This window comes from Streptomyces sp. NPDC058371, from assembly GCF_042723265.1.
Lineage (GTDB): Bacteria > Actinomycetota > Actinomycetes > Streptomycetales > Streptomycetaceae > Streptomyces.
In genome coordinates this window covers 120683-465409 of record NZ_JBHXJC010000002.1, presented here as the reverse complement: position 1 = coordinate 465409, position 344727 = coordinate 120683, and the positions used below count along the sequence as shown (strand labels likewise).

Here is a 344727-nt window from a genome sequence, read left to right as displayed (position 1 = left end):
GCTCGCGGGATCCGGTCGTACCCGCCTGGTCTCGCCCCCACCGGGCAACCGTGTCGCCGCGGCTTCCGTGCTCGCGGGATCCGGTCGTACCCGCCTGGTCTCGCCCCCACCGGGCAACCGTGTCGCCGCGGCTTCCGTGCTCGCGGGATCCGGTCGTACCCGCCCGGTCTCGCCCCGCCGGGCAACCGCGTCACCGCGTCACCGCGACTCTCCGGGCTCGCAGGATCCGCCGGGCCCGCGGGATGCGACGCCCCGCAGGGTCTGCCGTTCCCGCAGGATCCGCCGCCCCGCAGGATCCGCCGGATCCGTCGAATCGGCCCCGCGGTACTCCCGGGGGAGTACACGTGATCACCACGCCCGGCTGACGCCGTCCATGGCCTGCGGCGTCTAGCGTGACGGTCATGGAAGAGCAGCGCACCCGCAGGTCCCCGCTCTGGGGAGGCCCCGAGTGGTGGCGGCACGGGCCGCCGGGGTGGTGGAACCGCCAGGGCGACCAGGCGCGCGGCGCCCGCCTGCCGTGGCCCTCCACGTTCGTGCTCACCGCGTTCGTGCTCATCGGTTCCCAGTTCGCGGCCCAGGCGCAGGAGGGGGACCGGGCGCTGCTGGACCCCTTCGCCCGGGTGCTGCTGCTCGTGGGCTCGGGCGTGCTGCTGTGGCGGCAGCGGTATCCGGTGTTCGTCGTGTTCGTCACGGCCGCGGCGGCGATGCTCTATCTGGGCGCCGGATACGCGTACGGCCCGGTGTTCTTCACCGTGGCCGTGGGCTGCTTCAGTGCCGTCGTCGCCGGGCATCGCAGGGCCGCCTGGATCGCGGTGGGGATGCTGTGGACCGGGCACGTGCTCATCGCGCACTGGCTCTACCGCTGGCTGCCGCCGTCGGGCGACGGTCCCTCCGCCTGGGGGCAGGAGGTGGTGGTCGCCACCTGGGTGGTGGCGATCGTGGCGGTGTCGGAGCTGGTCCGGGTACGCCGCGAGCAGTGGGCCCGGGAGCGTGCCGAGCGCGCGCAGGGGGCCCGTCGGCGTGCCGACGAGGAACGGCTGCGGATCGCCAGGGAACTGCACGACGTGCTCGCGCACAGCATCTCGGTGATCAACGTCCAGGCGGGTGTCGGTCTCGCCCTCCTCGACTCCGATCCGGAGCAGGCGCGCACGGCGCTCACCACCATCAAGGCGGCCAGCAAGGAGGCGCTGGGAGAGGTGCGTCAGGTCCTCGACACCCTGCGCGCACCGGGCGAAGCCCCGCGGGCCCCGGCGCCGGGCCTGGACCGGCTTCCCGAACTGGTCGACCAGGCGGCGAGCGCCGGGCTGACGGTCGAGGTTCTGGGCGCGGCGCCGGACCTCGTGCCCGGTACCGACCTCGCCGCGTTCCGTATCGTCCAGGAGGCACTGACCAACGTCGTACGGCACTCCGGGTCGCGGCACGCGCGCGTGCTGGTCGATCAGGCGGCGGGCGCACTGCGGCTGCGGATCGACGACGACGGCCCCGCGACCGGTGAGGACGCCGGCGGCAGCGGCAACGGGCTCGCCGGAATGCGGGAACGGGCCGCCGCCCTGGGTGGCACGATCGAGGCGGGCCCACGCGCCGACGGCGGTTTCCGCGTGCTGGCGGTACTGCCACTGAAGCTCAAGGAGGACCGGTGATCCGCGTACTGCTGGCCGACGACCAGTCGCTGGTGAGGGCAGGCTTCAAGGCGCTGCTCGACGCACAGCCGGACATCGAGGTGGCCGGGGAGGCCGCCGACGGTGAGGAGGCGCTGGGCAAGGTGCGTGTACTGCGGCCCGACGTCGTCCTGATGGACATCCGCATGCCACGTCTCGACGGTCTCGCCGCCACCCGGCGCATCACCGGGGAACCGGACCTGAAGGACGTCAAGGTGGTCATGCTCACCACCTTCGAGCTGGACGAGTACGTCTTCGAGGCGATCCGCTGCGGAGCCTCCGGCTTCCTGGTCAAGGACACCGAGCCGGAGGAACTGCTGCGCGCGGTACGGGCGGTGGTCGAAGGGGACGCGTTGCTCTCGCCGGGCGTCACGCGCCGGCTGATCGCGGAGTTCGCGGCCCGCTCCAAGGAGCCCGCGGTCGCCGATTCGCTCGCCGAACTCACCGACCGGGAAAGGGAGGTGATGGCGTTGGTCGGCATCGGCCTGTCCAACGACGAGATCGCGCGCCGCCTGGTCGTCAGCCCGTTGACGGCGAAGACCCATGTCAGCCGCACCATGGTCAAGCTCGGCGCCCGCGACCGAGCCCAACTGGTGGTGCTGGCCTATGAGTCGGGGTTGGTGCGGCCGGGGTGGCTGGGCTGAGTCCCGTCCGTGCGGCCGAAGCGGACCAGGACGCTGACCACCCGTACGGCGAAGAGCGCGGTGGCCAGCAGAACGCCTGATGCGAGCAGCGCCTTTTCGACGTAGACCGGGAGCTCGAAGAGCAGGGCGGGGCCGCCGACGGCGCCGAGCACGACGGCCGCCGCGAACGCCGCGCTGAACAGCGCGTATCCGATCTCGACCGTCATCGCGTCCCGCTGTGCCTGTGTACGTTTCCCCATCCAGGGAGTCAAACAGGCGTACGCCCGGCAGGCAAGGAACTGCCCGCCGGGCGCACTGGGTTGGAGCGGGGCGTCAGTCGACGACCGCCACCTTCGCCTCCTCCGTCTCCTGCTGCACGGAGCGGACGACGAGGATGCTCTCCTGCACGGGCCGCGTACGTCGCGTCCGCAGCCCGGTGAGCGTGATCAGCAGGCCCACCAGAGCGATGCCCGTCACCACGACGAGGCCGGAACGGTAGCTGTCGAGGACGTCCTGCGGGGAGGAGCTCTCGGAGGAGTTCGCGGTCACGACCGCCGTCACGACGGCCAGGAAGATGGCGCCGCCGACCTGGACCGAGGTGTTGAGCAGTCCGGAGACCATGCCCTGCTCGTGGTCCTCCACGCCGTTCGTGGCCTGGATGTTGAGCGAGGGGAAGACCAGGGCGCAGGCCGCGCCGATGAGCAGCATCGTCGGCAGGATGACCGCCGCGTAGACCGGGTCGAGGTCGACACGGAGGAAGAGCGCGTACCCGACGACCATCAGCGCGAAGCCCGCCGCGATGAGCCGCGGGGTCCCGTAGCGGTCGACGATCGCCCCCACCTTGGTGGAGGACAGGGCGACCAGTGCGCCGGCGGGCAGGAAGGCGAGCGCGGTGTGCAGCGCCGACCAGCCGAGCAGTGACTGCATGTACAGCGTCACCATGAACTGGAATCCGACGTACGAGCCGAAGAAGGCCATGGCACCGAGCTGGGCCCGGATCTGGCTGCCGGAGCGCAGCACGCCGAGCCGGATCAGCGGGCTCGGGCTGCGCCGCTCGATGGCCACGAACACGGCGAGCAGTACGGCGACGGCGACGAACGAGAGCAGCGTGCGGGCCGAACCCCAGCCCACTTCGGGCGCCTGGACGACCGTGAAGACGAGCAGCAGCATCGAGGCGGTGCCGATGATGGCGCCCGGGATGTCGTACCCGCGGTGGTCCTTCTCGCGCTCGCTGCGCGGGATGAGCTTCAGGCCTGCCAGCAGCGCGATGACCGCGATCGGCGCGGGCAGCAGCATGGTCAGCCGCCAGCTGGCCTCGGTGAGCAGGCCGGACAGCACGAGGCCCATGGAGAAGCCGGTGGCCGCGCAGGTGGTGTAGATCGAGAGGGCGCGGTTGCGCAGCGGGCCCTCGGCGAAGGTCGTGGTGATGATCGACAGACCGGCCGGCGCGGTGAACGCGGCGCTCAGACCCTTGATGAAGCGGCTGGCGATCAGCAGGGGGCCGGAGTCGACGAGGCCGCCGAGCAGCGAGGCGAGCGCGAAGACGCCCAGGGCCACCAGGAAGACCTGGCGGCGGCCCAGCAGGTCGGCGGTGCGTCCGCCGAGGAGGAGCAGTCCGCCGTATCCCAGGATGTAGCCGCTGACGATCCATTGGAGCGTCGAGGTGGAGAGGTCGAGTTCGGAGCCGATGGACGGCAGGGCGACGCCGACCATCGACACGTCCAGCGCGTCCAGGAACATCGCGGCGCAGAGCACGAGCAGGGTGCCCCACAGCCGGGGGGTCCAGCGCCCCTGTGCCGAGGGGTGGGTGAGCGGAGAGGTCATGGCGATGAGAGTACATGCACACGCATCCAATGCAAATGCATTTAATTCTGATGCAACAAAGTCGATTCTTTGCTACCGTGCGCCCATGGCGGCGGAGAAGGCCGAGCAGGTGCTCGTGGACCAATGGCGCGACATCCTCGCGGTGCATGCGCGCACCCTGTGCGAGCTCGACCGTGAGTTGCACCGACACGGCCTCGGCGCCAGCGACTTCGAGGTGCTGGACGTACTGACCGAGGGCACCGCGTCGGACGGCGGCGCCTCGTACCGCGTGCAGGAGATCGCCGAGCGCGTGCATCTGAGCCAGAGCGCGCTGTCCCGGCTGATCGGCCGTCTGGAGAAGGACGGTCTCGTGCTGCGCGGGATGTGCGAGGAGGACCGGCGGGGCGTCCGTGTGTGCCTCACGCCGAAGGGGCGCGCGCTGCACGGTGAGGTGCTGCCGGTGCAGCGCGCGGTGCTGACGCGGATGCTGGCGGCCGACCCGGCCTGATCCCGGTTGGCGACGGCAGGCCCGGCCTGACCCCGGTTTGGCGGCGGCCGACCCGGCGCGACCCCGGGTTTGGCGGCCGGCCCGGTGACGCCGGGTCAGCCGGAGCCGGCCGTCGGCGATTCCGTCAGTTCCAGGTGACGGCCGACTTCTCCCGCCACAGGACCGCGAGCTCGGCGTCGCCCGTCACGTTCGGGAACGGCCGGCGGTTCCACAGCGCCAGATACAGCTGCGCGGCCGGGCCGGTCAGCTCGCAGTCGGCCTCCCCGCTCTCACCCCGCTCGCTCACGAGCGGCTCGGACGACAGCCGTACGGTCCATACGGCGCCCGGGGCCACGCCCGCCGCCCGGCTCTCGTGCCCCGCCCCCGCAGCAGCACTCACCGTGGCGCCGTCGCCGCCCCCGAATGTGTCCGTGTCCGGATCGGTGGCCCGCACGCGCAGCACGCGGGGGACCTGCGAACGGACCGTGCTCTTCGCGCGGACATGGAAGCCGCGCAACAACTCGTCGATCCCGTCCAGCGCGAAGTCCGTGGCGATCGCGGTCGGTGTCCCGCCGAGCGCCGACTCGGCGTCCACCCGGTGCACGGTCGTCTCGTGCGCCTGCCGCCGTGCCCAGAAGGCCAGCGGGGACGGCGCCGGCAGGAAGCTCCAGCACTGCACGTCGGACGGGGCCGTCGAGAGCGTGTCGACCAGTCGGCGGTGCCCCTCCCGGAACCAGGCCAGGAGCTCGTCGCCGTCCAGCTCCGGAAGGCCCTCGTCCGGGTGATACGAGGTGTACCCCTCGGCCACGAACGCGGTCGCCCAACGGTGCACCATGCCCGCGTGCCGCACCAGGTCCCGTACCTGCCAGCCGGGACAGGTCGGCACCTTGGCGTCGCTCCCCGCCTCCTCGGCGGCTGCGGCCAGCAACGGACCCTCTCTGCCCAGTGTTTCCAGGAACCGCGCAATCTCCATGCGATGAGTGTGCCGGATGGAGTGGGGCGGAGGGAGTGGGGCGGAGAGGAAGAGGCGTTACGACGTCCGGGTGGACGGGTGGACGGGTGGACGGGTGGACGGGTGGACGGGTGGACGGGTGGACCGGTGGACGTGCGGGCCGGGGATGCGGGTCGGGCCCCACACGTCCGCTGCCTCACGCACACAACGTGCCGCAGCACCGGTCGGGCAGATCCTCGCGCGCGAGCAGCAGGTCGGCGAGGACGACGTCGTACGGCGGATCCGCCCGTCGGATGCGCCCCTGGCCCTCGTCGGGCTCGCTCTGCGTCTCCCAGTGCGCCTGCCGGCCGAACTTCTCGAACCGCGTGTTGAGCCGGGTCGTCGGCCGACGCTGGTCGCGCTGCTCGTCGTCGACCATCAGTCCCCTGATGACCTGCATGACCAGCCCCCCTCCGACGGCCGCAACGTCAGGAGTGTCTCGAACGTCCAGTCACCGTCGTCGAGGACAGGCCTCGTCAACGAGGCGCCGAACGGCGGGAGTTCGGCGTTGAGCGCCCGCAGCCCCTCGCTGGGTACGCGGCGCGGGAGGGTGCCCGTGCTGCGCAGCGAGACCTGCTGCTGCCGGACGCCGGCGTGACGTGCAGATGTCACTGGGCGCCAGGGGCGAGATGGCGGCTCGCGACCAACTGCGGGGAGGCGTACGGCTGTTGGTGGTCCAAGGGTCCGGGCTCCCGCTCTCCACACGGGAGGCCCTCGCCCGTAGGCGCACGCGCCCACCACGGACGGCGGGGTACGTCGTCAGCTCACCGCCGCGCGGCGGGTCGCGAAGCCGATCATGGCTGCCACCGCCGCCAGCACCGCCACACTCGTCAGTGCCGTCGGCAGCGAGTACCAGTCCGCCATGAACCCGATCGCCGGCGGGCCGAGCAGCATGCCTCCGTAGCCCAGGGTGGAGGCGGCTGCGACCCCGGTCGGGCCGGCGAGTGCCCCGGCCCGTTCGACGGCGACGGGGAAGATGTTGGCGAGACCGAGGCCTGTGACGGCGAAGCCGAGCAGGGCCGCCCAGACGGAGGGCGCCAGCGCGCCGAGCAGCATGCCGAGCGCCGCCGTCGTGCCGCCCGCCACCAGGGTCCGGGTCCGGCCCAGCCGTTCGAGCAGCGTCGTACCGCTCAGCCGCCCGATGGTCATGGCGAGCGCGAAGCACGAGTAACCCGCGGCCGCGACCCCCGGGTGCGCTTCGAGGTCCTGCTCCAGGTGCAGCGCTCCCCAGTCGGCGAGCGCTCCTTCGCCGTACGCGGTGCAGAGCGCGATCAGGCCGAAGACCACGACCAGTCCGCGCGTACGGCTGTCGAGGCGGCCCGGGGCGCGCTCCTGGTGGCCCGGGCGGTCGGGCGGCGCCGGGGGCTCCTGGCGCAGCAGCGTGCGCCCCGCGACGGCGGTCACGAGGAGAGCGATCACGGTGAGGCCGAGCAGATGGCGGGTCGGGGACACCTGGCCGGCGACCAGTCCGCCGAGCCCGGCGCCGAGCATGCCGCCCAGGCTGAACGCCGCGTGGAAGCTGGGCATCACCGGGCGCCGCAGGGCGGCCACGAGGTCGACGGCGGCGCTGTTCATGGCGACATTGATGCAGCCGTACGCGGCCCCGAAGACCAACAGAACCGCGCCCAGTGCCGGCGCCGAGTGCGTGAGCGGCGGCAGTGCGACGCTCAGGGCCAGCAGGACGCCGCAGACCACGGTCACGGGATGGCTGCCGAAGCGTCGGCACAGCCGGCCGGTGAGCATCATCGTGATCACCGCACCGGCGGAGACCCCGAGCAACGCGAGCCCGAGCGCGCTGGCCGAGGCGCCGGTCTGCTCCTTGATCGCCGGAATCCGCACGACCCATCCCGCGAAGACGAATCCGTCGAGGGCGAAGAAGACGGTGAGGGCGAGTCGGAGCCGGGCCAGGTCGTTGCCCGGCACGACGCTGTGCACGGGGAGTTTGTTTATTAGCGGCACAAAGTCAGGGTAAAGGTGTGCCGGGTTGCATACAAGGGAGGGGGCGCGGATGCCGCGGGCGGGGTGCCGGGTGCGGTGCGGTGCGGTGCGTTGGAGGGGCGCGGCGGCGGTATGGAGAGGTGGCCGGATGGGTCGCCTCGGCGATGTGGCGGGTTCCTCCTGGGCCGGCTGGCCGCCCGGCCGGCGCTTTGTGCGCCCCTGACCCGACCCGGTCCCGGACGAGTCCCGGTCCTGGGTCCTGGCTCTGGTCCCGGCTCGGCTCAGACCGCGACGACCTCCACCCCCGCCTCCTCGAAGCGGCGCACGGTGTCCTCGTCGACCGCCGCGTCCGTGACAAGGGTGCCGATCGACTCGGCGGAGCAGATGCGGGCGAACGCGCGCTGGCCCAGCTTGCTGGAGTCGGCGGCCACGATGACGCGCTCCGCGCGTTCGCAGAGCAGGCGGTTGATCGCGGCCTCCGCCTCGTCGTGCGCCGCCGCCCCGTGGGTGGCGTCGAAGGCGACGACGCCGAGCACGGCCACGTCGATGGTGATCTGCCCCAGCACGCCGTCCGCGAGGGGGCCGATCAGCTCGTACGACTGCGGACGGGCCACCCCGCCGGTCACCACGATCTTGAACTGGGGCCGTACGGCGAGCTCGTTGGCGATGTTGAGCGCGTTGGTCACCACGGTCAGCGCAGGTGAACCCGACGCGAGGTCGGGGCGTACGGCCAGGGCGCGGGCCACCTCTGTGGTGGTCGTGCCGCCGGTCAGGCCCACCGCCTCGCCTGGCGCGATGAGCTCCGCCACCGCCTTGGCGATGCGCTGCTTCTCGGAGGCGTGGCGGGCGGTCTTGTAGCGCAGCGGCAGCTCGTACGACACGCCGTGGACGACCGCTCCGCCCCGGGTGCGGACGAGCATCTGCTGCTCGGCGAGCTGGTCGAAGTCGCGCCGGATCGTCGCGGCCGACACCGCCAGTTCCGTCGCGGCCTCCTCGACATCCAACCGGCCCCGCTCCACGAGCAGTTCCAGCAGGGCCTTCCAGCGGGCGTCGCGCGACATCCGCACACTCCGTTCCTCGATCTTCCGCGACCCTAGCGCACCTGCCCTCTTCTGCAGTTTGCTTGATTGTGCTCGAAAGCTCGCGATATCTTGCAAGAACAAGCATTGGCGGGAAGGGTACGCATGACATATGTCGAGAACGAGCTGAGCAGCCAGCCCGAGTGCTGGGCCCGGGCCGCGGAGCAGGCCACGGCGCACGGTGCCGCGCTGCCCGCACCGGGGGAGCGGGTCGCGATCGTGGGGTGCGGCACGTCGCTCTTCATGGCGCAGTCCGCCGCCGCGCTGCGCGAACAGTCCGGACAGGGCGAGACGGACGCCTTCGCCGCCTCCGAGTTCCCGCACGGACGCACGTACGACCGCGTGGTCGCCCTCACCCGCTCGGGCACCACCACCGAGGTGCTCGAACTGCTCACCCGGCTGCGGGGGCGTACCCGTACGACCGCTGTCACCGCGGATCCGCACACGCCCGTCATGGAATCGGCCGACGACGTCGTCGTGCTCGGCTTCGCGGACGAGCGGTCCGTCGTGCAGACCCGGTTCGCGACGACCGCGCTCACCCTGCTCCGCGCCCACCTCGGACTGCACACCGACGCCGTCGTCGCCGACGCGCGCACGGCGCTGGAGACCCCGTTGCCCGAAGGGCTCGTCGACTGCACGCAGTTCACCTTCCTCGGCCGCGGCTGGACCGTCGGACTGGCCAACGAGGCCGGGCTCAAGATGCGTGAGGCCTCGCTGGCCTGGACCGAGGCCTATCCGGCGATGGAGTACCGGCACGGGCCCATCAGCATCTCCACCCGCACCACCGCCACCTGGATGCTCGGCGAGGCGCCCGAAGGGCTGGCCGAACAGGTGCGGGCCACCGGCGCGTTGTGGGTGGCCGGCACTCTCGACCCGCTAGCCGAACTCGTCCGCGCCCAGCGCCTCGCGGTCGCGGTGGCAGAGGTCCGCGGACTGAACCCGGACCAGCCGCGCCATCTGACCCGCTCGGTGATCCTCAGCGGCACACCGGCTCACTGAATCGGCTCGACCACCCGCTGAGAAGGAGGAGTTGTGCCAATCGCAGCAACCGGTGAGCTCGTCGCCGCGGCCGTCGAGGCGCGGTCCGCCGTCGCCGCGTTCAACATCATCACCCTGGAGCACGTCGAGGCGGTCATCGCCGGCGCGGAGTCGGTGGAGTCGCCCGTCGTTCTCCAAGTCAGCGAGAACGCGGTGAAGTTCCGCTACGGACGGCTGTTGCCGCTGGCCCGCGCCGCGGCCGCCGCCGCCGAGCGCGCCGCGGTGCCCGTCGCGCTCCATCTGGACCACGTGCAGAGCGACGATCTGCTGCGGCAGGCGGCCGGGGCCGGGTTCAGCTCCGTGATGTACGACGCGGCCCGGCTCCCGTACGAGGAGAATCTCGCCGCCACCCGCTCGGCCGCCGACTGGGCGCATGCCCAAGGCCTGTGGATCGAGGCCGAGTTGGGGCAGGTCGGCGGGAAGGGCGGCGAACCGGCGCTCGACGCGCACGCGCCCGGCGCCCGTACCGATCCCGCCGAGGCCCGTGCCTTCGTCGCCGACTCGGGCGTGGACGCTCTGGCCGTCGCGATCGGCAGCTCGCACGCGATGACCACCCGCACCGCGGCTCTCGACCACGAGTTGCTCAAGCGGTTGACCACGGCCCTGGACGTGCCGCTCGTCCTGCACGGCTCCTCCGGAGTGCCGGACGACGAACTGAAGGCGGCCGTCGCGGGCGGCATCGCCAAGGTCAACGTCGGTACCGCGCTGAACATCGCGATGACAGGCGCCATCCGCGAGTTCCTCGCCGGCCACCCCGAAGCGGTGGACTCGCGCAAGTACCTCAGCGTGGGACGGGAGGCGATGGCGCGGACGGTCGCACGTCTCATCGGCGTCCTGCGGGGCTGAGCCGGGGTGGCTTGTCCGTGGCCGGAGTGTTCTGCGGGGCGGAGTCGGGGCGGGTTGTCTGCGGCCGGGGTGTTCTGCGGGGCTGAGCCGGGACCGCTTCCTCGCGGCCGGACCGCGGCGGGACGGCGGCCGGACCGGCGGGACGGCGAGCCAAGTAGGGCCGGTGCCGCCGTGGGCCGACAAGGCCTGCCGCGGGGAACTCGGGGCCCCCGCGCTCCCCGCGGGGGACTACTTCCTGACGGCCCTGAGGATCACGAACTTCGCGTCGCTGGCGACCAGTTCACTGTTGCCGAAGAGGCGGCGCAGCTTGAGGTGGTAGCCGAGGTGCCGGTTGCCGATCACCCACAGCTCCCCGCCGGGGCGCAGCGCGCGCCGCGCTCCCTCGAACATCCGCCAGGCGGTGGCGTCGGTCGTCGCCTGGTGCGAATGGAAGGGCGGATTGTTGAGTACGACGTCGACGCTCGACTCCGGCACGCCGCTCAGGCCGTCGCCGACGAGGAACCGCGCCGTGCCCTTCGCGTTCGCCCGGTAGGTCTCCTCCGCCGAGGCCACCGCCTGGTAGGACTCGTCCACGAACAGCACCTCGGCCTCCGGGGCGGTCAGCGCGGCCGCCGTACCGACGACGCCGTTGCCGCAGCCCAGGTCCACGATCCGCTCGGCGTCCCGGCTGTCCGGCAGATGCCGGAGCAGGAACCGGGTGCCGATGTCGAGACGGTCGGCGCAGAAGACGCCCGCATGATTCACGACGGTCCGGCCCGACAACGGGCCGATGTCGTCCGGGAGTTCATAGCGGTGCGGCCACGGGTTGGTGCCCCGCGAGTGGCGCGGATCCGGGCTGCAGAAGATCAGCCGGGCCTTCTGCTCGGCGAGCGATGTGCGGGTCGGGCCGAGGATCCGCTCGAACAGTTTCAGCGTCGAGGTGTGGATCTCCTTGACCATTCCGGTGCCCACGACGAGCGTCCCCTCGTGCACCGCGGGGGCGAGCCGGTGCAGCTGGTCCTCCAGCAGCGCGAGGCTCTTGGGGACGCGCACCAGCAGCACGTCGATCCGGTCGGGAGGCGGGTCCTGGGTGGTGAGGAGACGCAGGGTGCTCGCGTCCACGCCGTTGCGCCGCAGGTTCGCCCGGGTCGCCTCGCGCGCCAGGAAGGAGTCGGTGATCCCCACCGGCCGGTGCGCCGAGAGCGCCGTGACCAGGGAGCCCCACCGGTCGCCGACCACCACGACCGTGCCGTTCAGTGGGGTGTCGCCCGCCGCGAGATGCCGCAGCAGATAGGCGTCGGACGCGTCCCAGGCGCGCAGTCGGTCGCGGGTGTCCTCGGGAAAACGGGCCAGCGTGTACTCGCCCCAGGGTGTGGCCATACGGTCGTCCATCGTGGGTCAAGGCTAGCCGAACCGCAGCTCAGGGCCTTTCCCGGTGGCCTGCGTGCGGACCAGCCGCAGCGCCCGGGGCCGCTGCCGGCCGATGCGTGATGATGGAGGCCATGGACAGCGAGCTGTTTCCGCGCGGGCGGACGGAGGTCGCGCCGGGCGCGGTGCACGTGCCGGACTGGCTCGACGCCGGGGCCCAGCGGCAGCTCCTGGAGGCGTGTCGTGCCTGGTCCCGGCCACCCGCCGGCCTGCGCACGGTCCGCACACCCGGCGGCGGCACCATGACCTCCCGCCAGGTCTGCCTGGGCTGGCACTGGTATCCGTACGGGTACGCACGCACCGTGGTCGACGGCGACGGGTCGCCGGTGAAGCCCTTCCCCGGCCGGCTGGCCGACCTCGGCCGCGGCGCGGTGGCCGACGCGCTCGGCCCGGAAGCCGCCGCGGCTGCCGCGTACGACATCGCACTGATCAACTTCTACGACGCCGACGCCCGGATGGGCATGCACCGGGACAGCGACGAGAAGTCGGCCGCCCCGGTGGTGTCGCTGAGCCTCGGCGACACCTGCGTCTTCCGGTTCGGGAACACCGAGTCGCGGACCCGCCCGTACACCGACGTCGAGCTGCGCAGCGGGGACCTGTTCGTGTTCGGCGGGCCGTCCCGCTCGGCCTACCACGGGGTGCCGCGGGTGCACGCGGGCACGGCGCCCCCCGAGTTGGGGCTCACCGGCAGGCTGAACATCACCCTGCGAGTGAGCGGCTTTCCGGACAGGTCCTAGGCGGCCCGGACGGACCGCCCGGCCACCGGATCATGGGAGACTCGCCCTCATGAACGGCAAGGCGGGCCCCCGGGCGGCGGGGGAAGGGAACACCCGGACGAGGCTGGACCGGGGGCGTGGTGCGCTCGGACCCGCCTTGGAGCTCGTGCACACGGGACGTGCGCCGACCCGTGCCGTGCTCACTGCCGAGCTGGGGGTCACCCGGGCGACCGCCGGCGCGGTGGCCGCGGAGCTGGAGGCCCTCGGGCTGATCCGGGTGGACGCGCGGCCCGGCGCGGCCGCGGGGTCCCAGGGGCGCCCCTCGCACCGGCTGGAGGTCGCCGAGGACGGACCCGTGGTGCTGGCCGCACAGGTGCACGCCGACGGGTTCCGCGCGGCGCTGGTCGGACTCGGCGGCCGTATCGTCGCGACCGCGCCCGGCTGTGAGACGGTAGACGCCGACCCGGCGAAGGTGCTCGGCTCGGTGGTCGAGGCCGGGGCCGAGCTGCTGGCGGCGACCGGACGGCGTTGCGTGGGCGCCGGACTCGCCGTGCCCTCGGCGGTCGCCGAACCGGAGGGCCTGGCCCTCAACCCGCTCCACCTCGCCTGGCCCGCGGGCGCGCCCGTCCGGGAGATCTTCGCGGAACGCGTGCGGGCGGCCGGGATCCACCGACCGGCCTTCGCGGCCAACGACGTCAACCTCGCCGCGCTCGCCGAACACCGTCACGGAGCCGGCCGAGGCGCCCGAGATCTGCTCTGCGTGGCCACCGGACACCGGGGAGTGGGCGGTGCGCTGGTGCTCGACGGGCGCCTGCACACGGGCAGTTCGGGCCTCGCGCTCGAAGTCGGCCACCTCACCGTCAACCCCGAGGGCCGCCCCTGCCACTGCGGCAGCCGGGGCTGCCTGGACGTCGAGGCGGACCCGCTGGCCTTCCTCGACGCGGCAGGCCTCGCCCCGGGGCCCGAGGTGTCGCTGCTCCAGCAGGCCAACGACCTGATCCGCGGCCAGTACGCGGACCCGGGCGTCCGCACGGCCACCGAGGCCCTCATCGACCGGCTCGGCCTCGGCCTCGCCGGCCTGGTCAACATCCTCAACCCCGACCGCATCATCCTCGGGGGCCTGCACCGCACCCTGCTCGACGCCGACCCGGACCGCCTCCGCGCCGTCGTCGCCGACCGCAGCCTGTGGGGACAGAGCGGCGGCGTCCCGATCCTCGCCTGCACGCTGGACCACAACAGCCTGGTCGGAGCAGCCGAGTTGGCATGGCAGCCGGTCCTCGACGACCCGCTGACGGCACTCGCCGAGGCCTAGGGCCTGTCCGCAGAGTCCCGTCGTCCGCCCGGAGGGCAGGCCCTGCGGCGTCGTGGGGCCCCTCCCGCTCGAGCGAAGCCGAGCGTGGGGGCGCGTGCTCTGGGGTCCCCCCGGCCGGAGGCTGGGGGAGTGCCGGGCGCAGACCCATGTACGTCTCGTACGTGGGTCTGCGCCGGTGCGGCGAGTGGGGGCACCTCCCACGCCCTTGAGGCAGTGGGGAGTGCCAGGCGTCGCCGCAGCAGACGGGACTTCGCGAACCCGCCCCGCCCCGCCTCAGAGCCCGCTGCCTAGCTCCACTCCACCGCGAACGCGCGCCCCGGATTCTCGGTGAGGATCCGGTCCACCAGGGTCTTCCCCAGGGCGAGTTCGAGCCGGGGCCTGACCCGGCGCAGCAGATACGGCATCCCCGGGCCGCCGTTGACCGAGCGGGCCGCCGCGGTCGTCGTATCACCTCCCAGGAGCAGCCGATGGCCGAAACCGGCGTCGGCGAGGGCCCGCACGCCGTCCGGCATCCGCCAGTCCGTGGCGTGGTTCGCGCGCGAGGGGCCGTCGAAGGCGAGGTAGGCGCCCGACTCGGCGGCCTGGCGCTGCACCACCGCGTCCGGTGAGCGGTTGAGGTGGCCGAGGATCACGCGGTGCGGCGGGACCCCCGACTCGCCGCACAGCAGGTCGAGTACGTCGAGCGCGCCCGTGCCCAGCTCCAGGTGGACGGCGATGGGGGCACCTGTGGCGTGGTGGGCCTCGGCCGCCGCGGTCATCGTCCAGCGGGCATGCGCGTCGAGGGCGTGGAATCCGCCGGCGACCTTGATCAGGCCCGCCCTGACGCCCGACGTGCCGACACCCCGCGTCAGTTCGGAGACGAACACCTCGGCCAGCCTGCCGCGCAGCTCGGTGAGCAACTCCGGCGGGTAGTGCGCCGCTTGATGGAGCCCGGTCGCGGCGATGATGTGCACCCCGGTGTCACGGGAGAGCAGCCGCAGATCCGCGACCCGCCGGCCCAGCCCGTACGGCGTCCACTGCACCACGCCGGTACCGCCCTGCTCCCGGAACGCGGCCAGCTCGGCCCGCGCCGCCACCGCATCGCACAGTTCCTCCCCGGGCAGCCGGGGACTGCTGAAGAAGACGTGGTCGTGCGCGTCGCACACCCCCAGCCGGTCGGGAGGTATGTCCCCCAGGACCGTGCGGACCGTGCTCACCACTGCCGCCCCCGCGGCAGCCGGTCGCGCCCTGGCTGCGACATGTGCAGCACCTGGAACACGTCGCCCGGCGCCTTCGTCGCGTCATGGTTCCAGAGCGAGAAGTGCACCAGTTCCCAGTTGCGCGCATCGATCGCGGCGGCCGCGCAGACCGCGCCGTCCAGCGCGGCGAGCAACTCGGTCTCCTGCACCGCTTTCTCCGTCACTTCGGAGCCGTACCGCGCCCTTGAAGTGCTCATCCGCTCCCCGCCCCGTATCCGTACCCGTACCGCGTCCGTGACGTGCTGGTCCGGTCCCCGCCCGGTGTCCGCACGCTTCCTCGTGGTGTGCATGTGCATGGCGTGAACTCCCTCAGCGGAGCGGGGCGAGCAGCGCGAGCAGCCCGCGGACTCCGGTGTCGAAGGCGGCGGGTGAGCCGGACGCGCGGGCCAGGACATAGCCGCCCTGGACGGTCGCGACGATGGTCGCGGCGATCTCCTCCGCGTCCAGCGAAGGCGCGAACTGCCCTTGTTCCTGGCCCTCTTCGACTATTCCGGCCAGACGCTCGCGCAGCCGGTCGAGCATCTCGTCGACGGGGGCGCGCAGCTCGTCGCTCGCGATCACGTCCGGATCCATCGTCAGGCGCCCGACCGGACAGCCGCGCAGCACATCGCGCTCGCGCAGCAGATAGGCCGCGATGCGCTCGTACGGCGTCCCGGGGGAGTTCAGTACGCCCTCGGCGGTAGCCCACAGCTCCCCGGCGGTCCGGCGGATCGCGGCCAGCGCCAGATCGGGCTTGCCCGTGAAGTGGTGGTACATGCTGCCCTGCCCGGCGCCCGCGTGCCGCTGGATCGCCTTGGGGCTGGTGCCCACATAGCCGCGCTCCCACAGCAGCTCGCGGGTGGACTCGATCAGCCGGTCCGCGGTGCTCGTGCTCATGACCCGACTGTACATACCAGTAGGTACAGTCGTCTAGGCAGGCCGTGCGGCGCGCCGGGGAGCAGCCGGGGGCACCCCGCGTACTCCCGGGGAGGTACCCGCACTGCCGCTGGCCGTACGACGACCCGGACCCCCTCCCGGAGCGAGGCTCGACCCATCACGAAGGAATCGCACCGAGGAGATGACCTGAGATGCAGACCCTGGCGAACTGGGACGGCGGACCCGGCCCGTGGATCCTGTTCTTCCCGCTGATCTGGGCGGCCGTCGTGATCGGCGTCGTGACCGTCCTGCGCCGCACCGCCTGGCGTGGCCGCCGCGGACCGTGGCGCGCCATGGACGGCGACAGCCGCCCCACGGGCGACGCGCCGCTCGCCGTCCTCGGCCGACGCTTCGCCTCCGGCGAGATCGACGAGGACGAGTACTGGCGCCGGCTCTCCGTCCTGGACGAGCAGTTCGGGCGCGCCGGCAAGGGAGGAGCGGCATGAGCATTGCAATCGGCGGCACCACCGTGACCGCCACCCGCCATGCCGCCCGTGTCGCCGACGCCGTCAAGGTGTACGGCTCCGGCGACACGGCCGTGCGGGCCCTGGACGGGGTGAGCGTCGGGTTTCCCACCGGACGCTTCACCGCGATCATGGGGCCCTCGGGCTCCGGCAAATCCACCCTGATGCACTGCGCCGCGGGTCTGGACACCCTCAGCTCCGGAGCCGCGTACATCGGCGGCACCGAACTGAGCACGCTCGACGACCGGCGCCTCACCCTGCTGCGCCGCGACCGCATCGGCTTCGTGTTCCAGGCCTTCAACCTGGTCCCGACGCTGACCGTCGCCGAGAACATCACGCTGCCGAGGGATCTCGCCGGCGGCCGGGCCGACGCCTCGTCCCGTGAGTGGATCGAAGCGCTCATCGACGTCGTCGGCCTGCGCGACCGCCTGCACCACCGTCCGGCGGAACTCTCCGGTGGGCAGCAGCAACGCGTCGCCGTGGCAAGGGCGTTCGCCGGCCGGCCGGACGTGGTCTTCGCCGACGAGCCGACCGGCAACCTCGACTCGCGTTCCGGCGAGGAGGTGCTGAACCTGCTCGGCCGGGCGGTGCGCCAGATGGACCGCACGGTCGTCATGGTCACCCACGACCCGGTCGCGGCCGCGCACGCCGACGAGGTGGTCTTCCTCGCCGACGGCCGTTTGGTCGACCGTATGGAGGCCCCGACGGCGGACAAGGTCCTGGACCGTATGAAGGCCTTCGACGGCGCCGAGGGCGCCCGCGCGGACCGAGGGCGCGACCTCGACCGCATGGCCGGCGCCCGCGGCCCCGACGGCAAGGGAGCACCGTCATGAATGCCTCCGTCCGCATCAGCGTGTCGTCCCTGCGCGCCCATAAACGACGCTTCGCCGGTACGTTCCTCGCGGTCTTCCTCGGCGTCGCCTTCCTGGCCGGCACACTCGTCATGGGCGACACCCTGCGCGCCGGCTTCGACACGATGTTCGGCAACGCGACCAGCGGCACCGACGCCGTCGTCCGCAGCGCCGACACCATCACCACGCCCGGGGAGAGCCAAGGCGTACGGCAACCGGTGGCCACGGACCTGGCGACGGCCATCGAGAGGACGCCCGGCGTAGCGGCCGCCGTGCCCGACATCCAGGGCGCGGGGCAGCTCGTCGGCGCGAACGGCAAGCCCATCGGCGGCCAGGGCCCGCCCACCCTCGCGGGCAACTGGATCGACGACCCGAAGCTCAACGCGTACCGCCTCGCCGACGGCCGCGCTCCGTCGAAGAGCGGTGAGGTCGTCGTCAACCGGGGCGCCGCCGAGAAGGGCGGTCTGAGCATCGGGGACACCACGACCCTGCGCACGCCCGACCCCGTCAAGGTGACGATCGTGGGACTGGCCACCTTCGGCGGCGAGGACGGCATGGCCCAGGTGACGTTCACCGGGATGACGCGGGCCGACGCCGAGAAGTACCTGACCGCCAAGCCGGGCGAGGCCGCGACCATCCAGGTGCGGGCCGGCCCCGGCATCGGCCAGCACGAGCTCGTGGACCGGCTGACACCCGTACTGCCCAAGGGGGTTGAGGCGATCACCGGTCAGGAGTCGGCACAGGAGAACACCGACATGGTCTCCAGCCAGTTCCTGACGCTCTTCACCACCTTCCTCCTCGTGTTCTCCGGCATCGCGCTGCTCGTCGCGACCTTCTCGATCCACAACACCTTCGCGATCGTCGTCGCCCAGCGCACCCGCGAGAACGCCCTGCTGCGCGCCCTCGGTGCCTCGCGCCGGCAGATCACCGTTTCGACGCTGGCCGAGGCGAGCGTCGTCGCCGTCGCGGCCTCGGCAGCCGGGCTGGCGGGCGGGATCGGCGTGGCCGCCGGACTGCAGGCGCTCTTCCCGGCCATCGGATTCCCTTTCCCCGAGGGCAACTTGGTGATCAGCGCACTGTCCATGGCGCTGCCGCTCGCGGTGGGCATCCTCGTCTGTCTCGGCTCCGCGCTGCTGCCCGCCGTACGCGCCGGACGCATCGCACCGCTGGCCGCCCTGCGGGAGACCGCAGTCGACCAGTCCGGAGCCTCCCGCGCCCGTGCCGTCGTCGGCGCCGGCCTCGCGGCCACGGCCGTCGGGCTGACGCTCGTCGGCGTCCTGGCCTCGCCGTCCCTGTGGCTCGCCGGATTCGGTGCGGTGCTGGCCCTGGCCGCCTTCGTGGTCCTCGGGCCCGTCGCGTCGAGTATGGCCGTACGGGTGATCGGCGTCCCGCTGGACAGGCTGCGCGGGGTCACCGGCGGCCTCGCCCGGCGCAACGCCCTGCGCAGCCCCAAGCGGACCGCCGCCACCGCGAGCGCACTGATGATCGGGGTCGCCGTCGTCTCGCTGTTCACGGTTTTCGGTGCCTCCCTGAAGGCCACCATGGACCAGACGGTCTCCCGGTCCTTCGCGGGCGATGTCGCCGTCAGCACCCCGTCGTTCGGCGCGGGTGGCAGCGGCCTCAGCCCTGCGCTGGCCCCCGCGATCGCCCGGCAGTCCACCGTCGAGAACGCCGTCGGCCTGGGGCGCGGAGTCGCCGAAGTCGACGGCAAGGGACGCGCGCTGACCGTCACGGAGCCGGTCGCCCTGGGCAAGGTCTTCGACCTCGGTCAGGTGCGCGGATCCCTGGGGTCCCTCGGCGCCGACGGCATCGCCATCACCCGGAAGGAGGCCGACAAGCAGGGCTTGACGACCGGGGACACCGCCCGGCTCGCCTTCACCGACGGCAAGAAGGAGACCTTCACCGTCCGTGCGGTCTACGGTCAGTCGGAACTCGTCGGTGACTACGTCATCACCCGCGCCGCCTGGGCCCCGCACCGCACCCAGGACTCCGACACGCTCGTCGCGGTCTCCTTCAGGGACGGCGTGAGCACATCCGAGGGCAAGGCCGCGGTGCGGAAGGTCGCGGCAGCCTACGGCAGTCCCGAGGTACAGACCCGCGACGAGTACGCGCAGTCCTCGGCCGGAGGCATCGACATGATGCTGACCCTGGTCTACGCGCTGCTCGCGCTCGCGGTGCTGATCGCGCTCCTCGGCATCGCCAACACCCTGACCCTCGCCCTGCACGAGCGCACCCGTGAACTCGGCCTGCTCCGGGCCGTCGGGCAGACCAGGGCGCAACTGCGCGCCATGGTCCGCTGGGAGTCGGTCCTGGTCGCCGCCTTCGGCACGACGGGCGGGCTAATGCTCGGCGGCTTCCTCGGCTGGGTCCTGGTGAAGGCGTCGGACGGCGTCTCCGACAGTGCCTTCGCCTTCGCCGTACCGCCCGTACAGCTCATGGTGGTGCTGCTGGTGGGCCTCGCGGCCGGCGCACTCGCCGGCCTGCGTCCGGCGCGGCGGGCGGCACGCCTGGACGTGCTGCGCGCCATCGCGACCGAGTGACCCGTCCGTACGCGGCGGAGGTCACCGCCCGGTCAGCCGGCAACGGCGGACCGGGCGGGAGCGTGTTCGGGCCTGCGCCCATCGGCCCCGAACCTGCGGGCGGGTGCCTCGCGGGAGGTGCCGTAGGGCGGACGGTTCGGCGGGGCGAGTGCCGTGGAGGACGCCGGAAGGGTGAACCACACGACCTTGCCCGACTCTCCGTTCGGCCGCACGCCCCAGCTCTCGCTCATCGCGGCGACCATGGCCAGGCCGCGTCCGCAGGTGGCGAAGGGCTCGGCCTTCTCCACCATGGGCAGACGTGGGTCGTTGTCGTGCACCGAGACCGTGAGCCGGTCGAGCAGGAGCTCGATCTCCACGGTGCACGTCTTGTCGGGCTCGGCGTGCCGGTGAACGTTGGTCAGGAGTTCGGTCACACCGAGCGCTGCCCGGTCTATCAAGGGGTCCAAATGCCAGTAGCGCAACTGCGCAGATACGATTCTGCGGACCTGGCCGATCCGCGACGGCAGGGCTTGGAGCTCCACCGTGCAATGCCTGCTTGGCTGGCTGATCACGGCTGCGACTCCCCGAATTGAGGTCCGGAAGAAGACGGAGATCGGATCCAGCGGGTGGCTGCGTGAAACGACCGCCTGCTGTAGTGGCCGGCGGGCTGGTTCGCAGCGTTATCGCCGGTAAACCCAGAGTGATGTGAGAACAGCGTGACTCAGGGGATGCGGTCCTGCAACTCGCGGCACCTTCAGCCGGTGCGCCCCGCCGCCTTGCGTACTGCCTCGATGAACCGGCGCGCCGAGGGCGGCCCCGGTTTTCCGGGTGCGGGGTCGTGGTCTCCGAGGGTGAGCAGATAGCGGGTGCCGTTGACGTCGGCCAACGCCCGGTCGTCATGGGCGAACCAGGGCTTCGACGCACGCACCGCCTGGACCGGCGCGCTGTCGATCTCACTGCCGTAACTGGTGAGCAACTCCAGCCTGCCATCGCTGATCCGGACCTGTCCGGCCCGGGTGAGCGAGCGCAGCCGTTTTCCGATCTGCACGCCCGTGGCCGTGAACTCCGGTTCCGCCATGGTGCCCCGCCCCCTTGTGCGTTGCGGCTGTCGCTCCGTCATGGTCCCGCACGGCCGTGGTCCGGTGAAGCATCCCCACTTCGGACCCCTGCCCGTGCGGTGCAGTCTGCCCGCACCCGGCGTCGAGCACCAGTGCGCATGACGTAGCTCCCGGGGTCGGCGGGAGCACTCGCCGGGATGCGCCCCCCGTAGTCGCCCGAGCTCTCCCCCAGGGGTGCCTTTGGGCTGCTCAAAGGAGTGTTTATGCAGGTGAGAAGCGTGCGGAAGGTGCCTATGATCGAGGTGTCCGACCCGGTGAACCGGCGTCGGAGCGATGTGTGAGGAGCCCCGCCGTGAGCACGCCCCAACAGACCCGAACCGGCCAGACACTCGACGTCGACCACACGGACGTGGAATACCGCAGCTGGCTCAAAGAAGCGGTACGCAAGGTCCAGGCCGACGCCAACCGCTCGGCCGACACGCATCTCCTGCGTTTCCCGCTGCCCGAGCGGTGGGGCATCGACCTGTACCTGAAGGACGAGTCGACGCACCCGACCGGCAGCCTCAAGCACCGGCTGGCCCGTTCCCTGTTCCTCTACGGTCTCTGCAACGGCTGGATCCGGCCCGGTCGCCCCGTCATCGAGGCGTCCAGCGGCTCGACCGCCGTCTCCGAGGCCTACTTCGCGAAGCTCATCGGCGTGCCGTTCATCGCCGTCATGCCCCGTACGACGAGCGCCGAGAAGTGCCGGCTGATCGAGTTCCACGGCGGCCGATGTCATTTCGTGGACGACTCCCGCAGGATGTACGAGGAGTCCGCCGCCCTCGCGGTGGAGACCGGCGGCCACTACATGGACCAGTTCACCTACGCCGAGCGGGCCACGGACTGGCGCGGAAACAACAACATCGCCGAATCCATTTTCCGCCAGCTGGAGTTGGAGCGCTTCCCCGAGCCGGCGTGGGTGGTCGCCACGGCCGGCACCGGCGGCACCTCGGCGACCATCGCGCGGTACGTGCACTACATGCAGCACGACACCCGCATCTGCGTCGCCGACCCGGAGAACTCGTGCTTCTTCGAGGGCTGGACCACCGGCGATCCGGCCGTCACGACCGACTGCGGCTCGCGCATCGAGGGCATCGGCCGCCCGCGCATGGAGCCCAGCTTCGTGCCCGGCGCCATCGACCGGATGATGAAGGTCCCGGACGCCGCCAGCGTGGCCGCCGTACGGGCTCTGGAGCGGGGGATCGGCCGCAAGGCGGGCGGTTCGACCGGTACCGGCCTGTGGAGCGCGCTGAAGATCGTGGCCGAGATGGTGGCGGAGGGACGGACGGGGAGCGTGGTGACGCTGCTGTGCGACCCCGGGGACCGCTATCTCGACAAGTACTACTCGGACGCGTGGCTGGCCGAGCAGGGCCTGGACATCGCGCCCTACACGGCGGCGATCGAGTCACTGCTGCGGACGGGGATCTGGCCGGAGTGACGCGGCCGGTCACCCGGCCGTGAGCCGGGCCGGAGCAGCCCCCTCAGGCGTGCGTCGACGCCAGGCGCCGGTCCAGGGCCGTGACCGCGCCCCGGAAGGCCCGGCCGAGGCCCGCCCGCCCCAGGGTCAGGGCGAGCCGGAAGGGCGCGCCCCCGTCGGCGGCGAAGGTCCACTGCACGCGTGTGCCCGTGCCGTCGGGCGTCAGCCGCCACTCCTCAAGGAGCGCGTGCGCGCCGGGAGCGTTCGTCACGTCGACCCGGTACGCGTACACCTGGGGCGCGTCGGCCGCGAGGACGGTCTCCTGGAACCGCGTGCCGCCCTTGAGCCGGATCTCGCGCCCCGTGCCGTCCTCGGTGGGTTGGGCGAATCTGACCGCCGAGAACCACTCGGTCCAGCCGGGCACGTCCTCTGCCAGGGCGCGGAAGACCGCCTCGGGAGGTGCGGCCACCTCGTGCGCGAACACCAGGCGCAGCGGAGCGGTCTCGGCGAAATCGAGTCCCACTGGGCGCAGACGGCGTGCCATGGACGAAACCCCCTTGCGGGACGGATCCCGGGCGGAAACGAGCGGTGACCGGTGCCGCACCGCGCCATCGGGCGGCGCGGGCAGCGTCACCATAGCTGGCGGTCCGTCAGATGTCTGTAGCGTCCGCGGGCTCGCCGGCCACCACCAGGCGCGTCAGATGCTCCGCGATCTCCGTGCGCGCCTCGGTGGGCAGCCCGGCGTCGGTGACCAGGGTGTCGACCTGATCCAGTGCGGCGAACGAACTCAGGCCGACCGTGCCCCACTTGGTGTGGTCGGCGACCACGACGACACGCCGTGCGGACTGCACAAGACGCCGGTTGGTCTCGGCCTCCGCCAGGTTCGGCGTCGACAGACCCGCCTCGACCGATATCCCGTGCACGCCGAGGAACAGCACGTCGAAGTGGAGCGCCGCGATCGCCTGGTCGGCCACCGGACCCACCAGCGAGTCGGACGGCGTGCGCACCCCGCCCGTCAGGACCACGGTGGCCGCGCCCTGGCGCTGGCCCGCGACGCGCTGCGCGGAGTGGAAGACGTCGGCGACCCGCACCGAGTTCGTGACCACGGTCAGGTCCGGCACGTCGAGCAGCTGATGGGCGAGCGCGTACGTAGTCGTACCGCCGGAGAGCGCGATCGCCGTGCCCGGTGCGACCAGCTCGGCCGCGGCCCGCGCGATGTCCTCCTTGGCGGACAGCTCGAGCCCCGACTTGGCCTCGAAGCCCGGCTCGTGCGTACTCGCCTCGACCACCGGGACTGCGCCGCCGTGCACCTTCTCGACCACGCCCTGCCGGGAGAGGGCGTCGAGGTCGCGGCGGACCGTCATGTCGGAGACGCCGAGCCTTCGGGTCAGTTCGTTGACCCGGACCCCGCCGCGGCGCCGCACCTCATCGAGGATCAGGGCGCGCCGCTGCTCCGCGAGGAGGTTCTGATTCTCGCTCACGTCCGCTCCGGTTCCTTTCGCCTCAGCACGTCCGACACACCGTCCGAACGCCCTCCCACGAGGACATTCTCCCCGTCCGAGGTCCGCAGGACGTCCCATCCTTGCACGGCTGTGCGACAGCTGCGCCACTGCCCGCACACAGGCCGCATCGGTTGATGTCACACGTATGGGGGAGATTCCGTGGCCACAGGTGTGAGCCGCCTCGCGAGCGGAGATCCTGAGCCTGCACATGACACACGCCAGCGCGTAGCACGGGGGATGTGCAGAACAGTGGAGCGTGCACGGGAACACACGTCGACAGGGCAGCGCGGCGACTCCCTCCAGACCTCGACGGGGGAGCACGCCGGCTCCTTACCGCGGCCCGCGGTGGCCGAGACCGCCCTCGAACTGCTGGTCCACGGCGTCGGCGGCACCACACCCCAGGAGATGCTCGACGACCCGCGCACGGTGCGGATCACCGGCGACGAGACAGCGGCCGTCTACCGCCGCACCGACGACGCCGACGCCGAAGCCCGCCCCGCCGGCCATCAGGCTCAGCCGGTCCGCGAGGCCTACGTCTGGTGCAACCTCACCTCCGGCAACAGCGCCCGAGCCCTGTGGCTGTTGCTGCTGCCGTTCATGGTGGTCAACCTGGCCCACTGGATGCGCCCCACGGCACGCGACCGGAAGCGGACGGTACGGCTGTACGGGCTGCTGGTGCGCCTCACCGGCCTCACGCTGACCGTGCTCCTGGTGGCCGCCGCCTGCGAGGTGGCCCTCGACCTGACCGCCTGGCAGTGCGCGGGCACGCGCGGGTGCGCCGAGGACCACACCTGGCTCGGTTTCCTGTCGCCGGCCGTCTCCGACGACGGGTGGTGGAGCCTGCCCGGCCGCCGACTGGCCCTCGCGGGTCTGGTACCGGCCGCCGTCACCGGCCTGCTCTGGTATCTGTCCCACCGCACCTGGAGCGCGTACGAGTCCCAGCAGCCCATGTCCCGCCGGGCCGAACCCGACGAGGAGACCGGGCGCACCGGTCTCGGGCGGCCCGGGTTCTGGTACGGGCGCCGGCTCGTCGCCCGGCTGCGCGCCGCGCACACCGCAGCGGGGTTCCTGACCGTCGCGGCGGCGGTCGGCACCTCGGCAGCCCGCTACGACCGAGGGTCCGGCGGGTCCGACCTCCTGGACCTCCTGGGTCGGCTGCTGGAGGTGGCTCTGGTGGTCGGCGCCCTCATCGTGGTCTGGGTGGTATGCCGGAGGGGCCGCAGCGAGAACCGCGTCGACCGGCAGCTGGACGAGAACCTCATCCGCTGGCTGCCGGTCGGCTCGATCGCCTTCCTCGTCCTCACCATGCTGTACGCGGGGTGGTCACGGGCCGGCTGGCGGTCGACGGGGCGGCTGCCGGGCGACACGACGTTCGGCGCCATCGCCCTCGGCCAGGGCCTGCTCGTCATCGCCCTCGCCGTGGTCGCCCACGCCCTGTACCGCACGCACCCCGACACCCGCACCGCGATGCGCGGACTGGCCGGGCCCGCCGTCGCGATGCTCGCCTGCGCGCTGGGCGGCGTGATGTCAGGAGGCGTGGCCCAGCGCGTCGCCGACTGGCTGGACGGCACCAGGGACGCGCTGGTGAGTCCGCCGGTGCTGCTGACCTGGCAGGCGTCCGTGATCCCACCCGTGCTGCTCGTCGTCCTCGCCCTGGTCGGCCGGCTGGCCTGGCGCACCCGGCAGCTGCGGCGCGCGGAGATGGCATCGGTCGAACTCGACTACCGGGGCGAGCCCAAGGACACGGCACGCACGCGTCGCATCGCGAGCACGCGCGCGCGTGCCTCCCTCACCGACCGAGCGCCGCGGATCGTGGGCATCACCTCCGCGGCGACGCTGTTCCTCGGCGCGATGGCCCTGGTGGGCGCCGCGACCACCGACAAGGCGCCGGGGGAGGCCGCGAAGGGCTCGTACGCCTTCGTCGAGGGCACCGCCCAGACCGCGCAGACGCTCGGGTCCTGGCTGATCGGACTCGGCTTCATACTGTTCGTCACCTGGGGCCGTCGCGCCTACAAGGACGCCGCCGCGCGGCGCACCATCGGCATCCTCTGGGACGTCGGCACGTTCTGGCCCCGCGCCGCCCACCCCTTCGCGCCCCCGTGCTACGCCGAGCGTGCCGTGCCCGACCTCACCTGGCGCATGGCGACCTGGACCCGAGCCACCGGCGGCCGGCTCGTCATCTCCGGGCACTCCCAGGGCAGTGTGCTCGCGGCCGCGGCGGCCTGGCAGCTGAAGCCCGCGGTCCGCAAGCGCGTTGCCCTGCTCACCTACGGCTCGCCGCTGGAGCGCCTGTACGGGCGGTGGTTCCCGGCCCACTTCGGCCCGGCCGCCCTCACCTCCCTGCATCGAGAGGTCGACTGCTGGCGCAATCTGTACCGCCGCACGGACCCCATCGGCGGCCCGATGCGACTGCCCGGGGACTGCGGCCCGCAGGTCGACCGTGAGCCTCTGAAGGACCCGCTCGCCTACGGCCGCACCGAGCAGCACCCGCTGCCCGCCCCGATCCTCGGGCACGGCGACTACCAGGCGGATCCGGCGTTCGCGCAGGAGCGGGAGCGGCTGCTCGCGCGGCTCAGAGCGGAGGTGCCGGCGCCGCGGGCACGGGCGACCGAAGAGCCCACGCACGCGGGGGAGGCCGATCACCCTCAGGACGGCTCGGGCAGGTCCTCCGAGTAGAGCAGGGTCAGATCGTCCGTACTCGGCTCGTCGAGCTGGGCGACCCGCCCGGCGTGCCGCTCCACCATCGCCTCGAAGGTCTGCCGTGCCGTGCGGCCGTTGCCGAACGCCGGTCCCTTCGGGATCTCCGTGAAGTACTTCAGCAGTGCCTCCGACGCGCCCGGCGCCAGCCGGTACTCGTGCTCCTCGGCCTGCTGCTCCACGATCCGCAGCAGTTCTCCGGGGTCGTAGTCGCTGAAGGTGATGGTCCGTGAGAAACGGGACGCCACACCGGGGTTGACCGAAAGGAACCGCTCCATCTCGGCCGTGTAGCCCGCGACGATCACCACCACGGCCTCGCGGTGGTCCTCCATCAGCTTCACCAGCGTGTCGATCGCCTCGCGCCCGAAGTCGCGTCCCGAGTCCTCCGGCGACAGCGCGTACGCCTCGTCGATGAACAGCACACCGCCACGCGCCCGGTCGAAGGCTTTTTGGGTGCGGATCGCGGTGGAGCCGATGTGTTCGCCCACCAGGTCCACGCGGGAGACCTCGACGAGGTGGCCCTTCTCCAGCACGCCCAACGACGCCAGGATCTCGCCGTACAGCCGGGCGACGGTCGTCTTACCGGTGCCGGGGGAGCCCGTGAAGACCAGATGGCGCCGTGCGGAGGCCGCCTTGAGGCCCGCCTCCTGCCGTCGGCGGCCCACTTCGATCATGTCGGTGAGCGCACGGACCTCGCGCTTGACGCTCTCCAGGCCCACCAGCGTGTCGAGTTCACCGAGGACGGCCTTCGACGGGCGCGTGGGCTGCTCCGGCCCCTCGGCCGGTACGGCGAGCGGCTCCTGCTCGGTGGTGCGCTGGCCCGGGATGGCGCCGAGGAGACCGGGCCGGCCCGCTGTCTCCACGGCCGTCTCGTGCGCAGGGGAGCGCAGGCCCGCACTCTCGTCGCTCGTGCAGTCCTCGACCACCGGGCCTCCGCCGGACGTGCCCGGGCCGCCCTCAGCGAACTCGTACCCACCCCGCGCGCACCGCTCCGTGCGGCACTTCTTCAGCGTCGTACGGCAGCCGTCGATCACATGGAACCCGTACCCGCCGCTGCCCGTGACCCGGCAGTTGTGGAAGCTGCCCCGGCCACCGGCGGACACGTAGAAGCCCGCCTCCGCGGGTGAATCCACCGTGCAGCGCTCGAGGGTGGGGTCCGCGCCCTTGGTGACGATCACGCCGGTCTGGACGCCGTCCACCGTGCAGCCGGACAGGGTGCCGCCACTGCCGTGGTCGCGGAACCAGACGCCCGTCGCCGCGTCCCGGACCCGGCAGTCGTCGAGCTGCGCGGTGGCGCCGTCGCTGACCGACACGGCCGTGTTGCGCACCTGCGACAGGTCGCTGTCGACGACGTCCGCCCGGGAGCCGCGGTCGAGGACGAAGAGGGCGTCCGGCACGTCGTGCACCCGGCACGCGTCGAGCACCACGGTCGCGCCGTCGCTGACCCACACCGCGGGGTAGTCGCCCGTACTGTCGAAGATCTCGCACTGATTGGCGTCCACGCGCGTGCCCGGGTCCCACACGGACAGGCCGTTGCGGCCGAACTGGCGCACCGTGGTGCGCGTCAGCGTGAGCACCGAGCGCGAGCGGAGATCGACCGCGTTCTCGGGGATGTCGTGGATGCGGCAGTCGGCGAGAGTGAGGACGGCGTCCGTGTCGAGCGTGACGCCGTCCGCGGTCGTCCGGTGCACATCGCAGTCGGTGAGGTGCGCCGTGGCCCGCCCGGTGACCTGCACACCGGAACCCTTGACCTCGTACACCTCGCAACCGACCGCCTCCAGGGACGAGTTCTCCCCGGTCGCCGACAGGCCCGCGCCCGAGGCATGGTGCACCCGGCAGCGCTCGAGACGCGGATGAGCACCCCCGCGCACGACGACACCTGACTGGCCGGCCGCGACGACCTCGCACTCCTCGAACACCCCGCCGCCGCCGTCGAGTACGGCGATGCCGATGCCGGCGGGATTGTCGACCGTGCACCGCCGGACCGTCGGGCGGGCGCCGCCGCGCACCTCGATCCCGGCCGCGGACCGGGTGACGATCCGCAGGTCCAGCAGTTCCGGTGTGCCCTCCTCGACAAGAACCGCGGGGGCGGCCGCGTCCTGGCCCTCCACGTACAGGTCCTGGACCACCGCCGAGGCGCAGACGGTGAGCGGTACCCCGTCGATCGGCGCGATGCGCACCGAGCCGGGCGAGCCCTCCGGGCCGCGCAGCGTCACCGCCTGCTGGACGACGAGGTTCTCCCGGTAGGTGCCGGGGGCGACAGTGAGGACGTCGCCTTCGCCCGCGGCCTCCAGAGCGGCGGCGAGCGATGCGTACTCACCTGTACGGCGCCGCCACCGCGACGTGCCGGTGTGCGTCACCTGGACCGTGCCCTGTGCCATGGCGCTGCTGTGCCCCCACCTAGTCGTACGCGGGTCCTGAGTGGTCGACTGCATCATGTCGCAGATCCGATCCCCCGGACGGGGATTTGATCTTGCCGAAGACCGATCTTGTCGAAGACCGAGGACGACCTCTCACGAAGGTGCCGAACAGTTCGGCCGGTCCACCGTAGCGTGCGCGGGCGCGGTGGGTTGACCGGAGCGGAAAGGCTGTCAGCTGCCGGTGCCGGTCCTGCCCCAGTCCGGGCCGGCCTTCTCCCATGCCTGGTCCCAACGGGCGTACCGGCGGCGGACCATGCGCCAGACGACGAGCCGCCTGCCGGCCTCGACGAGTCCCACGGTCGCGGCGGCCGCGCCGAATCCGGCCAGCACGGCGTGCGTTGTCGCGGTGGCGGCGTCCAGCGGGCGGTTGAGCATGCGGCCGTGCACGTCGGTCCACAGGGCGAAGTGATCGCCGGGACGCGGGGTCTTGAGACCTGCCAGGACCGAGCCGCGCTGCGCCGTGCCGTCCGGGGCGGTCCAGTCGGCCAGGACGCGATTGTGCGCGTCACGCGCCGAAGAGGTCTCGGGGTCGGGGTCGAGTGGGGAGCGGCCCAGTCTCCTCACCACTGTGGCGGTCACCTCGTGGCCGGCGCGGAGCTGTTCGCGCACGGACTCCTGAAGGGCGCTGTGGGCGGCGGTGCCCACGACGGTGCCTATCAGAGGTCCGGTGACAAGGATCAGCAGGATGGCGGCGAGCGCCATCCAGGCCTCGACCAGATCGGTCGTCCGGCGCAGTGGATTGTGTCGCCAGCGCCAGAGTCCGCCGATTGCTCGCACCGTCCGCACCCCCTTCCGCCTCCGTGATAACCCGGCCGACGGCCGTCCACGCGTGAGCCGGGGGAAGAGAGAGCGAAATCACCCGACGATCTCTCGTCCCGTCTCGGAAACTGCTCACGCCGTGCGAACGGCCGTGCTCGCTACCCGGGTTCCCCATACACACGCCTCAGAAGCGGATCTTTGCCATGGCGACCAGAATTTGGCGGAACTATTCCAGGATCTTGACCGGATCACCGACCTTGACCGTGCCGACGGACTCCGGGACCAGGTTCTGCCCGAAGGCGAGCCCGTCGCCGAAGCGGCGGTGGCGGCCGAGGGTGCGCAGCGGTTCCTTGCCGCGCTCGGCGGTGCTCTGGTCCGTGGTGGTCACGACGCAGCGCCCGCACATCTTGGCGACGCGGAAGGTGACCTCGCCGATCGTGATGCGCGTCCAGTCGTCCTCGTCCCAGGCGGCTGTGCCCTCGACGACCACGTTCGGGCGGAAGCGGTTCATGGGCAGCGGGCCCTCGTCGGCATGATCACCTTGTGCGATCAGGGAATTGAGGGCGTCGAGCGATGCGGGCGTGGTGAGCAGCAGGGGGTACTGATCGGCGAGGCTGACGGTCTCGCCCGGGAGCGAGTGCGGTGCGTCGTCGATGTGGCGGCGGGTGGCCGGATCGTCGAGATGGACGAGGCCCAGCTTCGTACCGAGGAACGAGCTGAACCACGCACCCGCGGACGCGTCGGCGGCCACCGTCTCGATCTTCTGGCCCGACCACGTCACGGTTGTCGTGCGGCCCGGCTCGGGCACCTCGACGGTCAACGGGTCGGCACCGGGTCCGGACAGCCGAATGCCGCCGCCGGGCAACAGCTCGGCGGCGGCCAATGCGAGGCGCGCATGCTGGCGTTGGGTGACGACCTTGCCCGCCTCGTCGATCACTGCCCAGCGCCGGTCGCCGACCAGCCCCCAAGGCTCCACCACGGCCGCTCGGGGCGCCAGGCCCCGCAGCGACTTCACCGGGTGGACATGAATGGCGTGCAGCACTGGGTTCGACATGAGGCCATGGTGCCAGCAGGCACCGACAGCCTCAGCTCCGCAGGATCAGGGCCGGTCAGTAGCCGCGGTACTGCTGGCCGTTGTTGTACGGGTCCTGATAGGGCGCCGGGGCGGGGCGGGGAGCCGCGGGGCGCATCGCCTCGTAGCCGGTGCCGCCTGCCATCGGGCGGGGCTGCTGGGCCTGGGGGCCCGGGTAGCCGCGGGGGCCCGCCGGCTGCTGCGGGATGTAGGCGGCGGGAGCCTGCTGGAGCGGAGCGGGCTGCTGTGCCTGCGGATAGCCGTAGACGGGAGCGTGCTGGGACGGTCCGGCCGGCAGCGCGGGGAGAGCCGACGGCAGCGCGGGCAGATGACTGCCCGTGTCGTACGCGGAGGGGACCCGGATCGGGGCGATCTGAGGGGTGCCCCGTTCGGCGACGAGGGAGTCGTAGATCGGGGTGTCCGGGAAGGACGGCGCGGAGTAGTAACCGCCGCCATAGGTGGAGCGGGGGGAGGTCATGGCACATAAGTTAAGCCCACGATGTGCTGGTTGGGGAGACCGATAAGAGGGTTGTTTTCCGTGTCGGCAGTGACGTGGGATCCCCAATGCGAGCGAACTCGGCAAAAAAGGGCACCAGATGGCGTTCGGATCGTGTAAAGGCCGAGTTCCTGGCGGGTTGCCGTCGGTTGGTCACCGATCTTCCGCTCCGGATCATGGGCGTTCGCGGCCTGGAGGAATAGGTTTGGCGAAAATGGATCCGGGGTGCCTGCGGATCCCTGGTGCTGCCCGAGGCATGGCTCGGTGCGAAGACGGTTATGGGGGCGTACATGTCAATGCCTAAGGGGTCGAACGTTCCTGTCCCGACGGCCGCCCTGCGCGTCGAAGTCGGCTGGCGTTCCGGGCCGGGCGTTCCCGACGCCGACGCGTCGGCGCTGTTGCTGGTCTCCGGCAAGGTGCGCTCGGACGGCGACTTCGTCTTCTACAACCAGCCGGCCCACTCCTCCGGCGCGGTGCGCCACGAGGGCAAGTCGGACAGCGGCGGCCAGGTGACCGACACCCTGATCGCCGACCTCGCGCGCGTGGAGACCGCGATCGAGACCATCGTGCTGGCCGCCTCCGCGGACGGCGGTACGTTCGGCCAGGTCCCGGGGCTGTACATTCGCGTGCTCGACGCGCAGGGCACCGAGATCGCCCGCTTCGACAGCGCCGCGACCGTCGAGACGGCCTTCGTCCTCGGGGAGTTCTACCGGCGCCAGGGCGCCTGGAAGTTCCGCGCCGTCGGGCAGGGCTACAGCAGCGGGCTCGCAGGACTGGCCACGGACTACGGGATCACGGTGGACGAGCCGCAGCAGAAGGCGTCGCCCGCCGGACCCCCGCCCGCGCCCGGCACCCGGGTCGCCGGTCCGCCCCCGGTGTCGCCGCCCGTGACCGTGCCACCGCCCGTGATGGCTCCGCCGCCCGCCCCGCCCGCGGCGCCACCGGCCCCTGTCCGTCTCACCAAGGTCACGCTCACCAAGGAGTCCCCGTCGGTCTCCCTGAGCAAGCAGGGCGGCACGGGCGGTGCCATGCGGGTCAACCTCAACTGGGAGGTGCGCAAGCAGTTCTCCGGGTGGGGCAGCAAGCGCGGCCGGGCCGTCGCCATGCACGCGGACCTCGACCTCGACCTGTGCGCCCTGTACGAGCTGTCCGACGGCCGCAAGGGAGTGGTCCAGGCGCTCGGCAACGCCTTCGGGTCGCTGCACCAGCCGCCGTACATCCATCTCGACGGCGACGACCGCACCGGCGGGACGGCGAGCGGCGAGAACCTCTCCGTCAATCTCGACCACAAGCAGAGTTTCCGGCGCATCCTCATCTTCGTGACCATCTACGAAGGCGCGCGCTCCTTCGCCGATCTGCACGCCACGGTCACCCTCCAGCCGTTGAACGGCGCACCGATCGACTTCTCGCTCGACGAGTGCACGGTGCCCTCGACGGTCTGCGCCCTCGCGCTGATCACGAACAACGGGGGCGACCTCGTCGTCCAGCGCGAGGCCCGCTATCTGATCCCCGAGCGCGGTGTCAGCCCGCAGCGCACCGTCGACTACGCCTACGGCTGGGGCATGAACTGGACCCCCGGCAGGAAGTGAGCGGTCAGCGCTCGTCGAGGACCGCGGTGTCCGGGCGCGCGTAGGTGCGGCCCTTCCAGGCCGCACCTCGCCCCCGGTAGTGCTGCACCGCGGAGTCGACCGTCATGAGGAGATACAGGAGCGCGGTGACCGGCAGCAGGGGAGCGATCCACAGCGGCTGGCGGTAGTAGCGCAGCATCGGCAGATACGTCGCGGTCATCACCAGCCAGGCCAGTCCACCGGCCGTCGCGACGGCCGTATCGCCCGCGGCAAGACCTCCCAGGAGGGCGACGGGCGGCACCAGATACACCAGAGCCAGGCCCAGGACGGTGCCGAGGAGCAGCAGCGGATTGTGCCGCAACTGGGCGTACGCACTGCGGGAGACCATGCCCCACAGGTCGTGCAGCCGCGGATACGGACGCACGCTGTCCACGCGCTCGGCGAGCCCCAGCCAGATGTGGCCCCCAGTGCCCTTCACCGCCCTCGCGAGCGCCACGTCGTCGATGACGGCGTACCGGATCGCGTCGGGGATCCGCGCCCGCTCGGCGGCGTCCGTGCGCAGCAGCACGCAGCCGCCCGCCGCCGCGGCTGTCCGCGACCCCCGCACACCGATCCGGCGGAAGGGGTAGAGCTGGGCGAAGAAGTAGACGAAGGCGGGTACGACCAGCCGCTCCCACACGCTCTCCACCCGCAACCGCGCCATCTGGGAGACCAGATCGAAGCCGCCGGTGCGTGCCGCCGCCACCAACTCCCGCAGGCTGTCGGGTGCGTGCGCGATGTCGGCGTCCGTCAGCAGCAGATATTCGGGCTCACGCGTGCGTGCCAGACCGATTCCGTGCCGTACGGCCCACAGCTTGCCCGTCCATCCCGCGGGCGGCTCACCGGGGGAGTCGACCGTGAGCGGCAGACCCCCGTGCCGGCGCGCCAGCTCGCGGGCCAGCTCACCCGTGCCGTCAGTGCTGCCGTCGTCGACCAGGAAGACCTCGGCCCGCCCCGGATAGTCCTGGGCCAGCAGCGACGGCAGGCTGTCGGACAGTACGGACGCCTCGTCCCGGGCCGGTACGACGACGCACACGGACGGCCATTCGGCCGGCTCCCGGCGCGACGGCAACCGCACGTCCGTACGCCAGAAGAAGCCCTGGCCGAGCAGCAGCCACAGCCAGGCGGCCAGCGATCCGACAGCGATCCACACAACGGCGCTCACCCGCCGCAGTCTGCCCCACCCCTGCGGTCCCCAGGGGCGGATCGTCTATGGTGACCGGGTGAAGATCGCGCTCATGGACTCCGGAATCGGCCTGCTCGCAGCGACCGCCGCCGTACGCCGACTGCGGCCCGACGCCGATCTCGTCCTCTCCTCGGACCCCGCGAGCGTGCCCTGGGGGCCGCGCACGTCCGAGGACGTGACAGCGCGCTCCCTCGCTATCGCCGAGGCGGCCGCGCAGTACGGACCCGACGCGCTGATCGTCGCCTGCAACACCGCCTCCGTGCACGCCCTGCCCGCGCTGCGCGCCCGCCTGGAGCCAGGAGTGCCGGTGATCGGGACGGTCCCGGCGATCAAGCCCGCCGCGGCCGGGGGCGGACCCTTCGCGATCTGGGCCACGCCCGCCACCACCGGCAGTCCCTACCAGCGGGGCCTCATCCGTGAGTTCGCCGACGGAGCGACCGTCACCGAAGTGCCCTGCCCCGGCCTCGCGGACGCGGTGGAGCACGCCGACCAGGCGGCCATCGACGCCGCGATCGCCGCAGCCGCCGCGCGCACGCCCGACGATGTAAGGGCCGTCGTCCTGGGCTGCACCCATTACGAGCTGGTCGCCGAGCGCATCCGCGCGGCCGTGCAGCAGCCGGGCCGTCCGCCGCTCGTCCTGCACGGCTCGGCAGGTGCGGTGGCCGCCCAGGCGCTGCGCCGTATCGGTGAACTCCCGGCTCCGGAGGCACCGGCCGGCGGCTCCCTCACGGTGCTGCTCGGGGGGCTGGAGTCCGCGTTGCCCGCCCCCGCGCTGGCCTACGAAGAAGGCGTGTTCCTGCAGGCGGTCAGCCCCGCCAGGTGACCCTGTGTGACCGCTCGCGTCTCCTGGTGCGCCTGCCGTCCACCCGGAGCAGTGACACTGTGCGACCCGGTACCCGCACTCCGAAACCTGAGTAGTCTCATAGACATGAGGGACCACCCCCACGGCGAGAACGCATCCCAACCCGAAGTCTGGACGGGCCGCGCCACCAACCGCGTCCAGTGGCTGCCCGCCCTCGGTGGGGCCGCCTGCCTGGCGCTCGGTATCGAGCTGGCCGTCGACTCCGCATGGACCTCCGACAACGCCCCGCTCATCATGTCGGTCGTCGGATGCATCGCCGCCGGCCTGCTGATCCTCTTCGGCACGCTCGCGTTCCTGCATGTCGCCGTGAAGGTCGACAAGGACTCCCTCGAAGTGCGCTGCGGTCACATCGGCCTGCCCCGCCGCCGTATCCCCCTGTCACACGTCGTCGGCGCCGACTTCGACCCCCAGGTCACCCCGCGCCACTGGGGCGGCTGGGGTTACCGCTGGCGGCCCGAGCTGGGCACCGCCGTCATCGTCCGGCGCGGCGAGGGCCTGGTGCTGCGCCTCGGGGACGGTCACACGTTCACGATCACGGTCGACAACGCGGAGGCGGCGGTACGCATCATCCGCGACCGCCTGCGCCCGGGCGCGCCCGCCGCGCGCTGACCGCTGCAGCTGCGCTTTCCGGCCCACCTGGCCGAACCCGCAGCTCGCTGCACCCGCGCCTTTCGGCCCACCTGGCCCCCCCGCGCGTCACGGCTCCCTGGGGAGTCGCCTTGTTCGTGGCTCCTCGCGTCACGACTGTCTGCGGACTGCCTCGTCGGTGGTCACCTCGTGGTTGATGTGGATCAGGGGCCGCGCCGTGGCGATCCCCGCCAGCAGGCCCGCCCCCGCCGTCACCGTGGTGAAGCTCAGGGCGTTGCCGACCGAGGTGATGGCGGCCAGTGCGGTCAGGGCGGCGCCCGCCGTCAGCGCGACCGAGGTCGGACGTGGCGTTCGCCAGAGCGCGTACAGGATCCAGCAGAACGCCCCCGCCAGCAGGGCGAGGCCGATCACGCCCTGCTCGGCTGCCTGCTGGAACGCGGCGGAGTGCGGTTTGTCATCGGACGGCAGTGACATCGCGGCCGTCCGGCTCAGCTCACCGAAGCGTCCCGGCCCGGCGCCGAGTGCCGGGTCCTGCCGGACCATGCCGAGCGCGTCGCGCCACAGCAGGATCCGGTGCTCGGTCAGCTGACCCTCCAACGAGACGGTCAGCCCGTCCGGGAGTACGTCCTCGGCGATCGCCCATGTCGCGCCCGTCACCAGCGCCGCCGTGAGCGCGAGCCCCGCGAGCCCCAGGGCGCGTCGCCGCATCCGGCCGGCGGCGAGCGAGCACAGAAGCACTCCGGCGCACGACACGAGTCCGGTTGTCGAGCCCAGCACCGCCGCGACGACGGTCGTGCCGACGGCCAGCAGCCACAGGGTGAGCCGCAGTCCCGAGGGTCGTGCCGCCCAGGCCGCGCAGCAGGCGGCACCTGTGGAAAGGGTGAGCAGCGCGGCCGTCGCTCCGGTGTGCCCGAGCGGTGAGAGGAGCTGCGGTCCCATGGTGGCGTGCGGAGCGGCGAGCGCGAGGCCGAGTCCGGCCACCGCGCCCACGCCGGGGGCCGCGACCGGCAGCAGCGCTCCACAGATGCGCCCCGACGCGTAGCCGGCGGCGACGGCGAGCACGGCCAGCAGCACTCCCTCGGGACGGCCGCCGTGCGCGGCCGCGCTGATCAGGGCCCACGCGGCACATGTCCCGAGCACGAACATGCCCGTGGCGTCCGCAACGCTGCGTCTGTCACCCGCAGCCGCCGCATCGGCCGCGGACGCCGTTCCCGTGGAACCCACCCCGACCGCCCCCGACCTGTGATGAGCCCATGAGCCCCCGATCGTCACTGCCGCATCCGGCCGTACGTCAGAAGCTCGGCACACCGTAACGGGTGATGCGCCGATTTGTGGATGAGTTGCGCAGAAACGATGCAGCAAAGGGGTGGGCGGCGCCCCGCGGGAGCAGACGAACCGTGCTGTCGAGGGTCCGACCACGCGCCGTAGACTCGCCGCGTGACCGCGACCGCAACCTCCGTAGACGAGCCGGAACAGCTCGAACCCCAGGCCCCGCCCGTCTCCCGCGGTGCCAGATGGGTGCGGCGTCTTGTCCCGGCCGCCGTGGCGGCGCTCTCCGGAGTGCTGCTCTACGCCAGTTTTCCGCCGCGCACCCTCTGGTGGCTGGCGCTGCCCGCGTTCGCTGTCTTCGGCTGGACCCTGCGCGGCCGGACCTGGAAGACGGCCCTCGGGCACGGCTATCTCTTCGGCCTCGGTTTTCTGCTGCCCCTGCTGGTGTGGACCGGCGTGGAGGTCGGCTCCGGGCCCTGGCTGGCACTCGTCGTCGTGGAGGCGGTGTACATCGCCCTCGTGGGAGTGGGCGTGGCTGCGGTGTCCCGGCTCCCCGCGTGGCCGCTGTGGGCGGCCGCGGTCTGGACGGCGGGCGAGGCGGCACGCGCGCGTGTGCCGTTCGGTGGCTTCCCCTGGGGCAAGGTCGCCTTCGGCCAGGCGGACGGCGTCTTCCTTCCGCTGGCCGCGGTGGGCGGCACCCCGGTGCTCGGCTTCGCGGTCGTGCTGTGCGGCTTCGGGCTGTACGAGGTCGTGCGTCTCGTGCTCGACAGGCGGGGCGGCGGAGTCGTACGCCGCACGGCCGCCGCGGCCGCGCTGCTGAGTGTGGCGGTCCCCGTGGTGGGGGCGCTCGCCGCGCGCTCCCTGGTCAGTGACAAGGCCGAGGACGGTACGGCGACCGTGGCGGTGATCCAGGGCAATGTGCCGCGCGCCGGGCTCGAGTTCAACGCCCAGCGGCGTGCCGTGCTCGACCACCACGTGCGGGAGACCGAGCGTCTGGCAGCCGAGGTCAAGGCCGGCAAGGTCCCACAGCCCGACTTCGTGCTGTGGCCGGAGAACTCCTCCGACATCGACCCCTTCGCCAACGCCGACGCGCGTGCCGTGATCGACGAGGCGGCCAAGGCCATCGGCGCTCCGATCTCCGTGGGCGGCGTCGTGGAGCGCGACGGCAAGCTCTACAACGAGCAGATCCTGTGGGACCCGGCCAAGGGCCCCGTCGACACCTACGACAAGCGCCAGGTCCAGCCGTTCGGCGAGTACCTTCCGCTGCGCTCGCTGCTCGGGGCGATCAACAAGAACTGGACGTCCATGGTGCGCCAGGACTTCAGCCGTGGCACCAAGGCGGGCGTGTTCACCCTGGACGGCACCAAAGTGGGTCTGGCCACCTGCTACGAGGCCGCCTTCGACTGGGCCGTGCGCGACACCGTCACCGACGGCGCGCAGATGATCTCGGTGCCGAGCAACAACGCGACCTTCGACCGCAGCGAGATGACGTACCAGCAGTTGGCCATGTCCCGGGTCCGTGCCGTGGAGCACAGCCGTACTGTCACGGTGCCCGTGACCAGCGGTGTCAGCGCCGTGATCATGCCGGACGGGAAGATCACGCAGCGCACCGGGATGTTCGTCGCGGACTCGCTGGTCCAGAAGGTGCCGCTGCGTTCCTCCGAGACGCCTGCCACGCGCCTCGGGATCCTGCCGGAGCTGGTCCTGGTGCTGGTCGCGGCGGGTGGGCTCGGCTGGGCGGTCGCCTCGGCGGTCCGCGGGCGCCGGGGCAGCGGAGTCTAGGACGGCGTTCCCGGGCCGCACCGGCGCAACGAGGCCGGTGCACAAGGGCGTAACGCGTCCGGGCCGTTAGGGTCGGTGCATGGCCACTCCTGACTTCATCCGCACGATCCGGGCCTCCGCGGGCCACCAGCTCCTCTGGCTTCCCGGCGTGAGCGCCGTCGTGTTCGACGACACCGGCAGAGTGCTGCTGGGACAACGTTCGGACAATCGTCGGTGGTCGCTGATCTCGGGCATTCCGGATCCGGGCGAGCAGCCCGCGGTCTGCGCCGTGCGCGAGGTGTACGAGGAGACGGCCGTGCACTGCGAAGTCGAGCGGGTCCTCGTGGTCGATGCCGGGAAGCAGGTGGCCTACGACAACGGTGACATCTGCCAGTTCATGGACATCACGTTCCGCTGCCGGGCCGTCGGCGGTGAGGCGCGCGTCAATGACGACGAGTCGCTCCAGGTCGGCTGGTTCGAGCCGGACGCGCTGCCCAAGCTCAGCGACCACAGCCTGTTCCGGATCAAGCAGGCGTTGGCCGATGAACCCACATGGTTCCAGCCCACGTCCTGATGGAGAAGTGTGTGGTGTGACCACATGGGTCGGCGTCTGTGCGCTGCCTAGGGTCACACCATGACCGTGTCCAGCCCTCTTCCGGGCCTCCACGCGACCTGGCCCGACCTCGGCGGCCGTACGGCTCTCGTCACCGGCGCGGCGGGCGGCATCGGCCGCAGCTGTGCGCTGCGGCTCGCCGCCGCCGGAGCCAAGGTGCGAGCGGTGGACCGGGACGCCGCGGGCCTGGGCACCCTCAACGAAGAGGCGGAGGGACTGGCCGGCACGGTCGAGCCGCACGTCCTCGACCTGACCGACCTGGACGCCGCGGAGCTCGCCGCAGCGGGCACCGACGTCCTCGTCAACAACGCGGGCCTGCAACTGGTCCGCCCCCTGGAGGAGTTCCCGCCCGAGGTCTTTCACACCGTGCTGACCGTGATGCTCGAGGCACCGTTCCGGCTCATCCGCGGAGCCCTGCCGCACATGTACGGACAGGGGTGGGGCCGCATCGTCAACGTGTCCTCCGTCCATGGGCTGCGGGCCTCGGCGTTCAAGTCGGCGTATGTGGCCGCGAAACACGGCCTCGAAGGGCTGTCGAAAACCGCTGCGCTGGAGGGCGCGCCCCACGGAGTCACCTCGAACTGTGTGAATCCCGCCTATGTGCGCACCCCCCTGGTCGAGAAGCAGCTCGCCGACCAGGCCCGGGCGCACGGAATCCCCGAGGAACGCGTCCTGGCCGAGATCATGCTCCGGGACAGCGCGGTCAAGCGGCTCATCGAACCGGCGGAGGTCGCCGAGGCGGTGGCCTATCTGTGCAGCCCGCAGGCGTCCTTCATCACCGGTACCTCGCTGGCGCTGGACGGCGGTTGGACCGCTCACTGATGGACCGGATCGCAAGTTGTCCACAGGGTCGGCGGTGCCGCCCGGTCCCGAGTTGTCCACAGGGCTGGCGGCGCCGGCCCGCCGACAGGTAATCCTGTGAGCATGTCCCGCGATCAAGCGCAGTCCGCCGAGCGCTTCACCGACGGCGCCGAGGCGCCGTTCCTGGAGCTGCTGGCCAGAGGCGCGTCCGCCGACGCGTATGAGCAGCCAGTCCTGCTCGCCCGGGCCGAAGGGCGGCCGGCCGAGCGGGTTGCGGCGCTCGAAGAAGCGAAGGTGCTGGCGCTGCGCGTGCGCTCGGAGATGGAGGGGCGAAGGCGCCGCGAGGCGGAGCTGTCCGCGCTCTTCGAGACCGCGCACGACCTGGCGGGGCTGCGTGACCTCGACGCCGTACTGCAGGCGATCGTGCAGCGCGCCCGGTCCCTGCTGGGCACGGACGTGGCCTACCTCAGCCTGAACGACCCGGCCAGGGGAGACACCCATATGCGGGTCACCGAGGGTTCGGTGGCCGCGCGCTTCCAGCAGCTGCGGCTCGGTATGGGAGAGGGGCTGGGCGGACTCGTCGCGCAGACCGCCCGCCCCTATGTCACCGACGACTACTTCAAGGACGGCCGTTTCCAGCACACCCACGCCATCGACTCGGGTGTACGGGACGAGGGCCTGGTCGCGATTCTCGGCGTGCCGCTCATGATCGGGCCCCAGGTCATCGGGGTGCTGTTCGCCGCCGACCCCCGCGCGCGCGTCTTCGAGCGGGAGCAGATCGCCCTCCTCGGTTCGTTCGCCGCTCTCGCCGCGGCCGCCATCGACACCGCGAACCTGCTCACCGAGACGCGCTCCGCGCTCGACCGCCTGGGCCGGGCCAACGAGATCATCCAGGACCGCAGCGCGGTCATCGAGCGCGCCTCGGACGTCCACGACCGGCTCGCCGAACTCGTGCTGCGCGGCGGCGGCGTCCACGACGTGGCCGCGGCGGTGTCCGAAGTCCTCGCCGGCACCGTGGAGTTCGCCGAGGCGGCCGCCGCCCCCGGCGCGGCCCTGAAGGCGTCCCGGTCCGAGGGCCACGCGGTGCGCCACGGCGGCGACTGGGTCGCCGCCGTGGCGGCCGGTGGCGAGCTGCTCGGCGCACTGGTGCTGCGCGGTCACCCCGGCCTCGACCCGGTCGACCAGCGCACCCTGGAGCGCGCCGCGATGGTCACCTCCCTGCTGCTGCTCGCCAGACGCTCGGCCGCGGAGGCCGAACAGCGGGTGCGCGGCGAGCTGTTGGACGACCTGCTCGACGCCCGGGACCGCGACCCGCGCCTGCTGCGCGAGCGCGCCGGCCTGCTGGGCGCAGACCTCGACGCCACGCACGTGGTGCTCGCCGCCCGTCTCGACGGGGAGGCGGCCGACGCCGACCAGGAGGCCGCCGCCCGCAGACGCCTGTGGTCCGCGGCGTCCCATCTGGCCGGCACCCGGCAGGGACTGGCCGCAGCCCGCGACGGCGGTACGGTCCTGCTGCTGCCCCTCGCCGCCGGAGACACCGCGACGCACCTGGCCCGTTGGACCGCAGGGCATCTGGGCACGGCCGTCCACGAGGCGGTCACCGTCGGCGCCTCCGCTCCTGTCGAGGACCTCGCGTCCCGTCCCGACGCCGTGGCATCGGCATACGTCGAGGCGCAGCGCTGCCTCGACGCCCTGCGCCTGCTCGGCCGGGCCGGCGACGGCGCCGCCGCCGAGGACTTCGGCTTCCTGGGGCTGCTCCTGGCCGGCGACCGGGACATCGCTGCCTTCGTCGAGCGCACCATCGGGGAGGTGGTGGCGTACGACGAGCGGCGCGGCACCGATCTCCTGCGCACGGTCGACGCGTACTTCGCCTCCGGTATGAGCCCGGCGCGCACGAAGGACGAGCTGCATGTGCACGTGAACACGGTCGCGCAGCGGCTGGAGCGGGTGGGACGGCTGCTGGGGGAGGGCTGGCAGAGTCCCGGCCGGGCGCTGGAGATCCAACTCGCCCTGCGTCTGCACCGGTTGTCGTCCGCCACGCCGTAGTTGACCCCTGTGCGACCGTGCGACGGCGCGCACGAGGGTCGGTTCACGGCGTACCGGACCGGGACGGGATTGGACGGGGCGTGCGTACCGCAACAGGCGGTACGCACGCCCGGGTTCGGGCTGCGGACGTCCCGGTTCGGGCGGTGCGGACGTCCGGGATCAGGCGGTACGCACGACCGCGATCAGGCAGTGCGCGCGTTCGCGGTCGGCGCGTCCGCGGGCTCGGAGCTGGAGCGGGAGCCGGGGCCTGAGCCGGAGGGGTCGGGGGACGCCTCCACGTCGGCCAGGTCCCGGTGGCGGGTCTCCCTCGCGACCCCTACCGCGATCAGTGTCACCACGGCCGCCCCGATCACGTACAGGGCGATCGGCGTCGAGCTGTCGTAGTCGGCCAGCAGGGCGGTGGCGATGAGCGGGGCGGGCGCGCCGGCCGCCACGGAGGCGAACTGGGCGCCGATGGAGGCGCCCGAGTAGCGCATCCGCGTCGCGAACATCTCGGAGAAGAAGGCGGCCTGGGGCGCGTACATCGCCCCGTGCAGCACCAGGCCGACGGTCACCGCGAGGATGATGTTCCCGAAGCCGCCGGTGTCGATGAGCCGGAAGAAGGGGAACATCCACAGGCCCACCCCGGCCGCTCCCAAGAGATAGACGGGTCGGCGGCCGACCCGGTCCGAGAGCGCGCCCCAGGCCGGGATGACGGCGAAGTGCACGGCGGACGCGATGAGTACGGCGTTGAGTGCCGTCTGCTTGGAGACGCCGGCCGACGTGGTGGCGTACACGAGGATGAACGCGGTGATCACGTAGTAGCTGATGTTCTCCGCCATGCGGGCGCCCATCGCGACGAGCACGTCCCGCCAGTGGTGGCGCAGCACGGAGACCAGTGGCATCTCCTCGGTCTCGGTCTCGGCCTCGGCCGCCGCCGAGGTGGTCGTCGCCCGCATCGTCTTCCGGGCCTCGGCCTGGGCCAACGCCCGCTTGAAGACAGGGGATTCATCGACAGAAAGACGTATCCACAAACCGACGATCACGAGCAGGCCGGAGAGCAGGAACGGGACGCGCCAGCCCCAGGAGATGAAGGCGGCGTCCGACAGGGTGGCGGTCAGCAGGGAGAGCACCCCGGTGGCCAGCAGCTGTCCGGCCGGCGCCCCGGTCTGCGGCCACGACGCCCAGAACCCGCGCCGCTTGGCGTCCCCGTGTTCGGACACCAGCAGGACGGCGCCGCCCCATTCCCCGCCGAGGGCGAAGCCCTGCACCAGGCGCAGTGCGGTCAGCAGGACGGGTGCCGCAGCGCCGACGGTCGCGTGCGTGGGCAGCAGGCCGATCGCGAACGTCGCTCCGCCCATCAACAGCAGGCTCAGGACCAGCAGTTTCTTGCGGCCGAGCCGGTCGCCGTAGTGCCCGAAGACGAGGGCGCCCAGCGGGCGGGCCGCGAATCCCACCGCGTAGGTCAGAAAGGACAGCAGCGTGCCGACGAGCGGGTCGGAACCCGGAAAGAACAGCTTGTTGAAGACGAGCGCGGCGGCCGAGCCGTAGAGGAAGAAGTCGTACCACTCGATCGTGGTACCGATGAGGCTCGCCGCGACAATGCGCTTGAGACCGGCGGGCGTTGGGGGAGCGGAGGCTGCGGAGGCCATGTGGACCACTTCCAGGGGTCGGTGGGGACGTGTCCGGGTCGGCACACGGGACGTGTCCGTGCGGGCACACGGAACGTGTACGTGTCGGCACACGGTAGGAACACCCTGGTCAGGCGCACATGTGGTGAAACAACATACTTCGGGAGCGGAGTGTGCGTGCAGGCCCCATGTAGCTTACGATCGCCCGCGTGCTTCCTCGCCGAATGTTGCGGATGATCGTGGTTCTGGCAGTGGCCCTCACGGCCGCCCTCCCCGGGGCGATCGAAGGCGGTGCGAGTACGGCGCGGGCCGACGACGCTCTACCACCGCCCGGCAGACAGTTGCTGTTCTACAACCACGCATACGGAGTTCTCGACCGGGAGACCGCCGATGCCATCGAACACTCCGACTATCTGCGGGAGTTCGCCAACTTCCAGGTACGCACCACGACCGGTTCCGGCGGCAAGGCCTGGACCGGTCGGTATCTGATGGGTCGCGAGACCTACCTCGAACTGTTCGGGGTGGGCGATCTGCCCGGCCAGGATGCCGCCTTGGGCTCCACCGGGATGGGACTCTCGGTGGAGCGCGCCGGTGACCTGGAAACGGTGATCGAGCGGTTGCGTGACCAGGGGGTCGCCGACCCGGTCGACTTCCAGCAGACACGTGACTTCGGCGACGGTGTCCCGGTGCCGTGGTTCGACGCCGTGCTCACCACTGAGAAGTACGACGCCTTCGGAGCCTGGGGGATGGAGTACCGACCGGAGTACTTCGCCGACCCGCGCGGCAAGACCGATCCCGCCAGTTACCCCGGTGACGTCGGCCGGGAGCGCTACCTCTCCGACGACTACGGCAGTCATCTGATGCGTGACGTGAGCTCCATCCGACTCGCGGTCACCGCGCGCGACCTCGCCGGCACCGTCCCTCTGCTGCGGTCCGGCGGGTTCGTCGTCCTGCCCCTGGCGGGCGGGGGCGTCGTGGCGCAGCGGGGCGGCACCATGATCCGTTTCGACGCCGTCGCAGGCGACCAGGTCGGCCTGCGGCAGATCGAGTTGTCCCTCAACCGGTCCGTGGACCACCACGAGGAGCGGATCGGCCGCTCGACCCTCGTAGTCGGCCCGGGTGCCCACGCCGTGTGGACGTTCGCGGGCGCGCAGTAGCGGACTGCGCCGGGGCGGACGTGTTCCGCCCCGGCCTCACCACGAACCGTCCGGCAGGCGAATCGTGAATCGCGGAAACTTGCACCAGCTCGCCAGGCCGGTGCCGAGCCCTGTCGGTCGGCCGGTCTCAGGAGAGCGCCGTCACCGAGAAGCGCGCGCCGTCGGGATCGGCGATGATCGCCTCGGAGGATCCCAGCCCGCCCTGCATGGCCGCACCGCCGTGGGCGCGGGCGGCCCGGGCGCAGGCCTCCACATCAGTGACCGCGAAATGGATCTGCCAGTGGGGCCGGAGCGTGGGGTCGGGGGCCGCCTCCAACGCGCCGGAGTGGATCCGGGCCACGACATCGCCCCCACTGCGCAGCACGACCTCGTTCTCTTCGTAGTGGACCTCGCAGCAGCCGGCGCGTTCCGAAGCCCAGTCCAGGACCTCGCCGTAGAAGATTGCCGCGTCGAAGGCGTTGCGCGTGTGCAGTCGTACGAACGCGGGAGCCGCCCGGCGCCACTCCTCCCAGCCGGTGACGAGTTTCCCCTCCCAGATGCCGAAGACCGCGCCGTCCCGGTCGGCGAGCAGGGCGGCCCGTCCGGGCGGCAAGGAGATCGGGCCCACAGCCGTCGTACCACCGCGTTCCTGGACGCGGGCCACTGCCTCGTCCGCACTGGCCACCGCGAAATACGGGGTCCACGCGGAGGCGATCTGCCACATGGAGGCGACCGCGGCCACTCCCGCGACCGGTATGCCGTCCACGTGCGCGACCTTGAACTGGTCACCCAGTCTGACCGGCCGCCACTGCCAGCCCAGGACGGCCCGGTAGAAGTCCTGGGTGACCCGTAGGTCCCTCGTGGTGAGACTGACCCAGCAGGGCGCGCCGAAGACCGACTGACTGGAAAGAACGTCGCTCGGGAGGGTTCTGTTGCTGTTCATCGTTGGTCGCACTGCCGTTCTGGTCTCACCGGGTGCCACGAGCGGAACCCGGTCCGGAATCGCCCCCGCCCGCGGTGCTCGCCCAGGAGCCGGGTGATCCTTTCGGACACGTTCTGCGTCTTGCCGTGTGGCGGCCGAGTACCCCATGGACCCGGGCGAAACGGACGTACGCCGCGATGTCGCGCCGACAGTGATCGCTTCGCGCGGCACACCCGTTCGGTTTCGGGGCGGGGGAGCAGGGGACTCGGGCCGAGTACCCGAATGCCTCAGAAGACGACAGCGAGCCCGGGCCCGAAGCGGACCGGATCCAGAAAGAAGATGAAACGCCGTGACCGCGGACGTCAGAAAAGAGATCACCCTGCGTCGCCCGGAGACGGGCTGGTCGAAGGCCCGCCGCCGACGCGCGAGCGCCGTCCGCACCTGCGTCCCCGCGACGGCCGACGGAGACCCCCGGCAGGCTCTGACGGAGCCGGAGTGGAACATCGTCCGGGGCGACGACTGACCGCACAGACACGACGACCGTCCGGCGAGGGGTGACGCCTGCCCGGATGGCCGGCTCCCGGGGCCCGGGAGCCCGCGAGGGAAGTCCAAGAGGGTTCCAAGAGGGTGCTGACGGGAGAGCGTGGGACAACGGTGGGACGGACGTCGAGGACGGGGACGCGCGCCGTTCTGCGCGCGCTGACGTGGGAAGTCGGGGCGGTCTGGGGCTCGGCCCGCCGGGCCGTCACCGTGTCGGGACCCGAGCGCACCACCGCGGTGCAGTCCCTCAAGGCGGCAGGGGCGGCCCTGCTCGCATGGGCGGTGGCCGGCTGGTGGTGGCACGCGCCGATGGCGTTGATGGCACCCTGGACGGCGCTCTTTCTGGTGCAGAGCACCGTCTATCGCTCTCTGCTGTCCGCGCTGCAGCAGTTCGTGGTGGTCGTCGTGGGCACACTGCTCGCCGCCGGGGCGGGCGTGCTGACCCACAACGAGATGGCCGCGATGGCGCTGGCGCTTCCGCTCACCGTGCTGCTCGGCAACTACGCCCGCTTCGGCACCCATGGTCTGTACGCGCCGACCGCCGCGCTGTTCGTCCTCGCCTACGGCTCCTACACCGGTGCCGACATCGCCCACCGGCTCCTGGAGACCCTGCTCGGGGCCGTCATCGGCATCGGCGTCAACGCCTTGGTCCTCCCGCCCGTCCATGACCGTCGGGTGAGCCAGCTGCGTGCTCAACTCCCGGAAGGTTCGGGCGAGTTGCTGCACGACGTCGCCGACGGGCTGGCGGAGGGGCATCGGGAGGAGCAGGCACGCGGCTGGCACGAGAGGGCCCAGCGGCTCACGGACGTGGTGACCGACCTGCGTGAGGCCCGTCGCTGGTCGGACGAGAGCTACCGGGTGAATCCCGGCCACCGACTGCGCCGCTCCGCGCCCGCACCACCCGCCGTCGCGTGGGACTTCGCCTGGGACCAGGTCACCGAGCACATCGCGACGACCCTGCGGACCCTGGCGGAGGCGCCCCGGCGCCTCGAACTGCCCTCCGACGCACGAGACGCCCTGGCCGCGCTGCTCCGGGCGGCGGGCGACGCGTGCCTTCCTGACGCGTGCCTTCCTGACGCGTGCCGATCTGACGCGTGCCTCCCTGACGCGTGCCGGCCCGCCGAACGCAGCCGTGGGGCGGCGGACGGGGTGCGCGAGGGATCGGCCGGGCGTGTGACCTCGGGGGACCTGACCTCCGGGGACGTGGCCGCGAAGGACGTGGTCACCAGGCGCATGACTTCTGGAGACGGCCGGCGCGAAGGGGCGACGGACCGCCGACACGCGTTGGCCCCCGCTTCCACGGCGCACCGCCGACACGCTTTGGCCCGCGCCTCCGCTGCGCACCGCCGACTGACCGCCGTCTGTGCGGAGCACCGCGCGCTCATGCCCCTGGTCGGAGGCCTCCTGGCCGACACCAGAAGGCTCCTGGCGGCCCTCCTGCGCATCGCGGATCCCGAAGCCGCCTTCACGCCGCCGGCAGCCTCCGCCCGACCGCATGCCGGGCAGCCCGCCGAGCGCTGATCCCGCCGTCCGTCGAGCCCCCCGGCCCGACCCCCATCGGCACCCCGCCCCACCCCGCGCTGAGCCTTCCGGGTGCCGGGGCGCTTCGGTGGACCCGGCCGGGGAACTCGGGGCCCATGAACATGGACACGGGTGAGCAGAGGTCGTACTGGATCGAGACGGCACCGCCGGGAGACCCTCAGCCGTCGCTGGACGCCGACATCACGGTCGACGTGGCCGTGATCGGTGCCGGCATGGCGGGCCTGAGCACCGCCTGGGAACTGGCCCGTGCCGGCCGTAGCGTGGCGGTGCTGGAAGCCGACCGGCTCGCCGCCGGTGTCACCGGGCACACCACCGCCAAGCTCAGCGCCCTGCACACCCTGATCTACGCACGGCTGCGGCGTACCCGCGGAAGCGAGGCCGCCAAGCTGTACGCGCGCTCCCAGACGGAGGCGATCCGGCATGCCGCCGCCGTCGTGGACGAACTGGGAATCGACTGCGACTGGGAGAACACGGCGGCCTACACCTTCGCCGAGGAGCCCGAGGGCGTCGCGGAGCTGAAGGCGGAGGCGGAGGCCGCCCGCGAGGCCGGGCTGCCCGCCGAGTACGTGACCGCGACGGGGCTGCCGTTCCCCGTCGCGGGCGCGGTCCGTGTCACGGAGCAGGTGCAGTTCCACCCGCGCAAATACCTGCTGGCGCTCGCCGACGACCTGCGCGTACGGGGCGCCCAGATCCACGAGAACACCCGGGTCGTCGGTCTCAAGGAAGGTGAGCCCTGCCGTCTGGAGACCGAGTCGGGGGCCACGGTGACCGCCAAGGACGTCGTCGTCGCCACGCACTACCCGATCTTCGACCGGGCGCTTCTCTTCACCCGGCTCTCCCCGCGCCGCGAACTCGTCCTGGCCGCACCGATTCCGGCCGCTCAGGACCCGCACGGCATGTTCATCACGACGGAGCAGCGCACCCGTTCGCTGCGCACCGCGCCGCTCACGGACGGGCAGCGGTTGCTGATCGTCACCGGCGAACACTTCGCGCCGGGCACCGCCGACGTGGAGGAGCGCTTCGGACGGCTCGCCGGCTGGGCCACCGATCACTTCGGCGAGCTCACCTTCACGCACCGCTGGGCCACGCAGGACAACGACTCCACCGACTCCGTGCCGCTCGTCGGACCGCTGCATCCGGGGAGCCGTCACGCCTACGTCGCGACGGGCTTCGGCGGCTGGGGGCTCAGCGGCGGCATCATGGCGGGCCGGCTCCTGGCGACCCTGATCGCCGGGGAGAAGTCGCCGTGGAGCGAGCTGTACGACCCGCGGCGGGTGCTCAGTGCGGTGCGTGAGGCGCCGGCCTTCCTCAAGCACCAGGCCCATGTCGCCCGGCACTTCGTCGGCGACCGGCTGCCGTCGGGGCCGGCCGGTTCCGTGGACGACATCGCTCCCGGAGACGGCGCGGTGGTCCGGGTCGGCGGCCACCGCTGTGCCGTCCACCGTGACGACGGCGGAGAGCTGCACGCCGTCTCCGCGCGCTGTACGCACCTGGGCTGTCTGGTCGCCTTCAACCGGGCGGAGCGGACCTGGGAGTGCCCCTGCCACGGTTCCCGCTTCGATCCGGACGGCCACATCGTCCAGGGCCCCGCGACCCGGCCGCTCGAACGGCGGGACCTGGACGAGGCGTAGCCGCGGTCCCGAACCCCGCGGGCCGGGCACCGTTGCTCAGCCGGCCCCGTACTCGTGCGCCCGGCCGCCCCTCCACTCCACCCACACCGGGTCGTCGAGAACGTCCTCGCCGAACGCCAGACCGGCCCGCCGAATGAAGGCCACGACGTCCTGGTCGGAGTGCGCGAGGCCGGCTATCTCGCTGCGTACGACCACAGGACGGCCGCCGGTGGGGAGCGGCCGGTGCACGACGATCGGCACCGCAGGCATGGGTCCAGCCTGCCGCCATTCGGATCAACCTGTCGAGTCGTGCCGTTTTCGTAGTGAGCGACTCATTCAGTGCCGGAAGGTTTTGAGGCCGGAAAGACACGCCCGGGCGGCGATTGTGTGCGGACTTCACGGTGTGCGCAATTCGGCGCACACAGGTCGTGGAGGGGAGCGGTTCGCGGGGGTCGGCCGGCAGCTCGTGGAGGCCTGCTCAGGCGCGATGCGGCAGGGCGTGGGCCCAGGAACGCGGCACGGAGCGGGCCGACGACGGGGAGACCGGAGATCGGTTCCGCGGTGAAACGGGAGGGATTACTTGTTTTCTGCGGGGTACCCGGCAGCCATGAAATCGACAGGATACGAATTGGCTGCGTCGGGCGCGGCGGTCGGCGTGATTATCGCCTTTGTCGGCGGCCTCGTTATCGTCGGTGCGCTGATTTGGGCCGTCAGGTTCGGCATCAAGGTGCGGCGCCGGGAGCCAGGACCGCCCGCGCCGGCTGAGCAGCCCACGCCGCCGCCGTCGGGCGCGGTCTACGAGACCCGGGAGACGCGGGAGCCGGACGAGGTCCCCCAGGCCGGCCGGGAGGGCGAGCGGCTGAGGCCGCACGATCTGCACGCCTCCGGCAGCAAGACCGCCGAGGACCAGCCGCGCCCGCGATGGGACTCCGGATCCAGCGGTTCCTTCGGCAGTGGCGGCTCCGGCAGCACCTGAGCCGCCCTGCGAACCCGGCCGCATGGGCCGGGCGAGGGTGGGGACCCGAACCGTACGGGGTTCGGCAGGGCAGCCCCGTTGAGCTCTCCGCCGCCGCGAGGCGCGGAGAGCTCAGGCTTGTGCGGAGGAGCCCGGCGGAGGGGCTTGTGCGGAGGAGCCCGGCGGAGGGGCTTGTGCGGAGGAGCCCGGCGGAGGGGCTTGTGCGGAGGAGCCCGGCGGAGGGGCTTGTGCGTAGGAGCCCGGCGGAGGGGGCTGCGGAGGTGTCCTGTGCCGGGCGACCGCCGCGGCCAGCTGCCGCTGCACCGGTTCGGCCAGTGGTTCGCCGCGGACGGTGTCCACCAGGTCCTGGGCCACATGGTGCAGCTTCGTGTTGGTGCGCTGGGACAGCGTGACCAGGACGTGCCAGGCGTCCTCGGGGCTCAGACCGAACGAGGCCATCAGCACACCGCGGGCCAGGTCGATGGCCGGCCGCGTCCGCATCGCCCGGCGCAGTTGAACGAGTTCGATCCGCAGGTCGCGCTCGGCGTCGTCGGGCAACGGGTCCTCCCACGCCGAGGTGTCCGTCGGGCCGGGATCCGGATCGGGGCTCTCCGCACCGACGTCGTCCGCGCAGGCGAAGAGTGACCGCGTCCCGGTGATGGTGAGCAGCCGGTCGACAGCCGCGCCGGCCGACCGTACGGCGATGGACCTGCCCTCCTCCAGTGCGCGTCGGCGCATGCGCAACAAAACGTTGAGTCCGGAACAGTCGCAGAACTCGACGTCGCTCAGATCCAGGTCCACGCCACTGACGGAGCGGGCCAGGGCGTCGCGCAGGGCGCGCAGCAGCACCTGGTCGCTGTCGAGGTCGATGTCGCCCGACACCACGACGAGCACCCGGTCCCCGACCGGGTACGACTCGACCTGCAACGACAGCGGCCGACGCCCCGTGGACGGGATCGTCGACGCCGCGCAGGGCTCGTCCCCGTTCCTGACCTGCGAGAAAACGACACGTTCGGACATGACAGCCGCTCCTTGGACATCCAGCCTGTCCCGGCCCCACCAGGCTCAGCCACCCGTCCGTCCTACGTCAAGAGATACATGAAATTTGTTTCACCCTTTTGTATGCGTGAATGCCACGCCATATGCTGAGTCCATGGGCGGAGTACCTGAGACACACACCGGATGGACGTTCCTCACCAACCACGCGCGCGTGCTGGCCGCGATCGCCGAGGATCGCGAGACCCGTATCCGCGACATCGCCGCACGGTGCCGGCTCACCGAGCGCGCGGTGCAGAAGATCATTTCCGATCTGGAGCAGGACGGGTATCTCACCCATACCCGGCAAGGGCGCTCCAACCAGTACCGCATCGAAGCGGACACCATCCTGCGGCACCCCGCCGAGGCCGGGCTGACCGTGGGCGACCTCCTCTCCCTGCTGGCCCAGCACGACGACCGGCAACCGCAGTTGCAGCCGACGACACCGCACCCGCGCGGTGCGGAACGCGACGAGTGAGAGCAGCGCCGGGCGACACGTGGTGCGTCCGACGGGCCGGTGGGCAGGGGTCGTGAGCCGTGGCCGGGGGCGGGGCATGAATGGCCCGGCTGCGTTCGGGTACGCGACGAGGGTTGCGTCCGGGGCGGATCCCGTCCCGGACGACCCACCCGCACTACCTGGGAATCAGCCATGGACACACCCTCGAACGACCACACCGCGTCCCTGAACGGAAACGGCAAGCCGGTCCCCGCGACGCCGGCTCAGGAGGCGCTCGACACGCTCGCGCAGAACACCGAGGACGTGGTGGCGCTGGACACGCTGGCTGACAGCGATGTGCTCGTCCCCGTGCCCGACGACGCCGCGGAGGAGGACACCGCCGACCCCACGGCCGTCGCGCTGCCCGTCCTGGACCAGCCGGGCGGCGAGCAGGTCGTCCCGGTCTTCACCTCGGAACTGGAGATGGCCGGGCTGCTGCCCTTCGTCTCGCGCTACCGGCTGGTGCCGCTCGGGGCGCTGGCCTCCCAGTGGCCCACCGGCGAGCTGTCGCTCACCATCGACGCCAGCTCACCGCACGGTCTGACGCTCACCTCCGAAGGCGTACGCACCCTGCTGGCTCGGCCGCAGGCGTAACCGCCGCGTGCCGGTCGGGCCCGGCCGCGACGGCGGAGGGGGGCGGCCGGGCCCTGGAGAGGCACAGACCCGCTCAGCCCGTCCGTGGCCGGAAAGCGCAGGGGATGAACGGCGCCGACTCCGCTCATCCCCCTGCGACGGCCCGTGACCGCCGTGATCAACAAAATAGGACGCGTTCGCGCCCTCGTCGCACTGATGAACGCGGCCCCTGTCCGGAAAACGTGGCCGCGGTTCCGGTTCGGGGGCCGCGCCATGTGGGCTGCGGCCGCTAGAGGCTCTTGCCCGGGTTGAGGATGCCCAGCGGATCGAAGGCCTCCTTGAGCCGGCGCTGCAACGCGTGGGCCGCGGGCCCCAGTTCGTCCGCCACCCACTGCCGCTTCAGCACCCCGACACCGTGTTCTCCCGTGAGGGTGCCGCCGAGCCGCAGGGCCAGCGCGAAGATCTCGCCCGCCGCCTCCCAGGCCGCGTCCGGGAGTCCGGGCAGCGCCGGGTCGACGACGATGATCGGGTGCAGGTTCCCGTCGGCCGCGTGCGCGATGGTGAAGACCGGCACGTCATGCCGCAGGGAAATGGCGCGAATGCTCCGGACCGCCTCCGCGAGCCGGGAACGCGGCACCGCGATGTCCTCGATGAGCGGCCGGCCCAGCCGCTCCAGCGCCGGCAGCGCGAGCCGCCGGGCGGCGAGCAGGGCCTCCGCCTCCACCGGGTCCGCGGTGGTCTCGACGGTCGTGGCGAGCGGTGCCAGCAGTCGGGCGACCGTCTCCGCCTCCGTGACCGCCCCTGCGCCGTCGCACTGCACCAGCAGCAGGGCCGCGCCGCGCTCCCGCAGCACCGGGTCGATGGCCTGCAGCACCGGACCGTCCACCAGCTCCGCGAGCGCCGGCTCGACCCCGGCCCGCCCGATCGCGTACGACGCCTCCGCGGCCGCCTCGAACGAGGTGAAGTACGCCGCCAGCGTGGCCGTCGCCACCGGAATCGGCCGCAGCCGCAGGGTTGCCGAGGTGATGACGGCGAGGGTGCCCTCGGAGCCGGTGAGCAGGGCGGTGAGGTCGTATCCGGTGACCCCCTTGACCGTACGGCGGCCGGTGCGCACGACCGTGCCGTCCGCGAGCACCGCCTCAAGACCCAGCACGCTGTCCCGGGTGACGCCGTACTTCGCGCAGCGCAGGCCGCCCGCGTTGGTCGCGATGTTCCCGCCGATCGTGGAGATCGCGGCGCTCGCCGGATCGGGGGCGTAGCGCAGACCGTGCGTGCCGGCCGCCCGGTCCAACTCGGCGGTGATCACGCCGGGTTCGACGACGGCCAGCTGATCGTCCGCGGACAGTTCGAGGATGCGGTTCATCCCGGACAGATCGAGGACGAGCGCACCCTCGCCCGCCGTCGCCCCGCCCGACAGGCCCGTGCCCGCGCCGCGCGGGACGACCGGAACCCGCAGGGCGTGCGCATGGCGGAGGGTGACGGTCACGTCCTCGGTCCGCCGGGCATGGACCACGGCGAGCGGACTGCCCTCGGGGCGGGTCCCGGAGCGGTCGGTGGCGTACCCGGCGAGCGCGGCCGGGTCCGTGGTCAGCCGGTCGGGCGCGAGATCACGGGCGAGCAGGCCCAGCAGCTGGGCGGACGCGGTGGTGGCTGGTGCGGTCACGGGTTCAGCGCCTTCGTTCCGATCGCGAGCAGGGAGATGTCCTCCTGGGGCGCGTGCACCGGCGCGCACTGGATGTCGCGGAAGTGCCGCTCCAGAGGATTGCCACGGGCCAGGCCCGGATTGCCGAGCAGCCGTACGGCCAGCTCCACGGCCCGTACGCTGTGCCGGTCGGCCAGAACCCGGGCGCCGAGGGCCTGTTCGGGCGTGTACGACGAGTCGCCCGCGTCGACCCGGGCGGCGCCGTCGAACACCAGCTGCTCGGCGGCGGCGAGCAGCACCTCGATCTCCCCCGCGGTCCGCCGGAAGCGTTCCGTACGGGCCACCGGATGGCCGAGGTTGGCGGGCACGCGCGTGTGCGCGAAGGTGTGGAAGAAGACCTGCGCCGCCCGCGCCACGCCCAAGTAGAGGGCGGCGAGCGGGAGATGGAGGGCGGCGCCCGCCCGGTTGTCCTGCTCGGCGGCCGGTCCGTGCGGACCGAGACCGACGACGTGCTCGTACGGTATCTCCACGTCGTGGAAAGTCACGTCGTGGCTGCCGCTGGCACGCAGCCCCAGCTGGTCCCAGCGGTCGGTGATCCGGATGCCGGGGGAGCCGCCCGGGACCAGGAACGTGCCGACGCGGGGCTCCGGCTCGTCGGTGGTGGCCCACACCAGGAACCAGTCGAGCCCGTCGGCCCCGGTGACGAACCGCTTCCGGCCGCTCAGCGACCAGCCATCGGCGGTGCGCCGGGCGAGCGTGGCGGGCAGCCCGCCCCGCGCGGGGGAGCCCAGATCGGGTTCCACGCGCGCGTGGTTGATGAGAACGGGCCGCTCCGCCGACTCCTTGAGCACGCGCGCGTACACCTCGTCGGGCCAGTGCGGCCGGCCGGCCTGCCGGGCGTGTGTGTTGAGCGTCATCGCCGTGATCAGTGCGACGGAGGGGTCGCCCTGCCCGAGGGTGTGCAGGATGCGGGCGGTGCCCGCGACGCCGGCGCCCCGGCCGCCGTATCGCTCGCCGATGGTGGCGGTGAGCAGCCCCGCCTCGTGGACGGCTTGCAGGGAGTCGGCGGGAAAGGCGGCCGATCGGTCGTACTCGGGGGCCAGTTCGGCGAGGCGTGCGATGACGCCGGAGGCCACGGCACCTTCCTCAAGCCGGAGTCCGGCGGTCACAGGTCCTTCCCCAGGTCGGCGTTCAGCTTGCGGCTCCAGAAGGACTTGACGTCCAGGTGCGTCGTGAGCGCGCCGAGTCGGGTGAAGGCGTCGGCGACCTCCTGCTGCGAGGCGATGGCGGCGTCGTCGACCGTCCTGGCCTTCGTCGGGCGCTGCGCCTGACCGTCGCGCAGATCCTTCTCCGCCTGGGCCAGGGGCTGGTGGGTGGCCTCCGAGATCACCTTGGCGAACGCGCTCTCGCGGCCGTCACGGACGTACGCGTACGCCTTGCTGATCCGGGCGATCAGATCGGCCGCGGCCGCCGTCCGGCCGGGGCTGTCCAGGACGCTGTCGCGCGCCGACCAGAGGAAATTGCCGGACAGGATGTCCTTGCCCGAGCCGACCGTGACGGCGCCCTGCTGGTGGGCGGTGATGATCGACGTGCCGTACGAGGCGAAGGCGTCGATGCCGCCGCCGTTCAGGGCGGCGAGTCCGTCGTTGGGCAGCAGCGGCTTGGCATCAATGTCGGACCACTTGAGGCCGGCCTGCTTCAGCAGCTCGTACAGGAAGTAGTGGGCGGTGGTGTTCTGGACGTAGCCGACCTTCTTGCCCTTCAGGCCGGCGATGCCGGTCACCTTGGAGCCCTTGGGGACGACGACCTCCTGATTGAGCGTCGAACCCTGGTAGACGGCGACGACCTTGAAGTTGGGCTTTCCGTCGGCCGCCGCGAAGACCGGCGGGATCTCGCTGGAGGACGCGAGATCGAGAGCGCCCGCCCGGATGGCCTGGAGCTGCTGGTCACCGCCTTGGAACTGGCTCCACTTGACCTGGTAGGGAGTGTCGTCGAGGTGGGCGAACTTCAGGACCGCCTCCTCCTGTTTCCAGCCGGTGGCGCCGACCTTCAGGGTCACGGAGGACAGATCGGACGAGGATTCGGCCTTCGCCTCGGTCCCGCAGGCCGCGGCGAACGGCAGCAGCAGGGCCAGGGCGGCGGCGGTCGAGCGCAGAGTGTGACGCAACACGGAATCTCCATGAGAGCTGAGGGTGGTCAGGCGGCCTGGCTGGTCGTTGCGCGGTGGGCGAGCTCCTGACGGACCAGCGGCAGGACGTGTCGGGCGTAGTCGATGGCGTCGTTGAGGGGGTCGTAGCCGCGGATCGACAGCAGGTCGCAGCCGATGTCGACGTAGTCGAGGAGCGCCGCCGCGACCGTCTCCGGGGTGCCGACCAGGGCGGTCGAGGCACCCGCGGCGTTGGTGGCGACCGCCGGGGCCGTCCACAGGCAGCGGTCGTGGACCTCGCCGCGCTCGGCGATGTCGAGGAGCCGCTGTGAACCGACGTTTGCCGGGCGCCCGGTCGTCCGGTAGTGGCGCAGCTGCTCGGTGCTCGCCGCCTGGTCCTTCAGCACGCCGAGGGTGCGGTGCGCCTTCTCCCAGGCCAGTTCCTCGGTGGGCGCGATGATCGGGCGGAACGACACCCAGATGCGGGGGTGCGGGCGCCCGGCCGCGTCAGCGACCGCGTTGACCGCGGCGATCTGCTCGGCCGTCTCCTTCAGCGGCTCACCCCACAGCCCGAAGATGTCGCCCTGCTGCCCGCCCACCCGGTACGCGTCCTGCGAGGAACCGCCCACCGAGATCGGGACCAGCCCGTTCACCGGCCGTACGTCGGAGTGGTATCCCTCGAACCGGTAGTGCCTGCCCTCGTGCGAGACCGGCCCGTCCGCCGCCCACACCTTCCGCAGGATCTGGATGTACTCGTCCGAACGCTCGTACCGCTCGGCCTTGTTGAGGTAGTCGCCCTCCCGCCGCTGCTCCTCGTCGCTGCCCCCGGAGATGATGTGCACGGCGAGACGGCCGTTGCTGATGAGGTCGAGGGTCGCGAAGGCGCGGGCCGCGTGGGTGGGGAAGATGACGCCCGGCCGGTGGGCCAGGATCGGGCGGATGCGCTCGGTGTGCGTGGCGACGAACTGGGCGAGCTGAAGGGCGTCCGGGGACGCCGAGTGGTAGGCGACCAGCGTGTGGTCGAAGCCGCCGTCGTCCAGGGCGCGGGCATAGCGGCGTACGTAGTCGGGGTCGAAGCCGGTGCGGGCACTGGCCGCCGGGCCGGAGGATCCGGCGGCGGTGTGCACGGCGCTGATGAACTCGACGGGCATGGCGATCTCCTGGCTTTCTCAGGTCACTTGAGGACGGACGTGTCGGCGGACTTCGAAACGTCGACATTCGGTTCGAGCACGCCGATGCCGTGCATCAGATCGGCCACGCCCTGCACCTTCGTGTTCACCTCGGACGTGATCGGCAGGAGCCGGCTGTAGGCGGCCGAGGCGAGGGTCTTGGCGACGGCGGGGTCGGCGCCGTTGCGCCTCTCGATGGCGGCGGCGTACGCGTCCTGATGCGTATCGGTCCACTTCAGGGCCGTGCCGAGCCGTTCGAGGAAGTCGCCGAGCGCGGTCTTCTTCGCCGGGCTCGAGAGCGCCTTCTCGGAGGCGCCGATGAAGCCGTATCCGCTGATGCGTCCGTCCGCGCCGTCGACCAGGAGCCGTCCGCCCTGCTGCAGGCCCACGGCCTGATACACCCCGAAGGTCGCCCAGACCTCGACCTTTCCGGAGGAGAAGGCCGCCTGCGCGTCCGTGGGCAGAAGGTACTGCACCTGCACGTCGGAGTACTTGAGCCCGTTCTGCTGAAGGACGTTGGCGAGCAGGTACTCGGCGATGCTGCCCTTGGCGGAGGACACCACGACCTTCTTGCCCTTGAGGTCCTTGACGCTCTGCACCGAGGAGTCCTTGCGGACGATGATCGCGGTGTGGTGTCCGTCGTTCTTGAGGGCGGCCACGTTCTTGAACTTCACCCCGCCGCTGAGGGCCTGGAGGGCGGGCAGGTCGGCGGAGTAGGCGGTGTCGGCGGCGCCCGCCTGCACGGCCTGGTACAGCGGGGCCGCACCCTCGAACTCGGCCCATTTCACCTTGTACTTGGCACCCTTGAGCGCGTCGGAGGCGGCGACGATGGTCTGCAGCGTCTTGGCCTGGTCGCCGATGGTGAGTGTCACTCCGCCCTGACCGCCCGCCGTGTCGGCGGCGGAGTCGGCGCCGCAGCCGGTCAGCGCCAGCAGGGCGGACAGGCTCAGCGCGGCCGCTGCGAGTCTGCGTATCACGAAGGGTTCCCTTCCAGGGTGGGGGTGACGCCGAGCCAGTTCAGGAGGCGGGCGCGCAGGCTGACGAACTCGGGTGCGGTCAGATCACGGGGGCGGGGCAGGCCGACGGTGAGGTCGTGGGCGATGCGGCCCTCGTCCATCACCAGCACACGGTCGGCGAGCAGCAGCGCCTCCTCCACGTCATGCGTGACCAGGAGGATCGCGCAGCCGTGCCGCTGCCACAGCTCGGCGACCAACTGCTGCACCCGGCCCCGGGTCAGCGCGTCGAGGGCGCCGAACGGTTCGTCGAGCAGCAGCAGTTCAGGCTCCCGGACGAGAGCACGGGCCAGCGAAACCCGCTGCGCCTGTCCGCCGGAGAGCGTCTTCGGCCAGACCATGGCCCGCTCCGCTATGCCGACCTCGTCCAGGGCCCGCCGGGCGAGCGCCCGATCGGGGCGGCCCGGCAGTCCGAGGACGACATTGCGCCACACCTTGAGCCAGGGCAGCAGCCGGGGCGACTGGAACGCGGCGCTGCGCCGCGCCGGCACGGTGACCTCGCCGCCGATCTCGTCGTCGAGCCCCGCGAGGATCCGCAGCAGCGTCGACTTGCCGCAGCCGCTGTGGCCGAGGAGGGCCACGAACTCGCCCTCGCGGATGTCGAGATCGAGGTCGTGCAGCACAGTGTGGCCGTCGAAGGCGCGGGAGAGCCCACGGATCTCGACACTGTTGGCCAGGGTGGTGGAACTCATGCTCAGGCCTCGCCTTCGAAGGAGGCCCGCCAGGTCAGCAGGCGACGCGAGAGGATCCGTACGGCGAAGTCGCAGGCCAGACCGAGCAGGGCGTACACGGCGAGGCAGAGCACGATGACGTCCGTGCGGAAGTACTGCTGGGCGTTGCTCATCAGATAGCCGAGCCCCGCATCCGCGTTGATCTGCTCGGCGAAGACGAGGGCGAGCCAAGCGGTGGACAGTGCGTACCGCAGGCCCACCAGGGCCCCGGGCAGCGCGCTCGGCAGGATCACGTAGCGGATCAGACCCAGCCGGCCGAGCCCCATCATCCGTGCCGCTTCGATGAGTTGGGCGTCCGTGGAGCGGATGCCGCCGTAGATGTTGAAGTACAGCGGATAGGTCACGCCGACGGCGACCAGCGCGACCTTCGGCGTCTCCTCGATGCCGAACCAGACGATGAACAGCGGGATCAGACCCACCCACGGGATCGCCCGGAACATCCCCATCGAGGAGTCGATGATGTCCTCGCCGAGCCGGAACAGCCCGGCCAGCAGGGACAGGGCCAGCGCGACCGTCGCCCCGATGAGGAACCCGGTGGCGGCCCGGCGCCCCGACGCGGCGATGGCGCCGGGGAGTTCACCGTTGCGCGTGAGGTCGACGGCCTGGCGTACGACGTCCATGGGGGAGGCGAGCACGGACTCGGGGAGCACCCCGGTGGCCGACGTCACGAACCACAGGAGGACGAGCCCGACGGGGCCGGCCGTGCGGCGGACGGAGCGGGGGAGCGTGAAACGGCGGGTGGCACGGGTGGTGCCCCGGATGGTGACGCGGGGCGCCGGAGCGGTCTTCGTGAGGGTGACGTCGGCCCGGGATGTCGTGCCGCCGTCGTCCGGCGGCGCCGTGGCTGTCGCGCTGATCGGTTCTGTCGTCATGATGGGGGTTCCTCTCGCGTCGCCTCAGGACGGCAGCGGGCCGGTCGCGGCGGGGCGTGCGGGGTCGGCGGACCATGCGGACCAGGAGCCGGGGAAGAGGACGGCCTCGTACCCGGCGACGGCCAGTGCGGCGATCTGGTGGGCGGCGGTGACGCCGGAGCCGCAGTAGACGCCGATCCGGCCGGCCTCACTCGCGCCCTTGCCTTCGAACCTCTTGCCCAGCACCTCGGGCGGGAGGAAGGTCCCGTCCGCCGCGAGGTTCTCCCCGGTCGGCGCGGAGACCGCGCCCGGGATGTGGCCCGCGCGCGGGTCGACCGGTTCGACCTCGCCGCGGTACCGCTCGGCGGCCCTGGCGTCCAACAGCAGTCCGCTCGCGGCCAGTTCGGCGGCTCCGTCCGCGTCCGTCACCGGCAGTCCGCCCGGACGCAGGACGACGTCACCGGCCGGCGGATCGGCGGGCACGCCGGACTCCAGCGGCAGCCCGGCCGCCCGCCAGGCGTCCAACGCGCCGTCCAGAAGCGTCACTTCGGACAGTCCGGCGTGACGCAGCAGCCACCAGGCGCGGGCGGCGGCCGTGTTCCCCGAGTCGTCGTACACGACGACCGGCCGCTCCGGCCGCACGCCCCATCGCCGGGCCGCGTCCTGCAGATCGGCGAGGTCGGGCAGCGGATGGCGGCCGCCCTCGCGGTCGGCCGGCGCGGCCAGCTCGGTGTCCAGGTCGACGTACACCGCGCCCGGGATGTGCCCGGCCGCGTAGTGGTCGCGGCCGTGCGGGTCGCCCAGCGCCCAGCGCACGTCGAGCACCACCGGCGGTGCCGCGGACCGCACCAGGCTGCCGAGCTCAGCAGCCGTCGTCGTCACGCGGGCGCTCATGCGAGACCCTCGGCGATCACCGGCAGCTCGGCGGAGAGACGCAGCCGTTCCAGGAAGAGGACCACCGTGGCCGCGGCCGTACGGTGCAGTGCGTCGTTCAGTACGTCGTGGCGACCGCCGTTGAAGGTCACCGTTCGCACCTCGGGGAACCCTTCGTACGCGCTGAGCGCCTGGTCGAGGGAGCTGATGACGTCGTCCGCGCCGTGCAGGGCGAGGACCGGGACGTGGACGAGATCGAGGCGGAGCTCCGGTGGATCAGCGGGCTCGGCCAGCGCTCCACGCCGGAAGTGCGGGTCGTCCGTGAGCCGGCCCTGGTGAGTGGGGCAGGCGGTTCGCGCGGCCCGCTCCTCCTCCCAACTCCCGGACGTCCAGGGGGTGGTGGGCAGTCCGGCGAGGATCAGTGCGTCGATGCCCGCCGGCTGCTCGGCGGCGAGACGGGCGGCGTACAGCGCTCCCGTGTCCGAGCCGACGACCACCTTGGGGCCGGGCAGCGACTCGTCCGCGAGGAGCTTGGCCGCCCGGTCGAGGACGGCGGGGTCGGCGGTCGGGTCGCCGAGGGCCCGCACGCGGTAGGCGTCGAAGGCGAGCCGGCGGCCGAACCGCTCGTACACGCCTGCGTGTTCCCCCCGCCCCGCCAGCACGATCAGCGTGCCGCGCGCGGCGAGCCCGTCGGGTTCGTTCCAGGTGGAGAGGGCGGGCGGGGCGGACGGAGAGGATGCGGAGGACGGAGATGCGGGCATGAGGGGGCGACTCCCGTGCGAGGGGGCGGGCGTGCGGGGGTATGGGCCGGCGGGCTCGGAACCGTTCTCACGTGTCGGATCGACGGCGGAAGCGCGGTCCGGGTGGGAGAGAAGAGGTGTGCCGCGTCACATGTGGGGCGCGCGGGGACCCGCGTCATGTGCGCCGGTGATCAGCGGGGCGGCCGCTCGGCGCCGCCGGGACAACACGGGCCTCGGGCGGAGGGGCGGACCGGATCAGCAGGTCAACGACAACGCGCGCTGCTCGCCACGCCGAAGTCGATGACTCGGCGCTGCGTCAGAAAGGCAGCGAATGCGGTCGTGTGCAGCATGCGCTCATCATGACCGGCCACGGCGCACGGCGTCCAACGACGATTCCGCATCGAAATCGATCAGAGATCGCGATCGATACCAGTTCAGGGTCTTGCTACGGTCGCCGTATGCCCCAACCTGTCCTCGACATCGTGGCCCTGCGCAGCCTGACCGCGATAGCCGACTGCGGCGGCTTCCATCGCGCGGCCCGCGCCCTCACCCTGAGCCAGTCCGCGGTGAGCCAGCACGTCCGCAGACTGGAGAAGACCCTCGGGCGCGCGATCGTGGAGCGTGATGGCCGGAGCACCCGGTTCACCCCCGACGGACGCCTGCTCGTGGAACAGGCCCGCCGGATCCTCGCGGTGCACGACGAGGCGGTACGGGCCCTGCTGGACGTGGACGGCGACATCGTCACCGTCGGCTCCACCGAGCACGCCGCCGACCAGTTCCTGCCCCGGCTCACCGCGGCCGTGCAGGAGGTGCGTCCCGGCTGCCGGGTGCGCTTCCGCATCGACCGCTCGGCGCGGCTCGTCGAGGCGGTGGAACGCGGCAGTGTCGACGTCGCGGTCTACGTCACGGAGGCGGCCGCGACCGAGGGCACGCCGGTCGGCGGGCTGCCGCTGACCTGGCACGCCACACCCGGCTGGGTGCCGCCCGCCGCCCCCGCTCCGGTGCCGCTGGTGGCCATCGAGGACCCGTGCGCGATCCGGCGGCGGGCCATCGCGACGCTCGCCGCCAACGGGGTGGCGGCCACGGTCGTGGGTGACGCCGGGTACTTGGCGGGCGTCCTCGACATCGCCCGCACCGGACAGGGGGTGGCCCTGCTCGCCGCGGTCGGCGCGGCCCCCGACGGGCTCACCCCGTACGGCGGGCTGCCGGCCGTCACCCCGATCCCCATGAGCGCACTGGCCCGCCCCGGCGCGGATCCGGCCACCGTGGAGGCCGCCTTCGACGCGGTACGCGATCTGCTGCGCTGAGCGAGGCATCGGCCTCGCGGGGCCGGCGGTGGTCCGGCTTGCGGGGACGCGTCGGCCGTGGGTCCGGCTCACGCGTTCGCACCGGCCCGTGGTCCGGCTTGCCGGGGCGCGCCGACCGACCCGGAGCGGATCCGGCGACCGTGGAGGCCGCCCGTCGGCCGTGGGTCCGGCTCGCGCCGACCGGCTCGCGGTGGCCGCGCGGGACAGGCGGGCGGGCCGAATGTGCGCTCGTACGGCCGCCGTCCGAGCCGGCCCGGACACCCCTGACGAGTGGCGGCGAGGCCCCGTCGGCGGGAGTCGGCCGGCGGTGACAATGACCCCCATGAAATGGATCTCCGGCGTGGCCGGCGGACTGCTCCTGGCGCTGATCCTCGGCAGCATCCTGCGCACCCTGGTGGTGCCCCGCGGCCTGTACTCCAGGCTGGTCAACAGCTGGTGGCGGGTGCTCCGCCGGCTGCTGCGGCTGTTCGCCCGGCGCGGCGGTTACGACGCCCAGGACCGCGCGCAGACCTGGCTGGCCCCGCTGATGCTGAGCGGCATGCTGGCCACCTGGCTGGGCGGTGCCCTGCTCGGGTTCGGCCTGCTGCTGCACGCCATTTCGGCGCTGACGTGGACCAACTCCCTGCGCGAGGCCGGTTCGAGCCTGTTCACCCTCGGCTTCGCCAGCGGCGACCGACTGCACCTGTCCGTCGTGGACTTCATGGCGGCGGTCACGGGCCCGGTGGTGATCGCCCTGCAGATCGCGTATCTGCCCACGCTGTACGCGGCCTACAACCGCCGCGAGCTGGAGGTGACCCTGCTCCAGTCGCGCGCCGGTGAACCCGCCTGGGGGCCGGAGATCCTGGCCAGGCAGTGGCTGGTCGACACCGAGACCGCGCTGCCCGCGCTGTACCGCGCCTGGGAGCGGCTCGCCTCGGACCTCGGCGAGAGCCACTCCGCGTACCCGATCCTGCTGACGTTCCGTTCACCGCGCCCGTACCGCAGCTGGATCGTCGGACTGCTCGCCGTCATGGATGCCGCCGCCATGCAGCTGGCCCTCGCCCCGCGGAGCGCTCCGCCCGACGCGCGTCTGGTGTTGCGCGCCGGCTTCACCGCCCTGCGCGACATCGCCAGGGCGCTGCGCCTCGACTTCGACCCGGATCCGGACCCGGACACACCGATCCGGCTGACCTACACCGAGTTCGACGCCGCGGTGGCGATGGTCGTGGCCTCGGGCTTCCCCGCGGAACGGGCGACCCGCCAGGCGTGGCCGCACTTCCACGGCTGGCGGGTCAACTACGAGGCCATCGGGTACGAGTTGTGCCGCCGCGGGGACGCCGTGCCGGCGCTGTGGACCGGTCCGCGCGACTTTCCGACGGCCCCGGTCCCGCCCCGGCGGCCGGCCGACCGCAGACCCGGCGAAGATCGTCCGGAACTGCCCCCCGCCACCACGTAGTCGAGCTCGCCCCGCGGGGAACATCACCTCCGGTGCGTCCGACGCGGAAGGTGGGGTTGTCGTGAGAGTCGTCCTGCTCGGTACGGCCGCGGGCGGCGGGTTCCCTCAGTGGAACTGCGTCTGCGCGCTGTGCGCCGCGGCCCGCGACGGAAAACTGCCCACGCGCACGCAGGAGTGCGTCGCCGTCAGCGGGAACTCCCGCGACTGGTGGCTGCTCAACGCCTCACCCGACATCCGCACGCAACTCGTCTCCACCGGTGCGCTCGCGCCAGGACCGGGCCCCAGGGAGACCCCGGTCCGGGGTGTGCTGCTGACCGATGCCGAGGCCGACCACGTCATGGGCCTGACGATCCTGCGCGGCGGCCCGGACCTGCGGATCCACGCGGCGCCGCCCGTCCTGGAGACGCTGGCCCCGCTGCGCGCCATGCTCGACCGCTATGCCCGCTGGGACTGGGCCGACAGCCTGACCGAGGGCGGCTTCGTGCTCTCCGGGGGTCTGACGGTCAGCGCCCGTCCCATCGGGGCGAAGGTCCCGAAGTACGTCTCCGCTGCCGCCCCTCCCGCCGCTGACGACCGCTGGGTGACGGCGTACCGCGTCGAGGATCTCGCCACCGGCGGAGTGCTCGTCTACGCACCCTGTGTGGCGGCCTGGACGCCCACGCTGGACGGGCTTCTCGCCACGGCGGACTGTGCGCTGCTCGACGGCACGTTCTACACGCCGGACGAGATGGGCACGGCGGTCAGGTCGTCGCACGGGCAGTCCGCCATGGGCCATCTGCCCGTCTCGGGACGGCACGGCAGCCTCGCCGCTCTCGCCCGCCACCCCGGCCCACGGCGGATCTACACCCATCTGAACAACACCAACCCGCTGCTGGACCCGGACTCGTCGGCCCGCGCTCAGGTGACCGGGGCGGGGGTGGAAGTCCTTCCGGACGGCGCGGAGTTCACGGTGTAGGGCCAGTCCGGCCGGAACCGGCCGACACCGACCGGCCCGCGTGACGCCGCGGGTGTACGCGTCGCGGCACACCGAAACCCGGTCCGCAGCACACCGAGGATCTCGTCGCCGCGGCGCACCGCGCGTCCGCGCGGCGTCCGTCGTTCAGCTCTTCAGCATGCGGGCCAGGACATCCCGCTGCAGCGGGAGTGCCTCGGCGTGCAGGTCGCGGCCCTTGGCGGTGAGGGCGACCCACACCCCGCGCCGGTCCTCCTGGCAGAGCGTGCGCTCGACCAGGCCCTCCTTCTCCAGCCGTCCGATGAGGCGCGACAGGGCGCTCTGGCTCAGGTGGACCCGGTCGGCGATGTTCTGCACCCGGCACTGCTCGACCGCGGCCGCGGCGTTGCCCGCGGCGAGGATGTCCAGTACCTCGAAGTCGCTGGCGCCGAGGCCGTGCGGATGCAGGGCACGGTCGATCTCGCACATGGTGCGCGCGTGCACCGACAGGATGCCCCGCCACTGCTCTTCGAGCCGGGTTCCACTGGTCTTGGCTGCCATATATGCACGGTAACAGAGATCCGGCCAGTCATTGAGTGTGCAACTAGTGCGGGTGCATACATCCCGCCGGCCCCCGGAGCCGGCACCTCCGCACACGTCCGCGAAGCTGCGCCGAGCCCCGGTCCGCGCACCTACTCCGAAGGCGCGTCCTGGAGGATCCCGATGAGGTTGCCGTCGGCGTCCTTGACCGAGGCGATCAGCCTGCCGCCGCCGACGTCCTGGACCTCCTGCAGCGGCTCCGCCCCGGCGGCGAGGAGCCCAGCGAGAGTGCTCTTGATGTCGGAGACGTGCCAGTAGGGAACCGGGCCCGTCATCCCCTTGGAATGGCCGTTGGGGTCGAGGCCGACGTCCTGTCCGGCGTCCTTGAAACCGACGTAGTAGGTCTCATCCGCATAGGGCTCGATGCCCAGCAAGGCGGTGAACAGGGCCTTTGCCCGGGCGATGTCCTTGACGGGGTAGATGATGGTCTTCAGGCCCGCGGTCATGGCGACTCCTCGGTGATGCGGGTGGATGCGAGTGAGTGCGTCTCGCGCCGGCGGGATCTCGCCGGCCCTTTCACGCTAGGGCGTGGGGGTGCCAAATGGCTTCTCCGATCCTGACCGGTCGCGGTCGCGGTCGCGGTTGCGGTTGCGGTTGCGGTCGCGGTCCGGTCGTGGGTCGGTCGCCGTCCGGGAGGCCGGGTCGCGTGACACGGGAGCGTCGTATGCAGGCCGCGCACCCGCACGCGCACCCGCACGCGCACGCGCACCCGCTCCGTGGACTCGCTCCGCACCGGTTCCGTCGACAGGATCACCGCGGCAGGTTCTTCGCCCCCGATCTGGGCGAGGAGGACCCGCACCATCTCGGACCCGGCGGCCGGCTCCGCAGGGCGCCGAGCACACCCAGCGCCATCAGGCAACGAGATCAAGGCGGATGCTCTGGTCCGGGGGCGCCACGGACAACTGGCCGCAGCTCGCGGGGCTGCTCAACTCCGGTTCCAGCGCGGTGAAGGCGGTCTCGCCGCCGACCGCCGAGGCGCCGCTCCGGTGAAGGGCGGCGACCTTGCGGGCACCCGGTGGTGGCTCGACAACGCGGTGGTGAACGGTGTGACCTTCGACGCCATCGGTCTGTAGTACTACGGTTACTGGCACGGCTCGTTCGCCGACTTCCAGACCACTCTGGACGACGCGGCGCACCGGTACGGCAAACCGGTCTTCGTGGCCGAGACGGCCTACCCGTTCCGTCTGGACACCGAGGGCTCCCTGACCAACATCATCGACACAACCGGTGAGCTGGTCGCCGGGTACGCGGCCTCGTCGGCCGGGCAGTCAGCCCGGCTCCGGGACGTGATGAACATCGTCGAAGCCGTACCGAACGGCCGCGGGCTCGGTGTCCTCTCCTGGGAGGCCACCTGGACTGCGGTCGCCGGCAACGGCCGGGACCCGGCGGACGCCGTTTCTGGCAACGGCCGGGAGAACAGGCGCTGTTCGGCTATGACGACAGGGCCCTTCCGGCCATGTCGTGGTTCAGCCACCGCTGAACCCGTGTGACGGCCCGGCTGCCGAGCGGCCGGGCTCTTGGGCAGTCGCGTTCGGTGCGGAAACCGAGGGGGACGAGATGCTGAAGTTGCCGGTCGGCGGTACACGCCTGGACATCCTGGAGCGACTGAAGGACCCCGTCGCTCACTTCCCGCCGCAGAGCTGTGCCGACCTCGCCACGGAGGGCGTCAGCCCGGCCACCGTCGCGGTCGCGCTCGGGCTGAGTGTGCCGGTGGCGAGCGCACACCTCGAACTGCTCGCGAGAATGGGCCTGCTGCGCGCCGAGCGCGCCGCAGGGTGCACGTTCTACCGTCGCGACGAGTACCGCATCGCCGAGGTCAAGCAGCTCTTCGAGAAGGGCTGGTGACGCCACCCGCGGCCGGGACACGGACGCACTGGCCGTGAGCACGCACTGCCCGTGAGTGCGCTGGTCGTGAGCACGCACCGCCCGTGAGCTGCACCGTCCGTGAGCTGCACCGCCCGTGCGGACCGGCCGGCCGCCTCCTCCCGCCGTGACCGCCCCGAGCAGCGGACCGGTGCCCCCGTGGCACTCCGCTGCCGTTTCCGCACGGCCACCAGCGCGTGCGAGGCAGGCCGCCGGCCGGTCCTCGGCACCGTAAGGGCGCGCGGTATCGCCGGCTGCGAGCCGTCCGGCCGCCCGCGGCCGCGCGCCGACCGAGTGCGCGGCGAAGACCCCCGGCGTTACGCTGTGAACCGGTCGCGATCTTGCCGGAGATGCACGCACATGACAGTCCCGCACCCCGAGAGGGTGGACGAGCCCACGGACCCGGGCGCCCCGGCACGGGCACCGGCCCGGCGGCCGCATCCGTGGCACGGACAGGGTCCGGCCGTCACCGCGGTCGCGCTCGGCGGCGCGCTCGGCGCCACGGCCCGCTACGGGGCATCGCTCCTGTGGCCCTCGCATAGGGCAGGTTTCCCCTGGACCACCTTCGGGGTCAACGTCGTCGGCTGTGCGGTGATCGGCGTGTTCATGGTCGTGATCACGGACGTGTGGGCGGCCCACCGGCTGGTGCGCCCCTTCTTCGGCACCGGGGTGCTCGGCGGCTTCACCACTTTCTCCACGTACGCCGTCGACATCCAGCGACTCGTCGACGCGGGCCGTCCGAGGACGGCGCTCACCTACCTCGCCGCGACCCTGTGCGCGGCACTCGCGGCGGTGTGGCTCGCGGCGACGGCGACACGGCGGACCCTGCTGCGGAGGCGGCGATGACAAGACTGACCGGCGACGCCCTGCGGGTGACGATCCTCATCGGCGAGGACGACACCTGGCACCACAAGCCGCTCTACACGGAGATCGTGCACCGTGCCCTCGCCGCCGGCCTCGCCGGAGCGAGCGTCTTCCGCGGGATCGAGGGCTACGGCGCCTCCTCGCTGATCCACACCTCCCGGCTGCTCTCGATGAGCGAGGACCTGCCGGTCGCCGTCGTGATCGTGGACACCGAGGACCGCGTACGCGCATTCCTGCCGCAGCTCGACGAGCTCGTCACCGAAGGCCTGGTGATCCTCGACGAGTGCGAGGTCGTCCGGTACACGGGACGAAGTGACGAGTCCGGCGAAACGGGCGGGAAAGGTAAGAGCTCGTTGTGAACTGGCTGCTCGTCGTCGCCGGTGCCGCGGTCGGCGCCCCGCTGCGCTATCTCACGGACCGCGCGGTGCAGGTCAGGCACGACACGGTCTTCCCCTGGGGCACCTTTGTGGTGAACGTCGTGGGCTGTCTGATCCTCGGCCTGCTGACCGGCGCGGCCACCGCGGGCGCCCCCGCCTCGCACCTCCAGCTGCTGCTGGGCACCGGCCTGTGCGGGGCGCTGACCACGTACTCGACCTTCTCCTACGAGACCCTGCGGCTGGCCGAGGGAGGCGCCCGGTTCTACGCTGCCGCCAACGTCGTCGCGAGCGTGGCGGCAGGACTGGGCGCCGCGTTCGCCGGAGTGTGGGTCGCCGAGGCCTGGTGGGCCTAGTCAGTGGCAGGGAGCCTCGCGTTTGGCCATGGACGGCCATCTCCGTGTAGTAAGACTGTGCCCGCCGCACTCCTCCCTGAGAAGAACTGGATCCCATGAGCGTCATCAACGTCGGTCAGGCCGTCGTCCTCGGAGCCGTCGAGGGCGTGACCGAGTTCCTCCCCGTCTCCTCGACCGGCCACCTCAAGATCACCGAGGGGCTGATGGGGATCCCCGTCGACGACAACGCGGTCGTCGGGTTCTCGGCGGTCATCCAGGTCGGCGCGATCGCCGCCGTGCTCGTGTACTTCTTCAAGGACATCGTGCGGATCGTCTCGGCCTGGGGGCGCGGACTGCGCGACCGCGAGCAGCGCCGGAACCACGACTACAAGTTCGCCTGGTGGGTCATCTACGCGACCATCCCGATCGTGGTCGTGGGTCTCGCCGCCAAGCCGCTCATCGAAGGTCCGCTCGCCTCGCTGTGGGTGGTCGCGGCCTCGCTGATCATCGGCAGCGGTGTGATGTGGGCGGCCGACCAGATGGGCCGGCACAAGCGCGGCGAGGACGACGTGTCCTTCAAGGACGCGATGCTGGTCGGCAGCTCGCAGATCCTCGCCCTGCTCTTCCCCGGCTTCTCGCGTTCCGGCGCCACGATGTCGACCGCGCTCATCCTCGACCTGGACCGGGTCGCGGCCACCCGGCTCTCCTTCTTCCTCGGGATCCCCGCCCTGACCGGCGCCGGCCTGTACGAGCTCAAGGACGCACTGGGCACGGGCGTCGGTGCCGCTCCGCTCGCGGCCGGCACGGTCGTCTCCTTCGTCGTCGCGTACGGCTCCATCGCCTGGCTGCTGAAGTTCGTCGCCAAGCACTCCTTCAACGCCTTCGTGATCTACCGGATCGTCATCGGAGTGGCGCTGTTCGGCCTGCTCGGCGCGGGCGTCCTGTGAGCTGAACCGGGCCTGCGGGTCCGCGCTGGGAGGAGCCGGTGTCCGTCGGGGCACCGGCTCCCGCATGTCCGCGGTTTGACAGTTCCGTAGCGTTCCCCGGATCATCGCCAACGTGAACCTGTCAGACAGCCAGACAAGTGGCGTGGTGCCGCGGCGCGTCAGCGCCATGGAAGCGGTGCTCACCCATCTTCGCGCGGCCATCGAGCGCGGCGAGTACGCCGTCGGCGACAAGCTGCCCTCCGAGGCCGAGCTCTGCCGCCGCCTGGAGGTGAGCCGCCCGGTGCTGCGCGAGGCCCTGCGGGCTCTGCAGGTGATGGGCCTGACGGTGTCCCGTACCGGCAAGGGCACGTTCGTCGTGGCCGACGCCGTCGACGAACCCACCTTCGGCGACTACGCGGCCGGCGATCTCCTCGAGGTGCGCCGCCATGTCGAGATCCCGGTCGCCGGATACGCGGCAGCGCGCCGGACGCCGGAGAACCTCGACCACCTCGTCCACCTCCTGGACCGGATGGAGCGGGAGACCGACACCACCGCCTGGGTCGCGATGGACACCGTCTTCCACATCGCTGTTGCCGAGGCCTCCCAGAACCCGGTCTTCCGCCGGGTCATCGAGGAGATCCGGGACGCCCTGGCCCGTCAGTCGGCCTTCCTGAACGAACTCGGCGGCCGCCGCGAGCAGTCCAACCGGGAGCACCGCGCGATCGTCGAGGCGCTGGTCGACGGTTCCGAGCACGACGCGGTGGCGGCCATGTCCCATCACCTCGACCGCGTCGAGACCACCCTCACCACCATCCTGCGCTCCGAGCGCACGGACCCACCCGCGAAAGGCGGATCCCAGGCATGAGCGAGCAGTTCCTGCACGAGGGCGCGCCCCTAGCCCCCACGGCCCCCGCCCCCGGCTGGCACGCACTGCGCGGCCCGGGCACCGCGATACCCGACGGAGTGGACGCGTGAACCAGTCGACGACGTACGGCAGTCCGGTGGCCTTCGCCGACTCGGTCGCGGCGGCCCCCGTGGTCCGCGAACCCCTGCACGCGCCGGTGGCCCATCTCGTGCGTGGCGGTGTGACCGAGGGCATCCACTACGGGTCCGTGGTGGTGCTGGCCGCCGACGGGAGCGTGGAGTTGCAGCTCGGCGACATCGAGGCGGCCTTCTTCCCGCGCTCCGCGCTCAAGCCCGTACAGGCCGTGGCCATGCTCCGGGCCGGGCTGCCCCTGGACGGCGAACTGCTGTCGCTCGCCGCGGCCAGCCACTCCGGCGAGGAAAGGCACCTGGCCGGCACCCGGCGGATCCTGGAGCTCGCCGGCCTCACGGAGGACGACCTGCGCAACGTCGCCGACCTGCCCTTCGACCCGGTCGTACGGGAGCGTTGGGTGCGCGAGGCACGTCTGCCCTCCCGGCTCGCCCAGAACTGCTCGGGCAAGCACGCGGCCATGCTGATGACCGCCCGCCTCAACGACTGGTCCCTCGACGACTACCTCGACCCGGCGCACCCCCTCCAGCAGGCCATCGCGGAGATCGTCGAGGATCTCACCGGGCAGGCGGTCGCCAAGGTGACCGTCGACGGTTGCGGCGCGCCCCTCTTCGCCGTCTCGCTGCACGGCCTCGCGCGCGCCGTGGTCCGTATCGTCACCGCCCCGCCGGGCACTCCCGAGGCGCGGGTGGCCGACGCGATGCGCCGGCACGCCGAGATGGCGTCCGGCTCGGGCCGCGACGCCGCCGCGCTGATGCGGGCCGTCCCCGGGCTGCTCACCAAGGACGGCTTCGAAGGGGTGCAGGTCGCGGCGCTGCCGGACGGCCGGGCCGTCGCCGTGAAGATCGCCGACGGGGCCGACCGCGCCCGCGTCCCGGTGACCGCGGCCGCCCTGGCGCGAGTCGGCGTCGACCCGGCGGCGCTCGCCGAGTTCGCCGGCGCCCCGCTGCTCGGGGGCGGTGCGGTGGTCGGGAGCATCCGGCCGGTCCGCGCCCTGGACCCGCTCATGCACACCGCGGACTGCTGAGCTCCAGGCACACGGCCTGGGCCTGCAAGGCGTCCTGGGAAAGTGGCTGTTGCCCGCCCAGGTCGTCGCCCGTGGGCGCGGGGGAGCCATGTCCCCGTCCGGCAGTCCCGGTGCGGAGGGGCACACGGGCCGTCCGGGCGGCACAATGGTGATCATGTCCGCGTCTCTGTCGTCCCCCACCTTCCAGCCCGTCCTGGAGCGCATCGCCGGCGAGATCGAGCGCACCCCCGGGAGCGGGCGGCCCGCCGACTACATCCCGGCGCTGGCCGCCTGCGACCCGCGCCGCTTCGGCATGGCCGTCGCGGAGCTCGACGGCACGGTGTACGGGGTGGGGGACTGGCGGCAGCCGTTCTCCACGCAGTCCATCACCAAGGTCTTCACCCTCGCCCTCGACCTGGCCCGCGAGGGCGACGAACTGTGGGAACACGTCGGCCGCGAGCCCTCGGGCAACCCCTTCAACTCCCTGGTGCAGCTGGAGTACGAGAACGGCATCCCGCGCAACCCGTTCATCAACGCGGGCGCGCTCGTCGTCACCGACCGGCTGCAGACGCAGACCGGCGACGCGGCGGGCAGCCTGCTGGAGTTCCTGCGGACCGAGAGCGGCAACGGGGACCTCACCTTCGACAAGGACGTAGCCGCCTCGGAGGCCATGCACGGCGACCGCAACGCCGCCCTCGGCCATTTCATGGCGTCGTACGGCAACATCGACAACCCGGTGCCGGTGCTCCTGGACCAGTACTTCCGGCAGTGCTCGATCGAGGCGTCCTGCGCCGATCTCGCGCTCGCCACCGGCTTCCTGGCCCGGCACGGCCTGCGGGCCGACGGTTCCCGGCTGCTCAGCCAAAGCCAGGCCAAGCAGGTCAACGCGGTCATGCTGACCTGCGGGACGTACGACGCCGCGGGCGAGTTCGCGTACCGCGTCGGGCTGCCCGGCAAGAGCGGTGTCGGCGGCGGCATCATCGCCGTCGTGCCCGGCCGCTGCACGCTGTGCGTGTGGAGCCCCGGCCTCGACGAGCGCGGCAACTCGGTGGCGGGCGTGGCGGCGCTGGACCGGTTCACCACGCTGACGGGTGTGTCGGTGTTCTGAATCTGAACGCCCGCCCAACGGGCCCTCGGCTCCCGGGCGTCGCAGCCAGGCGGACGCTGCCGGCCCGAGCCTCGATCACTGGCGGTCATACGCGTGTCCCCGCACGGAGGTCGCCGCGTCGCCTTGCGGCCACTCGACGTTGACACGCTTCCCGGGTGCCGGCCATGGTCTTCCCCGTCGATCTCCACCGTTGCCGGATGCTCGGTCTGGCCGGTACCGCCTCCCTCGCGGCCGGCGGTGCGACGGCCGGCGCGCTGCCGGTCCGGGACCTGGTCGCGCCCGACTCCGGACGGGCCGCGCTCGGTCTGGTCGGCGTGTACTTCGGCGTCGTCCTGCTGATCGCCGCGTGGGCGCTGCTGGGCACCGTCCTGCGCCGGTCCGAGCCGCCGACTCCACGCGCCCTGCTGACCGTCCTCGCCGTCTGGGCCGCGCCACTGCTGCTCGCACCGCCGCTCTTCAGCCGGGACGTCTACAGCTACCTCGCCCAAGGCGCCATGGTCGACGCCCACATGGACGTGTACGCGCACGGGCCCGCGCAGCTCGGCGGACCGCTCGCCGACGAGGTGGCACCGGTCTGGCGGCACACCGCCACTCCGTACGGCCCGGTCTTCCTCGCCGTGGCGTCCGCGCTGTCGGGCCTGACCCGCGGCGGGATACCGGCCGGGCTGCTCGGTCTGCGCCTGGTGGCACTGCTCGGGGTGGCCCTGATGGCGGCGGCACTGCCCCGGCTGGCCCGGCACAGCGGCGCCGACCCGGCAGCGGCTCTGTGGCTCGGCGCCCTCAACCCCCTGGTGCTGCTGCATCTGGTGGCCGGGGCGCACAACGACGCCCTCATGCTCGGCCTGCTCGGCGTCGGCCTTGTCGCCGCGTGCGGCCGGTGGCCCGTCCTGGGCGCCGTCCTCGTCACGCTCGCCGTCCTGGTCAAGGCACCCGCCGTACTCGGGCTGCCGGCGATCGTCGCGCTGCGCGGACACCACGGCACCGCGAAAACGGCTCTGACGACCGCGGCGGTCGCGCTCGCGACCACCGTCGCGGCCACGGCGCTGACCGGCACGGGATACGGCTGGATCGGCGCCCTGAAGACACCGGTGTCCCCGCACAACTGGTCGCCCACCAGCGTGCTCGGCCGGGTCACCGGCACACTGCTGCGGAACCTGGGCAGTGGCCTCGCGCCCCTCGCTCCGACGGTGTGGCACGCGGCCGGGCTGGTGGCCACCGCGCTCGTGGTCCTGTTCATCTGGCTGCGGCTGAGGCCGGGACCGGTCTACGCACTCGGACTGAGCCTGGCGGCCGTGGCGGTGCTCGGCCCGGCGATCCGGCCCTGGTACGCCCTGTGGGGGCTGTTCCTCATCGCCGCGGCAGCGCCCGCCGGCCCGGTGCGCCACCGGGTCGCGGCCGTCAGCTCGGTGCTCGCGCTCGGCGTCCTGCCGGGTGGCGGCCCACCCGATGCCGAACAGGTCGTCCTCGCCGTCTCCGGAGGCGTGCTCGCGATGGTCGTACTGTGGCAGGCCCATCAGGCCGCGCAGGCGCCCGCACTCGGGCGGACCGCATGAGCCTGTCCCGGACCGACCGCGGACGGCTGACCCTCGTCCTCGGACTCGCCCTCGCCGTGGGGGTGTTCACCGCCACTGTGCCGCTGCTGCGTGACTGGTTCGACCTGCGGGTCTACTACGGGACCGTCGACGCATGGGTCCACCACGGCGGACGGATCTACGACTACCGGGTGCCGGGGACGACGTACGGCTTCACCTATCCGCCGTTCGCGGCCGTCAGCATGCTGCCGATGGCGCTGGTCGGGCCGCGGACCGCGATCGCCGTGGGACTGCTGTTCAATCTCGCGGCGGCAGCGGTCGTGCTGCGGCTCCTGGCCGGTGCGGAACTCCGCCGCTACGGCTGGTTCGCCTGGGCCCTGGCGGGCTGTCTGCTGATCCTGCTCGAACCGGTCCGCGACACCCTCAGCTTCGGTCAGGTGAATCTGCTGCTGCTCGCCCTGGTCCTCGGCGACGGCCGGCTGCTCGCCGGCGGCCGAGACCGCTGGGCGGGCGTCGGGATCGGTCTCGCGGCGGCCGTCAAACTGACGCCCGCGCTGTTCATCGGCCTCCTGCTGCTGGCCGGCCGCCGACGCGCGGCCGGGGTCGCGACCGCGGTAGCCCTGGCGGCCACCGCCGTGGCGGCCTGGGTGGCACCGGACGCCTCGCGTTTCTACTGGACGGACGCGCTGTGGGACACCACGCGGGTGGGCCGGCTCGCCTACGTCTCCAACCAGTCGGTGCAGGGCGTGCTGGCCCGCCTCGCGGCCCCGGGGGAGCCGAGCCGGACGGCCTGGGAGCTGGCCGTGGGCCTGGTGCTGTGCGTGTGGGCATGGCGCGTACGCCGGTCCGTCGCCGCCGGGGACTGGCCGGCCGCGTTCGCGCTGACCGGACTCGCCGCGTGCCTGGTCAGTCCGATCACCTGGGTGCACCACCTCGTCTGGCTGCTGCCGTCCCTCGCCCTACTGGTGCGCCGGCGACTGTTGCGGACCGCGGGCGTGCTGTACGCGGTCCTGTGCAGCAGCGTCGTGTGGCTGTGGTTCGACGACGCGTCCGGCATCGGCGGATTCCTCGGCAGCAACACATACGTGTGGATCACCCTCGGCCTGCTGCTCGGGCTGCCGGTGGGTCAGGACCGTGTGATGCGGCCGTTCTTGAGCCGCAGGGCGAGCGCCACCGCACCGGCGCCGACGCCGGCCGCTCCCGCGATCACGCCCGTCTCCGGCCAGCCGGCGCCGCCCCGTTCACCGGAGACGGCGGACAGCGAGGCGGGCCCGGTGTGCGCCGCCGTCCCCGCGGACGAGTGCGATTTCGGGGAGACGGTCCGTGCGGGAAGGAGCGAGCCCACCGGGGACACTCGGCCGGCGGCCGCGAAGCCCCAGTCGAGCAGCTCGCGCGCCTCCTCGTACACGGCGAAGCCGCCGCCCGCCTGAGGGTTCATCACGGTGACGACGAGGGTGCGTGCGCCGTGGCGGGCGGCGGCCACGAGAGTGTTGCCCGCGCTGCTGGTGTAGCCGTTCTTCACCCCGATCAGGCCCGGGTACGGTTCGACGCCGTCCGCGCCGGTCAGCAGCCGGTTGGTGTTCTGGATCTCGTACGCCCAGCCGTCGCCGGGGAAGCTCGCCTCGGCGGTGGCGCAGTACCGGGCGAAGTCCGGGTTGCGCAGCCCCGCCCGTCCGAAGACGGCCAGGTCGTACGCCGAGGAGACCTGGCCCGGGGTGTCGTAGCCGTCGGGGGAGACGACGTGGGTGTCCAGCGCGCCGAGGGAGCGGGCCTTGGTCTGCATGAGGGCGGCGGTGGCCCGCCAGCCGCCGTTCATCGCGGCCAGGACGTGCACGGCGTCGTTGCCGGAGTTCAGGAACACACCGCGCCACAGGTCGTCGACGCGATAGGTGTGGCCCTCGGTGACGCCGACGCGGCTGCTGCCGTCCCCGATGCCCTCCAGCTCCTCTTCCGTGACGGTGTGCTGGACGCCGCGGGGCAGTGCGGGCAGCACGGTGAGCGCGAAGAGGGTCTTGAGGGTGCTCGCGGGCGGTAGGGGCCGGTGGGCGTCACGGGCGGCGAGCACCTCACCGGTGCCGGCGTCCGCCACCACCCAGGACAGCGCGGAGACGTCGGGGACCACCGGCGCACCGGCCCGCGGCCGCACCTGTGTTCCCGGGCCGTACAGCGTGAGCGGCCGCGAGGCCGTGGGGCCCGGCGCACCCGGGCCTGTTCCGGTGTCGGCGAGGGCCGGGTTCGGCGCGAGGGCCAGGGCGCCGACCGCGCAGGCGACGGAGCACGAGATGGCGGCGCGGGATGAGAATCCGATGGTCATACCGCCAACGTAGGAACGCCTGCGCCGTACAGCGGGCTGCCCGGGCCGCGCCGCGGAATGCAGCACCCGGATGCCGCACGCGGGACGTCAGCCGACGGGCAGTGTCGGCTGGACCTGGCGCAGGAAGACCGCGTTGTTCGGAGTGGCCCGCAGCCGCTCCAGAAGGGTTTCGAGGTTTGCCTGGCCGTCCCGCGTCTGCAGCGCGCGCCGCAGACCGCGTACGGCCGTCAACTCGGCGGCGGGCAGCAGGAGTTCCTCGCGACGGGTGCCGGACGGGACGATGTCCACGGCCGGAAAGACGCGCCTGGAGGCAAACGTCCGGTCCAGTCGCAGTTCCATGTTGCCGGTGCCCTTGAGCTCCTCGAAGAAGAAGTCGTCGGCGCGGGAGCCGGTGTCCACCAGAGCGGTGGCGAGGATGGTGAGGGAGCCGCCCTCCTCGGCCAGGCGCGCGGCGCCGAAGAGGCGCTTGGGGCCTTGCAGCGCGGCCGCGTCGACGCCGCCGCTGAGGGTGCGGCCACCGGCGGCGGCCGCGTTGTTGTGCGCCCGGCACAACCGGGTGAGGGAGTCCATCAGGATGACGACGTCCTGGCCCATCTCGACGAGCCGCTTGGCGCGCTCCACGACGAGCTCGGCGAGCGCGATGTGCTGCTTGGGTGTCTTGTCGAAGGTCGAGGCGAAGACCTCGCCGCGCACGGAGCGCCGCATGTCGGTCACCTCTTCGGGCCGTTCGTCGAGCAGCAGCACCATCAGATGCGCCTCGGGGTGATTGCCCGCGACGGCCGCGGCGAGCTGCTGGAGCAGTACCGTCTTGCCGGTCTTGGGCGGGGCCACGATCAGACCGCGCTGGCCCTTGCCGACGGGTGCGACCAGGTCGACGAGGCGTCCGGCCAGACCGCTCGCCGGGTGTTCGAGCCGGAGCGGCTCGCGCGGGTGCAGCGGGGTGAGATCGCGGAAGTGGCGGCGCTGACGCAGCTCTTCGGGAGCCCGGCCGTTGATCCCCTCCACTTCGGTGAGCGGAGCGCGGGGTCCGCCGCGGACGCCTTCGACGAGGTCGCCCTTGCGCAGGCCGTGCCGGCGGATCAGCGTGGCGGAGACCTGGACGTCGGACGGTGTGGGCAGGCAGCCCGCGTCGCGCAGGTACCCCTGCCCGTTGTGCGCGATGTCGAGGACACCGGAGGCGTGGGCCGGCAACTGCCGCTGTACAGGGGGGTGTTCGAGTGTGGTGGTCATGGGAGGTCCTTTCCAGGACGTTTTCATGAGGTCGTGAGGTCATGAGAGGGAGGGGGATGGCCGGTGAGGCGGCGTGCTCACGCCTCCACGCGGCGAGGAGACATCACCTCGCGTAGGGCGGACGGAAGGAACCGTCCGTGGCCGTGCTCATGAGGTGGTGCGGAGAAGCTGGTGCGCCGGTCCGGAAGGGAGGGGCGATGCAGCGAAAGGAAGGTGATTCAGCACCGGCGCCCAAGAGGGGGCGTACACAAGTGCTGACCGCACTGTAGCACAGGGTGTCGCGGCTGCGACGCCGCGTTCCGTGCCCGAGTGGGAGAACCGGGGCGTTCGGCGTGTCACGAGCCTGACCCGGTGTATCGGAGAACGCAGCCGGGCCGTGCCGTATTCCCTCTAGGCCATGCCGTAGCGGGGCGGTCCGCCGGGGCGCGGGCGGCGGGACAGTCCGCAAGAGAAAGTGGAAGGGTGTCGATTCGGCGCCGGCCCGTTCGTCGGTGGGGTGTCAGGACCTCATGAGCACCTGGAGGAACCATGAAGTACATGCTGCTGGTCTGCGGCGACGACACGGCCGACGACTCCGGCATGGCACCCGTCGAGCCCTGGGTCGAGGAGCACGGCGCACAGCGCGGTGTGCGCCTGCACGGCCACCGGCTCCAGCTTCCCGCCGAGGCGGTGACCGTACGGGTCCGCGACGGTGAAGTGCTGCGCACGGACGGGCCGTTCGCGGAGACCAAGGAGTACGTCGCCGGGTACGACATCCTCGACTGCGACAGCCTGGAGGAGGCCGTGAAGGTCGCCGCCCAGCACCCCGTGGCCGCCATCGGCGCCATGGAGGTGCGCGCGTTCTTCGAGGACGAGGACGCCGACGGGGAGATCCGCCGGATCGACGCCGAACTCACGGCCGCCCACCGGGAACGGGACGTCGACCGGCTGATCGCCTGCTACGCGGACGACGCCGAGGTGTTCCACCCCATGAGCGGCCTGTCGCAGAGCGGCACCGGAGCCCTGCGCACCGCCCACGAGTGGTGGCTGTCGACCCTTGCCGGACCTGTGGACCGAGAGGTGCTCGAATTCCGGGTCCGGGTCGACGAGAGCGTCGCGTTCAGCCACGCTCTCGTCCGGCTGCGCGCCACGCTCACCGACGGGGCGCCGCTGGACACCGTGGTGCGGTCGACCACCGGTTACCGTGCTGCCGGCGACCGGTGGAAGATCGTCCACCAGCACACGTCCGTTCCGTTCGACGCCGGAGTCGAGGAGGACCCGTCATGAAGTACGCGCTGTTCATCTGCACGCCGGTCGGCGGCGAGGAGCTCAGCCCCGAGGAGATCGCCGAGGACCCCCGCTTCACCTCGTACATCGAGGAGGTCCGCGGCGGCGGCGTCGTGACGGGCGGTGCGCGGCTGCGGCCGTCCACCGACGCCACCACCGTCCGCGTACAGGGCGATGAAGTGCTGCTGAGCGACGGGCCGTTCGTGGAGTCCAAGGAGTACGTCGCGGGGATCGATTTCATCGAGGTCGCGGACCTCGACGAGGCCATCTCGCTCGCCTCGCGGCACCCCGCCGCGCTGGGCGGCGGTTCGGTGGAGGTGCGGCCGGTCTGGGAGTGAACGACGTCGAGGAGGCGGTCGCGGCCGCCTTCCGCGAGGAATGGGGTCAAGTCGTCGCCACCCTGATCCGGGTGACCGGCGACTGGGACCTCGCCGAGGAGTGCGCGCAGGACGCCTTCGCCCAGGCACTGGACCGGTGGCGGCGTGACGGCGTGCCGCGCCGCCCCGGCGCCTGGCTGACCACGACCGCTCGCCACCGCGCCCTGGACGTACTGCGCCGGGAGGCGGTGGGGGCGCAGAAGCTGCGGGAGGTTGCCGTGCTGACGCGGCACGAGGGGCCCCACGACCCGGAGGACGACTCCGGTGTGCACGACGACCGGCTGCGGCTGATCTTCACCTGCTGTCATCCCGCGCTGCCCATCGAAGCCCGGGTGGCGCTGACGCTCCGTACGCTCGCGGGTCTGACCACCCCTGAGATCGCCCGCGCCTTCCTCGTCCCCGAGGCGACGATGGCGCAGCGCCTCGTGCGGGCCAAACGGAAGATCCGCAACGCGGGCATCCCGTACCGCGTACCGCCCGCGCATCTGCTGCCCGAGCGCACCACGGGCGTGCTCGGCGTGGTGTACCTCCTCTTCAACGAGGGGTACGCCGCCACGTCCGGCGCCGATCTGCTGCGCACGAACCTGTGCGCCGAGGCCGTCCGCCTCGCCCGCGTGCTCGCCCGGCTCATGCCCGACGAGCCCGAGGTGCTGGGCCTGCTCGCCCTTCTGCTCCTGCACGACGCCCGGCGCGGCACGCGCGTCGATACGGCGGGCGAGCTGGTGACGCTGGAGGACCAGGACCGCACCGCCTGGGACCGCGCCGCGGTCGACGAGGGCGCCGGCCTGCTCGAAACCGCGCTGCGGCGCGGTCGCCCCGGCCCGTACCAGATCCAGGCGGCCATCGTGGCCTGTCACACCACCGCCGCCACGGCGCAGGACACGGACTGGGCCGACATCGCGGCCCTGTACGGCGAGTTGGCGCGCTTCGTGCCGTCCGCCGTGGTGCGGCTGAACCGTGCGGTGGCCGTGGGCATGGCGGAGGGCTACGAGAAGGGCCTGGCCCTCGTCGCCGAGCTGGAGGCGACGGGCGAGCTGGACGGATACCACCTGCTGTCCGCCACCCGCGCGGACCTGCTGCGCCGGCTGGGGCGCATGGGGGAGGCGGCCACGGCGTACGGCAGGGCGCTGGAGCTGGTGGAGAACGAGGCGGAACGCCGGTTCCTGGAGAAACGGCTCGCGGAGTGTCGATCCGCGTAGGTGCGGTTCGTCGGTGGGGTGAATGCACCCACGGGTGAATGCACCCACGGGTGAGAGCACCCACGGGTGAGAGCACCCACGGGTGACGCCGCCCACGGGTGACGCCGCCCACGGGGTGAGAGCGTCCGCCCCGCGACACCGGAGGCCCCCATGACCGTCACCGTTCGCAGTACGTCACGCATCAGGAAGGCGCTCGCGCTGCTGCCGACCCACCGCAGGCAGCCGTCCGCCGCCGCATGCGAGGACGCGAAGCGCGGGCAGGCCGCGGCGCGGACCGACCCGCCCGTCGTCCCGGAGGCCTGGCTGGCCGGTCTGCGCCTGGGGGGTTGAGCGCCATGTCCGTCACCTCCTCCGGGCCGATCGTCGCCGGGCCCGACCCGCGCCGCTGGCGGGCCCTCGCGCTGCTCTGCGTGGCCGGATTCATGGTCATCCTGGACTCGCAGATCGTGGTGCTCGCCCTCCCGTCCATCGCCGACGGACTCGACTTCTCCGCGGGCGGCGCCCAGTGGGTGATGAGCGCCTATCTGCTCAGCTTCGGCGGGCTGCTGCTGCTCGGCGGCCGGGTCGCCGACCTGCTGGGCCGCCGTCGCGTCTTCATGACCGGCACGCTGCTCTTCGGGCTGTCCTCGCTGCTGTGCGGATTCGCCTGGACCGCGGGCGTGCTGGTGGCGGCGCGCGCGGTGCAGGGCGTTTCGGCCGCCGTCATGGCCCCGACGGCACTGTCGATCCTCCTCAACACGTTCGAGGAGGGCGCCGAGCGCAACAAGGCGCTGGCCCTCTGGTCGGGCAGCGGCGGATTCGGAGCCACGGCCGCGCTGCTGATCGGCGGCCCGCTCACCGGCGTCCTCGGCTGGCAGTGGGTCTTCTTCCTCAACGTGCCGGTCGCGCTGCTCCTGCTCGCCCTGAGCCCGCTGCTGCTCCGCGAGAGCCGCACCGACGCACGAAGCCGCTCGTACGACCCCGTCGGCGCGCTCGTGGTCACCGCCGCGCTCGTCGCCTGTGTGTACGCGGTCGTGGAGGCGCCCCGCGCAGGCTGGCTGTCGGCCCGGACGACCGGACTGCTCGCCGTCTCCGTGGTGCTGACCCTGCTCTTCGTGCGGATCGAGGCGCGGTCCCGGTCGCCCCTGGTGCCATTGCGCCTGCTGCGCACTCGCTCGGTGAGCGGCGGCAACCTCGTGGTGTTCCTGCTGGGCGGCAGTGCCTTCGGGATGTCGTACACGCTCTCCCAGTACGGGCAGGGCGTGCTCGGCTACTCGCCGCTCCGTTTCGGGCTCTACAACGTCGTGATGCCCGCGACGGCCGTCATCGGCTCGTACGCGGGCCAGGCACTGGTCACCCGCGCCGGTACCCGCCCGGTTGCAGTCGGCGGGCTGACGCTGGTCGGCGCGGGCAGCCTGCTGCTGGCCGGGGCGGGGGTGGGCGGTGGGTTTGTCCGCGACCTGCTCCCCGGGCTGCTTCTCTTCGGGTCCGGTCTCGGTGCCTGTGCGGTCGCCGGATCCATCGCCGCGCTGACCGGTGTGGGGGAGCGGGAGTCGGGGGTCGCGTCGGGCATCAACACCGCGGCCTTCCAGATCGGGGGCGCGTTCGGGGTCGCCGTCGTCTCCTCGGTCGCCCTGTCGTACACGCGGGGCGCCGACCGGCTCGTGGCGCTCACGGCCGGCTACCAGGCCGCGTTCATGGCGTGTGTCGTCCTCGCGGCGGCGGGGGCGGCCTGCGCGCTGTTCCTGCTGCGCAGGCCGCAACGGCCCTCGTCACGTGAGGCCGTGGAGACCCCGGACACCGCCGTCACCGCGAGCCGGGCGCGCCCGTGATCACCGGGCGCCGAGGTCGAAGACCCCGTACGCGAACCCCTGCGCCGTGATCGTCCCCCTCTCGATGCGGACGCCGGAGGTCTCCAGGGCCCGGGCGTCGCGCGGATCGTCGTACGTGTAACTCACCTGGTTCTGCTGCGGGTTGACGACGACCAGATAGCGCCCGCCTCGGACGTACACCAACGGGTATCCGGCATGGAGCACCTCCACCGAGCCGGCGGAGCCGAGTTCGGGCGAGCTGGTGCGGAGCGCGATCAGCCGGCGTACGAGATGGAGGAGCGAGGTGTCGTCGGCGTGTTGGGCGGCCACGGTCGGGCGGTCAGGGGACGGGTCGACCGGCAGGTAGAGGCGGTCGGCGGGGGCGGTGGAGAAACCGGCGTTCGGTGCGTCGTCCCACTGCATCGGGGTGCGCGAGCCCGCGCGGTTGTAGCGCGGGCCGAGGACACTGCCCTCCTTGTCGGGCAGGCCCGGGAGGTACCGCATGCCGATCTCGTCGCCGTAGTAGATCGCCGGGAGGGTCGGCCAGGTCAGCTGGAAGGCGAAGGCCACGGGGAGCTGATCGGCGGTACGGGGGCCACAGTTGAGGCGGGAGAAGTCGTGGTTGGCGGTGGGCAGGGAGATGAACCCGGTGTCGCCGAGCGCCTCGGAGGCACGCTGCCAGGCCTCAAGGAAGGGGCGGGGCGAGCCCTTGCCGCTCGCGTCGAAGAAGCAGTCGAGGGGATCCCAGGCGTCGTTGACCGTGCCCTCGCCGTTGCTCCACAGCGAGCGCAGCGGCAGACCGTCCGTGGTCCCGCCGAACTGGAGGAAGAAGTCCGTGTGGAAGCCCGCGGGGACGGACACCTCGGGGTCGCCCCACTCGGAGAGCAGTACGGCGCCCGGGTGCGCGCCGTCCAGCCAGTGGCGCAACTCCGTCCAGATGCCCGCCGTCTCGGTCCGGTCGGGGTCGTCCTTGACGAGCGACGCCGCCATGTCGACGCGGAAACCGGCCAGGCCGAGACTCAGCCAGTGGTCCATGACCGAGCGCAGGGCCGCGCGGTTGGCACGCGGACCCGGGGCGTCGACCGGCCGGCGCCACGGCTCGGCCGGATTCGCCCGCGCGTAACCGAAGTTGAGCGCGGGCTGGGAGTCGAAGAAGTTCGGCAGATACGCGCCCGGGCGGCTGCCGGGCGAGGCGACGAAGCCCTCGGGACGGCCCTCGGGCGCCCAGATGTAGCGGTCGTCGTCCGGGTCGTTCGCGGCGGCGGTGAACCAGGGGTGCTCGTCGGAGGTGTGACCGGCGACGAGGTCCAGCAGGACGCGGATGCCGTGACGGGCCGCCTTCTCGACGAGTCCGGCGAGATCGTCCTGGGAGCCGTAGCGGGGCGCGACGTCCAGATAGTCCGCGACGTCGTATCCGGCGTCGCGGAACGGGGAGACGAAGCAGGGGTTGAGCCAGACGGTGTTGATGCCCAGCCACGCGAGGTGGTCGAGGCGCTCGGCGATCCCGTTGAAGTCGCCGATGCCGTCGCCGTTCGAGTCGGCGAAGGACTGCGGATAGATCTGGTAGAAGACGGCGTCGGCCAGCCAGCCCGGGGCGGGACGGAACGAAGTCATGCATGCGACCTTAGGTCACCCGGTGTGTGCGGGCTCGGCCTCGGGGCCGGGAAGGCGGCGCACTCGGCGGTCGAGGGGTGGGTCTCCGGGCGGCCGTCCCGCTCGCCCGGACCGGGAGCCGGCCACGCCGAGCGGCCCCCGGCGGCGGTGCGCCCTGTGCCCGTAAGCTGCCCGTGATGTTCACTCCGCACGGACCCACCCTCCGCGAACTGGCCGTTCAGGCGCTGTCGTCCGTCGAGCACGGCTACGACCTGCTGGCGCCGAAGTTCGACCACACCCCGTTCCGCACACCGGACGCGATCCTCGACGCGGTGGCGCGGGCGCTGGGCCCGGTCGGACCCTTCGGCCACGGGCTCGACCTGTGCTGCGGCACGGGCGCGGGCATGGAGGTGCTGCGGGAGCTGTGCACGGAGAGCGTCACCGGGGTCGACATCAGCGCGGGAATGCTGACGGTGGGGCGGGGGCGCGTCGGGTCGTCGTCCGCCGGGCCGCGGCTCAGCGAGGCCCGCCGCCCGCGGGTCGCCTGGGTGCGTGGCGACGCGCGTGCCCTTCCGTTCGGGCCCGTCTTCGACCTGGTGGTGAGCTTCGGCGCGTTCGGGCACTTCCTGCCGCGGGAACTGCCGGGCCTCTTCGGGCAGGTGCACTCCGTGCTGCGGCCCGGCGGACAGTTCGCGTTCCCGGTCGTGGCCCCGGCGCCGCCGAGCTCCCCCTGGTACTGGGCCCTGCTGGCCTTCGACGCGGCGATGCGGGTGCGCAATGCCGTCAGGCGGCCGCCGTTCGTCATGTACTACCGGGCCTTTCGCCTCGGTGACGTGCGGCGGGAGCTGCGAGCGGCCGGGTTCACCGTGGAACTGCGCGAGCTGCCCGAATTCGGGCGCAGGCGCGACGGCAGTCCGCGCTGCCGGATGGTCGTCGCCACCCGGGGGAGCGGCGCAACACCGGCCTGAACGGGGCATACGCAGGCGCTCGTTCGCCCTGGCGCCGCGCAGCCTTCACCCCGGCCCCGTACGACTCATCGTCCCGTTCGCCGACCTGCCCTCACCTTCTATGGGTTTGTTTTTCCAACTCGCTCGGTTAGGGTGAGTCCACTTTTCAAACCATACAGATCAGGGCCTCTTCCCAAGGCCGGCGGAGCGAGGACGGCGATGAGAGCTTCACCCGGCGGCATGCCCGCCACCAGCAGCACCGTGACCCGGATCGACCCGCTGTGGTGGTCGTGGGAGGGTGCACACGGAGGGCACACCGCCGCGGTGGCCCTCACTGCCGTACGTGACCTGATCGGCGGGGGAGGCCACCCGGTCCGCGCACTGACCACCCACTTCCTTGCCCCAGTGGACGCCCGGCCGTTGCACCTCGCCGTGACCGCGGCCAAGGCCGGCCGCCGCGCCTCCACCGTCGCGTTCAGCGGCCACCAGGACGGGAGTCCGGCTCTCGTCGGCTCGGCGGTCTTCGGCCCGGCCCGTCCCGGACCGGTGTACGAGGGGCTCCCGGCCCCCGTCGTACCGGGCCCGGAGGAGTGCCAACTGCTCGACATGCCGGTCGGATTGGCGCCCTTCGGCAAGCAGGTGGAGATACGTCCGGCGACGGAGGACCTGCCGCTCGCCGGCGGAGCGAGGGCCGAACTCGTCGCCTGGGTGCGGTGCCTGGACGACCGCGTCCTGGACGCCGCCACGGTCGTGACCCTCTCCGACATCCTCCCGCCCGCCCTCTACGCATGCCTGCGTACACCGCTCCCGGTGCCGACCGCCGAGCTGACCGTCCACTTCACCGACGCGCTCGCGGACGGCGTACAGGACGGCTGGGCCCTGGTGCGGATGCGTACCGAGCAGGCCGGGAGCGGCTGGGCGGTGGACGACAGTGCCGTGTGGTCGGCCGACGGCCGGCTGCTCGCCGTCGCCCGCCAGGCCCGCGTCGTCCTGGATCTCCAGCCCCCGGACGACACGGACACCGCCCCCGCGCCTGCGGTCGGCTCATGACGCACGCCCCGGGCGCCGGAGACGTGACCGCACGCACGGCTCATACCGCCGCCGGCAGCGTGAACTCGTAGACCAGGGCGTCCTGTTGGGCGTCCACCACCAGGTCCGTGATCTCCAGCGGCCGGTCGTACTGGTCGCGCACCTGCCGGGTCACCCGTACCGAGCGGGGGAGCTGGGTGATGGAGTCCCGGTGGTGCAGGGTCAGTCCGGCCTTGCGCATCCAGTCGTACGCGCGCCCCAGCTGGGCCGAGGCCTCGCCGTCGGCCCGGTCGCGGTAGCGGGCCAGCTCCTCGACCTCGGCCACGGCGACGGCGGAGAAGGACGTCACGGCCGTGCGCAGCCCCGTGCCGTCCGCCGTGGCCGACTCGTAGCGGTGGACCAGCGTCGGCCGCAGGGGCGAGAGCCCGAGCGCCTCGGCGTGCTCCGGCGGGGGAGTCTCCCAGGTCACGCTCGTCCGGTGCATGGCACAGGGCTCGGTGGTGTGCGCCCCGACGGGGAAGTCGAGCGAGGGGATGTGCTCGGCCGCGGTCCCGGGCAGCGTCGCGTGGCTGCCGCGCTTGTCCGTGGCGACCAGACCGCTGCGGCGCAGCATCTGCAGAGCCTGGCGGACGGTCTCGCGGCTCACGTCGAAGCGCGCGGCCAGCTGTCGTTCGCCCGGCAGGCGCGCGCCGGGCGGAATGGTCCCTTCCTTGAGTTCGCCCAGCAGCTGCGTGGCGATGTGCCAGTAGCGGGGCTCGTGTTCGGGTGCGGGGGTGGTGCGGGCCATGTCCGCGCCTCCTGTTGGTGACAAGGCGTAGCCGTGCGGGCTCATTGCGCGACCACATCTAGCATTGGTCTAAACCACTAGGGAAGAGCGGTCGAAGAGTTCGGCCGATTTCAGTCCGCGCCCGTTCTGTGCCGCGAGCCTGTTCAGAGCGCGCTGTACAGCGCGTCGACGAGCGCCGTCTTCCTTGGGTCGTCGGCGATGTGCGGGCCCATGCGGTTCATGACGTACCCCAGGGAGACACCCGCCTCCGGGTCGGCGAGACCGCAGGAACCGCCGAAACCGTCATGTCCGAAAGCCGTCGGGTTGGGCCCGTACGAACCGTTGGGTCCGCTGAGCCACAATCCGAGCCCGATCTCCGTCTCGTGCTCGAATCCGGCGCCCAGCACCAGGTCACGGCAGCGGCCCTGTCCCTCGCGCACCCGCTCGGCGGCCTCGGGCGAGAGCACCTGCCGAGAGCCGTGCCTGCCGTGCCGGGCGAAGATCCCGTACAGGGCGGCGATCGCGCGTGCCGTGCCGTGGCCGTTGGCGGCCGGGATCTCCGCGGCCCGCCACCACGCGGTGTTGGCCTCGGCGGCGCCGACGAGCGGATTGGTCAGCGCGGCCAGGGCCGCGGGCGTCAACCGGGCGAACACCGCGGCCTGTTCACTGGTCGTCGACGCCGGCGCACGCACCAGCTCGGCCGCCCGGACCGCCTCCTTCTCCGGCAGCCCGATCGTGAAGTCGATCCCGAGCGGCACGGTCACCTCCCGCTCCAGGAACGCACCCGGCAACAGCCCCGAGACGCGGCGCACCACCTCGCCGACGAGGAAGCCGTACGTCAGCGCGTGATAGCCGGACCGGGTCCCCGGCTCCCACCACGGCTCCTGCGCCGCGAGCCGCCCGACGGTCAGCTCCCAGTCGCAGAGCTCCGCCAGGGTGTGCGGCTCGCGCAGCCCGGACAGACCCGCCCGGTGCGACAGCAGATGCCGTACCAGCACCGACTCCTTGCCCGCCGCGGCGAACTCGGGCCAGTACGCGGCGACCGGGGCATCGAAGTCGAGCAGCCCCCGGTCCGCGAGGATGTGCGCGCACAGCGCCGTCGGCCCCTTCGACGTCGACCACACGTTCACCAGCGTCTCGCGCTCCCATGGCCGGGTGCGGGCCGCGTCCGCCCAGCCGCCCCACAGATCCACCACCGGCTCGCCGTGGTGTACGACCGTGACCGCCGCGCCGAGCTCCTGGCGGTCGCGGAAGTTCTCCTCGAAGGCCGTGCGTACCGCCGCGAAGCGGGCGTCGCAGTGGCCTTGAGTGTGAGGCGCGTGCGCGGACATGGGACCTCCGTCGTCCTTCGGGACACCGGAGCGCGGGCGGCGCGCCGGCCGCCCCGAACGTACCGACTGGTCGGACTGGAGGGAACCCGGGGAACGTATCCGTCCCGGAGGAAGCCGCGGGAGTGCGTCCGCGCTCCGTCCCTTCATCCCCCGATCTTCCGCATGTCACCCAACGCCCCTACGCTGCACGTCGGTTGACCACCGAGGGCGCAGGAGGCAGGGGACATGCACAGACACCTGACGGCGTTGGCGCGTACCGGACTGGCGGTGGCGACAGCGGGCGTGCTCGCCGTCGCCACGGGCTCCCAGGCGACCGCCGCGGACCCGAGCTACTCGGCCGGCACCTCGGTCGGCGTCCACAACGCCTACGAGAAGGCCAAGTACCCGTACTTCGCCGACGCCTTGGACTCCGGCGCGGGCATGCTCGAACTCGACGTGTGGACCAATGTGTTCGGCGCCTCCTGGCGGGTCTCGCACAGCAACCCCCTCGGCAACGACAACAACTGCGCGAACGCGGCGAACGCGGCCGAGCTGCGCACCAAGTCACGCAACCGCGACCTCGGCGGCTGCCTCGCCGACCTCAAGGCCTGGCACGACGCCCACCCGGGCCACCGGCCGATCCAGCTGAAGATCGAGATGAAGGACGGATTCGCGGCCAACCTCGGCCGCGGCCCCGCCCAGTTGGACGCCCTGCTCACCTCGAAGCTCGGCGACGCCCTGCTGCGCCCCGCCGACGTCGTCGGCTCCCACCCCGACCTGGACTCGGCCGTACGCGCCGACGGCTGGCCCGCGCGCACCTCGCTGGCCGGCAAGTTCGTCATCGAGCTGATCCCCGGCACCGTCGAGGAGGGCAACCCCGCGGACTCGCTGTGGACGGACCGCGAGTACGCCACGCATCTGCGGGACCTGGCCGCCGCCGGACGTCTGCGGGAGGCCTCGGCCTTCCCTGCCGTGCACGGCGCCGCGGCGGGCGATCCGCGCACCCGCTACCCGGACACGACGATCCGCCCCTGGTTCGTGGTCTTCGACGGCGACGCCGCCACCTACACCAACGGCACGATCGACACCGCCTGGTACGACGACCGGCACTACCTGGTCGTCATGACCGACGCCCAGAACGTGGCCCCGGCGATCGACGGCACCAACCCCACCCCGGCCCAGGCCCTGGACCGGGTGAATCTGCTCGCCGGGCAGCACGCCAGCGTCGTCTCCGCCGACTGGTACCCCCTGCCCGCCGTCCTGGCCACGGTCGTACCGCGAGGGTCGGCGGGCTGACGGCCGCCCCGGCGGGTTGTTGACGGGCTCTCAGAGGTACGAGGGCAGCCAGCGCAGCTTGGCCGCCTCCTGGTACGGGCCGCCGCCCTCATGGTCGTTGAAGTCGTACACCTCGATCGTCTTGTCCTCGTGCGCCCACGCGTTGAAGGCGGCGAAGACGGTCGAGGGCGGGCAGGTCTGGTCCTCCAGAGCCGCCGAGAACAGCGCGGGCGCCCGGCCGCGCGCGGCGAAGTGCACTCCGTCGAAGTACGACAGCGTGCGCATCACCCGCTCGGTGCGCCCGCGGTGCGTCTTCAGGTAGTGGCCGATCTCCCGGTACGGGTCGCGGTCCGTGAGCGTCGTCGCGCGCGGGAAGTCGCACAGGAACGGCACGTCCGGCGCGACCGCCGAGAGGTCGGGGACCAGACCGCCCACGGCGATGGTCAGGCCGCCGCCCTGGCTCGCGCCGACGGCGGCCGTGCGCCGCGCGTCGGTCAGCGGATGGGCGCGGGCGGCCTCCACGGCGCGTACCGCGTCCGTGTACACCCGCCGGTAGTAGTAGCTCTCCGGGTCCTCGATGCCACGGGTCATGAAGCCGGGGTACGCGGGCGCGCTGCCCACCGGGTCCGGGGTGTCGCCGCCGCCCCAGGCGCTCGCCTGGCCACGGGTGTCCATCACGAAGTGCGCGTAGCCCGCCGCCGCCCACAGCAGATGCGTGTGCGGCAGACCGCGTCCGCCGCCGTAGCCGACGAACTCGACGACCGTGGGGATCGGCGCGTCCGTCCCGGCCGGCAGGGTCAGCCACCCCTTGACGGGGTGCCCGCCGAAACCGGCGAACGTCACGTCGAACACCTCGACGACCTTCAGCTGCGTCTCGACCGGTTCGAAGCGGGCTCCCAGCTCGTGTTCGCGCGCCTCCTGGAGCGTCTTGGCCCAGAAGGTGTCGAAGCCCTCGGGTTCGGCGGAGGCACTGCGGTAGCCGCGGAGCTCATCGAGAGGGAGGTCGAACAGGGCCATCAAGGACCACCTTTGACATCGAGGTGCGGATGATCACACCGTACGGTCGTTGTCGAAGGCCCGCCAGGGCCCCGGGACGGCGGCACCGGGACGGGACCGGAACCCGGCGGGCCCCGGCCGGAGCCGCGATCCGGCGGCGCATTGTCCGTCCTCCCCGCTACGTTTTCTCCATGAGTGAATTCGTACTGGTGGCGGGTGCGTGGCTGGGGTCGTGGGCGTGGGACGAGGTGGTGCCCGAACTGCGGGCGGCGGGACACGGCACGCACGCCCTGACGCTGTCCGGAGTGGCCGAGCGGCAGGGTGTGCCGGCCGGGCAGCAGACCCACGTCCAGGACATCGTGAGCGAAGTCGCACGGCTCGGTCTGCGCGATGTCGTCCTCGTCGGACACAGCTATGCGGGCATCCCGGTCGGCCAGGCGGCCGAGCGGATCGGCGACCGGCTGGCGCGGGTGGTCTTCGTCGACTCCGAAGTCCCCGTCGACGGCGGGTCGTTCGCCGCGGGCTGGTGGCAGGGCGAGGAGAGGTTCGAGGAGTCGCTCGCCGAGAACGACGGATTCTGGGCGCCGCTGACCGCCGAGGAGTACGACGGCCAGGGGCTCAGCAGCGAGCAGATCGCGCGTATCGCGGCCGGTGCGACGCCGCATCCCGGCGCCTCGCTGACCGAGCCGGCCGTGCTGGAGCGTTCGCTCGGCGAGCTCCGGGTGACCTACGTCAAATGCCTGCTGGACGGCCCCGAGCCGAACGAGGACGTGGCCGACCTGCTGAAGAGCGAGCGCTGGCGCCTGGTCGAGATGGACACCGGCCACTGGCCGATGTTCTCCCAGCCGCACGAGCTGGCACGGATTCTGCTCGACCAGGGGCGGTGAGCCGGGAGCGTTTCCACGAGACCGGGCCCTCCTGGCTTCTAGCATGACGCCGTGGACCTACTGGTGAAGAACGCCCGACTGCTCGTCGTGGACGGGAAACGCGAGATCCCCGGTGGCTGGGTGGCCGTGGACGCGGGCAGGATCGCCGCCGTCGGTGAACCGGGCAGTGAGCCCGAGGCCCGCCGGACCGTCTCCGCCGCGGGCCGCCTGGTCACCCCGGGCCTGATCAACACCCACCACCACATCTACCAGAACCTCACCCGCTCCTACGCGCCCGCCGTCAACGGCTCCCTCTTCGACTGGCTCACCACGCTGTACCCGCTGTGGGCCGCGCTCGACGAGGAGGCGGCCTACGTGTCCGCGTACGTCGGCATGGCCGAGCTCCTGATGGGCGGTTGCACCACCTCCTCCGACCATCTGTACGTCCACCCCCGGCCCGGGCTCGTGGACGCCGAGATCCGCGCCGCCCGGGACATCGGCTTCCGTTTCCACGCCACACGCGGCTCCATGACCCGTTCCGTGGAGGACGGGGGACTGCCACCGAGGAGCGTCACCCAGACCGACGAGGAAGTGCTGGCCGACAGCGAGCGGCTGATCCGGGCCCATCACGATCCCGAGCCGGGCGCCCTGGTCAGGGTCGCCCTCGCCCCGTGTTCGCCGTTCTCGGTAACCAAGGAGCTGATGACGGCGACCGCGGAACTCGCCGAGCGTCACGACGTACGTCTGCACACCCATCTCGCCGAGGACCGGGACGAGGACACCTACTGCCTGGAGACCTACGGCTGCCGGCCCGTCGAGTACTTCGAGGACACCGGCTGGATGAGCGACCGCACCTGGGTCGCCCACTGCATCTATCCGAACGACGCCGAACTGCGGCGGCTGGCCGAGGCGGGCGTGGGGGTGGCCCACTGCCCGAGCTCGAACATGCTCATCGGCGGTGGCACGGCCCGCGTCCGGGAGATGCGCGAACTCGGGCTGCCCGTCGGCATCGGCTGCGACGGCTCGGCCTCGACCGACCATGCCTCGCTGTGGATGGAGACCCGTGGGGCCCTGCTGCTGGGCCGCTATCGGGGCGGGCCCGGCGCGATGACCGCCCGTGACGCCCTCGACATCGCCACCCGGGGCTCGGCCCGCTGTCTGGGCCGCGCCGACGAACTCGGCCATCTGCGACCGGGCGCCTGTGCCGACCTTGTCGTCTGGGACCTGCACGAAGTGGCACTGGCCGGTGCACTGAGCGACCCGGTCGAGGCGTGGCTGCGCTGCGGGCCCGCCCGCGCCTGGACCACCGTCGTCGGCGGACGGGTCCTGGTGGAGAGCGGCGAGCCGGTCCTGTCCGCCCTCTCGGACGCACTGCGGGAGCACGCCCGTATCGCGCGTCGCGTGCAGAATCCGGCGTAGGGTTGCCCGGCCCAACTCGGAGCCACCACCGCGGCGTTGATCGCCTGGCTGCCGGACCACGCCGCCGATCGCTTGGATTCCGGGTCGGCCGTGCGAATTTCCCGGGGGCCGACGGCCTCGCCTGCCTGCGGCGAACCGGCCCGATTCCGGCACGGCGCGACTGATCCGCGCTCTCCGTGGAACCCGCGTAACACAACGGAGTTGGACAGCCGGACGGCGGGCCACGCGCGCGGGAGCACGCCGACTGCCCGACGCGCGGAGCGCGCCATCGCGTCCCCGGAGGCGGCGGTCCGGGCCCGCTGGATGCCGAACTCCCCGAATGCAGGAGCCGTGAGCGTTCCCGAAAGGCAGGACCCATGAGCACGCGCACCATCACCGCAGGCGTCGACGGCTCGCGGGCCGGTCTGGACGCGGCCGACTGGGCCGCCCGCGAGGCCGAGCGCCGCCGCTTACCGCTGCGGCTGCTGCACGCGGGCACCGAACCGGCCGCGCCCGCCCCGCTCCCCGACGTCGACCTCCCGGCCCGTGCCCCGCTCGACCGGGCCGCCATCCAACTGTCGTACGCACACCCGCGCCTGGACATCATCGCCCGTCGCACCGAGGCGCCCGCGATCCCGGCGCTGCTCGCGGCGGCCGCGGAGGCGGAGATGACGGTCCTCGGCTCCCGTGGGCTCACCGGGTTCGCGGGCTTCCTCGTCGGCTCCGTCGCGCTCGCCGTCACCGCGGCGGCCGAGCGCCCGGTCGTGCTCGTCCGCGCGGGTGAACTCCCCGAGGACGAGCGGATGCCGGCGGTGGACGGCACCCCGCCGGGCCGGACCCCGTATCTGCCCGTGGTCCTCGGGCTCGACCTGGACCGTCCTGCCGACGAACTCCTCGCGTATGCCTTCGAAACGGCCGCCACCCGCTCGGCGCCGCTGCATGTCGTGCACACCTGGACGGTGCCGCCGCCGCGCGGCTACGCGCCCGGAGTTCCCGTTCCCGGCGACGTGGCCGAGAAGGAGGACGGCTCGTTGCGGGTGCTGACGAACACTTTGCAGCCGTGGCGCCACAAGTTCCCGGAGCTCATGGTCACCGAGCACGTGGTCTACGGGCACCCCGGACACCATCTCCTGAAGGCGTCCACCGGGGCCGGGCTGCTGGTCGTCGGCCGCCGCGCGAAAGCGACGGGTCTGGGCCGGGCCGCCCACGCGCTGATCCACCACGCCACATGTCCGGTGGCCGTGGTGCCGCACTCCTGAGGACCCGACCCGGACATGGATGGGCGGCGACACCGCGCAGGATCCGCGCGGCTCAGGTATCCGCGGGGCTCGGCCGAAGCGCTCGACAGGTATCGGGGCTCAGCCGAAGCGCTTGACAGGTATCCGCTGGGCTCAGCCGAAGCGCTTGACAGGTATCCGCTGGGCTCAGCCGAAGCGTTCGATGCGGATGCGGTCCACCGGCTGGCCGGCCTCGACCAGCAGCCGCGAGGCATGCTCGGCGAACCCGTTGGAACCGCACACATAGGCTTCCCACCCACCCGAAGGTGGTTCGGCCAGGAGCGGCGCCACATGGGCCGCCGACATACGGCCCACCGGCACACCCCGCGGCGCGCTGCGCGTGAAGACGGGCGTGGTCTCCTCGCCGTACTCCCGTGCGTAGATGAGCTCTTCGGGGCGCCGCGCGGAGACGAGCAGCCGCAGGGGGACCGTCAGCCCACGGGCGCGATGGTGCCGCACCATCGACATCAGCGGGACCACACCGGAGCCGGCGCCGACCAGCAGGGCGGGCCGGTCGCCGGGCCAGGCGAAGAAGCCGCTGAGCGGCCCGCGCACCTCGACCTGGTCGCCCGGTTCGGCCACCGTGTGGAACCAGCCGGAGACCTCGCCGTCGTCGACGTGGTCGAGGGTGAGCTCGATGTGTCCGGTGTCGTCGGGCGGCGAGGCGAGCGAGTAGTGGCGCTGGGCCGCGTAGCCGTCGCCGGCGGTCAGCCGCAGCATCAGATGCTGTCCCGGCAGGTGACCCGCCCAGCCGGGCACCGCGAAACGGAACGTCGACGCGTGCGGTGTCTCGTGGCGGATCTCGGTGAGCGTGGCCGTCTGCCAGTGCGCCGCGGCCTGGGCGCTGACGGAGATCCGCCCGGGCACGGCGAACCGGGTCGGGGGTACGAAGGTCCTGGTCATCGCAGTCCGGAGGTCTCGGTCATGGGGCGGGACGCCCCGGCGGTCGGGGATGCGGCGGTCTCAGTCACCGGAGTACCGCTGCTCTTCCCAGGGATTGCCCCGCGCGTGGTAGCCGTTCTGCTCCCAGAAGCCGGGCTCGTCGTGGTCGAGGAGCCGGATCCCCGCGATCCACTTGGCGCTCTTCCAGAAGTACAGGTGCGGCACGACCAGCCGTGCCGGGCCGCCGTGTTCGGCCGGAAGCGGCTTCCCGTCGTACTCCCAGACGATCCAGGCGCGTCCGCCGGTGAGGTCGGCCAGCGGGAGGTTCGTCGTGTACCCGGTGTGCGAGTAGGCGACGGCGTGTGTGGCCTTCGCGTCCGGACGCACGGCCGCCAGGAAGGCGTCCAGGGACACACCGCCGAAGCGCACACCGAACTTCGACCAGCTCGTCACGCAGTGGATGGCGCCCTCGTACGCCGACGGCGGCAGGGCGTGGGCCTCGTCCCAGTCCCAGGTGCGCGGCCCGGCGACCAGACCGTCGATCCGGAAGGTCCAGTCGGCCGGCGCCAGGTCGGGCGTGACCTCGGCGGACAGGACGGGCCAGTCGTCGCCCGAGTCGTACTGGCCGGGCGGCAGCCCGGCGTTGCGGACGCGGGCGCGCCCGCTGAAGCCTCGGGTGACGTTCATGGGGGTGGTGCCTCCAGGCCGTCCCTCGACGGTCCGCCGGGATCGGTCGTGATCAGTGCGTGTACCTGCGTGTACCTGCGTGTACCTGCGTGTACCTGCGGGGACGTGCGTGCCCGCCGTGCGCGCGCACGGGGCCGTGTCGTCCCTGGGTCGACCCCCGCGCGCTCCGTGCGTACGCATTCAACCGTACGCAGAAATCCGAGCGTACCCGGCGCCCTGGGGGCCGATGACCTCGATATTGCGGCCGTATGAACAGTCGGCCGCCCCGGGAATAGCGACGCCGTGATCTTCCTTTTCGCCAGAGCAGACCCCGGGCCCCGGTGGCCGGTGACAGCGAGGAGAGAGTGAGGCAGCCATGCCCAAGGCGTACGTCTTCACCCAGCACGGTGGCCCGGAGACGGAGGCCCTCGTCGAGCGGGACCGTCCGGGTCCCGGCCCCGGCCAGGTCCTGGTCGCGGTGCGCGCGGCGGGCGTGAATCCCGTCGACTGGAAGCAGCGCACCGGCTACCGCCGCCCCGGCGGGCCCGCGTCCGAACTGCCGTCGGTCTTCGGCAACGAGGTCTCCGGTGTCGTCGAGGAGCTCGGCGCCGACGTGACCGGCTTCGCGGCCGGGGACGAGGTCTTCGGCAACCCGGTGGCCGGCGGATACGCCGAGTACGCCCTGCTGCCCGTGACGGTGACCGCGCACAAGCCGGCCGAACTGTCCTTCACGGACGCCGCCACGCTCCCCGTAGCGGCGGCGACCGCCTACGACGGCGTACGCCAGCTGGATCTGCCGTCGGGAGCGACGCTGCTCATCACGGGCGCCGGCGGCGGTGTCGGCGTCGCGGCCACGCAGATCGCCCACGCCTCGGGGCTGCGCGTCGTCGGGGTCGCGAGCGACGGCAAGAAGGACTTCGTCGAATCACTCGGCGCCGTGCACGTCCCGTCGGGGCCGGACCTGGCCGAGCGGGTACGGGCGGCCGCGCCGGACGGTGTCGACGCCGTCTTCGACCTCGTCGGCGGTGAGGTGCTCGAGGCCGCCGCGACGCTGCTGACCGACCGGTCGAAGCTGATCACCGGAGCCGACCGGGAGACGGTCGCGCGGCTGGGTGGACTGCCCGTCGAGCGAGCCCGCACGGCCGCGGTGCTCGACGAGGTGGCGCGGCTCGTGGTCGACGGCCGGCTGCGGCCGTTCGTCACCGGGACCTACCCCCTTGAGCGCGCCGGCGAGGCACTGCGCGAGGTCGAGGACGGCCATGCACGCGGCAAGATCGTGATCGAGGTCGGAGCCGGGGCCGCCGAATGAGCACGGAGACGAGGCCCGACGTGAGCGGGACGCACACCGATCCACTCGCGGCGGGCGCGGGATCACGCACCACGAGCGCGGAACGGCCCGCGACGAACGCGGCGCGACAGGCCACGGGCCCTGAACAGCACGTCAGCAGTCCTGCACGGCACGACATGGGTTCCGAAGGGCACGTCAGCAGTCCCGGACAGCACGTCAGCAGTCCTGCGCGCCACGACAGCAGTCCCGAAGGGCATGCCGGCAGCGCGGAACGTCACGTGCTCGACAACCCCGCCCTCGCCTCGCTCACCGGCCCGCATGCCCTCTTCGCCGAGCGCCGGGGCCGCGTGCTGCGCTACCCCGTCGACGTGTCGCCCTGGCTGGCCCTTCCGGACGAGCCCGACGCCGACGACTGGGACGACCTCGCCGTGTTGGTGGGTCCCGGCGGGGAGGCGCCGCTGGCCGGCTTCCGCGGGCAGCCTCCGCAAGGGTGGGAGGTGACGTTCAGCCTGGAGGGCGTACAGCTCGTCGACGACGGGATCGCCGCGGTGCCGGACGCGGAGGCCGTGCGGCTGGGCCCCGCCGACGTACCGGAGATGCTGGACCTGGTCGAGCGGACCAGACCTGGTCCCTTCCTGCCGCGCACCGTGGAGCTCGGCACGTATCTGGGGATTCGGCGGGACGGCGCTCTCGTCGCGATGGCGGGGGAGCGGCTGCACCCGCCCGGCTGGACCGAGATCAGCGCGGTCTGCACCGACCCGGACTTCCGGGGTGAGGGACTGGCCACTCGGCTGATCCTGGCGGTCGCCCACGGCATCCGGGAACGCGGCGAGATCCCCTTCCTGCACACCGGCGCCGGGAACACCGAGGCCATCCGGCTCTACGAGGCCCTGGGGTTCCGGCTGCGGCGCACCACCCGTTTCATGGCGGCGCGGGTGCCGGAACTTCTGAGCTGACGCACGTCGGCGGCGGCCCGCGCCGCCGCCTCTGATCAACCGCAGGACACCGCCTCTGATCAACCGCAGGACACCGCCTCTGATCAACCGCAGGACACCGCCCCTGATCAACCGCCGGACGCCCCCTGGTCAACCGCCGGATGACGTCCCCGATCAGCTGTCGGACGCCGCCGCGTTGTAGCGCAACAGATAGCCGGCGAACCGGGCCAGGTCCTCCTCGGGCCAGCCCGCGAGCCGCTCGCGGAACGCGTACCGGCGGCTCTCGGTCACCTGGGCGAGGATCCGCGTGCCCGCCTCGGTCAGATGCAGCACCTGCACCCGGTGGTCCTCGGGGTCCAGCCGCCGTTCGATGAGCCCGGCGCGCTCCAGGGCCGCCACCTGCCGGCTCACCGTGGACTTGTCCAGCGCGTAGTGCGCGGCGAGGTCGGTGGACCGGCAGCCGCCGCGCTCCTCCAGATGCCCCAGCAGCGTGTACGAGACGAGCGAGAGCTCGGGATGCATCCGCCCCGCCGTGGCCCGGGCGCGCCGGGCGAACGTCGTCATCTCCCGCTGGATGGTCTCGACGGCCGTGTCGCCCGTCATGGCCGGCACGGTGTCCCGGCCGGCGCCGTCGGCAGCCACGTGCGTGGTGGTGGCACTCCGCCCACTTGGACCCTGATCAGTGACAACGGTCTCACCGGACCTCTCGGCTGCGGTCACGGAACACCTCCTCGGCTCTCCTGGTTGTATAGTACAACTTGATAGCGAGTTGTATATGCCAACCAATGGAGGAATCGTGGTCACCGGCCTGCGCTCCCCGGCCCTGCGCCATGTGCTCACGCACCTGATCACCCCGCTGCTGATGTGCGTCGGCATGGGGCTCGCCTACATGGGCGCTTTCGTCACGCCCGAGCCGCACCATCTCCCCGTGGCCGTCGTGGGCTCCGGAGCCGAGACGAAGGTCTTCGCCCAGACGGTCAAGGACAAGGCCGGGGACCAGCTCGACGTCCGGACCGTCACGAGCCGCCCGGAGGCCGTCGACCTCCTCAAGTCCCGTGACATCACGGGCGCTTACGTGCAGGACTCCAAGGCGCCGGAGCTCCTCGTCGCCACCGCCGCGTCCGACATGGGCGCCACCGCCGTCGAGAAGGTGTTCACGCCCGTCGCGGCCCAGCAGGGCGAACCGCTGAAGGTCACCGACGTGACCCCGACGGTGTCCGACGACCCGACGGGTCAGGGCCTGTTCTTCCTGCTCATCGCGCTGAGCATCGGCTCCTATGCGTCCGTCGCCGTACTCGGCGCCGCGGGTGGCGCCCTGTCCATGCGGATACGGGCCCTGCTGGCCGTCGGTGTCTCCGGCGTCGTGAGCGTCATCGGCGCACTGCTCGCCGGGCCCGTCTTCCATCTCGCGCACCACGACCTCGCGGGTGTGTGGGGGATGAGCTGGCTCTACTCCGCCGGCATTCTCTTCATCGGCATCGGACTCCACACCTTCCTCAAGCGATGGACCACTCTCGCCATGATGGTGCTCTTCGTGATGCTCAACTTCACGAGCTCCGGAGGCCTCTTCCGGCCCGAGCTCCAGGGCGGCTTCTTCGGCACCCTGCACGCCTTCTGGAACGGCGCGGGATTCGTCGAGGGTGTCCGCAGCCTCCTCTACTTCGGCCGTGACGGACTCTCCGGCAACGTGACCAGGCTCGTCGTCTGGCTCGTCGTCGGCCTGCTGGTGACCGCCGTCGCCGGTGCCGTCGAGCGGATGCGGGCCCGGGCTGCCGAGGCCGTCGTGCGGCGGGAGCCGGCCGCCGAAGTGCGCGCCGTCGAGGCCGAGGACGCCGAAGAGGAGCTGGAGGAGACGGTCGCCGTCTGACCCGTTCCTGTAATGTGGCCGTCCCGGCTGTGGACGGCCCCAGTCGAGGACTTGCCGAGGAGGTGGGACCCATTACCGCTGTGTCAGGCCGGGTGCTCTCACCTCAAGGCAGCGCGGACCGCCGGTAGGCGTCCGCGAGAGCGCCCTTCGGTTTCTCGAAAGGCTCTCGGCTTCCATGCCACCTCTTTCTCCCGCTTCCGTTGTCGCCGCACTCCGCTCCGCAGGCTGTGTCTTCGCCGAGGACGAGGCGGAGTTGATCCTCTCCACCGCCCGCACCCCGGACGAGGTGGCCGCCATGGTCGACCGTCGCGTCGCGGGCCTGCCCCTGGAACACGTCGTCGGCTGGGCCGAGTTCCACGGTCTGCGTGTCACCGTCGATCCGGGTGTCTTCGTACCCCGCCGCCGCACCGAGTTCCTCGTCGAGCAGGCCGTCGCCCACGCGCGCGACGCGACCGTCGTCGTGGACCTGTGCTGCGGCTCCGGGGCGGTGGGCGCGGCACTGGCCACCTCCCTCGGCGGACCCGAACTGCACGCCGCAGACATCGACCCCGCCGCGGTGCGCTGCGCCCGCCGCAACGTCGCCCCGTTCGGCGGGCACGTGCACGAGGGCGACCTGTTCGCGGCGCTCCCCGGCACCCTGCTCGGCCGGCTTGACGTCCTGGCCGCCAACGTTCCGTACGTCCCCACCGGTGAGGTCGGCCTGCTGCCCGCGGAGGCCCGCGACCACGAACCGCTGGTCGCCCTCGACGGCGGCGCGGACGGTCTCGACGTCCTGCGCCGCGTCGCCGCCGAAGCGCCCCGGTGGCTCGCCCCCGGCGGCTGTCTGCTCGTCGAGACGAGCGAACTCCAGGCGCCGTCCGCCGTGGAGGCCTTCGCCCGCGCCGGCCTGCTCGCCCGCCTGGCCGTCTGCGAGGAGAGGTACGCCCATGTCGTGATCGGCGTCAGACCCCTCGGCTGACCGCCTCCCGGCCGACGGTGTGAGCTCGGTCCCTCCGGTTGTGCAACTAGTTGCACAACATCGGCGCGGTCGTCTACAACAGACGTACGACACCGCCCACGGAGGGGCCGATGAGCCGTTACCCGCACCTGTTGAACCCGCTCGACCTGGGGTTCACCACCCTGCCCAACCGTGTCCTCATGGGCTCCATGCACGTGGGCCTGGAGGAGGCCGAGCGCGGCTTCGAGCGCATGGCGGAGTTCTACGCCACCCGCGCGCGCGGCGGCGTCGGCCTCATCGTCACCGGCGGCATCGCGCCCAATGAGGTCGGACGGCCCTACGAGGGCGGCGCCAAACTGACCACCGACGCGGAGGCCGAGCAGCACGCGGAGGTCACCGCCGCGGTGCACCGCGAGGGCGGGAGGATCGCGATGCAGATCCTCCACTTCGGCCGGTACGCCTACCACCAGGATCTGGTCGCCCCCAGCGCCCTCCAGGCCCCGATCAGCCCCTTCCCGCCGCACGCGCTCACCGACGCCGAGGTCGAGCGGACCATCGACGACTACGCGCGCGCCGCCCGCCTCGCGCGGCAGGCCGGTTACGACGGCGTGGAGATCATGGGCTCCGAGGGCTATCTGATCAACGAGTTCATCGCCGCGCGCACGAACCAGCGCGAGGACCGCTGGGGCGGCTCGTACGAGAGCCGGATGCGCTTTCCCGCGGAGATCGTCCGGCGCGTGCGTGAGGCGGTCGGCGAGGACTTCATCATCATCTACCGGCTCTCCATGCTGGACCTGGTGCCCGGCGGTTCCTCGTTGGACGAGGTCATCACGCTGGCCAAGGCCGTGGAAGCCGCCGGCGCGACCATCATCAACACCGGCATCGGCTGGCACGAGGCACGCATCCCCACGATCGCGACCTCGGTGCCGCGTGGTGCGTACGCCTGGGTGACCAAGAAGGTCATGGGCGCCGTATCCGTCCCGCTGGTGACGACAAACCGCATCAACACCCCGGAGATCGCCGAGCAGTTGCTCGCCGAAGGCCACGCCGACATGGTGTCGCTGGCCCGCCCGATGCTCGCCGACCCCGACTTCGTCGCCAAGGCCGAGGCCGGGCGGCCCGAGGCCATCAACACCTGCATCGGCTGCAACCAGGCCTGCCTCGACCACACCTTCAGCGGCAAGATCACCTCCTGTCTGGTCAACCCGCGCGCCTGCCACGAGACGGAGCTGGTCCTCGCGCCGACCCGGTTGCGCAAGCGCGTCGCCGTGGTGGGCGCCGGCCCCGCCGGACTGGCCTGCGCGGTCTCCGCGGCCGAGCGCGGCCACGACGTCACGCTCTACGACGCCGCGCCCGAGATCGGCGGCCAGCTCAACGTGGCCCGCAAGGTCCCCGGCAAGCAGGAGTTCGACGAGACGATCCGCTACTTCCGTACGCAGCTCGAACTGCACGGCGTGAACGTGCGGTTGAACACCCGCGTCACCGCGGACGGACTGGACGACCACGACGAGGTCGTCGTCGCCACCGGCGTCAGCCCGCGCACCCCCGAGATCCCCGGCGTCGACCACCCCAGCGTCGTCGGCTACCTCGACGTCCTGCGGGACGGCGCCCCCGTCGGCGACCGCGTCGCGATCCTCGGCGCCGGCGGCATCGGCTTCGACGTCGCCGAGTACCTCACCGACGCAGGCGACAAGGCGAGCGAGGACCCGGCGACGTACTTCCGGAACTGGGGCGTCGACATGGACTACCGGGCCCCCGGCGGCCTCGCCGCGCCCGAGCGGCCCGTCACACCGCGCACCGTCCACCTCCTGCAGCGCAAGCCGTCCAAAGTGGGTGGAGGGCTCGGCAAGACCACGGGCTGGATCCACCGCACCGAGCTCAAGCACCGGGGCGTCACCATGGTTCCGGGTGTCCGGTACGACCGGATCGACGACGCGGGGCTGCACGTCACGGTCGAGGGGCGGAGCCAGGTCCTGGAGGTCGACACGATCGTGCTCTGCACCGGCCAGGAGCCGCGCCGCGACCTGTACGAGGAGCTGAGCGCCGCGGGCCGCAGCGTGCACCTCATCGGCGGCGCCGACGTGGCCGCCGAACTGGACGCCAAACGCGCCATCAAGCAGGGCACCGAGCTGGCGGCGGCGCTGTAGCGGGGCCGTCTTCCCCCGGGACCGGGGTCCCGGGGGCGTCCCTAGGATGACTCCATGTCACTGCCGCACGCGATCCTCACCGCCCTGCTGGAGAAGCCGTCGTCGGGCCTCGAGCTGACCCGGCGGTTCGACAGGTCGATCGGCTACTTCTGGTCGGCGACGCATCAGCAGATCTATCGCGAGCTGGGAAAACTGGAGGGGGAGGGTTACATCCGCGCCCTGCCCAGCGAGCAGCCGGCCAGGGGTCAGAAGAAGCGCTACGAGGTCTTGGCCGCGGGCCGCGCGGAGCTCGCCCGCTGGACGGCCGCCTCACAGGACCCGAAGCCGCTGCGTGACACGCTGCTCTTGCGGCTGCGCGCCGCGGCCGTGGTCGGCACGGACGGCATCGAGGCGGACCTGCGCCGCCATCTCGACCTGCACCAGCGGCAGTTGGCGGACTACGAGCGGATCCAGGAGCGCGACTTCCCGCCCGGCAAGGACGCCCCGCAGGACCGCCTCCAGCACCTCGTCCTGCGGGCCGGCATCGACCTGGAGACGTTCTGGACGCAGTGGTTGACCCACGCGCTGGAGGAGTTCGCGCACCTGGGGGGCGAGCCGAACGCGCCACAGCAGGAGGCCGCCCGGCCGGCCGAAGCCGGTGGGCGGCCGCCCGCGTGAGAGGTGCCGATCCCGCTGATCAGAGCCGGTGCGGCTTCGAGCGGCGGCGCAGGAACCAGGCCGCCGCCACGGCGCCGGTGGCCACCAGCGCCCCGCCGCCGACCACGGTGGCCATGCCGTAGTCCTTCGTGGCACCACCCAGGCCGCCCATGACCCCGCGCGAGGGCGAGGCCGTCGCGGAGATGGTGGGCGCGGAGACGACGATGGACTGGGTGCCCGCCGTCGTCCCGTTCTGGCACACCACGATGACCGTGTACGTTCCCGAGCTCACACCCGACCAGCTGGCCGACTGCGTGTTGCTCGTCCCGGTCAACGGCGCCTGGCGGCCCTGGGCGAAGTTCGCCTGGCTGCTGGTGAGCAGCGAGGCGTTGCCGAAGTTGCCGCTGCTGCCCGGACAGGCGCTGGTGGTGACCGTGACCGACGATCCGCTGGTGCTCACGGAGATCCCGGAACCCCACGCGGCCGCCGACCCGGCGGCCAGGGTGAGCGGAAGCGCAGCGGCGGCGGCCACCGTCAGGCCGGAGCGGAGGAGTATCTGAGTAGTACGCATAGGACTGCCCTCCGGCGGCACGGTTGGCGGTACATCCCATGAGCCGCCGAGGATTGGGAAACGGCCGTGCTGCCCAAGCGAGAGCCAACGCGTCCCGGGCCCGGACCGCATGCGGACGGGGACCGGGCAGGTGAAAGATTCCTTCGACCGGCCGACGCCCGTTGGCCTGTCACGGTTCCGGCTGGCGCATCGCAGTGCGTTGGACTGCTCCTGGGCGGCGCCCCGTGCACCGCTGCCGCGTCATGGTGCGGCCGGTGTCTCACCAGGTGCGGCCGGCCTGGAGCAGCCGCTCCCGCACGAGCGAGACATGCGGATGGTCCGGCGCGCCGGGGCGCTGGGCGAGGTACGAGGTGTTGATCGGCGGGTCCTCGGGAGACAGCAAGGGGACCAGCGCACCCGAGGCCAGCTCGGCCAGACACAGATAGCGGGGGAGCACGGTGATCCCCGCACCGGCGGCCACCGCGGCCAGCACACCCCGTAGATCGGGCACCGTGATCGCGGCCTGCCCCGTCAGCCGTACGCCGAACACATGCCGCCAGTAGCGGCGCGCGATCGGCAGATCCTCCGCGTACGACACCAGCGGCGCCCCGCGCAGCGCGGCGGCGCCCTCGGCCGCGACCCGGTCGGGGCCGATCCGCCGAGCCCACTCGGGGGCGGCGACCAGCACGAACTCCTCGTCGCCGAGCGGCACGGACGTCAGTGTGCGACCGCGCGGCCGGGTCGTCGCGATCACCAGATCGAAGCGGCCGCCCCGCAGCCCGTCCAGCAGTTCGTCGGTCAGCCCGGTGGTCACCCGCAGCCGTACGCCCTGGCCCGTCAGCGGTGCCAGGGCCGGCAGCGCCCGGGTGCACAGCAGCTCGGCGGGGCCCGCCACGCGCACCGGTTCGGGGGGCCGGTCCGCGCCGGGTCCGCCGCGGTCGGCGATGACCGCCAGCGTGTCGAGCGGCTCCGCCACCTGCGCGGCCAGCTCGTCGGCCACCGCCGTGGGCGCCACCCCGCGCGGCTGCCGCTCGAACAGCTCACGGCCCAGCTGTTTCTCGAGCTGGCGCATCTGTGTCGTCACGGTCGGCTGGGAGAGCCCGAGCAGCCGGGCGGCCGCCGTGAACGATCCGGCGCGATGGACCGCGAGAAAGGTGCGCAGGAGGGGGAGATCCAGCGGCGCGGCATTGGGTTCCCTATGGGTCACGCGACCCACCCTAATGCTCGCTTATCACTTGCTCCCTGTCGTCACCGTCCGCTCCGCAGAGAAGCCGCCCCAGGTACCGTCCGGCAGCTTCGCCCGGATCCGGACGCGGTGTCCGACCCCGGCTTCCTTTCCGATGTAGAAGCTGTAGGTGGCCCTGCCGTCCGGCGGGCCGTCGCCCCACACCAGTGAGGTCGCCGGTTCCCCGTCCAGATTGATCTGGTACTCCGTGATCACCCCGTCCGTCTCCGGCGGGACCCAGGAGAGGTCGAGGTAGTAGGCGCCGTCCGCCCGATGGGTGGTCGCACGGAAGGCGGTGGGCGCGGTGCCCCGGCCGTCGTCCGAACCCGGGGCGGTGGTGAGCCGGACGGCCCGGCTCGCCGACGAGACGTTGTCGGCCGCGTCACGCGCCTTGACGGTGAAGGAGTAGCGCGTGCCCGGCCGGAGTCCCGTCACCACGGTCGCCGTCTGCCCGCCGCCCACGCTGTGGATCTTCGAAGTGCCCTGGTAGATGTCGTACGAGGCGACGCTCCGGTCGTCCGTCGACTTGGCCCAGGACAGCTGGACCGCCCGGCTGCCGACCGTCTTCCCGCTCGGCGTGCCGGGGCGGCTGGGGGCGTGGTCGTCGGCGGCGACGGCCGCCGGTGTCGTGGCGCTCACCCGCTCGCTCGGCGGGCCGACGTCGCCGTCAGCGTCCTTGGCCCGGACGGTGAAGACGTAGGTGGTGGACGGTTCTAGCCGGGTGACGTCCACCATGTGTTCCGCGCCGGGCACGTCCGTCACCTTCGTGGTCCCGCGATACACCTCGTATGCGGTGACCTTCGGGTCTCCGGACGCCAGGTTCCACATGACGTGGACGCTGGTCGCGCTGCCCGCCGCCGCGGTGACTCCCGCGGGCGCCGAGGGCGGCCGGCCGCCCTGCTCATCGCCCTGTCCGCCCCAGCCGCAGGACGCCACCAGAAGCAGCGAGCCGCAGATCACCGGAAAAGGTATGCGTCGCACGGCCCTGCCTTCCCTCGACGGGATTGGTCTGTACCTGTATGCCATGACTGACGCGATCACATCAAGAGGGAGCGGAAAGCCGGAGCTGTTCGACCACTCGGTCGGAGGCTACGTATGCTGATACCTGACGCGGCGTGAACTCGCTTTCCTTCCACGGGAGTTCATGCCCGACGGCGCGGACCGCTGTCGTCGCTGATGCCGCGCCGGCGAGGTCGGCCGAGCGGGCCGGGCCGACTTGGCCCGGCCCCTCGGCCGCCCGGAAGCGACCTGGGCGCCCGGCCACCCGCGGAGCATGCGGCGGACCCGTGCCGTGCACCGTCCGGACCCCCACCAGTGGCCGCACTCACGGACCCGCACCAGATTGTGGTGAGTGACCGTCAATGTCCCCCAGGAGAGGGTCCTTTATCGTGCGTGTCCAGTCGCTGACACTGGCCGCGGCCAGTGCCGCCCTGCTCGCCCCCACCACGCTCCCCACCGCCACCGCTGCCCCTCGACCGCACGCCCCCGCGGCGCGCGAGGGGAGCGTCCTCGCCAGTGAACTGCTGGCCGAAGTGCGTGACTGCGCCCCCGTCTCGAAGGGGCGCTATCGCCCCGACGGCGGGGTCCCCGCCACGATTCCCGTCTGCGGCAAGCAGGGCGCCGTCTTCTGGAAGGCGGACATGGACATCGACTGCGACGGGCGGCCCGGCACCCGCTGCAACGCGCGCACCGATCCGCTCTTCTCGTCGTCGACGGCCTTTCAGCAGTCCGACGGGCGACACCTGGACGCCGAGACCCTCCCGTACATCGTCGTGCCGTCCGCGGGGCCGATCTGGAACCACCGGGACCACGGAGTCCGGGGCGGTTCCGTCGCCGCCGTGATCTACCAGGACCGGGTCCAGTACGCGGTCGTCGGCGACACCGGTCCGCGCGAGATCATCGGGGAGGCGTCCTACGCGACCGCCGAGGGCCTCGGTATCCGCTCCGACCCCCGCGGCGGCGGCACGGACTCGGGAGTCACGTACATCGTGTTCAAGAACTCCAGCGTGTCCCCGATCGAGAACCACCGTGCCGCGGTGACCCAAGGGGAGGCGCTGGCGCGGAAGTTCATCAGCGAGAACTGAGGGCGGGCGCGCTCGGGCCGACGGAGGACCCGCGGGCCGCCCGCCAACGGCGACGGTACGGGCGGCCCTCCCGCCCGCCGCCGGCCGGAGCATGGCGCAGGCCCCGCCCAGGAAGGGCGGGGGCTCGCGGCCCGCTCCGGATCACTCCTTGCGGTACGAGTACGCCTCCGCGGCCGCCGCCTCGACCGCCGCGAGGTCCGCGCCCGCCGAGGCCGTCACCACTGCGGCGACGGCGCCCTCGACGAAGGGGGCGTCGAGCAGACGCGTGTTCCCGGGGAGCTCGTCGCCCTCCGCGAGCAGCGCCTTCACCGTGAGGACGGCGCTGCCCAGGTCGGTGAGGACGGCGACCCCGCAGCCCCGGTCCACCGAAGCGGCCGCGGCGGCGATCAGCTCCGCGCTCGTCCCGAGACCGCCGTCCACCGTGCCGCCGGCGGGCGCCACCGGGGCGGTCGTGCCGCCGCCCGCCAGACCCACCGCCAGCTCGGCGACGGAAGCGGCGACGGCCGCGCTGTGCGACACGAGGACGACGCCGACCAGCTTGTCCGTTGAGTCACTCACCTGCTGCCTCCACGAGCGCGGCGACCAGCAGCGAGGCCGACGTGGCTCCGGGATCCTGGTGCCCGATGCTGCGTTCGCCGAGATAGCTCGCCCTGCCCTTGCGGGCCTGCAGCGGCGTCGTGGCCTCGGCGCCCGCCTCGGCGGCGGTCTTCGCCCGGGCGAAGGAGAACGCGAGCGCGTCGACCGCGGGCACCAGGGCGTCGATCATGGTCTTGTCGCCGGGCGCGGCTCCGCCCAGCGCCATCACCGCGTCGACGCCCGTGCGCAGGGCGTCCGTGAACTGCTCCTCGCTGACCTCGGCCGCGTCCCCGAGCGCCTTGCCCGTACGCCGCAGCAAGGTGCCGTACAGCGGTCCGGAAGCGCCGCCCACGGTCGAGATCAGCTGCCGCCCGGCGGTCATGAGTACGGCCCCGGGCGTGTCCGGTGACTCCTTGTCCAGCGTGGCCACCACGGCGGTGAAGCCGCGCTGCAGATTGCTGCCGTGATCAGCGTCGCCGATGGGTGAGTCCAGCGCTGTGAGTCGCTCGGCCTCGCGGTCCACGGACGCGGCGGTCGCCGCCATCCAACGGCGGAAGAAGTCGGTGTCGAGCACAGGATCTCCTTGGTGGTGCGTACGTTGACCGGACGACGGCGGGACTCACATGCCCCAGCGCAGGCCCGGCGTCTTCACCGGTGCGTCCCACAGCCGCAGCAGGTCCTCGTCCACCTGGCACAGCGTCACCGAGGCGCCGGCCATGTCCAGCGAGGTGACGTAGTTCCCGACCAGGGTGCGGGCGACGGGCACACCGCGCTCGGTCAGCACCCGCTGCACCTCCGCGTTGAAGCCGTACAGCTCCAGGAGCGGAGTCGCCCCCATCCCGTTGACGAGCACCAGCACGGGATTGCGCGGATTGAGGTCCTCCAGGATCGTGTGCACCGAGTAGTCGGCGATCTCCCGTGAGGTCATCATCGCGCGCCGCTCCCGGCCCGGCTCGCCGTGGATGCCGACGCCCAGCTCCAGCTCACCGGGCGGCAGGTCGAAGGTGGGGCTGCCCTTGGCCGGGGTGGTGCACGCACTGAGCGCGACCCCGAAGCTGCGCGAGTTCTCGTTGACCTGCTTGGCCAGCGCCTGCACCCGCTCCAGCGGCGCGCCCTCCTCGGCGGCGGCCCCGGCGATCTTCTCCACGAACAGGGTCGCCCCGGTGCCGCGCCGGCCGGCCGTGTACAGACTGTCGGTGACCGCGACGTCGTCGTTGACCAGGACCTTCGCGACCTGGACGCCCTCGTCCTCGGCGAGCTCGGCCGCCATGTCGAAGTTGAGCACGTCACCCGTGTAGTTCTTGACGATGAACAGCACGCCCGCGCCGCTGTCCACGGCGGCCGCCGCGCGTGCCATCTGATCCGGCACCGGGGAGGTGAAGACCTCGCCGGGACAGGCCGCCGACAGCATTCCGGGGCCCACGAAACCGCCGTGCAGCGGCTCGTGCCCGGAGCCTCCACCGGAGATGAGCCCGACCTTTCCGGCTACCGGCGCGTCCCGCCGTACGATCAGCCGGTTCTCCACATCGATCGTCAGCTCCGGATGCGCGGCCGCCATGCCTCGCAGCGCGTCCGCGACCACCGTCTCCGCGACGTTGATGAGCATCTTCATGATGGGTACCTCCTGATGAGATCATCCTCTCGCAGTATCGGCGCTCAGGCGGCGGCGGTCACGTGCAGGAACGGTTTCCGGTTGGACGGGACGCGGATCCGGGGGCGGCGCGGACCTTGCGGAGTGGACCTTTCCCCGGCCGGAAGCCCGCGACCGGGGAGACGGACGACGGCTCGCGTGACAGCGCGAAGCCCCGGCTGCGGCCCGGACCCGTCCGCCGGTACGGCGTCGGAGTGCCGGCCCGCCCCGGGGCGGAGTCCTGTCGCGGGTGAGTTTCCGCTCAGCCGAGCTTCTTCAGCAGCTCGGCGGCGAGCGGGGCGGAGGAGGCCGGGTTCTGGCCCGTGACCAGGTTCCGGTCGACGACCACGTGCGGGGCCCACGGCTCGCTCTCCCGGAAGTCCGCGCCCGCCTCGACGAGCCGGTCCTGGAGCAGCCACTTTGCCTTGCCGGCGAACCCGGCCTGCGTCTCCTCCGCATTGGTGAAGCCGGTCAGCCGATAGCCCGCGAAGGCGTTGCTGCCGTCCTCCTTCCGGGCGGCGAGCAGCGCGGCCGGGGCGTGGCAGACCACGCCCAGGGGCTTGCCCGACTCCAGGGCGACGGTGAGGAGGCGGCCGGAGTCGGCGTCCACCGCGAGGTCCTCCATCGGGCCGTGGCCACCGGGGTAGAAGACGGCCGCGAAGTCGTCAAGCCGCACGTCCTCCAACCGGATCGGCCGCTGGAACTCGGCGCTCGACGCCAGTACGCGCTCGATCCTGTCGGCGCCCTCCTGTCCGCCGTTGACCTCGGGCGCCAGGCTCCCCCGGTCCACCGTCGGTACGACGCCACCGGGCGTGGCGACGACGACCTCGTGGCCGGCCGCCGTGAACGCCTCGTACGGCGCGACCGCCTCTTCCGCCCAGAATCCGGTCGGGTGCTTGGTACCGTCCGCCAGCGTCCAGTGGTCGGCGCCGGTCATCACAAAGAGAATCTTCGACATGCTCCGAAGGTAGGCGCCCGCACCCATAGGTGACCAATAGGCAGCCCGTTCTCGGCCATAGGCCACCCAATGGATCGACGGGAATACGGTGGGCTGATGCGGACGGAGCGCGACTCGCGGCCCGCACGGCAACTAGCCCCGTACCGCAGCCCGTTGCTCGAGTACCCGTAGGGCACGCTCGGCCCACCGGATGTTCTCCCGCTCGAACGAACGGCCGCGCATCAGCGTGAGATACGGCCCGACCCGCTCCGCCCCGGCCAAGAAGTCCTCCTCGGTGCGGCCGCCGAGGATCCGGGTGCGCATCCGGTCGTAGCGGGCCAGTTTGGCGCGCGCCCACTCCAGCCGCTCGGCGATCGCGGCACGTACGGCGTCGGTGTCCCCGTCGTCGACGGCCTGGACCTTGACCAGGAGTTCGTCGCGGATGGCGGTGGGTCGGGGCGGCTCGGCGGTGAACGCGTGCAGCGCCCGGCGGCCCGCCGCGGTCAGCGAGAACATGCGCTTGTCGGGCCGCCGCTCCTGCCGTACCAGCCGGGCCTCGAGCAGTCCGTCGGACGCCATGCGGTCCAGCTCCCGGTACAGCTGCTGCGGGGTCGCCATCCAGAAGTTGGCCACCGAGGCGTCGAAGCCCTTGGCCAGGTCGTACCCCGACGCCTCGCCCTCGAGAAGCGCGGCCAGGACCGCGTTGCGCAATGCCATGTGCCCAAGACTAGATGTTCGGTCATCTCGGCAAGTAATCTCTTCCACACCTAATCAAAAAATTGAGTATGAGAGGCGGGCGTGCGATGAACCCCTTCCGCAAGGCGGTGGAGGCCCAGGACCACGCCGCGATCGAGGCGCTGCTGGCCGAGAACGTGGTGTTCACCAGCCCGGTCGTGTTCAAGCCGTACGAGGGCAGGGCGATCACCATGGCCATCCTGCGCGGGGTCACCCGCGTCTTCACCGACTTCCACTACGTCCGCGAGATCGCCGACGCCGAAGGCCGCGACCACGCACTCGTCTTCAAGGCGAAGGTGGGCGACCGGGAGATCGAGGGCTGCGACTTCCTGCACTTCGACGGGGACGGCAGGATCGACGACCTCACGGTCATGGTCCGCCCGCTGTCGGCGGCCCAGGCTCTCCAGGAGGCGATGGCCGCGCAGTTCGAGCGCATCGCCCAGGAAGTGGGCGAGGGCCAGGGCGTGTAGCGCCCCCAGCCGGCCGGACGCGCGCCCACTCGTCGTACGGAGCGTGCGCGCCGAACGGAGCGTGTGCGCTCTCAGCCGGGCATACGGCGCCGGTGTCCCGCGGTCGAGTGCTCCACGGTGGCCGCGAGCTTCGTGACGTCCGGGGCGGAGCCGTTGTCCTGCTCTGCCCGGGCCATGCTCTCCGCCTGGGTGAGGTGCTCCCGCAGCGCGGACCGCAGCAGACCGTCGAACTTCGCCCCGGACGTGCTCTTGAGGGTCTGGAGTTCCCCGGCGTTGACCATGCCCGGCATGTCATGGCCCTCGTGCGGATTGCTGTCCGGGACGCCTGCGTCGTCGAGGAGCCGGCGAAGTGCTGTCAGGTGGGTGCGGTTGTCGCGTGCGACACCGGCCGCCCAGCGCTTGAGTGCGGGGTCGTCACCGCGTTGCGGGGCGAGTTGAAGGACGGTACCGGCCTGGTCGTCCATGGCGATGAGCAGTTGGATCCAGGCGACGTCCGTGCTGTTGAAGGTGCCTGTGCTCCGGCCGGCCGAGCCGGAGACGGCCGCCGGGGAGCCGGCGGCGGAGGTTGCCGGGGCGGGTGGGCCGGCCGACTGCTGCGCGCCGGCACACCCGGACACGGTCGACAGGACGCACAGCAGCGCTGCGACGAGAGGTGCTCCGCCCGCGCGGCCCACCCGTGCCGCGGCTGTCGCCATGCCAGTCTCCTGTCTCGGGGGCCGTGCGGTGGAGCGGTGCCCCTCCCGTGAGGTTGGGGCACCGCACCGGTCAGGACGGATTGCCGTCGGCTCCGCACTTGACGATGGCGTTGATGCAGTTCGTCGTCCTGCGTGCCATCTCTGCGGCGGGCCAGGCGTTGAAGAAGTCGCCGTGCATGGTGTAACCGGCGCCGGAGGCCAGCCGCAGCCCCTGGGTGCTGCCGGTGACGGGGTAGCGCAGTACCTGGCGCAACTTCGGCACGGGTACGGGGTGACTGGCCGGGCAGGCGCCGTTCACCGGGTAGGCCATGTGGCTCTTGTGGTCGGCGGAGTCGAGGTCCTTGCCGTTCCAGCACTGCGGGAAGTCGAGGTAGGACTCCAGCATCGAGTTGGCCGGGCAGGTCACGAAGTCCTTGGAGGGGTTGACCTCGCCGTGCCACAGACAAGACCACCGGGCGACGGACGTGGGGTCGCCGGTACCGGTCGCTTTCGCGTTGCCGGCCACGATCCGCAGGCCCTGGGGGAGGGGCTGGGTGCGCTGGATGACGGCGTCGTTCACGCCTTCACCCAGGTAGTAGAAGGTGGTTCCGGTGGGCTCGACCGCCTGGTCGTTGCGGTAGAGGGTCGGCACCCAGTACGACGAGGTGTCCACGGCCGGGCTGCAGGTGCTCGACGAGCCCAGCAGGTCCGTCACCTTGGTATTGGCGTTGGTCACCCGGCTGCCGAAGAAGCTGTGCATGTGGGACGCGCCGGGCAGCCCCGGGTAGACGATCGGGTCGTCCGGCAGACGGTGGCTGTACGGACATTCGGCCAGGAACTCCGCGACCCGGACGACGTCCGCCTTGTCCGCGGTCGAGCGATCCGCGCTGGCAGGCGACGAAGCCGCGTACAGCGCCGTGAGCACCAGGGCGAACGCCGCCAGTACGGCGACCCAGCCAGGACCTGTGCGCGCCCGGCCGGTGGCCGGGCGGGGGGAATCTGGTAACACGGCACTCCTCCTCTGTGAGCGGTGGGGGGTGAGCGGGTCCGGAAGCGGTACCGGAACCGGTTCCGGAGCCCTGCGTCGTGAGTGAAGTCACATGTCATGGAGCTGTCAATAGTTCTCGTCGGCATTACTACGTCCGCGGGTGGTCGTGACTTCAAGACTTCAATAAGTCTGCCGGGATGGGGCGTTCACTCGGGGAGCGGGCGCGGTCGATGCTTCAGGAGGTTGAAGCACGGGGTCGCGGCGGCCGGGTGGGTGCCGGGTGTGCCCGGGGTGTCGAGGTCGGGCGGGTGACGTCGTGAGGTGGTGAGGCCATGTGTGTTCCACTGGGCTTGAAGCGAGGATCAAGTCCCTGACCTGGGGCCGAGGCCGCGCACGGAAGAGAGCGAGGAGACGGTTCGATGACGACGACCGCCAGGGCGAGCGTGCAGCACGAGGACGAGCAGGTCCGCGTCACCCGCTGGGACTTCGAGCCCGGCACCCGCACCGGCCCGCATCTGCACGAGCACGACTACGTGGTCGTTCCCGTGACCGACGGTCGCATCAGCGCGGTCGCGCCGGACGGCTCGGCGACCGACTCGGACCTGCGGGCGGGGGAGTCCTACGCCCGCTCGGCCGGCGCCGAGCACGACGTCGTCAATGCCGGCGACGGCCCGCTGGCCTTCGTCGAGATCGAACTCAAACACACCTCGCGCGCCTCCTGATCGCCGCGCCGCGCCCGGCGAGCCTCCCGTCGGGGTCTGCTGTCAGCTAAGCCCGGCGGCCGATCGGTGTGCGCGGTGCTTGGCTGTCGGGATGGAGATCCTGGTTCTGGGCGGTACAGCGTGGGTGGGGCGGGAGTTGTCGCGGCGGGCTCTCGCACGCGGCCATCGGTTGACGTGTCTCGCGCGCGGTGAAAGCGGCGACGTCGCGGACGGAGCGAAGCTGGTGGCCGCCGACCGCCGCGATCCCTCGGCGTACGAGCCGTTGCTCGACCGTGTGTGGGATGCGGTCGTCGAGGTGTCGTGGCAGCCGGGCTTCGTCCGTACGGCACTCGACGCGCTGGCCGGCCGAGCCCACCACTGGACCTACCTGTCCTCCGTCAGCGCCTACGCCGCGCACGCCGCACCGGGAGCGGACGAGTCCGCGGCCGTGCTTCCCGCGACCGACCGCGGTGAGGTCGACCGCGAGCTGTACGGCGAGGCGAAGGCCGCCTGCGAACAGGCATCGACAGCGGCCCTCGGCGACCGCCTCCTCATCGCACGGGCCGGTCTCATCGGTGGACCGGGCGATCACAGTGGCCGCTCCGGCTACTGGGTGGCCCGCGCCGCACGCGATCCGCACGGGCCGATGCTGGTTCCCGAGGCGCCCACCATGCCGACACAGGTGATCGACGTGGGCGACCTCACCGACTGGCTCCTCGACGCCGCCGAGGCGGGGACCACCGGCACTTACGACGCTGTCGGCCCCGTCGTTCCCTTCGAGGAGTGGATCGCGCTGTCCCGTGCCGCGGGCGGGCACACCGGACCGGTGGTCACCGCCGACTCGGCCTGGCTGCTCGCCCACGACGTGGTGCAGTACATGGGGCCGGAATCGCTGCCGATGTGGCTGGTCGAGCCGGGCTGGGAGGGCTGGTCGGCCCGCGCCGGCTCCGCGGCCCGTGCGGCCGGGCTCCGACACCGGCCACGGCCGGACCTGCTGGCCGACACTCTGCTCTGGGAACGCGAGCAGGGCCTGGACCGTGTGCGACGCGCCGGCCTCAGCGCCGCCCGCGAGCGAGAGCTGCTCGACGCCCTCGACTGACGGAACCGGCCGGCCAACTCCCGGCGCGACCCCGTTCGTCGACGTGCGCGGCGCTAACCGACGCCCGGTGCGAACGAGTCGATCACATACAGGGCTTCGTCGTCGATCGCGTCCTTCTCCCGGTCCAGTGAGATCCGCACCGGGTGACCGTCGGCCGCGTACTCCGCGTCCGCCTTGTGCGCGTGGTCGCGCCGCGCCTGCTCCAGCTCCCCCAACAGCTCCCCGATGGTGGGCACTTCACCGGGAGCGCGTCGCACCACCCGCCGAGCGCTGTCGTCGAGACCGACTGCCTTGCGCACCTTCCCGTCCCGCACCGTCACCTCGAAGGTCCCGAGCAGCATCCGCTCGCCCGCGCTCGACGTCAGCGTGTAGGTGTACGAGGCCGGCTCCTTCCAGGCCGCCTCGCTCCCCGTCGCGGCGGTTCCCGCTGCGGAAACCCCGGACGACGACTCGCCCGCACAGGCGGCGGTCCCGTACAACAGCGCGCCGATCAGCACGGCAACGGGCACGAATCGGGCGCGGGAGGGTACTGGCGTCGTGGCGTTCATGGCGCTCCTTCAGCAACGGCTACCGCTATGACGCCGGACGACCCGAGGACGTTCGGGCGGTGCCGACTCGTGTGTCGTCGAGACGCCCGGGGGCGTCCCGGCCGGCACCGAAGCATCGCGGAGGGCCACGCCCCCGCCCATAGACCAGCGGAGTCAACTTGTGCCCCCGCCCCGGCCGGATGCGGTGTGCCGCCCCCGTGCGGCTTGGGTGCTGACGCAGGTTGGAGGTTCGGCGGCAGGACGGCCCGGGGCCTGCAGGGAGGAGTGGCGGAAATGCCTGATCTGTTGATCGACGGCGAGTGGGTCGGGAGTGCGGCGGGCGAGACGCGGGAGGTGGTCAACCCCTACGACGCGTCCGTGGTCCGCACGGTCGACGAGGGCGGTGCGGCCGACGTCGACCGTGCCGTGCAGGCCGCCAAGCGGGCCTTTCGTTCCGCGGACTGGGCGGCCGCGCCGACCCAGCGGCGAGCGGATGTGCTGTTCCGGGTGGCGGAGTACCTCCTGCGGGACGTCGAGGACATCGCGCGGGAAGAGACGCTGAACACCGGCAAGACCCTTGCCGAGGCACGCATCGACGTCCAGGACGTGTCGAACGCCTTCCGCTACTTCGCCGAGATCGCGGGCAAGGACGCGGGGCGCGTCGTGGACGCCGGACCGGACGTCCTCAGCCGTGTCGTCCACGAGCCCGTCGGGGTCTGCGCGCTGATCGCCCCCTGGAACTACCCACTGCTCCAGGCCTCTTGGAAGGTCGCGCCGGCGCTCGCGGCGGGCAACACGTTCGTGCTCAAGCCGAGCGAGATCACCCCGCTCACGACCATCTCCATGATGCGGCTCATCGAGGAGGCGGGCGCACCTCCCGGTGTGGCCAACCTCGTCCTCGGTTCCGGCGCCGTCGTCGGCTCGGCGATGACAGCGCACCCGGACGTCGACCTGGTGTCCTTCACCGGTGGCCTCGGCACCGGCCGCAGGATCATGGAGTCGGCGGCCCGCGAGGTGAAGAACATCGCCCTCGAACTGGGCGGCAAGAACCCGAACGTCGTCTTCGACGACGCCGACTTCGAGGCGGCGATCGACCACACCCTCGAAGCGTCCTTCCTGCACTCCGGGCAGGTCTGCTCGGCCGGCTCGCGGCTGCTGGTGCAGGAGACCTGGCACGACCGCTTCGTTCAGGAACTCGCCGACCGTGCCTCCCGCATCCGGCTCGGCAGCGGCCTCGATCCGCTCACCGAGAGCGGTCCACTCAGCTCCGCCGGACACCGGGCCAAGGTGGAGAAGTACATCGACATCGGCCGGTCCGAGGGCGCGCGGGTGGTCACCGGAGGCAGGCGTCCCGACGACCCCGACCTCGCGCGGGGCTTCTTCCTGCTGCCGACGATCTTCGACGGGTGCGACCGGTCGATGCGCATCGTCCAGGAGGAGGTCTTCGGACCGGTGGTCACCGTCGAGACGTTCCGGACGGAGGACGAAGCCGTCGAACTCGCCAACGACACCCGCTACGGGCTCGCGGCCGGTGTGTGGACCGGCGAGGCGAGCCGGGCGCAGCGCGTCGCAGGGCGACTGCGGCACGGCACGGTGTGGATCAACGACTTCCACCCGTATCTGCCCCAGGCGGAGTGGGGCGGCTTCGGACAGTCCGGCGTGGGGCGCGAGTTGGGCCCCACGGGACTGCGCGAGTACCAGGAGTCCAAGCACATCTACCAGAACCTCTCGCCCGGCCCGTCCGGCTGGTTCAAGGGATGAGAGGCGGAACACAGCATGGCTGGAGAGCGGTCCATGACAGATGAACCGGAGTACGACTACGTCATCGTCGGCGGAGGCACCGCCGGCTGTGTGCTGGCGGCCCGACTGACGGAGGACCGCGACTGCCGCGTCTGCGTCATCGAGGGCGGTCCCAGCGATGTGGGCGACGACCGCATCCTGCGCCTGCGCAATTGGATCAATCTGCTCGGCTCGGAGTTCGACTACGGCTACACGACCGTCGAGCAGCCGCGCGGCAACTCGCACATCCTGCACTCACGGGCCAGGGTGCTGGGCGGCTGCTCCTCGCACAACACCCTCATCAGCTTCCTTCCGCTGCCCGAGGACCTCGACGACTGGGTCGACCGGGGGTGCACGGACTGGGGTCCCGATGTGCTGCTTCCCTATCGCCACCGACTGCAGAACCACGTCGTCCCGGTCGCCGAGAAGGACCGCAATCCGATCGCCCGCGACTTCGTGACCGCCGCGGTGGCGTCCCTCGGCGTCCCGGTGATCGAGGACTTCAACGCCCGGCCGTTCGCCGAGGGCACCGGGTTCTTCTCCCTGGCGTACGAACCGGAGACCAACAGGCGCTCCTCCGCCTCCGTCGCCTATCTCCACCCGGTGCTGGACCGCCCCAACCTGACGGTGCGGCTGGAGACTTGGGCGTACCGGCTGCTGCCGGACGAAGCCGGCCGTCTCACCCGCGTCGAGACCCGGGACAGCGAGGGCACGACCACGACCGTACGAGCCGAGCGCGAGATGCTGCTGTGCGCGGGAGCGATCGACACCCCGCGCCTGCTCATGCTGTCCGGTGTGGGGCCCGCGGATCAGCTGCGGGAGCTCGGGATCGAGGTGCGGGCCGATGTGCCGGGCGTCGGCGAGAACCTCCTCGACCACCCGGAGTCGGTCATCGTCTGGGAGACGCACGGGCCGCTGCCCCCGAACTCGGCCATGGACTCGGACGCGGGACTGTTCCTGCGCCGCGATCCGAGCGGCCCGCGCCCCGACCTGATGTTCCACTTCTACCAAGTTCCCTTCACTGTCAACACCGAACGGCTCGGCTACCCCGCCCTCGAGCACGGCGTCTGCATGACGCCGAACGTGCCCAGGGCCCGCTCGGTGGGCCGGATGTGGCTGGCCAGCGCCGATCCGACGGAGAAACCCTGTCTGGACTTCCGGTACTTCACCGACCCCGAGGGGCACGACGAGAAGACGATCGTCGACGGCCTCAGGATCGCCCGTGAGGTGGCGGCCACCGCACCGCTGCGGGACTGGCTGAAGCGGGAGGTCGCACCGGGGCCGGACGTCCGCTCGGACGCCGAGCTGTCCGAGTACGGACGCAAGGTCGCGCACACCGTGTACCACCCGGCCGGCACCTGCCGCATGGGGGCGGCCGACGATCCGCTGGCTGTCCTCGACCCGCAGCTGCGGGTCCGCGGCGTCAGCGGGGTACGCGTCGTCGACGCCTCGATCTTCCCGACGATGCCCACCATCAACCCGATGCTGACCGTGCTGCTGGCGGCGGAACGTGCGGTCGATCTCATCAAGGGCACGCAGCAGTCCGGAGAGGCGTCGTGATGACCGGAACCAGTGACGCGACAGCGGGAGCGGGCTCGCCGGACGAGGCACCCGCCTCCGAGTTCCGCAAGGACATGGGGCCGTGGGCGAACTTCGCGCTCGGCTTCACCTATCTGTCGCCCGTGGTCAGTACCTACACCCTGTTCGGCACCGCGCTCGCCACCGGCGGACCGCCGATGATCTGGGCGTTCCTGATGGCCGGCGCAGGGCAGTTCCTCGTCGCCCTCGTCTTCGGCGAGGTCGTGGCGCAGTACCCCATCGCCGGTGGCGTCTATCCCTGGGCCCGCCGCCTGTGGGGCAACCGGTGGGCGTGGATGACCGGGTGGGTCTACATGTGGGCGCTCCTGGTCACGATCACCTCGGTGGCGTACGGGGCAGGACCGTACATCGCGATCCTGTTCGGCTTCGACCCGACCGTGCACACCACCGTGCTGTGCACCGTGGTGCTCATCCTGGTGGCCGCTCTGATCAACTACGCGGGGACCAAGGCCCTTTCGTTGGCCGCCGTCATCGGTTTCACCGGGGAACTGGTCGGCGCGCTGGTCGTCGGCATCTACCTGCTGGTCACCCACCGCGAGCACGGTCTCGGCGTCATCTTCGACTCCTACGGCACCGAGGGGAACGGCAGTTACACGCCGGTGTTCCTCGCGGCGGCCATCATCGGCTTCTACCAGTACTACGGATTCGAGGCCTGCGGTGACACCGCGGAGGAGGTCGAACACCCCGGCCGGGTCATTCCCAAGGCCATGCGCCGCACGATCTACGTCGGCGGTGCCGCGGCCACCTTCACCTGCCTCACGCTCCTGCTGTCCGTGACGGACTTCAACGCGGTCATCTCCGGCAAGGACGCCGACCCCGTGGTCAATGTCCTGTACGACGCGATGGGCCACGTGGGCGCCCGGATCGTGATGGGGGTCGTCCTCATCTCGTTCCTGTCCTGCACGGTCAGCCTCCAGGCGGCGGCCGGCCGGCTCATCTACTCGTACGCACGCGACCGCATGATCTTCGGGCACCAGGTGCTGCAGAAGTTCTCTTCCGCCCGGGCGGTGCCCACCTACGCACTCCTCGTCGCGGCCGTCGTCCCCGCGCTGATCGCCTTCGGATCGCTGGTGTCCGAGGACGCCCTCACGAAGATCGTCTCGTTCGCGATCTTCGGGATCTACGCCTCGTTCCAGATGGTCGTCCTCGCCGCACTGCGGGCGCGGCTCAAGGGCTGGAAGCCCGCGGGTGAGTTCACGCTGGGCCGTGCCGGAGTCGTCGTGAACGCCGCGGCGCTGGCCTACGGGATCTTCGCCATCATCAACATCTGCTGGGCCAGGAACCCGGAGGAGCCCTGGTACGACAACTACGTCGTGCTGCTCTGCGGAGGCGTCGTCCTGGTCAGCGGGCTCCTGTACATGTTCACCACCCACCACTACGGCCGTGGTGACGCCGCATCAGGGGACGCGGTCCCGGCGGACGGCGCTGCGTCATGAGGCCCTGACCGGTAGGCAGTTCGAGGCCGGCTCGGCCGTCGGCCCCTCGGCCGACTCGGTTCGGTTCGGGAGGCCACGTGTGCGGCGGGTTCGGACGGGGTCTGCCCAGGCGTGGAGTTCGAGCGCCCAGGGGTGGTGCTCCGTCGCTTCCCCCATGTACTGACGCGCCCGATTCGGCGGGTCACTGCACCGCAGCCGTACAGAGCTGCGCCCGGCAGGAGCGGCCGCACGCCGATGACGGGACGGACCATCGAATGCGGTGGGGGAAGTGCGAGGTGGGACTCTCCGTGCGGAGCCTGGAGGGCGGCTACTTGGCTGCCGAGGGCTCGGGCTGCGGTTCAGCCGCTGCGGTCTCGGCGCCGTTCGCGGCGGAGTAGAAGACCGATGAGCCCTGCTTGGTGCGGTGAGCGTGGCTCTTGGCGACCAGGCCCTCCAGAGTGGTGCGCACGACGGTGGTTTTGATGCCGCGGTCGGGGTGGGACTGTCCGAGCGCGGTGGAGACCTCGGCGGCGGAACGCGGTTCACCCTGCTGCTCGAGGTGGCCGCGGATCAACTCGACCAGGGTCGGCTTGGTGGCCGACTTGGCGGCCTTCGCGGCGGGCTTCTTGGCCGCCGTCTTCTTGACGGTCGCGGTGACCGACTTCTTCGACTTGCTCTTCCCGGAGTCACCGGTGGCCTGACGAGGCACGGTCGGTGCGGCCTTGGTGACCGGCTTCGCAGTGAGGTCCGCGCCACCGGTGTCTCCGGCGGTCAGGGCCTGCTGCATGCTCACCAGCACGGTGTGGTCGTGCTGCAGGGCAGTGAGTTGTTCCTGCAGGGCCTCGATGTCCGCGCCGATACGTTCCTGCTCTTTGGTGTTGCGCTCCAGGTCACCCGCCACCTGGGCGATGTACTGCGACCTCAGTTCCGTGGTGTGGGAGTGATTCTCAGGCATCTCACGAGCCTTTCTTCAATGCGCGGCACAGCGCCGGGGGGGATACGCCGAGTCCGCTGAGGGATGGGGGAGTCTATCCCCGTTTGTGTCGGCCGGATCACCCAAAGGCACAACCTCGTTGACCAGTGAGTCCCTGGTGAGTCGGGTCCAACCGCGTCCGCCCGGAATCTGGGCGACGTCCGATCCGGCAACGCGGGCTCTCCGCAGTTCACCGCGAGAAGGCGTTCCTGAGTTCGCCATGCATGGATGTGCCGGTTCGCGTCCGGGAAAACAGCGGCAGCCCATCCTTCGGACAGGCTGCCGCCATTGACCCGGGCCTACCGATGTCCCGTTACCGGGACAGGCTTCCAGGGGGTCGCGTTCCCGCCGGTCGTGGGCTCACGGCGCCATCTCGTACGTCCCGGCCAGCGCCTCCACGCGCTCCCACACCCGGGCCGAGCGAGCCTCGTCGACGACGGGGCGGCGGACCGCGCCGAGCGCCCAGTGCTGTTGTTCCGTGGTGGCGGAGTCCTTGCCGTGCAGCTCGACGGCGTGCGAGGAGAAGTCGCGTACCAGGACGGCGAAGAGCTCGTCGAGCACGTCCTCCTCGCAGTCGGTCAGGCCCGCCTGCTCCAGGATGAGCTGACCGTGCACGACGAGCGCGAAGAGTTGACCGACGGCCAGCAGGAGGTCGAGATCGCGGCTCTGCTCCTCGTCGGGGGCGGCGGTGGTCACGAACGCGCAGAGGGCGTCGGCCTGTTCGCGGAAACGGCCGACGTTGGGCAGGTGGGCGTACGCGTCGAAGGCGGTGCGCCAGTCGTGGAAGCGGATGGCGCCGAGGCCGCGGGCCGGACCCTGCCGGAAGAGGAACGCGTCGTCGGCCGCTTCGAGGCGGGTCGGCACGGGCGCGTACTCGGCGGGGTTCAGCAGGTGGTTGCGCATGAACTTGAGGATCAGCGCGAGATTGACATGGACCGTGCCCTCCAGCTTGGGCAGGGAGCGGATCTCGGTGGCCGCCTGGGCGAAGTAGGTGTCCTTCTCGAAGCCCTTGGCCGCGATGACGTCCCACATCAGGTCGACGACCTTCTCGCCCTCGGTGGTGACCTTCATCTTGGTCATCGGGTTGAACAGCAGATACCTGCGGTCGTCGGGGCCGGCGGAGCGGAAGTAGTCGGCGGCCCGGTCACTGAACAGCTTCATGCCGACCAGGCGGACGTAGGCGTCGGTCAGTTCACGGCGCACATGCGGGAAAGCGGTGACGGGACGGCCGTAGAGGATGCGGTTCTGGGCATGGGTGACCGCCTCGTACATGGCGTGCTCGCAGATGCCGATCGACGCGGTGCACAGGTTGAACTTGCCCACGTTGACGGTGTTGAGCGCGGCGTCGAACGCGGCGCGACCGGTGTGCAGTACGGCGTCGGCAGCGACGGGGTAGCCGGCGAGACGGAACTCGCTGACGTACTTCGAGGAGTCGACGACGTTCTGGACGAGGTGGTACGCCGGGTGCCTGCTGTCCGCGGCGAAGAAGACGTACCCGTCGGGACCCTCCACGTCGGTGCGACGGCCGAAGACGGACACCAGTCCGGCCGCGTTGCCGTTGCCGATGTAGTACTTGGAACCGGTGGCGACGAAGCCTCCGTCGCCGTCGGGCACCAGCAGCATGTCGGTGGAGTAGATGTCGGCGCCGTGGGTCTTCTCCGACAGGCCGAAGGCGAACACCTCGCCCTCGGTGAGCAGTTCGGCGGCACGGTCGCGGGCGACGGCGTTGTCACTCTGCCAGACGGGGCCGAGCCCGAGGATGGTGACCTGCCACGCGTACCAGTAGTCGAGCCCGTAGAAGCCGAGGATCTCGTTCAGAGCGGCGATCCTGGCCGTGTCCCAGCGCTTGTCGGCCTGCCCGGCGGCGGCGGAGGCGGGGGTCAGGAAGGTCGCGAACAGCCCTTCCTTGGCCGAGAACGCGAGGAAGTCCGCCAGCCAGGCGCGGGAGCGGTAGTCCTCGATGAGCCTGCGCTTGCCGCGCTGCTCGAACCAGTCGACGGTGGCGCGCAGCAGCCTCCGGGTCTCCGGGTCGAAATGCGCGGGGTCGTAGGTGTGCGGGTTGAACAGCAGCGGGTCGGTCATGAGGGTGGTGCACCTTTCGTGGTGGACGGCCGGGGGTGGGCCGGGCGCGTACCGGGCGGCGGTGCGGAGCCCGGGCGGCCGGCGATGTGCGGGGACGCGGGGGAGGAGCGGTGCGCGCGGGTGGTGAGGCTCAGCGCGGGGGGCCGAGCCGGTGCAGAGTGGCGAGTACGTCGTCGAGCCAGGCGAGTGTCATGCGCTCGTACGCGATGCCACCGCGCAGGACGACGTGCTGCAGTTCCCGGCCGGCGTCGTCCTCGTCCGGGGCCTCGGGCCCGGTGAAGTCCCGCCGCTCGCCGGTGAGATAGCGCTGAAGGCGTTCGGCGTGTGCCCGTCGGTGCCCTTCCACTTCGGAGATGAGCGCGGTCGGATCACTGAAGGCCGCGCCGCGGATCTTGACGGCGAGGTCGTGCCGGACGCTTTCGAGTTCGACCGGCTCGTCGAGCCATGCGGAGAGGGCGGTCCGGCCCGGGGGTGCGACCGAGTACTCCCGCTTGTCCGGTCGCCCGTCCTGCGCCACCTCGCGTGCGTCGATCCAGCCGTCTGCCTCCATGCGTCTGAGCACGCGGTAGATCTGCTGGTGGCTCGCGGCCCAGAAATAGCCGATCGACCGCTCGAACCGGCGGGCCAGTTCGTAGCCCGAGCCCGGCTTCTCCAACAGGGAGACAAGGATCGCGTGTTCGAGCGCCATACCGCGATCCTGCTATGCAACTCGTTGCATAGACAAGTCGTGCTGCCACGGTGAGACCCGTCTCACGTGACGGGTGGCCTGGTCACCGGCGGCTGGGCGAAGGCGCGGGCTACTTGACCCCGGCCGCGTCCAGCAGCGCGGCTGCCGTCGTCGTGCCGATGCCGGCGAGCGCCTGGGCCTGTACGACGGCTCGGGCGCTCGTGCCGTCGAAGACGATCGTCAGCTGCACGGCCAGGGTCCCCGGGTCCTCGGCCTCGGCGGCGACGAGCTCGGCCTGGAAGAAGTCGGTCAGGTGCTGCTTGAGCCGGCGCGCGACCACGCTGCCCGGATGCTCGGGGTCCTTGAGCTCCACCGCCGCACTCACGAACGGGCAGCCGAGGAAGTTGCCCTCGGCGGCCATCAGGTCCTGCCGCTCGAAGACGCCGAGGATCCGCTCACGTGGTGGCCTGCGGTCGTCGGGGCCCGGCAGCAGGGCGGCCTCGTACACCGGGCCGCTGCCCGCCAGGCTCTCCGCGATCACCTCGTCCTTGGACCGGAACAGCTGGTACATCGACTTCTTCGAGACGCCGGCGGCCTTGCACAGCGCGTCCACGCCGATGCCCATGCCGTCGCGGTAGAAGAGTTCGCCCGCCGCGCTCAGCAGTCGCTCGCGGGGGGTCGCCGAGGTCGTCATGTCCTTGAGGGTACCGGCTGGCCTTGCCCTTGGAAACCGATCGGTTTACTGTCATGGAAACCGATCGGTTTCCACTTCTGTCTGGAGCCCAGCATGACCACTCTCGAAGGCGCAGTCGTCCTCGTCACCGGCGGCAACCGAGGCATCGGCAAGGCCCTGGTGGACGATCTCCTCACCCGTGGCGTCAAGAAGGTCTACGCCACCGCGCGCAACCCCCGGCCGGCCACCGACCCGCGGGTCGTGCCGCTGGCCCTGGAGGTCACCGAGCCGGCCTCGATCGAGGCGCTGGTGGTGGCCGCACCCGACGTCACGGTGCTGATCAACAACGCCGGCGGCAGCTCGCCGGACACCTACCTGGACACACCGGTCGACGACATCCGGAATGTCTTCGAGACCAACTTCTTCGGCCCGCTGAACGTGACCCGGGCGTTCGTTCCGGTCATCGAGCGCAATGGCGGCGGCCACATCCTGAACGCGCTCTCGGCGCTGTCCTGGGTGGCCTGGCACGGCGCGTACTCGGCGTCCAAGGCCGCGTTCTGGCTGCAGACCAACGCCATCCGGATCGAGCTGCTGGAGCGCGGCATCGGCGTGACGGGTCTGCACATGGGGTACGTCGACACCGACATGACCGCGGCGGTCACCCAGCCCAAGTCGAAGCCGGCCGACATCGCCAAGGAGGCGCTGGACGGCATCGAGGGCGATGCGTTCGAGGTGCTCGCCGACGAGACCTCCCGTCAGGTCAAGGCCGCGGTGTCCGGCGACCTCGCCGACGTCTACCCGCAGCTCCAGGCCTGACCGGCCGCGCGCCCGTATCCGTCGGGCAGGGGCGCGACTCTCCTCGGCACATCCGGCCGGCCCCGGACGACTGGGCCGGCCGGTCGAGGAGCGTTCGGGGCCGGCCGGTCAGCTGGGGAACATGCCCGCGGTCGCGTTGACCCAGGTGCCCGTGATGCTGACCCCGGCGTCGGAGGCGAGGAAGGTCGCCAGCGCGGCGATGTCGGCGATGCGGGGCGAACGCTTCGTCATCCGCAGACTGTCCAGCCCGCCGCGGATGGCCGCCACGGCGGCCTCGTCCATGGCCGGAGCGCCCGCGGAAGCCAGCTTCTCGGGCGTGAGGGTGTCGGTGACGCCCGCGGTCCAGATCCCGCAGACGCGGACACCGGCCGGCCCGGCCTCCTGGGCCAGCTGGCGGATCAGCGCGTCGATCGCGCCGTCGGCCGCCGCGGTGCCGCCCATCATCGGACTGCCGTTGGCCGACCCGCTGTTGAGGGAGAGGACCACGCCCGATCCCTGAGCGGTCATCCGGCGTGCCGCAGCCCGCGCGGTGATGAACTGGCAGGCGATGCCCCGCACGACCGGCCGCGTGTAGTCCTCCACCGACATCTCGGTGAGGGGGACGCCCTGGAAGTCCCCGCGCGGCACGAGGTTGAGCGAGATGTCGATCCGCTCCGCCCGCTCGACGACCGAGGTCGCGTGCGCCTCGACGGCCGCTTCGTCCTCGGCGTCGAGTACGTCGTACTCGGCTCCGGTCTCGGCCGCGACCTTCTGCAGTGCGGCCTCCGTACGGCCGACGAGGAACACCCGCGCCCCCGCCTGTGCGTACGCCTTCGCGACACCCGCGCCCAGGGAACCCGCTCCGCCGTAGATGACCGCGACCTTGTCCTTCAGCATGACTCTTCGTCCCCTCGGCAGGGGCGCCGTGTGCGCCCGTCATCCCGTACGACGTGCCCCGTGGGAAAACTCATCGCTTCCCGTGCCCTCAGAGCGTCATCGGCAGCCCGAACGCGGCGAACAGATGCGGCTCGAACGTCGTGATCTCGGCGACCAGTCCCTCCTCGACCCGCAGGACGTCGATCAGCTGGGCCCGGAAGACGCTGGTCCCGGGCCGCCGCAGATAGCCGGCCGCCGCCAACTGGCCGTTGGCGTGCACGGGCAGGAACCGCCAGTGCCCGACGAACATCGGCGACGCCGGGTCGAGGTTCGGCCGGACGAACGCGAAGAGCGCGTCGCGGGAGGTGAACCAGAAGGGGTTCGGCGGCATGGTGAGCACGGCGTCCGCCCGTACCAGTTCGACCATCGCGTCGATGTCGGCCCGGGCGACCGTGTCCATGTACCGGCTCAGCAGTGCCAGGTCCTCGGCGCTGGGCTCACCCGTCGCCGACCAGTCCTCGCGCCGCCCCGGCAGCGCGTGCCGCAGCGCCGACCTGCCGCGCTGGACGGCACTGTTCGCCGAGGCCAGGCTGGAACCCAGCAGGTCGGCGGTCTCCTGAGCCGACCACCCGGCGACGTCACGCAGCATCACCGCGGCCCGCTGGCGGGGAGGCAGGTATTGGATGGCGGTGAGAAAGACCAGCTCGAGCGTCTCGCTCGCCACGGCCTGCTCGTCGGGCTCGTGCCGAGGCGCCGGACTCTCGGGCAACTGGTCGTCCGGGAAGGGCTGCAGCCACGGCAGACGCGGTGGTGGGGGGCCGTCCCCGGAGTCCATGCCGGGCACCGGTTCGTACGGCGCCGGACGCCGGTTGTGCTTGCGCAGGAAGTCGAGGCACACATGGGTGGCGATCTTGTACAGCCAGGCGCGCGGGTTCTCTACGTCCGCCAGGGTGTGCCGGGCGCGCCAGGCCCGTAGGAACGTCTCCTGCGTGAGGTCCTCGGCCTCGTCGTACGAGCCGAGCAGCCGGTAGCAGTGCACCCGCAGTTCCCTGCGGTGGCCTTCGATGAGCGCGGTGAGGGCTTCCTCGCCGTAATTTGTCACGTCGGGATTCGTCACGCCGGCGCGGGTGACGAATTCCGGGTCGGCGGTGACGATATCCGCGTCTGCGGTGACGCGCTCCGAGACAGCGGTGACGGTTTTCGCGTCAGCGGTGGCGCTCGCCTTGTGCGGAGCCGCGCCTCCCGTGTCCGCGGTGGCGACTTCCGCATCCGGAGCCGCGATTTCCGCGTCAGCGGGGGCGGCTGACGCAGCTGCCGGCGATCGAGCGGCGTCCTGACGCGCCTGCCGGGCGAGGCGCCGCAGCTGCGTGAAGCGCGGCGACAGGGCCTCCACATCGGCATGGAACGCGAGCGCGGGATCCGGACGCAGTCGCCTCAGCCGGTCGCCCAGATCGGCAACCAGCTCTCCGACGGACGGGTCGACAGGCTGGCGCCGCTCCCGGTACGCGCGCTGACGGCATGCCTGCGAGCAGTACGACGCCGCCCGCCCGGGCCCGCCACCGCCCTCGATCGGTCTCCCGCAGACTTGGCACTTCCCTGTCATGCCGCACACGCTAGAGCCTTCACCCGGCGGCGTCCCCGAATCGCCCCGCACGCGCGGGGCTTTGGGCTCAGCTGTGGGCCGCCCGGCACCGGGGCGATCTGCGACCGGTGGTGGCCTCGTTCCGCGGGACGGTGCTCACGGACCGGGACGGCGCCGCCTGAGCGGAGCCGCCCCGGCGGGCGTCACGCCGCGAAGCGGTGGCTGCCGGAACCGACCCGGTACACCACGCAGCCGTCCTCCTCACGCAGATATGTGGCCCGGGTGTGCGTGACCGCATCGCGGCCGTCCGCAGGGATCCACACCTCTGCGCTCGTGTTGGCGGGCACGGCGCACGTCAGGTCGAAACCGTCGGCGCGCTGTTGCCACCGCGTGGAAATCGGGCCGCGGACCGAACGGAACGTGGCGCGCGCGGAGGTGACGTCCCCGCCCGGCCGGGGCCGGATGACGATCTCGCGGTAGCCGGGGCGCCCCGCCGAGATGCCGGCGATGTTTGTGTACATCCACTCGCCCACCGAGCCGTACGCGTAGTGGTTGAACGAGTTCATGTCCGGGGTCTGGAAGCTGCCGTCGGGTCTGATGGAGTCCCAGCGCTCCCACATCGTGGTGGAGCCCTTGTCGATCTGGTAGCCCCAGCTGGGGAACGAGCGCTGCTGGAGCAGCCGGTAGGCGACGTCGGTGTGCCCAGTTTCGGTGAGGACGGGCAGCAGCCGGGGCGTACCGAGGAAGCCCGTCGACAGATGCCACTCCTTGGCCTCGATCAGCGCGACGAGACGGTCGGCCGCGGCCTTCCGCAGCGCGTCCGGCAGCAGGTTCATCGACAGGGCGAGGACATAGGCCGTCTGCGTATCGCCCTTCACCCTGCCGTCCGCCGTGACGTAGGCGTTCCGGAACGCCGCGCGTATCCGGGCGAAGAGGTCGAGGTAGGGGGCGGAGTCCTTGCCCAGTTCCCCTGCGGTCCTGGCCGCCAGATCGGCACTGTGCGCGAAGTAGGCGGTGGCGATCACGTCCTTCGGTGTCTCGTCGGAGACGTTCAGCCAGTCGCCGTATCCCTCGGCCGGCCGCAGCAGGCCTGCGCTGTGCTTCTCCAGGTACGTCAGCCAGGCCTGGACGGACGGCCAGGCATCCTCCAGCACCTGCCGGTCCCCGTACGCCTGGTACAGCGACCAGGGAACCGTGACGCCGGCGTCGCCCCAGCCGGCGACTCCGTTGCCGACGGTTCCCACCATGGGTGCCACATCGGTGAACGCGCCCTCCGCGGTCTGGCCGTCGCGCAGGTCCACGAGCCACTTGGCCAGGAAGCGTGCCGACTCCATCGTGTACGCGGCCGTGGGCGCGAAGACGTTGATGTCACCCGTCCACCCCAGCCGCTCGTCGCGTGCCGGTGTGTCCGTCGGCACGGAGAGGAAGTTGCCGCGCTGCCCCCAAGTGATGTTGCTGTGCAGCTTGTTGAGCATCGGGACATCGGTCTCGAACTCGAAGGTGAAGGGGGCGGCCGTGTGCATCACGCGACCGGTCACGGCCTTCGCCGGGGGAGTCCCGGGGAATCCGGTCACCTCGACGTACCGGAAACCGTGGAAGGTGAAGCGCGGCTCGTACGTCTCCTCGCCGCGGCCCTTGAGGGTGTACGTGTCGGTCGCCGCGGCGCTGCGCAGGTTCGCGGTGTAGAGGGTGCCGTCCGGGTTGAGGACCTCGGCGTGCCGCAGCCGTACGGTGGTGCCCGCCTCGCCCGAGACACGCAACCGCACCGAGCCGACCATGTTCTGGCCCAGGTCCAGGACGAAGACGCCCGGCTCGGGTTCGGTCACCTTCTTGACCGCGAGTTCCCCGGCCACCCGGACCGGCCCGTCCACCTGCGCGACGATCAGGTCGGGAGCCGCGTCGGCCGCAGCGCGGACGTCGAGCCAGGACCCGTCGTCGAAGCCGGGGGAGGTCCAGCCGGGGGTCTCCTTGCGCGCGTCGTACGTCTCACCGCCCAGCAGGTCGGCGGCGACGATCGGCCCCGAAGCGGCCCGCCAGTCGGTGCCCGACGTGATGCGCTCGCTCGTCCCGTCGGCGTACTCGACCTCCAACTGCGCCAGCAGCGCGGGGCGTTCGCCGTACTGATGAGGGCCGAACATGCCGACGTTGCCCGCGTACCAGCCCGGCGCCACATGGGCGCCGACGGCGTTTGCGCCGGGCCGCACGAGCGTGGTGACGTCGTACGTCTGGTACTGGACGCGCTCGCGGTAGTCGGTCCAGCCGGGAGCGAGCTGATCGCGGCCCACCCGGCGGCCGTTGAGGTGGGCCTCGTACAGCCCGAGAGCCGTGGCGTACAGGCGGGCGCGTGACACCTTCTTGGTGGGCAGCCGGAACTCGTGCCGCAGTTGGTTGGCGGCGTACGACGTCGGGACGACCTTTCCCCACGGCCCGGCTCCCCACGCGGCCGCCTCCTTCGCCGCCGGCCAGTCGCTGTCGTCGAAGCCGCCCCCGCGCCAGCCGTCCGCGGGTTCTCTGTTCGCCGCCTTCCAGGAGGAGTCGGTGACGATCCGCCGCTCGCCGGATGCCGTGTGCACGGTGAGGACGGCGACCAGGCCGGCCGGTCCCTCGGTTGCGTTGGCCGCCGAGACCGCCAGGACGTTCCCGCCGGAGCGCAGTTGGGCGCGAACGTCGACGACGGCCGGACGGCGCCAGCCCTCGTGGTCCGTCGCCAGGTCCGTGCGGGCCACCTCGACGCCGTTCACGGACACGGCGTAGACGTTGTCGGCGCTGATGGCCAGGGTCGCCGCCGTGACCGCGGCCGGGAGGTCGACCGTGCGCCGGAACCAACGGGTGCCCGCCGGGGCGCTGTTGGCCGGATCGCCCTCCGGGAACCAGATCCACGAACTGCCTTCGAGGGGCGGCGCGTCCGTGAGGGCGGGGGGAGCGGAGATCCATTCCGCGGACCACTGGGCGGCCTCCATGAGACCGGTCTCCCACCACGAGGGCTCGCTCCAGCCGGAGACGCCGCCGTCGCCGTCCCACACCCGCACGGTCCAGAAGTAGCGGGTCCGCGGCTTGAGTCGAGGTCCCGCGTACGGGACGAGGGCCGACTCCGCGGACGTGACCTTCCCGCTGTCCCAGACGTCCGGGCGCGACAGTGCCGACGCACTGGAGGCCACGCGGATCTGATAGGCGCTCTGGCGCGAGCCCGGCTCGTCCGCGGCCATCGGCCAGCTCAGCCGCGGGTGTTGGACGTCGAGGCCCAGTGGGTGCTGGACGTACTCGACGGTCGGGGCGGTGACGCGCAGGGCGCCGCGTGCCGCGGCCGCCTGGTCGGCTGCGGACGTGGACGCCGGTGCGGCGACGGCCGGCCCGGCTCCGGCGGTCACCCCGGCCACCGTGGCTGCCGCGCCCGCCAGGATGTTCCTCCTACTGATCACTACGGCCCCTCACGGAGAAGTGATGAATCGATTCACAGCGTGGACGTACGTGAACGTAGGGGCGTGCGGGACGAGGGTCAATGAGCGTGCGGGACTTTCTTGACCGGCCGCGGAGTGTGGTTACTGCTTCGTCGGGAGGGTGGGTGCCCTCCGGCGTAGGTGATTGAACGGTTTCAATCGTGAGTCAGCGGGGCCGGTCGGTCCCGACGACGCCGGCCTCGTAGGCGATGATCACGGCCTGGACGCGGTCACGGGCGCCGATCTTGGCGAGGACCTTGCTGACGTGGGTCTTGATGGTGGACGCGGACAGGACCAGCCGGTCGGCGATCTCGCTGTTGGTCAGTCCCTGCGCGATGGCCAGCAGGACCTCCCGCTCGCGCCCGGTGAGCCCGGCCAGGCGGGTCTCGGACGGCGGGATGTCGGGATCCGGTTCCGGAGTCCGCTGGACGAAGGTGTCGAGCAGCCGGCGGGTCAGTGCCGGGGCCGCGACGGCGTCTCCGGCGGCGACCGCTCTGATGCCGGCGAGCAGTTCGTCCGGCAGCGCGTCCTTGAGGAGGAAGCCGCTGGCCCCGGCACGCAGGGCGCCGTAGGCGTACTCGTCCAGATCGAAGGTGGTGAGGACGAGTACGCGGGAGCGGCTCCCGGACGCGACGATCCGGCGGGTGGCCTCGATGCCGTCGACACCGGGCATGCGGATGTCCATGAGGACCACGTCGGGCCGCAGTTCCGCCGTCCGCCGGACGGCCTCGGCGCCGTGTCCGGCCTCCCCGACGACGCTGGTGTCGGGGTGGGCGTCGAGCAGCATGCGAAAGCCGAGGCGTTGCAGCGGCTGGTCGTCGACGATGAGCACGGTGGTCATGGCCGGTTCTCTCCAACGGCGGGCGGAAACAGGGGCAGGACGGCGTGTACGACCCAGCCACCGACGTCTGTCGGCCCGGCCTCGGCACTGCCCCCGGCGAGGGCGGCACGTTCGACGATACCGACGAGGCCCTGCCCCGGGTGACCAGCGGGTCCTGGCACCGGCGAGCCGTCGGGCGGGCCGCTGTCACGGACGCTCACGTCGGCCTCCCGGTCGGTGACCCGCAGGGTGACCTGGATGGAGGTGGCGGCTCCCGCGTGCTTCAGGCTGTTGGTGAGGGCTTCCTGGACGATGCGGTAGACCGCGAGCTGCACGCCCGGCGCCATGGAGTCGTGCGGTCCGGCGGTGCGGTAGGAGATCCGCGGTCCGGCGGCCTGGGTGCGCTCCAGCAGGCCCGCCAGGTCGGCGACACCCGGCTGCGGACTCAGGTCGGCGGTGCCTTCCTGCCCGTCGGGCCGTTCGCGCAAGGCACCGAGCGTGCGCCGCAGTTCGGTGAGCGCCTGGCGGCCGGTGCCCGCGATGATCCGCAGGATCTCGGCGCCGCGCGCGGCATCCGGGGCGGCCGCGGCACCGTCGGCCAGGCCGATGATGACGGCCAGGTTGTGGCCGACGATGTCGTGCATCTCCCGGGAGACCCGGGAGCGTTCGGTGAAGACGGCGAGCTGCTCGCGCTGTTCGCGTTCGACCTCCAGGCGGGCCGCCCGGTCGGCCAGCACGACGAGCTGGGCCTCGCGTACCCGGACGACCAGCGCGACCGCGATGGCCGCCGTCTCGGCGCAGTACAGGAAGAACAGGACCGTCAGGGACTGCTGGTGGAACGGCTGGATCAGGAAGGAGGCCACGCCGAGCGTCACCGCCGTGCACAGCGCCGCCCAGGGGAGTCTCTTGATCCAGTCGTAGCGGGCCATCGAGTAGAGGGCGATGATCAGGCCGGTGACCGTGCTGCGCAGATTCAGGCCCAGGGACCACTGGAACAGGCAGCACGCCACCACCACCGCCAGCACGACGGACGGAGCGCGGCGCCGCCAGACCAGGGGGAGTGCCTGTCCGGCCAGCGAGGCGAGGATCAGCGGTGTGACGTCCGGATGGGGGCGGGGGCCGTGCCCTTCGTCCGGCACGAACAGATTGAGGACGCCCATCGCCAGTACGAACAGGGCCAGGAGCGCGTCCAGGATGACCGGATGCGCGCGGCTGATCCGGCGCAGCCCGTGGGCCAGGCCGACGGCCCGGCGCACCAAAGGGCTGCTCCACAGTGCGTCGAGCTCGAGCTCGCCCGGCGGGAGGTCGCCGCCTCGCAGCGTGCCGTCATTGCCGGTCCGTACGGTTTCGGCCTTGCCTCTTTCGGCGGTCCGTACGGTGCCGTCTGTGCCCCCTTTGCCGCTCCGCACGGTGCCGCCTTCTCCCTCGGGTCCGCTCCGCCCGGGTCGCCGGTCTCCGCGATCACGGTGGGGCGATCGCGGAGACCTGGGTCCGTCCATGCTCCGAGCCTGTCACGCGTCGGAGCGCTTGAGCCGCCAGACCGCACCGGCCACGGCGACGGCGACCCACCCGACGAGGACCGCGAGACCCGCTCCCGGGCTGAGGGTGTTGCTCGCCTGGTGGAGGGCGAACATCGACCCACCGGCGTTGCTGGGCAGATAGGGGCTGATGTCGTCCTTCAGCGAGGTGGACAGCAGCTCGGTGAAGAGCGGCAGCAGCATGAAGACGGCGACCAGGGCGCCGATGCCCCCGGCGACGGAACGCACGAGCGCTCCGAGCGCCACCCCCAGAACACCCACGAGGGCGAGATACACCCCCGCGCCGAGGAGGCTGCGCAGCACGCCCGAGGAGGAGACGCTGAGCGCGACGTCCGTGCCGTGCAGCACGCCCTGCGTCGCGAAGAAGGAGATGAACACCCCCACGACGGTGAGCAGGAAGGCGACCGCGCCGAAAGAGGCGATCTTCGACCACAGCACCGGCAGCCGCGTGGGAACGGCCGCGAGAGTGGAGCGGATCATGCCCGTCGAGTACTCCCCGGCCATCACCAGAACGCCGAGCACACCGAGGGCGAGCTGAGCGAAGTTGATCCCGCCCAGGGCGATGGCGATGCCGTCATGGGCGTCCGACCCCGGCCCCCGGCCGTCGCCGCTGGACGAGTAGGTCCCGGCGAAGATCAGTCCGAACCCGACCAGGATCACCAGGCTCAGGCCGAGCGTGATCCAGGTGGAGCGCAGTGACCAGAGCTTGGCCCATTCGGCGCGCAGCACGCGCGGGCCGGTGACCTTGTAGTCGGGGCGGGTCCGCGCGGCGGTGGGCTCGGCGGTGAGTGCGGTGGTCATACGGTGCTCCCGACGGGGGTGCTCGCGGTGGTCATACGGTGCTCCCGACAGGGGTGCTCGCGGCGGTCCCGTGGTACTCGACGGACTCACCGGTCATCGCCATGAAGGCGTCTTCCAGCGAGACGGCCTGCGGGGTGAGCTCGTAGACGGGAATGGAGTGCTCGAAGGCCGTCGTGCCGATCTGCCGTGCGTCCAGGCCGGTGACATGGAGCTCCTCGGAGCCCGCGGCGCCGGTGATCTCCACGTCCGGGCCGAGCAGCAGCTCGCGCAGCCGGGCGGGGTCGCCGGTGAGGACCTTCACGCTGTGCCCGCCGGCGTCCTGGATGAACTGCTCGACGGTGGTGTCGGCGAGGAGCCTGCCCCGGCCGACCACGACGAGGTTCGTCGCCGTCATCGCCATCTCGCTCATCAGGTGGGAGGAGACGAAGACGGTGCGTCCCTCCGCGGCGAGGCCGGTGAGCAGCCGGCGGATCCACAACACGCCTTCCGGGTCGAGCCCGTTGACCGGCTCGTCCAGCATCACGGTCCGCGGATCACCGAGCAGTGCCGCGGCGATGCCCAGGCGCTGGCCCATCCCCAGGGAGAACGCGCCCGCGGGCTTGCGGGCGACCTGGGTGAGGCCGGTCATCTCGATGACCTCCTCCACCCGGCGGCGTGGGATGCCGTGGGTGAGGGCGAGGGAGTTCAGGTGGTTGAAGGCGGAGCGGCCGGGGTGGATCGACTTGGCCTCCAGCAGCGTCCCCACCTCCTGCAGCGGGGCCCGGTGTTCGGCGTATCGGCGTCCGTTGACCGTCACCGAGCCGCTGGTGGGCGCGTCGAGGCCGACGATCATCCGCATGGTGGTCGACTTGCCGGCGCCGTTGGGGCCGAGGAAACCCGTGACGACACCCGGCTTGACCGTGAAGTCGAGGCCGTCGACGGCGGTTTTCTCGCCGTACCTCTTGACCAGCCGGTTGATTTCGATCATTTTCCGTCCCTGCGTGTCGGTGGCGAGGCCGGTCCGTGCGCGAGTCCGCCGGGGGCCGTGTCCCAACGGTAGGAAGCGGGACGGGCGAAACGCCGGTACCGCGGGCTGAACCTCGGCCGCGGGCGGTACCGGGGTACCGCGCTTCCGTGAGCCTCAGGGATGATCCGGTCCCGAGACGCTCGGGTGTGCAAATCATCCCCAGCACCTGCGGCCCATGGACGAATCCACCACTTCTTGGCCGCTCGGACGACGGTTAGCGTCGCTGTCCTGGGCGGACGACCAGGCCTCGCCAGGTCGTCCGTGCCACGATTCCCGAGCCGCGAGGAGCACAGAACGCCGTGAGCGAGATCCGTACGCTGCGCAATCACATCGACGGCGCGTTCGTCGACGCGAAGGACGGTCGCACACTGCCGGTCGTCGACCCCACGACCGGTGAGGTGTACGCGAGTTCACCGCTCTCGGGGGCGGCGGACGTGGACGCCGCGATGGCGGCCGCGGCATCGGCCTTCTCCGAGTGGCGCGACTCCACTCCCAGCACCCGGCAGAAGCTGCTTCTGAAGATCGCGGACGCCGTCGAGGCGCGGGCCGAGGAACTCGTCGAGGCGGAGTGCCGGGACACCGGCAAGCCCCGCGCCGTGACCAGGACCGAAGAGATCGTTCCGATGGTCGACCAGCTGCGCTTCTTCGCGGGCGCGGCACGGCTCCTGGAGGGCAAGTCCGCCGGCGAGTACATGGAGGGGCTGACCTCCATCATCCGGCGGGAGCCGATCGGGGTGTGCGCGCAGGTCGCACCCTGGAACTACCCGATGATGACGGCGGTGTGGAAGTTCGCACCGGCGATCGCCGCCGGCAACACCGTGGTCCTCAAGCCCTCGGACACCACCCCCGCCTCCACCGTGCTGCTCGCCGGGATCGTCGGTGACGTACTCGAGGAGCTGAGCCTGCCCGCCGGTGTGCTCAACGTGGTGTGCGGAGACCGGAACACCGGGCAGCTCATGGTCGAGCACCCGGTCCCGGCCATGGCCGCCATCACCGGTTCCGTACGGGCCGGCATCCAGGTCGCCGAGAGCGCTGCCAAGGACGTCAAGCGCGTCCACCTGGAGCTCGGCGGCAAGGCACCCGTCCTGGTCTTCGACGACGCGGATCTCGCGCAGGCCGTCGAGGGCATCACCACGGCGGGCTTCTTCAACGCCGGCCAGGACTGCACGGCCGCCACCCGGGTGCTGGTCCACGAGTCGGTGCACGACGAGTTCGTCGCCGTACTGGCCAAGGCGGCCGCGGGCGTCAGGACCGGTGGTGTCGACGAGGAGGGCGTGTTCTTCGGCCCGCTCAACAACGTCAACCAGCTCGCGCAGGTCAGCGGCTTCGTCGACCGCCTTCCGTCGCACGCCAAGGTCGAGACGGGCGGTCACCGCGTCGGTGAAGAGGGCTACTTCTACGCTCCGACCGTCGTCTCGGGTCTCAGGCAGGACGACGAGATCATCCAGAACGAGGTCTTCGGACCGGTCGTCACCGTCCAGTCCTTCACGGACGAGGAGCAGGCCGTGGCCTGGGCCAACGGCGTCGACTACGCACTCGCCTCCTCGGTCTGGACGAAGGACCACGCCCGCGCCATGCGGCTGTCGAAGCGTCTCGACTTCGGCTGCGTGTGGATCAACACCCACATGATCCTCGTGGCCGAGATGCCGCACGGCGGCTACAAGAAGTCGGGCTACGGCAAGGACCTCTCGGCGTACGGCTTCGAGGACTACACCCGCATCAAGCACGTCATGACCTCGCTCTGACGCGTGGTGACCGGGAGTGGGACAGGGCGGCCCTGCTCTGACGCGCCGGGCGCATGCGCATGGTGATGGGCTGAGGAAGCTGCCGGTGGGCGGGCGCCGCGGCCCAAAAGCCGAGGAAGCTGCCGGTGGGCGGGCGCCGCGGCCCATAAGTCGGGCTTATGAGGTCATAGATCGGACCCGGCTACTAACTTAGGCTTGCCTTAGTTTAAGCTTCCGGGCGTGTCACCCTGCCGTCGCTCGAAGGGAACCTGATCATGCCTCGCCCTCTGCGGGTAGCCATTGTCGGAGCCGGCCCTGCCGGGATCTACGCTGCCGACGCGCTGCTGAAGTCCGCAGTGGCGGCCGAGCCCGGTGTGTCCATCGACCTCTTCGAGCGGATGCCGGCCCCGTTCGGTCTGATCCGCTACGGCGTCGCCCCCGACCACCCCCGCATCAAGGGCATCATCACGGCCCTGCACCAGGTGCTCGACAAGCCGCAGATCCGTCTCTTCGGCAATGTCGACTACCCGGGGGACATCAGCCTGGACGACCTCCGTACGTTCTACGACGCGGTGGTCTTCTCCACGGGGGCGACGGCGGACCGCGACCTCTACATACCCGGGATCGACCTCGCCGGCTCGTACGGTGCGGCCGACTTCGTCTCCTGGTACGACGGGCACCCGGACGTGCCGCGGACGTGGCCGCTCGAGGCGGAGAAGGTCGCCGTCCTCGGCGTGGGCAATGTCGCGCTCGACGTGGCCCGCATCCTGGCCAAGACCGCCGAAGAACTGCTGCCGACCGAGATCCCGCCGAACGTCCACGAGGGACTCAAGGCGAACAAGGCCCTGGAGGTCCACGTCTTCGGCCGCCGCGGCCCGGCGCAGGCGAAGTTCAGCCCGATGGAGCTGCGGGAGCTGGACCACTCCCCGAACATCGAGGTCATCGTCGACCCCGAGGACATCGACTACGACGACGGCTCGATCGCGACCCGGCGCGGCAACAAGCAGGCCGACATGGTCGCCAAGACCCTGGAGAACTGGGCGATCCGCGACGTCGGCGACCGCCCGCACAAGCTGTTCCTGCACTTCTTCGAGTCGCCGGCCGAGATCCTCGGGGAGGACGGCGAAGTCGTCGGCCTGCGCACCGAGCGCACCGCTCTCGACGGAACCGGCAACGTCAAGGGCACCGGCGAGTTCAAGGACTGGGACGTCACCGCGGTCTACCGCGCCGTGGGTTACCTGTCCGACAAGCTCCCCAAGCTCCCCTGGGACGTCGAGTCGGGCACGGTCCCGGACCAGGCGGGCCGGGTGATCGAGGAGACCGGCGAGCACCTGCAGTCGACGTATGTCACCGGCTGGATTCGGCGTGGTCCCGTGGGCCTCATCGGCCACACCAAGGGCGACGCCAACGAGACCGTCGCCAGTCTGCTCGACGACCACGCGAACGGACGTCTGCACACCCCCGCCGCGCCCGCTCCGGAGGCCGTCGACGCGTTCCTCGGCGAGCGGAACGTCCGCTTCACCACCTGGGAGGGCTGGTACCGGCTGGACGCCGCGGAGAAGGCCCTGGGCGAGACGCAGGGCCGGGAACGGGTGAAGCTCGTCGAGCGTGAGGACATGCTCGGGGCGAGCGGCGCGTAGGCCCGACCTTTCCGAAGCGGATCAGGGGCGGCTGCCTGTTCGCCGGCCGGTCGCCCCGGTCGCTGCGGTGGGCAGAGTGGCTTCCGGTGCGTCCGTTTGTCGCGGGCGCGTCCGCCCGCAGCTTCCAGCCCCCGTTGGATGGCGGACGCCCTGTGCGGGACCCTCCCACCCCCGACGGTGGCAGGGCCCCGCCGGCAGTCAGCTGATGCGGTGGACCCGCTGAGTGGTGAGCTCGTACCGGGCGCCCACGACGGCCAGTTGGCCCGTCTCGATCCTGGCGGCGAGATCGGGCTCGGCGGCGAGCCGGGACCTGACCAGACGGATGTTGGCGGTGATGGTCGCGTCGATGCGTGCGTCGCCGTCGACCGAGTGGTCTATCGCCGGGCTGATCTGGTCGGCCAGATACTGGATGTGGGACGGGAGCTTCTGGCCGCTGCCGTCCGCCTGTACGGCGGCCGAGACGGCGCCGCACGACTGGTGTCCGAGGACCATGACGAGGGGGATGCCGAGCTCCAGGACGCCATAGGCGATGCTGCCGATGACCGCTTCGTCCAGGACCTCGCCCGCCGAGCGCACAGTGAGCAGATCGCCGAGGCCCTGGTCGAAGACCAGTTCCGGTGACACCCGGGAGTCGACGCATCCGAGGATGACGGCGAAGGGGTGCTGCCCGGCGATCAGTTCCTCCCGGATGGTGGAGGTCTCGTCGGGGTGCTGCTCGCGCAGGGTGCGCCAGCGTCGATTGCCCGCCGCCAGTGCGCTCAGGGCGGCTTCGGGAGTGGAGGGCCGTGTGGTGGAGGCGACGGCGGGGGAGCCGGCGGCGACGGCGGGGGAACCGAGCGCCAGCCCGGAACCGGCGGCCGCGGCCCCGGTCAGTGCGGCGCGCAGGACCGTGCGTCGCGGGTGCTGTGCGGTGGTCGCGCGCACGGCTCTGTTCCGGCCGTCGGCTATGGGGGGTTGGGAGTTGGCTGTCACGTAGGAAACGTAGGTGTGGGGGGCGTGCGGAGGGGGCGCGTTGCAAGATGCATAGCGCCTCTTTGCGCAGTCTTGGATCATGCCTCGGGGACTGTTGGTTGCCCCTCCGGGTGACGTCATGCCGCGTACGTGCCACCAGGGACGGTGAGGTCGCCGATGACATGTCGCGGGTGCCGTACGCGCGCGTGTATCGGCAGGCCGCCCGGCGAGCGAGGAGGACATGAGTAGTGGCCGAGTACTGGTTCGCGCGCCCCGAAGCCCGGAGCTGGACCTGCGCACCTGCGCCGGCCCAGGTGCGGGCCTTTCACGCCGCACTGCCCGGGTACGCCCCCACTCCGTTGACGGAACTCCCGGCCGTGGCAGCCGAGTTGGCTGTCGGTCGGGTCTTCGTGAAGGACGAGTCGGCGCGGCTGGGGCTGCCCGCGTTCAAGGTGCTGGGCGCGGCCTGGGCCGTGCACCGGACGCTCGCGGAGCGGGAAGCCTCGGCGGGACCGGTGACCCTGGTGACCGCGACCGACGGCAACCACGGCCGCGCGGTGGCCCGTACGGCCCGCGTGTTCGGGCAGCGCGCCCATGTCTTCGTGCCGCAGGGGGTGCACCCGGCGGCCGCGCGCGCCATCGCCGCCGAAGGAGCCGAACTGACCCTGGTCGCAGGCCACTACGACGACGCCGTGCGCCTGGCGGCCGAGGCGGCCGCCGCCCCGGACGCGGTCCTTGTCCAGGACACCGCCTGGCCCGGCTACGAACGCGTTCCCGGCTGGATCGTCGAGGGCTACTCCACCCTCTGCGCCGAGATCGACAGCCAACTCGCCACCGCCGTGGGCGCCGGGCCCGATCTCGTCACCGTGCCCGTGGGAGTGGGCTCGCTGGCCCAGGCCGTCGTCACCCACTACCGCAGCCGCCCCGCGGAACGACGCGCGCCCGCGCTGCTCGCGGTGGAACCCGACACCGCCGCGTGCGTGACGGAGAGCCTCCTGCGCGGTGAACGGGTGAGCGTCACCACCGGCGGGACCGCCATGGCGGGCCTGAACTGCGGTACACCGTCCAGCATCGCGTGGCCCCGGCTGCGGGACGGCCTGGACGCCGCGGTCTCCGTCACGGACGCGGACGCCTTCCGCGCCGCCGGCGACCTGGCCGCCCTCGGTCTCTCCTCCGGCCCCTGCGGCGCCGCTTCGCTGGCCGGAACCAGGGCCGCGCTCACCGGCGACGATGCCACGGAACGTCGTACGGCCCTGGGCATCGGCCCCGCTTCTACGGTCGTCCTGCTCAACACGGAGGGCGCCGCCGCCAACCCCGCGTCCCTGTAGGGCTGATCGCCGAACGGGGACGGACGGCGGCAGCCGGTCAGATCACCTGGTGGTCCGGGCGGAGCACCCGCCCGCGGAACGCCGGGTGGGCGTCGAGGCGTCGCACGTAGTCCCGCAGATGCGGCAGATGCGCGTACGGGGAGACAGCACCGGGGGTTTCGAGGTGGACCAGGGCGACCCAGAGGTCGATGTCCGCCGCGGTGAGTTCCTCGCCCAACGCGTAGGCGGTTGCGGCGAGTCGACGGTCCAGCAGCTCCAGTGCCGCCGTCCGCCGGTGCGGCCGCGCGGTCGGGGTGACGTCCGTGTCCAGGAGCTCACGGAGGGCGTCGATGTCCTCCGCCAGGGCCGACGGACGCAGTACGGGGACACCGCATCCGTTGCGGCCGGCGGCAAGGCCCGCGAGGTCGCGCAGAATGTCGGGGGTGTCATTGCTGACGACGCGTCCGGTCCAGCGGTCGCACAGCGCGGGAGCGGTCAACGGGCCGTCGTAGTGGTGCCAGGTGGCTTCGTAGGCGCCGCGCAGCGAGGCGAACGCGTCCGAGGTGTCGGCGGAAAGGCCGAGAAGTGTGGTGGCGACCGAGTCCTCCAGACCCAGTACGCCGAGGGTCAGCGAGACACGCAGCGAGAGCGGACAGTCCGCGGACAGATACAGCTGATAGCGGTGCGGCGCGGGGTAGAAGCCGCCGGCGACGTCGACGCCGATCCGGTTGTGGATGTGCTCGGCGCGACCGGCCGACGAGGTGCCCCGGGGCCGGGGGAGCGCGCCGATCTGGGCCGGCAGCTGGCGGGTCGGGGCGTACGCGGCCGGAGGGCACGGGGCTGGAGCGCTCGGCGCCGGAGCGCAGGCGGCGGTGCCTGTGCCGGACGTGCGGGTGCCGGAGGTGAGGGCGCTGCCGGCGGTGCCGGCACAGGATGCGCCCGTGCTGGAGGTGTGCGACATGGTCTCGGGCATGACTCTCCATGGGATGCGAAAGTCCCGGCCGCCTTGTGGGCGCCGCGACGGAACGGAGTGACTGCGCTTTCGTACCGGTCCGGATCGGTCGGACTAGTACGCGCTGGAGACACGCAACAGATCGATGTGCAGGCGTCTCGTCAAGCTGTTCCTGGGCAATTCCCACCGGCTTCGCACTCGGGGCTCGCGAGACGCGAGACCACGCTTGTCCCGCCGCACCGGCGGAACCCGGTCGTCACCCGGGGCACCCCGTCGCGGTGGAAGGGTTGCCTGCCAGCGGGCCGGGGCCGATGACCACCAGCAGGAAACCCTGCCGAGGGGCGCTGACAATCGTGACCGTCCCCGTCAGTGTCGTGGCGCTCCGTGAGGGCGTCAAGAAGGCGTCCACGAAGTCTCACGACGTGGTCCTCCGCGGAGTCCCGCGACGTGGGCCGCTGTGAAATCCCGCCACTTGGTCCTCGTCGCGTCTCACCACGTGGTCCTCCGCGCCTCACCACGTGGTCGCTCGACCGGCGGCCGACAGCCGTCCGGCGCCGCCGGAACAAAGAGCGCGGCCCCGCGGTTGCGAGAGTCAAAGGCACCGGACCGGAGCGGAGGTGGGAGCGATGAGCGGCATGCCGCCCGTGTCCCACAGGCCTGTCGCCGCCGTCCGCCCCGGTCGCCGAATCCGGCTCTACTCCCGCGCGCACATCGATCTGCTGCGCGTGGCCGGCGCGCTCTGTCGCCCCTGACCTGTTCTCCCGCCGCCGGCCCCACCGGATGAGGGCCGGCGATCTCCCATGGTCGACCAGGAAGGCACTCTGCCGTGTCCCCGATTTCTCCGCTGCACCTCGCCGTCGCGCTCGACGGCGCCGGCTGGCACCCGGCCGCATGGCGCGAGCCCGCGGCCCGTCCCCATGACCTCCTCACCGCCGGCTACTGGGCCGACCTCGTTGCCGAGGCCGAGCGCGGACTGCTCGACTTCGTCACGATCGAGGACTCCCTCGGCCTCCAGTCGTCCCGTTTCACCGAGCCCGACGGGCGCACCGACCAGGTGCGCGGCCGGCTCGACGCGGTGCTCGTCGCCGCCAGGATCGCCCCGCTGACCCGGCACATCGGACTCGTGCCGACCGTGGTCGCCACCCACACCGAGCCGTTCCACATCTCCAAGGCCATCGCCACCCTGGACTACGTCAGCGGCGGCCGGGCCGGTCTGCGCGTGCAGGTGTCGGCCCGCCGGAATGAGGCCGCGCACTTCGGCCGCCGTACGATCCCCGGCTTTGGCATCGAGGACCTGGACACCCCGGCGGTACGGGAGTTGACCGCGGATCTCTTCGAGGAGGCCGGGGACTACGTCGAGGCGGTGCGCCGGCTGTGGGACAGCTGGGAGGACGACGCGGAGATCCGGGACACCGCGACAGGCCGCTTCATCGACCGCGACAAGCTGCACTACATCGACTTCGAGGGCCGCCGCTTCAGCGTCAAGGGGCCCTCGATCACGCCCCGTCCGCCGCAGGGCCAGCCGATCGTCAGCGCGCTGGCCCACGAGACGGCGTCCGGTGCCCTGTTCGAGCTGGTGGCCCGGTCCGCCGACATCGGCTACGTCACCCCGCACGACCCCGACGAGGCCCGAGCCGTCGTCGCCGCGATCAGTGCCGCTCGGACGGCGGCAGGGCGGGCGGAGGAGCCGCTGCATCTCTTCGGCGACCTGGTGGTGTTCCTCGACGAGGACCCCGCGGCGGCCGCGGCCCGCCGGGACCGGCTGGACGGTCTGGCGGGCTACCCGTACACCAGCGACGCACGGGTCTTCACCGGATCGCCCGCCCAACTCGCGGATCTGATCGAGGAGTTGGCGCAGGCGGGACTCTCCGGCTTCCGGCTGCGGCCCGCCGTCATCGGCGACGACCTGCCGGCGATCACGCGGGGCCTGGTGCCCGAACTCCAGCGCCGAGGAGCGTTCCGGCGTGCGTACGAGAGCGACACCCTGCGCGGGCTGCTCGGTCTCGCCCGCCCCGCGAACCGCTACGCCACCGTCTGAGCCGGAGGGATCCCCGTCATGAGCAACCCGTCGACCACCTCGACCGACAAGCCGCTGAAGCAGATCCATCTGGCGGCCCACTTCCCCGGCGTCAACAACACCACCGTGTGGAGCGATCCGCAGGCCGGCAGCCACATCGACTTCAGCTCGTTCGCGCACTTGGCCCGGACCGCCGAACGCGCCAAGTTCGACTTCCTCTTCCTCGCGGAGGGGCTGCGGCTGCGCGAACAGGGCGGACAGATATACGACTTGGACGTCGTGGGCCGGCCGGACACCTTCACCGTCCTCGCGGCGCTCGCCGCCGTCACCGACCGGCTCGGACTGACCGGCACCATCAACTCCACCTTCAACGAGCCCTACGAGGTGGCGCGCCAGTTCGCGAGCCTCGACCATCTGTCGGACGGCCGCGCCGCCTGGAACGTGGTCACCTCGTGGGACGCCTTCACCGGCGAGAACTTCCGCCGCGGCGGCTTCCTCCCGCAGGAGGAGCGGTACTCCAGGGCCAAGGAGTTCCTGGCCACCGCCCACGAGCTGTTCGACTCCTGGGCCGGCGACGAGATCGTCGCCGACCGGGAGACCGGCACGTTCCTGCGTGACGCACGCGCCGGAGCCTTCGTGCACCAGGGCCAACACTTCGACATCCACGGGCAGTTCAACGTCCCGCGCGGTCCGCAGGGCCGGCCGGTGATCTTCCAGGCCGGAGACTCCGAAGAGGGGCGCGAGTTCGCCGCCTCCGACGCGGACGCGATCTTCAGCCGGCACAGCAAGCTGGACGCGGGGCGGGAGTTCTACGCCGACGTCAAGGGCCGACTGGCCCGCTACGGCCGCAGGCACGACCAGCTGCTGATCCTGCCCGCCGCGTCGTTCGTCCTCGGCGACACGGACACCGAGGCCGAGGAAATCGCCCGCGAGGTACGCCGGCAGCAGGTCAGTGGCGCCACCGCGATCAAGCACCTGGAGTTCGTCTGGAACCGCGACCTTTCGGCGTACGACCCCGACGGCCCGCTGCCCGACATCGACCCCGATCTCAGCGAGCACACCATCGCCCGCGGCCGGGCGCAGGTGCGGATGTACCGCGACCCGCTGGCCACCGCCCGGGAGTGGCGGGAGCTCGCGGCCGCGAACAAGTGGTCCATCCGCGATCTGGTCATCGAGACCGGCAACCGCCAGACCTTCGTCGGCTCCCCGGCCACCGTCGCCGAGAGCATCAACGCCCTCGTCCAGGCGGACGCTGCCGACGGCTTCATCCTGGTGCCGCACATCACGCCCGGCGGCCTCGACCCCTTCGCCGACACGGTCGTACCCCTCCTCCAGGAGCGGGGAGTCTTCCGGCACGACTACACGGGTACGACTCTGCGCGACCACCTCGGCCTGGCCGAGCCGGCCGCCCTGGACAGGGAGGCGGTGACCCGGCGGGTGGCGTCCTGAGGGACCCACGTCCGGTGGAGGTGCTTGGACTCCCGGAAGGAAACGGCTGATCCCGGGGGCTCGGCGAAGGCCCGGCCGACACCGTGCGGCGAAGAGGTTGGTGCGCGGGGCCGACGGGACCGGGTAACGTCTTTGTCATGTTCTTCCAGTCGCCGATCTACGGAGTGAGAGCGTGATGGGCCCCCGCTGACGTCGCCGCCCGACCCCCCATCGATGAATCCGTAGATCACTTCACATCATTACCGGGAGAACCCGTGACCGTGAGCAAGAACATCAACAACCCCGTGGGCATGGGCGGCGGCAAGCGCAAGAAGCTGTCCCGCGCCGAACGGCAGAACAACGGTCCGTACCGCAACCTCGACCGCCAGGGTGCAGCCGAGCAGAAGGCGGAGCTGGTGCGCAAGATGCGCGAGAAGGCAGGCGCAGCCGGGGGTGCCGGGCAGGCGGGCGACGACGCCGCACAGAGCTGACGCACCGCCGCCGCAGGGCGGCACCGCAGGGGGCAGGGTCCTGACCGCGACGCGCGGTCAGGACCCTGCCGCCGTCTCGGGGCTCCGCTGCCGTACCGGGTGCGGCCGGTCCCGCTCAGCTCTCAACCGACCACCCGGGGTAGCCACAGATTCGGCAGCCCCGTCACCGCCACCACCCCGAGCTGCACCAGCAGCGTCACCACCAGCGCGTTCCCCGTGCCCGGCCCGCGCGGCACCGCAGCGAAGGGGCGTCACGAGCTTCGCGCAGAACCGCGGGCTCAACCCGGTGACGGGACAACCATCACGGCAGCAACTCCCTTACGAGCGCTGCAACCTGCTCCACCTCGATGAGGAAGCCGTCGTGCCCGTAAGGGGATTCGACCAGCCGGAGGTGGTCCGCCGTGGAGATCCCGGCGGCCAACTCCGCCTGCTGCGACGGCGGATAGAGACGGTCGGAGCCGACCGCGGCGACGAGGGTCCTGGCGGTCACCCGGCGCAGCGCGGCGCGGACGCCTCCACGGTCGCGGCCGACGTCATGACTGTTCATCGCCTGCGTCAGCGTGAGATAGCTGCCCGCGTCGAAGCGGCGCACCAGTTTGTCGGCGTGGTGGTCGAGGTACGACTCGACCTGGTACCGGCCGCCGCTCCAGGGGTCTTCGGTGCCCTGCGGCGCGCGTCCGAAGCGCGTCCGCAGCTCCGGCTCGCTGCGGTACGTGATGTGGGCGAGGCGACGGGCCAGACCCAGCCCCGCGTGCGGGCCGCGGCCCGGTCCCGCGTCGTGGTAGTCACCGCCGGACCAGTGCGGGTCACCTTGCAGGGCATGCAGCTGGACGGCGGCCCAGGCGATCTGCTCGGCGCTCGCCGCCGCCGTGGTGGCCAGCAGCAGAAGAGCACCCGTGCGCTCCGGATGGGTCACCGCCCACTCCACGGCACGCATCCCGCCCATGGACCCGCCGATCACCAGCGCCCAGCGGTCGATGCCGAGCGCGTCGGCCCAGTCGGCCTCCGCCGCGACCTGATCACGCTGTGTCAGAAAGGGAAAACTGCTGCCCCAGGGCCGCCCGTCCGGCCGCGGTGACGACGGTCCGGTGCTGCCCTGACAGCCGCCCAGCACGTTCGGGGCGACTACGAAGAAGCGGTTCGTGTCCAGTGCCCGGCCCGGTCCGACGAGCCCGTCCCACCAGCCCGGGGTCGGGTGCCCCGGCCCGGCGGGCCCGGCGACATGGCTGTCGCCGGTGAGCGCGTGCAGCACCAGCACGGCATTGGAGCGGTCCGGTGCGAGCCGCCCCCAGGTCTCGAACGCGAGCCGCACGCCCGGCAGTTCGCCGCCCGACTCCAGGGCCAGCGGCTTCTCCCGGACGTGCCACTGGCGCCGCCCGGGCGGGTCCCCCTCCCGCCAGGCCCCGGAGGCCGGCGGAAGGGGGACCTCCGAGCTCGTCGGCACGGTGTTCAGGACGCTCCCTTGGCCGCGCGGAAGCCGGCCTCCAGGTCCGCCTTGAGGTCGGCGAGGTTCTCGATGCCGACCGACAGCCGGACCAGACCGGGCGAGGTGCCGGTCGCCGCCAGCTGCTCCTCGTCGAGCTGACTGTGCGTGGTCGACGCCGGGTGGATGATGAGACTGCGGACGTCACCGATGTTGGCGAGATGGCTGAAGAGCTCGACGGCGTCCACGAACCGCTTGCCCGCCTCGACGCCGTCCCGCAGCTCGAAGGCCAGCACCGCGCCGGCACCTCGCGGCAGATACCGCTGTCCGGCCTCGTACCACCGGTTGGACTCGAGGCCCGGGTAGTGCACGACGGCGACCTCGTCGCGCTGCTCCAGCCACTCCGCGAGGGCCTGGGCGTTGGCCGAGTGCCGCTCGATCCGCAGACTGAGCGTCTCCACGCCCTGCAGCAGCAGGAAGGCGGAGTGCGGGGAGAGGGCGGGCCCGATGTCGCGCAGCAACTGCACCCGCAGCTTGATCGCGAAGGCGCCCGGGCCGAGCGCCGGCCAGTACTGCAGGCCGTGGTAGCTGGGGTCCGGCTCGCTGAAGTCGGGGAAGCGCTCGGCGTGGGCGCCGAAGTCGAAGGTGCCGCCGTCCACGACGACACCCGCGATGGTCGTGCCGTGGCCGCCGAGGAACTTCGTCGCCGAGTGGACGACGATGTCGGCGCCGTGCTCGATGGGGCGCAGCAGGTACGGGGTCGGCACGGTGTTGTCCACGATCAGCGGGACGCCGGCCTCATGGGCGACGTCCGCCACCGCCCGCACGTCGAGGATGTTGCCGCGCGGATTGCCCAGCGTCTCCGCGAACAGGGCCTTGGTGTTGGGCCGGATCGCCGCCCGCCAGGCGTCGGAGTCGTCCGGGTCGTCGACGAAGGACACCTCGATCCCGAACTTGGGCAGGGTGTGGCGGAAGAGGTTGTACGTTCCGCCGTACAGGGACGTGCTGGAGACGATGTGGTCGCCCGCGCTCGCCAGGGTCAGGATGGCGAGGGTCTCCGCGGCCTGCCCGGAGGCGAGGGCCACGGCGGCGACACCGCCCTCCAGCGCGGCGATGCGCTGCTCGAGGACGTCCTGCGTGGGGTTGTGGATCCGGGTGTAGATGTTGCCGGGCTCAGCCAGCGAGAACAGGTCCGACGCGTGCTGGGTGTCGCGGAACACGAACGAGGTGGTCTGGTAGATCGGCACCGCCCGCGCCCCGGTCGTCGGGTCCGGCGTGGCACCGGCGTGGATCTGCTTGGTCTCGAACGACCAGGCCGAGGTGTCGGGACCGGTGGGTTCGTCCTCGGGGGTGTGCCCCGCGGTGACGGAGTCGATCGGCTGGCTCATGGTTCTCCCTTGTACGGCGTACGGAGGCGCGCGTGAGGTGGAGGAGTGCGGGGGTGGGCGAAGGCGCCGCGGGGCTGCCGACAGGGCAGCTGCGGCCGACGCGGAGGCGTCGGGGGTCAGCTCGCGGAGGTACACCGTGTGGTGGTGACCCGCGCGTAGTCGACGTGCCGGCGCGTCACGAGCACCGTCATCCGACGGAGAAACCAGGGGTGGTCACCCCGCACCACCAGGGACGCGGCGGCGTGAAAGCGCGCGAGACGGCTCCGCCGCGGCGGCCCCGGGGACCTCACGAGACACCGGCGGGAGAGTCGGAGTCCGGCGTGAGCGCTTTGCTGAAGCAGACGCTGAACGGGTTCCGGTCGTGCGGGGGATACGTGCCCACCCGCTGCCAGCCCTCGCGCCCGTAGAGCGCCCGGGCCTCCGGCTGGAGCGCACCCGTCTGCAGCCACAACCGCTCGATGCCGAGCCCGCGTGCCGTCGACTCCACCGCCCGCAGCGCCGCTCTGGCGAGACCACGGCCGCGGTGCTCGGCGTGCACGAAGACCCGCTTCACCTCGTGTCGGTCCGGGAGTCTGCGCAGGGATGCGGTGGCCACCGGAATGTCCTCGGCGTAGCAGACCCAGGTGACGACGATCTCGTCCGCCGTCGGCTGGGGTGCGCGGACGCGACGGTGCTCGACGGGGGCGTAGCGCGGGGCGAGTTCGGCGGACATCAGCGCGCGCAGCCCGGCCGGAGCCGGGGCGTCCCAGTTCTCGGACACCCAGTGGAGTGTGGCGGGCGGCAGGGTCATGACGCATCCTTGCGGCGGGGCGGGGGCGGCCTACGGGCGCCCGGGTGCATGCCGCCATGGTCACCCGCAGGCAGGCGCGTGTCGCTGCGCACGGCCACCTGTTCGCAGAACGGAAACACGCCGTTCGCAGACGCGCGTCGCGCGCAACCGGACCTTCGCACACGCCCTTCAGCGGCCCCTCGGCCGCCGGCCCGGGCCGGCTCAGGCGGCCTCGTGGAAGACCAGGCCCAGGGTGCGGCGTCGACCGGAGCGCACGGTGCTCACGCCGTGGCGCATCGGGGCCACCGACCAGCCGCGCCGGGAAGCGACGGGCCGGTCGCGCGTCGTGAAGACCAGCGCGTGCCCCTGCGGAAGAGTCGTGGACGACCCCCGCGACTGGGCACGTGGGCGCTGTTCCGTCATGAGGAACTCGCCGCCGGTGAAGTCCACTCCGGGTGCGTCGAGGCCGATCACGACCTGGAGCGGGAACAACATCTCGCCGAACACATCGCGGTGCAGGGCGTTCCAGTCCCCGGGGCCGTAACGCAGCAGGATCTGCGCTGACTTGGTCTGTCCGGCGGTGTGACACATCGCCACCCACTCCGCCAGGTTCCCGGGCCAGGGCGCGGGCTGCCCGAGCCTGGCCGCCCAGTCACGGGCGATGGGCAGCAGCCGCGGATAGAACGCCTCGCGCAACTCCCGTACCAGCTCGGGGAGTTCGTGGGTGAAGTAGCGGTACTGACCGGAGCCGAAGCGATGGCGGCCCATGTCGACGGTCGTGCGGAAGCGGTCGTCCTCGTCGTACAGGGCGGCCAGTGCGTGGCACTGGTCCGCGGTGAGGACCCGGCCGGTGAGCGCATGGCCGTGCTCGTCGAGCTCCGCGGTGACCGCGGCCCAGTCCACGGCGGCCACGCGTCCCTCGGCCGTCTGCGCCGTGCGCGGGGAGTGGGCCGTGCCCGCCCGTGCCGTACGCGTGGAGTGGTTCACGACGTGAGGGCCTCTGTGGACTTCAGCTCCAGTTCGAGGAGCCGGCGCTTGGCGTCCAGGCCGCCCGCGTAGCCGGTGAGCGCGCCGTCGGCGCCGATCACCCGGTGGCAGGGGCGCACGATCAGCAGCGGGTTGGCGCCGATGGCCGTGCCGACGGCACGGACCGCGGCCCTCGGGGCGCCGATCCGGGCGGCGATGTCCCCGTAGCTGAGGGTCGTCCCGTACGGGATGCTGTCCAGGGCTTCCCACACCCGCTGGCGGAAGTCGCTGCCGCCGCCCGCGTACTCGATGTCGAAACGGATGAGCGTGCCGTCGAAGTACCCGCGCAGCTGGGCGGCGATCTCGGTGAACGCGTCCGCGTCCTCGATCCAGCCGTGCCGCACGACGGCGGTGTGCCGCTGTCCCGGCATCGACAGCGAGACGAGCGCCGTGCCGCCCTTCGCGGTCACCGACTCCTCGCCCACGAGCAGCAGTTCACCCAGCGGGCTGTCGATCGTCGTATGGAGCGTCATGAGTCCTGTCCCTTCGGGAGCGCGCAGTTCAGGAGGCCCGGGCCGGTGTCTCCCTACGTCCACTGTGGGGCATGCCCGCCGCAGGAACCGGCGGGATTCGGACGCCGTACTGCGGCCTTACTGCGCTCGGGCGAGGGAGGGCCGCGGGGCTCGTCGGAGTCCTGTCCGCCACCGGCACGCGAGTGTCTCTCGTCATCGCCTGAACCGCCCGATCAGGGGCGCAGGGTTTGACACGCTCGACCGCGGCAACCCGCTCCGCGTGACCACAACAGCATCCCAGGAGGAGCTCTTCCGGTTCCTTGAGGATCGTTTCACCTGTGCCCAGGCGTGTACCGACTGTGCACGAGCGTGCGCCTTGCGCGCGAGCCTCGCCGACCCGGACGGCCCCGAAGACCAGGAACGCGTACGACGCCAGGGCATCCTGTGCGCGGAGGTGTGCGACGCGACGTGCCGCATGCTGTCCGAGCAGACGAGCCAGAACGAGGCCACGATCCGCATCCAGTTGGAGTGGTGCCGGACGGTGTGCCTGGAGTGCGCCGAGATCTTCGAGGAGTACGCGGGCGCGGAGGACAGCGCCAAGGCCTGCCGCGAGTGCGCTCAGGCCTGCGCGGACTTCATGGCCACACTGCGCTGAGGTCGGTCGGCCCGCGCAGGTGGGTCCGTGCGGGCACGTGCGAAGGCGGCCCGCGTACGGTGACGGGCCCTCCGCCGTACTCAGCCGGATCGCCTTCGGCGCGGGGCGGGGTTCGGCAGGTCCGCGTGCGGCGTCGGGTTCGGCAGGCCCTCGTGCAGCGGGGGGCTCAACCGCAGGCCGTATGCGGGGCATTGGGCCGCGTCCTGCACTCAGTCGGCGTCCGAACCCTCCAACGGCCGTCCCGTCCGTACGTTCCAGCGGCCCGAGCGTCCGCTGAGCTCCGTGGCTGTCAGTGGCGGCACGTCGACCCGCCAGAACGCCGACTCGGGGGCGCCGAGGGCCCGTACCACCGTGGCCCGGACGACCTCCGGCTCCACCACGGCGACGCTCCGGCCCGTGAGCGGCGCGGCCGTGTCCAGCCAGCGCGCGATCCGGTCGCAGAAATCCCGGACCGATTCCCCGTCGTGCGGTGCGGACTCCGGGTCCGTCAGCCAGCGGGCCACCGAGTCCGGCTCCTTCGCGCTCACCTCGTCCAGGGTCGCGCCGCGCCAGCGGCCCACGTCGAGGCCGGTCAGTTCGGGCACCTCCACCGCGGCGGCGAGGCCGAGCGCATCGGCGGTGTCACGGCAGCGCACGCCGGGGGAGACCCACCGCCGCTCCGCGCCCGGAACGGCGCCCGCCGCCGCCCGCGCACGCCTGAGCCCGGCGGCGTCGACCGGGCAGCCGTCGTCGAAGCGGGCCTGGCGCAGGGCCTCGCTGGACGCCGCTGAGATCAAGATCACTCGACTTGTCATCGGCCAGTTCTCGCGTTCACGACGCGTCCCTCTCCTGCTCGAAAGCCGTACGCGACAAGGGAGTTGGCGGCGCGTCCGGGTGACGGGGGCGCAAAGCGTGCGCTCCGTGCGCCCTTGGCCGGGCTCCCGCTTCGCGGTACGGTCTCGACGATATTGACGACGGTTCGGCGGAAGTCCGGTGGAAGTCCGGCACGGTCGCGCCACTGTAAGCCCACAAGAGCCGCCCCTTGCCAAGGGCGGCGAAGGTCGAGCAAGTCAGACCCGCGGCCGTCGTCCTGTGCACCACCAAGACGGGACGCGAGTTCCCCAGGAGGTCCTGCCACATGGCGCAGTCCGTCGCTCAGCCGACTGTCACCCCCACCGCCGTACCCGCCAAGCTGCCGATCGGCGCGATCGTCCCCTGGGCGGTCTTCTTCGGCATCCTGATGCTGGTCCTGCTCTACTTCGTCGGCGCCGAGCAGGGCGCCACCTCGGTCGTGTCCGGCGAGAACGTGCACGAGTGGGTCCACGACGCCCGCCACCTGCTCGGCTTCCCCTGCCACTGACGGCGCGAGGAAGCGTACGAGTCCATGAACTCCGCAATGGTCAGAAATCTTCTGGTGCGCGGCATGCTGGCGGGTCTCGCCGCCGGTCTGCTCGCCCTGGTCGTCGCCTACTTCCTGGGTGAGCCGCGCGTCGACACGGCGATCGCCTACGAGGAGGCGCACACGCACGAGCACGGCATGGAGGCGGTCACCCGCACCATGCAGTCCACCGGCGGTCTTGCCACCGGCGTGCTCGTCTACGGGGTCGCGTTCGGCGGCATCGCGGCCCTCGCGTACTGCTTCGCGCTCGGCCGGATCGGGCGGTTCGGGCCGCGTGCGAGCGCGCTGCTCCTGTCGACGGCGGGCCTGCTCGCGGTCTACGTCGTGCCGTTCCTCAAGTACCCGGCCAACCCGCCGTCCGTCGGTGACCCCGACACCATCGGCAAGCGCACGACGCTGTACTTCCTGATGATGGTGCTCAGCGTGCTGCTCGCCGTCGCCACGGTGATCCTCGGCAGACGCCTGGCGCCCCGCCTCGGGAACTGGAACGCCACGCTGGTGGCGGGCGCGTTCTTCGTCCTCGCCACCGGTCTCGCGTACGCCTTCCTGCCGGCGGTCAACGAGGTGCCGAAGGACTTCTCGGCCACCCTGCTGTGGCAGTTCCGGCTCGCGGCGCTGGCCATCCAGCTGACCCTGTGGACCGCCTTCGGGCTCGTCTTCGGTGTGCTGGCCCAGCGGCTGCTGACTCCGGCGCCGGCCACCTCGGAACCCCAGCAGCAGGAGAATGCCGCCGTGCCGGCGGCTTCCGTGGCGCCCTGAGCGGCGAGCGGGATCGGGGCCGGGCTCCAGAGGAACCGGCGCCGGCCCGCTTTCGGCGCCTCAGGTCAGCCGCTCGAATCCGTCCAGCATCGCGGTCAGCCCGGTCTCGAACTGTTCGGCGGGGTCGTCGCCGGCCTCGGCACCGGGGCGCAGCACCGCCAGGCTCAGCGCGTGCCCGACGGTGAACTCGCGCAGGCAGCGAACGACGTGACCCGCGTGAGCGGGCCCGAAGCCGGCCGCCCGGAGCTGCTCGGTCAGCCGTGCGCTCGCGTCGACCGCCGCGCGCGAGCGGACCGGATGGGTCGCGAACACCGCGACGGCGTGCGGATGGCCGACCAGCGTGTCCCGCAACTGCCGGCAGTACCGCTCGGCCACCGCACGCCAGGTGCTCTCCCAGGGCAGCGAGTCGACGTCGAGCTCGTCGAAGAGCAGCTCGGCGACACCGTCGAACAGCGCCTCCTGGTCCTTGAAGTAGCGGTACGCGGCCATCGGGTCGACGCCGAGCCCCGCGCCGAGCTTGCGCATGGAGAAGGCGCGCAGGCCGTTGGCGTCGATCAGCGCCAGCGCCGCCGCCGCTATGTACGAGCGGCTCAGCGCAGGTCTGTGGGGAGGGGATGCCTGTCCGCCCCCGGCGTCGTGCTTGTCGGTCTTCATGAGGCGTGTCGTCCATGATCGTCGTCGCGCCGCTCGTGCACTCCCGGGAAACCGCTGATGGGAGGAGTGTCCCCGGGGAACTTCTCGCATGCTACGTCCCGGGCGCCGATCAGGACATGCGCGGGGACGGCCCCCGGAGGTACCTCCGGCGGTCCGGGCGCGTCATCGGCATTCCCAATTTCTGGAACGAGTTCTACTGTGTGCGCCGTCAAGTCCGGGTGGGACCGACCGGTCCACTGGGGGCCAGGAGGCGCCGTGCATCTCGAATACACGCCCGAGCAGCACCAGCTGCGCACCGAACTGCGCGGCTACTTCGCCGAGTTGGTGCCGGACAACGCCTACGCCCGCTACTCCGACCCGGCGGCGCAGAAGCGCTTCTACCGCGACACCATCCGCAGGCTCGGCGCGGACGGCTGGCTGGGCGTCGGCTGGCCCAAGGAGTACGGCGGCCGCGGACTGAGCCCCATGGAACAGTTCATCTTCTTCGACGAGGCGGCCCAGGCCGTCGTACCGCTGCCGCTGATGGCCCTGAACACGGTCGGTCCGACGATCATGCGGTTCGGCACGGACGAGCAGAAGGCGTACTTCCTGCCGAAGATCCTCTCCGGTGAGATCGACTTCGCCATCGGCTACAGCGAGCCCGACGCGGGGACCGATCTCGCCGCGCTGAAGACCAAGGCCGTACGGGAGGGCGACGCGTACGTCGTCAACGGGCAGAAGATCTGGACGACGAACGGCGACACCGCGGACTGGGTCTGGCTCGCGGTCCGCACCGACCCCGACGCCCCGCCCCACAAGGGCATCACCATGCTCCTGGTCCCGACCGCCGACCCTGGCTACTCGTGCACGCTCATCAACACCCTCGCCTCGCACGACACCACGGCGAGCTACTACGAGAACATCCGCGTCCCCGTCTCGCGCCGGGTCGGCGAGGAGAACAAGGGCTGGCGGCTGATCACCAACCAGCTCAACCACGAGCGCGTCACCCTCGCCGCGCACGGCACCATGGCGATCCGCGCCCTGCACGACGTGCAGCGCTGGTCGATGGAGACCAAGCTCGCCGACGGCCGCCGCGTCGTCGACCTCCCCTGGGTACGCCGGCGCCTGGCGCAGACCCACACCAGGCTCGACGCGATGAAGCTCCTGAACTGGCAGATGGTGAACGCCGTCCAGGAGGGCACCCTCACCCCGCAGGACGCCTCGGCCGTCAAGGTGTACGGCTCCGAGGCGCGCCGGGACGCGTACGCCTGGCTGATGGAGATCGTCGCCGCGGCCGGTGCCCTGAAGGAGGGCTCGGCCGGTGCCGTCCTCCACGGAGAGCTGGAACGCGGCTACCGCTCGGCGGTGATCTTCACCTTCGGCGGTGGCAACAACGAGATCCAGCGCGAGATCATCTCGTGGATCGGCCTGGGGATGCCGCGCGTGCGCCGGTAGGCGGATGGGACGAGGCGGTGCTGCGGATCCGCGGCGTGCATGGCTGGTTCGTCCGCGCCGGCGGTGATCGCGTCGATGTCGATCTCCAATGGGTCCTGTTGGTCGCAGGCCTGAGGCAGCGCGGCGGTGTAGCGGTCCAGCAACTCCTTTGCCAGGGCGCAGAGTTACGGCGCGATGTGCGTGGGAGTCGTGAAGAGTTCTCGCATGGTTCTGGGGATTCGGTCACGGGAGCGGAAAGATCGGGGGGCTCACTCGGCGCTTGCGAACAGGTCGGGCGCCGCTTCATGCGATGGGAGACCGATCAACGATGTTCACTCCGGTGCGGAGCAGAGTACGGACGGCCGCGGTCGCGCTCTCGGCTGTTGCGGCCCTCGCCTTCGGCGCGACCGCCACGACCGGCGCGGCAGCGGCCCCCGCTGCCGCGAAACAGGGACCGACCTCGGTGGCGTACGTCGAGGTGAACAACAACAGCATGCTGAACGTCGGCAAGTACACCCTCGCCAACGGCGGCGGCAACGTCTTCGACGTCGCCGTGATCTTCGCGGCGAACATCAACTACGACACGGGCACGAAGGCGGGGACCCTGTACTTCAACGAGAACGTGCAACGCGTCCTCGACAACGCCGCCAGCCAGATACGGCCGTTGCAGCAGAAGGGCATCAAGGTCGTCCTCTCGGTGCTCGGCAACCACCAGGGCGCGGGCTTCGCCAACTTCCCGTCCCAGCAGGCGGCTTCGACGTTCGCGAAACAACTGTCGGACACCGTGGCCAAGTACGGCCTCGACGGCGTCGACTTCGACGACGAGTACGCCGAGTACGGAAACAACGGCACCGGTCAGCCCAACGCCAGTTCGTTCGTGTACCTGGTGTCGGCACTGCGTGCCAACATGCCGGACAAGATCATCAGCCTCTACAACATCGGCCCGTCCGCGTCGCGCCTGTCCTACGGCGGCGTCGACGTCTCGTCCAAGTTCGACTACGCCTGGAACCCGTACTACGGCAGCTGGCAGGTCCCCGGCATCGCACTGCCCAAGTCGAAGCTGTCGCCGGCGGCCGTCGAGATCGGCGGGACCTCGCAGAGCACGGTCGCCACCCTCGCCCGCCGCACGGTCAGCGAGGGGTACGGCGTCTATCTGACGTACAACCTCGACGGCGCCGATCGCAGCGCCGACGTCTCCGCGTTCACCAGGGAGCTGTACGGCAGTGACGCCCGCTACACGCCGTAGGCCGACCATGCTCCCCGACGTCCGGTGCCCCCTCGGGGCGTGCCGTATCCCGTAGGGCCGCGCCCCGGTCAGGCCGCGCTTTCGACAACGATGTCGGAGGCGTGGTCGCGCCACAGGTACCGTGACCTGCGCTGTACCGAAGTGCCAACCATGTCTCTGGTTCTGTGCTTCCGGCAGCTGAAGCTGGTTGGCATCAGCGCAGGTCACGAACGCGCCGCCCGATGCCAACTGGCAATCCTCGTCACAGCGGATTCGACGGGGATGTGCAGCGGGGCGTCGTCGCCCTCGCGGGGCCCGTTGGTCGGCGGCGCGGCCGTACGAAGCCGGCGGTCCTGTCGCGATGTGCGGCGCGGACCGCCCCGCTGCCCCGTGGCTACACTTCGGGGGTGACAAAGGTGGCCTCCTCAGGGACGCGCGCGGACGAAGTTTTCAAGGCTGTGCGAGCCGATCTCCTGACGGCGCGGTTCCGCCCAGGGCAGTGGATGAAGGTGTCCGACCTGCAGAAGCGGTTCGGGGTCAGCATCTCGGTCGTGCGCGAGGCGTTGAACAGGCTTACCGCGGAAGGGCTTCTGCAGAGCTCGGCCCAGCGCGGCTTCCGTGTCCCGGACCTCTCCCTCGCCGATCTGCACGATCTGACGGACGCCAGAATCAAGATCGAGCCCCTGGTGCTCAGGGAGTCCGTGGAGTCCGGCTCCGCCGAGTGGGAGGCCGAAGTGGTGGCGGCGCACCACCTGCTGACCAGGACGCCCGTTCCAGCCCCGGACGGCACTCTGAATCCGGATTGGATTCGGGTGCATGCCGCGTTCCACGAGGCCCTGCTCGCCGGATGCCCGAACGCCCATCTCCGCTCCGTGGCGACTTCGCTCCGGGACAAGGCGGAGATGTACCGAATGGGCGCCCCGCTGCCCGTCGGAAGCGGGGATGTCGCGGCCGAGCACCGGCCGCTGATGGATCTGGCGTTGGCGCGTCGAAAGGACGAGGCCGCCGCACTTCTCGTGCGCCACATCGAGCACGCCCGACAGGCTGTGGTGGGCCGACTCGCGACTCACGGCAGGGACTGACCGTCGCGGGCGGCGGGCCCCGCCTCGGGTCGGCTGCTCCCGTCCCAGGTGACCGGCCGTAGCGTGCGACCCTCCGTCGCTCGGCAGGCTGCCTGTGGTGTCTCGAACGGCTCGATGAGTCCTTCCCGGAGAGGGGCCACGTCGGAGGCGCACCGACTCAGGCCCAGGTGATGACTTGCCCGTGGTCCAGGCGGGGAAGCCGTTGGAACCAGGGACGCTCGCTGGGATGCCCGATGTTGACCACCAAGGTCGACCGCAGCCGTCCGTCGGGGAAGAACTCCGCATCGAGACCGGCGTCGTCGAACCCCTTCATCGGTCCGGCGGCGAGACCGAGGGCACGGACGGCGAGAACGAAGTAGCCCGCCTGAAGTGCCGTGTTGTAGCCGGCGACCGACTCCCGCTTCTCGGCGTCGGCCTCGAACACCTCCCGGGCCCCGGGACGGAAGGGCAGCAGGTCGGGAAGGTGGTCGTGGAACCGCGTATCGGCGGCCAGCACCGCGAGGACAGGTGCCGAGGCGCTCTTGGGGCGATTGCCCTCGGCCAGGTGCTTCATCACCCGGGCACGGCCCTCCGGAGTGCGTAGGTACAGCACGCGCAGCGGCTGGCTGTTGGTCTCCGTGGGTGCCCACCGGGCCAACTCCCAGATACTGAGCAGTTCCTCATCGCTCACGGGGGTCTCGGCGAAGCTGTTCGGCGTACGCGCCCGGGTGAAGAGAGCCGCCAGCCCGGCCTCGTCGAGCCGCGGAAGGGGCTCCAGCAGGACCTCTGCCGATGGTGCGGACATGCAGTGCTCGCTTTCTCGAATTCTCGGGTTCTCCACGGAACACCTCGGCGGAGCCGCTGAGTTGACGCTGCCGTGGGCCGTGGGCCCTGGGCCGTGGGCCGTGTGGCGGGACGGGGGTACGGGGTCACGCGGCGTCGGAATCCCGGCGCTGCTGACCCCGGCCGGCCGAGGGCTCGGCCGGCCCGGGTCGGATCCAGCTGCTGGAACCACGAGTCAGCGTGCGGACACGGCCCCTTTCAGCCGCGTACAGGTCAGCCCAGGGGGCCCATGAAGGTCTGATCGGCGTAACTGTCCGACACGGCCGTCACGGCATCGGGCCACGGGGTGGTGACAGTCCGGCGTGCGCTCTGCGGCCTGGGCCTGCCCTCCCAACCGAGCTGCTCCATGTAGGAGTACAGGCAGACCAGGTGACCGTCGGGGTCTCGCAGATGAGCCGCGTAGTCGATGCCCAGGTACAGCTCGGCCGGGATGTCCTCGACGAGCGTGTAGCCCTCCTGCACCAGGTACTGCACGGCGGCGCGCAGTTGGCTGTAGCTGCCCATCTCCATGCCGATGCTCAGACACGAGGTGTGCTCGCTCAGCCCGAGCTGACCGCGCAGCGCCTTGTCCACGAGGACGAAGGTGTGGTGCTCGCTCGCGCTGCGCAGGTGCACGATGCGCTTGCCGAGGTGCTGGGCCTCTTCCGTGATCTCGAAGCCGAGCAGGTCCGTGTAGAAGGCGAGCATCTCCTCCATCCGCTCGGTGAACATCGAGACCGGACCGAGCCGGGTGATCTTGAAGGGTCGGGGCAGCAGAACGCCGCCGACGTCGTACGTCTCCTTCAGGTGCCCCTCGGACGGGATCCACCCGGAGTGGGTGTCGATGCCGCGGTCCCGCGCCTCCTGGAGCTCGGCGGCCTCCGACATCTGGGGCAGGGACGGCACCGTGTCGAAGCCCCGGTAGTGCATGTCGGCCGGCCGGGAGGTGCGCGACCAGCCGATCTGTTCCATGCCGTAGTAGAGCTCGACCGTGTTCCCGTCCGGGTCGAGGAAGTAGACGTGCCAGTTCCCGCCGGGCATGTCCCGTCCGACGCGTCCGATCTCCACGCCGTGGGCCCGCAGATACGCCTCGGCGTCCACGACTTCCTGAAGGCTGCCCACCTGCCAGGTGATCTGACTGAGCGTGTTGTCCTTCGCGTGCAGGTCGTTGCCGAAGAAGGTGCCGAAGGTCCGGTGCGCCAGCAACAGGGCGTGGTGGTCGGAGGAGTTGCTGGTGAAGATCAGCCGGGGGTCGGTGATGACCTTCTGCAGGGCAGGGAGTGCCTGCGGGGGCGCATCCTTGAACATGTCCACTTCGTCGGTGACGCGGAACCCGAGCTTGTCGACGTAGAAGGTGATGGCCTCGTCGAGTCGCTCCAGGTTGAAACCGAAGTGACCGAAACGCCTGATCTTGAAGGGGCGGGGCAGCAGGACTCCGCCGACGTCGAACTGCTCGTTGTGTGCTGTGGTCGCCATGACCGGTCTCCTTGCTTACTGCTTGCTACTTGTCCTCGTCGGAGTAGTCGGGGCCCGCTGTCACGGTGTTGGTCAGCTCCCCGATACCCGTCGCCCAACTGGCCAGGGTGTCGCCGGGCTTGAGGAAGACACTCGGGTTCCGCAGCGCGCCGACGCCCCCGGGCGTGCCGGTGAAGATGACGTCGCCCGGCAGCAGCGGGCACACGGCCGAGAGGCGTGCGATCAGTTCGGCGACGGAGTGGACCATGGTGGAGGTACGGCTCTTCTGCATCACACGGCCGTTGAGGGTGCAGCCGATCTCCACGTCGTCGGGGTCGTCGAAGGCGTCCGGGGTGACGAGGACCGGCCCCATCGGCCCGAACCCCGGGAAGGACTTGCCCATGGAGAACTGCGGTGCGGGCCCCGCCATCTGCACGGCCCGTTCGGAGATGTCCTGGCCCACCGTGAGTCCGGCCACGTGGCGCCATGCGTCCCGCTCGGCCACTCGTTCGGCGCGCTGACCCATCACGACGACGAGTTCGACCTCGCAGTCGACGTGCCGGCTGGGCAGTGGGATGGCGTCACGGGGACCCGAGAGACAGCTCGGGAACTTGGTGAAGATCAGTGGCGCCTCGGGGAGGGCGACCTTGGCCTCCTCCACGTGTTCCCGGTAGTTGGCGCCGACGGCGAAGACCTGCCGTGGCAGTGGGATGGGGAACTGCAGCCGGTCCAGAGGCAGTTGCTCTCCCTGCGGCTCCGTGGACGCCCACTCGACGAGGTCGTCCCACACGTCGAACAGCCGCTCCGGAGCAGCCGGGAACCGGCCGTTGGCGGCCCGTTCGATGTCGACGGCCGACTCGCCGTCGACCAGGACCAGCCGGTTGTCTATGACTCCGATACGCACGGTGGCGCTCTCCTTGTCTGTGGATCGTCTACTGGCCGAGGCGCAGGCCCGGCAGCGCCTCGTCGAGGGGCACACGGAGCGCCCGAAGGGTGTCGGCCAGCATGATGTAGTGGCCCACCAGCATCGGCAGCTCGATCAGCTGCTCCGTGCTCAGCAGCACGCTCACCTCACGCCAGGTGGCATCGGTGATCGTGTGCTCGGCGTGGAGTTCGTCCGCAGCGGCGACGAGCAGCTGCTCGCGAAGCGTCCACGTCGGTGAGGGTTCTCCGGTCAGGGCGGCGAAGTCGTCGTCGGTCAGCCCCGCCCTGGCGCCGATCACGCGGTGGTTCTCCAGCTCGTACGCGCTCCCGCAGCGCCAGGACGCCCTGATGATCAGGAACTCCCGCTCACGGGGCGGGAAGGCGGAGTGCCGTAGCAGCTGCACGCACAGCGGCAGCCAGGCGCGGAAGAGAGCCGGGTGCTGCACCAACGTGCTGAACAGATGGGGGACTTGGCCGTCCTGGACCACCGCGAGCAGTCGGCGCTGCTCCTCTGTGCGGTGCGCGGGGTCGAGCGGCGGGAGGCGGGACTCCTCGGTCGTAGGGGAGTGGGGCTTGGCCAGTTGCGGATCTGGCATGGCACTGACTCCTGAATCATCGATGATATTAAGAATAATCGTTGATTATTCGGCTTGGGAAGCATGCTGCAACTGGCCGGCGCGATCGGCGTGATGGTTCGTTTCGCGTCGGCCAGGACATGCCGGACGGCCCTAGAGCTGGAAGGACTTGATCTCCTGGAACTCCTCCAGCCCGTACCGGCCGTTCTCGCGGCCGTTGCCGGACTGCTTGTAGCCGCCGAAGGGCGCGTTGGGGTTGAAGCCTCCGCCGTTGATCTGCACCTGGCCGGCACGGACACGACGTCCGACGGCCAGCGCTGTCTCCTGCTCGGGGGCCCAGACACCGGCGGCCAGGCCGAACGAGGTGTCATTGGCCAGCAGGACGGCCTCGTCAAAGGTGCGGTAGATCTGGACGACCAGGACCGGCCCGAAGATCTCCTCGCGCGTGATGCGCGCCTGCGCCGGTACGCGGGTGAAGACGGTGGGCTGCACGTAGAAGCCGCGCTCCGGTCCGGCCGGCCGCTGCGGCCCGCCGACCAGCAGGCGGTGCCCCGCGTCGATGGCCGAGCGCATGTACCCCGTCACCCGGTCGCGTTGCGCCTTGGAGGCGAGCGGCCCGTACTGGGTCGACTCCTCCCGCGGGTCACCGAGCCGCATGGCTGCGACCTCGGCCGCGAGCAGCTCCTCGGCCTCGTCGATCTCGTCGGCGTGCACCAGCAGCCGGGTGAGTGCGAAGCAGGTCTGCCCCGAGTTGACGAAAGCTGCCTGCAGCACCTGGGAGAGGGTGGTGGACAGATCGGTGCCCGGCAGTACGATCGCCGGGCTCTTGCCGCCGAGTTCCAGGGACACCTTCTTGATCGTGGGGGCCGCGGCCTGGCTGACCTTGATGCCCGCGGCGGTGGATCCGGTGAAGGAGACCAGGTCCACCTGGGGGTGTGCGGCGATTGCCTGTCCGACGACCGGTCCGTCGCCGCTCACCAGGTTGAACACACCCGGGGGCAACCCGGCCGCTTCGATGATCTCGGTCAGCGCCCAGATGGTCAGCGGCGCGACCTCGCTGGGTTTGAGCACCACGGTGTTGCCCGCAGCCAACGCCGGCGCGACCTTGGCCGTGCTCTGGTGCATCGGGTAGTTCCACGGCGCGATCGCACCGACCACCCCGTACGGCTCGCGCACGACACGGGAGTTGCCGATCCCCTCGAACGCGTCGGCGCTGTCCGCGACCGCCTGCGCCGCAAAGGCGAAGTTGTTGAGGGGCAGTCCGGCGTGCGCCAGGCGAGAGAGGCCGATGGGCGTGCCCACGTCGTCGGTGGCCAGGACGGCCAGTTCTTCGGCGCGCTGCTGGAGTCCCGCGGCGACGCGGCCCAGTGCCGCGGCGCGCTCCTTGGCCGGGGTGCGGGCCCATCCGTCCGCTGCGCTGCGGGCCGCGGCCACGGCCCGGTCCACGTCGCGGCTGCTGCCCATCGGCACGTGGGCGATGACCTCCTCGGTGGCCGGATTGACCACCTCGGCGGACGTGGTCGCGTCCGGTGCCACCCAGCGTCCGTCGATGAAGATCCTGCTGTAGTCGGGCATGGTCAGCCTTCCAGGGCGGTCTTGATGTTGGCGAGGTAGGCGTCGTGGGAGGCCGGGTCTCGCAGCGAGTCTCCGTAGAGCCGGGCGGTGGCTTCGTCGGGGAGGGCCGAGGCCATGTCGCGGCGGAAGTCGCAGCCGCCCCCGGCCGCGGTGAAGGTGTACGTGATCCGGCAGTGCAGCCCCGGCACGCGCAGCCGGTCGGTGGCGATCACCCAGCGCCGGCCCGTCTCGGCCACGACGACCACCCATTCGACGGCGAAGGGATCCGTTCCGTCGGGATCGTGGATCAGCTCGGTCCAACGCGTTCCCTCGCCCGCCGGCTGCCGGCAGACCCCGGCCCCGGCCGCCGTCACGGCCGCGGTCACCGGATGTGTGCCCACCCAGTTGTCCGGGGTCGAGACGAACTCGTAGACCCGTTCGGGCTCGCACCGGACATGGATGGTGCTCCTGGTGGCCGCCCGCATCCGTGTCACTCCTGTCCCCATCGCGCCGCTCACTTCCGATCCGTGGGCGCCGGCCCCGATGGCTGCCCGTCGTGCTGGTAGGCGGTCGGGTCATCGGGCTGGGCCATCGCCTCCCGGGCCGATGCCAGGGCTTGTTCCTGCCGGCGCTGCCAAGCGGCGGGGTCCCGGCGCAGTCGCCGTCGTCGCCGGCCGATACGGCGGATGACGGGGCCGAGTGCGGCATCGGCGGCGCCGGCCCGGGGCAGGTCCAGCTCGTCCGCGGCCTGCTCGCCGTGGAAACGGCGGGTGAGCGCGAACAGCACCGGCAGTCCCACCCGCGTCGGGATGCGGGCCAGCCGGTGCAGGTCACCGGCGATCGCCTCCAGCGTGGCAAAGGCGAGTTGGGACGATTCCGGTACGGCCGGTCCGGTGACGGCCTGCAGCAGCTCGTCGACTCGTTCGGCGGCCTGGTGGGACGCGATGCCCTCGACCAGGCCGGCGTCGATGCCCATCAAGTGGGCGATGTACCACCAGTACCGGTACAGCGAGGCCGTCTCGGCGGCGGTCCGCGTCCAGCCCATCGTCTCCTCGGCGCGGTAGGAGGTGAGGGTGAAGTCCATCCAGGTGCGGGCCAGATCGGCCTGGTTGACCGGTGTGCCGTACACCTCGGGGTCGTAGCCCCGGGTGAGCGCCAGACGCCGCATGTGCGCGTGCAGCATGCGCACCTGCACGGTGGCCACGTAGCCGGGCGCGCCGGGCCGCAGCGACCCGGGCAACATCGCGGTGACCACCCACTTGCCGGTCTCCCGCAGGCGTCGCGGGACGCCCTCGAGCAGCCGGCCCGAGAGGGCCAGGACCTGGGCTATCGAGGGTGATTCGTAGACGCGGACGAGAGCGCCGGCGCTCAGTGAGATCGCGTGTGCGGGCGCCGGTGCGCTGAAGAACGGCAGCGATCCGCTGTCCAGCAACGCGTCATCGACATAGCCGGGCACGCTCTCGCACTGCGCGAGCAGGGCCGCGACCGCGGGCGGGGGATCGGTCAACGAGGCCAGCCCCGAGGCAAGGCCATCGTGGAGCGCTGCGCGCACCGTCCGGCCGTGTGTGTGGATCTCTTCGACGACGGCGTCGGCCAGCGGGTCGCCCGTGGTGAGCGCCCAGCCCATCAGGTCGGCGCGCCCCTGTCCGAACTGGGCGACGATCACGTCGCGGCCGGCGCGCCCGGTGGGCCACGGTCGGCCATCGTGCCAGGTCACGGGCTCGGATCTGGCTTCCTGGGTCCTCATATGAGGATGCCCTCCTGATCGCGGCGAATATCTGACAGCTGTCAGGTTAGCCATAATCTGACAGGCGTCAAGTATTTCGGGCCAGGGAAGGAACTGCGTCTAGACTCTGATCCGCACCACGACGCCAGGGCCTCGCGAACGTCTGAAGGAGTACGGCATGACGGTTCGGCAGAGTCGAGGCCCGGGCCGCCCCTCCGCCTCAGGACCCACACCGCCCTCCGAGGACCAGATCCTGCGGCAGGGGCTGGAGGCCTTCGTCGAGCTCGGCTACGACGGCGCCTCGATGCGGGAACTTGCGCGCAGACTCGGCGTCAGCCACAACTTCATCAACGACCGCTACGGCTCGAAGCAGGTGTTCTGGCGGGCAGTGGTGGATCAGGCGCTCGAGGAAGCGACCGGGTTCCTCACGGCGGCCCTGGAATCGGGCGACGACGAGGAGCGGCTGACCGCCATCGTCCGCCGCTTCTATCAGCAGGCCGTCCGCAAACCTCGTCTCAACCAGCTCATGCTCGAGGAGTCGCACTGCCGCAGTGAGCGCCTGGACTACGTTTTCGATCGATACGTGGCCCCCCTCATCGCCGCCATCGAGCCCAGCGTGCGGCGCCTGGTCGCGGCAGGCCGGCTCCCCGACACTCCGATGTACCTCCTGTACTCGGCCGTGATCGGCCCCGCCGCCGCCCTGACCCGCCGTCCCATGGTGGAGCGGCTCGGCTGGCCGTCAGACCCGGACGAGGCGGAACTGACCGCAATCGCCGACGACTTGGCGCGCCTGGCACTCAACGGGCTGCTCGGCCCCCCGCCGTCGGGCAGCGCACCCCAGCTCTGAACTCCTGAACCACGGATCAGGTGCCCCCGCTCTCACGGGATCAGTACGGGTTTGACGCTCGTGCCGTCGGCGGCGTCGGCTTCGGCCTGGTTGATCTGGTGCAGCGGGTAGGTGGTGATGAGCCGGTCGAAGGGGAAGCGGCCCTGCTGCCACAGATCGATGAGGCGGGGGACGAGGAGTTGGGGCACCGCGTCGCCTTCGAGGATGCCCATGAGGTTGCGTCCGCCGGCCAGTGCCATCGGGTCCAGTACGAGGTCGCCCTGCTGGACACCGACGAGTCCGCAAGTGCCGGTGGGGCGGAGGCAGTTGACGGCGGTGGCGATGACGGCGGGAACGCCCGTGGTGTCGAAGGCGTACTGGACGCCCTCGCCGGTGAGGGCGAGGATCTGGGCGGCGATGTCGGGGTCGGCACCGTTGAGTGCGTGGGTGGCGCCGAGTTCACGGGCGAGATCGAGGCGGCTTTGGTGCAGGTCGACGGCGACGACGGTGGTGGCTCCGGCGACGCCCGCGGCCATGACGGCGGCGAGCCCGACGCCGCCGGTACCGAAGACGGCGATGCTCGAACCGGCTCTGACGCCCAGCGAGTTGAGCACTGAGCCGGCGCCGGTCAGGATGCCGCAGCCGAGGGGGCCGAGGAGTTCCAGCGGGAGGCCCGGATCCACCCGTACGGCGTTGCGGACCGTTGCGATGGCATGGGTGGCGAAACTGGACTGGGCGAACCAGCGGGCGGCGACCGGCTTCCCGTCCGGGCCGGTGGCGGGCGTGGAGCCGTCGGTGGCCAGGCCGCTGAGGTTGCGGGGGAAGAACTCGGCGCAGTAGGCGGGGTGCGCGGTCCGGCAGTTCGTGCACGCGCCGCAGGAGTCGAAGGACAGCACCACGGGATCGCCGGCGGCGAGACCGGTGACCCCGGGTCCGACGGCCTCGATGGTCCCGGACCCCTCATGGCCCAGGATCACCGGCTTCCCGATCAGCTCGGTGTGGCCGAGCAGGTCGGTGTGGCACAGACCGGCTCCGGCGATCCTGACGAGGACCTCGCCGGGTCCGGGGTCGTCGAGCCGGACCTCTTCGATGGTGTACCGCGCGCCCGCGGTGCGGAGCACGGCTGCGTTGGCCTGCATGCAATCAGCCCTTCAGGGTGTAGCGGATGGGCAGGCGCTTGAGGCCGCCGACAAAGGTGGTGGCCACCGACTCCGGCCGGCCCGCGAGTTCGACGGACTCCAGCCGGGGCAGCAGCTCGGCGAACAGGGAGCGGATCTCGATGCGGGCGAGTGCGGCGCCGAGACAGTAGTGGACGCCGAAACCGAAGGCGAGGTGCTTGTTCGGGTCGCGGCCGACGTCGAAGCGGAAGGGCTCGTCGAAGACATCCTCGTCGCGGTTGGCGGAGGGATAGGAGAGAAGCATCGACTCGCCCTGCCGGATGGTCACTCCGCCGATCTTGGTATCGGCAGTAGCGGTGCGCATGAACTCCTTGACGGGCGTGACCCAGCGGATCATCTCGTCGACAGCCGTCGGCAGCAGGGCCGGATCGTTCCGCAACCTGGCCAGTTCGTCGGGGTGTTGGATGAGAGCGTGCAGACCGCCGGAGATGGTGGAGCTGGTGGTGTCGTGCCCGGCGGTGGCGACGATGACGTAGTACGAGAGGGTGTCGAAGTCCGACAGGTGCTCGCCGTCGATCCGGGCGTTGGCGATCGCCGAGGCCAGGTCATCGGTGGGGGTGGCCCGGCGCGCGGTGGTGAGGTCCTGGAAGTAGGCGAAGAAGTCGAGCAGCGTCGCCATGGCGTCGTCCGCGTCGGCGCCGCGCCGCATTTCGGTGTCGTCGCCCCCGAACAGTTCCTGAGTGAGCTGGAGCAGCCGCGGGAAGTCCGACTCGGGCAGTCCGAGCAGCGAGAGGATCACATACAGCGGGTAGTGGACGGAGACCTGCTGGACGAAGTCGCACTCGCCGGCCAGGCCGGCCATCCGCTCCACATAGTTCCGGGCCAGCTCGTTCACCCGTTCCTGCATCGCGCGCATCGCCTTGGGCCGGAACCAGTCGGCGCCGATCGCCCGGACCACCCGGTGCTGCGGGTCGTCCATGTGGATGAGGGTGCGTAAGGCGATTCCCTCGGCTTCGCGTTGCTTGTGCAGTGCGTCCAACTCGGCGGTCTGCAGCAGCGACCGGGGAGCGTTGACGAACAGCGTGTGGTTCCGCTCGATCTCCATGATGTCGGCGTGCCGGGTGATGGCCCAGAACGGACCGTACCCGGCTGCCTCGACCCGGTGCACCGGGGACTCACGGCGCAGCAGCGCGAGCGCCTCGTGGAGTCGGGCCTCGTCCGCGTAGGCGGACGGGTCGGCGAGGGCCAGGCCCGCTTCGGTCGTCGTCATCGTCATCGGGGGGTCTCCTGCTCGTTCTTGGCGTACTCGTCGCGGAGCATCCGCTTGAGGAGCTTTCCAGTGGGATGGCGTGGCAGGTCGGCACGGAAGTCGACCGACCGGGGGCATTTGTAGTGGGCCAGATGTTCGCGGCAGGAGGCGATGAGCTCGGCGGCGAGCGCCGGCCCCGCGTCGTCCATCGACACCGGCTGTACGACCGCTTTGACCTGCTCACCCATTTCGGGGTCGGGCACGCCGATGACCGCGACGTCGAGGACCTTGGGGTGCAGGGCGAGGAGGTTCTCGGCCTCCTGCGGATAGATGTTCACGCCGCCGCTGATGATCATGTGCGAGAGCCGGTCGGTGAGGTACAGGAAACCCTCCTCGTCCAGGTAACCGACGTCGCCGAGGGTGACCCAGCCGCGTCCCTTCGGGTCGAGGGCGGCGGCGGTCTTCGCCGGGTCCCCGTGGTACTCGAACGGCGGTCCGTCGGAGAAGTACAAGGTCCCGACCTCGCCGGGCGGCAGCTCCTCGCCCGTCTCGTCGCAGACATGGGGCCGGCCGACCAGCGAGCGGCCCACGGTGCCCTTGTGGGTCAGCCAGTCGGGGGAGTCGACGTAGGTGAAGCAGGCCGCTTCCGTGCCGGAGTAGTACTCGTGCAGCACCGGCCCCCACCACTCGATCATCCGCTCCTTGACCGGCACCGGACAGGGTGCGGCCGCGTGCACGGCGTACCGCAGGGACGTCAGGTCGTAGCGGGCTCGGACCTCGGAGGGCAGTCTCAGCAGCCGGATGAACATCGTCGGCACCCACTGGCTGTGCGTGATCCGGTACCTCTCGATCGCGGCCAGCGCCTGCTCGGCGTCGAACGCTTCCATGACCACCACCGGCATGCCGAACCGCTGCATCGTCAGGCAGTACCGCAGTGGCGCGGCGTGGTAGAGCGGCGCCGGGGACAGATAGACCGAGTCGTCCTCCGGCGGGAACAGCACTGACACCAGCTTGTTGAGCGAGTCGGGGGTACCCATCGGGGCCGACGGCAGCGGCGGCTTGACGCCTTTGGGCCGGCCGGTGGTGCCCGAGGAGTACAGCATGTCCACGCCCTCCGCCTCCTGCGGCAAGGGCGTGACGGGGGAGGCGGCGGTCACGGCCTCGTACGAGTCGAACCCCTCGGCCACCGCGTCGAGCATGAGCCGCAGACGGACCCGCGGAGTGCGGACCGACAGCCGCACCGCGATGTCCGCCACTGCCGCGGAGGCGATGAAGGCCTGCGCCCCGCAGTCGTCGACGATGTAGGCGCTCTCGTCGGCCTGCAGCTTCGGGCTGATCGCGGTGTAGTACAGACCCGAGCGCTGCGCCGCCCACGCGATGGCCAGGAACTCCCGCCGGTTCTCCAGCATGAACGCGAGGTGGTCCCCGGGGCGCAGGCCGGCTTCGTACAGGACGTGCGCGAGCCGGTTCGACGCCGCGTCCAGTTCGGCGAAGGTGAGCGTCCGACCCGAACCGGTCATGATCACCGCAGGCCTGTCCGGGTACTGGGCTGCGATCTGCCCAAGATGCATGAGGAACTCCTCGCGCTAGGGGAGATAGATCGACTTGAACTGCTGGAAGGCGGCCAGGCCTTCGGGGCCGAGTTCACGGCCCAGGCCGCTGGCCTTGACACCCCCGAACGGCGAACCCGGGTCCAGCGTGTAGCCGTTGACACCGATGCTGCCCGTCCGGATCCGGCGGGCGACGGCCAGGCCGCGGTCGGGATCGGCGGTCCATACGCTCCCGCCGAGGCCGTAGTCCGAGTCGTTGGCGATCGCCACCGCCTGGTCGACATCGTCGTACGCGATCACCGAAAGGACGGGCCCGAAGATCTCCTCGCGGGCGATGGTCGCGGAGTTGTCCACGTCGGCGAAGATCGTCGGCTGGACGAACCAGCCGCGGTCCCGGTCAGCGGGCCGGCCACCGCCGGTGGTGAGCCTGGCTCCTTCGGCGAGGCCCTTGGCGATGTACCCCTCGACCCGGTCGCGTTGCCGGCGCGACACCAACGGGCCGATCTGGGTGGCCTCGTCCAGCGGGTCACCGACCCGGAGGGAGGACGCCAATCCCGTCAACACGTCGACGACCGCGTTGTATTGACTGCGCGGCGCGAGGATCCGGGTGCCGAGATAGCAGGTCTGGCCGTTGTTGAGCAGCGTCGCGGAGAAGAACGCGGGAAGCTGTCCGGCGAGGTCGGCGTCGTCCAGGACGATGGCCGCGGACTTGCCGCCGAGCTCCAGGGTCACCGGCCGCAGCAGCCGCCCGCACTCCGCGGCGACCTTCCGCCCGGCGTCGGTCGACCCGGTGAACGCGACCTTGTCCACTCCGGGATGCCGGACCAGACAGGCCCCGGCCTCCCGGCCGGCCGGCACGATGTTGACCACGCCTGGCGGCAGTTCGGCCTCCTCCACCGCCTCGGCGAGCAGGAACGCGTCCAGGACCGTCTCCGGCGCGGGCTTGAGGATCACGGTGCATCCGGCGGCCAGGGCCGGTGCGAGTTTGAAGAACGTCAGTGACTGCGGGAAGTTCCACGGCACGATCGCGGCCACCACACCGACCGGCTCCCGTCGGACGACCGTGCTGCCACCGACCAGGGATGCCCGGGTCTCCTCGGCCTCCGTACTCCGGGCCAGTCCGGCGAACAGGGGCACGAGCATCTGCCCCGCCAGCGCCTCGGTCATCCGGCCGATGCTGATGGGCATCCCGTTCTGGCCGCTGACCAGCTGGGCGAACTGCTCACCGCGCTTCGCCAGCGCCGCCGCGAACCGCTCCAGCGCCTCCCCGCGCCGGGCATGGCTCCAACTCGCCCACCCGGCCGGGTCGTCGAACGCCTCGCGCGCCGCGGCCACCGCGAGGTCGATGTCGCCATCCGCGGCCTCCGGGACGCTGCCGAGGGACTCCTCGGTGCAGGCCGAGGTCGCCTCGATCCGCCCGGCGCCGACGGGCTTACGCCACCGGCCGCCGATGAACAGCGACTCATACGTGTGCTGCAAGGTGCACTCCTCACTGATCGCCCGCCCCGGGAAACGGGGACGGGTGCGACCGGGGATCTTTCAGACGTTGAACGTCCGATAAGTAGGCACGCTAGAGACAAGACCCGATCAAGGCAAGACTCCGGGCACGACGCGGTCGGACCGACCGGCGAGCCTCGAACAGCCCACGGACGGTCGGCCCCGGCGCATCTGCCGTCCTGCGCTGACGCATCCTCCGTGCGGCGCCGACGAGTTGCCGACGGGAATGAGCCGCACGCCGGGCGCGCTGGGGACGGACGGGACGGCAACCTCAACTACCGGCAGAAGGGCATCCGTTGGGCCCGTGCGCAAAGCCGGACCTGCACGCGTCGTCACCCGGCGTCAGAGGACGGTGCTTTCGGCGGCGGCGTCGTGGGGATGCGGGCTGACCGGTCCGCAGTGGACGGCGGCCAGGACGAAGTCAACGATGTGTTCGGTGTAGGCATCGCTGGTGCTGACGAGGTCCACCAGTCTGTCGGCAGGCGTCGACAGGACGTGGTTGGTGAGGATGCCCGCCACCGCGTCGAGGATCAGGGCAGGTGAAGTCGCTCGTGGGAGTTCGCCGCGGTCGATCGCTCGCAGCACGATGGATCGGCCGACCGCGGCGCGCCAGCGGTTCACCCGCTCCATTTCGCGGCCGAACAGGTCGGGGTAGACCTTGGCCTCGACCTGGGCGCGCAGGACCACCAGGCCGTCGTGGCCCAGCAGGTCTTCGAGGATGAGGCGCGCCATGGCCACCAGGTCCGAACGCAGCGATCCGGTGTCCACCACGGCCGGTTTGCTCTCGCCGCGGTGGGCAAGGGCGTCCACGATCAGCTTCTCTTTGCTGCCCCATCGGCTGTAGAGGGCCGCCTTGCCCACCCGCGCCCGGCGGGCCAGGACATCGAGGCTGAACCGGGCCCAGCCGACCTCGGCGTACAGGTCCAGCGTCGCGGCGAAGACCCTGGCCTGGAGATCGGGGTCGGGTGGACGCCCGCGCCCGGATCCCGCCGAGGTGGTTGACATGATGGCCATTTTGCCAGCGATCCGGTCGGCCTCGGATCCGGGAGCGTCGAAGTGCACCGATCACGGCGGTGCGCACCTCGATCGCGGGTCACCGCACGAGCGCGGTGCCGGTGTGCCGAGCCCCTGGTTCAGGCGGCAGCGGTGGCCTCTTGGCGGCGTCCGCGGCCGCTGGGACGGGCCAACCGGAGGGCTCCGACCGCCGCCAGGAGCAGTCCAGCCGCCGCGGCAGTGACGGGGACGGTGGTTCCCAGCAGGCGCAGGCGGGTGTTGTCGCGTCGGGCATCGGCCACGTTGGCGGCCTGGTCGGCCGGGCCCATCGTCAGACCGTCCGGGACGGCGAGGAGGACGAGGGCGTCGGTGGTGGCGCCGGGGCGGCGCAACGTCTGACGGGGTGAGCTCTTGACGGACAGGAGGCGCCCGGTGCGCTGGTCGACGACGTACTCGATGTCGGTGTTGCCGTAGTAGACATCTGCCTTGACCTGCGGAGTACGGGGCATACCGACCAGGGCGCCCGGAACGAACCGGGAGTCGATCTTGGTGGGCGGGATGCGGCCGGTGAACTTCAGTCCCGGGTAGCCGTTGACCTCGGCCGATCCGGCGTAGTGCAGGGAGTAGGCGCCCTGGAGGGAGGCGTCCCACCATCGATAACTGCGTGGCTGGACGTGGAAGGGGAACTTCAGATATCCCTCTCCCTCGTACTGCCCGCCCATGAGCTGCCCGTTCTTGCTGGTGGTGGACTCGCCGCAGCAGTGGACGGGCTCTGCCGTGTGGCGGTCGCTGACCCAGCGCTCGACCGTCCAGGAGAAGGAGCGGCGTGGGTCACCGAGCTTGAGGGTGCGCGGAGTGTCGATGGTGGTGGACATGTCCCACACGGCTGTGTCGTCGCTGCCGGCAGCGACGTTTCCGCGGATGTGCCGGGTGACCGTGATCTTCTGGTGGTGCTGTACGGCCCCCCGTTCCAGGTCGAAGTAGTCACCGGTGCCGGACACCATGGAGGTCTCGTCGATGTCGAGGGGGGTGACCTCGGCGAGCGGGGTCACGTACCAGGCGAGCAACGGCGCGAGGACGAGCAGGAACACACCTGCGCCCAGACATGAAAGCGCTACGGGGGAAAGGCGGCGCACAAGTACTCCTCGGTGGCTGAAGGGAGTCGGTGCAGATCACACTTCGCGCCGGGCTGCGGCGGTCGCGGGGCGGCAGGGCGTACGGGCCGTGCTCTGCTGCGAGTTCGTGGCTGGGCCACGAGGCGCATCCGTGTCGGCGACGCGTGAAGTGTGCGGCTGCGGCCCGCGGAGGCTGGACAGGCGGAGACCGCGGCTCGTAACTTAACGAATGTTCGACCACGTGACTAGGTGGCGGACGCCACGAGGTCGGCAGCCGACCGTCACGCCATCGGCGTCAACCCCTCCAGAACCGGGAGCCAGCATGTCCGACGCAGTACTCGTCGAGTTCCACGAAGACGGCACGACCGTCATCACCATCAACCGGCCCGAGGCCCGCAACGCCATCAACCGTGCGGTGGCCGAGGGTGTCGCCGCGGCGCTCGACGAGATGGACCGCCGGGACGATCAGGTCGTCGGCGTGATCACGGGTGCGGGCGGCAGCTTCTGCTCGGGGATGGACCTCAAGGCGTTCCTCGCGGGTGAGAATCCGTCGATCGAGGGCCGCGGTCTCGCCGGGATGACCGAAGCCCCGCCGCTCAAGCCGATGATCGCGGCAGTGGAGGGCTACGCACTCGCCGGCGGTTGCGAGCTCATGCTCGCCTGCGACATGGCCGTCGCGGCTCAGGACGCCAGGTTCGGCATCCCCGAGGTAAGGCGCGGGCTCGTCGCCGCGGCCGGGGGACTGCTGCGGCTGCCGCAGCGCATCCCCTACGCGATCGCCATGGAGATCGCGCTGACCGGTGACTTCCTCGATGCGCAGACCGCCCGCACCTACGGCCTCGTCAATCGGATCACCGAGAAGGGCGGCGCGCTGGAAGGAGCCCTGGAGCTCGCCCGGACGATCTCCGTGAACGGGCCACTCGCCGTGCGGGTGACCAAGCAGGTCATCGCCGAGGCGTCGAAGTGGCCCGCCGACCAGGCCTGGGAGCGGATGCAGGCGATCACGGGCCCCGTCTTCGCCTCCGAGGACGCCAAGGAAGGGCCCCGCGCCTTCGCGGAGAAGCGAGCGCCGCGCTGGACCGGCCGATGAGCGCGGCTCCTCGCCGACGGTTCGCGGTCCGGCCCGGAGCCTGTCCCGATCAGAGGAAGATGTCCTTGCGCATCGGCTCCGCGCTCCCCGGGGCCGCCCGGTATCCGTCGAAGTCGCGCACGCCTGCCTCGCGCAGGATGTCCTCGTCGACGAAGGTCTGCCCGGTGGTGTGCCCGGCGGGCCGGGTGAGGATTTCGTACGCCGCGTCCGCCATGATCTGCGGCGTGCGGCTGGTCCTGACGGTCTCCTCCTCGTCGCCGAGGCCGAGCGTGGCGGCGGTGACGATCGTGGTCGCCGGCCAGAGGCAGTTCGCGGAGAAGGCGCTGCCCCGGTGCTCTTCGGCCATCCCCAGCGTCAGCATGGTCATTCCGTACTTGCTCACCGTGTAGGGAGCGTGTTCGCGCAGCCAGCGCCGGTCGGGGTTGAGCGGTGGTGACAGCGTCAGCACGTGCGCATGCGGGGACTCGCGCAGGTGGGGCAGGGCCAGCGAGCTGAGCAGGAAGGTCCCGCGGACGTTGATGTCCATCATCAAGTCGTAGCGCTTGAGGGGCAGTGCCCCCGGATTGTGCAACGAGATCGCCGACGCGTTGTTGACGACCACGTCGATGCCGCCGAATCGCTCCACGGTGGACCGCACGGCGCGCTCCACGTCTGCCGCGTCGCGTACGTCGCCGACGATCCCCAGCGCCTTGCCTCCTGCCGCCTCCATCTCGTCGACAGCGGTGTGCACGGTGCCGGGCAGCCTGGGATCGGGCGTGCCGGTCTTGGCGAGCAGAGCGATGTTCGCGCCGTCGCGGGCGGCCCGCAGTGCGATGGCCAGTCCGATGCCGCGACTGCCGCCCGACATCAACACCGTGCGCCCGGCCAGGGGGGAGTGTGCTCCGGTCATGGAGAGGAGGTCCTTTCGGGGTGCGGGCCGGCACGGGCCCGCGTGAAGCAGGTCACCCGTTCTGAACGTGGACAGGTCCTGCGCTGCGAACTACCTTAACGATCGTTCGACAAAGACGCTGCGACGCAGGCCACAGCAGGCGGAGCAGATCCAGCAAGAACGAGAAGAGGCTGCCGTGCGCCGTACGGTGTTCAACGAGGATCACGAGGCGTTCCGCGCGACGCTGCGGGACTTCATCGAGAAGGAGGTCGTGCCCGTCCACCACGAGTGGGAGCAAGTGGGGCACCCTCCGCGTGACTTCTACCGCAAGCTCGGCACACTGGGCGTGCTCGGGATCGAGGTGCCGGAGGAGTTCGGCGGCGCGGGCGAGACCAGTTTCAAGTACCAGGCCGTGGTGACGGAGGAAGTGACCCGCGCCGGCGTCTCCTTCGGGGGCTACGCGGTGCACTCGAACCTGATCCTTCCGTACCTGATGGCGTACGCCACCCAGGAGCAGAAGGAGCGCTGGCTGCCCGGATTCGTGCGCGGCGACATCATGACGGCCATCGCGATGACCGAGCCGAGCACCGGCTCGGACCTCGCGAACATCAGCAGTCGCGCACAGCTCACCGAGGACGGCAGGCACTACGTTGTCAACGGCGCCAAGACCTTCATCACCGGTGGTGTCCTCGCCGACCTGGTCCTGGTCGTCGTGCGCACCGCACCGTTCGACCCGCAGGACCGCCGGGCGGGGCTGTCCATCCTGTGTGTGGAGACCGCCTCGGAGGGCTTCGCGGTCGGTCGCAAGCTGGACAAGATCGGCCTGAAGACGACGGATACCGCCGAACTGTCGTTCAGCGATGTCAAGGTGCCTGCCGAGAACCTGCTCGGCGAGGAGGGCAAGGCGTTCTCCTACCTCTCCCGCAACCTCGCGCAGGAACGCCTGGCCATCGCGCTGGGCAGTGCCGCCGCAGCCGAGGCCGCGTTGCGGCACGCCACCGAGTACGTCAAGGACCGCACGGTCTTCGGCCGGCCGGTCGCCTCCTTCCAGAACACCAAGTTCGTGCTCGCGGAGTGCGCCACCGAGGCCGAGGCGGCCCGTCTCTTCGCCGACCGCGCGCTGGACCTCCACGACGCCGGTGAGCTCACCATCGCGGACGCCGCGAAGGCGAAGCTGTTCTGCACCGAGGTCGCGGACCGCGTGATCGACAAGTGCCTTCAGCTGCACGGCGGTTACGGCTACATCACCGAGTACCCGATAGCCCGCCTGTACGCGGACGCCCGCGTCGCCCGCATCTACGGCGGGACCAGCGAGGTCATGAAGATCGTCATCGCCAGGTCGCTCGGCCTCTGAGACTCCGGCAACTCCCAGACCCCAGAAGAGGGATTTCCATGCGGATCAACAACAGCTCCTCCGCCCTGATCACCGGAGGCGCCTCGGGTCTCGGCCGGGCGACCGCCGAGCGCCTGGCGGCAAGCGGGGCGCACGTCGTCATCTTCGATCTGCCGTCCTCCGACGGCGAGGCCGTCGCCAAGGAGACCGGCGCCACCTTCGTCCCGGGCGACGTCACCAGCGAGAGCGAGGTCACGGCCGCGGTCCGTGCCGCCGTCGCACTCGGCCCGCTGCGCATCACCGTCAACTGCGCCGGCATCGGCGACGCCCAGCGCACCGCGGGCAAGGACGGCCCTTACCCCCTCGACAGGTTCCGCAGGATCGTCGAGGTCAATCTGATCGGCACGTTCAACGTGATCCGCCTGGCCGCCCAGGAGATGACCGGCAACGAGCCTCTCGACGGCGACCGCGGTGTCATCATCAACACCGCCTCGGTGGCGGCCTTCGACGGCCAGATCGGACAGTGCTCGTACTCCGCCTCGAAGGCCGGCATCGTCGGCATGACCCTCCCCGTCGCCCGCGACCTCGCGAAGGCGAACATCCGCGTGATGACCATCGCGCCGGGCCTGTTCGAGACCCCGCTCCTCGGCCAACTGCCGCAGGCGGCCCGCGATTCGCTGGGCGCGCAGGTCCCGCACCCCAGCCGGCTGGGCCGGCCGGTCGAGTACGCACAGCTCGCCGAGGCGATCATCACCAACCCCATGCTGAACGGCGAGACCATCCGCCTGGACGGCTCCATCCGGATGGCCCCGAAGTAGGCCGCGCCGGTCTTCCTCCGCCATGTCACCTCGTACCAGCAGGAGTTCTGATGCGTGACGCAGTCATCGTCGACGCCGTACGTACACCGGTCGGCAAGGGCAAGCCTGGCGGCGCCCTTTCCGGTATCCACCCCGTGGACCTGTCCGCCCATGTCCTCAAGGCCCTCGCCGAGCGCAACGACCTCGCCCCGGCCACCGTCGACGACGTCATCTGGGGCTGCGTGTCCCAGGTCGGCGAGCAGGCGGCGGGCGTCGGCCGGTACGCGGTCCTCGCCGCGGGCTGGCCGGAGAGCGTGCCGGGCCTGACCATCGACCGCCAGTGCGGCTCCTCGCAGCAGGCCGTGCACCAGGCAGCCGCCGGCATCATCGCAGGGCAGTACGACATCGCTGTCGCGGGCGGCGTCGAGATGATGTCGCGCATACCGATGGGAGCCAGTGGCGCGGGCGGCCAGTTCGGCACGCCCTACGGCCCGCTGGTCGCCGAACGCTACGACAACTACCGGTTCAACCAGGGAATCGGCGCCGAGATGATCGCCGAAGAGTTCGGGCTCACCCGCGAGGAACTGGACCAGCACGCCCTCGACTCGCACGCCCGCGCAGCCCGTGCGATCGACGAGGGCCGCTTCAAGGCGCAGATCGCGCCGGTGACCGTCACCGACACGGGTGGTGGCGAGCGCGTCCTCGACACCGACGAGGGCGTCCGCCGCGGCGGCACCCTGGAGGCGTTGGGAAGTCTCAGGACCCCGTTCCGGGAGAACGGGGTCATCTCCGCCGGCAACTCCTCCCAGATCTCCGACGGTGCCTCCGCGTTGCTCATCACGACCAGCGAGATCGCGGTTCGCAACGGCTGGACGCCAATAGCCCGCTTCCACACGGGCGTTGTCACCGGCGTCGACCCGATCACGATGCTCAAGGGCCCGATCCCGGCAACGCGGAAGGCCTTCGAGCGGTCAGGGCTGACCATCGGCGACATCGGCGCGTACGAGATCAACGAGGCGTTCGCCTCGGTGTCGCTCGGCTGGCAGCGGCAGACCGGCGCCGACTACGAACGGATGAACCCCAACGGTGGGGCGATGGCTCTGGGACACCCGCTCGGGGCGTCCGGCGCCCGGCTGATGACGACCCTGGTGCATCACATGAAGGACCACGGCATCCGCTACGGCCTGCAGTCGATGTGCGAGGGCGGCGGCATGGCCAACGCGACGATCCTCGAACTGCTCTGATCCACCGGGGCACGGCGGGGCGGACCGGACAAGGTCCGCCCTTTCCGCGGCTATTCGGCGGCGGCCGCCTGCGCGGTGTGCTCCAGGAGCCTGCGGTTCGGAGTGAACGCGCAGGTCGCCTGGGCGCACAGCCGGCCCGCTGCGTCGGTGATCTCCGCGCGGACGAGAGTGCGTGTGGCCCCGCTCTGCTGTACGCGACCGACGGCCGAGTAGGGCTCACCCAGCCACAAGGGCCGCAGGTAGTCCACGTTCAGACTCATCGTCAGATACGGAGTGCAGGGGTTGCTGATGCTGATGGCCGTGACGCCGCACACCTCGTCGAACGTGGTGGCGATGTAGCCGCCGTGCACGACCCCGGCAGGGTTGCGTACGGCGTCGGTGGGCGTCCAGATCAGCTTGACCCGCCCTTTCTCGACCGCGGAGAACTCAAGGCCGAGATGGGCGTAGAGGGCGTGAGGAGCTTCGGCGACCGCGCGGACCCGATCGAGCCCGGTGCCTGTTCCCCAGGTGTTCTCGCTGATGATGGCCTGCTCCTCACACGGTCGCACCGCATGCCGGCCCCGGTCCGGGCGACGGCCTGCGCATTCGTTCGGTAAATATAGCTTATCGATCGTTCGAGTAGGAGGCTGAGAGTTCAGAGCCGGTGGGGGAGCGGAAGTCGTGACCCCAAGACGCATCGGATGAGTTGTCGGCGGTGATTTCGTGCCTTGCGTATGTGTTGGAGTGCAGGTCGCTGCCGAGGCGGGCCGTTCCTCGGCCGTTTGCTCCGCAAGCTGTTCCCGCAGATCCACCCCGGCCTACCCCGCTCATTCAGAACGTTCGTTCAACCCATTGACAGGGGGACCCGTGCCGACAATTCTCGATTCCGTCGTCATGGATGACCGCATGACCACCCGGTCATGTCGGCGGGTCAGGGACGGCCCTCGGACATGCGCCCTGCAGAGGTGTCGCCGACAGAAACCCCAGTGTGCTGTCCGTGCCGTCCGTCATCCGGTGTCAGCTGCCGCGTGCATCCAGCAGCGCACCTGCCCAGAAGCTCCCCACCCCAAGACCTTTGCCGAAGCCGGATGTTGGAGGAACCTCATGGGTCCGTTGCTGCCCGACTCTGTTCGCCGTCACGCGGTGCTGCGACCGGATGCACCGGCCATCACCGAGGCCGGGCAGACGCTGTCCTACGCGGCACTGGACGCCCGGAGCAACAAGATCGCTCAGGCTCTGCTCGCCGAGGGCCTGGAGGCCGGGGCCCGGGTGGGATTCCTGGTGCGCCCGGGCCGGATGTCGGCGGAGCTGTTGCTGGCCTGCGCCAAGTCCGGACTGGTCGCGACCCCGTTGAACTGGCGGCTGGCGGAACCCGAGCTCCGCGCCGTCGCGCTCGACGCCGAGCTCCGGATGGTCATCGCGCAGGAGGAGTTCCAGGCCGGAGCGCGTGCCGCGATGCCGAAACTGCCGTTGGTCACCGCCGGAGAACCCGCACCCGGCGCGTACGCGTACGAGTCCTGGCTGGAGGCGGCACCGGACGGCGACCCGGGGCGTGGCGGCGAGGCCGACGCGGACACGGTCTTCCTTCAGCTCTACACCTCGGGAACCACCGGTCTGCCCAAGGGTGTTCAGATGACTCTCGCGAACGTGCACGCAGGCGAGACCGAGACCGCGGAGGCGGGCTGGAGCGAGGGCAGCGTTTCACTGAACGTGCTGCCCGTCTTCCACATCGCGGGCACCGGGTGGCTCGCCAGCGCGCTGAGCGCCGGCGCCCATACGGTGACGCTGCCCGACCTGGTGCCCCGACGCGTCGTCGACGTGCTGGAGAGCGAGCGCGTCACGCACGTCCTCTTCGTTCCCGCGGTGCTGCAGCTGCTCACGCAGCTGCCCGACATCCGTGAACGGGACTTCTCCGCACTGCAGTTGATCGTGTACGGAGCCTCACCGATCACCCCCAGCCTGCTGCGGCGCTCCATGGAGGTCTTCGGCTGCGACTTCTGTCAAAGGTACGGGCAGACGGAGACGACCGGATCCGTCACCCGGCTGCTGCCCGCCGACCACGACCCCGACGGCCCGCGCGCGCATCTGCTGCGCTCGGCCGGCAACGCGTGCCCCGGCGCCGAGGTCGTCATCGCCGACCTGATCACGGGGAAGCCCGTCCCGAACGGCACTGTGGGAGAGATCCTGACCCGCTCCCACCACGTCACCCCCGGCTACTGGAAGCGGCCCGAGGAGAACGCGAGGCTGTTCACCCGGGAAGGCCGGCTGCGCACCGGGGACGCCGGGTATCTCGACGAGGAGGGCTACCTGTTCATCACCGACCGGATCAAGGACATGGTGATCACCGGGGGTGAGAACGTGTACCCCATCGAGGTGGAGTCGGCGCTCGCCGAGCACCCGGCCGTCAGTGAGGTCGCCGTCTTCGGCACGCCCGACGAGCAGTGGGGCGAAGCGGTCACCGCCGCGGTCGTCCTGAACGCCGACGCCCGTCACACCAGCGAGGGCGAGCTGATCGACTTCACCCGGGCCAGGATCGCCTCGTACAAGCGACCCCGCATCATCCACTTCGTCGACGACCTGCCGCGCAATCCCAGCGGAAAGGTCCTCAAGCACGTGTTGAAGCAGGGCCTGACAGGCGGGGACTCCGGCACGAGCTGACGACCGCCGACACGACGGGGCGGGCGGCGGCCGGCACGGTCGCGCCGCCCTGCACCGAGTGGAGCCCGGCCCGCGGGCATGCGCCCCCGCGCCACCGGGGGTTTGCGGCCGCGGCGCGCCGGCGCGCGCCACGGCCCGTGCCGCCGGGGTTTGCGTCCGCGGGGCGACCGGCGCGCACCGGATCCCTCAGTCGCGTGCCTGCTCGACGGCGCACCAGGGCAGGTAGTCCGGCAGGTCCTCCGGCACCCGCCCGGGGAAGTGGGGCTCTCTGCGCTCGAAGAACGACTTCACGCCTTCCACGGCGTCCGCCCCGCGCGCCGTGTCGAAGACCAGCCGTGAGTCGAGCCGGTGCGTCTGCTCGGGAGAATCCGCCCACGCCATGCGGTACACCATCTGCCGGATGATCGCGACGGACACCGGGGCGGTGTGTGCGACCAACTCGGCGGCGAGGTCGTACGCGGCCTCCAGCACCTTGTCGGGTTCGTGCAGGCTGTTGACGAGTCCCGCCCGCAACGCCTCGTCCGCGGCGACGAGGCGCCCCGACACCAGCCAGTCCAAGGCCGTGCCCGTGCCCACCAGCCTCGGCAGGAACCAGACCGACGCTCCCTCCGGCACGATGCCACGACGGCTGAAGGGGAAGCCGAACCGGCAGTCGACGGAGGCAAGCCGGTAGTCGGCGGGCAGCAGCATGGTCGAGCCGACCCCGACGGCCGCGCCGCGCACAGCCGCGATCACCGGCTTGTTCATCGCGTACATCTCCCGGGTGACCAGACCTGCCGGCTCCTGGTACGTTCCCGCCGCGACCTCGGCGAGCGTCCGGGCGTCGGCGCTCGACGCGAAGCCCCGCTCCTGTCCCTCCGCGCCCCCGGCGCCCGCGAGGTCGGCGCCGACGCAGAAGTCCCGTCCCGCACCCGTCAGCACGATCACGCGTACGGCCGAGTCGGCCTCGGCGGCACGCAGCGCCGAAGAGATCTCCTCGGCCATCCGCAGTGTGTAACCGTTGCGGGCCGTGGGCCGGTTGAGAGTGACAGTGGCGACGCGGTCGGTGACGGCGTACGTGATCTGCTCGTAGCGGCCGGGTGTGCTCGGCTCGCCGGGCTGCTCACTCATGGGGGACCCTTCGTGCGGTGTGGAGCCCAGGGGTCACGCGGGGGCTCCGGTTCGTTGGCGCGCCAGGAATTGAACGAACGTTAGCTAAGGGAGGCTGGGCCCACAAGGTCTTTGCGGTACAGGTCACTGTCGTCGCGTGCGGCAGGCGTGGGCCAAGGCCGGTGCGGGCGCGCGGAGGTGTCGGTACGTGGTTGATCGTTCGGTGTATTGCCGCTGGTGGTGCCGCTGTAGCATCGGGGGACATGGCGGCGCTGTTCGAATGATCGCTCAGTTCGCTGGAGCCGGGACCATGCCGGAGATTGGAGAACCCGTGCCCGCTCGACCCGCAGGCCAGAAAGCCATCATCGAGGCAGCTCGCAAGGAGTTCTCCGAGCAGGGGTACGGGGCGACGTCGATCCGTGACATCGCCCAGCGGGCAGGGGTGAGCCTCTCGGCCCTGTACTACTACTACAAGGGCAAGCAGGAGCTGCTCGTCGCGATTCTCGACGAGGGGCTCGATGCCTACTTCGACGCCTGTGACGCGGCTTTGGTGGACGTCGGGGACGACCCGGCGGAACGGCTGGAGGCTCTCGTCTCCGCGACCGTACGGTTCCGCACGAACCACCCCGTCCAGAGCACCATCGTCCTGAGCGAGGGACGAAGCCTGGAACCCGAGCACATCGAGCGTTACCGCAAGAACGAGGAACGCGCTTCGCAGCAGTACCGCGAGGTCATCGAGGGCGGGGTCGCCGAAGGCATCTTCCTCACTCCGTACCCTGACGATGCCCGTCGTGCGGTGATCGCCATGTGCAACGCCATCGCCCAGTGGTACCGGGCGGACGGCCCGGTGGACGTGGACGAACTCGTCGAGCGGTACGTGTCGTTGGCGCTGGTCATCGTGGAGTACCGCCCTCGCGCGGCGAGGCGGCCGGCGCGGGGCTCCGGCGGGGCATGACGCGAGGACGCCGAGTCGGCCCGGGCGGAGAGAATCGGCGAACGCGAAATCCGGTAGTGGCCGGCCGGGACCGAACGACGGGTGCCGCTGCCGGCCGGTGGGACCGCCTCCCCGGTGTCGCTCATGCCGGTGTGCGGTCGGACCCGCCGGGCGAGGTGACGATGCCTGCGATGAGGACATCGGCGACGGTTTCGGCGTGAGCTTGTAGCTGGGCCGAGGGCGGGGCCGTAGGGGCACCGAGGAGCGCGGCTTCGACGGGGTGCGCGAACTGGGCCCCGCCACCGTTGGTGATCAGGTAGTGCAGCGTGGTGTAGGGCACGGAGCGGATGCGCCCGGCTGCCACGAGGCGGTCGAGGAGGCGTTCGACGCCCGGCCGCAGCGGGTTGATGAAGCGGTCGACGACGAAGCGGATGCGCGGACTGTCGATGGCTCCTTCGTGGTTCATGATGCGCAGCACCTGGGGGTGGGCGGCCGCGAACAGCACCTGACGGACGAGGCCCTGGCGCAGTGCCTCCAGATCATCCCCGGCGGGTGTCTCGGTGACCTGTCGCCAGACCTGTTCCGCCTGGGTGCAGGCGTGCTCCATGGCGGCGAACCACAGGTCCTGCTTGGAGCCGAAGCGGGCCGTGAGCAGGGCGTGGCTGATACCCAGGCGGCGGCTGAGGGCACGGACGGACATTCCGTCGTAACCCGCTTCCGCGAAGGCGTCCAAGGCGGCCTGCAGCAGGGGTTCGTCGTCGAGCTCCTCGCCTGCGCGGGGGCGTCCCCGGCCGCGCGGCGCCGCTTGCTGGCTCATGCCGGTCCCTTCTCCGTGCGCAGGTAACAAATTTTACAGCTGCCTATTTCGTGGCCTCTGCTCTCCGGTCTGCGCCGATGCGGCGGCCGAGGTGTGCGGCAGGATGCCTTGAGTGGTGGAACCCTTTGCCTGAACCGGGCAAAGGGTGCATTCTGGATTCGACGCAATTAGACACCCGGTCATTAACGGTGTCGCGAGGAAAGAGCGTGATCCATGGCCCGCACGAGCACCGGCACCGTCCCCTCCCGTCTGGCGCACACCCCTGACGACTACGACCGGCTCGGCCTGGAGCCTCGTACGGTCAAGCCGTGGGAAGACGGTCTGCGTACCGACGGCGGGCCGGGCACCTACGAATGGTGGTACTTCGACGCCCACCTGGACGACGGCGCCAAGCTGGTCGTCGTCTTCCACACCAAGGACTTCGCCGACCTCGGCAGGCCGCTGAGCCCGCTCATCCGCATCGATCTGACGCTCCCCGACGGCACTCAGATCAGCAAGATGGCCGAACAGGACGCCACGACGTTCTCCGCCGCCACCGACATCTGCGACGTCCGCATCGGCGACAACCTCTTCGCCGGCGACCTGCACACCTACACCATTCGTACCCGGGTCGAAGGCGTCGACATTGACCTCACCCTGACCGGCGAGGTCCCCGCGTGGCGACCCGAGACCGGGTTCTGGTACTTCGGCGAGCAGGGTGAGTACTTCGCCTGGCTGCCGTCAGTACCCCAGGGAAAGGTCGAGGTGACCTACAGCGTCAACGGGCAGAGCAGCACGACGACCGGTGTCGGGTACCACGACCACAACTGGGGCAACGCCCCGATGTTCAAGCTCATGCACCACTGGTACTGGGCCCGTGGCGCAGCCGGCCCCTACTCGGTGATCGCCTCCTACATCACCGCCGAGAAGGCCTACGGGTACGCCGAGCTGCCGGTGTTCATGCTGGCCCGCGACGGCCGGCTCGTCGCCGACGACAACAGCAAGGTGACCTTCGAGGCACTCGGCCCGTACACCGACAAGGAGACCGGCAAGCCGGTCGGCAACGTCACCCGCTACACCTGCACCGACGGCGAGGAGCGGTACGTCGTCACGTTCACCCGCCACAGGGACCTGATGGCCACACACCTCGCCGACGAGATGAAGGGGCCCAAGAAGGCCCTCGCCAAGCTCGCCGGATTCGACGGTGCGTACCTTCGCTTCGGCGGCGAACTGCGCATCGAGCACTACCAGGGCGCCACGTTGGTGGACAGCCACACCGACGACGCCCTGTGGGAGCTCATGTACTTCGGAAAGACCCGCTGATGCGACTGAGGGGCGTCGCCGACGTGCCGGGGAGCACCCCGATCAGCGGGAGCGATGTCCAGGGCCACAGGAGTTGATGACCAGGACGCGCAACGGGGCGGGTGCCGGTCACCTGCCCCCGTAGCGACCCGGGCGGCGTTCCACGAAGGCGTTCATGGCCTCGGTCAGGTCTTCGCTGGGCAGGAAAGCGGCGTTCCAGGCGGCGACATGACGCAGGCCCCTGGCGATGCGGTCCTCGCGGTCCTCGTTGAGGATCTGTTTGGTGCCCTGAACGGCCAGGGGAGGATTGGCCGCGATCTCGGCGGCCACCCCGTGCGCAGCGGAGAGCAGGGCATCCCGGTCGGGGTGGACTCGGCTGACGAGCCCGATCCTTTCGGCCTCGTGCGCATCGAAATCCCGTCCCGTCAGGGAGAGTTCACGCAGGTGACCCTCGCCGACCAGGCCGGAGAGGCGGTGCAGGCTGCCGACATCGGCGACGATCGCCAGCCGTACCTCGCGGATGCTGAACCTGGCATCGGCACTGGCGAGGCGTACGTCCGCCGCGCTGATCAGGTCCACGCCGCCGCCCACGCACCAGCCCGCAACCGCGGCCACCACCGGCTTGCGGCAGAAAGCGACCGAGGTGACCGCCGCCTGGAGCCGCTGGATCTCGCGCATGAACTGCGTCCGTGGACCCGCCTGGGCTCCGGGGCTCAGGGCGTCGGCCCACAGCGGCATCATCTCGCGCAGGTCGAGACCGGAGCTGAAGTCCGCGCCGCTGCCTCGCAGCACGACGGCCCGGACCTGGGGAGCGGAGTCCAACGCCGCAAAGATCCGGGGGAGTTCGTGCCAGAAGTCGATCCCCATCGCGTTGCGTGGGCCCGGTCCGAGCAGGATCACTTCGGCGATGTGATCGTGCACGGAGAGGTCGAACGCCTTGAGTTGGCCGGCCAGTTGCTCCAAAGTGGCCGTTTCGGTGTCCACGGGTGGCTGCCGTCCCTTCTCGGATCAGAGTGACCGGGCGATGAGTTCCTTCATCACCTCATTCGCCCCGGCCAGGATGCGAAGGACCCGGTTGTCCGCGTACATCACGGCGATGGGGTACTCCAGGCAGTACCCGTATCCGCCGAAGAGCTGCTGGCAACGGTCCACGACCTCGCCGGTGCGGTCGGTGATCCAGTATTTGGCCATGGACGCGGTGGTGGCGTCCAGTTCGCCACGCAGGTGACGTTCGATGCAGTCGTCCAGGAAGACGCCGTTGACACGGGAGATGGTGGCGCACTCGGCGAGCTCGAAGCGGGTGTTCTGCAGACCGAACAGGGGGCGTCCGAAGGCCTGGCGTTCCTTGGTGTAGTCGACGGTGACCGCCACGGCCCGCTCGGTGAGCGCCTGCGCGATGACCGCGGTGATCAGGCGCTCCTGGGGCAGCTGTTCCATCAACTGGTAGAAGCCGAGGCCCTCTTGGCCGCCCAGTACCTGGTCCGCGGGGATGCGCAGCTCGTCGAAGAACAGCTCGGTGGTGTCCTGGCCCTTCTGGCCGACCTTCTTCAGGATCCGGCCGCGGGTGAAGCCCGGGGTGTCGTCACCGACCTCGGCGACCAGCAGGGAGACGCCGGCGGCGCCCTGTGAGGGGTCCGTCTTGGCGGCGATGATCAACAGGTCGCACAGGTGGCCGTTGGAGATGAAGGTCTTGGCGCCGGAGACGACGTACTCGTCGCCCACCCGTTCCGCCCGGGTGGCGATCGCCTGCAGGTCGGAGCCGGTGCCCGGCTCGGTCATGGCGATCGACCCCACCCACTCGCCACTGCACATCTTCGGCAGCCAGCGCTGCTTCTGCTCCTCGGTGGCGTAGGCGAGCAGATAGTGCGCGACGATGCCCTCGCTGACGGCGAAACCCATGCTTCCGGCGCCGCTGCGAATCTGCTCCTGGATCAGCATGGCCAGATGCGCGAAGGAGCCGCCGCCACCGCCGTACACCTCGGGGACGGACATGCCGAGCAGGCCCAGCGTTCCCGCGCGGGCGTACAGGGACTTGTCCGGATGTCCCTGGGCCGCGTGCTTCTCCTCGTTGGGCGCGACCTCCTTCTCGAAGTAGGTGCGCGCCAGGTCCCGCGCCGCTTCGAGTTCATCGTCGCTCCAGCGGGGGCGTGCGGCGGTCATGCTTCCTCCGGTGATTCGGTACGCGTGCCGGTGGCGCTGCGCCAGGGCAGGAAGTCCGGTTGATCCGTGGTGACTTGACCCTTGAACGCGGGCGGGCGGCGCTCCAGGAAGGACAGCACACCCTCCACCGCGTCGGCGCTGTGCGCGCAGCTCGCGATGAGCTGTGAGTCCAGGGCGAAGGCGGGCTCGGGGGAGTCCAGGGCGCTCATCCGGTAGAGGGTCTGGCGGATGACGGCGGCCGACACCGGGGCCGTCTTGGCGATGAGCTCGCGGGCGAGGTCGTACGCCTTGTCGAGGACTTCGTCGGACGGGTGTACGGCGGTCACGAGCCCGGCTTCGAGGGCCTCGGCGGCCGGGATCAGCCGGCCGCTGAGCATCCAGTCCAGTGCCCGGCCCATGCCGACGAGCCGGGGCAGGAACCAGGTGGATCCGCCCTCGGGATAGATGCCGCGGCGGGAGAAGACGAAGCCGAACCTGCTGTCGGCCGCGGCGATCCGGTAGTCGGCCGGCAGGATCATCGTGGAGCCGACGCCGACCGCGGCACCGCGGATCGCGGCGATGACCGGCTTGTCGCTGCGGTAGAGCAGCCGGGTGACCCGGGTCGCGGGCTCGGTCCAGGTCGACGTGGCCGAGGGGTCGTCGGTCTCCGTGACGCCGAGGCTTCCGCCGCTCAGGTCGGCTCCGACGCAGAAGTCGTCACCCGCGCCGGTGAGGACGATGACGCGTACGTCGTCGTCGGCGCCCGCGGCCCGGAGCGCGTGGGCCGCCTCGTCGGCCATGGTGATCGTGTAGCCGTTGCGGGCCTCGGGCCGGTCGAGCGTCACCGTTGCGATGCGCTCACTCACTCCGTAGCCGATCTGGGTGTACTCCATGGCGCTCCTCCGCATGCTGATAGCTCACAGCATGGACAAGCTATTGGCGGAGTGTCAATAGTGCTCGGCGGCGGGTGCCGAGGAGGGTGCGCCAGGGGGCCGGATTCAGGGTGCCTTGGCGCTGGTGCTCAAGGCTGCTCGCGGGAGGTGTGCAGCGCCGGGAAGGTGACCTGGAGCAGGTGCAGGAGCGTGTCGGTGAGCAGGACGTGCAGGTCGCTGCGCGTCAGCGTCCCGCGGGCCAGCCACTCCCTGGAAGCCGCCCGCACCATGCTGCCGAAGGACCGGACCACCGCCCTGAGCTCCTCGCGCCCCTCGACCGCGTCGGTGAGACGGGCGGCCTCGAGCACCCAGTCCGTGGCGATTTCATCGCCCTCGAAGAGGATCTCGTCGATCTCGGAGTCCCGGCCGACGGCGTCGCTGCCGATGGCGGTCAGCCACATCGGGGCATTGCGCTCCACCACGTCGAGCCAGCGGTCGATGATGATGGTGATGCGCCGCTCCACCGTGGAGTTGGGCAGATTGTCGGCGACCGGGGCCGGCGCCGTCACCATCTGGCGGATGACGGCCAGGTACAGGCCCCGCTTGCTTTCGAAGTAGTGGTTGACCAGCCCGCGCGCGACCTCGGCCTCCCGCGCGATGTCCGTGGTGGACACGGCGTCGTAGGAGTGCTCGCCGAACAGCCGGCGGGCCACCGCCATGATCTGCGCCCTGCGCACGTCCGGCTCGAGCCTCTGCCTCAGTCGCGGCTCAGCGCTCATGTCAGTCCTCACTGCCTCGGGTGCCGACGGGGCGGGCTCCGGTGCGGCGCGCCATTTTAGGCAGCGTACGCTCGGATCCTTGTTGGCGGAGCGTCAATAACTCGGCTCCACCCCCTTGACAGGCGACAATTAAATCGTCCAGGTTGAGCGGAGGACAGGTCGCTGAGGCCTGGCGCAAGGGCGGGCCGGAGGCCGTGAACGGGCCTGCCCGTTGAGAGAGGACCCTCTACCTTGACTACTGAAGCCTTCGTTTACGACGCGATCCGTACGCCCCGGGGCCGGGGCAGGAAGACCGGCTCCCTGCACGGGATCAAACCCATATCGCTGGTCGTGGGTCTCATCGACGAGATACGGCGGCGCAACCCCGCCCTGGACCCGGAGTTGATCGAGGACATCGTCCTGGGTGTCGTCAGCCCCGTGGGCGACCAGGGCTGCGACATCGCCAAGACGGCCGCGTTGGCGGCGGGGCTGCCCGACACCACGGCGGGTCTGCAGGTCAACCGGTTCTGCGCCTCCGGCCTGGAGGCCGTGAACCTCGCCGCGCAGAAGGTGCGTTCGGGCTCCGAGGACCTGGTGCTCGCCGGCGGCGTCGAGTCCATGTCCCGGGTGCCCCTCGGTTCCGACGGCGGCGCCTGGCCGCTGGACCCGGCGACCTCGTACGACACCTACTTCGTCCCCCAGGGCGTCAGCGCCGACCTGATCGCCACCATCGAGGGCTTCTCCCGGGAGGACGTCGACCGCTACGCGCTGCGCTCGCAGGAGCGGGCCGCGGCGGCGCAGGCGGAGGGGCGTTTCAAGAACTCGGTCGTGCCGGTGCGGGACGTGAACGGCCTGACGGTCCTCGACCGGGACGAATTCCTGCGTCCCGACACCACGTTGGAGGGGCTCGCCGCGCTGAATCCGTCGTTCGAGGCGATGGGCGAGGCCGGCGGCTTCAACGCGGTGGCGCTGCAGAAGTACCACTGGGTGGAGAAGATCGACCACGTGCACCACGCCGGCAACTCCTCCGGCATCGTCGACGGCGCGGCGCTGGTCCTCATCGGCAGTGAACAGGCGGGCAGCGCGGCAGGACTCACGCCCCGCGCGCGCATCGTGTCGACGGCCCTGTCCGGCTCCGACCCGACGATCATGCTGACCGGCCCCGTGCCCGCCACCCGCAAGGCGCTGGCCAAGGCCGGTCTGACCATCGACGACATCGACCTGATCGAGGTCAACGAGGCCTTCGCCGCGGTGGTGCTGCGCTTCGCCAAGGACCTGGGCGTCTCCCTGGACAAGATCAACGTCAATGGCGGAGCCATCGCTCTCGGCCACCCGCTGGGCGCGACGGGCGCGATGCTCGTCGGCACCGTGGTCGACGAACTGGAACGGCGCGGGCAGCGCTACGGACTGCTCACCTTGTGCGTCGGCGGCGGCATGGGCATCGCCACCGTCGTCGAGCGCCTCTGAGTGCTTCCGGCCCCTCGATACGACTGGCACAGCGCCGCCCGTCGCGGCGAGACCCGCGACCGACGAGACGAGAGACATCAGCAATGACCAACCAGAACCACTTCCGCTGGGAACAGGACGCGGACGGCGTCGTCGTCCTCACGATGGACGCCCCCGGGCAATCGGCCAACACGATGAACCGGGCATTCCTCGTCGACCTGGTCAGGGTCGTGGACCGCCTCGAGAGCGAGAAGGACTCCCTCACCGGTGTGGTGATCACCTCGGCGAAGAAGACCTTCTTCGCCGGCGGCGACCTGACCGAGCTCATCAAGGCAGGTCCCGAGGACGCGGCGGACTCGCTGGCCTTCTCCACCCACATCAAGTCCCTGCTCCGCAGGCTGGAGACCCTCGGCAGGCCCGTCGTCGCCGCCATCAACGGGGCCGCGCTCGGCGGCGGCCTGGAGATCGCCCTCTCCTGCCACCACCGCATCGCCCTGGACGCCAAGGGCTCGCAGATCGGCCTGCCCGAGGTCAGCCTCGGCCTGCTGCCCGGAGCGGGCGGTGTCGTACGCACCGTACGGCTGCTCGGCATCACCGACGCGCTGCTCAACGTGCTGCTCCAAGGGCAGCGGCACAAGGTGCGGACAGCCCTGGACCTCGGGCTGCTGCACGAAGTCGTCGACACCCGCGAGGAGTTGATCGCTCGCGCGAAGGCCTGGATCGCCGAACACCCCGATGCCGTCCAGCCCTGGGACACCAAGGGCTACCGGATCCCCGGCGGTACTCCGGCGACCCCGAAGTTCGCCGCCGGCCTCCCGGCCTTCCCCGCCAACCTGCGCAAGCAGCTGAAGGGTGCCGACTATCCGGCACCGCGCAGCATCATGGCGGCGGCGGTCGAAGGCGCCCAGGTCGACCTGGAGACCGCGTTCCTCATCGAGGGCCGCTACTTCGTCCAGCTGGTCACCGGTCAGATCTCGAAGAACATGACCCAGGCCTTCTTCTTCGACCTCCAGCACATCGACAACGGCGGCAGCCGGCCCGCGGGCCACGACACCTGGCGGGCGACGAAGGTCGGCGTGCTCGGCGCCGGGATGATGGGCGCGGGCATCGCCTACGTCTGCGCCCGAGGCGGCATGGAGGTGGTCCTCAAGGACGTCTCCCTGGAGGCGGCGGAGAAGGGCAAGGCCTACTCGGCCGCCCTGTTCGACAAGGCCGTCGGCCGCGGGAGGACGGCTCGCGAGCAGGCCGACGAGGTGCTCGACCGGATCAGGCCGAGCGCACAGCCCGAGGATCTGCGCGGCTGCGATCTGGTCGTCGAAGCGGTCTTCGAGAGCCCCGAGTTGAAGAAGAAGGTCTTCCAGGAGATCGAGGACGTCATCGAGCCCGGAGCCCTGCTCGGCTCCAACACCTCGACCCTGCCCATCACCCAGCTCGCCGAAGGGGTGAAGGACCAGGAGAACTTCATCGGCCTGCACTTCTTCTCCCCGGTCGACAAGATGCCCCTGCTGGAGATCGTCGTCGGCGAGAAGACCTCCGACGCCGCGCTGGCCCGGGCCCTCGACGTCGCCCGGCAGATCAACAAGACGCCGATCGTCGTCAACGACAGCCGCGGCTTCTTCACCAGCCGGGTGATCGGCAAGTTCCTGGACGAGGCCGTGGCCATGGTCGGCGAGGGCATCCACCCCGCCTCCATCGAGCAGGCCGCGCTCCAGGCGGGCTATCCGGCCCCCGCCCTGCAGCTGATGGACGAACTGACCCTGACCCTGCCGCGCAAGATCCGCCAGGAGACCGCCGACGCCGTCGTGGCCGAAGGCGGCACGTGGACCACGCACGGCAGTGAGGCGGTCGTCGACCGGATGATCGACGACTTCGACCGCAGGGGCCGCTCCAGCGGAGCCGGGTTCTACGCCTACGAGGACGGCAGGCGGACCGGCCTGTGGCCCGGCCTGACCGAGCACTTCACCAAGCCGGGCCACGAGATCCCCTTCGAGGACATGAAGGAGCGGATGCTCTTCGCCGAGGCCATCGACACGGTCCGCTGCTTCGACGAGGGCGTACTGCGCTCCGTCCCCGAGGCGAACATCGGGTCGATCTTCGGGATCGGATTCCCGGGCTGGACCGGCGGTGTCATCCAGTACATCAACCAGTACGAGGGCGGCCTCGCCGGCTTCGTGGACCGGGCGCGCCAACTCGCGGACCGTTACGGCGACCGTTTCGCCCCGCCGGCCTCGCTGGTCGAGAGGGCCGGGACGGGAGACGCGTACGCCTGAGTCCTGGTCGCCGGGCGGAGCGGCCGCCCCCCCCGCGACACCGGGCGGCAGGTCGCCGTACCCGGCTCTCGGCCGTCAGTCGCCGCGTGCCTCCCGGGCGCGTTCCAGGCCGTCGAGCAGGAGGCCGAGCCCGAACCGGAACTCCTCGCGCAGCGGGACACCGGTCAGGTCCGCGGCGGCGGCCGCCGTGGCCGGGTACGCGGCCGGGTCGAGGGACCGGTAGTAGTCGAGCAGCTGGGTCTGGTCCTCGGGGCGGGCCGCTCCCGGGCCGTGTTGCTGGATGGCGAATCCGACCACGTAGTGGCCGATCGCGGTGAAGGCCCGGGCCGCCAGATCGACCGGGAAGCCGAAGCCGAGGAGGAGTCCGATGACCCGCTCCCGGTTCACCAGTCCGTTCGGACCGACCGGAACCTGAGACACCAGCAGAGGAAGGGCGTTGGGATGCCTGCACAACGTGTCGTAGAACGTCTCGGCCCCCACCGCGGCGGCCTCTCGCCACGACAGGTCCCGCATGTCCTGCGGGGCCGGCTGCACCTCGCCGATGATCCGGTCCACCACATGGGCCAGGAGCTCGTCCTTGCCGGCGAAGTGCCGGTAGAGCGTCGCCGTACCGGAACCCAGGGCGTCGGCCAGCATCCGCAGGGTCAGGGCCTGGACACCCACCTCGTCGATGAGCTTCAGCGCCATGTCGATGATCTTGCCCACGTCCACCGGCGGCCGTCCGCGCCGGGGCGTGGGAGCCGGCGGACGACTCGCCCACCAGGCAGGACTCCCCGGGGCAGCAGTCGTTTCCGCAGCCATGAATCTCCACCTCCCCGGACGCCAGAATTACGGAGTCCATGTAGCCATAAAAAGCTTTTCGGTGCTAGCGTATCCGTTATGACCTCCAGCACCACACCCACGACCCCGAGTCACATGCAGGCTGCACGGATCAGCCGGTTCGGCGCGGCCCGGGACGTCTTCGAGGTGGCACACGACGCGCCGGTTCCCACCCCTGGCAAGGGGGAAGTCCTGGTCAGGCAGCATGCGACCTCGGTCAATCCGATCGACTGCCGCAGGCGGGGCGGCTACGGCCAGAAGCTCATGAAGCTCCGCGGCCTCAGCGGGTTCCCCCTCACGCTCGGCAATGACGTCGCCGGGGACGTCGTGGCCACCGGCCCGGAGGTCACCACGCTGAAGGTCGGAGATGCCGTTTTCGGCGCTCAGCGTCCCTCACCCCAGGGGACGACCGCCGAATACTGCGTCGTCAACGCCGACGACCTCGTGGCCAAGCCCGCGGGGCTCTCCTACCGCGAGGCGGCCGCGCTCCCCTATGCCTTCCTCTCGGCGTGGGCCGCGTTGAAGGCCGCGGGGCTGCGGGCCGACGAGGCTGCCGGCAAACGCGTCTTCCTGCAGGGCGGCTCCGGCGGTACGGGCGTGGTCACCGTGCAGATCTGCAAGGCACTCGGCGCGTACGTCGCCACCACGGCCGGGCCCGCGGGCATCGACCTGTGCAAGGGCCTCGGTGCCGACGAGGTGATCAACTACCGGACGCAGGACTTCGCGGACGAGCTGCGCGACTTCGACTTCGCCATCTGCCTGGCCGACCAGGCCGAGGAGCGGAAGATGCTCTCCATCCTGCGCCGCGGCCCGGGAGCCGGCTACGCCACGATCGTGCACCCCTTGATGCCGCTCGTCGACGAGAAGGGCCTGCTCGTCGGTGGCGTCCAGGCCGCCGCGACGCTCATCGGCCGACGGCTCCGTCAGGCACTGCGGCGCAGACGCTACGGCTGGACCCTCTTCGGCCCCGACCGGGCCGCACTGGAGCTGCTCGCCCGGCTGGCCGCCGAGGGCAAGGTGCGGGCCGTCATCGACCAGACCTATCCGCTGGCCGACATCGCCGCGGCTCATGAGTACGTCGAGCGCGGCCGTTCTAAGGGGAAGGTCGTTGTCGACATCACCTGAGCACATATTGATCGCGGGAGCGGGCGTCGGCGGCCTGACCGCCGCCGTCGCACTGCAACGACGCGGAATCCCCTGCACGCTCATCGAGGCCGCGCCCCGGCCGGTGGCCCTCAACACGAGCATCCTCCTGCAGAACAACACCATGCAGGTGCTCAGCGAGCTGAACCTCGGTCGCCTGATCTCCGAACGGGGCCGGCGCATCGCCCACACCTCGATCATGTCGGTCGACGGCAAGGTCCTCACCGAGGTGAAGGCCGAGGACGTCGACGGCACCGTCGGAGCTTCCGCGCTGGGCATCCACCGAGCCGATGTGCACGAGGTCCTGCTCTCGCGGCTCGATGACGGATGCCTGGTGACGGGTGATCCCGTGATCGGGTTCGAGACGGACGCCGGGGGAGTGGCGGTGTACCTGCGCTCGGGCCGGCGGCTGGAGGGGCGGGGGCTGGTGGGTGCGGACGGCATCGACTCGCTGATACGGGCGCGGCTGCACGGCGACCGGCCGGCCGTCCACTCCGGGACGAACTGTCTGCGCGGGGTCACCAAGGCGGAGACGGAGCCGGCCGACGAGGTACGCGAATGGTGGGGCTACCGCCTGCAGTTCGGGATCATTCCGTTGCCGGAGGGACGCAGCTCCTGGTTCGCCCTGATCCCCACGCCGCCTCGTACCCTGCAGGACCCGGGCGACCGTCTCACCTTCTATCAGCGGCTCTACCGCAAATTCCCTGCCCCGGTAAGGGAGTTGCTGGCCGCCACGGAGCCCCGGGACACCGTCGAGGTCGAGCTGCGGCACCGGCCGTGGCGCGGTGGCTCCGGCGCCGTGACCCTTCTGGGAGACGCCGCCCACCCCATGCTGCCCAACCTCGGGCAGGGAGCCGGCCAGGCCATCGAGGATGCCGCGGCTCTGGCACGTCGCCTGGACGGGGCGGCATCCGTTGCCGCCGCGTTCCGGGAGTTCGAGAAGGAACGACGCGCACGGGTCCAGTGGATCCAGCGTCAGGCGGTCCGGATGAACCAGATCGCCTCCGTGCCCTCAGGGCCGCTCAGCACCGCACGGGACGCGGTGCTGCGCCACCTCCCTGACCGAGTCGAGCGCACCTCGGTGATGCGCATGTTCGACGGAGCCCACACATGACCATTTCTGAACCTCATACCGATGCCTACGCCGACGAGGAATCCCGTTTCACCTGGGTCAACGGGGTGCGGGTGCACTTCAAGCGAGAAGGCAGCGGCGCACCGCTTCTGCTGCTGCACGGCAGCGGATCCTCGCTGCACGCCTTCGACCCCGTGGCCGAGGACCTCAAGACCGACTGCGAGGTCATCAGGCTCGATCTGCCGGGCTTCGGCCTGACCGGCCCCCGCCCCGATCGTGACTACCGCATCGAGGCCTACGTGTCCTTCGTGGACGAGTTCCTCGCCGGACTGGGGCTCGACAAGGTGAACGTGGCAGGCAACTCGCTGGGCGGCAACATCGCGTGGAACCTCGCGGTCGAGCACCCGCAGCGGGTTCAGCGGCTGATCCTGATGAACGCCACCGGATACCCCGAGAAGTCCCTGCCCCAGGCGCTGCGGATGGCCCGGAATCCCGTGCTCCGCCCGCTGCTTCGCCGTTGGGCGCCCAGCGGTGCGGCCGAACAGAATCTGCGGGGCTCGGTCGGTCCCCGTATGCAGGTCGACCAGGCCCTGGTCGACCGGGTCACCGCCATGATGAACCGGCCGGGCAACCGGTCCGCCTTCATCGACTTCGCCAACACCGACCAGCCCGACCGCTCCGCCCGGATCGCCGGGATCACCGCCCCCACGCTCGTCCTGCGCGGCGATCTGATCGACGGGCAGCACTTCCGGCGGGACATCCCCGGCAGCTACGAAGTGGTCCTCGCCGGCATCGGCCACCTCATGCCCGAGGAGGCTCCGGCCGAGGTCGCCGAAGCCATCCGCGCGCATCTGGGGCTTCCCGCCGCAGCCCCCCAGGAATGAGCCCCGACGACTCTCAGAAATGAGTCTCCGCCATGCCCACGTACTACCGCGCCCGGGGCGAGAACCTTCCCTTGAACCCCGACACCCGCAGCCGGCTCCGGGGCAGCTTCATCGAGCTGTCCGCCGGCACCACGCACTACGAACTCACCGGGCCCGAGGACGGCGAACTGGTCTTCCTGCTGGGGGGACTTACCGTCCCGCTGTTCTACTGGGACGGCGTCGTGGAGCATCTGCACCGGCGTGGGCTGCGCACCCTGACCTACAGTGCGTACGGACGCGGCTACTCGGACCGCGTCGCAGGACCGTACGACCGCGAACTGTTCGTGCGCCAGGCACACGACCTGGTCGAAGCCCTCGACGTACCGCGGACCTGGCACACCGTCGGCTCCTCCATGGGGGCGCTGAACGCACTGGGGCTGCTGCAGCGCAGTCACGAACAGACGAAGTCCCTGACCCTGTTGGGCCCGGCGGGATTCACCGAGGGGGACGCACCGCCCGTACGGCTGGCCACGACACCCCGCATCGGGCCGTTTCTCGGCAAGCACCTGGGCCAACTCCTGCTGCGCGCGCACCTGTCCCACAACGTCCGCACACCCGAGCAGGTCCGGGCCCTCACCGACATGGTCTGTGACACCTACCGCTGCGAGGGCTCGATGTACGCCCTCCTCGGCACGTTGCGCGACTACGACTTCCACCGGCAGCAGGACGCCTACCGGCAGGCGGGGCAGCTCGGCGTACCCACCCTGCTGCTGTGGGGCGAGCAGGACCAGGTCACCCCGACCAGCAAACTGCCGCAAGTAAAGGACCTGTTGAACCCACAGCTGTGCCAGGTGTTCGCCGACTGCGGGCACATGGTGCCCTTCGAATACCCGGAGAAGACAGCCGCCGAGATGGCCGACTTCTTCGCGGGACTCGGCCGCCCCTGACCCCATGACGCGACGGAGCAACAGCATGGAGAACGTAACGCTGTGCACGCTCATGCAGCAGACCATCTCCCGGCACGGGGACGAGGTCGCGCTGCGGGACTCCGACAACAGCACGACGCTCACCTGGCGTGAGTACGGGGAACGCGTCGAAAGCGTGGCGCGTGGTCTGGCCGCCCGTGGTGTGGAGCGCGGCCACACGGTCGGCTTGATGCTGACCAACCGGCCCGAGTTCCATGTCGTCGACGCCGCGGTCATGCATCTGGGCGCCATCCCGTACTCGATCTACAACACCAGCAGCGCGGAGCAGATCTCGTACCTCTTCGCCAATGCCGGAAGCAACCTCGTCGTGTGCGAGGAGCAGTTTCTGACGACTCTGCGCACGGCCGCCAAGGGTTCGGCCGTCGGTACGATCGTCTGCGTCGACGCGGACAGCGACGAGGACACGGTCCTGTCGCTGGCCGACCTGGAGGGCTCGGGCAGCGAGGACTTCGACTTCCGGGCCGCCTGGAACCGTGTGGCGCCCGACGATGTGCTCACCCTGATCTACACATCGGGAACGACCGGTCCGCCCAAGGGTGTTGAACTCACCCACGCCAATCTCACCTATGTGCTGGAGCAGGTGCCCCGGGTCCTCGGCGACACATCCGGCGGCCGTGTCGTCTCCTATCTGCCGGACGCGCACATCGTCAACCGGTTCACGGCCCACTACTCACCCATGGCGTTCCACTCCAGCACGATCACTCTTCGTCAGCCCAAGCGCCTGCTCGAGGTTCTCGTGCAGGTGCGTCCGACCGACTTCGTGGGCGTACCGATGCTCTGGTACCGCATCATGGGGTCGATCCAAGCCGGTCTGGAGCAGCAGTCGGGGCTCAAGGGCGCACTGGCCCGCTGGGCGGTGCGGACCGGTACGGCCAGGGCGCGGGCCCGTGCCCAGGGAGGGGGGCGCCCGCCGCTGGCCCGGTTCCTCGAACGGGTCGCGGACCGGCTCGTGCTGGCCAGGATCCGCCGGCAGCTCGGCCTGGATCAGGCCCGCGCCACCGTCACCGGTGCCGCTCCGCTGGACCAGGACGCGATGCTCTTCCTGCTCGCCCTCGGTCTGCCGATGACCGAAGCGTGGGGCATGTCCGAGACGACGGGTGTCACGACACTCAACGTCGCGGACAGACCGCGCCTGGGCACCGTCGGAACCCCTGTGCCGGGCACCGAAATCCGGGTGGCCGACGACGGCGAACTCCTGGTGCGCAGCGCCGCGGTCATGAAGGGGTACCGCGGCGATCCCGTCAGGACCGGCGACACGATCGACGGCGACGGCTGGATCCACACCGGGGACGTGGGCCACATCGACGCCGACGGCTATGTGACCATCGTCGACCGCAAGAAGGAGCTGATCATCAACGCCTCGGGCAAGAACATGTCGCCCGCCAACATCGAGAACGCGCTGCAGACCGCCTGCCCCCTCATCGCCACCGCCGTCGCGATCGGTGACCGCCGTCCCCATGTCGGCGCGCTGTTCACACTCGACATGGAAGCCGCCGAGGCCTTCGCCGCTCAGCACGGCCTCACCGACACCTCTCTTGCCGCCCTGGTGGTGTCCCCGGCCGTGAAAGCCGCCGTGCAGGCGGGAGTCGACGCCGCCAACGCCCGTCTCTCCCGTGTCGAGCACGTCCGCTCGTGGACCATCCTGCCCCATATCTGGGAACCGGGCAGTGACGTACTGACCCCCACCCTGAAGCTCAAGCGCCGCTCGATCACCACCAGATACGCGGACGAGATCGACGGGCTCTACGCGGCGGCGGAGTAGCCGGCGTTGGGCAGCGGGGCCGGCGGTGACTACGGGGGTGGGAGCAGCCAGGGGGGTGTCCGTCGCTCACTCCTTGTACGGTGGCCCAGTCCCGAAGTCGGGGGCTTTCACCCTGGCGTCCCCTGACGCCTGGTGGACGAACGGGTCCGCCCGTCAGTGTCCCGCCGCAGCCTCAGCTCCACCCCGTCGAGCAGGCATTCCAGCCAGAATTCGAACTCCTCCGCGGCCGTCCGGGATGTGAGCGCATCGGCCAGCTCCACCAGTTGCGGGAACTGCTCGGCAGGCAGGGAACGATAGAAATCGCTCAGCGAGAGTTCCCTCGACGCGCCCAGGCCTCCCGTGCGGAAGTCGTTCGTCGATTCCTGCATGACCGAGGCGAACACCTGGTGGGCCAGCGCGGTGTAGACGTCGGCCGCCAGGGTCGGTTCGAAGCCGCGCTCGCGCAGCATGCCGAGGGCCAGCTCCCTGCTGCGCAGCGAATTGGGGCCGACCGGGACGGCTGTGGCGAACAGGGCGGCGACGTTCGGGTGGGCGCTCAGCACGGTGCGCATGGACCGTGCCAGCTCCTCGACGACCTCACGCCAACCGAGGCCCTGTACCGACCGGTTGAGCTGCGCCTCACCGAGGACCGCGTCAGCGACCAGCACCAGCACTTCGTCCTTGCCGGCGACGTGCCGGTAGAGCGTCGTGGTGCCCGTCTGCAGCTCGGCGGCCAGATTCCGCATGCTCAGTGCGGCCAGGCCGTCGCGGTCGATCAAATCGAGCGCGCCGGCGACGATCCCGGCCAGCGTGAGGGGAGGTCGCCTGACCGGCTCCTCCCTGCCCTGTCGGGCGGCCCACCACGCCGGCGAACCCGGCGCCGGCAGGCCCTGCTCGTCGTCGGCCGTCCCATCCGCATGCGTTCCTGTCACCGGAACAATGTACCCAGCCCGGGGACGCCGGAGGGAGCGGCCTCATTGCCCCCGGGTTTCAACTGCCGTCATTCGACCGTTGGTTCCGAGGTCTTGACCCTGTCGTGGGCACGCTAATACTGTCGTGGCAACGCTGTTCCCGCTATGGGAGCTGCGTATCCGAGATCGGAGAGTGACCGTCATGGGGTTACGTGCTCGTCTCGCCCGACCATGTCTTTTGATCCCCGCCGTCGCCGCGCTGCTCCTGCTGGGCACCGGAGGGCCGGTCGGTGCCGCTGCGGCTCATACGGAAGGCACCGCGGCAGCAGCCGACGCCTGCGCCGGCGCACCCGCCCCCAGCGCCTCGGCGGCCTCGTCCGCGGCGGGGCAGGCCCTGAGAGACGGAGTGCGGATTCCTCAGGACGAGGCTCCGCACCAGGACCCGGACGAATGGTGGTACTTCGTCGGACATCTCTCGGGCGTGGACGCGGCGGGCCACCCGCACTGCTACGGATTCGAGCAGGTGACCTTCCAACTTCTCGACCAAGCACCCGAGCCCCTGTACGTCGGGCACTTCGCCGTCACGGACCTCACCAGGGGCACCTTCCAGTACGACGCCGCACTGGACTCGTATCCGGTTCCTGAGACGCCCAACGAGTACGCGCTGCACACCGGCGACTGGACGATGAGCGGCGGATCGGGCAGGGCGAAGCTGCGTGCGGCACTTCCGGAGTACCAGCTGGATCTTCAGCTCCAGTCCACGAAGCCGGCCGCGTTGCACGGCGACCACGGCACCATCCCGTACGGGCCTCTGGGCACGTCGAAGTACTACTCGTGGACGTCCCTGGGCGCCAGCGGGACGGTCATCGACCACGGGGTTCCGGTGAAGGTCACCGGGGTGTCGTGGGCGGACCACCAGTGGGGTGCGTTCGACTTCTCCACCGGTGCGGGGTGGGACTGGTTCAGCGTCCAGCTCACCAACGGGAAGCAGTACATGCTGTACTTCGTCCGCGACCGGAACGGGGCGATCGTCGAGACGCTCGGAACCCTTGTCGACCGGTTCGGCCGGACCACCCAGCTGAGTCCCTCGCTGTTGAGCGAGACGGCCACGGGCTCATGGACCAGCCCGAAGACAGGCGTCACCTACGGCTCGGGGTGGAAGGTCAACGTGCCCGGCGGCCAGTTGACCGTCACACCGAACCTGGTCGACCAGGAGCTCGATCTCTCCAGCGTGGGCCGCGTCTACTGGGAAGGCTCGGTGAGTGTCCGCGGTACCGTCAGCGGCTCGGCCGTGAGCGGCGTCGGATACACCGAGATCAACCCGCCGGTCCCGTCCTGACCGAGAAGTACCGGAGCCGTCCTGGCCGGGGGAGCGGAATGCCGCTCTCCCGGTCGCTGCGTGGGGCGGGCGCCCCGTCGGCAGTGCGGACCCACACGCTTCTCAGCAGCAGAGCGCGCCCCGTCGGCAGCCGGACGGAACACGCTTCTCAGCAGCAGAGCGCGTCCGGCGGCAGGTCCGCCCCGGCGGTCAGTGGAAGGTCTGTCGAGGTGAGCATGTCCCGGTACTGCTCCGCCAGTTGGGACGGGTGCTGCCGGCTGAAGGCGACGAGTTCGCGGAAGACACCGGACCCGATCCTCCGCGCATGCTTCGACCAGGCATCGGGTACCGCGTTCTTCGGAGCCACGGCCATGCCGATGCCCTCGATGGCGAATTGCAGAGCCGCGGAAACCTGCCCGGTGCGAGCCACCGCGCGAGGCACGAAGCCCAGGCGGCCGGCGATCCAGTCGACGACCTCGCTCATGCCCTGCTCGGGCTCGTAGAGCACCCAGTCGGCCGACGCGAGTTCCGAGGGGTCCGCGGCCGTGCCCACTTCGTACGCGTTCGGTCCGACCACCACCATCTCCTCGTGCCCGAGCGAGACGGCCGGCCCTTCCCAGGCCGACGGCCGCGGCCCGACGGCGATGTCACCCTGCCCACCGCGTACGGCCTCTTCGAGATCACGGCGGTGCGAGAAGTCGTGCAGGCGCAGGACCGTCGTCGGGAACAGGGAGTGCCACCGTGCCGCCGACGGGGGCAGCACGCCCGAGGCCACCGACCGCACCGTGAGCACATGGACGTCGCCCTCGCGGCCTTCGACCACCTGGCGCACCGAGTCCTTGGCATCCTGAGCGGCCTGCACCACGCGCTGTGCCCGGGGCAGGAAGGCCCTGCCCGCGGGAGTCAGCGTCACGCCATGGCGCCCTCGTTCGAGCAGCTCGGCGCCCAGCTCCTTCTCCAGAATGCGGATCTGCTGCGACAGCGACGGCTGGGTGAGATAGAGCCTGGTGGCGGCTGCGCTGAACGACCCGCTCTCCCAGATGGCGAGGAAGTATTCCAGCTGGCGTAGCTGCATCCGATCAAGCTACCGGACCAGGCCGCGGCCACTGACTGCCATCTACGCCGTCAAGGAAATGCCGGCATCGCCGCGCGTCAGACGGGACAGCAGGTAGTCCACCTCGGCTCGCGCCGCAGCAGACAGGACGCCCGCCGGGCTGCGTTGGCGGTCGGACGCGAGCAGGCCGCGCCGTTTCATGACGTACTTGCGCACCGCCAGGCCGATGCCCGCCTGCTGCTCGTAGCGCAGCAGCGGCAGGTGCGCGTCGAAGAGGTCGTGTGCGGCAGCACGGTCTCCTGCCGCCGTGCGCCGGACCACTTCCACGAGCATTTCCGGGAAGCAGTAGCCGGTCATGGCACCGTCCGCGCCGCGCTCGGTCTCGAAGTCCAGGAACAGTCCGCCGTTGCCGCACAGGATCGAGAGGCGCGGCATGTCGCCCGCCGTTTCGAGGCGTCGGAGCGTACTGATCTTCTCCAGGCCGGGCCAGTCCTCGTGCTTGAGCATCACGCACCCCGGTGTGTCCCGGGCGATACGTGCGATGACCGACGGGCTCATGACGACGGAGAAGGACAGCGGATAGTCCTGGATGACAAGAGGAACTTCCGTGCCGATCTCCTCGGCGGCCCCCTGGTAGTACGCCACGATTTGATCATCGGTTCGGAGCGTGTGGGGCGGGGCGATCATGACGCCGGCCGCACCGGCCGCCATGACGTCCGAGGCGAGGGCGCCCATGGCCGCGAATCCGGGTGCCGACACCCCGACAACGACCGGAAGTCCGGTTCTTTTGAGCACGTAATCCACTATCCGCACTGCTTCGCCATGGGTCAGTTTGGGCGCCTCGCCCATTTGACCGAGCAGCGTCAGTCCGGTGACACCGGTCGACTCATAGAAGTCCACCAGTCTGCCCAGCGAAGTGAAGTCGACACTGCCGTCACTGTCGAAAGGGGTCGGCGCGATGGCGAAAACGCCTTTTGTCTCGCGGGTCAGCAACACCATGGTCTGCGCTCCCTGATAGCGGCGTACGGAGGATCAAAGGCCGGCGATGAGGCCACCATCGACCCGCACCACCGATCCGGTGATGTACGCGGCCGGGGCACTCGCCAGAAAGGCGACCATGGAGGCGTACTCACGCGGATCGCCGTAGCGGCCCGCCGGAATCGTCGCGACGCTCTCCGCCGAGACCTGCTCGACGGTCTTTCCCTCACGCTCGGCTTTGGCCCGGTCGAGAAACTCGGTCCGCTGCGTCCCGATTCTGCCCGGCGCGACGACATTGCACGTCACGCCGTCCGCCGCGACCTCACGGGCCAGCGTCTTGGACCAGCCGAGGAGACTGGCGCGCAGGGCGTTCGACAGGCCCAGGTTGGGGATGGGGGCGATGACTCCGGAGCTGGTGCTGGTGATGACGCGCCCCCAGCCCCGCCTGCGCATACCGGGTACGACACTGTCGGTGATGGCGATGACGGAGAGGGTCATGGACTGGAAGTGGCTGAGCCAGGTACGGAGATCCTGGCCGAGAACGGGTGAAGGGGGAGGCCCGCCCGTATTGTTGACGAGTATGTCCACGGGGCCGAGGGATTCCTCGATCACCCTCAAGTTGCTCTCGATTGCGCCGAATTCACTGATGTCCCATTCCAGTGGCACGGCCTGCCCGCCCGCCTTGACGATGGCTTCGGCGCGCTCCTTGGCCGCTTCGGGATTGATGTCCGCGACCGCCACCCTGGCGCCTTCTTCGGCGAGGACCTGAGCAATCGCCCCGCCGATGCCGCCCCCACCGCCCAGCACCAGTGCGGTCCTGCCGGCAATCCCTAGATCCACAGCCCTGCTCCTCAAACAGTGAACCGGTCCCCGGCCGTTCGGCCGGTAACTCTCCGGTGACAGTGGCACATTGCCCATCCGGTGACCAATAAGGATGTTCCGCACCACCGATAGGGACCGCCTATACGACTCGTGACGACTCGCCATGGCTCGCATAGGCCGCCCCTATGCGAGCCGACAGTGAATCCACTTGGACGCGCGTGCCCTTGATGCCAAGACTCGGGGTGATGCCCGCCGGGCACGAAGGGAGCCACGGTATGTCCTTGCCGGAAACCATGCTGGCCGCGGTTCTGGGCGAGCCGGGGGTCATCACCACCAGGAGGCTGCTTGTGCCCCGGGTCGGGCCGGAGGACGTACTCGTCCACGTCCGCAGGGCATCGCTGTGCGGAACCGACCTCAAGATCCGCAGCCACCGGTTCTTCGGCGACGGCGGGCCCGCCTCCCGGCAGTTCGTGCCCGGCCACGAGTACGCGGGTGTGGTGGCGGCCGTCGGGAGTGCCGTCGACGAGTTCCGGGTCGGCGACCGAGTGGTCACGGAGGCCCACCGGGGCTGCATGCGATGTGCCAACTGCCTGGCCGGGGCGTACACGGACTGCCTCAACTACGGCGACCGGCGCAAGGGCCATCGGGTGCAGGGGATGACGGTCGACGGAGGCTTCGCCGAGTATGCGCTCAACCATGTGGCCACGCTGTACCGGCTGCCGGACTCCGTCGGCTTCGACGCCGCGGTCGTACTCACCACGGTCGGCACCGTCATGCACGCTCTCGATGTGCTCGGGTCGCTGATCGTCGGCGCGAGCGTCGCAGTGATCGGGCCGGGTCCCATCGGGCTGCTTGCGGTGCAGGTCGCCCGCGAACTCGGAGCCGAGCTGGTAGCCCTGACCGGGACCCGGGAGGGCCGGCTGGAGATCGGCAGGAAGTTCGGCGCCGACCTGACGGCCAACTCCCGTGAGGAGGACGCTGTCGCGGCTGTCCGTCGGGCAACAGGCGGGCAGGGCGCCGACATCGTCCTCGAATGCTCCGGGGCCCCGAGCGCTGTGGACGACGCGCTGCGCATGGCCAAGCGCTCCGGAAAGGTCGTGCTCGTCGGGTTCTTCGACCGGCCGGTCGAAGCCGACCTCAACCACGCGGTGATGAACGGCATTTCGATCGGGACCGTCCGCGGCGAAGGGGCCGGCTCGGTGGCCAGAGCGGTTTCACTGGCGGGCCGCGGACGGCTGCGCACCGCCGAACTGGTGACTCACCATTTCGGTCTTGAGGACGTCGGTGAGGCCTTCGACACGTACGCGGAGCGCAGAGGCAATGCCATCAAGGTGATGCTGGACGTGTCCGAGGACGCGGAGCAGTCCGGTGCCGGCTGAGAGCCGATCGCGACTGGTGCCCGGCGCCGCGGCCCCGGAGCGCCAAGTGGTGGCCGCCGCCATGGCCGCCGCGGCGACGGCGTGGCTGGACTCGCTGACGCCACAGCAGACAGCCGCCGCACAGTTCGGCTCCCCACTGCTGCCCGCAGCGGAGGCCGAGCGCCTGAAATGGTTCTACACACCGACCGATCACGGCGGGCTGGCCATCCGGGAGCAGACGCCCCAGCAGCAAAGCCTCGCCATGCAGGTGGTGGCATCCGGCCTGTCCGAGGCCGGCTTCGCCACGGTCGCGACGGTGATGGGCCTCGAGAACATCCTCGACCAGGTCGAAGGCTGGCGGGTGCACTGGGGCCGGGAGCGCGGCCGCGATCCGGGGCTGTACTGGCTCAGGCTCTTCGGCCGGCCCGGGGATCCGGTCTGGGCTTGGCGGTTCGGAGGGCACCACATCTCCCTGAACAACCTGGTCGTCGCCGGCAGAGTCGTCTCGACGACGCCCTGCTTCGTAGGCGCCGACCCGGCGGAGACCGTTCTCCTGGGCGGATCACTGCGCCCCCTGCACGGACTGGAGCAGGTCGCCCGGCAACTCGTCTCATCGCTCGGCCCGGGGCAGCAGCAGCGAGCGCTGCTTCATGAAAGGGCCGTGTCCGACATCGTGTCGGGCAACAGGCCGACCGTCTCCCACGGCGACGCCATGATGCACATGCAGGACCTGTGGCGCGGACGGTTCGCCGACCCGGCGCTGGAAGAACTAGTCGACGACATCGACCGGCGCGCGGAGGACGGAAGCGCGTACACCCCAGGGGATCATGCCGCGGTGTCGATCTCCGTCCCGCCGAAGGGCCTCGGCGGCCGGGACATGGATGTCGGCCAGCGCGCGCTGCTGCGACAGCTCCTCGCTCTGTACACCGGTCGGGCTCCGCAGGGCCTCGCCGACGCGTACGACGTGCACTACGCGGCCGAATCGGTGCTCGACGAGGTGCACTTCGGCTGGGCGGGCGGGACGGACGCCGGCAGGCCGCACTACTACCGGGTGCAGGGCCCCCAGGTGCTGATCGAGTACGACAACACCCAGCGGAACGCCAATCATGCGCACTCCGTATGGCGGGACCCGACCGCGGACTTCGGGCTCGACGTGCTGGCCGAGCATCGGTCACGGACGGCCCACTAGAGACTCGGGCAGGACGCCCCTGAGAAGGGGCGTCCGCTCAAGTCGCCATCAAGCGCCTGCTGTTCATGGCCCGCCCGGTCCGTCACATCCGCTCGGGTGCCCCAACTCCCAGCAGCCGCAAGCCGTTGCGCAGGACCACCCGGCTGGCGTCCGTCAGCCACAACCGGGCCCGGGTCAGGTCGTCGGGACCCTCACCGTCGCGGGGCAGGACACGGCAGCTGTCGTAGAACCGGTGGTAGGTGCCCGCCAGTTGCTCCAGGTAGTGCGCCACCCGGTGCGGCTCGCGCAGTGCGGCGGCGGTGGCGACGACCTCCGGGAACTCGCCCAGCGTGCTGAGGAGATCGGCCTCCCGCTCGTGCTCCAGCAGCGACGGCTCGAAGTCCTCCGGGCCGCCCCGGCTCGCCCCCGTCGCCTCGGCCTTCCGCTGGACCGCGCAGAGCCGGGCGTGCGCGTACTGGACATAGAAGACGGGATTCTCGTTCGACTGCTTGGTCAGCAGGTCGATGTCGAGGTCGATCATCGAGTCCACGCTCGCCCGTGCCAGCGCGTACCGCGCCGCGTCGACGCCGACCGCCTCGACGAGGTCGTCCAGCGTGACCACCGTGCCCGCCCGCTTGCTCATGCGCACGGGCCTGCCGTCCTTGACCAGGTTCACCAACTGGCCGATCAGGATCTCCAGGGTGGTGTCCGGGTCGTCGCCGAAGCAGGCGGCCATGGCCTTCATCCGTCCGACATAGCCCGCGTGGTCGGCCCCCAGCATGATGACGACCCGCTCGAATCCGCGAGACCTCTTGTTGAGGTAGTACGCGCAGTCCGCGGTGAAGTACGTCCAGGTGCCGTCGCTCTTCACCAGGACCCGGTCCTTGTCGTCACCGAAGTCCGTGGTGCGCAGCCACACCGCGCCCTCGGCCTCGAAGACGTGACCGCCCTCCCGCAGCCGGGCGACGGCCGTGTCCAGATCGCCGTTGTCGTGGAGATCCTTCTCGTTGAAGAAGACGTCGAAGTGGGTCCCGAACTCGGCGAGCGCCCCCTTGATCTCGTCGAACATGAGGGCGGTCCCCGCCGTCCGGAGGAGGCCCAGTGCGTCGGATTCCGGCAGCTCCAGTACCTCCGGGTGCCGCTTCAGGACCGCCGCGGTGATGTCCTGGATGTACGCCCCGCTGTAGCCGTCCTCGGGCACCGGGGTGTCCGTCGCCGCAGCCAGCAGGGACCGGGCGAAGCGGTCGATCTGTACGCCGGCGTCGTTGAAGTAGTACTCACGCGTCACCTGTGCGCCCGCGGCGTCGAGGAGCCGGGCCAGCGCGTCTCCCACGACCGCCCACCGGGCACCGCCGATGTGCACCGGCCCGGTCGGATTGGCGGAGACGAACTCCAGGTTGAGCCGGAGGCCGTCGAACTGCCGCGTACGGCCGTACGCGGTGTCGGCGACGACGATGTCCCGCGCCAGCCTGCCCTTCGCGGCGCTGTCGAGGGTGATGTTGAGAAAGCCCGGGCCCGCCACCTCCACCTTCCGGATCCCCGCGGCGGCACGCACCATCGGCACCAGCAGCTCCGCGACCTCGCGGGCCGGCAGGCCCGCGGACCTGGCCAGGACCAGCGCGACATTGGTCGCGTAGTCGCCGTGGCTGCGCACGCGGGGCCTCTCGACACGAATGCCGGCGGGTACCTCCGCGACGATGCGTCCGGAGGCGACCGCGTCACGAACGCTGTCGGAGATGAGGGCGGTGAGATCTGCTGGGTTCACGCGGCGAGGCTATAAGTCCGCTGCCCGGCGCGAGAAACCCTTTTCGCACGGCGGGAACGCGTCCCGTGCACGCCTTGAAGGCGGGCGTACGACGTGGTCACACTGGCGAGGTGGACACGCAACGCACCTGGCCGGCCGATCCGGGGTTCTTCACGCCCGTATCGGTGACCTGGCAGATGCACGGTGACCCCATGATGTGGATCGCCGGGGTCCGCGCGCTGTATCTGCAGGCACTGCATCCGCGAGCGGTGCGTGGAGTCATGCAGAACTCCGACTTCCGGCGCGACGCCTGGGGACGTCTGATGCGCACCGCGAACTTCGTGGGGACGACGACGTACGGCACCACGGAGGCGGCCGAGCGGGCGGGCGCCCGGGTGCGGAAGATCCACACGAGGCTGTCGGCGACGGACCCGGACACGGGGGAGCGGTACGGCGTCGACGAGCCCGAGCTGCTGCTGTGGGTGCACTGCGCCGAGATCGACTCGTATCTGCACGTCCTGCGCCGCTCGGGCTTCCGGCTCACTGACGCGCAGGCCGACCACTACATCGGCGAGCAACGCGCGGGCGCCCGTCTGGTGGGCCTCGACCCTTCCGACGTACCGGCGGACCGGGCCGAACTGGCCGCGTACTTCGAGAAGGTCCGCCCCGAGCTGGCCGCGGGGTCCGAGGCACGGGACGTGGACGACTTCCTGCTCCGCCCGCCGACGCACCCCCTGCTCGTCCCGGCGCGCGCGGTGCTGTGGCGGCGCGTGGCGCAGCTGGCGTACGCCGCACTGCCGCCGTACGCCCACGGGTTGTACGGCAGGCCCGCCCCACCGCCTGCCACCGTGACCCGGCGCCTGCGTGCCACGGGCACCGTGCTGCGCTGCGTTCCCGCACGTCTGCGCTGGCTACTGCCGCCGAAGCACATTCTCCGTGCCATGTCACGTCTCGGCCCGGGCTCCCGCCCGGCACCGTACAAAGTCGGCAGATAGCTCGCCATACTGGACGGGCCGGGGAGGGCGCGGGGCCGAGCATGACGGGGGCGATCGCACGAGATGGCGGACACCAGGCTGATCCAGGGCCGGTACCGGCTGCTCGATCTGATCGGGCGGGGCGGGATGGGCGAGGTGTGGCGTGCGCGCGACGAATCGCTGGGCCGCCGCGTCGCGGTGAAGTGCCTCAAGCCCCTCGGCCCGCACCACGATCAGTCCTTCACGCGGATCCTGCGGGAGCGGTTTCGCCGCGAGGCCCGGGTGGCCGCCGCTCTCCAGCACCGGGGAGTGACGGTTGTCCACGACTTCGGCGAGTCCGACGGCGTGCTGTATCTCGTCATGGAACTGCTGGAAGGGTGCAATCTCAGCCAGCTCCTGGAGGAGAACAGACACCAGCCGCTGCCGGTCGCCGACGTCCTCGACATCGCCGACCAGGTGGCCGCGGCCCTCGCCTACACCCATCAACAAGGCATCGTGCACCGGGACTTGAAGCCCGCCAACATCATGCGGCTCACCGACGGCACGGTGAAGATCTGCGACTTCGGCATCGCCCGGCTCGGCCACGACATCGGTTTCAGCGCACGTCTGACCGGCACCGGCATCGCGATGGGCACCCCGCACTACATGTCTCCCGAGCAGATCAGCGGCGACCCTGTCGACCAGCGCAGCGACCTCTACTCGTTCGGGTGCGTGCTCTACGAGATCGCCACCGGGGCACCGCCGTTCGACCTCGACGACGCGTGGGCGGTCCTCGTCGGCCACCGCGACACGCCTCCCGAACCGCCGCGCAACCACCGCTCGGAACTGCCCGAGTACATCGAGCGGATCATCCTGGACCTGCTCGCCAAGGAGCCCGGCCAACGCCCGGACGACGCACGGGAGGTGGGCCGCCGGATCAGCGCCGGACGCGCCGCGCCCGGCCATGCCCCTACCGTGGTGTCGGCGTCCGTGCAGCGCCCGCCGGCATCCGGGGTCGGGGCCCGCCCGGGGCCGGTGTCCTCGCGCGAGTCCCGGCTGCCGTCCTGGACGGACGGGATGACCACGGGCCACAAGGCGACCGGTGCGGGGCTGCGCGACACCCCGCCGGACGCCGCGGCCGGGCTCACCGGCGACTGGATCGCCCGTCCGGAAACGGGCCGCGTCCAGGAGCCGCCCACTGAACGGCCCATTGCGTCACCGGAGTTGGTCACCACCCTGACCGGACGGCACAACGCGGGACTGAGCCTCGGACGGCTCGGCCGCTGGACGGAGGCGGGCGAGGTGCACCGCGCGGTGGCCGCCGAGCGCGAGCACGCCCTCGGGCCCGACCACCCCGACACCCTCGCCAGCCGGTACGAGGTCGGCTTCACGCTGAGCCGCACCGGGCGACCCGCCGACGCGCTGCGCGAGTACGCGCACGTCGCCGAGGCCAGAGGGCGGGTGCTCGGCGCCGACCACCCCGACACCCTGGCCGCCCGCCAGGAAATGGCCTTCGTACTCGGCCAGTTGGGCCGCCACTTCGACGCGCACCAGGTGTATTCGTCCGTACTCGCGGCCCGGGAGCAGGTGATGGGCCCGGACCATCCGGACACGCTGCGCTGCCGGCACAACCTGGCCTTCAACCTGAGCCGGCTCGGGCGCCTGGAGGACTCGTACCGCATGGCGTGCGAGGTGGCCGCGGCGCGCGCCCGGGTGCTCGGTCCGGCCCACCCCGACACCCTGGTCACACGGTACGAAGTGGCGTACGCACTGGGCCAGTTGGGGCGCTGGCCGGAGGCGCTGGACCTGTACCGGGAGGTGGCGCAGGCGCGCGCCCAGGCGCTGGGCCCCGACCACCCCGACACGCTCGCCGCCCGTTACGAGGTCGGCATCAGCCTGGGCCGCCTCGGCCGCAGCGCGCAGGCACTGGAGCTCTACCGCGATCTGATCGACGACCGCACCCGCGTGCACGGCCCGTCCCACCCCGAGACGCTGCGCGCCCGGCACGGCCTCGGCGTGAACCTGGGCCGTATGAGCCACTGGGAGGAGGCGCTCGCCGAGTCCCGTGACGTGTGCGCGATCCGCGAACGGGTCCTCGGTCCCGATCACCCGGACACGCTGGTGAGCCGTCGCGAGGTCGCCGTGGGTCTCGGCTGGCTGGGCCGCTGGGCCGACGCCCTCACCGAGTACCGGCGCGTCGCCGCGGCCCGCGAGCACGTCCTCGGCGCCGACCACCCCGACGCCCTCGCCAGCCGCAACGACGAGGCCCACTGCCTGGAACAGCTTGGCCGCGGCCAGGAGGCGGTGGAGCTGTACCGCAGGGTTGCGGCGTTGCGGCAGCAGCGGGTGGCCGGCGGACGCTGATCGCCGGGTGTCCGGCGGTCACGGGTCGCTTCCGGTGCGCAGCCTCGGGTCCGGTCCGCTCGTGGTGCGCCGGCCTTCGGGCCGGTTGCTTGCGGTGCGCCGGCCTTCGGGACGGTTGCTTGCGGCGCGCATGTTTCCGGCCCGGCTGCTCGTGGCGCGAGGGCCTGGGCGTCCGGTCGTCCGGTCGTCCGCGGCGCGAGGCCCCGGGGTCCGGGGCGTCCGGGGCGTCCGCGGCTTCCTGCGGATCCGCGTTGCGGCAGCAGCAGGTGGCCGGCGGACGCTGATCGCTCGCGGTGCGAAACCCCCGGCATCCGGTCCCGCCCGCCGCGAGGCCCCCGGCGCGTCCGCCAGACCCGGCGCACCCGGGCCGGAAAGCCTCGTACGGCCGCCCGCCGCCTGCCGCGCACCTCTGGCCGACGTAGATCATCGCGTGCTACCAAGAACCATGCCTGCACACGAGGGATACGACGCCGTGATCGTCGGTGGCGGCCACAACGGACTGGTCGCCGCCGCCTACCTGGCCCGGGCCGGGCGCTCCGTGCTGGTTCTGGAACGCCTCGGGACCACGGGGGGCGCAGCCGTGTCCACCCGGCCGTTCGCGGGGGTCGACGCCCGGCTGTCGCGCTACTCGTACCTGGTCAGCCTGCTGCCCCGGAAGATCGTGCGGGACCTCGGGCTCGACTTCCGGGTCCGCGGGCGCACCGTCTCCTCGTACACACCGGTGGAGCGCGACGGCAGGTCCACCGGACTGCTGGTGGGCGGCGGCGAGCGGCGCACCCGCGAGGCGTTCGCCCGGCTGACCGGCTCCGACCGCGAGTACGAGTCCTGGCAGCGCTTCTACGCCATGACCGGCCGCGTCGCCCAGCGGGTCTTCCCGACGCTCACCGAACCGCTGCCCACCCGTGCGGAGCTGCGCCGCCGGGTGGACGACGAGGAGGCCTGGCGCCGGCTCTTCGAGGAGCCCGTCGGCGCCGCCATCGAGGAGTACTTCGCCGACGACCTCGTCCGCGGCATCGTTCTCACCGATGCCCTGATCGGCACTTTCGCGGACGCCCACGATCCCTCGCTGCGGCAGAACCGCTGCTTCCTCTACCACGTCATCGGCGGCGGCACCGGCGCCTGGGACGTCCCCGTCGGCGGCATGGGGGCGCTCACGGACGCGATCGCCACCGCGGCCCGCAACGCCGGCGCCGTGCTCGCCACCGGTCAGGAGGTGGTGCGCATCGAGACGGACGGCCGGGCCGCCGAGGTGACCTACCGTGGCGCGGAGGGCGAGGGCGTCGTCGCGGCCCGGCACGTCCTCGTGAACGCCTCGCCGCAGGAGCTCGCCAGGCTGGTCGGCGACGAGGCCCCGGCCCCCGCAGAGGGCGCCCAGCTCAAGGTGAACATGCTGCTCAAGCGGCTGCCGAGGCTGCGCGACACTTCCGTGGACCCGCGCGAGGCGTTCTCCGGGACCTTCCACATCGCCGAGGGATACGAGCAGTTGGCCCAGGCCCACGCGCAGGCCGCGGCCGGCTCCCTGCCCGCCGCGCCGCCCTCCGAGATCTACTGTCACTCGCTCACCGACCCGACCATCCTCGGCCCGGACCTGGTCGACGAGGGCTACCAGACCCTGACGCTGTTCGGTGTCCACACGCCCGCCCGGCTCTTCGCCCGCGACAACGACGCCGTACGCGACGAGCTGCTGAAGTCCACCCTGGCGCAGCTGGACGCGCATCTCGCCGAGCCGCTCGGGGACTGTCTGGCGACCGACGCCGAGGGCCGTCCGTGCATCGAGGCGAAGACCCCGCTCGACCTGGAACGCGATCTGCGGCTGCCCGGCGGCAACATCTTCCACCGCGACCTCGCGTTTCCCTACGCCCAGGACGACACGGGACGCTGGGGCGTGGAGACCCGGCACGCCAACGTCCTGCTGTGCGGGGCCGGTGCGGTCCGGGGCGGCGGCGTCAGCGGGGTGCCGGGGCACAACGCGGCGATGGCCGTCCTCGAAGAGCTGGAGGAGCACGGCGCGTAGTGACGGGCGATCAGCTCAGGAAGAGGGCCGCCCCGTCGCGCCGGCTCCTGCGTTCCCGCCATCCCAGCACCGCGAGGGCCGCGCCGAGCCAGCACGCCCCGATCAACGTCTCCCACCCGGCGAGGGCGGCGGTGCCCGCCCCCGCGTCGCCCGCCAGCACCTCACGGACGGCCAACAGCCCGTGGGTGAGCGGCAGTACGTCACCGAGCCGGCCGAGCACCGGGCCGACGGCGCTCGCCGGCACCTCAGGACCGCAGACGATCAGCATCACCGTGAACGCGGCGTTGGACACCACGTTGCGCAGGTCGGCCGCGGTCAGCACCAGGGAGCCCAGAAACAGCCCGAGGCAGTAGCTCGTCACCGCGACCAGCACCAGCAGCAGGGCCAGCAGCACCACCGACGTCACGGTCAGGTGGAGATCCGCGACGGGCGCGAGGATGAGGATGGCGCCCAGACCGCATGCCACGCCGTCCGGAAGCCAGAAGAGGCTCCGCCCCAGCAGGACCAGGGTGGGGCTGCTGGGCGAGGCGACCAGCAGGGCCAGGGTGCCGTTCTGCAGTTCCCAGGTGGTCGAGGCGGTCGCGAACATGCCGTGCAGCGCCACCAGGGCCACCGCGTTGCCGATCAGCAGATAGCGCGCCTGCCCGGGACCCAGCAGGTCGCCGATGGTGGTGAAGAACAGCACCTGGGCGAGCATCCGCACGAACCAGCCGAGCAGCCAGGTCTTCCACGTGAACATGGTCCCGTAGTCGGCGGCGCCGGCCCGTGCCGCCCAGCGCAGTACCTGTGTCCGGCCGCTCAACGCAGACCCACCGTCCCGGTCTCGCGCACCAGCCGTACGATCCGGCCGAGCAGCAGCCATCCCCCCACCCCGGTCAGCAGCCCGAGACCGAGGACGGCACCGATCCGCCAGACCACATCGGTGACCGGTGCCGGACCCAGGGCGTCGCGCAGCAGGTCGGAGCTCCAGGACAGATAGATGAGCCGGCCGATGGGATGGGTCCACTCCGGGAGCCTGTCGAGCGGTGTGAACACCCCGCCGAGCAACAGGGCCGGGTAGCTGAGCGAGTTCTGGAAGGTGCGTGCCGTCCGCGTCGCCACGAACAGGGCCGCCATCAGACACGCGGCGCCCGCGGTGGCGACCGCCGTGACCAGCAGGCCGACGAGGAAGACGAGCGGATGGTGCACCTCGGGCACGATGCCGAAGCCGAGGACCGACACCGCGGCGACCTCCACGACCGTCAGCAGACTGATCGCGGTGGTCACCCAGACCCGGCTGAGGACCACCCTGGCGAAGTCGACCGGGGCGGCGATCTGCAACTCCAGGGTGCCGAGCCAGCGGTCGTTGTCGACGACCTCGCCGGAGATCAGCATGGCCATGCTCCACACGCCCATCAGCACCGGCGCGAGCAGCCCGTAGGCGATCAGGTCCGGCCGGTCGTTGTGCCGGATCAACAACAGGAAGACCGTGGCGAGCAGCGGTGTGCGGACCAGGTCGATGAGGTAGTCGCGATGCGTCAGGACCAGGCTGCCCTGGAAGCGGCCGGCCGCCACCAGAAGGCTCACCGGTTCACCACGCTGCGCTTCTCGTTGCGGTGCACGAGCCGCAGGTAGACCTCTTCCAGGCTGGGCAGCTCCGTCCGGACCTCGGTGACGCCCTGTCCGACCACGAAGGCCAGGACCCGGCCGACGGCTTCCTGGCTCGCCACCGAGACGACCGCCGTGCCGTCGTCGGCCGGGTCCACGTCGATGACCCCGGGCACTGCGCGCACCAGGTCGAGCAGCGCCGCGTCGGCGCGGATCCGGACGCGTTCCTGCTGCGACACGAGGCGGGCCAGGGTCCGGGGCGCCTCGGCCGCGACGACCCGGCCGTGGTTGATCATCGTGACGCGGTCGCAGAGCACCTCCGCCTCGGCCAGGTCGTGGGTGGCGATGAGGACGGTACGGCCCTCACCCGCGAGGCGCTGGATCAGCTCACGCAACTGGCGTGCGGCCAGCGGGTCCAGGCCGTTGGTCGGCTCGTCGAGCAGCAGGACGCGGGGGTCGCCGATCATTCCCCGGGCCAGGTGCAGACGTTGGCGCATGCCGACCGAGAACGTCTCCACCCGGTCCTCGGCCCGCTCGGCCAGGCCCAGTTCGTCGAGCAGCGCGTCGGCCCGCGCCAGTCCGTTCTTGCCGGGCATGCCGTAGAGGGCGGCCCAGTAACGGAGGTTCTGCCGGGCCGAGAGGCGCGGATAGAGACCGCGTTCGCCGCCGAAGACGATGCCGAGCAGCGGGCGGATCCGGCGGTGGTCGGCGACCAGGTCGTGCCCGAGCACGCGGGCGCTGCCCGAGGTCGGCAGCAGCACGGTGGAGAGGATCTTCATCAGGGTGCTCTTGCCCGCTCCGTTCGGACCGAGCAGCCCGTGCACCTCACCCTGCTCCACCTGGATCGAGACGTCGTCGAGAGCGGTGACCGCCGGACCGCGCCGGGTGCGGTACTCCCGCCGCAACTGGTGGGTTTCGACGGCCGGTTGCCGATCGCCCGGCGGGTTGCCGCTGTCGTGCATCACGCTCCTGTTCCCACCGTGGAAGGGGCAGCACCGCGCGCCTCGTCGAGCCACTCCTGCCGCGCGGCACCGGACACCAGGAGGAAGGAACCGAGCGGGGTCCGTGCGACCAGATGGTGTCCCGCGTCGTCGAGTCGCAGCCGCTCCGCCGGCTGGTCGTCCAGCGGTACGCCGAACAGCGGCACGCCCGCGCCGAGCAGCCGTCGGGCGCCGGCCCACCGGTGCACCAGGTCCGAGGCGACTTCGGACCATCGGCCGCCGTGGCCCTCGATCCCGTACTGCGCCACGAAGGCCGGCGCGCGCAACGGATGGCACCAGCGCAGCGCCGCGCGTACCGGCCGCGCCAGCCTCTCCCGTACGACCGCGGCCCGGGTGTGCGGCAGTTGCACCGGGGGAGGCCCGCCCAGCCGGCGGATCCCGCGCATCGCCTCCCGCCACTCCGGCCACAGACCGGTTCTCGCGAGGTCGTCACGCACCTGTTGTACGCCCGCCTCGTCCAGGTGCTCCAGCAGCAGCGACAGGTCGAGCAGATCACGTGAGCGGAAGGGGCGTTCCCAGCGCTCCGCCGTCAGGGCGACGGTGCTCGCCGCCAGGGGGGAGCGCGGCGGACGGGCGAGCTGCCAGGCCGGTCCTCGGACGTCCGTCACGATCTCGGCGGTGAACAGGCCGATCGCGTACGGCTCCTGGGAGGGCTCCGACGGGGGCAGGCGGAACTCCGCGCCCACATGGTGGGGCACGGTGTCGCCGGGCCGGGCGGGGCCGAGAGTGAAGGCCTCCAACTCCCAGCCGTGCGCGGTCAGATCGCGGGCGCAGGCCCACAGATCGGCGTGGCTCGGGCAGATGACGTCGAGGTCGCCGGCCGAGCGGAGCACGTCCGGCGGATACAGGGCGGCGATCGTCATGCCCTTGAGCAGAAAGACGTCGGGCGCGCGATCCCGGAGCTGTTCCCAGGTCTGCCGGTAGCGGTCGATGCGCTCTCGGCACTGTGTCAGTTCGGTGCTCTCGTCGGTGGTGAGGTCCTCACCCGCCGCGGCCCAGAGGCTCAGCAGCGTCGCGGCGAGCTTGTGCCCGGCACCGCGGGCCGTGCGCAGGACGGCATTTCGCGAAGACGCGGGCGGAGCCCCCAGCAGGGCGAGTACCGTCCCGGTCGATACCTCAGTCAACGCCGACTCCGCCGCTGGACGAGTTCGTGATCGAAGAAGGATGTGCTGTGCAAAGAGAAGGCGATCAGGACCCCCGGAAAAGCGGAATAGGCGGATCCTGATCGCATCCGCACCTGCTGCTACTTGCCGGGCTTCGGGCGGACCGTAACCTTCTTGAAGCTGATGCTCATGGGACCCTCCTTGATGTGTCCGGTCATGGAAGTTAGCCTCACCCTATTGCTTCGAATGGTTCATGACAATGGCTCAAGTGGCTTTGCATACAGCCGAGTTGGCGTAAATAGATGCAGAGATACCGGGCCCTGGCGAACGACCGGAGACTCGGAGGACCATGGCTGTCCACCAGTGGTTGCGGGCCCCTTTCACCCACGATCCCGTACGGCGCCGCATTTACCCGAATGACGTCTATTTCCGGGAGACGGCGGCATTGCTGGACCGGCGGGACGTGCCGGAGACGACGCGGTCACTGCGGCGGGGCACCTTCGTCATGTTCAAGCCGGACGCGGTCGTCGGACGGCGTATCGAACCGGCGTTGGCCTTTCTGGCCGAGCACGGCTTCGCACCCCTCGGGGCCCTGGCCGTCCCGGTCGACGCGCGCGTCTGCCGTGAGTTGTGGCGCTATCAGATCAACGCGGCACCGCTCGCCGTCATCCGCGCCGTGGACATGATCCTCGAGTCCGGACCACCCTGTCTGTTCGTCCCGCTCCGGGACACCCAGGGGCCCGAGCGGACGGGCATGACCGCGGCCGAACGGCTCGCGGAGCTGAAGGGTTCGTCCAAGAACCGTGCGGCGAACGGAAGTTCGCTGCGAGAGGCGCTCGGCTGCGAGCTGATGTGCCTGAACTTCCTGCACGCGCCCGACGATCCGGCCGATCTGATCAGGGAGGTGGGCGTGCTACTGCCCGGACGACAGCGGGACGAGGCCTTCACACTGCTGGCGGGCGATCCCTCGCCCCGCTGCGACGCCGAAGTGGCCGCCGCGGCCCGCCGGCTCTACGCCGCTCATCCGGCCCACTCGCTGGAGCCGCCCGCACATCCTGTGGGGCATCTGGCGGCCTGGAGCGGTCCGCGGCGGCCGACCGACGCCGCCGGGCTCTCGGACCGCCTCGACCAGCTGACGGAGGGGGACAGCGGGCTGCCGCTGTGGGACCGTATCGTGATCGCCGCGCAGCTGGTCGAGGGCCTGCCGTCGGAGGGACGGGCGCTGATCGGGCCGCCCCCGGGCACCCGCCCCACGCATCCCCTGGCCGTCGGCGCGGCGCGGACCGGTGACACCCAGAACCCGACGGCCGCCGCCGTCCCCTCGGACCGGTGAACGCCCCGCACCGCCCGGTCGGAAAGGCCCAGATGGACGACGTCACGCTCTACGGCCCGGCGAGCTGGGAAGGACCCCCGGGCCGGTACGGACCGGTCGCGCGGGTCGCCGTGCTCTCCGACATCCACGCCAACATCCCCGCCTTCGAAGCGGTCCTCGCCGAACCGGACGTCGCCGCGGCCGATCTCGTCGTCCTCTGCGGCGATCTGACCTGGGGTCCCCAGCCGCAGGAGACGTACGAGTTGATCGCCGCACTGGGCGACCGGGTCCGGTGCGTACGCGGGAACGCCGATCGCTACGCCGCCGGTATCGGCATCTCAGGAGAGGGGGCCGGCACACCCCGCCAGGCGTGGATCGCCGCGCAGCACTCGCCCGAGGCGATGGCGTTCCTCGGGCGCGTTCCCTTCGGCGTCGTCGTCGAGATCGACGGGCTCGGTCCGGTGCACTTCTGTCATGGATCGCCGCGCAGCGACCACGAACTGGTCACACCGGGTACGCCGCCTGAGCGTTTCGCGGAGCTGTCGGCGACGCTGGACGCCCGGGTGCTGGTCACCGGACACTCGCACCTCCAGTTCGACCGGGTCGTGGCCGGCCTGCGCAGCGTCAACCCCGGAAGCGTCGGACTGCCGTACCACACGGGCGAGCCGGGCACCGCGTACTGGGCCCTGCTGGGTCCCGATGTCCGGCTCAGGACGACGCGTTACGACGTGGCGGACGCTGCCGCCCGTGCGCACCGGGCCGCCGACCCCGAAGCCGAGCGCTATGCCGCGACGCTGATGGATCCGCCCACGCCCGAGCGGATCGTCGAGGACGCGGAAGACAGGATCTTTGTCAATTGAGCGGCCGGGTGACCGCATGAGTGGGCCGCGTGCGTGACCGCCCGAGTAAGCCACCGCCTGTCGCAGGAATCATTCATTCCGTCAACTCCCCGAAACAAGCGAGAAGTTGAAGCTGAATTCACGGCGGCTCAGTGTTGACACACAAGTTCGGCCTGTGTTGACCTGTTCACGCAAAGTTGAAAGTTGTTTGGCTCGATTCTCTGGCACCTTTACCAGCAGGAGGAATCCATGCAAACAGCTCCACTCGCCACCGCGAAAACCGCGACCAGGTCGACCCCCGCGCCGGTGATGCTCCTGCCGCGTCTCGTCGAGCGGATGATCACCGAGCGCCAGGCGGCGCACATCGCCAAGTTCCGTACCACCTGCACCGATTGCGTGCCGAACTTCTGAGCGCAGCGTCACGTGTCGGCGGACGGGCGACAGCGTCCGCCGACCTGCGCGTGGTGCCCGAAGTCGTCGAGCGCTGTCTGCGCACCGCAACCCGGGGGCTGTGTGTCCTGGCGGTCGACGGCCTGTCGTACGGCGTGGCGGAATCCGGCTTCGCCCACGCACAGACGCGACCGCTGCGCTCCACCTTCCCGAGCACGTCGACCACCGCCTGGCTGACCGCCGTCACCGGAGTGGATCCCAGCAGCCACGGCGCCGTCGGCATGGTCTACCGCGCGCCCGGCGCCGACTGCGTCACCCACCTCGTCACGGGTGACACCTACGGCTTCGGCTCGTATCCCCCGCCCAAGAACGCCCTGTTGCACGGCGAGCCGACCCTGTTCGAGCGTGCCGTCGAGACCGGCACGCCCGCCTTCGTGATCGGCCCCGAGCTGGAGCGGCTGACCGGCGAGTGGGTGGCGGCCCTGCTGCGCGGCGCCCGGATCGTGCCGTCACCGGTCACCCGCCTCACCACCGACCCGGTGGCGGTGGCCGAGCGGACGGTCCGTGAGGTCGAGGCGGTTCTCGACGAACCCCGGGACACCGGCTGCCTGGTGTGGGCGTACGTGAACCTGGACGACCACATCCATCAGGCCGGCTACGACGCACGTCTGCACGAGTCCCTGCGGATCCTGGACACGGCGGCGAGCCGCTGGGCCGATTCCGGATGGGACGTCCTCGCCCATGCCGACCACGGTCAGGTCCCGGCGGCTCCCCGCGCCGGCCTGCTGGACGCCTGGGCACGCCTGGACGACCCCGCCCACTGCCGGATGCCCGGTGGCGGCGCCGGGCGCGTGCGGTGGCTGTATCCGCTGCCGGGGCGCGAGGCAGGGGTGGCCGACGCGTTGCGCGACGCGCTCGGCGACCACGCGCTCGTGCTCACCCCGGACGACCTGGCGGCCCGCGGTCTGCTGGCCGCGACCCCGGTGGTCCGCGACCGCATCGGCGCGGTGGTGGCCCTGGCCACCTCCGCGGGCTTCCCCGTGCCGGACCCCGGCGTCGCCTGGGAGCACGGCTCCCTCTCCGACGACGAGATGCTCGTACCGCTCGCCGCCTGGAACCCTCCGCTCGCGACAGTCCTGCCCTGATCATCGTCCCGACATGAAGGAGAGAGCGTGAGCACGGTTGTGTTCCGCAACAAGACCGGTGGTTCGGAGACCCTGCACTCGACGGCGGGCCAGAGCCTGCTCGACGTGCTGCGGGCCAACGGCATCCCGGTCAATGCCGTGCTCACCTACCGCAACGGGGAGGTGGTCCCCGAGGCGACGGTCGTCCTCGAGGCCGAGGACGTCATCGAGGTGCGCCAGGTCCGCCACTACGACCTGGACGTGCTGCGCCGCCCCAAGGAGCACGTCTACGCGGCACCCGACCCCATCTACACCAAGTCCATCGTGTTCGACCACGGCGGAACCCTGGAGCGGCGCACGGAGCAGCTCACTCCGGAGACCTTCGTGCAGTACGTCGAGGAGACCTTCGTACAGAGCATCGCCGCCGGCTCGACCATGCGCCCCGGGGACCGGGTCGTCATCGGTCTGTCGGGCGGCCGGGACAGCGTCGCCTATCTCAAGCTCCTGGAACGGACCCGTGGCCGGTGGCCCGAGGCCGACATGACCGCCGTGACCATCACCGGGCTGCCCGACTGGGACGAGCCGTCGACCTTCCAGATCGCGCTCGACGCCTGCGCGGGACTGGGCGTGGACCATGTGATCGTCACCGCCGACGACGTCGCCGAACTCTTCAAGCTGCGCGAGCCGTTCGTCGACGTCATGAACAAGGTCGTCGCCGGTGAGCACCGCAACATGAACATGGTGATCGGCCACCAGGTGCTGCGCCGCATGCTGGAACAGGAGGCCGAGCGACGGGGAGCCTCCGTCGTGGCGTTCGGGTTCAACGCCGACGACCTGGTGGCCAGCATGGTCACCTGGTTCACGACCGGATACCGGATGGGCGGCATCCCGGTCCGTGAACTGGGCGACCTGCGGTACGTCTTTCCGCTGTACCGCATCACCAAGAAGGAACTGACCCTCTACCTCGAACTCGTCGCCCCGGAACTCAACCGGCAAGGAGCGCCCGGCCGGTTCACCACCGGCTCCGACGAGCGATCCCTGGCCTACGCGATGGCCGACCACCTCTACGACCTGTGGCCGGGCATCGACTACTACGTGTTCAACGCCTTCGAGAACGTGCAGCGCTCGCTCCTGCCGGTGGTCGACGACCTCTGCCGGGTCTGCGGCGGCCGGTATCTCCTCCAGGAGGGCGTGCCCAACCCGGCAGGCCTGTGCGACGTGTGCGGATTCCTCCACCGGCAGGAGGCGCTGCGGGCGGACGCCGTATGACCCGTCCCTGGTACCAGGACTTCTTCGGCGAGGAGTTCTGGGCCGTGGCCGCCCACGAGTACACCGCGGAGCGCACGGCGTCGGAGGCCGACTACCTGTCCGTGGTCCTCGACGGCTCGGCGCCGGGCCGTCGCGTGCTCGACCTGGGCTGCGGCACGGGCCGACACGCGATCGCCCTGGCCGAGCGCGGGTTCCACGTCACCGGCGTGGACGTCGGCGAGTGGGCACTCAAGCAGGCCGCGGAAGAGGCCGCCGCCTCGGGAACTCACGTGGAGTGGCTGCGCCTCGATCTGCTGCGTGAACTCCCTTGGCCGGTCGGCGAGTTCGACGCGATCATCTGCGTCCAGTCCTTCGGCTGGGGGAGCGACGCACAGCAGCTCCGGCTGTTGCGGGAGGCCCGCCGGACCCTCGTGCCCGGCGGGCTGCTGGTGCTGGACCACTCCAACGTGCTGACAATCGCGGGACACTACGTTCCGGAGGCGACCTTCGAGACCGACGGGCTGCGCGCCGACTTCCGCCGTAACTACCGGGTGACCGCCGGCCGCAGCACCGGGGAGATCGAGGTGCGGCGGCCCGGGGCGGAGCCGGTCGTCATCCACGACGACGTACGGATGTACCAGCCCGCCGAGGTACGGGAGTTGCTCGCCCGCGCCGGGTTCACCGTCGAGCGGGTCGACGCGGACTTCACGCTCGACCGCCGGGCCGCGCTCACCTCGCGCTATGTGCAGTTCGTCGCCCGCAACCCGCGGCGCCGGCCCACCGCGATCACCACATGGGAGCGGTCCGCCGCCGACGAGCCGGCGACCGCGCTCGACCTGCGCTGGTCACCCGACGAGATCGATTTCGTACGGTCCTCGGTGGACCGCTCGTTCGAGGCAACCGCCTCCGCGTCCGACGCCGCCGACGTGGCCCGGACGTACCACGTGACCGACCCCTACGCCGCCGAGCAGGCAGCCCCCGTGCTGTCCGCGCACTTCGGCCTGGAACTCTCCCCGGACATGGTGACGGCAGGCACCGGAGCCACCGGTCTGCTGCACGCCTGCGCGGCGCTGGCCCTGCCGGGGCCCGTGCTGCATCTGGAGGGCGGTCACCCGGATCTGCCCCGATGGGCCCAGCGGCTGGGAGCCGAGACCTTCGTGACCCGGATCGAGGACCTCGGCGCCGACCTCGACCGGCACGCCCCGTCCGTCCTCGTGCTCGACCGCCCGACGATCACCGGGGATCTGTACGGAAGGGCCCAGCTGGACGAGATCGCCCGGGCCGCCCGTGAACGCGGCACGACCGTGGTGCTGGACGAGGCTTACGCCACCTACGCCGGACCCGCCGCGAGCTGTGTGCCCGCGGTCGCCGAGCACCCCAACCTCGTCGTGGTGCGCAGCCTCTCGAAGGGCTACTGCTGCGGCGGGCTGCGCGTCGGGTTCGCGGTCGCGCAGCCCGGGCCTACCGCGCGTCTGCGGGAGGTCGCCCCGCCGCTCGCCGCGAACAGCGCGGGCCTCGCGGTCGCGCTCCGGCTCATCGCGCAGGGGGACGTCTTCGCCGGGCTGCGGGCCAGGATCGCCGAGGTGAAGCCGGACGTGTCGGCGACGCTGCGGCGGGCGGGCCTGGAGGTGACGGAGGGAGCGACCTGTCTGCCGTGGGTGACCGTACCCGGGGAAGCGGGGGCCAGGGCCGTCATCGACGAACACGGCTTGCGCGTCAAGGAGATCGAGGGTCGGGCCGTTGACCCGCACGCCGAGGGATCCGGGCAGCGGCGGGGGGCGCGACTATTCAAGATCGCCGTTCCGTTGTCGGCGGAGCGGTTGACGGCCTTCCGCGCGGCCTTCGCCCAAGGCGCTTAGAGGAGTCGACGCGCAGCGATGGGGCCTCACGTGACCGAGAAGACATCCCCCGGCCTGGCGGACCTGACCGGCCTGGTCGGCGGGATCCACCAGGACATCGACGCCCGCGAGGCGATGCGTCAGGTTGCCCGGCTGGTCGAATTCGACCGGTACCAGGGATCGTCGGGGATCGCCGCCGCGGCCGACTTCGTGGCGGACGAGGCCGAACGGGCGGGCCTGGCCGACGTGGAGGTGCTGAGCTTCCCCGCCGACGGCCGGACCGCCTGGTGGACGTTCACCGCGCCCGCCGCCTGGACGCCGCGCGGGGCCCACCTGTCCGTCGTCGGCGGGCCGCCGCTGGTCACGTATCCCGCGCAGCCCTACGCCCTGGCGGCGAACTCGGCGGCCACGGACGGCAGAGCGCCGCTCGCCGTGGCGCAGGACCCGAAGTGGCCGCCGGGTGCGGTCGTCCTCGTCCCCTCCGCGGCCGATCTCGACGGGGAGTTGTTCGCCCGGATGCGGGCCGAAGGGGCGAGTGGCTTCTGCGTCACGACTCACCCGGACCGCCACGACCAGGTGGGTCGCCTCGAACTGCCCGCCACCAGCGGCCTGTTCGGGTTCAGTGTGCTCCCGGACCAGCTCGACGAACTGCGGAACGCCGAGCGGCGCGGCGAGCGGGTGCGCGTCGTCGTCGACATCGACACGACTCCCGGCCGGATGCCCGTGGTGGTCGCGCGCACGCCGTCCGGTTCGCGCTCCGCGCCGGACGCGTGCCTCATCGGTGCGCACCTGTGCCACCCGGCCCCGAGCGCCAACGACAACGCCTCGGGGGTCGCGGCGGCGCTGGCGGCCGGCCGTGCGCTGGCGCGCCGCTCCCTGCGCCGGCCCGTCCGCTTCGTCTGGGCACCCGAGTTCGTGGGTCCGGCGGCCTACCTCCACCAGACGATCGAGGCGGGGCTTCCGCTGCCGGCCATGGCCGTCAACCTCGACATGGTCGGCGAGGACCAGCGGCGCTGCGGCGGCCCCCTCGTCGTCGAGCACAGCCCCGAGTACCTTCCGCACTTCGCCAACGCCGTCGTGGAGGCCTGCGTTCGGGCCCTGCCGCCCGCCGCACGCTCCTACAGCGGCGTGGTCGACTGCGACGTCTGGGCCTGGCGCACGACGCCGTTCGTCGGAGCCTCCGACCATGCGATCCTCGCCGACCGGTCGATCGGCTGTCCCGCCGTACAACTGGGGCACTGGCCCGACCGGTTCAACCACTCCAGCGCCGATACGCTCGACAAGGTCGACCCCGCGGAACTGCGCAGGTCCGCCGCGATAGCCGCGTCCGCGGCCGCCGTCGTGGCGACGGCCGGCGGACGGGACGCCGACCGGATCGCCGAACTCCTCACCCGCTGGACGGCCCGCCGGATGACCGCCTGTCTGCCGCCGACCGACGACCCGCCGGCCCGGGCCCGGCTGACCCGACGCCGGCACTACGGCCTCGACGCCCTAAGCACGCTTAGGGCGTTCGACGCGAGTGAGCGGGTCCTGGACCGCCAGGCGACGCTGCTCGACGGACTGCATCGCACCTTGTCGGCCGCCTGGGACGACGACACTGCAACAGCCGTCCCCGACCGCCCGCGTGGTCCGAGCCTGCGCCGGGCCTGGCCCGGGCCCTTCAACCTGCGCGCGCTGATGGGGGCCGCCGACGAGAAGGACCACCAGTGGTTCCTGCGCCAACTGACCGTGGACCGGGGCCGCTTCTACGCGTCCGCGATGGCCCTGGCCCAGAGCATCGACGGGACGGCCGACGCGCGCGACGTCGTCCGCGTCGCCGCACTCGACTCCGGGATCCCGCTGGAGCCGGAGTTCGGAGAGCGTTTCCTGGCCGCGATGACCGGAGCGGGCTGGGTCCACGAAGTCACGGCGGGCACCGCGCCCGAAAGGGGAACGAGTTGAGCGCGCTGCACGTCGACGTCACCGACTCCTTCGACGACATCGACACCACCCAGTGGGAGCGGGTGGCCCGTTCGGACGCCGCCCCCGTCCACTACACGCCCACCTATCTCCGGGCTTACCAGGCAAGCCCGTTGAGCCCGTACGCGGCCACCCGCTATCTGACCGTCGTCGAAGCCGGCCGGACCGTCGCCGTACTGCCGTGCTACCTCCAAAAGCAGGGCGATCCGTACGGCTTCCTGCGCGACGTGGGCATCCCGGAGGCCGAGGGCCCCGCGCTCCTCGGACACAACTGGTACTGCTACGACACCCGCATCCCCGTACTCGCGGCGGACGCGGACCATCGCGACCGGGTGCTCGGCGCCATGCTGGACGCCCTGGTGGAGCTGCGGGACGCCGACGGTGTCCGGGCCGCGGGGCTGGTCAGCGTCGCCGAGGGCGATCCGGTACTCGGCGTGGCCCGGCGCAAGGGCTGGCGGGTCGCCCCGATCGTGACCCGCTTCCAGCTTCCGCTCCAGGGCTTCACGACGTACGACTCCTATCTCGCGGGCCTGGGCAGCAGGACACGGCGGACGATCCGCCAGTACCTGCGGCGCGCGGCCGACGCGGGCGTCACCGCGTCCGTCGAGGCGCCCGAGCCGGACTTCCTCCGGGTCGTCTGCGATCTCACGCGGCGGACCGCCGCCAAGCACAACAGCGCGGGCATGTACCCCGAGGACGCCTTCATCGACTTCGTCATGGGGCTGGGCGAGCGGGCCCGGGTCGTCCGCATCGACCAGGGCGACAGCACGCCGGCGGCCGGGGTCGTCCTCCTGGACGAGCAGCGCCTGCACATGTGGGTGGGCGGCGCCAGCCACGCCACGATCGACAGCTTCAGCCCCAACTACCTGCTGTGGGCCGCGGAGATCCGCACCGCCATCGAGCTCGGAAAGCAGTGGGTGGAGGGCGGCCGGAGCAACCGCCCCATGAAGGAGCGCCACGGCATGACAGCACTGCCGCTGTACGCCTGTGTCGCCGGGTCCTGACGCGGACGCGCAGTTGGTCGGCCAGGACCACCGCGCCGGCGTCACGCCCGGGCGGGGCGGCCGGTCCGCGGCGCCCGCGCAGACCGGCCTTCGCGTGCCTCAGGCGCAGAGGACGCGAGTCTCAGGGGTGTACACGGGACCGCCGCTGGTGTTCCCGCTGTCGCTGAACTCGGCGTAGAAGTACGAGTAGAAGCCGATGTTGCCGTTGCAGCCGGAGTCGGCGGCGACCTGCAGCGTGAGCGTCACGGTCCGGCTCTGGCCGGGCGGGATGGTGGCGCCGTAGTTGCCGCCGAGGTTGGCGGGACCGGTACCGGAACAGGGGGTGCTGCCGGCCGCGGTGGCGAGGCTGCAGCCGGTGAAGCTGTACTTCAGGTCGGGCCGCTGAGTCGTCAGCCAGGTCGGCTCGATCGTCTGGTACACGAACCAGACGTCGTAGGTCCTGTTGTTGGTGAGTGTCATCGACAGGTTCACCGTGCCACCGGGGGCGGTCGTGGCGCTGTTCGTGGCGAACGTCAGGTCGGCCGGCGCCGGGTCCGCCGCGCTCGCGGTGGGAGCGAGGCCGAACAGGGCGAGGACGAAGGCGATGACGGTGGCGAGACCGAGACGTCTCAACTGTGTGGATGGCATGGCCGGGAGGCTAGGCAGAGGCGCGCGCACCGTCTGCACCGCCGGAACCAAAGGCAACAGAACTCGGCTGGAAGTGTGCGACTCGTGGTGAGCCTGTGAAGGGCTGTTGAAGGACGAGGTCACCGGTGTTCCCGCACGGTGATCGCGGGCGGGCCCCGCCGGGGGCCGGACGCGTGGCACTGCTCGGTCCGCGACAGGGCCGGACGGTATTGGCGGATTCAAGGTGCGACCCGGAGGACGGATGGGGCACCGCCGGATTGTGGAGCGTAGGTGTTCTCGGCCAGTCCGCGAATTCCGGCCGACCGTACGTCGGCGCCGGTCCGACGAGGCGACATGCGACGAACGGGACGCAGCGCTCCGCCCGTGACTGAGCGCCGTGGCCGGCCGGCCACGGCGCTCGTGTGTCGGAGGGTGTCCGATCCGGACTACTACAGCGGCAGGGTTGAGGTGACCGGCGCGAGCAGGCCGAAAACGGGGTTGAGGGCGCCGGTGGCCTGGCTCAGCGGGTTGAGCTGACCGAGTTGGCCGAGCTGTCCGGCGGGGGCAGGGGCGGGGCTGTCCGCGGTCGCGGGGAGAGCGGTCAGGGCGAGGCCGCCGACGGCGAGAGCCGCGGAGGCGAGCAGAATGCGGGTGTTCGTCATGCCAGGTCAACGACCGCGGAGGCAAGGGGACACCCTCAAATGAGGTGTCATCGGCCGTCCGTTCGCGCTCGGTGGCCGGGCGCCCGCGGAGGCATGGGGACACCCGGATGACTTGCCTTCGGTCGTCGGTCGCGCACTTGGTGGGCCGGACGCGTACGGGCGGGCCCCGGCGGCGTCAGTCGCCCGACGGCGACCAGCCCACCGCCTTGATGCGCGCGGCGTCCGCCGAGTGGGTCTCGTCGAAGACGACACGGCCACCGGCCTCGACCCGCAGGGCGTCGACGTACGCGCCGCGGCCGACGTACAGCCGGTCGGTCGCGTACCGCCAGCGCACGGTCAGTTGCCGGGCCCCCGGCAGCTCCGCGTCGAGGCGGTGCCAGACGCGGTCCGACCAGCCGGTGACCGAACCGGCCGGATGCTCCAGCGGGGCACTTCCCTGCCTTACGGTCGTGAAGGGGACCGGCTGCCACGTCGTGCCGCCGTCCGGTGAGGCCTCCAGGAAGAGGACGTCCGACTGGGGTTCGGTGTCCCACCACAGGGCGCAGCGCAGCCGCGGGCGGCCGCGCGTGGTGTCGAGCGCGGGAAGGGTCAGCGTCGCTGTTGTCCCGGTGGCCATCCCGGAGAACCAGGAGGTGCGTCCGCGCACGGGGCGTACCGGCACGGCGCGGGCGAGATGGTTCGCGGCGGCGACCCGGGGCGCGGATCCGGAACGCCAACTGCGCACGGGATGAACGGAGTTGCCCAGCAGTACGAGGAAGGAGTCGGTCGTCGGGTCGAGCACGATGGCGGTACCGGTGAAGCCCGTGTGTCCGGCGGTGCGGGGCGTCGCCATCGCGCCCATGTACCAGTGCTGGTAGAGCTCGAAGCCGAGGCCGTGCTCGTCGCCGGGGAAGGCCGTGTTGAAGTCCGTGAACATCAGGTCCACCGACTCCGGCTTCAGGATGCGCGCGGTGCCGTACGCGCCGCCGTTGAGCAGCGTACGGCCGAGGATCGCCAGGTCCCAGGCGGTGGAGAAGACGCCCGCGTGCCCCGCGACCCCGCCGAGGGAGTACGCGTTCTCGTCGTGCACCTCGCCCCACACCAGCCCGCGGGCGAGCCCCGACCAGGGCGGCCGGGCGTCCTCGGTGGCGGCGATCCCGGGTTTCCAGGACGCGGGCGGGTTGTAGCGGGTGCGATGCATGCCGAGCGGTGCGGTGATCTCGTCGTGGAGGAGGGTGTCGAGCGTCCGGCCGGTGATCTTCTCCAGGACCAGCTGGAGCGAGATCAGATTGAGGTCGGAGTAGCGGTACTTGGTGCCCGGGGGGTTGAGCGGTGCCTCGTTCCAGACGAGTTGGAGCTTTCCCTCGCGCGTGGGCGCGTTGTAGAGGGGGATCCAGGCGCGGAAACCCGAGGTGTGGGTGAGGAGCTGACGGATCGTGACGGCCTGTTTGCCGGCGCCCGCGAAGTCGGGGAGGTACGAGGCGACGGTCGCCTCCAGCTCCAGCGTGCCGCGCTCGATCTGCTGCACCGCGAGCAGCGAGGTGAAGAGTTTCGACACGGAGGCGAGATCGAAGACGGTGTCGTCGGCCATCGGGATCTGCTGGTCCGCCGGGAACTCGACACCGGCATCCGTCTTCTCGTCGTACGCCGAGTAGCGCACCGCCTTGCCGATCGGTTGATGCAGGGCCACCGTGCCGCCCCGTCCGGCCAGCAGCACGGCACCCGCGTACCAGGGGTGAGCGGGGGAGGGGCCGAGGAACGTCTCGGCGTCGGTGACCAGTTGGCGCAGATGGCCGGCCAGCAGCCCCGCGCGCTCGGCCGAGCCGTGCCGCAGGACCGGATGCCCGCCACTCGTCCCGGCGGCCGCCGCGGGGCCCGCGGGGAAGGGCGCGACGGCCAGGGCGCCGCCCAAGGCCAGGGCTCGCGTGCCGAGTTGACGACGGGTCAGCCCGCCGGTCGTCACTCTGCCCGCTGCGTCTTCGGTCATCGAGGAGCCTCCCACCGCGCCGCCTGAAAGTATCTTTCCGGTTTCGCCCTGCGCGGTGAAACTTTCCTGTCAGCGGCTGGGTGTGTCAACCCTGCCCGAGGTGCGGGCGGGTCGTGTCGAGTGATCCGGGCCGAGGGATTGCCCAGCGACCCCGCCCTAGGGTTTTCGGTCCCGCCTGTCCCGTCGGTCGTATCGGCCCGGGGCGGGTGGCGGGGTGTCGAGAAATCTGACGGAGCATCAGGAAAGGCCTTCCCTCGTCCCGAGGACTGCGGCATCCTGCGCCCATGCAGACGGAGCTGAGCAAGAGACTGGGAGTCGAGCACGCCGTCTTCGGCTTCACACCGTTCCCCGCCGTCGCCGCCGCCATCAGCAGGGCGGGCGGGTTCGGTGTGCTCGGTGCGGTTCGCTACACGGCCCCGGACGACCTCAAGCGCGACCTCGACTGGATCGAGGCACACATCGACGGCAAGCCCTACGGCCTCGATGTCGTCATGCCCGCCAAGAAGGTCGAGGGCGTCACGGAGGCGGACGTCGAGGCGATGATCCCCGAAGGGCACCGGCGGTACGTCACGGACACCCTCGCCAAGTACGGCGTGCCCGAACTCGCCGAGGGAGAGGCGTCCGGCTGGCGCATCACCGGGTGGATGGAGCAGGTCGCCCGCGACCAGCTCGACGTCGCCTTCGACTACCCGATCAAGCTCCTCGCCAACGCCCTCGGCTCACCGCCCGCCGATGTGGTGGAGCGCGCCCATGCGAAGGGCGTACCGGTCGCCGCGCTCGCGGGCAGCGCACGGCACGCGCGCAAGCACGCGGAGGCGGGCATCGACGTCGTCGTGGCACAGGGCTACGAAGCCGGCGGGCACACCGGAGAGATCGCCTCGATGGTGCTGACGCCCGAAGTCGTCGACGCCGTCGCCCCGTTGCCCGTCCTCGCCGCCGGAGGCATCGGCAGCGGACAGCAGGTGGCCGCCGCGCTCGCCCTCGGCGCCCAGGGTGCCTGGCTCGGCTCCCTGTGGCTGACGACCACGGAGGCCGACATGCACTCGCCCGCCGTGACGCGGAAGCTGCTAGCCGCCGGATCCGGCGACACCGTCCGCTCCCGCGCCCTGACCGGCAAACCGGCGCGACAGCTGCGCACCGAGTGGACCGACGCGTGGGACGACCCGAGCGGGCCCGGCACCCTCCCCATGCCCCTGCAGGGCCTGCTGGTCGCCGACGCCCTGTCCCGCATCCAGAAGCACGAGGTGGAGCCGCTCCTCGGCACTCCCGTCGGCCAGATCGTCGGCCGGATGAACAGCGAACGCAGTGTCCAGGCGGTCTTCGACGACCTGACCCGCGGCTTCGAGCGGGCCGTCGACCGCATCAACCGCATCGCCGGAAGGAGCGCTCAGTCGTGAGTACGGCCGCGAGCACGCCCCCTAACGGTTTCTGGGCCCAGGCGGCCGGGGACCCGCAGCGTACGGTCCTCATCGCCCCCGACGGCGAGGAATGGTCCGCCGGACGGCTGCACGCCTCGGTCAACCAGCTGGTCCACGGTCTGCGCGCCGCCGGACTCGAACGCGGCGACTCCTTCGCCGTCGTCCTGCCCAACGGCGTCGAGTTCATCACCGCGTTCCTGGCCGCCTCGCAGGCCGGCTTCTATCTGGTGCCCGTCAACCACCACCTCGTCGGCCCGGAGATCGCCTGGATCGTCGCCGACTCGGGCGCCAAGGTGCTCATCGCGCACGAACGGTTCGCCGAGGCGGCGAGCCGGGCCGCCGACGAGGCCGGACTCCCGGCCGGCCACCGGTACGCGATCGGAGACATCGGCGGCTTCCGCCCCTACGCCCAACTCCTCGACGGGCAGCCGGAGTCGGTCCCCGACGACCGCACGCTCGGCTGGGTCATGAACTACACCTCGGGCACCACCGGGCGCCCGCGCGGCATCCGCCGGCCACTGCCCGGCAAGCTGCCCGAGGAGACGTACCTCGGCGGCTTCCTCGCCATCTTCGGAATCAGGGCCTTCGACGACAACGTGCACCTCGTCTGCTCGCCGCTCTACCACACGGCGGTGCTCCAGTTCGCGGGCGCGGCCCTGCACATCGGCCATCCGCTGGTGCTGATGGAGAAGTGGACGCCCGAGGAGATGCTGCGCGTCATCGACGCCCACCGCTGCACCCACACCCATATGGTCCCCACCCAGTTCCACCGGCTGCTGGCGCTGCCGGACGAGGTGAAGGAGCGCTACGACGTCTCGTCGATGCGGCACGCCATCCACGGTGCCGCCCCGTGTCCCGACCATGTGAAGCGGGCCATGATCGAGTGGTGGGGCCACAGTGTGGAGGAGTACTACGCGGCCAGCGAGGGCGGTGGCGCCTTCGCCACCGCGGAGGACTGGCTCAAGAAGCCCGGCACCGTCGGGAAGGCCTGGCCCATCAGCGAACTCGCGATCTTCGACGACGACGGCATCAGGCTGCCGGCCGGTCAACTGGGCACCGTCTACATGAAGATGAGTACGGGCGGATTCTCGTACCACAAGGACGAGGGCAAGACGAAGAAGAACCGTATCGGAGACTTCTTCACCGTCGGCGACCTGGGGTATCTCGACGAGGACGGCTATCTCTTCCTCCGCGACCGCAAGATCGACATGATCATCTCGGGCGGGGTCAACATCTACCCCGCCGAGATCGAGTCCGCGCTGCTCACCCACCCGGCCGTCGCGGACGCGGCCGCCTTCGGGATCCCGCACGACGAATGGGGCGAGCAGGTCAAGGCCGTGGTCGAGCCGGCGCCCGGACACGAACCGGGTGAGGCCCTCGCCGCCGACATCCTCGACCACTGCGCACAGCAGCTCGCCGGGTACAAGCGGCCCAAGAGCGTCGACTTCGTCGAGGTGCTGCCCCGCGATCCCAACGGGAAGCTCTACAAGCGGCGGCTGCGCGATCCCTACTGGGAGGGGCGGACCCGAGTCGTGTGACCCGGTTCGCCGACGTCCGGCGGTGACGGAGGGGGCCCGCCCCGAGTGGAGCGGAGCCCCCGCCATCGCTAGCGGCGTTCGCCCACTCGTTCCACCCGCAGCCCGGGCGAGGAGAGGATGTCCTTCTCGCAGAAGCGGGAGGTCACCCACTTCCCACCCGAGAACAGCCGCGTCTGGTCGCTGTAGTGCGGCGAGTCCGGATTCGAGGACTGGGAGTACGTCAGCAGCGTACGGGCGACGGGACAGCGGCTCCCGTCCCAGCCCACCGCCTGGATGTAGCTCGACCCGGTCGTCACCTCGGTGTAGCCGCCGCCCGCCGGATTCCACACCGGCTCGACCTTGTTCCACACCCCGAGCGACTCCGTGCCGCCCGGCACCGGGATGGTCCGGCCGCCGCGGACGACGAACTGGTGCGCGCCCAGCTTGGAGTCCAGGGCGATGCCGGCCGTGCGCAACTCCGCGACCGCGTCGGCCAGAACCGTGGTGAATCCTGGTGCGTCCGTGTTGAGCGTGCGCGGCGTGCGGACCGGATCCGCCGCCGAGAACGGCACCTTCCAGAGCTGGGCACCGGGCACCGCGGCCGTCAGCTTCCGCCAGAAGCGGTCGAAGAGCAGCGCACCCCGGCTGTCGGTGTTCATCGAGTGGTCCCACGACTTCAGCACACCGCAGGCCACGCTCACCTCAACCGCCTTGCCGTCACTGCCCGTTGCCGTACCGCCCGGCAGCGCGGCACACGCCCGGGCCGCGTCGTCCGCGATGAGATCCCCGGCCGGCACCCGGTTCGCGAACTGCTGTTTCTGCAGATCCCGTACGGTCAGTCCCCCCTTGTCGGCCATGGCCGACACATCCTCCACCGCACCGCGAGTGCGCATCGACCGCTGGGTGCCGATCGTGCCGAAGACCCGCTCGTACCCGGTCAACGGCCGTTCGGCGTTGGCCAGCCAAGAGCTGTCGTTGGAGTTCTCCGCATACGGCGCGTCCTTGAGTACGGGCATCTTCGCCGGTCCGAAGATGCCCGGCTGCACGGCGTCCGGATCGCTGCCGAGTGCGCACTCACCGCGCGAGCCGTCGAGCACGGCCACACCGGACGACGGATAGGTGATCCTGCCGAGCGCCGTCGAGCAGCGCTGGGCCAGCTCGTCGGTGATGCGCGGCAGCACCTGCGACTGCGTGAACAGCGAGTGGCCGCCCGCATCGGCGGCGACCGTGTTCACCCAGGGCAGCCCCTGAGTGCGGCGGAGGGAGTCGACGACGTCCGCCGTACTGCGGGCCTTGCTGAAACCGAGCGCGGTGTCCGAAGCGCGGAGGTTGGCGGCGTTCGGGTCGTTGAGCGCGTACGCCGTGGTGGCCGTCCAGGGGAGCGGGAGCTGGGCGCCGAGCGTGGTGACCACCGGGCCGTACCGGGTCCACCACTGGCTGCGGGTCACCGGCGTGCCGTCCTTGACCTCCACGGTGACGGACCGCTTGGTCATCCGCTCGGGCCGGCCGTCCACCAGATACGTCGTCGGGTCCCCCGGATCCAGCGTCAGCTGGTGGAGGTTGAGCGTGACGCCCGTGGCGACGGTGTGACTCCAGGCCACCCGGTCGTTGTGGCCGATGGAGATCGTCGCCGAGCCGAGCAGCGAGCCGCCCGCCACGTTCAGTTCGCCGGGGATGGTCTGCTGCGACTGCCAGAAGCGGCGGCCGCCCTGCCACGGGTAGTGCGGATTACCGAGCAGCAGGCCGCGGCCGTCGGCCGTCGTGGCGCCGCTGAACGCGACCGCGTTGGAACCCATGTCGGCGCTGTCGAAGAGCTCTCGGGCGGCACGTGCCATGGCCTGCGCATCCACCGGGCGCTCGGGTGCCTTGGCAGCGGAGGGGGCAGACGCCGGCGGCTGGGCTGCCGTGATGCCGTCGACCCCGCGGCCCTGACCGCCCAGTACGGCGAGCGCGAAGCCGTGCGCGGCGACGTCGAGGGTCGTCACAGGACGCACCCACGCGGCGCCCTTGCAGGACGGATCGGTGATCCGGCGCTGCCGCAGCCAGGCGTTGTACCCCGCGGCCCAGCCGCGCATCAGGTCCTTGACCTGACGTCCCGGCCCCTTCGGGGCGGGCTCGGCGAGCAGCTTCTCCACCGTGCCCGCCTCGCGCACTCCCCGGAAGTACAGGTCACTGGAGAGGTTCCTGGTGGCGGACGACAGCGAGCCGTCGGGTGCCGCGTCGGGCCCGAAGTAGCGGGAGCGCTCGCCGCGCGTGGTCACGAAGCCGTCGGCAAGGGTGCACACCTGGTCGGCGGCCTGCGCCCAGCCGGTGCCGAAGCCCAGATCGGCGTAGTCCTTCGCGACGATGTGCGGAATGCCGTACTCGGTATAGCGGATCACGGCGGACAGACCGCCGTGCGACGGATGTTCCTGGTGGTCCCGGCCATCGGCGGCGGCCGCGGGCAGCGCGGTCGACGCGGCGAGCAGGGCCACGGCCGTGACGGCGAGCCGTCTCGGGCGGATGCGCATCAAGCCTCCCAACGTCCTTGAGGGAAGGGGCGGTTGAGCGTAACAACAGGTAAGGCTGTGGGGCATGGGTCGGTTCGACACTCATCGGGTCGGCCCTCTCGGGGGTCGGTCCACTTCCCGCCGGCCGCGCCGGGCGCTTGACCCACTCGCGGGGCCCCACGAGGATCAAACCGGGGCAGGCGGACTAAGGAGCAGGTCATGACGGCGGGACAGAGCGTCACGGTCGACGGAGTGCTGCGGCGCAGCGCCCGGCGGACTCCGGAGCGCGTCGCGGTGCACTACCGCGACCGGTCCTGGACCTACGCGGAACTCGACGAGGCCGTGTCCCGCGCCGCGGGAGTCCTGCGCGACCACGGGCTCGGGCACGGCGACCGCGTCGGTGCCTACGGCCACAACTCGGACGCGTATCTGATCGCCTTCCTGGCCTGCGCGCGCGGGGGACTGGTGCACGTACCGGTCAACCAGAACCTGACGGGTGACGATCTGGCGTACATCGTCGGCCAGTCCGGCTGCGGACTCGTCCTGGCGGACCCCGGCCTCACCGGGAACCTGCCGGACGGAACATCCGTACTGGCCTTGCGCGACACCGACGACTCGCTGCTGGCGCGGCTCGCCACGACGCCGCCGTACGACGGCCCGGAGCCCCGCAGCGAGGATCTCGCGCAGCTGCTGTACACCTCGGGCACCACCGCGCTGCCCAAGGGCGCGATGATGACCCACCGCTCCTTGGTACACGAGTATCTGAGCGCGATCACGGCCCTCGACCTGCAGGCCGGGGACCGGCCGGTGCACTCGCTGCCGCTCTACCACTCGGCGCAGATGCACGTCTTCCTCCTGCCGTATCTGGCGATCGGCGCGGTGAACACGATCCTCGACGGGCCCGACGCCGACCAGATCTTCGACCTGATCGAGGAGGGCAGGGCGGACAGCCTGTTCGCTCCGCCCACCGTGTGGATCGGGCTGTCGAACCGCCCCGACTTCGCCACCCGCGACCTGAGCGGACTGCGCAAGGCCTACTACGGGGCGTCGATCATGCCCGTGCCCGTACTGGAGCGACTGCGCGAACGCCTGCCGAAGCTCGCCTTCTTCAACTGTTTCGGCCAGAGCGAGATCGGGCCGCTGGCCATGGTGCTCGCGCCCGACGAGCACAAGGGGAGGATGGACTCCTGCGGGCGGCCGGTGCTCTTCGTCGAGGCACGGGTCGTGGACGAGTCCGGCAAGGACGTACCCGACGGGGAGAAGGGCGAAGTCGTCTACCGCTCACCGCAGTTGTGCGAGGGCTACTGGGACAAGCCCGAGGAGACGGCCGACGCCTTCCGCGACGGCTGGTTCCACTCCGGGGACCTCGTCGTACGGGACGCCCAGGGCTACTTCACCGTGGTCGACCGAGTGAAGGACGTCATCAACTCCGGTGGTGTCCTGGTCGCTTCACGCCAGGTCGAGGACGCGCTGTACACCCATGAGCAGGTCGCCGAAGTGGCCGTCATCGGCCTTCCCGACGAGCGCTGGATCGAGGCCGTCACGGCGGTCGTCGTCCCCCGTGGCGAGGTCACCGAGGCCGAACTCCTCACCCACGCACGCGAGACGCTCGCCCACTTCAAGGCGCCCAAGCGGGTGCTCTTCGTGGACGAGCTGCCGCGCAACGCCAGCGGGAAGATCCTCAAGCGGGAGTTGCGCGACCGCTTCGGCGAGGCGTGAGCCCCGGAGGCGCAGGACCGCCGCTGGGCCTTCGGCGGGCCGGCCCCGACTCGGACGGGACAGGTCCTGATCGGTCCTGAATCAGACCTGCCGCAGGTCCACGATTCGTTTGATCTTGCCCACCGACCGTTCCAGGGACTCCGGTTCGACGATCTCGACGGAGACCGAGACGCCGATACCGTCCTTCACGGCCGCCACGATGGCCCGCGCGGCCGCCTCGCGGATCTCGGGGGTCGCGCCGCGCCGGGCCTCGGCCCGTACGGCGAGCGCGTCGAGGCGGCCCTCCCGGGTGAGGCGCAACTGGAAGTGCGGGGCCACGCCCGGTGTGCGCAGCACGATCTCCTCGATCTGCGTCGGGAAGAGATTGACCCCCTGCAGGATCACCATGTCGTCGCTGCGGCCGGTGATCTTCTCCATGCGCCGGAACACCCGGGCGGTGCCCGGCAGCAGCCGGGTCAGGTCCCGGGTCCGGTACCTGATGACGGGCATGGCCTCCTTCCGGGGCGGCGGAACGCGGGCAGAGGGCGGGCGGAGCGAGTCAGCCGTTGTCGGGTCCGTACGCCGTCATGAAGCGGTCGCGGAACTTGTCCATGCCCCACCTGGGAGCGTCCTTGGCGGGCTTCAGGCCGTCCGTCCAGCCCCAGTCGGAGATCTTGTCCAGCACCTTCGGGTCATGCGCGACGACGGTGACCGGCACGTCCTTGCTCACGCCGCTGCCGGTGACGGTCGGGTTGGGCTGGTGGTCGCCGAGGAAGACCAGCACGGTGTTCTTGTCGCCGTACCGCTCCATGTACTGGATCAGGCTGGTCAGCGAGTACTGGATCGCTCGCCGGTACTCGGTGCGCACGCTCTCCGGGCTCTTCCAGACCTCCTTGGGGTCCTTGCCCTCCTTCTTGATCTGGTCGAAGACCGAGCCGTCGCCCAGGTCGTCCCAGTCGACCGTGCGGGCGATGGGCGCCCACGGGTTGTGACTGGAGGCCAGGATGATCTCCGCCATCATCGGCTTGTGGTCCTTCTTGCCGTGCTCCAGGCGCTCGAAGGCCTCCAGGCTGAACTGGTCCGGTACGGGCGTCCAGCTGAAGTACGGGCCCTGGTAGCCGAGGTGCTCGGAGTCGTAGATGTGGTCGAGGCCGAAGAACTTGCCCTCCGGCCACGCCCGGCGGACGCCGGGCACGATGCCGACCGTGCGCCAGGCGCCGGACTTCTGGAAGTAGCTGGTCAGGGTCGCGCGGTCGCTGGAGGTGAGGTTCCGGTAGCGCTGCTGGTTCTTGATCCACAGGCCCGAGAGGAAGGTCGAGTGGGCCAGCCAGCTGCCGGCGCCGGCTACCGGTGACTTCAGCCAGCCGCTCTGCGAGGCGAACCCAGCCGCCTTCAGGGAGCTCGTCCCGTCGTCCAGTACCGCGCCGACCTGCTTCGCCATCGCGGGATCCTCGATCGCCGAGCGGCCGTAGCTCTCGATGAACGTGAAGAGGACGTCCTTGCCGCGCAGACCGGTCAGCAACTGGTCGGGCGGGGTGTCGGCGAAGGCGTCGACGGAGGCCTGCTCGGCGAAGACCCGCCCGTCCCGGAGTCCGGCGCGCACCTGGTGCGCCCGGTTCTGGAGGATCACGGCGTTGGTCTTGGCGGCGACCGGCACGTCGGTGAACTGCACGCCGAGCGTCACACAGGTGATCCAGGCGGTACCGAGGACGAGGGTGGTCCGGGCGGCGACGGGCCGGTGCCGGGCCATGAGGTTGGCCAGCCTGACGACGGCCAGGGTCACGAGGACGAGCAGCGCCACGATGAGGACGATGGCCGCGATGACGGCGAGTTTCGCGCCGGTCGGGCCCACCGACTCGTTCAGGAAGTCCACCGCGTAGCCGAACAGGATCCAGTCGAGCACCAGGTCGAAGGGCCGGTCCAGGACCGAGTAGAAGCCCATGTCGATGCACTTCAGGACCGCCATCAGACCGAGGCCCGCACCCGCGACCACGGCCGCGATGCGCCGCGGCCGGGGCGGCAGTACGAGCAGCAGACCGGCGAGGAGGACGCCCTCCGCCGGGATGCGGACGAAGGCGCCGAACGTGAGGCGGTCCAAGTGGTTGGGCAGGAGGAGGGCGAACAGTACGAGGGCCCCAGCCAGGACCGTGGTGCCCACGGTCACGCCGCGCGCGACCCCCGGGTACTTGCGCCGCCAGCCCCACCAGCCCGCACCACGGGAACGGCCGGGGGGCGGTCCGCCCGGAGGGTCGTCGGCTGTCTCTGCCCCTGCCTCGGGCTGGTCGTCAACCGTCTCTGCCTCGGGCCGGTCGTCGGCCTTCAGCGCCTCGGGCGAGTCTGCCTCCGGGCGGCTGATGTCCGTGTCCGCCTCAGCGGCACCGTCGGTGGGTTCCGCCTCTGGGCGGTCTTCAGCCGGCTCCGGCTGCTGCTCGCCGGCCTCGTCAGCCTTGGTGTTCTCGACGTCGGGCCCACCGGTCGCAACGTCCGCCGAACCGCCGGCCAAGCTGCTGCTGTCGATGTCGGCCGAGTCGCCGGCCACGCTGCTGTCGATGTCCGCCGAGTCGTCGGCCGCGCCCGGTTTCGCCCGGGACGCCCGGCCGGGTTGCTCAGGGACGACCGGGTCCGCACCCCCGTCGGCCCGCTCGTGGACGACCGAGTCGTCAGGCGTCGTGGCGCCCTGCCCCTCGGCGGTGTCGTCCGCCTCCGTACTGGGAGCGGCGGTGGAACCCCCGTCCGTGTCCGGCTGTCGAGGCGGGCGCGTGGAGTGCGACACGCGAAGGTCCTTCCGTGCGGAGCCCGGTGATGGCGCGGCGGACCGACCTGGGAGGTCACGGCCGCCACTATCCGTACGGCCGGACTTCACCCGGAGTTCAATCGGCGGGGTCAACCGCGCGCAAAGACTACGCCGGGCTCCGAGTGCCACCGCCCGTCGCCGGGCCGTCACTCGGCAGGAGAGCCGCTACCGCCCCGCGTCCGCCGCCACCGACCGGGCCCACCGGTAGTCCGCCTTGCCGCTGGGCGAGCGCTGGATCGCGTCCGTGATGACGAGCCGGCGGGGGATCTTGTAGCCCGCCAGATGGGAGCGGCAGTGGGTCTGGATGGCCTCCAGGGAGGGGCGGCCCGCGCCGTCGCGCAGCTGCACGACCGCCGCCACGTGGTTGCCCCACTTCTCGTCGGGCACCCCGGCCACCAGTGCGTCGTACACGTCCGGATGCGACTTGAGCGCCTGCTCGACCTCTTCCGGATAGACCTTCTCGCCGCCGGTGTTGATGCACTGGGAACCCCGCCCGAGGACGGTGACGATGCCCTCCTCGTCGACGGTCGCCATGTCGCCGAGCAGGACCCACCGCTCGTCGCCCTTCTGGAAGAAGGTCTCGGCGGTTTTCTTCGGGTCGTTGTAGTAGCCCAGCGGCACATGGCCACGCTGGGCGATGCGTCCGGGCTCACCGACGGCGACCGGCTCGTACGTGGCCGGATCGACCACCTGGGTGCGGGAGTTGACGCGCAGCCGGAACCCCTTGACCGGTCCCGAGTCCGCCGTCGCCGTACCGTTGAAACCGGACTCCGACGAACCGAAGTTGTTCAGCAGCATCACATTCGGGACGAGTGCCTGGAACTGCTCGCGCACCGTCTCTGACATGATCGCGCCGGACGACGACACGCTGAACATGGAGGAGCAGTCGGTGCCCTTCAGCGGTCCGCCGAGCGCGTCGATCAGTGGCCGCAGCATCGCGTCGCCGACCAGCGACACGCTCGTCACCCGCTCCTTCTCGATGGTCCGCAGCACTTCGTCGGGCACGAACTTGCGGTGGATCACGATCCGCTGGCCGAAGTTGAAGCCGATGAAGGCGGTGAGGGTCGAGGTGCCGTGCATCAGCGGGGGAGTGGGGAAGAAAGTGATGCCGTCGCCGCCGGCCGCCACGCGCTCGGCCAGCTCCTCCGGCTTCTGCACCGGCTCACCGGTCGGTGCGCCGCCGCCCAGGCCGGAGAAGAACAGATCCTCCTGGCGCCACATCACGCCCTTGGGCATCCCGGTCGTACCACCGGTGTAGATGATGAACTGGTCGTCGGCCGAGCGCGCCGGGAAGCCCCGCTCGGGGGATCCGGCTGCTTCGGCGTCCGCGAAGTCCACGGCGTCCGGCACGACGGCACCGGACGCGGGCGCCCCCACCCGGACGAGGTGGCGCAACGCGGGCGTACGCGGCAGCGCCGCCGCCACCCGCTCCGAGAACTCCGCGTCGAAGACCAGGGCCACCAGATCGGCGTCCCGGTAGAGGTAGACCAACTCCTCTTCGACATAACGGTAGTTGACGTTGACCGGAACGATCCGTGCCTTCAGGCACGCCAGCACCGTCTGGAGGTACTCGATGCCGTTGTAGAGGTGCAGCCCGAGGTGGTCGCCGGGCCGTACGCCGCTGTCGATCAGATGGTGGGCGATGCGGTTCGCGGCCGTGTCGAGCTGGGCGTATGTCAGGCGGCGCTCCGCGCCGGTGCCGGGGTGATCGATGTACACAAGCGCCTCGCGGTCGGGGACCACGTCGACGACCGACTCGAACAGGTCGGCAAGGTTGTACTCCACCGCTCCTCCTGACCCCGGGCGTGCCTGGCATCCATCGGTTCGACGGTCATCAGAGCAAAGCCCGACCCAACTGGGAAGGGCCCGCGCAGAAGAAATCTGACTGTCTGTCAGAAAACCCTTGTACTGGCTCCCCGCCTCCTGCAACCTGTTCTCGTTCCTGAGACGGGAGGACGGCGATGGGTGGGACGGAACACCTCACCGTGCAGCGCGAAGGCGCCACACTGGTACTCACGCTCAACAGGCCCGAGGCGAAGAACGCGCTCTCGCTGCCGATGCTGGTCGGTCTCCACGACGGCTGGGCCGAGGCCGACGAGGACGACGCGATCCGCTCGATCGTGCTCACCGGCGCGGGCGGAGCGTTCTGTGCCGGGATGGACCTCAAGGCGCTGGCGGGCAACGGCATGGACGGCGACCGGTACCGGGACCGCATGAAGGCCGATCCCGATCTGCACTGGAAGGCGATGCTCCGCCACCACCGCCCCCGCAAGCCGGTGATCGCCGCGGTGGAGGGCTACTGCGTTGCCGGTGGCACGGAGATCCTTCAGGGCACCGACATCCGGGTGGCCGGCGAGTCGGCGACCTTCGGGCTCTTCGAGGTCAGGCGCGGCCTCTTCCCGATCGGCGGCTCGACCGTCCGCCTACAGCGGCAGATCCCGCGCACCCACGCCCTGGAGATGCTGCTCACCGGCCGCCCGTACACCGCGCGGGAGGCCGCGGGAATCGGGCTGATCGGTCATGTCGTCCCCGACGGGACCGCGCTCGGCAAGGCCCTGGAGATCGCCGAACAGGTCAACGCCTGCGGTCCGCTGGCCGTCGAGGCCGTCAAGGCGTCCGTGTACGAGACCGCCGAGATGACCGAGACCGAGGGGCTCGCGGCCGAACTGGGGCGCGGCTGGCCGATCTTCGACACCGCCGACGCCAAGGAGGGCTCCCGGGCCTTCGCCGAGAAGCGCCCACCCGTCTACCGGCGCGCCTGACTCGAAGGAGACATCCAGGATGCCCGAAGTCCTCAAAGCCCCCCTCATCGTCGAGTTCCCCTTCACCCGCTCACTGGGCCCCGTCCAGAGCGCCTTCCTCACCGGCCTGCGCGAGCGCGTCGTCCTCGGAGTGCGGACCGCCGACGGCGGCACGCTCGTCCCACCCGTCGAGTACGACCCCGTCACCGCCGAGGAGATTCGCGACCTCGTCGAGGTCGCCCCCACCGGCACCGTCACCACCTGGGCGTGGAATCACGAGCCACGCCGGGGACAGCCCCTGGACACCCCGTTCGCCTGGGTCCTGGTCAAGCTCGACGGCGCCGACACCGCCCTGCTCCACGCGCTCGACGCCCCGGGCCCCGACGCCGTGCGCACCGGCATGCGCGTCCGGATCCGCTGGGCCGGCGAACGCTCCGGAGCCATCACGGACATCGCCTGCTTCGAGCCGTACGACGGGGACCCGCTCGAACCCGCCGGTCACGAGGGCGTGTTCGACGCCATGGTGACCGGCATCGTCGCCGCCGCCCGCCTCGACTACGTCTACGCGCCCGGCCGCTCCCAGTCCGCCTACATCAACTCTCTCTCCGAGCGGCGGACCGTCGGCGAACGCTGCCCCTCCTGCCACAAGGTGTACGTGCCGCCCAAGGGCGCCTGCCCCACCTGTGGCGTCGCCACGGCGGAACACGTCGAGGTGGGCCCCCGGGGCACGCTGACCACGTACTGCATCGTCAACATCAAGGCGAAGAACCTCGACATCGAAGTCCCGTACGTCTACGGGCACATCGCCCTGGACGGCGCCGACCTCGCACTGCACGGCCGTATCGGCGGTATCCCCTACGACCAGGTGCGCGAGGGGCTGCGCGTCGAGCCGGTGTGGACCGAGGGGGGCCGTTACCCCGACCACTACCGGCCGACCGGCGAGCCCGACGCGGACTACGAGACGTACAAGGAGCTGCTGTGACGCGGGAAGCGGACCACCAGACGCACGAGGAGCTGCTCTGATGCGCGAGATCGCCGTAGTCGCCTTCGGGCAGACCGACCACCGGCGCACCAGCGACGAACTCTCCGAGGTGGAGATGCTCATGCCGGTCCTGCACGACGTGCTGGACCGGACCGGGCTGAAGACCAGTGACATCGGTTTCACCTGCTCCGGCTCCACGGACTACCTCGCGGGCCGCGCCTTCTCCTTCACCATGGCGCTCGACGGCGTGGGTGCCTGGCCGCCGATCTCCGAGTCGCACGTGGAGATGGACGGGGCGTGGGCGCTGTACGAGGCGTGGACGAAGCTGCTGACCGGCGACGCCGACACCGCGCTCGTGTACGCCTACGGGAAGTCGTCGCCGGGATCCGTCCGGGACGTCCTGACCCGCCAGCTCGACCCGTACTACGTCGCCCCCCTGTGGCCGGACTCGGTCGCGCTCGCGGCTCTCCAGGCGCAGGCGCTCATCGACGCGGGGGAGACCGACGAGCCGGCGCTCGCCGGGGTGGCGGCCCGCAGCCGTGCGTCCGCGTCCGCCAACACGCATGCCCAGCTGCGCGGTCCGGTGGCGCAGGGCGACTATCTCGTACGTCCCCTGCGGACCGGCGACTGCCCGCCCGTCAGCGACGGCGCGGCCGCCGTGATCCTCGCGGCGGGCGACCGGGCCCGGGAGCTGTGCTCGCGGCCCGCGTGGATCCGGGGCATCGATCACCGCATCGAGGCGCACAGTCTGGGCGTACGCGACCTGACCGACTCGCCCTCCGCGCGGCTCGCCGCCGAGCGGGCCGGCGCCTTCGAACGGCCCGTGGACACCGCCGAGTTGCACGCGCCCTTCACGTCGCAGGAGGTGGTCCTGCGCAAGGCGCTGCGGCTGGGCGACGACGTGGACGTGAACCCGTCCGGGGGCGCGCTGGCCGCCAACCCCATCATGGCCGCCGGACTCATCCGCATCGGTGAGGCCGCCGCCCGCATCCACCGGGGCACGTCCGACCGAGCGCTCGCCCACGCCACGTCCGGCCCCTGCCTCCAACAGAACCTGGTCGCCGTACTCGAAGGGGATGCCCGATGAGCAAGGAGCCCGTGGCCGTCGTAGGCATCGGCCAGACCAAGCACGTGGCCGCCCGGCGGGACGTGTCGATCGCGGGACTGGTCCGTGAGGCCGCTCAACGGGCGCTCGAAGACGCCGAGTTGACCTGGGCGGACATCGACGCCGTGGTGATCGGCAAGGCGCCCGACTTCTTCGAGGGCGTCATGATGCCGGAGCTGTATCTCGCCGACGCGCTCGGCGCCGTCGGCAAGCCGATGCTCCGGGTCCACACGGCTGGCTCCGTCGGCGGTTCGACGGCGCTGGTCGCCACGAACCTGATCGCCGGCCGCGTGCACGGGACCGTCCTGACCCTGGCCTACGAGAAGCAGTCCGAGTCGAACGCGATGTGGGGCCTGTCCCTGCCGATCCCCTTCACACAGCCGCTGCTCGCCGGGGCTGGCGGATTCTTCGCGCCGCACATCCGCGCGTACATGCGGCGTACCGGCGCACCCGACACGGTCGGCTCCCTGGTCGCCTACAAGGACCGGCGCAACGCCCTGAAGAACCCGTACGCGCACCTCCACGAGCACGACATCACCCTGGAGAAGGTCCAGGCCTCGCCGATGCTGTGGGACCCGGTTCGCTACTCGGAGACCTGCCCGTCCTCGGACGGGGCCTGCGCGATGATCCTCACCGACCGTGCGGGGGCGGCCCGTTCGCCCCGGCCGCCCGCGTGGCTGCACGGCGGCGCGATGCGCAGTGAGCCCACGCTCTTCGCCGGCAAGGACTTCGTCTCCCCGCAGGCGGGCAAGGACTGCGCGGCCGACGTCTACCGGCAGGCCGGCATCGCGGACCCGCGCCGTGACATCGATGCCGTCGAGATGTACGTCCCGTTCTCCTGGTACGAGCCCATGTGGCTGGAGAACCTCGGCTTCGCCGACGAGGGCGAGGGCTGGAAGCTCACCGAATCCGGCGTCACGGAGCTGGACGGGGACCTGCCCGTCAACATGTCGGGCGGCGTTCTGTCCACCAATCCGATCGGCGCCTCCGGCATGATCCGGTTCGCGGAAGCGGCACTTCAGGTGCGCGGACAGGCGGGAGAGCACCAGGTGGAAGGGGCCCGCCGGGTACTCGGGCACGCCTACGGCGGCGGATCCCAGTTCTTCTCGATGTGGCTGGTCGGGTCCGCTCCGCCCGCCTCCTGAAGCCCTGCCCCTCACGTGGCCTGTCCGCCGCCGGAACCGATCGCTAGGCTGGCGGCGGACGACGAACCGGGAGGAGCACGGACGTGGCCGAAAGCACCATCGAGCAGCATCCGCTCAAGGGCTGGGACAAGCCGGAGCTGGATCTCAGCAACGCGGAGTGGCAGTCCAGCAGCCGAGGACGGGGAGACGTCCAGATCGCTTTTGTCGAGGGCTTCATCGCCATGCGCAACAGCGGTCGCGCGGAGAGCCCTTCCTTGATCTTCACGCCGGCGGAGTGGGGGGCCTTCGTCTCCGGAGCGCGCGAGGGCGAGTTCGATCTGACCTGAGTACGCCTTCGGCCTGGCCGGAGCACGCCGAACGCGCCGGGCATCCGGGGCGCCGTGCGCGCCGGAAGCCGTGGCGAGCTGCCCCTTCCCTGTGGCCAGGGGAGGGGCAGCCGTGCTCCGGTCGAAGCGGCGGGGCATCGCGTACGGCCGGCGGCCCCGCCGTGCTCACCCCTCGAAGCCGGCCTCGGCCAGGATCTGGTCGACGCGGGCGCGATGCGCGGCCTCCCACGCGTCGAGGGACTCACCGGCCTCCCCGGCCACCTTCGCCCGGGCGTCCAGGAGCACCTGTTCCTGACGGTCCCGGGGCGTCACGACGATGCCCTCCTCGTCGGCCACCACGATGTCGCCGGCCCGCACTTCCACCCCACCGCACCGGACCGGGACATTGAGCGGCCGCACCGCCGCCTTGCTCCCCGGCACGGGGATGACGCCCCGGGCGAAGACCGGAAACCCCAGGGCACGCACCTCGGCGAGGTCGCGGATCACGCCGTCGGCCACGAACGCGGCGATCCCACGGCGCTGGGCCACGGCACAGACGTTGCCCCCGGCGAGCGCGTGGTCCACGTCGCCGCCGGTCTCGACGACGACGACCGACCCGGGCTCCGCGCGGTGGATGGCCGCATGCAGCATGAGGTTGTCGCCGGGAGGACAGCGCACGGTGAACGCCGGTCCCGCGACGCGCGGGACCGACGGCCACAGCGGGCGGATGCCGATGTCCATGACCTGCGCCCGGCCCAGTACATCGGCGAGGGTGGTCGGGGAGAGGTCCTTGAATCCACTGATGCCGGCCATGGTCTCCTTCATTCGGGTGGCTGGATCCTCCGGTCGAAGTGCCGGGAAGCCGGTGCGTTCCGCGCCGGCTTCCCGGCAATGTGCGGACACGCGACCTCGTGCCCCCTCCGGCGGGCGGTGCTTGAGTCAGTCTGGTCCGGGAAGCGGTCGATCAAGATTCCGTGCCGAAGGCGAGGATTCCATGAGCACCCTGCCGGTCATCGCGGCGGTCGACGGATCGGACGACAGCCTGCGCGCCCTGGAGTGGGCGCTCACGGCCGCCCGGCTGCGCGAAGCGCCGTTGCGTGCGGTCCATGTGCGGCAGTACGCGGTCGGGGCCCAGCCGGACGTCCTGGTCGCCGGGCCGCCGGACCCTGCCGACGATCCGGTGCTCGACGAGGCGCGGGCGTATCTCGACGGCCGTCCCGGCAAGCCGGTGATCGAATATCTCGGGCTGCCCGACCGCCCGGCGGTGGAGTACGTCGCGATGGTGGGAGCACCGGCCGCCGTACTGCCCGAACTCGGCGCCTCTGCCCAGTTGTTGGTGCTCGGCTCCCGTGGCCGCGGAGGCTTCGCCGGGCTGGTGCTCGGCTCCAACGGGATGGCCGCGGCCCGTGACGCCGACTGCCCGGTGGTCGTCGTGCCCCGGATCGGGCGTGAGGTGCCCGACCCGCCTCCTGTGGACCCGGGACCGCGCGTGGTCGTCGGCCTGCACGTGGACGGCCCCGACGAGACGGCGCTCGCCTTCGCGTTCACGGAGGCGGCCCGCCGCGGGGCGCGCGTCCAGGTGATCGCGGCCTACCCGTGGCCGGTCCGGACGTGGACGGCGGCCGGTGACTTCGTCCCCGGCACCTTCGACCAGGCCGCCGTCGAGGGCGAGACGCGCACGCTCGCCGAGGGCTTCGTCGGACCGCACCAGGAGCGGCACCCCGACCTTCGCGTCGACCTGTACGTGCCACCGGGCGACGCGGCCGGCCATCTCGTCGCCGCCTCGAAGGACGCCGCGCTTGTCGTCGTCGGCCGCCACCGCCGACGACTCCTCGCCCCCGCCCGGCTGATGGGCTCGGTCACCCAGGCCGTCCTGCTGCACGCCGCGAGCCCGGTCGCGGTGGTGCCGCCGAGGCAGGAGGACTGACGAGCCGGCCGGCCACCGCAGGGCGGCGGACGGCAGGGGTTGAGGTGGTCCGCGTTGTCGCCGTACCGCGGACGGCGGGGCCGGGGCGGTCCGCGCGAAGCGGGCCCGGCCGGCTGAGCCGGTCCGCGCGGAGCGGCCCGGCTCGTGGCGTCCTGGCGGCGGCGCCCCCACGGCCCGGTACGCGCTCGGGCACGTACCATTGCGGCATGTCCTTCCTCCGCCGCCGCAGCGCCACTCCCGCCGGGCCCGACTTCGACGTCCTGGCCATGGACCCGGGCGACTGGCCGGGCAATCTCGGTGCGGGCCTGCTGCCCGCGCCCGACGGCAGCTGCCAGGGCGTGTTCCTGCGCTACGACCTGTTCGGCGGTCGCGGCCCCGCGATGATCATCGGCAATCTTCCGGAGGGCTCGCCGGCCCGCGAGGTAGCCGACGACGAGATCCCGTTCGAGGTGGCCCAGCTGCTCCTGGCGCTGGAGAACGACGAGGAGGTCACGGTCGTCGGGACCGAGGACATGCCGGTGATGCAGGGGGACAACCTCCTGATCGTGCGCCGCCTCAAGCTCTCCGAGAGCCGCATCTCCTGCGTCCAGTTCGACCGCAGTGACAACGTCCTGGTGACCATCGCCGCCTGGGACCGCCCCATCACCGACGATCTGTACGCGCTGCTGAAGCCGCTGCCGGCGGAGCTCTTCCAGCAGGGCTGAGCGCACCCGAACCGGCCACTTCCTGTACCCGCCCCTGCTTCGGGGGCGGGTCGTTTTGTCATGCCCCTTGTTGCACGGTCATCGGACCATTACGGTCCGGAAGCATGTCGCATGAGATATCTCGAAGAAGCACGCTGAAGACTGCACTCGGCGGAGCAGGCGGCGTCGCGCTGGGCGGAGGAGTGCTCGCCGGACCCGCTGAGGCAGCTGATTCCTCCGATGTATCGCGGCCGCCGGGATCCTTGAAGGCGACCTCTCCCGTGCTCTGGTACACGACCCCCGCCGCCGACTGGGAGCGCGAGGCACTGCCCCTGGGCAGCGGCGCTCTCGGCGTCATGGTGTTCGGCACCCTTGCCTCCGAGCGGCTTCAGTTCAACGAGAAGACCCTGTGGACCGGCGGCCCCGGTTCGGCCCAGGGCTACGACTTCGGCAACTGGCGCGCACCCCGCCCCGGCGCGATCGCCGCCGTACAGGAGGAGATCGACACCGAGACCAGGATCGGCCCCGAAGCCGTCGCCGGCAGACTGGGCCAGCCCCGCGTCGGGTTCGGCGCCTACCAGACCTTCGGCGATCTCCAGCTGGATGTGCCGGGCGCACCGACGACGACCCCCGACTCCTATCGCCGCGCCCTGGACCTGGGGGAAGCGGTCGCCACCGTCACGTACACCCATCAACAGGTGGGCGGGCAAAGGGAGTTCTTCGTCTCCCATCCCGACCGCGTCATCGTCGGGCGGCTCGCCGCCGACCGGCCGGGCGCCGTCACCTGCACCGTGCGCTACACCTCGCCCCGCACCGACTTCACGGCCACCTCGGCCGGCGACCGGATCACCGTACGCGGTGAACTCGCCGACAACGGGATGGCGTTCGAGGCGCAGCTCCGCGTGGGGCACCGGGGTGGCGCTCTGACCGCGAACGCCGACGGCACGCTGACCGTCACCGACGCCGACAGCGCCTGGTTCGTGCTGGCCGCGGGCACCGACTATGCCGACACCTACCCCGACTACCGCGGCGACGACCCGCACGCCAAGGTGACGCAGACCGTCGACGACGCGTTCGGCAAGGGGTACGCGACGCTGCGTGCGCGCCATGTAGCCGACCACCGCGCCCTGTTCGACCGGGTCGCGCTCGACATCCGCGCGGCCGTCCCCGACGTGCCCACGGACCGGCTCCTCGCCGGGTACACGGGCGGCACGAGCGCCACCGACCGTGCGCTGGAGGCACTCTTCTTCCAGTACGGCCGCTACCTCCTCATCGCCTCCTCGCGTCCCGGCTCCCTGCCCGCCAACCTCCAGGGCGTCTGGAACCAGAGCACCTCACCCCCGTGGTCCGCCGACTACCACGTCAACATCAATCTCCAGATGAACTACTGGCTCGCCGAGGCCGCCAACCTCGCCGAGACCACCGCGCCCTACGACCGCTTCGTCGAAGCCATGCGCGCCCCCGGCCGGCGCACGGCCAAGGAGATGTTCGGCTCCCGTGGCTGGGTCGTGCACAACGAGACCAACCCCTACGGCTTCACCGGGGTACACAACTGGGCCACCTCCTTCTGGTTCCCGGAGGCCGCAGCGTGGCTGACCACGCAGCTCTACGAGCACTACCGGTTCGGCGGCTCCACCGACTACCTGCGCACCACCGCCTATCCGGCGATGAAGGAGGCCGCCGAGTTCTGGCTCGACAACCTGCGCACCGACCCGCGCGACGGAACCCTCGTCGTCACCCCCAGCTACTCGCCCGAGCACGGCGACTTCACGGCCGGCGCCGCGATGTCGCAGCAGATCGTGCACGACCTGTTCACCAACACCCTGGAGGCGGCCCGGATTCTGGGCGACGTTCCGGAGTTCCGTGCGCAACTCACCGACACACTGGACAAGTTGGACCCGGGCCTGCGTATCGGTTCATGGGGCCAGCTCCAGGAGTGGAAGGCCGACCTGGACGGCCCGACCGACGATCACCGGCATGTCTCGCATCTGTTCGGCCTGCACCCGGGCCGGCAGATCGAGCCCGGCAGCCGCTGGGCGGACGCCGCGAAGGTCTCCCTGACCGCGCGGGGCGACGGCGGCACCGGCTGGTCCAAGGCGTGGAAGATCAACTTCTGGGCGCGGCTGCGCGACGGCGACCACGCGCACAAGATGCTCGGCGAACAGCTCAAGTCCTCGACGCTGCCCAACCTCTGGGACACCCACCCGCCGTTCCAGATCGACGGCAACTTCGGTGCCACGTCCGGGGTCGTGGAGATGCTGCTCCAGAGCCAGTACGACGTCATCGAGGTGCTGCCGGCCCTGCCCTCGTCCTGGCCGGACGGTTCCGTCCGCGGCCTGCGCGCCCGGGGTGGAGCCACGGTCGACATCGACTGGGAGGCCGGCCGCCCCACCCGCATCGCCCTGACCGCGTCCCGCAGCCGAGAACTCACCGTGCGCAGTGGGTTGTTGAGGGGCGGCGAGGTGAAGTTCAAGGCGGTCGCGGGCCGCAAGTACGCCTGGGGAGCGAGGACAGGGGCGAGCTGAGGCGCGGGGGATCCCGGCGGGGTTGATCTCGTTGGGAGCGGCCCACGTGCGATGACCGTTTCGGGTGCCCCGGACGCGCGATGATCACGGGCGGGTGCTCGGGGTGCGCCCCGGGTGTTCGGGGCACCCGGTGTGTTCGGGGCGGGTCACAAGACCACGTTGCGTGACTACGCGCTCAACCGGTGGCGGCGCCGAACCACTTCGGCAGCCGGCCGACCAGATCCCGCTGATCCTCACCGACCCACGCCACATGGCCGTCCGGCCGCAACAGCACAGCGGGCACGGCCAGTTCCTCGCTCATGTCGACGACGTGGTCGACCCGATCCGCCCAGCCCGCGACCGAAAGCCGGCCGGTCCGGTCGAGCAGCAGCCCGCGGCCGCCGTGCATCAGCCCGTAGAGGCGCCCCCGCTTCAGCGCCACGTCCCGCATCCGCCGGCCGAGGAGTGGATGCCCCTCGCCGAAGTCGTAGCGGACGTCGATCGCGGTGATGATCCCGGTCACGTACCGGTTCACCTCCTCGAAGTCCATCAGCTTCGAGAACAGGTCCCGCAGGGCGATCGCGCCCGGATCGGTCCCCAGCAGCGTGATCTGCGCGCGTGTGTTGGCCAGCACGCGCGCGCCCACCGGGTGCCGTTCGGCGTGATAGCTGTCAAGGAGCCCCTCCGGCGCCCAGCCGTCGACCGCGGCGGCCAGCTTCCAGCCGAGGTTGAACGCGTCCTGCACACCGAGGTTGAGCCCCTGCCCGCCGGTCGGCGGGTGGACGTGCGCCGCGTCGCCGGCCAGCAGCACCCCGCCGACGCGGTAGCGCTCGGCCTGCCGGGTGGCGTCGCCGAACCGGGACAGCCGGCGTGGCGAGTGCACGCCGAAGTCGGTGCCCGCGAAGGCCCGCAACTGCTCCTTGAACTCCTCGAGTGTCGGCGCGGTCGCACGGTCCTCGGCCACCCCGTCGGCGGGCACGACAACGCGGTACACACCGTCCTGGCCAGGAGAGACGCCGAATCGCAGTTGGGTCTTGCGGACTTCCTCCACGACGGCGGCGATCGTCACCGGATCCTCGGTCACCTCCATTTCACCCAGCAGCGTCTCGACGGTGGAGGGCTCGCCGGGGAAACCGACGCCGAGCAGTCCGCGCACCGCGCTGCGGCCGCCGTCGCACCCGACGAGGTAGCGCGAGCGCAACTGCGTTCCGTCCGCCAACTCGACGGTCACCCCGGCCTCGGACTGGCTCAGCCCGACCACTTCGCAGCCGCGCCGAGTCTCGGCGCCGAGTTCGAGGGCGCGCTCGTACAGCAGGCGCTCGGTGAGCGGCTGCGGGACGGCGACGCCGTACGGGTGCGCCGTGTCCAACCGGTCCGGCCACGGCTTCCTGATGCCGGCGAAAAGACCGCCGGCCTGGAACTTCTCACTGACCGCGAGGAACCGTTCCAGCAGGCCGCGCTGGTCCATCACCTCGACACTGCGCGCGTGCAGGCCCTGCCCACGAGACTCGCCGGACGGTTCGGGCAGCTTCTCCAGCACGACCACGTGCACGCCGTGCAGCCGCAGCTCGGTGGCCAGCATCAAGCCGGTCGGTCCGCCGCCGACCACGATCACGTCGATCATGCACAGCCCCCTTGCAACGAGATTTTCCCACCGTGGGCCCGACATCACCGCGCGAATGGCGAGGCGGCGACGCGAACTCGCCCACGCGTGCGGCGCACCGCTCTCGCGGCCGCGGTGCGCCCCCGGCACAGCAGGAAGGTCCGGGTCTGCCCCCCTCCCGCAGACCCGGACCTTCGTGTGTGACGCCCCTAGGAGGCCGAGGGGACGACCCGTACATCCGCCGCGCGCACGAACGCCACGCGGTGACCGAACTGGATCTCGTAGTACATGTCCGTGCCGATCACGACCTTGTGCGGTGCCGTGTCGAAGGTCGGGGCGTAGAAGTACTCGCCCGCCACCTTGCCGCCGACCGCGTAACGCTGGCCCTCGAGCAGCTTGTACGGCAGCGCGGAGACCGCCTGGACGGGAACCCCCGCCGGGTACGCCTCCTTCTCCGGATAGGCGCGCCCGTAGACGGGGACCTCCGTGAGGCCGGCCTTGGGCGTTGCCACCAGGCCGGACGCGGCGACCGCCGTGGGCTGTTTCCTCGGATTCTCGAACCAGGCTTTCTGGCCCAGGTACCAGATCGCCGTCCAGTCGCCGTCACGCCCCGCGACCGCGTACCGCTGGCCGGTGGAGACGCGCGAGCCCACGTCGTTCACATCGATCGTCGAGTCGTCACCCTTGGGACGCAGCCCGATGTCCTTGATCAGGGGTGAGGTCTCGTCCGGCTGGGAGTAGAGGCGCACCTCGCTGGAACCGTGGGCCGCGCAGGGCTGCCCCTTGGTGACGCAGCCCGTGTACACCGGCTGGTTCTCGTCGAAGTCCGGCAGCACGGTCACGAGTCCGTTGCCGGCCTTCGCCGTCCGGTGGAACGGGTGTCCCAGCAGCGTGAAGTAGTGCTGCCAGTCCCAGTAGGGGCCCGGGTCGGTGTGCATCCCGGGGATCGTGGACGTCGTCGGGCCCGGCACGTTGTCGTGTCCGAGGACGTGCTGCCGGTCCAGCGGAATGTCGTACTTCCTGGCGAGGTACTTCACCAACCGCGCCGAGGACCGGTACATCGCCTCCGTGTACCAGGCGTCCGGCGAGGCGAGGAACCCCTCGTGCTCCAGGCCGACCGACCGCGCGTTGACGTCCCAGTTGCCCGCGTGCCAGGCCACGTCCTTGGCCTTCACGTGCTGGGCGATGTGCCCATCGGTCGAACGCAGGGTGTAGTTCCAGGACACATAGGTCGGGTCCTGGACCATCTTGAGGACACCGTCCCAGGTGCCCTCGGTGTCGTGGATGACGATGTACTTGATGCTCTGGGACGCCGGCCGGTCGCCGAGGTCGTGGTTGCCGTAGTCGCCCTCGCCGAACTCCTCGTACGGCGCGGGGATCCACTCGCACGACACGCTCGCGGGGCACTCCGTGCCGTCGGCCGAGACCGCGCGCAGACCGGCGCGCTTCAGCTGCTCGGTGGCGGGCCGCAGGCCGGGGTCGGCGGCCAGGGTCACGCTCTGGCCCGCGTCGGTGGTGCGCCGCTCGCCGTCCCGGATCACGTCGAACACGTCGTTCGCGTACGTCGCCGCGGTCGCGCTGTCGTCCGCGCCCGAGAAACGTGCCACCGCTCCGTACCAGTCGGCCGGGTCGGCGCTCAGTGGTTCGCCGAGGTCCTGCTGGGCGGCGGCGAGAAGCGCGGCGCCGCCCTCCACATTGGCGGCCGCGTCCGTGCGCAGCCGCTCGGCGGGCAGGTCCGTCAGCTCGGCGGCCTTGGTCAACGTCTTGAGGCGGGTGGGGAGTTGGGAGGTCTCGGGCACTTTGGTGTCGGGCAGAAGGGTGGCCCGTGAACTGTCGCCGCGCGCGTCCTCCGTACCCTCGGAGTGGTGCGGTGCCTCGGCGATCGCCGTGCGGGCGTCGGTGAGGTGCATCGGCCCGTAGCCGCCCGAGACACTCGGTGCTCCGGCGTGCGCGTCCCAGCGGGACTGGATGTAGGACACGCCGAGGAGGACGCTCTGCGGCACGTGGTACTCGGCGGCCGCGGTGGCGAAGGCGCTCTGCAGGCCTCCGGAGGAGAACTGCTCGGCGGAGTCGGACGGGGCGACGCCCAGCAACGGCAGCAGCAGGGCCGCCGAGGCGACGGCCACCGCCGTTCCACGTGCGCGTCTGTGCCCGACACCGGCCTTGGGGGCGGTGATGGATCCTCGCAATGCAGCCTCCTGGGACGGTCGAGCGCGGTGGGGCGTGCGGGGCCGAACGTGGGTCAGTCGTATCGGCTCACCGACGATCCGTCAATCATGCCCAGGGCAAGACGATTTCCCATGTCAGCGACGGTCCAACGGGTTTTCGTGGCGGTGGCGGGTCGGCCTGCGAGGCGTCAGTGGTCTGCACCATTGATCCGGTCGGGCGACCGTGCCGAACATACGCACGGTACGGCGGCGTTCCGCGGACCCGGGTCGGGGTCGCGACGGCATCGAGGCACGCACCCGTCGCGGCTCCGCACGACGAAGGTCCGCGGTACACCCTCTCCCGGGCGTACCGCGGACCTTCGTCCCCGTCAGCGAGTGCCGACCGCCGCTCGAACAGCCCGGCGGGCCATCTGGCAGTCGTCGTGCAGCCGTCGTAGCAGCAGCCGCTGTTCCTCGCCGGACGGCGCAGCACCCGGGTGGGCCGGTCCCGGTGCCGCCGGGGTCGTGTCGTGCATCGAGCGCTGCACGGCCGTCTCGTACGTACGGATCTCGCGGGTCAGTACGAGCATCAGATTCACCAGGAAGGCATCGCGTGCCGCGGGTCCTGCCGACTGCGCGAGCTGACTGATCTGGCGTCGGGCCACCGGGGCGTCACCGAGGACCGCCCACAGCGTCGCCAGGTCGTATCCGGGCAGGTACCAACCCGCGTGCTCCCAGTCCACCAGCACTGGACCGGCCGGTGACAGGAGCATGTTCGACAGCAGGGCGTCGCCGTGACAGAACTGGCCCATTCCCTGCCGGCCCGCCGAGTGCGCGATGCCGTGCAGCAGCTTCTGCAGATCGCCCATGTCCCGGTCCGTGAGCAGACCCAGCTCATGAAAGCGGGAGATCCGCTCCGCGTAGTCCAGCGGGGCGTCGAACGTCCCCGCCGGCGGCCGCCATGCGTTCAGGCGGCAGATCGCACCCAGGGCCGCTCGGATGTCCGCGCGGGGCGGGGCCTCGGCCGGGTGCCGCTGCAGCGCGGCGACCCGTCCCGGCATCCGCTCGATCACGAGGGTGCAGTTGTCCGGGTCCGCCGCGATCAGCCGAGGCACCCGGACCGGCGGCCGATGCCGCACGAACGAGCGGTACGCAGCTATTTCGTGCCGGACCCGCTCGGCCCAGATGGGTGAGTGATCCAGTAAACACTTGGCGACGGCGGTGCTGCGCCCTGTCGTACCGACAAGGAGCACGGAGCGTCCGCTGCGGCGCAGTACCTGCACCGGAGCGAACTCCGGACAGATGCGGTGCACCGACGCGAGCGCCGTGCGCAGCTGGGCGCCCTGAGGGCCGGACAAGTCGAGTCTCCCGCTGAGCGGTTGGGTTCCGAGCCCCGGAAGTCGCCGCGTCCTGCCGGCGCCGAGCACGGGAGCCGCCGCCTGGCGCGCGGGGTCGAGGTAAGGGCCGCTGCCCGCCGGGCGGGAGTGGAGCGACCGGGGCGGAGCGGACACGGAGGACGATGCTGCGTACATGGGCGAGACAGATCCCTTCGTGTGCCTGCGAGTTGCCGCGCTACCCGCCCCGGTTGCCCTGGTGCACCCTGGGGAGTGTCCGTGAGGCAACCGGGTCGGGGTGGCGCGTTCCTACCTGACACCCGTCGCCCACTGGCACACCATCTGGCGCACCCTGGCGAACCCTGGCGAATAGTCGCTCAGCAACTGACAGACGGTTACTGTCAAATCAGCCGAGAACCTGGGGGCTTGACGTGAACGGACAACCCAACACTCGTCTCTCGGACCTGTTCGGCCTGGCCGGCTGGTCCAAGGGCGAACTCGCGAGGCTGGTCAACCGGCAGGCGGCGGCCATGGGCCACCCCCAGCTGGCGACCGACACCTCACGGGTGCGGCGTTGGATCGACATGGGAGAGATCCCGCGCGATCCGGTACCGCGAGTGCTGGCGGCGCTGTTCACCGAGCGACTCGGCCGTGTCGTGACCATTGAGGATCTTGGCCTGGTCCGGCACGGGCGCGTGGGGAAGCGGCAAGGCGACGGGAATGCGGAACATCCCGACGGAGTGCCATGGGCGCCCGACCGGACGGCTGCGGTCCTCACCGAATTCACGGGAATGGACCTCATGCTCAACCGACGCGGCTTGGTGGGCGCGGGTGCCGCGCTCGCCGCGGGATCCGCACTCAACAGTGCCATGCACGACTGGCTGCACACCGATCCGGCCCTCGCGGCCGACGCCCCGGACATCGACAATCCCCTGCACGCCGACCCCGCTGGGTTCGACCGCTACGAGGCCGCCCCCATCGGGTCGCAGGAGATCGAAGAACTGGAGCGTTCGGTCGAGGTGTTCCGGGCCTGGGACGCGGCGCGTGGCGGCGGGCTGCAGCGCAAGGCTGTGGTGGGCCAGCTCAACGAAGTAGGGGGCATGCTCTCCTACCGACACCCCGACCATCTGCAACGGCGCCTGTGGGGCGTCGCTGCCAATCTCGCCGTCCTCGCGGGCTGGATGTCGCACGACGTCGGCCTGGAGCCCACGGCTCAGAAGTACTTCATCATCGCCGCTCACGCAGCCCGTGAGGGCGGCGACCGGCCCCGTGCCGGCGAGGCGCTCTCCCGAGCGGCCCGCCAGATGGTGCACCTGGGCCGGCCCGACGACGCACTCGACCTCATGAAGCTCGCCAAGTCGGGCTCCGGCGAGGCGGTGCTGCCCCGCACCCAGGCGATGCTCTACACCATCGAGGCCTGGGCACAGGCCTCGTTGGGCAAGGGTCAGGCCATGCGGCGCACCCTCGGTGAGGCGGAGGACCTGTTCGTCTCCGACCGTGGTGACGTGCCCCCGCCGAGCTGGATGCAGTTGTTCGACGAGGCGGACCTGCACGGTATGCAGGCCCTGGCCTATCGCACTCTCGCCGAGCACGAGCCGTCGGCCGCCGCCACCGCGCAGCGTCATGCGAAGGAGGCGCTCAAGCTGCGCGAGAAGGGCCGGAACCGGTCGAAGATCTTCGACCACATCTCCCTGGCGTCGGCCTGCTTCATCGCCGACGACCCGGAGCAGGCCGACCGGTACGCGCGGCTCGCTCTGACGTCGATGGGGTCCAACTCCTCCCACCGTACGTGGGACCGACTGCGCGAGATGTACCGGCTGACCGGGCAGTACTCCAGCTATCCGAAGATCCACGATCTGCGTGAGGAGATCAAACTGGCGCTTCCCAACGGCTCGTTGAAGCCCAAGGGCGGCGGCAACACCGCGCGGGCCTGAGGTCCGCCGACCGGACCGGCTAGACCGGAAGCCGGTACGAGGTGCCTGACGGGAGCCGCCGCTACGGCGACGGTCAGGTCAGGAACCGACCCGGGCGAGAAGCACGCAGGCGTCGTCCTCGCGCTCCGTCTCGCCGAATTCCTCGACAACTGTCCGTACGCCGTCCTGGGCCGTGCGAGCTCCGCAAAGGCGCGGGGCCAGATCGAGCAGTCTCTGGACGGACGCTGTTCCTCCCCGGCTCCCGGCTCCGCTCGGGCGGGAGGACCCCCATCGTCGTGGCACCAACCCGTCGGTGTGCAGGAGCAGCAGATCTCCCTCTTCGAGGGTCTCCTCGGCCTGTCCGTAGACGGCGCCCGAGGTCGCACCGAGCAGCACACCGTCCGGTGCGGTGAGCGGACGCCCCGTTCCGTTGCGGAAGAGCAGCGGGGCGGGGTGTCCTGCCTGCGCCCAGGTGAGGGTGCGGGTCTCGGGCCGGTAGCGGCAGCACACGGCGCTGCCCAGTGCGGGCTGGACGGTGGCATCCAGTAACTGATTGAGCCAGGACATGAGTTGACCCGGCTGGGTGCCGGCCATGGCCATGCCGCGCAGCGCGCCCAGCAGCGTCGCCATGCCGGAGGTCACGGCGACACCGTGTCCGGTGAGGTCGCCGACGGTCAGCAGCGTTTCACCGCCGGGCAGTTCGAGGGCGTCGTACCAGTCGCCGCCGATCAGCGCGCTCATGGAGGACGGCAGATAGTGGGCGGCCAGGTCGAGCGTCTCCGGCCCCTGGCGCGGGAAGCGCAGGGAGCCGCGCCACGGCGGCAGCACGGACTCCTGGAGTTCGACGGCGAGTTGGTGCTCGGTCTGTGCCCGGTGGCGTTGGCGCTGCATCGAGTCACGTGTCTCGTGCACGACGCGCTGGCTGCGGCGCAGTTCGCTGACGTCCCGCAGTACGGCCCACATCGAGGCGGTGCTGCCGTCACCGTCGAGCACGGGCTCACCCATCATGTGCACGGTCCGCACTCCGCCGTCCGGGCGCTGGATGCGGAACTCCCCGTCGATCGGCTTCGCGTCGATGAGGCAGTCCGTGACCATCGCCGTCAGCATCGGCCGGTCCTCGTCGTGCACCAGGGACGGGAGTTCGTCCAGTGTGAGCGGGGGAGCGGCGGGGTCGCGGCCGAGGATCTGGTACAGCTCCCCGGACCAGCTGGCCTCGTCCGTCAGCAGATTCCATTCGGCGCTGCCCACCCGGCTGAGCAGCGAGCCGCGCCGCGGAGCGGGCGCCACGACGCGGGGCGCGGGAGCGGGCTGCGGCTCGACGGGCACGGGCGCAGGGCCGTCCCGCAACTGCGCCAAGTGCTCGTCCAGGTCGTGGAGTTGATGCATCGCCAGGTCGCACAGCGCGCGCTGCCAGCGTCCCTGCGGGTCGACGCCGTCGACGGGTGCGTCACGCCGTACGGCGTCCATCTCGCCGCGCAGCCGGCGTGCCTGCGAGATGAGTGCGTCGACCGAGCCGCTCAGGGGCGGTTGGGCGGCGGGGTGGTCCGCAGAGAGATGGGGGGGCATGACGTACTCCGATGCGGGGACGGTACGACCAAGGCTGACGGAAGGACCGTTACGACTGTCGCACAGCCCGCGACGCGCTGTAAGGGATTTGGCAACACACGACGCGGTGGTGCACCTGGCATATGCCGCAGTCCTTTCGGAGGGGGTTTCTCGCCCTGCTGCGGTAGGTGTACTGCCTGGTCAAATCGTAGGAGCCGTACGCTAATTGACGCAATGTCAGTGCGCGTCGACTCTCATTCATTCGCACGTTCGAGGTTCATGTGTGCGACATTCGCGACCGTGTCCGGCCCTCGGGCGACCTCGCCCCGCACGACGGCGATCAACAGCGCCCCCGCACCCCCGGTCAGGCCTCCGTGACGCCCACAAGTCGCAGCACCGCGTCCAGTCCGCGATGCCCACCCGGCGCGGCCCCGGCCGGCAGGACATACGACCGCAGTCCCGCCCCGGCCGCCCCGCCGTCCTTCGCCGGATGATCGCCGACCATCAACGTCTCCCCGGGATCGGCCCGCACTTCACGGCAGGCCTGCTCGAACAACCGCGGATCGGGCTTCTCCGTGTCGTACGCGTAGGAGTGCACCCACGCCGAGAAGTGCCCGTCGAGTCCGTGATGGGCAAAGGTCTCGCGCAGGTCCCAGCCGACGTCGCTCACCACCCCGAGCGCGATCCCGGCGTCCGTCAGCCGCGCCAGCGTCGCCGCGGTGTCCGCGTACGGCACCCAGTGCCCGGGCGAGCGGAGCTGCGCGTAGAGCGCACCGGCGTACGGCGCCAGCGCGGGCACCGATGCGTACCACGTGGTGAAGGCATGCCGGTGTGCCTCGGACGACACGTCGCGCCCGCGCTGTGCCTCGACCACCGCGGGGTGGGCGAGGCCTGCCTCCAGTCCGTCGAGCAGTTCCGCCATGTCGACCTCGGCCACGGGTCGCCCCAGCGCCGCCCGGATCCGGTCCTCGTACGAGGCCATCTGCAGGAGCGTGCCGCCGAAGTCGAAGAGGACGGCACGGACGGGCACCGGGTCGTGGACGGGCGGTGTGGCGCGCAGGGGCCCTTCCGGGCCGCAGACGGGAAGGCGAGTCATGCGATCTTCATAGCGCTTCAGTCGGGGAAAGGACCAGGCGCACGGCTCGGAACGGCCGGTGCGCCCTCACGGTCGTCGGCACCTTCGGCGCGCCCGAGCCGGTCGCGGCGGTTCGCCCGGTGCCTGGAGGCGGGTTCGGCGGGCGGCCGTGGCTGATCACGCGTAGAGCTCCGGGCGTGGGGCGAGGTCGACGGGTTCCCGGCCGCCGGTCCGCTGCGCCCGGACGCCCGCCTCGGCGACGGCGGATGCCGCGTACCCGTCCCAGGCGGTAGGGCCGACGACCCGCCCGTCCCGGGTCGCGTCCACCCATGCCTGCACCTCACGGTCGTAGGCGTCCGCGAACCGGACGAGGTAGTCCTGGGCCACGTCCTCGTACGCGCCGCCCGCCGTCGTCACGAGCAACGTGTGCTCGTCCCCGATCCGCGCGCTGCCGGCCTCGCACACGGCCTCGCACCGCACCTGATAGCCGAAGCCGGAGTTGACGAAGATCTCCACGTCCACCAGCGCGCCCTCCGCGGTCTCGAACAGCACCAGTTGCGGATCGACGAGGCCCTCGGGGGCGTAGGACGAGGACCGGGGCCGCAGCACGGTCACGGCCGTGAGTTCCTGGCCCAGCAGCCAGCGCGCCGCGTCGATCTCGTGCGAGACGGAACTGTCGACCAGCATCGCGGAGGTGAAGCCGGGCGGGGAGGACACGTTGCGGTGCGTGCAGTGGAGCATCAGGGGCCGGCCCAGCCGCCCGCTGTCCAGCAGCGACTTGAGGCGCTGGTACTCGGCGTCGTACCGGCGCATGAAACCGATCTGCGCCAGCCGGCGGCCGAGCCGGGCCTCGGCCGCCACGACCCGCAGCGCCCCGGTCGAGTCGGGCACCATCGGCTTCTCGCACAGCACCGGCAGTCCACGGGCGAAGGCCGCGAGCAGGGCCTCCTCGTGCGCGGGCCCGGGTGAGGCGATCAACACCGCCTGTACGCCGGGCGCGTCCAGCGCGGCCGGCACCTCCGCGTGCACCGAGACGCCGTCGATCCCGGCCACGGCCTCCTCGGCCCGCCCGGTCTCGGGGTCGGCGACTGCCGCGACCCGAGCCCCGCTCACCACCCGGTCGATGCGTCGTATGTGGTCGGCCCCCATGTGCCCGGCACCCAGCACCGCAACGCCCAACAGCTCACTCACGCGCTCACCTCTCCCGCCGACAGGTCCGGCTCAGATTGTCGGCCGTGGAGATCAGTAACGCAGCACCCCGGCGATCCCTTCCGCGTCCGCGAGGCTGCCGTCGGGGACGAAGCGGACCTCGGCCCCGGTCTCCAGACACTGCTCGACGATCTCGTCGACGATGTCCTCGCGGGCGTCCAGGTCGCCGGACTCGGCCGGGAGAAGGTGGTCGCCGTGTTCGTCGCGGACCGTCGCACGGTAGTTCTCCTCGACGGCGAGCAGCCGGATCCGGCCCTCGGTCGCGGTCTGCCACACCTCGTCGACTCCGGCGGCGAACTCCTTGCGGCCGCGGGCCTGTTCGAGCGCCCGTGCCACCTCGTCGGCCCTCTTCTTCTCCTCGGCGTCGAGCAGCGGACGTACCGCCTGCGCCACCGCGTCGGGTGTGCCGTGCGCGAGTCCGCCGTGCGGGATGTGCGCCGCGTCCTTGGTGACCGTGCCGATCTCGTCGAGCAGGGAGAGGGCGGCGGTCTCACCGGTGACGTACAGCGGGCGCGGATGCTCGCGCAGGACGGCGCTCACGGCCGAGTCCGCCTCGCGCAGGAAGCGGCGGGTGTCCTCGTCGCGGAAGGTGCTCGGCATGTCGCCGATCCGCTCCTGGCGCTCCGCGTCGAAGTTCTCGCGGTCCTTGGTCAGCGGAAATCCGTGCGCGTGCGCCTCGACGACATGGCCGCCGGCCCCGTTCCACAGCGTGACCTGGTGGGCGGAGACCGACAGCACCCAGAACGGCCGCTGGGCGGCCTGCGCGGCGACCAGATTGCGGGTCAGGAAGGTGTCCGAGAGCACCACGCGCTCGGGCACGGTGCGGGCCAGCGACCACACCTGGTGCTCGCCGGGCGCCGCGAAGATCACCAGACCGTCCTCGGCGTGCGCCAGGTCGACCTCGGCCAGGGCCCGGTCGAGCTGCTCGACGACATCGGACCGCCGCTCCCGGCTGACCGCGGGATCGGCCTCCAGCTGTTTCTTGGCCTCGGCCACCACATTGCGCAGCCGGACCGGATCCTGTGCGTTGTCGGGTTCCCGGCGGTGCGTCGGCGTCAGCACGGACACCGCGGGATAGGGCCGCGGCCGGCGCAGCTCGCTGAGGACGGTGGGACTGAGAGCGTGCTCCATATGTGCACCATAGGACCGATTCAGCCGGCGGGCATGCGGTGCGGGCGGGCACCGAAGGAGTCCGGATCCGCGGCCGACCAGTCCGCGTCCCAGGAGGCCGGCGGTTCACTGAGCAGGGCGCCCGGCGCCAGCCACTCGTACAGCTCCGCGTACGACCGGACCGTCGTCGGATCCGTGCGCCGGAGCAGCATGTGCGGGCCGAGGTCGCGCGGATCCCGTACCCCCATGGCGGCCATGAGCTGGCTCGCGCTGCGCACTGTCGCACGCTGGTAGCGATGGACGCGCTGGGACTTGTCGGCGACGTCGAGGGCGCGGACGCGGCGCGGGTCCTGGGTGGTGACGCCGACGGGGCAGGTGTTGGTGTGGCAGCGCTGCGCCTGGAGGCAGCCGACGGCGAACATCATCGCGCGGGCCGCGTTCGTGTAGTCCGCGCCCTGCAGCAGCCTCTTGACGATGTCCGCACCGGTGGCGACCTTCCCGCTCGCGCCGATCCGGATACGGTCCCGCAGCCCGGTGCCGACCAGTGCGTTGTGCACGGTGATCAGCCCCTCGGTGAGCGGGGCGCCGAGGTGGTCGGCGAACTCCAGCGGCGCCGCGCCCGTCCCGCCCTCCGCCCCGTCGACCACGATGAAGTCGGGCGTGACGCCTTCCGCGACCATCGCCTTGCACACCGCGAGGAACTGGCGGCGCGAGCCGAGACAGAGCTTGAACCCGGTGGGCTTCCCACCGGACAACTCCCGCATGCGGGCGACGAAGAGCACGAGCTCGCGCGGTGTCGAGAAGACCCGGTGGTACGGCGGTGAGGTCACCGTCTTGCCCTGCGGGACATCGCGTGCCTCGGCGATCTCGGCGTTGACCTTCGCGGCAGGCAGCACTCCGCCGATCCCCGGCTTCGCCCCCTGCGACAGCTTCAGCGACACGCACTTGACCTCGGGAAGCGACGCCTTGTCCGCGAACTCGTGTGCGTCGAAGTCCCCGTCGGAGGTACGGCAGCCGAAGTACCCGGTGCCGATCTCCCAGATCAGGTCACCACCGCTCCGCAGGTGATACTCCGTCAGGCCCCCCTCGCCGGTGTCATGCGCGAAACCGCCCATCGCCGCCCCCTTGTTGAGCGCCAGGATCGCGTTCGAGGACAGCGCTCCGAAGCTCATGGCGGAGACGTTGAGCAGAGCCATGTCGTACGGCTGGGTGCAGTCGGGTCCGCCGACGCGCACCACGGGCGGCTCGTCCGGTACGTCGACCGGGCGCATCGACGGTTCCAGGAACTCGTAGCCGTCCCCGTACACGTCCCGTTCGGTGCCGAACGGCTCCTCGGCCTCGACGCCCTTGGCCCGCTCGTACACGATGCTGCGCACATCGCGGTCATAGGGGCGGCCGTCGAAGTTCCGCTCGACGAAGTACTGCTGAAGCTCGGGACGCAGCGCCTCCAGGAGGAAGCGGAGGTGGCCGAGCAGCGGGTAGTTCCGCAGTACGGAGTGGCGGCGTTGCACCAGGTCCCAGATGCCGAGGGCGGTCAGGGCCAGCAGCGGGCCCGCCGCGAACCACCACCACGGCGAGCCGGCGCACACGAGGACCAGCGCCCCGGCCGCGGCGAGGGCGACGAACAACAGCAGGAGCATCCGGCGCACACCTTGAGTCAAACGCATGCGAGGGGAATGAGCGAAAGCAGGCATGCCGCTCGAGTGCCCAGGATGTTGAGGAAGTCTTTGCTCTTGGCCAATTCTTGATCGGATCCACCCGGTGGCAGCCGGTGTCACCCGGTTGCCAGGGTTCTCCCGTGGCAAAACGCGGCCGAAACCATGGGGTCCGCTGCTCCGGTCAGGTTACGGACGTGTTGACTCCGATTCTTCCATGACGCAGCCTCGTCATATAGGTGCTCGATACAACTGGTTGCCTGGGGCACGCGCTGGACCCGTGGAATCGCAGGTCGCGCGGTGCGTGGCCCGGCGATCGGACGCAGGAGGTAAGCCATGTGTGGCATCACCGGATGGGTCTCCTTCGACCGCGACCTCCGGGCGGAAGCCGGGACATTGGATGCAATGACCGAGACGATGTCCTGCCGCGGTCCCGACGACCGGGGCACCTGGACCGAGGGCCCCGTGGCCCTCGGACACCGCAGGCTCGCGATCATCGACCTGCCCGGTGGGCGTCAGCCGATGACGACGGAGACACCGGACGGCACGGTCGCGCTCGTCTACTCGGGGGAGGCCTACAACTTCACCGAGCTGCGCCGGGAGCTGGCCGGCCGGGGCCACCGCTTCTCGACCGACTCGGACACCGAGGTCGTCCTGCGTGGCTATCTCGAATGGGGTGAGGCGCTCGCCGAACGGCTCAACGGGATGTACGCCTTCGCCGTCTGGGACGGCCGTCGCGACAAGCTCGTGATGATCCGCGACCGCATGGGCATCAAGCCGTTCTACTACTTCCCGACCCCCGACGGCGTCCTCTTCGGCTCCGAGCCCAAGGCGATCCTCGCCAACCCGCTCGCCCGCGCCCGAGTGCGGCTCGACGGCCTCAGGGAACTGTTCGCCTTCGTCAAGACGCCCGGACACGCCGTCTGGGACGGCATGCACGAGGTCGAGCCCGGCACCGTCATCACCGTCGACCGCTCCGGTCTGCGCCGCCATGTCTACTGGCAGCTGGAGACCCGGCCGCACACCGACGACCGCGACACCTCCATCGCCACGGTCCGCTCACTCCTCGACGACATCGTGCGCCGCCAGCTAGTCGCCGACGTGCCGCGCTGCACCCTGCTCTCCGGCGGCCTCGACTCCTCGGCGATGACCGCGCTGGCCGCACGGCAGCTCGGCGAACGTGGCGAGAAGGTCCGCAGCTTCGCCGTCGACTTCGTCGGCCAGGCCGACCACTTCGTCGCGGACGAGCTGCGCGGCACCCCCGACACCCCGTTCGTGCACGACGTGGCCCGCGCCTCCGGCACCGACCACCAGGACATCGTCCTCGACTCGAACGCCCTCGCCGACCCGGACGTACGCGCCAAGATGATCCGCGCCCGCGATCTCCCCATGGGCTTCGGCGACATGGACGCCTCGCTGTATCTGCTGTTCCAGGCCATCCGCGAACACTCGACGGTCGCACTCTCCGGAGAGTCCGCCGACGAAGTCTTCGGCGGCTATCTGCAGTTCTTCGACGAGGAGGCCCGGCGCGCCGACACCTTCCCCTGGCTGGTGCGCTTCGGGCAGCACTTCGGCGAGGACTCCGACGTGCTGCGCCCGGACCTCACCGGCGCGCTGGACCTGAAGTCGTACATCGCCGACAGCTACCGCACCGCGGCCGCCGGGATCCAACGCCTCGACGGCGAGAGCGACTTCGAGTACCGGATGCGACGGATCTGCCACCTCCACCTGACCCGCTTCGTACGGGTCCTGCTCGACCGCAAGGACCGCGCGAGCATGGCGGTGGGCCTGGAGGTGCGGGTGCCGTTCTGCGACCACCGGCTCGTCGAGTACGTCTACAACACGCCCTGGTCCCTGAAGTCCTTCGACGGCCGGGAGAAGAGCCTGCTCCGGGAGGCGACCGCGGACCTGATCCCCCAGTCCGTGTACGACAGGGTCAAGAGCCCCTATCCGTCCACTCAGGACCCCAAGTACGCGATCGCCCTCCAGGAACACGTCAAGGACCTCCTGGCAAAGCCCTCCCACGCGGTGTTCGACCTCGTCGACCGTGAGCGGGTCACCCGGGCCGCCCACGACGACACCCCGCAGATCATGCAGGCGTCGCGGCGCGGCCTCGAACGGACCCTGGACCTGGCGCTGTGGCTGGACATGTACGCGCCGGAGGTGACGCTCAGCTGAGACCGAGGGCCCGGTCGGCGGCGGCCGCGGACGGCTGCCACCAGGTGGTCACCGGCTCCCACACGAGGACGACGTCCCCGGCGTCCAGCTCCTGCGCGGTGAACGAGCGCCCGTGGTGCGCCGGGTCGGCGGCGACGGTGACGGAGTCCACCCGGCGGGCCTCGGGGTCCGCCGGGTCGGCGATGGTGCGGACGGTCGCGTACGCCGTACCTCCCGCGCCGATCCGGTACGGACCGCTCTCCCCGGCCGGCACCGGCAGAGCCGCGCCGTCCAGGTCCCCGAAGGTGACGGTCGGGATGCGGTCGACGGTGCAGGCACGCGCGGAGCGGTTGGTGGCGCTGATGTGCAGCACGGCCGGGTCGGCGGTCGCCCGGGCCCGCACCGTCACGGACTTCTCCGGGCAGGCGGGGGTCTTGCCGGCCGCCGAGCCCTGGGGCGCAGCGACGAGCAGCGCCGCGGCGGCGGTCGCGAGGGTGAGGACGGGTCGGATACGCATCGGTGGTGTTCCCCCTGTGGTGAGCACGTACGGGTCCGGCGGGCCCGGTCGGGGCGACGCCTGCCCAGTGTGACGGCCGGGCACCGCGGGGGGTTGTGGCCGAATGGTCCGTGTTACGGGGCTGTGGCCCTTCCGGACGGTTCCCGGACATCCGCCCCGGGCCGGGTTCAGCCGCCCGAGCCCTCCGGTCCGCAGGAGCTGCCGTTGTCCGGCACGGAGCCGTACAGCAGGAAGTCGTCGACCTTCTGGTGCACGCACTTCGAGGAGGCGTACCCGGTGTGCCCCTCGCCCTTGTTGTCGAGGACGACCGCCGAGGAGCCGAGCCGCTCGGCCGTCTCCTGCGTCCAGCGGTAGGGGGTGGCGGGGTCGCCGCGGGTGCCGACGAGGACCATCTTCGCGGTGCCCACGTGCCGCACCTCGTCGCGGATGAAGTCGGTGCCCTTGGGACGGCCGTAGCACATCAGCACCTGGGTGAGCCGGTAGCGGCCGAAGACCTCGGACGCCTCCTCGTACTGGGACCGCAGCCGGCCCAGCTCCCGGGTGATCTGGTCGGCGGTGGGCCGGTCGGGATCGTCCGCGCAGTTGATCGCCATCAGCGCGGCCGGGAGGTTGTCCAGGGGCACGTCCTGCTCGTCGACCAGCCCGCCGCCCTGCTGGGCCGGCGACGCGTGCCCGTCCCGCCGCTCCTGGGGCAGGGCCGCGCCGCCCGACAACTGCATCAGCCCGCGGGTGTCACCGTCCTGGACGAGGGAGGACAGGCCCTGTTCGAGGGTCGGCCACAGCTGCCGGCTGTAGAGCGCCTGGCTTATCGCCCCGACGACGTCCTGACCGGTGAAGTCCTGGCCGAAGTCCGTCGGCACCGGGTCCTGGTCGAGGGAGTCGACGAGCTGGACCACCTGTTCCCGGGCGGACCGCGGATCCTTTCCGAAGGGGCAGGACACGTCCTTGGTGCACCAGGTCAGGAAGTCCTCCAGTGCGGTCTGCTGTCCCTCGGCGCCCACCACGCCCTGCTCGGCCAGCGGCTCGGTGAGCGTGTCCACGCCGTCGAGCACCATCCGGCCGACCTTCTTCGGGAACTGTGCCGCGTACACCGCGCCCAGCCGTGTGCCGTACGAGAAACCCAGATAGTTGAGCTTCTTGTCGCCGAGGGACTGGCGCATCACGTCCATGTCCCGCGACGCGTTCACCGTGCCTATGTGCGGCAGTACGGGCCCGGAGTGCCGCGCGCACTCGTCGGCCGCCTTCCGCAACTGCTCCAGGGCGGCCTGCGGATCGTCGTCCGCGCCGTCCCCGGTCGCGTCCGAGGCCTCGCTCGTGCCGTCCCCGCAGCTGACGGGGGAGGAGCGGCCGACGCCCCGAGGGTCGAAGGTCACCACGTCGTAGCGGTTCGTCAGGCTCATGAAGTCCTTGCCCCCGACGGCGAGTTGGGGGACGCCCGCGCCACCCGGGCCGCCGAAGTTCAGCAGCACGGAACCCCGTGAGGGGCCGGTCGCGCGGTAGCGGGCCAGTGCCAGGTCGAGGGTGCCGTCGCCGGGGTGCGCGTAGTCGAGCGGAACGGTCACCTTTCCGCACTGCAGGTCCTTGGGCATCTCCTCGCCCTCGCAGGCCGCCCACTTGATCTTCTGGCCGTAGAAGCGGGACAGGTCGGGCCCCTCGGCGGCCGTCGCCACGGACGGCAGCCCGGCCGCCAGCAGGGCCAGCGTCGTGGTTGCGGTTCCGGCGAACGCGCGGCGTCGGTGCACGGACAGCATGCCTGCCTCCAAGGTCGCCCGGCTGCGGAGCGGGGACACCCCGCGGTCGGCGGACCGGGGAAAACCCCGTGATCAGCGGACCGGGGACACCCCCTCGATCACGATAAGCGGGCCCCTGTGAGCACGCCTCCCGGCGAGCGGCACGGGCCGCAGTGCCCTACCCTGCGCGCCGCACGGCGGCCGTCGCACGACGCGGTGCGGTAGTTCGATAACCGTGCCGCTCGATGGGGTGAAAGACGGATAAGCCATAACTCGGATGGTGCGTCTGCGTTTTAACCGGTGCGGGCGAGTGCCCGTGACCATGTCTGGAAGGCAGGGAACCTATGAAACGGGTTACCCGAAATGGTTTGATCGCCGCGGCCGCCGCTTCCGGGGCGATGGCGATGACGATGCCGGCGCACGCCGACTCCTCGGCGGACGGCACGGCGGCGGGCTCACCCGGGCTGATCTCCGGAAACACCATCCAGCTCCCGGTGCACATGCCCGTCAACGTGTGCGGCAACACCGTCAATGTGGTCGGGGTCCTCAATCCGGCCGCGAGCAACAGCTGCGCCGACACGTCCGGTGGCGGGAAGCACGGCACGAGCCGCGGCGGTGCCGCCTCCCACGGGGGTGCCTCCGCACACGGCAGCGGAAAGGATTCGCCAGGTCTGGTCTCGGGCAACGGCGTGCAGCTCCCGGTCCAGCTGCCGGTGAACGTGAGCGGCAACTCCGTCAGCGTGGTCGGCATCGGCAACGCGGCCGAGGACAACGAGTCCACCAACACCTCGGGCGGCCGGCCCCATCACCCCGGCAAGCCCGCCCCCAAACCGCCCAAGGCCTCGACACCGCCCGCGCCGGGACCGCGCAACATCCCGCCGCGACCCGTGGCGTCCCTCGCGCACACCGGAGCGGACGCGACGCTTCCGGCCCTCGCCGGGAGTACGGCCCTGGTCCTGGGCGGCGCCGCGCTCTACCGGCGCTTCCGGCCGTCGCGGGACCGCTGAGGCCCTGCGCCGTCCCTCCGCGGAAGGCCCCACCGGACTCGTGACCGGTGGGGCCTTCGCCCGTCTCGCGTGGCGTCGCAGGGTCACGTGACCGACCCGGATGAATCCCCCGTTGCGTCTTCGAGTGACGGCCAACAGCGATGCCCCGGTGGCTGGTTGGCATCGTCGTTCGCCGGGAACGGCGTGGCGGACATCGCGCCGATCGGGAAGGATGCTGCGGTGCGGCCGATCACCGCGCAGCACACGACCCCCACGAAGTGGAGCGCATCGATGACCTCTCCGGTCTCCCACGACCTCGTCGTCTCCCAGGCCTCACCGGACGACTGGAAGGTGGTCACCGGCTGGGCCGCGGACGAGGGCTGGAACCCGGGACTGGCCGACGCGCCGAGCTTCTACGCACAGGACCCCGAGGGCTTCTTCGTCGGCCGGATCGACGGGCAGCCGGTCTCGGCGATCTCGGTCGTCAACTACGGCGCCGACTACGCCTTCCTCGGCTTCTACCTCGTCCGCCCCGATCTGCGGGGGCGCGGCTACGGGATCACCACCTGGAAGACCGCGCTCGCCCACGCCGGCAGCCGGACCGTCGGCCTGGACGGGGTGGTCGCGCAGCAGGACAACTACCGCAGGTCCGGGTTCGAACTCGCCCACCGCACCGTGCGCTTCAGCGGTGCTGTGCCCCGGACCGAGGCCCCGGACGACGTAGGGCCCGTCCAGGACCTCAAGACCGTCTCGGAGTACGACAGCGCCTGCTCCCCCGCGGACCGCCCGCGGTTCCTGGAGCGGTGGCTCGCGCAGGACGGCCACCGTGCCCTCGCCCGCGTCGTCGACGGACGGCTCACCGGCTACGGGGTGATCCGTCCGGGGCGCGACGCGCTGCGGATCGGCCCGCTGTTCGCCGACACCGCCGAGGACGCCCGGGCGGTGTTCGCCGGGCTGACCGCCGATGCCGCCGGGAGCGAGGTCGCCATCGACGTGCCCGAGACCAACGCACCGGCCGTCGCCCTGGCCGAGGAGTTCGGCCTGGCCCCGTCCTTCGAGACGGCCCGGATGTACACCGGCCCGGTCCGGGAGTTCGCCGCGGACCGCGTCTACGGCGTCACCACACTGGAACTGGGGTAGCGCCGGTCCGGCGGATCATGCCGGGGGCGCGGGAGCCGCGCGGTCAGCGGGCCTCTCCGCTGCCCGCGCGCCGGACCGGGGCGGGCGCACGAACGCCCAGTCCATACGCGGCTCGACGACGTATCGGAAGACCGCACGGACCGGGCTCGTGCACAACAGGGTCATGACGGTCACCGCGGCCGCGGTGACGGCGAGTTCGCCGAGCGGGGTGTGCAGCCAGGGGCGGTCGTACCAGTTCCAGAAGCGGGAGGACTTGATCAGGAAGCCGTGCAGCAGATAGCCGTACATCGTCCCGGCGCCCAGCGTCGTGAACCACCTGTGCCGTCGCGGCACCCAGGCGAGGAAGCACGCCGTCAGCAGCAGCGCCAGCGCGAACAGCGCGGGCGTCGTCAGCAGCCCCGCCCAGGCCGGCGCCCCCTGCCCCGTCACGCTGCCCCGGTGGTAGAGCCAGCCCGCGTCGAACCACGGCGCCACCCCGTACGCCACCGCCAGGGCACCCGCGCCCACCGGCAGGGCCAGCAGCCGTGCGCCGCGACTGCGCACCCGCTCGAAGTGCTCCGGCCGCAGCGTCAGCCCCACCACGAAGAACGGCAGGAAGCCCAGCACCCGCTGGAGCGCGAGATCACCGCCCAGCTCGGGTGAGACAGCGGCCAGCACGGCCAGACCGAGGGCGATCGGCACGGGGTGGCGCAGCGCCAGCCACACCGGCGTCGTCATCCGCCAGACGAAGAGCGCGACCAGGAACCACATCACGTACCAGGGATCCAGCAGGCTCAGCGGATACCCCGGGTCGTCCTGCGCCCAGCGGTAGAAGAGCGTGTACGCCGTCTCGAAGACGAGATACGGCACCACGACCCCGGTGAGCAGACGCCGCAGCCGTCCGGGCGCCATGTCGAAACTCCGCGAGAAGTACCCGGAGATCAGCGCGAACGCGGGCATGTGGAACGCGTACACGGTCAGGTAGACGGCCGTGACGGTCCGGCTGCCGTACGTCAGCGGCTCCCAGGCGTGCCCGCAGACCACGAGCACGATGGTGAGGTACTTCGCGTTGTCGAAGTACGCGTCCCTGCCGGGGCGTGCGGGTGGGGGGACGTCTTCGTGCGACACCACGTCTCCATGACCTGGGGAAGGAGCTGACTGTCAGCCGCCTGCCCGGGAACGTGGCCGCCAGTCACCACAGATCCTCCCGGCCCGGACAGGCCCCGCTGACCACGGACCGCACGGCGGGCCCGGATCCGTCCGCTGTGCCGTGTGACGTGGTGAGCCTCCGGGCAGTGTTCGCAGCTACGCCTTCTCTTTGCTGCGCTGGTGGCGATGGCAGGTTCGTGGGGCAGGGAAGATCCTCGACTGGCTGGTGCCCTTCCCAGCTACGTGTTCCTGTGCGGCTACAAGGCGATGCGACGCTTCAAGGACGTCCAGCGGAGGTTCCGCGCCGGGCAGTTGGATCGAATGCGCGACTTCGGCGCCGAGATCGGCATGACGCCCCGGCACATCGACGAGCGGCTGCGGGTCATCTCATCGATGATCCTGCACACCCGCCGGGACCCCGCCGGCCGACAGCCCGCAGGTAGAAGATGTCCTCGGCGGTGAGCTGAGGGAGGGGCCAAGCTGAACAGCCTCAAGCGAGCCCCCGTCGACGGTAGGCCGCAGCTGGTCGACCTCGGCATGCCGGTCTTTACCGACCCCACACCCTGTCCTGTGCCGGGACTACCAGAACACGAGTCTCAAGGCTGATTCCTCCAGTACCAACGCCCCCGTCGGCCCGCACCAGGCGGGGCCGATCTGTCGCCACTTCATGCGGGTGAAGTGGGCTGTTGCGCTGGGGCGAGCAGACGACATTGCATGGCCTGTTCCTTGGCTCCGCCATCTCCACCGGGCTCTACCCGATACAAACAGGCCTGAGGCGTGCGCGTCACGGAGTCCGTCAGCAGGCCGCCCCTGAAGAGGGCGCCGACACCGTCTTCGACCGCCCAGCCGGCCGGCAGCGCGCGGTTTGCCACGGCTGCCTGATATGACGCTCGTCGGCCCGGCTCACTGCCGTAGTGCGGGCAGACCGAGCCGGACAGCAGGCCCAGCCCGTCCGAGAGGTGAGTCAGCGGCCCGAAGGAGTCGGTATGCGATCCCTCGGCCCAGCAGCTGGCACCAGCGCTGATGCCGCACAGCAAGGCCCCTCGGTCGAAGGCCTCGCGAAGTAGCCGGTCCACACCGTGCGCGCGCCAGACCGCCAGCATGTTCGCGGTGTTGCCCCCACCTACATAGACGACGTCTTGAGAGAGGAGGAACGTGCACAGGGCGTCGTCATCGAGCTCCCGCCGAAACAGTTGCAAGACGCTGTACTCGCAGGAACGTGACTGATACGCCTCGAAGAACTGCTCGATATAGGCGGGCGCGTCGCCACTGGCTGTCGGAATGAAGCACACCTTGGGACGGGGAACGGGCACCTGATCGAGCACCCAGTCATCCAGCAGACCATCGTCGTCGGTGGAGAAGCCGCCTCCAAGGAGAGCCAAACGACGTTCCGGAACGACAACCACGAGGGTGCCTCCTCAGGTCACGATTCAGATGCGCACGATGCATCGAACCGTGCCAAGCCATCGGCTACATACGCAATCGAATAGTCCCTCTGGGCGGCCCACGGCCACGGCCATGTGCATGCAGGGCAGGCCGAGGCTCGATCTCGAGCGCAGAACGGCGGCAAACCGGCCGGCCCGCGAGCCACTCCTCAGTCCGGAAAAGCGTGGCGCGCGCCCGGGAAGGCATGTCGGCGGCCGACGGCCACTGTGAGCAACGCGACGGCGACCAGCGGGAACGCCGTCCAGGGGAGGGCGCCGGCGCCCGGGCCCTCCAGCACGAGACCGCCGGTCAGTGAGCCGCCCGCGATACCCGCGTTGTACACGGTGGTCTGCAAGGACGTCGCCGCGTCGGCGTTCGCGGGTTGGGACGCGTTCACCAGCGCCGTCTGGATGAGGGTCGGCGCCCCGCCGAAGGCGGCGCCCCACAGGGCGACCCCGGTGAGCAGTACGGGGGCGCTGCCGGCGCACGGGCCCAGCGCGAGCAGGACCGCCGCGATCAGGGCGAGGGCCGCGAGCAGCGTCCGCCGCAGATGCCGGTCGATCAGCGCCCCGGTCACCCAGATCCCGGCGACGGTGGCGGCACCGAACACCAGCAGGACCAGGTCCGTACGGCCGAACCCGGCGTGCCGGACGAACGGAGCCACGTACGTGTACATCACCTGATGACCCAGGAGCAGGAACAGCGTGACCGTCAGGACGGCCGGCATCCCGGGCAGTGCGGCGACTCGCGCGAGGGGCACGCGTACCTCGCGTGCCGTGCCCGGAAAGTCCGGCACCCGCCATCGCACCCACGCCACCAGCACCACGGCGAGCCCGGCCAGGGCGGCGAAGACCGGACGCCAGCCGAGAGCGTCGGCCAGCGCCGTGCCCGCCGGTACACCGAGCGACAGGGCGAGCGTGATCCCCGCGAGGACGATGGCGATCGCCCGGCCGCGCCGCTCGGCGGGCACCATGCGCGCGGCGTACCCGGCGAGCATCGCCCACATGGCGCCGCCCATGACACCGGCGGCGAGCCGGGCGGCGAAGGTGAGCGCGTAGGAGGACGACAGCGCCGTGACGGTGTTGCAGCAGGCGAAACCGGCGAGCGTGGCCAGCAGAACGGGACGGCGGGGCAGACCGCGCAGAGCCGCCGTGAGGGGAATGGCGGCGAGGAACGAGGCGAGCGCGTAGCCGGTCACCAGGAACCCGACCCGTCCCTCGGAGACGCTCAGGGCCGAGGCCATGCGGGGGAGCAGCCCGGCGGGCAGGAGTTCGGTGAGCACCGCGGTGAACGCGGCCGTGGACAGGGCGAGCAGGCCCGGCAGCGGCAGCGCGACGGCGGACTTGGCGGTGCCCTGGGCAGGCGACGGGACGGACATGCGACCATGCTGGAACGTTCACATCAGTGTGAAGGCAAGCGTGAACCTCGCGGGCGGTTCGGTCCCTGCCTCCGCGGGCGTCGGCGCGACCTGTCGGGCGGGCCCGCACCGCCTCCGGGCGGGTCATGAGCATCGGAAGGAAGGCCCGGGTCCCCATGAAGATCGGCGAGCTGTCGCGCCGCACCGGTGTTCCCACCAGGCTGCTGCGCTACTACGAGGAACAGGACCTGCTCCACCCCGAGCGCGCCGACAACGGCTACCGCACGTACCGCGAGTCGGCGGTCGGAGCCGTCCAGCAGATCCGCGGTCTGCTCGACTCCGGCCTCACCACGGAGATGATGCGGGCGATCCTTCCCTTCCTGTCCGGTCCCGAGGAGATCCATCCGCACCCCGAGTGCCTGACGCCCCGGACGGCGGCCCTGCTGCACGGTGAGATCGAGCGGATCCAGGCCCGTATCGACTGCCTCGCCCGCAACCGTGACCGGCTGCGCTCCTACCTGGCCGCCGTACAGCCGGAGCCCGGCGACCCGCGGACGGCCGGCTAGCCGAGCTCCCGCGCGTGCTCCACGGCCGCGCGCACCGGGCCGCGGTGCACCGGACCGTGCCCCGGCAGCAGAACGTCCGCCGGGAGGTCCTCGATGGTCCGGAGCGCCGCGAGGCTCCGCTCGCGTTCGGCGTCGAACATCGCCGGCAGCAGCTGCGGGCCGCGCACCCGTGAGGTCGGATGGCCGCTGACCAGCGCGTCACCGGAGATCAGGACGCCGGCCTCGGGCAGATGGAAGGCGCTGTGACCGGCCGTGTGCCCGGGCGTGTGGACCGGAACGGGGCGGCCCGGCAGATCGAGGGCGCCCTCGCCGGGGAACGGCTGCGGCCGCGTCATCCGGACGTCCGCCTTGCCGCCCGAGCGAAGTGCCCGCACCGCCCAGGGCAGCACCCCGGGACGCCAGGCCTGGCGCGCCACCTGGCCCACGGACACCTGATGCAGGAACTCGCGGCGGGCGTGCGGCAGTTCCGCCTCGTGGAGATGGACCGGGATGCCGTAGGTGTGGCTGAGGTACTCGGCCGAGCCGAGGTGATCGTTGTGCGCGTGGGTGACGAGGACGGCGACGACGGCTTCGGGGGCGTGGCCGAGCGTCTCCAGCGACGCGAGGAGCGCCTGCCGGTCGCCCGGATAGCCGGTGTCGACCAGCGTGACGGCGTCCCCGTCGGACAGGACGACCCAGTTCGTGTCGCTGCCGTGTACCAGATGAACTCCCGGTGCCACCTGAACGATCGCGCCCTCGCTCATGACTCTCCCGCGACTCGATGTCCCGCACGGCCGGACCGGGCCGTGTCAGGGCGAAGTTACCGCGTGAGCGGAACCGACGCTTCCCGCCCCCCCCACGGCACCCGCGGCCGAGCGGGTCCGCGGAGCGAAGCCGCCCGGGATCCGGAGTTCCGCCCGGGATCCGGAAGCCCGCCCCGGGGCCGGAGGTCCGCCCGGGATCCGGAAGTCCGGGACGCGCCCCGATCACTGGACCGCGGCCAGCCACGTCCGCCACACGTGACGCGTGTTCGGCACGTCAGGGTGGTCGAGGAGCCAGAGGACGTATCCGGCGTGCAGCCGCGCCCACGGGTTGTCCGAGCGGTGGGCCCGGGTCAGCCGCTCCCGCAGTTCGTCGCCGTCCACGGCCCGGGCCACCCGTACGTACTCGCGGTCCTTGCAGCGGTAGGCCCGCCGGACGACGGTCTCGGTCAGGTCGACGAGCTTGGCCCGGACCGCCTCGTCCCGCCCCGCGCCGGCCACCTCGCGCAGGAGCCGCTGTTTCGTGCCCCAAGCCTTGGCGTACCGCGTCCACTCCTGCGGATACCGCGCCTCCCACTCCAGGAAGAGCAGGGCGTACGGCAGCCCCGGCCACCTCACGATGTCCTCGGTACCCCGCCCGTCCCACAAACCGTCGGGCAGCGAGTGGCTCCGGACGTCGACGTACTCCTCGTGCGCGCGCAGCAGGGCCGGCTCCTCGAACGGCGACTCCGCGCCCAGCCCCGCCGTCAGCCGCCACACCTCGTTGAACCGGTCCCGCGCCACCGCGGCCCTGTGCTGCGCGGCACTCAGTCGGGCGTGTGCCGCGGCCCGTTCAGCGGGGTCGTCCGCTATCAGTCCGTACGCCCATCCCAACCGCTCGTCCCACGCCCGGGCGTCATCCACGCCCGGGCCTGTCACCTCTGCCATACGGCAGATCATCCCTGAGCAATTGCCGCATGGCGACACTCAGCGCACGGACGGTGGTGCGGGTTGGACGAGACCGGACTGATGGGCGATGACGACCAGTTGAGCGCGGTCGCGGGCGTGGAGTTTGGCCATGGCGCGCTGGACGTGGGCCCGCGCGGTCATGGGGCTGACGACGAGCCGTCCGGCGATCTCGGTGTCGGAGCGGCCCTCGGCCGCCAGGACCGTCACCTCCCGTTCGCGGGCGGTGAGAGCGTCGAGGGCCTCCGGGGGAGCCAAGGGGGCGCCCGGTGCGGGTGCTGTGAGGAAACGCGTGATGAGGGCGCGCGTGGCGAGCGGGGAGAGGAGTGCGTCTCCGCAGGCCACCGTACGGACGGCGGCGAGCAGGGCGTCCGCACCGGCGTCCTTGCCGAGGAACCCGCTCGCACCGGCGCGCAGTGCCTGGGCGACGTACTCGTCGATCTCGAACGTGGTCAGGATGAGGACACGGGTGGTGGCCAGGTCCGGGTCGGCGCAGATGGCGGTCGTGGCGGTCAGCCCGTCGGTGCCGGGCATGCGGATGTCCATCAGGACGACATCGGGGTGGTGGACACGGGCGAGCTCAACCGCTTCCCTGCCGTCGGTGGCCTCGGCGACCACCTCCAGGTCGGTGCAGGAGTCGATCAGGATGCGAAAGGTGGCTCGGAGGAGCGCCTGGTCGTCGGCGAGCAGGACACGGATGGTCATGTGCTTCGGTCTTCTTCCGGGGTCCGGGGATACGGTCATCGGGTTCTCCGGTCGGGGACGGAGTCCATGGTGGACGACACCGCGTCCGAACGGCCGCCGAGGAGGGCCCGTGTCGAACGGCGGACGAAACCCGTGGGTGACGAGCGGAGACGAGAACAGGGCGTACCGACGGGCGTACGCGGACCGCCCGCGGCCGCGTCACGGGATGCCGGCCTGCTGATTGCCCGACTTATCCCATTGCTTGCCCTCTCAACTGATGCTGGAGTGAGCACATGGATCACGTTGGGGTACTGGCCTTGTTCGACCGGGACATGCGGGAGGGTGCGCGGCCCGACGGTCCGGGCGCCCGGATCGATCACCTGGGCAAGGTGGTGCGCCAGGTCGGCACCGACCAGGGGTGGAACGGCGTGGTCTGGTCGGACCTCGACGAATCGACCGCCGACGCGGCGGTGGCCGAGCAGGTGCGGTACTTCACCGGACTGGGACGTGACTTCGAGTGGAAGCTCTACGGGCACGACCAGCCGGAGGACCTCTGGCAGCGGCTGACAGCGGCCGGGTTCACCGCCGAGGCGGAGGAGACGCTGATGATCGCAGAATTGGGCGATCTGACGCTCGACGCCGAACCGCCCGAAGGCGTACGGCTGCTTCCCGTCACCGACCGGGCAGGAGTCGACCTGGTGGCGGACGTCCATGAACAGGCCTTCGGTACGGACAGCACCCGGCTGCGCCACCAGCTGCTCGCCCAGGTAACCGGCGACGCGGACAACGTCGTCGCCGTGGTCGCCCTCGCCGGCGACACACCGGTCAGCGCGGCCCGTATGGAACTGGTGCCCGGCGCCCGGTTCGCCGGGCTGTGGGGCGGGGGCACGGTCGAGGGCTGGCGGGGCCGCGGCATCTATCGCGCCCTCGTGGCCCACCGCGCCCGGGTCGCCGCCGACCGCGGCTACCGCTACGTCCAGGTCGACGCCTCCAGCCAGAGCCGCCCGGTCCTCGCCCGCCTCGGCTTCGTGCCACTGACCACGACGACGCCGTACGTGTACGCGGTCGACGCGGGCCGGGCTGCGCCGGAGGCGTGAGCGACGTGACCGATGGGGGTGGGGCGATAAGGTCGGTCGACTCGGTCGCCCCAGCATGTATGCACGCGCGCCTTCGGCCCGGTTGCTGACCAACCGGCCGCGTCACAGATCGAGTTGGTACTCCACCGCCCGGTGGGTCGGCAGATAGCCGAGGGCGTCATTGACCGCGTTCATCGGCGCGTTGCTGTCGGCGGTGTCCGTCAGCAGCCCGTCGAGCCCGGGGTGCCGCGCGCGGGCGCGCCGGATCGACTCCGCCTTCATCCACCGCCCGAGTCCGTGGCCGCGGTGCTCGGGCAGCACGCCGGTGCCGTAGTGCTGCCCGTCACCTCGTCCGTCGCCCGGCACGACCAGCTCCGAGAAGCCGACGATCGAGCCGTCCGAGGCGTCCAGGGCCGCGACCGTGTGCAGCAGCTCGCCGCGCTTCGCGATCGTCTCGGCGACCGCGACCACCCGCTCCACGTCCCAGACGACCGTGCCGTGGTCGGTCCCCTCCATCGGCATGTCGTCCATGGCCCGCCGCGAGTCGGCGAAGGTGCGCGCCAGTTCCGGGGGCACCGTGTCGTCCCAGTGGACCAACGTGTAACCGGGGTGCGGCTGTTGGGCGAGGGCGGTGATGCGGTCGAGCGGTGCGTCGGCGAGCGGCAGCCGCGCGTACGTCAGCGCCAGCACCCGCCGGAAACCGCGTGCCGCCAGGAACAGATCGCCGGGCGACCCCGCCTCGGCCTGTGCGACCAGCGACCGGCGTCGATCCGCACGGGCCGCGCCGACGGCCGCGTCGAGCAGTCGCGTTCCGGCGCCCCGCCGACGCTCCACGGGATGCACCGCCCCATCGAGCTCCGCGAGATGATCCTGCCCCTCCTTCGTGAACAGGCGCACGAACGCGGAACCCACGGGCACACCCCCGTCGTCGGAGGCGAGCCACGCCAGCCGCCGACTCGACGGCGTGGGTTCGGGATCGGTCAGGGGCGTGATGCGCAGGGGCAAGATGTCTCCGAGGCTGCGGGATGCGGTGCTGAACCCGCAGAAGCTAGCCGCCGCGTGGCGACGACGGCAACAGGGTTTGCCCGCGCCCGGCCGGAGCCGCTCCCGCATCGGAAGCGGCTCCGGTCAACAGGTCTCCAGCTGCCGGCCCTCCGGGCCTGGTGAGCCGTCAGGTGCCGGGCAGCCCTCCGGCACCCGAGCCACCGGAACCGCCTCCCGCCGCGGGCGTCGGGCCGGCGCCGTGAAGGTGTCCGTCAGCGGTGCGCCTTCGCCCGGTCCAGTGCGGCCACACCGAGTGCGGCCAAGCCGATCTGGATGAGCCACTCGACCCAGTCGATCCCGTCGGTGTCGGCCACGCCGAACGCCGCCGCGATGCCCGCGCCGATGAACGCGGCGACGATGCCGACCGCGATCGTCCACAGGATGCCGATGCGCTGCCGCCCCGGGACGACAAGTCGGCCCAGCACGCCGATGACGATACCGATCACGATGGCACTGATGATGCCCGAGATCTCCATCTCTGCCCCTCTTCGTCGGAACTCCCCGCACAGGGCGTCTTCCCGTTCGAGGCGGAGCCAGTCCCGCCCCGCACAGGGCGTCTTCCCGTTCGGGGCGGAGCCAGTCCCGCCTTGCGGTCACGGTCTTCTGTTCAGTTGTCAACTTGCCATGTACCGTTCAATGGCCTGTTGCGCGAGGCTCGGTCAACGACCGTTCTACGCGCGCAGACTTGGCGCCCGCATCGCCTCTCCCCACCCCTCACGGAGGTTGCCGGATGCTCGGATTCAGAAGGTCCCGCCACAGACTCACCACGGCACTGACCCTGTTCGGACTGCTCACCACGGGCGCCGCCGTCCAGGCGTCCTCGGCCGCTTCGGCCGCCGCCGCCACCCCGCACCGCGTCCTGTTCGACAACGCGCACGCCGAGACGGCCGGCAACGCCGACTGGATCATCTCCACCAGCCAGCCCGACCCCCTGGGCCAGGACTCCACACCCTCCGCCGAAACCGACTGGACCGGCGCGATCTCCTCCTGGGGCGTCGCGCTGCAGAAGACCGGCAACTACAGCCTCAAGACGCTCCCTTCGGGTTCCAGCCTCTCCTACGGCGGCTCCGCCACCACCGATCTGAAGAACTTCGACACCCTGGTCCTGCCCGAACCGAACACCCTCTTCACCACGGCCGAGAAGACCGCCATCATGACGTTCGTCAAGAACGGCGGCGGCCTGTTCATGATCTCCGACCACACCGGCGCCGACCGCAACAACGACGGCGAGGACGCGCTCGAGATCCTCAACGACCTGATGACCAACAACAGTGTCGACAGCACGGACCCGTTCGGCTTCTCCATCGACTCACTGAGCATCGGCTCGGACTACCCGAGTGCCATCAGCGACAGCACCAACCCGGTCCTGCACGGCTCCTTCGGCACCGTCAGCAAGAGCCTCATCGCCAGCGGCACGACGGCCACGCTCAAGCCCGCCGACAACGCGACCGTCAAGGGCCTGCTCTACCGCACCGGTTACTCCGGGAACACGGGCGCCTTCTTCGCCACCAGCACGTTCGGCAGTGGCCGCGTCGCGTTCTGGGGCGACAGTTCCCCGATCGACGACGACACCGGCCAGCCCGGCAACACGCTCTACGACGGCTGGAACGACCCCGGCGCGACGAACGCCGCCCTCGCCCTCAACGCCACCGAGTGGCTCGCGGGCGGCAGCACCAGCGGTGGCGGCGGCACCTGCACGGCCGCCCAGTTGCTCGCCAACCCCGGCTTCGAGTCGGGCAGTTCGTCCTGGACGACCAGCAGCGGCGTGATCACCGACGACACCGGCGAAGCCGCCCGTACGGGCTCGTACAAGGCCTGGCTGAACGGCTACGGCTCCGCGCACACCGACACGCTGGCCCAGTCGGTGACCATCCCGTCCGGCTGCGCCGCCACCCTGAGCTTCTATCTCCACGTGGACACGGCCGAGACGACCACCAGCACGGCGTACGACACCCTCAAGGCCCAGGTCCTCAACAGCGCTGGCACCGTGCTGTCGACCCTGGCCACGTACTCGAACCTGAACGCCGGTTCGGGGTACACCCAGCGCAGCTTCAGCCTGAGCGGGTACGCCGGACAGACGGTCACCGTCAAGTTCACCGGCGTCGAAGGCTCCACCCTGCAGACGTCGTTCGTGCTGGACGACACGGCAGTCAGTGTGAGCTGAGCGAAGGGGGGCGGGCCCGGACCGGGCCCGCCCCCTCCGTCTCACCTCACCGCACCCGGATCGTCTGCTCCGGTGTGTTCCATCCGGAGACCCGTACCCGAGGCGTGGAGCCGTGCAGATCGGCGGTCCGGTACGTGGCCTTGAGGGTCGTCGACTCGCCCGGCCACAGGCTGACCTGGTTGTCCGACCACTGAACCGGCAGTACCGGCTTGCCCGTCGAGTCCACGAGGTGCACGTCGGTGAGCAGAGACGGCGTCCTGCCCGTTCCGGTGTTCCGTACCGTGACCGTCGTCGTCGAGGTGCCGTCCGTGCCCTCGGTCGTCGACGCGGTGGCCGAGACCGGCGCCTGAGCCATCGAGTTGAGGCCCTTGAGGTCGGCGTAGCTCGTCGTCGGCGTGTAGTACCAGTCGGTGTTGGCCCAGTCGAGGGTGTCCGGCTTGGTGGAGAGCCAGTAGACGTTGCGGCTGACCTCCTTGCCCTGGGCGTCGGTGAGTGTCAGACGGGCGAGATACGTCGTCGACAGGCCGCTCACCGAGGACGGCACGGTGAGCGCTGTACTGCGTGCCCCGTCTCCGCCCACGCTCACACCGGTGGCCGTGTGGTCGTACTTCTGGGAGCCGTCGGTGTTGAAGAGGGTGACGCGTGCCGTGAGGCCCGACGCCCCGGTGTGCCGGCTGTTCACCACGACCACCGAGCGGTCGTCGTAGGAGTACTGGATGTGCAACGGCTCGTTGGCCTTCTTGGCGCCGAAGTAGGCACCGCCCTGGTCGAGGTAGCGGTCCATCAACTGCCAGTGCAGGGAGGTCCATCCGCTGTTGAACATCCAGTACACGACGCCGGTCGAGGGCTTCGAGGAGTCGGTGGCGTTGCGCCCGTAGGCCTCGTACTGGGCGCGGACGTTCTCGTACTGGGCGAGCTGGGCCTTGCGTACGTAGTCGGCGAGGCTCGATGCGGGCCCGTAGCGTCCGGCGAGTGCGCTGTCGTAGATCTTCAGGGTGCCGAAGGTCGACGAGGGTGAGCGGTGGTACTGCTGGGCGTCGGGGTTCTTCCAGAGGGTGTCCAGCTCGGCGGGGGTCATCATGCGGCGCAGGGTGTCGAGCGTGGGGATGTCGGGGCCCCCGCTCGTCTCGGAGTTGAAGCCGGTGGCGCCGCCCTCGCGCTTTGCGTACCAGTAGTTCGGCGGGATCCAGTCGTAGGGCCCGGTCATCTTCATGCCCGAACGGCCGGAGACCGGGGAGGACTTGTCGGACGCGGCGGCGACCACGGGTGTCGGCCAGTCGGCGGCCTGGAGGGCGTCGAGGTAGTTCTTCTCGATCGTCGCGTCGGGTGCGAAGTCGCTGCCGATGAGGAACGAGATGACGCTCGGATGATCGCGCAGGCGGGCGGCCTCGGCGGCCATCGACGCCTTGGCCACCGGATAGTCGGCCGCGGTCCATTTGTCGCCGCGCTCGTCCCCGTTGACGTTCCCCTCCCACTTGTCGCAGCACTCCCAGCCCGGCAGCGTGAGGACGCCGTAGCGGTCGGCGAGGTCGAAGAACTCGTCAGGCTCGATGTGCCCTTCCAGCCGGATGGTGTTGAGGCCGAGGTCGAGCGCGTACTTCAGCCGGTCCTCGACGTAGGTGCGGTCCCAGCGCAGGAACTCGTCGGGGGACCAGCCGCCGCCCTTGATGAGCAGCTTGCGGCCGTTGACGCTGTACTGCCGTGCACCGTCGGAGTTGAGCGGCGCCTTCACGTCCCGGATGCCGAAGTCCTCGTGCGCGGTGTCCGAAACGGTGCCGGCGACGGAAGCGGTCAGATCGAGGCCGTAGAGCGGCTGTCCGCCCATGCCCGCGGGCCACCAGACCTTGGGGGCCGTCAGATGCAGCCCCGGGACGTCGGCCGGGGTGAAGGTGACCGCCTTCGTTTCGTGCGCGGCGAGGGGGACGGTCCTGGCGAACGCCACCGAGCCGATGGTGCCCCTGACTTCGGCGGTGACGGCGGCGCCCGAGTCGTTGCGGACCTTCGCCTTGACCGTGAGGTCCGCGGAGGCGAGGGAGGGGACGTCCAGTTTGGTGACGACGTGCGCGTCGCGCAGGGCGACCGGGCCGCCCCGGCGGACGAGGACGTCGCGGACGATCCCCATGTTCTCGTCGGGCGGCGGCTGCAGCCAGTCTATCCAGCCCATGGTCAGGTTCTTGTTCGGGTCGTTGGGCTGGATGCGGAAGGCGACCGTGTTCGTGCCCGCCCGCACCAGGGAGGTCACGTCCAGTTCGTGGTGGGTGTAGGCGCCCGCGACGTCGGCGGCCGTGGCGATCTGCCGGCCGTTGACGTAGACGTCCGCCGCCGAGATCACGCCGCTGAAGTCCAGATAAGTGCGCGCGGAGGTGTCCGACACCGTGAAGTCCGAGCGGTACCACCAGGGGACGTCGAAGTCGGCCTGGGGGATCTTCTGCTGGTTGGTCGAGTAGAACGGGTCGGCGTACTTCCCGTTCGCGAGCAGTGCCGCGAGCACCGTGGAACGCGAACCGGCCGGGTACCAGTCACGGGCCGGGTAGCCGGGGCTGGAGACGGTCGCCGGGGAGTCGGTGACCTTCGCCGTCGACTGGATCGCGTATCCGGAGAGCGCGGTGGTGCTGCCGGGGGTGGCGGCCACCGACGTGACGCGGGGGCGGTGAGCGGCCGCCGGTCCGCTGTCGTGGGCGCCGGCCCACGCGCTGGTGGACAGGGTGCCGAGGAGGCCCAGGGCGACGGCCGCCGTCGCGAAGCGCCGTCCGAGGGCAGGGCGGTGGAACACGGTGGTCTCCTTGGGAGGTGGGGGAGCATCCGCGCTACGGCACTGCAAGTTAGGAAACTTTACTAACTGGGCCCACAAGCTAGGCGGCTGAGCAATCCATGTCAATCACCGCCCCGGGCCGAAAGGGGCCCGCCGGGGCCGGAGTCACGACGCGGTGCGACGCTCGAACACCACGTCCCGGGCGGTGCCCAGGGCGGTCGCCACCGCGCCGAGCAGCACCGCGTCCTCGCCGAGCCGACTGGGCACGACCTTCGGACGCAGCGGCGTGAGGGTGCGCAGCGTCTCGCGCACCGGGCGCAGCAGCAGATCGACGCTGTGGGCCACCGCGCCGCCCAGCACCACCAGATCGGGGTCCAGCACCGCAGCCGCCGCGGCGACGGTGTGCGCGATGCGCTCGCCCTCCAGCCCGACCGCCTTGAGCGCGGCGGGGTTTCCCACCCGCGCCGCGTCGAAGACGGCCTTCGCGGTGAGTTGGCCGGTCATGCCGAACAGCCGGGCCGACTCGACTACCGCCTCGCCGGACACCGCGTCCTCCAGCGTGTCCGGCTTCTGGCCGCCCGGCCAGGGCAGGAAGCCGATCTCCCCGGCTCCGCCGTGCGCGCCCGTGAAGAGCCGCCCTTCGCTGACGACACCCATGCCGAGCCCGGTGCCGATCATGATGTACGCGAAGAGCCGGCTGCCGGCGCCGACCCCGTACGTGTACTCGCCGAGCGCGGCGAGGTTGGCGTCGTTGTGGACCTCCAGCGGAATGCCGAGCTCGTCCCGCATCCGGTCGAACAGGCCCGCGCGGCCCCACCCGGGCAGATGCATCGCGTAGCGCACCCGCCGCCGCTTCTCGTCGTAGACGCCCGGTGTGCCCACCACCGCGTGCGCCACCTCGGCAGGGCCCACGCCGGAGTTGGCGACCACCTGGTGTGCGGTGGTCACGACCAGATCGGCCATGGCGCCCGAGGTACGGGCCCGGTTGCGGACGTCGGCGCGGGCCACCACCTCGCCGTCCAGATTGGCCAGCGCCACCCGCAGCCAGCCGCGGCCGATGTCGATGCCGAGCGCGTGACCGGCTGCCGGATCGGGGGCGTACAGGACCGCCACCCGGCCGCGCTCCGGCGCGTGGGTGCCGGCCTCGCGGACCAGTCCGGCCTCCTCCAGCGCGGCGAGCGCGCTGGAGACCGTCGGTTTCGACAGGCCCGTCTCGCGGGCCAGCTGGGCGCGTGACGCGGCGCCGGCGGCGCGCAGCCGGTCGAGCAGCAGTCGCTCGTTGGTGCTGCGCAGCCGCCTGCGGCTCCAGGGCTGATCGGACTGCTCTGCGACGTCGCTGGCGGGCATCGCACCATTCTCACGCATGAGGGACAGCCCCTTGACGCATCTAGTAAGGCTCCTTAACTTTATCGCCCAGTCAGCCTTGCCGGGCGAGCCGAGGGGAGCCAAGCGCCGGCCGGATACCCGCCGTCCTTGATCCGACGGCCGCTCAGCGGCGTCGGCCGTCACTCCGTACCTCTCCCCGCGTCTCGTCTCAGGAGGCCCCATGTCCGGTAGCCCGCCACCCACGGGTGGCTTCGTCCGTCGCGTCGGTCTGTTCCAGGCCACCGCCATCAACATGAGCCAGATGTGCGGCATCGGACCGTTCGTCACGATCCCGCTCATGGTCGCGGCGTTCGGTGGCCCCCAGGCGGTCATCGGGTTCCTCGCGGGCGCCGTGCTGGCGCTCGCCGACGGACTCATATGGGCCGAGATGGGCGCGTCGATGCCTGGTTCCGGCGGCAGTTACGTCTATCTGCGCCAGGCGTTCCAGTACCGGACCGGACGTCTGATGCCGTTCCTGTTCGTGTGGACGGCCATGCTGTTCATCCCGCTGATCATGTCCACCGGAGTGGTCGGCTTCGTCCAGTACCTGGGCTATCTGGCGCCGGGCATGGGGGAGACCACCGGGGACCTCGTCGGGCTCGGCATCGTCGCACTGGTGGTGCTGCTGCTGTGGCGGGGCATCGAGCACATCGCGCGGATCACCGCCGTGATGTGGGCCGTCATGATCACCTCGGTCCTGCTGGTGATCCTGGCCGCGGCCACCGACTTCAGCCCGGACCTGGCCTTCACCTACCCCGCGCACGCCTTCGAGCTGACCAGCAACCACTTCTGGATCGGCTTCGCCGCGGGCCTGACCATCGGCATCTACGACTACCTCGGCTACAACACCACCGCCTACATGGGTGCCGAGATCAAGGATCCGGGCCGCACGCTGCCGCGCTCCATCGTCTTCTCGATCCTCGGCATCATGGCGATCTACCTGCTGCTCCAGATCGGCACCCTGGGGGTCATCGACTGGCACCGGATGACCGACCCCGGCGACATCGCCTCGACGTCCGTGGCCTCCGCCGTCCTGGAGAAGACCTGGGGCAAGGGCGCGGCCGACACGGTGACGGTACTCATCCTCATCACGGCCTTCGCCTCCGTCTTCACCGGACTGCTCGGCGGCTCGCGCGTCCCGTACGACGCCGCCCGCGAACGCGTCTTCTTCCGCCCCTACGCCAAGCTGCACCCCCGGCACCGCTTCCCGATGCTGGGCCTGGCGACGATGGGTGTGATCACCGCGATCGGCTTCCTCATCGGCCGTCACACCGACCTCGCCACGCTGATCCAGCTGCTCACCACGGTGATGGTCATCGTCCAGGCACTGGCCCAGATCCTCGCCCTCACGGTCCTGCGCAAACGCCAGCCCGCCCTGCGCCGCCCGTACCGGATGTGGCTCTACCCCGTGCCGAGCATCGTCGCCCTCGTGGGCTGGCTGACGATCTACGGGTACGCGGACAAGAACTCCCCGGGCCGTCATCCCATCGAATGGTCCCTGGCCTGGGTGGCGCTCGGCTGCGTGGCCTTCGTCCTGTGGGCGCGCTTCGAAAAGGTGTGGCCCTTCGGCCCGCGGGAGATCACCGAGGAGTACCTCGCGCCTGCGACGCCGGACGCGGAACCGGCTGGGGCCTGAGGAGGCGGGGCGGGCCGGGGGCTTCGGGGCCCAGCAGGGTCGCGGGCTTTGGGGGTCCAGCAGGGTCGCGGGCTTTGGGGGTCCAGCCAGGGTGACTCCCAAGGCCGCCATGGGCCGACGAGGAGATCCCGGCCGGTCTGGAGAACACGGCCCTGCCCGGCGGATCATGGGCGGGGTGTGGCAGGCCACACCCCAAGTGGATGGCAGACCGCAGTGACCGGGCGAGCCCCGGCGCGACATGGTCAACGGCATGAAAACAACGGCGGGACCCACCAGCACGCACGGACCATCCCGATCCGCGGATATCCCTGGTCGCGCATTAGCCGTGCTCGTCGCTCTTGTCGTGGCCCTCGTACCGGCTTTCGTCTTCGCCCCCGGTCCTTTGGCGGCGAGCATGTCCGGCGGCGGCTTCGGTGATCAGCGAGCCGTCATCGACAGCCTCTCCAAGTCGTTCGTCGACTACTGGAGTTCCGGCGACCGGACCCTTTCCCCCGGCTTGGCAAGGCTTGTTGACTACTGGCGCGACTATCACGTGGTCAAGGCCGTGATCGCTGCGACCCTGCTGGCCGTGCTGACAACGCTCGGCGTTCTGCTCTGGAAGGCTTTTCTGCGGGCCGCCGGGCTCGGGACGGGAGGCAGGGCCGCTCTCGCGTCGGCCGGGATTGTCGTCACGGCGCTCGCGCTGCTCTCGTTGGCGGCGGTCGCGGCCAACGTCCAAGGGGCGATAGCGCCTTTCTCCTCGCTGCTGTCGATGCTACCGATGCACGCGTCCCACGGAGAACTCGCCGATACGCTCGATCAGGTCAGGCAGCGCCTGGCCGACTACCCGGATTCCGGTGACCGAACTCCGCCTGCCATCGAGGTGATGGTCAGTGACTTCTCCCGATACCACGCGGTGATAGCCGTGGCCGCCACGACGGTGGCGGCCGTCCTTGTCGGCATGAGTGTCGTGTCGTGGAAGAGGTTCGCGAGAACAGGTGCGTCCGGCAGACGAACGAGGCGCGTGTTCAGGTCGTTCGGTCTTCTCTGGGCCGTGTTGTCGTCGGCCGTCATCGTGGTCGCCGTGGCGAACCTGGTCACCACGGTCGACTCGGCGCCGGCGCTTCTGGGCTTCTTCGAAGGCGGCTGGTGATGGGCCGCCGTCAGGCGTTGAGGTAGGCGAGGACGGCGAGCACGCGGCGGTGCCGGGTGTCGTCGGGCGGCAGGCCGAGCTTCGCGAAGACGTTGCCGATGTGCTTCTCCACCGCGCTGTTGGAGAGCACCAGTTGCCGGGCGATGGCCGTGTTGGAATGGCCCTCTGCCATCAGTGACAGCAGTTGTCGTTCACGCGCGGTCAGTGCGCCCAGCGGGTCGTCCCGGCGCCGTCCGGCCAGCAACTGGGCGACGACTTGAGGGTCGAGCATCGTCGCGCCACGGGCGACGCGGTCCAGGGCGTCCAGGAACTCCTCGACCTTGGCGACCCGGTCCTTCAGCAGATACCCGACAGCGCCGGAACCGTCCGCGAGCAGGTCGGCGGCGTAGGACACCTCCACGTACTGGCTGAGTACCAGCATGGGGGCGCCGGGCAGTTGGCCGCGGGCGGTGATCGCCGCCCGCAGACCCTCGTCGGTGTGGGTCGGCGGCATCCGCACATCGACGACCGACACGTCCGGGCGGTGTGCGAGCACCGACTCGACCAGGGCAGGGCCGTCACCGACCGCCGCCACCACGTCGTGGCCGTCCTCGGTGAGCAGTCGGACCAGGCCCTCCCGCAGCAGCACCGAGTCATCGGCGACGACGATCCGCAGCGGATCCCGGACGGTGCGGTCCGACGGTGGTTCAGGGACTGCTTCGTCCGAGATCAGCGACAGTGGGACCCGGGCGGTGCGGTCCGACGGTGGTTCAGGGACTGCTTCGTCCGAGATCAGCGACATGGCAACTCCGCGGTGATCGTTGTCGGGCCGTCCTCGGGACTGTCGACGCGCAGTCGGCCGCCGACCGCATGCACCCGGTCGGCCAACCCCTGCAGTCCGTGTCCCTTGGCCAGGGCCGCGCCGCCCACCCCGTCGTCCGCCACCCAGACTCGCAGGATGCCCTCGGCGTGACGCGTTCCGACCGTGCACCGGCGGGCGTGGCTGTGTTTGGCCACGTTCGTCAGCGCCTCGGCGACCACAAAATACGCGGCGGTCTCGACGGCGGCGTCCAGTTGACGGCCCAGCGGACCGGCGTCGAGCTCGGCGGGTACGACGCTGCGCGCGGCCAGCGAGGACAGCGCCTCCCGCAGTCCTCGGTCGGCGAGGATCGGCGGGGCGATGCCTCGTGAAAGCGCCCGGAGTTCGTCCAGCGCCTCCTGGGTCTGGAGGACCGCGTCGGCGAGTGCGGCCCGGACGAGTTCCGGCCTGCTGTCGAAGTGATGCTGCGCGCGTCCCAGTTCCATCGCCAGACGCACCAACTGCTGTTGGGGCCCGTCGTGGATGTCGCGTTCGAGCCGACGCAGGGCAGCCGCCTCAGCCGTCACCACTGCCACGGCCTGCGCGCGGGCGGTGTCGCGCTCCTGCTCCAGTCCACGGATCCTGCGGTGCAACGCGGACAGGTCGGACAACAACGCCTGCCCGAGACCAGCCTGGGCCGCGACGCATACCCGGGTCACCAGCGGCAGGGTGGACAGCAGCAGCGCGGCGAGGGTGACCGCGAAGGCGAGCCGTTCGGCCGGCAACGTCAGCCCCAGACTCAGGGCGATGTGGGACCGGCCGCTGCCCGCGTACAGGGTCATGGGCGGCAGCGACCCGGATGTGCCCCGGCTGCGCAGGGGGTACGTGGCGGTCGCGACTCCCACGAACCACCACAGCACCGTCACCACCGTGGTGACCAGCACGACGGGGAGCACCGTCACCGTGTGCGCCAGGTCGAGCCACAGCCCAGGACCGGCCGCGTCGGCCGTCTCCGTCGACCTCGGCTGCCGGCCCGTGTTCCGTGCCCCGCCCGCCCGGGAACGCACCTGGCCGATCCGCCACCACTCCAGGTCGCCGGGCCACCGCGCCAGCGCCAGCGCCCGGGCGGCGACGGGCGACACGATCGGCGACAACGAACCGACCGCCCCGACGCACAGGCCGCCGGCCATCAGCAGCAGACCGGCAGCGGCGCTCAACGGCGCGGTAAGGAGATACAGCGATTCCACGAGCGTACGACGCCCGATGCGAACGGCGGCCCCGGCACTCGGCCGCCACCGGCCCGCGACAACGGAAGGCAACGGCTCGACCATTCCCTCAGCATAATGTCGCTCCGACCCAGGACTTCCCGGCGCCCGCCGTGCTCTCTTGTCCACCGTGGAAAGCCCGACGCCCGACGCCCGCCTCTCCGGTTCCCCGCCGGACGATCCGGTACGGCCTTCTGAAGCGTGCAGAGGACGCTGCACCGATCAGGCGACAACGCGTCGCGAGTAGCGGTACAACCGGTCAAGCGGCCCAGAGGCGGACCACGCCGTCGGTGAGCTCCAAGAACTGCCGGGCGCCTGGGTGATAGTGCGCGGGGGAGAAGTCGGGAACGGTGCCCAGAAGCTTTCCCGCAGTCGGGTCCCATATCGACAAGTCGGTGTCACCACAACTGAACAGGCGGGTGCCATCGCTGAAGAAACGCCCGGTCGGGCCTTCGAACGCAAGGAGTTCTACGGCCCTCGGCCTCCGCGGCGGTTCACTTCGGCCGGTTCGACTCGTATCGAAGATCCGTGCCCCGGGGCGCGTGTCAATGTCGTCGTGGCCGAGGCCCTCGACGGCGACCCGGGTCGAGTCGATCCAGGTCACGGCACGATTCCAGTCGTACCACCGGTCGCAGAGATCGACCCGGCTCGGACCGTCCTCGGACTCCCAGACGTTGCCCTCGATCCATTGGCCGAGATCCCACACCGCAGGGATCCCGGCCGGCTGCCATATCCAGCCGTCGTCCAGGATCCGCTTCCCGTCAGGGCTCACATACAGTGCGCCGTGGAAGTAGTCCAGGTCGTGCTCCAGCACGGCTTCCGGGTCCGTACGTGTGGGGAGCGAGCGGTCGGTCAGCAACGCTCCCGTCTGCGCGTCCGACACATCCAGCCGGTTCCAGGCCGTGCGGTGGATCACGACACAACGCCCACCATTTCGCGTGAACTCCAGTGAGAACGGGACTGTCTCTTCTTCATCACCCTGGTTGTCCAGAGCCAGAGTGATCTCGCCGGTCCGGAGGTCGACCACCTCGCCGAACAGGCCGTGGTCGTTGACCACCGCGGCGAACATGCCGTCGTGGGAGGCATGAAGGTGCCTGCGGAGCTCGTAACCATTCCATGGTTCGCGATCGGATTCCGCCGGAACGGTGGTGGCTCCGACCGTCTCGTGACTGCCGGCTGCCACGTCCCACCGGCTGATCGTGCCGTCCTCGCTCAGCGCCAGCCACGCAGGCTGATCGCGATCACGCACCGGCGCCAGATCGACAACAGCACCCAAGCTCGGTGGCGTCGAGATCTCGCCGTCGTCGTCGTTGTCACCGATCATCGCTGCCCCCGCTCCCCACAACCGGACCGACAGCATATCGAGGCGTGACTCATGTCCGGCCAAGTGCGGTGCTCAGTACTGCCGTTGGGGCGCCGCGGGTCGATGCGTCGGTCATGTCGCGAGGACGTGCCGACGCCAAGGGTGGCCTCCACGGCCGCGCAGGTGCGCCGAGGTGGCCGACGAGCCGCTGATCACCGGGGAACCGGGCCCCCTGCGGACGCAGGAGCGGTGCCCGGGGCGAAGGCCGGGCTCGGGTTGCGGGCGAGGCGGACGGCCGTGCGGATCTCCGCCGCCGGATCGCCCTCGTGATAGAGCCGTTCGGAGGGCTCGATGCCGTCCAGGAACTCCAGATAGCGGACGGCGTACGCGAGCGGGGCGAGGCACTCGGCGAGTTCGAGGGCGCGGGCCGGATCGCTTGCCGGGCGGTGGGACGTCCAGGCGTCGACCCAGACGCGCACAGCCACCGGCCGTACCTCCTCGGCGAGGAAGTCGCAGAGTCGCAGGGCGTCCAGGACGGGCTGACCCCAGTGCGCGTCGGCGAAGTCGACGACGACCGCTGGGCCGCCGTCGCTGCGCCAGTTGCCCGGATGGAAGTCGCCGTGCACCACGGTGTCCGGGAGGCCGCACTCCGCGAGTTCGGTCCAGCGGCTCGCCAACTCCCTTGCATCGGACACCTCTTCGGCGGTCAGCTCCTGAGCGACGGGGCTGTCGAGCAGAGCGCCGACCCGGGCGGCGAGCGCCGCCGCGCGGCCGTCCGGCAGGCCCGGCGGGCGCCGGGACGCGAGCGTCGCCTGCGCGGCGACGAAACGGCCCACCATCGCCTGGACGGTCTCGGCGGAGGCGCCCCAGCAGTCCTCGCCGGGGATGTGCTCCATCAGCATGCGGCGGTCGCCGGAACCGAGAACTGCCGGGACCAGTCCTCTGTCCACCTCCGCGAACGCCCCGATGACCGTGGCCTCGTCGGCGGCGAAGTGCGGGGTGGTCTTGAGCCAGGCCGGGCCCCGTGCGGTGGGCAGCCGGAAGAGCCCCGCCAGATTCCATGTCCGGCGCTGCTCGACGGGACCGGTCACCGGACGTCCGGCCGAGGCCAGCGTCCCCGACGCCCAGTCGAGGAGTTCCCGCAGCCCGTCGGCGCGCGCCCACGGTGACCGGAACTCCTGGTGCGTGGTCAACACGCCCTGATCGACCGGGAGATGGTCCAGCCTCCTGGGATCGGGGTGCCCCAACGCCTCGACGTGGTAGGTCACATGGCCGTCCCGGGCCCCTTCGCCGCCGTCCACGGACAGCAGTCGTAGCACCAGCACCGGAACGCCGAGCGCGTCCTCCAGCCGGCCGACGACGGGCTCCACCTCGGACCACCACGGAACGTCCACCGGAAAGGGGCCGACGACTCCGAGGAAGTCCCCACCCGACGTCACCCACGCGCTCACAGTTCGACTCACGGCGTCAGTGTGCGCGGCGGGGGCCCGCCCTGCGAGCGAATATTCCGGTGGCTCCGGCGTGACCCGGGCAAGTGGGTTGTTGTACCGGACGCACTGGCGCTGCCTCCAGCTAGGCGATGGCTCGCCACCGCCGATCGTGGCCGGATTCGGCTTCGGCTCGGGCGCGGGCTCGGGCGCGTGCTTGGGCACGGGCTTCGCCTTCGGCTCTTGGGCTTCGCCTTCGCCTCGGCTGCGCCTTCCCCTTGCAACGGTGCGATCGGCACAAGGCACAAGGAGGGCCCCCGATTGATATGCAAGGAATTGCCTGCATAACGTTGAGTGTGCGAACAGAGGACAACCCCGGGATGGACCAGGTGTTCAAGGCGCTGGCCGATCGGACGCGCAGGCGGCTGCTCGACCGGCTGCACGAGCACAACGGGCAGACGCTGGGCGAGCTGTGCGAGCACTTCGCCATGACGCGTCAGTCGGTGACCCAGCATCTGGGTGTCCTGGAGGCCGCGAACCTGGTCGCCGTGGTGCGCCGGGGGCGGGAGCGACTGCACTATCTGAATCCGGTCCCGCTCCACGAGATCCAGGAGCGGTGGATCGACAAATTCGAGCGCCCGCGTCTGCGTGCGCTGAGCGACCTCAAGCGACGAGCCGAGGGAACGATGACCGACAAACCGAGCTTCGTGTACGTCATCTACATCGAGAGCACGCCCGAGCGGGTCTGGGACGCCCTGACCGACGCCGACCTGTCGGCCGCCTACTGGGGCCACCGCAACGTCTCCGACTGGCAGCCCGGTTCCCGCTGGGAGCACCGGCGCACGGACGGCTCGGACATCGCCGACGTCGTCGGCACCGTCGTGGAGAGCGAGCGGCCGACCCGGCTCGTGACGACGTGGGTCGCCCCCGAGGAGGAGGGCCAGGAGGACAAGTACTCGCGGGCCACCTTCGACATCCAGCCGCACGGCGACATCGTCCGGCTCACCGTGACCCACGAGGACCTGGCCGACGACATCATGCTGAGGGACGCGGCAGGCGGCTGGGCGGCGGTGCTGTCCAACCTGAAGTCCTTCCTCGAGACCGGACGTCCGCTGTCGAGGGAGCCGTGGTCGGTCCCGAACCGGTGAGGCCGGCGCCGTCGCCGACCGGCGTAGGGCGCACGCAGAAGACCGGCCCGCGCGGGGCGGGCCGGCCGGGCATGACGACGATTTCCCTGCTACGTCCTGGTGGGGCCTCTCATTGTCGTGACGGCGCACAGCATCCCCAGCACCACGGCCAGCGCGCCGATGATGATGCTGTTGACCACGACTCCGGTGTCCGGGCTCGTGCCCACGACCCAGGGCGAGATGATCATCCATGCGCCCATTGCGCACATGGCCCAGCTCAGGCCGTACATCCTCTCCGGTGTGATGGTGAATCCGAGAGCCAGCAGGCCTATCGCGATGCCCATGATCAGGTTGTGGACCACGAGCGGGGGCTGGCTTGTCGTGTAGTGGAGTATCCACGGGGATGCCGCGCAGTACAGACCGAGCAGGAACACCGGTCCGTCCACGAGCGCGACATCGCGACCACCGAGCATGCGGGCGTAGCGGTCCCGCATTTCGGGGACATCAGGGTGACTTGAGATGTCACCTCTGGTGTGCGAGACGTTGGCCATGATGCGTCTCCTTTGATCTCTGGCAGGCCTGACCGCGTCTGGTACGGAATGCGGTAAGAGCCGCTTAAGTACATTCTGCGCTTATTTCTTCTTTATGTGTAGCGCTGGAGAGAGGCAGGAGACGTGAGGGGCCGCGCAACCGCTCCCTGAGGGCGCTGAGGCCCGCACGTCGGTCCGGGGATCGACGTGCGGGTGGCCGGTTCGGCCGGGCCCTTGACCACCTCACCGAGCCGGCCGCCCGACAAGGTCCGACGCCGGCACGGGCCGGGCGGACCCGGGGAGGCAGGCCGGTACGGGCAGCGTCGCCGCGCTGCGGGCTGCGGCGACCCCGGCATTCCCGGAGGCGTCCGGGCACCGGGCCGCGGGAGACGACGGGGCAGAAGGCGCGGGTGACGACGTAGGGCCCGCCGCCCCGCCCGTAGGCATTCCGGCGTCCACGCATCCCGGCGACCAAGGCCCAGGGAAGAACGGAGCAGCGGACGTCCACGACGGCGCACGGCGTCCGCCCTCCAGGGTACCCGGCCACGAGGCCCTTTGACGCGAAGGACGGTTTCCATGCCCGAGACCCGAAGTGCACTGGATGTCCTGGTCGTCGGGGCGGGCCTCGCCGGCCTGGCATGCGCGCGGGATCTGATCGACTCCGGGCCCACCGTGCGCGTCCTCGAGACGTCCGACGCGGTCGGCGGCCGGATGCGCTCCGACCGGCTCGACGGGTTCACCGTCGACCGCGGTTTCCAGGTGTTCAACACGTCCTATCCCCAGGCCAGGCGACGCGTGTCGCTGCGCGACCTGCGGCTGCTGCCCTTCACCGCCGGCGTGCTGGTGCACACCGACCGCGGGAGGTTCCGCTTCAGCGATCCGACCCGCGCTCCCCGCCGCGCCTCCGACCTGCTGCCCGGCCGGCTCGCGGGTCCCCGTGACCTGCTGGCGCTGGGCATGCTCTCGGCCCGTGACCTGCTGGCCCCGGTGCGGATCCTGAAGCGGGGGGAGGACCGCACCACCCGCACCGCGCTCGCGTCGGCCGGTTTCTCCGAGGAGTTCGTCGAGCGCTTCTTCCGCCCGTTCCTCTCCGGTGTCCTCCTGGCGGACGAGCTGGAGACGTCCAGCCGTGTCTTCCATCTCGTCTGGCGCAGCATGCTGCGCGGCACCCTCTGTCTGCCCGCCGACGGCATCGGAGCGGTGCCCCGCCGGCTCGCGGCCGCCCTGCCCTCCGGGACGGTCTGCCTGGAGAGCCCGGTCGACCGTCTCACCGACGACGGGGTCGAACTGACCGCGGGCGGCGAAGTCCCCGCCCGGGCCGTGGTCGTGGCCACCGGGCCCGGCCCGGCGACCGCGCTGCTGCCCAAGCTGGACATGCCCGCGTACCGGATCGCCACGACCTACTACCACGTGGCCCCACGCCCGCCCCTCGGCGAACCCACACTGCTCACCGACTCCCGTCGCCGGTTCCTCAACACGTGCGTGCTCAGCGCAGTGGTCCGCGGCTACGCGCCCGCAGGATCGTCCTTGATCGCCACGTCGGCGCTCCGCGGCGACGACGAACACCGGGAAGCGGGCGTACGCGAGGCCCTGGCGGAGGTCTACGACGCGGAGACGGCCGGCTGGGAGCTGCTGACGACCCGCACGGTTCCCGACGCGCTGCCGGCCATGGCGCCACCGCAGCCGCTGAGCCGCCCGGCCCGGGTGGGCCCCGGCCGGTACGTGTGCGGGGACCATCGGGCCACCGGCTCCGTCCAGGGAGCGCTGGCGTCGGGCGCCCGGGCCGCCCGCGAACTGCTGCGTGACCTCGGCCGGTAGACCCGGCCGGGACTTGCTGCCGCCCCTCAGCCGCGGCCTCGGGCGTGCTTGAAGCGGGCCAGCCCGTCGGCGAGGTCCACGACGGGTTCGGGATAGTCGTAGGCCGCGCGCTCCAGGCCCGGGAGCTTCCACGGCTCGTGCACGGCGGCGCCGTCCAGCCCCGCCAGCTCGGGCACCCACCGCCGGACGTACGCCCCGTCCGGGTCGTACCGCTTGGCCTGGGTCACGGGGTTGAGGACCCGGTTGGGCCGGGTGTCCGTGCCGGTGCCCGCCATCCACTGCCAGTTGAGCTGGTTGTTCGCCAGGTCGCCGTCGACCAGCAGATCGAGGAAGTGTCGGGCGCCGATCCGCCAGTCCACGTACAGGGTCTTGGCGAGGAAGCTCGCCGTCAGCAGGCGGCCGCGGTTGTGCATCCAGCCCTCGTGGCGCAGCTGGCGCATCGCCGCGTCGACGATCGGAAAGCCGGTGCGTCCTGCCTTCCACGCCTCCACGTCCTGCCGCGCGGACGCCTCGGACCGCCAACGGTCGTGCTGGGTCCGGTAGTCGGCGCCGGCCGCGGCCGGCCGTGCGGCCAGCACCTGGTGATGGAAGTCCCGCCAGGCCAGCTGCCGTACGAAGGCCTCGGCGCCGGAGCCGCCCGCCCGGCGGGCCCGGTGGACGAGTTCCCCAGGGGAGAGCGTGCCGAAGTGCAGATGGGGCGAGAGGCGCGAGGTGGCGTCGCCGGCCAGGTCGTCGTGCCGGTCCTCGTAGGACACGATCCCGTCGCGCAGCCAGGCCGTGAGCCGCTTCCTCGCCTCGGTCTCGCCGCCCGCGGGCAGTCCCTCCGAGACTCCCGTCACGGCGCTGCGGGACGGCAGCTTCTCGGAGCCGACCCCGTCCGGCACCCTGACCGACCGGGGCGCGGCGAGTGCGTCGCGCAGATGCAGCCGCGACCAGTGCCGGAAGTACGGCGTGAAGACGGCGAAGTGGTCCGAGGAGGCGGGCGTGACGGCACCGGGCGGGACCGCGGTGATCACGGAGTCGTGGACATGGAGGCGGCATCCTTCCGCCTCCAGAGCGGCACGCAGCCTCTCCTCCCTGCGGTGGGCGTACGCGCTGACCCCGGCCGCCATGTGCACCTCGTCGGCCTGCGCCTCGGCGACCACCTTGCCCACCTGGTCGACGACATCGCCCGAGCGGACGACGAGACGGCCGCCGCGCTCGCGCAGCCGCGCGTCCAGATCGGCCAGGCAGTCGGCGAGGAACGCCAGCCGGTTGGGCGCGACGAACCCCGCGGCGTCGATGCCCGCGTCGCGCACGAAGAGGGGCACCACCTCGCCGGGGCCGTCGAGCGCGGCCCGCAGCGGCGGATGGTCGTGCAGACGCAGGTCCGAGGTGAACAGGACGACCGAGACGTTCATGGCGGGCTCCGGTGCGGACGGCGGGGGAGTGGGGCGGTGAAGGGGCCGGCGAATCATTTCGGCACGACGGCCCCTGCGGATGCAGGTCGTTGGGTGAGGGGTGAGGTCGCGGTCTCCGTGGATGTAGGTCGTGGTGGCGGGTGGGGTCGCGGGGCGGCGGATGTAGGTCGCGGCGTGGCGGGTGAGGGTCGCGGCCCCCGCGGATGTAGGTCGTGGTTGCGGGTGGGTTCGTGGGGTGGCGGGTGAATCCCCGGGCGGGCGGGGAAGCAATCCGACGAAGCGTGGGTGGGTCAGTGCGCGGACGTGGGCTCCTTCGCCACCGCTCCCCTGGTCGCCGCCTGCGCGATGTTGCGGGCCATACCGCCGAACACCACGGCGTGGAACGGCGAGACACTCCACCAGTACGCGTGCCCCAGCAACCCGTGCGGATGGAACAGCGCACGCTGCCGGTAACGGGTTCGCCCGTCGTCGCCCGCCTCCGCGTACATCTCCAGCCAGGCCAGCCCCGGCAGCCGCATCTCGGCGCGCAGCCGCAGCAGACGACCGGGCTCGATCTCCTCCACCCGCCAGAAGTCGAGCGAGTCGCCGACTCGCAGGCGGGCCGCGTCGCGGCGGCCCCGGCGCAGTCCGACACCGCCGACGAGGCGGTCCAGCCGGCCGCGGACGGCCCAGGCCAGTGGGAACGAGTACCAGCCGTTGTCCCCGCCGATGCCCTCGATGACCCGCCACAGCGCGGCCGGCGTGGCGTCGACGGTCAGTTCGCGGCGGTCGGTGTAGAGGCTGCCGCCCGCCCAGTCCGGGTCGGTGGGCAGCGGATCGCTGGGCGCGCCGGGCACCGAGGCCGACGACCACCGGGTCGAGACCTGGGCGTCCCGCACGCGTTGCAGGGCCAGTGACACCGCCTCGTCGAAGCCGACCGGCCGGCCCGGCGGGTCGGGGACGTACCGCGCGATGTCGTGCTCGTGGCACACGACCTCGTGCCGCAGTGACTCCGTGAGGGGACGCGCGATCGACCGTGGGACGGGCGTGACCAGACCGACCCAGTGGCTGGAGAGCCGCGGGGTGAGGACGGGCACGGGCACGATCAGCCGGTGCGGAAGGCCGGCGATCTCGGCGTACCGGCGCATCATGTCCCGGTACGTCAGCACCTCGGGTCCGCCGATGTCGAAGGCCCGGCTGACGTCGGCCGGCATCCGGGCGCTGCCGACGAGGGTGCGCAGCACGTCCCGTACCGCCATCGGCTGGATACGGGTGTGCACCCAGCTGGGTGTGACCATGACCGGCAGCCGTTCGGTGAGGTACCGCAGCATCTCGAAGGAGGCCGAACCGGAGCCGATGATCACCGCGGCGCGCAGGACCGTGGTGGGCACGCCCGAGTCGAGCAGGATGCGGCCGACCTCCGCACGGGACCTCAGGTGCGGTGAGAGCTGGTCCTCGGGGACGCCTGCCGGGGTGAGGCCGCCCAGATAGACGATGCGCCGGACGCCCGCCGCGCGGGCCTGCTCGCCGAAGATCCGGGCCGCCCTGCGGTCGGTCTCCTCGAAGTCCTTGCCCGTGCCCAGCGCGTGCACCAGGTAGTAGGCGACGTCCACCCCGCGCATCGCCTCGGCGACCGACGCGGCGTCGGTGACATCGCCGCGCACGATCTCCGTACGGCCCGCCCAGGGGTAGTCGCGCAGTTTGGCGGGGGAGCGGGCCAGACAGCGCACCCGATGCCCCGCGTCCAGCAGTTCCGGGACCAGCCGCCCGCCGATGTAGCCGGTGGCGCCGGTCACCAGACAGTGCGGGCCGGGGCCCGTCTCGTTGCCGCTCATGCGTTCCGTCTCACTCACCTCGTCGTCCCCGTTCCGTCGGCCCCCAGTGATCCCTTCCACCCGAAGCGGCCCGGCGGATGCGCCGGTGTACTCCTTCCGGGCGCGGGACCGCCCCGGGCGTTCATGACATGTCCCGGCAGATCGCGGGCAAATGATTACGAGGTCCTGAAGAGTCGTTGGTGGAGGTGGACGCCGGTATGAGTGCGAAGGTGTTGGAGCGGTTCCCTGCCGGAGCTCCGCGCGGATCGTGGCCGGCGGAGGAATACGCGGCGCGCCGCAGGGCCGAGGGTCAGCCCGCGACCGTGGTGATGGACCTCAAGTCGGACGCCTTCCTCGTGGTGATCCCGGCACGGGACGACGACTGAACCGCTTGGCCGGCTACGCGGACGTCACGCCAGCCGCATCGCGAAGCTGACGGTCCTCCCCGGACCCTCCGGTGTGATGGTGAGCCGGTCGGTGACGAGACGGGTGAGCCACAGGCCCCCGCCCGGCAGGGGAGCCTCCCCGCCGGGACTGGGACCGGCGCTCACCGCCCCGGTGCCGCCCGGTCCCCGGTCGCTGATCCGGCACTCCAGTTCACCCGCCCGGTGCAGCAGAAGCAGCGCTCCCTGACCCCCGCCGTGCTGGACGGTGTTGGTCGCCACCGCGTCCATGGCGGTGACGAAGTCCGTCCGCCGCGGCTCCGCGAGCCCGGCGAGGGACACGTGCCCTGCCACGAGCACCCGTAGCCGCGGCAGGTCCCCGCCGCCGAACGGGCTGCGCAGCAGTACGCCCTGAGCGGTGTACGGAGTACCGTCACCTGGCGTATGGGACATGGGGCGATCACCCGGACACTTCGATGTCGGCCGGCCGAGCGCCCAGTCGGCTGAGCAGCGCGCCGTGCCGCGCGGAGCAGCGAATCCGCACGGTGCCCGCCTCGCCCGCCAGCCGTACGAGATCCCGCGCGCACTGGACGCTGAGGAATTCGGCCCGTCGCAGGTCCACCGTGACGCGCCCCTCGTCGCGGGGGAGGCGGAGCGCCTCCTCGAGCGCCCGCGTGAACTGGGTGCGGGTGGTCAGGTCGGCCTCCCCGACCACATGGAGCGTGCCGCCCAGGTGGAGGCACCTCAACTGGCCGATCCGGGTGAGGAGATCGCGCGGATGCGCCTGCCGCATCGCCCGCAGCACCCGGCCGGGGAAACGGTCCCGGTCGTAGGCGCAGATCTCGCTGTAGAACCCGTCGGAGAACAGCGGTGCGGCCCGCCGCTCGCGGTCCATCATCGTGTCGAGGTCGGCGTCGAGGTCCGCCACCCACCCCATGTCGATGTAGGCCCGCAGCCCGGTGAAGCCCTCGGCGCGTGCCGCGCCGGTCTCCTCCACGAGCCGCTGCCACTGCCGGTCCGCGGTGAACTCCCGGTCGGGCCGGATCAGTTGCCGCATACTGCTCAGTCGCAGCCGGCCCGTCCGGTGCGCCGTGGCCAGCAGCAGCCCGGGCGCGTCCTCGAAGGCGGACCACAGCTGGCCCTCGGTCAGCCGCGGAGGGCCGAAGACGATGACCTTCTCGCCGCGGGCCAGGCCGGCCCAGACGAACGCGGACATCACGTCCCGGCCGTGGCCGTCGCCCTCGTAACTGAAGAACGCGTGGTCGCCCGGCCGCAGCTGCTGTACGGGCAGGGTGCCGGGGTGGTGCGCGTACGCCTCGTTCTCGTCCTCGTTCATGAGCAGACCTGTTCACCTCCCCGCTGCTACCGCTGAGCTACTCAGGGTAGTGACACGAGGGCTCCGGCAGGTGCGCTTTGCCCGGTTCGGGTCCGGGTGCACTCTGCACGGTGCAGAAGGGCTCCCCGCCGTCCCGTCGTGCCCGTGATTCAGTCCTGGCGGGTCAGCCTGCCGCCCAGCTCGGCGGCCCGGCGCACGAAAGCCCCGTGCAGGTCATCGGCGGCGCGCGGGACGGACTCCGCCCGGCGGCGCCGGAGCATCAGCAGGACCCGCGTCGTGTCGTCGGAGAGCGGGCGGTAGGTGATCGCGCCCCGGCGCTCCAGGGGATCGCCGATGACACTGAAGTCGGGCAGGACCGTGGAGCCCAGGCCCTCGGCGACCATGAGCTTGCCCATCTCGGCACCGTCGGTGGAGTACGAGAAGGCGGGCGCGTCCCCGTCCAGGAGCCGCCGGACGTAGCGGTGCATGACATATCCGGAGCGCATCGCGATCAGCGGTTCGTCGAGGAGGTCGGAGACCGGGACGACGGCCTTGGCCGCGAGCGGACTGTCCGGGTGGACGCACAACACCGGGCGGCCGCACAGCAGTTCGGTGCTCTCGAAGTCGGCCGGCATGTCGTCGCCGTCGAGATGGTTCACCAGGCCGAGGTCGAGACCGCCCTCCGACAGGGCCCGGTGGATCTCCGACTGCTGGGCGCCGACGATCTCCACCTGGGTCAGCGGATGCGTCGTACGGAAGGCCTGGACGGTGGGAATGAGCAGCGGGACCGTCGCGGCGTTCACCGTGCCGACGCGGACCATACGGCTGATGCGGTGCTGCTCGCCCGCCGCGCCCCGCAGCCGGTCCACGGCGTCGAGCACATTGACGATGTGCGGCAGCAGCTCACGGCCCTCGGCGCTCATCCGCGCGCCGGAGCGTTTGCGCTCCAGGAGGTCGACCCCCAGCTCGCGTTCCAGATTCCGCACCGTCTCGCTCAACGCGGGCTGGGAGAGGTGCAGTTCCTCGGCGGCCCGGCGCAGGGAACCGAGTCGGGTCACCGCCGCGATGTATTCCAGCTGCTCTGTTCGCACCGCAGCAGAATGCGGTCCCCGGACCACCGGGTTCAAGGGTTTCCCTGTCACGCCTTCGTGAATTTCGCCGGTCCGGGATACGAGACCGGCCGGCTATTCCTTGACTGCCCGGACGGGCGGCTGCGACGATCGACGACATGAAGATGCGACTGGACCTCACGCGGCGACGCCACGTCGACCTCGCGCGTGTCTCCAGCTCCGTCTGTTGTCGCGCAGCCTGACGACCCCCGACGGTAGGGTCCCCTTCGCACCGGCAGCTCGCCCGCTCGTACCGGCGATTTGACCGGCGAATTCTCCCCGCACAGCGCATCCGCACGGCTTTCTGCGCAACGCTGTCCATTCGGGTGACCCGCCGCTCCTGCTCCACCGTCCGCATTTCCGCGGGAAATGCCGGACCTCATTTCGTCATGCCCGCGTACAGCACACCGGGAGCTCTCCGTGTCCGCAACAGAACCCGTCCGCTTCGCCTACTGGGTCCCCAACGTCAGCGGCGGCCTGGTCACCAGCAAGATCGAGCAGCGCACCGACTGGGGATACGACTACAACCGCGAACTCGCCGTACTCGCCGAGAACAACGGCTTCGACTACGCGCTCAGCCAGGTCCGCTACATGGCCAGCTACGGTGCCGAGTTCCAGCACGAGTCGACCAGCTTCAGCCTCGCCCTGCTGCTCGCGACCGAACGTCTCAAGGTCATCGCGGCCGTCCACCCGGGCCTGTGGCACCCGGGAGTCCTCGCCAAACTCGGCGCCACCGCCGACCACCTGTCCAACGGCCGCTTCGCGGTCAACGTGGTCAGCGGCTGGTTCAAGGGCGAGTTCACCGCCCTCGGCGAACCGTGGCTGGAGCACGACGAGCGCTACCGCCGCTCCGAGGAGTTCATCCGGGCCCTGCGCCAGATCTGGACCGAGGACCACACCGAACTCGCCGGTGACTTCTACCGGTTGCGGGACTTCTCCCTCAAGCCCAAGCCGCTCAACACCCCGGAGCGCCCGCACCCCGAGATCTTCCAGGGCGGCAACTCCAGCGCCGCCCGCGCCATGGCGGGTCGCGTCTCCGACTGGTACTTCTCCAACGGCAAGGACTTCGACGGCGTCACCGAGCAGATCGCGGACGTAAGGAAGGCGGCGGCCGAAGTGGGCCGCAGGGCACCGAAGTTCGGCCTGAACGGTTTCCTGATCGCCCGGGACACCGAGGCCGAGGCCCGCGAGACCCTGCGCGAGATCGTCGCCCAGGCCGACTCCGAGGCCGTCGAGGGCTTCGGAGCCGCGGTGAAGCAGGCCGGCCAGTCCACCGCCGACGGCAAGGGCATGTGGCAGGACTCCAGCTTCGAGGACCTCGTCCAGTACAACGACGGGTTCCGTACGGGGCTGATCGGCACCCCGGAACAGATCGCCGAGCGGATCGTCGCCTACAAGCGCCTGGGCGTCGACCTCCTTCTCCTCGGCTTCCTGCACTACCACGAGGAGGTCGAGTACTTCGGCCGCCGGGTGCTGCCCCTCGTGCGCGAGCTGGAGGCTCAACTGCCGGACAGCGAGGGCGAGTCCGTCCCCGCACACGCCTGACACCACCGAACCCGAGCCTGCGAAAGAGGGCCCCATGGCCACCGTACTGTCCGTCTCCGGCAGCCCCTCCGTCTCCTCCCGCACCGCCAAGCTGCTGCGTCACCTCGACGCACGGCTGGCCGCACAGGGGCACGAGGTGATCCCGCTGGACGTCCGTACGATCCCCGCCGAGGCGCTGCTCGGCGCCGACTTCCGGCATCCCGCGATCGTCGAGGCGACCGAGCTCTTCGCCCGCGCCGACGGCGTCGTCATCGGCACCCCGGTGTACAAGGCCGCCTACTCGGGCGTGCTCAAGGCCCTGCTCGATCTGCTCCCGCAGTACGCCCTCACCGGCAAGACCGTGCTGCCGCTGGTCACCGGAGGCAGCACGGCGCACGTCCTCGCTCTCGACTACGCGCTCCGCCCGGTGCTGAACTCCATGGGTCCCGCGCACATAGTCCAGGGCTGGTTCACCCTCGACAAGGACATCACCGTGGGAGAGGACGGCACCATCACGGTGGCACCGGGCACGGCCGAGGCGCTGACCCAGGTCGTCGACCAGTTCTCGGCGGCCCTGGGCCGGACGCCGCTGCTGGCCGCCGCGGGCTGACCGGTGTCCGCTCGCGCAGTCAGGGACCCGGCGGCGGCCGGCGCGGAGTCCGTCAAGGTGATCGCCGACGACGCCGAGGCGCGGGCCGTCGCCGCCGCACTCGCGGACGAGTTCCGCGTCGGGGCGAGCGCCCGCGACGCCGAACGCCTGCTTCCGTACGCCGAGTTGGCGCGGCTCTCGGCCTCGGGTCTGCTGGCCGTCACGGTACCCGCCGAGCACGGCGGGGCGGACGTGAGCCAGGAGACCCTCGCGGAGATCTTCCGGCTACTGGCCTCGGCCGACGCCAGCCTCGCCCAGATCCCGCAGAACCACTTCGTCTACATCAACGTGCTCCGCCGGCAGGGAACACCCGAGCAGCAGAAGTTCTTCTTCGGCGAGGTGCTGGCCGGGCGGCGCTTCGGCAACGCCCAGTCGGAGGCGGGCACCAAGCACGTCCAGGACATCCGCACCCGCCTGGAACCGGCGTCCGACGGTTCGTACACCCTCACCGGCATCAAGCACTACTCCACCGGCGCGCTCTTCGCCGACTGGATCCCCGTCCTGGCCCGCGCCGAGGACGACGACCTGCATGTCGCGTACGTCCCGCGGGACGCCCCGGGCGTCACGGTGGTCGATGACTGGGACGGCATGGGGCAGCGCACGACGGCCAGCGGCACCGTCCGGCTGGACGCGGTGTCCGTCCCCGCCGATCGGGTCGTCCCGCACCATCTCACCTTCCGGGGCCCGCAACTCCACGGTGCGGTGGCCCAGTTGCTGCACGCCGCCATCGACGCCGGCATCGCGGCGGGCGCGCTCGCCGCGGCCGCCGAGTTCGTCCGCACCAAGAGCCGCCCCTGGTTCGAGAGCGGTGTGGACAGCGCCACCGAGGACCCGCTGCTGATCCAGCGCTTCGGCGAGCTCGCCATCCAGGTCAGGGCGGCCGAGGCGCTGCTCGGAGCCGGGGCCCGTGCGGTCGACGCGGCGCGGGCCGCCCTGACGGAGGACTCGGCGGCCGAGGCGTCGATCGCCGTGGCCGCCGCGAAGGTGCACACCGCGGCCACCGCAGTGGAGGTGGCGGGCGCGCTCTTCGAGGTGTCCGGCACCCGTTCGGCCCTCAACTCGCTGAACCTGAACCGGCATTGGCGCGACGCGCGCACGCACACCCTGCACGACCCGGCCCGCTGGAAGATTCAGCACATCGGCCGTTACGTGCTGAACGGCACGAAGCCACCCCGGCACGGACTGCTCTGATCGGAGATCCCTGGTGTCCCTCACCTTCCACTGGTTCCTGCCCACCAACGGCGACAGCCGCCATGTCGTCGGCGGCGGTCACGGCACGCCGGCCACCGTCTCCGGGCGGGACCGGCCGCCGACGGTCGCGTATCTGAGCCAGATCGCCCGGGCCGCCGAGGACCTGGGCTTCGTCGGTGCGCTCACCCCCACCGGTGCCTGGTGCGAGGACGCCTGGCTGACCACGGCCATGGTCAGCCAGAACACCGAGCGGCTGAAGTTCCTGGTCGCCTTCCGGCCGGGCTTCGTGTCGCCGACGCTCGCCGCGCAGATGGCGTCCACCTTCCAGCGGCAGACCGGCGGACGACTGCTGCTCAATGTCGTCACCGGCGGCGAGAGCCACGAGCAGCGCGCCTACGGCGACTTCCTCGACAAGGACGCCCGCTACCGTCGTACCGGCGAATTCCTGGGGATCGTCCGCGACTTGTGGGAGGGCAAGACCGTCGACGTGGCCGGCGAGCACCTCCAGGTTGAGGACGCCAAGCTGGCCCGGGTGCCCGACCCTGTTCCCGAGGTGTACTTCGGCGGCTCCTCGCCCATCGCCGGTGAGATCGCCGCCCGCCATGTGGACGTCTATCTGACCTGGGGCGAGCCGCCGGCCCAGGTCGCGGAGAAGATCGCCTGGGTCCGCGCCCTGGCCGCGAAAGAGGGCCGGACGGTGCGGTTCGGCATCCGGCTGCACGTCATCACCCGCGACACGTCCGAGCAGGCCTGGGCCGAGGCGGACAAGCTGCTCGACGGCTTCGACCCGCAGACGGTGAAGTCCGTCCAGGCGGGGCTCGCCCGCAGCGAGTCCGAGGGCCAGCGCCGGATGCTCGCGCTGCACGGCGGAAGCAGGGACGGTCTGGAGATCCACCCCAACCTGTGGGCCGGCATCGGCCTGGTCCGCGGTGGCGCGGGCACCGCCCTCGTCGGCAGCCACGACGAGGTCGCCGACCGCATCGCCGAGTACCACCGCCTCGGCATCGACGAGTTCGTGCTCTCCGGCTACCCGCACCTGGAGGAGGCGTACTGGTTCGGCGAGGGCGTCCTGCCGAGGCTGGCGGCACAGGGTCTGTGGCAGCACCCGTTCGCCCAGCCGACAGCCCCCGCGACGCAGGTGCCGTTCGCCAGCCAGTAGTCCCGTCCGCCGGACGCTCCCTAGCCCTCCTTCGCCTTCGCGTACTCCTGGGCCATGCCTCCTGCGAAGTCGTACACCACGACCTGTTCGTCGCCCACCACCCAGGCGTCGTGGCCGGGCGAGGCGACGAAGACGTCGCCCGGTCCCACTTCGCTCTCGGCACCGTCGTCCATGCGGATGCCCATGCGCCCTTGGACGACATAGCCGTTGTGGTGGATCCGGCAGCTGTCGGTCCCCGCGATCGGTGCCACGGATTCGGACCATCGCCAACCCGGTTCGAAGGTTCCCACGGCGAAGTCCAGTCCGGTCAGATGGACGGCTTCGAGGTGGCCCCGGGGGAAATCACGGCGCTCGTCCGGCTTGTCAAGCGTCTTCATCTCAAGCATGACGGCTCTCCCTTCCGGCCGTGCTCAGCACGGCCCGGGCCGGCCTCCGTCTCGCGGCCGCACGGGCCGGACGCGCCGCACACGCGGCACCGGCGGGGCCGAGCCCCACGACTCCATCGTCCGCCTGTCCAGCCGGTACGGCCATTCGAGTGACCGGCCGGACAGGTCCTAGTCCACCGCCGCGAGCGAACCGAGGTGTGCCTGCCGCACCTCGGCCGTCTGCCCCTGCACCAGCAGGAACATCCCCTCGCGCGCCAGCCGCTGCGCCCGGCTGCCGAGATCCATGGCCCGTCCGCCCCCGGCCACCACGGCCGCCGTGGTGGCCGCGCGCATGAGGTCGTACGCCTGGGTCTTGCACGCCAGCCGCTCCTCGATGCGCTCGTGCGGCACCGGATGATCGGCGAGGGCGTACGCCCGCGACCGCACCAGGTCAAGGCGGGTGCGCAGCGCGTGTGCGGTCTCCGCGGCCACGGAGTCGCCGTCCAGGAGACCGAGCGCCGCCTCGGCGACTCCGAAGACGGCGGGCGAGGCATTGGTGTTCCTGGGGCGATCGCCGGCCGCCCAGGTCTCGTACGGAGTCCGCAGCGCCACCGCCTCGTCCGGGAGCCACAGTCCGGCCAGCTCCAGCGAGACCGTCCGCGAGGCGGTGAGCGCGGCGAGCCGCATCGGCGGGGAGGGGCGCAGCCCGGGCTGTTCCCGCGCCTCGGTGAACGCGAACAGCGCCTCGTCCGAGTCGGTGACGCCGGCCAGCAGCATCACGTCGTTGAGACCCCAGCCGGTGTACCAGGGCACCGTCCCGTCGAAGCGCCAGCCGCCGCGCTCACGCGTCACCCGGACCGGCACACGCGGATACGCGCGCAGCTGCGCATACGCGACCCCGGACAGCAGCTCACCGCTCGACAATGGGCCCAACAGCCGTTCCCGCAGCGGGAGTTCGACCTTCGTCAAGGTCTGCACCGGAGTGTGATGCTGGGTCTGCACGAACCACGTGGAGCAGCATGCGCCGGCCAGGATCTCGGCGGTCTCCCGCGCCACCGCGGCCGGCGCGGCGGACCCCCCGTACTCCACCGGAGCACTCACCCCGAGCAGCCCCGACCGCTTGACGGCGTCGATGCTGCTCACGGGGACTCCCTCCTGGTCGACCCGCTCCGCGCGGGGCGCCAGGACCTCGGCCGCGAGCCGGCGCGCACGGGCGACGAGAGGATGGGGTGCGGTGGTCATCGAAAGAAATCTCCTGGTGTCGTCGTGTCCGGTGTCGATCCGGCGGTCTCCCGTTCGTGTAGGGAGTGAGAAGCGGTACGAGACCGAGGAGGACACATCATGAAGCACTACCTGTTGAGCGTGATGCAGCCGGTGGGCGAGCGGCCGGCGCCGGAGGCGCTGGAAGAGATCATGCACAACCTGGACGTCCTCCACGCGGAGCTGCGTGAGGCCGGGGCCTGGGTGTTCGCCGGGGGACTGTACGGCCCGGAGACCGCCACGGTGCTCCAGGCCAAGCAGGGCGACGTCCTGGTCACCGACGGTCCGTACACCGAGAGCAAGGAGTATCTGGGCGGGATCTGCCTCATCAAGGCCCCCGATCTGGACGCGGCGCTCGAATGGGGCCGCAAGGCGACGGTGGCGACCACGCTCCCCATCGAGGTGCGGCCCTTCATGGGCGAAGCCGACGACTGATGCCCACCCCCACCGCGGAGATCGAGGCCGTGTTCCGCACGGAATACGGCCGCGCGGTCGCCGTCCTCGTCCGGTTCCTCGGCGACATCGACCTCGCCGAGGAAGCGGTCCAGGACGCGTTCGCCACGGCGGTGCGGAAGTGGCCGGAGACGGGTCTGCCCCCGAGTCCGGCCGGCTGGATCATCACCACCGCCCGCAACCGGGCCGTCGACCGGCTGCGCCGCGAGTCCTCGCGCGAAGCCCGGCACACCGAGGCCGCCCAGCTGTACGCGCCGGACGAACCCGTCGAGGAGGGCCCCGTGCGCGACGACCGGCTCCGTCTGATCTTCACCTGTTGCCATCCCGCGCTGGCACCCCAGGCGCAGGTGGCGCTGACCCTGCGCCTGCTGGGCGGTCTGACCACCCCACAGATCGCCCGCGCCTTCCTCGTCCCCGAGGCCACGATGGCCCAGCGCCTCGTCCGGGCCAAGGCCAAGATCCGGGACGCCCGCATCCCCTATCGCATCCCGCGCGACGCCGACCTCCCGGACCGCGTCAAGGGAGTCCTGGCCGTCGTCTACCTCATCTTCAACGAGGGCTACGGCGGCCGGGCCGACCTCTGCCAGGAGGCCATCCGTCTCGGACGCCTCCTGGCCGGCCTCATGCCGGACGAGCCCGAGGCGCTGGGGCTGCTCGCGCTGATGCTGCTCGTCGAGTCCCGGCGCCCCGCCCGTGAGAGCGCCGACGGCGAGCTGGTCCTGCTCTCCGACCAGGACCGTTCCCGCTGGAACCGCGACCTGATCACCGAAGGCCAGTCGCTCGTGCGGCGCTGTCTGCGCCTGGGCCGTCCGGGTCCATACCAGATCCAGGCAGCGGTCAACGCCGTCCACAGCGATGCCCCGACCGCCCCCGCGACGGACTGGGCGCAGATCCTTCAGCTCTACGACCAGCTCATGGCCCTCGCCCCGAGCCCGGTCGTCGCCCTCAACCGCGCCGTCGCCGTCGCCGAGGCGCAGGGACCGGAGGCCGCCCTGGCCCTTGTCGACCGGCTCGACCTCGACGGCTACCACGCCTTCCATGCCGTCCGCGCGGACCTGCTGCGCAGACTGGGGCGCGGAACGGAGGCCGTCCGGGCGTACGAGGCGGCCATCGCGCTCACCGAGAGCGCGGCGGAGCGCGGGTATCTCGAACGCAGCCGGGCGGCACTTGTACGGCACTGAGGCCGGGGTCAAACGGAGCCCGTACGGCACTGAGGGCCGCGGCCGGGCGGCACCCGTACGGCATCAAGCCCGGGCCGGACCGGCTCATGCTCAATGGCCCCCGCACGGACCGCAGAACGTCGCGCACCGACCGCTCCACCTCCTGGCCGCCCTCGCCCGGGCATCCACGCGCTGCGTGCCTATGCTTACGGAAAGTAAATTTCGTGTGCTCGGAATTTACGAGGGCACATGAAAGGTTGGTATATACATCCAGCTTGAGCGCCGCGTGGACTCGTCCGTCCGCGCCCAGACCAGCGAGGCACCGTGAACCAGTCCACCCCCGAGCAGCCCTCCGCCGTCGTCTCCCGGCTGCGTGCCACCTTCCGCTCCGGCCGCACCAAGCCCGTCGAGTGGCGCACTGCCCAGCTGAACGCTCTGCGCGAGATGCTCACCTCGCACGGCGACGACATCGCCGCGGCTCTCCACGCGGACCTGGGCAAGAGCTCCGCCGAGGCCTTCCGCACCGAGATCGACTTCGTGGTCCGCGAGATCGACCACACCCTCGAGCATCTCGACGAATGGCTGCGCCCCGAGCCGGCTCCGGTCCCGGCGTACGTCGGCGACGACGCCACGGCCTGGACGCAGTACGACCCGCTGGGTGTCGTCCTGGTCATCGCCCCGTGGAACTATCCGGTGCAGCTGTTGCTCACGCCGGTGCTCGGCGCCCTGGCCGCGGGCAACGCGGTGGTTGCCAAGCCCAGCGAGCTGGCCCCCGCCACGTCCGAGGTGCTCACCCGGCTGCTGCCGCAGTACCTCGACACCGACGCGGTCGCCGTCGTCGAGGGCGGTGTCCCGGAGACCACGGCCCTGCTGGCCGAGCACTTCGACTACATCTTCTACACCGGCAACGGCATGGTCGGCCGTATCGTGCTGCGGGCCGCCGCGGAGCACCTCACCCCCGTCGCCCTCGAACTCGGCGGCAAGTCCCCTGCGTTCGTCGACCGGGACGCGGACCTGTCCGTCGTCGCCGACCGGCTCGCCCGCGGCAAGTTCCTGAACGCCGGGCAGACCTGCGTCGCCCCCGACTACGTCCTGACCGACCCCGAGACCGCCCACGCCCTTGAGCCCGAGCTGGCCCGTGCCGTCGAGGAGCGCTTCGGCGCCGAGCCCCGGAACTCCACGGAGTACGGGCGGATCATCAACGAGCGGCACTTCGACCGGCTCGCCTCCCTGCTCGACTCGGGGCGGCTGGTCACCGGTGGCGGAACGGACCGCGCCACGAAGTACATCGCGCCTACCGTGCTGGCCGACGTCGACCCCAAGGCGCCCGTCATGCAGGAGGAGATCTTCGGACCGATCCTCCCGATCGTCACGGTGCCGGACCTCGACGGGGCCATCGGCTTCATCAACGACCGCGACAAGCCGCTCGCTCTGTACGTGTTCACCGAGTCGGACACCACCCGCAAGCGGCTGGCCGCCGAGACGTCGTCCGGAGGCCTGGGCTTCGGTCTCCCGCTCGCCCATCTGACCGTCTCCGACCTGCCGTTCGGCGGGGTCGGCGAGAGCGGTATGGGCAACTACCACGGCCGCTACTCCATCGAGACGTTCAGCCACCGCAAGGCGGTGCTGCAGAAGCCGCTCGGCTGAGCGCTCGACTCCGCGAGACCGGTGGCCCGGGTCCGTCCTCGGACGGCCCGGGCCACCGGCGTGTCCGGGGAGGGGTTCGCCGGGTGCCGGGTGCCGGGTGCCGGGCCGGACGCCAGCCGCCGGCCGCTCGGTGCCGGGTGCCGCGTGCCGGGCCGGCCGCCGGGTGACGGGTGCTGCGTGCCGAGTGGCGGCCGTCCCGCGGCCGTCATCGGCACTCGGGCAGGGTGACCGTTTTGTCGGCGGCAGTTCGCCTCGTATCCGGCGCTGTCCTCAACCTCCACCGGGCGTGCGCGGCTTGCTTGCCAACGTTGTCGGATCCGACTGGTCTACACCCTTGACTGGTACAGACCAAAGCGGTTGAGTGTGGCTCCACACCCCCCACCACGGCCGCCCCCGACGTCGTGGCCGGTCCTCCGGCACGTGCGCACAAGGCTCTGCTTCGTCATGCCTTGTATCGGGTGCGGCCGTGCTGCGCAAAGGAGTTGATCCTGTGTCGAGACGCCGTATCTCCGCAGTCATGGCCGCCCTCATCATCGGAACGGCCGCCCCGGTACTCCTGCCGGCCTCGGGTGCGTCCGCCGCGTCCTGTTCGAGCTACCCGAGCTGGGTGGCCGGCAAGTCCTACGTCACCGGCAACATCGTCCGGTACACCGACGGCAAGGCCTACATCGCCGAGCACGACAACCCGGGCTACGACCCGACCATCAGCACCTGGTACTGGGAGCCGTACGCCTGCGACGGCGGCACCACGCCCGCTCCGTCCGGGTTCGTCGTCTCCGAGGCGCAGTTCAACCAGATGTTCCCGAACCGGAACTCCTTCTACACCTACAGCGGTCTCAAGGCCGCCCTCAGCTCCTACCCCGCCTTCGCGAACACGGGCAGTGACACGGTCAAGAAGCAGGAGGCGGCGGCGTTCCTGGCCAACGTCAACCACGAGACCGGTGGTCTGGTGTACGTGGTGGAGCAGAACACCGCGAACTACCCCCATTACTGCGACTGGGGTCAGTCCTACGGCTGTCCGGCCGGCCAGTCCGCGTACTACGGTCGCGGGCCCATCCAGCTGAGCTGGAACTTCAACTACAAGGCCGCGGGTGACGCGCTGGGCATCGACCTGCTCAACAATCCCTGGCTCGTGCAGAACGACGCGGCGGTGGCGTGGAAGACGGGCCTTTGGTACTGGAACACCCAGTCCGGCCCGGGCACGATGACCCCGCACAACGCGATGGTCAACGGTGCCGGTTTCGGCCAGACGATCCGCAGCATCAACGGCTCCCTGGAGTGCGACGGCAAGAACCCCGCCCAGGTGCAGAGCCGCGTCGACGCCTACAACCGCTTCGTCTCCATCCTCGGCACGTCGGCGGGAAGCAACCTGTACTGCTGACCGCTGTTCACCGGCAGGCTGTCAAGAGCATGCCAGGGTGCGGCATCCTGTGTTCGCCTTCGCTCGTCCCCGTCGCCAGACTCGGAAGGGACACCGTCACAGTGATGCCGCCCCCACGTCCTTTGCTCGCCGTCACCGCCGCCGGCGCGGCGCTGGCCGCCGTCCTCCTAGCCCCTGCTCCGGCCGTCTCGGCCGGGGCGCCGGGCGCCGGCGCCTACTACGTCCAGAGCGCGACCACGGGACTCAACGCCGCCGACAGCGGGGGAGCGGTCGTTCAGCACAACCCCCGGGGCAACGAGGACCACCAGCAGTGGACCCTGCGCGCGAGCGGCTCCTCGTACGTCCTGGAGAGCACCGACACCGCCGGCAGCTGTCTGGGCCGCTCGGGCGACCAGGCCGGAACGGTCGCCTGCGCCGCGGCCGAAGCCGCGTGGGAGGTGACGCCCACCGGGTCCGACCAGTACACGCTCAAGGCCCCCGGCACGGACCGGTACCTGACGGTGGGCGCGAAGGCCTCCGGCGCGAACTACCCCGCCCAACTGGCCGTCGGCTCGTCGGGAGACCTAGCGGCCTGGTACCTCACACCCGTGGCCCCGCCGGCCGGCCCCATGCCGCCGCAGAGCCAACGCACCCTGGACCAGGTCACGTTCCTCACCGCCCACAACGCCTACGCGAACGGCGTCGACGGCGGATTCGCCCCGCCGTTCGTCAATCTGGTGCCGAACCAGTCGCGGGGTATCAACCAGCAACTCTCCGACGGTGTACGGGGGTTCATGCTGGACGCCCACCAGACCTCCGACGGTGCGATCCTGTGCCACAACAGCTGCACCCTCGTCAGCAAGCCGGTCGCGCTCTGGGTCGACCTCCAGCGCATGGTCGACTTCCTCAAACAGCACCCCGACCAGTTCGTCACCGTCTTCATCGAGGACTACGTCGATCCCGGCGTCCTGCGCAGCGAACTCGCTCGCGTCGACGGCCTGTCCGACGTCCTCTACCGGCCCGACCTGAGCGGCGTCCGCCAGAACGGCTGGCCCAAGCTCGCGGACCTTGTCGCGGCCAACGACCGGCTGCTGATCTTCACCGACCACAGTCGTTCGTCCGACGAGTCGGCCGGTCTGACCCGGGACAGCTTCGGCGTGATGTACCAGCGCGAGTGGACGGTGGAGAACTACTGGTCCATGGGATCGGGCCTCGGCACCTCCGACTGGTCCTGCTACAGCCGCTGGTACGACGCGAACACGAACGTCCCGCTGACCCGCACCGAGCCGGCCTTCCGTCCGCTGTTCGTCATGAACCACTTCCGGGACGTCGCGATCGCCTCCACCGCCTCGACGGACAACACCAAACTCGCCGACCGGGCGCAGCGGTTCTGTGGGCCGGCGGCCCGCAAGAAGCCCAACTTCCTCGCCGTGGACCGCTATGACCTGGGCAATCCGGCCTCGGCCGTGAGCACCCTGAACACATACACGTATCCGTAGATCGTGTGCCAAACTGCCGCGATGACCTCAGAGACGATCACCGCGGCAGCGTCGGGCACCTGGACACTCGGCGACATGACCGTCAACCGCATGGGCTTCGGCGCCATGCGGCTGACGGGCAGCGCGGCCTTCCACGAAGGCGTGCCGAGCGACCGCGACCGCTCGACCGCCGTGCTGCGGCGCGCGATCGAGCTGGGCGTCGACCACATCGACACCGCCGCCTTCTACTTCTCGTCCCTGCGCTCCGCGAACGAACTGATCAACGCGGCACTGGCCCCGTACCCGGACGGCCTGCTCATCGCCGTGAAGGTCGGTCCGTACCGCGACCAATCGGGGGAGTGGGGCACGGCGGCGCGGCCCGAGGACCTGCGCGGTCACGTCGAGGAGAACCTGCGGCAGCTCGGCCGCGACCACCTCGACCTGGTGTACCTGCGCCGGATGCGGCAGGAGTCGATCGCCGAGCACTTCGGCGCGCTGGCCGAGCTGCGGGACGCCGGTCTGATCCGGCATCTCGCCATCTCCGGAGTCGAATTGAGGCACCTGGCCGAGGCGCAGGCGATCGCTCCCGTGGTGAGCGTGCAGAACAAATACGGCCTCGACTTCCCGGACCCCGGGACGGACGCCCTCCTGGCGGCCTGCCGTGAACAGGGCATCGCGTTCGTGCCGTTCTTCGCGATCGCGGGCAAGGGCGGATCGAAGGGCCCGGGCCAGGCGCACGACGACGAGGTGCGGGCCATCGCGCGGGTACACGGTGCGACACCCGCGCAGGTCCGGCTGGCCTGGACCCTGCGGCAGGGCCCGCAGATGCTCGCGATCCCGGGCACCGGCAACCCCGACCATCTCGCGGAGAACGTGGCCGCGGGCGCGCTCCGGCTCTCCGACGAGGAAGCGGCCCGACTCGACGCGCTGCGCCGCCGGACCGACTGAACGAAGTGGCCCCGCCCGGGCGGGGCCACAGGGGCTTCACCCCGAGTAGCCGCTCAGGGGGTAGTGGTCCGAGAGGTTCGTGTACGTGTAGTCGGTGCCCCAACTGGACACCGTCCAGGGCGCGGACCGCTCCTTGACGACCTCGTTCTTCCAGACCGCGGGACGTGCGTGCCCGGCCCGGTGGAGCACGTAATCCAGGTCCTCGCGCGGGTCGCTCGGATAGCGGTCGTGGGCGATGGAGTTGTCCTGGGTGTCGAAGGAGTACGGGTGCCCGGCGCGGGTGTCCGCCCCGACGAGGTCCACGTCCGCGAGCATCGACGCGTACTCGGCACTGCGCGAGTCCACGTTCAGGTCCCCGGCGACCAGGACCTGTTCACCGGCCGGAATGCTCTTGGCGTCCAGGAACGAGTCGATCGCCTTGAACTGCCGGCTGCGCATGGCTGCTGCCTCACCGGCGTCGCACCCGGGGTCCGTCGACTGGGCGTGGGTGCCCACCACATGCACCTTGGCGCCGTTCACGTTCAGTACCACATAGGCGAACCCCTTGTTGGACCACCAGTCCGCGCCGCACGCGTCCTGGTAGACGTACTGCTCCTGGTGCAGGATCGGCCACTTGCTCAGCACGGTCACCCCGCCGTCCTCGGGAGTGGTCGACGAATACGCTCCGCCGGTCGCGTCCCATCCGCTCCTGCTCCGTCCGACGACCGGGGTCTGGTACGGATACGCGCCGGCCGCCGCGCCCTTCAGCGCGTCCGAAGCCGCGTTGTCGAAGGCCTCCTGGAGCACCACGACGTCATGCCCGCGGAAGAACGCTGCCTGCGGTATCTCCGCGGCCCGGTGGTCCTGCCCCCAGTTGGGATACAGGTTCTTGCTCATGAGGAAGACGTTGTAAGACAGCACGTTCATCGACGGCAGCGCCGAGGAGTCCGCCGAGGCGGGCGCCGCCCCGACGAGGGCTCCCGCGGCGAGCGAGAGGACGAGAACGGACGCGCCCCGGGTGCGGCGCGCTGAGGAGAGCGGCACTGGATCTCCCTGAGAGTGAAGAGGGTCGACTGGCGCCGCACATCAAACCACTGGGGATTACTCCCAGGTAACTCCCGTGCAGGGGTTGGATGTCGTGGAGAAGTACGTCCCCTGCGCCGCGCCGCCGGGCCTCAGACGATCCAGGCCCCGTCCCGCATCAACTGGCGACCCCGCAACTCGTGCTGCCCGTGCCATGCCTGCACCGCGAGCGGCCGGACCCGGAAGAACGCGTACGACGCACTGTCCTTGCGCGGGTCCCAGCCGGACTTCTCCAGGAACGCCTCGGCGGCCGCGCCGGACACGTCCCGCGCGCTGTACGTCTCCACGTCCCCGTCGATGAGCACCACGTCCTGCGTGTCGCCGAAGGCGAGCCGGGCCCGGCCGCCGTCGCGAAGATTGCGGCCGGTGGGATTGGTGGTCCGGGTCGACAGCCAGATCGCCTTCCCGTCCCACACGAACCACAACGCCACCAGGCACGGCAGCCCGTGCTCATCGGCCGATGCGACCCAGATGTCCAATTCCTTGTCCAACCGGGCCAGTACATCGTTCTTGCGCTGTTCGGGGGTACGAGGACACTCGCTGATCGTCATGCCGTGAGGCTAGGCGGTCATAGTGGATCCTGCCTCGGTCGCCGGTCGTAGGGCCCGAGGCGGAGCCGTCGTCCAGGGGCCGGGTCAGCCCAGCTGATCGTGCAGGAAGGCCACCGTGCTCTGCCAGGCCTGGGCGGACGACCTGGGGTCGTGCGTCTCGGGGCGGCCGTCGTTGAAGAAGGCGTGCCCGGCGGGGTAGAGGCGCAGGTCGGGGGTGATGCCGGCCTGGTGCTGGATGGCCGCGCGCAGCTCGTCCAGCTTCTCCACGGGGATGGTCCCGTCGAGTTCGCCGTAGTGACCCTGGATCTGGGCCCTCAGGGCGGAGAAGTCGGGCAGCTCGCCCTGGATGACGCCGTAGAAGGGCACGGCCGCAGTGATACGCGGGTCGGCAGCCGCGAGGTAGATGACGAAGCCGCCGCCCATGCAGAAACCGACCGCGCCGGCCGTGTCCGAGGTGACCTCGGGGAGGCCGAGCAGGTGGTCGACCGCACCGGACAGCAGCTCGACGCCCCGGGGCACCGGCAGTTCCTGCATCATCCGCACGGCTTCGTCCGTGTCGTGGGCGACATTGCCGCCGTACAGGTCGGGGGCGAGGGCCACGAACCCCTCCCGGGCCAGACGGTCCGCGACGTCGGCGATGTGGTTGGTCAGGCCCCACCACTCCTGGATGACGATGACGCCGGGACCGCGCCCCGAGGGTGGCAGGGCCAGATAACCGTGCGCGGTGGACCCGGCGCTGGGGAAGGTCACGTTCTGATGGGCGGGGGCTCCGGTCGACTTCGGCTTCTCGGACATGGCTCTCAACTCCTGTGGGGGGAACCGCTGGGCGGGGGACGAGGTCCCGAGTCGATCTCCACCCTGCCACGCAGAGGTCCGTCAGGCCGCTGCGACGGACCGGCCGCGGTCGCTACGGAGTGGGGCGAGGCGGGAACTCGCGATGGCCGCGGGATCCGTGGCGGCGCTCTTCCGTGGGACCGGGGCGGGGGTGGGGAGCCGCTATCGCGGAGTAGGAACGGGGAGCGAGGCGGGCGAGCGCGTACACGGACAGGCTCAGCCAGCTGAGGGCGAAGAGCCAGCCGCCCAGGACGTCGGAGAACCAGTGAACTCCCAGATAGACGCGGGTCAGCCCGACGAGCATGCCCCAGCAGCCGATGAGCAGGGCGAGCGCGCCCCGGCCGTGCGGGGCGCGCGCGAGGACCGCGAGGATCAGCAGTCCGGCGGTGATGGCGGACGTCGTCGTGTGGCCCGAGGGGAACGACCAGCCGGATGCGTGCGTGGCCCACTCCACCGTCGCGGGGCGGGGCCTGGAGACCAGGGACATCACGCCGAAGCGGACGGCCTGGGCGGCGGCGAGGCAGCCGACGCAGACGGCCGCGGCCACCGCACGCTGCCGGGGTGAGCGGCCGACGATGATCCCGGCCAGCGCCACCAGGACGTAGGGAATGATCCCCGTCCCGGTGTACGTCGCTCCGCGGGCCACGGCCAGCGCGACATCCGGCCGGTGTGCGACCGACCAGCTGAGCAGGTCGGCGTCGCCGAACAGGGTCGCTCCGTGCCGGCCGGTGACGGTCAGGGCCAGCAGCACGAAGGCCACCAGGCTGCCGACCGCCGTCGAACCGGCGAGATCGGCGGCGTCCTCCCGCTTCACGGGAGCACCCGGCGGGCATCGGCCGCACGCGGCGGAGCGGTGCGCAGGGCTTCGGCCATCCTGGTGGACCCCTTCCTTCGGGGGCATCCGCAGTGCACCCCCGCGCTGACTACAATCCTGTAGACGGTCTACTGAACTGTAGACGATCGCCGGGCGGGGATCGTTCCCCCGTCACCCACTCCGGACCCGGAACCGGACCACTCGACGGATGCCGTACCCTACGTGTTACGTATAACCTTCCGAGAGGTCCTGATGAGACGCATCGCCCTGGTCACCCTCGTCGTCGACGACTACGACGAGGCGATCCGCTTCTACACCGAAGCCCTCGGATTCCGGCTCGTCGAGGACGCGCCGCGGCCCGACGGATCCCGGTGGGTCGTCGTCCAGCCGGGCAGCGAGGGCCAGGGGGCCGGGCTGCTGCTGGCCCGCGCGAAGGACGAGGCGCAGCGCGCCGGCGTCGGCAACCAGACCGGCGGACGCGTGGGCTTCTTCCTGCACACCGACGACTTCGCCCGCGACCACGCGCGCATGACCGCCGTCGGCGTCACCTTCCTGGAAGCGCCGCGCCACGAGTCGTACGGCTCGGTGGTCGTCTTCCAGGACCTGTACGGAAACCGCTGGGACCTGCTCCAGCCGGCCCCCGAGGCCTGACCTCCCGCAGCACGACGTCCGACCCACCGCGGCACGCGGGGCAGCGCTCCACCAGGGCGCGCCCAGCACCGCAGTACGCGCCGCAGGCCGGCGCGCGCCGCAGAACCACACCCCGAGAACTCCCGAGGACAAGAACGCATGACCGCGCCCCGCATCGACATCGACACCATCCGCCGGCTGCCCAAGGCCGTGCTGCACGATCACCTCGACGGCGGCCTGCGTCCCGCCACCCTCGTGGAACTGGCGGATACGGTCGGCCACACGCTGCCCACCACCGACCCCGACGCACTGGCCGCCTGGTACTACGAGGCCGCCAACTCCGGTGACCTGGTGCGCTACATAGCCACCTTCGAGCACACCCTCGCCGTGATGCAGACCCGCGAGGGCCTGCTGCGCACCGCTGAGGAGTACGTCCTCGACCTGGCCGCGGACGGTGTCGTCTACGGCGAGGTGCGCTACGCCCCCGAGCTGATGCTGAACGGCGGGCTGAGCCTGCCCGAGGTCGTCGAGACCGTGCAGGAGGGCCTCGCGGCCGGCATGGCCAAGGCGGCGGCCGCGGGCACCCCGGTCCGTGTCGGCACCCTGCTGTGCGGGATGCGCATGTTCGACCGCACTCGTGAGATCGCGGACCTCGCCGTGGCGTTCCGCGACGCGGGCGTCGTCGGCTTCGACATCGCCGGCGCCGAGGACGGGTTCCCGCCCGCCGACCACCTGGCCGCGTTCGAGCACCTGCGCGGCGAGAGCGTCCCGTTCACCATCCACGCCGGCGAGGCCCACGGCCTGCCGAGCATCCACCAGGCACTCCAGGTCTGCGGGGCCCAGCGCATCGGCCACGGCGTCCGCATCATGGAGGACGTCGTCGACGGCAAGCTCGGGCGGCTCGCCGGCTGGGTGCGCGACCACCGGATCGCCCTGGAGATGTGCCCCACGTCCAACCTCCAGACCGGCGCCGCCACCTCCATCGCCGAGCACCCCATCACCACCCTGCGCGACCTCGGCTTCCGGGTCACCCTCAACACCGACAACCGTCTGGTGTCGGGCACGACGATGACCCGCGAGATGGCGTTGCTGGTCGACGAGGCGAACTGGACCGTCGAGGATCTGCGCACCGTCACGGTGAACGCCCTCAAGAGCGCGTTCATCCCGTTCGACGAGCGGACCGCCCTCATCCGGGACGTGGTGCTGCCCGGTTACGACGCCGTGCTCTGAAGCAGCCCGCGGACGTACGCGGCCTGTCCGACGTGCTGGAGATCGTCGGACAGGACGCTGATCAGGCGTACGCCCAGGGTGACCGGCGGGTCCCAGCGCTCGTCCACGACCCGCTCGAAGTCCTTCGCACCCAGCCCGCGCATGAACTCCAGGCTCTGCTCGTGCACGGCGTCGTAGTACCCGACCAGCAGCTCGCCCGAGCCCACCCGGACCTTGGCCACCTTGCTCGGACTGTGGCCGTACCCCGTGTCCCGCTCGGGCAGGTCGAGCCCGAAGCGCTTCTCCCAGCCCTGCGTGAGCCAGACCTGGTTGAGCCCGGCGGCGTCGGCGACATGGTCGTCCTGCACGCGGGAGAGATGCCAGACCAGCCATGAGACGGAGTTGGCGCCCAGGGCGGGAGTGGCGTTCAGGTCGTCCGGGGACAGACCGTCGACGGTCGCGTGGACCTCTTCCTGGATGCGCTGGTACGCGTCGATGAGGATGTCCTTTGCCTGCATACGTCCACCATCTCCCATGGCGGCCGCTTACGCGTCCGGAATCCAGCTCCCGTGGAAGCCCAGCGGCACCCGGCCGGGCAGGTGGATCCGGGCCACCGGCTCTCCCGAGAAGTCCTGGGCGGAAAGAATCACCAGATCGGCCGCGCCCCGGTCGGGGTTGTGGACGTACGCGATCGCATAGCCGTCGTCCTCGGCGGTGGCCCCTGCCGAGGGGACGAAGACGGCTTCCCCTGCGGCGGCGTCCCTCGGCAGCCGGTGCAGCTGCGTGGTCCCGCGGAACAGGTCGTGCTTGATCAGCGCGTTGCCGAAGGCCCGGTCGGGCGGATTGCCGTCGGCCGTCATGTACGCCAGCGTCATGTCGGCGGCGGCCGCGGTGTAGGCGTACCGGTGCCGGCGGGACACCAGGGACTCGTTGACGCGCGGGAACTCCTGGGGTCGGTCGTCAGGGTCCTGGTGCGCACCCGGCCGTGTGCGAGGTCCACGGTCCAGCGTTCCAGTGAGGCGGTGCCCTCTCCGTAGGGTCCGCCCGAACCCTTGCCCGCCACCTCGAAGGGGGCGGGATAAGTCGTCATGTCGATGACCACGGACGAGCCCTCGTCGTACGCGTTCAGGGTGTGCGAGTAGAAGACCGGGTCCACCTCGAACCAGCGGACCTGGCCGCCCGCCCGCGGCAGCAGGCCGACCCGCGCGGGGTGCCCGGGATTCCAGACGTACGGCACGATGTCGCCCCGTTCCGCGCCCGCGGGGTCGAAGGTGACCGGCACGTCGAAGAGCACCACGTACTTCTTGGTGAGCGCGAAGTCGTGCATCATCGGCGCGCCCGCCAGCGGCACCCGGGTCGTACGCACCACCTTCCCCGACGGCCCGACGACGAGATGCCGCACATGGTCCCAGGTCGGGTAGTACGTGACGGCGTGCAGCTCACCGGCTTCGGCGTCGAACTTGGTGTGCGCCGTGAACGCACCCTCGAGCGAGCCCCGGAAGTCGTACGTGCCCACCGTGTTGAGCTCGTGGTCGAGTTCGTACGGCAGCGGCCCGCTCTCCTGGAGCGCGAGGATCCGCCCCTTGTGCCCGATCACATGGGTGTTGCACGGGAAGTCGTCCGGCGGGACCGGCCCGGGGTAGGGCTCACCGAGCTTCTTGGCCACGCTCGACGAGCGGACCCAGCGGTTGCGGTACCACTCGGCGCGGCCGTTCCGCAGCCGTACGCCGTGCACCATTCCCTCGCCGAGCATCCAGTGGTGTGCGCGGGGGTCCTCGAGGCCCAGCACGTTCGGGCCGTTGCGGAGGTAGCGGCCGGTCAGCTCCCGCGGAATGCGTCCGGTGACCGGCAGGTCGAAGGCCGTCAGCTCCTCGGTGACGGGTTTGAACGCCCCCTCCAGGAAGGGGTATTGGCGTGCCGTCGCCGGAACCGGCGCCTGAGCGGCCGCAGTTCGGGTGCCCAGCCCGCCGACGAGCCCTCCCGCTGCCGCAACTGCCGCCCCGCGCAGCACGTTCCGTCGTGTGTGCTGTCCCATGTGATCCGTCATCTCCGGACTTCCGCCCCGTCGTGTGTCGTGTTGACGTCCACGAGTCTGCGGCGCAGGACCCGGCCGGGTCAGGAGTGCTGGGGCCCCTCGGGGGGTGGTGCCAGGCCCCCTGTTTCGGTGGCCACGAGCGCCATCAGCGCCCGGGCCGCGGGACTGGTGGCGTCCGGCGGCGGAAGCATCGCGACGGTCTCGTACGACATCTCCCCGGTGCCCTTCAGGGCGTGGGAGGTGAGGGCGGACGCCTCCGGCTTGAGGCTGAAGTGGCGTGGTACGACGGCGATTCCGAGGCCCTCCTGGACGAGTTCGAGGAGGCTGTGCACGTCGTTGACCTCGAGCGCGACCGTCCGTTCGACTCCCGCGGCGGCGAACGCCGCGTCGGTGATGCGGCGCGGCCCCCAGTCGGGGTGGAAGTCGACGAAGGACTCGCCGCACACCTCCTCGGGCGTGACCGGCCCGCCCGCGGCGAGGCGGTGCGCCGGGTGGCACAGGACGGTCATCGGCTCCCCGGCCAGCGACACCGTACGCAGCTGATCGTTGTCCGGCTGCATCCGCACGGCGAAGGCCAGGTCCAGGCGCCCGGCGGCGACCTCCTCGGCCAGCGCCCCGGAGCCCGCCTGCCGCAGCCGGATCTCCACGTCCGGATGCAGCCGCCGAAACGCGGCGAGGAGCTGGGCCACGCACACCCCGGCGATGCACTGCTCGGCGCCCAGGGAGAGCGTGCCGCGCAGCACGCCCTGCACCGCGGCCACGGCCTCGTGCGCGGACCTGACCTGGGCCAGGATCCGCTCCGCCTCGCCCAGCAGGGCTCGGCCGGCCTCGGTGAGCGTCACGCGGCGGGTGGTGCGCACGAACAGCGGCGCCTGGAGCTCCCGCTCCAGCGCGCGGATCGACGCGGAGAGTCCCGACTGCGAGACCATCAGCCGCTCCGCCGCCCGGGTGAAATGCTGGTCCTCGGCGACGGCGACGAAATGCTGGAGATGGCGCAGTTCCATGATTGAGCAGCGTAGTCGCTCAATCCCATCCGATTCTCCTGTTGGACCACTGCCCGGTGGGCGCGCGACAGTGGAGGACGTCCTATCGGGAACTCTCCTCCAGGAGCGCACGTGTACACGGCGAACACCGACCGTTACGAGGCCATGCCCTACCGCCGCACCGGACGCAGCGGCCTGAAGCTCCCGGCGCTGTCGCTCGGCCTGTGGCACAACTTCGGGCCCGACCGCCCGGTGGAGACCCAGCGGCAGATCCTGCGCCGCGCCTTCGATCTGGGTGTCACCCACTTCGACCTGGCCAACAACTACGGGCCGCCGCCCGGCGCCGCCGAGTCGGCCCTCGGTGCCGCGCTCAAGGCCGACTTCACCCCCTACCGCGACGAGCTGATCATCTCGACGAAGGCCGGCTACCTGATGTGGCCGGGCCCGTACGGCGAATGGGGCTCGCGCAAGTACGTGCTGTCCTCGCTCGACCAGAGCCTGGGCCGGATGGGCCTGGAGTACGTCGACATCTTCTACTCGCACCGCTTCGACCCGGAGACTCCCCTGGAGGAGACGATGGGCGCTCTGCACACGGCCGTGCAGCAGGGCAAGGCGCTGTACGTCGGCGTCTCCAACTACTCGGCGGAGCAGACCCGGGAAGCCGCCCGGATCCTGGGCGAGCTGGGCACGCCGCTGCTGATCCACCAGCCGCGCTACTCGATGCTCGACCGCCGCCCCGAGGACGAGGGGCTGCTGGACGCCCTGGACGAGCTCCAGGTCGGCTCCATCGCCTACTCGCCGCTGGAGCAGGGCGTGCTGACCAGCCGCTACCTCGACGGCATCCCGGAGGGGTCGCGCGCCGCGAGCGACAGCCCGTTCCTCAGCGCCGACACCCTCACCGAGGACCTGGTGCGCCAACTGCGTGCGCTCAACGAGATCGCCGCGTCCCGCGGTCAGTCGCTGGCCCAGCTGGCGCTGTCCTGGGTGCTGCGCGGCGGCCGGGTGACCTCCGCCCTGATCGGGGCGAGCAGCGCCGGGCAGCTGGAGGACAGCGTGACGGCCACGCGCGCGCTGGACTTCGACGAGGAGGAGCTGGCCCGGATCGACGCGATCATCAAGCAGTGAGGCGGCCTGTCTGACGCGCCGGGAGGCGCCCGCCGCTCAGGTGCCGGGCGCCTGTCGGTCGTGCGGTGAGGTGGCCGACGGGGATGCCGCCGTGACGTTCCCCCGACTCCGCGCGGGCGGCCGTCACGCGCCGAGGCGCTCCTCCAGGCGGACGGTCACGGTGTCTCCCGCCTCCTTCTTGATCGCCTTGCGCACGTCCGCCTTCACGGGCAGCTTGTGGGTTCCGTCCCCCAGGGCCATGAAGGAACTGCGGAAGGGATGCCCGTCGATCGTGCCGCTGACCTTGACGAGACCGCGTGTTCCGAAGAAGTCGACGGACTCCGGCCATACGACATAGGTCCAGCCGCCCTTGTCCGGGCTCTTTCGCAGTACCGCCGTGAATTGTTCGTTCACCTTGCCTGCCGTGCTCATCCGGTCCTCCGCTCCGAGTGGCTCTCCTGCTCAAGAGACCACCGGGAGCGGCAAAACTCATCGCGGGCGCTTCAGGCGGTTCCGGCCGGCACCCGGTCGAGGAATCCGAGCACGCTGCGGATACGGCCCTCGTCGTCCAGGGTGATCACGTCGAAACCGGCGACGGGCGCCGAGCCGTCCGCCTCGTTGACCAGCTCCCAGCCGAAGCGGGCGATGTCGTGATGCCCGTCGACGGCACCTGTCTGCCGGAAGGCGAACCCGGGGAACTGCTCGTGGGCCGCCGTGATCACGGCCACCAGCTGCTCGTGCCCCCGGACGTCGGCGAGCGGATCGGTGTAACTGCCGTCCACGGCCCAGGCGGTGGCCACCGCCTTCGCCAGGGTCCCCGCGTCGGCGGCGTTCCAGGCCTCGAAGTAGCGGGCGACGGCGAGCTCGTGGCGTTCGGTCTCTGCGGACATGGTCGATCAGCCTCCATCGAGGGAAACGTACTGGTCAGGGACTGGATTCCGGTGTGCGGTGCCCCGCTGGGATCCGGTACCGCAACCATGCCGCGCGGCACCCGGGACCGTCGATTACCTCGCGGGTAAGGGCGCCTCCGCGGCCGGTGAAAGGGCCGCGTCCCGTTTCGGCCACTCGCTGCGGTGAATATGCCAAGAGACTGGCTGGAATGGCATGGTGACAGAGTGTCAGTAGTGGCGATACTCGATTACCAGGGCGATTCAGCCACGCCCGCACAGAACCTTCGCGCCGCAGCGCATCGTCGCACCATCGTGCGCGGCGGAGGGGCACAGGTACAACCCGCGCAGCAAGAGCCGTAAGAGCATCCTGCGCAGCACGCGAGCCGCACGGAGAGAGAGGCCGGACCGGCACCGAGCGCCGTTATGGGGGAGCGACCGTGCATGACGAATTCCTGTGCCATGTGACCGCCTACGGAATGTGCGGCGGCCAGCGCGTCGGCGTCCCCCTGGGGACCTATCGCGCGCCCACCCTGGCGCTGGCCCTGTGGTGGATGCGGGACCGAGCCGCCTGGATGGCCGAACGGCTCGACCCGCGCCCCGGCAACCCGAACTTCCCGCCGAACTCCATCGCGCCGGTCGGGGCCGGTGTCCCCGACGTGCCCAGCGTCCTGCGCGCGTGGTGCGGCGACACCCGGGAACAGGAGCTCGTCGCCGAGGAGTTGGCCGCCGGAAAGCTCGTCCGTATCGCCACCCGCGACGACACCACCGAGTACGAGCTGCTCGCGGAGTCCGTGGACGCGCTCCGCATGCAGCGCTTCGTCCCCGTGCTGTCGACGCCCGCGGCGTGACCGTCCCGTCCGGTCACCGGACGCCCGGTCCGCCCTGTTCACCGCGCGGCACCCCGGGGCCGGCTCGCTGATCAGGCGCACATCTGGACGAATAGCTAGAATTCTGGCATGGGAGAGCGGTCGACAGTACCGACAGCACCCGAACTCGTCCTCGAGACCGAGACGGGCTCCACGGTGATGAGCCCCAGCCACGACTATCACGTCGGGCGTGACCCGCTCTGCGAGGTCGTCATCGACGACGTGCGGGTCTCGTGGCACCACGCGGTGCTGCGACCCGAGGCCGACCACTGGACGCTGGAGGACGAGAACAGCACCAACGGCACGTACGCCGACGGCCGCCGCGTCCACGAGTGGGGCGTCGGCGCGGGCAGTGTGATTCGCTTCGGCAGCCCCGCGGACGGCCCGCGCGCCGTCCTCGTCGACCACACCCCGCCGCCCACCGCCCCGGAACGCCCCTCCGCCGTCCGGATGCCCTCCGCGACCGGCACGTTCCGGCAGCCCACGACCGTACGTCCGCTGCCCGCCCGCACGGTCCGCATCGGCCGCGGCGGCGACAACGACCTGGTCATCGACGACCTGGTCGTCTCCCGCCGGCACGCCGAACTGCGCGCGCTCCCGGACGGCACGTACGAGATCGTCGACCTCGGCAGCCACAACGGGACGTTCCTCAACGGGCAGCCCGTCGAACGGGCCCGGATCACCGCGGGTGACATCGTCGGTATCGGTCACTCCGCGTTCTGCCTGGTCGGCGACCAGCTACAGGAGTACGTCGACACCGGCGAGGTCTCCCTCGACGTCCAGGACCTCATGGTCGCCGTCGACCACGGCCGCAAGACGCTCATCGACCAGGTGTCCTTTCCCGTCGGCGAGAAATGTCTGCTCGCCGTCGTCGGACCCAGCGGCGCCGGAAAATCCACCCTCCTGAACGCCCTGACCGGGCAGCGCCCCGCGGACCGGGGCACGGTCCTGTACGACGGCCGCGACCTGTACCGGGACTACGCCGAGCTGCGCCAGCGCATCGGGCTCGTGCCGCAGGACGACATCCTGCACGCGCAGCTGACCGTGCGCAGGGCGCTCACCTACGCCGCCGAGCTGCGCTTCCCGCAGGACACTGCCAAGGCGGAGCGCACGGCCCGGGTCGACGAGGTGATCGGGGAGCTGGGCCTGGAACAGCGGGCGGGGCAGCCCATCCACAGCCTGTCGGGAGGCCAGCGCAAGCGCGTCAGCGTGGCCCTTGAGCTGCTGACCAAACCCTCGCTGCTCTTCCTCGACGAGCCCACCTCCGGCCTCGACCCCGGCATGGACCGCTCGGTGATGCACATGCTGCGCGGCCTCGCCGACGACGGGCGGACGGTCATCGTGGTCACGCACAGTGTGCTGAGCCTCGACGTCTGCGACCGGCTGCTGGTGCTCGCACCGGGCGGCAGGATCGCCTACTACGGGCCGCCCGAGGACGCCCTGGCCTTCTTCGGCTTCGAGCACTGGCCGGAGGCCTTCGAGGCCTTCGAACGGGACCGGGACCGGGACTGGGCGGGGGACTACCGGGAGTCGCCCGTCCACCGTCAGTACATCGTCAACTCGACCTCCCAGCCGCAGCTGGCGGAATCGGCCCCGGCCCCGACGTTCGGGCCGCCGCCCAAGCCCCAGAGCTGGGGCGCTCAGCTGAGCACACTGGTCAGGCGGTACGCGGCCGCGCTCAGCGCCGACCGGACGTTCCTCGCCATCATGATCGCGCTGCCCTTCGTGATGGGCGCGATGGCCCGGGCCCTGGCGGGGAGCAAACTGACCCAGGAGACGGCGATGAACGCGCTGCTCATCCTGTGCGTCGGCGGAGTCCTCACCGGCGCGGCCAACGCCGTGCGCGAGCTGGTCAAGGAACGTGTCATCTACCAGCGCGAGCGTGCGGTGGGTCTGTCCCGGTCTGCCTATCTGATGTCCAAGGTCGTCGTCCTCGGCACCATCACGGTGCTGCAGGCCGTCGTGCTGACCCTGGTCGGGCTGTTCGGCGTCGATCTCAACGCGCCCGGTGGCAAAGGGGTCCTCATGCCACCCCTGCTGGAGATGACGGTGGCCGTGGCCCTGCTCGCCTTCACGGCGATGATGCTCGGCCTCCTCGTCTCCGCGCTGGTGCGCAAGGAGGAGGTCACCATGCCGCTGCTCGTGCTGCTGGCGATCGTCCAAGTGGTGTTCTGCGGCGCGCTGCTGAAGCTGAACGGGGTGCCCGGGGTCGAGCAGCTGGCCTGGCTGGTGCCCTCGCGATGGGCGCTGGGGGCGATGGCGGGCACGATCGGCCTCGCTCGCATCGTGCCCGGCGAGCTCACCGGAGACCCCCTCTTCAAGCACTCGGCCGGCGTGTGGCTGCTGAACGTCGGGATGCTGGTCGTGCTCTCGGTCGTCTTCGGGTACCTGGTGGCCCGGCTGCTGCGGCGGCACGAGCCTGCCGTCATGCGGAAGTAGGTGCGATGACCACCCCCGACTTCCGCCCCACGCATGTCGTTCCCCAGGACGGACTGCCCGCCTGGGAGACCCCGGACCCCTCCCACCCCACCGTGCCCCTGGACGCGCTGCTACCCGTCGAACTCGTCGACCGGCGGGGCGACTGGGGCCGGGTCGTCTGCGCCAACGGCTGGTCCGCCTGGGTCGACGGCCGGCTGCTGATCGGCGTACCGCAGGCCCCGCCCGCCGCGACCAGCCCGCTCACCCGGACGGCGGATCCGCGACCGCTCCTGGCCCGTGCCGAGGAGGCGATCGCGCGATATCGCGGCGCGACGGAGGACCTGACCGTCGGACGCCTCGACGGAGAGCACTTCCACGACCGTACGCGCGGGCTGCGGGCCGGCGTCGTCGTCGACGGGGAGTCCGTATGGCTGTACGACGCCGAGCACGAGCGGTGGGTGTACTGCGACGGGACACGGCTGAACACGTATGCCGCACCGGGTGAACCGTCACCCGGGGCGCCGGCGCCGGCACCGTCCCAGCCGCACAGGGAAGCGACGCGTGTCGTCCGCGAGCCGGAGAACGAGGACGAGACGGGTGCCGATCGGGACGGCGCGCCCCGTCCCGTGTCGCAGTCGCAGCCGGAAGCGACCCGTGCCGTACGGGATCCGGAGGACGAGGACGCGACCCGGCTCGTGCCGGAGCCGGAGCCGGAAGCGACCCGTGCGGTACGGGATCCGGAGGACGAGGCCGCGACCCGGCTCGTACGGGATCCGGAGGACGAGAAAGAGGGCGACGACGAGGACGCGACCCGGCTCGTGCCGGAGCCGGAGGAGGGCGAAGCCACCCGAGTCGTACGGGAATCCGCTCCCGCCCAATCCGCTCCCGCCGACGGACATGAACCGACTCGTCTCGTCCCGCGCTTGCCGGACGCGCCGATGCGGCCGGGCGACGTACGGTCGGGTGACGCCTGATGGACGACGCGTCCCACGACATGAGCCTGTACTCGGGACGGCCCTCCGGGCTGATCGGGAAGCAGATCGCCGGATACCGGATCGAGCGGGAGATCGGACGCGGCGGCATGGCGGTCGTCTACCGCGCGAAGGACCTGCGCCTGGAACGGACCGTCGCCCTCAAGCTGCTCGCGCCGGAACTCGCCCGCAACGACACCTTCCGCCGCCGGTTCACCCACGAGTCACGGGTGGCCGCCGCCATCGACCATCCGCACATCGTGCCGGTCTTCGAGGCGGGCGAGACGGACGGCGTCCTGTACATCGCGATGCGGTACGTCTCGGGGCAGGATCTGCGTCATCTGCTCGACCGGGAGGGCCCGTTGCCCGTCGGGACCGCCGTGCGGATCGCCGCGCAGGTGGCCTCCGCACTCGACGCCGCCCACAACCACGGCCTGGTCCACCGGGACGTCAAGCCCGGCAACATCCTGGTGGCCGCGGGCACGGACAGCGACCACCCCGAGCACGTGTACCTCACGGACTTCGGCCTGACCAAGAAGTCGCTGTCGCTGACCGGGTTCACGTCCGTGGGGCAGTTCGTCGGGACGCTCGACTATGTGGCACCCGAGCAGATCTCCGGGCGTCCGGTCGACGGCAGGTGCGACGTCTACAGCTTCGCCTGCGTCATCCACGAGATCCTGACCGGCAAGCCGCCCTTCCAGCGGGACGACGACATGGCCCTGCTCTGGGCCCACCAGTACGACCAGCCGCCGCCCCTGACCGATAAGCGCCCCGACCTCACCGCCGCCGCCGACGGCGTCCTGGCGAAGGCCCTGGCCAAGAGCCCCGACGACCGGTACGACTCCTGTCTCGCCTTCGTGGCGGCGCTGCGGGCCGCGGTGACGGGGGGCACGGGCAGTGGCCATGCGCCGACCCAGCTGGACCTGCAGACCGTCGGAGCGCCGGAACATCCGGGTCCGCCGCCCGAACCTCCCGCCTGGGCCCGCCCGATCTTCCGGCGCTAGTCGGTCACCTGTTTGCCGGTGCCTCGGTCGCCTGCGACCTCGCCCCGCCGGTGCATCCGCCGCGCGGCCAGGGCTCCGAGAAAACCGGCGATCAGGCCCCACAGCACGGCGAAGCCGAGAGCCGTCCAGAACTTCGGGCGCAGCAGAAGCTGACCGGACAGGCCGCCGCCGAGGTCGCCGATGCCCAGCAGCGACAGGCCGTAGTGGGCCGAGACGCGGGCGACGAGACAGATCATCAGGACCGTCAGCGCCAGGGCGACCGCCAGGTGCACGGCGTGCTGCCACGCCCGCACCCGGACGGGGGAGCGGGCGGCCATGAGGAAGGCGGCCGCCAGCAGCAGTACGCCGTCGATCACGGCCAGCCACCACACCCGGCCGTCGTACTCGGCGAGGGTGCGCAGATTGAGCGTGGAGATGTCCGGGGTGCGCAGCACCTGGTCCAGGAGGTGCGGCATCGGCAGACCGAAGGGCCCGTCCACGCGCCCGTTCCAGGAGGCGCCCAGGCCGATCGTGAGAGCAAGCCAGACCAGGTTCGGGAGCCCCAGCAGGATCACGGCGAACGTCTCGGCGGTGTGGCCGCGTGTCGCCGCGACCACCAGGCCGGTGACGACGCCGAGCCCGACGTACGACAGCAGCAGCGCGACCATGGCGAACGCGGCCGGCCGTACCGACTCCTGGAAGCGCACCAGCCGGGCCGGCAGGGGGGCCCGGCGCGAGACGAGCAGGGCGAGCACCAGCACACCCGCCAGCCATAGCAGGCCGAACAGCACGGTGACCGGGACATCCGCCTTGAAGCCCACCTTGGGCGACGCGCCGAACAGGTCGCCGACGTCGGAGATCGCGCCGTCCCCCAGCGAGATCGCGAAGTTCTGGCGGGCCGCGAAGGCGAGCCCGATGAGCGCCAGCAGCCATACGACGGCGATCCGGGCCGCCCAGCCGGCCAGTTCGGGCGCGCCGGCGACGGCCCGGTGGCGCAGTGGGCGCAGGAAGCCGGCGGCGATCACCAGGGCGCCGGCGAGTGTGACCGACAGCGGCATCACGGTGAGTCCCGCCTTGGTCTCCGCGATCGCACCGGCGTCGCCGGCCAGCTCGATGCTGCCGCCGACGGCCGTCACCACGGTGGCGGCGGTGACGCGCGGGAACGCGTTGTCCGGAAGGTCGGCCGCACCGGCCGCCCACAGGCCGAGTGCGGCGATCACGCCCATCACGATCACCCCGGCCAGGACCGTGATGACGGCCTGGACCCAGCCGTGGTGGGCGACTGCCTGGTCGGAGGGTGTCTTCGGGCTCACGCTGCCACGCTAAGCAGGGCTTCGGAGGTCCGCCCGCCGGGGAGGGCCGACCGCGTCCGCTTGCGGGCGGGACGGGACCGGAGCACACAATGGGCTCAATGTGCATAAAGCGGTGCTAAATGTCTGAAGTGCCGCGAGATCCCTACGCAGGGAAGAAGAGCTCGTGAGCGTCGAACCGCCGTCTTCCGGCCGCCCCACAGGACCGCCCTCGGGCCCGCTGTCGGGTCCGTCGCAGCCTGGTCCGTCCGAACCGAGTCCCACCCAGCCCACCGCCCGCCCGCCGATGGGACCGCCGGCCGGTGGTTCGGGTGCGGGCGACACGGGGGGATCGGGCGGGGGCGGAGGATCGGGCGGGTCGGGCGGACCTTCCGGGCCCCAGGGGCCGGCCGGCGGGCGGGGCGGACCGGACCGTGCCTGGTGGAAATCGGCGCCCCGGGTGGCCGTGATCGCCACCGCGGTCGTGGCTGCGGTGGTCCTGATCCTGGTGTTCACCCGTTCGGACGGCACTTCCGACAAAGCCGGCGGCGAGGTCTTCCTGCAGTCGGCGGCCAAGACTGGCCCCGATCCGTTCACGGAGTCGACGGCCAAGGACAGTTCGACCGTGCCCGAGACGCCCGCGGCCTCCGACAGTGCGGCGGAATCCGCCAATGTGACGCGCGGGGTGGACGGTTCCGCACCCGGCCTCTACGGCGGCACCCGCAAGGTGGCCAGCTGTGACGTGGAGAAGCAGATCTCCGCGCTCCGGGCGGCCCCGGCGAAGAACAAGGCGTTCGCGTCGGTGGCCGGCGTGCAGCCCTCCGGCGTGCCCGCCTATCTGCGCTCGCTCACGCCCGTTCAGCTGCGCATGGACACCCGGGTCACCAACCACGGCTACCGCGACGGCGCCGCCACCAGCTACCAGGCGGTGCTCCAGGCGGGCACGGCCGTCCTGGTCGACGACCACGGCGTGCCCCGGGTGCGCTGCGCGTGCGGCAACCCGCTGGCACCGCCGGTCGCGCAGCAGACCACGCCGAAGCGGACCGGCGACACCTGGTCCTCGTACCGGCCCCAGAACGTCGTGGTCGTCACCCCCGCCACGACGGTCATCAACGTGTTCGTCATGTTCGACCCGGACCACGACGACTGGTTCCACCGCCAGAAGGGCGACACGGGCGAGAAGGACCAGAAGACCAAGCCGCCGGTGGACCGTCCCTCCCCGTCGGTGAGCAGCTCGACCTCAAGCCCCAACTCACCGCCGCCGTGCGTGTCCCCGCCCGGCGGAACGCCGCCGAGTCCGTGCGACTCGTCGTCGTCGCCGTCCTCGTCGACCCCGTCGGCCCCCTCGTCGTCGGAGTCCTCGGAGCCGCCGAGTTCCGCGTCCTCCGGGACGACGACGGAGTCGGCGTCCACCTCCAGCGCTCCGGCGTCCGCCTCCTCGTTCAGCGCCCCGCAGTCGTCCGCGACCACTCCGGCGCTCTGAGCGGTACCTCAGCCCGAGCGCACGACCAGCGCGTAGTCCCCGAGTCCCAGCAAGCGGTCGCCGGGGATCTCGCCCAACGCCGTGTAGATCTTCTCGATGCGTCCCGTGCCGGGATCGAAGGCGATGTCCTTGACCGTGCCGCGCTCGTCACCGTCCTCGGTCAACACACGGGCGCGCAGGGCGTCGTGGGGTGTGGACGCGGCGAGCGTCGCCGTGTCGGGCGCGGCGTCCGACCGGACCAGTACGGCGTCGGGGCCGAAGGCGTGCAACGCACTCCAGGCGAGCGCGGTCTCCTTGCGCCCCTTCGCTCCGGTGATCCGCGCATGGGTGACCAGCCCGGCCTCGGCGTCGATCGCCAGTGACTTGACGACACCGATCTCGTCCGCCTCGCCCAGCGTCACCACCGGCAGTCCCTGGGCCTGCGAGAACATCATCACGGCGTCGGGCCTTTCTCGAATCCGTCCTGCGGGCTGCCGGGCGCGGCCGGTTCGGGCGCCGCGGACCCGGCCGCGGCACGCCGGATCTGAAATGCCTCGACCTGACCGACGAACCCCGTGAGATCGTCGGCGACGAAACGGGTCGCGTCCGCCGGGATCACCAGCGCGCGCCCCGAGACGGCCAGGGTCTCGCCGCGCGGGACGAACACCTTGTGCCGCCGGCGCTTCGAACCCGGTTCCAGCGCCTCGCGGGCGGCGATGCGGAAGCCCACCACGCGCCCGCTGGTGCCGCCCTCGACGACGATGTCCAGGACCGTGCCGACCTCGGCGCCCGCGTCGGTCAGCACCTGGGCGCCCAGCACGGCGCCGTGCGCCGCCTCGCCCCGGGCGACCACCGCGGACGGTTCGGCGAGCACCTCGCGGCCGCGGATCATGACGGCGTGCCGGCCCAGCGCGTACACCGCGCTCCAGGGCAGGCTCTGCTTCAGCGGGCCGGACAGCAGCCCCCGGCCGCTGAGCGTGAAGCCGGTGACCCGGCCGGCCGGCCCGTCGAAGACCGTGTCCTTGACCTGGCCGATCACGTCACCGGCGAGCGTGACCACCGGTCGTTTGCCGAGATCGCGTGCGGCCATCAACTCGCTCACCGCGTCCCCCTCTTCTTCTCCGTCACCGCGTGCCCTTCTTCCCGAACCCGCGTCCACGCTGCACCGCGATGACGGTCCCGGACCGCCGGCTCGACTGCACCCACACCACTGCCACGCTCAGCAGCAGCAGGGCAGCGACCACGACGACCAGCCACATCCACCACACCACCGTCCACCTCCGGTCATCCGGGCCACCCGGTCGCAGTCGACCGGATCCGGCACTGTCCGTCTGCCCCGGCGGGACGGGACGATGCGCCGACCGATCACTCGGCCGCGCCAACCGCCCTGAACAGAAGCGGACTTGGGCCAATGGAGAGCAGATCGTTACGCGTCAGCAATTGTTGCCAAAGGTCAACCATCGGCTACGGTGGGCCGTGTCACCGCTCCACGGCTGCGCTGTGCGCCGCCCCCCGATTACCCCCACATCCCGCAGACATTCCGAAGGGTCACCGTGCATTCAGGTCGGAGTCCGGACCAGGTAGCCATGTCGCTGTCCGTGCGCGAGGCCGGCCGGTCGACGGTGATCGCGGTCCGCGGGGAGGTGGACCTGGACAACGCGGGACAGCTGGCGGAAGCGATCGCGCAGGCGGCCCTCGCCCGGCCGGACGCGGTGGTGCTCGAGCTGGCCGAGGTGCGCTTCGCGGACTCGACCACGATCAACGTGGTCCTCCAGGCCTACGCCACGCACGGCCCCCGCTTCAGGCTCGCGGCGCTCTCCCCGTTCCTCGAAAGGGTGCTGGGAATCACCGGCGTACTGGACGTGCTGCCGGTGTACGCGACGACGGCGGAGGCGCTGGAGGCCGACCCGGGACAGCTCCAGGAGGCCGACCCGGGAGAGCCCCAGGAGAACGATCCGGGCCGCGCCCGGCAGACACCCGGGACGGACACGCACTAGCCGCGGGCCGTAGCGGGCCACTGCGTGCCGCGGGCCGCTCCGCGCCGTGGCGGCAACCGGCAACCGGCGGCACGGTCCGGGCGGCGCGCGCCGCCCGCACGCCGGGACCGCCGTGTGTCTTCGCTCGTCAGCGGGTGTTTTCACCCTCTTCCCACCCTCTGTGATCTCAGGGAAAATAGGGGTGAGTGGGGAAGACATCTTGGGGTACGAGCACTTGTGCAGCAGCGTCCGGTCGTACCGGCTTCCGAGAGAGACACGCATGATCGAGCACTTGGGCGGAGCAGTGATACCGACTGGCTTCGACGTGCCCGTGGAACCGCTTCGGCGGGCGGCGCACTACACCGGCGAGCCGGGATGCATCGCCGAGGCACGATCCTTCGCCGAGCTGTTCCTCGAACAGCTCCGGTCGGAATGGTGCGCCGAGATCGACGCACGGTTCGGCGGTGACCTCCTCCTCGTCGTGAGCGAGCTGGTCACCAACGCCGACCGGCACAGCCACGGGCCGTACATTCTGGAACTGGAGGGCACCGACGCCTCCGTGACCGTCACCGTCTACGACAGCAGCGCCACGCTGCCCCGCCGGTATCCGCGCGATCCCCAGCGCATCGGCCGGCACGGACTGGAAATCGTGCACGCCCTCGCGACCGAGGTGAGCGTCGGGCGCGTACCGGTCGGCAAGTGCGTCAGAGCCGTGCTCGAGCTGCGCCCTTGAACCGGAAGCCCACGGCGGGAGGCCGGACGGGGCGTGGCACGGCGGAGCGGGGCGCGCCCTCCGTCGAGCCGGCTGCCCGCGCGGCCGGCGGGAGGGTCCCGGCAGCGGTCCCGCCGCGGCCGACGGCCGGCGCAGGGGAGTGAGCGTGGCGGATCATCCGCTGCGGACCAGGGAACGCGGCCCGCTGCCCCGGCAGGGGAGTGCCGACCCGCGCTGGGCGCTGGACGCCGCCGCGGCGCTGCTGCTGGTCGAGGACGACGCCGGGGACGCGCTGCTGGTCCGGGAGGTGCTCGCCGACAGCGGGCTGCCCATGGACGTCAACTGGTGCAAGTCGCTCGCCGAGGCCCGGGCCTTCCTGGAGCGCTCGCCGTACTCCGTATGCGTCCTGCTTGACCTGCATCTGCCGGACACCCATGGACTGAGCGCGGTCCGGCTCGTCCGGGACGCCTCGCCCGACGCGGCCGTCGTGGTGCTCACCGGAGTCGCCGAGAACGAGGCAGGCCTCGCCGCGGTCGCCGAAGGCGCGCAGGACTTTCTCGCCAAGGACGGGCTGACCGCGGAGGGACTCAGCCGGGCGGTCCGCTACGCGCTCCAGCGCAAGCAGGTGGAGCGGTCGGGCGCGGAGCTCCAGGCGAGCAGACTGCTGGCCCAGGAGAACGCGCGTCTGGAGCGCGGCCTGCTGCCCACGCCGCTGCTGCGCGGCGAGGACTGCCTGGTGGCCTCCCGCTACAGCCCCGGACGGGACCACGCGCTGCTCGGCGGCGACTTCTTCGATGTCGTCGAGGGCACGGACGGCACGCTGCACGCGGTGATCGGTGACGTCTCCGGACACGGCGCCGCCGAGGCCGCGCTCGGTGTCTGTCTGCGGGTGGCCTGGCGGGCCGCCGTACTCTCCGGCTGCGTCGGCACGGAACAGGTCCGCCTGCTGGAGGAGATCCTCGGCGCCGAGCGCGCCGCCGAGTACATCTTCGCCACGCTCACCATGGTGCGGATCGACAAGGACCGCAGCCGGTTCCATGTGATCCGCGCCGGGCACCCCGGACTGCTCGTGCGCACCCCGGGAGGCATCGACCTGTTCGAGCCGCCCGTCGGCCCCGCGCTCGGGCTGATCCCCGGCGGCGCCCGCTGGACGGAGACCGAACTGCCCGCACACGACATCAGCGCCATCACGCTGTTCACCGACGGACTCTTCGAAGGCGTGGTGGCGCCGGACCGAAGGCTGGGTGAGGAAGGACTGCTCGCTGTGGCGAGGAAGCACATGGCCCTGCGCGGCCGTCCGTTCGTCGACGCCGTGGTCGACGAGGTCGCGGCGCTGACCGCCGCCCACGGAGGGCTCGCGGACGACGTGGCGGTCCTGCACGTGGCGACGGACGGCGCGTCATGACCGGTGCTGCCCGCCGCGCGCCGTCCTCCGGCGCCCCGGACGATCGGACCAAGGGCATGGCGCGGCTGACCGTTCAGGGCTGGATCCACCTGGTGCTGGCGGCCAACATCCTGCTCGTGGTGGTCTTCGCCGTGTGCGGCGGGGTCCTCCAGGCCCGCGCCGACGACCGCTCCGACCTGCTCACCGACCGCATCCAGCCCGCACGGGCCGCCGCCTACCAACTGGAGACGTCGCTGGTCGACCAGGAGACGGGCGTACGCGGCTTCGTGCTGAGCAAGGACCCCGGCTTCCTGGAGCCGTACGAGTCCGGGGTGCGGGACGAGAAGACGATGCGCGACCGGCTCGCCACGCAACTCGCCGGCCACTCCGGCATCGTCGCCGACCTGAGGGCGGTCCAGCGGGCCGGCGACGGCTGGCGACGCGACTACGCCCGCCCCCTGATCGAGGAGGGCCGCTCGTCCGGTGGCGGGACCGTGCCCGGTCTCGAAGCGAGCAAGGCCAAGTTCGACGAGACCCGAGCCCTGCTCGCGACCCTCGAAGAGGACATACGGCAACTGCGCGACCACACGCGCGCGTCGGCCGAGGACAGCCGTCGGCTGCGCACCCTGTTCTTCGCCGGCATGCTCGCCGCCTTCCTGGCGAGCGGTCTCGCGCTGACCCTGCTGTTGCACAGGATCGTGGGCCGTCCGCTGCGCAAGCTCGAAGCGGCGTCGGTCGAGGTGGGCGGCGGCGCGTTCGAGCACAGGATCAGGCTCGACGGGCCCCGGGACCTGGAGGCGGTCGCATGGGCCGTCGAGGAGATGCGCCGCCGTATCGTCGAGGAGCTCTCCGCCTCCCGGGCCCGTGAGGCGCTGCTGCACCAGCAGACCGGGGAACTCGACGCCCAGACGCTGGAACTGAAGCGCTCCAACGCGGAGTTGGAGCAGTTCGCCTACGTCGCCTCGCACGACCTTCAGGAACCGCTGCGCAAGGTCGCCTCGTTCTGCCAGCTGCTGGAGAAGCGCTACGGCGATCAACTGGACGACCGGGCCAAGCAGTACATCGACTTCGCCGTGGACGGCGCCAAGCGCATGCAGATCCTCATCAACGACCTGCTGACGTTCTCGCGGGTCGGACGCGTCGGCGAGGAGCCGTCCCCGGTCGCGCTCGACGGCGTACTGGACCGGGCGCTCGCCAACCTCAGCGTGACGCTGGAGGAGACCGGGGCACGGGTCGTGCGCGAGGGGCCGCTGCCCACCGTGACGGGCGATCCGACCACCCTGACGATGCTGTGGCAGAACCTGATCGGCAACGCGGTGAAGTTCCGCCGTGCCGACCGGACGCCCGAGATAGTCGTCACCTGCGAGGCGGAGTCGGCCGAGGACCAGTGGCGGATCTGCGTCCGGGACAACGGGATAGGAATCGAGCCCGAGTTCCGGGAGAAGGTCTTCGTCATCTTCCAGCGACTGCACAGCCGCGACGAGTACGAGGGCACCGGCATCGGCCTTGCCCTGTGCCGGAAGATCGTCGAGCATCACGGAGGCGGCATCACCCTGTCCGGTGCCGCCGGTGAGGGCACGCGGGTGTGCTTCACCCTGCCCGCGACGCAACCGGCCCCGCAGCCGGCGACCGAAGAGGCGTCGCGCCCACCCGAAGGAGCCCGTACGTGAGCACCCCCGCCCAGTCCATTCAGGTCCTGCTCGTCGAGGACGACCCCGGCGACGAGCTGATGACCCGCGAGGCGTTCGAGGACAACAAGATCCGCAACACCCTGCATGTCGTACGGGACGGCGAGGAGGCGCTCGACTTCCTGTACCGCCAGAACCAGTTCGCGGACGCGCCGCGGCCCGACCTGATCCTCCTTGACCTCAACCTGCCGAAGTACGACGGCCGTCAGGTCCTGGAGCGGATCAAGTCGGACGACGAGCTGGCGCACATTCCGGTCGTCGTGCTGACCACGTCCTCCGCCGAGGAGGACATCCTGCGCAGCTACAAGCTGCACGCCAACGCCTATGTGACCAAGCCGGTCGACCTGGACCAGTTCATCGCGGCCGTCCGCCAGATCGACGACTTCTTCGTGACCGTGGTGAAGCTGCCCAAGGGCCAGTGACCGCGCCGGGACGGTCGAGCGGGGTCGTCCGGCGTCGAGTGCGTCACAGGTGAGGTACAGGTCGTTGTGCCCGACTCGGGAGTCCATGAATGCGCCGACTCGGGGCACAGGGACAGAGGCGGCACCGACCTTGCCGGCCACGAGATCCGATGTCGACCATGCAAGGGGTGGGCCCACTCATGACAACGCGCAAGGCGTGGCTGCGAACAGGCAGCGGAATGCGCCGACGGCTGAACACGCGGGCCGTGCTGAGGGCGGGGCTCGAGCGCAGCGGCGAGCCCGGGTGGCGCCGCGTCACCGCGGGCGGTCTGCTGTGGGGCGGTGCGGCCGCCGCCCTCGGCGCCTCGGGGAACCGCAACGCGCGCCGTGCGGCACTGCGGGGCATCGGCGCCGTGGCCATCGCGTCCACCGCGACCCGTGCGCTGGCCCGCCCGGCGGCCCGCAAGGTGCAGCCCCTCGAAGCGGCCGGACACGCCGCGTCCGCCGCCGCGTTCGCGGCGGGAGTCCTGCTCGAAGCACCCCGCTACGGCCTGGTCATCGCCCCGGCCGCCACGGCGTTGACGATGGCGCGCATCCGGTCCCGGGTCCGGCACCCGGGCGATGTCGCGGTGGGTGTCGCGATCGGCGTCGGTGCCGCCGCGCTGACCGCCCGCTGGTGGCCGGTGAAGCCCGAGGTGGCGGCCGCGGCGGCGCCACCGCGCCGGCCGGCGCCCGCGCTGCCCGGGGGAGAGGGCCTGCACATCGTGGTCAACCCGTCCTCGGGTCTGTCCCGGTCCTCCGACACTCCGGACGCGGCCGAGCAGCTGCGCACCCTGCTGCCCAAGGCCGACATCACGGTTCCGCAGGAGGGGCAGGAGCTGCGGGACGTTCTGGAGCAGGCCGCCGAGCGGGCCCGGGCGCAGGGCGGCGCCCTCGGGGCCTTCGGCGGCGACGGCACGATCAACACCGCGACGGAGGTGGCCGCCCGGCTCGGCCTGCCGCTCGCGGTGTTCCCCGGCGGCACCTTCAACCACTTCGCCGCGGACCTGGGCAACCAGACCCTCGACGACGTGGCGCGTGCCGTGCAGGACGGCGACGCGGTCGTCGCGGACATGGGCCGGGCCCGCGTGCCGGGCGGACCCGAGCAGGTGTTCCTCAACACCTTCAGCCTCGGCGTCTACTCGGATCTCGTCAGCGTCCGGGAGCGGTTCGAGAAGCGGATCGGCAAGTGGCCCGCGCTCGTCGTCGGTCTGGCCAAGCTCCTCGCCACGGGAAGCCCGGTGAAGGTTTCGGTCAACGGCCGCCCCAAGCGTCTGTGGCTGCTGTTCGCGGGCAACGGCATATACCACCCCGCGGGGTTCGCCCCCACGTACCGCACACAGCTCGACGACGGGCTGCTGGACGTCCGTGCCGTCGACGGCGGCACCCCGCTGGCCAGGACCCGGCTGCTGCTCGCCGTACTGACCGGCACCCTGCACAACAGCCGCGTCCTCACCACGGCCCAGGTGCGCAGCCTCCGCCTCGAAGTGCTGGACGGCGACCCGCGGTTCTCGTACGACGGAGAAGTGACCCGGGAGCCCTCGCCCCGGCTGGTGCTCGACAAGCTGACCCGGGCCGTGACGCTGTACCGGCCGGCGGAGAAGGACCAGTGGCTGCGCTGACCGGCCGCCCGTAGCGTGCGGCCGGACGAGCCGCTCGCGCGGGAGAAACGGCCGGTGGGGGGGGGACCGACCCACAAAGGGGGGGGGGACCAACAATTTCCTCCCTCCCTCTC

At 71.2% G+C, this 344727-nt stretch carries 311 protein-coding genes, 5 pseudogenes and 2 riboswitches; of the genes and pseudogenes, 156 read left to right on the top strand and 160 right to left on the bottom strand.

Translation table 11 applies throughout. The features are described 5' to 3' along the window. Positions 1 to 401 precede the first annotated feature (401 nt). Both ACFWM2_RS09670 and ACFWM2_RS09665 read left to right on the top strand, forming a co-directional pair. Positions 402 to 1640 (top strand): histidine kinase, encoded by a 1239-nt coding sequence (locus ACFWM2_RS09670; protein ID WP_383275401.1) that lies wholly within the window; start codon positions 402 to 404, stop codon positions 1638 to 1640. Then, entirely contained in the window at positions 1637 to 2302 is a 666-nt protein-coding gene (locus ACFWM2_RS09665) for a response regulator (protein WP_383275398.1), read from the top strand. Before ACFWM2_RS09670 ends, ACFWM2_RS09665 begins: the two co-directional genes overlap by 4 nt. On the opposite strand, the gene ACFWM2_RS09660 is transcribed toward ACFWM2_RS09665, so the two are convergent. Continuing rightward, positions 2263 to 2541, bottom strand: coding sequence for a DUF6332 family protein (locus ACFWM2_RS09660; RefSeq protein WP_383275395.1), 279 nt, complete (start codon positions 2539 to 2541; stop codon positions 2263 to 2265). The two genes, ACFWM2_RS09665 and ACFWM2_RS09660, sit on opposite strands and share 40 nt — an antisense overlap. 73 nt (positions 2542 to 2614) lie before the next feature. Then, positions 2615 to 4105, bottom strand: coding sequence for an MFS transporter (locus ACFWM2_RS09655; RefSeq protein ID WP_383275392.1), 1491 nt, complete (start codon positions 4103 to 4105; stop codon positions 2615 to 2617). Between the two features lie 85 nt (positions 4106 to 4190). Between ACFWM2_RS09655 and ACFWM2_RS09650 the strand changes: the two genes are divergently transcribed. Further along, entirely contained in the window at positions 4191 to 4592 is a 402-nt protein-coding gene (locus ACFWM2_RS09650; protein WP_383275389.1) for a MarR family winged helix-turn-helix transcriptional regulator, read from the top strand. 124 nt (positions 4593 to 4716) lie between these two features. On the opposite strand, the gene ACFWM2_RS09645 is transcribed toward ACFWM2_RS09650, so the two are convergent. The 5 genes from ACFWM2_RS09645 to ACFWM2_RS09625 all read right to left on the bottom strand — a co-directional run bounded on the left by ACFWM2_RS09645 (position 4717) and on the right by ACFWM2_RS09625 (position 8561). Continuing rightward, positions 4717 to 5544 carry a maleylpyruvate isomerase family mycothiol-dependent enzyme gene (locus ACFWM2_RS09645; RefSeq protein ID WP_383275386.1) on the bottom strand — a complete coding sequence of 276 codons (828 nt, stop codon included), beginning with the start codon at positions 5542 to 5544 and terminating at the stop codon, positions 4717 to 4719. A gap of 175 nt (positions 5545 to 5719) precedes the next feature. After that, positions 5720 to 5962: a hypothetical protein gene (locus tag ACFWM2_RS09640; RefSeq protein WP_383275383.1), complete on the bottom strand. Its 243-nt coding sequence runs from the start codon at positions 5960 to 5962 to the stop codon at positions 5720 to 5722. Continuing rightward, positions 5941 to 6174 (bottom strand): hypothetical protein, encoded by a 234-nt coding sequence (locus ACFWM2_RS09635; protein WP_383275379.1) that lies wholly within the window; start codon positions 6172 to 6174, stop codon positions 5941 to 5943. The genes ACFWM2_RS09640 and ACFWM2_RS09635 overlap by 22 nt, the downstream gene beginning before the upstream one ends. 147 nt (positions 6175 to 6321) lie before the next feature. Beyond that, complete coding sequence (locus ACFWM2_RS09630) at positions 6322 to 7485, bottom strand: MFS transporter (RefSeq protein WP_383276488.1); 1164 nt, start codon at positions 7483 to 7485, stop codon at positions 6322 to 6324. A gap of 296 nt (positions 7486 to 7781) precedes the next feature. After that, positions 7782 to 8561, bottom strand: coding sequence for a DeoR/GlpR family DNA-binding transcription regulator (locus ACFWM2_RS09625; RefSeq protein ID WP_383275376.1), 780 nt, complete (start codon positions 8559 to 8561; stop codon positions 7782 to 7784). A gap of 123 nt (positions 8562 to 8684) precedes the next feature. Here ACFWM2_RS09625 and ACFWM2_RS09620 point away from each other — a divergent pair, with 123 nt between their 5' ends. Then, on the top strand, positions 8685 to 9578 hold the full coding sequence (locus ACFWM2_RS09620) for an SIS domain-containing protein (protein WP_383275373.1): 894 nt from the start codon (positions 8685 to 8687) through the stop codon (positions 9576 to 9578). 33 nt (positions 9579 to 9611) lie between these two features. After that, complete coding sequence (locus tag ACFWM2_RS09615) at positions 9612 to 10463, top strand: ketose-bisphosphate aldolase (RefSeq protein WP_383275370.1); 852 nt, start codon at positions 9612 to 9614, stop codon at positions 10461 to 10463. 228 nt (positions 10464 to 10691) lie between these two features. Here the strand turns inward: ACFWM2_RS09615 and ACFWM2_RS09610 are convergent, their stop codons facing one another. Beyond that, on the bottom strand, positions 10692 to 11834 hold the full coding sequence (locus ACFWM2_RS09610; protein WP_383275367.1) for a methyltransferase: 1143 nt from the start codon (positions 11832 to 11834) through the stop codon (positions 10692 to 10694). A gap of 110 nt (positions 11835 to 11944) precedes the next feature. Between ACFWM2_RS09610 and ACFWM2_RS09605 the strand changes: the two genes are divergently transcribed. Next, positions 11945 to 12607, top strand: coding sequence for an alpha-ketoglutarate-dependent dioxygenase AlkB family protein (locus ACFWM2_RS09605; protein ID WP_383275364.1), 663 nt, complete (start codon positions 11945 to 11947; stop codon positions 12605 to 12607). A 49-nt stretch (positions 12608 to 12656) separates the two neighbouring features. Beyond that, positions 12657 to 13898, top strand: a complete 1242-nt coding sequence (locus ACFWM2_RS09600) for an ROK family protein (RefSeq protein WP_383275361.1) — start codon at positions 12657 to 12659, stop codon at positions 13896 to 13898. Between the two features lie 287 nt (positions 13899 to 14185). On the opposite strand, the gene ACFWM2_RS09595 is transcribed toward ACFWM2_RS09600, so the two are convergent. The 3 genes and pseudogenes from ACFWM2_RS09595 to ACFWM2_RS09585 all read right to left on the bottom strand — a co-directional run bounded on the left by ACFWM2_RS09595 (position 14186) and on the right by ACFWM2_RS09585 (position 16027). Beyond that, complete coding sequence (locus tag ACFWM2_RS09595; protein WP_383275358.1) at positions 14186 to 15094, bottom strand: phosphotriesterase; 909 nt, start codon at positions 15092 to 15094, stop codon at positions 14186 to 14188. Continuing rightward, positions 15091 to 15300: pseudogene (locus tag ACFWM2_RS09590) on the bottom strand (DUF4865 family protein); the annotation flags it as partial. The pseudogene ACFWM2_RS09590 and the gene ACFWM2_RS09595, both read right to left, overlap by 4 nt. Before the next feature lie 145 nt (positions 15301 to 15445). Then, the gene (locus ACFWM2_RS09585; protein ID WP_383275355.1) at positions 15446 to 16027 is read right to left on the bottom strand and encodes a TetR/AcrR family transcriptional regulator; all 582 of its coding nucleotides are present in this window, start codon (positions 16025 to 16027) and stop codon (positions 15446 to 15448) included. 176 nt (positions 16028 to 16203) lie between these two features. Here ACFWM2_RS09585 and ACFWM2_RS09580 point away from each other — a divergent pair, with 176 nt between their 5' ends. From ACFWM2_RS09580 to ACFWM2_RS09570, 3 genes are read left to right on the top strand one after another with little or no spacing between them, the layout of a single operon-like run. Then, a complete protein-coding gene (locus ACFWM2_RS09580; protein ID WP_383275352.1) occupies positions 16204 to 16497 on the top strand; it encodes an SHOCT domain-containing protein in 294 nt (97 codons plus the stop codon). After that, positions 16494 to 17348, top strand: a complete 855-nt coding sequence (locus ACFWM2_RS09575; protein ID WP_383275349.1) for an ABC transporter ATP-binding protein — start codon at positions 16494 to 16496, stop codon at positions 17346 to 17348. The genes ACFWM2_RS09580 and ACFWM2_RS09575 overlap by 4 nt, the downstream gene beginning before the upstream one ends. Next, positions 17345 to 19906 carry an FtsX-like permease family protein gene (locus ACFWM2_RS09570; protein WP_383275346.1) on the top strand — a complete coding sequence of 854 codons (2562 nt, stop codon included), beginning with the start codon at positions 17345 to 17347 and terminating at the stop codon, positions 19904 to 19906. The genes ACFWM2_RS09575 and ACFWM2_RS09570 overlap by 4 nt, the downstream gene beginning before the upstream one ends. A 32-nt stretch (positions 19907 to 19938) precedes the next feature. On the opposite strand, the gene ACFWM2_RS09565 is transcribed toward ACFWM2_RS09570, so the two are convergent. Further along, complete coding sequence (locus tag ACFWM2_RS09565) at positions 19939 to 20457, bottom strand: ATP-binding protein (RefSeq protein WP_383275343.1); 519 nt, start codon at positions 20455 to 20457, stop codon at positions 19939 to 19941. A gap of 182 nt (positions 20458 to 20639) precedes the next feature. Continuing rightward, on the bottom strand, positions 20640 to 20963 hold the full coding sequence (locus ACFWM2_RS09560) for a hypothetical protein (RefSeq protein ID WP_383275340.1): 324 nt from the start codon (positions 20961 to 20963) through the stop codon (positions 20640 to 20642). A 332-nt stretch (positions 20964 to 21295) separates the two neighbouring features. Between ACFWM2_RS09560 and ACFWM2_RS09555 the strand changes: the two genes are divergently transcribed. Further along, a complete protein-coding gene (locus ACFWM2_RS09555; protein WP_383275337.1) occupies positions 21296 to 22420 on the top strand; it encodes a PLP-dependent cysteine synthase family protein in 1125 nt (374 codons plus the stop codon). A 43-nt stretch (positions 22421 to 22463) separates the two neighbouring features. Here the strand turns inward: ACFWM2_RS09555 and ACFWM2_RS09550 are convergent, their stop codons facing one another. After that, positions 22464 to 22943, bottom strand: coding sequence for an SRPBCC family protein (locus ACFWM2_RS09550; protein WP_383275334.1), 480 nt, complete (start codon positions 22941 to 22943; stop codon positions 22464 to 22466). A 106-nt stretch (positions 22944 to 23049) separates the two neighbouring features. After that, complete coding sequence (locus tag ACFWM2_RS09545; protein WP_383275331.1) at positions 23050 to 23880, bottom strand: DeoR/GlpR family DNA-binding transcription regulator; 831 nt, start codon at positions 23878 to 23880, stop codon at positions 23050 to 23052. A 426-nt stretch (positions 23881 to 24306) separates the two neighbouring features. On the opposite strand from ACFWM2_RS09545, the gene ACFWM2_RS09540 reads away from it, so the two are divergent. After that, positions 24307 to 26577: a hypothetical protein gene (locus ACFWM2_RS09540; RefSeq protein ID WP_383276485.1), complete on the top strand. Its 2271-nt coding sequence runs from the start codon at positions 24307 to 24309 to the stop codon at positions 26575 to 26577. Here ACFWM2_RS09540 and ACFWM2_RS09535 read toward each other — a convergent pair. From ACFWM2_RS09535 to ACFWM2_RS09520, 4 genes are all read right to left on the bottom strand, one after another. Beyond that, a complete protein-coding gene (locus tag ACFWM2_RS09535; RefSeq protein WP_383275328.1) occupies positions 26547 to 28979 on the bottom strand; it encodes a right-handed parallel beta-helix repeat-containing protein in 2433 nt (810 codons plus the stop codon). The two genes, ACFWM2_RS09540 and ACFWM2_RS09535, sit on opposite strands and share 31 nt — an antisense overlap. Before the next feature lie 210 nt (positions 28980 to 29189). Continuing rightward, positions 29190 to 29795: a hypothetical protein gene (locus ACFWM2_RS09530; protein ID WP_383275325.1), complete on the bottom strand. Its 606-nt coding sequence runs from the start codon at positions 29793 to 29795 to the stop codon at positions 29190 to 29192. A 208-nt stretch (positions 29796 to 30003) separates the two neighbouring features. Next, entirely contained in the window at positions 30004 to 30831 is an 828-nt protein-coding gene (locus tag ACFWM2_RS09525) for an MOSC domain-containing protein (protein ID WP_383275320.1), read from the bottom strand. Between the two features lie 55 nt (positions 30832 to 30886). Continuing rightward, positions 30887 to 31327 carry a DUF6643 family protein gene (locus ACFWM2_RS09520; protein WP_383275317.1) on the bottom strand — a complete coding sequence of 147 codons (441 nt, stop codon included), beginning with the start codon at positions 31325 to 31327 and terminating at the stop codon, positions 30887 to 30889. A 314-nt stretch (positions 31328 to 31641) separates the two neighbouring features. Here ACFWM2_RS09520 and ACFWM2_RS09515 point away from each other — a divergent pair, with 314 nt between their 5' ends. Beyond that, the gene (locus ACFWM2_RS09515; protein ID WP_383276482.1) at positions 31642 to 32934 is read left to right on the top strand and encodes a TerD family protein; all 1293 of its coding nucleotides are present in this window, start codon (positions 31642 to 31644) and stop codon (positions 32932 to 32934) included. A gap of 4 nt (positions 32935 to 32938) precedes the next feature. Here the strand turns inward: ACFWM2_RS09515 and ACFWM2_RS09510 are convergent, their stop codons facing one another. Continuing rightward, positions 32939 to 34117, bottom strand: coding sequence for a glycosyltransferase (locus ACFWM2_RS09510; protein ID WP_383275314.1), 1179 nt, complete (start codon positions 34115 to 34117; stop codon positions 32939 to 32941). Positions 34118 to 34175: 58 nt separating this feature from the next. Between ACFWM2_RS09510 and ACFWM2_RS09505 the strand changes: the two genes are divergently transcribed. Together ACFWM2_RS09505 and ACFWM2_RS09500 are read left to right on the top strand one after the other, a co-directional pair. Continuing rightward, a complete protein-coding gene (locus tag ACFWM2_RS09505; protein WP_383275311.1) occupies positions 34176 to 34961 on the top strand; it encodes a glutamate racemase in 786 nt (261 codons plus the stop codon). 105 nt (positions 34962 to 35066) lie between these two features. Then, positions 35067 to 35609 carry a hypothetical protein gene (locus tag ACFWM2_RS09500; RefSeq protein ID WP_383275308.1) on the top strand — a complete coding sequence of 181 codons (543 nt, stop codon included), beginning with the start codon at positions 35067 to 35069 and terminating at the stop codon, positions 35607 to 35609. A 129-nt stretch (positions 35610 to 35738) separates the two neighbouring features. On the opposite strand, the gene ACFWM2_RS09495 is transcribed toward ACFWM2_RS09500, so the two are convergent. Continuing rightward, complete coding sequence (locus ACFWM2_RS09495) at positions 35739 to 36734, bottom strand: O-antigen ligase family protein (RefSeq protein WP_383275305.1); 996 nt, start codon at positions 36732 to 36734, stop codon at positions 35739 to 35741. Positions 36735 to 37025: 291 nt separating this feature from the next. Between ACFWM2_RS09495 and lnt the strand changes: the two genes are divergently transcribed. The 4 genes from lnt (at position 37026) to ACFWM2_RS09475 (ending at position 42078) form a co-directional block, all read left to right on the top strand. Further along, positions 37026 to 38639, top strand: coding sequence for an apolipoprotein N-acyltransferase (lnt, locus tag ACFWM2_RS09490; protein ID WP_383275302.1), 1614 nt, complete (start codon positions 37026 to 37028; stop codon positions 38637 to 38639). Between the two features lie 79 nt (positions 38640 to 38718). Further along, positions 38719 to 39192, top strand: a complete 474-nt coding sequence (locus ACFWM2_RS09485) for an NUDIX domain-containing protein (protein ID WP_383275299.1) — start codon at positions 38719 to 38721, stop codon at positions 39190 to 39192. Positions 39193 to 39252: 60 nt separating this feature from the next. Next, entirely contained in the window at positions 39253 to 40053 is an 801-nt protein-coding gene (locus ACFWM2_RS09480; RefSeq protein ID WP_383275297.1) for a 3-hydroxybutyrate dehydrogenase, read from the top strand. 102 nt (positions 40054 to 40155) lie between these two features. Beyond that, positions 40156 to 42078 carry a helix-turn-helix domain-containing protein gene (locus ACFWM2_RS09475; RefSeq protein WP_383275294.1) on the top strand — a complete coding sequence of 641 codons (1923 nt, stop codon included), beginning with the start codon at positions 40156 to 40158 and terminating at the stop codon, positions 42076 to 42078. A 182-nt stretch (positions 42079 to 42260) separates the two neighbouring features. On the opposite strand, the gene ACFWM2_RS09470 is transcribed toward ACFWM2_RS09475, so the two are convergent. After that, positions 42261 to 43709, bottom strand: coding sequence for an MFS transporter (locus ACFWM2_RS09470; protein WP_383275291.1), 1449 nt, complete (start codon positions 43707 to 43709; stop codon positions 42261 to 42263). Between the two features lie 212 nt (positions 43710 to 43921). Here ACFWM2_RS09470 and ACFWM2_RS09465 point away from each other — a divergent pair, with 212 nt between their 5' ends. Next, positions 43922 to 44845 carry a DUF5829 family protein gene (locus ACFWM2_RS09465; RefSeq protein ID WP_383276479.1) on the top strand — a complete coding sequence of 308 codons (924 nt, stop codon included), beginning with the start codon at positions 43922 to 43924 and terminating at the stop codon, positions 44843 to 44845. A gap of 127 nt (positions 44846 to 44972) precedes the next feature. Here the strand turns inward: ACFWM2_RS09465 and ACFWM2_RS09460 are convergent, their stop codons facing one another. Continuing rightward, a complete protein-coding gene (locus ACFWM2_RS09460; RefSeq protein ID WP_383275288.1) occupies positions 44973 to 45767 on the bottom strand; it encodes a VOC family protein in 795 nt (264 codons plus the stop codon). A gap of 328 nt (positions 45768 to 46095) precedes the next feature. Between ACFWM2_RS09460 and ACFWM2_RS09455 the strand changes: the two genes are divergently transcribed. The 3 genes from ACFWM2_RS09455 (at position 46096) to ACFWM2_RS09445 (ending at position 49459) form a co-directional block, all read left to right on the top strand. Further along, a complete protein-coding gene (locus ACFWM2_RS09455; RefSeq protein WP_383275285.1) occupies positions 46096 to 46269 on the top strand; it encodes a hypothetical protein in 174 nt (57 codons plus the stop codon). Positions 46270 to 46400: 131 nt separating this feature from the next. Beyond that, positions 46401 to 47807, top strand: coding sequence for an aromatic acid exporter family protein (locus ACFWM2_RS09450; RefSeq protein ID WP_383275282.1), 1407 nt, complete (start codon positions 46401 to 46403; stop codon positions 47805 to 47807). A gap of 116 nt (positions 47808 to 47923) precedes the next feature. Continuing rightward, complete coding sequence (locus tag ACFWM2_RS09445; protein WP_383275279.1) at positions 47924 to 49459, top strand: FAD-dependent oxidoreductase; 1536 nt, start codon at positions 47924 to 47926, stop codon at positions 49457 to 49459. A 36-nt stretch (positions 49460 to 49495) separates the two neighbouring features. On the opposite strand, the gene ACFWM2_RS09440 is transcribed toward ACFWM2_RS09445, so the two are convergent. Beyond that, complete coding sequence (locus tag ACFWM2_RS09440; protein WP_383275276.1) at positions 49496 to 49708, bottom strand: hypothetical protein; 213 nt, start codon at positions 49706 to 49708, stop codon at positions 49496 to 49498. A 337-nt stretch (positions 49709 to 50045) separates the two neighbouring features. On the opposite strand from ACFWM2_RS09440, the gene ACFWM2_RS09435 reads away from it, so the two are divergent. Continuing rightward, the gene (locus tag ACFWM2_RS09435; RefSeq protein WP_383275273.1) at positions 50046 to 50414 is read left to right on the top strand and encodes a DUF6479 family protein; all 369 of its coding nucleotides are present in this window, start codon (positions 50046 to 50048) and stop codon (positions 50412 to 50414) included. Between the two features lie 111 nt (positions 50415 to 50525). Here ACFWM2_RS09435 and ACFWM2_RS09430 read toward each other — a convergent pair whose 3' ends face one another. Further along, positions 50526 to 51413: an ANTAR domain-containing protein gene (locus ACFWM2_RS09430; RefSeq protein ID WP_383275270.1), complete on the bottom strand. Its 888-nt coding sequence runs from the start codon at positions 51411 to 51413 to the stop codon at positions 50526 to 50528. Positions 51414 to 51546: 133 nt separating this feature from the next. Between ACFWM2_RS09430 and ACFWM2_RS09425 the strand changes: the two genes are divergently transcribed. Next, the gene (locus ACFWM2_RS09425) at positions 51547 to 51906 is read left to right on the top strand and encodes a helix-turn-helix transcriptional regulator (RefSeq protein ID WP_383275267.1); all 360 of its coding nucleotides are present in this window, start codon (positions 51547 to 51549) and stop codon (positions 51904 to 51906) included. Between the two features lie 171 nt (positions 51907 to 52077). Then, complete coding sequence (locus ACFWM2_RS09420) at positions 52078 to 52518, top strand: SseB family protein (protein WP_383275264.1); 441 nt, start codon at positions 52078 to 52080, stop codon at positions 52516 to 52518. A 268-nt stretch (positions 52519 to 52786) separates the two neighbouring features. On the opposite strand, the gene ACFWM2_RS09415 is transcribed toward ACFWM2_RS09420, so the two are convergent. The 9 genes from ACFWM2_RS09415 to ACFWM2_RS09375 are packed head-to-tail and all read right to left on the bottom strand — an operon-like array spanning position 52787 to position 61683. Beyond that, positions 52787 to 54160, bottom strand: a complete 1374-nt coding sequence (locus ACFWM2_RS09415) for an FAD-binding oxidoreductase (RefSeq protein ID WP_383275261.1) — start codon at positions 54158 to 54160, stop codon at positions 52787 to 52789. Further along, positions 54157 to 55275: an acyl-CoA dehydrogenase family protein gene (locus ACFWM2_RS09410; RefSeq protein WP_383275258.1), complete on the bottom strand. Its 1119-nt coding sequence runs from the start codon at positions 55273 to 55275 to the stop codon at positions 54157 to 54159. Before ACFWM2_RS09410 ends, ACFWM2_RS09415 begins: the two co-directional genes overlap by 4 nt. Before the next feature lie 29 nt (positions 55276 to 55304). Then, on the bottom strand, positions 55305 to 56309 hold the full coding sequence (locus tag ACFWM2_RS09405) for an ABC transporter substrate-binding protein (protein WP_383275255.1): 1005 nt from the start codon (positions 56307 to 56309) through the stop codon (positions 55305 to 55307). 26 nt (positions 56310 to 56335) lie between these two features. Beyond that, a complete protein-coding gene (locus ACFWM2_RS09400) occupies positions 56336 to 57436 on the bottom strand; it encodes an LLM class flavin-dependent oxidoreductase (protein WP_383275252.1) in 1101 nt (366 codons plus the stop codon). 23 nt (positions 57437 to 57459) lie between these two features. Beyond that, positions 57460 to 58431 carry an ABC transporter substrate-binding protein gene (locus ACFWM2_RS09395; RefSeq protein ID WP_383275249.1) on the bottom strand — a complete coding sequence of 324 codons (972 nt, stop codon included), beginning with the start codon at positions 58429 to 58431 and terminating at the stop codon, positions 57460 to 57462. Beyond that, the gene (locus tag ACFWM2_RS09390; RefSeq protein ID WP_383275246.1) at positions 58428 to 59159 is read right to left on the bottom strand and encodes an ABC transporter ATP-binding protein; all 732 of its coding nucleotides are present in this window, start codon (positions 59157 to 59159) and stop codon (positions 58428 to 58430) included. The genes ACFWM2_RS09395 and ACFWM2_RS09390 overlap by 4 nt, the downstream gene beginning before the upstream one ends. A gap of 2 nt (positions 59160 to 59161) precedes the next feature. Beyond that, positions 59162 to 60070 carry an ABC transporter permease gene (locus ACFWM2_RS09385; RefSeq protein WP_383275243.1) on the bottom strand — a complete coding sequence of 303 codons (909 nt, stop codon included), beginning with the start codon at positions 60068 to 60070 and terminating at the stop codon, positions 59162 to 59164. 24 nt (positions 60071 to 60094) lie between these two features. Further along, positions 60095 to 60943, bottom strand: coding sequence for a sulfurtransferase (locus ACFWM2_RS09380; RefSeq protein ID WP_383275240.1), 849 nt, complete (start codon positions 60941 to 60943; stop codon positions 60095 to 60097). After that, positions 60940 to 61683, bottom strand: coding sequence for an alpha/beta hydrolase (locus tag ACFWM2_RS09375; RefSeq protein WP_383275237.1), 744 nt, complete (start codon positions 61681 to 61683; stop codon positions 60940 to 60942). The genes ACFWM2_RS09380 and ACFWM2_RS09375 overlap by 4 nt, the downstream gene beginning before the upstream one ends. A 437-nt stretch (positions 61684 to 62120) precedes the next feature. Between ACFWM2_RS09375 and ACFWM2_RS09370 the strand changes: the two genes are divergently transcribed. The 3 genes from ACFWM2_RS09370 (at position 62121) to pqqB (ending at position 65359) form a co-directional block, all read left to right on the top strand. Continuing rightward, positions 62121 to 62969: a LysR family transcriptional regulator gene (locus ACFWM2_RS09370; RefSeq protein WP_383275234.1), complete on the top strand. Its 849-nt coding sequence runs from the start codon at positions 62121 to 62123 to the stop codon at positions 62967 to 62969. A gap of 322 nt (positions 62970 to 63291) precedes the next feature. Continuing rightward, the gene (locus tag ACFWM2_RS09365; protein WP_383275231.1) at positions 63292 to 64404 is read left to right on the top strand and encodes a hypothetical protein; all 1113 of its coding nucleotides are present in this window, start codon (positions 63292 to 63294) and stop codon (positions 64402 to 64404) included. Between the two features lie 61 nt (positions 64405 to 64465). Continuing rightward, positions 64466 to 65359 carry a pyrroloquinoline quinone biosynthesis protein PqqB gene (gene pqqB / locus ACFWM2_RS09360; protein WP_383275228.1) on the top strand — a complete coding sequence of 298 codons (894 nt, stop codon included), beginning with the start codon at positions 64466 to 64468 and terminating at the stop codon, positions 65357 to 65359. 144 nt (positions 65360 to 65503) lie between these two features. Here pqqB and ACFWM2_RS09355 read toward each other — a convergent pair whose 3' ends face one another. Both ACFWM2_RS09355 and ACFWM2_RS09350 read right to left on the bottom strand, forming a co-directional pair. Beyond that, positions 65504 to 65896 carry a MarR family winged helix-turn-helix transcriptional regulator gene (locus ACFWM2_RS09355; RefSeq protein ID WP_383275225.1) on the bottom strand — a complete coding sequence of 131 codons (393 nt, stop codon included), beginning with the start codon at positions 65894 to 65896 and terminating at the stop codon, positions 65504 to 65506. 131 nt (positions 65897 to 66027) lie between these two features. Next, positions 66028 to 66381 (bottom strand): VOC family protein, encoded by a 354-nt coding sequence (locus tag ACFWM2_RS09350; RefSeq protein ID WP_383275222.1) that lies wholly within the window; start codon positions 66379 to 66381, stop codon positions 66028 to 66030. A 405-nt stretch (positions 66382 to 66786) separates the two neighbouring features. Here ACFWM2_RS09350 and ACFWM2_RS09345 point away from each other — a divergent pair. From ACFWM2_RS09345 to ACFWM2_RS09295, 11 genes and pseudogenes are all read left to right on the top strand, one after another. Then, positions 66787 to 67415 (top strand): annotated as a pseudogene (locus ACFWM2_RS09345) (glycosyl hydrolase 53 family protein); the annotation flags it as partial. 77 nt (positions 67416 to 67492) lie between these two features. Next, the gene (locus tag ACFWM2_RS09340) at positions 67493 to 67780 is read left to right on the top strand and encodes an ArsR/SmtB family transcription factor (protein WP_383275219.1); all 288 of its coding nucleotides are present in this window, start codon (positions 67493 to 67495) and stop codon (positions 67778 to 67780) included. 378 nt (positions 67781 to 68158) lie between these two features. After that, entirely contained in the window at positions 68159 to 68644 is a 486-nt protein-coding gene (gene crcB, locus ACFWM2_RS09335; protein WP_383275216.1) for a fluoride efflux transporter CrcB, read from the top strand. Then, entirely contained in the window at positions 68641 to 69021 is a 381-nt protein-coding gene (locus tag ACFWM2_RS09330; protein WP_383275213.1) for a DUF190 domain-containing protein, read from the top strand. The genes crcB (ACFWM2_RS09335) and ACFWM2_RS09330 overlap by 4 nt, the downstream gene beginning before the upstream one ends. Beyond that, the gene (crcB, locus tag ACFWM2_RS09325) at positions 69018 to 69392 is read left to right on the top strand and encodes a fluoride efflux transporter CrcB (protein WP_383275210.1); all 375 of its coding nucleotides are present in this window, start codon (positions 69018 to 69020) and stop codon (positions 69390 to 69392) included. The genes ACFWM2_RS09330 and crcB (ACFWM2_RS09325) overlap by 4 nt, the downstream gene beginning before the upstream one ends. A 95-nt stretch (positions 69393 to 69487) precedes the next feature. Then, entirely contained in the window at positions 69488 to 70318 is an 831-nt protein-coding gene (locus ACFWM2_RS09320) for an undecaprenyl-diphosphate phosphatase (RefSeq protein ID WP_383275208.1), read from the top strand. Between the two features lie 112 nt (positions 70319 to 70430). Then, positions 70431 to 71162 carry a FadR/GntR family transcriptional regulator gene (locus tag ACFWM2_RS09315; RefSeq protein ID WP_383275206.1) on the top strand — a complete coding sequence of 244 codons (732 nt, stop codon included), beginning with the start codon at positions 70431 to 70433 and terminating at the stop codon, positions 71160 to 71162. A gap of 106 nt (positions 71163 to 71268) precedes the next feature. Next, positions 71269 to 72318 carry an asparaginase gene (locus ACFWM2_RS09310; RefSeq protein WP_383275204.1) on the top strand — a complete coding sequence of 350 codons (1050 nt, stop codon included), beginning with the start codon at positions 71269 to 71271 and terminating at the stop codon, positions 72316 to 72318. A 145-nt stretch (positions 72319 to 72463) separates the two neighbouring features. Continuing rightward, positions 72464 to 73405 (top strand): glutaminase, encoded by a 942-nt coding sequence (locus tag ACFWM2_RS09305; RefSeq protein WP_383276476.1) that lies wholly within the window; start codon positions 72464 to 72466, stop codon positions 73403 to 73405. Between the two features lie 164 nt (positions 73406 to 73569). Continuing rightward, positions 73570 to 74958, top strand: a complete 1389-nt coding sequence (gene mptB / locus ACFWM2_RS09300; protein ID WP_383276473.1) for a polyprenol phosphomannose-dependent alpha 1,6 mannosyltransferase MptB — start codon at positions 73570 to 73572, stop codon at positions 74956 to 74958. Next, the gene (locus ACFWM2_RS09295; RefSeq protein WP_383275202.1) at positions 74955 to 76367 is read left to right on the top strand and encodes a glycosyltransferase family 87 protein; all 1413 of its coding nucleotides are present in this window, start codon (positions 74955 to 74957) and stop codon (positions 76365 to 76367) included. Before mptB ends, ACFWM2_RS09295 begins: the two co-directional genes overlap by 4 nt. A 59-nt stretch (positions 76368 to 76426) precedes the next feature. Here the strand turns inward: ACFWM2_RS09295 and ACFWM2_RS09290 are convergent. Together ACFWM2_RS09290 and rho are read right to left on the bottom strand one after the other, a co-directional pair. Next, positions 76427 to 77251, bottom strand: a pseudogene (locus ACFWM2_RS09290) (D-alanyl-D-alanine carboxypeptidase family protein); the annotation flags it as partial. Between the two features lie 87 nt (positions 77252 to 77338). Continuing rightward, the gene (gene rho / locus ACFWM2_RS09285; protein WP_383275200.1) at positions 77339 to 78481 is read right to left on the bottom strand and encodes a transcription termination factor Rho; all 1143 of its coding nucleotides are present in this window, start codon (positions 78479 to 78481) and stop codon (positions 77339 to 77341) included. Positions 78482 to 79009: 528 nt separating this feature from the next. Between rho and ACFWM2_RS09280 the strand changes: the two genes are divergently transcribed. The 5 genes from ACFWM2_RS09280 to ACFWM2_RS09260 all read left to right on the top strand — a co-directional run bounded on the left by ACFWM2_RS09280 (position 79010) and on the right by ACFWM2_RS09260 (position 83134). Then, the gene (locus ACFWM2_RS09280; RefSeq protein ID WP_383275197.1) at positions 79010 to 79747 is read left to right on the top strand and encodes a nuclear transport factor 2 family protein; all 738 of its coding nucleotides are present in this window, start codon (positions 79010 to 79012) and stop codon (positions 79745 to 79747) included. Then, complete coding sequence (locus ACFWM2_RS09275) at positions 79744 to 80085, top strand: YciI family protein (RefSeq protein WP_383275194.1); 342 nt, start codon at positions 79744 to 79746, stop codon at positions 80083 to 80085. Before ACFWM2_RS09280 ends, ACFWM2_RS09275 begins: the two co-directional genes overlap by 4 nt. After that, on the top strand, positions 80076 to 81323 hold the full coding sequence (locus ACFWM2_RS09270; RefSeq protein WP_383276470.1) for an RNA polymerase sigma factor: 1248 nt from the start codon (positions 80076 to 80078) through the stop codon (positions 81321 to 81323). Before ACFWM2_RS09275 ends, ACFWM2_RS09270 begins: the two co-directional genes overlap by 10 nt. A gap of 150 nt (positions 81324 to 81473) precedes the next feature. Further along, entirely contained in the window at positions 81474 to 81653 is a 180-nt protein-coding gene (locus ACFWM2_RS09265) for a hypothetical protein (RefSeq protein ID WP_383275191.1), read from the top strand. A gap of 5 nt (positions 81654 to 81658) precedes the next feature. After that, on the top strand, positions 81659 to 83134 hold the full coding sequence (locus ACFWM2_RS09260) for an MFS transporter (protein WP_383275188.1): 1476 nt from the start codon (positions 81659 to 81661) through the stop codon (positions 83132 to 83134). Here the strand turns inward: ACFWM2_RS09260 and ACFWM2_RS09255 are convergent, their stop codons facing one another. Continuing rightward, complete coding sequence (locus tag ACFWM2_RS09255; protein WP_383275185.1) at positions 83135 to 84727, bottom strand: alpha-amylase family glycosyl hydrolase; 1593 nt, start codon at positions 84725 to 84727, stop codon at positions 83135 to 83137. It abuts the gene before it with no gap. Between the two features lie 176 nt (positions 84728 to 84903). Here ACFWM2_RS09255 and ACFWM2_RS09250 point away from each other — a divergent pair, with 176 nt between their 5' ends. Further along, positions 84904 to 85674, top strand: a complete 771-nt coding sequence (locus ACFWM2_RS09250; RefSeq protein ID WP_383275182.1) for a methyltransferase domain-containing protein — start codon at positions 84904 to 84906, stop codon at positions 85672 to 85674. 198 nt (positions 85675 to 85872) lie between these two features. After that, complete coding sequence (locus ACFWM2_RS09245; RefSeq protein WP_383275179.1) at positions 85873 to 86703, top strand: acyl-CoA thioesterase; 831 nt, start codon at positions 85873 to 85875, stop codon at positions 86701 to 86703. A 40-nt stretch (positions 86704 to 86743) separates the two neighbouring features. Here the strand turns inward: ACFWM2_RS09245 and ACFWM2_RS09240 are convergent, their stop codons facing one another. Continuing rightward, entirely contained in the window at positions 86744 to 87469 is a 726-nt protein-coding gene (locus ACFWM2_RS09240) for a GntR family transcriptional regulator (protein WP_383275176.1), read from the bottom strand. Positions 87470 to 87612: 143 nt separating this feature from the next. After that, on the bottom strand, positions 87613 to 88779 hold the full coding sequence (locus ACFWM2_RS09235) for a serine hydrolase domain-containing protein (RefSeq protein ID WP_383275172.1): 1167 nt from the start codon (positions 88777 to 88779) through the stop codon (positions 87613 to 87615). Between the two features lie 225 nt (positions 88780 to 89004). On the opposite strand from ACFWM2_RS09235, the gene ACFWM2_RS09230 reads away from it, so the two are divergent. Beyond that, positions 89005 to 90054 (top strand): phosphatidylinositol-specific phospholipase C domain-containing protein, encoded by a 1050-nt coding sequence (locus ACFWM2_RS09230; RefSeq protein WP_383275169.1) that lies wholly within the window; start codon positions 89005 to 89007, stop codon positions 90052 to 90054. A 30-nt stretch (positions 90055 to 90084) separates the two neighbouring features. Here ACFWM2_RS09230 and ACFWM2_RS09225 read toward each other — a convergent pair whose 3' ends face one another. Continuing rightward, positions 90085 to 91050, bottom strand: coding sequence for an acetylxylan esterase (locus tag ACFWM2_RS09225; protein ID WP_383275166.1), 966 nt, complete (start codon positions 91048 to 91050; stop codon positions 90085 to 90087). Between the two features lie 170 nt (positions 91051 to 91220). Here ACFWM2_RS09225 and ACFWM2_RS09220 point away from each other — a divergent pair, with 170 nt between their 5' ends. The 3 genes from ACFWM2_RS09220 to ACFWM2_RS09210 all read left to right on the top strand — a co-directional run bounded on the left by ACFWM2_RS09220 (position 91221) and on the right by ACFWM2_RS09210 (position 94552). Continuing rightward, on the top strand, positions 91221 to 91916 hold the full coding sequence (locus ACFWM2_RS09220) for an alpha/beta fold hydrolase (protein WP_383275163.1): 696 nt from the start codon (positions 91221 to 91223) through the stop codon (positions 91914 to 91916). A 51-nt stretch (positions 91917 to 91967) separates the two neighbouring features. Continuing rightward, positions 91968 to 93314, top strand: a complete 1347-nt coding sequence (locus ACFWM2_RS09215; protein ID WP_383275160.1) for an 8-oxoguanine deaminase — start codon at positions 91968 to 91970, stop codon at positions 93312 to 93314. 356 nt (positions 93315 to 93670) lie between these two features. After that, entirely contained in the window at positions 93671 to 94552 is an 882-nt protein-coding gene (locus ACFWM2_RS09210; RefSeq protein WP_383275158.1) for a universal stress protein, read from the top strand. Positions 94553 to 94717: 165 nt separating this feature from the next. On the opposite strand, the gene ACFWM2_RS09205 is transcribed toward ACFWM2_RS09210, so the two are convergent. Both ACFWM2_RS09205 and ACFWM2_RS09200 read right to left on the bottom strand, forming a co-directional pair. Further along, positions 94718 to 95473, bottom strand: a complete 756-nt coding sequence (locus tag ACFWM2_RS09205; RefSeq protein WP_383275155.1) for a ferredoxin reductase — start codon at positions 95471 to 95473, stop codon at positions 94718 to 94720. Positions 95474 to 95533: 60 nt separating this feature from the next. Next, positions 95534 to 96139, bottom strand: coding sequence for a sulfite oxidase-like oxidoreductase (locus ACFWM2_RS09200; protein ID WP_383275150.1), 606 nt, complete (start codon positions 96137 to 96139; stop codon positions 95534 to 95536). 355 nt (positions 96140 to 96494) lie between these two features. Between ACFWM2_RS09200 and ACFWM2_RS09195 the strand changes: the two genes are divergently transcribed. Both ACFWM2_RS09195 and ACFWM2_RS09190 read left to right on the top strand, forming a co-directional pair. Further along, positions 96495 to 97427 carry an NADP-dependent oxidoreductase gene (locus ACFWM2_RS09195; RefSeq protein WP_383275147.1) on the top strand — a complete coding sequence of 311 codons (933 nt, stop codon included), beginning with the start codon at positions 96495 to 96497 and terminating at the stop codon, positions 97425 to 97427. Between the two features lie 155 nt (positions 97428 to 97582). Continuing rightward, complete coding sequence (locus ACFWM2_RS09190) at positions 97583 to 98362, top strand: GNAT family N-acetyltransferase (protein ID WP_383276467.1); 780 nt, start codon at positions 97583 to 97585, stop codon at positions 98360 to 98362. Positions 98363 to 98515: 153 nt separating this feature from the next. Here the strand turns inward: ACFWM2_RS09190 and ACFWM2_RS09185 are convergent, their stop codons facing one another. Further along, positions 98516 to 98944, bottom strand: coding sequence for a MarR family winged helix-turn-helix transcriptional regulator (locus ACFWM2_RS09185; RefSeq protein WP_383275144.1), 429 nt, complete (start codon positions 98942 to 98944; stop codon positions 98516 to 98518). A 172-nt stretch (positions 98945 to 99116) separates the two neighbouring features. Between ACFWM2_RS09185 and ACFWM2_RS09180 the strand changes: the two genes are divergently transcribed. The 4 genes from ACFWM2_RS09180 to ACFWM2_RS09165 all read left to right on the top strand — a co-directional run bounded on the left by ACFWM2_RS09180 (position 99117) and on the right by ACFWM2_RS09165 (position 103949). Further along, complete coding sequence (locus tag ACFWM2_RS09180; RefSeq protein WP_383275141.1) at positions 99117 to 100208, top strand: hypothetical protein; 1092 nt, start codon at positions 99117 to 99119, stop codon at positions 100206 to 100208. Positions 100209 to 100383: 175 nt separating this feature from the next. After that, on the top strand, positions 100384 to 101166 hold the full coding sequence (locus tag ACFWM2_RS09175) for a putative protein N(5)-glutamine methyltransferase (RefSeq protein WP_383275138.1): 783 nt from the start codon (positions 100384 to 100386) through the stop codon (positions 101164 to 101166). Between the two features lie 110 nt (positions 101167 to 101276). Continuing rightward, entirely contained in the window at positions 101277 to 103292 is a 2016-nt protein-coding gene (locus ACFWM2_RS09170) for an FAD-dependent oxidoreductase (RefSeq protein ID WP_383275135.1), read from the top strand. A 54-nt stretch (positions 103293 to 103346) separates the two neighbouring features. After that, positions 103347 to 103949, top strand: coding sequence for a PadR family transcriptional regulator (locus ACFWM2_RS09165; RefSeq protein WP_383275132.1), 603 nt, complete (start codon positions 103347 to 103349; stop codon positions 103947 to 103949). A 19-nt stretch (positions 103950 to 103968) separates the two neighbouring features. On the opposite strand, the gene ACFWM2_RS09160 is transcribed toward ACFWM2_RS09165, so the two are convergent. From ACFWM2_RS09160 to ACFWM2_RS09150, 3 genes are all read right to left on the bottom strand, one after another. Next, on the bottom strand, positions 103969 to 104499 hold the full coding sequence (locus ACFWM2_RS09160) for a hypothetical protein (protein ID WP_383275130.1): 531 nt from the start codon (positions 104497 to 104499) through the stop codon (positions 103969 to 103971). Positions 104500 to 104758: 259 nt separating this feature from the next. Continuing rightward, positions 104759 to 105685 (bottom strand): LysR family transcriptional regulator, encoded by a 927-nt coding sequence (locus ACFWM2_RS09155; protein ID WP_383275127.1) that lies wholly within the window; start codon positions 105683 to 105685, stop codon positions 104759 to 104761. A gap of 24 nt (positions 105686 to 105709) precedes the next feature. Continuing rightward, positions 105710 to 106729: a fibronectin type III domain-containing protein gene (locus ACFWM2_RS09150; protein WP_383275124.1), complete on the bottom strand. Its 1020-nt coding sequence runs from the start codon at positions 106727 to 106729 to the stop codon at positions 105710 to 105712. A 362-nt stretch (positions 106730 to 107091) separates the two neighbouring features. Between ACFWM2_RS09150 and ACFWM2_RS09145 the strand changes: the two genes are divergently transcribed. Next, on the top strand, positions 107092 to 107787 hold the full coding sequence (locus ACFWM2_RS09145) for a glycoside hydrolase family 75 protein (protein WP_383275121.1): 696 nt from the start codon (positions 107092 to 107094) through the stop codon (positions 107785 to 107787). A 141-nt stretch (positions 107788 to 107928) separates the two neighbouring features. Here the strand turns inward: ACFWM2_RS09145 and ACFWM2_RS09140 are convergent, their stop codons facing one another. From ACFWM2_RS09140 to ACFWM2_RS09120, 5 genes are all read right to left on the bottom strand, one after another. Further along, complete coding sequence (locus ACFWM2_RS09140) at positions 107929 to 108345, bottom strand: PTS-dependent dihydroxyacetone kinase phosphotransferase subunit DhaM (protein ID WP_383275118.1); 417 nt, start codon at positions 108343 to 108345, stop codon at positions 107929 to 107931. Then, complete coding sequence (dhaL, locus tag ACFWM2_RS09135) at positions 108338 to 108937, bottom strand: dihydroxyacetone kinase subunit DhaL (protein WP_383275115.1); 600 nt, start codon at positions 108935 to 108937, stop codon at positions 108338 to 108340. Before dhaL ends, ACFWM2_RS09140 begins: the two co-directional genes overlap by 8 nt. Positions 108938 to 108982: 45 nt before the next feature. After that, positions 108983 to 109975 (bottom strand): dihydroxyacetone kinase subunit DhaK, encoded by a 993-nt coding sequence (gene dhaK / locus ACFWM2_RS09130; RefSeq protein WP_383275112.1) that lies wholly within the window; start codon positions 109973 to 109975, stop codon positions 108983 to 108985. 280 nt (positions 109976 to 110255) lie between these two features. After that, positions 110256 to 110951: a type 1 glutamine amidotransferase domain-containing protein gene (locus tag ACFWM2_RS09125; RefSeq protein ID WP_383275110.1), complete on the bottom strand. Its 696-nt coding sequence runs from the start codon at positions 110949 to 110951 to the stop codon at positions 110256 to 110258. A gap of 132 nt (positions 110952 to 111083) precedes the next feature. Next, on the bottom strand, positions 111084 to 111647 hold the full coding sequence (locus ACFWM2_RS09120; RefSeq protein WP_383275107.1) for a PadR family transcriptional regulator: 564 nt from the start codon (positions 111645 to 111647) through the stop codon (positions 111084 to 111086). 86 nt (positions 111648 to 111733) lie between these two features. Here ACFWM2_RS09120 and ACFWM2_RS09115 point away from each other — a divergent pair, with 86 nt between their 5' ends. Continuing rightward, on the top strand, positions 111734 to 112135 hold the full coding sequence (locus ACFWM2_RS09115) for a nuclear transport factor 2 family protein (RefSeq protein ID WP_383275104.1): 402 nt from the start codon (positions 111734 to 111736) through the stop codon (positions 112133 to 112135). Positions 112136 to 112206: 71 nt separating this feature from the next. Here ACFWM2_RS09115 and ACFWM2_RS09110 read toward each other — a convergent pair whose 3' ends face one another. After that, positions 112207 to 112830, bottom strand: coding sequence for a DUF305 domain-containing protein (locus tag ACFWM2_RS09110; protein WP_383275101.1), 624 nt, complete (start codon positions 112828 to 112830; stop codon positions 112207 to 112209). 70 nt (positions 112831 to 112900) lie between these two features. Next, positions 112901 to 113818, bottom strand: a complete 918-nt coding sequence (locus ACFWM2_RS09105; protein ID WP_383275099.1) for a DUF1996 domain-containing protein — start codon at positions 113816 to 113818, stop codon at positions 112901 to 112903. Between the two features lie 398 nt (positions 113819 to 114216). Between ACFWM2_RS09105 and ACFWM2_RS09100 the strand changes: the two genes are divergently transcribed. Both ACFWM2_RS09100 and ACFWM2_RS09095 read left to right on the top strand, forming a co-directional pair. Continuing rightward, a complete protein-coding gene (locus ACFWM2_RS09100; RefSeq protein ID WP_383275096.1) occupies positions 114217 to 114519 on the top strand; it encodes a cupin domain-containing protein in 303 nt (100 codons plus the stop codon). A gap of 91 nt (positions 114520 to 114610) precedes the next feature. After that, positions 114611 to 115597, top strand: a complete 987-nt coding sequence (locus tag ACFWM2_RS09095; protein ID WP_383275094.1) for an NAD-dependent epimerase/dehydratase family protein — start codon at positions 114611 to 114613, stop codon at positions 115595 to 115597. A gap of 53 nt (positions 115598 to 115650) precedes the next feature. On the opposite strand, the gene ACFWM2_RS09090 is transcribed toward ACFWM2_RS09095, so the two are convergent. Then, complete coding sequence (locus ACFWM2_RS09090; RefSeq protein WP_383275091.1) at positions 115651 to 116145, bottom strand: DUF6174 domain-containing protein; 495 nt, start codon at positions 116143 to 116145, stop codon at positions 115651 to 115653. Between the two features lie 273 nt (positions 116146 to 116418). Here ACFWM2_RS09090 and ACFWM2_RS09085 point away from each other — a divergent pair, with 273 nt between their 5' ends. The 3 genes from ACFWM2_RS09085 to ACFWM2_RS09075 are packed head-to-tail and all read left to right on the top strand — an operon-like array spanning position 116419 to position 120938. Further along, positions 116419 to 117885: an aldehyde dehydrogenase family protein gene (locus ACFWM2_RS09085; protein WP_383275088.1), complete on the top strand. Its 1467-nt coding sequence runs from the start codon at positions 116419 to 116421 to the stop codon at positions 117883 to 117885. A gap of 33 nt (positions 117886 to 117918) precedes the next feature. Beyond that, the gene (locus tag ACFWM2_RS09080; RefSeq protein ID WP_383275085.1) at positions 117919 to 119463 is read left to right on the top strand and encodes a GMC family oxidoreductase; all 1545 of its coding nucleotides are present in this window, start codon (positions 117919 to 117921) and stop codon (positions 119461 to 119463) included. Then, positions 119463 to 120938 carry an APC family permease gene (locus tag ACFWM2_RS09075; RefSeq protein WP_383275082.1) on the top strand — a complete coding sequence of 492 codons (1476 nt, stop codon included), beginning with the start codon at positions 119463 to 119465 and terminating at the stop codon, positions 120936 to 120938. The genes ACFWM2_RS09080 and ACFWM2_RS09075 overlap by 1 nt, the downstream gene beginning before the upstream one ends. A gap of 307 nt (positions 120939 to 121245) precedes the next feature. Here the strand turns inward: ACFWM2_RS09075 and ACFWM2_RS09070 are convergent, their stop codons facing one another. The 4 genes from ACFWM2_RS09070 to ACFWM2_RS09055 all read right to left on the bottom strand — a co-directional run bounded on the left by ACFWM2_RS09070 (position 121246) and on the right by ACFWM2_RS09055 (position 125333). Further along, positions 121246 to 121872 (bottom strand): hypothetical protein, encoded by a 627-nt coding sequence (locus ACFWM2_RS09070; RefSeq protein WP_383275079.1) that lies wholly within the window; start codon positions 121870 to 121872, stop codon positions 121246 to 121248. 378 nt (positions 121873 to 122250) lie between these two features. Then, positions 122251 to 123972: an acyl-CoA dehydrogenase family protein gene (locus ACFWM2_RS09065; RefSeq protein WP_383275076.1), complete on the bottom strand. Its 1722-nt coding sequence runs from the start codon at positions 123970 to 123972 to the stop codon at positions 122251 to 122253. 130 nt (positions 123973 to 124102) lie between these two features. Further along, a complete protein-coding gene (locus ACFWM2_RS09060) occupies positions 124103 to 124660 on the bottom strand; it encodes a PadR family transcriptional regulator (protein WP_383275073.1) in 558 nt (185 codons plus the stop codon). A 109-nt stretch (positions 124661 to 124769) separates the two neighbouring features. Further along, positions 124770 to 125333, bottom strand: coding sequence for a TetR/AcrR family transcriptional regulator (locus ACFWM2_RS09055; RefSeq protein ID WP_383275070.1), 564 nt, complete (start codon positions 125331 to 125333; stop codon positions 124770 to 124772). A 93-nt stretch (positions 125334 to 125426) separates the two neighbouring features. Here ACFWM2_RS09055 and ACFWM2_RS09050 point away from each other — a divergent pair, with 93 nt between their 5' ends. Continuing rightward, complete coding sequence (locus tag ACFWM2_RS09050) at positions 125427 to 126128, top strand: SDR family oxidoreductase (RefSeq protein ID WP_383275067.1); 702 nt, start codon at positions 125427 to 125429, stop codon at positions 126126 to 126128. Between the two features lie 108 nt (positions 126129 to 126236). On the opposite strand, the gene ACFWM2_RS09045 is transcribed toward ACFWM2_RS09050, so the two are convergent. The 7 genes from ACFWM2_RS09045 to ACFWM2_RS09015 form a co-directional block, all read right to left on the bottom strand. Then, entirely contained in the window at positions 126237 to 127004 is a 768-nt protein-coding gene (locus ACFWM2_RS09045) for an SDR family NAD(P)-dependent oxidoreductase (RefSeq protein WP_383275065.1), read from the bottom strand. 88 nt (positions 127005 to 127092) lie between these two features. Then, a complete protein-coding gene (locus ACFWM2_RS09040; RefSeq protein ID WP_383275062.1) occupies positions 127093 to 128586 on the bottom strand; it encodes an RNA polymerase subunit sigma-70 in 1494 nt (497 codons plus the stop codon). A gap of 182 nt (positions 128587 to 128768) precedes the next feature. Then, on the bottom strand, positions 128769 to 131984 hold the full coding sequence (locus tag ACFWM2_RS09035) for an alpha-L-rhamnosidase (protein ID WP_383275059.1): 3216 nt from the start codon (positions 131982 to 131984) through the stop codon (positions 128769 to 128771). Between the two features lie 184 nt (positions 131985 to 132168). Beyond that, positions 132169 to 132843 carry a response regulator gene (locus ACFWM2_RS09030; protein ID WP_383275056.1) on the bottom strand — a complete coding sequence of 225 codons (675 nt, stop codon included), beginning with the start codon at positions 132841 to 132843 and terminating at the stop codon, positions 132169 to 132171. Further along, positions 132840 to 134231 carry a sensor histidine kinase gene (locus ACFWM2_RS09025; RefSeq protein ID WP_383275053.1) on the bottom strand — a complete coding sequence of 464 codons (1392 nt, stop codon included), beginning with the start codon at positions 134229 to 134231 and terminating at the stop codon, positions 132840 to 132842. The genes ACFWM2_RS09030 and ACFWM2_RS09025 overlap by 4 nt, the downstream gene beginning before the upstream one ends. A gap of 102 nt (positions 134232 to 134333) precedes the next feature. Next, entirely contained in the window at positions 134334 to 135161 is an 828-nt protein-coding gene (locus ACFWM2_RS09020; protein WP_383275051.1) for an ABC transporter permease, read from the bottom strand. 31 nt (positions 135162 to 135192) lie between these two features. Continuing rightward, positions 135193 to 136128, bottom strand: a complete 936-nt coding sequence (locus ACFWM2_RS09015) for an ABC transporter ATP-binding protein (protein ID WP_383275048.1) — start codon at positions 136126 to 136128, stop codon at positions 135193 to 135195. Between the two features lie 338 nt (positions 136129 to 136466). Between ACFWM2_RS09015 and ACFWM2_RS09010 the strand changes: the two genes are divergently transcribed. Both ACFWM2_RS09010 and ACFWM2_RS09005 read left to right on the top strand, forming a co-directional pair. Next, positions 136467 to 137912, top strand: a complete 1446-nt coding sequence (locus ACFWM2_RS09010) for a gamma-aminobutyraldehyde dehydrogenase (protein WP_383275045.1) — start codon at positions 136467 to 136469, stop codon at positions 137910 to 137912. A 254-nt stretch (positions 137913 to 138166) separates the two neighbouring features. After that, the gene (locus ACFWM2_RS09005; RefSeq protein WP_383275042.1) at positions 138167 to 139531 is read left to right on the top strand and encodes an FAD-dependent oxidoreductase; all 1365 of its coding nucleotides are present in this window, start codon (positions 138167 to 138169) and stop codon (positions 139529 to 139531) included. 198 nt (positions 139532 to 139729) lie between these two features. Here ACFWM2_RS09005 and ACFWM2_RS09000 read toward each other — a convergent pair whose 3' ends face one another. Continuing rightward, the gene (locus tag ACFWM2_RS09000) at positions 139730 to 140503 is read right to left on the bottom strand and encodes a carbonic anhydrase (protein WP_383275039.1); all 774 of its coding nucleotides are present in this window, start codon (positions 140501 to 140503) and stop codon (positions 139730 to 139732) included. 227 nt (positions 140504 to 140730) lie between these two features. On the opposite strand from ACFWM2_RS09000, the gene ACFWM2_RS08995 reads away from it, so the two are divergent. Further along, on the top strand, positions 140731 to 141810 hold the full coding sequence (locus ACFWM2_RS08995) for a diaminopropionate ammonia-lyase (protein ID WP_383275036.1): 1080 nt from the start codon (positions 140731 to 140733) through the stop codon (positions 141808 to 141810). 37 nt (positions 141811 to 141847) lie between these two features. On the opposite strand, the gene ACFWM2_RS08990 is transcribed toward ACFWM2_RS08995, so the two are convergent. Beyond that, positions 141848 to 142762 carry a glutathione S-transferase family protein gene (locus ACFWM2_RS08990; protein WP_383275033.1) on the bottom strand — a complete coding sequence of 305 codons (915 nt, stop codon included), beginning with the start codon at positions 142760 to 142762 and terminating at the stop codon, positions 141848 to 141850. Positions 142763 to 142958: 196 nt separating this feature from the next. Continuing rightward, positions 142959 to 143100, bottom strand: a riboswitch (SAM riboswitch). Positions 143101 to 143367: 267 nt separating this feature from the next. Here ACFWM2_RS08990 and ACFWM2_RS08985 point away from each other — a divergent pair. From ACFWM2_RS08985 to ACFWM2_RS08970, 4 genes are all read left to right on the top strand, one after another. After that, the gene (locus ACFWM2_RS08985) at positions 143368 to 143493 is read left to right on the top strand and encodes a putative leader peptide (RefSeq protein WP_383275030.1); all 126 of its coding nucleotides are present in this window, start codon (positions 143368 to 143370) and stop codon (positions 143491 to 143493) included. A 74-nt stretch (positions 143494 to 143567) separates the two neighbouring features. Further along, a complete protein-coding gene (locus ACFWM2_RS08980) occupies positions 143568 to 144779 on the top strand; it encodes an LLM class flavin-dependent oxidoreductase (protein WP_383275027.1) in 1212 nt (403 codons plus the stop codon). 18 nt (positions 144780 to 144797) lie between these two features. Then, positions 144798 to 146207, top strand: coding sequence for an NtaA/DmoA family FMN-dependent monooxygenase (locus ACFWM2_RS08975; protein WP_383275024.1), 1410 nt, complete (start codon positions 144798 to 144800; stop codon positions 146205 to 146207). A 254-nt stretch (positions 146208 to 146461) separates the two neighbouring features. After that, entirely contained in the window at positions 146462 to 146677 is a 216-nt protein-coding gene (locus ACFWM2_RS08970) for a DUF6243 family protein (RefSeq protein ID WP_383275021.1), read from the top strand. Positions 146678 to 146978: 301 nt separating this feature from the next. On the opposite strand, the gene ACFWM2_RS08965 is transcribed toward ACFWM2_RS08970, so the two are convergent. The 5 genes from ACFWM2_RS08965 to ACFWM2_RS08945 form a co-directional block, all read right to left on the bottom strand. Continuing rightward, complete coding sequence (locus ACFWM2_RS08965; protein ID WP_383275018.1) at positions 146979 to 148121, bottom strand: homoserine O-acetyltransferase; 1143 nt, start codon at positions 148119 to 148121, stop codon at positions 146979 to 146981. A 5-nt stretch (positions 148122 to 148126) separates the two neighbouring features. Further along, positions 148127 to 149488, bottom strand: coding sequence for a bifunctional o-acetylhomoserine/o-acetylserine sulfhydrylase (locus tag ACFWM2_RS08960; RefSeq protein ID WP_383275015.1), 1362 nt, complete (start codon positions 149486 to 149488; stop codon positions 148127 to 148129). 286 nt (positions 149489 to 149774) lie between these two features. Beyond that, complete coding sequence (locus ACFWM2_RS08955) at positions 149775 to 150278, bottom strand: GNAT family N-acetyltransferase (RefSeq protein WP_383275012.1); 504 nt, start codon at positions 150276 to 150278, stop codon at positions 149775 to 149777. A 201-nt stretch (positions 150279 to 150479) separates the two neighbouring features. Continuing rightward, positions 150480 to 151169, bottom strand: coding sequence for a 2OG-Fe(II) oxygenase (locus ACFWM2_RS08950; RefSeq protein ID WP_383276464.1), 690 nt, complete (start codon positions 151167 to 151169; stop codon positions 150480 to 150482). Between the two features lie 71 nt (positions 151170 to 151240). Then, positions 151241 to 151756 carry a methylated-DNA--[protein]-cysteine S-methyltransferase gene (locus ACFWM2_RS08945; protein ID WP_383275009.1) on the bottom strand — a complete coding sequence of 172 codons (516 nt, stop codon included), beginning with the start codon at positions 151754 to 151756 and terminating at the stop codon, positions 151241 to 151243. Positions 151757 to 152015: 259 nt separating this feature from the next. Between ACFWM2_RS08945 and ACFWM2_RS08940 the strand changes: the two genes are divergently transcribed. After that, on the top strand, positions 152016 to 152390 hold the full coding sequence (locus tag ACFWM2_RS08940) for a four-helix bundle copper-binding protein (RefSeq protein WP_383275006.1): 375 nt from the start codon (positions 152016 to 152018) through the stop codon (positions 152388 to 152390). Between the two features lie 209 nt (positions 152391 to 152599). Here ACFWM2_RS08940 and ACFWM2_RS08935 read toward each other — a convergent pair whose 3' ends face one another. Continuing rightward, positions 152600 to 153184 carry a histidine phosphatase family protein gene (locus tag ACFWM2_RS08935; RefSeq protein WP_383275003.1) on the bottom strand — a complete coding sequence of 195 codons (585 nt, stop codon included), beginning with the start codon at positions 153182 to 153184 and terminating at the stop codon, positions 152600 to 152602. Between the two features lie 123 nt (positions 153185 to 153307). Further along, positions 153308 to 153470: riboswitch (cobalamin riboswitch) on the top strand. Between the two features lie 37 nt (positions 153471 to 153507). Between ACFWM2_RS08935 and ACFWM2_RS08930 the strand changes: the two genes are divergently transcribed. Beyond that, positions 153508 to 153729 carry a CbtB-domain containing protein gene (locus ACFWM2_RS08930; RefSeq protein ID WP_383275000.1) on the top strand — a complete coding sequence of 74 codons (222 nt, stop codon included), beginning with the start codon at positions 153508 to 153510 and terminating at the stop codon, positions 153727 to 153729. A 24-nt stretch (positions 153730 to 153753) separates the two neighbouring features. After that, entirely contained in the window at positions 153754 to 154527 is a 774-nt protein-coding gene (locus tag ACFWM2_RS08925) for a CbtA family protein (protein WP_383274997.1), read from the top strand. Between the two features lie 60 nt (positions 154528 to 154587). On the opposite strand, the gene ACFWM2_RS08920 is transcribed toward ACFWM2_RS08925, so the two are convergent. Then, positions 154588 to 155181: a TetR/AcrR family transcriptional regulator gene (locus ACFWM2_RS08920; RefSeq protein WP_383274994.1), complete on the bottom strand. Its 594-nt coding sequence runs from the start codon at positions 155179 to 155181 to the stop codon at positions 154588 to 154590. Positions 155182 to 155436: 255 nt separating this feature from the next. On the opposite strand from ACFWM2_RS08920, the gene ACFWM2_RS08915 reads away from it, so the two are divergent. The 3 genes from ACFWM2_RS08915 to ACFWM2_RS08905 all read left to right on the top strand — a co-directional run bounded on the left by ACFWM2_RS08915 (position 155437) and on the right by ACFWM2_RS08905 (position 158901). After that, positions 155437 to 156615 (top strand): acyl-CoA dehydrogenase family protein, encoded by a 1179-nt coding sequence (locus ACFWM2_RS08915; protein WP_383274991.1) that lies wholly within the window; start codon positions 155437 to 155439, stop codon positions 156613 to 156615. Positions 156616 to 156922: 307 nt separating this feature from the next. After that, positions 156923 to 157840 (top strand): endo-beta-N-acetylglucosaminidase H, encoded by a 918-nt coding sequence (locus ACFWM2_RS08910; RefSeq protein WP_383274988.1) that lies wholly within the window; start codon positions 156923 to 156925, stop codon positions 157838 to 157840. 386 nt (positions 157841 to 158226) lie between these two features. After that, complete coding sequence (locus ACFWM2_RS08905) at positions 158227 to 158901, top strand: GntR family transcriptional regulator (RefSeq protein ID WP_383274985.1); 675 nt, start codon at positions 158227 to 158229, stop codon at positions 158899 to 158901. A 157-nt stretch (positions 158902 to 159058) separates the two neighbouring features. Here the strand turns inward: ACFWM2_RS08905 and ACFWM2_RS08900 are convergent, their stop codons facing one another. From ACFWM2_RS08900 to ACFWM2_RS08870, 7 genes are all read right to left on the bottom strand, one after another. After that, complete coding sequence (locus ACFWM2_RS08900; RefSeq protein ID WP_383274982.1) at positions 159059 to 159685, bottom strand: malonic semialdehyde reductase; 627 nt, start codon at positions 159683 to 159685, stop codon at positions 159059 to 159061. Between the two features lie 251 nt (positions 159686 to 159936). Then, complete coding sequence (locus tag ACFWM2_RS08895) at positions 159937 to 161178, bottom strand: VOC family protein (protein WP_383274979.1); 1242 nt, start codon at positions 161176 to 161178, stop codon at positions 159937 to 159939. Between the two features lie 25 nt (positions 161179 to 161203). Continuing rightward, positions 161204 to 162061: a fumarylacetoacetate hydrolase family protein gene (locus tag ACFWM2_RS08890; protein ID WP_383274976.1), complete on the bottom strand. Its 858-nt coding sequence runs from the start codon at positions 162059 to 162061 to the stop codon at positions 161204 to 161206. A 28-nt stretch (positions 162062 to 162089) separates the two neighbouring features. After that, positions 162090 to 162677 carry a carboxymuconolactone decarboxylase family protein gene (locus ACFWM2_RS08885; RefSeq protein WP_383274973.1) on the bottom strand — a complete coding sequence of 196 codons (588 nt, stop codon included), beginning with the start codon at positions 162675 to 162677 and terminating at the stop codon, positions 162090 to 162092. 132 nt (positions 162678 to 162809) lie between these two features. Further along, positions 162810 to 164231 (bottom strand): aldehyde dehydrogenase family protein, encoded by a 1422-nt coding sequence (locus tag ACFWM2_RS08880; protein WP_383274970.1) that lies wholly within the window; start codon positions 164229 to 164231, stop codon positions 162810 to 162812. 2 nt (positions 164232 to 164233) lie between these two features. Further along, positions 164234 to 164695 (bottom strand): SRPBCC family protein, encoded by a 462-nt coding sequence (locus ACFWM2_RS08875; RefSeq protein WP_383274967.1) that lies wholly within the window; start codon positions 164693 to 164695, stop codon positions 164234 to 164236. A 29-nt stretch (positions 164696 to 164724) separates the two neighbouring features. Then, positions 164725 to 165927 (bottom strand): oxygenase MpaB family protein, encoded by a 1203-nt coding sequence (locus ACFWM2_RS08870; RefSeq protein WP_383274964.1) that lies wholly within the window; start codon positions 165925 to 165927, stop codon positions 164725 to 164727. Between the two features lie 187 nt (positions 165928 to 166114). On the opposite strand from ACFWM2_RS08870, the gene ACFWM2_RS08865 reads away from it, so the two are divergent. Then, on the top strand, positions 166115 to 166783 hold the full coding sequence (locus ACFWM2_RS08865; RefSeq protein ID WP_383274961.1) for a TetR/AcrR family transcriptional regulator: 669 nt from the start codon (positions 166115 to 166117) through the stop codon (positions 166781 to 166783). A 32-nt stretch (positions 166784 to 166815) separates the two neighbouring features. On the opposite strand, the gene ACFWM2_RS08860 is transcribed toward ACFWM2_RS08865, so the two are convergent. The 6 genes from ACFWM2_RS08860 to ACFWM2_RS08835 form a co-directional block, all read right to left on the bottom strand. Next, the gene (locus tag ACFWM2_RS08860; RefSeq protein WP_383274958.1) at positions 166816 to 167901 is read right to left on the bottom strand and encodes an NAD(P)-dependent alcohol dehydrogenase; all 1086 of its coding nucleotides are present in this window, start codon (positions 167899 to 167901) and stop codon (positions 166816 to 166818) included. A gap of 4 nt (positions 167902 to 167905) precedes the next feature. Continuing rightward, positions 167906 to 169156: a cytochrome P450 gene (locus ACFWM2_RS08855; protein WP_383274955.1), complete on the bottom strand. Its 1251-nt coding sequence runs from the start codon at positions 169154 to 169156 to the stop codon at positions 167906 to 167908. After that, entirely contained in the window at positions 169153 to 170700 is a 1548-nt protein-coding gene (locus ACFWM2_RS08850) for an AMP-binding protein (RefSeq protein WP_383274952.1), read from the bottom strand. Before ACFWM2_RS08850 ends, ACFWM2_RS08855 begins: the two co-directional genes overlap by 4 nt. Before the next feature lie 15 nt (positions 170701 to 170715). After that, entirely contained in the window at positions 170716 to 172158 is a 1443-nt protein-coding gene (locus ACFWM2_RS08845; protein WP_383274949.1) for an aldehyde dehydrogenase, read from the bottom strand. A 360-nt stretch (positions 172159 to 172518) separates the two neighbouring features. Continuing rightward, the gene (locus ACFWM2_RS08840; RefSeq protein ID WP_383274946.1) at positions 172519 to 173181 is read right to left on the bottom strand and encodes a TetR/AcrR family transcriptional regulator; all 663 of its coding nucleotides are present in this window, start codon (positions 173179 to 173181) and stop codon (positions 172519 to 172521) included. Positions 173182 to 173309: 128 nt separating this feature from the next. Next, positions 173310 to 174305, bottom strand: a complete 996-nt coding sequence (locus ACFWM2_RS08835) for a DUF3068 domain-containing protein (RefSeq protein WP_383274943.1) — start codon at positions 174303 to 174305, stop codon at positions 173310 to 173312. Between the two features lie 301 nt (positions 174306 to 174606). Between ACFWM2_RS08835 and ACFWM2_RS08830 the strand changes: the two genes are divergently transcribed. After that, positions 174607 to 175374 (top strand): crotonase/enoyl-CoA hydratase family protein, encoded by a 768-nt coding sequence (locus tag ACFWM2_RS08830; protein WP_383274941.1) that lies wholly within the window; start codon positions 174607 to 174609, stop codon positions 175372 to 175374. 49 nt (positions 175375 to 175423) lie between these two features. On the opposite strand, the gene ACFWM2_RS08825 is transcribed toward ACFWM2_RS08830, so the two are convergent. Beyond that, positions 175424 to 176263: an SDR family oxidoreductase gene (locus ACFWM2_RS08825; RefSeq protein ID WP_383274938.1), complete on the bottom strand. Its 840-nt coding sequence runs from the start codon at positions 176261 to 176263 to the stop codon at positions 175424 to 175426. 175 nt (positions 176264 to 176438) lie between these two features. Here ACFWM2_RS08825 and ACFWM2_RS08820 point away from each other — a divergent pair, with 175 nt between their 5' ends. From ACFWM2_RS08820 to ACFWM2_RS08810, 3 genes are read left to right on the top strand one after another with little or no spacing between them, the layout of a single operon-like run. After that, entirely contained in the window at positions 176439 to 177596 is a 1158-nt protein-coding gene (locus tag ACFWM2_RS08820; protein WP_383274935.1) for an acyl-CoA dehydrogenase family protein, read from the top strand. 38 nt (positions 177597 to 177634) lie between these two features. Further along, on the top strand, positions 177635 to 178393 hold the full coding sequence (locus ACFWM2_RS08815) for a 3-hydroxyacyl-CoA dehydrogenase (RefSeq protein WP_383274932.1): 759 nt from the start codon (positions 177635 to 177637) through the stop codon (positions 178391 to 178393). 50 nt (positions 178394 to 178443) lie between these two features. Beyond that, entirely contained in the window at positions 178444 to 179616 is a 1173-nt protein-coding gene (locus tag ACFWM2_RS08810) for a thiolase family protein (RefSeq protein WP_383274929.1), read from the top strand. A gap of 50 nt (positions 179617 to 179666) precedes the next feature. Here the strand turns inward: ACFWM2_RS08810 and ACFWM2_RS08805 are convergent, their stop codons facing one another. Further along, the gene (locus tag ACFWM2_RS08805) at positions 179667 to 180164 is read right to left on the bottom strand and encodes a PaaI family thioesterase (protein WP_383274927.1); all 498 of its coding nucleotides are present in this window, start codon (positions 180162 to 180164) and stop codon (positions 179667 to 179669) included. 535 nt (positions 180165 to 180699) lie between these two features. Here ACFWM2_RS08805 and ACFWM2_RS08800 point away from each other — a divergent pair. After that, positions 180700 to 182253 carry a long-chain-fatty-acid--CoA ligase gene (locus tag ACFWM2_RS08800; RefSeq protein WP_383274925.1) on the top strand — a complete coding sequence of 518 codons (1554 nt, stop codon included), beginning with the start codon at positions 180700 to 180702 and terminating at the stop codon, positions 182251 to 182253. A 186-nt stretch (positions 182254 to 182439) separates the two neighbouring features. Here the strand turns inward: ACFWM2_RS08800 and ACFWM2_RS08795 are convergent, their stop codons facing one another. Next, positions 182440 to 183363, bottom strand: coding sequence for an enoyl-CoA hydratase-related protein (locus tag ACFWM2_RS08795; protein ID WP_383274923.1), 924 nt, complete (start codon positions 183361 to 183363; stop codon positions 182440 to 182442). 310 nt (positions 183364 to 183673) lie between these two features. On the opposite strand from ACFWM2_RS08795, the gene ACFWM2_RS08790 reads away from it, so the two are divergent. Next, positions 183674 to 184297 carry a TetR/AcrR family transcriptional regulator gene (locus ACFWM2_RS08790; protein ID WP_383274920.1) on the top strand — a complete coding sequence of 208 codons (624 nt, stop codon included), beginning with the start codon at positions 183674 to 183676 and terminating at the stop codon, positions 184295 to 184297. A gap of 121 nt (positions 184298 to 184418) precedes the next feature. Here the strand turns inward: ACFWM2_RS08790 and ACFWM2_RS08785 are convergent, their stop codons facing one another. Further along, entirely contained in the window at positions 184419 to 185093 is a 675-nt protein-coding gene (locus ACFWM2_RS08785; protein ID WP_383274917.1) for a TetR/AcrR family transcriptional regulator, read from the bottom strand. Between the two features lie 213 nt (positions 185094 to 185306). Between ACFWM2_RS08785 and ACFWM2_RS08780 the strand changes: the two genes are divergently transcribed. After that, a complete protein-coding gene (locus ACFWM2_RS08780) occupies positions 185307 to 186395 on the top strand; it encodes a lipocalin-like domain-containing protein (RefSeq protein ID WP_383274914.1) in 1089 nt (362 codons plus the stop codon). A 108-nt stretch (positions 186396 to 186503) separates the two neighbouring features. Here the strand turns inward: ACFWM2_RS08780 and ACFWM2_RS08775 are convergent, their stop codons facing one another. From ACFWM2_RS08775 to ACFWM2_RS08760, 4 genes are all read right to left on the bottom strand, one after another. Beyond that, a complete protein-coding gene (locus ACFWM2_RS08775; RefSeq protein WP_383274911.1) occupies positions 186504 to 187358 on the bottom strand; it encodes a crotonase/enoyl-CoA hydratase family protein in 855 nt (284 codons plus the stop codon). Between the two features lie 24 nt (positions 187359 to 187382). Then, entirely contained in the window at positions 187383 to 188534 is a 1152-nt protein-coding gene (locus ACFWM2_RS08770) for an acyl-CoA dehydrogenase family protein (protein ID WP_383274908.1), read from the bottom strand. Continuing rightward, the gene (locus ACFWM2_RS08765) at positions 188531 to 189406 is read right to left on the bottom strand and encodes an enoyl-CoA hydratase-related protein (protein ID WP_383274905.1); all 876 of its coding nucleotides are present in this window, start codon (positions 189404 to 189406) and stop codon (positions 188531 to 188533) included. Before ACFWM2_RS08765 ends, ACFWM2_RS08770 begins: the two co-directional genes overlap by 4 nt. 128 nt (positions 189407 to 189534) lie before the next feature. Then, complete coding sequence (locus tag ACFWM2_RS08760; RefSeq protein ID WP_383274902.1) at positions 189535 to 190164, bottom strand: TetR/AcrR family transcriptional regulator; 630 nt, start codon at positions 190162 to 190164, stop codon at positions 189535 to 189537. 231 nt (positions 190165 to 190395) lie between these two features. Here ACFWM2_RS08760 and ACFWM2_RS08755 point away from each other — a divergent pair, with 231 nt between their 5' ends. Continuing rightward, positions 190396 to 191610 carry an acetyl-CoA C-acetyltransferase gene (locus tag ACFWM2_RS08755; RefSeq protein ID WP_383274899.1) on the top strand — a complete coding sequence of 405 codons (1215 nt, stop codon included), beginning with the start codon at positions 190396 to 190398 and terminating at the stop codon, positions 191608 to 191610. Positions 191611 to 191693: 83 nt separating this feature from the next. Further along, the gene (locus ACFWM2_RS08750) at positions 191694 to 193859 is read left to right on the top strand and encodes a 3-hydroxyacyl-CoA dehydrogenase NAD-binding domain-containing protein (protein WP_383274896.1); all 2166 of its coding nucleotides are present in this window, start codon (positions 191694 to 191696) and stop codon (positions 193857 to 193859) included. Positions 193860 to 193934: 75 nt separating this feature from the next. Here ACFWM2_RS08750 and ACFWM2_RS08745 read toward each other — a convergent pair whose 3' ends face one another. Further along, positions 193935 to 194570 carry a TetR/AcrR family transcriptional regulator gene (locus ACFWM2_RS08745; RefSeq protein WP_383274893.1) on the bottom strand — a complete coding sequence of 212 codons (636 nt, stop codon included), beginning with the start codon at positions 194568 to 194570 and terminating at the stop codon, positions 193935 to 193937. Positions 194571 to 194738: 168 nt separating this feature from the next. On the opposite strand from ACFWM2_RS08745, the gene ACFWM2_RS08740 reads away from it, so the two are divergent. The 5 genes from ACFWM2_RS08740 to ACFWM2_RS08720 are packed head-to-tail and all read left to right on the top strand — an operon-like array spanning position 194739 to position 200504. Further along, entirely contained in the window at positions 194739 to 195803 is a 1065-nt protein-coding gene (locus ACFWM2_RS08740; protein WP_383274890.1) for a zinc-binding dehydrogenase, read from the top strand. Further along, entirely contained in the window at positions 195787 to 196935 is a 1149-nt protein-coding gene (locus ACFWM2_RS08735; protein ID WP_383274887.1) for an FAD-dependent monooxygenase, read from the top strand. Before ACFWM2_RS08740 ends, ACFWM2_RS08735 begins: the two co-directional genes overlap by 17 nt. Next, a complete protein-coding gene (locus ACFWM2_RS08730; protein WP_383274884.1) occupies positions 196932 to 197777 on the top strand; it encodes an alpha/beta fold hydrolase in 846 nt (281 codons plus the stop codon). The genes ACFWM2_RS08735 and ACFWM2_RS08730 overlap by 4 nt, the downstream gene beginning before the upstream one ends. A gap of 32 nt (positions 197778 to 197809) precedes the next feature. After that, on the top strand, positions 197810 to 198703 hold the full coding sequence (locus tag ACFWM2_RS08725) for an alpha/beta fold hydrolase (protein WP_383274881.1): 894 nt from the start codon (positions 197810 to 197812) through the stop codon (positions 198701 to 198703). Positions 198704 to 198728: 25 nt separating this feature from the next. Beyond that, complete coding sequence (locus ACFWM2_RS08720; protein ID WP_383274878.1) at positions 198729 to 200504, top strand: AMP-dependent synthetase/ligase; 1776 nt, start codon at positions 198729 to 198731, stop codon at positions 200502 to 200504. A gap of 107 nt (positions 200505 to 200611) precedes the next feature. On the opposite strand, the gene ACFWM2_RS08715 is transcribed toward ACFWM2_RS08720, so the two are convergent. Next, complete coding sequence (locus tag ACFWM2_RS08715) at positions 200612 to 201415, bottom strand: TetR/AcrR family transcriptional regulator (RefSeq protein ID WP_383274875.1); 804 nt, start codon at positions 201413 to 201415, stop codon at positions 200612 to 200614. A 181-nt stretch (positions 201416 to 201596) separates the two neighbouring features. On the opposite strand from ACFWM2_RS08715, the gene ACFWM2_RS08710 reads away from it, so the two are divergent. After that, positions 201597 to 202733, top strand: coding sequence for a lipocalin family protein (locus ACFWM2_RS08710; RefSeq protein WP_383274872.1), 1137 nt, complete (start codon positions 201597 to 201599; stop codon positions 202731 to 202733). Between the two features lie 148 nt (positions 202734 to 202881). On the opposite strand, the gene ACFWM2_RS08705 is transcribed toward ACFWM2_RS08710, so the two are convergent. Genes ACFWM2_RS08705 through ACFWM2_RS08695 form a run of 3 tightly spaced genes read right to left on the bottom strand, consistent with a single transcriptional unit; the run spans position 202882 to position 205584 of the window. Then, positions 202882 to 203787, bottom strand: a complete 906-nt coding sequence (locus tag ACFWM2_RS08705) for a LysR family transcriptional regulator (RefSeq protein WP_383274869.1) — start codon at positions 203785 to 203787, stop codon at positions 202882 to 202884. Between the two features lie 42 nt (positions 203788 to 203829). Then, complete coding sequence (locus tag ACFWM2_RS08700) at positions 203830 to 204765, bottom strand: dihydrodipicolinate synthase family protein (RefSeq protein ID WP_383274866.1); 936 nt, start codon at positions 204763 to 204765, stop codon at positions 203830 to 203832. A gap of 33 nt (positions 204766 to 204798) precedes the next feature. Further along, positions 204799 to 205584, bottom strand: coding sequence for an SDR family oxidoreductase (locus ACFWM2_RS08695; RefSeq protein WP_383274863.1), 786 nt, complete (start codon positions 205582 to 205584; stop codon positions 204799 to 204801). Positions 205585 to 205841: 257 nt separating this feature from the next. On the opposite strand from ACFWM2_RS08695, the gene ACFWM2_RS08690 reads away from it, so the two are divergent. Both ACFWM2_RS08690 and ACFWM2_RS08685 read left to right on the top strand, forming a co-directional pair. Continuing rightward, on the top strand, positions 205842 to 206945 hold the full coding sequence (locus ACFWM2_RS08690) for a zinc-binding dehydrogenase (RefSeq protein ID WP_383274860.1): 1104 nt from the start codon (positions 205842 to 205844) through the stop codon (positions 206943 to 206945). Continuing rightward, positions 206935 to 208113, top strand: coding sequence for a DUF3500 domain-containing protein (locus ACFWM2_RS08685; RefSeq protein ID WP_383274857.1), 1179 nt, complete (start codon positions 206935 to 206937; stop codon positions 208111 to 208113). The genes ACFWM2_RS08690 and ACFWM2_RS08685 overlap by 11 nt, the downstream gene beginning before the upstream one ends. 82 nt (positions 208114 to 208195) lie before the next feature. Here the strand turns inward: ACFWM2_RS08685 and argS are convergent, their stop codons facing one another. Then, entirely contained in the window at positions 208196 to 209857 is a 1662-nt protein-coding gene (gene argS / locus ACFWM2_RS08680; RefSeq protein ID WP_383274854.1) for an arginine--tRNA ligase, read from the bottom strand. A 176-nt stretch (positions 209858 to 210033) separates the two neighbouring features. Between argS and ACFWM2_RS08675 the strand changes: the two genes are divergently transcribed. The 3 genes from ACFWM2_RS08675 to ACFWM2_RS08665 all read left to right on the top strand — a co-directional run bounded on the left by ACFWM2_RS08675 (position 210034) and on the right by ACFWM2_RS08665 (position 215167). After that, the gene (locus ACFWM2_RS08675) at positions 210034 to 210831 is read left to right on the top strand and encodes an oxygenase MpaB family protein (protein ID WP_383276461.1); all 798 of its coding nucleotides are present in this window, start codon (positions 210034 to 210036) and stop codon (positions 210829 to 210831) included. Between the two features lie 63 nt (positions 210832 to 210894). Beyond that, positions 210895 to 213153 carry a tetratricopeptide repeat protein gene (locus ACFWM2_RS08670; protein WP_383274851.1) on the top strand — a complete coding sequence of 753 codons (2259 nt, stop codon included), beginning with the start codon at positions 210895 to 210897 and terminating at the stop codon, positions 213151 to 213153. Between the two features lie 445 nt (positions 213154 to 213598). Further along, positions 213599 to 215167 carry a phytoene desaturase family protein gene (locus ACFWM2_RS08665; RefSeq protein WP_383274849.1) on the top strand — a complete coding sequence of 523 codons (1569 nt, stop codon included), beginning with the start codon at positions 213599 to 213601 and terminating at the stop codon, positions 215165 to 215167. A gap of 10 nt (positions 215168 to 215177) precedes the next feature. Here the strand turns inward: ACFWM2_RS08665 and ACFWM2_RS08660 are convergent, their stop codons facing one another. The 4 genes from ACFWM2_RS08660 to ACFWM2_RS08645 are packed head-to-tail and all read right to left on the bottom strand — an operon-like array spanning position 215178 to position 218879. Continuing rightward, a complete protein-coding gene (locus ACFWM2_RS08660; protein ID WP_383274846.1) occupies positions 215178 to 215969 on the bottom strand; it encodes an ABC transporter permease in 792 nt (263 codons plus the stop codon). Next, on the bottom strand, positions 215966 to 216733 hold the full coding sequence (locus tag ACFWM2_RS08655) for an ABC transporter permease (RefSeq protein WP_383274843.1): 768 nt from the start codon (positions 216731 to 216733) through the stop codon (positions 215966 to 215968). Before ACFWM2_RS08655 ends, ACFWM2_RS08660 begins: the two co-directional genes overlap by 4 nt. Further along, on the bottom strand, positions 216730 to 217716 hold the full coding sequence (locus ACFWM2_RS08650; protein WP_383276458.1) for an ATP-binding cassette domain-containing protein: 987 nt from the start codon (positions 217714 to 217716) through the stop codon (positions 216730 to 216732). Before ACFWM2_RS08650 ends, ACFWM2_RS08655 begins: the two co-directional genes overlap by 4 nt. Then, complete coding sequence (locus ACFWM2_RS08645) at positions 217716 to 218879, bottom strand: nucleotidyltransferase family protein (RefSeq protein WP_383274840.1); 1164 nt, start codon at positions 218877 to 218879, stop codon at positions 217716 to 217718. The genes ACFWM2_RS08650 and ACFWM2_RS08645 overlap by 1 nt, the downstream gene beginning before the upstream one ends. Positions 218880 to 219207: 328 nt before the next feature. Here ACFWM2_RS08645 and ACFWM2_RS08640 point away from each other — a divergent pair, with 328 nt between their 5' ends. The 8 genes from ACFWM2_RS08640 (at position 219208) to ACFWM2_RS08605 (ending at position 228572) form a co-directional block, all read left to right on the top strand. Continuing rightward, positions 219208 to 220191, top strand: coding sequence for a hypothetical protein (locus ACFWM2_RS08640; RefSeq protein WP_383274837.1), 984 nt, complete (start codon positions 219208 to 219210; stop codon positions 220189 to 220191). Continuing rightward, positions 220188 to 221030, top strand: a complete 843-nt coding sequence (locus ACFWM2_RS08635; protein WP_383274834.1) for a metallophosphoesterase family protein — start codon at positions 220188 to 220190, stop codon at positions 221028 to 221030. Before ACFWM2_RS08640 ends, ACFWM2_RS08635 begins: the two co-directional genes overlap by 4 nt. Before the next feature lie 228 nt (positions 221031 to 221258). Further along, the gene (locus ACFWM2_RS08630; protein ID WP_383274831.1) at positions 221259 to 221420 is read left to right on the top strand and encodes a hypothetical protein; all 162 of its coding nucleotides are present in this window, start codon (positions 221259 to 221261) and stop codon (positions 221418 to 221420) included. 53 nt (positions 221421 to 221473) lie between these two features. Further along, positions 221474 to 222544: an alkaline phosphatase family protein gene (locus ACFWM2_RS08625; protein WP_383274828.1), complete on the top strand. Its 1071-nt coding sequence runs from the start codon at positions 221474 to 221476 to the stop codon at positions 222542 to 222544. Positions 222545 to 222571: 27 nt separating this feature from the next. After that, positions 222572 to 223792: a hypothetical protein gene (locus ACFWM2_RS08620; RefSeq protein WP_383274825.1), complete on the top strand. Its 1221-nt coding sequence runs from the start codon at positions 222572 to 222574 to the stop codon at positions 223790 to 223792. Next, positions 223789 to 225630 carry an aminotransferase class I/II-fold pyridoxal phosphate-dependent enzyme gene (locus tag ACFWM2_RS08615; RefSeq protein WP_383274822.1) on the top strand — a complete coding sequence of 614 codons (1842 nt, stop codon included), beginning with the start codon at positions 223789 to 223791 and terminating at the stop codon, positions 225628 to 225630. Before ACFWM2_RS08620 ends, ACFWM2_RS08615 begins: the two co-directional genes overlap by 4 nt. A gap of 30 nt (positions 225631 to 225660) precedes the next feature. Further along, entirely contained in the window at positions 225661 to 227550 is a 1890-nt protein-coding gene (locus tag ACFWM2_RS08610) for a DUF4910 domain-containing protein (protein WP_383274819.1), read from the top strand. Continuing rightward, positions 227547 to 228572 (top strand): GNAT family N-acetyltransferase, encoded by a 1026-nt coding sequence (locus tag ACFWM2_RS08605; protein WP_383274816.1) that lies wholly within the window; start codon positions 227547 to 227549, stop codon positions 228570 to 228572. Before ACFWM2_RS08610 ends, ACFWM2_RS08605 begins: the two co-directional genes overlap by 4 nt. A 99-nt stretch (positions 228573 to 228671) precedes the next feature. Here ACFWM2_RS08605 and ACFWM2_RS08600 read toward each other — a convergent pair whose 3' ends face one another. The 3 genes from ACFWM2_RS08600 to ACFWM2_RS08590 all read right to left on the bottom strand — a co-directional run bounded on the left by ACFWM2_RS08600 (position 228672) and on the right by ACFWM2_RS08590 (position 231806). Further along, positions 228672 to 229199 carry a hypothetical protein gene (locus ACFWM2_RS08600; protein WP_383274813.1) on the bottom strand — a complete coding sequence of 176 codons (528 nt, stop codon included), beginning with the start codon at positions 229197 to 229199 and terminating at the stop codon, positions 228672 to 228674. Positions 229200 to 229627: 428 nt separating this feature from the next. Then, complete coding sequence (locus ACFWM2_RS08595) at positions 229628 to 229840, bottom strand: hypothetical protein (RefSeq protein WP_383274810.1); 213 nt, start codon at positions 229838 to 229840, stop codon at positions 229628 to 229630. Between the two features lie 175 nt (positions 229841 to 230015). Then, positions 230016 to 231806, bottom strand: coding sequence for a serine hydrolase (locus ACFWM2_RS08590; protein WP_383274807.1), 1791 nt, complete (start codon positions 231804 to 231806; stop codon positions 230016 to 230018). Between the two features lie 284 nt (positions 231807 to 232090). On the opposite strand from ACFWM2_RS08590, the gene ACFWM2_RS08585 reads away from it, so the two are divergent. Together ACFWM2_RS08585 and ACFWM2_RS08580 are read left to right on the top strand one after the other, a co-directional pair. Further along, on the top strand, positions 232091 to 233203 hold the full coding sequence (locus tag ACFWM2_RS08585; protein ID WP_383274804.1) for an NAD(P)H-dependent flavin oxidoreductase: 1113 nt from the start codon (positions 232091 to 232093) through the stop codon (positions 233201 to 233203). After that, positions 233200 to 234762, top strand: coding sequence for an acyl-CoA synthetase (locus ACFWM2_RS08580; RefSeq protein ID WP_383274801.1), 1563 nt, complete (start codon positions 233200 to 233202; stop codon positions 234760 to 234762). Before ACFWM2_RS08585 ends, ACFWM2_RS08580 begins: the two co-directional genes overlap by 4 nt. A gap of 68 nt (positions 234763 to 234830) precedes the next feature. Here ACFWM2_RS08580 and ACFWM2_RS08575 read toward each other — a convergent pair whose 3' ends face one another. After that, positions 234831 to 237251: a penicillin acylase family protein gene (locus ACFWM2_RS08575; RefSeq protein WP_383274798.1), complete on the bottom strand. Its 2421-nt coding sequence runs from the start codon at positions 237249 to 237251 to the stop codon at positions 234831 to 234833. A 198-nt stretch (positions 237252 to 237449) separates the two neighbouring features. Here ACFWM2_RS08575 and ACFWM2_RS08570 point away from each other — a divergent pair, with 198 nt between their 5' ends. Then, complete coding sequence (locus ACFWM2_RS08570; protein ID WP_383274795.1) at positions 237450 to 238949, top strand: acyl-CoA synthetase; 1500 nt, start codon at positions 237450 to 237452, stop codon at positions 238947 to 238949. An 81-nt stretch (positions 238950 to 239030) separates the two neighbouring features. Here the strand turns inward: ACFWM2_RS08570 and ACFWM2_RS08565 are convergent. From ACFWM2_RS08565 to ACFWM2_RS08555, 3 genes and pseudogenes are all read right to left on the bottom strand, one after another. After that, positions 239031 to 239447: pseudogene (locus ACFWM2_RS08565) on the bottom strand (phenylacetate--CoA ligase); the annotation flags it as partial. Between the two features lie 40 nt (positions 239448 to 239487). Further along, entirely contained in the window at positions 239488 to 241431 is a 1944-nt protein-coding gene (locus ACFWM2_RS08560) for a sulfatase (RefSeq protein ID WP_383276455.1), read from the bottom strand. Positions 241432 to 241887: 456 nt separating this feature from the next. Next, on the bottom strand, positions 241888 to 243507 hold the full coding sequence (locus tag ACFWM2_RS08555; RefSeq protein ID WP_383274792.1) for an acyl-CoA synthetase: 1620 nt from the start codon (positions 243505 to 243507) through the stop codon (positions 241888 to 241890). Between the two features lie 176 nt (positions 243508 to 243683). Here ACFWM2_RS08555 and ACFWM2_RS08550 point away from each other — a divergent pair, with 176 nt between their 5' ends. The 5 genes from ACFWM2_RS08550 to ACFWM2_RS08530 all read left to right on the top strand — a co-directional run bounded on the left by ACFWM2_RS08550 (position 243684) and on the right by ACFWM2_RS08530 (position 248021). Further along, positions 243684 to 244484, top strand: coding sequence for a crotonase/enoyl-CoA hydratase family protein (locus ACFWM2_RS08550; protein ID WP_383274789.1), 801 nt, complete (start codon positions 243684 to 243686; stop codon positions 244482 to 244484). 19 nt (positions 244485 to 244503) lie between these two features. Further along, positions 244504 to 245445, top strand: a complete 942-nt coding sequence (locus tag ACFWM2_RS08545; protein ID WP_383274786.1) for a Zn-ribbon domain-containing OB-fold protein — start codon at positions 244504 to 244506, stop codon at positions 245443 to 245445. Between the two features lie 40 nt (positions 245446 to 245485). After that, positions 245486 to 246532 (top strand): thiolase domain-containing protein, encoded by a 1047-nt coding sequence (locus ACFWM2_RS08540; protein ID WP_383274783.1) that lies wholly within the window; start codon positions 245486 to 245488, stop codon positions 246530 to 246532. Beyond that, on the top strand, positions 246529 to 247695 hold the full coding sequence (locus ACFWM2_RS08535) for a thiolase domain-containing protein (RefSeq protein ID WP_383274781.1): 1167 nt from the start codon (positions 246529 to 246531) through the stop codon (positions 247693 to 247695). The genes ACFWM2_RS08540 and ACFWM2_RS08535 overlap by 4 nt, the downstream gene beginning before the upstream one ends. Positions 247696 to 247778: 83 nt before the next feature. After that, positions 247779 to 248021, top strand: a complete 243-nt coding sequence (locus ACFWM2_RS08530; protein ID WP_383274778.1) for a DUF397 domain-containing protein — start codon at positions 247779 to 247781, stop codon at positions 248019 to 248021. Between the two features lie 165 nt (positions 248022 to 248186). Here ACFWM2_RS08530 and ACFWM2_RS08525 read toward each other — a convergent pair whose 3' ends face one another. Continuing rightward, on the bottom strand, positions 248187 to 248813 hold the full coding sequence (locus tag ACFWM2_RS08525; protein WP_383274775.1) for an RraA family protein: 627 nt from the start codon (positions 248811 to 248813) through the stop codon (positions 248187 to 248189). Between the two features lie 181 nt (positions 248814 to 248994). Here ACFWM2_RS08525 and ACFWM2_RS08520 point away from each other — a divergent pair, with 181 nt between their 5' ends. The 3 genes from ACFWM2_RS08520 (at position 248995) to ACFWM2_RS08510 (ending at position 253135) form a co-directional block, all read left to right on the top strand. Then, positions 248995 to 249927 (top strand): universal stress protein, encoded by a 933-nt coding sequence (locus ACFWM2_RS08520; RefSeq protein ID WP_383274772.1) that lies wholly within the window; start codon positions 248995 to 248997, stop codon positions 249925 to 249927. 206 nt (positions 249928 to 250133) lie between these two features. Next, entirely contained in the window at positions 250134 to 250631 is a 498-nt protein-coding gene (locus tag ACFWM2_RS08515) for a hypothetical protein (protein ID WP_383274769.1), read from the top strand. 260 nt (positions 250632 to 250891) lie between these two features. Then, positions 250892 to 253135: a glycoside hydrolase N-terminal domain-containing protein gene (locus ACFWM2_RS08510; RefSeq protein ID WP_383274766.1), complete on the top strand. Its 2244-nt coding sequence runs from the start codon at positions 250892 to 250894 to the stop codon at positions 253133 to 253135. Between the two features lie 175 nt (positions 253136 to 253310). On the opposite strand, the gene rox is transcribed toward ACFWM2_RS08510, so the two are convergent. From rox to ACFWM2_RS08495, 3 genes are all read right to left on the bottom strand, one after another. Next, positions 253311 to 254738, bottom strand: coding sequence for a rifampin monooxygenase (gene rox / locus ACFWM2_RS08505; protein WP_383274763.1), 1428 nt, complete (start codon positions 254736 to 254738; stop codon positions 253311 to 253313). Positions 254739 to 254926: 188 nt separating this feature from the next. Further along, positions 254927 to 256906 carry an N-acetylmuramoyl-L-alanine amidase gene (locus tag ACFWM2_RS08500; protein ID WP_383274760.1) on the bottom strand — a complete coding sequence of 660 codons (1980 nt, stop codon included), beginning with the start codon at positions 256904 to 256906 and terminating at the stop codon, positions 254927 to 254929. A gap of 347 nt (positions 256907 to 257253) precedes the next feature. Continuing rightward, on the bottom strand, positions 257254 to 258396 hold the full coding sequence (locus ACFWM2_RS08495) for an aminoglycoside phosphotransferase family protein (protein WP_383274757.1): 1143 nt from the start codon (positions 258394 to 258396) through the stop codon (positions 257254 to 257256). 233 nt (positions 258397 to 258629) lie between these two features. Here ACFWM2_RS08495 and ACFWM2_RS08490 point away from each other — a divergent pair, with 233 nt between their 5' ends. Beyond that, positions 258630 to 260132, top strand: coding sequence for a hypothetical protein (locus ACFWM2_RS08490; protein ID WP_383274754.1), 1503 nt, complete (start codon positions 258630 to 258632; stop codon positions 260130 to 260132). 78 nt (positions 260133 to 260210) lie between these two features. Here ACFWM2_RS08490 and ACFWM2_RS08485 read toward each other — a convergent pair whose 3' ends face one another. The 5 genes from ACFWM2_RS08485 to ACFWM2_RS08465 form a co-directional block, all read right to left on the bottom strand. Further along, on the bottom strand, positions 260211 to 261677 hold the full coding sequence (locus tag ACFWM2_RS08485) for a PP2C family protein-serine/threonine phosphatase (RefSeq protein WP_383274751.1): 1467 nt from the start codon (positions 261675 to 261677) through the stop codon (positions 260211 to 260213). Between the two features lie 343 nt (positions 261678 to 262020). After that, positions 262021 to 262752: an HAD family hydrolase gene (locus ACFWM2_RS08480; RefSeq protein ID WP_383274748.1), complete on the bottom strand. Its 732-nt coding sequence runs from the start codon at positions 262750 to 262752 to the stop codon at positions 262021 to 262023. A 156-nt stretch (positions 262753 to 262908) separates the two neighbouring features. After that, positions 262909 to 263922, bottom strand: coding sequence for a Gfo/Idh/MocA family protein (locus ACFWM2_RS08475; RefSeq protein ID WP_383274745.1), 1014 nt, complete (start codon positions 263920 to 263922; stop codon positions 262909 to 262911). A 51-nt stretch (positions 263923 to 263973) separates the two neighbouring features. Next, entirely contained in the window at positions 263974 to 265071 is a 1098-nt protein-coding gene (locus tag ACFWM2_RS08470; RefSeq protein ID WP_383274742.1) for a chemotaxis protein, read from the bottom strand. 20 nt (positions 265072 to 265091) lie between these two features. Further along, positions 265092 to 266690 (bottom strand): FMN-binding glutamate synthase family protein, encoded by a 1599-nt coding sequence (locus ACFWM2_RS08465; RefSeq protein ID WP_383274739.1) that lies wholly within the window; start codon positions 266688 to 266690, stop codon positions 265092 to 265094. 351 nt (positions 266691 to 267041) lie between these two features. On the opposite strand from ACFWM2_RS08465, the gene asnB reads away from it, so the two are divergent. Then, complete coding sequence (gene asnB / locus ACFWM2_RS08460) at positions 267042 to 268883, top strand: asparagine synthase (glutamine-hydrolyzing) (RefSeq protein WP_383274736.1); 1842 nt, start codon at positions 267042 to 267044, stop codon at positions 268881 to 268883. On the opposite strand, the gene ACFWM2_RS08455 is transcribed toward asnB, so the two are convergent. Together ACFWM2_RS08455 and ACFWM2_RS08450 are read right to left on the bottom strand one after the other, a co-directional pair. After that, positions 268876 to 269379: a DUF4232 domain-containing protein gene (locus ACFWM2_RS08455; protein WP_383274733.1), complete on the bottom strand. Its 504-nt coding sequence runs from the start codon at positions 269377 to 269379 to the stop codon at positions 268876 to 268878. The two genes, asnB and ACFWM2_RS08455, sit on opposite strands and share 8 nt — an antisense overlap. A gap of 167 nt (positions 269380 to 269546) precedes the next feature. Beyond that, positions 269547 to 271130 carry an alpha/beta hydrolase gene (locus tag ACFWM2_RS08450; RefSeq protein WP_383274730.1) on the bottom strand — a complete coding sequence of 528 codons (1584 nt, stop codon included), beginning with the start codon at positions 271128 to 271130 and terminating at the stop codon, positions 269547 to 269549. Between the two features lie 323 nt (positions 271131 to 271453). On the opposite strand from ACFWM2_RS08450, the gene ACFWM2_RS08445 reads away from it, so the two are divergent. Next, positions 271454 to 272116 (top strand): chaplin, encoded by a 663-nt coding sequence (locus ACFWM2_RS08445; protein WP_383274727.1) that lies wholly within the window; start codon positions 271454 to 271456, stop codon positions 272114 to 272116. 270 nt (positions 272117 to 272386) lie between these two features. Continuing rightward, positions 272387 to 273235, top strand: a complete 849-nt coding sequence (locus ACFWM2_RS08440) for a GNAT family N-acetyltransferase (protein ID WP_383274724.1) — start codon at positions 272387 to 272389, stop codon at positions 273233 to 273235. Positions 273236 to 273250: 15 nt separating this feature from the next. On the opposite strand, the gene ACFWM2_RS08435 is transcribed toward ACFWM2_RS08440, so the two are convergent. Further along, entirely contained in the window at positions 273251 to 274342 is a 1092-nt protein-coding gene (locus tag ACFWM2_RS08435) for an acyltransferase family protein (protein WP_383274721.1), read from the bottom strand. Between the two features lie 207 nt (positions 274343 to 274549). Here ACFWM2_RS08435 and ACFWM2_RS08430 point away from each other — a divergent pair, with 207 nt between their 5' ends. Next, on the top strand, positions 274550 to 274825 hold the full coding sequence (locus ACFWM2_RS08430; protein ID WP_383274718.1) for a hypothetical protein: 276 nt from the start codon (positions 274550 to 274552) through the stop codon (positions 274823 to 274825). A gap of 203 nt (positions 274826 to 275028) precedes the next feature. Here the strand turns inward: ACFWM2_RS08430 and ACFWM2_RS08425 are convergent, their stop codons facing one another. Both ACFWM2_RS08425 and ACFWM2_RS08420 read right to left on the bottom strand, forming a co-directional pair. After that, entirely contained in the window at positions 275029 to 275769 is a 741-nt protein-coding gene (locus ACFWM2_RS08425) for a Type 1 glutamine amidotransferase-like domain-containing protein (RefSeq protein WP_383274715.1), read from the bottom strand. A 188-nt stretch (positions 275770 to 275957) separates the two neighbouring features. Then, positions 275958 to 277166: an MFS transporter gene (locus ACFWM2_RS08420; RefSeq protein WP_383274713.1), complete on the bottom strand. Its 1209-nt coding sequence runs from the start codon at positions 277164 to 277166 to the stop codon at positions 275958 to 275960. Between the two features lie 155 nt (positions 277167 to 277321). Between ACFWM2_RS08420 and ACFWM2_RS08415 the strand changes: the two genes are divergently transcribed. Further along, positions 277322 to 277711, top strand: a complete 390-nt coding sequence (locus ACFWM2_RS08415; RefSeq protein ID WP_383274710.1) for a MerR family transcriptional regulator — start codon at positions 277322 to 277324, stop codon at positions 277709 to 277711. Here ACFWM2_RS08415 and ACFWM2_RS08410 read toward each other — a convergent pair. The 3 genes from ACFWM2_RS08410 to ACFWM2_RS08400 all read right to left on the bottom strand — a co-directional run bounded on the left by ACFWM2_RS08410 (position 277708) and on the right by ACFWM2_RS08400 (position 280101). After that, a complete protein-coding gene (locus ACFWM2_RS08410) occupies positions 277708 to 278454 on the bottom strand; it encodes an MBL fold metallo-hydrolase (RefSeq protein ID WP_383274707.1) in 747 nt (248 codons plus the stop codon). The two genes, ACFWM2_RS08415 and ACFWM2_RS08410, sit on opposite strands and share 4 nt — an antisense overlap. A 222-nt stretch (positions 278455 to 278676) precedes the next feature. Beyond that, the gene (locus tag ACFWM2_RS08405) at positions 278677 to 279378 is read right to left on the bottom strand and encodes a hypothetical protein (protein ID WP_383274704.1); all 702 of its coding nucleotides are present in this window, start codon (positions 279376 to 279378) and stop codon (positions 278677 to 278679) included. A 39-nt stretch (positions 279379 to 279417) separates the two neighbouring features. Further along, positions 279418 to 280101, bottom strand: a complete 684-nt coding sequence (locus ACFWM2_RS08400) for a response regulator (RefSeq protein ID WP_383274701.1) — start codon at positions 280099 to 280101, stop codon at positions 279418 to 279420. Between the two features lie 272 nt (positions 280102 to 280373). On the opposite strand from ACFWM2_RS08400, the gene ACFWM2_RS08395 reads away from it, so the two are divergent. Next, positions 280374 to 281177, top strand: a complete 804-nt coding sequence (locus tag ACFWM2_RS08395; protein ID WP_383274698.1) for a GNAT family N-acetyltransferase — start codon at positions 280374 to 280376, stop codon at positions 281175 to 281177. A gap of 102 nt (positions 281178 to 281279) precedes the next feature. Here ACFWM2_RS08395 and ACFWM2_RS08390 read toward each other — a convergent pair whose 3' ends face one another. Together ACFWM2_RS08390 and ACFWM2_RS08385 are read right to left on the bottom strand one after the other, a co-directional pair. After that, on the bottom strand, positions 281280 to 282161 hold the full coding sequence (locus tag ACFWM2_RS08390; RefSeq protein ID WP_383274695.1) for a GNAT family N-acetyltransferase: 882 nt from the start codon (positions 282159 to 282161) through the stop codon (positions 281280 to 281282). A 251-nt stretch (positions 282162 to 282412) separates the two neighbouring features. Continuing rightward, positions 282413 to 282676, bottom strand: coding sequence for a GlsB/YeaQ/YmgE family stress response membrane protein (locus tag ACFWM2_RS08385; protein WP_383274692.1), 264 nt, complete (start codon positions 282674 to 282676; stop codon positions 282413 to 282415). Between the two features lie 254 nt (positions 282677 to 282930). Here ACFWM2_RS08385 and ACFWM2_RS08380 point away from each other — a divergent pair, with 254 nt between their 5' ends. Then, positions 282931 to 284364 (top strand): hydrolase, encoded by a 1434-nt coding sequence (locus ACFWM2_RS08380; RefSeq protein ID WP_383274689.1) that lies wholly within the window; start codon positions 282931 to 282933, stop codon positions 284362 to 284364. A 46-nt stretch (positions 284365 to 284410) separates the two neighbouring features. Here the strand turns inward: ACFWM2_RS08380 and ACFWM2_RS08375 are convergent, their stop codons facing one another. Both ACFWM2_RS08375 and ACFWM2_RS08370 read right to left on the bottom strand, forming a co-directional pair. Beyond that, entirely contained in the window at positions 284411 to 287137 is a 2727-nt protein-coding gene (locus ACFWM2_RS08375) for a sugar-binding domain-containing protein (protein ID WP_383274686.1), read from the bottom strand. Between the two features lie 144 nt (positions 287138 to 287281). Continuing rightward, positions 287282 to 288463, bottom strand: coding sequence for an ROK family protein (locus tag ACFWM2_RS08370; RefSeq protein WP_383274683.1), 1182 nt, complete (start codon positions 288461 to 288463; stop codon positions 287282 to 287284). 199 nt (positions 288464 to 288662) lie between these two features. Between ACFWM2_RS08370 and ACFWM2_RS08365 the strand changes: the two genes are divergently transcribed. Beyond that, positions 288663 to 290117: an APC family permease gene (locus ACFWM2_RS08365; RefSeq protein ID WP_383274679.1), complete on the top strand. Its 1455-nt coding sequence runs from the start codon at positions 288663 to 288665 to the stop codon at positions 290115 to 290117. A gap of 325 nt (positions 290118 to 290442) precedes the next feature. Continuing rightward, positions 290443 to 291249 carry a hypothetical protein gene (locus ACFWM2_RS08360; RefSeq protein WP_383274676.1) on the top strand — a complete coding sequence of 269 codons (807 nt, stop codon included), beginning with the start codon at positions 290443 to 290445 and terminating at the stop codon, positions 291247 to 291249. 10 nt (positions 291250 to 291259) lie between these two features. Here the strand turns inward: ACFWM2_RS08360 and ACFWM2_RS08355 are convergent, their stop codons facing one another. The 4 genes from ACFWM2_RS08355 to ACFWM2_RS08340 all read right to left on the bottom strand — a co-directional run bounded on the left by ACFWM2_RS08355 (position 291260) and on the right by ACFWM2_RS08340 (position 296058). Continuing rightward, positions 291260 to 291904 (bottom strand): LuxR C-terminal-related transcriptional regulator, encoded by a 645-nt coding sequence (locus ACFWM2_RS08355; protein WP_383276452.1) that lies wholly within the window; start codon positions 291902 to 291904, stop codon positions 291260 to 291262. A 116-nt stretch (positions 291905 to 292020) separates the two neighbouring features. Continuing rightward, on the bottom strand, positions 292021 to 293358 hold the full coding sequence (locus ACFWM2_RS08350; protein ID WP_383274673.1) for a sensor histidine kinase: 1338 nt from the start codon (positions 293356 to 293358) through the stop codon (positions 292021 to 292023). 193 nt (positions 293359 to 293551) lie between these two features. Further along, positions 293552 to 294616 carry a hypothetical protein gene (locus ACFWM2_RS08345; RefSeq protein WP_383274670.1) on the bottom strand — a complete coding sequence of 355 codons (1065 nt, stop codon included), beginning with the start codon at positions 294614 to 294616 and terminating at the stop codon, positions 293552 to 293554. 191 nt (positions 294617 to 294807) lie between these two features. Then, entirely contained in the window at positions 294808 to 296058 is a 1251-nt protein-coding gene (locus ACFWM2_RS08340; RefSeq protein ID WP_383274667.1) for an aminoglycoside phosphotransferase family protein, read from the bottom strand. A 344-nt stretch (positions 296059 to 296402) separates the two neighbouring features. Between ACFWM2_RS08340 and ACFWM2_RS08335 the strand changes: the two genes are divergently transcribed. Then, complete coding sequence (locus ACFWM2_RS08335) at positions 296403 to 297170, top strand: ArsR/SmtB family transcription factor (RefSeq protein ID WP_383276449.1); 768 nt, start codon at positions 296403 to 296405, stop codon at positions 297168 to 297170. An 89-nt stretch (positions 297171 to 297259) separates the two neighbouring features. On the opposite strand, the gene ACFWM2_RS08330 is transcribed toward ACFWM2_RS08335, so the two are convergent. After that, entirely contained in the window at positions 297260 to 297700 is a 441-nt protein-coding gene (locus ACFWM2_RS08330; protein ID WP_383274664.1) for an SPW repeat protein, read from the bottom strand. A gap of 555 nt (positions 297701 to 298255) precedes the next feature. Here ACFWM2_RS08330 and ACFWM2_RS08325 point away from each other — a divergent pair. After that, complete coding sequence (locus ACFWM2_RS08325; protein ID WP_383274661.1) at positions 298256 to 299497, top strand: NAD(P)/FAD-dependent oxidoreductase; 1242 nt, start codon at positions 298256 to 298258, stop codon at positions 299495 to 299497. Between the two features lie 26 nt (positions 299498 to 299523). Here the strand turns inward: ACFWM2_RS08325 and ACFWM2_RS08320 are convergent, their stop codons facing one another. Together ACFWM2_RS08320 and ACFWM2_RS08315 are read right to left on the bottom strand one after the other, a co-directional pair. After that, the gene (locus tag ACFWM2_RS08320) at positions 299524 to 300897 is read right to left on the bottom strand and encodes a cryptochrome/photolyase family protein (RefSeq protein WP_383274658.1); all 1374 of its coding nucleotides are present in this window, start codon (positions 300895 to 300897) and stop codon (positions 299524 to 299526) included. 290 nt (positions 300898 to 301187) lie between these two features. Next, a complete protein-coding gene (locus ACFWM2_RS08315; protein ID WP_383276447.1) occupies positions 301188 to 302711 on the bottom strand; it encodes an SDR family oxidoreductase in 1524 nt (507 codons plus the stop codon). A 197-nt stretch (positions 302712 to 302908) separates the two neighbouring features. Between ACFWM2_RS08315 and ACFWM2_RS08310 the strand changes: the two genes are divergently transcribed. Beyond that, a complete protein-coding gene (locus tag ACFWM2_RS08310; RefSeq protein WP_383274655.1) occupies positions 302909 to 303076 on the top strand; it encodes a hypothetical protein in 168 nt (55 codons plus the stop codon). Positions 303077 to 303100: 24 nt separating this feature from the next. Here the strand turns inward: ACFWM2_RS08310 and ACFWM2_RS08305 are convergent, their stop codons facing one another. From ACFWM2_RS08305 to ACFWM2_RS08295, 3 genes are all read right to left on the bottom strand, one after another. Then, positions 303101 to 303526, bottom strand: a complete 426-nt coding sequence (locus tag ACFWM2_RS08305) for an ATP-binding protein (RefSeq protein ID WP_383274652.1) — start codon at positions 303524 to 303526, stop codon at positions 303101 to 303103. Positions 303527 to 303533: 7 nt separating this feature from the next. Further along, positions 303534 to 304409, bottom strand: a complete 876-nt coding sequence (locus ACFWM2_RS08300) for an MEDS domain-containing protein (RefSeq protein WP_383274649.1) — start codon at positions 304407 to 304409, stop codon at positions 303534 to 303536. A gap of 149 nt (positions 304410 to 304558) precedes the next feature. Beyond that, positions 304559 to 305479, bottom strand: a complete 921-nt coding sequence (locus ACFWM2_RS08295; protein ID WP_383274646.1) for a LysR family transcriptional regulator — start codon at positions 305477 to 305479, stop codon at positions 304559 to 304561. A gap of 137 nt (positions 305480 to 305616) precedes the next feature. Between ACFWM2_RS08295 and ACFWM2_RS08290 the strand changes: the two genes are divergently transcribed. From ACFWM2_RS08290 to ACFWM2_RS08270, 5 genes are all read left to right on the top strand, one after another. Continuing rightward, positions 305617 to 305700 (top strand): putative leader peptide, encoded by an 84-nt coding sequence (locus ACFWM2_RS08290; protein WP_383276445.1) that lies wholly within the window; start codon positions 305617 to 305619, stop codon positions 305698 to 305700. A gap of 217 nt (positions 305701 to 305917) precedes the next feature. Further along, positions 305918 to 307042, top strand: a complete 1125-nt coding sequence (gene sfnG / locus ACFWM2_RS08285; protein ID WP_383274643.1) for a dimethylsulfone monooxygenase SfnG — start codon at positions 305918 to 305920, stop codon at positions 307040 to 307042. Between the two features lie 34 nt (positions 307043 to 307076). Further along, positions 307077 to 307631: an NADPH-dependent FMN reductase gene (ssuE, locus tag ACFWM2_RS08280; protein WP_383274640.1), complete on the top strand. Its 555-nt coding sequence runs from the start codon at positions 307077 to 307079 to the stop codon at positions 307629 to 307631. 57 nt (positions 307632 to 307688) lie between these two features. Beyond that, positions 307689 to 308861 carry an SfnB family sulfur acquisition oxidoreductase gene (locus tag ACFWM2_RS08275; protein ID WP_383276442.1) on the top strand — a complete coding sequence of 391 codons (1173 nt, stop codon included), beginning with the start codon at positions 307689 to 307691 and terminating at the stop codon, positions 308859 to 308861. Between the two features lie 13 nt (positions 308862 to 308874). Next, positions 308875 to 310020, top strand: a complete 1146-nt coding sequence (locus ACFWM2_RS08270) for an LLM class flavin-dependent oxidoreductase (RefSeq protein WP_383274637.1) — start codon at positions 308875 to 308877, stop codon at positions 310018 to 310020. A gap of 20 nt (positions 310021 to 310040) precedes the next feature. On the opposite strand, the gene ACFWM2_RS08265 is transcribed toward ACFWM2_RS08270, so the two are convergent. Together ACFWM2_RS08265 and ACFWM2_RS08260 are read right to left on the bottom strand one after the other, a co-directional pair. After that, positions 310041 to 310406 carry a cupin domain-containing protein gene (locus ACFWM2_RS08265; RefSeq protein WP_383274634.1) on the bottom strand — a complete coding sequence of 122 codons (366 nt, stop codon included), beginning with the start codon at positions 310404 to 310406 and terminating at the stop codon, positions 310041 to 310043. Positions 310407 to 310574: 168 nt separating this feature from the next. Continuing rightward, positions 310575 to 311627: an acyl-CoA dehydrogenase family protein gene (locus ACFWM2_RS08260; protein WP_383274631.1), complete on the bottom strand. Its 1053-nt coding sequence runs from the start codon at positions 311625 to 311627 to the stop codon at positions 310575 to 310577. A 99-nt stretch (positions 311628 to 311726) separates the two neighbouring features. Here ACFWM2_RS08260 and ACFWM2_RS08255 point away from each other — a divergent pair, with 99 nt between their 5' ends. The 6 genes from ACFWM2_RS08255 (at position 311727) to ACFWM2_RS08230 (ending at position 318691) form a co-directional block, all read left to right on the top strand. Beyond that, a complete protein-coding gene (locus tag ACFWM2_RS08255; protein ID WP_383274628.1) occupies positions 311727 to 312080 on the top strand; it encodes a YciI family protein in 354 nt (117 codons plus the stop codon). Next, a complete protein-coding gene (locus ACFWM2_RS08250) occupies positions 312080 to 313279 on the top strand; it encodes an RNA polymerase sigma factor (protein ID WP_383274625.1) in 1200 nt (399 codons plus the stop codon). The genes ACFWM2_RS08255 and ACFWM2_RS08250 overlap by 1 nt, the downstream gene beginning before the upstream one ends. Positions 313280 to 313582: 303 nt before the next feature. Further along, positions 313583 to 314905 carry an aldehyde dehydrogenase family protein gene (locus ACFWM2_RS08245; RefSeq protein ID WP_383274622.1) on the top strand — a complete coding sequence of 441 codons (1323 nt, stop codon included), beginning with the start codon at positions 313583 to 313585 and terminating at the stop codon, positions 314903 to 314905. 490 nt (positions 314906 to 315395) lie between these two features. Then, a complete protein-coding gene (locus tag ACFWM2_RS08240) occupies positions 315396 to 316286 on the top strand; it encodes a glycoside hydrolase family 19 protein (RefSeq protein ID WP_383274619.1) in 891 nt (296 codons plus the stop codon). A gap of 104 nt (positions 316287 to 316390) precedes the next feature. After that, positions 316391 to 317764, top strand: a complete 1374-nt coding sequence (locus ACFWM2_RS08235; RefSeq protein WP_383274616.1) for a phospholipase — start codon at positions 316391 to 316393, stop codon at positions 317762 to 317764. A gap of 21 nt (positions 317765 to 317785) precedes the next feature. Further along, positions 317786 to 318691 (top strand): aldo/keto reductase, encoded by a 906-nt coding sequence (locus ACFWM2_RS08230; protein ID WP_383274613.1) that lies wholly within the window; start codon positions 317786 to 317788, stop codon positions 318689 to 318691. A gap of 36 nt (positions 318692 to 318727) precedes the next feature. Here the strand turns inward: ACFWM2_RS08230 and sph are convergent, their stop codons facing one another. The 4 genes from sph to ACFWM2_RS08210 all read right to left on the bottom strand — a co-directional run bounded on the left by sph (position 318728) and on the right by ACFWM2_RS08210 (position 321952). Further along, positions 318728 to 319714 carry a sphingomyelin phosphodiesterase gene (gene sph / locus ACFWM2_RS08225; protein WP_383274610.1) on the bottom strand — a complete coding sequence of 329 codons (987 nt, stop codon included), beginning with the start codon at positions 319712 to 319714 and terminating at the stop codon, positions 318728 to 318730. Between the two features lie 131 nt (positions 319715 to 319845). Further along, on the bottom strand, positions 319846 to 320304 hold the full coding sequence (locus ACFWM2_RS08220) for a pyridoxamine 5'-phosphate oxidase family protein (RefSeq protein WP_383274607.1): 459 nt from the start codon (positions 320302 to 320304) through the stop codon (positions 319846 to 319848). An 84-nt stretch (positions 320305 to 320388) separates the two neighbouring features. Further along, positions 320389 to 321099: a dienelactone hydrolase family protein gene (locus ACFWM2_RS08215; RefSeq protein WP_383274604.1), complete on the bottom strand. Its 711-nt coding sequence runs from the start codon at positions 321097 to 321099 to the stop codon at positions 320389 to 320391. Positions 321100 to 321211: 112 nt separating this feature from the next. Beyond that, entirely contained in the window at positions 321212 to 321952 is a 741-nt protein-coding gene (locus ACFWM2_RS08210) for a phosphatase PAP2 family protein (RefSeq protein WP_383274601.1), read from the bottom strand. Positions 321953 to 322204: 252 nt separating this feature from the next. Between ACFWM2_RS08210 and ACFWM2_RS08205 the strand changes: the two genes are divergently transcribed. Continuing rightward, positions 322205 to 322603 (top strand): VOC family protein, encoded by a 399-nt coding sequence (locus ACFWM2_RS08205; protein WP_383274598.1) that lies wholly within the window; start codon positions 322205 to 322207, stop codon positions 322601 to 322603. 138 nt (positions 322604 to 322741) lie between these two features. Continuing rightward, on the top strand, positions 322742 to 323812 hold the full coding sequence (locus ACFWM2_RS08200) for an adenosine deaminase (protein WP_383274595.1): 1071 nt from the start codon (positions 322742 to 322744) through the stop codon (positions 323810 to 323812). Here the strand turns inward: ACFWM2_RS08200 and ACFWM2_RS08195 are convergent. From ACFWM2_RS08195 to ACFWM2_RS08185, 3 genes and pseudogenes are all read right to left on the bottom strand, one after another. After that, complete coding sequence (locus tag ACFWM2_RS08195; RefSeq protein WP_383274592.1) at positions 323794 to 324309, bottom strand: DinB family protein; 516 nt, start codon at positions 324307 to 324309, stop codon at positions 323794 to 323796. The genes ACFWM2_RS08200 and ACFWM2_RS08195 overlap by 19 nt on opposite strands. Before the next feature lie 27 nt (positions 324310 to 324336). Beyond that, positions 324337 to 325826, bottom strand: a pseudogene (locus tag ACFWM2_RS08190) (carotenoid oxygenase family protein). A gap of 80 nt (positions 325827 to 325906) precedes the next feature. After that, the gene (locus ACFWM2_RS08185; RefSeq protein ID WP_383274589.1) at positions 325907 to 326830 is read right to left on the bottom strand and encodes a LysR family transcriptional regulator; all 924 of its coding nucleotides are present in this window, start codon (positions 326828 to 326830) and stop codon (positions 325907 to 325909) included. Positions 326831 to 326941: 111 nt separating this feature from the next. Here ACFWM2_RS08185 and mgrA point away from each other — a divergent pair, with 111 nt between their 5' ends. Beyond that, complete coding sequence (mgrA, locus tag ACFWM2_RS08180) at positions 326942 to 327934, top strand: L-glyceraldehyde 3-phosphate reductase (protein WP_383274586.1); 993 nt, start codon at positions 326942 to 326944, stop codon at positions 327932 to 327934. Positions 327935 to 328057: 123 nt separating this feature from the next. On the opposite strand, the gene ACFWM2_RS08175 is transcribed toward mgrA, so the two are convergent. Further along, positions 328058 to 328345 carry a DUF1905 domain-containing protein gene (locus ACFWM2_RS08175; RefSeq protein WP_383274583.1) on the bottom strand — a complete coding sequence of 96 codons (288 nt, stop codon included), beginning with the start codon at positions 328343 to 328345 and terminating at the stop codon, positions 328058 to 328060. Positions 328346 to 328416: 71 nt separating this feature from the next. Beyond that, complete coding sequence (locus tag ACFWM2_RS08170; protein WP_383274580.1) at positions 328417 to 328803, bottom strand: nuclear transport factor 2 family protein; 387 nt, start codon at positions 328801 to 328803, stop codon at positions 328417 to 328419. Between the two features lie 437 nt (positions 328804 to 329240). Here ACFWM2_RS08170 and ACFWM2_RS08165 point away from each other — a divergent pair, with 437 nt between their 5' ends. The 4 genes from ACFWM2_RS08165 to ACFWM2_RS08150 all read left to right on the top strand — a co-directional run bounded on the left by ACFWM2_RS08165 (position 329241) and on the right by ACFWM2_RS08150 (position 334062). Continuing rightward, positions 329241 to 329651 (top strand): hypothetical protein, encoded by a 411-nt coding sequence (locus tag ACFWM2_RS08165; RefSeq protein ID WP_383274577.1) that lies wholly within the window; start codon positions 329241 to 329243, stop codon positions 329649 to 329651. A gap of 108 nt (positions 329652 to 329759) precedes the next feature. Beyond that, entirely contained in the window at positions 329760 to 332108 is a 2349-nt protein-coding gene (locus ACFWM2_RS08160) for an FHA domain-containing protein (protein WP_383274574.1), read from the top strand. 5 nt (positions 332109 to 332113) lie between these two features. Then, complete coding sequence (locus ACFWM2_RS08155; RefSeq protein WP_383274571.1) at positions 332114 to 333061, top strand: hypothetical protein; 948 nt, start codon at positions 332114 to 332116, stop codon at positions 333059 to 333061. Beyond that, positions 333061 to 334062 (top strand): serine/threonine-protein kinase, encoded by a 1002-nt coding sequence (locus ACFWM2_RS08150; RefSeq protein WP_383274568.1) that lies wholly within the window; start codon positions 333061 to 333063, stop codon positions 334060 to 334062. Before ACFWM2_RS08155 ends, ACFWM2_RS08150 begins: the two co-directional genes overlap by 1 nt. Here ACFWM2_RS08150 and ACFWM2_RS08145 read toward each other — a convergent pair. Beyond that, positions 334059 to 335354, bottom strand: coding sequence for a streptophobe family protein (locus ACFWM2_RS08145; RefSeq protein WP_383274565.1), 1296 nt, complete (start codon positions 335352 to 335354; stop codon positions 334059 to 334061). The genes ACFWM2_RS08150 and ACFWM2_RS08145 overlap by 4 nt on opposite strands. A gap of 163 nt (positions 335355 to 335517) precedes the next feature. Between ACFWM2_RS08145 and ACFWM2_RS08140 the strand changes: the two genes are divergently transcribed. Then, positions 335518 to 336813: a DUF6777 domain-containing protein gene (locus tag ACFWM2_RS08140; protein ID WP_383274563.1), complete on the top strand. Its 1296-nt coding sequence runs from the start codon at positions 335518 to 335520 to the stop codon at positions 336811 to 336813. Between the two features lie 8 nt (positions 336814 to 336821). Here ACFWM2_RS08140 and ACFWM2_RS08135 read toward each other — a convergent pair whose 3' ends face one another. The 3 genes from ACFWM2_RS08135 to ACFWM2_RS08125 are packed head-to-tail and all read right to left on the bottom strand — an operon-like array spanning position 336822 to position 338063. Continuing rightward, positions 336822 to 337247, bottom strand: a complete 426-nt coding sequence (locus ACFWM2_RS08135) for a PRC-barrel domain-containing protein (protein ID WP_383274560.1) — start codon at positions 337245 to 337247, stop codon at positions 336822 to 336824. Next, positions 337247 to 337894 (bottom strand): PRC-barrel domain-containing protein, encoded by a 648-nt coding sequence (locus tag ACFWM2_RS08130; protein ID WP_383274557.1) that lies wholly within the window; start codon positions 337892 to 337894, stop codon positions 337247 to 337249. Before ACFWM2_RS08130 ends, ACFWM2_RS08135 begins: the two co-directional genes overlap by 1 nt. 22 nt (positions 337895 to 337916) lie before the next feature. Continuing rightward, complete coding sequence (locus tag ACFWM2_RS08125; RefSeq protein WP_383274554.1) at positions 337917 to 338063, bottom strand: hypothetical protein; 147 nt, start codon at positions 338061 to 338063, stop codon at positions 337917 to 337919. A gap of 315 nt (positions 338064 to 338378) precedes the next feature. Here ACFWM2_RS08125 and ACFWM2_RS08120 point away from each other — a divergent pair, with 315 nt between their 5' ends. The 6 genes from ACFWM2_RS08120 (at position 338379) to ACFWM2_RS08095 (ending at position 344614) form a co-directional block, all read left to right on the top strand. Continuing rightward, the gene (locus tag ACFWM2_RS08120) at positions 338379 to 338789 is read left to right on the top strand and encodes an STAS domain-containing protein (RefSeq protein WP_383274551.1); all 411 of its coding nucleotides are present in this window, start codon (positions 338379 to 338381) and stop codon (positions 338787 to 338789) included. Positions 338790 to 339048: 259 nt separating this feature from the next. Next, positions 339049 to 339501 carry an ATP-binding protein gene (locus ACFWM2_RS08115; protein WP_383274548.1) on the top strand — a complete coding sequence of 151 codons (453 nt, stop codon included), beginning with the start codon at positions 339049 to 339051 and terminating at the stop codon, positions 339499 to 339501. A gap of 145 nt (positions 339502 to 339646) precedes the next feature. Further along, a complete protein-coding gene (locus tag ACFWM2_RS08110; RefSeq protein ID WP_383274544.1) occupies positions 339647 to 340885 on the top strand; it encodes a PP2C family protein-serine/threonine phosphatase in 1239 nt (412 codons plus the stop codon). Next, a complete protein-coding gene (locus ACFWM2_RS08105) occupies positions 340882 to 342534 on the top strand; it encodes an ATP-binding protein (RefSeq protein WP_383274541.1) in 1653 nt (550 codons plus the stop codon). Before ACFWM2_RS08110 ends, ACFWM2_RS08105 begins: the two co-directional genes overlap by 4 nt. Continuing rightward, complete coding sequence (locus ACFWM2_RS08100) at positions 342531 to 342974, top strand: response regulator (RefSeq protein ID WP_383274538.1); 444 nt, start codon at positions 342531 to 342533, stop codon at positions 342972 to 342974. The genes ACFWM2_RS08105 and ACFWM2_RS08100 overlap by 4 nt, the downstream gene beginning before the upstream one ends. A gap of 179 nt (positions 342975 to 343153) precedes the next feature. After that, complete coding sequence (locus tag ACFWM2_RS08095; protein ID WP_383274535.1) at positions 343154 to 344614, top strand: diacylglycerol/lipid kinase family protein; 1461 nt, start codon at positions 343154 to 343156, stop codon at positions 344612 to 344614. The last annotated feature ends 113 nt before the right edge of the window (positions 344615 to 344727 follow it).

Excerpts from the sequence above, each read along its gene's own strand:
- ACFWM2_RS08800 (WP_383274925.1), top strand. The coding sequence starts at position 180,700 with ATGGGTCCGTTGCTGCCCGACTCTGTTCGCCGTCACGCGGTGCTGCGA.
- ACFWM2_RS08615 (WP_383274822.1), top strand. The coding sequence starts at position 223,789 with ATGACCCGTCCCTGGTACCAGGACTTCTTCGGCGAGGAGTTCTGGGCC.
- ACFWM2_RS09205 (WP_383275155.1), bottom strand. The coding sequence starts at position 95,473 with ATGACCAGGACCTTCGTACCCCCGACCCGGTTCGCCGTGCCCGGGCGG.
- ACFWM2_RS08545 (WP_383274786.1), top strand. The coding sequence starts at position 244,504 with ATGCCCGAAGTCCTCAAAGCCCCCCTCATCGTCGAGTTCCCCTTCACC.
- ACFWM2_RS09030 (WP_383275056.1), bottom strand. The coding sequence starts at position 132,843 with ATGACCACCGTGCTCATCGTCGACGACCAGCCGCTGCAACGCCTCGGC.
- ACFWM2_RS09385 (WP_383275243.1), bottom strand. The coding sequence starts at position 60,070 with ATGACGACAGAACCGATCAGCGCGACAGCCACGGCGCCGCCGGACGAC.
- ACFWM2_RS08310 (WP_383274655.1), top strand. The coding sequence starts at position 302,909 with ATGAGTGCGAAGGTGTTGGAGCGGTTCCCTGCCGGAGCTCCGCGCGGA.
- ACFWM2_RS08700 (WP_383274866.1), bottom strand. The coding sequence starts at position 204,765 with ATGGTGTTGCTGACCCGCGAGACAAAAGGCGTTTTCGCCATCGCGCCG.
- ACFWM2_RS09100 (WP_383275096.1), top strand. The coding sequence starts at position 114,217 with ATGACGACGACCGCCAGGGCGAGCGTGCAGCACGAGGACGAGCAGGTC.
- ACFWM2_RS08750 (WP_383274896.1), top strand. The coding sequence starts at position 191,694 with ATGACCAACCAGAACCACTTCCGCTGGGAACAGGACGCGGACGGCGTC.
- ACFWM2_RS09625 (WP_383275376.1), bottom strand. The coding sequence starts at position 8,561 with ATGTCGCGCGACGCCCGCTGGAAGGCCCTGCTGGAACTGCTCGTGGAG.
- ACFWM2_RS08160 (WP_383274574.1), top strand. The coding sequence starts at position 329,760 with ATGGGAGAGCGGTCGACAGTACCGACAGCACCCGAACTCGTCCTCGAG.
- ACFWM2_RS08095 (WP_383274535.1), top strand. The coding sequence starts at position 343,154 with ATGACAACGCGCAAGGCGTGGCTGCGAACAGGCAGCGGAATGCGCCGA.
- ACFWM2_RS09540 (WP_383276485.1), top strand. The coding sequence starts at position 24,307 with ATGCTCGACGACCCGCGCACGGTGCGGATCACCGGCGACGAGACAGCG.
- ACFWM2_RS08675 (WP_383276461.1), top strand. The coding sequence starts at position 210,034 with ATGCACGGTGACCCCATGATGTGGATCGCCGGGGTCCGCGCGCTGTAT.
- ACFWM2_RS08420 (WP_383274713.1), bottom strand. The coding sequence starts at position 277,166 with ATGTCCGTCCCGTCGCCTGCCCAGGGCACCGCCAAGTCCGCCGTCGCG.
- ACFWM2_RS09560 (WP_383275340.1), bottom strand. The coding sequence starts at position 20,963 with ATGGCGGAACCGGAGTTCACGGCCACGGGCGTGCAGATCGGAAAACGG.
- ACFWM2_RS08255 (WP_383274628.1), top strand. The coding sequence starts at position 311,727 with ATGAAGCACTACCTGTTGAGCGTGATGCAGCCGGTGGGCGAGCGGCCG.
- ACFWM2_RS09485 (WP_383275299.1), top strand. The coding sequence starts at position 38,719 with ATGGCCACTCCTGACTTCATCCGCACGATCCGGGCCTCCGCGGGCCAC.
- ACFWM2_RS09520 (WP_383275317.1), bottom strand. The coding sequence starts at position 31,327 with ATGACCTCCCCCCGCTCCACCTATGGCGGCGGTTACTACTCCGCGCCG.
- ACFWM2_RS08455 (WP_383274733.1), bottom strand. The coding sequence starts at position 269,379 with ATGCGTATCCGACCCGTCCTCACCCTCGCGACCGCCGCCGCGGCGCTG.
- ACFWM2_RS08395 (WP_383274698.1), top strand. The coding sequence starts at position 280,374 with ATGGATCACGTTGGGGTACTGGCCTTGTTCGACCGGGACATGCGGGAG.
- ACFWM2_RS08570 (WP_383274795.1), top strand. The coding sequence starts at position 237,450 with ATGACGGCGGGACAGAGCGTCACGGTCGACGGAGTGCTGCGGCGCAGC.
- ACFWM2_RS08740 (WP_383274890.1), top strand. The coding sequence starts at position 194,739 with ATGACCTCCAGCACCACACCCACGACCCCGAGTCACATGCAGGCTGCA.
- ACFWM2_RS09570 (WP_383275346.1), top strand. The coding sequence starts at position 17,345 with ATGAATGCCTCCGTCCGCATCAGCGTGTCGTCCCTGCGCGCCCATAAA.
- ACFWM2_RS08205 (WP_383274598.1), top strand. The coding sequence starts at position 322,205 with ATGAGACGCATCGCCCTGGTCACCCTCGTCGTCGACGACTACGACGAG.
- ACFWM2_RS09040 (WP_383275062.1), bottom strand. The coding sequence starts at position 128,586 with ATGACAGGGAAGTGCCAAGTCTGCGGGAGACCGATCGAGGGCGGTGGC.
- ACFWM2_RS09370 (WP_383275234.1), top strand. The coding sequence starts at position 62,121 with ATGCCCCAACCTGTCCTCGACATCGTGGCCCTGCGCAGCCTGACCGCG.
- ACFWM2_RS08520 (WP_383274772.1), top strand. The coding sequence starts at position 248,995 with ATGAGCACCCTGCCGGTCATCGCGGCGGTCGACGGATCGGACGACAGC.
- ACFWM2_RS08650 (WP_383276458.1), bottom strand. The coding sequence starts at position 217,716 with ATGCACGACAGCGGCAACCCGCCGGGCGATCGGCAACCGGCCGTCGAA.
- ACFWM2_RS09305 (WP_383276476.1), top strand. The coding sequence starts at position 72,464 with ATGGTGATCATGTCCGCGTCTCTGTCGTCCCCCACCTTCCAGCCCGTC.
- ACFWM2_RS08780 (WP_383274914.1), top strand. The coding sequence starts at position 185,307 with ATGGCCCGCACGAGCACCGGCACCGTCCCCTCCCGTCTGGCGCACACC.
- ACFWM2_RS08305 (WP_383274652.1), bottom strand. The coding sequence starts at position 303,526 with ATGTCCCATACGCCAGGTGACGGTACTCCGTACACCGCTCAGGGCGTA.
- ACFWM2_RS08665 (WP_383274849.1), top strand. The coding sequence starts at position 213,599 with ATGCCTGCACACGAGGGATACGACGCCGTGATCGTCGGTGGCGGCCAC.
- ACFWM2_RS09220 (WP_383275163.1), top strand. The coding sequence starts at position 91,221 with ATGAGTGAATTCGTACTGGTGGCGGGTGCGTGGCTGGGGTCGTGGGCG.
- ACFWM2_RS08760 (WP_383274902.1), bottom strand. The coding sequence starts at position 190,164 with ATGAGCGCTGAGCCGCGACTGAGGCAGAGGCTCGAGCCGGACGTGCGC.
- ACFWM2_RS08975 (WP_383275024.1), top strand. The coding sequence starts at position 144,798 with ATGAGCAACCCGTCGACCACCTCGACCGACAAGCCGCTGAAGCAGATC.
- ssuE (WP_383274640.1), top strand. The coding sequence starts at position 307,077 with ATGGCCACCGTACTGTCCGTCTCCGGCAGCCCCTCCGTCTCCTCCCGC.
- ACFWM2_RS09170 (WP_383275135.1), top strand. The coding sequence starts at position 101,277 with ATGAGCCGTTACCCGCACCTGTTGAACCCGCTCGACCTGGGGTTCACC.
- ACFWM2_RS09095 (WP_383275094.1), top strand. The coding sequence starts at position 114,611 with ATGGAGATCCTGGTTCTGGGCGGTACAGCGTGGGTGGGGCGGGAGTTG.
- ACFWM2_RS09225 (WP_383275166.1), bottom strand. The coding sequence starts at position 91,050 with ATGGCCCTGTTCGACCTCCCTCTCGATGAGCTCCGCGGCTACCGCAGT.
- ACFWM2_RS09350 (WP_383275222.1), bottom strand. The coding sequence starts at position 66,381 with ATGACCGCGGGCCTGAAGACCATCATCTACCCCGTCAAGGACATCGCC.
- ACFWM2_RS09650 (WP_383275389.1), top strand. The coding sequence starts at position 4,191 with ATGGCGGCGGAGAAGGCCGAGCAGGTGCTCGTGGACCAATGGCGCGAC.
- ACFWM2_RS09375 (WP_383275237.1), bottom strand. The coding sequence starts at position 61,683 with ATGCCCGCATCTCCGTCCTCCGCATCCTCTCCGTCCGCCCCGCCCGCC.
- ACFWM2_RS09015 (WP_383275048.1), bottom strand. The coding sequence starts at position 136,128 with ATGATCGAAATCAACCGGCTGGTCAAGAGGTACGGCGAGAAAACCGCC.
- ACFWM2_RS09610 (WP_383275367.1), bottom strand. The coding sequence starts at position 11,834 with ATGGACGACCGTATGGCCACACCCTGGGGCGAGTACACGCTGGCCCGT.
- ACFWM2_RS09420 (WP_383275264.1), top strand. The coding sequence starts at position 52,078 with ATGGACACACCCTCGAACGACCACACCGCGTCCCTGAACGGAAACGGC.
- ACFWM2_RS08480 (WP_383274748.1), bottom strand. The coding sequence starts at position 262,752 with ATGACTCGCCTTCCCGTCTGCGGCCCGGAAGGGCCCCTGCGCGCCACA.
- ACFWM2_RS08315 (WP_383276447.1), bottom strand. The coding sequence starts at position 302,711 with ATGAGCGGCAACGAGACGGGCCCCGGCCCGCACTGTCTGGTGACCGGC.
- ACFWM2_RS08175 (WP_383274583.1), bottom strand. The coding sequence starts at position 328,345 with ATGAGCACGGCAGGCAAGGTGAACGAACAATTCACGGCGGTACTGCGA.
- ACFWM2_RS08855 (WP_383274955.1), bottom strand. The coding sequence starts at position 169,156 with ATGACGATGACGACGACCGAAGCGGGCCTGGCCCTCGCCGACCCGTCC.
- ACFWM2_RS09045 (WP_383275065.1), bottom strand. The coding sequence starts at position 127,004 with ATGCTGAAGGACAAGGTCGCGGTCATCTACGGCGGAGCGGGTTCCCTG.
- ACFWM2_RS08860 (WP_383274958.1), bottom strand. The coding sequence starts at position 167,901 with ATGCAGGCCAACGCAGCCGTGCTCCGCACCGCGGGCGCGCGGTACACC.
- ACFWM2_RS09160 (WP_383275130.1), bottom strand. The coding sequence starts at position 104,499 with ATGCGTACTACTCAGATACTCCTCCGCTCCGGCCTGACGGTGGCCGCC.
- ACFWM2_RS08670 (WP_383274851.1), top strand. The coding sequence starts at position 210,895 with ATGGCGGACACCAGGCTGATCCAGGGCCGGTACCGGCTGCTCGATCTG.
- ACFWM2_RS08200 (WP_383274595.1), top strand. The coding sequence starts at position 322,742 with ATGACCGCGCCCCGCATCGACATCGACACCATCCGCCGGCTGCCCAAG.
- ACFWM2_RS09070 (WP_383275079.1), bottom strand. The coding sequence starts at position 121,872 with ATGCCTGAGAATCACTCCCACACCACGGAACTGAGGTCGCAGTACATC.
- dhaK (WP_383275112.1), bottom strand. The coding sequence starts at position 109,975 with ATGAAGATGCTCATCAACGTCGCGGAGACGGTGGTCGCGGACGCGCTG.
- ACFWM2_RS08720 (WP_383274878.1), top strand. The coding sequence starts at position 198,729 with ATGGAGAACGTAACGCTGTGCACGCTCATGCAGCAGACCATCTCCCGG.
- ACFWM2_RS08920 (WP_383274994.1), bottom strand. The coding sequence starts at position 155,181 with ATGAAGACCGACAAGCACGACGCCGGGGGCGGACAGGCATCCCCTCCC.
- ACFWM2_RS08930 (WP_383275000.1), top strand. The coding sequence starts at position 153,508 with ATGGCGCAGTCCGTCGCTCAGCCGACTGTCACCCCCACCGCCGTACCC.
- ACFWM2_RS08150 (WP_383274568.1), top strand. The coding sequence starts at position 333,061 with ATGGACGACGCGTCCCACGACATGAGCCTGTACTCGGGACGGCCCTCC.
- ACFWM2_RS09090 (WP_383275091.1), bottom strand. The coding sequence starts at position 116,145 with ATGAACGCCACGACGCCAGTACCCTCCCGCGCCCGATTCGTGCCCGTT.
- ACFWM2_RS08410 (WP_383274707.1), bottom strand. The coding sequence starts at position 278,454 with ATGAGCGAGGGCGCGATCGTTCAGGTGGCACCGGGAGTTCATCTGGTA.
- ACFWM2_RS09515 (WP_383276482.1), top strand. The coding sequence starts at position 31,642 with ATGCCTAAGGGGTCGAACGTTCCTGTCCCGACGGCCGCCCTGCGCGTC.
- ACFWM2_RS09355 (WP_383275225.1), bottom strand. The coding sequence starts at position 65,896 with ATGGCAGCCAAGACCAGTGGAACCCGGCTCGAAGAGCAGTGGCGGGGC.
- ACFWM2_RS09080 (WP_383275085.1), top strand. The coding sequence starts at position 117,919 with ATGACAGATGAACCGGAGTACGACTACGTCATCGTCGGCGGAGGCACC.
- ACFWM2_RS09425 (WP_383275267.1), top strand. The coding sequence starts at position 51,547 with ATGGGCGGAGTACCTGAGACACACACCGGATGGACGTTCCTCACCAAC.
- ACFWM2_RS08640 (WP_383274837.1), top strand. The coding sequence starts at position 219,208 with ATGGCTGTCCACCAGTGGTTGCGGGCCCCTTTCACCCACGATCCCGTA.
- ACFWM2_RS09400 (WP_383275252.1), bottom strand. The coding sequence starts at position 57,436 with ATGCCCGTCGAGTTCATCAGCGCCGTGCACACCGCCGCCGGATCCTCC.
- ACFWM2_RS09180 (WP_383275141.1), top strand. The coding sequence starts at position 99,117 with ATGCCAACCAATGGAGGAATCGTGGTCACCGGCCTGCGCTCCCCGGCC.
- ACFWM2_RS09195 (WP_383275147.1), top strand. The coding sequence starts at position 96,495 with ATGCCCAAGGCGTACGTCTTCACCCAGCACGGTGGCCCGGAGACGGAG.
- ACFWM2_RS08540 (WP_383274783.1), top strand. The coding sequence starts at position 245,486 with ATGCGCGAGATCGCCGTAGTCGCCTTCGGGCAGACCGACCACCGGCGC.
- ACFWM2_RS08380 (WP_383274689.1), top strand. The coding sequence starts at position 282,931 with ATGCTCGGATTCAGAAGGTCCCGCCACAGACTCACCACGGCACTGACC.
- ACFWM2_RS08220 (WP_383274607.1), bottom strand. The coding sequence starts at position 320,304 with ATGACGATCAGCGAGTGTCCTCGTACCCCCGAACAGCGCAAGAACGAT.
- ACFWM2_RS09055 (WP_383275070.1), bottom strand. The coding sequence starts at position 125,333 with ATGACGACCTCGGCGACCCCCCGCGAGCGACTGCTGAGCGCGGCGGGC.
- ACFWM2_RS08535 (WP_383274781.1), top strand. The coding sequence starts at position 246,529 with ATGAGCAAGGAGCCCGTGGCCGTCGTAGGCATCGGCCAGACCAAGCAC.
- ACFWM2_RS09440 (WP_383275276.1), bottom strand. The coding sequence starts at position 49,708 with ATGCCTGCGGTGCCGATCGTCGTGCACCGGCCGCTCCCCACCGGCGGC.
- ACFWM2_RS09655 (WP_383275392.1), bottom strand. The coding sequence starts at position 4,105 with ATGACCTCTCCGCTCACCCACCCCTCGGCACAGGGGCGCTGGACCCCC.
- ACFWM2_RS08865 (WP_383274961.1), top strand. The coding sequence starts at position 166,115 with ATGACGGTTCGGCAGAGTCGAGGCCCGGGCCGCCCCTCCGCCTCAGGA.
- ACFWM2_RS09480 (WP_383275297.1), top strand. The coding sequence starts at position 39,253 with ATGACCGTGTCCAGCCCTCTTCCGGGCCTCCACGCGACCTGGCCCGAC.
- ACFWM2_RS09640 (WP_383275383.1), bottom strand. The coding sequence starts at position 5,962 with ATGCAGGTCATCAGGGGACTGATGGTCGACGACGAGCAGCGCGACCAG.
- ACFWM2_RS08895 (WP_383274979.1), bottom strand. The coding sequence starts at position 161,178 with ATGGCGACCACAGCACACAACGAGCAGTTCGACGTCGGCGGAGTCCTG.
- ACFWM2_RS09580 (WP_383275352.1), top strand. The coding sequence starts at position 16,204 with ATGCAGACCCTGGCGAACTGGGACGGCGGACCCGGCCCGTGGATCCTG.
- ACFWM2_RS09620 (WP_383275373.1), top strand. The coding sequence starts at position 8,685 with ATGACATATGTCGAGAACGAGCTGAGCAGCCAGCCCGAGTGCTGGGCC.
- ACFWM2_RS09200 (WP_383275150.1), bottom strand. The coding sequence starts at position 96,139 with ATGAACGTCACCCGAGGCTTCAGCGGGCGCGCCCGCGTCCGCAACGCC.
- ACFWM2_RS08900 (WP_383274982.1), bottom strand. The coding sequence starts at position 159,685 with ATGTCCGCACCATCGGCAGAGGTCCTGCTGGAGCCCCTTCCGCGGCTC.
- ACFWM2_RS09645 (WP_383275386.1), bottom strand. The coding sequence starts at position 5,544 with ATGGAGATTGCGCGGTTCCTGGAAACACTGGGCAGAGAGGGTCCGTTG.
- ACFWM2_RS08330 (WP_383274664.1), bottom strand. The coding sequence starts at position 297,700 with ATGGCCAACGTCTCGCACACCAGAGGTGACATCTCAAGTCACCCTGAT.
- ACFWM2_RS09175 (WP_383275138.1), top strand. The coding sequence starts at position 100,384 with ATGCCACCTCTTTCTCCCGCTTCCGTTGTCGCCGCACTCCGCTCCGCA.
- ACFWM2_RS09660 (WP_383275395.1), bottom strand. The coding sequence starts at position 2,541 with ATGGGGAAACGTACACAGGCACAGCGGGACGCGATGACGGTCGAGATC.
- ACFWM2_RS09120 (WP_383275107.1), bottom strand. The coding sequence starts at position 111,647 with ATGGCATTGCGCAACGCGGTCCTGGCCGCGCTTCTCGAGGGCGAGGCG.
- ACFWM2_RS08770 (WP_383274908.1), bottom strand. The coding sequence starts at position 188,534 with ATGACCGCCGCACGCCCCCGCTGGAGCGACGATGAACTCGAAGCGGCG.
- ACFWM2_RS08985 (WP_383275030.1), top strand. The coding sequence starts at position 143,368 with ATGAGCGGCATGCCGCCCGTGTCCCACAGGCCTGTCGCCGCCGTCCGC.
- ACFWM2_RS09330 (WP_383275213.1), top strand. The coding sequence starts at position 68,641 with ATGACAAGACTGACCGGCGACGCCCTGCGGGTGACGATCCTCATCGGC.
- asnB (WP_383274736.1), top strand. The coding sequence starts at position 267,042 with ATGTGTGGCATCACCGGATGGGTCTCCTTCGACCGCGACCTCCGGGCG.
- ACFWM2_RS09275 (WP_383275194.1), top strand. The coding sequence starts at position 79,744 with ATGAAGTACGCGCTGTTCATCTGCACGCCGGTCGGCGGCGAGGAGCTC.
- ACFWM2_RS08945 (WP_383275009.1), bottom strand. The coding sequence starts at position 151,756 with ATGACGCTCCATACGACGATCGACAGCCCGCTGGGTGAACTGCTGCTC.
- ACFWM2_RS09380 (WP_383275240.1), bottom strand. The coding sequence starts at position 60,943 with ATGAGCGCCCGCGTGACGACGACGGCTGCTGAGCTCGGCAGCCTGGTG.
- ACFWM2_RS09075 (WP_383275082.1), top strand. The coding sequence starts at position 119,463 with ATGACCGGAACCAGTGACGCGACAGCGGGAGCGGGCTCGCCGGACGAG.
- ACFWM2_RS08265 (WP_383274634.1), bottom strand. The coding sequence starts at position 310,406 with ATGCTTGAGATGAAGACGCTTGACAAGCCGGACGAGCGCCGTGATTTC.
- ACFWM2_RS08325 (WP_383274661.1), top strand. The coding sequence starts at position 298,256 with ATGCCCGAGACCCGAAGTGCACTGGATGTCCTGGTCGTCGGGGCGGGC.
- ACFWM2_RS08550 (WP_383274789.1), top strand. The coding sequence starts at position 243,684 with ATGGGTGGGACGGAACACCTCACCGTGCAGCGCGAAGGCGCCACACTG.
- ACFWM2_RS09575 (WP_383275349.1), top strand. The coding sequence starts at position 16,494 with ATGAGCATTGCAATCGGCGGCACCACCGTGACCGCCACCCGCCATGCC.
- ACFWM2_RS08465 (WP_383274739.1), bottom strand. The coding sequence starts at position 266,690 with ATGCTCCTGCTGTTGTTCGTCGCCCTCGCCGCGGCCGGGGCGCTGGTC.
- ACFWM2_RS09255 (WP_383275185.1), bottom strand. The coding sequence starts at position 84,727 with ATGACTTCGTTCCGTCCCGCCCCGGGCTGGCTGGCCGACGCCGTCTTC.
- ACFWM2_RS08195 (WP_383274592.1), bottom strand. The coding sequence starts at position 324,309 with ATGCAGGCAAAGGACATCCTCATCGACGCGTACCAGCGCATCCAGGAA.
- ACFWM2_RS08385 (WP_383274692.1), bottom strand. The coding sequence starts at position 282,676 with ATGGAGATCTCGGGCATCATCAGTGCCATCGTGATCGGTATCGTCATC.
- ACFWM2_RS08810 (WP_383274929.1), top strand. The coding sequence starts at position 178,444 with ATGCGTGACGCAGTCATCGTCGACGCCGTACGTACACCGGTCGGCAAG.
- ACFWM2_RS08765 (WP_383274905.1), bottom strand. The coding sequence starts at position 189,406 with ATGGAGTACACCCAGATCGGCTACGGAGTGAGTGAGCGCATCGCAACG.
- ACFWM2_RS09340 (WP_383275219.1), top strand. The coding sequence starts at position 67,493 with ATGCTGAAGTTGCCGGTCGGCGGTACACGCCTGGACATCCTGGAGCGA.
- ACFWM2_RS09125 (WP_383275110.1), bottom strand. The coding sequence starts at position 110,951 with ATGTCGAAGATTCTCTTTGTGATGACCGGCGCCGACCACTGGACGCTG.
- ACFWM2_RS08840 (WP_383274946.1), bottom strand. The coding sequence starts at position 173,181 with ATGTCAACCACCTCGGCGGGATCCGGGCGCGGGCGTCCACCCGACCCC.
- ACFWM2_RS08370 (WP_383274683.1), bottom strand. The coding sequence starts at position 288,463 with ATGCCCGCCAGCGACGTCGCAGAGCAGTCCGATCAGCCCTGGAGCCGC.
- ACFWM2_RS08515 (WP_383274769.1), top strand. The coding sequence starts at position 250,134 with ATGTCCTTCCTCCGCCGCCGCAGCGCCACTCCCGCCGGGCCCGACTTC.
- ACFWM2_RS08115 (WP_383274548.1), top strand. The coding sequence starts at position 339,049 with ATGATCGAGCACTTGGGCGGAGCAGTGATACCGACTGGCTTCGACGTG.
- ACFWM2_RS08215 (WP_383274604.1), bottom strand. The coding sequence starts at position 321,099 with ATGTCCGAGAAGCCGAAGTCGACCGGAGCCCCCGCCCATCAGAACGTG.
- ACFWM2_RS08795 (WP_383274923.1), bottom strand. The coding sequence starts at position 183,363 with ATGAGTGAGCAGCCCGGCGAGCCGAGCACACCCGGCCGCTACGAGCAG.
- ACFWM2_RS08345 (WP_383274670.1), bottom strand. The coding sequence starts at position 294,616 with ATGATCGGTGACAACGACGACGACGGCGAGATCTCGACGCCACCGAGC.
- ACFWM2_RS08170 (WP_383274580.1), bottom strand. The coding sequence starts at position 328,803 with ATGTCCGCAGAGACCGAACGCCACGAGCTCGCCGTCGCCCGCTACTTC.
- ACFWM2_RS09165 (WP_383275132.1), top strand. The coding sequence starts at position 103,347 with ATGTCACTGCCGCACGCGATCCTCACCGCCCTGCTGGAGAAGCCGTCG.
- ACFWM2_RS08935 (WP_383275003.1), bottom strand. The coding sequence starts at position 153,184 with ATGACAAGTCGAGTGATCTTGATCTCAGCGGCGTCCAGCGAGGCCCTG.
- ACFWM2_RS08710 (WP_383274872.1), top strand. The coding sequence starts at position 201,597 with ATGGGGTTACGTGCTCGTCTCGCCCGACCATGTCTTTTGATCCCCGCC.
- ACFWM2_RS08415 (WP_383274710.1), top strand. The coding sequence starts at position 277,322 with ATGAAGATCGGCGAGCTGTCGCGCCGCACCGGTGTTCCCACCAGGCTG.
- ACFWM2_RS09050 (WP_383275067.1), top strand. The coding sequence starts at position 125,427 with ATGACCACTCTCGAAGGCGCAGTCGTCCTCGTCACCGGCGGCAACCGA.
- ACFWM2_RS09390 (WP_383275246.1), bottom strand. The coding sequence starts at position 59,159 with ATGAGTTCCACCACCCTGGCCAACAGTGTCGAGATCCGTGGGCTCTCC.
- ACFWM2_RS08430 (WP_383274718.1), top strand. The coding sequence starts at position 274,550 with ATGGCAGGTTCGTGGGGCAGGGAAGATCCTCGACTGGCTGGTGCCCTT.
- ACFWM2_RS08825 (WP_383274938.1), bottom strand. The coding sequence starts at position 176,263 with ATGACCGGAGCACACTCCCCCCTGGCCGGGCGCACGGTGTTGATGTCG.
- ACFWM2_RS08575 (WP_383274798.1), bottom strand. The coding sequence starts at position 237,251 with ATGCGCATCCGCCCGAGACGGCTCGCCGTCACGGCCGTGGCCCTGCTC.
- ACFWM2_RS09230 (WP_383275169.1), top strand. The coding sequence starts at position 89,005 with ATGCACAGACACCTGACGGCGTTGGCGCGTACCGGACTGGCGGTGGCG.
- ACFWM2_RS08525 (WP_383274775.1), bottom strand. The coding sequence starts at position 248,813 with ATGGCCGGCATCAGTGGATTCAAGGACCTCTCCCCGACCACCCTCGCC.
- ACFWM2_RS09550 (WP_383275334.1), bottom strand. The coding sequence starts at position 22,943 with ATGGCACGCCGTCTGCGCCCAGTGGGACTCGATTTCGCCGAGACCGCT.
- ACFWM2_RS08335 (WP_383276449.1), top strand. The coding sequence starts at position 296,403 with ATGGACCAGGTGTTCAAGGCGCTGGCCGATCGGACGCGCAGGCGGCTG.
- ACFWM2_RS09445 (WP_383275279.1), top strand. The coding sequence starts at position 47,924 with ATGAACATGGACACGGGTGAGCAGAGGTCGTACTGGATCGAGACGGCA.
- ACFWM2_RS09150 (WP_383275124.1), bottom strand. The coding sequence starts at position 106,729 with ATGGCATACAGGTACAGACCAATCCCGTCGAGGGAAGGCAGGGCCGTG.
- ACFWM2_RS09670 (WP_383275401.1), top strand. The coding sequence starts at position 402 with ATGGAAGAGCAGCGCACCCGCAGGTCCCCGCTCTGGGGAGGCCCCGAG.
- ACFWM2_RS08365 (WP_383274679.1), top strand. The coding sequence starts at position 288,663 with ATGTCCGGTAGCCCGCCACCCACGGGTGGCTTCGTCCGTCGCGTCGGT.
- ACFWM2_RS08300 (WP_383274649.1), bottom strand. The coding sequence starts at position 304,409 with ATGAACGAGGACGAGAACGAGGCGTACGCGCACCACCCCGGCACCCTG.
- ACFWM2_RS08495 (WP_383274757.1), bottom strand. The coding sequence starts at position 258,396 with ATGTACGCAGCATCGTCCTCCGTGTCCGCTCCGCCCCGGTCGCTCCAC.
- ACFWM2_RS09320 (WP_383275208.1), top strand. The coding sequence starts at position 69,488 with ATGAGCGTCATCAACGTCGGTCAGGCCGTCGTCCTCGGAGCCGTCGAG.
- ACFWM2_RS08595 (WP_383274810.1), bottom strand. The coding sequence starts at position 229,840 with ATGACGAACACCCGCATTCTGCTCGCCTCCGCGGCTCTCGCCGTCGGC.
- rho (WP_383275200.1), bottom strand. The coding sequence starts at position 78,481 with ATGACCACCACACTCGAACACCCCCCTGTACAGCGGCAGTTGCCGGCC.
- ACFWM2_RS08230 (WP_383274613.1), top strand. The coding sequence starts at position 317,786 with ATGACCTCAGAGACGATCACCGCGGCAGCGTCGGGCACCTGGACACTC.
- ACFWM2_RS08705 (WP_383274869.1), bottom strand. The coding sequence starts at position 203,787 with ATGCAGCTACGCCAGCTGGAATACTTCCTCGCCATCTGGGAGAGCGGG.
- ACFWM2_RS09365 (WP_383275231.1), top strand. The coding sequence starts at position 63,292 with ATGAAATGGATCTCCGGCGTGGCCGGCGGACTGCTCCTGGCGCTGATC.
- ACFWM2_RS08875 (WP_383274967.1), bottom strand. The coding sequence starts at position 164,695 with ATGCGGGCGGCCACCAGGAGCACCATCCATGTCCGGTGCGAGCCCGAA.
- ACFWM2_RS08600 (WP_383274813.1), bottom strand. The coding sequence starts at position 229,199 with ATGCCATCCACACAGTTGAGACGTCTCGGTCTCGCCACCGTCATCGCC.
- ACFWM2_RS09470 (WP_383275291.1), bottom strand. The coding sequence starts at position 43,709 with ATGGCCTCCGCAGCCTCCGCTCCCCCAACGCCCGCCGGTCTCAAGCGC.
- ACFWM2_RS08290 (WP_383276445.1), top strand. The coding sequence starts at position 305,617 with ATGAAGATGCGACTGGACCTCACGCGGCGACGCCACGTCGACCTCGCG.
- mptB (WP_383276473.1), top strand. The coding sequence starts at position 73,570 with ATGGTCTTCCCCGTCGATCTCCACCGTTGCCGGATGCTCGGTCTGGCC.
- ACFWM2_RS08815 (WP_383274932.1), top strand. The coding sequence starts at position 177,635 with ATGCGGATCAACAACAGCTCCTCCGCCCTGATCACCGGAGGCGCCTCG.
- ACFWM2_RS08250 (WP_383274625.1), top strand. The coding sequence starts at position 312,080 with ATGCCCACCCCCACCGCGGAGATCGAGGCCGTGTTCCGCACGGAATAC.
- ACFWM2_RS08135 (WP_383274560.1), bottom strand. The coding sequence starts at position 337,247 with ATGATGTTCTCGCAGGCCCAGGGACTGCCGGTGGTGACGCTGGGCGAG.
- ACFWM2_RS09115 (WP_383275104.1), top strand. The coding sequence starts at position 111,734 with ATGAACCCCTTCCGCAAGGCGGTGGAGGCCCAGGACCACGCCGCGATC.
- ACFWM2_RS08185 (WP_383274589.1), bottom strand. The coding sequence starts at position 326,830 with ATGGAACTGCGCCATCTCCAGCATTTCGTCGCCGTCGCCGAGGACCAG.
- ACFWM2_RS09245 (WP_383275179.1), top strand. The coding sequence starts at position 85,873 with ATGAGAGCTTCACCCGGCGGCATGCCCGCCACCAGCAGCACCGTGACC.
- ACFWM2_RS09605 (WP_383275364.1), top strand. The coding sequence starts at position 11,945 with ATGGACAGCGAGCTGTTTCCGCGCGGGCGGACGGAGGTCGCGCCGGGC.
- ACFWM2_RS09475 (WP_383275294.1), top strand. The coding sequence starts at position 40,156 with ATGTCCCGCGATCAAGCGCAGTCCGCCGAGCGCTTCACCGACGGCGCC.
- ACFWM2_RS08445 (WP_383274727.1), top strand. The coding sequence starts at position 271,454 with ATGAAACGGGTTACCCGAAATGGTTTGATCGCCGCGGCCGCCGCTTCC.
- ACFWM2_RS09240 (WP_383275176.1), bottom strand. The coding sequence starts at position 87,469 with ATGGCCCGCACCACCCCCGCACCCGAACACGAGCCCCGCTACTGGCAC.
- rox (WP_383274763.1), bottom strand. The coding sequence starts at position 254,738 with ATGATCGACGTGATCGTGGTCGGCGGCGGACCGACCGGCTTGATGCTG.
- ACFWM2_RS08120 (WP_383274551.1), top strand. The coding sequence starts at position 338,379 with ATGTCGCTGTCCGTGCGCGAGGCCGGCCGGTCGACGGTGATCGCGGTC.
- ACFWM2_RS08320 (WP_383274658.1), bottom strand. The coding sequence starts at position 300,897 with ATGAACGTCTCGGTCGTCCTGTTCACCTCGGACCTGCGTCTGCACGAC.
- ACFWM2_RS08630 (WP_383274831.1), top strand. The coding sequence starts at position 221,259 with ATGCAAACAGCTCCACTCGCCACCGCGAAAACCGCGACCAGGTCGACC.
- ACFWM2_RS09435 (WP_383275273.1), top strand. The coding sequence starts at position 50,046 with ATGAAATCGACAGGATACGAATTGGCTGCGTCGGGCGCGGCGGTCGGC.
- ACFWM2_RS09460 (WP_383275288.1), bottom strand. The coding sequence starts at position 45,767 with ATGAACAGCAACAGAACCCTCCCGAGCGACGTTCTTTCCAGTCAGTCG.
- ACFWM2_RS09210 (WP_383275158.1), top strand. The coding sequence starts at position 93,671 with ATGAGCACGCGCACCATCACCGCAGGCGTCGACGGCTCGCGGGCCGGT.
- ACFWM2_RS09185 (WP_383275144.1), bottom strand. The coding sequence starts at position 98,944 with ATGACGGGCGACACGGCCGTCGAGACCATCCAGCGGGAGATGACGACG.
- ACFWM2_RS08960 (WP_383275015.1), bottom strand. The coding sequence starts at position 149,488 with ATGAGCCAGCCGATCGACTCCGTCACCGCGGGGCACACCCCCGAGGAC.
- ACFWM2_RS08925 (WP_383274997.1), top strand. The coding sequence starts at position 153,754 with ATGAACTCCGCAATGGTCAGAAATCTTCTGGTGCGCGGCATGCTGGCG.
- ACFWM2_RS08485 (WP_383274751.1), bottom strand. The coding sequence starts at position 261,677 with ATGCCCCCCCATCTCTCTGCGGACCACCCCGCCGCCCAACCGCCCCTG.
- ACFWM2_RS08830 (WP_383274941.1), top strand. The coding sequence starts at position 174,607 with ATGTCCGACGCAGTACTCGTCGAGTTCCACGAAGACGGCACGACCGTC.
- ACFWM2_RS08885 (WP_383274973.1), bottom strand. The coding sequence starts at position 162,677 with ATGCCAGATCCGCAACTGGCCAAGCCCCACTCCCCTACGACCGAGGAG.
- ACFWM2_RS08405 (WP_383274704.1), bottom strand. The coding sequence starts at position 279,378 with ATGGCAGAGGTGACAGGCCCGGGCGTGGATGACGCCCGGGCGTGGGAC.
- ACFWM2_RS08400 (WP_383274701.1), bottom strand. The coding sequence starts at position 280,101 with ATGACCATCCGTGTCCTGCTCGCCGACGACCAGGCGCTCCTCCGAGCC.
- ACFWM2_RS09190 (WP_383276467.1), top strand. The coding sequence starts at position 97,583 with ATGGGTTCCGAAGGGCACGTCAGCAGTCCCGGACAGCACGTCAGCAGT.
- ACFWM2_RS08730 (WP_383274884.1), top strand. The coding sequence starts at position 196,932 with ATGACCATTTCTGAACCTCATACCGATGCCTACGCCGACGAGGAATCC.
- ACFWM2_RS09430 (WP_383275270.1), bottom strand. The coding sequence starts at position 51,413 with ATGTCCGAACGTGTCGTTTTCTCGCAGGTCAGGAACGGGGACGAGCCC.
- ACFWM2_RS09250 (WP_383275182.1), top strand. The coding sequence starts at position 84,904 with ATGTTCACTCCGCACGGACCCACCCTCCGCGAACTGGCCGTTCAGGCG.
- ACFWM2_RS09110 (WP_383275101.1), bottom strand. The coding sequence starts at position 112,830 with ATGGCGACAGCCGCGGCACGGGTGGGCCGCGCGGGCGGAGCACCTCTC.
- ACFWM2_RS09465 (WP_383276479.1), top strand. The coding sequence starts at position 43,922 with ATGATCGTGGTTCTGGCAGTGGCCCTCACGGCCGCCCTCCCCGGGGCG.
- ACFWM2_RS08260 (WP_383274631.1), bottom strand. The coding sequence starts at position 311,627 with ATGACCACCGCACCCCATCCTCTCGTCGCCCGTGCGCGCCGGCTCGCG.
- ACFWM2_RS08590 (WP_383274807.1), bottom strand. The coding sequence starts at position 231,806 with ATGACCGAAGACGCAGCGGGCAGAGTGACGACCGGCGGGCTGACCCGT.
- ACFWM2_RS09265 (WP_383275191.1), top strand. The coding sequence starts at position 81,474 with ATGACCGTCACCGTTCGCAGTACGTCACGCATCAGGAAGGCGCTCGCG.
- ACFWM2_RS08910 (WP_383274988.1), top strand. The coding sequence starts at position 156,923 with ATGTTCACTCCGGTGCGGAGCAGAGTACGGACGGCCGCGGTCGCGCTC.
- ACFWM2_RS09280 (WP_383275197.1), top strand. The coding sequence starts at position 79,010 with ATGAAGTACATGCTGCTGGTCTGCGGCGACGACACGGCCGACGACTCC.
- ACFWM2_RS08440 (WP_383274724.1), top strand. The coding sequence starts at position 272,387 with ATGACCTCTCCGGTCTCCCACGACCTCGTCGTCTCCCAGGCCTCACCG.
- ACFWM2_RS08880 (WP_383274970.1), bottom strand. The coding sequence starts at position 164,231 with ATGCCCGACTACAGCAGGATCTTCATCGACGGACGCTGGGTGGCACCG.
- ACFWM2_RS08785 (WP_383274917.1), bottom strand. The coding sequence starts at position 185,093 with ATGAGCCAGCAAGCGGCGCCGCGCGGCCGGGGACGCCCCCGCGCAGGC.
- ACFWM2_RS09065 (WP_383275076.1), bottom strand. The coding sequence starts at position 123,972 with ATGACCGACCCGCTGCTGTTCAACCCGCACACCTACGACCCCGCGCAT.
- crcB (WP_383275216.1), top strand. The coding sequence starts at position 68,159 with ATGACAGTCCCGCACCCCGAGAGGGTGGACGAGCCCACGGACCCGGGC.
- ACFWM2_RS09585 (WP_383275355.1), bottom strand. The coding sequence starts at position 16,027 with ATGTACAGTCGGGTCATGAGCACGAGCACCGCGGACCGGCTGATCGAG.
- ACFWM2_RS09535 (WP_383275328.1), bottom strand. The coding sequence starts at position 28,979 with ATGGCACAGGGCACGGTCCAGGTGACGCACACCGGCACGTCGCGGTGG.
- ACFWM2_RS09525 (WP_383275320.1), bottom strand. The coding sequence starts at position 30,831 with ATGTCGAACCCAGTGCTGCACGCCATTCATGTCCACCCGGTGAAGTCG.
- ACFWM2_RS08955 (WP_383275012.1), bottom strand. The coding sequence starts at position 150,278 with ATGACCCTGCCGCCCGCCACACTCCACTGGGTGTCCGAGAACTGGGAC.
- ACFWM2_RS09235 (WP_383275172.1), bottom strand. The coding sequence starts at position 88,779 with ATGTCCGCGCACGCGCCTCACACTCAAGGCCACTGCGACGCCCGCTTC.
- ACFWM2_RS08235 (WP_383274616.1), top strand. The coding sequence starts at position 316,391 with ATGCCGCCCCCACGTCCTTTGCTCGCCGTCACCGCCGCCGGCGCGGCG.
- ACFWM2_RS09495 (WP_383275305.1), bottom strand. The coding sequence starts at position 36,734 with ATGTTCGTGCTCGGGACATGTGCCGCGTGGGCCCTGATCAGCGCGGCC.
- ACFWM2_RS09060 (WP_383275073.1), bottom strand. The coding sequence starts at position 124,660 with ATGGCGCTCGAACACGCGATCCTTGTCTCCCTGTTGGAGAAGCCGGGC.
- ACFWM2_RS09500 (WP_383275308.1), top strand. The coding sequence starts at position 35,067 with ATGAGGGACCACCCCCACGGCGAGAACGCATCCCAACCCGAAGTCTGG.
- ACFWM2_RS08350 (WP_383274673.1), bottom strand. The coding sequence starts at position 293,358 with ATGGTCGAGCCGTTGCCTTCCGTTGTCGCGGGCCGGTGGCGGCCGAGT.
- ACFWM2_RS09085 (WP_383275088.1), top strand. The coding sequence starts at position 116,419 with ATGCCTGATCTGTTGATCGACGGCGAGTGGGTCGGGAGTGCGGCGGGC.
- ACFWM2_RS09600 (WP_383275361.1), top strand. The coding sequence starts at position 12,657 with ATGAACGGCAAGGCGGGCCCCCGGGCGGCGGGGGAAGGGAACACCCGG.
- ACFWM2_RS08105 (WP_383274541.1), top strand. The coding sequence starts at position 340,882 with ATGACCGGTGCTGCCCGCCGCGCGCCGTCCTCCGGCGCCCCGGACGAT.
- ACFWM2_RS09295 (WP_383275202.1), top strand. The coding sequence starts at position 74,955 with ATGAGCCTGTCCCGGACCGACCGCGGACGGCTGACCCTCGTCCTCGGA.
- ACFWM2_RS08990 (WP_383275033.1), bottom strand. The coding sequence starts at position 142,762 with ATGCCCGAGACCATGTCGCACACCTCCAGCACGGGCGCATCCTGTGCC.
- ACFWM2_RS08450 (WP_383274730.1), bottom strand. The coding sequence starts at position 271,130 with ATGCTGTCCGTGCACCGACGCCGCGCGTTCGCCGGAACCGCAACCACG.
- ACFWM2_RS08690 (WP_383274860.1), top strand. The coding sequence starts at position 205,842 with ATGTCCTTGCCGGAAACCATGCTGGCCGCGGTTCTGGGCGAGCCGGGG.
- ACFWM2_RS09005 (WP_383275042.1), top strand. The coding sequence starts at position 138,167 with ATGCCTCGCCCTCTGCGGGTAGCCATTGTCGGAGCCGGCCCTGCCGGG.
- ACFWM2_RS09020 (WP_383275051.1), bottom strand. The coding sequence starts at position 135,161 with ATGACCACCGCACTCACCGCCGAGCCCACCGCCGCGCGGACCCGCCCC.
- ACFWM2_RS08155 (WP_383274571.1), top strand. The coding sequence starts at position 332,114 with ATGACCACCCCCGACTTCCGCCCCACGCATGTCGTTCCCCAGGACGGA.
- ACFWM2_RS08850 (WP_383274952.1), bottom strand. The coding sequence starts at position 170,700 with ATGCATCTTGGGCAGATCGCAGCCCAGTACCCGGACAGGCCTGCGGTG.
- ACFWM2_RS08725 (WP_383274881.1), top strand. The coding sequence starts at position 197,810 with ATGCCCACGTACTACCGCGCCCGGGGCGAGAACCTTCCCTTGAACCCC.
- ACFWM2_RS08470 (WP_383274742.1), bottom strand. The coding sequence starts at position 265,071 with ATGGAGCACGCTCTCAGTCCCACCGTCCTCAGCGAGCTGCGCCGGCCG.
- ACFWM2_RS08585 (WP_383274804.1), top strand. The coding sequence starts at position 232,091 with ATGCAGACGGAGCTGAGCAAGAGACTGGGAGTCGAGCACGCCGTCTTC.
- ACFWM2_RS09260 (WP_383275188.1), top strand. The coding sequence starts at position 81,659 with ATGTCCGTCACCTCCTCCGGGCCGATCGTCGCCGGGCCCGACCCGCGC.